The sequence below is a fragment of the Streptomyces sp. NPDC002446 genome, from assembly GCF_053595675.1.
On sequence record NZ_JBSFYC010000001.1, the window covers coordinates 1 to 387,848 of the forward strand.

Annotated in this window: 319 protein-coding genes, 8 tRNA genes and 9 pseudogenes; 184 read left to right on the plus strand and 152 right to left on the minus strand. The window is 71.6% G+C overall.

Translation table 11 applies throughout. The features are described from left to right. Nucleotides 1-159: 159 nt before the first annotated feature. The 3 genes from ACWD6P_RS00005 to ACWD6P_RS00015 form a co-directional block, all read right to left on the minus strand. Nucleotides 160-408 carry a DUF7848 domain-containing protein gene (locus ACWD6P_RS00005; RefSeq protein ID WP_451441666.1) on the minus strand — a complete coding sequence of 83 codons (249 nt, stop codon included), beginning with the start codon at nt 406-408 and terminating at the stop codon, nt 160-162. Continuing rightward, the gene (locus ACWD6P_RS00010) at nt 405-647 is read right to left on the minus strand and encodes a hypothetical protein (protein ID WP_451441667.1); all 243 of its coding nucleotides are present in this window, start codon (nt 645-647) and stop codon (nt 405-407) included. Before ACWD6P_RS00010 ends, ACWD6P_RS00005 begins: the two co-directional genes overlap by 4 nt. A 193-nt stretch (nt 648-840) precedes the next feature. Next, a complete protein-coding gene (locus ACWD6P_RS00015) occupies nt 841-1,158 on the minus strand; it encodes a hypothetical protein (RefSeq protein WP_451441668.1) in 318 nt (105 codons plus the stop codon). 255 nt (nt 1,159-1,413) lie between these two features. On the opposite strand from ACWD6P_RS00015, the gene ACWD6P_RS00020 reads away from it, so the two are divergent. Both ACWD6P_RS00020 and ACWD6P_RS00025 read left to right on the plus strand, forming a co-directional pair. After that, the gene (locus ACWD6P_RS00020; RefSeq protein WP_451441669.1) at nt 1,414-2,286 is read left to right on the plus strand and encodes a helix-turn-helix domain-containing protein; all 873 of its coding nucleotides are present in this window, start codon (nt 1,414-1,416) and stop codon (nt 2,284-2,286) included. Then, nucleotides 2,283-2,594 carry a DUF397 domain-containing protein gene (locus ACWD6P_RS00025; RefSeq protein WP_451441670.1) on the plus strand — a complete coding sequence of 104 codons (312 nt, stop codon included), beginning with the start codon at nt 2,283-2,285 and terminating at the stop codon, nt 2,592-2,594. Before ACWD6P_RS00020 ends, ACWD6P_RS00025 begins: the two co-directional genes overlap by 4 nt. A gap of 80 nt (nt 2,595-2,674) precedes the next feature. On the opposite strand, the pseudogene ACWD6P_RS00030 reads toward ACWD6P_RS00025, so the two are convergent. Both ACWD6P_RS00030 and ACWD6P_RS00035 read right to left on the minus strand, forming a co-directional pair. After that, nucleotides 2,675-2,828 (minus strand): annotated as a pseudogene (locus ACWD6P_RS00030) (haloacid dehalogenase); the annotation flags it as partial. A gap of 150 nt (nt 2,829-2,978) precedes the next feature. Further along, a pseudogene (locus tag ACWD6P_RS00035) lies at nt 2,979-3,214 on the minus strand (DUF6879 family protein); the annotation flags it as partial. 66 nt (nt 3,215-3,280) lie between these two features. On the opposite strand from ACWD6P_RS00035, the pseudogene ACWD6P_RS00040 reads away from it, so the two are divergent. Further along, nucleotides 3,281-4,060 (plus strand): annotated as a pseudogene (locus ACWD6P_RS00040) (transposase). A gap of 436 nt (nt 4,061-4,496) precedes the next feature. Here the strand turns inward: ACWD6P_RS00040 and ACWD6P_RS00045 are convergent. From ACWD6P_RS00045 to ACWD6P_RS00055, 3 genes are all read right to left on the minus strand, one after another. Next, entirely contained in the window at nt 4,497-4,820 is a 324-nt protein-coding gene (locus tag ACWD6P_RS00045; protein WP_451441671.1) for a hypothetical protein, read from the minus strand. A 276-nt stretch (nt 4,821-5,096) separates the two neighbouring features. Continuing rightward, complete coding sequence (locus ACWD6P_RS00050) at nt 5,097-5,366, minus strand: DUF6879 family protein (protein WP_451441672.1); 270 nt, start codon at nt 5,364-5,366, stop codon at nt 5,097-5,099. After that, nucleotides 5,350-5,556, minus strand: coding sequence for a hypothetical protein (locus tag ACWD6P_RS00055; protein ID WP_451441963.1), 207 nt, complete (start codon nt 5,554-5,556; stop codon nt 5,350-5,352). Before ACWD6P_RS00055 ends, ACWD6P_RS00050 begins: the two co-directional genes overlap by 17 nt. A 330-nt stretch (nt 5,557-5,886) precedes the next feature. On the opposite strand from ACWD6P_RS00055, the gene ACWD6P_RS00060 reads away from it, so the two are divergent. Beyond that, nucleotides 5,887-6,372, plus strand: coding sequence for a GNAT family N-acetyltransferase (locus tag ACWD6P_RS00060; protein ID WP_451441964.1), 486 nt, complete (start codon nt 5,887-5,889; stop codon nt 6,370-6,372). A 69-nt stretch (nt 6,373-6,441) separates the two neighbouring features. Here the strand turns inward: ACWD6P_RS00060 and ACWD6P_RS00065 are convergent, their stop codons facing one another. Continuing rightward, entirely contained in the window at nt 6,442-7,302 is an 861-nt protein-coding gene (locus ACWD6P_RS00065; RefSeq protein ID WP_451441965.1) for a sugar phosphate isomerase/epimerase family protein, read from the minus strand. Between the two features lie 215 nt (nt 7,303-7,517). On the opposite strand from ACWD6P_RS00065, the gene ACWD6P_RS00070 reads away from it, so the two are divergent. The 5 genes from ACWD6P_RS00070 to ACWD6P_RS00090 all read left to right on the plus strand — a co-directional run bounded on the left by ACWD6P_RS00070 (nt 7,518) and on the right by ACWD6P_RS00090 (nt 14,617). After that, nucleotides 7,518-8,669 (plus strand): Gfo/Idh/MocA family protein, encoded by a 1,152-nt coding sequence (locus ACWD6P_RS00070; RefSeq protein WP_451441673.1) that lies wholly within the window; start codon nt 7,518-7,520, stop codon nt 8,667-8,669. 59 nt (nt 8,670-8,728) lie between these two features. Next, nucleotides 8,729-9,829, plus strand: coding sequence for a dihydrodipicolinate synthase family protein (locus tag ACWD6P_RS00075; protein WP_451441674.1), 1,101 nt, complete (start codon nt 8,729-8,731; stop codon nt 9,827-9,829). Then, a complete protein-coding gene (locus ACWD6P_RS00080; protein WP_451441675.1) occupies nt 9,826-10,707 on the plus strand; it encodes a sugar phosphate isomerase/epimerase family protein in 882 nt (293 codons plus the stop codon). The genes ACWD6P_RS00075 and ACWD6P_RS00080 overlap by 4 nt, the downstream gene beginning before the upstream one ends. 233 nt (nt 10,708-10,940) lie before the next feature. After that, entirely contained in the window at nt 10,941-13,151 is a 2,211-nt protein-coding gene (gene recD2, locus ACWD6P_RS00085; protein ID WP_451441676.1) for an SF1B family DNA helicase RecD2, read from the plus strand. Between the two features lie 164 nt (nt 13,152-13,315). Then, nucleotides 13,316-14,617: a citrate synthase gene (locus ACWD6P_RS00090; protein WP_451441677.1), complete on the plus strand. Its 1,302-nt coding sequence runs from the start codon at nt 13,316-13,318 to the stop codon at nt 14,615-14,617. Between the two features lie 605 nt (nt 14,618-15,222). Here ACWD6P_RS00090 and ACWD6P_RS00095 read toward each other — a convergent pair. After that, nucleotides 15,223-15,510, minus strand: coding sequence for a heavy-metal-associated domain-containing protein (locus tag ACWD6P_RS00095; protein ID WP_451441678.1), 288 nt, complete (start codon nt 15,508-15,510; stop codon nt 15,223-15,225). A 180-nt stretch (nt 15,511-15,690) separates the two neighbouring features. Here ACWD6P_RS00095 and ACWD6P_RS00100 point away from each other — a divergent pair, with 180 nt between their 5' ends. Further along, entirely contained in the window at nt 15,691-16,314 is a 624-nt protein-coding gene (locus tag ACWD6P_RS00100) for a DedA family protein (protein ID WP_451441679.1), read from the plus strand. Nucleotides 16,315-16,318: 4 nt separating this feature from the next. Here ACWD6P_RS00100 and ACWD6P_RS00105 read toward each other — a convergent pair whose 3' ends face one another. Beyond that, nucleotides 16,319-17,365: a Gfo/Idh/MocA family protein gene (locus ACWD6P_RS00105; protein WP_451441680.1), complete on the minus strand. Its 1,047-nt coding sequence runs from the start codon at nt 17,363-17,365 to the stop codon at nt 16,319-16,321. 270 nt (nt 17,366-17,635) lie between these two features. On the opposite strand from ACWD6P_RS00105, the gene ACWD6P_RS00110 reads away from it, so the two are divergent. Continuing rightward, nucleotides 17,636-18,679 carry a LacI family DNA-binding transcriptional regulator gene (locus ACWD6P_RS00110; RefSeq protein WP_451441681.1) on the plus strand — a complete coding sequence of 348 codons (1,044 nt, stop codon included), beginning with the start codon at nt 17,636-17,638 and terminating at the stop codon, nt 18,677-18,679. A 22-nt stretch (nt 18,680-18,701) separates the two neighbouring features. Here the strand turns inward: ACWD6P_RS00110 and ACWD6P_RS00115 are convergent, their stop codons facing one another. The 5 genes from ACWD6P_RS00115 to ACWD6P_RS00135 form a co-directional block, all read right to left on the minus strand. Beyond that, the gene (locus ACWD6P_RS00115; RefSeq protein ID WP_451441682.1) at nt 18,702-19,637 is read right to left on the minus strand and encodes a 2-dehydropantoate 2-reductase; all 936 of its coding nucleotides are present in this window, start codon (nt 19,635-19,637) and stop codon (nt 18,702-18,704) included. Nucleotides 19,638-19,745: 108 nt separating this feature from the next. After that, nucleotides 19,746-19,940 carry a MerR family transcriptional regulator gene (locus tag ACWD6P_RS00120; protein ID WP_451441683.1) on the minus strand — a complete coding sequence of 65 codons (195 nt, stop codon included), beginning with the start codon at nt 19,938-19,940 and terminating at the stop codon, nt 19,746-19,748. 222 nt (nt 19,941-20,162) lie between these two features. Continuing rightward, nucleotides 20,163-21,602, minus strand: coding sequence for a sugar porter family MFS transporter (locus ACWD6P_RS00125; RefSeq protein WP_451441684.1), 1,440 nt, complete (start codon nt 21,600-21,602; stop codon nt 20,163-20,165). Between the two features lie 280 nt (nt 21,603-21,882). Next, a complete protein-coding gene (locus ACWD6P_RS00130; RefSeq protein WP_451441685.1) occupies nt 21,883-22,902 on the minus strand; it encodes a Gfo/Idh/MocA family protein in 1,020 nt (339 codons plus the stop codon). A 134-nt stretch (nt 22,903-23,036) separates the two neighbouring features. Then, on the minus strand, nt 23,037-23,957 hold the full coding sequence (locus ACWD6P_RS00135; protein WP_451441686.1) for a sugar phosphate isomerase/epimerase family protein: 921 nt from the start codon (nt 23,955-23,957) through the stop codon (nt 23,037-23,039). Between the two features lie 533 nt (nt 23,958-24,490). Here ACWD6P_RS00135 and iolC point away from each other — a divergent pair. The 9 genes from iolC (at nt 24,491) to ACWD6P_RS00180 (ending at nt 36,878) form a co-directional block, all read left to right on the plus strand. Then, nucleotides 24,491-25,483, plus strand: coding sequence for a 5-dehydro-2-deoxygluconokinase (gene iolC / locus ACWD6P_RS00140; RefSeq protein ID WP_451441687.1), 993 nt, complete (start codon nt 24,491-24,493; stop codon nt 25,481-25,483). Nucleotides 25,484-25,574: 91 nt separating this feature from the next. Continuing rightward, nucleotides 25,575-26,462 (plus strand): Cgl0159 family (beta/alpha)8-fold protein, encoded by an 888-nt coding sequence (locus ACWD6P_RS00145; RefSeq protein ID WP_451441688.1) that lies wholly within the window; start codon nt 25,575-25,577, stop codon nt 26,460-26,462. A gap of 240 nt (nt 26,463-26,702) precedes the next feature. Further along, entirely contained in the window at nt 26,703-27,596 is an 894-nt protein-coding gene (iolB, locus tag ACWD6P_RS00150) for a 5-deoxy-glucuronate isomerase (protein ID WP_451441689.1), read from the plus strand. Next, on the plus strand, nt 27,593-29,509 hold the full coding sequence (iolD, locus tag ACWD6P_RS00155; protein ID WP_451441690.1) for a 3D-(3,5/4)-trihydroxycyclohexane-1,2-dione acylhydrolase (decyclizing): 1,917 nt from the start codon (nt 27,593-27,595) through the stop codon (nt 29,507-29,509). The genes iolB and iolD overlap by 4 nt, the downstream gene beginning before the upstream one ends. Before the next feature lie 67 nt (nt 29,510-29,576). Next, a complete protein-coding gene (locus ACWD6P_RS00160; protein ID WP_451441691.1) occupies nt 29,577-31,070 on the plus strand; it encodes a CoA-acylating methylmalonate-semialdehyde dehydrogenase in 1,494 nt (497 codons plus the stop codon). A 150-nt stretch (nt 31,071-31,220) separates the two neighbouring features. Next, the gene (locus ACWD6P_RS00165; RefSeq protein ID WP_451441692.1) at nt 31,221-32,357 is read left to right on the plus strand and encodes a hypothetical protein; all 1,137 of its coding nucleotides are present in this window, start codon (nt 31,221-31,223) and stop codon (nt 32,355-32,357) included. Between the two features lie 277 nt (nt 32,358-32,634). Next, the gene (locus ACWD6P_RS00170) at nt 32,635-33,177 is read left to right on the plus strand and encodes a GNAT family N-acetyltransferase (RefSeq protein ID WP_451441693.1); all 543 of its coding nucleotides are present in this window, start codon (nt 32,635-32,637) and stop codon (nt 33,175-33,177) included. Nucleotides 33,178-33,306: 129 nt separating this feature from the next. Beyond that, nucleotides 33,307-36,021, plus strand: a complete 2,715-nt coding sequence (locus ACWD6P_RS00175) for an alpha/beta fold hydrolase (protein ID WP_451441694.1) — start codon at nt 33,307-33,309, stop codon at nt 36,019-36,021. Next, nucleotides 36,018-36,878, plus strand: coding sequence for an ABC transporter permease (locus ACWD6P_RS00180; RefSeq protein ID WP_451441695.1), 861 nt, complete (start codon nt 36,018-36,020; stop codon nt 36,876-36,878). The genes ACWD6P_RS00175 and ACWD6P_RS00180 overlap by 4 nt, the downstream gene beginning before the upstream one ends. Before the next feature lie 76 nt (nt 36,879-36,954). Here the strand turns inward: ACWD6P_RS00180 and ACWD6P_RS00185 are convergent, their stop codons facing one another. Further along, nucleotides 36,955-37,977 (minus strand): alpha/beta hydrolase, encoded by a 1,023-nt coding sequence (locus ACWD6P_RS00185; protein WP_451441696.1) that lies wholly within the window; start codon nt 37,975-37,977, stop codon nt 36,955-36,957. 287 nt (nt 37,978-38,264) lie between these two features. Here ACWD6P_RS00185 and ACWD6P_RS00190 point away from each other — a divergent pair, with 287 nt between their 5' ends. The 3 genes and pseudogenes from ACWD6P_RS00190 to ACWD6P_RS00200 all read left to right on the plus strand — a co-directional run bounded on the left by ACWD6P_RS00190 (nt 38,265) and on the right by ACWD6P_RS00200 (nt 42,706). Further along, nucleotides 38,265-40,376: an FUSC family protein gene (locus tag ACWD6P_RS00190; RefSeq protein ID WP_451441697.1), complete on the plus strand. Its 2,112-nt coding sequence runs from the start codon at nt 38,265-38,267 to the stop codon at nt 40,374-40,376. A 93-nt stretch (nt 40,377-40,469) separates the two neighbouring features. Next, a complete protein-coding gene (mreB, locus tag ACWD6P_RS00195) occupies nt 40,470-41,549 on the plus strand; it encodes a rod shape-determining protein MreB (protein ID WP_451441698.1) in 1,080 nt (359 codons plus the stop codon). A gap of 72 nt (nt 41,550-41,621) precedes the next feature. Then, a pseudogene (locus ACWD6P_RS00200) lies at nt 41,622-42,706 on the plus strand (alpha/beta fold hydrolase). A 190-nt stretch (nt 42,707-42,896) separates the two neighbouring features. Here the strand turns inward: ACWD6P_RS00200 and ACWD6P_RS00205 are convergent. After that, a complete protein-coding gene (locus ACWD6P_RS00205; protein ID WP_451441699.1) occupies nt 42,897-43,103 on the minus strand; it encodes a TetR/AcrR family transcriptional regulator C-terminal domain-containing protein in 207 nt (68 codons plus the stop codon). Between the two features lie 81 nt (nt 43,104-43,184). Beyond that, a complete protein-coding gene (locus tag ACWD6P_RS00210; protein WP_451441700.1) occupies nt 43,185-43,370 on the minus strand; it encodes a hypothetical protein in 186 nt (61 codons plus the stop codon). A 57-nt stretch (nt 43,371-43,427) separates the two neighbouring features. Here ACWD6P_RS00210 and ACWD6P_RS00215 point away from each other — a divergent pair, with 57 nt between their 5' ends. From ACWD6P_RS00215 to ACWD6P_RS00240, 6 genes are all read left to right on the plus strand, one after another. Then, entirely contained in the window at nt 43,428-43,901 is a 474-nt protein-coding gene (locus ACWD6P_RS00215) for a WXG100 family type VII secretion target (RefSeq protein WP_451441701.1), read from the plus strand. Nucleotides 43,902-43,933: 32 nt separating this feature from the next. After that, nucleotides 43,934-44,680, plus strand: coding sequence for a hypothetical protein (locus tag ACWD6P_RS00220; protein ID WP_451441702.1), 747 nt, complete (start codon nt 43,934-43,936; stop codon nt 44,678-44,680). A 74-nt stretch (nt 44,681-44,754) separates the two neighbouring features. After that, a complete protein-coding gene (locus ACWD6P_RS00225; protein ID WP_451441703.1) occupies nt 44,755-45,138 on the plus strand; it encodes a hypothetical protein in 384 nt (127 codons plus the stop codon). Nucleotides 45,139-45,857: 719 nt separating this feature from the next. Beyond that, a complete protein-coding gene (locus tag ACWD6P_RS00230) occupies nt 45,858-46,532 on the plus strand; it encodes a hypothetical protein (RefSeq protein ID WP_451441704.1) in 675 nt (224 codons plus the stop codon). 123 nt (nt 46,533-46,655) lie between these two features. Then, complete coding sequence (locus tag ACWD6P_RS00235) at nt 46,656-46,955, plus strand: hypothetical protein (protein ID WP_451441705.1); 300 nt, start codon at nt 46,656-46,658, stop codon at nt 46,953-46,955. A gap of 409 nt (nt 46,956-47,364) precedes the next feature. Further along, nucleotides 47,365-47,949 carry a hypothetical protein gene (locus ACWD6P_RS00240; RefSeq protein WP_451441706.1) on the plus strand — a complete coding sequence of 195 codons (585 nt, stop codon included), beginning with the start codon at nt 47,365-47,367 and terminating at the stop codon, nt 47,947-47,949. 1,102 nt (nt 47,950-49,051) lie between these two features. Here the strand turns inward: ACWD6P_RS00240 and ACWD6P_RS00245 are convergent. The 3 genes from ACWD6P_RS00245 to ACWD6P_RS00255 form a co-directional block, all read right to left on the minus strand. Continuing rightward, the gene (locus tag ACWD6P_RS00245) at nt 49,052-50,281 is read right to left on the minus strand and encodes a DUF4365 domain-containing protein (RefSeq protein WP_451441707.1); all 1,230 of its coding nucleotides are present in this window, start codon (nt 50,279-50,281) and stop codon (nt 49,052-49,054) included. Nucleotides 50,282-50,582: 301 nt separating this feature from the next. Next, nucleotides 50,583-53,177, minus strand: coding sequence for a GmrSD restriction endonuclease domain-containing protein (locus ACWD6P_RS00250; protein ID WP_451441708.1), 2,595 nt, complete (start codon nt 53,175-53,177; stop codon nt 50,583-50,585). Nucleotides 53,178-53,912: 735 nt separating this feature from the next. Then, nucleotides 53,913-53,988, minus strand: a tRNA-Arg gene (locus ACWD6P_RS00255). 301 nt (nt 53,989-54,289) lie between these two features. Here ACWD6P_RS00255 and ACWD6P_RS00260 point away from each other — a divergent pair. From ACWD6P_RS00260 to ACWD6P_RS00290, 7 genes are all read left to right on the plus strand, one after another. Then, nucleotides 54,290-56,113 (plus strand): dynamin family protein, encoded by a 1,824-nt coding sequence (locus ACWD6P_RS00260; RefSeq protein WP_451441709.1) that lies wholly within the window; start codon nt 54,290-54,292, stop codon nt 56,111-56,113. Nucleotides 56,114-56,754: 641 nt separating this feature from the next. Further along, nucleotides 56,755-58,536: a GTPase gene (locus tag ACWD6P_RS00265; protein ID WP_451441710.1), complete on the plus strand. Its 1,782-nt coding sequence runs from the start codon at nt 56,755-56,757 to the stop codon at nt 58,534-58,536. 206 nt (nt 58,537-58,742) lie between these two features. Next, complete coding sequence (locus ACWD6P_RS00270; RefSeq protein WP_451441711.1) at nt 58,743-59,546, plus strand: single-stranded DNA-binding protein; 804 nt, start codon at nt 58,743-58,745, stop codon at nt 59,544-59,546. A gap of 232 nt (nt 59,547-59,778) precedes the next feature. Next, entirely contained in the window at nt 59,779-61,176 is a 1,398-nt protein-coding gene (locus ACWD6P_RS00275) for an LAETG motif-containing sortase-dependent surface protein (RefSeq protein ID WP_451441712.1), read from the plus strand. Nucleotides 61,177-61,457: 281 nt separating this feature from the next. After that, on the plus strand, nt 61,458-63,122 hold the full coding sequence (gene ettA, locus ACWD6P_RS00280) for an energy-dependent translational throttle protein EttA (RefSeq protein ID WP_451441713.1): 1,665 nt from the start codon (nt 61,458-61,460) through the stop codon (nt 63,120-63,122). A 5-nt stretch (nt 63,123-63,127) separates the two neighbouring features. Beyond that, a complete protein-coding gene (locus ACWD6P_RS00285) occupies nt 63,128-63,571 on the plus strand; it encodes an acyl-CoA thioesterase (RefSeq protein WP_451441714.1) in 444 nt (147 codons plus the stop codon). After that, the gene (locus tag ACWD6P_RS00290; RefSeq protein ID WP_451441715.1) at nt 63,568-64,305 is read left to right on the plus strand and encodes a hypothetical protein; all 738 of its coding nucleotides are present in this window, start codon (nt 63,568-63,570) and stop codon (nt 64,303-64,305) included. The genes ACWD6P_RS00285 and ACWD6P_RS00290 overlap by 4 nt, the downstream gene beginning before the upstream one ends. Before the next feature lie 60 nt (nt 64,306-64,365). Here ACWD6P_RS00290 and ACWD6P_RS00295 read toward each other — a convergent pair whose 3' ends face one another. From ACWD6P_RS00295 to ACWD6P_RS00345, 11 genes are all read right to left on the minus strand, one after another. Next, the gene (locus tag ACWD6P_RS00295) at nt 64,366-65,400 is read right to left on the minus strand and encodes an ABC transporter ATP-binding protein (RefSeq protein WP_451441716.1); all 1,035 of its coding nucleotides are present in this window, start codon (nt 65,398-65,400) and stop codon (nt 64,366-64,368) included. Continuing rightward, the gene (locus ACWD6P_RS00300) at nt 65,397-68,132 is read right to left on the minus strand and encodes a hypothetical protein (protein ID WP_451441717.1); all 2,736 of its coding nucleotides are present in this window, start codon (nt 68,130-68,132) and stop codon (nt 65,397-65,399) included. The genes ACWD6P_RS00295 and ACWD6P_RS00300 overlap by 4 nt, the downstream gene beginning before the upstream one ends. A gap of 79 nt (nt 68,133-68,211) precedes the next feature. Next, nucleotides 68,212-71,658 carry an FtsX-like permease family protein gene (locus ACWD6P_RS00305; protein ID WP_451441718.1) on the minus strand — a complete coding sequence of 1,149 codons (3,447 nt, stop codon included), beginning with the start codon at nt 71,656-71,658 and terminating at the stop codon, nt 68,212-68,214. Nucleotides 71,659-71,826: 168 nt separating this feature from the next. Next, complete coding sequence (locus tag ACWD6P_RS00310; protein ID WP_451441719.1) at nt 71,827-72,231, minus strand: globin; 405 nt, start codon at nt 72,229-72,231, stop codon at nt 71,827-71,829. A 145-nt stretch (nt 72,232-72,376) separates the two neighbouring features. Next, nucleotides 72,377-73,999, minus strand: coding sequence for an FHA domain-containing protein (locus ACWD6P_RS00315; RefSeq protein ID WP_451441720.1), 1,623 nt, complete (start codon nt 73,997-73,999; stop codon nt 72,377-72,379). Nucleotides 74,000-74,081: 82 nt separating this feature from the next. After that, nucleotides 74,082-75,428 carry a VWA domain-containing protein gene (locus tag ACWD6P_RS00320; protein WP_451441721.1) on the minus strand — a complete coding sequence of 449 codons (1,347 nt, stop codon included), beginning with the start codon at nt 75,426-75,428 and terminating at the stop codon, nt 74,082-74,084. Nucleotides 75,429-75,563: 135 nt separating this feature from the next. Further along, the gene (locus ACWD6P_RS00325) at nt 75,564-76,952 is read right to left on the minus strand and encodes a PP2C family protein-serine/threonine phosphatase (RefSeq protein WP_451441722.1); all 1,389 of its coding nucleotides are present in this window, start codon (nt 76,950-76,952) and stop codon (nt 75,564-75,566) included. A 1-nt stretch (nt 76,953) separates the two neighbouring features. Continuing rightward, nucleotides 76,954-79,542 carry a tetratricopeptide repeat protein gene (locus tag ACWD6P_RS00330; RefSeq protein WP_451441723.1) on the minus strand — a complete coding sequence of 863 codons (2,589 nt, stop codon included), beginning with the start codon at nt 79,540-79,542 and terminating at the stop codon, nt 76,954-76,956. Then, on the minus strand, nt 79,539-80,864 hold the full coding sequence (locus ACWD6P_RS00335) for a hypothetical protein (protein ID WP_451441724.1): 1,326 nt from the start codon (nt 80,862-80,864) through the stop codon (nt 79,539-79,541). Before ACWD6P_RS00335 ends, ACWD6P_RS00330 begins: the two co-directional genes overlap by 4 nt. 178 nt (nt 80,865-81,042) lie before the next feature. Continuing rightward, on the minus strand, nt 81,043-82,071 hold the full coding sequence (locus tag ACWD6P_RS00340) for a glutamate ABC transporter substrate-binding protein (protein ID WP_451441725.1): 1,029 nt from the start codon (nt 82,069-82,071) through the stop codon (nt 81,043-81,045). Between the two features lie 20 nt (nt 82,072-82,091). Beyond that, nucleotides 82,092-83,465: a hypothetical protein gene (locus tag ACWD6P_RS00345; RefSeq protein WP_451441966.1), complete on the minus strand. Its 1,374-nt coding sequence runs from the start codon at nt 83,463-83,465 to the stop codon at nt 82,092-82,094. Between the two features lie 366 nt (nt 83,466-83,831). Between ACWD6P_RS00345 and ACWD6P_RS00350 the strand changes: the two genes are divergently transcribed. Then, the gene (locus tag ACWD6P_RS00350) at nt 83,832-84,164 is read left to right on the plus strand and encodes a hypothetical protein (RefSeq protein ID WP_451441726.1); all 333 of its coding nucleotides are present in this window, start codon (nt 83,832-83,834) and stop codon (nt 84,162-84,164) included. 44 nt (nt 84,165-84,208) lie between these two features. On the opposite strand, the gene ACWD6P_RS00355 is transcribed toward ACWD6P_RS00350, so the two are convergent. From ACWD6P_RS00355 to ACWD6P_RS00385, 7 genes are all read right to left on the minus strand, one after another. Next, complete coding sequence (locus ACWD6P_RS00355; RefSeq protein WP_451441727.1) at nt 84,209-85,189, minus strand: N-acetylglucosamine kinase; 981 nt, start codon at nt 85,187-85,189, stop codon at nt 84,209-84,211. Beyond that, nucleotides 85,180-86,421 carry a 6-phospho-beta-glucosidase gene (locus tag ACWD6P_RS00360; protein ID WP_451441728.1) on the minus strand — a complete coding sequence of 414 codons (1,242 nt, stop codon included), beginning with the start codon at nt 86,419-86,421 and terminating at the stop codon, nt 85,180-85,182. Before ACWD6P_RS00360 ends, ACWD6P_RS00355 begins: the two co-directional genes overlap by 10 nt. A 138-nt stretch (nt 86,422-86,559) precedes the next feature. Then, entirely contained in the window at nt 86,560-87,462 is a 903-nt protein-coding gene (locus ACWD6P_RS00365) for a carbohydrate ABC transporter permease (RefSeq protein WP_451441729.1), read from the minus strand. A gap of 15 nt (nt 87,463-87,477) precedes the next feature. Then, complete coding sequence (locus tag ACWD6P_RS00370; RefSeq protein ID WP_451441730.1) at nt 87,478-88,485, minus strand: carbohydrate ABC transporter permease; 1,008 nt, start codon at nt 88,483-88,485, stop codon at nt 87,478-87,480. A 75-nt stretch (nt 88,486-88,560) separates the two neighbouring features. Continuing rightward, nucleotides 88,561-89,901 carry an ABC transporter substrate-binding protein gene (locus ACWD6P_RS00375; protein WP_451441731.1) on the minus strand — a complete coding sequence of 447 codons (1,341 nt, stop codon included), beginning with the start codon at nt 89,899-89,901 and terminating at the stop codon, nt 88,561-88,563. A gap of 251 nt (nt 89,902-90,152) precedes the next feature. Next, nucleotides 90,153-91,295 carry an ROK family transcriptional regulator gene (locus tag ACWD6P_RS00380; RefSeq protein ID WP_451441732.1) on the minus strand — a complete coding sequence of 381 codons (1,143 nt, stop codon included), beginning with the start codon at nt 91,293-91,295 and terminating at the stop codon, nt 90,153-90,155. A gap of 658 nt (nt 91,296-91,953) precedes the next feature. Next, nucleotides 91,954-93,042 (minus strand): mechanosensitive ion channel family protein, encoded by a 1,089-nt coding sequence (locus ACWD6P_RS00385; RefSeq protein ID WP_451441733.1) that lies wholly within the window; start codon nt 93,040-93,042, stop codon nt 91,954-91,956. Between the two features lie 289 nt (nt 93,043-93,331). On the opposite strand from ACWD6P_RS00385, the gene ACWD6P_RS00390 reads away from it, so the two are divergent. Continuing rightward, complete coding sequence (locus ACWD6P_RS00390; protein ID WP_018538909.1) at nt 93,332-93,868, plus strand: HNH endonuclease; 537 nt, start codon at nt 93,332-93,334, stop codon at nt 93,866-93,868. 102 nt (nt 93,869-93,970) lie between these two features. Here ACWD6P_RS00390 and ACWD6P_RS00395 read toward each other — a convergent pair whose 3' ends face one another. Further along, nucleotides 93,971-96,940 (minus strand): beta-N-acetylglucosaminidase domain-containing protein, encoded by a 2,970-nt coding sequence (locus tag ACWD6P_RS00395; protein WP_451441734.1) that lies wholly within the window; start codon nt 96,938-96,940, stop codon nt 93,971-93,973. A 453-nt stretch (nt 96,941-97,393) separates the two neighbouring features. Between ACWD6P_RS00395 and ACWD6P_RS00400 the strand changes: the two genes are divergently transcribed. The 7 genes from ACWD6P_RS00400 to alc all read left to right on the plus strand — a co-directional run bounded on the left by ACWD6P_RS00400 (nt 97,394) and on the right by alc (nt 104,790). Then, nucleotides 97,394-97,663 carry a hypothetical protein gene (locus ACWD6P_RS00400; protein ID WP_451441735.1) on the plus strand — a complete coding sequence of 90 codons (270 nt, stop codon included), beginning with the start codon at nt 97,394-97,396 and terminating at the stop codon, nt 97,661-97,663. A gap of 6 nt (nt 97,664-97,669) precedes the next feature. Continuing rightward, the gene (gene malQ, locus ACWD6P_RS00405; protein WP_451441736.1) at nt 97,670-99,790 is read left to right on the plus strand and encodes a 4-alpha-glucanotransferase; all 2,121 of its coding nucleotides are present in this window, start codon (nt 97,670-97,672) and stop codon (nt 99,788-99,790) included. A gap of 86 nt (nt 99,791-99,876) precedes the next feature. Beyond that, on the plus strand, nt 99,877-100,125 hold the full coding sequence (locus ACWD6P_RS00410) for a hypothetical protein (protein ID WP_451441737.1): 249 nt from the start codon (nt 99,877-99,879) through the stop codon (nt 100,123-100,125). A gap of 262 nt (nt 100,126-100,387) precedes the next feature. Beyond that, nucleotides 100,388-101,365, plus strand: a complete 978-nt coding sequence (locus ACWD6P_RS00415) for an acyl-ACP desaturase (protein ID WP_451441738.1) — start codon at nt 100,388-100,390, stop codon at nt 101,363-101,365. Between the two features lie 184 nt (nt 101,366-101,549). Then, nucleotides 101,550-102,440, plus strand: a complete 891-nt coding sequence (locus tag ACWD6P_RS00420; protein ID WP_451441739.1) for a DMT family transporter — start codon at nt 101,550-101,552, stop codon at nt 102,438-102,440. 29 nt (nt 102,441-102,469) lie between these two features. Continuing rightward, entirely contained in the window at nt 102,470-103,486 is a 1,017-nt protein-coding gene (locus ACWD6P_RS00425) for a LysR family transcriptional regulator (protein ID WP_451441740.1), read from the plus strand. A 152-nt stretch (nt 103,487-103,638) separates the two neighbouring features. Further along, complete coding sequence (gene alc, locus ACWD6P_RS00430) at nt 103,639-104,790, plus strand: allantoicase (protein WP_451441741.1); 1,152 nt, start codon at nt 103,639-103,641, stop codon at nt 104,788-104,790. A gap of 123 nt (nt 104,791-104,913) precedes the next feature. On the opposite strand, the gene pepN (ACWD6P_RS00435) is transcribed toward alc, so the two are convergent. Further along, complete coding sequence (gene pepN, locus ACWD6P_RS00435; RefSeq protein WP_451441742.1) at nt 104,914-107,487, minus strand: aminopeptidase N; 2,574 nt, start codon at nt 107,485-107,487, stop codon at nt 104,914-104,916. A gap of 137 nt (nt 107,488-107,624) precedes the next feature. Between pepN (ACWD6P_RS00435) and ACWD6P_RS00440 the strand changes: the two genes are divergently transcribed. Then, on the plus strand, nt 107,625-107,855 hold the full coding sequence (locus ACWD6P_RS00440) for an antitoxin (RefSeq protein ID WP_451441743.1): 231 nt from the start codon (nt 107,625-107,627) through the stop codon (nt 107,853-107,855). Next, complete coding sequence (locus ACWD6P_RS00445; RefSeq protein WP_451441744.1) at nt 107,842-108,189, plus strand: type II toxin-antitoxin system PemK/MazF family toxin; 348 nt, start codon at nt 107,842-107,844, stop codon at nt 108,187-108,189. The genes ACWD6P_RS00440 and ACWD6P_RS00445 overlap by 14 nt, the downstream gene beginning before the upstream one ends. Before the next feature lie 63 nt (nt 108,190-108,252). On the opposite strand, the gene ACWD6P_RS00450 is transcribed toward ACWD6P_RS00445, so the two are convergent. Beyond that, nucleotides 108,253-109,284, minus strand: a complete 1,032-nt coding sequence (locus tag ACWD6P_RS00450) for an aspartate-semialdehyde dehydrogenase (RefSeq protein WP_451441745.1) — start codon at nt 109,282-109,284, stop codon at nt 108,253-108,255. Nucleotides 109,285-109,750: 466 nt separating this feature from the next. Between ACWD6P_RS00450 and ACWD6P_RS00455 the strand changes: the two genes are divergently transcribed. Continuing rightward, complete coding sequence (locus ACWD6P_RS00455) at nt 109,751-111,496, plus strand: TIGR03767 family metallophosphoesterase (RefSeq protein ID WP_451441746.1); 1,746 nt, start codon at nt 109,751-109,753, stop codon at nt 111,494-111,496. A gap of 30 nt (nt 111,497-111,526) precedes the next feature. On the opposite strand, the gene ACWD6P_RS00460 is transcribed toward ACWD6P_RS00455, so the two are convergent. Together ACWD6P_RS00460 and pepN (ACWD6P_RS00465) are read right to left on the minus strand one after the other, a co-directional pair. Then, the gene (locus ACWD6P_RS00460; RefSeq protein ID WP_451441747.1) at nt 111,527-112,549 is read right to left on the minus strand and encodes a hypothetical protein; all 1,023 of its coding nucleotides are present in this window, start codon (nt 112,547-112,549) and stop codon (nt 111,527-111,529) included. 124 nt (nt 112,550-112,673) lie between these two features. Beyond that, nucleotides 112,674-115,256: an aminopeptidase N gene (gene pepN / locus ACWD6P_RS00465; RefSeq protein ID WP_451441748.1), complete on the minus strand. Its 2,583-nt coding sequence runs from the start codon at nt 115,254-115,256 to the stop codon at nt 112,674-112,676. Between the two features lie 134 nt (nt 115,257-115,390). Here pepN (ACWD6P_RS00465) and ACWD6P_RS00470 point away from each other — a divergent pair, with 134 nt between their 5' ends. Next, nucleotides 115,391-116,035 (plus strand): mycothiol-dependent nitroreductase Rv2466c family protein, encoded by a 645-nt coding sequence (locus tag ACWD6P_RS00470; protein ID WP_451441749.1) that lies wholly within the window; start codon nt 115,391-115,393, stop codon nt 116,033-116,035. Nucleotides 116,036-116,253: 218 nt separating this feature from the next. Here ACWD6P_RS00470 and ACWD6P_RS00475 read toward each other — a convergent pair whose 3' ends face one another. The 3 genes from ACWD6P_RS00475 to ACWD6P_RS00485 form a co-directional block, all read right to left on the minus strand. Beyond that, nucleotides 116,254-116,895 carry a superoxide dismutase gene (locus tag ACWD6P_RS00475; RefSeq protein WP_451441750.1) on the minus strand — a complete coding sequence of 214 codons (642 nt, stop codon included), beginning with the start codon at nt 116,893-116,895 and terminating at the stop codon, nt 116,254-116,256. 190 nt (nt 116,896-117,085) lie between these two features. Further along, a complete protein-coding gene (locus ACWD6P_RS00480; RefSeq protein ID WP_451441751.1) occupies nt 117,086-118,525 on the minus strand; it encodes an amino acid permease in 1,440 nt (479 codons plus the stop codon). Between the two features lie 342 nt (nt 118,526-118,867). After that, entirely contained in the window at nt 118,868-120,277 is a 1,410-nt protein-coding gene (locus ACWD6P_RS00485) for an amino acid permease (protein WP_451441752.1), read from the minus strand. A gap of 346 nt (nt 120,278-120,623) precedes the next feature. On the opposite strand from ACWD6P_RS00485, the gene ACWD6P_RS00490 reads away from it, so the two are divergent. Then, the gene (locus tag ACWD6P_RS00490; protein ID WP_451441753.1) at nt 120,624-121,223 is read left to right on the plus strand and encodes a biotin transporter BioY; all 600 of its coding nucleotides are present in this window, start codon (nt 120,624-120,626) and stop codon (nt 121,221-121,223) included. A 75-nt stretch (nt 121,224-121,298) separates the two neighbouring features. Here the strand turns inward: ACWD6P_RS00490 and ACWD6P_RS00495 are convergent, their stop codons facing one another. Next, nucleotides 121,299-122,732 (minus strand): amino acid permease, encoded by a 1,434-nt coding sequence (locus tag ACWD6P_RS00495; protein ID WP_451441754.1) that lies wholly within the window; start codon nt 122,730-122,732, stop codon nt 121,299-121,301. Nucleotides 122,733-122,945: 213 nt separating this feature from the next. Here ACWD6P_RS00495 and ACWD6P_RS00500 point away from each other — a divergent pair, with 213 nt between their 5' ends. Together ACWD6P_RS00500 and ACWD6P_RS00505 are read left to right on the plus strand one after the other, a co-directional pair. Then, on the plus strand, nt 122,946-123,431 hold the full coding sequence (locus ACWD6P_RS00500) for a ribose-5-phosphate isomerase (protein ID WP_451441755.1): 486 nt from the start codon (nt 122,946-122,948) through the stop codon (nt 123,429-123,431). Between the two features lie 71 nt (nt 123,432-123,502). Beyond that, entirely contained in the window at nt 123,503-124,396 is an 894-nt protein-coding gene (locus ACWD6P_RS00505) for an Fpg/Nei family DNA glycosylase (RefSeq protein WP_451441756.1), read from the plus strand. 196 nt (nt 124,397-124,592) lie between these two features. Here the strand turns inward: ACWD6P_RS00505 and ACWD6P_RS00510 are convergent, their stop codons facing one another. Further along, on the minus strand, nt 124,593-125,819 hold the full coding sequence (locus ACWD6P_RS00510; protein ID WP_451441757.1) for a GNAT family N-acetyltransferase: 1,227 nt from the start codon (nt 125,817-125,819) through the stop codon (nt 124,593-124,595). A 127-nt stretch (nt 125,820-125,946) separates the two neighbouring features. Between ACWD6P_RS00510 and ACWD6P_RS00515 the strand changes: the two genes are divergently transcribed. Then, complete coding sequence (locus ACWD6P_RS00515; protein ID WP_451441758.1) at nt 125,947-127,092, plus strand: PP2C family protein-serine/threonine phosphatase; 1,146 nt, start codon at nt 125,947-125,949, stop codon at nt 127,090-127,092. Nucleotides 127,093-127,320: 228 nt separating this feature from the next. Then, the gene (locus ACWD6P_RS00520; protein ID WP_451441759.1) at nt 127,321-128,199 is read left to right on the plus strand and encodes an ABC transporter ATP-binding protein; all 879 of its coding nucleotides are present in this window, start codon (nt 127,321-127,323) and stop codon (nt 128,197-128,199) included. Here the strand turns inward: ACWD6P_RS00520 and ACWD6P_RS00525 are convergent. Further along, a complete protein-coding gene (locus ACWD6P_RS00525) occupies nt 128,189-129,358 on the minus strand; it encodes an acyltransferase family protein (protein ID WP_451441760.1) in 1,170 nt (389 codons plus the stop codon). The two genes, ACWD6P_RS00520 and ACWD6P_RS00525, sit on opposite strands and share 11 nt — an antisense overlap. 617 nt (nt 129,359-129,975) lie before the next feature. On the opposite strand from ACWD6P_RS00525, the gene ACWD6P_RS00530 reads away from it, so the two are divergent. Further along, the gene (locus ACWD6P_RS00530; protein WP_451441761.1) at nt 129,976-130,170 is read left to right on the plus strand and encodes a hypothetical protein; all 195 of its coding nucleotides are present in this window, start codon (nt 129,976-129,978) and stop codon (nt 130,168-130,170) included. Between the two features lie 133 nt (nt 130,171-130,303). Here the strand turns inward: ACWD6P_RS00530 and ACWD6P_RS00535 are convergent, their stop codons facing one another. Continuing rightward, nucleotides 130,304-130,675 carry an arsenate reductase family protein gene (locus tag ACWD6P_RS00535; RefSeq protein WP_451441762.1) on the minus strand — a complete coding sequence of 124 codons (372 nt, stop codon included), beginning with the start codon at nt 130,673-130,675 and terminating at the stop codon, nt 130,304-130,306. 189 nt (nt 130,676-130,864) lie between these two features. After that, nucleotides 130,865-130,935 (minus strand) — tRNA-Gly (locus ACWD6P_RS00540). A 182-nt stretch (nt 130,936-131,117) separates the two neighbouring features. Between ACWD6P_RS00540 and ACWD6P_RS00545 the strand changes: the two genes are divergently transcribed. The 5 genes from ACWD6P_RS00545 (at nt 131,118) to clpX (ending at nt 135,910) form a co-directional block, all read left to right on the plus strand. Further along, nucleotides 131,118-131,194 (plus strand) — tRNA-Pro (locus ACWD6P_RS00545). A 233-nt stretch (nt 131,195-131,427) separates the two neighbouring features. Beyond that, a complete protein-coding gene (gene tig, locus ACWD6P_RS00550; protein WP_451441763.1) occupies nt 131,428-132,807 on the plus strand; it encodes a trigger factor in 1,380 nt (459 codons plus the stop codon). A gap of 293 nt (nt 132,808-133,100) precedes the next feature. After that, on the plus strand, nt 133,101-133,703 hold the full coding sequence (locus ACWD6P_RS00555; protein ID WP_451441967.1) for an ATP-dependent Clp protease proteolytic subunit: 603 nt from the start codon (nt 133,101-133,103) through the stop codon (nt 133,701-133,703). 65 nt (nt 133,704-133,768) lie between these two features. After that, nucleotides 133,769-134,446: an ATP-dependent Clp protease proteolytic subunit gene (locus ACWD6P_RS00560; RefSeq protein WP_384440608.1), complete on the plus strand. Its 678-nt coding sequence runs from the start codon at nt 133,769-133,771 to the stop codon at nt 134,444-134,446. Between the two features lie 180 nt (nt 134,447-134,626). Beyond that, entirely contained in the window at nt 134,627-135,910 is a 1,284-nt protein-coding gene (gene clpX / locus ACWD6P_RS00565; RefSeq protein ID WP_451441764.1) for an ATP-dependent Clp protease ATP-binding subunit ClpX, read from the plus strand. Between the two features lie 82 nt (nt 135,911-135,992). Here clpX and ACWD6P_RS00570 read toward each other — a convergent pair whose 3' ends face one another. Beyond that, the gene (locus ACWD6P_RS00570) at nt 135,993-136,937 is read right to left on the minus strand and encodes a hypothetical protein (protein WP_451441765.1); all 945 of its coding nucleotides are present in this window, start codon (nt 136,935-136,937) and stop codon (nt 135,993-135,995) included. Between the two features lie 164 nt (nt 136,938-137,101). On the opposite strand from ACWD6P_RS00570, the gene ACWD6P_RS00575 reads away from it, so the two are divergent. Further along, on the plus strand, nt 137,102-139,723 hold the full coding sequence (locus tag ACWD6P_RS00575) for a valine--tRNA ligase (RefSeq protein ID WP_451441766.1): 2,622 nt from the start codon (nt 137,102-137,104) through the stop codon (nt 139,721-139,723). Here ACWD6P_RS00575 and ACWD6P_RS00580 read toward each other — a convergent pair. Continuing rightward, nucleotides 139,689-140,870, minus strand: a complete 1,182-nt coding sequence (locus ACWD6P_RS00580; RefSeq protein ID WP_451441968.1) for a hypothetical protein — start codon at nt 140,868-140,870, stop codon at nt 139,689-139,691. The two genes, ACWD6P_RS00575 and ACWD6P_RS00580, sit on opposite strands and share 35 nt — an antisense overlap. Before the next feature lie 284 nt (nt 140,871-141,154). On the opposite strand from ACWD6P_RS00580, the gene ACWD6P_RS00585 reads away from it, so the two are divergent. The 9 genes from ACWD6P_RS00585 (at nt 141,155) to rodA (ending at nt 151,770) form a co-directional block, all read left to right on the plus strand. Beyond that, nucleotides 141,155-142,603, plus strand: a complete 1,449-nt coding sequence (locus ACWD6P_RS00585) for a peptidoglycan D,D-transpeptidase FtsI family protein (protein ID WP_451441767.1) — start codon at nt 141,155-141,157, stop codon at nt 142,601-142,603. A 126-nt stretch (nt 142,604-142,729) separates the two neighbouring features. Continuing rightward, the gene (gene folC, locus ACWD6P_RS00590) at nt 142,730-144,244 is read left to right on the plus strand and encodes a bifunctional tetrahydrofolate synthase/dihydrofolate synthase (protein ID WP_451441768.1); all 1,515 of its coding nucleotides are present in this window, start codon (nt 142,730-142,732) and stop codon (nt 144,242-144,244) included. Between the two features lie 2 nt (nt 144,245-144,246). Further along, complete coding sequence (locus ACWD6P_RS00595; RefSeq protein WP_451441769.1) at nt 144,247-144,633, plus strand: DUF4233 domain-containing protein; 387 nt, start codon at nt 144,247-144,249, stop codon at nt 144,631-144,633. A 102-nt stretch (nt 144,634-144,735) separates the two neighbouring features. Then, entirely contained in the window at nt 144,736-145,149 is a 414-nt protein-coding gene (gene ndk / locus ACWD6P_RS00600) for a nucleoside-diphosphate kinase (RefSeq protein WP_451441770.1), read from the plus strand. 294 nt (nt 145,150-145,443) lie between these two features. After that, on the plus strand, nt 145,444-146,463 hold the full coding sequence (locus tag ACWD6P_RS00605) for a rod shape-determining protein (protein WP_003985182.1): 1,020 nt from the start codon (nt 145,444-145,446) through the stop codon (nt 146,461-146,463). Nucleotides 146,464-146,759: 296 nt separating this feature from the next. Beyond that, nucleotides 146,760-147,692 carry a rod shape-determining protein MreC gene (gene mreC, locus ACWD6P_RS00610; protein ID WP_451441771.1) on the plus strand — a complete coding sequence of 311 codons (933 nt, stop codon included), beginning with the start codon at nt 146,760-146,762 and terminating at the stop codon, nt 147,690-147,692. Nucleotides 147,693-147,695: 3 nt separating this feature from the next. Beyond that, the gene (gene mreD / locus ACWD6P_RS00615) at nt 147,696-148,412 is read left to right on the plus strand and encodes a rod shape-determining protein MreD (RefSeq protein WP_451441772.1); all 717 of its coding nucleotides are present in this window, start codon (nt 147,696-147,698) and stop codon (nt 148,410-148,412) included. Continuing rightward, a complete protein-coding gene (gene mrdA, locus ACWD6P_RS00620) occupies nt 148,409-150,559 on the plus strand; it encodes a penicillin-binding protein 2 (protein WP_451441773.1) in 2,151 nt (716 codons plus the stop codon). Before mreD ends, mrdA begins: the two co-directional genes overlap by 4 nt. Nucleotides 150,560-150,588: 29 nt before the next feature. Continuing rightward, nucleotides 150,589-151,770 (plus strand): rod shape-determining protein RodA, encoded by a 1,182-nt coding sequence (rodA, locus tag ACWD6P_RS00625; RefSeq protein WP_451441969.1) that lies wholly within the window; start codon nt 150,589-150,591, stop codon nt 151,768-151,770. Between the two features lie 7 nt (nt 151,771-151,777). On the opposite strand, the gene ACWD6P_RS00630 is transcribed toward rodA, so the two are convergent. Beyond that, nucleotides 151,778-152,251: an ATP-binding protein gene (locus ACWD6P_RS00630; protein WP_451441774.1), complete on the minus strand. Its 474-nt coding sequence runs from the start codon at nt 152,249-152,251 to the stop codon at nt 151,778-151,780. 173 nt (nt 152,252-152,424) lie between these two features. Here ACWD6P_RS00630 and ACWD6P_RS00635 point away from each other — a divergent pair, with 173 nt between their 5' ends. The 8 genes from ACWD6P_RS00635 (at nt 152,425) to obgE (ending at nt 164,835) form a co-directional block, all read left to right on the plus strand. Beyond that, nucleotides 152,425-154,032 (plus strand): CYTH and CHAD domain-containing protein, encoded by a 1,608-nt coding sequence (locus ACWD6P_RS00635; RefSeq protein WP_451441775.1) that lies wholly within the window; start codon nt 152,425-152,427, stop codon nt 154,030-154,032. Nucleotides 154,033-154,157: 125 nt separating this feature from the next. Next, the gene (locus ACWD6P_RS00640; protein ID WP_451441776.1) at nt 154,158-156,080 is read left to right on the plus strand and encodes a TIGR03960 family B12-binding radical SAM protein; all 1,923 of its coding nucleotides are present in this window, start codon (nt 154,158-154,160) and stop codon (nt 156,078-156,080) included. 108 nt (nt 156,081-156,188) lie between these two features. Continuing rightward, on the plus strand, nt 156,189-157,562 hold the full coding sequence (locus tag ACWD6P_RS00645; protein ID WP_451441777.1) for a hypothetical protein: 1,374 nt from the start codon (nt 156,189-156,191) through the stop codon (nt 157,560-157,562). Nucleotides 157,563-157,610: 48 nt separating this feature from the next. Continuing rightward, nucleotides 157,611-158,411, plus strand: a complete 801-nt coding sequence (locus tag ACWD6P_RS00650) for a TIGR03936 family radical SAM-associated protein (protein WP_451441778.1) — start codon at nt 157,611-157,613, stop codon at nt 158,409-158,411. Between the two features lie 219 nt (nt 158,412-158,630). Beyond that, nucleotides 158,631-162,410 carry an Rne/Rng family ribonuclease gene (locus ACWD6P_RS00655; RefSeq protein ID WP_451441779.1) on the plus strand — a complete coding sequence of 1,260 codons (3,780 nt, stop codon included), beginning with the start codon at nt 158,631-158,633 and terminating at the stop codon, nt 162,408-162,410. Nucleotides 162,411-162,645: 235 nt separating this feature from the next. Further along, on the plus strand, nt 162,646-162,966 hold the full coding sequence (gene rplU, locus ACWD6P_RS00660) for a 50S ribosomal protein L21 (protein WP_384440515.1): 321 nt from the start codon (nt 162,646-162,648) through the stop codon (nt 162,964-162,966). Nucleotides 162,967-162,980: 14 nt separating this feature from the next. Continuing rightward, nucleotides 162,981-163,238, plus strand: a complete 258-nt coding sequence (gene rpmA, locus ACWD6P_RS00665; RefSeq protein ID WP_384440512.1) for a 50S ribosomal protein L27 — start codon at nt 162,981-162,983, stop codon at nt 163,236-163,238. Nucleotides 163,239-163,398: 160 nt separating this feature from the next. After that, complete coding sequence (obgE, locus tag ACWD6P_RS00670; RefSeq protein WP_451441780.1) at nt 163,399-164,835, plus strand: GTPase ObgE; 1,437 nt, start codon at nt 163,399-163,401, stop codon at nt 164,833-164,835. A 124-nt stretch (nt 164,836-164,959) separates the two neighbouring features. On the opposite strand, the gene ACWD6P_RS00675 is transcribed toward obgE, so the two are convergent. Next, the gene (locus tag ACWD6P_RS00675) at nt 164,960-167,047 is read right to left on the minus strand and encodes a hypothetical protein (RefSeq protein ID WP_451441781.1); all 2,088 of its coding nucleotides are present in this window, start codon (nt 167,045-167,047) and stop codon (nt 164,960-164,962) included. A 450-nt stretch (nt 167,048-167,497) separates the two neighbouring features. On the opposite strand from ACWD6P_RS00675, the gene proB reads away from it, so the two are divergent. From proB to ACWD6P_RS00700, 5 genes are all read left to right on the plus strand, one after another. Beyond that, nucleotides 167,498-168,652 (plus strand): glutamate 5-kinase, encoded by a 1,155-nt coding sequence (gene proB / locus ACWD6P_RS00680; RefSeq protein WP_451441782.1) that lies wholly within the window; start codon nt 167,498-167,500, stop codon nt 168,650-168,652. A gap of 250 nt (nt 168,653-168,902) precedes the next feature. Then, on the plus strand, nt 168,903-169,400 hold the full coding sequence (locus tag ACWD6P_RS00685) for a hypothetical protein (protein WP_451441783.1): 498 nt from the start codon (nt 168,903-168,905) through the stop codon (nt 169,398-169,400). 118 nt (nt 169,401-169,518) lie between these two features. After that, nucleotides 169,519-170,787, plus strand: coding sequence for a glutamate-5-semialdehyde dehydrogenase (locus ACWD6P_RS00690; protein WP_451441784.1), 1,269 nt, complete (start codon nt 169,519-169,521; stop codon nt 170,785-170,787). A gap of 74 nt (nt 170,788-170,861) precedes the next feature. Then, on the plus strand, nt 170,862-171,530 hold the full coding sequence (locus ACWD6P_RS00695; protein WP_451441785.1) for an SCO2584 family spore wall biosynthesis protein: 669 nt from the start codon (nt 170,862-170,864) through the stop codon (nt 171,528-171,530). A 104-nt stretch (nt 171,531-171,634) separates the two neighbouring features. Further along, nucleotides 171,635-172,759: an SCO2583 family membrane protein gene (locus tag ACWD6P_RS00700; protein ID WP_451441786.1), complete on the plus strand. Its 1,125-nt coding sequence runs from the start codon at nt 171,635-171,637 to the stop codon at nt 172,757-172,759. 75 nt (nt 172,760-172,834) lie between these two features. Here ACWD6P_RS00700 and ACWD6P_RS00705 read toward each other — a convergent pair whose 3' ends face one another. After that, the gene (locus ACWD6P_RS00705) at nt 172,835-173,938 is read right to left on the minus strand and encodes a M48 family metallopeptidase (protein WP_451441787.1); all 1,104 of its coding nucleotides are present in this window, start codon (nt 173,936-173,938) and stop codon (nt 172,835-172,837) included. 152 nt (nt 173,939-174,090) lie between these two features. On the opposite strand from ACWD6P_RS00705, the gene ACWD6P_RS00710 reads away from it, so the two are divergent. The 9 genes from ACWD6P_RS00710 to ACWD6P_RS00750 all read left to right on the plus strand — a co-directional run bounded on the left by ACWD6P_RS00710 (nt 174,091) and on the right by ACWD6P_RS00750 (nt 179,168). After that, the gene (locus ACWD6P_RS00710) at nt 174,091-174,240 is read left to right on the plus strand and encodes a hypothetical protein (protein WP_451441788.1); all 150 of its coding nucleotides are present in this window, start codon (nt 174,091-174,093) and stop codon (nt 174,238-174,240) included. A 139-nt stretch (nt 174,241-174,379) separates the two neighbouring features. Then, a complete protein-coding gene (locus ACWD6P_RS00715) occupies nt 174,380-174,541 on the plus strand; it encodes a hypothetical protein (RefSeq protein WP_451441789.1) in 162 nt (53 codons plus the stop codon). A 54-nt stretch (nt 174,542-174,595) separates the two neighbouring features. After that, nucleotides 174,596-175,207: a nicotinate-nucleotide adenylyltransferase gene (gene nadD, locus ACWD6P_RS00720; protein WP_051798734.1), complete on the plus strand. Its 612-nt coding sequence runs from the start codon at nt 174,596-174,598 to the stop codon at nt 175,205-175,207. Between the two features lie 24 nt (nt 175,208-175,231). Beyond that, a complete protein-coding gene (locus ACWD6P_RS00725; RefSeq protein ID WP_451441790.1) occupies nt 175,232-177,013 on the plus strand; it encodes an LCP family protein in 1,782 nt (593 codons plus the stop codon). Nucleotides 177,014-177,265: 252 nt separating this feature from the next. Continuing rightward, nucleotides 177,266-177,700 (plus strand): ribosome silencing factor, encoded by a 435-nt coding sequence (gene rsfS, locus ACWD6P_RS00730; RefSeq protein ID WP_451441791.1) that lies wholly within the window; start codon nt 177,266-177,268, stop codon nt 177,698-177,700. After that, entirely contained in the window at nt 177,697-178,350 is a 654-nt protein-coding gene (locus ACWD6P_RS00735; RefSeq protein WP_451441970.1) for a histidine phosphatase family protein, read from the plus strand. The genes rsfS and ACWD6P_RS00735 overlap by 4 nt, the downstream gene beginning before the upstream one ends. A 112-nt stretch (nt 178,351-178,462) precedes the next feature. Then, nucleotides 178,463-178,535, plus strand: a tRNA-Ala gene (locus ACWD6P_RS00740). A 147-nt stretch (nt 178,536-178,682) separates the two neighbouring features. After that, complete coding sequence (locus ACWD6P_RS00745) at nt 178,683-178,931, plus strand: hypothetical protein (RefSeq protein ID WP_451441792.1); 249 nt, start codon at nt 178,683-178,685, stop codon at nt 178,929-178,931. A 3-nt stretch (nt 178,932-178,934) separates the two neighbouring features. Then, nucleotides 178,935-179,168 (plus strand): hypothetical protein, encoded by a 234-nt coding sequence (locus ACWD6P_RS00750; protein WP_030413843.1) that lies wholly within the window; start codon nt 178,935-178,937, stop codon nt 179,166-179,168. A 115-nt stretch (nt 179,169-179,283) separates the two neighbouring features. Here the strand turns inward: ACWD6P_RS00750 and ACWD6P_RS00755 are convergent, their stop codons facing one another. Then, a complete protein-coding gene (locus ACWD6P_RS00755) occupies nt 179,284-180,654 on the minus strand; it encodes a glycosyltransferase 87 family protein (protein WP_451441793.1) in 1,371 nt (456 codons plus the stop codon). 155 nt (nt 180,655-180,809) lie between these two features. On the opposite strand from ACWD6P_RS00755, the gene ACWD6P_RS00760 reads away from it, so the two are divergent. The 6 genes from ACWD6P_RS00760 to ACWD6P_RS00785 all read left to right on the plus strand — a co-directional run bounded on the left by ACWD6P_RS00760 (nt 180,810) and on the right by ACWD6P_RS00785 (nt 189,875). After that, nucleotides 180,810-180,882, plus strand: a tRNA-Ala gene (locus tag ACWD6P_RS00760). Between the two features lie 379 nt (nt 180,883-181,261). Then, nucleotides 181,262-183,226 carry a S53 family peptidase gene (locus ACWD6P_RS00765; RefSeq protein WP_451441794.1) on the plus strand — a complete coding sequence of 655 codons (1,965 nt, stop codon included), beginning with the start codon at nt 181,262-181,264 and terminating at the stop codon, nt 183,224-183,226. Between the two features lie 315 nt (nt 183,227-183,541). Beyond that, nucleotides 183,542-186,436 (plus strand): leucine--tRNA ligase, encoded by a 2,895-nt coding sequence (locus ACWD6P_RS00770; RefSeq protein WP_451441795.1) that lies wholly within the window; start codon nt 183,542-183,544, stop codon nt 186,434-186,436. 307 nt (nt 186,437-186,743) lie between these two features. Further along, on the plus strand, nt 186,744-187,526 hold the full coding sequence (locus ACWD6P_RS00775; RefSeq protein WP_451441796.1) for a hypothetical protein: 783 nt from the start codon (nt 186,744-186,746) through the stop codon (nt 187,524-187,526). A gap of 338 nt (nt 187,527-187,864) precedes the next feature. Further along, nucleotides 187,865-188,710 (plus strand): DegV family protein, encoded by an 846-nt coding sequence (locus ACWD6P_RS00780; RefSeq protein ID WP_451441797.1) that lies wholly within the window; start codon nt 187,865-187,867, stop codon nt 188,708-188,710. A 448-nt stretch (nt 188,711-189,158) separates the two neighbouring features. After that, nucleotides 189,159-189,875 carry a helix-hairpin-helix domain-containing protein gene (locus ACWD6P_RS00785; RefSeq protein ID WP_451441798.1) on the plus strand — a complete coding sequence of 239 codons (717 nt, stop codon included), beginning with the start codon at nt 189,159-189,161 and terminating at the stop codon, nt 189,873-189,875. A gap of 197 nt (nt 189,876-190,072) precedes the next feature. Here the strand turns inward: ACWD6P_RS00785 and ACWD6P_RS00790 are convergent, their stop codons facing one another. Next, entirely contained in the window at nt 190,073-190,408 is a 336-nt protein-coding gene (locus tag ACWD6P_RS00790) for a hypothetical protein (RefSeq protein WP_451441799.1), read from the minus strand. A gap of 186 nt (nt 190,409-190,594) precedes the next feature. On the opposite strand from ACWD6P_RS00790, the gene ACWD6P_RS00795 reads away from it, so the two are divergent. Next, a complete protein-coding gene (locus ACWD6P_RS00795; protein WP_451441800.1) occupies nt 190,595-193,210 on the plus strand; it encodes a ComEC/Rec2 family competence protein in 2,616 nt (871 codons plus the stop codon). Here ACWD6P_RS00795 and ACWD6P_RS00800 read toward each other — a convergent pair. Then, nucleotides 193,140-194,666 (minus strand): substrate-binding domain-containing protein, encoded by a 1,527-nt coding sequence (locus tag ACWD6P_RS00800; protein ID WP_451441801.1) that lies wholly within the window; start codon nt 194,664-194,666, stop codon nt 193,140-193,142. The two genes, ACWD6P_RS00795 and ACWD6P_RS00800, sit on opposite strands and share 71 nt — an antisense overlap. A gap of 174 nt (nt 194,667-194,840) precedes the next feature. Here ACWD6P_RS00800 and ACWD6P_RS00805 point away from each other — a divergent pair, with 174 nt between their 5' ends. Both ACWD6P_RS00805 and ACWD6P_RS00810 read left to right on the plus strand, forming a co-directional pair. After that, nucleotides 194,841-195,326, plus strand: coding sequence for an RrF2 family transcriptional regulator (locus tag ACWD6P_RS00805; RefSeq protein WP_451441802.1), 486 nt, complete (start codon nt 194,841-194,843; stop codon nt 195,324-195,326). Further along, nucleotides 195,326-196,123: an arylamine N-acetyltransferase family protein gene (locus tag ACWD6P_RS00810; protein ID WP_451441803.1), complete on the plus strand. Its 798-nt coding sequence runs from the start codon at nt 195,326-195,328 to the stop codon at nt 196,121-196,123. The genes ACWD6P_RS00805 and ACWD6P_RS00810 overlap by 1 nt, the downstream gene beginning before the upstream one ends. An 83-nt stretch (nt 196,124-196,206) precedes the next feature. Here ACWD6P_RS00810 and ACWD6P_RS00815 read toward each other — a convergent pair whose 3' ends face one another. Beyond that, a complete protein-coding gene (locus tag ACWD6P_RS00815; RefSeq protein WP_451441971.1) occupies nt 196,207-196,425 on the minus strand; it encodes a hypothetical protein in 219 nt (72 codons plus the stop codon). A 256-nt stretch (nt 196,426-196,681) separates the two neighbouring features. On the opposite strand from ACWD6P_RS00815, the gene holA reads away from it, so the two are divergent. Continuing rightward, the gene (gene holA, locus ACWD6P_RS00820) at nt 196,682-197,665 is read left to right on the plus strand and encodes a DNA polymerase III subunit delta (protein WP_451441804.1); all 984 of its coding nucleotides are present in this window, start codon (nt 196,682-196,684) and stop codon (nt 197,663-197,665) included. A 281-nt stretch (nt 197,666-197,946) separates the two neighbouring features. Here holA and ACWD6P_RS00825 read toward each other — a convergent pair whose 3' ends face one another. Further along, on the minus strand, nt 197,947-198,855 hold the full coding sequence (locus ACWD6P_RS00825) for a hypothetical protein (protein WP_451441805.1): 909 nt from the start codon (nt 198,853-198,855) through the stop codon (nt 197,947-197,949). A 574-nt stretch (nt 198,856-199,429) separates the two neighbouring features. Beyond that, entirely contained in the window at nt 199,430-199,696 is a 267-nt protein-coding gene (gene rpsT / locus ACWD6P_RS00830) for a 30S ribosomal protein S20 (RefSeq protein WP_451441806.1), read from the minus strand. 438 nt (nt 199,697-200,134) lie between these two features. On the opposite strand from rpsT, the gene lepA reads away from it, so the two are divergent. The 5 genes from lepA (at nt 200,135) to ACWD6P_RS00855 (ending at nt 208,483) form a co-directional block, all read left to right on the plus strand. Next, the gene (gene lepA, locus ACWD6P_RS00835; protein WP_451441807.1) at nt 200,135-202,003 is read left to right on the plus strand and encodes a translation elongation factor 4; all 1,869 of its coding nucleotides are present in this window, start codon (nt 200,135-200,137) and stop codon (nt 202,001-202,003) included. A 332-nt stretch (nt 202,004-202,335) separates the two neighbouring features. Beyond that, nucleotides 202,336-204,225 carry an AMP-dependent synthetase/ligase gene (locus ACWD6P_RS00840; RefSeq protein WP_451441808.1) on the plus strand — a complete coding sequence of 630 codons (1,890 nt, stop codon included), beginning with the start codon at nt 202,336-202,338 and terminating at the stop codon, nt 204,223-204,225. A 219-nt stretch (nt 204,226-204,444) separates the two neighbouring features. Further along, the gene (locus ACWD6P_RS00845; protein WP_451441809.1) at nt 204,445-206,517 is read left to right on the plus strand and encodes a SpoIIE family protein phosphatase; all 2,073 of its coding nucleotides are present in this window, start codon (nt 204,445-204,447) and stop codon (nt 206,515-206,517) included. 43 nt (nt 206,518-206,560) lie between these two features. Next, a complete protein-coding gene (gene hemW / locus ACWD6P_RS00850) occupies nt 206,561-207,793 on the plus strand; it encodes a radical SAM family heme chaperone HemW (RefSeq protein WP_451441810.1) in 1,233 nt (410 codons plus the stop codon). A 102-nt stretch (nt 207,794-207,895) separates the two neighbouring features. After that, complete coding sequence (locus ACWD6P_RS00855; protein ID WP_451441811.1) at nt 207,896-208,483, plus strand: Uma2 family endonuclease; 588 nt, start codon at nt 207,896-207,898, stop codon at nt 208,481-208,483. Here the strand turns inward: ACWD6P_RS00855 and ACWD6P_RS00860 are convergent. Together ACWD6P_RS00860 and ACWD6P_RS00865 are read right to left on the minus strand one after the other, a co-directional pair. Further along, nucleotides 208,461-209,294 (minus strand): DUF3097 domain-containing protein, encoded by an 834-nt coding sequence (locus ACWD6P_RS00860; RefSeq protein WP_451441812.1) that lies wholly within the window; start codon nt 209,292-209,294, stop codon nt 208,461-208,463. The genes ACWD6P_RS00855 and ACWD6P_RS00860 overlap by 23 nt on opposite strands. Nucleotides 209,295-209,386: 92 nt before the next feature. After that, the gene (locus ACWD6P_RS00865) at nt 209,387-210,124 is read right to left on the minus strand and encodes an MBL fold metallo-hydrolase (RefSeq protein WP_451441813.1); all 738 of its coding nucleotides are present in this window, start codon (nt 210,122-210,124) and stop codon (nt 209,387-209,389) included. Between the two features lie 195 nt (nt 210,125-210,319). On the opposite strand from ACWD6P_RS00865, the gene hrcA reads away from it, so the two are divergent. From hrcA to ACWD6P_RS00885, 4 genes are all read left to right on the plus strand, one after another. After that, a complete protein-coding gene (gene hrcA, locus ACWD6P_RS00870) occupies nt 210,320-211,336 on the plus strand; it encodes a heat-inducible transcriptional repressor HrcA (protein WP_451441814.1) in 1,017 nt (338 codons plus the stop codon). Continuing rightward, nucleotides 211,337-212,476 carry a molecular chaperone DnaJ gene (dnaJ, locus tag ACWD6P_RS00875; protein ID WP_451441815.1) on the plus strand — a complete coding sequence of 380 codons (1,140 nt, stop codon included), beginning with the start codon at nt 211,337-211,339 and terminating at the stop codon, nt 212,474-212,476. It begins immediately after the preceding gene. A 227-nt stretch (nt 212,477-212,703) separates the two neighbouring features. Beyond that, complete coding sequence (locus ACWD6P_RS00880; RefSeq protein ID WP_451441816.1) at nt 212,704-213,789, plus strand: nitronate monooxygenase; 1,086 nt, start codon at nt 212,704-212,706, stop codon at nt 213,787-213,789. Then, nucleotides 213,786-214,529 (plus strand): 16S rRNA (uracil(1498)-N(3))-methyltransferase, encoded by a 744-nt coding sequence (locus ACWD6P_RS00885; RefSeq protein WP_451441817.1) that lies wholly within the window; start codon nt 213,786-213,788, stop codon nt 214,527-214,529. Before ACWD6P_RS00880 ends, ACWD6P_RS00885 begins: the two co-directional genes overlap by 4 nt. A 144-nt stretch (nt 214,530-214,673) precedes the next feature. Here ACWD6P_RS00885 and ACWD6P_RS00890 read toward each other — a convergent pair whose 3' ends face one another. Then, nucleotides 214,674-215,102: an OsmC family protein gene (locus ACWD6P_RS00890; RefSeq protein ID WP_451441818.1), complete on the minus strand. Its 429-nt coding sequence runs from the start codon at nt 215,100-215,102 to the stop codon at nt 214,674-214,676. A 183-nt stretch (nt 215,103-215,285) separates the two neighbouring features. On the opposite strand from ACWD6P_RS00890, the gene ACWD6P_RS00895 reads away from it, so the two are divergent. Next, nucleotides 215,286-215,645: a histidine triad nucleotide-binding protein gene (locus ACWD6P_RS00895; RefSeq protein ID WP_451441819.1), complete on the plus strand. Its 360-nt coding sequence runs from the start codon at nt 215,286-215,288 to the stop codon at nt 215,643-215,645. Nucleotides 215,646-215,651: 6 nt separating this feature from the next. Then, a complete protein-coding gene (locus tag ACWD6P_RS00900) occupies nt 215,652-216,557 on the plus strand; it encodes a ribonuclease Z (RefSeq protein WP_451441820.1) in 906 nt (301 codons plus the stop codon). Nucleotides 216,558-216,608: 51 nt separating this feature from the next. Here the strand turns inward: ACWD6P_RS00900 and ACWD6P_RS00905 are convergent, their stop codons facing one another. Continuing rightward, the gene (locus ACWD6P_RS00905; protein WP_451441821.1) at nt 216,609-217,424 is read right to left on the minus strand and encodes an HAD family acid phosphatase; all 816 of its coding nucleotides are present in this window, start codon (nt 217,422-217,424) and stop codon (nt 216,609-216,611) included. A 296-nt stretch (nt 217,425-217,720) separates the two neighbouring features. On the opposite strand from ACWD6P_RS00905, the gene ACWD6P_RS00910 reads away from it, so the two are divergent. From ACWD6P_RS00910 to ACWD6P_RS00920, 3 genes are all read left to right on the plus strand, one after another. Beyond that, nucleotides 217,721-219,028 carry an enolase C-terminal domain-like protein gene (locus ACWD6P_RS00910; RefSeq protein WP_451441822.1) on the plus strand — a complete coding sequence of 436 codons (1,308 nt, stop codon included), beginning with the start codon at nt 217,721-217,723 and terminating at the stop codon, nt 219,026-219,028. Between the two features lie 153 nt (nt 219,029-219,181). Further along, complete coding sequence (locus ACWD6P_RS00915; RefSeq protein ID WP_451441823.1) at nt 219,182-220,267, plus strand: S-(hydroxymethyl)mycothiol dehydrogenase; 1,086 nt, start codon at nt 219,182-219,184, stop codon at nt 220,265-220,267. Further along, entirely contained in the window at nt 220,267-220,896 is a 630-nt protein-coding gene (locus ACWD6P_RS00920; RefSeq protein WP_451441824.1) for an MBL fold metallo-hydrolase, read from the plus strand. The genes ACWD6P_RS00915 and ACWD6P_RS00920 overlap by 1 nt, the downstream gene beginning before the upstream one ends. A 102-nt stretch (nt 220,897-220,998) precedes the next feature. On the opposite strand, the gene ACWD6P_RS00925 is transcribed toward ACWD6P_RS00920, so the two are convergent. Beyond that, nucleotides 220,999-222,336: a family 4 glycosyl hydrolase gene (locus tag ACWD6P_RS00925; protein ID WP_451441825.1), complete on the minus strand. Its 1,338-nt coding sequence runs from the start codon at nt 222,334-222,336 to the stop codon at nt 220,999-221,001. 66 nt (nt 222,337-222,402) lie between these two features. Here ACWD6P_RS00925 and ACWD6P_RS00930 point away from each other — a divergent pair, with 66 nt between their 5' ends. From ACWD6P_RS00930 to ACWD6P_RS00945, 4 genes are all read left to right on the plus strand, one after another. After that, the gene (locus ACWD6P_RS00930; protein WP_451441826.1) at nt 222,403-223,554 is read left to right on the plus strand and encodes a carbohydrate kinase family protein; all 1,152 of its coding nucleotides are present in this window, start codon (nt 222,403-222,405) and stop codon (nt 223,552-223,554) included. Between the two features lie 167 nt (nt 223,555-223,721). Continuing rightward, nucleotides 223,722-224,726: a PhoH family protein gene (locus tag ACWD6P_RS00935; protein ID WP_451441827.1), complete on the plus strand. Its 1,005-nt coding sequence runs from the start codon at nt 223,722-223,724 to the stop codon at nt 224,724-224,726. 43 nt (nt 224,727-224,769) lie between these two features. Further along, nucleotides 224,770-225,267, plus strand: coding sequence for an rRNA maturation RNase YbeY (gene ybeY, locus ACWD6P_RS00940; RefSeq protein WP_451441828.1), 498 nt, complete (start codon nt 224,770-224,772; stop codon nt 225,265-225,267). 11 nt (nt 225,268-225,278) lie between these two features. Continuing rightward, nucleotides 225,279-226,604 carry a hemolysin family protein gene (locus ACWD6P_RS00945; protein ID WP_451441829.1) on the plus strand — a complete coding sequence of 442 codons (1,326 nt, stop codon included), beginning with the start codon at nt 225,279-225,281 and terminating at the stop codon, nt 226,602-226,604. A 249-nt stretch (nt 226,605-226,853) separates the two neighbouring features. Here ACWD6P_RS00945 and ACWD6P_RS00950 read toward each other — a convergent pair whose 3' ends face one another. Continuing rightward, nucleotides 226,854-228,350 carry an MFS transporter gene (locus ACWD6P_RS00950; protein WP_451441830.1) on the minus strand — a complete coding sequence of 499 codons (1,497 nt, stop codon included), beginning with the start codon at nt 228,348-228,350 and terminating at the stop codon, nt 226,854-226,856. 90 nt (nt 228,351-228,440) lie between these two features. On the opposite strand from ACWD6P_RS00950, the gene ACWD6P_RS00955 reads away from it, so the two are divergent. Genes ACWD6P_RS00955 through era form a run of 3 tightly spaced genes read left to right on the plus strand, consistent with a single transcriptional unit; the run spans nt 228,441 to nt 230,711 of the window. Beyond that, nucleotides 228,441-229,331, plus strand: coding sequence for a helix-turn-helix transcriptional regulator (locus tag ACWD6P_RS00955; protein ID WP_451441831.1), 891 nt, complete (start codon nt 228,441-228,443; stop codon nt 229,329-229,331). 28 nt (nt 229,332-229,359) lie between these two features. Further along, nucleotides 229,360-229,719: a cytidine deaminase gene (locus tag ACWD6P_RS00960; protein WP_451441832.1), complete on the plus strand. Its 360-nt coding sequence runs from the start codon at nt 229,360-229,362 to the stop codon at nt 229,717-229,719. Nucleotides 229,720-229,772: 53 nt separating this feature from the next. After that, complete coding sequence (gene era / locus ACWD6P_RS00965) at nt 229,773-230,711, plus strand: GTPase Era (RefSeq protein ID WP_451441833.1); 939 nt, start codon at nt 229,773-229,775, stop codon at nt 230,709-230,711. Between the two features lie 41 nt (nt 230,712-230,752). Here the strand turns inward: era and ACWD6P_RS00970 are convergent, their stop codons facing one another. From ACWD6P_RS00970 to ACWD6P_RS00985, 4 genes are all read right to left on the minus strand, one after another. Next, complete coding sequence (locus ACWD6P_RS00970) at nt 230,753-232,003, minus strand: MFS transporter (RefSeq protein WP_451441834.1); 1,251 nt, start codon at nt 232,001-232,003, stop codon at nt 230,753-230,755. After that, complete coding sequence (locus ACWD6P_RS00975) at nt 232,000-233,385, minus strand: GH1 family beta-glucosidase (RefSeq protein ID WP_451441835.1); 1,386 nt, start codon at nt 233,383-233,385, stop codon at nt 232,000-232,002. The genes ACWD6P_RS00970 and ACWD6P_RS00975 overlap by 4 nt, the downstream gene beginning before the upstream one ends. Nucleotides 233,386-233,483: 98 nt before the next feature. After that, nucleotides 233,484-233,750: a protealysin inhibitor emfourin gene (locus ACWD6P_RS00980; protein WP_451441836.1), complete on the minus strand. Its 267-nt coding sequence runs from the start codon at nt 233,748-233,750 to the stop codon at nt 233,484-233,486. Nucleotides 233,751-233,872: 122 nt separating this feature from the next. Further along, on the minus strand, nt 233,873-234,958 hold the full coding sequence (locus tag ACWD6P_RS00985) for a M4 family metallopeptidase (RefSeq protein ID WP_451441837.1): 1,086 nt from the start codon (nt 234,956-234,958) through the stop codon (nt 233,873-233,875). Between the two features lie 304 nt (nt 234,959-235,262). Between ACWD6P_RS00985 and leuA the strand changes: the two genes are divergently transcribed. From leuA to ACWD6P_RS01000, 3 genes are all read left to right on the plus strand, one after another. Further along, nucleotides 235,263-237,041, plus strand: a complete 1,779-nt coding sequence (leuA, locus tag ACWD6P_RS00990) for a 2-isopropylmalate synthase (RefSeq protein WP_451441838.1) — start codon at nt 235,263-235,265, stop codon at nt 237,039-237,041. 187 nt (nt 237,042-237,228) lie between these two features. Continuing rightward, nucleotides 237,229-238,275 (plus strand): SGNH/GDSL hydrolase family protein, encoded by a 1,047-nt coding sequence (locus ACWD6P_RS00995; protein WP_451441839.1) that lies wholly within the window; start codon nt 237,229-237,231, stop codon nt 238,273-238,275. 189 nt (nt 238,276-238,464) lie between these two features. Further along, nucleotides 238,465-239,172 (plus strand): TerB family tellurite resistance protein, encoded by a 708-nt coding sequence (locus ACWD6P_RS01000; protein WP_451441840.1) that lies wholly within the window; start codon nt 238,465-238,467, stop codon nt 239,170-239,172. An 81-nt stretch (nt 239,173-239,253) separates the two neighbouring features. Here the strand turns inward: ACWD6P_RS01000 and ACWD6P_RS01005 are convergent, their stop codons facing one another. The 8 genes from ACWD6P_RS01005 to ACWD6P_RS01040 form a co-directional block, all read right to left on the minus strand. Beyond that, the gene (locus ACWD6P_RS01005) at nt 239,254-240,495 is read right to left on the minus strand and encodes a cytochrome P450 family protein (protein WP_451441841.1); all 1,242 of its coding nucleotides are present in this window, start codon (nt 240,493-240,495) and stop codon (nt 239,254-239,256) included. Further along, nucleotides 240,411-241,790: a cytochrome P450 gene (locus ACWD6P_RS01010; protein ID WP_451441842.1), complete on the minus strand. Its 1,380-nt coding sequence runs from the start codon at nt 241,788-241,790 to the stop codon at nt 240,411-240,413. Before ACWD6P_RS01010 ends, ACWD6P_RS01005 begins: the two co-directional genes overlap by 85 nt. Continuing rightward, nucleotides 241,787-242,365 carry a GTP-binding protein gene (locus ACWD6P_RS01015; RefSeq protein ID WP_451441843.1) on the minus strand — a complete coding sequence of 193 codons (579 nt, stop codon included), beginning with the start codon at nt 242,363-242,365 and terminating at the stop codon, nt 241,787-241,789. The genes ACWD6P_RS01010 and ACWD6P_RS01015 overlap by 4 nt, the downstream gene beginning before the upstream one ends. 22 nt (nt 242,366-242,387) lie before the next feature. Then, nucleotides 242,388-242,750 (minus strand): DUF742 domain-containing protein, encoded by a 363-nt coding sequence (locus ACWD6P_RS01020; RefSeq protein WP_451441844.1) that lies wholly within the window; start codon nt 242,748-242,750, stop codon nt 242,388-242,390. Next, nucleotides 242,747-243,175 carry a roadblock/LC7 domain-containing protein gene (locus ACWD6P_RS01025; protein WP_451441845.1) on the minus strand — a complete coding sequence of 143 codons (429 nt, stop codon included), beginning with the start codon at nt 243,173-243,175 and terminating at the stop codon, nt 242,747-242,749. Before ACWD6P_RS01025 ends, ACWD6P_RS01020 begins: the two co-directional genes overlap by 4 nt. Next, on the minus strand, nt 243,172-244,674 hold the full coding sequence (locus ACWD6P_RS01030) for an ATP-binding protein (RefSeq protein WP_451441846.1): 1,503 nt from the start codon (nt 244,672-244,674) through the stop codon (nt 243,172-243,174). The genes ACWD6P_RS01025 and ACWD6P_RS01030 overlap by 4 nt, the downstream gene beginning before the upstream one ends. Nucleotides 244,675-244,911: 237 nt before the next feature. Next, nucleotides 244,912-245,202: a DUF397 domain-containing protein gene (locus ACWD6P_RS01035; protein ID WP_451441847.1), complete on the minus strand. Its 291-nt coding sequence runs from the start codon at nt 245,200-245,202 to the stop codon at nt 244,912-244,914. After that, nucleotides 245,184-246,017, minus strand: coding sequence for a helix-turn-helix domain-containing protein (locus tag ACWD6P_RS01040; RefSeq protein WP_451441848.1), 834 nt, complete (start codon nt 246,015-246,017; stop codon nt 245,184-245,186). The genes ACWD6P_RS01035 and ACWD6P_RS01040 overlap by 19 nt, the downstream gene beginning before the upstream one ends. A 130-nt stretch (nt 246,018-246,147) precedes the next feature. Here ACWD6P_RS01040 and ACWD6P_RS01045 point away from each other — a divergent pair, with 130 nt between their 5' ends. Genes ACWD6P_RS01045 through ACWD6P_RS01055 form a run of 3 tightly spaced genes read left to right on the plus strand, consistent with a single transcriptional unit; the run spans nt 246,148 to nt 248,034 of the window. After that, complete coding sequence (locus ACWD6P_RS01045) at nt 246,148-246,360, plus strand: hypothetical protein (RefSeq protein ID WP_451441849.1); 213 nt, start codon at nt 246,148-246,150, stop codon at nt 246,358-246,360. A gap of 60 nt (nt 246,361-246,420) precedes the next feature. Next, a complete protein-coding gene (gene recO, locus ACWD6P_RS01050) occupies nt 246,421-247,167 on the plus strand; it encodes a DNA repair protein RecO (RefSeq protein WP_451441850.1) in 747 nt (248 codons plus the stop codon). Between the two features lie 48 nt (nt 247,168-247,215). Continuing rightward, nucleotides 247,216-248,034, plus strand: a complete 819-nt coding sequence (locus ACWD6P_RS01055; RefSeq protein WP_451441851.1) for an isoprenyl transferase — start codon at nt 247,216-247,218, stop codon at nt 248,032-248,034. Nucleotides 248,035-248,177: 143 nt separating this feature from the next. Here ACWD6P_RS01055 and ACWD6P_RS01060 read toward each other — a convergent pair whose 3' ends face one another. The 4 genes from ACWD6P_RS01060 to ACWD6P_RS01075 all read right to left on the minus strand — a co-directional run bounded on the left by ACWD6P_RS01060 (nt 248,178) and on the right by ACWD6P_RS01075 (nt 251,434). Beyond that, the gene (locus ACWD6P_RS01060; RefSeq protein WP_451441852.1) at nt 248,178-248,606 is read right to left on the minus strand and encodes a Fur family transcriptional regulator; all 429 of its coding nucleotides are present in this window, start codon (nt 248,604-248,606) and stop codon (nt 248,178-248,180) included. A 96-nt stretch (nt 248,607-248,702) separates the two neighbouring features. Next, nucleotides 248,703-249,608 (minus strand): metal ABC transporter permease, encoded by a 906-nt coding sequence (locus ACWD6P_RS01065; protein WP_451441853.1) that lies wholly within the window; start codon nt 249,606-249,608, stop codon nt 248,703-248,705. 12 nt (nt 249,609-249,620) lie between these two features. Next, a complete protein-coding gene (locus tag ACWD6P_RS01070; RefSeq protein ID WP_451441854.1) occupies nt 249,621-250,412 on the minus strand; it encodes a metal ABC transporter ATP-binding protein in 792 nt (263 codons plus the stop codon). A 29-nt stretch (nt 250,413-250,441) separates the two neighbouring features. After that, complete coding sequence (locus ACWD6P_RS01075) at nt 250,442-251,434, minus strand: metal ABC transporter substrate-binding protein (protein WP_451441855.1); 993 nt, start codon at nt 251,432-251,434, stop codon at nt 250,442-250,444. A gap of 188 nt (nt 251,435-251,622) precedes the next feature. Here ACWD6P_RS01075 and ACWD6P_RS01080 point away from each other — a divergent pair, with 188 nt between their 5' ends. Beyond that, nucleotides 251,623-253,005, plus strand: coding sequence for a glycine--tRNA ligase (locus tag ACWD6P_RS01080; protein WP_451441856.1), 1,383 nt, complete (start codon nt 251,623-251,625; stop codon nt 253,003-253,005). Between the two features lie 374 nt (nt 253,006-253,379). Here ACWD6P_RS01080 and ACWD6P_RS01085 read toward each other — a convergent pair whose 3' ends face one another. Continuing rightward, entirely contained in the window at nt 253,380-253,874 is a 495-nt protein-coding gene (locus ACWD6P_RS01085) for a hypothetical protein (protein ID WP_451441857.1), read from the minus strand. A 125-nt stretch (nt 253,875-253,999) separates the two neighbouring features. Here ACWD6P_RS01085 and ACWD6P_RS01090 point away from each other — a divergent pair, with 125 nt between their 5' ends. The 4 genes from ACWD6P_RS01090 to ACWD6P_RS01105 all read left to right on the plus strand — a co-directional run bounded on the left by ACWD6P_RS01090 (nt 254,000) and on the right by ACWD6P_RS01105 (nt 257,916). Then, a complete protein-coding gene (locus ACWD6P_RS01090; protein WP_451441858.1) occupies nt 254,000-255,247 on the plus strand; it encodes a sensor histidine kinase in 1,248 nt (415 codons plus the stop codon). Between the two features lie 44 nt (nt 255,248-255,291). Beyond that, the gene (locus tag ACWD6P_RS01095; protein WP_451441972.1) at nt 255,292-255,930 is read left to right on the plus strand and encodes a response regulator; all 639 of its coding nucleotides are present in this window, start codon (nt 255,292-255,294) and stop codon (nt 255,928-255,930) included. 156 nt (nt 255,931-256,086) lie between these two features. Then, complete coding sequence (locus ACWD6P_RS01100) at nt 256,087-256,980, plus strand: D-alanyl-D-alanine carboxypeptidase family protein (protein WP_451441859.1); 894 nt, start codon at nt 256,087-256,089, stop codon at nt 256,978-256,980. Between the two features lie 318 nt (nt 256,981-257,298). Then, entirely contained in the window at nt 257,299-257,916 is a 618-nt protein-coding gene (locus tag ACWD6P_RS01105; protein WP_451441860.1) for an anthrone oxygenase family protein, read from the plus strand. Nucleotides 257,917-257,982: 66 nt separating this feature from the next. Here ACWD6P_RS01105 and ACWD6P_RS01110 read toward each other — a convergent pair whose 3' ends face one another. The 3 genes from ACWD6P_RS01110 to ACWD6P_RS01120 all read right to left on the minus strand — a co-directional run bounded on the left by ACWD6P_RS01110 (nt 257,983) and on the right by ACWD6P_RS01120 (nt 261,228). Beyond that, entirely contained in the window at nt 257,983-258,564 is a 582-nt protein-coding gene (locus tag ACWD6P_RS01110) for a TetR family transcriptional regulator (protein ID WP_451441861.1), read from the minus strand. Between the two features lie 92 nt (nt 258,565-258,656). Then, entirely contained in the window at nt 258,657-259,661 is a 1,005-nt protein-coding gene (locus tag ACWD6P_RS01115) for an aldo/keto reductase (protein ID WP_451441862.1), read from the minus strand. Between the two features lie 142 nt (nt 259,662-259,803). Beyond that, nucleotides 259,804-261,228 carry an MFS transporter gene (locus ACWD6P_RS01120; RefSeq protein WP_451441973.1) on the minus strand — a complete coding sequence of 475 codons (1,425 nt, stop codon included), beginning with the start codon at nt 261,226-261,228 and terminating at the stop codon, nt 259,804-259,806. Nucleotides 261,229-261,355: 127 nt separating this feature from the next. Between ACWD6P_RS01120 and ACWD6P_RS01125 the strand changes: the two genes are divergently transcribed. Continuing rightward, nucleotides 261,356-262,276, plus strand: a complete 921-nt coding sequence (locus ACWD6P_RS01125; RefSeq protein WP_451441863.1) for a helix-turn-helix transcriptional regulator — start codon at nt 261,356-261,358, stop codon at nt 262,274-262,276. A 616-nt stretch (nt 262,277-262,892) separates the two neighbouring features. Here ACWD6P_RS01125 and ACWD6P_RS01130 read toward each other — a convergent pair. Beyond that, on the minus strand, nt 262,893-264,344 hold the full coding sequence (locus ACWD6P_RS01130; RefSeq protein ID WP_451441864.1) for an MFS transporter: 1,452 nt from the start codon (nt 264,342-264,344) through the stop codon (nt 262,893-262,895). A gap of 154 nt (nt 264,345-264,498) precedes the next feature. Here ACWD6P_RS01130 and dusB point away from each other — a divergent pair, with 154 nt between their 5' ends. Together dusB and ACWD6P_RS01140 are read left to right on the plus strand one after the other, a co-directional pair. Further along, the gene (gene dusB / locus ACWD6P_RS01135) at nt 264,499-265,626 is read left to right on the plus strand and encodes a tRNA dihydrouridine synthase DusB (protein ID WP_451441865.1); all 1,128 of its coding nucleotides are present in this window, start codon (nt 264,499-264,501) and stop codon (nt 265,624-265,626) included. Nucleotides 265,627-266,057: 431 nt separating this feature from the next. Beyond that, nucleotides 266,058-266,657: a MarR family winged helix-turn-helix transcriptional regulator gene (locus ACWD6P_RS01140; protein WP_451441866.1), complete on the plus strand. Its 600-nt coding sequence runs from the start codon at nt 266,058-266,060 to the stop codon at nt 266,655-266,657. A 41-nt stretch (nt 266,658-266,698) separates the two neighbouring features. Here the strand turns inward: ACWD6P_RS01140 and ACWD6P_RS01145 are convergent, their stop codons facing one another. After that, nucleotides 266,699-267,664 (minus strand): helix-turn-helix transcriptional regulator, encoded by a 966-nt coding sequence (locus ACWD6P_RS01145; protein ID WP_451441867.1) that lies wholly within the window; start codon nt 267,662-267,664, stop codon nt 266,699-266,701. Between the two features lie 366 nt (nt 267,665-268,030). Between ACWD6P_RS01145 and ACWD6P_RS01150 the strand changes: the two genes are divergently transcribed. The 3 genes from ACWD6P_RS01150 (at nt 268,031) to ACWD6P_RS01160 (ending at nt 274,606) form a co-directional block, all read left to right on the plus strand. Continuing rightward, nucleotides 268,031-269,452, plus strand: a complete 1,422-nt coding sequence (locus tag ACWD6P_RS01150) for an MFS transporter (RefSeq protein WP_451441974.1) — start codon at nt 268,031-268,033, stop codon at nt 269,450-269,452. 700 nt (nt 269,453-270,152) lie between these two features. Then, nucleotides 270,153-272,933 (plus strand): pyruvate, phosphate dikinase, encoded by a 2,781-nt coding sequence (gene ppdK / locus ACWD6P_RS01155; RefSeq protein WP_451441975.1) that lies wholly within the window; start codon nt 270,153-270,155, stop codon nt 272,931-272,933. Nucleotides 272,934-273,769: 836 nt separating this feature from the next. Then, on the plus strand, nt 273,770-274,606 hold the full coding sequence (locus tag ACWD6P_RS01160; protein WP_451441868.1) for an ArsR/SmtB family transcription factor: 837 nt from the start codon (nt 273,770-273,772) through the stop codon (nt 274,604-274,606). Nucleotides 274,607-274,696: 90 nt separating this feature from the next. Here ACWD6P_RS01160 and ACWD6P_RS01165 read toward each other — a convergent pair. The 4 genes and pseudogenes from ACWD6P_RS01165 to ACWD6P_RS01180 form a co-directional block, all read right to left on the minus strand. Then, nucleotides 274,697-275,279, minus strand: a pseudogene (locus ACWD6P_RS01165) (TauD/TfdA dioxygenase family protein); the annotation flags it as partial. 61 nt (nt 275,280-275,340) lie between these two features. Beyond that, on the minus strand, nt 275,341-276,177 hold the full coding sequence (locus ACWD6P_RS01170) for a carbohydrate ABC transporter permease (protein ID WP_451441869.1): 837 nt from the start codon (nt 276,175-276,177) through the stop codon (nt 275,341-275,343). Between the two features lie 5 nt (nt 276,178-276,182). After that, nucleotides 276,183-277,139, minus strand: coding sequence for a carbohydrate ABC transporter permease (locus ACWD6P_RS01175; protein WP_451441870.1), 957 nt, complete (start codon nt 277,137-277,139; stop codon nt 276,183-276,185). Beyond that, complete coding sequence (locus ACWD6P_RS01180; protein ID WP_451441871.1) at nt 277,136-278,401, minus strand: ABC transporter substrate-binding protein; 1,266 nt, start codon at nt 278,399-278,401, stop codon at nt 277,136-277,138. The genes ACWD6P_RS01175 and ACWD6P_RS01180 overlap by 4 nt, the downstream gene beginning before the upstream one ends. Nucleotides 278,402-278,863: 462 nt before the next feature. On the opposite strand from ACWD6P_RS01180, the pseudogene ACWD6P_RS01185 reads away from it, so the two are divergent. Beyond that, nucleotides 278,864-279,376 (plus strand): annotated as a pseudogene (locus ACWD6P_RS01185) (hypothetical protein); the annotation flags it as partial. A 6-nt stretch (nt 279,377-279,382) separates the two neighbouring features. Beyond that, nucleotides 279,383-279,862: an aminoglycoside 6'-N-acetyltransferase gene (gene aac(6'), locus ACWD6P_RS01190; RefSeq protein ID WP_451441976.1), complete on the plus strand. Its 480-nt coding sequence runs from the start codon at nt 279,383-279,385 to the stop codon at nt 279,860-279,862. 15 nt (nt 279,863-279,877) lie between these two features. Here the strand turns inward: aac(6') and ACWD6P_RS01195 are convergent, their stop codons facing one another. The 8 genes from ACWD6P_RS01195 to ACWD6P_RS01230 form a co-directional block, all read right to left on the minus strand. Beyond that, nucleotides 279,878-280,180, minus strand: coding sequence for a hypothetical protein (locus ACWD6P_RS01195; protein WP_451441872.1), 303 nt, complete (start codon nt 280,178-280,180; stop codon nt 279,878-279,880). Nucleotides 280,181-280,344: 164 nt separating this feature from the next. Further along, nucleotides 280,345-280,656: a hypothetical protein gene (locus tag ACWD6P_RS01200; RefSeq protein WP_451441873.1), complete on the minus strand. Its 312-nt coding sequence runs from the start codon at nt 280,654-280,656 to the stop codon at nt 280,345-280,347. Between the two features lie 174 nt (nt 280,657-280,830). After that, nucleotides 280,831-281,550, minus strand: a complete 720-nt coding sequence (locus ACWD6P_RS01205) for a hypothetical protein (protein ID WP_451441874.1) — start codon at nt 281,548-281,550, stop codon at nt 280,831-280,833. Next, a complete protein-coding gene (locus tag ACWD6P_RS01210) occupies nt 281,547-289,169 on the minus strand; it encodes a toxin glutamine deamidase domain-containing protein (RefSeq protein WP_451441977.1) in 7,623 nt (2,540 codons plus the stop codon). The genes ACWD6P_RS01205 and ACWD6P_RS01210 overlap by 4 nt, the downstream gene beginning before the upstream one ends. Nucleotides 289,170-289,351: 182 nt before the next feature. Next, nucleotides 289,352-289,849 carry a hypothetical protein gene (locus ACWD6P_RS01215; protein WP_451441875.1) on the minus strand — a complete coding sequence of 166 codons (498 nt, stop codon included), beginning with the start codon at nt 289,847-289,849 and terminating at the stop codon, nt 289,352-289,354. A 147-nt stretch (nt 289,850-289,996) separates the two neighbouring features. Beyond that, the gene (locus ACWD6P_RS01220) at nt 289,997-290,401 is read right to left on the minus strand and encodes a hypothetical protein (RefSeq protein WP_451441876.1); all 405 of its coding nucleotides are present in this window, start codon (nt 290,399-290,401) and stop codon (nt 289,997-289,999) included. A 172-nt stretch (nt 290,402-290,573) separates the two neighbouring features. Beyond that, nucleotides 290,574-291,389 carry a maleylpyruvate isomerase family mycothiol-dependent enzyme gene (locus ACWD6P_RS01225; protein WP_451441877.1) on the minus strand — a complete coding sequence of 272 codons (816 nt, stop codon included), beginning with the start codon at nt 291,387-291,389 and terminating at the stop codon, nt 290,574-290,576. Nucleotides 291,390-291,428: 39 nt separating this feature from the next. Next, entirely contained in the window at nt 291,429-293,372 is a 1,944-nt protein-coding gene (locus ACWD6P_RS01230) for an APC family permease (RefSeq protein ID WP_451441878.1), read from the minus strand. A gap of 563 nt (nt 293,373-293,935) precedes the next feature. Between ACWD6P_RS01230 and ACWD6P_RS01235 the strand changes: the two genes are divergently transcribed. After that, on the plus strand, nt 293,936-294,448 hold the full coding sequence (locus ACWD6P_RS01235; RefSeq protein WP_451441879.1) for a hypothetical protein: 513 nt from the start codon (nt 293,936-293,938) through the stop codon (nt 294,446-294,448). Nucleotides 294,449-294,559: 111 nt separating this feature from the next. Here ACWD6P_RS01235 and ACWD6P_RS01240 read toward each other — a convergent pair whose 3' ends face one another. From ACWD6P_RS01240 to ACWD6P_RS01295, 12 genes are all read right to left on the minus strand, one after another. Continuing rightward, complete coding sequence (locus tag ACWD6P_RS01240) at nt 294,560-295,246, minus strand: RDD family protein (protein ID WP_451441880.1); 687 nt, start codon at nt 295,244-295,246, stop codon at nt 294,560-294,562. Nucleotides 295,247-295,457: 211 nt separating this feature from the next. Next, the gene (locus tag ACWD6P_RS01245) at nt 295,458-295,802 is read right to left on the minus strand and encodes an ArsR/SmtB family transcription factor (protein WP_451441881.1); all 345 of its coding nucleotides are present in this window, start codon (nt 295,800-295,802) and stop codon (nt 295,458-295,460) included. Next, the gene (locus tag ACWD6P_RS01250) at nt 295,799-296,281 is read right to left on the minus strand and encodes an SRPBCC family protein (RefSeq protein WP_451441882.1); all 483 of its coding nucleotides are present in this window, start codon (nt 296,279-296,281) and stop codon (nt 295,799-295,801) included. Before ACWD6P_RS01250 ends, ACWD6P_RS01245 begins: the two co-directional genes overlap by 4 nt. 77 nt (nt 296,282-296,358) lie before the next feature. Continuing rightward, the gene (nirD, locus tag ACWD6P_RS01255; RefSeq protein WP_451441883.1) at nt 296,359-296,814 is read right to left on the minus strand and encodes a nitrite reductase small subunit NirD; all 456 of its coding nucleotides are present in this window, start codon (nt 296,812-296,814) and stop codon (nt 296,359-296,361) included. After that, nucleotides 296,814-299,432, minus strand: coding sequence for a nitrite reductase large subunit NirB (gene nirB / locus ACWD6P_RS01260; protein WP_451441884.1), 2,619 nt, complete (start codon nt 299,430-299,432; stop codon nt 296,814-296,816). The genes nirD and nirB overlap by 1 nt, the downstream gene beginning before the upstream one ends. Nucleotides 299,433-299,614: 182 nt before the next feature. Further along, nucleotides 299,615-301,663, minus strand: coding sequence for a glycoside hydrolase (locus tag ACWD6P_RS01265; RefSeq protein WP_451441885.1), 2,049 nt, complete (start codon nt 301,661-301,663; stop codon nt 299,615-299,617). Nucleotides 301,664-301,760: 97 nt separating this feature from the next. Next, nucleotides 301,761-302,411, minus strand: coding sequence for a response regulator transcription factor (locus tag ACWD6P_RS01270; RefSeq protein WP_451441886.1), 651 nt, complete (start codon nt 302,409-302,411; stop codon nt 301,761-301,763). Further along, nucleotides 302,399-303,625, minus strand: a complete 1,227-nt coding sequence (locus ACWD6P_RS01275) for a sensor histidine kinase (RefSeq protein ID WP_451441887.1) — start codon at nt 303,623-303,625, stop codon at nt 302,399-302,401. The genes ACWD6P_RS01270 and ACWD6P_RS01275 overlap by 13 nt, the downstream gene beginning before the upstream one ends. 113 nt (nt 303,626-303,738) lie before the next feature. Further along, a complete protein-coding gene (locus ACWD6P_RS01280) occupies nt 303,739-304,137 on the minus strand; it encodes a hypothetical protein (RefSeq protein WP_451441888.1) in 399 nt (132 codons plus the stop codon). Nucleotides 304,138-304,368: 231 nt separating this feature from the next. Then, nucleotides 304,369-305,559, minus strand: a complete 1,191-nt coding sequence (locus ACWD6P_RS01285; RefSeq protein WP_451441889.1) for a M20 metallopeptidase family protein — start codon at nt 305,557-305,559, stop codon at nt 304,369-304,371. 11 nt (nt 305,560-305,570) lie between these two features. Next, nucleotides 305,571-305,990: a DUF397 domain-containing protein gene (locus tag ACWD6P_RS01290; RefSeq protein WP_451441890.1), complete on the minus strand. Its 420-nt coding sequence runs from the start codon at nt 305,988-305,990 to the stop codon at nt 305,571-305,573. Further along, nucleotides 305,987-306,817: a helix-turn-helix domain-containing protein gene (locus ACWD6P_RS01295; RefSeq protein WP_451441891.1), complete on the minus strand. Its 831-nt coding sequence runs from the start codon at nt 306,815-306,817 to the stop codon at nt 305,987-305,989. The genes ACWD6P_RS01290 and ACWD6P_RS01295 overlap by 4 nt, the downstream gene beginning before the upstream one ends. 159 nt (nt 306,818-306,976) lie before the next feature. Here ACWD6P_RS01295 and ACWD6P_RS01300 point away from each other — a divergent pair, with 159 nt between their 5' ends. Then, complete coding sequence (locus ACWD6P_RS01300) at nt 306,977-307,258, plus strand: hypothetical protein (protein WP_451441892.1); 282 nt, start codon at nt 306,977-306,979, stop codon at nt 307,256-307,258. Here the strand turns inward: ACWD6P_RS01300 and ACWD6P_RS01305 are convergent. Beyond that, a complete protein-coding gene (locus tag ACWD6P_RS01305; RefSeq protein WP_451441893.1) occupies nt 307,255-308,157 on the minus strand; it encodes an aldo/keto reductase in 903 nt (300 codons plus the stop codon). The genes ACWD6P_RS01300 and ACWD6P_RS01305 overlap by 4 nt on opposite strands. A gap of 42 nt (nt 308,158-308,199) precedes the next feature. Here ACWD6P_RS01305 and ACWD6P_RS01310 point away from each other — a divergent pair, with 42 nt between their 5' ends. Continuing rightward, on the plus strand, nt 308,200-308,988 hold the full coding sequence (locus tag ACWD6P_RS01310) for a sulfite exporter TauE/SafE family protein (protein WP_451441894.1): 789 nt from the start codon (nt 308,200-308,202) through the stop codon (nt 308,986-308,988). Nucleotides 308,989-309,020: 32 nt separating this feature from the next. On the opposite strand, the gene ACWD6P_RS01315 is transcribed toward ACWD6P_RS01310, so the two are convergent. The 3 genes from ACWD6P_RS01315 to ACWD6P_RS01325 form a co-directional block, all read right to left on the minus strand. Then, entirely contained in the window at nt 309,021-309,524 is a 504-nt protein-coding gene (locus ACWD6P_RS01315) for a MarR family transcriptional regulator (RefSeq protein WP_451441895.1), read from the minus strand. A gap of 107 nt (nt 309,525-309,631) precedes the next feature. Beyond that, on the minus strand, nt 309,632-310,492 hold the full coding sequence (locus ACWD6P_RS01320; RefSeq protein ID WP_451441896.1) for a class I SAM-dependent methyltransferase: 861 nt from the start codon (nt 310,490-310,492) through the stop codon (nt 309,632-309,634). Nucleotides 310,493-310,647: 155 nt separating this feature from the next. Next, nucleotides 310,648-311,013 (minus strand): cupin, encoded by a 366-nt coding sequence (locus tag ACWD6P_RS01325; protein WP_451441897.1) that lies wholly within the window; start codon nt 311,011-311,013, stop codon nt 310,648-310,650. Nucleotides 311,014-311,267: 254 nt separating this feature from the next. Between ACWD6P_RS01325 and cutA the strand changes: the two genes are divergently transcribed. Then, nucleotides 311,268-311,633 (plus strand): divalent-cation tolerance protein CutA, encoded by a 366-nt coding sequence (gene cutA / locus ACWD6P_RS01330; protein ID WP_451441898.1) that lies wholly within the window; start codon nt 311,268-311,270, stop codon nt 311,631-311,633. A gap of 1 nt (nt 311,634) precedes the next feature. Beyond that, complete coding sequence (locus ACWD6P_RS01335; protein ID WP_451441899.1) at nt 311,635-313,110, plus strand: hypothetical protein; 1,476 nt, start codon at nt 311,635-311,637, stop codon at nt 313,108-313,110. Nucleotides 313,111-313,271: 161 nt separating this feature from the next. On the opposite strand, the gene ACWD6P_RS01340 is transcribed toward ACWD6P_RS01335, so the two are convergent. Together ACWD6P_RS01340 and ACWD6P_RS01345 are read right to left on the minus strand one after the other, a co-directional pair. Then, nucleotides 313,272-313,718, minus strand: coding sequence for a hypothetical protein (locus ACWD6P_RS01340; RefSeq protein ID WP_451441900.1), 447 nt, complete (start codon nt 313,716-313,718; stop codon nt 313,272-313,274). Between the two features lie 413 nt (nt 313,719-314,131). Beyond that, entirely contained in the window at nt 314,132-314,899 is a 768-nt protein-coding gene (locus ACWD6P_RS01345) for a SanA/YdcF family protein (protein WP_451441901.1), read from the minus strand. Between the two features lie 325 nt (nt 314,900-315,224). Between ACWD6P_RS01345 and ACWD6P_RS01350 the strand changes: the two are divergent. From ACWD6P_RS01350 to ACWD6P_RS01385, 8 genes and pseudogenes are all read left to right on the plus strand, one after another. Further along, nucleotides 315,225-315,647: pseudogene (locus tag ACWD6P_RS01350) on the plus strand (gamma-glutamylcyclotransferase family protein); the annotation flags it as partial. 167 nt (nt 315,648-315,814) lie between these two features. Next, nucleotides 315,815-316,852, plus strand: a complete 1,038-nt coding sequence (locus ACWD6P_RS01355; protein WP_451441902.1) for an adenosine deaminase — start codon at nt 315,815-315,817, stop codon at nt 316,850-316,852. Nucleotides 316,853-317,077: 225 nt separating this feature from the next. Further along, nucleotides 317,078-317,953 (plus strand): sirohydrochlorin chelatase, encoded by an 876-nt coding sequence (locus ACWD6P_RS01360; RefSeq protein ID WP_451441903.1) that lies wholly within the window; start codon nt 317,078-317,080, stop codon nt 317,951-317,953. Then, a complete protein-coding gene (locus ACWD6P_RS01365; RefSeq protein ID WP_451441904.1) occupies nt 317,950-319,263 on the plus strand; it encodes a deoxyguanosinetriphosphate triphosphohydrolase in 1,314 nt (437 codons plus the stop codon). The genes ACWD6P_RS01360 and ACWD6P_RS01365 overlap by 4 nt, the downstream gene beginning before the upstream one ends. Before the next feature lie 231 nt (nt 319,264-319,494). Further along, complete coding sequence (locus tag ACWD6P_RS01370; protein WP_451441905.1) at nt 319,495-320,760, plus strand: NAD(P)/FAD-dependent oxidoreductase; 1,266 nt, start codon at nt 319,495-319,497, stop codon at nt 320,758-320,760. A gap of 9 nt (nt 320,761-320,769) precedes the next feature. Further along, the gene (locus ACWD6P_RS01375) at nt 320,770-321,771 is read left to right on the plus strand and encodes a threo-3-hydroxy-L-aspartate ammonia-lyase (protein WP_451441906.1); all 1,002 of its coding nucleotides are present in this window, start codon (nt 320,770-320,772) and stop codon (nt 321,769-321,771) included. 55 nt (nt 321,772-321,826) lie between these two features. After that, nucleotides 321,827-323,746: a DNA primase gene (gene dnaG / locus ACWD6P_RS01380; protein ID WP_451441907.1), complete on the plus strand. Its 1,920-nt coding sequence runs from the start codon at nt 321,827-321,829 to the stop codon at nt 323,744-323,746. A 122-nt stretch (nt 323,747-323,868) separates the two neighbouring features. Beyond that, on the plus strand, nt 323,869-325,194 hold the full coding sequence (locus ACWD6P_RS01385; RefSeq protein ID WP_451441908.1) for an RNA polymerase sigma factor: 1,326 nt from the start codon (nt 323,869-323,871) through the stop codon (nt 325,192-325,194). 129 nt (nt 325,195-325,323) lie between these two features. On the opposite strand, the gene ACWD6P_RS01390 is transcribed toward ACWD6P_RS01385, so the two are convergent. Both ACWD6P_RS01390 and ACWD6P_RS01395 read right to left on the minus strand, forming a co-directional pair. Further along, entirely contained in the window at nt 325,324-326,805 is a 1,482-nt protein-coding gene (locus tag ACWD6P_RS01390; RefSeq protein ID WP_451441909.1) for an FGGY family carbohydrate kinase, read from the minus strand. 67 nt (nt 326,806-326,872) lie between these two features. After that, nucleotides 326,873-327,172, minus strand: coding sequence for a YtxH domain-containing protein (locus ACWD6P_RS01395; protein WP_451441910.1), 300 nt, complete (start codon nt 327,170-327,172; stop codon nt 326,873-326,875). A 223-nt stretch (nt 327,173-327,395) separates the two neighbouring features. Here ACWD6P_RS01395 and ACWD6P_RS01400 point away from each other — a divergent pair. The 4 genes from ACWD6P_RS01400 (at nt 327,396) to ACWD6P_RS01415 (ending at nt 329,076) form a co-directional block, all read left to right on the plus strand. After that, nucleotides 327,396-327,468: transfer RNA gene (locus tag ACWD6P_RS01400), tRNA-Asn, on the plus strand. A 5-nt stretch (nt 327,469-327,473) separates the two neighbouring features. Next, nucleotides 327,474-327,546, plus strand: a tRNA-Asn gene (locus tag ACWD6P_RS01405). Between the two features lie 205 nt (nt 327,547-327,751). Next, nucleotides 327,752-327,828, plus strand: a tRNA-Ile gene (locus tag ACWD6P_RS01410). A gap of 678 nt (nt 327,829-328,506) precedes the next feature. Continuing rightward, on the plus strand, nt 328,507-329,076 hold the full coding sequence (locus tag ACWD6P_RS01415) for an SUKH-4 family immunity protein (RefSeq protein ID WP_451441911.1): 570 nt from the start codon (nt 328,507-328,509) through the stop codon (nt 329,074-329,076). Nucleotides 329,077-329,109: 33 nt separating this feature from the next. Here the strand turns inward: ACWD6P_RS01415 and ACWD6P_RS01420 are convergent, their stop codons facing one another. Together ACWD6P_RS01420 and ACWD6P_RS01425 are read right to left on the minus strand one after the other, a co-directional pair. Then, nucleotides 329,110-329,745 carry an SUKH-4 family immunity protein gene (locus ACWD6P_RS01420; protein ID WP_451441912.1) on the minus strand — a complete coding sequence of 212 codons (636 nt, stop codon included), beginning with the start codon at nt 329,743-329,745 and terminating at the stop codon, nt 329,110-329,112. A gap of 138 nt (nt 329,746-329,883) precedes the next feature. After that, nucleotides 329,884-331,314, minus strand: a complete 1,431-nt coding sequence (locus ACWD6P_RS01425; protein ID WP_451441913.1) for a PA14 domain-containing protein — start codon at nt 331,312-331,314, stop codon at nt 329,884-329,886. Between the two features lie 303 nt (nt 331,315-331,617). On the opposite strand from ACWD6P_RS01425, the gene ACWD6P_RS01430 reads away from it, so the two are divergent. Together ACWD6P_RS01430 and ACWD6P_RS01435 are read left to right on the plus strand one after the other, a co-directional pair. Next, nucleotides 331,618-332,520, plus strand: a complete 903-nt coding sequence (locus tag ACWD6P_RS01430; RefSeq protein ID WP_451441914.1) for a GNAT family N-acetyltransferase — start codon at nt 331,618-331,620, stop codon at nt 332,518-332,520. A 180-nt stretch (nt 332,521-332,700) separates the two neighbouring features. Continuing rightward, nucleotides 332,701-333,369, plus strand: coding sequence for a hypothetical protein (locus ACWD6P_RS01435; RefSeq protein ID WP_451441915.1), 669 nt, complete (start codon nt 332,701-332,703; stop codon nt 333,367-333,369). A 297-nt stretch (nt 333,370-333,666) separates the two neighbouring features. On the opposite strand, the gene ACWD6P_RS01440 is transcribed toward ACWD6P_RS01435, so the two are convergent. From ACWD6P_RS01440 to ACWD6P_RS01455, 4 genes are all read right to left on the minus strand, one after another. Then, nucleotides 333,667-334,899: an HTTM domain-containing protein gene (locus ACWD6P_RS01440; protein WP_451441916.1), complete on the minus strand. Its 1,233-nt coding sequence runs from the start codon at nt 334,897-334,899 to the stop codon at nt 333,667-333,669. Next, entirely contained in the window at nt 334,896-335,618 is a 723-nt protein-coding gene (locus ACWD6P_RS01445; protein WP_451441917.1) for a DUF5819 family protein, read from the minus strand. Before ACWD6P_RS01445 ends, ACWD6P_RS01440 begins: the two co-directional genes overlap by 4 nt. 166 nt (nt 335,619-335,784) lie before the next feature. Next, nucleotides 335,785-336,519 (minus strand): AfsR/SARP family transcriptional regulator, encoded by a 735-nt coding sequence (locus ACWD6P_RS01450; protein WP_451441918.1) that lies wholly within the window; start codon nt 336,517-336,519, stop codon nt 335,785-335,787. Nucleotides 336,520-336,772: 253 nt separating this feature from the next. Beyond that, nucleotides 336,773-337,438, minus strand: coding sequence for a hypothetical protein (locus ACWD6P_RS01455; protein ID WP_451441919.1), 666 nt, complete (start codon nt 337,436-337,438; stop codon nt 336,773-336,775). Nucleotides 337,439-337,862: 424 nt separating this feature from the next. Here ACWD6P_RS01455 and ACWD6P_RS01460 point away from each other — a divergent pair, with 424 nt between their 5' ends. Beyond that, a complete protein-coding gene (locus ACWD6P_RS01460) occupies nt 337,863-339,275 on the plus strand; it encodes an amino acid permease (RefSeq protein ID WP_451441920.1) in 1,413 nt (470 codons plus the stop codon). A gap of 145 nt (nt 339,276-339,420) precedes the next feature. Then, entirely contained in the window at nt 339,421-340,560 is a 1,140-nt protein-coding gene (locus ACWD6P_RS01465; RefSeq protein ID WP_451441921.1) for a hypothetical protein, read from the plus strand. Here the strand turns inward: ACWD6P_RS01465 and ACWD6P_RS01470 are convergent. Further along, on the minus strand, nt 340,517-341,287 hold the full coding sequence (locus tag ACWD6P_RS01470; protein ID WP_451441922.1) for a GNAT family N-acetyltransferase: 771 nt from the start codon (nt 341,285-341,287) through the stop codon (nt 340,517-340,519). The genes ACWD6P_RS01465 and ACWD6P_RS01470 overlap by 44 nt on opposite strands. Then, the gene (locus ACWD6P_RS01475; protein WP_451441923.1) at nt 341,284-342,162 is read right to left on the minus strand and encodes a class I SAM-dependent methyltransferase; all 879 of its coding nucleotides are present in this window, start codon (nt 342,160-342,162) and stop codon (nt 341,284-341,286) included. Before ACWD6P_RS01475 ends, ACWD6P_RS01470 begins: the two co-directional genes overlap by 4 nt. Before the next feature lie 104 nt (nt 342,163-342,266). Between ACWD6P_RS01475 and ACWD6P_RS01480 the strand changes: the two genes are divergently transcribed. After that, nucleotides 342,267-343,733 carry a N,N-dimethylformamidase beta subunit family domain-containing protein gene (locus ACWD6P_RS01480; RefSeq protein ID WP_451441924.1) on the plus strand — a complete coding sequence of 489 codons (1,467 nt, stop codon included), beginning with the start codon at nt 342,267-342,269 and terminating at the stop codon, nt 343,731-343,733. On the opposite strand, the gene ACWD6P_RS01485 is transcribed toward ACWD6P_RS01480, so the two are convergent. Together ACWD6P_RS01485 and ACWD6P_RS01490 are read right to left on the minus strand one after the other, a co-directional pair. After that, the gene (locus tag ACWD6P_RS01485; protein ID WP_451441925.1) at nt 343,717-344,436 is read right to left on the minus strand and encodes an HAD family hydrolase; all 720 of its coding nucleotides are present in this window, start codon (nt 344,434-344,436) and stop codon (nt 343,717-343,719) included. The genes ACWD6P_RS01480 and ACWD6P_RS01485 overlap by 17 nt on opposite strands. A gap of 5 nt (nt 344,437-344,441) precedes the next feature. Then, entirely contained in the window at nt 344,442-345,605 is a 1,164-nt protein-coding gene (locus ACWD6P_RS01490; protein ID WP_451441926.1) for a serine/threonine protein kinase, read from the minus strand. Nucleotides 345,606-345,902: 297 nt separating this feature from the next. On the opposite strand from ACWD6P_RS01490, the gene ACWD6P_RS01495 reads away from it, so the two are divergent. The 4 genes from ACWD6P_RS01495 to ACWD6P_RS01510 are packed head-to-tail and all read left to right on the plus strand — an operon-like array spanning nt 345,903 to nt 350,197. Further along, nucleotides 345,903-347,201, plus strand: coding sequence for an extracellular solute-binding protein (locus ACWD6P_RS01495; RefSeq protein WP_451441927.1), 1,299 nt, complete (start codon nt 345,903-345,905; stop codon nt 347,199-347,201). Between the two features lie 47 nt (nt 347,202-347,248). Then, nucleotides 347,249-348,181, plus strand: coding sequence for a carbohydrate ABC transporter permease (locus tag ACWD6P_RS01500; RefSeq protein WP_451441928.1), 933 nt, complete (start codon nt 347,249-347,251; stop codon nt 348,179-348,181). Then, a complete protein-coding gene (locus tag ACWD6P_RS01505; RefSeq protein ID WP_451441929.1) occupies nt 348,178-349,068 on the plus strand; it encodes a carbohydrate ABC transporter permease in 891 nt (296 codons plus the stop codon). Before ACWD6P_RS01500 ends, ACWD6P_RS01505 begins: the two co-directional genes overlap by 4 nt. Before the next feature lie 28 nt (nt 349,069-349,096). Then, nucleotides 349,097-350,197 (plus strand): radical SAM/SPASM domain-containing protein, encoded by a 1,101-nt coding sequence (locus ACWD6P_RS01510; RefSeq protein WP_451441930.1) that lies wholly within the window; start codon nt 349,097-349,099, stop codon nt 350,195-350,197. Here ACWD6P_RS01510 and ACWD6P_RS01515 read toward each other — a convergent pair. The 3 genes from ACWD6P_RS01515 to ACWD6P_RS01525 are packed head-to-tail and all read right to left on the minus strand — an operon-like array spanning nt 350,194 to nt 352,909. Then, a complete protein-coding gene (locus tag ACWD6P_RS01515; RefSeq protein ID WP_451441931.1) occupies nt 350,194-351,267 on the minus strand; it encodes a GHMP family kinase ATP-binding protein in 1,074 nt (357 codons plus the stop codon). The genes ACWD6P_RS01510 and ACWD6P_RS01515 overlap by 4 nt on opposite strands. Further along, entirely contained in the window at nt 351,264-351,758 is a 495-nt protein-coding gene (locus tag ACWD6P_RS01520) for an NUDIX domain-containing protein (protein WP_451441932.1), read from the minus strand. Before ACWD6P_RS01520 ends, ACWD6P_RS01515 begins: the two co-directional genes overlap by 4 nt. Before the next feature lie 50 nt (nt 351,759-351,808). After that, nucleotides 351,809-352,909, minus strand: a complete 1,101-nt coding sequence (locus ACWD6P_RS01525; RefSeq protein WP_451441933.1) for an NAD-dependent epimerase/dehydratase family protein — start codon at nt 352,907-352,909, stop codon at nt 351,809-351,811. Nucleotides 352,910-353,154: 245 nt separating this feature from the next. Here ACWD6P_RS01525 and ACWD6P_RS01530 point away from each other — a divergent pair, with 245 nt between their 5' ends. Further along, nucleotides 353,155-355,089: a hypothetical protein gene (locus tag ACWD6P_RS01530; RefSeq protein ID WP_451441934.1), complete on the plus strand. Its 1,935-nt coding sequence runs from the start codon at nt 353,155-353,157 to the stop codon at nt 355,087-355,089. 111 nt (nt 355,090-355,200) lie between these two features. On the opposite strand, the gene ACWD6P_RS01535 is transcribed toward ACWD6P_RS01530, so the two are convergent. After that, a complete protein-coding gene (locus tag ACWD6P_RS01535) occupies nt 355,201-356,076 on the minus strand; it encodes a glycosyltransferase family 2 protein (RefSeq protein ID WP_451441935.1) in 876 nt (291 codons plus the stop codon). A 323-nt stretch (nt 356,077-356,399) separates the two neighbouring features. On the opposite strand from ACWD6P_RS01535, the gene ACWD6P_RS01540 reads away from it, so the two are divergent. From ACWD6P_RS01540 to ACWD6P_RS01550, 3 genes are all read left to right on the plus strand, one after another. Next, nucleotides 356,400-356,762 (plus strand): cupin domain-containing protein, encoded by a 363-nt coding sequence (locus ACWD6P_RS01540; protein WP_451441936.1) that lies wholly within the window; start codon nt 356,400-356,402, stop codon nt 356,760-356,762. Nucleotides 356,763-357,119: 357 nt separating this feature from the next. Beyond that, nucleotides 357,120-357,512: a thioredoxin gene (trxA, locus tag ACWD6P_RS01545; protein ID WP_451441937.1), complete on the plus strand. Its 393-nt coding sequence runs from the start codon at nt 357,120-357,122 to the stop codon at nt 357,510-357,512. An 11-nt stretch (nt 357,513-357,523) separates the two neighbouring features. Further along, the gene (locus tag ACWD6P_RS01550; protein ID WP_451441938.1) at nt 357,524-358,120 is read left to right on the plus strand and encodes a histidine phosphatase family protein; all 597 of its coding nucleotides are present in this window, start codon (nt 357,524-357,526) and stop codon (nt 358,118-358,120) included. Between the two features lie 42 nt (nt 358,121-358,162). Here the strand turns inward: ACWD6P_RS01550 and mreB (ACWD6P_RS01555) are convergent, their stop codons facing one another. The 11 genes from mreB (ACWD6P_RS01555) to ACWD6P_RS01605 all read right to left on the minus strand — a co-directional run bounded on the left by mreB (ACWD6P_RS01555) (nt 358,163) and on the right by ACWD6P_RS01605 (nt 372,049). After that, nucleotides 358,163-359,194: a rod shape-determining protein MreB gene (mreB, locus tag ACWD6P_RS01555; RefSeq protein ID WP_451441939.1), complete on the minus strand. Its 1,032-nt coding sequence runs from the start codon at nt 359,192-359,194 to the stop codon at nt 358,163-358,165. Nucleotides 359,195-359,454: 260 nt separating this feature from the next. Then, entirely contained in the window at nt 359,455-360,063 is a 609-nt protein-coding gene (locus tag ACWD6P_RS01560) for a hypothetical protein (RefSeq protein ID WP_451441940.1), read from the minus strand. Continuing rightward, nucleotides 360,047-360,856 (minus strand): FkbM family methyltransferase, encoded by an 810-nt coding sequence (locus tag ACWD6P_RS01565; RefSeq protein ID WP_451441941.1) that lies wholly within the window; start codon nt 360,854-360,856, stop codon nt 360,047-360,049. Before ACWD6P_RS01565 ends, ACWD6P_RS01560 begins: the two co-directional genes overlap by 17 nt. Next, nucleotides 360,853-361,107: a Trm112 family protein gene (locus ACWD6P_RS01570; RefSeq protein ID WP_451441942.1), complete on the minus strand. Its 255-nt coding sequence runs from the start codon at nt 361,105-361,107 to the stop codon at nt 360,853-360,855. Before ACWD6P_RS01570 ends, ACWD6P_RS01565 begins: the two co-directional genes overlap by 4 nt. Next, nucleotides 361,094-362,062, minus strand: coding sequence for a DMT family transporter (locus ACWD6P_RS01575; RefSeq protein ID WP_451441943.1), 969 nt, complete (start codon nt 362,060-362,062; stop codon nt 361,094-361,096). The genes ACWD6P_RS01570 and ACWD6P_RS01575 overlap by 14 nt, the downstream gene beginning before the upstream one ends. 29 nt (nt 362,063-362,091) lie before the next feature. Further along, complete coding sequence (locus ACWD6P_RS01580) at nt 362,092-362,904, minus strand: class I SAM-dependent methyltransferase (RefSeq protein WP_451441944.1); 813 nt, start codon at nt 362,902-362,904, stop codon at nt 362,092-362,094. Continuing rightward, on the minus strand, nt 362,901-364,457 hold the full coding sequence (locus ACWD6P_RS01585) for a condensation protein (protein ID WP_451441945.1): 1,557 nt from the start codon (nt 364,455-364,457) through the stop codon (nt 362,901-362,903). Before ACWD6P_RS01585 ends, ACWD6P_RS01580 begins: the two co-directional genes overlap by 4 nt. Next, nucleotides 364,454-368,932 (minus strand): alpha-(1->3)-arabinofuranosyltransferase domain-containing protein, encoded by a 4,479-nt coding sequence (locus tag ACWD6P_RS01590; RefSeq protein WP_451441946.1) that lies wholly within the window; start codon nt 368,930-368,932, stop codon nt 364,454-364,456. The genes ACWD6P_RS01585 and ACWD6P_RS01590 overlap by 4 nt, the downstream gene beginning before the upstream one ends. Beyond that, on the minus strand, nt 368,929-369,654 hold the full coding sequence (locus ACWD6P_RS01595; RefSeq protein WP_451441947.1) for a class I SAM-dependent methyltransferase: 726 nt from the start codon (nt 369,652-369,654) through the stop codon (nt 368,929-368,931). The genes ACWD6P_RS01590 and ACWD6P_RS01595 overlap by 4 nt, the downstream gene beginning before the upstream one ends. Nucleotides 369,655-369,661: 7 nt before the next feature. After that, nucleotides 369,662-370,861: a glycosyltransferase family 4 protein gene (locus tag ACWD6P_RS01600; protein ID WP_451441948.1), complete on the minus strand. Its 1,200-nt coding sequence runs from the start codon at nt 370,859-370,861 to the stop codon at nt 369,662-369,664. Nucleotides 370,862-371,065: 204 nt separating this feature from the next. After that, on the minus strand, nt 371,066-372,049 hold the full coding sequence (locus ACWD6P_RS01605; protein ID WP_451441949.1) for a DUF3068 domain-containing protein: 984 nt from the start codon (nt 372,047-372,049) through the stop codon (nt 371,066-371,068). Between the two features lie 291 nt (nt 372,050-372,340). Between ACWD6P_RS01605 and ACWD6P_RS01610 the strand changes: the two genes are divergently transcribed. Together ACWD6P_RS01610 and ACWD6P_RS01615 are read left to right on the plus strand one after the other, a co-directional pair. Beyond that, on the plus strand, nt 372,341-372,487 hold the full coding sequence (locus tag ACWD6P_RS01610) for a hypothetical protein (RefSeq protein ID WP_451441950.1): 147 nt from the start codon (nt 372,341-372,343) through the stop codon (nt 372,485-372,487). A gap of 29 nt (nt 372,488-372,516) precedes the next feature. Beyond that, nucleotides 372,517-373,752: a PucR family transcriptional regulator gene (locus tag ACWD6P_RS01615; protein ID WP_451441951.1), complete on the plus strand. Its 1,236-nt coding sequence runs from the start codon at nt 372,517-372,519 to the stop codon at nt 373,750-373,752. Here ACWD6P_RS01615 and ACWD6P_RS01620 read toward each other — a convergent pair. After that, nucleotides 373,717-374,682, minus strand: a complete 966-nt coding sequence (locus tag ACWD6P_RS01620) for a TetR/AcrR family transcriptional regulator C-terminal domain-containing protein (RefSeq protein ID WP_451441952.1) — start codon at nt 374,680-374,682, stop codon at nt 373,717-373,719. The two genes, ACWD6P_RS01615 and ACWD6P_RS01620, sit on opposite strands and share 36 nt — an antisense overlap. Nucleotides 374,683-374,852: 170 nt before the next feature. Here ACWD6P_RS01620 and ACWD6P_RS01625 point away from each other — a divergent pair, with 170 nt between their 5' ends. Next, on the plus strand, nt 374,853-376,466 hold the full coding sequence (locus ACWD6P_RS01625; RefSeq protein WP_451441953.1) for an MFS transporter: 1,614 nt from the start codon (nt 374,853-374,855) through the stop codon (nt 376,464-376,466). Here the strand turns inward: ACWD6P_RS01625 and ACWD6P_RS01630 are convergent. Both ACWD6P_RS01630 and ACWD6P_RS01635 read right to left on the minus strand, forming a co-directional pair. Further along, entirely contained in the window at nt 376,459-377,082 is a 624-nt protein-coding gene (locus ACWD6P_RS01630; RefSeq protein ID WP_451441954.1) for a mycothiol-dependent nitroreductase Rv2466c family protein, read from the minus strand. The genes ACWD6P_RS01625 and ACWD6P_RS01630 overlap by 8 nt on opposite strands. Nucleotides 377,083-377,123: 41 nt before the next feature. After that, entirely contained in the window at nt 377,124-377,555 is a 432-nt protein-coding gene (locus tag ACWD6P_RS01635) for a MarR family winged helix-turn-helix transcriptional regulator (protein ID WP_451441955.1), read from the minus strand. An 89-nt stretch (nt 377,556-377,644) separates the two neighbouring features. Here ACWD6P_RS01635 and ACWD6P_RS01640 point away from each other — a divergent pair, with 89 nt between their 5' ends. The 9 genes and pseudogenes from ACWD6P_RS01640 to rbsK all read left to right on the plus strand — a co-directional run bounded on the left by ACWD6P_RS01640 (nt 377,645) and on the right by rbsK (nt 387,345). After that, a complete protein-coding gene (locus tag ACWD6P_RS01640; RefSeq protein WP_451441956.1) occupies nt 377,645-378,664 on the plus strand; it encodes an NADP-dependent oxidoreductase in 1,020 nt (339 codons plus the stop codon). Nucleotides 378,665-378,802: 138 nt separating this feature from the next. After that, a complete protein-coding gene (locus tag ACWD6P_RS01645; RefSeq protein WP_451441957.1) occupies nt 378,803-379,318 on the plus strand; it encodes a GNAT family N-acetyltransferase in 516 nt (171 codons plus the stop codon). 159 nt (nt 379,319-379,477) lie between these two features. Next, nucleotides 379,478-379,906 carry an organic hydroperoxide resistance protein gene (locus tag ACWD6P_RS01650; RefSeq protein WP_451441958.1) on the plus strand — a complete coding sequence of 143 codons (429 nt, stop codon included), beginning with the start codon at nt 379,478-379,480 and terminating at the stop codon, nt 379,904-379,906. 208 nt (nt 379,907-380,114) lie between these two features. Then, the gene (locus ACWD6P_RS01655) at nt 380,115-380,246 is read left to right on the plus strand and encodes a hypothetical protein (RefSeq protein ID WP_451441959.1); all 132 of its coding nucleotides are present in this window, start codon (nt 380,115-380,117) and stop codon (nt 380,244-380,246) included. A gap of 382 nt (nt 380,247-380,628) precedes the next feature. After that, nucleotides 380,629-381,633, plus strand: coding sequence for a LacI family DNA-binding transcriptional regulator (locus ACWD6P_RS01660; protein ID WP_451441960.1), 1,005 nt, complete (start codon nt 380,629-380,631; stop codon nt 381,631-381,633). A 364-nt stretch (nt 381,634-381,997) separates the two neighbouring features. Continuing rightward, complete coding sequence (locus tag ACWD6P_RS01665) at nt 381,998-383,650, plus strand: sugar ABC transporter ATP-binding protein (protein WP_451441961.1); 1,653 nt, start codon at nt 381,998-382,000, stop codon at nt 383,648-383,650. Further along, nucleotides 383,640-384,638: pseudogene (locus ACWD6P_RS01670) on the plus strand (ABC transporter permease); the annotation flags it as partial. The gene ACWD6P_RS01665 and the pseudogene ACWD6P_RS01670, both read left to right, overlap by 11 nt. 650 nt (nt 384,639-385,288) lie before the next feature. Next, nucleotides 385,289-386,119 (plus strand): annotated as a pseudogene (locus ACWD6P_RS01675) (D-ribose ABC transporter substrate-binding protein); the annotation flags it as partial. A 299-nt stretch (nt 386,120-386,418) separates the two neighbouring features. Then, nucleotides 386,419-387,345: a ribokinase gene (rbsK, locus tag ACWD6P_RS01680; RefSeq protein WP_451441962.1), complete on the plus strand. Its 927-nt coding sequence runs from the start codon at nt 386,419-386,421 to the stop codon at nt 387,343-387,345. Nucleotides 387,346-387,848: the final 503 nt, after the last annotated feature.

Sequence of the window (387,848 nt, forward strand, 5' to 3'; positions counted from 1 at the left end):
CTCGTCCCCTCCCCCCTCCGCCGCCCAGCGCCCGCCCCCCCCCCCCCCCCACCCCCGCCACCCACCCCCGCCACCCACCCCCGCCACCCACCCCCGCCGTGCATGCGGATGGCCCCGGCTCTCTCGGGGGTGAGAGCCGGGGCCGAGGACCGGCCTGGCCTACCTCGCGGGAGGAGTGCCGTCGGCCGCCGCGTTGGTCATGTAGGCGGTGAAGAGCTGGAATCCCTTCATCTCGAATCGCCTGTCCCCGGTGAGCCCTGCATGCTGGAGACACCACCCCTGCGCTTCATCGGCAGACGAGGTATCGACGCAACGTTCCCCGCAGTCCAGACACTCACCGACGAACCGCAGCGCCGTCTCTGAATCAGCCGCCAGCGTCCACTCGGCGAACCGATATCGCGCCCTCATGCTGCCCCCTCCCGGTGGTCCGGAGCGTCGCCTGTCGCCTGTGCGGCATCGATGCACTCGGCGAGACCACGCAGCATCTCCGCCAGCTCCTCCTCGCTCAGCTCATCCATCCACGCCGTACGGGCCTTGACCTCCGCCCGCATGTGATCGAGCTGCCGATACAGCTCCCGATACCTGGCATGCCGGTTCCACGCTTCCTCAGCCCAGTCGCGCACCCGCGACCACACACCCGCTCTCACGACCGCACCGCCTTCGCGTGGGGGTGACGGCTGATCTCGACGCTGCAGTCGATCGCCTTCGACGCGTCCCCGACAGCCCGCGCCGCCGCACGCTGCCCGGCCAAGGCCATGCACACATCGCACCCGGCAACCGGCTCAGGCTCCGCTACCGGAACCGGGTCCATCAGGTGTACAGGGCGGCAATTGCGGGGCATCAGCCCACCACCTCCACACCATGGACCCAACGCGGCCCCGCGTCGTACCCATGCACCGCCAGCCACAACGCCCGCCGCCGCCCACGCTGCAACCGCCGCTCCTGCCGCTCCTCGGGAGTCAGGACGTACGGACGGATCAGGTGCACGTCCTCGCCACGCAACAGCCCCTGCTGCCGTACGGGAATGCGGGGAAGCGCGACCGCCGGTGTGCCCGCGCGCCCAACGGGGGGCAGTGCGCCGGCGGACCGGTGACGCCCTCGCGCGGGCAGTAATAGCCGCAACAGCAGTTCGAAGATCCACGCGCTATGTTTGCGCATGTCGTCAACCTCCTACCGGTTGATGGCCACGCCCCCGGATCGTCGCCACGGTCGCGGGGGTCTCTACGTGGCCGGATTCGCAATCACTGTGGCGCTTCACCCGCCGAGCGACAACGGAATCTGCGATGAATCACCCACTGCATGGAAACTGGCACATGCCCGAACTGACGCAATGACTGGTGTAGCGAACGGTTGCCGTGCCATGCTGCGCAAATCGCCGCGAGTAACAGGCAGTTGAGCCGGGAAGGCAGACAGATGGCGGCACCGCACAGGCCAACAGCACGACGTATCGCACTCGGGCATGAACTGCGCGAGCTGCGAAAGCGGGCAGGGCTCAGTCTCCAGGAGGCTGTGCAAGGGCTCTCGTTCAGCGACACGAAGCTGCAACGGGTCGAGACCGGACTCCAGGATCTGCGCAGCGCAGGTGACTTGCGCAAGCTTCTGGACCGCTACGACGTCACCGACGACGAGGAAATCGAAAGGCTGGTGGAGACCCAGCGGGAGGCGTCCAGTCGGGAGTGGTGGACACCTGCCGCCTCGGAACTGACTTCAGGGATGCCACGGTTTCTCGGGATCGAGGCAGCGGCACAGGAGATCCGGGCCTACCACCCGACCATCATCCTGGGACTGTTGCAGACCGAGGCTTACGCCCGCACGCGGCACGAGAGCGCCAAGCCCATCGACGAGACCACGACGGAATTCGTTGATCAGAGCGTACAGGTGAGGATGAGGCGAAAGGAGGCCCTGACCCGGGACGATGATCCACTGCGGCTGTGGGCTGTCCTCTGCGAATCGGCCCTGAGGCACATCGTCGGCGACGTCGACCTGATGCGCGAGCAGTACGACGAGGTCGCCAAGCTGGCCGCGCTGGACAACGTGACCGTGCAGGTGCTTCCCCAGGCTATGCGGGGCTACCTGTTCGAGCACAACTTCAGCATCTTGATCCTCGGCGACACCATGCCGACGACAATTCAGGTGGACACCGCGTTCGGCGCAACGTCCATCTCTGACAAGCGCCGAGAAGTCGGTCGTTTCTCACGGCAGTTCGAGGCGCTGTCAAGGTCGGCCCTGCCTCCCGAGGACACTCCGAAGTTCCTGCACCAACTATCCCGAGAGATCACAGCATGACCACCAACGCCCACACCCTGACGGCCAAAGACCTCATCGGCGCCGACTGGTTCAAGTCCTCCTACAGCGGCAACGGCAACAACTGTGTGGAGGTCGCCATCCTGACGGCCGAAGACCTCATCGGCGCGGACTGGTTCAAGTCTTCCTACAGTGGCAACGGCCAGAACTGCCTGGAAGTCGCCAACGACTTCCCGGGCGTCATCCCTGTCCGCGACAGCAAGGATCCGGACGGACCGGCGTTGATCTTCCCCGCAGGCGACTGGTCATCGTTCGTGTCAGCCGTCAAGCGGGGACAGTTCTCCGTCTGAACCGACCCGCAGCACCCCGGAATGGTCGGCCCCCGTCGCCCGGCGGGGGCCGTTGCTGTGTCGGCACGGCGCCGACCCCGTCAGCGCTCTGTCACGTTGAACTTCGCAATCGCCTGCGGAAGCTCCGCCAGCGACTCGATCCGGAACGTCGGCAGTTTGCGCGCCTCCGGGGTGTTCCATTGGATGGTGGCCCACGGCCCACGGCCCGCGGTGCACGAGAGCGGTGTGCATTCCGATGTCTGCGTGATCCTCACCCCGTCCGCGTACCGTTGGGCCAATGAGGACGCGGTGGGCGTGGTCGAGACCCTGACCGAGCTCACCGGACACCCGATCCGCCGGCGCTTCAGCATGGCCGCCAGCTCCAGACCGGACTGGTCAAGCTGGTCAGGCTCGATGGCCACCGTCCATGTACTCCTCGAAGGGAACCGACTCTGCTACCGCTATCCGCTGGTATTCGATGAACGGGGACACATCCCCTTCGAAGACCTCGCGATTGATCTGCCGGCCGTCCGCTCATAGTTCATGAGCACGACTTCTGCGCGATCGAACATCCAGAAGTCCTGAACCCCTTCAAGGGGGTTGGACCGATTGGTCACGTCGAGGATGCGGATGTCGTCTCCGACCTGAACATGCACCTCGTAAAACCTGTCTCGTAACTCTGGATCAGGTGCGGCGTTGAGCTGGTCGTGCAGGTTGTCACGGCTCAACGCCATGAGCTCATAGAGGTGTTCACTGGGCTCCGCCTGCGCCAGTTCCAGCGTCTGGTGCGGGCTGTCCACCGCAACGGTGGCCGGGCTCTGGACCCGGACCGGCCGGGCCGCCCATGGGCACTGCCCCTGGAGGACCGCGTCCTGCTCGTGGCGATGTACTGCCGCACGAACCTCACCATGCGCCAGCTCGCCCCGCTCTTCGGGATCTCCCCCGCGGCCGTCGGCCGGATCATCGGCCGGCACGGTCCCCTGCTGGCCCTGGCCCCGGGCAGGCGAAAGCCCGGACGGCACCACATCCTCATCGTGGACGGCACGCTGGTGCCCACGAGAGACCGGACGGTGTCGGCCTCGTCGAAGAACTACCGCTACTCGGCGAACCTCCAGGTCCTGATCAAAGCGGACACCCGGGTAGTACTGGCCGTCGGCCGGCCGCTGCCAGGCAACCGAAACGACTGCACCGCCTTCGCCGAGTCCGGCATCAAAGACGCCTGCGGCAACGCGACCGTCCTCGCCGACGGCGGCTACCAGGGCACTGGCGTCCTGATGCCCCACCGTCGCCAGGCCGGGCAGAACCGGCTGCCCGACTGGAAGGAACAGCACAACACCTCCCACCGGCGGGTACGCGCCCGCGTCGAGCACGCCTTCGCGCGCATGAAGAACTAGAAGATCCTGCGTGACTGCCGTCTGAAAGGTGACGGCGTCTGGTGGGCCACCAGTGGCGTCGCTCACATGCACAATCTCGCCCTCAGCCACTGATCACAGCGTCACGAGACAAGCTTTAGGGTTCTGCCTCGGCTGCTGACCCCTCTTCCGTTGGCGACGCGAGCGGTGGTTCACATGCCAGACGTTATTGCTGGGTTTGGGCCATAGCACCTGGTCGGCGCCCGAATGGGTTCCCGGTCAGGGTGGAGCAGGGTGAGGGAGGAGGGTTTCCGTGGGGTGCGTCAAGCGCCGGCTCTGGGACCAGCGCCCCCTGCGGGCTAGCCCCCCCGGGGGCGCTGGACATTCTGCGGCGCACTGCACCGCGATGCGAACTACCGGCGGGGCGGTCGCTTAGGTCTGCCGGGCTGGCTACTCGGCTGCTTCGGTGCGTCGAAGCTCGACTGCGGTCACCGTGGTTGCTGTACTCCGCTGCTGTACAGCACGTCACGTCGCCATCCGCCGCTGTTGCTATCAGCTACCGCTCGTTCCTTTAGAGGCTGCCGCCACCAAAAGTCTCGCCCATATAGCGGCCGCCGGTGAGGTTTCCGTCCTTGTCCTTTTGGCTTTCCGTCTGCTGGATCGACTTGATGATGCCTCCGATAGTGGCGTGTTCGTCGTCACGCCGGAGACTCCCCTCGGAGACCATGGAAGAGCTGAACTCCTTGCCCAGGGCCTTTTCCAACCTCTTGTAGTCGTCATCGCTCTTGACCATGTACTTGAGGTTCATCGGGTCAGAGTTGACGGCCTCTGGCCTGCATCCGAGCACCTCTGCGACTACCTTGTACACCCGTGTCCTGATGGTCGGGTCAGTCATTGTGTGGCCCTTTCTTGACTGCCGCCCCAAGATTGGGGAACGGTCACTCCCCTGCCTACCCAACACGGACCGTAGTCGCCAGCCGTGTTAGACCGAATGGCACCTTCTCAGGGTGGCTTCATGACCAGGCGGTTTTCAGTTGCAGATCAAAAGCCCTCCCTGCGGCGGCATTCACGCGTAGTGGGCGCGTCACTTCCCTTCAAAGGTTGGTCTCGTGACCAACGCTCGGTCAGGTCGTCCCAAGGCAGCGCACGACCACGGGTTACGAGACGCGCTTTAGTAACGGGTGAACTCGAACCTCAGGTAGTCAGAGAGCGGCTGCGTCACGATGTGCACCCGGCCGTTGCTCTTCCCCTCGGTGCGCTGACGAGAGACGCGTTCTGTGTACGGGGAAGCCGCGTACGGGGTCAGGGGCCGGCCCTCGCGGAAGGTCGCGAACTCTTGCGCCTCCTGCGGCATGAGGTACTGCGGCAGCACCTCAAGCCGCCATGCCTCTTGCTTGATGTCCGCGAACCGACGACGCCACTCGTCACCATCCAAGAGCACGTACAGCCTCCCTGAGCACTTCTTCCGGGATCTCCACCAGGGCCTCGCCGGACGGCGGCGTGAATTCCTCAGAAACGCTTCCCTGGACGACGAGCGAACCGCGTGCTGTCCGGTAGGCGTTCGGGCAATCTTCATCACCGCAGGTTCCGTTGCCGTTGTCGGTGAGCCGGGTAAGTTCCTCCCGCACCATGCTGAAACCCTCTTGCGTATGCCCCTGGTTGGGCCTGTCGGTCACGACCATACGAGGCGCCTGAAGCGGCGTCTATGCAGGAACGCGGCTATGCGCGTCCTCGCATAAACCCAGGTGAACAGCTGCCCAGTGCTGTGACCGGGAAGGTTCACCGAGTGGGGGCGTGGTGGTGGATGACGTCGCGGGGCGGCTGTGGGGGTGCTTCGAAATCATTGGACGCCCTTTGGGTCAGCCGGCGAGCATTCGTAGGTGGCAGATGAAGCCGATTACGGGGGGCCGTTCAGGCGGAGCCCGAAGTGCATACGTTTTGTCGAGCTGTCCGGCGGGGCGATGTCCGCTTTGCTCGATGGTGACCTGTCCGAAGCCGGCAGGATCGCCGGGGTTTCGCTGACCGAGTACTTCGTGACCGACAGAGCACGGTGGCTATGGCGGTTCCGGCTCGAGCAGATGGCCGCCGATCCCGGCCGGGCGCGGTGGATGGTGCGACAAGCTGTCGTCGGTGACAAGGGTCTCGTCGTCGGACATGCCGGGTTCCACGGACCGCCTGATGAGGTCGGCATGGTCGAGATCGGCTACTCCGTTGCTCCCGACTTCCGTCGCCAGGGATATGCCCGATCCGCGCTGATCGAGTTGCTCCGCCGGGCAGCGGCCGAAACCGCAGTCACGACTGTGCGGGCGACGATCAGCCCCAGCAACGTGGCCTCCCTGGCCACGATCTCGGGCTTCGGCTTTGTTGAGGTCGGAGAGCAGTGGGATGAGGAGGACGGTCGTGAACTCGTCTTCGAGGTTCCTGCCCGCCGGGTTCCACCCGCTTGATGCGAAGATCCACGGCATAACGCTCCAACCCCACGACCACCAACCCGGCGAACCTATGCGGTCACGGCGCTAGTCGGCCGTGCCATCAAGAAGCCGCTGCAGGTGCGCCCGCCCCGGGGCCAGGAGGGCGGGCAGGGCCGGGGCGTCGGGGTGCCAGCGCTTTTCGTACTCCCAGCAGAGCCAGCCGCCCGAGCCCTGGTCGTAGACGCCCTCCGGGGTGGGCACGGGGCCCGCCACGCCCCCGGGGCCCGGTACGAGCGTGGACAGGACGGCGGCCAGCGGCACGGCGCCGGCGCCCAGCGGAACCGGGGCGGTGTCGCACGCCGAGGCGACGTCCTTGACCTGGACGTAGCCCAGGTGCGGGGCGAGCGCGGCATGGGTGGCGACGGGCTCCTCACCGCCCAGCCAGCTGTGCAGCACATCCCACAGCGCGCCGACGTTCCGATGGCCCACGGGGCCCAGGATCCGGGCGGCGGCCGCGCCCGTACGGTGCGAGTCATGGGTCTCCAGCAGGACCCGGACGCCGCGGTCCGCCGCGAGCGGGGCCACCGCGGCGAGCCGACGGGCGGCATCCGCCTCGGCGTCGGCCGCCGGCCGGTCACCCCCTCCCGGGAACACCCGCACATAGGGCGCACCCAGATCGGCGGCGAGCAACACCAGCTCGCTCAGCTCATGGGCCAGCTCCTCCTCGCCCGCCGCGTCCCGCGCGGCGGCGACCCGGGCGTATCCGGCGACGGCCAGCACCTCGACACCGGCGTCGGCGAACTGGCCGCGCACCGCCGCCCGTTCCCGCATCCCGAGCAGCGGATGCACCGGCTCCTCCGGATGGGCGCGCAGCTCCACCCCCTGGTAGCCGGCCGCCATGGCCAGCCGCAGCACCTCGGCCACCGGCATGCCCGGCACCCCGAGAGTGGAGAACGCAAAACGCATCGCCGGCGCACCGCCGCCGCCCGCGCGGTCTGTACTGCCCATGCCGGACTCCTCCTTGCGCACACCGACGCCCCCGCACCACGCTAACGCGGGCCACCGACAACGCAGCGGGCGCCGCGGCTTCGCGGCTCCGCGTCAACGATGGGCTAGCCTCCGGCCACAGCGGGGGCCGCGCCACGACCACGGATCACGATTCCCACCCGAGAGGGGCGACCGTGACTCGCACGACCGTACGCATCGCCATGAACGGCGTGACCGGACGCATGGGCTACCGCCAGCATCTGGTCCGCTCCGTCCTCGCCCTGCGCGAACAGGGCGGCCTCGAACTGGCCGACGGGACGGTGATCTGGCCCGAGCCCGTCCTCGTGGGACGCTCCCCGCACCGGCTGCGGGCGCTGGCCGAACGCCACGGCCTGAAGGAGTGGAGCTGCGACCTCGACACCGTACTGGCCGACGAGACCATCGCCGTCTACTTCGACGCCCAGATCACCGCCGCCCGCCAGGACGCCGTGAAGAAGGCGATCGCCGCCGGCAAGCACCTGTACGTCGAGAAGCCCACCGCGAGCGGCCTCGCCGGCGCCCTGGAGCTGGCCCGGCTGGCCCGCGACGCCGGCGTCAAGAACGGCGTCGTCCAGGACAAGCTCTTCCTGCCCGGCCTGCGCAAGCTCCGCCGCCTCGTCGAGGGCGGATTCTTCGGCCGCGTCCTGTCCGTACGCGGCGAGTTCGGCTACTGGGTCTTCGAGGGCGACTGGCAGCAGGCGCAGCGCCCCTCGTGGAACTACCGCGCCGAGGACGGCGGCGGCATCGCGGCCGACATGTTCCCGCACTGGGAGTACGTCCTGCACGAGCTGTTCGGGCCGGTGCGCACCGTCCAGGCCCGGCTCGCCACACATCTCCCGCGCCGCTGGGACGAGTCGGGCACCCCGTACGACGCCACCGCCGACGACGCCGCCTACGGCATCTTCGAACTGGCCGGCGGCGTCGTCGCGCAGATCAACTCCTCCTGGGCGGTGCGGGTGCACCGCGACGAGCTGGTGGAGTTCCAGGTGGACGGCACCGAGGGCTCGGCTGTGGCCGGCCTGCGCCGCTGCCGCATCCAGCACCGCTCCGCCACCCCCCGGCCGGTCTGGGACCCGGACGTGCCGACGTCCGAGACCTTCCGCGACCAGTGGCAGGAGGTCCCCGACAACGCCGTCTTCGACAACGCCTTCAAGACCCAGTGGGAGCTGTTCCTGCGGCATGTCGTACGTGACGGTCCCTGGCGCTGGGATCTGGCCGCAGGCGCCCGGGGGGTCCAACTGGCCGAACTGGGGCTGCGGTCGTCGGCGGAGGGCCGCCGGCTGGACGTACCGGAGTTGAGCCTGTGAACCCGCCGGAGCCGTCGTCCGAGCCGCCCGTTGGAGGGGCCTACCCTTCGCCGCCCCCGTTGCGCTCCCGTACCGTCTACGCCGCCGCCCATGTCGTCGCCGACCCGCTCGCCGACACCACCCCGGACGGCCCCGCCGCCCTCGATTGGGACGCCACCCTCGCCTTCCGCCACCACCTGTGGTCGCACGGCCTGGGCGTGGCCGAGGCGATGGACACCGCCCAGCGCGGCATGGGCCTGGACTGGCCCGCCGCCGCCGAGCTCATCCGGCGCACCGGCGCCGAGGCACGGGCGGCCGGCGGCCGGCTCGCCTGCGGGGCCGGCACCGACCAACTGCCGCCCCACGGAGCCGGACTGGCCGACGTACGCGCCGCGTACGAGGAGCAGCTCGCCCTCGTCGAGGACGCCGGCGCCCGCCCGGTCCTCATGGCGTCCCGCCAGCTCGCCGCGGCCGCCACCGGACCCGACGACTACCTGGAGCTCTACGGCGGCCTGCTGCGCCAGAGCACCCGGCCGGTCATCCTGCACTGGCTCGGCCCGGTGTTCGACCCCGCGCTGACCGGCTACTGGGGCAGCGCGGACCTCGACGCCGCCACGGAGACGGTCCTCGGCATCATCGCCGAACAGCCCGCCAAGGTGGACGGCGTCAAGGTCTCCCTCCTGGACGCCGACCGGGAGGTACGGCTGCGCCGCCGCCTCCCGCCCACAGTGCGCTGCTACACAGGCGACGACTTCCACTACCCCGAGCTGATCGCCGGCGACGACCACGGCTTCAGCCACGCGCTGCTGGGCGTCTTCGACCCGCTCGCCCCCCTGGCCGCCGGCGCCGTACGCCACCTCGACGCGGGCGGCCCCGAAGGCACCGCCGCCTTCCGCGCCGCCCTGGAGCCCACCGTCGCCCTCGCCCGCCACCTCTTCCGGGCCCCCACCCGCCACTACAAGACCGGTGTCGTCCTGCTGGCCTGGCTGGCGGGCCACCAGTCGCACTTCACCATGGTCGGCGGCCTGCAGTCGGCCCGCTCCCTGCCGCATCTGCGCCGCGCCTACGAACTGGCCCTCGGGCTGGGCCTGTTCCCGGACCCGGAGCTGGCCGCCGCCCGGATGCGCACCCTCCTCGCGCTCCACGGCGCCGAGCACCCGGCACGGGAGGAAGCCCCATGACCGGCGGCACCACTCCCGGCGCCCTCCTCGACCGGCTGAGCCTCAACCAGCAGACCATCAGGCAGTGGTCGCTGCCCGACCTGGCCAACGGGTGCGCGCGGGCGGGAGTCGGGGGCGTGGGCCTGTGGCGCGCCCCCGTGCAGGAGTACGGGGTGGGCGCGGCCGCCCGGCTCGTACGGGACGCCGGACTGCGGGTCACCAGCCTGTGCCGGGGCGGGTTCTTCACCGCCGTGGACCCCCGCCGGCGGGCGGCGGCCCTGGACGACAACCGGGCGGCCCTGGACGAGGCGGCCGCCCTGGGGACCGACACGCTCGTGCTGGTCTCCGGCGGGCTCCCCGAAGGCAGCCGGGACCTGCCCGGCGCCCGGGAACGCATCGCGGACGCGCTGGCCGAACTGGCGCCGTACGCCGCCGAGCGCGCCGTACGGCTGGCGATCGAACCACTGCACCCCATGTACGCGGCGGACCGCTGCGTGGTCTCCACCCTCGCGCAGGCACTCGACCTCGCCGAACGGTTCCCCGCCGACCAGGTGGGCGTCGTCGTGGACACCTACCACCTGTGGTGGGACGACACGGTCGGCGCGCAGATCGACCGCGCACAGGGCGCCGGCCGGGGCACCGGAGCCGGCCGGGGCGCGCGGATCGCGGCCTTCCAGCTCGCCGACTGGGTCACCCCGCTGCCCGAGGGCGTCCTCGTGGGACGCGGGCAGCTCGGCGACGGTTCGGTGGACCTGCGGTGGTTTCGCGAACGGGTCGAGGCGGCCGGCTACCGGGGGCCGGTCGAGGTGGAGATCTTCAACCCGGCACTGTGGGCGCGGGACGGCGCCGACGTGCTGGCCGAGGTCGTGGCGCGCTTCAGGGCCCACGTCGCCGGATGAACGGAATTCGTACATCGGGTGACGGTGAAATAACTCTGCGGATGCGCGCAACCGTTGGCGTCCGGCGGGGGTCATAGCTGACGCTGGTCCCGACGTGGGGGAGGGATCCGGGGGGATCCGGGGCCGGCGTGGAGGGGGAATCGAGGGGCCCGGCCATCGGACGGGCCCCTCGATAGTGCCGGGGGCGTCCCGGCGCCGCCCGCGGTGTCAGACCCCGGCGGTACCGTCGGGTCATGGTCAACGCAGCCGTGGTGGAAGGGGTCCTGGAGCGGATCACCTACGCCAACGAGGAGAGCGGCTACACCGTCGCGCGGGTCGACACCGGCCGCGGCGCGGGAGATCTGCTGACCGTCGTCGGCGCGCTGCTCGGGGCGCAGGTGGGGGAGTCGCTGCGGATGGAGGGCCGCTGGGGCTCGCACCCGCAGTACGGCAAGCAGTTCACGGTCGAGAACTACACCACCGTCCTGCCCGCGACGATCCAGGGCATCCGCCGCTACCTCGGCTCCGGCCTGGTCAAGGGCATCGGCCCGGTCTTCGCCGACCGCATCACCCAGCACTTCGGCGTGGACACCCTCGACATCATCGAACACGAGCCGAAGCGCCTCATCGAGGTGCCCGGCCTCGGCCCCAAGCGCACCAAGAAGATCGCCGACGCCTGGGAGGAGCAGAAGGCCATCAAGGAGGTCATGGTCTTCCTCCAGGGCGTCGGGGTGTCCACCTCCATCGCGGTGCGGATCTACAAGAAGTACGGCGACGCCTCCATCTCCGTCGTCCGCAACCAGCCCTACCGCCTCGCCGCGGACGTGTGGGGCATCGGCTTCCTGACCGCCGACCGCATCGCCCAGTCCGTCGGCATCCCGCACGACAGCCCCGACCGGGTCAAGGCGGGCCTGCAGTACGCCCTGTCGCAGTCCACCGACCAGGGCCACTGCTTCCTGCCCGAGGAGCAACTGATCGCGGACGCGGTGAAGTTGCTCCAGGTGGACACCGGCCTGGTCATCGACTGCCTGGGCGAGCTGGCCGCGGACCCGGAGGGGGTGGTCCGCGAGAAGGTGCCGGGAGACCGGGACGGTGCGCCGGTCACCGCCGTCTATCTGGTGCCGTTCCACCGCGCCGAGATCTCGCTGGCCGGCCGGCTGACCCGGCTGCTGCGCACGGACGAGGACCGGATGCCGGCGTTCCGGGACGTGGCCTGGGACAAGGCGCTGGCCTGGCTGGCGCGGCGTACGGGAGCCGAGCTGGCGCCCGAGCAGCAGCAGGCGGTGCGGCTGGCGCTGACGGAGAAGGTCGCGGTGCTCACGGGCGGGCCGGGCTGCGGCAAGTCCTTCACGGTCCGCTCCGTGGTCGAGCTGGCCCGCGCCAAGAACGCCAAGGTGGTGCTGGCGGCGCCGACGGGCCGGGCCGCCAAGCGGCTCTCGGAGCTGACCGGCGCGGAGGCCTCCACGGTCCACCGCCTCCTGGAGCTCAAGCCGGGCGGGGACGCCGCCTACGACGCCGAGCGGCCGCTGGACGCCGATCTGGTGGTCGTCGACGAGGCCTCCATGCTGGATCTGCTGCTGGCCAACAAGCTCGTCAAGGCGGTGCCGCCGGGCGCCCATCTGCTGCTGGTGGGGGACGTCGACCAGCTGCCGTCGGTGGGCGCCGGAGAGGTGCTGCGGGATCTGCTGGCCGAGCCCGGCCCGGTGCCGGCCGTCCGGCTGACGAGGATCTTCCGGCAGGCCCAGCAGTCCGGAGTGGTCACCAACGCCCACCGGATCAACTCCGGCGTCCCCCCGCTGACGACCGGGCTGACCGACTTCTTCCTGTTCGTGGAGGAGGACAATGAGGAGGCCGGACGGCTGACGGTCGACGTCGCGGCCCGCCGGATCCCGGCGAAGTTCGGCCTCGACCCGCGCCGGGACGTCCAGGTGCTGACCCCGATGCACCGCGGCCCGGCCGGTGCGGGCGCCCTGAACGGCCTGCTCCAGCAGGCCGTCACCCCCGCCCGCCCCGATCTGCCCGAGCGCCGCTTCGGAGGCCGGGTCTTCCGCGTCGGCGACAAGGTCACCCAGATCAGAAACAACTACGAAAAGGGCCGCAACGGCGTCTTCAACGGGACGGTGGGCGTGGTCACGGCCCTGGACTCCGACGAGCAGCGGCTGACGGTGCTCACCGACGAGGACGAGGAGGTGCCCTACGACTTCGACGAACTGGACGAACTCGCTCACGCCTATGCCGTGACGATCCACCGCTCGCAGGGTAGTGAGTATCCAGCGGTGGTGATTCCGGTCACCACAAGTGCCTGGATGATGCTGCAGCGCAATCTGTTGTATACCGCCGTCACCCGGGCAAAGCGATTGGTGGTGCTGGTCGGCTCCCGGAAGGCCCTGGGGCAGGCCGTGCGCACGGTATCCGCCGGTCGGCGGTGTACTGCCCTGGCTCACCGGCTCGCCGGGGCGATGTGATGCCACTCCTCTTTCCCAATCGGGGCGAAGGGGAGCAGGATGGACACTCACGCGGCACTCAGTGCCGTAATGAGGCCCTATGGCCGACCCCGAGTGCACATCCAAGGTCCAAATGGGGGAAGGTATAGGCAGTCAGGGCACCTCGAAGAAGAGGCACAACGTCGGTGAGGGATGACGTGAGCGACAACTCTGTAGTACTGCGTTACGGGGACGGCGAATACAGCTACCCGGTCGTCGACAGCACCGTCGGCGACAAGGGCTTCGATATCTCGAAGCTGCGCGCCCAGACCGGTCTGGTGACCCTGGACTCCGGTTACGGCAACACCGCGGCGTATAAATCCGCGATCACCTATCTCGATGGTGAGCAGGGAATTCTTCGTTACCGCGGGTACCCGATCGAGCAGCTTGCAGAGCGCAGCACGTTCGTCGAGACCGCGTACCTCCTGATCAACGGTGAGCTGCCCACCGTTGACCAGCTGTCGGCCTTCAAGCAGGACATCACGTACCACACCCTGCTCCACGAGGACGTCAAGCGCTTCTACGACGGCTTCCCCCGGGACGCCCACCCGATGGCGATGCTGTCGTCGGTGGTCAGCGCGCTGTCGACGTTCTACCAGGACAGCCACAACCCGTTCGACGAGCAGCAGCGCCACATCTCCACGATCCGGCTGCTGGCCAAGCTCCCGACGATCGCGGCGTACGCCTACAAGAAGTCGGTCGGCCACCCGGTCGTCTACCCGAGCAACGACCTCGGGTACGTCGAGAACTTCCTGCGGATGACCTTCTCGGTGCCCGCCGCCCAGTACGACCTCGACCCGGTCGTGGTCGGCGCCCTGGACAAGCTGCTGATCCTGCACGCCGACCACGAGCAGAACTGCTCGACCTCCACGGTCCGCCTGGTCGGCTCCTCGCAGGCGAACCTCTTCGCCTCGATCTCGGCCGGCATCAACGCCCTGTGGGGCCCCCTGCACGGCGGCGCCAACCAGTCCGTGCTGGAGATGCTCGAGGGCATCCAGGCCACCGGCGGCGACGTCGACTCCTTCATCCGCAAGGTGAAGAACAAGGAAGACGGCGTGAAGCTCATGGGCTTCGGGCACCGCGTCTACAAGAACTTCGACCCCCGGGCGAAGATCATCAAGGCGGCGGCGCACGATGTCCTCTCCGCACTCGGCAAGTCCGACGAGCTGCTGGACATCGCCCTCAAGCTGGAGGAGCACGCGCTGTCCGACGACTACTTCGTCGAGCGCAAGCTCTACCCCAACGTGGACTTCTACACCGGCCTGATCTACCGGGCCATGGGCTTCCCCACCGAGATGTTCACCGTGCTCTTCGCGCTCGGCCGGCTGCCCGGCTGGATCGCCCAGTGGCACGAGATGATCAAGGAGCCCGGTTCCCGCATCGGCCGTCCGCGGCAGATCTACACCGGTGTCATCGAGCGCGACTTCGTGCCGGTCGAGCAGCGCTGAGGCTCGCTCGTCCCGAGCCCCTGAAAAGGCGAAAAGCGCCCCGCCTCCGGATCCCCCCACGGGTCCAGAGTGCGGGGCGCTTCCCATATCCCGGTTGGATTCCCCCCACGGGATCCGTCCGGGCGCTCCGGGTTGCACCGCGCTCTGCCGGGACGCGCACATCGGGAGGGCCGCTCAAAGCTCCCCGGGCACGTCGCCCCGGCCACGCGTAGCCGGGCACGATCCCCCAAGATCAGCACGGCTGTTGCAGTGCAAGCCCCGCCGGGGTGCCTGCACTGCACGGTTAGACTCGCGACCCCCCTCAATGGTTACGTTCCAAGAAGTGTGATCTGGGTCTCTTGCCATATGGGGGCGAATGCGGTCAAGGGCCACGATCTGGAGATCGGGGCCCGGGGGTATGGGTGTTGTGTCCCGAGGTGGTGGCGTTGTGCCGGTTGTAAAGACCGTGTGAATGTTCGAGTTCCCGCAGCCTCACTGAAAACGCCCCCGGAGAGACGGGACACCCTTCCGCGCGACCGTAAGTGCGAGCGCGAGTGCGAGCGCGGGCCGCGCCGCCGTCGCCGACGGCAACGCGGCCCGCGCCTCGACCGGGGGTGGCGGCAGGGTCAGGCCGCCTGCCCCACGAGCTCATAGCCGGCCTCGTCCACGGCCGCCCGCACCGCCTCGTCGTCCAGGGGGGCCTTGGAGACCACGGTCACCAGGCCGGTGGCCGCGACCGCCCGCACCGAGCTGACGCCGGCGATCTCGCCGATCTCGGACGACACCGCACCCTCGCAGTGGCCGCAGGTCATACCGGTGACCTTGTACGTGGTGGTCACCTCGCCGACCTGGACATCGGTGCCGCCGGAGTGGCAGGAGCCTGCCGGGGTGCAGCAGGAGCTGTTCTCGGTCATGGGGGATTCTCCTCGTGGTGCCGGTGTGTGGTGCTCGAACCGTGGTGCCGATGGTAAACACTTTATACCCCTGGGGGGTATCGATCCAGTGCCGCGCCGCGCCCATCGCGTTGCCGTCGGCCCCACCGCGCGTCAGCCTTGGGTAAACGGACCTCGGGGCGGATCCGAGGAGGCGCCCGGATGGACGTGCTCGCCCTCTACGGCCTACTGGTGCTCACCACGCTGCCGCCACTGGTCCCCAACTCCGCCCTGCTCGTCTCCGCCGGCGTGCTCGCCTCCAGAGGAGAACTGTTCCTCCCCCAGGTCCTGCTGGTCGTGGCCGGCAGCGCCCTGCTGGGAGACCTGCTGATGTACCTCGCCGCGCGGCGCTTCGGCGGACCCGTACGGGACTGGATGCGCCGCAACCCCCGCCGCCGGGTGCTGCTGGAGTGGACCTCACAGCAGATCCAGCGCTACGGCGTGCCGTTCGTCATCGCCGTCCGGTTCCTGCCCAGCGGACGGATCGCCGGGGCGCTGGCCTCCGGGGTGCTGCGCTACCCGCTGCGCAAATACCTGCTCGGCGCCGGCATCGCCGAGGCCACCTGGGCGACCTACTCGGTCGGCCTCGGCTACCTCGGCAGCGCGGCCGCCCACAACCGCCTCTACGCCGCCGGAATCGGCCTGGGCGTCTCCTGCGCGGTCGCCGCGGTCGGCACCGCGATCCAGTGGGCGGCCCGCCGCCGGGCACTGCGGCAACGGCCCCAGGGCGGCGACGAGCGGGACGAGGGGCGCGACGACCGGACCTCGTCCACCGCGGCCGCCTGAGCGCTCACCCGTCCGGCCGTACCCGGCCGGCCGCGTCCCGGACGTCCGCGTCCCGGACGTCCGCGACGGCGACCGGTGCGCCGGTCCGCCGCGAGCGCTCGCACGCCTCGGCGACATACAGCGCCTCCAGGGCCTCCGCGGGCGAACACGGGCTCGGCGCACGGCCCGCGGCGACCTCGACGAAGACGCCCAGCTCGGTGACGTACGCATCGTGGAAGCGCTCCATGAACGTGGCGTACGGGTCGGCCGCCCGCCGCCACGACAGCTCCGGCTCCGCGGACGGCAGCGGCGCGCGGTCGTCCAGTCCCACGAAGCGGGCGCCCTCGGAGCCGCAGACCTCCAGCCGGACGTCGTGGCCCGCACCGTTGTAGCGGGTCGCGGTCACCGTCGCCAGCGTGTCGTCGTCGAAGCGCAGCAGCGCCGCACAGGTGTCGACATCGTCGCCCTCGGTGAAGAAGGACGCGCCCCGGTTGGCGCCCTGGGCGTAGACCGAGACCACCTCGCGGCCGGTGAGCCAGCGCAGGATGTCGAAGTCATGGATGGAGCAGTCCCGGAAGAGACCCCCGGAGGTGGGGATATAGCCGGCCGGCGGCGGGGTCCGGTCGCTGGTGCAGGCGCGCAGCGTGTGCAGCCAGCCCAGCTCGCCGGAGCGCAGCGCCTCCCGCGCGGCGCGGTAGCCCGCGTCGAAGCGGCGCTGGAAGCCGATCTGTACGGGGACGGTGCCGGCCCGCGCCCGCTCCACCACGCCGACGGTGCCCGGGACGTCCAGCGCCACCGGCTTCTCGCAGAAGACCGGCACACCGGCGTCCAGGGCCTGGTGGATCAGCGCGGCGTGCGCGCTGGTCGCCGCGGTGATCACCACGCCGTCCAGGTCCTCCGCGTACATCTCCGTGATGCCCGCGGCAGCCCGTACGCCCAGGGTCTTTGCCAGCGAGGCGGCCCGTGCGGGGTCGGCGTCCGCGACCACGAGGCCGGTGACGCCCGGGACGCTCTGGAGGGTCGCGGCGTGGAACGCGCCGATACGCCCGGTGCCGATGAGGCCGATCTTCATGCTCGGTCCTTCCAGGGAGGGGGAGGGGAGGCGGAGGAGTGTGGGAGTGGGGGAGGGGATGCGGGAGAGGGGGTGCGGGAGAGGGCTTACGGGAGGGGGGGCGGGCTGCGGGCACGGGCGCATGGGAGCGCCGAATTGGAACGGTCCAAAGCCGCCGTACCGGGCACCCTGCACGCCCCGATGTCCGCAAGTCAACCCCCATGCCCCCATGCAGAAGGGCAAGGACGCCCGCATTGACGCCCGCCCGCGCCGATGGAAGGATCCCCCGACATGGAACGGTCCAACGAGCCCGCCGACGGCCGGCGACCCCCGACGATCCGAGGCGTCGCCGAGCGCGCCGGCGTCTCCAAGTCGCTGGTCTCGCTCGTCCTGCAGGGCTCCCCGCGGGTCAGCGACGCCAAGCGGCAGGCCGTCCTGGACGCCATCGACGAGCTGGGCTACCGGCCCAACGCCGCCGCCCGCAGCCTGGTCGCACGCCGCACGCACACCGTCGGCGTGCTGCTCAACGACATGCGCAACCCCTGGTTCGTCGACGTCCTCGACGGCCTGAACTCGCTGCTGCAGGCGCACGGCCTGCGGATGCTGATGGCCGACGGCCGGCTCGACCGCCGGGCCGGCCGGGACTTCGCCCGCACCTTCCAGGAGCTACGCGTCGACGGCCTCGCCGTCGTCGGCACGCTCCCGGACACCGACGGGCTCGCCGAGGCCGCCGAGCGGCTGCCCACCGTCATCGCGGGCAACCACGAACCGCGGCTGCCCCGCGTCGACATCATCGCCAACGACGACGAACGCGGCGCCCGGCTCGCCACCGAGCACCTCCTCTCCCTCGGCCACCGGCGCATCGCCCACATCGCAGGGCAGGGGCTCGTCGGCGAACTGCGCCGGCGCGGCTTCGAGGCCGCCGTACGCGCCCACGGCCGGACCGCCGAGGCCGTCGTGGAGCACGGCGACGGGACCGAGGAGGGCGGCTACCGGGCCGCGATACGGCTGCTCAACCCCTCGCGCGGGGCCGAACGTCCCACCGCCGTCTTCGCGTTCAACGACATCTCCGGCATCGGCGCGCTCTCCGCCGCCCAGGAACTGGGGCTGTCCGTGCCCGCCGACCTCTCCCTCGTCGGCTACGACAACACCTACCTCGCCCGCATCCGCCACCTCTGGCTGAACTCGGTGAACAACGCCAGCCACGAGGTCGGCCGCCGGGCGGCGCGCTGCCTCCTGGACCGCATGGAGCGCCCGGACACGCCCGCAGGACATCAACTCGTCGCCCCGGAACTGGAGATCAGAGGATCGACGGCGCCGCCCCGCCCCGTCTGACCGGCCCTCCCGCGGCGCGGCCTCAAGAAGGCGAGGCTGCCCGCTCGCCCCGCAGCTCGCGGTCCACCGCCCGCAGCAGCGTCAGCAGCATCCCGTTCAACGGCGTCGCGATGCCGTTCCGTTCGCCCGCCCGGACCACTGCGCCCGTGATGAACTCATGCTCCAGCGGACGGCCGGCCAGCCGGTCGTAGAGCATCGACGAGCCGCCCTCCGGCGGCGCCGTGGCGTACAGCTCCAGGGTCCTGGCGATGTCCTCGTCGCCGATGTCCGCGCCCTCCGCACGGGCGACCGCGGCCGCCTCGGACAGCAGATCACGGGTGAGTGCGGCCATCTCCGGATCGACGAAGACGCCCATCCGCTGCTGCAGGAGGGCGGTGATCGGGTTGGCCGCGAGATTGGTGAACAGCTTGCGCCAGGCGGCCGTGGTGAAGTCCCGCACCGGATGCACCCGCAGCCCCGTACCGTCCAGCACGGCGGCGAACCGGTCCGCCAACGGGCCCTCGGGAACGTGCAGTTCACTGGCCACATGGTGCAGGATCCGGCCGGGCGCGGTGCGCTCCGCCGAGATGTAGACGACGGTGGGGAGGATCTCGGTGCCCCGGGGAACGAACGGGGCGACGCGCTCCTCCTGGTCGATCCCGTTCTGGAGCACCGCGACCGCGGTGCCCGGGCCGCACAGCCGCCGCAGCCAGCCCTCGGCGCCCGCGGTGTCCTGCGCCTTGGTGGTCAGCAGCACCCAGTCGACCGGCGTCACCCGCGCCGGGTCCGTGACGACCCGTACCGCCGCGGTCCGGGCCTCGCCGCCGCTCTCGACGGTGAGAACCTCCAGCGGGCTGCGTACGCACAAGGTCACATCGAGGCCGGCCCACCGGGTCAGGGCGGCGGTGTAGCCACCGATCGCGCCGGCACCGATCACCGCGATCCGGGCGGGCGCCGCGGCCCGGGATGTCTGGGGCATACCACGATCGTAGAGCCACGCGCCCCGCCCGGACGGGCACCCGGCGCGGCGCGGCCCGGGCCCCGGCGGCCTGCCCGCGCCGGGGTCCGGAAGCCCGCCCGGGCGGCTTCAGCGCCGGCCGCCCTGGCCGGGCCGCTGAGCCACCCATGCTCTGACCGTGTCGGCGAACCAGTACGGTCTTCCGCCCTCCACCAGATCCGGGTCCGGCAACAGCCCGTGCTTGCGGTACGAGCGCACGGTGTCCGGCTGCACCCGGATGTGCGCGGCGATCTCCTTGTACGACCAGAGCCTGCGGTCGGTCATCCCTGCACCTCCTGAGCGCCGTACGCAGGGTCGGCCCAAAGGCGCCGGTGGGGCCCGCGTACGGCCTGGCGATCACTCACCCTGTGCGCGGACAACGACACCGAGTGACCGTCAGGGAGGGGCTGTTGACCGACTGTGACGGAATGTCCGCGAGGTGGTGACGGCTGTGACGCGCGCGGGACGGACTCCTGAACGTCAGCAGCCCTGCCCGCCGACAACCCGTCAGCTCGACTTCTCCGCCGCCCCCGCCGCCCCTGCTGCCCCCGCCGCCTTCCGCAGCTCATGCTCCAGATCCTCCAGCGCCAGCCCCTTCGTCTCCGGCGCGTACCGCTGGCAGAAGACCAGGGACAGTACGCACATCCCGCCGAAGAACCAGAACGTGACGCTGGCACCGGCCGCATCGAGCAGCACCGGGAAGACCAGCGCGACCGCGAAGTTGACCACCCACATCACGAACACCGCGGCCCCCATCGCCAGCCCGCGGACCCCGAGCGGGAACATCTCGGCGAGCAGCAGCCACACACCCGTGTTCAACGTGGCCTGCATGAAGGCCATGTAGAGCACCATCAGACCGAGGACGAGGGCGCTGACCGCGGTGGAGTGCGGAAGGCGGAAGGACGCCCCGAGCAGGGCGAGCGAGACGGTCATCCCGGCCAGACCGGTGATCAGCAGGGGCCGCCGCCCGACCCGGTCGATCAGCGACATCCCGATCGCGGTGGCGATCACGGAGACGGCACCGACGGCGATGGTGGCGGTGATCGAGGCCCCGGTGCCCAGCCCCGTCGACGCCAGGATCTTGGGAGCGAAGTACACCACGGCATTGACCCCGGTGATCTGCTGAACGGCCGCCAGCCCGATGCCCACCAGCAGCAGGCGCCGCACCCAGGGCGTACGCAGCTGCTGCCAGGCACCGCGCCGGGCGCCCGCCGCCAGGCTGCGGGCCCGGTCGATACGGGCCAGCTCGGCGGGGACGTCCTCGGCAGGCAGCGTACGGCGCAGCACCCGTGCCGCGTCGTCCGGCCGGCCCTTGCTGATGTACCAGCGCGGGGTGTCGGGCAGGAAGAACAGGCCGGCGAAGAGCGCCACCGCCGGCAGCGCGGCCAGGCCCAGCATCCAGCGCCAGGCCTCCCACTGCGCCAGGACGGCGTTGATCAGGTAGGCGAGCAGCTGACCGCTGACGATCATCAGCGAATTGAACGAGACCAGCCGGCCGCGGACGTGCGGGGGCGCGATCTCCGAGAGGTAGAGCGGGGTGATGACGGAGGCGCTGCCGACGGCGAGGCCGAGCACGAAACGCGCCGCCGTCATCACGAGGACGGTGGGCGACAGCGCCACCGCCAGCGCGCCGCCGACGAACACCGCGCCCGCCCACAGCAGGGAGTTGCGCCGGCCCAGCGCATCGGACATCCGGCCGCCGATCAGCGAACCGAAGGCCGCGCCGATCAGCAGCGCGCTGGTGATGACGCCCTCGCCCAGCGACGTGAGGCCGAAGTGGACCTCCATGAAAGGGAGCGCGCCGGAGATCACTCCGGTGTCGTAGCCGAAGAGGGCGCCACCGAGGGCGGCGATGGCGGCGATGCCGACGATGAAACGCCTGGCGCGGCGGGACGGCCCCGGGTCGCGCGGACCGGCGGTCGCCGCCCGGCTGGTCAAGGCGGCCATCGTCAGCTCCGGCCGCGGTCGGGGCGTATGGGACGGAGCGCGACGGCGCCCGGCGCGAGCAGCATGGTTACGGAACCTTTCGGGGGATCAGGGGATCAGGAGATCAGAGGCACATGCGGAGACGGCGGATCAGAAGCGCATGCCGGGACGGCGAACGGCGGCGGCTCGGCGGCTCGGCGAGCCTCGCTACCGGGACGGCGAACGGCGTCCCGGCGGCTCGGTGAGCGGCGCCACCGGTACAGCGAACGGCGGCGCGGCGGCTCGCGCTCGCTGAGCGGCGCTACCGGTACAGCGCCGGACGCTCGATCAGCTCGACCGGTACCCGCTCGCCGCTGGCCTGGGCGAGCACACCCGCCTCGCACACCGCCGCCGCCGCATAGCCGTCCCAGCAGCTGGGCCCCTCGACCTCGCCGCGCCGCGTGGCGTTCACCCAGTGCTGCACCTGCCGGTCGTAGGCCTGCTCGAAGCGCTCCACGAAGCCGGGGGTGATGGTGCCGCCCCAGTGGCCCGCGGTGTTGGTGAACACCCCGTGGTCGTCACCGATCCTGGCGGTGCCGCCCTCGCAGACCGCCTCGCAGCTGACCTGGTAGCCGAAGCCGCAGTTGACGAAGAGTTCGGTGTCCACGACCTGGCCGCCCGCGGTCTCGAAGAGGATCAGCTGCGGGTCGCTCAGGCCCTCGGGCGCGTTCCCGGTGGGCGCCGGACGCAGCACCCGCACCGCCGTGATCTCCTCCTCCAGCAGCCAGCGGGTCACATCGATCTCATGCACCACCGAGTCGTTGATCATCATCGCGTTGGTGAAGCCGGGCGGGGTGTCGGCGTTGCGGTGCTTGTTGTGCAGCATCAGCGGGCGCCCGTAAGTCCCCTGGTCCAGAAGGGACTTGAGGGTGCGGTAGTCGGCGTCGTAGCGACGCATGAAGCCCACCTGCACACGGCGGTGGCCCAGCGCCCGCTCGGCTTCCAGGACGCGCAGCGCGGAGGCGGCGTCCGGCGTCAGCGGCTTCTCGCACAGGACGGGCAGATCGCGCGCGAAGGCCTCCATCAGGGCCGCCTCGTGCGCGGGGCCCGGTGAGGCGATCAGTACGGCGTCGACCGCGGGGTCGTCCATGGCGGCGGCCGGATCGGTGTAGGGGGTACAGCCCTCGATACCGCCGGCGAGGTGCTTGACCCGCGCCGCGTCGATGTCGACCACCGCCGCCACCCGGGCGCCGCTGATCACCTCGTTGATCCGGCGTACGTGGTCGGCGCCCATCCGGCCGGTGCCGATGACCGCCACACCGAGCGTTCCGTACGAAGTCATGTCGTCCTCAGGTCCTTACGTCGACAGAGTGCTACAGGACAGACTGCTACAGCGTGTGATATACCCTGGGAACTGATTACTCTCCGTAATCGTTGCCGGGGATATGAGGAGGCGTCGCGAGGCGAAGGGCCGGCTCAGGCCCCGCAGGAGCGCAGGAAGCGCCGCGTGCGCTCGGCGATGGGGAAGGGGCGGTCGGGCGGGCAGGGGTACATGTCCTGCTCGACGATGGCGAAGAGGTCGACGTCCAGCTCCTGCGCGGCCGCCAGGACGGGCGGCAGCGCGGGCACCCCGAGCGGCGGTTCGCACATCACGCCCTGCTTGACCGCCGGGCCGAACGGCGTGCCCTTGGCGACGACGTCGCTGAGGATGTCCGGGTCCACCTGCTTGAGGTGGAGGTAGCCGATCCGCTCGCCGTAGGTGCGGATCAGCTTGACGCTGTCCCCGCCGCAGTAGGCGTAATGGCCGGTGTCCAGGCAGAGGTTGACCAGATCGGAGTCGGTCACGTGCAGGAACCGCTCGACGTGCTCCTCGGTGTCGATGTGGGTGTCAGCGTGCGGGTGTACGACGATGTCCAGCCCGAACTCGTCCCGTACGCGCTTGCCCAGCCGCTCCATGCCGGTCGTCAGGTGCTTCCACTGCTCGACGGTGAGCTCGCGCGGTTCGAGCTCCTCGGCGGTCTTGTCGTCCCGCCAGAAGGAGGGGATGACGACCAGGTGCTTGGCGCCCATGGCCTGGGTGAGGGTGGCGACCTCGGAGACGTGCGTCCAGGTCTTGTCCCAGACGGACGGGCCGTGGTGCATCGAGGTGAAGATCGTGCCGGCCGAGACCTTCAGGCTGCGGCGGGCGATCTCCTCGTGCAGGACGGCCGGGTCGGTGGGGAGGTAGCCGTACGGGCCGAGTTCGATCCACTCGTAGCCGGCCTCGGCGACCTCGTCCAGGAAGCGCTGCCAGGGGACCTGCTGGTCGTCGTCGGGGAACCACACTCCCCAGGAGTCGGGTGCGGAACCGACGCGGATGCGGTCCAGAACGCGGGGGGCGGCATGGGGAACGGACATGCTGCGGCTCTCCTCTCGCCGGTCGGCGGTGACCGGGAGGCGCTGGGCGGGGTTGTGGGGCACAGCCTCTCTGGCGTCCCGGGGAGTGTCAAGACTTCGTCCTGACATAAGGACTTAAGGACTTAAGGGCTGAAGGGCTTTGTGACCGCGGGAGTGCGCCGGGGGCGTGTCGGAAGTGCCCCGGGGGTGTGTCGGGAGTGTGCCGGGGCGTGTGGGGTGCGGTTCCGCGAGCCGGGCGTTCCGGCGGTCGATAGTGCGCCGGGGTGTGTGAGGTGCGGTTCCGGGACCCGGGCGTCCCGGTGGTCGATTGGTCCGGTCTGTGGTGGTCCATGTGCCGTGTGCCGTGTGCTGTTCCGTACGGCATCCGGCCCCCGGGCGGGTATGAGTCGACTTCTTGACGTCAGAATGTAAGGACAAATTGTTGACAGGGTCTGATGCTCACCGTTAGACCTTTGCTCAGGGCCGCACCGCAGAACCCGCCGAACCGCCGAACCCGCCCATCCCGCCGCGCCGGCCGACCCGAAGGGGCGCATATGACCGAGCCGTACGACCTGATCACCATGGGTCGCATCGGAGTTGACATCTATCCGCTGCAGATGGGTGTGCCGCTGGCGCAGGTGGAGACGTTCGGGAAGTTCCTCGGGGGCTCGGCCACGAACGTCGCGGTGGCCGCGGCCCGGCTCGGCCGCCGCAGTGCGGTCATCAGCCGCACCGGACGTGATCCGTTCGGGGACTACGTCCATCAGGCGCTGCGTGACTTCGGCGTGGACGACCGCTGGGTGACGCCGGTGGACGCCTATCCGACGCCGGTCACGTTCTGCGAGATCTTCCCGCCGGACGACTTCCCGCTCTACTTCTACCGCCGCCCCAAAGCCCCCGACCTGGTCATTCACCCCGAGGAACTGGACCTGGACGCCATCGCGGCCGCCCGGATCTTCTGGGTCACCGGTACGGGGCTGTGCGAGGAGCCCAGCCGCGGCGCCACGCTCGCCGCGCTCCGGGCCCGCGCCAAGGCGGGCACGACCGTCTTCGACCTGGACTGGCGGCCGATGTTCTGGGGCGGTGAGGGCGGCGCCTCCGGGGACGGCGGGGCGAGCGGACCCGCGGCGATGGCCGCCGCCCGCCCGTATTACGAAGCCGCCCTGCGGCACGCCACCGTGGCGGTCGGCAATGTGGACGAGGCCGAGGTCGCCACCGGGCTGCGCGAGCCGGAGAAGTGCGCCCGGGCGCTGCTGGAGATGGGTGTCGAGCTCGCCGTCATCAAGCAGGGGCCCAAGGGCGTGCTCGCCGTGCACCGCGACGGCCGCACCGCCGAGGTCCCGCCCACCCCCGTCGAGGTCGTCAACGGGCTCGGCGCCGGGGACTCGTTCGGCGGGTCGCTGTGTCACGGGCTGCTCTCCGGCTGGGAGCTGGAGCCGATGATGCGGTACGCCAACGCCGCGGGCGCCATCGTCGCCTCCCGTCTGGCCTGCTCCTCCGCGATGCCCACGGCCGATGAGGTCGAGGCGTTCCTCGCGGGGCGGTAGCCCCACGGCGTTGCCGGCCGCCGGACGGCCCGGGCCGGCGGCGCGCCGCACCCCCCGCCCCACCTGTGCACTCAAGAAGGTGAGTTGAGCCTTGACCCCTCGGATCAGTGACCTGGCGACGCTGCGGGCCCGGAACCCCGGAGCCGTTGCGGAGGCCGCCGCCCGCCGCACCCGCCGTCCGCTCATCGGCGACAGCGGCCGGCTGATGATCGTCGCCGCCGATCACCCGGCACGCGGCGCGCTCGCCGTCGGTGACCGGCAGCTGGCCATGGCCAACCGCCTCGACCTGCTCGAACGCCTGGTCCTGGCGCTGTCGCGGCCCGGTGTGGACGGGGTGCTCGCCACCGCGGACATCCTGGAGGACCTGCTGCTGCTCGGCGCGCTCGACGGCAAGGTGGTGATGGGTTCGATGAACCGGGGCGGCATCGCGGGCGCCTCGTTCGAGATGGACGACCGGTTCACCGGGCACCGGCCGCAGGACCTGGCCCGGCTGCGCTTCGACGCGGGCAAGCTGCTGCTGCGGATCGACTACGACGACCCGGGCTCGCTGACCACGCTGGAGGCCACCGCCCGTGCGATCGACGCGATGGCCGCGCTGCAACTGCCCGTATTCGTCGAGCCGTTCCTCTCCTCCCGAAGAGACGGCAAGGTCCGCAACGACCTGAGCCCCGAGGCCGTGACCCGCTCCGTCGCCATCGCCTCCGGCCTCGGCGGCACCTCCGCGTACACCTGGCTCAAGCTGCCGGTCACCGAGGACGCCGACGCGATGGCGCGGGTGTGCGAGACCACCACCCTGCCGACCGTGCTGCTCGGCGGCGACATCGGCACCACCGTCCAGGACCAGGAGGCCGCCTACGAGAAGTGGCGCAAGGCGCTGCGGCTGCCGACCGTGCAGGGCCTGGTCGTCGGGCGCTCGCTGCTCTACCCGGCCGACGGGGACGTCGCGGCGGCCGTGGACACCGCCGTGGGCCTGCTGTGAGCCGAGGGCGCACTGTGAACGCCGCGCTTTCCGCAGGAAACTGGAACATACGAGCCGCAGGAAACTGGAATATATCGAGCCGCAGGAAACCGGCGACGTACGAGCCGCAGGGAACTGGCGACATACGAGCCGCAGGAATCCGGAAGACACACGAGCCGCAGGAAACCGGAAAACGCACGAGACACACGAGCCGCACGACACTGGACATACGAGCCGCAGGGGACTGGACATATGAGCCGTATGAGCACTGAATTCCATCTGAAGGCCGGTGCGGCGGACGACGGCCCGTACGCCCTGGACATCGATCCGAAACGGGCCGGCTGGGGCTACTCGTCGCTGCGCGTCCTGGACCTGCCGCCCGGTGGCCACCACTCCTTCGCCACCGGCGACAGCGAATGGATCGTGCTGCCGCTGTCCGGTGGCTGCACGGTGCTGACCGACGGCGGCGAGGTCTTCGAACTCACCGGCCGGGAGAGGGTGTTCAGCGGCGTCACCGACTTCGCCTATGTGCCCAGGGACGCGCACGTGCAGATCGCCAGCGGGGCGGGCGGCCGCTTCGCGCTGACCGGGGCGCGCTGCGAGCGCCGGCTGCCGGCCCGTTACGGCGCCGCCTCGGACGTCCCCGTGGAGCTGCGCGGCCGCGGCAACTGCTCGCGCCAGGTCAACAACTTCGGGGCGGCGGGCACCTTCGAGTGCGACCGGCTCATCGCGGTGGAGGTGCTCACGCCGGGCGGCAACTGGTCGTCCTACCCGCCGCACAAGCACGACGAGTGCCGGCCGGGCGAGGAGAGCGAACTGGAGGAGATCTACTACTTCGAGATCGCGGCGGCGCACGGTACGGACGGGGTGGGGTACCAGCGGGTCAGCCCGTCGGGGCACGGCCGTGGTACGGACGTGCTCGCCGAGGTGCGCAGCGGTGACGCCGTGCTGATCCCCGACGGCTGGCACGGCCCGTCCATCGCCGCCCCGGGCCACACCATGTACTACCTCAACGTCATGGCCGGGCCCGGCGAGACGCGCGAGTGGCTGATCTGCGACCACCCCGACCACGGCTGGATCCGCGGCACCTGGCCCGACCAGCCCGTCGATGCCCGCCTCCCCCTCTACGAAGCGCCCGCAGGAGACGCCCGATGAACGCCCCGACGACGCGCCGGCTGACGGTCGCGCAGGCCCTGGTCGAGTTCCTCGCCCACCAGTACACCGAGCGGGACGGCCGCCGGCACCGGCTGATCAGCGCCTGCTGGGGCATCTTCGGCCACGGCAACGTCGCCGGGATCGGGCAGGCGCTGCTGGAGTCCGGCGCCGCGTCCGACCGGGGGGCCGCCCCCGGAACCCCGGTGCTGCCGTATCTGCAGGGGCGCAACGAGCAGGCCATGGTGCATGCCGCGGTCGGCTACGCCCGGCAGTGCGACCGGCTCTCCGCGCAGGCCGTGACGACCTCGATCGGCCCCGGCGCCACCAACCTCGTCACCGGCGCGGCGCTCGCCACCGTCAACCGTCTGCCCGTGCTGCTGCTGCCCGGTGACGTCTTCGCGACCCGGACCGCGGACCCCGTCCTGCAGCAGCTGGAGGTCCCGTACGCGGGTGATGTGTCGGTCAACGACGCGCTGCGGCCGGTGTCGCGCTACTTCGACCGGGTCACCCGTCCCGAGGCGCTGATCCCGGCCGCGCTGCAGGCCATGCGGGTGCTCGCCGATCCCGTCGAGACCGGCGCGGTCACCCTCGCGCTGCCGCAGGACGTGCAGGCCGAGGCGTACGACTGGCCGGTGGAGTTCTTCGCCGACCGCGTCTGGCGGGTCGCCCGGCCCGCGCCGGACGTCGGTGCCCTGGCCGAGGCCGTACGTGCGGTGCGCGGGGCGCGGCGGCCGCTGCTGATCGCGGGCGGCGGGGTGCACCACTCCGAGGCGGAGGAGGCGCTGCGGGCCTTCGCCGACACCACCGGCATCCCCGTCGCCTCCACCCAGGCGGGCAAGGGCGCGCTGCGCCATGACCATCCGGCGGACGTGGGCGGCATCGGGCACACCGGCACCGCCACCGCCGACGCGCTGGCGCGCGAGGCGGACCTGGTCATCGGCGTCGGTACCCGCTACACCGACTTCACCACCGCGTCCACGACGCTGTTCGCCGCGCCGGACGTCCGCTTCCTCAACCTCAACATCGCCTCCTTCGACTCCCACAAGCTCGGTGCGCTGTCCCTGGTGGCCGATGCCCGCGTCGGCCTTGAGGCGCTCACCCTGGCGCTGTCGGGTCATCGTGTGGCGGAGGGGTACGAGGCCGCCTACGGGGCGGCGAAGGCGGACTGGGAGCGCCGGGTGGACGCCGCGTACGGGGCCGAGGACGATTCCGTACGCCCCTCCCAGACGCAGGTCCTCGGGGCGCTGGACGGTGTGGTCGACGACACTGACGTGATCATCAATGCGGCCGGTTCGCTCCCCGGTGACCTGCACAAACTCTGGCGCGCCCGGTCCCGGCGGCAGTACCACCTGGAGTACGGCTACTCCTGCATGGGCTATGAGATCCCCGCCGCGATCGGGGTCCGGCTCGCCGCCGGCGACCGGCCGGTGTGGGCGCTGGTCGGCGACGGTACGTATCTGATGAACCCCACCGAGATCGTCACCGCGGTCCAGGAGGGCATCAACATCAACATCGTCCTGGTCCAGAACCACGGCTATGCGTCCATCGGCGGTCTGTCCGAGCAGATCGGCGGCGAGCGCTTCGGCACGGCGTACCGTTTCCGGGAGAAGGACGGTACGTATACGGGCGCGCCGCTGCCCGTCGATCTGGCCGCCAACGCCGCTTCGCTGGGCATGCGGGTGCTGCGCGCGGGCACCGTCGCCGAGCTGCGTGCCGCGCTCGCCGAGGCGCGGGGCTCGGACCGGCCCACATGTGTCTATGTCGAGACCGAAACGGCTGACACTGTGCCGGGCGCGCCGGAGGCGCAGGCCTGGTGGGATGTTCCCGTTGCCGAGACCGCGACACGTCCGGCGGCGGTCGCCGCCCGTGAGGCGTACGAACGGCACGCCGCCGGGCGCCGCCGCCACCTCTGACCCACGCTTCTCATCGTCACAGCTCTCATCGTCACAGCGAAGTCGTCACCCCAGAAAGGCCCCTCGCATGAAGACCATCAGCCACTGGATCGGCGGCAAGCCCGTCGAGGGTGTCTCCGGCAACTTCGGCCCGGTCTACAACCCGGCCACCGGTGCCCAGGAGAAGCAGGTCGCCTTCGCGTCGGTCGACGAGGTCGACGCGGCTGTCCGCGCCGCCAAGGAAGCCTTCGCGTCCTGGGGCACCAGTTCGCTGGCCAAGCGCACGTCGGTGCTGTTCAAGTACCGCGAGCTGATCGACGCGCACCGCGAGGAGCTGGCCCGGCTGATCACCGCGGAGCACGGCAAGGTGCACTCCGACGCGCTCGGCGAGGTCGCCCGCGGTCTGGAGATCGTCGAGCTGGCCTGCGGTATCCCGGAGAAGCTCAAGGGCGAGCTGTCCACCCAGGTCTCCAACCGTGTCGATGTGGCGGCGATCCGCCAGTCGCTCGGTGTGGTCGCCGGCATCACCCCGTTCAACTTCCCGGCGATGGTGCCGATGTGGATGTTCCCGCTCGCCATCGCGTGCGGCAACACCTTTGTGCTCAAGCCGAGCGAGAAGGTGCCCAGCGCCGCCTTCAAGCTCGCCGAGCTGGCCGCGGAGGCGGGGCTGCCCGACGGTGTGCTGAACATCGTCAACGGCGACAAGGTGGCCGTCGACGCGATCCTGGAGCACCCGGACGTCGCCGCGGTCTCCTTCGTCGGATCCACGCCCATCGCCCGCTACATCCACACCACCGGCACCGCCAACGGCAAGCGGGTCCAGGCGCTGGGCGGTGCCAAGAACCACATGCTGGTCCTGCCGGACGCCGATCTGGACCTGGCCGCGGACTCCGCGATCAACGCGGCCTACGGCTCGGCCGGTGAGCGCTGCATGGCGATCTCGGTGGTGGTCGCGGTCGGTGACACCGCGGACCCGCTGATCGGCAAGATCAAGGAGCGGGCCGACAAGCTGCGGATCGGCCCCGGTGACGACCCGGCCTCCGAGATGGGCCCGCTGATCACCAAGGTGCACCGCGACAAGGTCGCCTCGTACGTCACGGGTGCCGCGGCCCAGGGCGCGGACGTCGTCATCGACGGCACCGGCTACACCGTCGAGGGCTACGAGGACGGCCACTGGATCGGCGTCTCCCTCCTGGACAACGTCACGCCCGAGATGGACGCCTACCGTGACGAGATCTTCGGCCCGGTGCTGTCGGTGGTCCGCGTCGCGACGTACGACGAGGCCATCGCGCTGATGAACAACTCGCCGTGGGGCAACGGCACCGCGATCTTCACCCGGGACGGCGGCGCGGCCCGCCGCTTCCAGCTGGAGGTCGAGGCCGGCATGGTCGGTGTGAACGTGCCGATCCCGGTGCCGGTGGGCTACCACTCCTTCGGCGGCTGGAAGGACTCGCTCTTCGGCGACCACCACATCTACGGCAACGACGGTGTGCACTTCTACACCCGAGGCAAGGTCGTCACGACCCGCTGGCCCGACCCGTCCGACGGCGGCATCAACCTGGGCTTCCCCAGCAACCACTGACACCGCCGCGGACGTACGGCGCGGCCGTACGCCTGACCGGGATCCATAGCCGGACCCCCTGCTGGCCCCTCTGCCGGGCCCCCTCGGCAGGGGGTCCGGCACGTTGCTACCGTGCATGCTCGCCGCGCACCGACACAACCGGGGGACGAAATGCACCAATCCATGGCGCTCGCCAAGGGCGCCCGCATCACAGGCGGGGCATTCTGCCTGCTGTTCTTCCTTTTCACGGCCTACTGGATGGCCGTCGACCTCGGTGAGTTCGGCATCGACGGGCTGTGGGAGGCCTGGACCTCCGGGCGCGGCGGCGGCACCAACCTGGTCACCGGCCCGTTCCACCTGGGACTCATCGCCGTCCAGCTGGCCGCGGTGTTCACGGCCTTCGCCGGGCACCGGGTGGCCGGCGGGCTGCTGGCCGTCGCCACCACCTTCACCTTCGCCACCGTGCTGCAGGCCGCGGTCAGCGTCGGCAACCACACCAGCGACGACAAGTGGTTCCTGCACGCCGAGACCGCCACCTCGACCTTCGACGGTGTCTTCATCAGCAGCGTGCTGATGTTCCCGGTGACCGTCGTCGCCGGGATCGTGCTGCTCGCCGGGATGCGTCCCTGGCCGCGCAGCACGCCCAGCGACCCGCCGATGCGCCCGGCCCGGACGGCCGGGACGGTGGCCGGGCTGCTGCTCGGCGCGATGGTCCTGTGCAATGTGGCCTGGCAGCTGTACATGCTGGTGGAGGGCGGTTCCGGCTCCTTCGAGATGCTCTACCTCGGCCGGGGCGTCCTGAGCTCTCTGCTGGCGCTGGCGCCCGGCTGGTCCGGCATCGTGTTTGTGGTGCTGACCGCGCTGGCCGCGCTCAACAGCCTGATGCGGGGCAGTGCGGCCCGCGGTCTGGCCATCGGGCTGTCGGTCCTGTCGCTGCCCAGCGCGCTGCTGGCGGTGGTCGGGATGGCCGCCAACGGCACGCTCTTCGAGCTGAGCGACACCATGCCGGTCATGAGCATCCTCAACTACCTCCAGCTGCTGCTGGACCTGCTGGGCTCGGCGGCGCTGCTCGCGCTGATGGCCCGCGGCGAGCCGGTGGCCCCCGGCTGGCACCCGCCGGCCCAGGCCCCGCAGTTCGCCGTCCCGGGCTTCGTCCCGCCGGGCGCCCCGCCCGTCGCGCCGCCCGGCCCGCAGTTCCCGCCGCCCGGCCCGCCCGTCGCGCCGCCCGCTCCGCAGGCCCCGCCGGCCTGGCAGCCGCCGGGCAACCCGCCGCCCCCGCAGGGCGGGTTCGGGCCGCCGCAGTACTGAGGCGCGGGCCGGCCCCCGCGAGTGAGCGCCCGGCACCGAACGAGAGCCCGGCACCCGTCATAACCGGTGTGCCGGGCTCTTGCCGTGTTGGTACGCTCCCGCGACGCACCCGGTGCGCGACTGCTGCCGGTGCCCGAGCAAGGGAGGTTGATGAATATGGCCCGCCGAACGCCTCATCAGCATGCCCTTGTCCGGGCCGCGGTCTGAGCCGGACGCCGAGCGTCCCGCCCGTACACCGAAGCGCGGCCCGGTCGTGACAGACGACCAGGAGCGACGAATGTCTTCTTCCCCTACCTCTGCCCCTACGCCTTCCCCTTCCCCGGACCGTGCGCCGCGCGGCGACGACCTGCCCACCGACCGTCTGCTGCTGCGGCCCTGGTCCGACGCCGAGCTCGCCGCCGTCGCCGAGGGGGTGCGCCGGCCGCACTGGGCGGCGGACTTCCCCGCCGAGGGCGACCGGGTCATCGCCGGTTTCACCGCCGGGAATCCGGACGCCCGGGGCGCGTACGGCCAGCGACAGATCATCGAGCGGGCGAGCGGCCTGGTGGTCGGCGCCATCGGGCTGTTCTGGCCGCCGGGCGACGGTGCGGTCGAGTTCGGCTACGGCATCGTGCCGTCCCGGCGCGGCCGCGGCTATGCGCCCGAGGCGGCCCGCGCCCTCGTGGCGTTCGCGCTCAGCGCGCCCGGCGTGCACACGGTGTACGCGAACGTCGAGCTGTCCAACCCGGCCTCCTGCCGTGTCCTGGAGAAGGCCGGGCTGGAGCGCTGGAGCGGCGATGACCGGCTGGCGCGGTTCCGTGTGACGGCGGCCGGGAAGTAGGGCCCCGGGCCCGGCCGGTCCCGTACCGCGCCTGCGGTACGGGACCGGCGCACCCTACTCCCAGGGGAGACCACCGGGTTCACCCCGGGGTACCGGCCGCCGGCCGGGGCCCGTCCCTAGGATTCCGGTATGGATCTGCGAGGTCTCAGACTGCGCGGCCGGCGCCTGTACGCCGCCGTGGGCGCGCTGGCCGTGCTGGCGGGCGGTGGCACCTGGGCGGCCGCCTCTTCGGACGCGGCGCCCGTCGTACACCGCGAGGACCGGCTGCTGACCATGCCGCAGGCGCCCGGCGGCGAGAAGGATGTGCGGATCGACACCTCCTTCTTCACCGCGCGGGGCTCCGGCGGCCGGCGGCCCGCGGTACTGCTCGGCCATGGCTTCGGCGGCAGCAAGGCCGATCTGCGGACGCAGGCCGAGCAGCTGGCCCGGGACGGGTACGCCGTACTGACCTGGTCGGCGCGGGGTTTCGGCAGGTCCACCGGGAAGATCGGGCTGAACGACCCGGACGGTGAGGTCGCCGACGTCAGCCGGCTGGTCGACTGGCTGGCCCGGCGCCCCGAGGTGCGGCTCGACGCGGCCGGCGACCCCCGGGTGGGCGTCGCCGGTGCCTCGTACGGCGGCGCGATCGCGCTGCTGGCGGCCGGTCACGACCGGCGTGTCGACGCCATCGCCCCGCAGATCACGTACTGGAACCTCGCCGACGCCCTCTTCCCGCACGGGGTGTTCAAGAAGCTGTGGGCGGGGATCTTCTTCACCACCGGCTCGTCGGGCGCCCCCGCCGGCGCGCCCCGTGCCGCGGCCGGGGCGCCCGCCTCGTCCGGCGGCTGCGGGAGGTTCGAGCCCGAGCTGTGCCGGATGTACGAGCGGGTGGCGGTGAGCGGCACGCCGGACGCCGCGGCCCGGCGGCTGCTGGCCGGGCGCAGCCCGTCCGCCGTCGGAGACCGCATCAAGGTACCGACCCTGCTCATGCAGGGCCGGACCGATTCGCTGTTCACCCTCGACCAGGCCGACGCCGCGCAGCAGGCGATCCGGCGCAACGGGGCGCCGGTGGACGTCGACTGGCTCGCGGGCGGGCACGACGGCGGTGACCGGGAGACCGCCCGGCTGCAGGCCCGTACGAAGGCCTGGTTCGACCGGTATCTCAAGGGCGACAAGGGCGCCGACACCGGGCCCGCGTTCCGGATCAGCCGGACCGGGGGAGTGGATTCGACCGATGGCGTGGTACGGCTGCGCGGTGCGAGCGCGGACCGCTACCCGGGGCTGGACCACGCGCCCCGGCGCATCGGGCTGACCGGCCCCGCCCAGACGTTCCGCAACCCGGCCGGCGCCGGGCCGCCCGCGATCTCCGCGGTGCCCGGCGTCGGCGCGCTCGGCAATCTCTCCGCGCTCGGCACCGGCGGTCTGTCGCTGGACTTCCCCGGCCAGTACGCCCGCTTCGATTCGGCGCCGCTGGACTCCGCGGTCCGTCTCACCGGCAGTCCCGGCGTGCGCGTGCGGATCCGGTCGGGCTCGGGCGACGCGGTGTTCTTCGCCAAGCTCTACGACGTCGCCCCGGACGGCCGCCGCCAGGTGCTGCCCGCCCAGCTGGTCACGCCGTACCGGATCGAGGACGCCCGCGACGGGAAGACGGTCCGGCTCCGGCTGCCCGCCGTCGACCATGAGTTCGCGGCCGGGCACCGGCTGCGCCTGGTGCTCTCCGCCACCGACCTGGGCTACGCCTCACCGGCCCGGCCCACCAGCTACACGGTGTCGCTGACGGGGGACGGCGTACTGAGCGTGCCCACCGCGCCCCGGGTGCGCAGCGCGGCCGCCCCGCTGCCCGCCTGGACCTGGGCGCTGCCGGCCGCGGCCGCGGCGGTCGCCGCGCTGCTGCTGCTCACCGGCCGCCGCAAGGCCGCGGCGCCGGCCCCGGACCCGGCGCTCGCCGAGGTTCCGCTGCAGATCAGCGGGCTCAGCAAGCGCTATGCTGGGTCCGCCGACCGGTATGCCGTACGGGACCTGTCGTTCCGTGTCGAGAAGGGGCAGGTGCTGGGGCTGCTCGGGCCCAACGGCGCCGGGAAGACCACCACGCTGCGGATGCTGATGGGTCTGATCACGCCCGACGAGGGGGAGATCAGGATCTTCGGGCAGGCGATCCGGCCCGGTGCGCCGGTGCTGTCGCGGGTCGGCGCGTTCGTCGAGGGCGCCGGTTTCCTGCCGCATCTGTCCGGGCGCGCCAACCTGGAGCTGTACTGGCAGGCCACCGGCCGGCCCGCCGCCGACGCACACCTCGACGAGGCGTTGGAGATCGCCGGCCTCGGCGAGGCGCTGCAGCGCGCCGTGCGCACCTACTCCCAGGGCATGCGGCAGCGTCTGGCGATCGCCCAGGCCATGCTCGGCCTGCCGGATCTGCTGATCCTCGACGAGCCGACCAACGGACTGGACCCGCCGCAGATCCGCGAGATGCGGGAGGTGATGATCCGTTACGCCGCGGCCGGACGCACCGTCATCGTCTCCAGCCATCTGCTGTCCGAGGTCGAGCAGAGCTGTACGCATCTGGTCGTCATGGACCGCGGGCGGCTCGTCCAGGCCGGGCCGGTCGCCGAGATCACCGGCTCCGGTGACACCCTGCTGGTCGGCGTCGCGGAGCCGGTCGGGGACGCCGTGGTGGAGAAGGTGGACGCGCTGCCGGGCGTCGCCTCGGCGCAGCGCGCCGACGGCGGCCTCCTCGTACGGCTGGACGGCGCCACCACCACGGCGGAACTGCTGGCCGAGCTCCTCCGGTTGGAGATCGCGGTGGAGCGCATCGGCCCGCACCGGCGTCTGGAGGACGCCTTCCTCACCCTGATCGGAGGCGACCGATGACCGCGACCACCACGGCGCGGGCGCCGGGCTACCGCCCGCGCCGTACCCTTCCGCTGCGCGTCGAGGCCCGGCGCCAGCTGCGCCGCCGCCGCACGCTGGTGATCGCCGCGATCCTTGCGCTGCTGCCGTTCGTGCTGGTGGCGGCGTTCGCGATCGGCGGTGACCCGAGCGGCCGCGGCAACGGCCGGATCACCCTGATGGACACCGCCACCGCCTCCGGCGCCAACTTCGCCGCCACCTGCCTGTTCGTCTCCGCGGGCTTCCTGCTGGTGGTGCCGGTGGCGCTGTTCTGCGGCGACACCGTGGCCTCCGAGGCCAGCTGGTCCTCGCTGCGCTATCTGCTGGCCGCGCCGGTCCCGCGGGCCCGGCTGCTGCTGAGCAAGCTGACCGTCGCGCTGCTGTTCAGCGCGGGTGCGATGGTGCTGCTGCCGCTGGTCGCGCTGGGTGTGGGCAGCGCCGCGTACGGCTGGGGGCCGCTGCAACTGCCCACCGGCGGCGCGCTGTCGGCGGGGGACGCGGTGCCGCGGCTGGCGGTCGTGGTCGGCTACATCTTCGTCAGCCAGCTGGTCACCGCGGCGCTCGCGTTCTGGCTGTCGACGGTGACCGACGCGCCGCTGGGCGCGGTCGGCGGCGCCGTCGGACTGACCATCGTCGGCAATGTCCTCGACCAGGTCACCGCGCTGGGCGACTGGCGCGATGTGCTGCCCGCCCACTGGCAGTACTCCTGGGCGGACGCGTTGCAGCCGCGGATGGAGTGGTCCGGGATGCTCCAGGGGGCGTCGGTCTCGGTGGCGTATGCGCTGGTGCTGTGGGCGCTGGCGTTCCGGGGGTTCGCGCGCAAGGACGTGGTGTCGTGACGGGCGGGCCGGGGGCCTGAGCGTGCATCGGCTGCGGGCCGTGAGCCGGGCTGCGCCCGCGGGCGGGCCGCCGCGGTCAGGCGGTCGGCCCCTGCATGTGCGCGCTGACCCAGCGCATCGTGCCCTCGCCCAGGCCCTGCACGTACGTCGCCGCGCTGTGCGTGCCGTCCGGCACGATCTGCAGCCGGGTGTGCACCGGGCCGTGCCCGTACTGCGCGAGGAACCTCCGTACCTTCGGCAGCACCGTGTGCTCCCGGGAGCCGTCCTGGAAGGCGAGGTAGACCTCCGGTCCGCCGCGGGCGATCAGCCGGCGGGCCAGCACCTCGGGGTTGTTCTCCCGTTCCTGCCGGGCGTGGCCGTTCCACAGCGGTGAGTCGGGCACGATGTCCGGCCCGTTGGGGATGGCGACCTTGAAGGTGCCCGGGTTCTGCAGCACGTTCTTCAGCGCCGCGAACCCGCCCGAGGAGGAGCCCATGATCGCCCAGGCGTCGCGGGTCCTGAGGGTGCGGAAGTTCTGCCGTACGAGGTCGGGCACGTCCTGGCTGAGCCAGGTGCCGATCTTCGGCTGGCCCGGTATGTCGCTGCCGTCGTAGTACTGCCTGTTGTCGGGGTTGAGCACCGGCATGACGACGATGAACGGCAGGCTGGTGCCGTTCTTCGACCACTGGGCGAGGCTCTCCTGCAGGTGCAGGTCGGGGCCGATCCAGTAGTTGACGGGGTAGCCGTAGGAGCCGGGCAGCGCCTCCATCACCGGGAAGCCCTTGTCCGCGTTGCGCTTGTCGTAGTACTCCGGCGGCGCCCACACCCACACCTTGCCGGTGAAGCCCGACTTCGGGCCGTGCAGGGTGGTCATGCCGATCGGGGTGTTCTCGCCGGCTCCGCCGACCCGGCTCTGCTCGGTGAAGGTGATCGGGCGGGTGGGCCACTGCACCAGCGAGCGCTTCCCCTGCGCCGTGGTGTGCAGTGCGGCTCCGGTCTTGGGGAGGTCGCCGAAGCGTACGGGGGAGGCCTGGGAGGCGCCGGTGCCGCAGCCGGCCACGGCGGCGAGGACGGTGACGGTGATCAGCGCGATCACCGGACGGAACAGGGCTGTGCGCACGTGCCTTCTCCTTGCCGGACCTGCCGGGAGCCGTCCCGGCGGACCGGGAGCCGTCCCGGTCATCCGGCAAGAGGGCGCAGGGGCCGGCCGGGGTTTCCCTTCCGGGGTGTCGGCTTGCTCGCACCGACCGCCCGGAATCCGGTCCTCCCCTTGTGACCTGGGATGTTTACGTGCGGCGGAAGGCGGGTTTACCAGGATTTTCCCGGCGGACGGCGGGCCGGGACGCGCGGCGGCGGGCCCGCCCCGGCCGCACCGGAACGCCCGCCTGCGGCCCGTATCCTCTCGCTATGACCTGGTCGCGTGCGCTGAAGGAAGCCGCCCGCTCCGGGCTGAGCATCGAGCGGGCCAAGCTCACGCCGCTGATCGCCGTCCGCGGCTCGGCCGGCGTCGCCATCGTCATCGGGCTGTGCCTGTGGCGCGGCGATCCCACCCTCGCGGTCTCCTCCGCCTTCGGCGCGTTCGCCTCCGGCATCGTCACCTTCCAGCGCAGCATGCGGCCGCGACCGGTCCTCGCGCTCGCCGTCGCCGGCGCGCTGGCGGTCTCCACCTTCCTCGGCTATCTGGCCGCCGCCCATACCGCCTGGTTCGTCCTGCTGCTCGCCGGCTGGACCTTCCTGGCCGGGATGGCCTGGGCGATCGGCCCGGTCTCGGGGCTGGCCGGCACCCAGACCGTGGCGATCATGCTGGTCACCGTCACCCTGCCGACCACCGTCCTCGGCGCGCTGGTGCACGCCGCGCTGATCTTCTTCGGCGGCCTCGTCCAGGCCGCCCTCATCGTCGTCTTCCCGGTCCGCCCCTGGGGCACCCAGCGCGATGCGCTCGCCGACGCCCTGGCCGCCGAGGCGGACTACGCCCGCCGGCTGCGGCACGACCCCGTCGCCCCCTTCGACCCGGCGCCCCTGATGGACGCCCGGCTCGCCTCCACCGTGACGCCGCGTCAGGCCCGGCGCCGCCCCGCCCAGCTGCACGGCCCCCGCGGCCTGGCCGAACGCGTCCGGCCGGTGCTCGCCTCGATCGCCGACCCGGTCGTCGGTGCCCCTCTGGAGGGTCCCGAACGCGACCGTGCCCGCGACCTGCTGGGCGCCGCGGCCACCGTCCTGGACGCCGTCGCCCACGCCGTCAGGCACGCCAGGCCCGTACGGCTGCCGCCCGAGGCGATGGCCACCCTGGAGGTCCCGGCGACGGGGCCGATGCTCAAGGGCCCCGCCCGCCGCGCCGCCTACCGTCTGATCTCGCTGCTCGCCGACGCCGTCGAGCTCACCGACGAGCCGGTCCAGGCCACCCGCCCCACCACCGAGGCCGAGCGCGGCCATCTGCTGCGGCCCAGCGTCCCCAAGCTCGTGCCGGTCGCGCTGCGCGCCCTGCACCGCGAGGCCCGCTGGTCCTCGCACATCTTCCGGCACGCCCTGCGGGTCGCCGCGGTCGCCGCGGCGGGCTACCTGCTGGGCACCGCGCTGCCGTTCGGCCACGGCTACTGGGCGCCGCTGGCCTCCGTCATGGTGATGCGCCCGGACTTCGCCCAGACCTACTCCCGGGGCGTCGCCCGTTTCTGCGGCACCCTCGTCGGTGTCGCCGTCGCCGGCGCGCTGATGGCCCTGGCGCACCCGGGCGTGTACGTCAGCGCCGGGCTCGCCGTGGTCTGCGTATGGCTGATGTATCTGCTGATGCGCACCGGCTTCGCGGTGACCTCGGCGTGCGTGGCCGCGTACGTCGTCTTCCTGCTCGGCATCGCCGGTGAGGGCTGGGAGCAGACCGTCCAGGAACGCATCGTGCTCACCCTCCTCGGCGGACTGCTCGCGATGCTGTCCTACGCGCTGTTCCCCGCCTGGGAGACGCCCCGGCTGCGCGAGCGCCTCGCCGAGTGGCTGGAGACCAACGGGCGCTACGCACTGGCCGTGTACGACGTCTACGCCCGGCCCGCAGGGCGCCGCCCGCGGCAGGTGCGCGAGGCCCTGCTGGACGCCCGTGCCGCCCGCGCGGCCTGGGAGGAGAGCGAGGCGCGGGCCGAGAAGGAGCCGGTACGCCACCGCGGCCTGTCGCTCAGCGCGTCGAAGGCGGCCAGCGCCGCGCTCGCCACGATGGGCCGGGTCACGATGATCCTGGAGGCCCACCTGCCCGGCAAGGACGCCGAACCCTCCGCCGGCGCCGCCGCGTTCGCCGCCGCACTGCGTCCCTCGGTGGAGCGTGCCGCGCGGGCGGTACGCGAGGAGCGCGAGGTGGACTGGAGCGCGCTGCGGGCCGTGTGGGAGCGGTGGGACGCCGAGGACGAGAGCCAGGGCGTCGCGGTGCGCGCCGCCGACCTGCTGCTGGACGCCCTCGACGACCTGGCGGAGGCGCTGTCCCCGGAGGCGGAGGAAGGCGACCGGGCGGAACCGGGAACCATCCCGGGCGCCCAGTAGTCTTATTAATTGCCCGCATTGAAACCCATTGGCGGCCAATGGGGTTGTGTGCGGCAATCCCACCCCCGTCGCGAGAGAGCACACGAACTCCCCATGGCGTCCAGCACTTCGTCCGGTACGTACGACATAGGCATCGACCTCGGCACCGCCAACACCCTGGTGTACGCCCGCGGCAAGGGCGTGGTGCTGAACGAGCCGTCCGTCGTCGCCGTCAACGCCTCCGGGGACGTCATCGCCGTCGGCCTGGAGGCCAAACGGACCATCGGCCGCACACCGTCCGGGATCACCGCGATGCGCCCCCTGAGGGAGGGCGTGATCGCCGACTTCGACGCCGCCGAGCAGATGCTGCGCGCCCTGATGAAGAAGGCCCTGCCCAGCCGCCGTTTCTCCAGGCCGCGGGTGGTCATCTGCGTCCCCTCCGGCATCACGGGCGTGGAACGGCGCGCGGTCATCGACTCCGCCCGGGGCGCCGGCGCCCGCGAAGTGCACCTGATAGAAGAGCCGATGGCCGCGGCGATCGGCGCCGGTCTCCCGGTGGACGAGCCCGTCGGCTGCATGGTGGTGGACATCGGCGGCGGTACCACCGAGGTCGCCGTCGTCTCCATGGGCGGCCTGGTCACGGCGCAGTCCGTACGGGTCGCCGGCGACGCCCTGGACACCGCGATCACCGCCTACGTCAAGAAGAAGCACTCACTGGCCATCGGGGAGCGCACCGCCGAGGACATCAAGATCGCCATCGGGTCGGCGGCCTGGACGCCCGTCGGCGCCGACGAGGACGGCGAAGCGGAACGCCGCTCCTCGTACACCGTCCGCGGCCGCGACCACATCAGCGGTCTGCCCCGGATCCAGGAGATCACCGAGGAGGAGATCCGCGACGCGCTGGCCGAGCCGGTCGACGCGATCGTCCAGGCCGTCCACCGCACGCTCGACGCCTGCCCGCCGGAGCTCTCCGGCGACATCATCGAGCACGGCATCGCACTGACCGGCGGCGGCGCGCTGCTGCGCGGCCTGGACCGGCGGCTGCGCCAGGAGATGGGCGTCCCGGTGACGGTCGCCGACGAGCCGCTGGACTGCGTGGTCAACGGCACCGCCAAGTGCGTCGACGAATTCGCCACGCTGCACGGCCTGTTGACGGGGGCGAAGGAACAACCGCGGAAGGCGGTGCGTTTGTAGGGCAGGGCGGTCGGGTGGCCAGGGTGGTCACCGCATCCCCGGACGGTGCCGCCCGACCCCCGAGGAGCATGCATGCCGCAGCCCGCACAGCCGACGCCCGCCCCGCCCGCGTCCCCCCTCCCGGACGCGGTCCACCGCTCGGTGGAGGTCCCCGGTGGCCGGATCCACCTGGTGGAGCAGGGCACCGGCCCCTCGTCCTGATGGTTCACGGCTTCCCCGAGTCCTGGTACTCCTGGCGCCACCAGATTCCCGCGCTCGCCGCCGCCGGCTATCGGGCGGTCGCCATCGACGTCCGCGGCTACGGGCGTTCGTCCAAGCCCCGCGAGATCCCGGCGTACCGGATGCTGGCCCATGTGGCCGACAACGTCGCCGTGCTGCGCGCCCTCGGCGAAGAGAGCGCGGTCATCGTGGGCCACGACTGGGGCTCTCCCATCGCCGCCAACACGGCGCTGCTCAGGCCCGACCTCTTCACCGCCGTGGCGCTGCTGAGCGTGCCCTACGCGCCCCGGGGCGCGACCCGGCCCACCGAGGCCTTCAGGAGGCTCGGCGGCACCGAGGAGTTCTACATCAACTACTTCCAGGAGCCGGGCCGGGCCGAGGCGGAGATCGAACCGGACGTCCGCGGCTGGCTGGCGGGCTTCTACACCGGCCTCTCGGGCGACGCCAAGTCCCTCGCCGACGCCACGACCCCCACCGGCGAGGGCGCCTTCCCCCTCTTCTCGGTCCCTCCGGGCGGCAAGCTCTCCGACCGCTTCCCCGCCGACACCACCCCGTCCCCGTCCTCCTGGCTCACCGAGGCCGATCTCGACTTCTACGCGGCCGAGTTCGAGCGGACCGGCCTGACCGGCGGCCTCAACCGCTACCGCAACGTCGACCGCGACTGGGAGGACCTCGCCGCCTGGCACGGCGCGCCCCTCACCCAGCCCGCCCTCTTCATCGGCGGCGAACTCGACGCCCCCACCACCTGGATGACCGAAGCCATCAAGGCCTTCCCCGTCACCGTCCCCGCCCTGTCCGCCTCCCACATCCTCAAAGGCTGCGGCCACTGGGTCCAACAGGAACGCCCCGAACAGGTCAACCACCTTTTGCTCGACTGGCTGGGATCTCTTTTCGGTGCTGAGTCCGATTCCGAGTCCGGGCCCGTGGGCGCGGGCTAGGGCGGGGGGCGGGGGGATGGGCGGGGGGCCGGTTCGGGGAGGCGGGCCAGGGCCGGTTCCGGGGAGGCGGGCGGCGGGTCATGGCTGGTTACCTGGGGAGACGGGTCATGGCCGGTTACCTGGCGTGACGGGTCCGAGCCGTCCGCCCCCCGGAACAACACCCCCACCCCGCGGCCTGCCTGCTTGGGTCTTACCTGCCCAGGTAGGCCTCCAGGCCATCCAGAATCCGCTCCAGGCCGAACTCCCATGCCCGGTCCCGTGAGGCCGCGTCGGCCTCGATGGACGCGGCGGCCGCGGCGACCGCGGGGAAGCGGTCGGCGCGGCCGGCGAGCAGCTCGTTGAGGGCCGCGCTCATCGCCTGCTCGAGCCCCGTCGCCCGTGCGCTGCCCAGCGCCATCGAGGCCGACACCTGGGCGATGGCCCGCCCACCGGACCGCCGATGAGCCCGACCGCCCGTACCACGCCGCCTGTCCGCCCGCTAGAGAACGTCCTGCAGCAGCAGGCACAGCGCGACGGCGAGCGGATAGCAGCCAATGCCCACCCAGGTCAGCAGCCGGCGTGACCTGCGGCGCCCGAGCCAGATGAGTGTCAGCCCCGCGTGCGTCACCAGCAGGGCGAGGAACGGAAGATCCTTCCGAAGGCCGTAAGCAAACGCGAAGTACACCCAAACCCAGGGAAGAAGTATCGCAAAAAAGAGGGGGAGCAGCGCCCAGGAACGTACTTGGCGCTGGACGTACTGGTCAGCCGGACTGCCTGTCTCACCGCCCAGTTCAAGCGATGGAAGATTGCCACTGTCATCGCCGAATATTTTCACCGCGATACAGTAACAGCGCGTAGAGGGCGCGTCAAAGTTATGAATGGGGGCAGGGTGGCTTTTTCGGTTGATCCGGACGATCTGACTGGTTTCGGAAAGCAGGTGAAGCGGGCCGCCGATGATGTCGAGGAATCGCGGGACTATGTGAAGAAGTCGTGTGAGATGCTCGCATCGGATGTCGGGCCCATGTCAACGGTGGCCCAGCTGTGGGGCGGCGGACATGAGGATGTGGTAAACCGCGTGCAAAACACACTCAAAGCGCTGCAAAAAATCCTCAGCACGTCGTCAGTTGAATTGTTGAACTCCGCGAAGCATTACGAAGCGACCGACAGGGACGAGTCCCGAAAGATGGATGCTGCCTACCCGGCGTCCAAGCGTTAGCGAAAACACGCTCAACTCGGGAGTAAAGGGATATGACCTTCGCGGATGTGGCAAAGCCGACTGGTCGCCTGGTGGCGCCCAAGGTGGATGACGACAAGGAGGAGCCGGAGGGCGGGATCGTCAAGGACCTCCTGTCCTTCGGGGATGTGCTGAGTCCTTCCTGGGTGATCAGTAAGGGGCTTGAGTTCGCCTTCGACTTCAACCCGGTCGACGAGGCGAAGAAGCTGATCGCCGGCGACTGGGCCGAGTATGCACAATGCGCCAAGGCGTGGAAGGCCTTGGGTAACTTTTGCGAGGACCTCGCGGAGAACATCAAGGCCGGTAGCACGGCACTGGATAAGTCCTGGAACGGCAACGCCGCGGACGCCGCATATATCTACTTCGAGACGCTCTCGAAGGACATTGCGGATATGAAGGACTCCTTCGCGGCACTGGAGGAGAACTACGAGAAGACGAGTGAAGCGGTCTGGAACGCCGCGGAGGCGTGCGGAGATCTGCTGCAGGGAATTCTGGACACTGCGGCGATCGTCGGGCTCACCGCGCTGGCCGGTGCCTCGACGAGCTTCACTCTGTTCGGCCCGGCGATCGCCGCGGGGGCGGTAGCCGCAGAGGTCATCGCCATGATCAATATGTGGTCCAAGCTGACCACGGTCATCAGTGAACTCCAGACGGCGATCAATGGCTCGGTGGCCCTCGTTACCGGCATCAGTTCCTCGATCGAGAACAAGGCCATCAAATTCCCCCTTCCCGGCAAGGCGTACGACAGCCCGGTGGCCTGACCCACCGCCCGGTGGCCGCACAACGCCCTCCGGGCAACACAGCTGACATCCGACACAGAAACATCGGGGAAGACATGCAGTCCAACGACCATCACCGTGAAGTCGGCGACGCCGAGTTCATGGGCCTGGCCAAGGATGAGGCCAGGGCTCGCATGCTGCGCAAGATGCTGAAGAACCTTGCGCAGGGAGACGAGAGAGATCCCTTGGCCGCGATGGCCAGGGACGTCATGTCGGGCCGGCGGGGCATCAGGGATGCCATCGACGACCTGCCCCGGAACGAATCCCTCGAAGGGCGCTTCGACAGGTTCCAGCAGCGCTGGGACGCGATGTCGGAGAGCGAACGCCTGGCGGCGGAACGCCAAAGCTCCCAGTACCTGGATGAACAGCGCCGAGAAATCATGACGGAACGCGAACAGTCCGGTCGTCACGGCGCGACACCGCCCCGCCACCGCGGCTGACGGTACCAAGCCCCTCCGCGGGGTCCTCCCACGGTCCCGGGGGCCGAGGGCCACCAAGCCCCCTGTCCGCAAAAAGCCCTCCACGAGGAGGGCTATGCAACAGGAGGGGAAGAGCGCCCCTGGCAGGACTCGAACCTGCGGCCAAGGTCAGAAGAGAATCGCACAGTTCATCGTTCGCACCCCTCTGACCTGGCTCTTTCTTCCGCTGGGCGCTCCGCGTCGGAGTAACTTCGACACGTATTCGACAGGGAGCCTCTACGCGGCGGCAGTTCGTGGGACATGAGTAGATACGAAGGCGCCTTCAGCGCCTACGACCCATCAAGGTCGGCTGCGCTGACGGGCCGCACGTGCGGGGATGTTGCAGCCGTCTGAACCGGACAGCCCGGACAGCCGCGCTTGGAGCTGTCCGGTCGATTTGCGCAGGTCACATGTTCAACCGGACAGTCGGACAGTTGGGACACGGCAGGATTGCGCACACGGCTCCGGAGGGCATGCCACGACGTGTGGCGGTCGTTGTGGCAGCAGCCAGTGATCGAGCGGCGATCGCATTCAACTTGCTTTGGCAGGAGCCTGGTTGGCTAGGGTAGCCAGCTCGCGCTGACGTCATTGTTGGCCGGTTGAGTGAGGGGGAGAGCTTGGAGACGGCTCGGGTCTTCTTTGGTCTCGCAGCACCATTGGCGATCTCATGGGAGCGGGAGTGGTTCGCGGATCGTCCGCGCTTGGCGATCCTGGTCACGCTCGCATATGGCGCATACGCCATCGCGCCGTACAGAGATGAGGCCAAGCCCTTGGGGGCGCTCGCTGCAGCTGTACTCGTGGCAGTCGGGCTGTCGCTGGTGTTCAGTTCGTACCATGATCTGTTCGCCAGCGTCTCCATCTTCACACCCGTGACCAGCGGGCGGCTGGCCAGCAGCAAAAAGGTGGGTGCGGTCCTGCTGGCAATCGCGGCGCTCACTGCCCTGTGGGTGGCAGGAGCCACGACGGCGGCCCTTGGGGTTGAGCTGTTGTTGAGCGACAAGGCGACCGTGATGACCTCCGCCTTGCTCCTGGCAGTCTTCGGGGGAGGAGTGCTGGTCAAAGCCGTGACCGACCCGGTCAAGGAGGAGGTGGATCGGCTCCGGCCGGGGCCGGCCAAGACGGCGGCCGAGGCCTTGATAGCGAGCGGCGGCAGGAGTATCGGGCTCATTGAGCGTGGAGTGTTGTTCGTCTTCCTTGCCGCTGGCCAGCCGGAAGCTGCTGCGCTCGTGTTGGCAGCCAAGGCTCTGGCGCGTGCCCCCGTCGACCATGTTAATCACGCTTCTAAGTATTTCCTCGTCGGTACGCTGGGCAGCGTCATCGCTTCAGCAGCTATGAGCATGGCTGCACGTTCAGCGGTCGGGTTGTCCATTCTGTAGGAGGTTTCCTTGGAGCTCAGGGGGCACCCACTCGTCCGCAAGTTGCTTTCCCTTGGGTTGCCCCTGTCGGACTACGTGGTGGCAGGCAGCGGGCCGCTCCTCGCGCATGGTCTCAGGGCTGAGGTGACTGACCTGGACGTCGTCGCGCGTGGCGAAGCCTGGAAGGTCGCCATGAGCATCGCTGATCCGACGCCGTCACCTTCCGGCCACGGCCTGCGAGTGGTGCTCTTCGACGGCGGCATCGAAGTCTTTAATCGCTGGTTGCCAGGCACACCAGACGCTGATGAGTTGATCGATGGCGCTGAGTTGATTCAAGGCATTCCTTTCTGCCCGCTCTCCGTGGTCCTTGCTTGGAAGCGCAGATCCGACCGAAGGAAAGATCAGGCAGATATCAGGGCGATACAGGATTACCTGCGCCTCTAGGCGTCAGCACCGCAAGGCTGGTGGCGGCGCTCGACTATTGACCGCTGTACGCTTTGCCAATGTAGCTCCTGGCTTTGTTTGACCTGGACAACACCCTGATTGACAGGCAGGGCAGCCTCGATGATTGGCCCAGCGACTTCACGGGGTCTCGCGGGCATCCTGCTGGGACGGCCCGCTTGATCATTGACACTGATGGCCGGCCGTTCCGGAAACAGCGCCGACGCTCGCCCAGCCGGTGCACCAGCAAGCGACCCCGGAAGGCTGGACGCTAGGTGTGCTGTCGTACGAGGCTCGCCTGTGGACGTGGCGGGCTTGCTTCGTGCGGCGCTCGCGCCGTTCTCGGGCCCGGTTGCCAATCGACCTGCGCGTTCGAAAGATTTGGCAGCTGTCCGGTAGATAGGCTCACAGAGTGGATGCCGGGATAGCTGCAGTTCTGGGTGCGCTGGCTGGCGCTGCTGCCACCATCGGTACGTCGCTGGTGACCAGTCATGCTGGCCGGAGCCAGGCACGTTTATCGGCCCGAGCGGAGCACCTGCGACAGCGCCGACAACCGCGCGAATCGGTGTATCGGGACTTCCTGGCCTCGGCCACGGACCTCCGTGATCAATTGCGTTCGGTTAGCGGTGGGGCTCTCGATCAGCCCGCATTGCTCGACACTGACGAGTTTGATGATGCCTATGCGGCGGAAGTGAATCGACTGAATGGCGAGATCAGAGCCCGTTGGCTCGATGTGTCACTTTCCGGTCCGACTGAAGTGGCAGCACGGGCAGGCGAAATCGAAGCAGCCTCAGCAAGAGTCGCCCTTGCTGTGGTTTGGCTCTCGACCCACGATGACGACCATTGGGCTACGGATCACGTCTGTTCTGCATTCATGGCCCACACGCGGACGCTCTTCCGTGCCATTCCCGAAATGATCGAACTAGCTCGTGAAGCCTTGGACGACGACGGGACGGCTGCGGTGACCGCACGGCTGGGGTCGGGGCACGGGTCATGAGTAGAGTCGATGGTGATGTTGAACTCGTCAGCTGTCGACTGAGCCGTCGTTGCTTGACGGCGTGGGAAGCTTGCAGTTGGAGTCCCGGAGTCACGGGAACCAGGTCCGTGTTCGCCAAGATGCGCGGCCAGTTCCCTCAAGGACTCTCGGCCTACGATGCGGACTATGTCGCCGTCGGCTACGCGAAACGCATTGCGGACCACTACGGCATCGCCGTTGTCCTGGCCCACCACGTCCACAAGATGGCCTCCGAGGACTTCCTCACAGAGGTCTCCGGTACCACGGGCATCGCAGGCGCTGCTGACGCCACCCTGGTACTCGAGCGCGCCCGTGGACAGGCGGACGGCATTCTGCACGTCACCGGCCGCGACGTGAATGCAGCCGAGTACGCGCTCTCCTTCCAGGAAGCCTCCGGGGGCTGGCATTTGCTCGATGGGCACCGCAGGCGCCACCGAGGCCATCGCCGCTACCATCCTGGCGCCTACGGCCCGATGCGGCCCGAGGAACAGGCCGAGTTGGCCCCTCGACATCATGACCGTCCGCCTTCGCCAGGCTGCGGCGGATCTCACCACCGGCCGGCGCGCGGGGTGACACCGAGGCCGCGACGGGCAAGCGCTACGTGGCCGGTGGGCGCGATCAGATGGTGCGGACCGCGCGGGCGAGGGACTCTGAGCCGCCCAATGAGGGGCTAGGTGGTGCGCGGCGCCTGAATCGGTCCGGGCAACACATAGGCCCAGCTTGGGGAGTGAATCCCTGAATCGGCCCAGACAACGAACAAGGCCCAGGTCGCCGACCTGGGCCTTCGTCTGTGGAGCGGGTGACGGGAATCGAACCCGCGCTCTGAGCTTGGAAATCAGGGGGCACTTGGGTACATGCACGGCCGCTGTCCTGGGGAAACGTCCGTTTGGGCTATCGTCCGGCCGGCCGTCTAAGTCCCCACATTGACCGCTACCTACCACCGTTACTGGCACGTGGTGGCACGTCTGCAGACGGTGCGGCCGACGGCATCGCCGTCAGGCACGCACGCCCACGGCGACGGTCCGGATGTGGTTCCCCTCTCTGTTGAGCGGGCTGCGGGGCTGCTGGGCACCCTGTTTTGCGCTCATTGAGGCTGTGACACGGGTGTCGTGGGCTCGGGGATACGCCAGACGATGCGGACCTGTTCGTCGAGAGGGAGCGAGGGGCCACCGACGTAGATGCGATGGATGAGATAGAGGATGGCCAGCCGGTATGCCTCCGGCTCGATGTCGTCCACCGTCTCCACCGTTGCCCGGCTGAGCCTGTTCACCTGGCGGACGACACGTGGGTCGGTCTCGAGGGAGCCGAGCTCGGCGACGATGTCCGGTTCCAGAGAGGTTTCTATGCGCATCGCGTGAATTGAGCGCTGCACGAGGTCTGGCTCGGCATCGATCCGGTCGAGTATGCAGGCGAGCACGTATGCATGGATGACGTCTGCTTCGATCCTGCCGTGTTCCTTGGGTTCCTCCCCTGTGCAACTGGGGCATCCCTCGCACTCGACGAGTTCGTCCCCCGGGCCTTCGTCGGCCTGCCGGGTGGAGGCGAAGCACGCAGCCGCCCACATGATCTCGGATCGGTTCAGCCCCAGGTCCTCGGCAGTCCACAGATCAGGGTCCGGGGTCCCAGGGCCGTTCCAGTCCTCCGGCATCGAAAGCTCGGAGCGCATCAGAGACTCCAGGGTGACCCAAGCTGGCTCCCATCCCTGGGCGCTGAGCAGCAGCGTCGCCACTGCGTCGCCTGGGCGCTTCCAGAAAATGAGGTCATCGTCGTCGCCGTTGACAAAGTGCAGAACGTGATCTGCTGGGTCGAATTCCGTTCCGGACATTTCTCCGAGATGGGTGAGCACGGCTTGCCGGCCCCGATAGCGCCCGACGTAGCGGCGTGCCTGGGCGACAAAGGAGTCCATGGTGGTGTCGTCCAGCACCGCATTGGGGCTGATCCCGATGAAGCGTGGTGCATTGAAGGAGCCAAAGCGGCGAATTTGTTGAGTGGCGTTTGCCCAGTACAGGTTCTTGCTGTTCGGGTCATACACCACGCAGTAGACAGGGATGTTGCCCTCTGACCAGGTGTCGCGGTGCCGGTCGACAGGCACCGCGTAGCCGTTTCCCCGACGCCAGCTGTCCCCTCCTTTAACCTGGACCTTGATCGTGTCGCTGGTGACGTCCCCGTCATCGGTGAAGGTGATGTAGAAATCCTCACCGAAGTCGTTCTGCCCGGATATCTCCTGCACGATGTGATCGTGCTCCTCAAGTAGCGTGCGCAGCGCGTTCACTGCAGCCTGGCCTACGCGCCGCCCTTTGGGGATCTTCGGCATGCCACTCTCTCCAGAGGTTCCTCATATGCCCAGGCGGACCGCGACAGCGCCGCCCTCCGCTACCTTGTACCACGCGTCTGACAGCGCATCTCGCAAATGGGCGACGGCCAAACTCAGGCCAAGGGATGCCGCTGGGGCATGGCGCATTCGAGGGCGGCGCCGGGCCACGCAACGGCCTCAACTCTGAAACGGCCGACGGGTATCGAACTCGTGCTACCGGGGGCGGCAATGAGGGCCGCGTTGCACTGAGGTGATGGCGCGGCCCGCTACCGGTCGTCACGTGTTGGTCAGTTGTGCGCGGTCAGAAGGAGACTTGCCCCTGCTCGTCCGATGGTTCGTGCGCCACGACCTGCTGGACGAACCAGGACATGATTCCGACGATCTCCTTAGAACGGTTCGCCAACACCTCGAGGGGGAACGATGGGCGCAGCTCGAGCTTCGCCTCTGCCAGTTCAATGCCTGGGACGTCATTCAAACGGGACATGAATTCCTGACGCAGGCCGCTGTCGTCGAAAGGCGGCCTGGAGCGCATGTACTGGAATACGACCTCGACTGTGCCGAATACGGGGTAGAGGGTGAATGGCCAAATGGCGGCGGCGCGGGACGCGGACTCCTTGCGCAGCATCAGGAAGCAGCTGGTCTCGGTCGCCTTGCCATAGTCGAGATGGCAGCCGGGAGCGATACCTTCCCACGACTGGAGGAAGGTGAGGATGGCGTCGGCGGCGTCCGGCCGATTCGCCCGGAGCAGGTCGGTGAAGCGCGCGGCACGAGCAGCGAACGTTCTGCCCATGGCCGCCTCATCGGATGAGCCGCTCGACGTTCCCATCTCGGGCACCTCTTTACCCAGAAGCGATGCGAGGTCCTCCGCGGTCAGGCGATGGGAACTGCGCGCCTTTCCACTGGAGTCGAACGGAACCCCTTCTGCGTGCAGGAGCGTGAGAGGGGTGCCGCCGTATTCGTCGTTCGGCCAGCGGAATGACGCGGAGACCCGTCCGGCGGCGGTCAGGACCCGGTAAGCCCCGTGCACGCCGGCCTTCGTGGCGAGAAAGTTGCCGACCGGAACAGGATGGCTGCCGATCAGTTCGGCAATGTCCCCGTAAGTGGTCCATGTGCCGGTGGGCATAGCGATCAGCGCGGCACGCAGATCGCTCCATCCCGTCCACTCCTCGCTGCCTGTGCGTTGTTCCCCCTCGGGGCCGGGCCACAGGGAGACGGCACGCGTGGCCAGGTTGTCGGAACGTTCCAGGATCTCGTTGCGGCCCCACCGGAGCGTCCCGGCGATTTCCTGGTTCATCCGGAGCGAACTTGCTTCCAGAATCTGTTGCTTCCGCTCGAAAGGGTGGTTGGAGAGTTTTGTGTTCTCAGCCGAGAGCGTCAGGTTTCCCAAGGTGTGGACCAACAGATCGTGCAGTTCTTGAGGGGTCTGGCCGTCATCCGCATCCTCGGCGAGGACGTCGATCCATGCCTGGGCCGGCCGCTGCGGCAGCACGTGCTCCACCGTGAGCTTGGCCCGCTTGAAGTCCACGGGCTCCGCCGATCCGTAACTCTCCTCCAGCCGCTCCAGGACGTACGTGCGTTGCGATGCCTGCCCGTTCCAGTAGAACGGTTTGCTGCGGATCCCGTCGGCTACCTCAGCGTCAGTGGGCCAGCCGCGACGTCGGCCCGAGAGGTAGCGTCGCACCGCCTCCGCGGCCGGCCGGTCGGTTTCCATGTCACCCGGCATCGACATGAAGAGCCGATTCAGGCTCTGGGTGCTGGCCTGGCACAGCATGCGGCGGACGAGGAATCCTTCTACGTATCCGAGGGCCCTCGCCGCCTCGTCGGCCTGGGCGCGCCCGGCGTCCACGAGATCGAGCAGGTGGAGCGCGATCGGATAATGGATGCGTCCGCCCCAGCGGGCAAGGTGGCGAAGCTGCTGGCGCAGCTCGTCATGCGGCTCCAGGGCGGGATCGAGAATCCGCCGCAGCAGCTCGGCGCGCCGGGCGAGTTCGCTGATTTCCATCTCCAGCGCTTGCTCGTTCCCTGCCAGCGGTTCGAGCCGCTGCTGCTGGACGCGGTAGATGTCGGTCTGCTTCGTCTTGCTCTCGCCACGTACGACGAGGTCGAGCCAGACGAGGAGTTCCAGATTCTTGGGCCCCAATTGCTGTTGCATGGGCAGCCACAGCTGCTCGTACACACGCTCCCCCCGGCCCGGGAGCAGCATGAACACGTAGTTCCGGAGCAGGTCGCTTTGGCTCAGGCCGACGCCGGTGTTATTGAGGGATTCGAAGATCCGGTACACGTTGTCACCGCGCTCAGCAGTGATCTCCACGATGGAGAGCAGATCCCGTAGGGCTGTTTCCACCGCGGTTGTCCACTCCGCGCCGTGTTGCTCTTGCCCGCTCGCCAGCACGCCGCGGAAGAAACGGTAGGCGGCCCCGATGTTGTCGGCGCCGCCTGAACGAGGACTGCTGGAGATGCAGGCTCCGTAGGACGCCCGGTCGGCCTGAGTGGGAAGCAGCCGGAAGTGCTCATCGCCTTCCAGGAACTCGTTGACGAGGTACTGGCGGTGGATACGGTCGGCCGTTCGCGCGGAACCCTCAACCACCGAACCCCTGATGTGGTCGCGCAACGCGGTGAACGCCAACATGATCGTTGTGATCCGCTGCTGCCCGTCCACGACGAGCCAGCGTTGCACTCCTCCGGCTTGCAACTGGCCTGGGGCCAGAACGACGGAGCCGAGGAAGTGCGAGGGGGGACTGCCCCCTTCGATTTGCTGTTCGACCAGATCGAGCAAATCGTCCCACAGCCGTTCCAACTGCTTCCGCGTCCAACTGTAGGTCCGTTGGTAGAGAGGTACCTGGAACTGCTTCTCCCCCTGAACGAGCTTTAAAAAGGTGATCTCTTGCGCACGCAAGGAGCAGCCCCCCTCGATTGTGAACGTCTTGCTAGGCGGCCTCGCGACCTGTGACGTCTGCCCATCAAGAGCGTAGTGCGGAGCTTTGCTGCCCGTAGTCCGGTCGGGGAAGGGGCAGGCGGGCCTGGGACAAGGCCTGCACGGCAGACCTGACCGAGTGCGAGTACAGCTCGCCCGTTGGCAAGCGGGTATACGACCTCCGCCACACCTGCTTGACGACCTGGCTCAGCCACGGCATCCCGCCGGCACAGGTCGCCGAATGGGCAGGCAATAGCGTCCCGGTGCTGCTTTCCACTTACGCGCGCTGCATCACCGGACAGACCGTTGAACTACAGCAGCGCATCGAAGGGCCCCAGAAGCTCCCGGGCGTGCCACTGGCTCCGGGCCCCGGGACGCGCTCTCTCCGCCTCTTCCCAGGGCGCCGGGCCGCGCCCGCTGATTGCGACGGCGACAGGGCTCACACGACAGGGCCCGGCTTCGGCCGGCCCTCTGCCTATGCCCGTATGCCGAGTGGGCGAGGAGGGCCGTCTTGGGCCTCGGAAGGCCGGGCACCCCACGCCACCGGGCACACCAAAACTTCGGGACGTTTTCGGGAAGAACAGCCGCCGAAACCCGCCCCGGACCGGTTCCAGCCGGACGGATCCACCTCCTCTGCCCCCGGCATCCGACGGCCCGCAGAAGCCACCAAACACCCTCTGACCAGCAAAAAGACCCTCCCGAAGGGAGGGTCTGCCCTGGCGCCCCCGGCAGGACTCGAACCTGCGGCCAAGTGCTTAGAAGGCACCTGCTCTATCCGCTGAGCTACGGGGGCCGGTGTGGACGTGGATCACGGACCGCGGACAAGGATAGAGGTCCGGGTGCCTCGTCCCGGTTGCTTCACCTCCGTGGCACGTTGTGGAGGTTCGGTGAAGCGGTCCCGATAATCGCAGGCAGGTACGAATCCTGCACCGCTTTTGGCGTCTCGCGCGTCGGGTGTTGTGCACTCGTTATGCCTGCGTCTCACTTGTCGCGATTATCCCATGCGTCTCTCGTCCCGTTCTGTAGGGGTTCCTGCGGCGCGCACGAGGGTGTATACGCTTCAAAAACCCAACGAAATTGGGCATTCTGCACATGTGGCGACCTTGGACGTACGACCCCGGCTGATCGACGCACTGTCCGTTCTGCGTGACCGCGTCGATGCCGCACGCTTTCCGCTGCCACTCAGGGGCGCGGCCCGTGCCCGGCGCAACCGGGACGAGCTGCTCGCCCAGCTTGATGACTATGTGATTCCCCGCCTGCGCTCTCCTCAGGCCCCGCTGCTCGCGGTCGTCGGGGGATCGACCGGGGCGGGCAAGTCCACCCTGGTCAACTCGCTGGTGGGGCGGCGGGTCTCGGAGGCCGGGGTGCTGCGTCCCACGACACGTACGCCGGTGCTGGTCTGCCATCCCGACGACGTCCACTGGTTCGCCGGGCCGCGGGTGCTGCCGCAGCTGACCCGGGTGTGGGTGCCCGAGCAGGACGACGGCGGAGAAGGGGAGTACGGCGGTGAAGGGGAGTACGGGGGAGAGGGGGAGTACGGAGCGGAAGGGGAGTACGGAGGGGAAGGGAGTGGGGGTGGTGGGAGTAGTGGGAGTGAGCGGGGGGTGGTGGAGGCCGGGAGGCTGATGGTGCGGATCGAGGCGGATGCGGCGTTGCCCAGTGGGGTGGCGCTGCTGGATGCGCCGGACATCGATTCGCTGGTCGCGCGCAACCGGGAGCTGGCCGCCGAGCTGATCTGCGCGGCGGACGTGTGGGTGCTGGTCACCACGGCCGCCCGTTACGCGGACGCGGTGCCCTGGCATCTGCTGCGTACGGCCAAGGAGTACGACGTCACGCTGGTGACCGTGCTGGACCGGGTGCCGCATCCGATCGCCACCGATATCTCCGGGCGGTATGCGGAACTTCTGCAGCGCGCCGGACTGGGCCATGTGCCGCGGTTCACCATTCCCGAGCTGCCCGAGTCGGCCGGCGGCGGGAGCGGGCTGCTGCCCGCCACGGCTGTCGCGGCGCTGCGCGACTGGCTGGAGCAGCACGCCCAGGACCCCGTCGCCCGCGCCGCCGCCGCGGAACGTACCGCCGCCGGCGTCCTCGCCTCGCTGCGCAGCCGGCTGCCCGCGCTGGCCGGTGCCGCGGCCGCCCAGCACGCCGCGGCACTACGGCTGGCCGGGCGGGTCGAGGAGGCGTACGAGCGGGCCGCGGAGCGGGTGCGGCGGGAGATCGCGGCCGGTGAGGTGTTGTCCGGGGACGCGCGCGCCCACTGGCGTGATCACGGGCTGGGCGGCCGGCCGGACGAGCTGCTCGACGCGCTCACCCACGGCCTCACCTCGCTGCTGACCTGCGCCGTCGAGGAGGCGGACGAGCGGGCCGCGGATGCCTGGCGGCGCGATCCCGCGGCGGCGGAGGTCTCGCTGACCGCGGCCGCGGGCGCGACGGGCGCGGGCGGACGGCTGGGAGTGATCGTCCGGCGCTGGCGGCGGTGCCTGGAGGAGCTGGCTGAGGAAGAGACCCGTGAGGCGCGTGGCGGACAGGCCGGTGAGCGGGCCGGCTCGGTGGAGCCGGAGGAATCGGCCGTCCTCCTGGCCACCGCGTTGCTCGGCGGCCGGCGCGCCTCCGCGGCGGGCGAGAACCTCGCCGACCTGCTGGGGGCGCAGACCGCGCTACGGCTCTGCGAGCGGGGCGGGCGGCTGCTGACCACGTATCTGGAGCGTGCTCTGGACGGTGAGCGCGAGCGGCGGCTGGCCCCGTTGGACCGGCTGACCGTCCCGCCGGAACAACAGGCCGAGCTGATCGCCGCGCTGTCCGTACTGCGCAGGGAGAAGGAGCGGCAGACGGGACGGGAGTCGAGGGCGGGGCAGGCGTGGGCGGTGCCGGGGGCCGGTGTGCGGTCGGAGTTGGCGAAGGAGGAGGTGTCGGGGTGAGCGGATCGACGGTGACGGGTACCGGGGCGAGTCCGGGGATCGGGGAGCGGGCGAGGGGAGGGGAGGGCGGCGCGGAGGTAGCCGGCGCCGAAGGTGCCGAAGGTGCGGAAGGGTGTGAAGGGGCAGAAGTGAGAGGGGAGGTGGTGAGAGGGGAAGGGGCAGCCGGTGGTGGGGCTTGGGATGACGGGCTGATCGCGCGGAGGGCGCGGACCGGCGGTGGGTCCGGGCCGGGCGCGCGGCGGGGGACGGACGGGGCGAGGCTGGAGTCGTCGCCTGCTGGGGCCGCGGAGGACGGTGCGGCAGGCGGTAAGGAAGCGGGTGGTGAGTCATGCGTCGAGTCGCAGGCCGCATCACACGTCGTCTCGCATGGCGGTTCGCGGGCCGCGTCGTGCGTCGCGTCGCAGGCCGTGCCGTGCGTCGGGGCCCGCGCGGACTCGCGAGACGCTTCACTCACCGGCCCAGGTATCGGTTCGCCTATCGGTTCATGCGCCGAGCCACCTGGCGGAATCCCCTCCGGCACGCGTGCCGGAAGGCCTGCCGACTCGCGTGGCACATCGCGTACCGGAGCGCGTTCGCCCTCGTACGGTGGCGCACACGCCGATTCGCGCGCCGGAGCATGCGCCGTATCGGCATCGCGCGACATGCCGGGTGACGTGTCGGGCGGGCCTTCGCACCTGGACGGTGGGCCTTCGCACCTGGAGGGCGGGAGCGGGTACCGGTGGGTCGCCGACGGGGGGCCGCGGGCCGCCGGGGGCGGGCTGCGGGGGCGGCTGGAGGCGTTGCGGGAGCTGATCGCGCTGTCGCGGACGCGGCTGGACGGGCGGACGTTGGCGGCGGCGGGGCGGATGCTGGAGGTCGCGGACGAGCGGCGCCGGCTGTCCGGCGAGCACACCGTCGTCGCCATCGCCGGGGCCACCGGCAGCGGCAAGTCGTCGCTGTTCAACGCGCTGGCCGGGGCGAACCGTTCGCAGGTCGGGCCGCGGCGCCCGACGACCGCGGAGCCGGTGGCCTGTGTGTGGCCCGGCGGCAGACCGGGCGCGGAGGGACTCCTGCACCGGCTGGGCGTACCCGCGCACCGTCGCCACGCGCCCGCCGACGGCAGCTCCGAACTGGGCGGACTCATCCTGGTCGATCTGCCCGACCATGACTCCTCGGCCACCGAGCACCGTGCCCAGGTGGACCGGATGCTGGAGCTGGTGGACGCGGTGATCTGGGTGGTGGACCCGGAGAAGTACGCGGACGCGGTGCTGCACGAGCGGTATCTGCGGCCGCTCGCGGGCTACGCCGAGGTCATGTTCGTCGTCCTCAACCAGGTGGACCGGCTGCCCGGGGACGCCGCGGACCAGGTGGTCGACGATCTGCGCCGGCTGCTCGACGAGGACGGGCTCGCGCTCGGCGAGCACGGGGAGCCCGGGGCGGCGGTGCTCGCCCTGTCGGCCGCGACCGGCAAGGGCGTGGCGGAACTACGGGAGGCGCTCGCCCAGTTCGTCGCGGAACAGGGGGCGGCCGACCGGCGGCTGGCGGCGGACGTGGACGCGGCGGCCGAGCGGTTGCGGGCGGTGTACGTGGCGCAGAGCCAGATCGGGCTGACGGAGCGGGCCCGGGAGGAGTTCGACGACCGGTTGGCCGAGGCGGTGGGGGCGGTGGCCACCGGGCGCGCGGCGGAACGCGATTGGCTGCGGTACGCGGAGCGTGCCTGCGGGTCGCCGTGGGCGCGGATGCGGGGCTGGAGGGGGAGGACGGGCAAGACGGACGGCACGGACCGTACGGACGGGGCGGAGTCGGGCCGTGGTCCGAAGGGGACCGCGGGGGCCTGTGGGCCGGAGGGGACCGGCCCGTATGCGGGGGCGGTGGCCGGTGGCGCAGGTGGGGTGACGGGGGACGGCCGGGCGGCCGCGCGGCCCGTGGTGGAGCAGGCCGTACGGGCCGTGGCCGGTGAGGCGGCGCACGGGTTGCCGGCGCCCTGGGCGCAGGCGGTGCGCGAGGCGGCGGACCGGGGCGCGTACGGGCTGCCGGAGGCGCTGGACAAGGTGGCCGCCGATGCCGAGGAGTCGCTGCGGGGCGGGCCGGCCGTGCGGCCTCGGTGGTGGACGGTGGCCGGCGCCCTGCAGGGGCTGCTGTCCACGCTCCAAGTCCTGGGGGTGCTGTGGCTGTTGGCGGTGCTCACCGGTGTGGGCGGAGCGACTGCCTGGCTCTCCGGGCTGCTGCCCGCGGTGATCGGCTCGCTGGGCGGACCCGCCCTGACGTGGCTGTGCCGGGTGGTGGCGCGCGGACCCGCCCGGCGTTACGGGCAGGACGCCGAGCGGCGGCTGCGGAGTGCGGCGGCCGGGTGCGGGCGGGCCCGGGTGCTGGAGCCGGTCGCCGCCGAGCTGCTGCGCTACCGGGAGGTGCGGGAGCAGTACGCGGTGGCATCGGGCGCCTGAGCGCATGCCGGGCGTCGCCTGACCCGACGCGGGGCCCGCCTGACGCCACGTCGGGTGCCGGACCCACTCTTCCGGGTGGCCGAGTTATCCACACTCGGCCACCCGTCCACAGGCCGCCGCGGGCCTCGCCGAATCCGTGCAGCATGAGATCAACGCAGCGCGAGCGACACAGGGCGAGCGCACAGGACGCGGGGGAGGCGTGTTCCGTGAACGACACGATGGTGACGCTGGTGGGCAATGCCGCGACGGCGGTGGAGCACCGGCAGACGACGGCGGGCGTGAATGTGGCGAGGTTCCGGCTGGCGGCGACGTCCCGGCGGTGGGACAAGGCGCAGGAGCGCTGGACGGACGGGGAGACGAGCTTCTATACGGTCCGGTCGTGGCGTGGCCTCGCCGACAATGTCGCCGCGTCGGTGGCGGTGGGCGAACCGCTCGTGGTGCAGGGGCGGTTGCGGCTGCGGGAAGGGGAGCAGCCCGCAGAGCGGGGCGGGCAGCGCTGGTTCTCGGCCGAGGTCGACGCCGTCGCGATCGGGCACGATCTCTCGCGCGGTACGGCGGCGTTCCGGAGGGTCGTGCGGGCGGCGCGGACGGGCGGGGACCCGCCGCGGACGGGAGCGGACGTCAAGGACGCGGGCGGGGCCGCCGACGTTAAGGACGCGGGCGGGGCCGCCGACGTCAAGGACGTGGGCGGGGCCGCCGTTGGGCAGGCGCGACCACGACAGCAGCGGGAGGAGCACCCGCGACCCGAGCCGGAGAAGCTCGCGCATCGGCAACCACAGCTGGGACAGGAACCGCAGCTGGGAGCGGACCCACAGCCGGGAGCGGAACCGCAGCCCCGTCCGGTGCAGCACGCGCAGCAGCAACCGCTCCCGGAGACCTCGGAGCAACCGGAGCCGCAGCCGGATCCCCGGCACGCCCAACAGCTCTCGTCACTAACCCCGTTGGCGATAGGCGCCGCATCGGCGGCGTCGGCTGCGGGCAATTCGCCCGAGAAGGTGTCAGTGCCCTGAAAAGCCCCGGGGATTTATCGATAATGGCAGGTCAGGATGCTCGTTGTCGGTAACGATTACGATTCGGATCGCTTATGAGATGCCATTACTGGGGACCCTGATGCGCCCGCTCCATAAGATCCGACGAGTACTCACGGGGGCCCACGGGGGCTGACGTTCGGCTGTTGAGTTCTTTGGGATCTTTCCGGCGAGGCACCTCCCCACCCGACCGCCTCGCCCAGAGGGGAAATTCATGCTTTCGATGAAGGGGCGGGGCGCAGCCCGCCTTGCCGCCGCGGTCGTGGCCTCTGGCCTGGTCGCGGCCGGCGCGATAGCCACCGCGGGGACCGCCGTGGCGGACGAGGCGACCCCGGCGCACGGGGGTGCCACCGCCACGCTCGGTGGGCTGAAGACCTTCGACCAGGCGGTCGTGCACAGCGACGGCGGGGACCAGCGCGTGGGCGCCGGGCTCTTCGAGATGTCGGTCGACAACGGCGGCACCCTCCAGACGTACTGCATCGACATCCACAACCCGACGCAGCAGCAGGCGAAGTACCAGGAAGTGCCCTGGAGCGCCTCGTCGCTGCACAACAACGGGGACGCCGGCAAGATCCGCTGGATCCTGCAGAACTCCTACCCGCAGGTGAACGACCTGGCCGCGCTCGCCGCCAAGGCCGGTGCCGGGAACCTCACCGAGAAGACCGCCGCGGCCGGCACCCAGGTCGCGATCTGGCGCTTCTCCGACCACGTCAAGGTGGACGCGGTCGACCCGGCGGCCGAGAAGCTCGCCGACTTCCTCGAGAAGAACGCGCAGAGCGTCGCCGAGCCCAAGGCCTCGCTGACGCTGGACCCGCCGGCCGTCTCCGGCAAGTCCGGCAGCAAGCTCGGCCCGGTCACCGTGCACACCAACGCCGACAGCGTCACGATCTCCCCGGCCGCCGACGTGCCGGCCGGTGTCAAGGTCGTCGGCAAGGACGGCAAGCCGGTCACCAGCGCCGCGGACGGCACCCAGCTGTTCTTCGACGTGCCCAAGGGCGCCGCGGACGGCAGCACCTCGCTGACCGCCCAGGCCGCCACCAAGGTCCCGGTCGGCCGGGCCTTCACCGGCATCGGCGAGCACGCCAAGAGCCAGACCCAGATCCTGGCCGGCTCCAGCGAGTCCACGGTCTCCGCGGCCGCCACGGTCTCCTGGAAGAAGCAGGGCGCCATCCCGGCGATCACCGCCGAGAAGAACTGCGCCAAGGGCGGCGTGGACGTCACGGCGACCAACAAGGGCGATGAGGCGTTCGGCTTCCAGCTGTCCGGCAAGTCGTACGAGGTCGCACCCGGCAAGTCGCAGACCGTGACCGTGCCGGTGGCCGAGGACCAGCCGTACGAGATCACCATCAAGGGCGCGGGCGGCTTCAAGAAGACCTTCACGGGCGTCCTGGACTGCAAGACCGCCGGCAGCGGCGGCGGCAAGCCCTCCAGCCAGCCCAGCCCGGCCTCGGTCGGCGGCAGCACCGCCGGCGGCAACGGCACCGACCTCGCCGAGACCGGCTCCAGCAGCGCCACCCCGATGATCGCGGGCGTCGCGGTCGTCCTGGTCGTGGTCGGCGGCGCCGCGGTGTTCTTCCTCCGTAAGAAGAAGACCGGCAGCCCGGCTCAGTAACACCGGCACCCGCCCGTCACACCGGCATCCCGTCCCGTAACAGTCGGCGACCGTACGGTGACCGGGCGGTGGTCGAGGAACATCCCGCGGCCCCGGAGCGTTGTCCAGCTCCGGGGCCGCCGGCATGACGTTCGCCGTCCGCCGGCTGGCACCCGTTTCCTTCCCGGGATGGACGTACGGCAAGATGGGGTGTATCTGCCCTCCCTCGGCCGCGTCGCGCGAAGGCCCCGGGCGGTGCCGCACACAGACCCTTTTCGATCCAATCTGCCGGACGGTTTCTCTTGGCTGAGTACATCTACACGATGCGCAAGGCGCGCAAGGCGCACGGCGACAAGGTCATCCTTGATGACGTGACGCTGAGCTTCCTGCCGGGCGCGAAGATCGGTGTCGTGGGTCCCAACGGCGCCGGAAAGTCCACGGTGCTGAAGATCATGGCCGGTCTTGAGCAGCCGTCGAACGGTGACGCCTTCCTCTCCCCCGGCTACACCGTGGGCATGCTCCTCCAGGAGCCGCCGCTGGACGAGTCCAAGACGGTCCTGGAGAACGTCCAGGAGGGCGCCAAGGAGGTCATGGGCAAGCTCAAGCGCTTCAACGAGGTCGCCGAGCTGATGGCCACCGACTACTCCGACGCGCTCATGGAGGAGATGGGCAAGCTCCAGGAGGACCTCGACCACGCGGGCGCGTGGGACCTGGACACCCAGCTGGAGCAGGCCATGGACGCGCTCGGCTGCCCGCCCGGCGACTGGCCGGTCACCAACCTCTCCGGAGGTGAGCGCCGCCGCGTCGCGCTGTGCAAGCTGCTGCTGGAGGCCCCCGACCTGCTGCTGCTCGACGAGCCCACCAACCACCTGGACGCCGAGTCCGTCCAGTGGCTGGAGCAGCACCTCGCCAAGTACCCCGGCACCGTCGTCGCCGTCACCCACGACCGGTACTTCCTCGACAACGTCGCCGGCTGGATCATGGAGCTCGACCGCGGCCGTGCGCACGGCTACGAGGGCAACTACTCCAAGTACCTGGAGACCAAGCAGACCCGTCTCAAGGTCGAGGGCCAGAAGGACGCCAAGCGTGCGAAGCGTCTGAAGGACGAGCTGGAGTGGGTGCGCTCCAACGCCAAGGGGCGGCAGGCCAAGTCCAAGGCCCGTCTGGCGCGTTACGAGGAGATGGCCGCCGAGGCCGACAAGATGCGGAAGCTGGACTTCGAGGAGATCCAGATCCCGCCGGGCCCGCGCCTGGGCAACGTCGTCGTCGAGGTCGACAAGCTCAACAAGGCCTTCGGCGAGAAGGTCCTGATCGAGGACCTGAGCTTCACGCTGCCGCGCAACGGCATCGTGGGCGTCATCGGCCCGAACGGCGCCGGCAAGACCACGCTGTTCAAGATGCTCCAGGGTCTGGAGACCCCGGACTCCGGTGACATCAAGGTCGGCGAGACCGTCAAGATCTCCTACGTCGACCAGAGCCGCGAGAACATCGACCCCAAGAAGACCCTGTGGGCCGTGGTCTCCGACGAGCTGGACTACATCAACGTCGGCCAGGTCGAGATGCCCTCGCGGGCGTATGTCTCCGCGTTCGGCTTCAAGGGCCCGGACCAGCAGAAGCCGGCGGGTGTGCTCTCCGGCGGTGAGCGCAACCGCCTGAACCTCGCGCTCACCCTCAAGCAGGGCGGCAACCTGCTCCTCCTCGACGAGCCGACCAACGACCTCGATGTCGAGACGCTCTCCTCGCTGGAGAACGCGCTGCTGGAGTTCCCCGGCTGCGCCGTGGTCGTCTCCCACGACCGCTGGTTCCTCGACCGCGTCGCCACCCACATCCTGGCGTACGAGGGCGACTCCAAGTGGTTCTGGTTCGAGGGCAACTTCGAGTCGTACGAGAAGAACAAGATCGAGCGGCTGGGCGCGGAAGCCGCCCGCCCGCACCGCGCCACGTACAAGAAGCTCACCCGGGGCTGACCGCCGTGCGCCACCTCTACTCCTGCCCCCTGCGCTGGTCGGACATGGACGCGTTCGGCCATGTCAACAACGCGGTGTTCGTCCGCTACCTCGAAGAGGCGCGGATCGACTTCATGCGCCGGCTGGCGCCGGGGGGCGGCAGTCCGTCGTTCACGGGCGGCTCGGTCGTCGCCCGGCACGAGATCGACTACGTCCGGCCGCTGGTGCACCGGCACGCCCCGGTGACCGTCGAGCTGTGGGTGACGAAGGTCAGCGCCGCGTCGCTGACGGTCGGCTACGAGGTCAAGGACGAGGACACGCTCTATGTGCGGGCCTCGACCGTCGTCGTCCCGTTCGACTTCGCCGAGCAGCGCCCGCGCCGCCTCACCGCGGAGGAGAAGACGATCCTCAAGGAGTATCTGGACGACGCCGCGCAGCAGTCGTATCAGGAGGGAACCGCAGCGGTATGACGGCGCTGCAGCTGGCCGATGCCGGGGAGGCGGCGGATCTCGCCGCCTTCCTCGCCCGGCTGATCCACTACGACCGCGCCGCCGCGGTACGGCTGCAGGCGGGCGGCGGGGTGCTCGCCGTCTTCGGCCGCCCGCCGTCCTTCGAGGTGCTGGCGATCCGCACCGCCCGGCTCGCCGGGGACGCCACGCTGGACACCACGGTCTCGGCCGGTGAACTCCTCGAAGGCATCGAGGAGTCCGGCGCGCTGACCGTGCCCGCCGCCGTCACGGGCCCGCCGTGGACCGGGCTGCTGCCGCCGCGCGGCGGCTGGCAGCGGGTGCCGGGCCTGCCGGAGCCCGAGGCGCTGGTGCGGGCGGTGGCTGCCGCGGTCGCCGAGTTCCGCGCCCGCGACGAGGCCCTGCCGCCGCAGCACCGCACCCGCGCCGAGCGGGACCGCATCGGCCGGGAGATCTGGTCGCGCACCCTCGGCGACACCCACCTCCCGCTGCGTGCCGCGCACGCCGCCCAGTCGCTGGGCTTTCTGCGTCCGGCGCGGGCCGGGGCGCTGACCGCGGGCAGCGGCGCCGGCACCGACACCGGCGCGCAGGCCCCGGCCCCCGCGGCCGGCCGGCTGAGTCTGCTCTCCGCGGGCGGCTGGCTGCGGCTGAGCACCCCCTACGGATCGATCGCCGTACGGACCGGGGGACCGGCCGGGCTCACGGGCCTGACGGGGCTCACGGTCACGCCGGTCTGAGGCCGGGTCGGTCTGAGGCCGGGCCGGTCCGGCGCCGCGAAGGGCCTCCCGGCCCGCGTGCTACGAGCCCGGGGCCCCCTCAACCTCATCCCCGGCTCCGTCCGCATCCCCATCCCCGTCCCCGTCCGCCGTCCGGTCCGGCCACACGCCGATGTGGTCGCTCTCCAGCTCCAGCAGGACGCGCTGCGCCATGCCCAGGCTGCTGGTGTACTCGGCCGGCAGCTGGAGCCGGCCCGCCCGGTCGAGCATCGCGTACTCGCGCGCGACCAGGGACTCCCGGCCCGTCGCGGCGTCCCGTTCGGTGCGCCGCAGCACCTCCGACGACGTACGGCCGTCGCGGATCGCGACCGTGCGCCGTACCTCGTCCGCCACCGCCTGGTCATGGGTGACGATCACGATCGTGGTGCCCAGCTCCTCGTTGGCGGTGCGGAAGGCCGTGAAGACCTGCTCGGCGGTGTGCGAGTCCAGCTCTCCGGTCGGCTCGTCGGCCAGCAGGACGGACGGGGAGTTGGCCAGCGCCACCGCGATGGCGGTGCGCTGCTGTTCGCCGCCGGAGAGCTGGTGCGGCCGGCGGTCGCGGCAGTGGTCCAGGGAGAGCATCGACAGCAGCCGCTCGGCCGCCTTCGTCCGGGCCGCCCGGCGCCGGGCGCCGCTCAGCTGCATCGGCAGCATGACGTTCTGCAGCGCGGTCAGATACGGCAGGAGGTTGCGGGCGGTCTGCTGCCAGACGAAGCCGACGACCTCACGGCGGTAGCCGAGCCGGGCCCGGGCGTCCATCGTCAGCAGATCGCGGCCGGCGACCCGGGCGGCGCCCGCGGTCGGCACGTCCAGACCGGCCAGGATGTTCATGAGCGTGGACTTGCCGCTGCCGGACGCGCCCACCAGCGCCATCAACTCGCCCTCGGCGACCAGCAGATCGAGCCCCTGGAGGGCCTGTACCTCGACGCCGTCGGTGGTGAAGACCCGCACCAGCCGGTCGCAGGCGATCAGCGCGTCGTGCCCGTAGGCGGGGCGGCCGCTCCGGGCCGCCGCGCGCCGCTCCAGCTCGGCCAGGCTCACGGGCCCGGCCGGCCGGCCGTCGGACGGTGTGGTCATACGGCATCATCCTCCACTCTCAACCGGGTCCCCTCGCGCCGCCGTTCGCTTAGCCAGGCCTGGGCCAGCACCACCGCCAGCGCCAGCACGACCACGCCCGCCGACGGCAGCAGCAGGGACGCGGGATCGGATTGCAGTCGTACGGTGCCGCCCGCGCCGTCGCCCGGGGAGCCCGGCAGGGCGAGCGGGGTGAGGTCGATGCCGGGGCGCAGCAGGCCGGTCGTGGCCGCGCCGGACAGCGCGCCGCCCAGCGCGGCGAGCAGCGCCGCCGGCAGCGCTTCGAGGACCATCAGGCGCCGGCCCTGCGCCGGGGCGAGGCCCATCGTGCGCAGCCGGGCCAGGAGCCGGCCGCGCTGCGGGGCGGCCTGGAGGAGGGAGAGCAGCAGGGTCAGCAGCGCGAACCCGGCGCCGGCCGCGACGGCGGCGGTGTAGAGGCGCTCCGCGCCCTGTTGGAGGGGCGGATCGGCGAGCTTTGCGCGCTCCGCGGAGCGCAGGACCAGCCGGGCGGACAGCGACGCCGGGGCATGGGCGCGGACGGCGGTGCGCAGCGCGTCGGTGTTCAGCGAGCGGCCGGACAGCAGCACCGCGGTGGGCCCGTTGGCGGGGTCGGCATAGGTGTCCGGGTGCAGGCGGGCCACGCTCTCGGCGTTGACCAGGACGAAGTCGCCGCCGGGCTGGGCCGGGGTGTCGGCGCGTACCGCCGTGGGACGGACGACGAGTTGGCCGAACTCCGGCTGCAGCGCCATCGGGGCGCGTCCGAAGCGGGTCAGGACGCGGGGGGAGACGAGCGCCGGCAGCGGCCGGTCGCCGCCGGGGTCGGCCAGCTCCCGGGCTAAGAAGGCGCCCAGGCCGGTGGCGCGGGCGAGCCGGGAGTACGCCTCGGCGTCGGCGATGACCAGGTAGAGCGGCGGCCCGCCGTCGTCGGCGGGCAGCGCGGCGGTCCGTATCGGCACGGCGTCCTCGACGCCCGGCACCGTGGCGACGGCCCGCTGGAGCTCTTGGGGCAGGGGCCGGTCGGCGACGACCCGGGCCTCGGCACCGACCGCGGTCAGCGCCGCACGGTCGCGGGCCGCGTCGACCCCGGCGAGCACCGAGCCGCCGAAGGACGCGGTGGTCAGCGCCACCAGCAGCGCGAGCAGCGGCAGTCCGGCGGCGGCCGGGGCGCGGCCCGCGCGGGCCAGCGCGAGAAAGCCGGTCAGTCCGGAGCGGCGGGCGGCGGGCCGGGCGGCCAGCCGCAGCGGGAGCGGATGGAGCCGCATCAGCAGCAGTGCGGCGATCCCGCCGATGAGCACCGGGGCGGCGCTGACCAGGGCGTCCACCCCGCCGTCGGCCGCCATGCCGCGGCGGCGCAGCGCCGCCACCGCGGCGGCAGCCAGTACCAGCACCGTCAGTTCGGCGACCGTACGGCGCCGGGAGGGGCGGGCACCCACCAGGTCGGCGCGCGCGGCGGGATGCGGCCGGTGATGGGCGGCGGCGGCCCGCAGCGGCAGGGCGAGCGTGCCCAGCAGACCGGCCGCGGCCGCCGCCGCCAGCGAGGGCCAGACACGTTCGCCGGGCGTCAGCAGCAGCGCCAGTGCGCCCCCGGCCGCCGCCGCGGGCAGCGCCACCACCCCGGTCTCCGCCGCCAGCCGCCCGGTCAGCCCGGGCAGTGAGGCGCCGCGAGCTCGCAGCAGGTCCAGCTCCGGGCGTCGGCGGGCCGCCGTCAGCGCACCGGTCATCAGCAGGACGATGGCGGCGACGGTGCCGATCCCGAACGCGGCCACCGCGATGACCGGCGCGATCGCCGCCCGGGTCCGGGCGTAGGTGCCCAGCAGGCCGTCCACGGCGCTGTCGGCCAGTGCGCCGTCGCCCGCCACCGCGCGCAACCGGGCGAGCCCCGTGCCGCGTTCGAGGGAGAGCAGCCGGTCGCGCAGCAGCGGGACGTCGCGGCCGGTCAGGGCACCCGCGTCGACCGGGTAGCGCCAGAACTTCTCCGGCTCCCCGTCGGTGGCCGGCAGCGCCGGACCGTCCTGCGGGGACAGCAGCAGACCGGCGCGCCAGAACCTGTGCGGCGGGGGCCCCGGGGTCACGTCCAGGCGGGCGGCTGTCATCAGCGGGTCCACGGCCCAGTAGACGCCGTCCGGGGCGCGCGGGGCGAGCAGCCCCGAGATCCGTACGGTCAGGCCCGGCAGATGCAGTTCGCTGCCGACGTGCAGGGTGAGGGTCCGTGCGGTGGCGACGGTCACCGCCGCCTCCAGGGTGCGCGCCCCGGGGGCGGCGCCGCGCGGCAGCCGGCCCTCGGTGAGCGCGGCGTGCCGGCCGGTGCCGGAGACCGCGTAGAGCGAGAAGGAGGGGGCGACGCCCTCGGGCCGGGGCAGCCAGGAGTCCTGTGCGGCCAGCGGCTTGGTGGTGCGTACGCCGTGGACGGACTCGGCCTCGGCGATCCGCAGCGGGGCGGTGAACCGCCCCCGGACCGCGCGGTCCTGGCGGGCGACCTCGGCCGCGGCGTAGCCGGCCGCCGGGTCGCCGCCGGGCACCTCGGCAGGCGAGACCGAGATCTCCACGGTCCGCTGCTCGGGCGGCGCCGAGCCCAGCGCATGGCGCACGCCGTTGGTCTCGTACGCCTCGATGCCGCGCGGGAACGCCGCCGCGAGGAACGCCGTCACCAGCACCAGCGCGCCCAGCGCCGACGCCGCCGCGCGCGAGGTGCGCAGCCGCACGCGCAGCCAGGCCGTCCAGGTGAGCGCGGTCATCGGCCACCACTCCCCGGGGCGCGCCGCAGCGGCCCAGGGCCTTTCCGGCCCTGACCCATCGGACAGGCCATCGTCCTCATCACCCGCCTCCCTGGCCGCGCAGCGCCCGCACCGGGTCGCCGCGGCGCAGCCCGACGGCCGCGACGATCAGCAGCGGCACCGCCGCGACCGCCGCCAGCAGCGCGGCCACCTGCCCGGCCGGCAGCTCCACCAGCACCGGTGGCACCGGACGGTCCCCCTTCTCGGTCAGCACGACCAGCGGGACCACCGCCCGGGTCAGCACCGTCCCCAGCGCCACCCCGACGGCCAGCGCCAACGCGATCAGCACGCCCTGCTCGGCGGCGAACATCCGGGCCAGCTGCCCGCGCGGCGCCCCCAGGGCACGCAACACGGCGAACTCCCCGGCCCGTTCACGGACCGATCCGGCGGCGCCGACCGCGAACCCGACCGCCGCCAGGGCCACCGCGACCGCCGCCGCGGCCGTCAGCGCGGTCTGCGGGCCGAGCCCCAGCGGATCGTCGTGCAGCTGCCGGGCGATCTCGTCGCGGACCAGGACCTGGCCCGGATCGGTGTCCGGTCGGGAGCGCAGCGCGTCGACGGCCTTCGCGACCGCGGCGGGACCGGGGCGCAGCCACCACTCGGCGGCGGTCAGCGGCGCGGCGCCACGGTCGTCCAGCGCCTCGTTGACGGCGCCGAAGTCGACCAGCAGCCCGGTGGCCGGACCGCCGTCCGCCGGGGCCGGCAGCGCGCGCACCGCCCGTACGATCCGCACCTTCAACGGCTCCCCGTTGACCGGCACTTCGATGGTGGCGCCGGCCTTCGAACCGGTGTCGCGCAAGAACGCCTCGGTGGCGACCGCGGCCGGCGGCGGCCGCTTCGGGTGCGCGGCGGTGATCCGCACCGTCGTCACCGCCGCACCCCACGTGCCCATCCGGGCGCCCGTGTCGTAGGTCTGGGACAGCACACCGCCCGCGGGGACGTGGGCCCGGCCCGCCGCCGGCCCGGACTCCTCGCCCACGGACGCGCTCTTGTCGCTGATCTGCGCCCGCCAGGCGAGCGGGGCGGGCGCGGCGAGGGGGTGCGAGCGGCCCTCGCCGGTGACGGCCCGTGCCGCGGTGACGGTCAGCCGCTGGCGGTGGGAGACCGGTGACTGGTCCATGTCGACGACCAGACCGGTCAGCCGCAGGGGGCCGGCCGAGCGTCCCGCCGGGGCACCGGCCGCGGCGGCGAGGTCGGCGTCCAGGGTGTGCGGCGCGCCGTTCGCGGCCACCGGGCCGAGCGGCAGGGTGAACGGGACGCCGAAGCGGTCGGTGACGATGACGGAGAGGGCCGCCGGCACCGGCCCGGTGTCGTGCCCGTAGGCGCCGTGCCCGGCCGGCAGCGCCCTCAGGGAGCGCAGGGTGACGGTCAGCCGCAACCGGCCGGTGTCCGCGGGGAGTCCGAGGCCGCGCGGGCCGCCGTCCTTCGGTGCCACCGCGCGCAGCACCTCGTCCGCGGCCCGGCCCGCCCGGTCGTCCGGGCCGCCGCCCACGAGGTCGCCGCGCAGCAGCAGCGCCCCCGCCGACCGGCGGGCGTCCAGGGCGAGCAGCGAGGCGGCCCGGCCGCCCGACAGGTCCAGGACGTCCTGCCCGGCGGGCAGCGCCGCGACCACCCCCGGCACCGCCGCATACGCCCCGCCCTGGCCCAACTGCGGTGTCCTGCTGCTCAGTACGCGCACCGCCGCGCCCGCGCGGAAGTCGGCCTGGTCGTCCTGCGAGCGGTCCCAGGAGGTGCGCTGGCCGATCGCCAGCATGCCCAGCGCGACGGCCAGCACCAGCAGCAGGACGGGACCCGCGCCGCGGTGGAGGCCTCCCCTGCCCGAACCGGGTGGAGAACCCGGGGAAGGGCGGCGGCTGATCTGCCAGCCGGCCAGCGCCGCGGTCAGGCCCCGGCCGCCGGCCGCGCCCCGCTCGGCGATCCGGGCGGCGAGCGGCAGCAGCCGCAGCGTCAGCACCGTACCGGCGAGCAGCGCCAGCGCCGGGGCGGCCACCAGCACGGGATCGATGCCGAGCCGGCCGGCGGTGTCGCCGGTCAGCGCCCCGCCGGCGACACCACCGTCGGCCCCGGCGCCGCCCGCCGTGCGGCGCCGGAGCTGCCAGTACGCGACACCGGCGAGCACCAGCAGCCCGAGGTCCGCGCCCGCCTTTCCCCAGGCGCCGGTCGGCTGCCGCGCCCGGCGCCGCCGCGGGCCCTCGCCCCCGCCGCGCACCAGCGCGGGAGCGGCGATGGCGAGGGCGCAGCCCAGTGCCACGCCGATGCCGGTCAGCCAGGTCGTGGCGGTGAGCCGGGTGTCCAGCGGCAGCCCGATGCGGGACAGCGCGCCACTGCCGGCCAGCAGCCGCATCAGCGTGCCGGCCAGCAGCGGTGCGCCGAGCGCGGCCGGCGCCGCGAGCAGCAGCGACTCGGCCAGGGCCAGCCCCGCGATCCGCCGCCGGGAGCCGCCACGGGCCCGCAGCAGCGCCGTCTCCCCGGCCCGTTCGGTGGTCAGCGTCCGGGCGACCAGCAGCAGCGCATAGCCGGCCAGCAGGATCAGCTGGAGCGCGACGATCAGGATCGTCGAGCGGTTCACCAGCAGCGACCGCTGCAACTGCCCCAGCACGTCGGCCAGGTCGGTGGTGGCGGTGGCCCGGCCCGCGAACGCCGGATCGGCCATCAGCGCCTTGGGGGCCGGACCGGCGGCGGCGCGCAGTGCGGCCAGCCGGTCCGCGGTCAGCGAGCGGAAGTCGGCGGTGGCGAGCCAGCCGACCGAGTCCTGCACCAGCGGTCCGCCGCGGAACGCCGCGAGGTCGGTGAGCAGCGGTCCGTACGTCGTGAAGCCGAGGGTGCGCACCCCGCGGCCACCGAGGTCGTCGAGCTTCCAGTACGGGTCGGTGCGGTCCTTGGGCCGGTAGACGCCGGTGACCTCGATGGTCAGACGGGCCGGGCCGGACAGCCGGCCCGCGAGGGTGAACCGGCTGCCGGGCCCGATGCCGAGCCGGGCGGCCGCGGCCTCGGGCACGGCGACGGGCAGCGGCCCGCGCGCGCCCGCGGCGGGCCAGCTCCCTTTGCGGAGCGTGAGGCGGGAGCGGTCCATGGCCGCGAGGTGGGTGAGCTCCGGTTCGCCCTTGGGGGCCTGCGGCGGCCGGAGCGCGTCCGGCAGCGCGTACGGCCCGGAGCGGGTCAGGGTGCGCACCGCGAACGGCAGCCCGTCGAAGGCCCGTCGGGCGCCCGCGGCCACCGCGCGGTCGGCCGGCTCCCGTTTGTCCGCGGGCAGCTGGGCCTTCACCTGGAGTGCCGCGGCCGCGGAGGCGGCGGGGGTCGCCCCTGCTCGAACGGACTCGGGAGCCTGGGGACGCGCGCCCAGCGCTTCCCGGAGCCCGGCGTCCCCGACCGCGGTGGAGAAGGCGGCGAGCGTCGCCAGCACCGTGGCGGTCAGCAGCACCGACACCAGTGCGGCGGCGAGCAGCAGACGATGTGCCCGCACCCGCAGGAAGACGAAACCGGCCATGGCCCCCCTGCCAGGCTCGCACCATCAACAGCACCGTCAGTACCAAACGGATGTACGGATGCTGTCAGAGGGCGGGGCGCCCGGCAGGCGGTTTACGGGAGGGCTTGACCGGATCGTGACGGGCGGGGCGCTGACGTGTGGCGACGGCCGACCGGTGTGACGCGTTCCTCAGTCCGCGGTGTTGATCATCGAGGCGGCCGCATACGTGAGGTAGTTCCACAGCTGCGTCTCGTGTTCCCCGGAGAGACCGAGGGAGTCCACGGCGTCCCGCATGTGCCGCAGCCAGGCGTCGTGCGCGGCCCGGTCGACGGTGAACGGGGCGTGCCGCATCCGCAGCCGGGGGTGGCCGCGGCCGTCGCTGTACGTGCGGGGGCCGCCCCAGTACTGCATGAGGAAGAGCGCAAGGCGCTCCTCGGCCGGACCCAGGTCCTCCTCCGGGTACATCGGCCGCAGCAGCGGGTCCTCGGCGACTCCCTGGTAGAAGCGGTGCACCAGGCGGCGGAAGGTCTCCTCGCCGCCGACCTGCTCGTAGAAGGTCTGCTCCTGAAGCGTGCCGCGCGGAATCTTGTTCACCGCTCCATGGTGGCAGATGCCCCGGATGAGGACTTCGGTCGTACGACGTCCCGCGGGCGGCTCCGCGGCGGGCGGCCGCACCAACGGCGAGCGGGGCGTGACCGGTTGGTCACGCCCCGCAGTCGTCCGGCCTCCGGCCCGAGGGTCAGCCCCGGCGGATGGTCAGCGTCGTCCAGGCGCCGATGTGCACCCGGTCGCCCTCATGGAGCGGCACCGGCACATAGGGCTGGATCGGGTCCTCGGCGAGGTTGATCGTCGTGCCGTTGGTGGAGTTCTGGTCCACCACCGCCCAGCTGCCGTCCTGCTGCTGCACCAGCAGGGCGTGCTGGTGCGAGACGCCCGGGTCCTCGGGTGCGCTGCCCAGGTCGATGTCCGGGGACTCGCCGGTGCTGTTGCGGCGACGCCCGATCGCGACCTGGCCGTTGGCGAGCGGCAGCACCTGCTCGGGGGAGTACGCGGGCAGGTTGAGCCCCGCCGCCTCCGGGCCGCTGCGCCCCATCATCGCCATGAAGTACTCGCGGTCCGGCGCGACCGCGACCACCCAGCCGGCGCCGACGACCGGCGGCGGACCCTGCGGCGGTGCCACGGGACCCTGGCCGGGGCCGCCGTTCCACTGCTGGTCCGGGCCGGGGCCCTGCTGCTGCTGCGGCGGCGGCTGCTGCTCGAACGGGGCCTGCGGGTGCTGCTGCTCGAACGGCGGCTGCTGCTCGTACGGTCCCGGCTGCTGCGGCGGGAACGGCGCGGGCGGCTGCTGCTCGAACGGGGCCTGCGGGCCGGGGCCGGGCGGCGCGGGCGCCATCGGGGCCGGCGGGGCCTGGGCGCCCGGGGGGTTCAGCGTCCAGTCGTCGCCGCCCTGCTGCGGCGGCGGGCCCGGCTGGCCGGCGGGGCCGGGGCCGGGCATGCCGGGCGGCGGGCCGGGCTGGCCGGGGAAACCGCCGGGGCCCGGCTGGCCGGGGAATCCGCCCGGTCCGGGCTGACCCGGGAAGCCGCCGGGTCCGGGCTGGTCGGCGAAACCGCCGGGGCCCGGCTGGTCGGGGAAGCCTCCCGGTCCGGGCTGGTCGGGGAAGCCGGGCGGCATGTCCTGCTGCTGCGGGGGCTGCGGCTGCTGGGCCTGCGGCGGCGGGAAGCCGTAGCCGCCCTGCTGGTCCTGCGGGCCGGGGCCGGGCTGGCCGGGGCCGGGGGCGGGCGGCGGGAAGCCGTAGCCGCCCTGGCCGCCCTGCGTTCCGGGGCCGGGTGCGCCGGGCGGCGGGCCCGGCTGCTGGCCGGTCGGCTGGCCGGGCGCCGGGGCGTAGGACGTCGGGGAGTTGGTGAGGAAGCTGTAGCGGCACTGCTCGCAGAACGGCGCCATCGCCTCGCGCGGCGTACCGCACTGCGGGCACAGCTCGGACTGGGGCGCCTGACCGGGGCCGGGCTGGGCCGGGCCGGGGGCCGGCGGCGGGAAGCCGTAGCCGCCCTGGCCGCCCTGCGTACCGGGGCCGGGCTGGGCCGGGCCGGGCGCGGGCGGCGGGAAGCCATAGCCGCCCTGGCCGCCCTGCATGTCAGGAGCGCCGGGCGCCATGCCGCCGGGGCCGGGACCGGGACCGCCGGGCGGCGGTGCCATCTGGCCCGGCGGCGGTCCGGGCTGGCCGGTCGGCTGGCCGGGCGGCGGTGCGTTCAGGAAGCCGGCAGGCAGGGAGGGCGGCGGGGGGACAGCACCCGCCATCCGCTGGCCGCACACCTCGCACCAGTCTTCGGCCACCGACTGGTGGCCGCTCGGGCAGGTCGGCATGTCGGTATTTCCCCCTCCGTACCGTTTCTTTCAGGCACTGCTCGGTACTGATTGTTTCGGTACTGACTGTGATTCTTTGTGGCTATTTCTTTATGCGAACGGTTTTCGTCGAGCGCGTCTCAAGAGTCATCTCGTCCGCCTCGGCGACCTTCGCCTTCAGTCGCACAGTACCGGTCGCGCCGTCGACGACGTCCACCACCTTCGCAAGGAGTTTCGCCGTCTCCTCGTTCCCCGAGACGGCGGCGAGCTGGACCGCGCGGCCGAGTTTCGCCGTCGCGGTCGCGACATCACCTGACTTACGGGCATCCAGCCCCTGTTGGATGACTTGTGCCAGTTCCGCCTGGCCTGTGTAGTGCGCCACCTGCGGATCGATCGACGTGGCGGCGGCGATGTCGTGGGTCCAGACGGCCCGTACGAGCCCCTGTGTCAGCGGTTTCGGTGCGGCTCCCGCGGGACGGCCGTGGGGGGCGGAAGTGATCAACGAGACGCGGCCGGCCAGCATTTCCTCGCCGATGCGCGCGGCCGGCACCCGAAGGCAGAGGTGGTAGTCGCGGGACTCGTCGCCCCAGGAGCCGGTCGGGTAGTCCCCCGAGCGCGGCCCGGACTCCCGGCGCCGGCCGGTCAAGTCCTCCACGGTGGGCGCCACTTGCCTGACGAAGACGGTCTCGGTGTCCAGCGGCGTCCACAGCCGCAGGCCGACGTCGGCGACCTCCTTGCCCATCGCCGTCTCCATCAGCCGGGTGAAGTCGGCGGTCAGCCCGGCCGGATCGGCGACGATATCGGCGGTCCCCAGGAGCGCCGAGGCGATGCCGGTGACCTCCTTGACCTCCCAGTCCGTGCCGACGCCCCGGGCGTCGCAGGTGAAGGACCCCGAGCAGGCATCCAGGACGGCGCGCAGCTGCTGCGGCGACTCGTGCTCGTTGCGGCCGTCGGTGAGCAGGACGGCGTGCCGGATGGCGAGCGCCTCGGACGACAGCAGCCGGCCGGCCAGCCGCAGCCAGCTGCCGATGGCCGTACCGCCGCCCGCGCGCAGCGTACGCAGCGCCTCCCGGGCCCGCGCGCGGGTGGCCGCCCCGGCCACGGCCAGCCGGCCGCCGCCGGGGTAGACCTCGGCGGCCCGGTGGGTACCGGCCACCACCGCGAAGGCGACACCGTCGCGCAGGGTGTCGAGGGCGGCGGCCGTCGCCTCACGGGCGCCGCGCAGCTTCGCCGGCGGATGATCCATCGAGCCGGAGCAGTCGACCATGATCACCACGCCCGCTGCCGGGGCGCCGCCACCCACGGACAGCGGTCTCCCGGCCGTCGTACCGCCCCCGGTCGCGGTGACCGTCACGATGGCGTGCACCTCGCGTCCGCCCTCGGGGAGGTACGGGTTCTGGTACACCTCGGCGGAGAAGCGCGGTACCCGGGACTTGGCTAAGTTGGCCATCCGTTCCGCTCCTTGTGACGCCGTAGCCGTAGCCGTACTGGCCGTACCGGTCGTGTCCGTCGGTCGGTGCCCGTGGTGCGTGCCCAGGCGCGTCGCGCACCCCGAGGGCGCCCGAGTCATGCGGCTCTGAGCCGGTCAGGCCGATCCTGCCCGCCCCGACGGCGCGGGGAACGGCACCAGCGCCACCGTTACGTTGTCGTGCCCGCCGCCGTCGAGGGCATGGGCGACCAGTGTGCGGGCACCGTTCAGCGGCCTGGCGGGGGCGTCGTACGGCAGCACCGCGGCCATCTGCTCGGCGGACTCGGCGTAGTTCCACAACCCGTCGGTGCACACCACCACGAGGCCGGGGCCGTCCGGCTTGAACGTCGCGGTGTGCGGCTCGACCTCGTAGGCGTCGGCGCCGAGCCAGCCCGTGATGGCGTGCGCGCGCTCGTCGGCGTTCGCCTCGGCCTCGGACATCAGGTTGTTGGCGACCATCTGGGCGGCCCAGGAGTCGTCCTCGGTGAGCCGTACGGGCGGCGCCGTGCGGTCGTCGGGGATCCAGTAGGCGCGGCTGTCACCGACCCAGCCGACGGTCAGCAGCCCGCCGCCGACCACCGCGGAGACGAACGTACAGGCCGGGGCGTTCTGCTGGCGGTGCTCGTCATGCGCCAGGGAAGGGTCGGCGGCCAGCGCGTCGACCGCCGCGGAGGCCGCCAGGGCGGCCTCGTGCATGGCCTGCTGGGGGTGCGTACCGCGCGGCAGCGACGCCAGCAGCGCCTCGCCGGCGGCCTCCGAGGCCGCCTTGGACGCCTCGTCCGGGCGGGTCGCCGAGGAGACGCCGTCGCAGACCACCGCGACCACGGCGGGTGTGCCGTCGGGGAGGGTGGCGGCCCGCAGGGCGAAGAAGTCCTCGTTGCGGTGGTGGCGGTGCCCCCGGTCGCTGACCGCCGCGAGGCCCGCCAGCTCGCTCTCCATGCGGTCGCGCGCGCGGGGCCGGGCATGGCCGCACCCCTCGCAGTACCCGTCGGGGCCCACGGCACCGGTGCGGCAGTGCAGGCAGCGAGCGGAGTCCTGGCCGGGGGCGGCGGCGTCGGTGCGGGCGGTCGCTTCGGCGGCGGTCGCCTCCGCGGCGGCGTCGGCGACCACCTCGTAACCGGCGACGCGCGGGTCGACGGGCGCCGGCGCATCGGCCGCGGCCGGGGGGCCGGACTCCGCCGGGGCGTGGCCCGGCACCGGCGACGCGTCGTCGTCCCCGTCCGGCAGCCGGGTCTGCGGATCCGGAGGCGGCGGGCCCGCGGGGCCGGGCGGCGGGCTGACGGGCCCGGTGGCCACGGCGGGCGCGGCCGGTACGGGGGGCACCGGCGGCCTGGGCGGCAGCGGCGGTACGGGCGGTATGGCCGCCGCCCCGTGCCCGGGAGGGGCCCCGTACGCCGACGGCGCGGCCGGCGCCAGGAGAGCGGCGCCGCACCGGCCGCAGAACTTGTCCCCCGCGCCGAGGGGTTCGTCGCACCCCGCACACCGGGACGGCCCAGTCACACCCATGTCACACCCATGTCCTGGGGCGGAAGCGGTTGGCCCGTTCCACCAGTTCGATCCTCTTCTCACCACGCTGCGCCAGCCGCGCCAGGAGGCGGTAGGACCGCTCCAGGCCGAACCGCAGACCGCGCTCGTCGAGCGGGCTGCCGAGCAGCACCGGCCGCCCGTCGGCGGCGCCTTCGCCCTGCGGTCCGGCACCGTGGCCCCCGGAGAGTACCCAGTCCAGGGCGCTGCCCAGTACTTCGGTGGTGAGTTGTTCGCGCCGCTCGGCGTCCAGGCCGAAGTCCGCGAGGGCCTCGACCTGTTGGGCGGCCGCCCGCAGGTCCGCCAGCAGCGGATCGCGCGGCGGGCGCTGCCGCAGCCGGGCGCGGACCGCCGCGATCCGCGCCGCGGTGAAGTGGATGGACGACGCCGGTACGGACTCCAGGGCCTCGACCGCGCCCGTACGGTCGCCCGCCGACAGGCGCACCCTGGCCAGCCCGAACGCCGCGCTGACATAGCTGCGGTCGGTCGCCCACACCAGGCGGTAGTACTCCGCGGCGTTGTCCGCCTGCGCCAGCAGCTCCGCGCAGATGCCCAGCGCCAGCTTCGGCGCCGGCTCGCCGGGAAAGGCGTCGTAGACCGCGTCGAAGGCCAGCGCGGCGTCCTCGCGGTCCCCGGCGGCGAGCGCCACCATGCCGCGATGCCACACCACCCGCCAGTCGGTGCCCCATCCGCCCGGATCCGCGCCGCCCGCTACCGCCGCGGCCCACGGCCCGCCGGGCTCCGCCGCGATCGCCTCCAGCACCGCCCGTGCGGCCGTGCCGTCGCCGGCCTCCAGATGGGCGCGCAGCTCCCGCAGCCGGACCTCCAGGGTGTCGGCGGGCGCGGAGCGCAGCGCGCCCAGCAGCTCGGCGGGGGCGGCATGCGCCAGCCCGGCGAGGAGACCGGCGTTGGGATCGGCCGGATCCACCCGCGGCACCGGTAGCGCGAGGGCGGCGCCGGCCACATCCAGGGGCCGCAGCGCCGGAGCTGCTGACTCCGGTTCCTTCCGTGCGGGCGCGCCCCCGCGCGCACCCAGCAGCGAACTGTCGCCCTCCTGCGGCGCCATCACCTCGGTGTCCACGGCGCGCAGCTCGGGCCCGAACAGGGTGGACAGCGCCGGCCGCGGCTCGCCCGACTGGAGCGCCACCACCTCCCGCAGTACGCCGGTCAGCTGCTCGGCCATCTCCTCCGCGGAGCCGAACCGGCGGGCCCGGTCCGGGTCCGTGGCGCGCACCAGCAGGCGGTAGAAGGACTCGTAGTTGCGGAACACCTCGATGTGGTCGGGATCGGGCAGCGAGTCCGCGAAGACGTTCGTATAGCCCTGGAAGTCGAAGGTCAGGACGGCCAGCGTGCGCGCGACCGTGTACAGGTCGGAGGCGACCGAGGGGCCCAGCCCGGCGATCTCGGGCGCCTGGTAGCCGATCGTGCCGTAGATGGGGCTGTCGTGGTCGTCCATCCTGCGCACCGCGCCCATGTCGATCAGCTTGAGCTGGTCGTGCTGCTGGATGGCGTTGTCGACCTTGAAGTCGCAGTACAGGAAGCCGCGGCTGTGCAGATGGCCGAGCGCCTCCAGCGCCTCGATGCCGTAGGCGCAGGCCTGCTCGACCGGCAGCGGATCGCGCCTGCCCTGGGGCGTGCGCCGGTCGTTGGCGATGTCCTTGAGCGACTTGCCGCCGACGTACTCCATGACGATGTAGCCGTCGAGGCTGCCCGTCCCCCGGTCGAGGTGCTCCACGAAGTTGTAGATCCGCACGATGTTGGCGTGCTCGATCTCGGCGAGGAAGCGCCGCTCGGACATCGCCACCGCCAGCGCCTCCTCGTCGCCGGTGTCCAGCAGCCCCTTGAGGACCACCCACCGGTCGGAGACCGCGCGGTCGATCGCCAGATAGATCCAGCCGAGCCCGCCGTGGGCCAGACAGCCCACGACCTCGTACTGGCCGTGCACCAGATCGCCGGGCCGCAACTTGGGCACAAAGCTGTACGGATGGCCGCACTTGGTGCAGAAGCCCTCCGTGCGGCCCGTGTGCGCACCCCGCGACCGGCCCACCGGCGCACCGCAGTCCGCGCGGCTGCAGAACCGCTTGCGCTCGGGGACCTCCGGATGCTCCAGCACCGCCGTACGCGGATCGGGCCGCGGCACCTGCGGCACCGTCACCAGGCCCGCGCCCAGCCGCCCGCGCGCCGACCCGGACGACGAGCCGCTGCCCGCGCTGCTGCGCACCGAGACCGCCGATATGCCGCGCGTCGACCCGCCGCCGGACAGCGCCCGCGAGAGCCGCCCGGACACCGAGCGCCGGGACGGTGACGAGCGGGCGGACCGCCCCGCGGAGCCGGATCCGGAGCCCGGACCGGGGGAGGGGACCGTCAGCAGCGCCCCGGCCACCGCCCGGCCCGCCGCCGTGTCCGTGAGCACCCGGCCCGTCAGACCCGTGGGCGGCGAGGACAGCAGACCGACCGGCGAGACCACCGGCGCCAGGCCGCACAGGTCGCAGTACAGCTCGCCGCCGCCGACGTCCTCGTAACTGCCCGCGCAGTCCCGCCGCTGGCAGCGCTCGTCCGCCCGCTCCGTCACCCGTCCCCCCTGCCCTCCAGCTGCGGCGGAACCAATGCCTCCGCCGCCGCCTGCTGATAGCGCCACACCGCCTGCTCGGCCGCCCGCAGATCGCACGGCGCGCTCCACAGCATCCGGCGGGCCGCGTCGTAGCGCTCCGCCAGCAGCGGATCCTCCGCCATCCCATGGCGCGCCACCTTCGCCTTGTACGCGTCCAGCCGGCCCCGGAGCTCGGCGCGCACCGCGAGCGGCGCGGTGACCGCCGTCAACGACTCCCGGGCGCGGTGGAGTTCGTCCTCCGCACGCTCCTCCAGGCTGTCCAGCAGCGGCGAGAGCCGGTGCCACTGCGCCCGCCTGCGGTACTCCGCGGCGGCCGCCAGCTGCTCGTGCAGCGCCGTGGAGGGGCCGCTGACCGCGGGCACCTCCGACGCGGCGATCTTCGCCAGCACCTCGCCGCGCGCCTGGCGCGCCTCGGTCAGCGTCCGGTCGGCACGCGAGAGGACGTCGCGCAGCTGCATCAGCCGCTGCTCCGCGTCCTGCCGCACATCCAGCACCGCCGCCACCTCACGGCGGATGTCCTCCAGCGCACGGGCCGCACGGTCGTAGCGCCCGGTGTCCGGACGGCCGCCGCCGGGCGCCGAACTCCCCGTCGACGACGACACCCAGAACGCCAGCGGATCCGCGATCACCTGGGCGCGCAGCCGCGACAGCTCGTTAGTGATCCGCTCCAGGTCGTCGCCCGCCGGATGCTCACCGGGGCGCACCCCCACCGAATGCGCCAGCGAACGCGTGCGCTGCAGTTCGGCGGCGAGCAGGTCTATCCGGGCCGGCAGCGCCGACCAGACCGCGTCGGCGGCGACGATCACGTCCAGCGACCGCGCGTACAGCCCGTTCATCCGCGCGACGAGCTCCTCCAGGCTGAACCGCCCGCCCGGCCGATCCGCGCCGCCTTCTGGGCCGCCGCCCGCCGCGGCCGCACCGGGCACCGTCACCCCCTCGCCGTGCAGCAGCTCCGTCAGCTCCGCCAGATCCTCCTGGGACGGCCAGCGCCGCCGTGCCCGCAGCTCGCGCGCCTCCTCCAACGCCGCCGTATAGGCGTCGAACAGCGACCACAGGACCGCGATGGACCGCTCCGTGGCGGCCCAGCGCTCCTTGGTGGTGCCCGACAGATCGGCGCCCTCCAGCAGCCGGCGCCCCGCGTGGTCCTGCAGCGCGAGCAGCGAGGTCTCGATCGCCTCGTACTCGGCGCCGAGCCGCGCCAGGGCACGGTCCACCTCCTCCCGGCTCAGCACCGGGGCATCGGGCCTCCCCGGAGAACCGGGAAAGGGTCCAGGGACCCCCATCGATCACCTCTCCAATACGCGTACGGTGCACGGCGATTGCTGTGACCGGATGGCTGCTGCGGTTCGGCTCCTTGCGTTTCCCCTTCCTCTTCCATAGTGAACGGCATCGGGCCGCTCCATGCCGCGATCAGTGAGGTACTCCGCTCCCGGGGGCCGCCGTGGTACGGCCGCCGGCCCCTCAGTCGCTGTACTCCGGCGACGGCGGCCCCGATATCTTCGGCATATCGGCGCGCAACCACGTGCGGTACGCCCGCATCCAGGGACTGTCGGGGCGCCCGCCGCCCCGGTAGTCATCGAGGACCTTGTTGACCCGGCGCACCAGATCCGTGTCGTCCTTGTTCATCGCCACGCCGTACGCCTCGTCCGTGAACGGCTTGCCCTTGAGCTCCACCGCCGGATCCTGCGCCGCCTGCGCCGCGGCCAGCGCATTGTCCGTGACCACCGCGTCCGCCTGGCCCAGCTGCAGCCGCACCAGACAGTCGAGTTGATTGGGCACCGTCAGCATCTGGGCGCCGTGCCGCCGCGCCGTCAGCTCCGTCTCGCCCGTCGAACCCGCGGCCGTGCACACCCGCTTGCCGCGCAGCGAATCGTCGAACGCCTTGATCCCGGACGACTTCGGGGCCAGCACCTGCTGGCCCGCCTGGAAGTACGACGTCGAGAACGCCACCTGCCGCTTGCGCGCGCAGTTGATCGTCATCGTCCGCACCACCATGTCGACCGTCCGCTTCTGCAGCGCCGGTATCCGCTGGTTGGTCGGCACCGCCTTGAAGACGACCTTGGGCTTCGGCCCCAGGATGTCCTGCGCGATGGCCCGCGCCAGATCGATGTCGAAGCCCTCCAGCTTGCCGGTGGCCGGATTGCGGTACCCCCACCGGTAGGTGTTCTGGTCCACCCCGACGACCAGCTGGCCCTTCTCCTTGATCCGCGCCACCGCAGCGCCCTCGTCGGACGACGGCCGCAGGCTCTGCGCCGCGTTCTGCGGCGTGCACTTCGCCACCGCGGGCGCGGCCGGTGCGGCTCCGGGCCCGTACGCACGGTGGATCGCCGAGGGAGCGGGCCCGCCGCCCCGGCCGGGACGGCCCTCCTCCGCGGCGCTGCCCAGCGCCGGCACCAGCACCGTCGCGGCCGCCGCCATCACACACATCCCGGCTGCGACCGGTGCCAGGACGGCACGCAGATTCCGCAGCCCTCGCGCGCGCATCCTCATCTCCCCCTCACCAGGCCCTCTCACCGGTACTCCGCCAGCCTGCGCCCGATCCCGAGCACCGCGCCCAGCGCCCCCAGCGCCGCCAGTGCCCCGGCACCCACCGGCAGCCCGTCCAGCGCCCCGCGCCCGCCCTCCGCAGCAGACCGGAACTCGCCCTGCTCGTGCACCAGCGCCCGCTGCAGCCCGGCCGCAACCCGGTCGAACGACTCGCCCGTGGAGCCGTCCGCACCGATCACCTTCTCCAACGCCCGGTCGTAGTCGCCCTTCTCGTCCGCGGCCCGCGCCTGGGCATGCCGCGCCTGCCACTGCCGTACGTGCGCCAGCGCATCGCGCACCGGGGCACGCCCCGCATCGTCGTCCGCCAGCGCCAGCGCCGCCCCCAGCCTGCTGCCCGGCCCCGCCGCACCATGATCGCCTGTGCCCGCCAGATCCCGCACCCCCGCACGGAAACCGACCTCGTAGAAATCCTGCTGGTCGTCCGTCAGCACCGCACCGCGCGCCACCAGCGTCAGATTCTCGTCCCCGCGCGCCTGCAGCGCCTCGATCCGCGCCTCGCTGAGCACCCGCAGCGACCGGGCACCGTGCTCATACGAATCCGTCAGCCCCGCGCGCGCCACCGCATGCCCCACCACCAGCCACAACAACACCGCCACCGAAGCGGCCGTCGCGGCCAGCAGCCCGCGGTTGAACACCCGGTTGGTACGCCGGTAGTGCCGCCGCTGCGCCCATCCCAGCGCACCGATCGCCACCACTCCGGCCGCCACCGCGTACCACGGCCACGCCTCGGCAGCGGCGTAATCCGCCGCCAGCCGCTCCGTCTCCGCGTCGTACAACGCCCGTGCGGCCGGGAGAAGTTCCGTCCGCATCCGCTCGTTCGCATACCGCAGATACGCCCCGCCGAGCGGCAGCCCCTGCCGGTTGTTCGCCCGCGCCGTCTCCACCAGGCCCGTATAGCGCGGCAGCTGCCGGTTGAGCCGGGCGATCTGCTCGCCCGCGTCATCCGAACCGCGGGTGCTCCGCGAAGCCTTGGCGAGCAGCCCCGCCGCCGTCGCGATGTCGCGGCCATAGCGGACACGGGAGGCCTTGCCGCCTTCGCCGCCCGCCAGGAAGTCCGCGGCGGCCGTCGTGTCCGCATCCGCCAACGACCGGTAGATGCTCGCCGCGTCCGACGTCAGCGGCTGACTGCGCGCCACCACATCGTCCGCGGCCGCCGCACGGTCGGACACCTGCCAGGCCGTGACCGCGCCGAACACCACCACCAGCAGCGCGAGTACGGCACCGATCGCCCGCAGACGGCCCGGTTCGGTCGTCGCCGCGGCACGCAGCTCGTCCAGGCCTTCGGCCCAGGCCGGCCGGCGCCCCGGCGCGGGCGGCGGCACGCTCCTGGTCGACACGGTGGACACCGAACCTCCCCCTGGTCGCTGACTGCGGCCCGGCCCCGCGCCCGGGAGCGCTCACGACAAGGACCGGTGCATGGGCAGCAGTATGTCCGCCGCCACTGACAAGCACACCGCTCTTGCCCTGATCTTGTTCGGATCGCGATCCGCCGCCGGGCCCGCCGCACGGGACGGCGGCACACCGGCCGGCGCCTGCCCCGCAGCGGCGTACTCCGCACCGCCCGCGCCCCCCATTTGACTCCCACGCGCCGCTGTCATCCACACCCCTCAATGACTACGCTGAGTGACGAAGGTCGAAGTCGACCTTCACCCGACAACCGTCACGCGCGGGCCCGCCCCGCACCCGAAGTCAGGAGACCCAGCATGCGCCGCCTCACCGAACTCCTCGCCACCCTCACCCCCAAATCCGGCCCCACACCACCGTGCGCGCCTTCTGCCAGCGGTTTCCTCACCATCGGAGCCACGACCTATATCGACCCCCACGGCATCTACCCCCTCGACCACCGCATGGCCGGCGCCCCCACCCTCATCGCCAATGACACCGACCACCCCATCGCCATCGTCACGGAACGCAACCATGGCCATCTCCCCGCCGTGCCCTGGCCGCCCTCCTCCCACCTCTCTCCCACGGACCTCGTCCTGGCCCCGGGCGAACGCACCGAGACGAGACGGGGGGACTGTGTGCACGTCGGGTGAGCCGGGGCGAACCAGATGCGCGCGACGCGCCGGTCTAGTCCCCTCTAGTCCCAAGCCGCCCTCAGCCGCCCGTAGGCCGCTGTCTCGGCCGCCGCGCGGTCCAGGGTGTCCAGGGCTGCGCCCAGTACCGGTGGTGCGGCAACGACACGGGGGACCGCCTTGGGGGCCTGTTCGGAGAGGAGGTGCAGGATGCGGTCGTGCAGAAGGGGGTGGCGGGCGGCCAGGACGCTGCCGCCGAGGACCACGGGGGCGGGCTCGGTGAGCAGGGCGAGGCGGCTCAGGGCGACGGTGGCCATGAGGGCGATCTCCTCGGCCTGGCGGGCGACGATGCCGCGGGCGACCCGGTCACCGGAGTCGGCGACGGCGAAGAGCACCGGGGCCAGTTCGTGGCGGCGGCGGGCGGGGATGCCGCGTAGGTGGAGCGCTTCGATCAGCTCCGCCATGGTGGCCAGGCCGAAGTGGGCGGGGAGCGCGCCGGCCAGCTCGGTCGGGGCGCCGCGGCCGTCCTCCGCCCGGGCCGCGTGCCACAGCGCCTCGTCGGCGAGGAAGGAGCCGCCGCCCCAGTCGCCGGAGATCCGGCCGATGGAGGGGAAGCGGGCGACGGCCCCGTCGTGGCCGAGGCCGGCGCAGTTGATACCGGCCCCGCAGACGACGGCGACGCCCACCGGCTCACCGTCGTCGGGCAGACCCGCCCGCAGCAGGGCGAAGGTGTCGTTGCGGACGCTGACCGTGCGGGCCCAGCCGCGGCGGGCGATCTCGGAGGTGAGGGCGGCCTCCTCGACGGGCAGGTCGGCGTTGGCGAGAAAGGCGGAGAGGTGGTCGACGGGCCCGGTGAGTCCGGCCTGCGCCAGGGCCGAATCCACCAGTGGCGCCAGGACGTCGACCGCGCGGGCGGCGCCCACCACCGGTGGCTGGAAGCCGCCGCCGCGCGCCGCGCCGAGCCGTCTGCCGTCCATGGCCACCAGCGCCACATCGGTCTTGCTGTTGCCCGCGTCGATCGCGAGCGCCGTGCCGGTCAGGCCCACGTGAGGTGCTCCCGGTTGTGCGCGATCAGCTCGTCGGCGAGCCGGTCCGCGTAGTCGGTCTGGCCGATGAGGGGGTGGGAGAGGAGAGCGGCGAAGACCCGCTCCCGGCCGCCCTTCAGCGCCGCCTCCAGGGCCAGCTGTTCATAGGCGGTGACATGGGAGATCAGGCCCGCGTAGAGGGGCTCCAGGGGACGGACGGGGAGCGGGGCGGGGCCCGCGGCGCCCACCGTCGCGGGGACCTCGATCACGGCGTCGTCGGGGAGGAAGGGCAGGGTGCCGTTGTTCAGCGCATTGACGATCTGGGTGTCGCCGGTGTCACCCAGAAGGGAGGAGGTGAGCGCCACGGCGGCCTCGGAGTAGAAGGCGCCGCCACGGCGGGAGAGCAGCTCCGGCTTCTCATCGAGCGCCGGGTCCGCATACAGGGCCAGGAGCTCTCGCTCGATGGCGGCGACCTCCGCGGCACGGGAGGGCTTGCTGCGCAGCTCCCGTACCACCGCGTCGTGTTCGTAGTAGTAGCGCAGGTAATAGGAGGGGACGGTGCCGAGGCGGTCGAGGAGCGGGCGGGGCAGACGCAGGTCGTGGGCGAGGGCGTCGCCGTGTTCGGCGAGGAGCCGGGGCAGCACGTCCTCGCCGGCCACGCGTACGGACCGCTCCCAGGTGAGGTGGTTGAGGCCGATGTGCTCCAGCTCGACCCGGTCGGGGGAGACCCCCAGCAGTGCGGCGAATTTGCGCTGGAAGCCGATGGCGACATTGCACAGCCCGACGGCCTTGTGCCCGTGGGTGAGCAGCGCGCGGGTGACGATGCCGACGGGGTTGGTGAAGTCGACGATCCAGGCGCCGGGGTTGCGGCGGCGTACCCGCTCTGCGATGTCGAGTACCACGGGCACGGTGCGCAGCGCCTTGGCGAGGCCGCCGGCGCCGGTGGTCTCCTGGCCGACGCAGCCGCACTCCAGCGGCCAGGTCTCGTCCTGGTTGCGGGCGGCCTGGCCGCCGATACGCAGCTGCAGCAGTACGGCGTCGGCGCCGTCGGTCCCGGCGTCGAGGTCGTCGGTCCAGGAGATCCGGCCCGGATGGCCCTGCTTGGCGAAGATCCGCCGGGCAAGCCCGCCCACCATCTCCAGCCGGTCCGCGTCCGGGTCGATCAGGACGAGCTCCTCCAGCGGCAGGACATCACGCAACCGCGCGAAGCCGTCGATGAGTTCGGGGGTATAGGTCGAGCCGCCCCCGACCACAGCGAGTCTGACGCGGGAACGGCATGCGGCCCGCCCGTCAGGAGCCGAGGAAGCCCCAGGAGAGACAGACACAGAGGAGGAATAAGACGGAGAAGCGGACGGAGAAGCGGACGGAGATGACGACGGCAGCATGCTGTATCAGCCCTTTACTCCGGTGAGGGTGACGCCTTCGACGAAGGCTTTCTGTGCGAAGAAGAAGACGACGATGACCGGCGCCATGACCAGCAGCGTCGCCGCCATGGTCAGGTTCCAGTTGACGCTGTGCGCGCTCTTGAAGGACTCCAGCCCGTAGGAGAGCGTCCAGGAAGCGGGGTTCTGCGCGGCGTAGATCTGCGGCCCGAAGTAGTCGTTCCAGCAGTAGAAGAACTGGAAGAGGGCGATGGCGGCGATACCCGGTCTGGCCATCGGCACGACGATCTTCAGCAGGGTCCGCAGCTCACCGCAGCCGTCGACCTTCGCCGACTCCAGGTACTCCTGGGGGATGGTCAGCAGAAACTGCCGCAGCAGAAAGACGGAGTACGCGTCGCCGAACGCCATCGGGATGATCAGCGGCCACAGCGAGCCCGAGAGATGCAGCTGCTGAGCCCAGACCAGATACATCGGGATCACGATCACCTGCGGCGGCAGCATCATCGTCGAGATGACGAGGATCATCGCGGTGCGGCGGCCCCGGAAGCGGAACTTGGCGAGGGCGTAGGCGACGGGGACCGCCGAGCAGACGGTGAAGACGGTGCCCAGGCCCGCGTAGAGAAGGGAGTTTTTCCACCAGTCCAGGAAGCCGGGGGTCCGGAAGACGGTGACGTAGTTGGACCAGCGCCACTCGTGCGGCCACAGTTCGCCGCTCATCGCCTGGTCGTCACTCATCACCGAGGTCAGGAAGACGAAGACGAAGGGAAGGAGGAAGAAGAGGGCGGCGGCGAGGGCGACGGAGTGGACGGCGATCCAGTGCAGCAGCCTTGTGCGGCGGGCGTGGCCGGCCGGGGCGCCGGTGGTGGGCGTGCGGGCCGCGGCGGGGCGCGCGGTGAGCGTGGTGGTGGTCATCCCGGATCGGTCCTCTCAGTCCTCCGCCGCAAGCAGACCGGCGCGCTTGCGCATCAGCAGGGTGGTGACGGCCATGGCGATGACGAAGAGCACGAGGGAGAGCACACACGCCGCGCCGGTGTTGAAGTTCTGGAATCCCAGGGAGTAGACGAGCTGCGGGACGGTGAGGGTGGAGTGGTCCGGATAGCCCGGCTGGATGACCGTGCCGGGGCCGATGGAGACGCCCGAGGCGAGCTTTCCGGCGACCAGCGCCTGGGTGTAGTACTGCATGGTCTGTACGACGCCGGTGACCACGGCGAACATCACGATCGGCGTGATGGACGGCCAGGTGACATAGCGGAACTTCCCCCAGGCACCGGCCCCGTCCAGCTCGGCGGCCTCGTACTGCTCCTTCGGTACGTCCAGCAGCGCCGCCATGAAGATCACCATCAGGTCGCCGATGCCCCACAGCGACAGCATCACCAACGACGGTTTGGCCCATGCGGGGTCGTTGAACCACGACGGCGCGGGGATGCCGATCGCCCCGAGGATCTCGTTGACCGGCCCGGTGCCGGGGTTGAGCAGAAAAACGAAGGCGACGGTGGCGGCCACCGGCGGCGCCAGATAGGGGAGGTAGAAGGCGGTACGGAAGAACCCGACCCCCGATTTGATCTTGGTGACGAGCAGGCCGATGCCCAGCCCGAAGACCACCCGCAGCGCGACCATCACCACGACCAGCCACAGCGTGTTCCACAGCGCGGGCCCGAACAGCGGCATCTGGGTCAGCACGTATTTCCAGTTCCGCAGCCCGACGAAACCGGGCGGTTCGATCTGGTTGTAGTGCATGAAGGAGAAGTAGACGGTGGAGATCAGCGGATAGCCGAAGAAGACCGAGAAGCCGATGAGCCAGGGGGAGAGAAAACCGAGGGTGCGCAGCCGCTCGCGGGCGCGTTTACGCCGTAGCGCGGGAGCGGGAGCGGGAGCGGGAGCGGGGGCAGGGGCAGGGGCGGGAGCTGGGGCGGGCACATGGGTGGTGGTTTCCATGGCGGGGTTCTCCGTCAGCTATCGGAGTCAGTTCGCGGAATCGCGTCGTCAGCGCAATCAACCGATTCCACGGGGTCAGTTCTCGGACTGGAGGTTGTCGGCGTCGATCCGGGCGTCGAGTTCGCGCAGGCCAGCGTCGATGTCGGGAACCTTGCCCGCCTCGACGTCGTACGAGAAGTCCTGCAGCGCGGTGACGTACTGTCCGCCGTTGGTGGACGGCGGCAGAGCGACGCTGTGCGGGTTCTGCGCGATGTCGAGGAAGGTCCGGAATTCCGGGTCGGCGTCCAGTGCCGGCGACTTCAGTGCCGCCTTCGTCGACGGTACGTTGTGGATGTCATTGGCGAACCGGACCACCTGATCGGTGTTCATGGTCAGGAATTTCACCAGTTCCCAGGCCGCGTTCTGATGCCGGCTGCTGTGCGCGATCCCGGCGACGGTGCCGGTCAGATATCCCCGCCCGTAGGTGTCCGCCCGATCGTCGGGCACCGGCATCGGTGCGGTGCCCCAGGAGAACTTCGCCTTCGCCTGCTTGAGCATCAGCCCGCGCCACTCACCGTCCATGTGCATGGCGAGCTTCTGCGTCAGAAAGGCGTTCTGCGAGGACATCTCATCGCCGAAGGTGGTACGGAATTTCTCCAGCGGCCCATAGCCGCCCTGCGCGGCCGTCAACTCGCGGGCGGTGGTGAGGAATTCCCTGGACGCCGGGTCCTTCGCCAGCCGCGCCTTGCCGTTCCGGTCGAAGTAGGACGGTCCCCACTGGGCGAACATCCGGTCCGGGCTGTTCTGGTAGAGCCGGAAACTGGGCATGAAGCCCACCCGCTGGTACGAGCCGTCCCTGGCCCGCCGGGTCAGTTTGACGGCGTCCCGCTTCAGCTCGGACATGGTGTGCGGCGGCCGGGTGATCCCGGCTTCCTCGAAGGCGTCCTTGTTGTAGTACAGCCCGTAGGCATCTGCCAGCAGCGGCAAGGCACACTGCTCGCCGCGGTAACTCGTGTAATCCAGCAGTGTCCTGGGAAAGATTCTGCCCTTCTCCACTCCGCTCTTCTTCATGAACGGATCGAGATCCACCCACATCCCCGACGAGCAGTACTGCCCCACATTGTTGGTGGTGAACGACGACACCACATCGGGTGCGTCGTCCCCGCCGGCCCGCAGTGCCTGGTTCACCGTCTCGTCGGTGACATTGGGGACCACCTTCACCGTGATGTTGCGGTGCATGCGCTCGAAGCGGGCGACGCTGTCATTGACGGCCTTCACTTCGCCCGGGGTCGACCAGCCGTGCCAGAAGGTGAGCGTGACGGGCTTGGTGGGATCGTCCCGGTCACTGCCGACGCCCGGATTGGCGCAGCCCGAAACGAGCAGCCCGGCGCCGGCCAGCACCACTGAAAGCCGTAGGCGCAGACGCGAAATCGGCATGGCGGACTTCCTTTACGGCAGGGGAAGTTGCAGACGGATTTCCGGAAGTGACGTGCGTGATGTGACGCGATGTGATGTGACGCGAATGGGGTGTGCCGAGGTGTGCGGAGGTGTGCGGAGATATGGCAGGCGCGGCGGGCATACCGAGTTGTCCGAGCGACCTGCTGGGCCGGATGTGCTGCGCCGGATGCGCTGCGCCGAATCTGCTGGGCCGGATCTGCTGGGACCGATGGCTCAGCTGGTCGCGTGGTTCAGCCCGTGCTGGTGTCGAATACCGCATCACGCGCATCCGCGAGCGCCGTCCGCAGTGCGCCGATGAGAATCGGATTGCCGTCGATATGGCTCAGGCGCAATTCGGGCCGGGGCAGCGCGAGTCCGGTGAATTCCTCCTCGACCAGGGTGCGCAGCGCCTCCCCGCCGGCGTGCGGGACCTCGCCGGAGAGCACCACCAGCCGCGGGTCGACGACCGCGACCACGGCCGCGATCCCCGTCGCCAGCCGCCTGGCGACCTCCGCCCGCACGTCGGCGCGGTCCAGCGCCTCTGCGACCGTACGGGTATCGGCGGCGCCGTACTCCCGGGCCAGCTCGATCACGCTCGGCGAGCCGACCAGCCGCTGGAAGCCACCGCCGGCGTCCGGCCGTGCGGCGCTGCGGTCGCCGCCCCGGGCCAGCGGGGCGCCGGGCAGCGGCATATAGCCGATCTCACCCGCGCCGCCCGTCGCCCCGCGCAGCAGCCGGCCGCCGAGCACGATGGCCGCACCGACCCCCTCGTCCGCCCACACCAGCACGAAGTCGTCGAAGTCCTGCGCGGCCCCGTCGTACTGCTCGGCGACCGCCGCCAGATTCACATCGTTCTCGATGGTGATCGGCGTGCCCAGCACCTCGGCGAGCTCTTCCTTGAGCGCGCGCGAGTGCCAGTCCGGCAGATGCGGTGCATAACGCAGCCGTCCGGTCTGCGGGTCCAGCGCGCCCGGCGTGCCGATCACCGCCCCGTGCAGCTGCGCGCGGCCCAGCCCGGCCTTGGCCAGGGCTCCGTCTACGGCCCCGGCGACCAGCTGCGCCGTCCGGTTCGGCGCCGCCTCCGCCACGGCGTCGGTCCCGATCCGCTGCTCACCGAGCACCTGCCCGGTGATGTCCGCGACCGCGGCGGTGATCCCCAGCTGGTCGACCGCCAGCGCCGCGATATGCCCCGCCATCGGATTGATCTCGTACAGCTGCGCACTGGGACCCGGCCGCCCGGTCACGTTCCCGGTCGTCCGCACCAGGCCCGCGGCCTCCAGCCGCCCCAGCAGCTGCGACGCGGTGGGCTTCGACAGCCCGGTCAGCTCCCCGATCTGCGTGCGGGTCAGGGGGCCCTGCGACACCAGCAGATCGAGCGCCGCGCGGTCGTTCATGGCCCGCAGCACCCGCGGCGTCCCAGGGGTTCCGTGCACTCCCTGCCCACCGGCCATGACCGTCACCCCGTTCACCGGCGGCCCTGACGGCCACCCAGCATCTGTTAGGAAACCTTCCAATCGATGAACAGGAAGGTAGGGCGCGGGTCAGGGCGGCGTCAATGGGTTGGGCGCGGCGAGTTGCCCGCCCGGACGCGGCGGGACGAGCAAGGAGGGGCGTACCGCTTGTCGAGCGGTACGCCCCTCCCTTGGTGGCGCGGTCCCTTAGGGGGCATGCGAACGGATTCCGTAGGGGGTGCGAGCGCCCCTTGCAAGCCACAACGCTGCGGGCCTGCGGGGAATTTCCGGTGGCTCCCGCGAGGAACTCCGGTGGCTCCCGCGAGGAATTCCGATGGCTCCGCGGGGGATTCCGGCGGCTCCTGCGGGGAACTTCGGCGGCCGCTGCGGGGAACTCCGGCGGCCGCTGCGGGAACTCGGGTAGCTCGTGCGGGGAACTCCGGTGGCTCCGGCGAGGAATTCTGTCCGCTCCCCGCGGGGAACTCCACCGGCTCCCCCGGGATTTCCGGCGGCCACTTCCCCGCCCGCTACTCCCGCACCCTCCACCGCCAGCCACGTCCCCACCCACCCCCGCCACCTACCGCCGCACCCTCCCTCGCCGCTACTTCCCCAACTTCGGTGACGTAGCCAGTGGGTCGCTGGCCAGGGACTGGGGGGACGTCGGGTTGTTGAGGGCCGAGGGGGCGGCCATGGTGGCGGTGGGGTCGGTGGTGGGGGCCGGTTCCTCTTCGGGGAGGGGGCGCGGGGCGAGGTGGACGCCGGCGGAGTCCAGGGCGCGCTTGATGCGCCAGCGCAGTTCGCGCTCCACGCCTGCGGCCTTGCCGGGCATGGTCTTGGCCGAGACGCTGATGGTGACCGTCTCCAGGTGCACCTCGCGCAGGCCGAGCACCTCCACCGGCTCCCACAGCTGCTCGTTCCACGGCTCCGCCTTGGACATCTCCTCACCGGCGGTGGTGATGGTGTCGCGGGCGCGCTCCAGGTCCTGGTCGGCGGCGATCACCACATCGACCTCGGCCGTGGACCAGCCCTGGCTGAGGTTCCCGATCCGCTTGACCTCGCCGTTGCGGATGTACCAGATCGCCCCGTTGGGGCCGCGGAGCTTGGTGACCCGCAGCCCGACCTCGATGACCGTGCCGGTGGCCACGCCCGCGTCGATCTCGTCGCCGACGCCGTACTGGTCCTCAAGGATCATGAAGACGCCGGAGAGGAAGTCGGTGACGAGGTTGCGGGCGCCGAAGCCGATGGCGACGCCGGCCACACCGGCGCTCGCCAGCAGCGGCGCGAGATTGATCTGGAGCACGGAGAGCACCGTCAGCGCGGCGGTGCCCATGATCACGAAGGAGGCGACGCTGCGCAGTACCGAGCCGATGGCCTCGGAGCGCTGGCGGCGGCGCTCGGCGTTGACGAGCAGACCGCCCAGGGCGGTGCCCTCGGCGGCGGCCGTGGCGCGGTTCATCCGCTCGATGAGCTTGGTGATGGTGCGGCGTATCACATGGCGCAGCACCACCGCGATCACGATGATCAGCAAGATCTGCAGGCCGGACGTGAGCCACGTCCCCCAGTTCTCCTGCACCCAGCCGGCGGCGTTGGTGGCCTTCTCCGTGGCCTCGTCGAGCGAGGTCGGGCCGGTTGAGTCGGGCGTGGCGGCGCGCAGGGGCGCGGCGGCGACCGGCGAAGCGGACCAGAACACAGTCGAACCTTCCGTGTGGGACAGCAGACCCGGACCGTGGGGGACCCGAGGGGCCGGGCAGACCATCCACACTAACGGGGCAACGGCGGCGGTCCGTGCCCGTGTTCGAGCCGGGAGGTCCCGGGACGGCCGGAAATGAGCCGAATCCACGGGGAAGTGCGGGGGTGTGGTGGAAAACACCTCCGGCCCGTTACTCGGTCATGGTGGCGCTCCGACCAGGCACCGGGGGACACTGTGGGGAGATCGTCCCGGCGCGAGCCACGCGCCGCCGGCGTACAAGGAGGCACCCGTGCCGCATGTCCTGGTCCTCAACGCGTCGTACGAGCCGCTCGGCGTCGTACCGCTCCGCCGCGCGCTCATCCTCGTACTCAATGAGAAGGCTGTGAGCCTCGAGGAGTCCGGCGCCCTGATGCACAGCGCTACCCGTGTCGTACCGGCTCCGAGCGTGGTCCGCTTGAAGCGGTTCGTGCGGGTGCCCTTTCGCGGCCCCGTGCCACTGACCCGCCGGGCGCTGTTCGCCCGTGACGGCGGGCGCTGTATGTACTGCGGTGGCGTCGCAACCAGCGTCGACCACGTCATCCCGCGCAGTCGCGGTGGCCAGCACACCTGGGAGAACGTCGTCGCCGCCTGCCGGCGGTGCAATCACGTCAAGGCAGACCGCCATGTCGCCGAGATCGGCTGGCGGCTGCGCCATCAGCCCGCCCCGCCGTCAGGACTGGCGTGGCGGATCATCGGCACGGGTCATCGTGATCCGCGCTGGCTGCCATATTTGCAGCCGTACGGCGCGGATGACGCCTTGGCCCGGATCGACGCCGTATCGGCGTAGCCGGGCCTTCGTACGTCCGGGGCGGGGGTCCGGCGGTTTCCGCCGGGCCCCCGCTTTGTGGTGCCGCGCCGTGGCGACGGGCCTTGCCGGCGGGCCCGCCCGCTACCCGCGGTGCCCGGCGGCCTCGACCGCGTAGGCCTCCACCGACCACAGCGAATATCCGAACCGGGTCGCCCGCTTCTCGCCCTGGATGCGGACGAAGCGGACATCCTTCGCGTCCATCCTGACCGATTCGCGGCCGCCCTTGCCGTCCCGCACGGCGGCGGCCGTGCGCCAGCTGTGCCCGTCCGGGGACACCTGGATGCGGTAGCGGGCCGCGTAGGCGTCCTGCCAGTTCAGGACGAGGCGGCCGAGGCGGGTCGGGTGCGCCAGCGCGAACTGCAGCCAGGCGCCGTCGTCGGCGGGGGAGGACCAGCGGGTCTTCGGATCCCCGTCGGTGGCGGCCGAGGCCGGGAAGTCGGGCGTCTCGTCCCCGGAGGAGGCGGCGACGGTGCCGCGCGCCAGGTCCTTCCCGCCGGTGCGCGGATAGACCCGTACGGTCAGCGTCCGCTCCTCGCCGCCGAAGGCCACCGGGATCGCGTACGTCCCGGAGGCGGCGGACTCGGGGACGTCGACCGCGATGCGGATGGTGGCGGTGCCGCCCCGCGGGGCGGTGACCTCCTTCGGTGCGTGCACGGTGAAGCCCTTGGGCGCCTTGACCGTCAGCTTCCCGCGGACGTCGTCCGGGCGGCGGGAGAAGATCCGGGCGTCGACCGTCGTACTGCCGCCGGTCTGCTCGTCCGCCTCCGTGCGGGACAGCTCCAGCCCGGCCGCCGGGGTGTCGCCGAACCACGGGGTCAGCGCGTGGACGGAGGGCGCGTCCGCGCCGTTCGCCCAGGTCAGACGGACCGCGTCGGCGCGCAGCCGCGGGGTGGGGGACTCCGTCCAGCCGGTGGCGGAGAGCCGGTCGAGGCGGCGCCAGCCCTCCCCGGGGACATGCGCCTCCAGCCGCACGCCGCCCGCGGACGGACCCGGGGCGGTCAGCGCGGTGACCGCGGCCAGCGGGCGGGGCCGTCCGAACGGGACGGTCAGGGAGGCGGGACCGGCGCCCTCGGTGGGGCGCGGGGCGCCGCCGCGGGCGCCGGTCCAGGCGTCGGCCTCGGTCATCGTCCGTTCCAGGAACGGCGCCAGGACCCCCCTGCCGACCGTCGCCGGGCTCCGCCCGATCTCCTTGCGCAGCCGCAGCACCGCGCGCTGCGCCGACCAGGCGGCGTCGCCGTCGCCCCGGGCCTGCGCCATCAGCGTGTCCACCGCCTGCTCGCCGGCGCGGCCGTAACGGGCCAACTGCTCGGCCCAGGGCCGGATTTCGGCGGCCAGGTCCGAATGGAGGTCTTCGGGGGCGGTGCTCATGGTGTGGAAGGCGGCGCGCAGCGCCTTGGCCGCCCGCGCGTAGTCGGGGTCCTTGCCGGGCCGGCCGCCGTTGACCGCCGCTTCGCGGGCCGCCCAGAAGCGTTCGATCAAGGGGCGCAGATACCCGGACTCGTTGCGGTTCAGCAGCGAGGAGGAGGCGTTGCCGGCGAGCGCGCGCAGGGCCGCGCGGGCCCGCGGATCACCGCCCGCGAGGTCGTCGACGGCCGCTTCCCAGGACTCCGCCGGACGGTACTCGCGCGGATTCCACGCATAGTCGGCGCTGGTGAACAGCGGGATGCGGGAGGCCAGCGGCTGCTCCATGGCGTTGGCCAGCAGCGCCGCCGAACCGGTGGCGACGGCCGGCTCACGGCCGCGGTAGGGGCCGAGGAAGATCCGGTCCTGCGCGTAGTCGTTGACGGGGTAGTTGTCCATGGTGACCAGCCGGTGGCCGAACGCCTGGCGGGCGGTGGACAGTTCACCGCCGGTGATGGTCCGCGGGACCACTCCGACGCCGGTCCAGGCCACCTCGACCCGCTCGCCGAGCGCATCGGCGAGCGCCCTGCGGTACGCCGTCGAGCCGTCCTGGTAGTACTCGGTCGGCATGAGCGACAGCGGCGCGGAGTCCGGGTGCCTCTCGCGCAGATGGCGGGCGAGCGCGTTGGCGACCTCGGCCTGCGCCTTCGCGGCCGCCGCGGGGCCGGTGCCGAAGGTCTCCTCGTCGGCGCCGCAGTGCCACTCGTCGTAGCTGACGTCCTGGAACTGCAGCTGGAAGGAGCGCACCCCCAGTGCCCACATCGCGTCCGCCTTGCGCCGCAGCGCCCGGAGGTCCTCCTCGGACGAGAAGCACAGCGCCTGGCCGGGGGAGAGGGCCCAGCCCAGCGTGACGTGGTTGGCGCGGGCCCGTTCGGCCAGCGCCCGGAAGTCCTCCCGCTGCGCGGCCGGGTACGGGTCGCGCCAGCGGGCCTGGCGGTACGGGTCGTCGCCGGGCGCGTACAGATAGTGGTTCTGCTTGGTGCGGCCCATGAAGTCCAGCTGGGCGAGCCGCTGGGCGCGGCTCCACGGCTGGCCGAAGAACCCCTCGGTGGTGCCGCGCACCGCCGTGCCGGGCCAGTCCCGTACGGCGACCGACGCCAGCTGCCGCCCGGAGTCCGTGCCGTCGGTGACCAGCTGCCGCAGCGTCTGCGCGGCATGGAAGAGGCCGTCCGGGCCGACCCCGGCCAGGGCGACGGTGTCCCGGCCCTCGACCTGGCCCACGGCCAGCCGGTAGCCGCCGGCGGGCAGGTCCCCGCGGGCCGGTGCGCGCAGCGCCCGCAGCGCGTCCTCGGCCCGCTCGCCGCCGACCCAGATCACCGGCCCGTCCCCGGGCACCCGCTCACCGGGCGCCGGCTCGGAGACCGTGCGCACCCCGGCGTCGCGCAGCAGCCCGCGCAGCACGTCCAGCGTGTACGGGTCGGTGCCCGGTGCGGCCACCAGCGCCGCCTCACCGCCCAGCGGTACGGCGCCGCCGAGCTCCTGGAGCTGCTGGGGGCGCGGCCAGACGGCGGGTGCCCGCCCCGCGCCGGCCGGCCGGTCCGGCTGGTCGGGGGTGCCGACGGCCGGGTCCGCGGGCGCCGCCTGGGCACTGGGCACCCCGCCCAGCAGCCCTCCTATGACCGCGGCGGCGAGCGCGGTGCTGCCCGCCACCCGCGCGCGGGCGCCCGCTGTGCTCCCCCTGCCGCTCCTACCGATTCTTCCGACGCTCCACACGCCCCGGCCTCGCACGGCTGCTCCTCGTCCCCGTCCATCACTCGCCGGCTGTCACCGGCGCCCCGTTTTCCCGCCGATGTCCGTTCGGACAGACCTTCGGCCGTGAGCCCACCATTGTGGCGGTGAGGGTGTCAACCGGGCCATGGCGGGTCCCGGAGGCCGTCGCGGGAACGGGTTCCGGCCGGGTGTGCGGGTGCGCGCGGGCCCGCAGGACTTCCGTCGCGAGGGCTGGTTGCCGCGCGTTCTGTGCGCCTGCGGGTGTCCCCAGCAGTGAAATCGCCTGCGTAGGGGATAATGTGACGTGGGTCACGTTTCGTGAGCAGATGCGTCTGCGAACGTGTCGAGTGGGTAGGGCCCACGTGTCCCATTACCGATGAACGGGAGGCCTTCGTGGCCGCATCCGCTCAACTGCTCCTCGACGCCCTGTCCTCCAAACCGGGAGGTGCGACGGTGGAGCCCGATCTCTTCGACGGGGTGTCCGACCCCGATTCCGGCCTGGACGGCTCCGGCTCCTTCAGCTTCGTCGAGCCGCCGCTGACCAGCGAGCCCCCGCTCGCCGACGCCGCACCGCTGACCAGCGAGGTCCCGATCGCCGCCGAACTGCCGCTGACCAGCGAGCCGACGGCCGCCGGCCTGGGCACGGAGTCCATGGAGGTCTGAGGGCCCATGGGCCGTGCGCGGCTCGCCCGGCTGTACGGCGTCGCCACGTCGTACACACCCGCACCGGGCAGGAGCGTCCAGATCACCGACGACACCGTCGTCGCCGTGCTCGCCGCACTGGGAGTCGACGCCTCGACCCCGCATGCCGTACGCACCGCCCTGGCCGCCTACGAGGACGGACCGGGCCGCGCCCTGCTGCCCCCGGTCGTCGTCGCCCGCCCGGGCCGGCCGCCCGACCTCACCGGTCTCCCCGAAGGCACCGCCCTGCGGGTGGAGCCCGAGGACGGGGAGATCCCCGCAGACCTGGCCACGCCCGGTCCGCGGGAGCTCGCCCGGCTGCCCCTGGGCGTCCACACGCTCGGCGCCCACGCCCCCGACGGCCGCAGCGCCCGCGCCCACCTGATCGTCGCGCCCGACCGGGTGCCCGCACCGCCCGGCCGCAGCCACGGCTTCCTGGTGCAGCTCTACTCCCTGCTGTCCCGGCAGTCCTGGGGCATGGGCGACCTCGGCGACCTCGCCGACCTCGCCGCCTGGTCCGGACGCGCCCTGGGCACCGGCTTCGTCCAGCTCAACCCGCTGCACGCGGCCGTCCCCGGCCCGCCCACCGACCCCTCGCCCTACCGCCCCTCCTCCCGCCGCTTCCCCGACCCGGTCCATCTGCGGATCGAGCACATCCCGGAGTACGCCCAGCTGACCGGCGCCGCCCGCTTACGGGCCGACGAACTGGCCGCCCGGGCCCGTGCGCTCCGCGGTGAGGTGCTCGACCGGGGCGCGCTGATCGACCGGGACGCGGTCTGGGCGCTCAAACGCGAGGCCCTGGAGCTGCTGTCGGCGGTCCCGCTCACACCCGGCCGGCGGGCCGCGTACTGCGACTTCCTCGCCGAACAGGGCCGGGCGCTGGAGGACCACGCCACCTGGTGCGCGATCGCCGAGCGCCATGGCCCCGACTGGCGCCGCTGGCCCGCCGAGCTGCGCGATCCGCGGTCCCCGGGCACGGCCCGGCTGCGGCCGCACCTGCTGGAGCGGATCGACTTCCACTGCCGGCTCGCCTGGCTCACCGACCAGCAGCTGGCCGCCGCGCAACGGGCCGCCCGGGAAGCGGGGATGGGCGTCGGCCTGGTGCACGACCTCGCCGTCGGGGTCCATCCCTCGGGCGCCGACACCTGGGCGCAGCAGGACGCCTTCGCCGCCGGGATGTCCATCGGGGCGCCGCCGGACGCCTTCAACGCCCGCGGCCAGGACTGGGGCCTGCCGCCGTGGCGCCCGGACGCCCTGGCCGCCGCGGGCTACGCCCCCTACCGCGAGCTGCTGCGCGGGCTGCTGCGGCACGCCGGTGCGCTGCGGATCGACCATGTGATGGGGCTGTTCCGGCTGTGGTGGGTCCCCGAGGGCCGGCCGCCGACGGAGGGCGCCTATGTCCGCTACGACGGCGAGGCGATGCTCTCGGTGCTGGCCCTGGAGGCGCACCGGGCCGGCGCCGCGGTGATCGGCGAGGACCTGGGCACCGTCGAGCCGGGAGTGCGCGGCGCGCTCGCCGAACGGGGCGTGCTGGGCACGTCGGTGCTGTGGTTCGAGCGGGACTACGGCGACGGGGAACGGGCCGCGGCCGACGGCGCCGACGCGGCGGCCGACGCCCCGGAGCCCGCGGCCGAGGCCCGTATCCTCGCCCCCGACGAGTGGCGCAGCGCCTGCCTGGCCACCGTCACCACCCACGATCTGCCGCCCACCGCCGCCCGTCTGGCCGGCGAGGACGTCGCCCTGCGCGAACGGCTCGGGCTGCTCGCCGGGCCGCCGGAGCGGGAGCGCTCCCGCTCCGGATACGAACTCGCCGAGTGGCTCGGGGAGTTGGTGCGGCGCGGGCTGCTGCCGGAGGGCCCGGGTGACGAGGAGGCGGCGGTCAGGGCCGTACACCGCTTTCTGCTGCGCACCCCGGCCCGGATGATCGGGGTGTGGCTGCCCGACGCGGTGGGGGACCGCCGCCCGCAGAACCTCCCGGGAACATGGGACGAGTACCCGAACTGGCGCCTTCCGATCGCCGGTCCCGACGGGCGCCCGCAGACCCTCGAAGAACTGGCCGCATCGCCCCGGCTGCACGCGCTGATGCGGGAACTGCCCCACGGCCGGTGACCGCAGACGCCGTACGCCGGGGTGTGGACCGTCCGCTGCGCCACCCCGGACGCGCGGGGCGGCGGGGCGTCCGCTACGTTGACTTCGTGAGCAACCAGGCCAAGAAGAATGCCCTGCGCGCCGGAACCGTCACGGCCGGTACCGCGCTACTGATGCTGATGTCGTCCCCCGCGTTCGCGCTCATTCCCGACGACGGTGACGACCCGGGCCCGGGCCTGAGCGTGATCGAGACGCTCGGCCTCTACGTCGTTGCCCCCATCGTGCTCTTCCTGCTGATCGCCGGGCTGGTCATGGTGGGTGACAAGTCCCGCAAGCAGACCAACTCCAAGGGCTGAACCCGCGGGCCGGACACCGGCCGACGCGGGGTTCCGGCGACGCCTCAAGGGCGCCCATCGGTGACAAGAACCGATGGGCGCCCTTTGTCGTACCTGGATATTTCCGCAGGTGAAAAAGGGGTTGCGAGGCGGCTATCGCGCAATTTTCGGCCGTTTTGCGCGGGGGGCGCGTTTAACCGGGCCTAACCTACGATGACGTAACCTACGCAGCCGTAGGTCAAACCTACGGCCCCGTAGGTCATCGTCCCCCTGGAGTTCCCCCGTGACCATCGCCCCCGCACGCCATGCCGGAGAGCGCGGCCAGGCCGCCTGGAGCGACGCCCAGCTGCTCTACGCGCTCGAAGAGGTCGTCGAGAAGGAACTCAACCGGCATCTGAAGGTCGCCAAGGAATGGATGCCCCACGAGTACGTGCCCTGGAGCGACGGCCGGAACTTCCCCGGCGTACTGGAGGGCGGTGAGGCCTGGGCCCCCGAGCAGTCCAAGGTCAGCGACATCGGCCGGGTCGCCCTGGTGGTCAACCTCCTCACCGAGGACAACCTCCCCAGCTACCACCACGAGATCGCCACCCTCTTCGGGCGCGACGGCGCCTGGGGCACCTGGGTGCACCGCTGGACCGCCGAGGAGGGCCGGCACGGCATCGTGATGCGCGACTACCTGCTCACCAGCCGGGCCGTCGACCCGGACGAGCTGGAGCGGTTCCGCATGGCCCACATGTCGGAGGGCTTCGAGTCCGACAACTCGCACAGCATGCTGCACTCGGTGGCGTACGTCGCCTTCCAGGAGCTGGCCACCCGGATCTCCCACCGCAACACCGGCCACCACTCCGGCGACCCGGTCTGCGACCGGATGCTCGCCCGGATCGCCGCGGACGAGAACCTTCACATGCTCTTCTACCGCAACCTCCTCTCCGCGGCGTTCGAGCTGGCCCCCGACCAGACCATGTGCGCCGTACGCGATGTGGTCACCGGCTTCCGGATGCCCGGCCACGGCATGCCCGGCTTCGAGCGGGCCGCGGCCCGGATGGCCCTCGGCGGGATCTACAACCTGCGGATCCACCACGACGACGTGCTGCAGCCGGTGCTGCGCTATCTGAAGGTGCTGGAGATCAGCGGTCTGGGGGCGCCCGGTCTGGCGGCGCAGGAGGAGCTGGGGCTGTACATGAACGGCCTGGACGACCAGGCGCGGAAGTTCGAGGAGCGGCAGGCGGCGATCCTCGCCCGCCGCGAGGCCCGCCGCTAGGCCTACCCTTCAGTTCAGCTACAAGGATTCATCGAAATGATTCGATGGACCTGATGGTTTGCGGGCTGCCACGGTGGAGGCTCATCACCGCCGAGGAGAGGAAACCGTGGCAGTCCTGGAGAGGGTCCGCGTCCACACACCGTCCGCGCAAGAGGGGGGTCCCCCCGCGCGAGCGAAGTCGAGCGTGGGGGCAGGCCTGACGCTCGCCCTGGCGGCGACCGTCGTCTGGTCGGGCAACTTCGTCATCGCCCGCGCCCTGCACGACACCGTCCCGCCCGTCCAGACCGCCTTCTGGCGCTGGATCATCGCGTTGCTCGCGGTCGCGCCGCTCGCCCTCCCCCAGGTGCGCCGCCAGTGGCCGGCGATCCGCCGGCACCTCGGATTCCTGGCGCTGGCCGCCCTGTTGGGCGTCACCCTCTTCAACACCCTCATCTACCAGGCGGGACGCTCCACTTCGGCCACCAACATGGCCATGATCGCGGCCGCCTCGCCCGTGCTGATCGCCCTGTTCGCCCGCACCGGCGGGCGCGGCGGCCGCGAGCGGCTCGGCGCGCGGCGCACGGCCGGCATGGTGCTTGCGCTGCTCGGCGTCCTCACGCTGGTCGGCAAGGGGTCGCCGGCCGCCCTGTGGCACCTGGACTTCGCCGCCGGCGACCTGTGGATGCTCGCCGCGACCGCCGCGTTCGCCGGCTACAGCGCCCTGCTGCGCCGCCGCCCCCAGGAGATCGGCCAGCTCGCCTTTCTCTTCGTGACCTTTGTGCTGGGCGCGGCGATGCTGGTGCCCGCCTACGGGGTGAGCCTCGCCGTCGAGGGCGGCTTCACTCCCAGTGGCGCGACGGTCGGGCCGCTGCTCTACATAGGCGTACTGTCCTCCGCCGTCGCCTACTTCACCTGGAACAAGGCGATCGCCCTGGTCGGCGCCGCCCGCGCCGGGGTCGTCTACTACCTCCAGCCGGTGTGCGTGGCGCTGCTCTCGCTGGCCGTACTCGGGGAGCCGGCCGGAGCCGTGCAGGTGCTGTGCATGGCGCTGATCGTGGCCGGTGTCGCCCTGGGGGCGGCGGGCGCCGGGCGGTGACCGGTCCGCCGGGTGCGTACGCTGCCCGCATGGCCGACTGGGACATCAAGAAGCTGCGGATCCTGCGCACCCTTCAGGAGCTGGGCACGGTCACCGCGACCGCCGAGGCGCTGCACATGACGCCCTCGGCGGTCTCGCAGCAGTTGACCGGGCTGGCGAAGGCGCTCGGGGTGACGCTGCTGGAGGCCCACGGCCGCCGGGTGCGGCTGACCGACGCCGCGCAACTGGTGCTGCGGCACGCCGAGGCGGTCTTCGCCCAGCTGGAGCGCGCGGACGCGGAGCTGCTCGGCTACCTCCAGGGCGAGGCCGGCGAGGTGCGGGTCGGCGCGTTCTCCACGGCCATCCCCGCGCTGGTGGTCCCCGCCGTCCAGGAGCTGCGCCGTACGCACCCGGGCCTGTCGGTCGCCGTACGGGAGGCGGAGGCGGAGGCCGCGTACGAGCTGCTGGCGGAGGGCAGTGTCGATCTGGCGCTGTCGCTGGCGGCGCACGCGCCGACCCCGCGCGACCCCAAGTTCAGCCGGGTCGCGCTGCTCGCCGACCCGCTGGACGTGGCGCTGCCGGCCGGTCATCCGCTGGCCGCCGAGCCCGGTCTGCGGCTGGCCGACCTGGCGGGCGAGCCCTGGATCTTCGGCAGCAGCGGGCCCTGGTCGCAGATCACCACCGCCGCCTGCGAGAACGCCGGGTTCGTGCCCGAGCAGGCCCATGCCGCCGCCGACTGGAGCGCGATCTGGGCGATGGTCGCGGCGGGGATGGGGGTGGCGCTGGTGCCCCGGATGGCGATGGCGGGCGGCATCGGGGCCTTCGGGCGCGGCGGGGCGACGCCGGGCGGCGGGGGAGGCGACGGCCGGGGCGCCGGGGTCGCGCTGCGGGTCCTGTCCGGGGACCAGCCGCGCCGGCATGTGGTCGCCGCCGTCCGGCGCGGTTCCGAAGGGGCGCCGGGCCTGGCCCGCGTACTGGCCGCGCTGCGCCAGGCGGCGATCGCCCAGGCGCCCCGGGACGGCACCCGGGAGGGCACCCGGGACGGCACCCTCCCCGCCGGCGGCTGAGCGGGCGGGCGGACCGCTCCGCGCCCGGCCCGCTGCCTGCCAGAACCATTCAGCTCTGCTGAACATATTCCTCAAGAACTTTCGATGGACCTGTGGGGTGGGTCGCTGCGACCGTGGACCGGTCCGCACACCCGGCACATCGAAGGGCAACGATGACCAGCACCCCGGCCGACACCACTGATCCGCACGCCAACGACGCCAACCCGTACGGTGGCGGAGACCCCTACGCCGACTACCGCGGCGGGGACTTCCCCTTCACCTCGCTCGTCGATCTCGCCGACCGCCGCTTCGGCGCCGGTGTGATCGCCGCGAACGACGAGTTCTTCGCCGAGCGCGAGAACCTGCTGAAGCCGACTCCGGCGGTCTTCGACCCCGAGCACTTCGGCCACAAGGGCAAGATCATGGACGGCTGGGAGACCCGGCGCCGCCGCGGCGCCGACGGCGACCACCCCTTCCCGGCCGACGACGAGCACGACTGGGCGCTGATCCGTCTCGCCGCCCCCGGCGTGATCCGCGGAGTCATCGTCGACACCGCCCACTTCCGCGGCAACTACCCCCAGCAGGTCACCGTCGAGGCGACCGCGCTGCCCGGCAGCCCCGGCCCCGAGGAGCTGCTCGCCGACGACGTGAAGTGGGAGGAGCTGGTCCCGCGCACGCCGGTCCGCGGGCACGCCGCCAACGGCTTCGAGGTCACCGCCGAGCGCCGCTTCACACACCTGCGCCTCAAGCAGCACCCGGACGGGGGCATAGCCCGCCTCCGGGTCTACGGCGAGGTCGTGCCGGACCCGGAGTGGCTCGATGTGCTCGGCACCCTCGACCTCGCCTCCGTCATGCACGGCGGCACCGTCGAGGACGCCTCCGACCGCTTCTACTCCTCGCCCACCCAGATCATCCAGCCCGATCTGTCCCGCAAGATGGACGACGGCTGGGAGAACCGCCGCCGGCGCGTCAAGGGCACCAACGACTGGGTGCGCTTCCGCCTCGCGGCCCAGGGCGAGATCCGCGCCGTCGAGATCGACACCGCCTACCTCAAGGGCAACTCCGCGGGCTGGGCGGCCCTCTACGGCTGCGACGCGGCCACCGCCGACCCGGCCGACGACGCCTCGTGGTCCGAGATCCTGCCGCGCACGAAGCTGCAGCCCGACACCCCGCACCGCTTCGTGCTGCCGCGGCGCTTCACCGCCACGCACGTACGGCTGGACGTCTTCCCCGACGGCGGCCTCGCCCGGATGCGCCTGCACGGCGACCTCACCGAGACGGGCCGGGCCGAACTGGCCCGCCGCTTCGAGGAGCTGGGCGGCTGAGCCGCTCCCCGCACCGCCGCCGGGCCCCGTCAGTGGGGGCGGGGCCCGGCGGACCCGAAGACCCGCCCGGCGGCCGGCAACGCAACGAGCGCCCGGCCGCCGGGCGCACCACCCCGCAGGCGACTAGGCGGCCGCGTCCGCCGCCTGTGCGCGCAGCGCCCGCTCGATGCCCGCGCGCGACTCCGTCACCAGGCGGCGCAGCGCCGCGCTCGGCTCGGCCGAGGCCAGCCAGGCGTCGGTGGCGTCCAGCGTCTCCTGGGAGACCTGCAGCGCCGGGTAGAGACCCACCGCGATCTGCTGGGCCATCTCATGGCTGCGCGAGTCCCACACGGACTTCACCGTGTCGAAGTACTTCGCGGTGTACGGCGCCAGCAGCTCCCGCTGGTCGGTCTGCACAAAGCCGCCGATGACGGCCTCCTGCACGGCGTTGGGGAGCTTGTCCGACTCCACGACCGAACCCCAGGCCTCGGACTTCGCCTCCGCCGTCGGCCGGGCCGCGCGCGCCGTCGCCGCATGCCGCTCGCCCGCCGAGGTCCGATCCCGCTCCTGCTCCGCCGCGATGGCCTTCTCGTCCGCCCGGCCGGTGGCCGCCAGCCGCTGCAGCAGCGACCAGCGCAGCTCGGTGTCCACGGCCAGCCCGGCGATCTCCTCCGTACCGTCCAGCAGGCCCTGCAGCAGGTCGAGCTGCTCGTCCGTGCGAGCCGTGGCGGCGAACGCGCGGGCCCACGCCAGCTGGTGGTCGCTGCCCGGCTCGGCCGCCCGCAGATGCTCCAGCGCCGCCTCGGTCCAGGCCGCCAGACCGCTCTCGCGCCACTCCGGTGCCGCGTACAGGTCCAGCGCCAGCTTCACCTGGCGGTGCAGCGACTGGACGACACCGATGTCCGACTCCTTGCCGATGCCGGACAGCACCAGCGACAGGTAGTCACGGGTGGCCAGTTCGGCGTCCCGCGTCATGTCCCAGGCCGACGCCCACGACAGCGCGCGCGGCAGCGACTCGGTGAAGTCGCCGAGGTGCTCGGTGACGGCCTTCAGCGACTCCTCGTCCAGCCGGACCTTCGCATACGACAGGTCGTCGTCGTTGAGCAGGACGACGGCCGGCCGCCGCGTGCCCACCAGCTCCGGTACGGCGGTCAGTTCGCCGTCCACGTCCAGCTCGATCCGCCCGGTGCGGACCAGGTGGCCGTCCTGCAGCTCGTACGAGCCGATCGCGATCCGGTGCGGCCGCAGTACCGGCTCGCCCTTGGCGCCGGCGGGCAGCGCCGGAGCCTCCTGCCGGACCGCGAACGAGGTGATCACGCCGTCGGCGTCGACCTCGATCTCCGGCCGGAGGACGTTGATCCCGGCGGTCTCCAGCCACTTCTTCGACCAGGTCTTCAGATCCCGTCCGCTGGTCTCCTCCAGCGCGCCCAGCAGGTCGCTCAGCCGGGTGTTGCCGTAGGCGTGCGCCTTGAAGTACGTCTGTACGCCCTTGAAGAACTCCTCGATGCCGACGTACGCGACCAGCTGCTTGAGCACGCTGGCGCCCTTGGCGTAGGTGATGCCGTCGAAGTTGACCAGCACATCGTCGAGATCGCGGATCTCCGCCATGATCGGGTGCGTGGACGGCAGCTGGTCCTGCCGGTAGGCCCAGGTCTTCATGGAGTTGGCGAACGTCGTCCACGAGTGCGGCCACTTGCTGCCGGGCGCGTACGCCTGGCAGGCGATGGAGGTGTACGTGGCGAACGACTCGTTCAGCCACAGGTCGTTCCACCACTCCATGGTGACCAGGTCGCCGAACCACATGTGCGCCAGCTCGTGCAGGATCGTCTCCGCACGGACCTCGTACGCCGCGTCGGTCACCTTCGACCGGAACACGTACTGGTCGCGGATGGTCACCGCGCCCGCGTTCTCCATCGCGCCCGCGTTGAACTCCGGCACGAAGAGCTGGTCGTACTTCGCGAACGGGTACGCGTAGTCGAACTTCTCCTGGAACCAGTCGAAGCCCTGCCGGGTGACCTCGAAGATCGCGTCCGCGTCGAGGTGCTCGGCCAGCGAGGGACGGCAGTAGATGCCCAGCGGCACCGTGCGCCCGTCCTTCTCATAGGTGCTGTGCACGCTGTGGTACGGGCCCGCGATCAGCGCCGTGACGTACGTGGACAGACGCGGGGTGGGCGCGAAGCGCCAGACGTCGTCCGCCGGCTCGGGCGTCGGCGAGTTGGAGATCACCGTCCAGCCCGCCGGGGCCTTCACGGTGAACTGGAACGTCGCCTTCAGGTCCGGCTGCTCGAACGAGGCGAACACCCGCCGCGCGTCCGGCACCTCGAACTGCGTGTAGAGGTAGGCCTGCTGGTCCACCGGGTCGACGAACCGGTGCAGGCCCTCGCCGGTGTTGGTGTACGCGCAGTCCGCGACGACCGTCAGCTCGTTGCGGCCGGCCGGCAGCCCGCGCAGCGCGATCCGCGAGTCCTCGAACACCTCGTCCGGATCCAGCGCGGCACCGTTGAGCCGGACCTCGCGCACGGCCGGCGCCACCAGGTCGATGAACGAGTCGGCACCCGCCTCCGCGACGTCGAACCGCACCGTCGTCACCGACCGGAACGTGCCGCCCTCCGCCGCCTCCTGCGCGCCGGAGAGGTCCAGATCGATCTCGTACGCGTCCACGGTCAGCAGCCGCGCCCGCTGCTGCGCCTCGTCGCGGGTCAGATTCGTGCCAGGCACTCGTTCGTCTCCTTCGCATGGGTTGTCGCATCGGACTCTTCGGCCATCCTTCCACGGGTTACCGCCTGTTCACTCGAACGGAGGGGTGGTAGCAGTCAGGGTGGCTCGACCATGGCTACCCGAGTAGCATCGGTGGTATGAAGATCAGTGTGAGCCTGCCGCAGGCGGACGTCACCTTCGTCGACGAGTACGCCAGGAGAACCGAAGCCGAGTCGCGGTCCGCCGTGATACACGCCGCCATCGAGCTGCTGCGCGCTGCGGAGCTCGAAGCGGAGTACACGGAGGCGTTCGAGGAGTGGGACGCGAGCGAGGATGCGGCGTTCTGGGACCGGGCAAGCGGGGACGGAATCACCGATGAGGCGTGGTGACATCTACCTGGTCGACCTGGAGCCCGCCCGCGGCAGCGAGGCCAACAGGGTCCGTCCGGCCGTGATCGTGTCCAACAACGGCGCCAACCAGTCGGTCGAGCGCAACCGCCGGGGCGTGGTCACGGTGATCCCTTTGACGTCGAACACCTCGCGCGTCCTGACGTTCCAGGTGTTCCTGAGCGCCGATGAGTGCCGTCTCGCCAAGGACTCCAAGGTCCAGTGCGAGCAGGTGCGTGCCGTCACTGCGGAGCGGGTTCTGCAAAGGGTCGGCTCCGTACCGCGACAGCGCATGGCGGAGATCGACGTCGCGCTCCGCCGCCACCTGGCGCTCTGACCGAACGGCGAGTGCCCGTACGGAACAGGGGTCCGTACGGGCACTCGGTGTGCGGTGGTGCGGTCAGCCGCGCAGCTCCGCCGCGACCAGCTCCGCGATCTGGACGGCGTTCAGCGCCGCGCCCTTGCGGAGGTTGTCGTTGGAGACGAACAGCGCCAGGCCGTTCTCGACGGTCTCGTCCTCGCGGATGCGGCCCACGAAGGAGGCGTCCTGGCCGGCGGCCTGCAGCGGGGTGGGCACGTCGGAGAGGGCGACGCCGGGGGCGCCGGCCAGCAGCTCCTGGGCGCGGGCGGCGCTGATCGGGCGCGCGAAGCGGGCGTTGACCTGGAGGGAGTGGCCGGTGAAGACCGGGACGCGGACACAGGTGCCGGACACCTTCAGCTCCGGGATGTCCAGGATCTTGCGGCTCTCGTGGCGGAGCTTCTGCTCCTCGTCGGTCTCGTTCAGACCGTCGTCGACGATCGAGCCGGCCATCGGCAGGACGTTGAAGGCGATCGGGCGGACGTACTTGTCCGGAGCGGGGAACTCCACGGCCGCGCCGTCGTGCGCCAGCTTGGCGGCGTCCTGCTCGACGGCCTTGCGGATCTGGCCGTCCAGCTCCTCCACACCGGCCAGACCGCTGCCGGAGACCGCCTGGTAGGTGGAGACGACCAGCGAGACCAGGCCGGCCTCGTCGTGCAGCGGGCGCAGCACCGGCATCGCGGCCATGGTCGTGCAGTTCGGGTTGGCGATGATGCCCTTGGGGCGGTCGGTGATGGCCTGCGGGTTGACCTCGGCGACGACCAGCGGCACCTCGGGGTCACGGCGCCAGGCCGAGGAGTTGTCGATCACGACGGGGCCCGCGTCGGCGACCTTCTCCGCCAGCGCCTTGGACGTCGTGCCGCCGGCCGAGAAGAGGACGATGTCGAGCCCGGAGTAGTCGGCGGTCGCCGCGTCCTCGATGGTGATCTCGGTGTCCTGCCACGGCAGCGTGCGTCCGGCGGACCGGGCCGAAGCGAACAGCCGCAGCTGCTCGACCGGGAAGTTCCGCTCGGCGAGAATGCCCCGCATCACGCCGCCGACCTGTCCGGTGGCTCCGACGATTCCGACCCTCATGGGACTCCTTCTTTCTGGCCTGGCTTCGGTGTCTGCTCCAGGACACCTGCTCAGTAGTGCCTCCATCATGTGTGTGACACCCGTCGCCTTGTCCAATCCATTCCATTCTGTGGAGGGCCGGCCGGGGGTCCGGTGACGGAGTGTGCTGCCGCGGAAGCGGTGGGTGCCCGCCGGGCGGCTGTGAGGGCGACGGATACCCCGGGGGGGGTGGCGGATACCCCGGGGGGTGAACGCGCGGTGACCGCCGGTCGCACCCCCGGGCAGGGCTCCATGGCCGTCCGGTGCCCGGCAGATCCCTGTGCGGTGATGGGCTCTTCGCGTTGCGGTGGCGTTCACGCACAGGTCACCCCCGCTGCCAACGATCCCTGGTGACGGGGCAGTTGCGCCGCCGGAGGACGACGAACGGTCCCCCTGCCGGCGCCGCCGCCCCGGCCGCCTTCGCGTTCGCACCCGGGGAGCCTCGCGTATGTTCCGTATACGGTCCGCCGCCACTCTCGACCGCCGTACGTTCCTCGCCGCCACCGGTGCCGTCGGCGCCGCCACCGGGCTCGGGCTCGCCTTCGGCGTCGGCCCCGACCGGGCGGCCGAGGCCGCCACCGTCGCACCCGGCCCGGCCCCTGCCGCGCCGATAGCCGTCGACGCCCCCGCCGTCCCCCGTGTGCCGTACGCCAGGGGCACCACCCTCGGCGGGGTCGCCGCCCCGCGCGGCAGCGGGGGCTACCGCCGGCTCGCCGACGGCCCCGCCTGGGACCGGGTCGTCCGGGCCGAGCTGGCCGCCGCCCACGGCGGGCGCGAGCGGCGGCGTACCGCGCTGGCGTCCTTCGTGCAGTTCACCGATCTCCACCTGGTCGACGTGCAGAGCCCGCTGCGCTACGAGTATCTGCGGTCCGAGACCGCGAGCGCCTGGCGGCCGCAGGAGGCGCTGTCCGTGGCCGGGGCCGTCTCGCTGATCGAGCGGGTCAACGCGCTGCCCGGCGGGCCCGCCACCGGCGCCCCGCTGTCCTTCGTGATGACCACCGGCGACAACACCGACAACAACTCCAAGCTGGAGCTGGAGTGGTTCCTGACCGCGATGAGCGGCGGCCGGATCACCCCCAACTCCGGCGACCCGCGCCGCTACGAAGGCGTCCAGAACAGCGGGCTGAAGCTGTACTGGCAGCCGGACAGCGCCCTGCGCGACGCCGACAAGCAGCTGGGGTTCCCGCAGCTGCACGGGTTCCTGGACGCGGCGATCCGCACGGTCCACAGCCCCGGGCTGCGGCTGCCGTGGTACTCGACGGTCGGCAACCACGACTCGCTGCCCGGCGGGTGCTACGCGCCCGGAGATCCGTTCTTCACCGAGATCGCCACCGGGGGCCGCAAGCTGGAGACGCTGCCCGCCGCCGAGGCGGCGAAGGTCTGGAAGGCGGTCAAGGACGGCCTCGACCCCAGGGGAGAGGACTTCAAGCGGCTGCTGAAGACCCACGCCAAGCAGGCCAGGAGGGTCACCCCGGACGAGCGGCGGGCCCCCTTCACCCGCGCCGAGTACCTGCGCGCCCACCTCGACCCGGCGCACACCGGCGCCGGTCCGCACGGCCACGGCTACACCGCGGCGCACCTCGACGGCGACCGCCTCTACTACACCTTCCCCGTCTCGGACGACGTCCTCGGCATCAGCCTGGACACCACCGACCCCGGCGGCCACTACACCGGCTCGGTCGGCGAGGCCCAACTGCGCTGGCTGGAGCGGACGCTGAAGCGGAACGAGAAGGGCGACAAGGCGCATGTGCTGGTCTTCAGCCACCACACCAGCAAGACCATGAACAACACCCGCCCCGACCCGGCCCGCCCCGGCGAGCGGCGCCACGGCGGTGCGGAGCTGGTCGAGCTGCTGGCCGCGCACCCCTCGGTCGTCGGCTGGATCAACGGGCACAGCCACAAGAACGACATCACCGCGCACGGCACCTTCTGGGAGGTCTCCACCGCTTCGCACATCGACTTCCCGCAGCTGGCCCGGGTCATCGAGCTGGTGGACAACCACGACGGGACGCTGTCGCTGATCACGACCCTGGTGGAGTCCGCCGCCCCGCACCGTACGGACTTCACCGACCTCTCGCAGACCGGGCTGGCCGCCCTCTACCGCGAGCTGTCCTGCAACGCCCCCGAAGCCCGCAGCGACCTGGCGGGCACGGCCCGGGACCGCAACGTCGAGCTGCTGCTCAAGCGGCGCTGACCGGCCGCGGCGGCCTCGGACCGGACCGGCCTAGCGCGGCAGCGCCACCACATACGCGCTCGGCTCCCGGTCCGGTGCCGCCATCAGGGCCGTACGGACCACCTCGGCCTGCTGCTCGGGGACCTCGCGCAGGGTGCGCGGCAGGCAGCGGACGACGGTGACGCCCAGCCGCTCCAGATGCTCGCGCTTGTGGTCGAAGGCCGCGTGCAGCGGGTCCTCCTCGGGGCGCGGCGCCCGGGTGTCGATCTCCAGGGCCACCGCGTGCTCCGGCCAGAAGGCGTCCACACCGCCCAGGTGCGGTCCGCCCGGCAGCCGCAGATCGACGTTCCACAGCGGCTCGGGCAGACCGTGCTCGCGCACCATCGCATACAGCCGCTGCTCGGCCAGCGCGCGGCCCTCGGCGAGCAGGGTGTCGACCGCGTCCACCACGTGCGGCCGGGTCAGCAGCCGCGCCCGGCTCAGCTCCCTTACCGCCGCGCTCGCCTCGCAGTGGCCGCCGCGCACCGCCTCGGTCAGCAGCCGCCGCACCGCCGCGGCGTCGCTCAGCCCGGCGACCGCGTCCGCCAGCGCCCGGGGCACCGGCGCGGTCGGCACACCGGTGACCTCCTGCGGCACCGGCAGGTCCACGGCTCGTACGACCTGCGCGAAGCCGGTCGAGCGCAGCCGCCGGGTGCGGGCGACCAGTACCTGGATGCGGTCCAGGACGAGCAGCGGGGGAGCCTCGGAGAAGCCGTGCAGGGCGAGCGCCGCCAGGCCGGTGATCATCGCCGCGGGGGCGTCGGCGGAGCCGGTGGCCTGGCGGGGCACGGACGGCCCGCGGGGGCTGGCGTACAGCAGCACCGCGTGCAGTCGCTCCTCGCTGGTGGGCGGCCCCGGGTGGAGCAGGTAGACGCCCGGCAGGACCTGCTGCCAGCAGCCGCCGGGGCGGCAGCGCTCGGTGAGCTCGGCGGCCGGGATGCCGTGCTGGCGCAGCTGACGGGCCGTCAGTACGCGGCGGCGGAGCCCGGAGAGGCGGTGGAGGGGGAGGGGGGAGAGCGGGGTGTCGTGGTTCATGACCGCCAGATTCCCGCGCCCGCTCCACCCCCTAACCGCTGTTACACGCCCGTACCCCAAACCGGACAATCCTGGGCTAAAGTACGGGCGTTCGACTGCCGAAAAGGGCTGGTGGCGGCCGGGGTTACGGCCTGTTTCCGGCTGCCTCGTCACAAGCCTGTGCCCGCAGTGCACGGGCGAGATCGTCCCGCTCCTCCAGCACCATCCGGCGCAGCGCGGGCGCCGCCTCGGGGTGCCCGGCCAGCCAGTCGTCCGTGGCGTCCAGCGTGGACCGCTCCACCAGCCACGCCGGGAACAGCCCGCGCACCACGTCCATCGCGATCTCGATGGACCGCTCCCGCCACACCCGCTCGATCGCCGCGAAGTAGTGCGGCGCGTACGGCGCCAGCAGCTCCCGCTGCCCGGGCTGCGCGAACCCGGCGATGGTCGCCTCCACCAGGGCGTTGGAGAGCGCATCGGACTCCACCACGTCCGCCCACGCCTGCGCCTTGACCTCCGCCGAGGGGCGGGCCGCCAGGCAGCGCACCTGGTGGCGCTTGCCGGAGGCGGTGTCGTCGCGGGCCAGCTCCGCGGCGATCACGTCCTCGTCCGCGATGCCGTGCGCGGCCAGCGGCTCCAGGAACGACCAGCGCAGCTCCTGGTCCACCTCCAGCCCGTCGATCTTCGCCGTACCGTCCAGCAGGCCCTTGAGCAGCTGGAGATCGGCCGGTGTGGAGGCGATCGCGGCGAAGTGCCGGGCCCAGGTCAGCTGATGGTCGCTGCCCGGCTCGGCCAGCCGCAGCTCGTGCAGCGCGCCCTCGGCCAGCTCCCGGGCGGCGAGCTCGCGGCGGTCCGGCGCGCAGTAGTGCTCCAGCGCCGTCTTGGCCTGCCCGTGCAGCGACTGCAGTACGCCGATGTCGGTCTCCTGGCCGGCGAACCGCCGCACCAGACCGAGGTAGTCGCGGGTCGGCATCAGGCCGTCGCGGGTCAGCCCCCACAGCGCCGCCCAGCACAGCGCCCGCGCCATCGGGTCCCTCAGGTCGCCGAGCCGGGCCCGCAGCGTGGCCAGCGAACCCTCGTCGAAGCGGATCTTGCAGTACGTCAGGTCCTCGTCGTTGACCAGGATCAGCTCGGGCCGCTCGGAGCCGGCCAGCTCCGGCACGGCCGTCCGCGGCCCGGTGACGTCCACCTCGGCGCGGGCGTAGCGCACCAGCGCCGAATCCGCGTCGAGGCGGCGGTAGAGGCCCACCGCGACCCGGTGCGGCCGCAGCTCCGGGTGCTCGGCCGCCGCCTCCTGGAGGATGCTCAGCTCGGTGATCCGGTCGTGTGCGTCGTAAGTGACCTGGGGGGTGAGCGAGTTGACGCCGGCGGTCTCCAGCCAGGCCCGCGACCAGGCCGCCATGTCCCGGCCCGAGGTCTCCTCCAGTACTTCCAGCAGATCCGTCAGCCGGGTGTTGCCGTACGCGTGCCGCTTGAAGTAGCGCCGCGCGCCCTCCAGGAACGCGTCCTGCCCCACATACGCCACCAGCTGCTTGAGCACCGCCGCGCCCTTGGCGTAGGTGATCCCGTCGAAGTTGAGCTTGGCGTCCTCCAGGTCACGGATGTCGGCGGTGACCGGGTGGGTGGAGGGCAGCTGGTCGGCGCGGTAGGCCCAGGACTTGCGGCGGTTGGCGAAGGTGATCCAGCCGTTGGCGAAGCGGGTCGCCGACACCTGCGCGAAGGCGCCCATGAAGTCCGCGTAGGACTCCTTGAGCCACAGGTCGTCCCACCACTGCATGGTCACCAGGTCGCCGAACCACATGTGCGCCATCTCGTGCAGGATGACGTTGGCCCGGCGCTCGTAGGACGCCTCGGTCACCTTGCCGCGGAAGATGAACTCCTCGCGGAAGGTGACACAGCCCGGGTTCTCCATCGCGCCGAGGTTGTACTCCGGCACGAACGCGGTGTCGTACTTCCCGAACGGGTACGGGAAGTCGAAGTGCTCGTGGAAGAAGTCCAGGCCCTGCTTGGTGACGGTGAAGACGTCATCCGCGTCGAAGTGCTTGGCCAGCCCCTTGCGGCAGAGCGCTCCCAGCGGGATCTCCAGCTCGGTGCCGTCCTCAAAGGTGCGGCGGTAGCTGTCGGAGACGTAGTGGTACGGACCGGCGACGACGGCCGTGATGTACGTGGAGATCGGCTGCGTCCGCGCGAAGCGGTGGGCCCCGGCCCCGTCCGTGCCCTCCTGGGCGCCGTTGCTGAGCACCACCCACCCCTCGGGGGCCGTCACCTCGAAGGTGAAGGGGGCCTTCAGGTCGGGCTGTTCGAAGTTGGCGAACACCCGCCGGGCGTCGGCCGGCTCGTACTGCGTGTAGAGGTAGACCTCGCCGTCCTCGGGGTCCACGAAGCGGTGCAGCCCCTCGCCGGTGCGGCTGTAGGCGCACTGCGCGTCGACGACGAGGGTGTTCTCGGCGGCCAGGTCGTCCAGCGCGATCCGGGCGCCGTCGAAGACCGTGGCGGGGTCCAGCTCCCGGCCGTTGAGGGTGACGGAGGTGACCGACGGCGCCAGCAGGTCGGCGAAGGTCGCGGCCCCCGGCTCGGCGCAGCGGAAGCGGATGGTCGTACGGGACCGGAAGGTCGCCGCTTCCGGCGTGACCGCTGAGCGGACATCGAGCGCCACGTCGTACGCGTCGACACTCAGCAGCCGACCCCGCTCACGTGCCTCGTCCCGGGACAGATTCTCACCTGGCACGACGTGACTCCCTCATCCTCGTTGTCGAATATCGAACACGGGGAATCATGGCACGCCCGCCGGTGGTTGAACCTGCCACAGAACAGCACGTCCGAAACCGACGCAGTACCGCCCTCTTGAGGAGACGAGACTCCGTGTCCGAAACCGCGAAGACCCCGGCAGACTTCTGGTTCGACCCGCTGTGCCCCTGGGCCTGGATGACCTCCCGGTGGATGCTGGAGGTGGAGAAGGTCCGCCCCGTCGAGGTGCGCTGGCATGTGATGAGCCTGGCGGTCCTGAACGAGGACAAGCTCGACCAGGTCCCCGAGGAGTACCGCGACAACATGCGCCCCGGCGGCAAGGCCTGGGGCCCGGTCCGCGTGGTGACCGCCGCCCAGCAGCTGCACGGCGACGAGGTCGTCGGCAGGCTCTACACCGCGCTCGGCACCCGCTTCCACAACGAGGGCCTCGGGGCGAGCCGCGAGAGCATCGCCGCCGCCCTCCAGGACGCCGGTCTGCCCGCCGACCTGATCGAGTACGCCGACAAGGACACCTACGACGCCCAGCTGCGCGCCTCCCACAAGGAGGGCATCGACCTGGTCGGCCAGGAGGTCGGCACCCCGGTCATCGCCGTCCCCGGCTCCGACGGCGACCAGATCGCCTTCTTCGGCCCGGTGGTCACCCCGGCCCCCAAGGGCGAGCAGGCGGCCAAGCTCTGGGACGGCACCCTGATGGTCGCCTCCATCCCGGGCTTCTACGAGATCAAGCGCACGAGGACATTGGGCCCGATCTTCGACTGACGCCCTGACGCTGTGGGCAGTCGTTCCGCTGGGGCGATGGGGGTCCCCCCTGCTCCTTAAGAGCTTGGGGGAGGGTGGGCACAGCGGAACACGGCCCGCAGCCAAACATGGGCGACGCCCCACGAGTCACGTCCTCGTGGGGCGTCGCCGTCATTCCGCCTGCCAAGCGAAGGTTGAGAAGACGATCACGAGGCAGGACGCATGGGTGCGCTACGCCCTCACGGCGCCAGCAGCAAGTTGTTCGCCCGCTCCCGAGCGGAGCGGTACCGCTTGGCCACGTCCTGCCAGTTCACGACCTGCCACATCGCCTCGATGAAGTCCACCTTCTGGTTCTTGTACTGCAGGTAGAACGCGTGCTCCCAGGCGTCGAAGACCAGGATCGGCACCGAGCCCTGACCGACGTTGCCCTGGTGGTCGTAGATCTGCTCGACGATGAGACGGCCGGTCACCGGCTCGTACGCCAGCACGCCCCAGCCGGAGCCCTGCGTGGTGGCCGAGGCCTTGGTCAGCTGGGTCTTGAACTTCGCGAACGAGCCGAAGGACTCGGCGATCGCGTCGGCCAGCTCGCCCACGCCGTCCTTCTCCAGCGGCTCACCGCCGCCGTCGCCGGTCATGTTGTTCCAGTAGATGCTGTGCAGGATGTGGCCGGAGAGGTGGAACGCGAGGTTCTTCTCCAGGCCGTTGATCGCGCCCCACTGGTCCTTGTCGCGCGCCTCGGCGAGCTGCTCAAGGGTGTCGTTGGCGCCCTTCACATACGCCGCGTGGTGCTTGTCGTGGTGCAGCTCGATGATCTCGGGGCTGATGACCGGCGCCAGCGCCGAGTAGTCGTAGGGGAGTTCCGGAAGTGTGTAGGTCGCCATGCCGATCCCGCCTCCAAGCTGCGTACATGCAGTCGTAGCAATGCAGTAGTTGCAATCGATGTGCAAGAGCACGCTATCAGCAGGAGTGATCATCGGCCGGTTGCGGGGACCCGGCCTGGTCCCAAAGACGGAGGCGGGGCGGGACCTCGGAAGGAGGTCCCGCCCCGCCTGCGCAGATGCCGGGTGCGCGCTACGGCTGCGCCGCCCCGGCGCCCTTGCCCAGGGCCCGCTGCCGCACCAGCCCGATCACGGCCAGCACCACCCCGAAGCCGCCGGTGAACAGCAGCTGGATGCGCTGGTTCTCATCGCGCAGCATCAGCAGCAGCACGACGACGATGCCCGCCAGCGCCACCCACGTCAGCACCGGGAACGCCCACATCTTCACCACGAGCTTCTCCGGCGCCTCGCGCTCCAGCTGCCGCCGCATCCGCAGCTGGGCGACCGCGATGAAGCCCCACACCACCAGGACGGCCGCGCCGACCATGTTCAGCAGCCACTGGAAGACCGTGGTCGGCCACCAGAAGCTGAAGAGCACCGCGAGGAACCCGAAGGCGGAGCACATCAGCACGGCGCGGCGCGGCACGCCGCCGCTGACCTTGCCCAGGAAGGCCGGTCCCTGGCCGCGGGAGATGAGCGAGTACGCCATCCGGGAGGCGCCGTAGATGTTGGCGTTCACCGCGGAGAGCAGCGCGATCAGGATGACGACGTTCATGATCTGGCCGGCCGCCGGGATCTTGAGGTAGTCCAGGACCGCCACGTACGGGCCGGACTCGGCGATCGAGGGGGCGCTCCAGGGGATGACCGTGACGATGACGGCCATCGAGCCGACGTAGAACAGGGCGATCCGCCACATCGCGGTGCGCACCGCGCGCGCCACACCGCGCACCGGGTCCTTGGACTCGGCGGCCGCGATGGTCACCGTCTCCAGACCGCCGTACGCGAACACCGACGCCAGCAGACCGACCATCAGGCCGTCGACGCCCTTGGGGAGGAAGCCGCCGTCACCGGTGAGGTGGGTGGCGCCGGGGGCGTGGGTGCCGGGGAGCACGCCGAAGATGGCGAGCACGCCCAGGACCAGGAAGATGGCGATCGCTGCGACCTTCAGGGCGGCGAACCAGAACTCGAACTCGCCGAAGTTGGAGACCGCGGCCAGATTCGTGCCGGTGAAGATCACCATGAACAGCAGGACCCACATCCAGGGCTCGGTGTCCGGGAACCACTGGTGCATCACATCCGCGGCGCCCAGCGCCTCGGCGGCCACCGCCACACACAGCAGCGCGGTGAACATCCAGCCCACCGTGAACCCGGCCCAGGAGCCTATGGAGCGCTCGGCGTGCACGGAGAAGGAGCCGGAGGCCGGATTGGCCGCGGCCATCTCGCCCAGCATCCGCATGACCAGCATGACCAGGGCGCCGGAGACGGCGTAGGCCAGCACGATCGAGGGGCCGGCCGCCGCGATGCCCTCACGGGAGCCCACGAACAGGCCCGCGCCGATCACGCCGCCCAGGGCGATCATCGAGAGATGGCGCTGCTTGAGGCCGTTGGACAGCGAGGAGCCACTATCGGGGCCGGCGCCCTGCGCGCTGGTCTGCTCGCGCGCGGGTGCGGCGGACGAGGGTGTCCGATTCATGTCGTACCTGTCCCAGTAGGTGAGAGCGGAGCAAGGCGAAACTGCGTTCTCCCGGGGCCGCGACCGGTGCGGCGATCGCCGCCAGGCCCCCCGGGCCCCCGCCGGGGCATCGGGTCGCGCAGGGGCTGCCGATGGCGCAACTCCGGGATCCTCGGCAAAGCTGGCTCAGTGTGGGTGCCGGTGTCCGCTCAGGGCAACAGTCGTGCAGCGAATGTTCGGTATTCAGACGCGATCGTCACCGTACGTGCCTGATGGATCGTCGATTACCACGTCGTGTGAACGTTCCTCGGTCACTTCCTGTGACCTGCGTCTCGGGGCGGCGCGGCCCGCCCCGGCGTCGCCTCAGCGCCGCGTGCGACGCTCCCTCAGCTCCCGTACGCCCGCCACCAGCAGCACCGCGCCGGTCGCCGCGGCCGACCACAGCAGCTGCGGCCGGGCCGTGTCGTCGGCCAGCATCAGCACGATGACGCCGGCCATCGCCAGCAGCGCCGCCCAGGTCAGATAGGGGAACGCCCACATCCGCAGGGTCAGTTTCCCGGGCGCCTCGCGTTCGATACGCGGACGCAGCCGCAGCTGGGAGACGGCGATCAGACCCCAGACGAACAGCAGTACCGCGCCGACCGCATTGAGCATGTAAAGGAAGACCGAATCCGGCCATTTCAGATTCAGCAGTACGGAGACGAACCCGAAGGCCACCGAGGCCAGCACGGCCCGGCGCGGCACCCCGCCCGACACCGCCAGCAGCGCCCGCGGCGCCTCCCCCCGCTCGGCCAGCGAGAACACCATCCGCGACGAGCCGTAGAGATTGGCGTTCAGCGCCGACAGCAGCGCCACGAACACCACGATGTTCATCAGCTGCCCGGCACCCGGCACCCCGATGTGCTCCAGCACCGCGACGTACGGGCTCTGCCCCGGCCGCAGCGACGACCACGGCAGCAGCGCCACGATGACCAGCATCGAGCCGACGTAGAAGAACAGGATCCGCCACACCGCGCTGCGCACCGCCCGGCCCACCGCGCGCGCCGGATCGTCCGACTCGGCCGCGGCGATGGTGACGACCTCCAGCCCGCCGAAGGCGAACACCACGGCCAGCACCCCGGAGACCACCCCGGCCCAGCCGTGCGGCAGGAAGCCGCCCTGGCCGGTGAGGTTGGCCAGCCCGACGGGCTCGGTGTCGGGCAGCACCCCGAGGACCGCCAGCAGGCCCAGCGCCAGGAACAGCACGATCGCGGTGACCTTCAGCGCCGCGAACCAGAACTCGAACTCCCCGAAGTTCTTCACCGCGGCCAGGTTGGCGACGGTGAAGACGATCATGAAGATCAGCACCCAGCCCCACTGCGGCACCGCCGGCACCCAGCCGTGGGCGATCTGCGCCGCGCCGGTCGCCTCCACGGCCAGCACCACGACCAGCAGGAACCAGTACAGCCAGCCGACGCTGAAACCGGCCCAGCGGCCCAGAGCCCGCTCCGCGTGCACGGAGAACGCGCCGGAGGCCGGCATCGCCGCCGACATCTCGCCGAGCATCCGCATGATCAGCATCGCCAGCGCGCCCGCGATCAGATACGAGAGCACGATCCCCGGACCGGCCACCGAGATCCCCGCGCCGGAGCCCACGAACAGACCCGCGCCGATCACCCCGCCCAGGCCCAGCATCGTCAGATGGCGCTGCTTGAGCCCCGTGGACAGCGGCTCCTTCTCGCCGGCGCCCGCGCCGAGCGGGGTCCGCCCGGCAGTGGTCGGTGTGTCGTGCATCGGCTCGTACTCTCGCAAGGGCTGGGTGATCCGCAGGACACGCCCTGGACCACCGGGGGTTTGGGGGAACCCCACAGCTCACCGCGGGGCGGCCCCAGTCTCCCCGCACCTCGCGCGCTACCACAAAACCGGCGCCATAAAGCCGGCCGGGCCGTGATGAGCATCACGTGACCTGCAAAGACGTCACATCGCCCCGCAGGGCCGGGCATTGTGGCGGTTGTTCGGAACTCTCCAAGCGGGCCGGGTACGGCTTTGTCGCCGCCACACGATGATCGCCGCCGGTCGCCTGGGCTAACGTCATCGCGTCCCGACCCGTCCCGATCCCTCTCACACCCGCGGAGTCCAGATGAGCACTGCCGCCCTCGTCCGTCCCGGTGCTGTCCTCGCCGACCTGCTGCCGGCCGCCACCACCGCCTCCCGCGCCCGCGTCCGCGACGCCGCGCTGGTGGTCGGCGGCGCCGCGCTCACCGGCATCGCGGCCCAGATCGCCGTACCGGTCCCCGGCTCCCCCGTCCCGGTCACCGGCCAGACCTTCGCCGCCCTCCTGGTCGGCGCCTCCCTCGGCACGAGCCGCGGTCTGCTCTCCCTCGCGCTCTACGCCCTGGCGGGCATGGCCGGTATGCCCTGGTTCGCCGGCGGTGCCTCCGGCGCCGGCGCCCCCACCCTCGGCTACATCCTCGGCATGCTGCTCGCCGCCGGCCTCGTGGGCGCGCTGGCCCGCCGCGGCGGCGACCGCGGAGTGCTGCGCACCGCCGCCACCATGGCCGCCGGCACCGCCGTGGTCTACGCCGTCGGCGTTCCCTACCTCGCGCTGAGCACCGGCATGTCCTTCGGCCAGGCCGCCGCCGTCGGCCTGGTGCCCTTCCTGCTCGGCGACGCCCTCAAGGCCGCGCTGGCGATGGGCGCGCTGCCGACCGCCTGGAAGCTGGCCGGCCGCCGCGGCTGACCGCACGCGACGCCGAACGGGCCGGGCCCCGCACTCACCGAACGGTGACTGCGGGGCCCGGCCCGTCGCGTGTGCCTACTTCCCGGCGGTCTCCCGCGGCCGCCTGCGCTCCAGCACCAGCCCGACGGCCAGCACCACGACCGCCGCGACCACCGACAGGACCATCTGCTCCCGCCCTTCCGGGCTGTAGAACATGTAGCCGATGACGAAGACGATCAGCGCGATCGTCGCGTACGTCAGCCACGGGTACAGCCACATCCGCACCGTCAGCCGCTCCGGCGCCTCCCGCTCGATGATCCGGCGCATCCGCAGCTGCGAGACGCAGATGACCAGCCACACGAACAGCGCCACCGCGCCCGACGAATTCAGCAGGAACTGGAAGACCGTGTCCTTCGACGTGTAGCTGAAGATCGTCGCGATGAAGCCGAAGGCGACCGACGCGAAGATCGCGACCGCCGGCACCCCGCCCTTGTTGACGGTGGCGAACGACTTCGGCGCGTCCCCGCGCTCACCCAGCGAGAACGCCATCCGGGAGGCCGTGTAGAGACCGGAGTTCAGACAGGACAGCACCGCGGTGAGCACCACGACGTCCATCACCGTGCCCGCGTACGGAATGTCCAGCGACTTCAGCACCGCCACATACGGGCTCTTGAGCACCGCCGGGTCGTTCCACGGCAGCAGCGTCACGATCACCGCGATCGAGCCGAGGTAGAAGAGCGCGATCCGCCAGATGACGCTGTTGACGGCCTTGCGGACGGCCTGCACCGGATTCGGCGACTCGCTCGCCGCCAGCGTGACGATCTCGCTGCCCATGAACGAGAAGACCACCAGCAGCATGCCGGACAGGATCGCGCCGGGACCGTTCGGCAGAAAACCGCCGTGCCCGGTCAGATTCGCCATGCCCACGGCATGATCGCCCGGCGGCAGCCCGAAGATCGCCAGCGCGCCGACCACGATGAAGACGACGATCGCGACGACCTTGATCCCGGCGAACCAGAATTCGAACTCGCCGAACGAGCCCACCGAGATCAGATTGGTGCCGGTCAGCACGATCATCACCAGCAGCGCCCAGGCCCATTGCGGGACGGCCGGGACCCAGCCGGTGAGGATCGCGGCGGCGGCGGTCGCCTCGACGGCCAGCACCACCGACCAGAAGAACCAGTACAGCCAGCCGATCGTGAAGCCGGCCCAGCGGCCCAGCGCCCGGTCCGCGTACGCGGAGAACGACCCGGAGGCGGGGGAGGCCGCGGCCATCTCGCCCAGCATGCGCATCACCAGCACGACCAGCAGCCCGGTCAGCGCGTACGAGAACAGAATGCCGGGCCCGGCGGCCGAGATGCCGGCGCCGGAGCCCACGAACAGGCCGGCGCCGATGACACCGCCGATGGCGATCATCGACAGATGGCGGTTCTTGAGTCCTGCCTGCAGCCCGTCCTGCGACTGCCCCCCGCGGGGTCCGGCACCGGGTTCTCCGGTGGTGGGGACCGTTTTGGTGGTAGGCGCGCCCATGTGCACCGTCCTTGTGTGGTTCACGGAAGTGGAACCACAGCATTAGATCTTCGTTAACCATGGATTGGAAGGCCTGAAGTCGGATCGTTGCATGAAACACTGGAAGGTTGCGCGCAACGCATACGTACACAAGGTCCATCCGCGATTCCGTGGGCCCCAGCGCACAGAGCCCCGGCGACGCCTGCCCGCCGAGCGCCGTGTCACACTCATGCCATGCGCGTGTATCTCGGCTCCGACCATGCAGGTTTTGACCTCAAGAACCACCTCGTCGAGTGGCTCAAGGCCCACGGCCACGAGCCCGTCGACTGCGGCCCCCACATCTACGACGCCCAGGACGACTACCCCCCGTTCTGCCTCCGCGCCGCGGAGAAGACCGCAGCCGACCCGGACAGCCTCGGCATCGTGATCGGCGGCTCCGGCAACGGCGAGCAGATCGCCGCCAACAAGGTCGAGGGCGTACGGGCCGCGCTGGCCTGGAGCGAGGAGACCGCCAAGCTCGGCCGCGAGCACAACAACGCCAACGTCATCTCCGTCGGCGGCCGGATGCACACCCAGGAAGAGGCGACCAAGTTCATCGAGGTCTTCCTCGCCACCCCCTACTCGGGCGAGGAGCGGCACACCCGCCGCATCGAGATGCTCTCGACGTACGAGACCACCGGCGAACTCCCGGCCATCCCGGCCCACCACCCGCAGGGCTGACCACCGCACACCGCCGTCGCCCGTCCACCTCGGCCACCGGGGCGGGCGGGCGCGCCCACTGGAGAGCACGCATGCCCGAGGGCCACACCATCCACCGCCTGGCAGCGGACTACGCCGAGCGCTTCCTGGGGCAGGCGGTCCGGGTGACCAGCCCGCAGGGCAAGTTCGCAGACGGTGCCGCCCTCGTCGACAACCAGGTGCTGGAGACCACCGAGGCCCACGGAAAGCACCTCTTCCTCGGCTTCGGCCCGCCCCCAAGGACCTGTGACGAGCTCCAGTCCAGGGGGGACCCCGATCGCTGGATCCACGTCCACCTCGGCCTCTTCGGGAAGATCGCATTCGGCGGCGCACCGGGGGGTCCCCCCTCGGCCCAGGGGGGACCCCCATCGCCCCCCACCGACACCGTGCGGCTGCGCATCGCCAGCCCCTCCGCCCACGCGGACCTGCGCGGCCCCACCACCTGCGCACTGATCACCGACGCCGAGAAGCAGGCGATACACGACCGCCTCGGGCCCGACCCGCTGCGCCCGCAGGACGACGGCGCCGGTGCGTGGCAGCGGATCTCCCGCAGCCGTACGACCATCGCGGCGCTGCTGCTGGACCAGAAGATCATCGCCGGTGTCGGCAACGTCTACCGCGCCGAGGTCCTCTTCCGGCACGGCATCGACCCCTACCTCCCGGGCCGCGACCTCACCCGCGCCGCATGGGACGCCATCTGGGCCGACCTGGTCTTCCTGATGGCCGAGGGCGTCCGCCACAACCGGATCGACACCGTACGTCCCGAGCACCTGCCCGAGGCGATGGGCCGCCCGCCGCGCGTCGACGACCACGGCGGCGAGGTCTACGTCTACCGCCGCACCCACCAGACCTGCCACATCTGCGGCGCCGAGATCCGCACCGCCGACCTCGCCGCCCGCAACCTCTTCTGGTGCCCGGTCTGCCAGCCGGCGACGAGCGGGCGCTGACACCCGGCGATGAGCGGGCGCTGACACCCGGAACCGGGAAACCGGAACCCGGAACTGGGAATACCCGCCCGTCACCACCACGTTGTGGCCCCGCAGGGGGCCCTCGCGACCCTTACGGGATCCGTTCGCCCACCCCCTAGGGCCACCCCGGGCCACCCCCTGGGCCCCCCACCCGCCGCCCGCCCCGCACCCGCGCCTAGAACCCGTACGGCAACCACGGCGCCACGTCCGAACCGAACGCCACCGAGGCCGCGCCCAGCGCGCCGGGCCGCCGTTCGTGGACGCGGCCCGCCGCCGCCAGCGACGAGAGCGTGTAACCGCCCAGATAGGCGGAGCCCAACTCCCGTACGGACAGTGCCAGATCGGCCGCGTTCGTGGTCGGTGCGCAGCTCGCGCCCTTCTCGTCCCCGGACAGCCGCCAGCGGCCCTCGTTCCACGGGCACATCGGGTCGGCGACCTCCAGCACCACATCCACCGGCGTCCGGTACGTCCGCGCCGCCAGCGCCGTGCCCACCTCCACCGGCCGTACGAACAGCGACTCCCGCAGTCCGATCCCGCAGCGCCGCTGGTCCTCCACCAGGTGCAGCAGCGCATCGTCCACCGGGCGGGTGGCCACCGAGACCGACGACGTCAGATCGATCCCGAACAGATAGCGCCACAGCGCCGCGTACACCACCGGGTCCAGCGCCTCCATGCGCCGGACGAGCACCGTCCCGCACGGCCCCTCGGCGTCCCACTCCGGTTTGACGGCATAGCGGACATACCCCCGCACCTCGCCGTCCACCTCGGCCAGTACGCACTGGAGCGCCCCGGCCCCCTCCCGGTTGCCGGGCACATCGAGCACGCCGACCCGCTCCCAGCCCGGCGGGCGGGTGAGGATTCCGGGGCGGGTCGGGGCGAGCCGGGCACCGACCCGCTCGCAGTCGGCCAGCGCGGCCACCGGATCCACCAGGCGCAGCCGTACGCCGTCCACGCCGGGCAGCTCGGGGGCCGCCAGCCGTACGGTGTCGACCGTCAGCCGCATGTCCTGGGCCGCCGGGCCGTAGCCGAAGCGCCCGTAGATCGCCGGTTCCGAGGCGGTCAGCACCGCGAGCGGCTCACCGCGCTCGTGGAAGTCCGCCAGTTGGTGCCGCACCATCGAGCGCAGCACCCCGCGCCTGCGGTGCGTCGGCTGCACGCTGACCATCGTGACCCCGGCCACCGGCACCTGCGCCCCGCCCGGCACCGTGAGCCGGAAGGAGAGCGCCCCGGCCGTGCCGATGCACTCCTCCCCGTCCCAGACGCCGAGCGAGCGTTCGACCTCGGTCAGCTCCCGTCGCAGGGCGAGCTCCTCGGGCGACGACACCTCACCGAACGCGGCGTCCAGCGCGTCCGCCCAGACGTCCCATTCAGCGGCCCGGAGCACCCGTAGTTCCGTCGTCATGAACCATCCCTAGCAGGACTCCCTCCGGCCGCGCGACCGCATTTCGAACGCCGTTTCCCGGCAATTGGCCGGGCTGACGTGCGGCGAATCGACGCGCCGCCGAACGGGTGGATAGGGTCCCAGAGCGATGACAAGCGGCCCGGGAACGGAAACCCTGACGGCCCGGGTGCACAAAGGCCTGCACCGGGCTCGCGTCGGCGTGCGCAAGGCCGGGGTCGACTACTTCCGCGGAGAGGGCTCCGACCACTTCGCGCTGGCCGCCCTGCTGATCGCCATCCCCGCCATCGCCGCGGGCACGCTCTGGCACCCCGAATGGATCGCCCCGACCGCCCTGGTCCTCCCGGTGATCGCCGGCGGTCTGCTGCTGCGCCCGGCCAACCTCCTCGTCCTGTACGGCGCCTCCGCGGCCGCGCTGGTCGTCGAGTCCGCGCTGTTCGGCCCGTACGACCGGGGCCCGGACCGGATCACTCCGGGCACGGTCCTGGTCGTGGCCGCGGTCGGGTTCTTCGGGCTGCTGATCGCGCAGTTCCGCAGCCGGGTCGGGGTGCCCTGGCGGCGCGGCGGCACCATGCTCTTCGACCTGCGCGAACGCATCCGCGTCCAGAGCAAGCTGCCCAGACTGCCCAAGGGCTGGCACCACGAGATGGCGCTGCGCCCGGCCGGCGGCCAGTCCTTCTCCGGCGACTTCGTCGTCGCCTCCCGCACCCACGGTGGCAGCATCCTCGAAGTGGTGCTCACCGACGTCTCCGGCAAGGGCATGGACGCCGCCTCCCGCGCGCTGCTGCTGTCCGGCGCCTTCGGCGGCCTGCTGGGCTCCCTGCCGCCGCACGGCTTCCTGCCCGCCGCCAACGGCTACCTCCTGCGCCAGGACTGGGACGAGGGTTTCGCGACCTCCATCCACCTCGTCCTCGACCTGGAGTCCGGCGACTACGAACTTCTCTCCGCGGGCCATCTGCCGGCCCTCCAGCTCAGCGCGGGCAGCGGTCGCTGGGAGGAGAAGCCGGGCGAGGGGCCGCTGCTCGGTGTCTACGACGGCGCCCAGTTCGACCCGGTCAAGGGGACGCTGCGGCCCGGCGACGTGCTGATGCTGTTCACCGACGGCCTGGTCGAGGCCGCCGACCGCGATATCGCCGAGGGCATCGACCGGCTGACCGGCGAGGCCGACCGCTATGTCGCCAGCGGCTTCGCGGGCGCCGCGTGGCATCTGATCGAGGCCGTCGCCAAGGACGTCAACGACGACCGGGCGCTGCTGCTGATCTGCCGGGACGCGTAGTACGTGGTCCGGGACGCGTAGTACGTAGTACCGGACGCCTAGTACGTAGTACGGCGGGCCGCGTGGCCGGCGGCGGAGGGCGGCCGAACCGGCCGGGGTGGGGTTTTCCTCAGGTTAAGTGTGCGGTCTTCCTCATGGTCGCGGAGGGGGCCGGATCCGTACGTTGAATGCGGAGCAACCGGTCGTGACGAGGGCCGGGCCGGACGACGGGACGGGGGGCGCGACGCCATGGGGCTGCGCAGCAGGCGAGGGGACGCAGAGCACGCCGCGGCGGCGGGCGGACACGCCGTCGAACTGAGGGGGGTGCGCCGCCAGTACGGCCGTGGATCCGGCGCCGTCCAGGCGCTGCGCGGTATCGATCTGGCGCTGCCGCGCGGCTCGTTCACCGCCGTCATGGGCCCCTCGGGCTCCGGGAAGTCGACCTTCCTGCAGTGCGCGGCCGGCCTGGACCGCCCCACCGCCGGCTCGGTGAGGCTGGCGGGCACGGATATCAGCCGGATGAGTGAGAACCGCCTCACGGCCTTGCGCCGCAACCGTCTGGGCTTTGTCTTCCAGTCGTTCAACCTGCTGCCGGCGCTCACGGTCGAGCAGAACGTGCTGCTGCCGATGCGGCTGGCCGGGCGGCGCCCCGACCGCGGCCGGGCGGCGGAGGCGCTGGCCCGGGTGGGCCTGGGCGAGCATGCCCGGCGCCGCCCCGGTCAGCTGTCCGGTGGGCAGCAGCAGAGAGTGGCGATAGCCCGCGCCCTGGTCACGGAGCCTGATGTGATCTTCGCCGACGAGCCGACCGGCGCCCTGGACACCGGCACCGCCGCCGAGGTGCTGGGCCTGCTCCGGCATGCCGTCGACGCACTCGGTGCGACGGTCGTGATGGTCACCCATGACCCGGTCGCCGCGTCCTGGGCCGACGATGTCCTGATACTCGCCGCGGGCGCCCTCGCCGACCGCCTGCGGGCCGCCACCCCCGAGGAGATAGCCACGCGTATGGCCGGTCTCACGGCCTCGGGCCGGCCGTCTGCGCCCCACCCCGGCGGGGCCGCGGACCCGGGGCCGGCCCCGGTCATGCCACCGGGACCGGCACCGGCCATGGCGGGAGCGGTCAGGAGGTGACGCGTTCCCGGGACCGGGCCGTGTCGGCCGGGTCCTTGCGGAACGCCCAGGCCATCGTCGGCTCCATCGCGAAGCGGAAGACCTTGCGGACCGGTGGTGTGCACAGCGCCGTCACGATGGCCGCAGCGATCACGGTGACCGCGATCTCGCCGAGCGGAGTGTGCAGCCAGGCGTAGTCGTCGAACCATCCCCAGAAGCGCGAGCCCTTCGCCAGGAAGCCGTGCAGCAGATAGCCGTATAGCGTCCCGGCGCCCAGCACCGTGAACCACGTCCGGCGCGCCGGCACCCAGGAGAAGAAGCAGGCCACGAGCACGAGCGAGCAGCCGAAGAGGGCGGGCGTCATCACCGCGCCGATCCACCAGGTCGTGCCCAGTTCCTGTGCGCTGTCACGGTGGTAGAACCACGCCGAGGACATCCGGGGCGCCGCCCAGTAGGCCATCACCAGCGCGCACGCGAAGATCGGCACGGATGCGATCCGCACCGCCCGCCGCCGCACCAGCTCGAAGTGCTCCCGCCGCAGCGACAGTCCCAGCACGAAGAAGGGCAGGAACTGCAGCACCCGCTGGAGGTCCAGATCGTCGCCGATGTCCGGCGACACGGACGCGAGTACGGCGATGGCCACCGCGAGCGGAATCGGCCAGCGCACCACCTTCCACAGCGGAGTGGTCAGCCGCCAGACGAACAGTGCCACCAGGAACCACGTCAGGAACCAGGGATCGAGGAGGCTGATGGGATGCCCCGGATCGTCGTCCGCCCAGCGCTTGAAGAAGGCATAGGCGGTCTCGAAGAGGATGTAGGGCACGGCGACCCCGGTGACCAGCCGCTGCAGCCGGTCCTTGCGCATGTCGAAGCTGCGCGAGAAGTAGCCGGAGATGATGATGAAGGCCGGCATATGGAAGGTGTAGACGGTCATATAGAGCGCCTCGGCGGCCCGGCTGCCGTCGGTCAGCGGTTCCCACGCATGGCCCATCGCCACCAGCACGATGGCCAGGTACTTCGCGTTGTCGAAGAACGCGGCGCGGCCACCGGTCTTCGGCCCGGACGCCGCGGTGTCCTCCGGCACACCCGGCGGCTGCGCCGCGGGCTCCGTGCGGTCCGTACCCGCCGCCTCCCGGGCCGGGGGGAGTGCGCGTCGAGGTGTGGGGGCAGCGGGAAACATTTGACGCACGATAGCGGCGGTCGACGAATGCGTAAAACCGCATCCAAGCCATTCCTTATTTCGCCGGGTGCCGCCGGGGACGCCATACGGATAAAACCAGCAATCGACGAAGCGTAACCTCCCGCCCTTCCAGACGATTTGCCACGCTTCATACCCCCAAAAGGGTTGATATCCCCTGAGAACGACGCAGGGGGAATGTCCGCTTCTAGGGCGTTATGGGTCCGTGGCGCCGGTCACTCTTTCCGCCTTCCGTGCGGCCGTGACGGACGCCACGAATATGCGAATTTCCTGGTCCGCCGACGAAGGATCCCCGAAGGGAAATGATCAGAATGACGCTGCGGAATTACAGGGGTGGCCGCGCTCACATGAATTCCCGGTGCCCCCGACCGCGCCGCGCCCGGTGTCCCGCCGCCATGCCGCCGTCACCCGCACGCGGCCTCCCCGCCGCCCGCCCGCCGCCCCGCGGCCGCCTGCGGCCGGAATCGGGCAAAGCGTTGGCCGATGATTCGTCACCGGCCTGCAGTGGGCATGGAGTTGGTGGCACGATGGGGTGTCGGGGGGTGTGCGCGGCATGCTCCCGGGCCGGTGAGGCGTTCCGACCAAGGGTGTGATCAGTTGTGGCTCTTTCGCTGTCAGTTGTGCTGCTGTTGGGGATCATCCTGATCGTGCTGATCAGAGGAAAGTCACTCAAGGCAGGTCCGGCGATAGTCGCCGTACTGTTCGGCTTCTTCCTCGCCTCCACCGGCATGGCGCCGTCCATCAACCGGTTCTTCAACTCCCTGGCGGACACCATCAACCACATCACGTTCTAGCCGCGGCCGTTCCAGGTGCCCGCCGGTCCCTGAGGCAGGGTCGCCGCGCGAGGGCCGGCCCGCTGGGTCCGGCCTGCGAGGCCGAGACGTACAAGGATCGCCGGAGCGAGGTCCGGTCCCGCCGCAACGAGGTCTATTCGCCGCCGGTCCGTGCCACGACCTCGCGTACGGCCTCCTCGCTGCGCCCCACGAGCGCCGACCCGTCGTCCGCCGTGATGATCGGCCGCTGGATCAGCCGGGGGTGCGCCGCCAGAGCCGCGATCCACCGCTCCCGCGCGGCGTCGGTGCGCTCCCACTCGCCGAGCCCCAGCTCCTTCGCCTCGGCCTCCTGGGTCCGGGTGATGTCCCAGGGCTCCAGTCCCAGCCGCGTCAGCACATCGCGCAGTTCGCCCGCGTCCGGCGGGTCCTCGAGGTATTTGCGCACGGTGTACTGAGCGCCCTCGTCGTCCAGGATCCGGACGGCGGAACGGCACTTGGAACACGCGGGATTGAGCCAGATCTCCATGCCGGCCACTTTATTGATCCGCGCGCCGGGAGCGAAGAGGCATGCGCGGGAACGGAAGAAGAGGCACCCGCGGGAACGGCCGCGAAGGCAGGCGCGAACGGCCGCGACGGCAGGGCCGCGAGGTAAAGCAGCCGGCGTTCCGGAAAGCGGAAAACCCCAGGCCATAAGGCCCGGGGCTTTCTCGTGAAGAGCGGGCGACGGGAATCGAACCCGCGTAGCTAGTTTGGAAGACTAGGGCTCTACCATTGAGCTACGCCCGCAGGCGCCGCCGGTCGCTGGACCTCGGCACGCAGTGCATCCTAGCGGGTCACAGCGGTGCACCGCACACCCCTTCTCGGATGCGCCGCCCGGCGCCGCGTCCGCGCGCCCACCACCCCGACCGGGCATCCCGATAACTGGCAGCCGTTCTGTCTGCGGCCATGTACCCTACGTGTCGCACCGACGGGGTGTGGCGCAGCTTGGTAGCGCGTCCGCTTTGGGAGCGGAAGGTCGTCGGTTCGAATCCGGCCACCCCGACCAGCAGGTCAGCCCGGCAGCAGCAGCCGGGCGCAGCCCCCGAGCCCACCGGGCCCGCCCGCGAGATCGGCGGGGCGTGCAAGATCACGTTGTGGGCGTCATCTTCTCTGCGGTTACTATGCAAGCTGCGTGCCCGTGTGTCTGTGTACCGGGCGTGATCGACCGGGCCCGGATCAGACCGGTGGCCGGTGGATCTCAAGCAGAACCCCAGAAGTCAGCCCCAAGGAGACCGAACCGTGAAGAGCGCCGTGGAGACCCTGAACCCGACTCGGGTTCGGCTCACTGTCGAGGTGCCCTTCGAGGAGCTCAAGCCCAGCCTCGACGCGGCGTACAAGAAGATCAACCAGCAGGTCACGGTGAAGGGCTTCCGCCAGGGCAAGATCCCGGCCCGTGTCATCGACCAGCGGTTCGGCCGCGGCGCCGTGCTGGAGGAGGCCGTCAACGACGCGCTCCCGAAGTTCTACACCGAGGCGGTCAACGAGGGTGAGCTGAACGTCCTCGGCCAGCCCGAGGTCGACATCACCGAGCTGAAGGACGGCGAGGTGCTGGCCTTCACCGCCGAGGTCGACATCCGCCCGGCCCTGGAGATCCCGGACTACTCCGGTATCGAGGTCGAGGTCGACGCCGTCGAGGTGTCGGACGAGGACGTCGACAAGTCCGTCGAGCAGCTGCGTGAGCGCTTCGCCTCGACCTCCCCGGTCGAGCGTGCCGCCCAGGACGGCGACGTGCTGACGGTGAACCTCGAGGCCAAGGTCGACGGCGAGGTCCTGGAGGACGGTGTCGCCGAGGGCGTCACGTACACCGTCGGCTCCGGTGAGCTGCTCGACGGCATCGACGACGCGGTCAAGGGCCTGGAGGCCGGCGGCAGCGCGACCTTCACCTCCGAGCTCAAGGGCGGCTCCGCCCAGGGCAAGGAGGCCGAGGTCAAGGTCGAGGTCACCGAGGTCAAGTCCCGCGAACTGCCCGAGCTGGACGACGACTTCGCGCAGCTGGCCAGCGAGTTCGACACCCTTGACGAGCTCAAGGCGGACAGCCGCAAGCGCCTCGAGCAGATGAAGAAGTACGACCAGGCCACCCAGGCCCAGGAGAAGGTGCTCGACGCGCTCCTGCAGCTGGTCGAGGTCCCGATGCCCGAGAAGCTTCTCGAGGACGAGATCAACACCCGCAAGCACAACCTGGTCAACCACCAGCTCGCCCAGATGGGTCTCGACCTCGCGAAGTACCTGGAGATCCAGGGCAAGACCGAGGAAGAGTTCGACGCCGAGACCAAGCAGCAGGCGGAAAAGGGCATCAAGACCCAGTTCATCCTCGACGAGCTGGTCAACAAGGAGAAGCTGAACGTCAGCCAGGAGGAGCTCACCGAGCACCTCATGCGCCGCGCGCAGTCCTCCGGCATGTCCCCCGACCAGTTCGCCCAGGCCGTCGTCGAGGGCGGCCAGGTGCCGATGCTCGTCGGTGAGGTCGCCCGCGGCAAGGCCCTCGCGGTCGTCGTCGAGGCCGCCACGGTCAAGGACACCAACGGCGAGGTCATCGACATGGAGGACGAGGACGAGGCCGAGGTCGCCGAGACCGTCGTCGCCGAGGCCGAGGGCACCGAAGAGAAGTCCGAGGCCTGAGCCGCGGCCGCCCCGCGGCTTCGCTGAACGCCTGATGTACGGGCCCGAACACGCACGTCCGCGTGTTCGGGCCCGTCCGTCGTACCGGCCGGTGAGCCTGCGCTCACAGCGAACAGTTATCGATGCGGGATGGCGTTGTCCGACCTGCGCGTTAGGGTCCGTAGATACGAGGGCAGGGGAGTCCCCGAAACCGCGCCGGGCCACACACGGCGCCGATCCCCGCGCCCCAGAAGACGACGCTGAGACGGCCCCTGGCCGTCCGACAACGAGCAGGTGGACACGTGACGATCCCGATGCCTTCCGCCGCCGCTGAGCCGACCTACGGTGGCCTCGGCGACCAGGTCTACAACCGGCTGCTCGGCGAGCGGATCATCTTCCTCGGCCAGCCGGTCGACGACGACATCGCCAACAAGATCACCGCGCAGCTGCTTCTCCTCGCCGCGGACCCGGACAAGGACATCTTCCTCTACATCAACTCCCCGGGCGGCTCGATCTCGGCCGGCTTGGCGATCTACGACACCATGCAGTACATCAAGAACGACGTGGTGACGATCGCGATGGGCCTCGCCGCCTCGATGGGACAGTTCCTGCTGAGCGCCGGCACCCCGGGCAAGCGCTTCGCGCTGCCGAACGCCGAAATCCTCATCCACCAGCCCTCCGCGGGTCTGGCCGGCTCCGCGTCGGACATCAAGATCCACGCCGAGCGGCTGCTGCACACCAAGAAGCGGATGGCGGAGCTGACGGCCTTCCACACCGGCCAGACCGTCGAGCGCATCACCCAGGACTCGGACCGCGACCGCTGGTTCTCCGCCGACGAGGCCAAGGAGTACGGCCTGATCGACGACGTGATGACCTCCGCCGCCGGTGTTCCGGGCGGGGGCGGCACCGGGGCCTGAGCCCCGCAGCACTCGCCCCAGCCACCCCAGCCCACTTGATCGCCACCAGGATGGTGAACACCACGATGAACAACTTCCCCGGCAGCGGCCTCTACCAGCGCCCGGAGGCCGAGTTCTCCGGCCCGCGCGCCGAGTCCCGCTACATCGTCCCGCGCTTCGTCGAGCGCACGTCGCAGGGTGTGCGCGAGTACGACCCGTACGCCAAGCTGTTCGAGGAGCGTGTGATCTTCCTCGGCGTGCAGATCGACGACGCCTCGGCCAACGACGTCATGGCGCAGCTGCTGTGCCTGGAGTCGATGGACCCGGACCGCGACATCTCGATCTACATCAACAGCCCCGGTGGCTCCTTCACGGCGCTCACGGCCATCTACGACACGATGCAGTTCGTGAAGCCGGACATCCAGACGGTCTGCATGGGCCAGGCGGCCTCCGCCGCGGCCGTGCTGCTCGCGGCCGGCACCCCCGGCAAGCGGATGGCGCTGCCGAACGCCCGGGTGCTGATCCACCAGCCGTACAGCGAGACCGGCCGCGGCCAGGTCTCCGACCTGGAGATCGCCGCCAACGAGATCCTGCGGATGCGCTCGCAGCTGGAGGACCTGCTGGCCAAGCACTCCTCCACGCCGATCGAGAAGATCCGTGACGATATCGAGCGTGACAAGATTCTGACCGCCGAGGAGTCCCTGGCGTACGGTCTGGTCGACCAGATCGTCTCGACGCGCAAGTCGTCCGTCTCGATCGGTTAGGGATCTGCTCGCGATCTTCGCGAAGTGAGCCGGAGCGTTGCCCCCTTGGACCGGTACGGGATCGAGTGAACCGAGTCGGTCCAAGGGGGGCCCGTACGGGGGGCCCGGCAAGGTACCGTCGATAGGCAAGCACCCGGGTCCGCGGAGCAATGCGGATCCCAGGCGAAGGGGAAGCACCTCGTGGCACGCATCGGTGACGGCGGCGACCTGCTCAAGTGCTCATTCTGCGGAAAGAGCCAGAAGCAGGTGAAGAAGCTCATCGCGGGACCTGGTGTGTACATCTGCGACGAGTGCATCGACCTCTGCAACGAAATCATCGAGGAGGAGCTCGCCGAGACCTCCGAGGTGCGCTGGGAGGAGCTCCCCAAGCCGCGGGAGATCTACGAGTTCCTCAACGGCTATGTCGTCGGCCAGGAGCCCGCCAAGAAGGCGCTGTCGGTCGCCGTCTACAACCACTACAAGCGGGTGCAGGCGGGTGAGAACGGCCCCGGCCGCGGCGACGAGGGCATCGAGCTGGCCAAGTCCAACATCCTGCTGCTCGGCCCGACCGGCTCCGGCAAGACCCTGCTCGCGCAGACCCTCGCCCGGATGCTGAACGTCCCCTTCGCGTTCGCCGACGCCACGGCCCTGACGGAGGCCGGCTATGTCGGTGAGGACGTCGAGAACATCCTCCTCAAGCTGATCCAGGCCGCGGACTTCGACATCAAGAAGGCCGAGACCGGCATCATCTACATCGACGAGATCGACAAGGTCGCCCGGAAGAGCGAAAACCCCTCGATCACCCGCGATGTCTCCGGCGAGGGCGTCCAGCAGGCGCTGCTGAAGATCCTGGAGGGCACCACCGCCTCCGTGCCGCCCCAGGGCGGCCGTAAGCACCCCCACCAGGAATTCATCCAGATCGACACGACGAACGTCCTCTTCATCGTCGGCGGCGCCTTCGCCGGCCTGGAGAAGATCATCGAGGCCCGGTCCGGCGCCAAGGGCATCGGCTTCGGCGCCACGATCCGCTCCAAGCGCGAGATCGAGTCCAAGGACCAGCTCCAGGACGTGATGCCGGAGGACCTGGTGAAGTTCGGGATGATCCCCGAGTTCATCGGCCGTCTGCCCGTCCTCACCTCGGTCCACAACCTCGACCGCGAGGCGCTGCTCCAGATCCTGGTCGAGCCGCGCAACGCCCTGGTCAAGCAGTACAAGCGCCTCTTCGAACTCGACGGCGTCGAGCTCGACTTCGACCGCCCCGCCCTGGAAGCCATCGCCGACCAGGCCATCCTCCGCGGCACCGGCGCCCGCGGCCTGCGCGCCATCATGGAGGAGGTCCTCCAGGCGGTGATGTACGAGATCCCCTCCCGCAAGGACGTGGCCCGCGTCGTCATCACCGAGGACGTCGTTCACTCGAACGTGAACCCGACCCTGGTCCCCCGCAACCGCACCGACTCGGGCGAGCCGCAGGAGAAGAGCGCGTAGGACGCGCCCGGCAGACGTACCAGAGCCGCCCGGCAGCAGGTCGCTGCCGGGCGGCTCTGTGGTGTCCGGGACGACGGCGCCGCTACTTCTCCTTGCGGACCTCGTTGCGGATCTTGGCGGTCTTCTCGGAGAGGGCCTCGGCGCCGGGCGTCGTTGCGGTGGTGGCGCCGGAGGGGGAGGGGGCGGCCAGCATCTGGACGACGCCGACGGCGCTGTTGTCGCCCCAGATGCAGGTGGAGACGTTGACCGGCACCGTCACGCCGCCCTGGGAGACCGTGACCTTCTGCGCCCGGCACTTCATGACCGCGCCGTCGAAGTCGCTGGGCGAGTACTCGGTCGTCGCGGTGACGTCCTCGACCTTGGCGCCCCTCGTGGACTTCTTCTGGCTCTCGTCGACCTTGGCGAACATCTGGCTGACGGTGCCCTCGGGGTCGGCGATGTCGCCGTACACGCCCATCAGCTGCATCGTCAGGCCGCCGGTGGTCTTGTAGGCGCCCCGGACGCCCTTGCTGTTGGTGATGCCCAGCGCCTTGGCGTCCTTGTCGTTGGTGAGGTCCTCGGAATCCTGGCCGGTTCCGGGGGTCTTCGAGAACTCCGCGTTGAGCAGCTTGTCCGGCAACGAGATCGTGTAGGGCTTCACATCCCCGCCCGACCCGAAGACGAAGTACGCGCCGACGCCGATGGCCGCGACGACCGCGACCGCGCCGACGATCAGGCCGATCTTCTTGCCGTTGCCGCCGGACTCCGGGGGGCCCTCGGGGATCAGGCCGTAGGGGGTCTGCTGGCCGCCGTACGGGGGCTGCTGGCCGTAGGCGGGCTGGGCGGGCTGCTGGGGGTAGCCGTAGCCCTGCTGCGGGGGCACCTGGCCGCCCTGGGGGTAGCCGTAGCCCTGCTGGGGCACCTGGCCGCCCTGCTGCGGGTAGCCGTAACCGGGCTGCGGAGCCGGCGGCTGCTGCGGCTGGCCGTACGGGCCGGGCTGCTGGGGCTGCTGGCCGTACGGGCCCGGAGGCGGCTGGTTGAAGCTCATGGAGCGTTCCCCTCGTGACAACTGAAGACAGTTGAAGTTCTGCGTATGAAGTTCGGCGTGATGTTTATGCGCTGCCGACATCCTGTACGACGCCGCTGACAGCCGGTGCCCCGGGGGCGAAACCGATTCGAAGCTGCTACATCCGCGCCCGTACACTGTCGGTCGTGACCGAGAACACTCAGCAGAGCAACCACAGCGTCCCCGAACTGCCGACTCAGTACACGCCGGCCGATGTAGAGGGGCCGCTGTACGAGCGCTGGGTAGAGCGGGGTTACTTCGAGGCGGACGAGAAGAGCGACAAGCCGCCGTACACCGTCGTCATCCCGCCGCCGAACGTCACCGGCTCCCTGCACCTGGGGCACGCCTTCGAGCACACGCTCATCGATGCGCTCACGCGCCGTAAGCGGATGCAGGGCTACGAGACGCTCTGGCAGCCGGGTATGGACCACGCGGGTATCGCTACCCAGAACGTCGTCGAGCGCGAACTCGCCAAGGAGGGCGTGTCGCGGCACGACCTGGGGCGCGAGGCGTTCGTCGAGCGCGTCTGGCAGTGGAAGGACGAGTCCGGTGGGCAGATCTCGGGCCAGATGCGTCGTCTGGGCGACGGCGTCGCCTGGTCCCGTGAGCGGTTCACGATGGACGAGGGGCTGTCCAAGGCCGTCCAGACGATCTTCAAGCGGCTCTACGACGACGAGCTGATCTACCGCGCCGAGCGGATCATCAACTGGTGCCCGCGCTGTCTGACCGCCATCTCGGACATCGAGGTGGAGTACCAGGACGACGAAGGCGAGCTGGTCTCCATCCGCTACGGCGAGGGGGACGCGTCCATCGTCGTGGCGACGACGCGCGCCGAGACGATGCTGGGCGACACCGCCGTCGCGGTCCACCCGGAGGACGAGCGGTACGCCCATCTCGTCGGTACGGAGATCGAGTTGCCGCTGACCGGGCGGCGGATCCCGGTCGTCGCGGACGAGCACGTCGACCCCGAGTTCGGTACCGGCGCGGTGAAGGTCACGCCGGCGCACGACCCGAACGACTTCGAGATCGGCCAGCGGCACGGCCTGCCGAGCCTGGCCGTCATGGACGAGCACGCGGTGATCACCGCGCACGGCCCGTTCCAGGGCCTGGACCGCCTGGAGGCCCGCAGCACCATCGTCGGTGCGCTGCGCGCCGAGGGCCGGATCGTCGCCGAGAAGCGCCCGTACACGCACTCCGTCGGGCACTGCTCGCGCTGCAAGACCACGATCGAGCCGCGGCTGTCGATGCAGTGGTGGGTCAAGGTCGGCCCGCTGGCGAAGGCCGCGGGTGACGCGGTGCGGGACGGCAAGGTCGCGATCCACCCGAAGGAGATGGAGTCGCGGTACTTCGGCTGGGTGGACAACCTCCACGACTGGTGCATTTCGCGGCAGCTGTGGTGGGGCCACCGCATCCCGGTCTGGTACGGGCCGAACGGCGAGGTCGTCTGCGTCGGGCCCGATGACGAGGCGCCCACCGGCGAGGGGTGGCACCAGGACACCGACGTCCTCGACACCTGGTTCTCGTCGGGGCTGTGGCCGTTCTCCACGCTCGGCTGGCCCGAGCAGACCCCCAGCGTCGAGAAGTTCTATCCGAACTCGGTGCTGGTCACCGGCTACGACATCCTCTTCTTCTGGGTCGCCCGGATGATGATGTTCGGGCTGTACGCGATGGACGGCACCCCGCCGTTCCACACCATCGCGCTGCACGGCATGGTCCGTGACCAGTTCGGCAAGAAGATGTCCAAGTCCTTCGGCAACGCGGTCAATCCGCTGGACTGGATGGACAAGTACGGATCGGACGCCGTCCGGTTCACGCTCGCGCGGGGAGCCAACCCCGGCGTCGACGTCCCGATCGGTGAGGACTGGGTCCAGGGATCCCGTAACTTCGCCAACAAGATCTGGAACGCCACGCGGTTCGCGCTGATGAACGGCGCGACGGTGGAGGGCGAACTGCCGCCCGCCGAGCAGCTGTCGGCGACCGACCGGTGGATCCTGTCCCGGCTGAACTCGGTCGTCGCCGAGGTCGATGCGTACTACGACGACTACCAGTTCGCGAAGCTGTCGGACACCCTCTTCCACTTCGCCTGGGACGAGGTCTTCGACTGGTACGTCGAGCTGTCCAAGACGACGTTCATGGCGGGCGGACCGGCCGCCGACGCCTCGCGCCGGGTGCTGGGCGAGGTCCTGGACGTCACGCTGCGGCTGCTGCACCCGGTCGTCCCGTTCGTCACCGAGACGCTGTGGACGACGCTGACCGGCGGCGAGTCGATCGTCATCGCCGACTGGCCGGCCGACTCGGGCTTCCGGGACGCGGCCGCGGAGCGGGAGATCGAGACCGTTCAGCAGGTCGTGACCGAGGTCCGCCGGTTCCGCTCGGACCAGGGGCTGCAGCCCGGCCAGAAGGTCCCGGCGCAGCTGGACCTGTCCGGTACGGCGCTGGCGCCGCACGAGGCCGCGATGCGCTCGCTGCTGCGGCTGCAGCCGGCCGGTGACGCCTTCAGCGCCACCGCCTCGCTGCCGGTCGCGGGCGCCACGGTCGCTCTGGACCTGTCCGGCGCGATCGACGTGGCGGCGGAGCGCAAGCGGCTGACGAAGGACCTGACGGCCGCCGAGAAGGAGAAGGCGCAGGCCACCGCCAAGCTGGGCAACGAGGCGTTCCTGGCCAAGGCGCCCGAGCCCGTCGTGGCGAAGATCCGCGGCCGGCTGGAGGCCGCGGAGGCGGACATCGTCCGGATCACGGCGCAGCTGGCGGCTCTCCCGCAGGCGTAGCACCGGTCCGACGGCTCGTCGCAGGCCCCTCGTCCGTATGGGCGGGGGGCCTGCGCCGTCCCCGGCCGTCGCGGCCCCGTTCGCGTACGGGCCAGAAGAGGACGTACGCCGTCGAGACGGCCACGAAGGCCAGCCGGATCAGGCCGCGGGCGGAGTCGTCGGGGACCGCGAAGACGCTGCCGTACAGCAGGATCAGCGCGATCCAGCTCCACCAGGGGACGAGGCGGCGCTGGCCGATGACGTCCCACAGCAGGGTGCCGAGCAGGACGGACGCGGTGTAGTACGTGTAGACGCTGGGGTCGAGGACGATGCGGGCGTTGGCGCCCAGCAGGACGACCGCCGCCCAGCGTCCGCGCCAGACGGCGAGCGCGCCCAGCGCCAGGCCCAGGGCGGCCTGGGCGGGGCGGTCCCAGCCGGGGGTCTCCGGGTCGCCGACGCCCAGCCAGCGCAGGGCGGACGCCGGATGGTTGGGTATGGCGAACTTCGCCGCGGCGAACGACTGCGGATCACCGACGAAGAACGGCAGCCAGGCGAGCGCGACCAGACCCGCGCACCACAGGCCGGCCCGCAGCCACTCCTTCCTCGGCAGGGCGAGCAGCAGCGGGACGAAGGCCAGTGCGGTGGGTTTGGAGTCCATCGCGAGGGCCAGGAAGACACCGGTCAGGGCGGCGTTGCCGCGGGTGACGGCGCGTACCGCGAGGGCGGTGAAGAACAGCGCGAGGACGTCGTCGAGGTGTCCGAAGCGGACCGCCACCTCGATCCACATGGGGATGAAGGCCAGCCCGGCGATCAGGACGCGCTGCCGCAGCCGCTGGTGGTTGGTGCCGGTGCCGAGGAAGTGGTGGGCGGCGCTGCGGCCCGCCAGCACCACGATCCCCAGGCCGAGCAGGGACATCAGGGCCGCGGCGAGGAACTGTCCGGTGGCCTCCGGGAAGGGGTTGAACAGGCCGGCGGTCAGAAAGCTGAGCGGGCCCATCTGGAGCTCGGGGTGGTGCGCGTAGAGATTGAGCCCGCCGGTGCCGTCGCCGGAGGCGCCCTGGTAGATCAGCTCTCCGCCGGTGCGCAGGTAGTGCCAGGAGAAGCCGCCGTTCGGCTCGACGACGGCGAACCACAGCACCGTCCAGGCGCTGAGCAGCACCAGGTGCATCCGCTGACTGATTGCCGGCACTCGAATCTCAGCTCCTGCTTTCCCGTCCGCTGTCCGCTGTCCGCTGTGGCCACCGGGGCGTCCGGCCGCCGGCGATCACCGGGAGGCGCAGCCCGCCGTCGAAGAGGGGGAAATGCGGCGGAAAGGTTGTCCGGGCGGGCGGATCCGGACAGTGCGGGCCGCTCTCATGGCGCATTCATGGCGCTCTCATGAAGCCGGGGCACCGTGGAGCGGAGCGCCGGAGGCCCGGCCGCACCGCACGTCCAGCACGAGGAGCCGCGCCCATGAACAAGCCACTGCGACGGGTCTCGGTCTTCTGCCTCGCCCTGATACTCGCGCTGATGGGCTGGGCCACCTGGATCCAGGGCGCGAAGGCGAGTGACTACAAGGAGGACCCGCACAATCCGCGGGTGGCGATCGGCAAGTACGCGGCGCCGCTGGGCAACATCCTCGTCGGCGGGGAGCCGGTCACCGGCTCCGCCGCCACCTCCGGCACGCTGAAGTACAAGCGGACCTACAAGGACGGCCCGCTGTACGCCCCGGTCACCGGCTTCACCTCGCAGATCTTCGGCAGCAACCAGCTGGAGAGCCTCTACGGCGGCCTCCTCGACGGCTCCGACAGCCGGCTGTACGGGCCCGCCGACGCGCTGACCCGTACGCGGCCCAGGAGCGGCGACGTGGCCACCACCATCGACGCCGAGGTGCAGAAGGCCGGCTACCGGGCGCTGGGCGGCAAGAAGGGCGCCGCCGTGGCCATGGACCCGGCCACGGGGCGGATCCTCGGCATGGTCAGCACCCCGTCGTACGACCCGGGGAAGTTCGCCGGGTCCTCGGCCGCCGACCAGAAGGCCTGGCGGGCGCTGTCCGCCGACACCGACCACCCCGAGGTCAACCGGGAGCTGCGGCAGCCGCTGCCGCCCGGCTCCACGTTCAAGCTGGTGGTCGCCGCGGCCGCGCTGGAGAACGGCCTGTACTCCTCGGTGGACGAGCCCACCGAAAGTCCCGACCCGTACGTGCTCCCGCACACCCGCACCACGCTGAAGAACGAGAGCGCCTCCGCGCCCTGCGAGAACGCGACGATCCGCACCGCGCTCCAGTACTCCTGCAACACCGTCTTCGCGAAGATGGCCGTAGACCTGGGCAAGGACAAGGTGCGGGCGCAGGCAGAGAAGTTCGGCTTCAACGACGGCAAGGTGGACACCCCGGTGCGGGCCGGCAAGAGCGTCTACCCCTCGGACATGGACGAGGCGCAGACCGCGCTGTCCGGCATCGGCCAGTTCGACGACCAGGCGACCCCGCTGCAGATGGCGATGGTCGTCTCGGCCCTCGCGAACGGCGGCGAGCTGAGGACGCCGCAGCTGGTCGACGGGCTGACCGACGGCGGCGGCAACACCGTCCAGCGGTTCGGCCCCAGGACGTACGGCACGGCCGTGTCGGCGCGGACGGCCGCACAGCTGCGGTCGGCGATGCAGACGGTCGTGGACGAGGGCACCGGGTCGAACGCGAAGATCGGCGGACTGACCGTCGGCGGCAAGACCGGTACCGCCCAGCACGGCGTCGACAACAGCGGTACGCCCTACGCCTGGTTCGTCTCGTACGCCCAGGACGCCAAGGGGCGTCAGGTGGCCGTCGCGGTGATGGTCGAGGACGGCCACGCCGCCCGCAACGAGGTCTCCGGCAACGGGCTGGCGGCCCCGATCGCACGGGCGATGATGAAGGCGGCGCTGGGCTAGGGGCTGTCCGATGGATCGCTCCCTGCCAGCCACCGGGGCCACGGCAGCCGGGCCGGGCCGCGGCGCGGGGCGGGCGGTGGGCAGCGCAGCGCACCGCTGTCACAGGTGCCTCGTAGACTTGTCGTCGTGAGCGAGCGCCCCCAGAACGACGACCCCGACCCGACCGACCCCTTCGACGAACTCGTCGAGGCGGAGACCGAGCGTGACCCCGATCTCGCGGTGATCGAGGCCGGCAGCCGGACCCTGCGTGCCCAGGCAGGACCGCCGCAGGGGGACCAGATTCCCGCCCGGCCGGCCGACCCCGAGGTCGACCGCGCGCTGCGCGCCGTGGAGGAGGAGCTGGCCGGCCGCTGGGGCGAGACCAAGCTCGACCCTTCGGTGCAGCGCATCGTGGCGCTGCTGGACATCCTCGGCTCCCCGCAGCGGGCCTATCCGTCCATCCACATCACGGGCACGAACGGCAAGACCAGCACCGCCCGCATGATCGAGGCCCTGCTGTCCGCCTTCGATCTGCGCACCGGCCGCTATACGAGCCCGCACGTCCAGTCCGTCACCGAGCGGATCAGCCTGGACGCCGCTCCGATCTCCGCCGAGCGCTTCATCGACACGTACCGGGACATCGCCCCGTATGTGGAGATGGTCGACGCCCAGCAGGAGTACCGCCTGTCGTTCTTCGAGGTGCTGACGGCGATGGCGTTCGCCGCCTTCGCGGACACGCCGGTCGATGTGGCGGTCGTCGAGGTCGGCATGGGCGGGACCTGGGACGCGACGAACGTCATCGACGGCGATGTCGCCGTGATCACCCCCATCGCGCTGGACCACACCGACCGGCTGGGGGAGACGCCCGAGGCGATCGCCGGTGAGAAGTCCGGGATCATCAAGAAGGACGCCACGGTCGTGCTGGCCCAGCAGCCGGTGGACGCGGCGTCGGTGATGCTCAAGCGCGCGGTCGAGGTGGATGCCACGGTCGCCCGTGAGGGCATGGAGTTCGGGGTGCTCTCCCGTGAGGTGGCGGTCGGCGGCCAGATGCTGACGCTGCGCGGTCTGGGCGGCGAGTATCCCGAGGTCTTCCTGCCGCTGTACGGCGCCCATCAGGCGCACAACGCCGCGGTGGCGCTCGCCGCGGTCGAGGCGTTCTTCGGCGTCGGCTCGGACCACGCCCGCACGCTCGACATCGACACCATCCGCTCCGCGTTCGCCGCGGTCTCCTCGCCCGGCCGGATGGAGGTCGTCCGCCGCAGCCCGACGGTGGTGCTGGACGCGGCGCACAACCCGGCGGGCGCGCGGGCGGCGGCCGAGGCGGTCACCGAGGCGTTCGGCTTCAGCCGGCTGGTGGGCGTCGTCGGCACCAGCGGCGACAAGGACGTCCGGGGTCTCCTGGAGGCCTTCGAGCCGATCTTCGCCGAGGTCGTGGTGACGAGCAATTCCAGCCATCGTGCGATGGATCCCGATGAGCTGGCGGCGATCGCGGTCGAGGTCTTCGGCGCCGAGCGGGTGCAGGTCGAGCCGCGGCTCGACGACGCCCTGGAGGCGGCGATCACACTCGCGGAGGAAGAGGGCGAGTTCTCCGGAGCGGGCGTGCTGGTGACGGGTTCGGTGGTCACGGTCGGCGAGGCCCGGCTGCTGCTGGGAAGGAGCTGACGATGCGCACGCTGTGTGCCAGCACCCTGATAGGCGAATTCTTCGTGATCGGCTTCGCCGGGCTGGTCGCGATGCAGCTGACCGATCTGCCGAAGGCCACGATCTGGACGGTCAGCGGGATCGCGATGCTGCTGAGCATCCTGCTGTGCGGCATGCTGACCCGCCCCGGCGGCGTCCAGCTCGGCTGGGTGCTGCAGTTCGCCCTGATCGCCAGCGGTTTCGTCGTCCCGACGATGTTCTTCCTCGGTGCGGTCTTCGCGGCCCTGTGGTGGGCGTCGGTCCACTTCGGCCGCAAGATCGATGAGGCGAAGGCGCGTTGGGCCGCCCAGGACGAGGCCGCGGGCGAGGCGGCGGCGGGACCGGCGGCCGGGGCGCCGGCGTCGGGCTGATCCGCCCGTCACCTCCCTGGTGGGCGGGTGAAAGCCGGGTGGGCCACCCCTGTAGCCTCAGTGCACCCGCTGACCGTTTGTACGTATACAGGGAGTCCCTTCGTGAGCCAGCGCACGCTCGTCCTTCTCAAGCCCGACGCCGTCCGCCGCGGCCTGATCGGCGAGATCATCGGCCGTATCGAGAAGAAGGCCGGCTGGACGATCAGCGCGCTGGAGCTGCGCAGCCTGGACCGCGAGCTCCTCGAGCAGCACTACGCCGAGCACGTCGGCAAGCCGTTCTACGAGCCCCTGGTCGAGTTCATGTCCTCGGGTCCGGTCGTCTCCCTGGTCGTCGAGGGTGAGCGGGTGATCGAAGGCGTGCGCGCGCTGGCCGGTCCGACTGACCCGATTGCCGCGCCGAGTGGGTCCATTCGTGGGGACTTCGGAACGATCACCCGGGAGAATCTGATCCATGCTTCGGATTCCGAAGAGTCCGCCGAGCGCGAGATCAAGATTTTCTTCCCCGGGATTTCCTGACGCGTAATCAGCTGTACACCCCTCGTGACCAGGGGCGACCGACAAATTCATCGGTCGCCCTTTGGTGTATGCGACTCGATCGGGGGAACGCATCACCGCGACACGACGTCACCATTAAGGGGGGCGGGTGCGTGTACGGCTGACAATGGCGGAACAGCCTCCCGACGTGTTCGAGTGGGCGCACTACGAACTACGATGGAGGCTTCCGCGCCTCACAGCGCATCACCTCCTGCCGACCTCCAGTAAGCATTCGCTCCAGTTGGGAAGGCCAGACGTATCCTCATGGGGAACAACATGTCGTTCATCGGCCGTGACATGGCTGTCGACCTCGGGACCGCCAACACGCTGGTGTACGTCAGGGGCCGCGGAATCGTCCTCAACGAGCCGTCGGTCGTGGCCATCAACACCAACACCGGCGGCATTCTCGCGGTGGGTGCTGAGGCGAAGAAGATGATCGGGCGCACGCCCGGCAACATCGTCGCCGTACGGCCCCTGAAGGACGGTGTGATCGCCGACTTCGAGATCACCGAGCGGATGCTCCGCTACTTCATCCTCAAGATCCACAAGCGTCGCTATCTGGCGCGGCCGCGGGTCGTGGTGTGTGTTCCCTCCGGTATCACCGGAGTTGAGCGCCGCGCGGTCATCGAGGCCTCGACCCAGGCCGGCGCCCGCCAGGTGCACATCATCGAGGAGCCGATGGCCGCCGCGATCGGCTCCGGCCTGCCCGTCCACGAGGCCACCGGCAACATGGTCGTGGACATCGGCGGCGGCACGACCGAGGTCGCGGTCATCTCGCTCGGCGGAATCGTCACCGCCCAGTCCATCCGGGTGGCCGGCGACGAGCTCGACAACGCGATCATCCAGCACATCAAGAAGGAGTACAGCCTTCTGCTGGGCGAGCGCACCGCCGAGAGCATCAAGATCACCATCGGTTCGGCGTACGACCTCGAACAGGACGAGCACACCGAGATCCGCGGCCGTGACCTGGTCTCCGGCCTGCCCAAGACCGTCGTCATCTCGGCCGCCGAGGTCCGCAAGGCCATCGAGGAGCCGGTCAACTCCATCGTCGACGCGGTCAAGACGACCCTCGACAAGTGCCCGCCGGAGCTGTCCGGTGACGTCATGGACCGCGGCATCGTGCTCACCGGAGGCGGCGCCCTGCTCCGCGGCCTCGACGAGCGCCTGCGCCGGGAGACCGGCATGCCCATCCACATCGCCGAGGACCCGCTCGACTCCGTCGCGCTCGGTTCCGGCAAGTGCGTCGAGGAGTTCGAGGCGCTCCAGCAGGTCCTCGACTCCCAGCCCCGCAGGTAGCAACGACCGCGGCCCGACCGCGCAGCGGCCGTCGGACGGCGTCCGCGGCGGTCGGGCAGCACGGCGAACGCAGCCGGTTCGCCGGCGGGCCGCGGAGCGCCGTCCGACGGTGCGACCGCCGATACGAATCGCCGCTGCGAATCGTTGATATACAGGCACAACATCTCGACAGACACGGTGCGCCGAGGCTTCACCGCTCGCCCGCCGTCACAGCAAGGCACAACGCTCAACTCCCGAACGAGACCGGCGGGGCCCGCAGCCGGCCGGTCCTACGAGGAAGGACACGGCCGCCGCACGTGAGGGACACACGAGAGAGCCGGCTGCTGCTGGTGCTGCTGGTCGCGATCGCGTTCGCGCTGATCACGGTCGATATCCGCGGCGGCGAACAGTCCCCGCTCGATGGTGCCCGGCAAGTCGCCGCCTCGGCCTTCGGCCCGGTCGAGAGCGGCGTCGCCCGTGTCGTCGACCCGGTCGGCAACGCGGTCGGCGCCGTACGGGACTCCGGCCGGCGGCACAACCGGATCAGCAAGCTGGAGCACGAGAACGAGGCGCTCAAGGCCAAGCTCGGCTCCTCCGACCGCAACCGCAGCCGCGCCGCCGAGCTCGACAAGATCCTCAAGACCGCGGGCACCGGCCAGTACGCCATCAAGGGCGCCCAGGTCATCGCCATCGGCTCGGCCCAGGGCTTCTCCTGGACCATCACCATCGACGCCGGCAGCCGCGACGGCATCGCCCGCGACATGACCGTGCTCAACGGCGACGGCCTGGTCGGCCGGGTCACCACGGTCGGCTCCGAGACCTCCACCGTGCTGCTGGCCGCCGACCCCGACTTCACCGTCGGCACCCGCATGGAGAAGACCAACGAGATCGGCTTCGCCAACGGGCAGGGCGTCCGCTCGCTGCGCGTCCAGCTCCTCAACGGCAAGGCCACGGTCAGGAAGGGCGACCGGCTGGTCACCTTCGGCTCCAGCAAGGACAAGCCGTTCGTGCCCGGTGTGCCCGTCGGCCGGGTCGTCAAGGTCGAGCCGTCCAACGGAGATCTGACCCGCACCCTGCAGGTCCGGCCGTTCGTCTCCTTCTCCCAGCTCGACATCGTCGGCGTCGTCGTCCAGGCGCCCCGCCAGGACCCGCGCGACACCGTGCTGCCGCCGCGGCCCGCCAAGCCCAAGCCGGCGCCGACGGTCACCGTCACGGCCACCCCCTCCGCGAGCGCCTCCCCCAGGAGCTGACCGATGCGCCTCAACCGGATCCTGCTCGCGGCCCCGCTGGTGGTCGTCGCCCTGGTCATCCAGGTCACCATCCTCGCGCGACTCCAACTGCCCGGCGCCGTACCGGACCTGCTGCTGCTCGTCGTCCTGGGGCTCGCGCTGGTCTACGGCCACGTCGGCGGCTCGCTCGTCGGCTTCTTCGCCGGACTGCTGGCCGACCTCGCCCCGCCCTCCGACCACGCCATCGGCCGCTATGCGCTGGTGCTCTGCGTCATCGGCTACATCGCGGGCCTGACCAAGCCGGACTCCGGCCAGCACCGCTCGGCGACGCTGCCGCTGATGGTCGTGATCGGCGCCGCCATCGGCTCGACGCTGATGTACGCCGCCGTCGGCTCCCTCGTCGGTGACACCGCCGCCCGGCACGTCGGCATCGTCGGGCTGCTGCTCAGCGCCACGCTCTACGACCTGCTGCTGGCCCCCTTCACCGTCCCGCTGGTGATGGCGCTGGCCCGCAGAACGGAGCCCGAACCGCTGGTCGGCGACGGCTCCAGCCCGAACGGCTCGGCGGGCGGCCGCGATTCCGGGTACGGCTGGCTCAACACCGGCACCGGTCTCAAGGCCAGCCGCGGCGCCATGAAGTCCGTCCGCATGGGCGCGCGCATCGGCAGCCAGCGCGGCGGACTGCTCGGCAAGTCGGCCCGTGACAAGGCCGGCCGCATCAAGGGGGTAAAGCGTCTGTGACCAACCTTCCGGAAACCCGGACCTCCCGCGTCACGGTCCGGCTCATCGCGCTCCAGATCCTGGTCTTCTCCCTGCTGCTCACCCTCGGCGGCCGGCTCTGGTACCTGCAGATCCGCAACGGCCAGGAGTACGCCAACGAGGCCCGCAGCAACCACGTCCAGCAGGTCGTCGACCCCGCCACCCGCGGCTCCATCCTCGACGCCCGCGGGGTGCCGCTGGCCGACAACCAGACCCGGCTGGTCGTCTCCGCCAGCCGGACCGACCTGCTGAAGATGAAGGACGACGGCAAGGCCGTGCTCGGCCGGCTCGCCAAGGTGCTCGGCATGTCCGAGCAGGAGATCCGCAACAAGGTCCGGCTGTGCGACTCCAAGACCCCGCAGCCCTGCTGGAACGGCTCGCCGTACCAGCCGATCCCGATCACCGACGAGGCCACCACCCAGCAGGCCCTGCAGATCCGCGAGCGCTCCGAGGACTTCCCCGGCATCATCGCCGAGCCCACCGCCGTCCGCCGCTACGCCGCCCCCGGTGACGCCAACACCGCCCAGGTGCTCGGCTACCTCTCCCCGGTGACCGACGAGGAGATCAACAAGGCCAAGAACACCAGCTCGCCGTTCCTGCGCTCCGACCAGATCGGCCGCTCCGGCCTGGAGCGGCAGTACGACAACTACCTGCGCGGCAAGGCCGCCGTCACCCGCTACGAGGTCGACAACCTCGGCCGGGTCATCGGCCAGGCCAAGAGCGACAAGGGCAGGGCCGGTGCGAGCGTGGTCACCAGCATCGACGCGCGTGTGCAGGCCATAGCGGAGAAGCAGCTGGACCAGGCGATGAAGGACGCCCGCAAGCAGGTGGACCGGAACACCGGCACCAACTACAAGGCCGACTCGGGCGCCGTGGTCGTCATGGAGGCGAAGACCGGCCGGGTGGTGGCGATGGCCTCCAACCCCAGCTACGACCCCAACGCCTGGGTCGGCGGCATCTCCGGCAAGGACTACGCCCGCCTCACCGGCAAGAAGTCCAACTACCCGCTGCTGAACCGCGCCATCCAGGGACAGGCCGCCCCCGGCTCGATCTTCAAGGTCATCTCGACCGCGGCCTCGGTCAACGCGGGCTACGACTTCAACGGCCACTACCCCTGCACCAGCTCGTACAGCATCGGCGGCCAGGTCTTCAAGAACTTCGAGTCGCAGAGCCACGGCGACATCAGCCTGGGCCGGGCCCTGGAGGTCTCCTGCGACACCGTCTTCTACCGGCTCTCGCACGACGAGTGGAAGAAGGACGGCGGGGACAAGCCGAAGAAGGACGCCAAGAACTGGTTCTACAAGACCGCCCACCAGTTCGGCCTCGGCAAGGAGACCGGCATCGACCTGCCCAACGAGGTCACCGGCCGGGTCCCCGACCGCAAGTGGAAGCACGACTTCTGGACGGCCAACAAGGCCGGCTGGTGCGAGCAGGCCAAGGCCTGGCCGAAGAAGAAGGACTTCGGTACGAAGCTCGCCCGTGAGGGCTGCCTCGAAGGCATGAAGCTGCACGCCTACGACTCGATCAACTACGCCATCGGCCAGGGCGACACCCTCGTCACCCCGATCCAGATGGCCACCATCTACGCCGCGATCAGCAACGGCGGCACGCTCCACGACCCGACCGTCGGCAAGGCCATCGTCAGCCCCGACGGCAAGCACATCCAGCACATCCGCCCCCGGTCGCACGGCCGCCTGCCGGTGACCCGCAAGACCCTCGCGCAGATGGACGGCGCCCTCGCCGGCGTCGCCGAGCGCGGTACCGCCGCCTGGCGCTTCCAGGGCTGGCCGCAGGACAAGATCCCGATGCACGCCAAGACCGGTACCGCCGAGGTCTACGGCAAGCAGACGACCTCGTGGTTCGCGACGTACACCAAGGACTACACGATCGTCATGACGATCTCCCAGGGTGGTACGGGCTCCGGCGCCTCCGGCCCAGCCGTGCGCAACCTCTACAACGCTCTGTACGGAGTCGACGAGAAGGGCGGTATCGACCCGAAGGCCGCTCTGCTGCCCAAGCCGCAGGCCTCGCTCCCCAAGATCGAGAATGACGGCACGATCGAGGCCCCGCCCATCAAGCCGTACGTCCTGCCGTCGGCGTCGCCCTCGCCCTCGGGGAGCCCACATTGACGACCAGCCACACCTCCCGGGCGTTCTCCATCCGGCGCTACACCCCCGAGCTCGGCACCTGGGGCAAGCTGACGGCGCGTGACTCCGTGCTGCGCAAGCTGGACTGGATACTGCTGCTGTCCTGTCTGCTGCTGTCGCTGATCGGTTCGTTGCTGGTCTTCTCCGCCACCCGCAACCGCACCGAGCTCAACAAGGGCGACGAGTACTACTTCTTCCTGCACCATCTGCTCAACCTCGGCATCGGTCTGGCGCTGGCCGCCGGCACGATCTGGCTCGGGCACCGCACCCTGCGCGGCGCGGTCCCGGTCCTGTACGCCCTGTCGGTCGTCCTCGCGCTGCTGGTGCTGACCCCGTTGGGCGCCACGATCAACGGTTCGCGGTCCTGGCTGGCGATCCCCGGCGGCTTCTCGCTCCAGCCCGCGGAGTTCGCGAAGATCACCATCTCGCTCGGCATGGCGATGCTCCTGGCGTCCCGGGTCGACGCGGGCGACCGTCCGAACCCCGACCACCGGACCGTCGTCCAGGCCCTGCTCCTGGCCGCCGTCCCCGTCGTGGTCATCATGCTGATGCCCGACCTCGGCTCGGTCATGGTGCTCGGCGCCGTCATCCTCGGCGTACTGCTCGCCTCCGGCGCCTCCAACCGCTGGATCCTCGGCCTGGTGGGCACGGGCGTCGTCGGCTGTGTCGCCATCTGGCAGCTCGGTCTGCTCGACGCCTACCAGATCGCCCGCTTCGCCGCGTTCGCCAACCCGAGCCTCGACCCGGCCGGCGTCGGCTACAACACCAACCAGGCCCGGATCGCGATCGGCGGCGGCGGACTGACCGGCTCGGGGCTCTTCCACGGCAGCCAGACCACCGGCCAGTTCGTCCCCGAACAGCAGACGGACTTCATCTTCACCGTCGCCGGCGAGGAGCTGGGCTTCCTCGGCGCGGGCCTGATCATCCTGCTGCTCGGCGTCGTCATGTGGCGCGCCTGCCGGATCGCCCGCGAGTCCACCGAGCTCTACGGCACGGTCGTGGCCGCCGGCATCATCGCCTGGTTCGCCTTCCAGTCCTTCGAGAACATCGGCATGACGCTCGGCATCATGCCCGTGACCGGTCTGCCCCTGCCCTTCGTCTCCTACGGCGGCACATCGATGTTCGCGGTCTGGATCGCCATAGGGCTGCTGCAGTCGATCCGGGTCGGACGTCCCCTGTCGGCGTCCCGGTGACAGGGCGTCACCGGGGCGTGTAGAGCTCGAACCACAGCGAGGTGGACCTCGGCACCCCCGCGTACGGGGTGGTGCCCCAGTCGTCGGCGAGATGGCCGGTGAGCAGCAGACCGTGATCGGGCTGCGGTTCACCGGCCGTCTCCGTGTACGGCAGGGCCGGTGAGGGCAGGGCCTGCGGCGGAAGGCGGACCGGCGCCTCGTCGTGCACGCTGATCCGCAGCCCGTGCCCGGCCGTCAGTACCCGCAGCAGGATCTCCGCCGACCGCGGGGTGCGCAGATGGGAGCTGGTGACCGCCTCGGAGGTGAGCAGCACGGCGGTGTCGAGCAGCGGGGCGAGGTGGGTGCCGCGCAGCACGGCCCGGACGAAGTCCCGGGCGAGTTTCGGGGCGGTCGGTCTGCTCGGCGCCGCCAGCAGAAACGGGCGGGCGCCGGCGGCGACGCGGATGGGTGTCCGGGCGACGGCTGCGGTGTGGGGGTGCACGGGTGTCTCCCTCCCCGAAGGGGCCGAGTACTGCGCCGGTTGCCACGCTGCGTGGGTGTTCCGTGACACACCGTAAGTCACGTGCTGTGGCGCGTGCTACGCCTTTCCGGATCCTTGACACCCCGCGGCCGGGCACGGTGGTCCTCGCCCGGGCTGGTGGATAAATTCGAGGCATGGCGGACACCGTGCGGGAGATCGAGCGGAAGTACGAGGCCGACGACGACGTCCAGCTCCCCGACCTGGCCGGCGTCGACCGGGTCGCGACCGTGGTGGAACAGGATGTCGAGGCCCTGGACGCCCTCTACTACGACACCGCCGACCAGCGCCTCGCCGCGGACGGCATCACGCTGCGCCGGCGCACCGGCGGCAGGGACGCGGGCTGGCATCTGAAACTGCCGGTCGCCCCGGGCGTGCGGGACGAGGTGCGGGCCCCGCTGTCCGATGCGCCGCCCGCGGAGCTGACCGCGCTCGTGCGGTCGCGGGTGCTGGACCGCGAGCTGGTGCCCGTCGTACGGCTGCGGACCCGGCGCGCGGTACGGGTCCTCAAGGACGCCGCGGGCAGGCCGCTCGCCGAGGTCGCGGAGGACACGGTGCGGGCGCGCCGGGCGGCGGAGTCCGGGGCGGCGGGGGAGGGGGCGGGCGAGGCGCGCTGGCGTGAGATCGAGGTGGAGCTGGTTGCGGACGGCGGCGGGGACACCGCGCTGCTGGACGAGGTGGGCCGGGTGCTGGCCGCGGCGGGCGTGCGCCCCGCCTCGTCGGCGTCGAAGCTGGCGCGGGCGCTGGCCGAGACGGAGCGGCGGCGTGCCCGTCCCGGGAAGCGCGGCGCCGAGGGGGCCGGCGCATCCGGTTCCGGCAAGGGGTCCGGCAAGGGCTCCTCGGGCTCCGGCAAGAAGGCCCGTACCGCTGGGGACGTCGTACTGCGCTACGTCCACGAGCAGGTCCGGGTGATCGTCGAACTCGACCCGGCGGTCCGGCGCGATCTGCCCGACTCGGTGCACCAGATGCGGGTCGCCACCCGCCGGCTGCGCAGCGCCTTCCGCTCGTACACCAAGGTCCTCGACCGCGCCGCCACCGAGCCGATCGGCCTCGAACTCAAGTGGCTGGCGGCCGAGTTGGGGGTGGACCGGGACCGCGAGGTGCTGACCGAGCGGCTGCAGGGTGCGCTGGCCGAGGTGCCCCGCACCCTGCGGCTCGGCCCGGTGGCGGGCCGGCTGCGCATCTGGTCGCAGCGGCGCCGGGCCGGCTCGCGGGGGCGGCTGCTCGCCGTGCTGGACGGCGACCGCTACCTCGCGCTCCTGAAGACCCTGGACGCCCTCCTGGAGGCGCCGCCCCTGCGCGGGTCCGCGACCAGGCCCGCCCCCGAGGTGGTGGCCCGGGCCGTACTGAAGGACTACCGGCGGCTGGCCCGCCGTATGGAGGCCGCACTGAACGCGCCCGCCGGACAGGACCGGGACGAGGCGCTGCACCGAGCCCGCAAGGCGGCCAAGCGGACCCGGTACGCGGCGGAGGCGGCCCGCCCGGCGCTCGGCCGCCCGGCGAAGAAGTTCGCCAAGCGCACCAAGCGGCTGCAGCAGCTCCTGGGCGACCACCAGGACAGCGTGGTGGCCCGCGGCGCCCTGCGCGAACTGGCGACCCAGGCCCAGCACGCCGGCGAGGGCGCCTTCACCTTCGGCCTGCTCTACGGCCGCGAGGAGTCCCTGGCCGCGGACCGGGAGCGGGAGCTGCCAAGGGTGTGGGGGAAGGTGTCGCGGCCCAAGCACCGGGCGGCGCTGCGGCCGTGATCGTACGGATGGCCGATCGGTTGCTCCCCGCCGCTGCGGGGGTCTTTCAAGATCGCCGTGCCGAGGGGTGACTCCGAGCGGGTTACGCTTGTGAGTCGCCCCCTGTCAGCTCACGAAGGTTCGAGATGTCCGAGTCGGTTTTCCCGCAGCTCGAAGCTCTGCTCCCGCACGTGCAGAAGCCCATCCAGTACGTCGGCGGCGAGCTGAACTCCACGGTCAAGAGCTGGGAGAGCTGCGACGTCCGCTGGTCGCTCATGTACCCGGACGCCTACGAGGTCGGTCTGCCCAACCAGGGCGTCATGATCCTCTACGAGGTCCTCAACGAGCAGGAGGGGGTCCTGGCCGAGCGTACGTACAGCGTCTGGCCGGACCTCGAAGCGCTGATGCGCGAGCACAACGTCCCGCAGTTCACCGTCGACGCCCACCGCCCGGTGAGCGCCTTCGACGTGCTCGGCGTCTCCTTCTCCACCGAGCTCGGCTACACCAACCTGCTCACCGCCCTGGACCTCTCCGGCATCCCCATCGAGGCCAAGGACCGTACCGAGGACCACCCGCTGATCCTCGCGGGCGGCCACGCGGCCTTCAACCCCGAGCCGATCGCGGACTTCCTGGACTGCGCGGTGGTCGGCGACGGTGAGCAGGCCGTCCTGGAGATCACCCAGATCATCCGCGCCTGGAAGAACGAGGGCCGCCCGGGCGGGCGCGACGAGCTGCTCTTCCGCCTCGCGAAGACGGGCAGCGTCTACGTCCCCAAGTTCTACGACGTCGAGTACCTCGCCGACGGCCGGATCAGCCGCGTCGTGCCCAACCGCTCCGGCGTCCCGTGGCGGGTGTCCAAGCACACCGTCATGGACCTGGACGAGTGGCCCTACCCCAAGCAGCCCCTCGTCCCCCTGGCCGAGACCGTCCACGAGCGGATGTCGGTCGAGATCTTCCGTGGCTGCACCCGCGGCTGCCGCTTCTGCCAGGCCGGCATGATCACGCGCCCCGTACGGGAGCGAAGCATCACCGGCATCGGCGAGATGGTGGACCGTGGTCTCAAAGCCACGGGATTCGAGGAGGTCGGCCTGCTGTCGCTGTCCTCCGCGGACCACACCGAGATCGGCGACATCGCGAAGGGGCTCGCCGACCGGTACACCGAGGACAAGATCGGTCTGTCGCTGCCGTCGACCCGTGTCGACGCCTTCAACATCGATCTTGCCAACGAGCTGACGCGCAACGGCCGTCGCTCGGGTCTGACCTTCGCGCCGGAGGGCGGCAGCGAGCGGATCCGCAAGGTCATCAACAAGATGGTCTCGGAAGAGGACCTGATCCGGACCGTCGCCACGGCCTACGGCAACGGCTGGCGGCAGGTGAAGCTGTACTTCATGTGCGGTCTGCCGACCGAGACCGACGAGGACGTGCTGCAGATCGGCGACATGGCGGTCAACGTCATCGCCAAGGGCCGTGAGGTCTCCAAGTCCAACGACATCCGCTGCACGGTCTCCATCGGCGGTTTCGTCCCCAAGCCGCACACGCCGTTCCAGTGGGCGCCGCAGCTGTCGGCGGAGGAGACGGACGCCCGTCTCGAAAAGCTCCGGGACAAGATCCGCGGCGACAAGAAGTACGGCCGCTCCATCGGCTTCCGCTACCACGACGGCAAGCCCGGCATCGTCGAGGGCCTGCTCTCGCGCGGTGACCGCCGCGTCGGTGCGGTCATCCGCGCCGTCTACGAGGGCGGCGGCCGCTTCGACGGCTGGCGCGAGCACTTCTCCTACGACCGCTGGATGAAGGCCGCCGAGGAGACGCTGCCCGCGTTCGGCGTGGACGTCGCCTGGTACACCACGCGCGAGCGGACCTATGAGGAGGTCCTGCCCTGGGACCACCTGGACTCCGGCCTGGACAAGGACTGGCTCTGGGAGGACTGGCAGGACGCGCTCGACGAGACCGAGGTCGACGACTGCCGCTGGACCCCGTGCTTCGACTGCGGCGTCTGCCCCCAGATGGACACCGAGATCCAGATCGGCCCGACGGGCAAGAAGCTTCTGCCGTTGACGGTCGTCAAGTAGCGCCCGCCACGAGCGCCTTCGGCCCGGCCCCGCACCCGCGGTGGCCGGGCCGTTGTGTGTTCACGGACAATGCGTGGTGGCAACGCAGCGCAGCAAGGGGGAGGGTCGATGGAGCCCATCGACGGGGGACGGCGGGACGATCGCGACGATCGGGATGATCGGGACGCCGTATCGCTCGACAAGGAGCGAGGCGGACCGGTCCGGCGCGAAGGGGTCCGGCATGAACCAGCCCGGCACGAACCAGCCCGGCGCGAACCGGTCCGCTACGAGCCGGGGGAGGGCTGCCTGACCACGGTCGTCCGCATCCCGGTGCGGATCGTGGTGCTGGTCCTCGTGGTGCCGGTGCGACTGGTGTGGGACGCGCTGGTCGTCTGCGCCAAGGCCGTCGACCGCGCCCTGCTGCGCCCGTGCGGCCGGGGCCTGGCATGGCTGTGGCGCATCCTCGTCATCGCCCCGCTGGCCGGGTTGTGGCGGTACGTCCTCGCCCCCGTGGGGGAGGGGACCACGGCGGCGGTGGTGTGGCTGGTGCGCTGGCTGCTGGTGGCACCGGCGCAGTGGGTGTACGCGTATGTGCTGACGCCGGTCGGGCGGGGTATCGCGTGGCTGCTGCGGGGCATTGGTGCGGTCATCGCCGCCACCGCGCGCGGGCTGGCCGCGGGCGCGGCCTGGCTGTGGCGGTATCTGGTGGTCGTGCCCGCGCAGTGGCTGTACGCGTATGTGCTCACGCCGATCGGGCGGGGCTTCGCCTGGCTGGCACGGGGGCTGGGCATCGCGCTGATGTGGCTGGCCAAGGCGTTGTTCGTCTGGCCGTGGGCGGCGTTGTGGCGGTATGTGGCGGTGCCGGTGGGCCGGGGGATCGCCGCGGCCGTCGCGTGGCTGGTCCGCTGGCTGGTGGTCGTGCCCGCGCAGTGGCTGTACGCGTATGTGCTGACGCCGGTCGGGCACGGTATCGCGTGGCTGGTGCGGGGCATCGGCACGGTCATCGCCGCGCTCGTTCGATGGATTCTGGTGGTGCCGGCCGTCGCCCTTTGGCGGTATGTGCTGCAGCCGGCCGGGCGGGCGGTGGTGGCCGCGGTGACCGTCGTCTGCCGTGAGCTCGCGGACGCCCTCGGGCACTGCTGGCGGGCGGCAGGATTCGTCTCGCGTGCCGTGGGCCGGTTCCTCGGCCGCCTGCTGCGGTGGATCTTCGTCGAGCCGTTCCGCTGGGTTTACCGCACCGTGCTGACGCCCATCGGGCACGGCATCCGGGACGGCATCTGGCGCCCGGTGCGGCAGGCCGTGGGCGCCGCCGGGCGGGCCGCCCGTCAGGCGCTGAGCGCCGCCCGGGAGTCCGTACGGCAGACCCGCAGGGAGATCCGGCGCGCGCTGTTCGGCGCGCCCCGGGAGCCGCAGCGGGCCGAGGCCGTCCCGACCCGCCGGGAACCCGGAGCCCCCGGGACACGTACTCTAGGTAGCAGTACGACCGCACTCACGAAGGACTGAGCGACACTGGGCAAGCGACAGCCCGAAGGCCCGCCGCCCGCACCGGCGGTGCAGCGCATCCGACTGCGCTACACCAAGCGCGGCCGCCTCCGGTTCACCAGCCACCGCGACTTCCAGCGCGCTTTCGAGCGGGCGCTGCGCCGCGCCGAGGTCCCCATGGCCTATTCGGCGGGCTTCACCCCGCATCCCAAGGTGTCGTACGCCAACGCCGCCCCCACCGGCACGGGCAGCGAGGCCGAGTATCTGGAGATCCAGCTCGCCGAGCGCCGCGATCCCGAGCGGCTCCGCGAACTGCTCGACGAGTCGCTGCCGACCGGGCTCGATGTGATCGACTCCGTCGAGGCGCACACGAGCGGGCTGGCCGACCGGCTGCAGGCCTCGGTATGGGAGATCCGGCTCGACGGGGTCGCGGCCGAGGAGGCCGGGCGCGCCGTCGAGGCGTTCCTCGCCGCCGACGAGGTGCTGGTCGAGCGCCGTACGAAGAACGGCATCCGGACCTTCGACGCCCGGGCCGCGGTGGCCCGGCTGGAGGCCGTCGCTCACGAGGGCGATAGGCCCGGCGGCAATGCCTGTGCGATACTGCGGCTGGTTGTTCGGCATGTGACACCCGCCGTTCGACCCGACGACGTCCTGTCCGGCCTCCGAGCTACGGCCGACCTGGCGCCGCCGGTCCCCGCTGCGGTGACCAGGCTGGCGCAGGGGCTGCTCGATGAGGAGGCCGGCGCGGTGACTGACCCGCTAGCGCCCGACCGCGACGCTGCCACGGCCGCCCCACCCACGGCCGCCGGGCTGAGTGCCGCGAAGGCGCCGAGTGGGGCCTCCCCGGGAGCCGGGGAAGGCACTGCGTAGGACCGCCGTCGTCGCGTCGCCGATCAGCCAGGGAGCCACCCCGGTCCGGCAGACGCACTGACCAGGAGACTTTCGCCGGTCCCCGCCCACGGGGCCCGGCGAGCGAGACGACAGCTCCCGTGCGGCGCCCACGCCCCGGACAGCGGGCCCGCGCTCATCACGCGGACCGCCACCGGAATCAGGCGCGGCGCCCGGGAGCGTGACGGGAGAACCGCCCGCATGCTCGAGCCCATTGAGCCCAGTGAATCCACGCAGTCCGCGGACCGTGGTTTCGATGACAACAACTCGCCCGGCGACACGCTGCCGCCGCGCCGCAGGCGCCGTGCGGCCTCCCGCCCGGCGGGTCCGCCGACCGGCGGCGCCGCCGAGGCCGCGGTGCTGAGCACCGAGACCGCCGCAGCGGCCGTGGCCGATCCGGCCCCCGAGGACGAGGCCGCCGCGTCCGCCGTCACCACCGGGGACGCGGCCAAGCCGGCCCGTACCCGCCGCCGCGCGACCCGTAAGGCCACTTCCCCGGCCGGGGCCCCGCAGCCGAGCGCCGCCGAGGAGGCCCAGGCCCCGGCCCCGGCCGCCGCCGAGACGCCCGCCGAGGCTCCCCAGGCCGAGGCCCCGAAGATCGAAGAGACCGAAGAGGCGGCGCCGCGCCGCACCCGCCGTCGTGCCACCCGTAAGGCCACGGCTCCGGCCGGGTCGCCGCAGGCCGAGGCCGCTGTGGAGCCGGTGGTCGCCGAGGTGTCCGCGCCGGTTGTTCCGGTTGTGGAGGAGGAGGCTGCGGCGCCCGTGGAGGAGGCCAAGCCGGCCCGCACGCGCCGTCGTGCCACCCGTAAGGCCACCGCCCCCGCTGGCGCGCCCAAGGCCGAGGAGGCTGTGGAGCCGGTCGTGGCCGAGGTGTCCGCGCCGGTTGTTCCGGTTGTGGAGGAGGAGGCTGCGGCGCCTGTGGAGGAGGCCAAGCCGGCCCGTACGCGTCGTCGTGCCAGCCGTAAGGCCACCGCCCCCGCCGGTGCGCCCCAGGCCGCCGAGGAAGCCGAGGCCGAGCAGGCCGAGCAGGCGCCGGCCGCCGAGGCCCCCGCCGCCGAGACTCCCGCCGCCGAGCCCGCCGAGGCCCCCCGCCGTCGTACCCGTCGCCGGGTCGCCGAGCCGGTCGCCGAGGCGCCCCGTGCGGAGGAGACGCCCCGCGCGGAGGAGCCCGTCCAGGAGGGGCCGGTGCGCGGGCGTCGCCGGGCGCAGCGGCCGCCGACCGCCGTCTTCCAGGCGCCGGTCTTCGCCGAGCCGATGTTCCAGACCCCGGAGAGCGCGGCCGCCGCCCATGCCGCCGCCGCCCAGGAGGAGACCCCCGCCGAGCCCGCGGTGGAGGAGCAGCCCGCCGCCACGCGCCGTCGCCGCCGTCGTGGTGCCCCCGCCGAGCCCGAGCAGATCAGCGTCGCCCCGGCCGAGGAGCCGGAGGCCGAGGAAGCCGCCGAGTCGGAGACCGAGCCGGGCGAGCTGGGCCACGGCGAGGACGAGTCCGCCGAGCGCCCCTCGCGCCGCCGTCGTCGCGGTGGCCGTCGCCGCCGCCGTGGTGAGGCCGCCGAGGGCGCCGAGGAGCAGGCCGCCGAGGGCGCCGGTGCGGAGGACGAGTTCGAGGAGGACGAGGAGCGCGCCGCCGAGCAGCCGGAGGAGGAGGCCGAGGAGCAGTCGGCCGCCGGCACCAGCAGCAGCCGTCGCCGCCGCCGTCGCCGCCGTCGCAGCGGTGAGGCCGCCGAGGTCGAGGCCGGTCACGCCGACGACCCGGAGCGTACGGTCGTCAAGGTGCGCGAGCCCCGCAAGAAGGACGAGTCCACCAGCGCGGACGAGGTGCAGTCGATCAAGGGGTCGACGCGTCTGGAGGCCAAGAAGCAGCGCCGCCGCGAGGGCCGCGAGCAGGGCCGCCGCCGGGTGCCGATCATCACCGAGGCGGAGTTCCTGGCCCGTCGCGAGGCCGTCGAGCGGGTGATGGTCGTCCGCCAGAGCGGCGAGCGCACCCAGATCGGCGTCCTTGAGGACAACGTGCTCGTGGAGCACTTCGTCAACAAGGAGCAGGCGACCTCGTACGTCGGCAATGTCTACCTCGGCAAGGTGCAGAACGTGCTGCCGTCGATGGAGGCCGCCTTCGTCGACATCGGCAAGGGCCGCAACGCCGTGCTGTACGCAGGCGAGGTCAACTTCGAGGCGCTGGGCATGGCCAACGGCCCGCGCCGGATCGAGACCGCGCTCAAGTCCGGCCAGTCGGTGCTGGTGCAGGTCACCAAGGACCCGATCGGCCACAAGGGCGCGCGGCTGACCAGCCAGGTCTCGCTGCCCGGCCGCTACCTCGTCTACGTGCCCGAGGGCTCGATGACCGGTATCAGCCGCAAGCTCCCGGACACCGAGCGGGCGCGCCTGAAGCAGATCCTCAAGAAGATCGTCCCCGAGGACGCGGGCGTCATCGTCCGTACGGCCGCGGAGGGCGCGAGCGAGGACGAGCTGGCGCGCGACGTCCAGCGGCTGCAGGCGCAGTGGGAGGAGATCCAGAAGAAGGCGAAGGCCTCCTCGACGAGCTCCCCCTCGCTGCTCTACGGCGAGCCGGACATGACCGTCCGGGTCGTCCGCGACATCTTCAACGAGGACTTCTCCAAGGTCATCGTCAGCGGTGACGACGCCTGGGAGACCATCCACGGCTATGTCTCGCACGTCGCCCCGGACCTCGTCGACCGGCTGCAGAAGTGGACCTCGGACGTCGACGTCTTCGCGACGTACCGCATCGACGAGCAGCTGATGAAGGCGCTGGACCGCAAGGTCTGGCTGCCCAGCGGCGGCTCGCTGGTGATCGACCGGACCGAGGCGATGGTCGTGGTCGACGTCAACACCGGAAAGTTCACCGGCCAGGGCGGCAACCTGGAGGAGACGGTCACCAGGAACAACCTGGAGGCGGCCGAGGAGATCGTGCGTCAGCTGCGGCTGCGCGACCTCGGCGGCATCATCGTGATCGACTTCATCGACATGGTGCTGGAGTCCAACCGGGATCTGGTGCTGCGGCGACTGCTGGAGTGCCTGGGCCGGGACCGTACGAAGCACCAGGTGGCCGAGGTCACCTCGCTCGGCCTGGTCCAGATGACCCGTAAGCGGGTCGGCCAGGGCCTGCTGGAGTCCTTCTCCGAGTCGTGTGTGCACTGCAACGGCCGTGGCGTCATCGTCCACATGGACCAGCCGACGACGATCGGTGGCGGCGGCAAGCGCAAGAAGAAGGGCAAGGCCGCGCCGGCCGAGCCGCATGTCCACGAGGTAGAGGCGGCCGAGCCGCTGCCGGACGGCGGCGCCCCGGAGCTGGAGCCGGTCGCCGTGACGGAGGCCGAGCTGCAGCCCACGGTGGCCGGCGCCGACGAGTGGTTCAGCAGCCCGGCGGAGGCCGAGGCGGCCGCCGGACGCGGCCGTGGCCGTCGCCGGGTGAGCCGGAAGGTGTCCGCTCCGGCGGGCGCTCCCAAGGCCGCCGAGGAGACCGCCGCGATCGTGGTGCCGGCCGAGCCGGCGCCCGAGCCGGAGCCGGAGCCGGCCGCCGCCGAGGCGACCGTGCCGGCCGCGGAGCCCGCGCCGGCCCGTCCGCGCCGTCGGGTGACCCGTAAGGTGACCGCCCCGGCGGGCTCGCCGGAGGCGTCCGAGGAGGCCGCGGCGGCCGTCGTGGTGATCGCGGCGCCGGCCGAGGCGGAGCCCGCCGAAGCACCGGCCGCGGAGCCCGCAGCGGGTGCCGAGGCCGAGCCGGAGGCGGCGCCCGCGGCCAAGAAGACCGCGAAGAAGGCGACGGCGAAGAAGGCCGCCGCCAAGAAGGCCACCGCGAAGAAGACCACGGCCAAGAAGGCGGCGGCGAAGAAGACCACCACCGCCAAGAAGGCCACGGCGAAGAAGACCACCGCGAAGAAGGCGACGACGAAGAAGGCGGCGGCCAAGAAGACCGCTGCCGCCGAGCAGCCCTCGGTCGCGTCGGTGTCCGCTTCGACGGAGGACTGAGCGGTACGGACCGTGCCCCGGGCCGTCAGTGGTCCGGGGCCGGTTTGACCCCCTGGTCAAGGCCCCGTAACCTTGACCGTCGGTGTCTGGAAAGATTTACGGCACCAAACCCCTGAGCAAACACCTCTCGGTCCGCCGAGGGAGGCCGCTCGTCCACTCGGATTCCACGGGCCGTCCCGAGCCCGTGTGAGCGGCTGGCATCAGAGGATCCGTTCCTAGCGAAAGAGAGTTCCGCGTGTACGCGATCGTGCGCACCGGCGGGCGCCAGCAGAAGGTTGCTGTTGGCGACGTCATCGAGGTTGACCGCATTTCCACCAGCAAGGTCGGCGACACCGTCGAGCTCTCCACGCTGCTGGTCGTCGACGGTGACTCGGTCACCAGCGACCCGTGGGTCCTGGCCGGCGTGAAGGTCCAGGGTGAGGTCGTGGACCACCACAAGGGCAACAAGATCCGGATCCAGAAGTACAAGAACAAGACCGGTTACAAGAAGCGGATCGGCCACCGCCAGCTCCACACGGCGCTGAAGATCACCGGCATCGACGCTCCGGCGAAGTAAGGGACTGAGGAGACATGGCACACAAGAAGGGCGCATCGTCCACTCGGAACGGTCGCGATTCCAATGCTCAGCGGCTCGGCGTGAAGCGCTTCGGCGGTCAGGCCGTCCTCGCCGGTGAGATCCTGGTCCGCCAGCGTGGCACCCACTTCCACCCGGGCGCGGGCGTCGGCCGCGGTGGCGACGACACGCTGTTCGCCCTGCAGTCCGGTGCGGTGCAGTTCGGCACCCACCGTGGCCGCAAGGTCGTGAACATCGTCCCGGTCGCCGAGTAATTTCGGCCCGGACGTAAGCGCACGTCAGAGCATCACTCCGAGGGCGGACCGCCTTTTCCCGCAGGAGCGGGAAGGCCGGTCCGCCCTTGGCGTGTTACCACAGAGATATTCGCGTAGCACCGCGACATTTTTTCCCGCAGTTATCTGGAGGCACCCACCCATGACCACCTTCGTGGACCGCGTCGAGCTGCACGTCGCCGCGGGTAACGGAGGCCACGGCTGCGCCTCCGTACACCGGGAGAAGTTCAAGCCGCTCGGCGGTCCGGACGGCGGCAACGGCGGCCGTGGCGGCGATGTGATCCTGGTCGTCGACCAGGACGTCACCACGCTCCTCGAGTACCACCACAGTCCGCACCGCAAGGCCACCAACGGCCAGCCCGGCGCCGGCGACAACCGCGAGGGCAAGAACGGCAAGGACCTGATCCTGCCGGTGCCGGACGGCACGGTCGTGCTCGACAAGAACGGCGAGGTCCTCGCCGACCTGGTCGGCCAGGGCACTACCTTCATCGCGGGCCAGGGCGGCCGCGGCGGCCTCGGCAACGCCGCGCTCGCCTCCGCCCGCCGCAAGGCCCCCGGCTTCGCGCTGCTCGGCGAGCCCGGCGAGGCCCGCGACATCGTGCTGGAGCTGAAGACCGTCGCGGACGTCGCGCTGGTCGGCTACCCGAGCGCCGGCAAGTCGTCGCTGATCTCGGTGCTCTCCGCAGCCAAGCCGAAGATCGCCGACTACCCCTTCACGACGCTGGTGCCCAACCTCGGCGTGGTGACGGCCGGCTCGACGGTCTACACGATCGCGGACGTACCGGGCCTGATCCCGGGCGCCAGCCAGGGCAAGGGCCTGGGCCTGGAGTTCCTGCGCCACGTCGAGCGCTGCGAGGTGCTGGTACACGTCCTGGACACCGCGACCCTGGAGTCGCACCGCGACCCGCTCTCCGACCTCGACGTCATCGAGGAGGAGCTGGCCCAGTACGGCGGCCTGGAGAACCGGCCCCGTGTGGTCGTCCTCAACAAGGTGGACATCCCCGACGGCAAGGACCTGGCCGACATGATCCGGCCCGACCTGGAGGAGCGCGGCTACCGCGTCTTCGAGGTCTCGGCCGTCGCCCACCAGGGCCTCAAGGAGCTGTCGTACGCGCTGGCCGGCATCGTCGCCGAGGCCCGCGCCGCCAAGCCCGTCCAGGAGGCCACCCGCATCGTCATCCGGCCCAAGGCCGTGGACGACGCGGGCTTCACGGTCACGCAGGAGGGCGAGGGCTTCTACCGCGTACGGGGCGAGAAGCCCGAGCGCTGGGTGCACCAGACCGACTTCAACAACGACGAGGCGGTCGGCTACCTGGCCGACCGGCTCAGCCGCCTCGGTGTCGAGGACGCGCTGCTCAAGGCGGGTGCCCAGGCCATGGACGGCGTGGCGATCGGCCCCGAGGACGACGCGGTCGTCTTCGACTGGGAGCCGACCATGGCGGCCGGCGCGGAGATGCTGGGCCGGCGTGGTGAGGACCACCGCTTCGACGCGCCGCGGCCGGCCGCGACGCGTCGCCGGGACCGCGACGCGGCGCGGGACGAGGCGGCCCAGGAGTTCGAGGGCTTCCGGCCGTTCTGAGGCCGGTGCGGCAGCCGCTGAGACAGAGCCGCTGAGACAAGGGGACAGCCCCCGGGATCTTCTTCCCGGGGGCTGTCCCCTTGTTCCCGGCCCTGGCCCGAGGCCGTGGGCGGCGTTCTGAGGCCTAGACGGCCGCCGGAGCGTCCGAGGCGCCGTTGGCCTCGCGTTCGGCCGTCTCCGAGGCGCCCACGTCCTCCTGCGAGCGCTGCCCGGGGATGCCGGCCAGCCGGCTCTCCATCCGGATGCGGCGCTCGTCGGCCTTTGCGCACAGATTCAGCGCGGCCTGGTTGAAGCGGACCGACGACGGCGGGTCCGACGGGCCCAGCAGGTGCTCCTTGAGCTCGGCGCGCGCCGCGGCGAGGGTGTCCTTCTCCGGGTTGCGGACCGCGTCGAGCAGACCGGCCACCCCGTCCGCCTCCGGCGTGAGGATCGTGGCCGCCCGTACGGTCGGGAAGTTCACCCGGAAGTCGCCCTCGTCCATCCCCGAGGTGTTGGCGACCGCATACGGCTTCTCGCTGGTCAGGTAGTCGGAGACGACGCTGGAGACATCGCTGATCAGCACGTCCGCCTGGTTGAAGCAGCCGAAGATGCCGGGGCGGGCGGTGGTGATGATCTGGTGCTCCCACTCGGGCAGGGAGTTCCAGTACGCCTCCTCCCAGGCGGCGTTGGCGTCCGCGACGGCGGCCGCGCGGCCCTCCTCGGGGGTGCCCTGCAGCCGCATCCGCTCCAGCTCGTCGGCGCTCTTGCGGAACGCGGAGGTGGTGAGGCGGTTCAGCTCCTCGGCGCGGCGGACCAGCTCGGCGGCGGCCTCGGGGCCGGGGCGGGCACCGCCGCGCCGGCCGTTGGCCTCCGCGATCATCGCCTGGATCCGGGCGTTGGCGGCGCCCGCGCGCGGGTCCACGGAACCGGTCATCGGGTGCGGCTTGTACAGCAGCCGCACGTTCTCGTCGGCGAGCAGCTCGCGCACGATGTTCTCGCCGGCCAGGATCACCGAGGTGTTGCCCGGGTTGCCGTCCCAGCCCTCCCAGGTCGGGGCGTACAGCACGGTGGTGAGCCGGCCGGCCGGGGCTCCCCGGTACGGCAGGATCGGGGCCAGCTGCGGGCGGCCGACCTCGATGACGTCCTTGTCCTCGACGCCGATGTCGGCGAGCTGGTAGCGGTCACGGGCCGCCGGGCCCGCCACCCACACCTCGTCGTACGCCTTGGCGTACGGGTTGCAGGAGGAGAGCTTGTCGCTCTCGCCGTGGTTGGTGAAGGCGTGCTTGATGGACGGGATGCGCAGGATCTGCGACGTCTTGCCGGAGTTCGCCGGGTGCAGCAGCACCTTGAGGGTGGAGTGCTCCAGGCGCATCAGGTTGGCGACCTTGGGGATGCAGACGATCGGGACGTCGGTGGCGTCGATCTTCTGCACCATGAAGCGCTCGCGGAGCACGATGATCGGCTTGCCGTCCAGGTCTGCCAGCGTGCTCAGCCACATGTTGGCCTGGTAGGCGGAGGAGGAGCCGCCGGAGAAGTACATGCCGACCGTCGGCTGGTACTCGGCCAGCCAGCCGTCCAGCCACTCCAGCGCCTGCTTCTCGCCCACCACCCGCTTCTTGGGCAGCAGCCAGGTGCCCAGGTAGAGCGTGCCGCCGGCGGACAGCGTCAGGGAGACGGCCAGGCCGATGCCGCCCCAGTAGGCGTCCGTGGTGATCGCGGTGAGCATCATGCCGACCGTGGTGGGCACGGAGAAGCGCAGCAGCCGGCGGCCCGTCTGGCGGGACAGGATCCGCGGCGGGGCGTCGCACAGCCGCAGTGCGCTCGCGTCGATGTTGCGGGTCACGAACGGCAGGCTGCGGGTCCTGCGGACCAGCACCGCGACCGCCTGGCACACGAAGTGGGTGCCGTAGAAGAGGAGCAGCGTGATGGTGAGCGGCGCCTGCTCCTCCAGCGGGTTGATGCCGTCGATGTGCAGCAGGCCGACCAGTATCAGCATGTCGCGCAGCAGCTGGCGCACCGTGACGTCGAACCGGATCCGGCCCAGCACGGCGAGCAGGCCCGGCTGCTTGTGCTGGAGGATCAGGTCGAGACCCAGGTTGACCACGGATGCGGCGATGAACAGCGGGACGACGGGCAGCAGCGCACCGATGAGCTGGGCGATGAATGCGACCATCATCGCGAAGAGGGCCGCGAGCTGTACGGCTCGGCGGGGAACGATTCCGGCGGAAGGCACGGGGGAGGGCTCCTGGCAGCAAGAGGTCAGGGGGGAAGGCCGAGGGGGGCGGCCGGGTCCCGCGCTGCGACGCCGCCGGAGCGGCGAAACGGGACCGATGGACACCCGACCGTATGACCTCGTTGGCCTTGGTGACAATCTGCTGTGGCTCTCATCACCGCGAAAGCGGATCAATCGAACGCAACCCCTTGGCCTCGGCGTCCGTCTTAAGGAAAATCCGAGTGGGGTAGCGCACACGGGAGCCGCAGGGCGCCCATGGTGCGCGGGGAGCCGCCGTGATTTTCGCGGCCCGGCCGTCTCGCGGGGCGTTCCGCCAGGCGATATCCGCACGCGCCCGCGGGCCGCACTGCCGTAGATTGCGCCCGTAGGGACGCGGCGGGACGAGCAGGGATGCCCGTACGGCGGTGGGATCGGCAAAGCACAGGGGTACGCAGGGTGGCAGGCGCGAGGATGGACGAAGGGGCGGCCCGGAAGGCCTCGGCCGGCAGGGACGGGCGGCGCGAGAGCGTCGCGGACGCCCGCCGGATCGTGGTGAAGATCGGCTCGTCGTCGCTGACCACGGCCGCCGGCGGACTGGACGCGGACCGGGTGGACGCACTGGTCGACGTGCTGGCCAAGCACCAGGACAAGGAGATCGTGCTGGTCTCCTCCGGTGCCATCGCGGCCGGGCTGGCCCCGCTGGGCCTGGACAGGCGGCCCCGCGACCTGGCCCGCCAGCAGGCCGCCGCCAGCGTCGGCCAGGGACTGCTGGTCGCCCGCTACACGGCGTCCTTCGCCCGTTACGGCCGCCGCGTCGGCCAGGTCCTGCTGACCACCGACGACACCAGCCGCCGGGCCCACTACCGCAACGCCTACCGGACCCTGGACCAGCTGCTGGCCATGGGCGCCGTACCGATCGTCAACGAGAACGACACGGTCGCCACCGACGAGATCCGCTTCGGCGACAACGACCGGCTGGCGGCGCTGGTCGCCCACCTCGTCCGCGCCGATCTGCTGATCCTCCTCTCGGACGTGGACGGCCTCTACGACGGCGACCCGTCCCTGCCCGGCACGTCGCGGATAGCCGAGGTGCGCGGGCCCAAGGACCTGGAGGGCGTCTCCATCGGCAGCGCGGGCAAGGCCGGCGTCGGCACCGGCGGCATGGTCACCAAGGTCGAGGCGGCCCGGATCGCGGCCGCGGCCGGTATCCCCGTCGTCCTGACCTCCGCCGTGCACGCCGCGGACGCGCTGGCCGGCGGCCCGACCGGCACCCACTTCCTGCGCACCGGCCGGCGCTCCGCCGGCCGGCTGCTGTGGCTGGCGCACGCCTCCACCCCGCAGGGTGCGCTCGTCCTGGACGACGGGGCGGTGCGGGCGGTCGTCGAGCGGCGCTCCTCGCTGCTGCCGGCCGGTATCGCGTCGGTCGAGGGCGAGTTCTCGGCCGGCGACCCGGTCGAGCTGCGGGACGGCGACGGCCGGGCGGTCGCCCGCGGGCTCGTCAATTTCGATGCCCGGGAAATCCCTCGATTGATGGGACGTTCGACCCGCGATCTCGCCCGTGAGCTGGGCCCCGCCTACGAGCGGGAGGTCGTGCACCGCGACGATCTGGTGCTGCTGCACCACTGAGGCCGCCCCGCCCGTCCGGCGGCCGGTACGGAGCGCACAGACCGCGCCGATGCGGAGCGAGGACCAGCCTTTCCACGGAGACCTTCGCAAAAACGGCCCCGCGACGGCCCGCGGGCTGGTCAACTTTGTTGCGGGGGCGCCGTAGGAGTACGGCGCCCGCAGAGTGCAAGCGCACACGCCGTAGTACGACCGCACCAATTCGGCTCCGTACCCCCGAGGGCGGAGCGATGCGCACCACAGGAGGCCGCCGGTGAGACGAGGGCGCCCGGGGGCACTGCCCCGAGGGACGGCGGAGCGGACGCTGACCAGCGTCGGTACCGGCGAGGCCGGCGGCCTGCCGGACGACGACGAGCGCGCGGAGCAAGGCCGTACGGCGCGGCCCGCACCGGAGGGCGAGCGCCGGGAGGCGTCCCGGCTGTGGCACATCACCCTCAGCGTCTCGGGCGCCGAGGCCCCGCTGAAGGAGGTCCGCCGGGCACTGGAACAGCTCGCCCACGACCACCCCTTCCTGCTGACCAGCCGCTACGCCAACGACCACGCCGAGATCCGCTACTGGGAGGAGGCGCGGGATCTGCACGACGCCGCGGCGGTCGCGCTGCGCCTGTGGGGCGAGCACCGCTCGACGGCCAAGCTGCCGCCGTGGGAGATCGTCGGCCTGGAGGTCATCGACCGCGAGACCTACCACCAGCGCATCGCCGAGGGGTACGGCCTGCCGCCGGCCTCACCGGTCGGCGTGCACCCCTTCTGACGTCCCGGCCGGCGGGCGGGGCCTTCTGGTGTCCCGGTCGGCGGGCGGGGCGTTCCGCGCTGTGAGACGGCCCGCCGGCGAGTGCCGCCGCACCCGGCCCGCCCGCTAGGCTGCGGCCATGACCAGCAGCGCATCGCAGTCCTCACCCGTCCTCGACACCGCCCGCCGCGCGCGGGAGGCGGCCGCCGTCCTGGCGCCGCTGCCGCGGACGGCCCGTGACGGCGCGCTGCTCGCCATCGCCGACGCCCTGGTGGAGCGGACCGACGCGATCGTCGCCGCCAACGCCGAGGACATCGCCAAGGCGCGTCAGGCCGGCACCGCCGAGTCGATCGTGGACCGGCTCACCCTCACTCCGGAGCGGATCGCGGCGATCGCCGCGGACGTCCGCCAGGTCGTCGCGCTGCCCGACCCGGTCGGCGAGGTGGTGCGCGGCTCGACCCTGCCCAACGGTCTCGACCTGCGCCAGGTCCGGGTGCCGCTCGGCGTGATCGGGATCATCTACGAGGCCCGGCCCAATGTGACGGTGGACGCCGCCGCGCTGTGCCTGAAGTCCGGCAACGCCGTGCTGCTGCGCGGCTCGTCCTCCGCGTACGCCTCCAACAGCGCCCTGGTGGACGTGCTGCGCGACGCCGTGCAGAGCGCCGGGCTGCCCGCCGACGCGGTGCAGCTGGTGCCCGGAGAGAGCCGTGACTCGGTGCGTGAGCTGATGCGCGCCCGCGGCCTGGTCGATGTGCTGATCCCGCGCGGCGGCGCCTCGCTGATCCGTACGGTCGTCGAGGAGTCCACCGTTCCGGTGATCGAGACCGGCACCGGCAACTGCCACGTCTACGTCGACGAGGCCGCCGACCTCGACATGGCGATCGACATCCTGATCAACTCCAAGGCCCAGCGGCCCAGCGTCTGCAACGCCGCCGAGACGGTGCTGGTGCACGCCGGGATCGCCGAGAAGTTCCTGCCGCGCGCCCTGGAGGCGCTCACCGCGGCCGGCGTGATCGTGCACGGCGACGCCGCCTGGCAGCAGGCGGGCCCCGGCCTGGTCGCCCCCGCCACGGACGAGGACTGGGCGACGGAGTACCTCTCCTACGACATCGCGGCCGCCGTGGTGCCCGACCTGGACGCGGCGGTGGCGCACATCCGGCGCTGGACCTCCGGGCACACCGAGGCCATCGTCACCGGTTCGCAGGCCGCCGCCCGCCGGTTCACCCAGTTGGTGGACTCCACCACCGTCGCGGTCAATGCCTCCACCCGGTTCACCGACGGCGGCCAGTTCGGCTTCGGCGCGGAGATCGGCATCTCGACCCAGAAGCTGCACGCGCGCGGGCCCATGGGGCTGCCGGAGCTCACGTCCACGAAATACATCGTCACGGGTGACGGCCACACCCGTTGAGGCACCGCGGGATTCCCGTTCTCTCTCCCGCCATCTCCCTGCCCAAATTGACGGCCCGGGGCTAATCTGGACGGGTGCCGGACGACGTGGGGGGCAAGCCGTTCCCGGACGGCGAAGAGCCCGACGAGCACCACCACGGGAGCCACGGAAAAGCGGACGAGGAATTCGCTTCCGTGGTCTTCGACGAGGAATTCGTCCGGTCCGCACGGATCCATGAGCCCTCCGCGGTCGAGCGCATGCTGGCCGCCGCCGAGGCGCGCGCCGAGGCCGAGGCGGCCCGTGCGGGGCACGCCTTCGGCCCTGACGGCGACGATCCGGACGAGGCCGCGGCGCGCGGCCGCCGGGGCCGCCGCGGCCCGGGAGCCGACGACTACGACCCGTACGGCGACGAGGACTACGAGGACACCGGCGATTACGGCGAGTACCGGCCCTACGACCCGTACGGCCCCTACGGCGGCTCGCTGCGGCCCTACCGCGGCGCCACCCGCTGGCACCGGCCGGTCGCCTGGGTGCTGGCCGTCGTGATGGGCATCGGGCTGGTCGCGCTGGCCTTCAGCGCCGTCTACCGGGGCGCCTCCGGACGCAACCAGAGCCCGGCGCCGGCGCCCACGACGAGAAGCGGGGTGGACGCCCCGACCACGGGGGGCGCGGACAGCGTCCGTACGGCCCGGCCCGGCCTGCCGGCGCTGCCGTCCGCCGGGCCGGTGCGGCCCTCGTTCTCCGCGGTGCCCCGGCCGCAGTGACGGCCTGGTCTTCCCCCGATACGGGTGCCCGAAACGGAACCGTGTACTGAAGTTGCCCGGCGCCCCGGCGTTTACCTTCGCCCCGGCAGACCTACCCTTGTTGTATGACCGGGCCTGGTGACCCTCCCGAAGGGACGCCCAACGGCGCCCCGGGAGGCGGTGAGGACGAATACCGATCCGTTGTCTTCGACGAATCGTTCGTGCGGGCTGCGCGACTGCAGGAGTTCTCGGCGGACGAGCGGCTGGGTGAGCATCATTCACCGGCCGTGAAGACCCGGCATGCCTGGATGCGGCTGGGCGGCTCGCGGCAGGCCGTTCTCCTGGTGCTGCTGATCATTCTGGCCTTCGGCACGGCCGTCTACATGGGCATACGGCACCCCTACAAGACCCCGGAGCAGGTCCGGGCGCAGCCGCTGCGGTCCAGCGTCGTGCCGCTCGCGCCGGCCGGGGAGGTACCGGGCGCGACGCCCGGGGACCTCTTCGCGCACAGCCCCGCGGCCGACTACCGGATCGGTGCCGCGGGCGTGAACCTGCCCCCCGTCGTCCGCACCGAGCACTTCTCCGAAGGCCAGATCGTCGCGGCGCTGACCATCGCCAAGGACTACATCGTCCACTCCTCGATGGACCCGGCCACCCTCACCGGCGGCTCCGTCCGCCCGGTGCGGCTGCTGCTCGACACCGGTCAACTCGACCAGTTCGACCGGAGCCTGACGCACCCCGACGACAACGGCCGCTATGCCGCGACCGGTTGGCTGGTCCGCTTCGACCCCAAGGAGACCCGGCTCGCCGACCGGGACGTGCGGGTCAACGGCACGCTGGCCGTCTCGGAGTTGAGCCCGGACGCGCTCGACATCACCGCCGACTACACCTTCGTCTACGCCGTACGGCCCGCCCCCGGCGCGCCGCAGAAGCCGGCGGGAGCGCAGGTCGGCAAGGCCACCCCGGGCGCCGCCTCGCTCGTCACCGTACGGCGGGAGATGCGCTTCCGGGTCGGACGCGACGACCTCGGCGACCACCGCCTGGAGGTGCTGCAGAGCAGCCTGCAGGCCGGGCCGCTGACCTGCTCCTCGCAGCCGGCCGACGTGCTGCGCCCGCTGTTCGCGGGACAGCACGCCGGCGATGACCGGCCGGCCGGCACCGACCCCTACGCCAGGGACCGGGCCAACCCCGCGCTCTGTGGTGAGCTGTCGCCCTCCGCCGAGCCCAAGCCGAGCCGTCCCATCCGGTAGCCGGCCCCTTGGCCGGCCGGTCCGTGGGACGAACCGAGGGCCGGGCCGGGCGCGGGGGCCGTCGGCCGGGTGCCGTCAGGAGCGGTCCGAGCCGTCCGCGCCGCCGGAGCCGTTGGCACCGCCCTCGCCGCCCGAGGTGCCGGGCCGCGAGCCGCCGCGGAAGACCGTGTCCCGCAGCTTGCCGCCCAAGTCGCCCGCACCGCCCGCGATGTCGCGGACCAGGCCCATCAGCGGGTCCTTGCTGTTGCGCACCGAGTCGGCGTAGTGCGCCGCCGAGTCGCGGAACGAGTCGGACACCGAGGTGTCCTTGTCCTCGTCCCGGCGCGGGTAGTGGCCGTCCATGATCCGCTGGTAGTCGCGGCTGGCCGCCCACTTCTTGAGCTCGGCCGCCCGCACGGTCGTGAACGGGTGGCTGCGCGGCAGCAGGTTGAGGATCTTCAGCACGGAGTCGCGCAGATCGCCGCCGGACTCGTACTCGTCGGCCTGCTTGAGGAAGGCGTCGACGTTCATCTCGTGCAGGTGATTGCCGCCGGCCAGCTTCATCAGGCCGCGCATCGAGGCCTGCAGATCCTGCCCGACCAGCAGCCCGGCGCGGTCCGCGGACAGCTCCGACTTGCGGAACCACTCGCGCAGCGCCGTCACGATCGCCATGATCGCGACATTGCCCAGCGGGATCCAGGCGACCTTCATGGCCAGGTTCGTCAGGAACAGCAGGATCGTGCGGTAGACGGCGTGCCCGGACAGCGCATGGCCGACCTCGTGGCCGATGACCGCCCGCATCTCCTCCTCGTCGAGCAGCTCGACCAGGCCGGTCGTCACCACGATGATCGGCTCGTCGAGACCGATGCACATGGCGTTGGGCTGCGGGTCCTGATTGACGTACATCGGCGGGACCTTCTCCAGGTCCAGGATGTAGCAGGCGTCGCGCAGCATGTCGTTGAGGTGCGCGAACTGCTGGTCGCCGACCCGCACCGAGTCCGACAGGAACAGCAGCCGCAGGCTGCGCTCCGGCAGCAGGCCGCTGAGCGTCTTGAAGACGGTGTCGAACCCGCTCAGCTTGCGCAGCGCGACCAGCGCCGAGCGGTCCGCCGGGTGCTCGTACGACCGCGAGGAGATTCCGGGGAATCGCCGCCGGTCCCGGCTCGGTACGTTCGCGCTGCCGCCTGGGCTCTCCGTCATTGGGGCCTCCCCCTGTTCGACTGCGTGTGCTTCAGCCTAGAGGACGCCACTGACAGGCGATTGGATGCTCGGGCGTACGCTGGCGATCGCACCACTGACCGAACAGGCCCGTACCCGACCGCACGGGCCGGTACCCAAGGGAGCGCACCGTCATGCCGTATCCGAGCGTGCTGCTCGCCGCCGCCCAGGAGTCCGCCCGCGACGTCGGCCCCGGCTGGATCCTGCGCACCGTGATCATCGTCGGGGTCATCGGGGTCGTCCTGCTCGGCTGGTTCCTGCTGCGCGGCTACGGCCAGGACTGACCCCCGCCGGGCCGCTCCGGGTGCGCCCGGACACCTTCGGGCGCGTCCGGGCGGAGTCGCCGTGAGCCCGCAGTGAGCCGCCGCTTACGATGTGGTGGAAGTCTCTGCCCGACACCAGCCCGGATTGGTCCTGCCGACGATGAGCCTGCACACCACCGCACAGTCCCTGGTCGCCCTCGCCGAAGGCGAGCACGCCGGTGGCGGTCACGCCAGCCTCAGCCCCTACCTGACCGGCGGCGGGGCCCTGGTCATCCTGCTTCTCCTGCTCTGGATCACCACCCGCTTCAACCGGGACCGCTGAGCCACCCGGCACCCGGCCCCCGGCAGCGCGCGCCGACCAGTAGGGTCTGCACGCATGGGAGAGCACACAGGGCCCGTGAAGCGGCGACTCGGAGTGATGGGCGGCACGTTCGACCCGATCCATCACGGACACCTGGTCGCCGCGAGCGAGGTGGCCAGCCAGTTCCACCTCGACGAGGTCATCTTCGTGCCCACGGGACAGCCGTGGCAGAAGAGCCACAAGAAGGTGTCCCCGGCCGAGGACCGGTATCTGATGACGGTCATCGCGACCGCCTCGAACCCGCAGTTCTCCGTCAGCCGCATCGACATCGACCGCGGCGGCAAGACGTACACGATAGACACGCTGCGTGATCTGCGCGCCGAGCACCGTGACGCGGATCTGTTCTTCATCACCGGCGCCGACGCGCTCAGCCAGATCCTCACCTGGCACGATGCCGCGGAGCTGGTCTCACTCGCCCACTTCATCGGGGTGACCAGGCCCGGCCACGTCCTCGCGGACCCCGGGCTGCCCGAGGGAGCGGTGTCCTTGGTCGAGGTGCCCGCGCTGGCGATCTCCTCGACCGACTGCCGGGCGCGCGTCGCCCAGGGGGATCCGGTCTGGTACCTGGTGCCGGACGGTGTGGTGCGCTACATCGACAAAAAACAGCTGTACCGCAACGACCGCTGACGGGGCTGACGGAAAGGGGCACCGGTGAGCGACCGACAGGATCCGTACGGGCCGCAGGACCCGTACGCCCACGACCCGTATGCCCAGGAGCAGCAGGGGCAGCCGGGCTACACCTACGACGCCTACGGGCAGCCGGTCTACCGCGACGCCGCACAGCCGTCGTACGAGCCGCACTACGACCCGTACGGGCAGCAGGCCGCCGCTCCGTCCGCCTATGAGGGCTACGACCCGTACGGCGCGCAACAGGGGCACCAGGGCCAGCAGTCGTACCAGGAGCAGACGAACCCCGCGGCCCGGTCCGAGTACGGCTACGACCCCTACGGCCCCCGGCAGGTGCAGGCCCAGCCCGGCCATCCCCAGCCGTACGACCCCTACGGGCAGCCCCAGCAGCAACAGCAGCAGGAGTGGATCCCGCAGCAGGCCCAGCAGTCGCCGTACGAGCAGGTCTCCTACGACGAGCCGCCGCGGCCGCCGGCGCAGCGCCGCGCCCCGTCGGAGGAGCTGACGGACCCGGTGGCGAGCGCCTCCGGGGGAGGTTCCCCGGCGGATCCGGACTACCGCACCGAGCAGTTCTCGTTCATCGAGGAGCCGGACGAGGACTCCGAAGACGTCATCGACTGGCTGAAGTTCACCGAGAGCCGCACCGAGCGGCGCGAGGAGGCCAAGCGGCGCGGCCGCAGCCGGATCGTGGCGCTGTCCGTCGTGCTGGTCCTGCTGGTCGCCGGCGGCGTCGGCTATCTGTGGTGGGCGGGCAAGCTGCCGGGCCTGGCCGGCCCGGATGCCGGCAAGGCGGCCGAGGCCGGTGGACAGAAGCGCGACGTCCTCGTCGTGCACCTGCGGGACACCAAGAGCGGGAACAGCTCCACGGCCCTGCTGGTGGACAACGAGACCACCCACAAGGGCACCACCGTCCTGCTGCCCAACAGCCTCGTCGTCCCCAAGGACGACGGCACGGCCACGACGCTGGGCAAGTCCGTCAAGGACGACGGCGCCGAGCCGACCCGGGACTCCCTGGGCAGCCTCCTGGGCGCCGACCTGAAGGCCACCTGGCGGCTGGACACCCCCTACCTGGAGAACCTCGTCGAGACGGTCGGCGGGATCACCCTCGACACCGACGCCACCGTGCCCGGCGCCAAGAAGGGCGCCTCCCCGGTGGTCAAGCAGGGCAGCGCCCAGGACCTCAACGGCCAGGCGGCCGTCGCCTACGCCACCTACCAGGCGCCGGGCGAGCCCCAGACCCGGCAGCTGCAGCGGTTCGGGCAGGTCATGCAGGCGACCCTGAAGAAGGTCTCCAGCGACGCGGACGGCGCCACCGCCACCGTGAAGGCGCTGCTGCAGGTGCTCGACCCGCCGCTCACCGAGCCCCAGCTGGGCAGCTCGCTGGCCCAGCGGGCGGAGCTGGCCAAGACCGGCGCGTACCGCACGACCCTGCTGCCCGTACAGGCCGACGGCACGGTCAGCCCGACCACCGCGGCGAGCGTGGTCAAGGACGTGCTCGGCGGCACGGTCAAGAAGACCGCCCCCGACGCGACCGCCCGGGTGGCGGTCCGCAACGCCACCGGCACCAAGGCCGCCACCGGCAAGGCGCAGGTCGCGCTGCTCAACGGCGGCTACAGCTTCGTCGACGACGGCACCGACAGCGTGGCCAGGCCCGCCTCCCAGGTCACCTACGGCGACGCCGCCCAGAAGGCGAAGGCCACGGAGGTCGCCAAGACGCTGGGCCTGCCGGCGAGCGCGGTGCGGCAGGGCAAGGGCGCGTCGAACGCCGACATCACGGTGCTGCTCGGTCAGGACTACAAGGGCTGAAAAGCCCTGCGCACCCGGCCCCGGCATCGGGGCCGGGTGCCCCACGCCGCGGCCCTGACCAGCACGGACGCCGCGTCTGGCGCGGGCATTCGAAAACCCTGGCGGGGCTGTCGGTGGTCCGTGAGACCCTTGAGGGGTACCTGACCGCCGATCCGGTTGCCCATGGGGACTGCGGCCCGCGCCGCGGCCCAGCCGAGCGCCCCGCTCTCCCCGCCCGGCCGGAGACGCCGCCCTCGACCCGGAAAGCCGCTTGTGACCGCCACGGACCGCTCCATCGAGCTCATCAACGCCGCCGCCCAGGCTGCCGCCGACAAGCTCGCGCACGACATCATCGCCTACGACGTCAGTGACGTCCTCGCGATCACCGACGCCTTCCTGCTGGCCTCGGCACCCAGCGACCGCCAGGTCAAGTCGATCGTCGACGAGATCGAGGAGCGCCTGAGCAAGGACCTCGGCGCCAAGCCGGTCCGCCGCGAGGGCGACCGCGAGGCCCGCTGGGTGCTGCTCGACTACGTCGACATCGTCGTGCACATCCAGCACAGCGAGGAGCGCGTGTTCTACGCGCTCGAGCGGCTGTGGAAGGACTGCCCCGAGATCGACCTGCCCGAGGACGCCAAGGCCACTCGCGGCAAGGCCGCGGCGCACGCCGAGGCGACGACGGGCCCGCAGGACGGGGAGCGGCTCTGAACGGCGCGAGGAGGCCGCCGGGACGCCGCATCGTCCTGTGGCGCCACGGCCAGACGGCCTGGAACCTGGAGCGCCGCTTCCAGGGTTCGACGGACATCGAGCTGACCGAGACGGGCCGTGCCCAGGCGCGGCGTGCGGCCCGGCTGCTCGCCGCGCTCGCTCCGGACGCCATCATCGCCTCCGACCTCCAGCGGGCGGCGGCCACGGCGAACGAGCTGGCCGCCCTGACCCGCCTCGAAGTGACGCACGACGCCGCCCTGCGGGAGACCTATGCGGGCTCCTGGCAGGGGCTGACGCACGACGAGATCCTTGTGCAGTACGGCGAGCAGTACACCGCCTGGAAGCGCGGTGAGCCGGTGCGGCGCGGTGGCGGCGAACTGGAGACCGAGGTCGCCGACCGGGCCGCCCCCGTCGTGCTCAACCACGCCGCCAAGCTGCCCGAGGACGGCACCCTGGTCGTCGTCAGCCACGGCGGCACGATCCGCACCACCATCGGGCGGCTGCTCGGCCTGGACGCCCACCACTGGGAGGGCCTGGGCGGCCTGTCGAACTGCTGCTGGTCCGTGCTGGGCGAGGGCGCGCGCGGCTGGCGCCTGTTGGAGCACAACGCCGGCACCCTGCCGGAGCCGGTCCTCGGCGACGACGACTGAGCCCCGCCGGCGGCCCCGGCCGACCGGATTTCACATCTGGGCAGGTCGCAGGCTAAAGTTCTCCTTGTTCGCGGCGCCGCCGGGGGAAACCCGGAGGGGCGGAACAAGACCCGGGGCTATAGCTCAGTTGGTAGAGCGCCTGCATGGCATGCAGGAGGTCAGGAGTTCAATTCTCCTTAGCTCCACAACCCGGATGATCCCGTCTCCATCAGGAGGCGGGATCTCTGCGTTATACCGGCCCTGCCGGCTTTAGCGTGGTGTGAAGGCGGGCCTGACCCGGTCGGCCGTCCGTGGCAGAATCGGACGGCGCCGGCAGGGGAGGAGAGATCGCGATGCCCACGAGCATCCTCGAGGAGGTCAATGACCTGCTCGAAGTGGCCGAGGCGCAGGGCTATGACTGGCTGCCGGAATATGCGCTCCGCTTCACCTGCCCCGTTGACGGTCCGGCGTCCGTATGTGGCGGACGCACCGGTTCCGCCCTGCAGTGCCCTTCGTGCGGCTCGCCCCACGTGGCACAGGTGCTGGGCGACAACGGCGGCGTTTCCTTCGTCTGTACGGCCTGCGGCCACAGTTGGAGCTGATGGATGGGCGCCCACAGCAGGAAGTGTGACTGGTGCGGCAGCGGTACGCCGATCGTCCGCGACATGGAACCCGTCAACACCGATTACCAGTACTGGTGCGAGGAGTGCGCCCGCGCCCTGGTCATAAAGGGCGACCCCATCGAGACCTACCGGGAGCTCGACGGGGAGCCGATCTACGGCCGGCTGCTGGACGAGCACTGCACCCTGAAGCGGTTCTACTCGTTCGCGACGGCGTGAGCGCGGCGCCGGACACGAGGCCGGCCGGAGCGGGGCCGGACCGCCCCGCCGGGCCGAACTGACCGCCGCTCAACTCCCCGCAGGGCACGGCGGTTCCGGCCCGCAGGCGAGCGGCTCAGGTGCCCGCCGCTGGCCTCCCGGCCGGGCCGGCCCCGCCGCGTTCGCCGCGCCCGCCGAGCCGCCGCAACCGGGCACCGGTCAGCGCCAGTACGGCCAGCCCGGCGATCGGGTAGACACCGGAGAGCAGCATCTGGACGCCGTTCTGGTGCAGTTCCTCATGGTGGTCCCAGCGGTGCGGTACCCACCACAGGGCGAACGAGCAGAACATCAGGCCCAGCGTGGCCGTCACCGTCCACCAGCGGCGGGCGGCGGCGCCCGTACGGTCCAGCGCCTCGGAGCCGAGCAGGATCAGCGTCGGTACGCACCACACCCAGTGGTGCGACCAGGAGATCGGGCTGACCAGGAGGGCGGTCGCCGCACAGCCGGCGGCGGCCCACGCCCTCCCCGGGCCGTCCGCGGCGGGCGCCGCGGCCGCGCGCAGCAGCGACCCGGCGGCCAGCGCCAGGCCGAGGAGCACGGTCAGGCCCGCGGCCACCATCCAGACGGCACCGGGGTCGTGGGTGTGCAGCAGCCGGGCGACGACGCCGCGCAGCGACTGGTTGGCTGTGATCTCCACCTCACCGACCCGGTCGGCGGCGAAGACGATCTCGGTCCAGAAGCGGTACGAGTCACGCGGCAGCACCAGTGCGGACAGGAGCGCGGTGGCGAGGAACGTGGCGGTGGCGACCGCGGCCTGCCGCAGCCAGGGGTTCCAGGCGGCACGGGCGCCCGCGCCGGAGCGGATCTGCCGGACGGCCCACGCGGCGCCGGCCAGCGCCAGGAACACCGCGAACAGCGCCGGCGTGAGTTTGATGCCGGCCGCGATGCCGATGCCGACGCCGGCGAGGCGGCTGGTGTCCCTGCGGGTCAGGTCCCACAGGACCAGCACGGCGAGCAGGAGGTTTATCTGGCCGTAGCGCAGCGTCGTCCACACCGGCTCGCACCACACCAGCAGCGCGGAGACCGCCAGGGCCGCGGCGGGGCGCGGGAGGCGCCGGGGCCGGCCGGCCAGGCGCAGCGAGAGGTGGACGACGCCGACGAGCAGCAGGAGGTTGCCGGCGGTGGCCAGGGTGCGCATCGCCGGGACGCCGAGGAGGGTGAGCGGGGTGAACAGCAGCGCCGCGAAGGGCGGGTAGGTGTTCGGCAGGTGCGCCGAGGTCGCCACCATGTCGTAGAGGGACTCGCCGGCGCGGACGGTCTCGCCCTCGGCGCGGTAGACCATCAGGTCCAGCATCGTCACGTGGGCGAGGCGCTGCGCGATCCAGAAGGCGGTGAAGGAGACCAGGCAGACGAGGGCCGCGGCGAGGGTCGGGTTCCGTCGGACGAAGTTCCGGCCGGGGGCCGGGCCGCCGGGGTCGGTGGGCTGTTGCAGCTCCAGCGCGGTCACGGCGTACGGCTCCCCCAGGACGAATCGGGCACGGATTTCGACAGTACCGCGCGGCCCGCCGAAGGGCCCCGGCCGGAACGATTTGGCAGAAGGCGGGGAGGTCCGTGTAATGTAGGCGATGCCGCAGCGGGGAACCGGAGCGGAAAACACAATACGGGGCTATAGCTCAGTTGGTAGAGCGCCTGCATGGCATGCAGGAGGTCAGGAGTTCAATTCTCCTTAGCTCCACAGATACAGAGCAGGCCGTCCATTGCGGACGGCCTGCTCTGTTGTGCGTGCCGGGACCGGTCCGCGCGGCCGGCCCGCGGAGAGTTCGGGGAGTTCCCGCCGGGTTGCGCTGATTCCCGGTCAGCGGCCCGTTCGCCGTGACGAGTTGAATCGTTCGCCGTGACGAGTTGAATGCCGCCCCGCCCCCCTCCCTGACCGGTCCATGTCGTTCCTTGGGCGCTTCTTGGAGAGCGCATTCCCCTGACATGAACGGTTCACCGAAAGAGTGGCGCATCGCGTGGCGTGTTTCACCTCCCGCGCATTCACCGCTCGTGAGGTGCCGCACCGCCGCACGGGCGGTCGCCCCGCGGCGCACCGCACCGCCACGACAGGGGGTTGTATGAGACCGACCCGCACCAGATCGTCGCGCGTCCGCGACCGGCTCACCTGGGCGGCGACGCTGCCGCTGATCGCCGGCGCGCTCACGCTCGGTGCGCCCGCCGTCCACGCCGCGGACCACGACGGCGGCCGGCACGCCCTGACGGGCACCAGGCCCCTGTGGGCCACCAGACAGGCCGACCAGGGCGCCACCTCCGCCTCCACGCCCGTCAGTGCCCGCGTCTACCTGGCCGGACGTGACGCCAAGGACCTCGCGGCCCGCGCCAGGGCCGTGTCCGACCCGCACTCCGCCGCGTACGGGAAGTACCTCAGCCCCGCCCAGGTGCGCGCCCGCTACGGCGCGATGCGTGACCAGATAGCCGAGGTGACCGGCTGGCTGAAAGAGTCCGGTCTCACGGTCACCGCAACCACCCGCCGCTATCTCACGGTCAAGGGCGACGCGGCCGCCGCCGAGCGCGCCTTCGCCACCGACCTGCACAACTACCGCAAAGGCGGACGCACTTACCACGCGCCGTCCACCACGGCCTCCGCGCCCGCCTCGCTGGCCGGCGCGGTGCTGACCGTCACCGGCCTGGACAGCGCGCCCCGGCTCGCCAGGCACCACTCCGGAGAACTGCCGCCGCCGGAGGGCGTCTTCCGCAACTCCGGCCCGTTCTCGTCGTACTACGGCTCCAGGATTGCCAGGAATCTGCCGTCCGCCTACGGGAGCAAGGCGCCGTACGCGATCAAGGGCTACACCGGCGAGCAGCTGCGTGCCGCCTACGGGGCGAAGAAGTGGACCGGCAAGGGCGTCACCATCGCGATCACCGACGCATACGCCTCGCCGACCATCGCCCGCGACGCCGGCACGTACGCCGCCCGCAACGGCGACCCCCGCTACCGCAGCGGCCAGCTCTCCCAGGTGCTGCCCGGGAATTACACGCACATCGAGGAGTGCGGCGCGGCCGGCTGGTACGGCGAGGAGACCCTCGACGTCGAGGCCGTGCACTCGGTCGCCCCCGACTCCGACATCGTCTACGTCGGCGGCGCCTCCTGCATGGGCGACGACCTGCTCGACTCGCTCGGCAAGATCGTCGACGGGCACCTCGCGGACATCGTCTCCAACTCCTGGGGCGACATCGAGGCGAACGAGACACCGGACGTGGCCGCCGCCTACGACCAGATCTTCCAGCAGGGCGCCATAGAGGGCATCGGCTTCTACTTCTCCTCCGGTGACAACGGTGACGAGGTCGCCAACACCGGCACCAAACAGGTCGACACCCCCGCGAACTCCGCATGGGTGACCGCGGTCGGCGGCACCTCTCTGGCCGTCGGCAAGCACGACACCTACCAGTGGGAGACCGGCTGGGGCACGCAGAAGGCGGTCCTCTCCCCGGACGGCGGCAGTTGGGCGGGCTTCCCCGGCACCTTCAACGGGGGCGCCGGCGGCGGCGTCAGCAAGACCGTCCCGCAGCCCTTCTACCAGCGCGGAGTCGTCCCGGCCGGACTCTCGGACGCCGCCCTCAAGGGCGCCATGCGCACCGTCCCGGACATCGCGGCGGTCGCCGACCCCCACACCGGTTTCCTGGTCGGCCAGACCCAGACCCAGACCCTGCCTGACGGCTCGCTCGGCTACGACGAGTACCGCATCGGCGGCACCTCTCTGGCCGCGCCGGTGATCGCGGGCATCCAGGCGCTGGCACAGCAGGCCCGGCACGGGGTGGCCATCGGCTTCGCCAACCCCGCGATCTACCAGCGCTACGGCACCGCCGCCTATCACGACGTCACCGACCACCCGCTGGGCGCCGGCCGGGACCTGGCCGTCGTCCGGGTGGACTACGTCAACGGCACCGACGGCAGCAAGGGCACCACGACCTCGCTGCGCAGCCTGGGCAAGGACAGTTCCCTGCGCGCGGGCGTCGGCTACGACGAGGTGACCGGCGTGGGCACCCCGGGCGCCGGCTATGTGAGCTCCTACCGCCCCTGACCGGCACCAGGGCACGGCACCGCCTCCCCGCGCCGTCCGTGCCCTGGTGCAGCGGCGGCAGGAGTGCGGGGCGGCGGGCGGCCCGCGCCGGGGCGCGATCCCGGCGCGGGCCTCGTACGCCCTGCGGTACCCTGACGCCATGCGTGCCGTACGCCTTCTGCTTAGCGGGCCGCGCTGATCAGTGCCGACGGATGACAGACCCCGTCGGAGTCGGCGCGGCGTCCCCTCCTGTGCGAGGGGTCTTTTTGTTTCCGGTGATACCGGGGACGAGGCGCGTTTCCGCAGGCAGAGACGATCGATGGAGCTTTGAGGACGATGAGCGAGACGACCACCGCTGCCGAGGTGGCAGCGCCGCACCGCTATACGGCCGCGCTGGCCGCCGACATCGAGGCACGCTGGCAGGACTTCTGGGAGGCGGAGGGGACCTACGAGGCCCCCAACCCGAAGGGTGACCTGGCCGGGGACCCCGCCCTGGTGGACCGCCCCAAGAAGTTCATCATGGACATGTTCCCCTACCCGTCGGGTGCCGGTCTGCACGTCGGCCACCCCCTGGGGTTCATCGCCACCGACGTCTACGCCCGCTACCAGCGCATGACGGGCCACAACGTCCTGCACACCCTGGGCTTCGACGCCTTCGGCCTGCCCGCCGAGCAGTACGCGGTCCAGACCGGCACCCACCCGCGGGTCTCCACCGAGGCCAACATCGTGAACATGCGGCGCCAGCTGCGCCGCCTGGGCCTGGGCCACGACCAGCGCCGCTCGATCGAGACGATCGACCCGGCGTACTACAAGTGGACCCAGTGGATCTTCCTGCAGATCTTCAACTCCTGGTACGACCCGGAGGCCGACGCGGCCCGCCCGATCGACACCCTGGTCGCCCAGTTCGAGGCCGGCACCCGCCCGACCCCCGACGGCCGCCCCTGGGCCGGTCTGAGCCCCATCGAGCGCGCCAACATCCTGGGTGAGTACCGCCTGGCGTACGCCTCGGACGCGCCGGTCAACTGGTGCCCCGGTCTGGGCACGGTGCTGGCCAACGAGGAGGTCACCGCCGAGGGCCGCTCCGAGCGCGGCAACTACCCCGTCTTCAAGGCGAAGCTGCGCCAGTGGAACATGCGCATCACCGCCTACGCAGACCGGCTGCTGAGGGACCTGGACGCGCTGGACTGGCCGGAGGCCATCAAGCTGCAGCAGCGCAACTGGATCGGCCGCTCCGAGGGCGCCCGGGTCGACTTCCCGGTGGGCGACGACAAGATCACCGTCTTCACCACCCGTCAGGACACCCTGTTCGGCGCGACGTACATGGTGCTGGCCCCCGAGCACCCGCTGATCGCCGGCTCCGACAACGGCGACGGCACCGGCTCCATCGTCCCGGACGCCTGGCCCGCGGGCACCCACGAGGTGTGGACCGGCGGCCACGCCACCCCGGCCGAGGCGGTCGCCGCGTACCGCAAGCAGGCCGCGGCCAAGTCGGACGTCGAGCGGCAGGCCGAGGCCAAGGACAAGACCGGTGTCTTCACCGGCGTCTACGCCACCAACCCGGTCAGCGGCGAGCAGGTCCCGGTCTTCATCGCCGACTACGTCCTGATGGGCTACGGCACCGGTGCGATCATGGCCGTTCCCGCGCACGACGGCCGGGACTTCGCCTTCGCCCGCGCCTTCGAGCTGCCGATGCGCTGTGTCGTCGAGCCGTCCGACGACCGCGGTACGGACCCCGCCACCTGGGACGACGCCTTCGCCTCGTACGACGCCAAGATCATCAACTCGGCCGGCGCCGAGATCTCGCTGGACGGCCTGGGCGTCACGGAGGCCAAGGCGAAGATCACCGAATGGCTGGCCGCCCGGGGCATCGGCGAGGGCACGGTCAACTTCCGGCTGCGCGACTGGCTGTTCAGCCGGCAGCGCTACTGGGGCGAGCCGTTCCCGATCGTCTACGACGAGGACGGTGTGGCGCACGCGCTGCCCGAGTCGATGCTGCCGCTGGAGCTGCCCGAGGTCGAGGACTACTCGCCGCGCACCTTCGACCCCGACGACGCCGACACCCAGCCGGAGACCCCGCTGTCCCGCAACGAGGACTGGGTCAACGTCGAGCTGGACCTGGGCGACGGCGTCAAGCGCTACCGCCGCGAGACCAACACCATGCCCAACTGGGCGGGTTCGTGCTGGTACGAGATGCGCTACCTGGACCCGGGCAACCACGGCAAGCTGGTCGACCCGGACATCGAGCAGTACTGGATGGGGCCGCGCGAGGGCCAGCCGCACGGCGGCGTCGACCTGTACGTGGGCGGCGCCGAGCACGCCGTACTGCACCTGCTGTACGCCCGCTTCTGGTCCAAGGTGCTGCACGACCTGGGACACGTCTCGTCCGCCGAGCCGTTCCACAAGCTGTACAACCAGGGCATGATCCAGGCGTACGTCTACCGGGACGCCCGCGGCATCGCCGTCCCGGCGGCGGAGGTCGAGGAGCACGACGGCGGGGTGTACTACTACGAGGGCGGCAAGGTCTCCCGGCTGCTGGGCAAGATGGGCAAGTCCCTGAAGAACGCCGTCACCCCGGACGAGATCTGCGCCGAGTACGGCGCGGACACCCTGCGGCTGTACGAGATGGCGATGGGTCCGCTGGACGTGTCGCGCCCGTGGGACACCCGGGCCGTGGTCGGCCAGTACCGCCTGCTGCAGCGTCTGTGGCGCAACGTCGTGGACGAGGCCACCGGCGAGGTCACCGTCGTCGACACGGAGCCCGACGAGGCCACGCTGCGCGCCCTGCACAAGGCCATCGACGGCGTCACCCAGGACATGGCGAACCTGCGCTTCAACACCGCCATCGCCAAGCTGACCGAGCTGAACAACCACCTGACCAAGGCGGGCGGCGCGGTTCCGCGCACGGTCGCGGAGCAGCTGGTCCTGCTGGCCGCCCCGCTGGCGCCGCACATCGCCGAGGAGCTGTGGCGCAGGCTGGGCCACAGCGAAACCGTGGTGCACGCGGACTTCCCGGTCGCCGACCCGGCGTACGTCGTGGACGAGACCGTGACCTGCGTCGTTCAGATCAAGGGCAAGGTCAAGGCCCGTCTGGAGGTCGCCCCGTCGATCTCCGAGGCGGACCTGGAGGCGGCCGCGCTGGCCGAGCCCGCGGTGGTCGCGGCGCTGAACGGCGCGGGCATCCGGAAGGTGATCGTCCGGGCGCCCAAGCTGGTGAACATCGTCCCGGCGTAGCGTCGCCGGACCTCCGGCGGCCGCGTCCCGGCGCGGGCCGCCGGCTGCCGCGGGCGTCCGGAGCTGTCCGGGCGCCGGGCGGCGGCCGCGCGGACCGGCCGGGGCTTCTGGAAGGTCGGCCGGGATGCTCAGGGCCTCAGGGCGGCGGTATCGCGGGCCTGACACGGCCTGCGGACCGGCATAGGTGATTTCCCCTACGGGCAGGTTGGGGGTTCGTCAGGAACCCGCAACCTGCCCGAGCCGTTTACGGTGGAGACACAGGGCGCGCGGCGAGGACCGGCGCCGCCGACACCTCTGGGGAGAGCCCATGGAAGCCGCTGCCGCCATCCTCGGACTGCTCTTCGTGCTGTTCGTGCTGGCCGGGGTGTGGGTCACCGTCAAGGCCGTGAAGGCGGCCAAGCGGGGAGTGGACCGTACGGTCGCCCAGGCCCGCAGAACCGTCGAGGACACCACCCTCCGGGCCCGGCAGCTCGCCCAGCCCGGCGTCGTCGGCGAACTGGCGCAGCTGCGACTCTCCCTGCGCACGTCCATGCGCGCCACCCAGGATGTGCTGTACGGCGGCGCCGCGGAGGACGCCTCCCTCAGCGAGGCGATCGGGCTCTTCGAGCGTCTGAGCTCCCACGGCCATGAGCTGGACGACGAGCTCAAGCGCCTGGAACGGGAGCCCGACCGGGCCACCATCGCCGCCCGCCTCCCGGAGCTCCGCGAGCGCACGGAGCGGATCACGCACTCCGCGGAGTCGCTGCGCTGGGCCGCGCGTGACCGCGCCCGCAAGTTCGCCGATGACGACCTCGCCGCGCTGACCGACCAGATCGACGTGGAGTCCGGCGCGCTGCGGCACTGGACGCAGGACGAGCGGACCATCGATCCGCTGCGGGAGCCGGCGCAGGGCCGGCCGGGACAGTCCCCCGCAGACGGCCCGTCCGACGCCGCCGCCCAGCAGGGCCCGGCCTCGGAGGCGGCCGACACCCGCTCCTCCTGGGGCCCGACCCCCGAGACCCCGCAGGCCCTCACCGCCCGCGACCCCCGCACCCAGCCGTCCTACCCGTGGCAGAAGACCCCGCGAACGGAGGGCACGACGACGACGTGACCGTGTAGCGAGGAGGGGGTGGGGGTGGGGCGGGGGCCCGGGGAGGAGAGGCAAGGACCGGCCCGGCGGAGCCCGCCCTGACAATCCCGGGCAATGCCCGACACCGCTGACACCTGGCGCGACGGCTGTCCTGGGGGCACCGGCCAGGTAAGGCCGGGAGTACTGGCAGGCGCCGAGAGTCCGGCCTGGGCGATGACGCACGGTGTGGGCGATGACAAACGCCGGCGGTGATGGCAGTGTCGCCGGTGGCCATTTGGCAGAGCCTTGGGGAAACTTGGAAGATCTTGGGGAGGGGCCCGCACTGTGCGGCGTCCGCGTCCCCGGATAATCTCCCAGTCATGTCCCGCCATGTCGCGATCGTCACCGATTCCACGGCCTACTTGCCGCGGACGGCCATCGAGCGCCTCCACATCACGGCCGTGCCGCTGACCGTCGTCCTGGGGGACCAGGCCTTGGAAGAGGGTACCGAGATCTCCGCGAGATCCGTTGCCCAGGCGCTCCAGAAGCGCCGGCCCGTGACGACCTCCCGCCCCAGCCCCGCCATGTTCGCGGACACCTACCGACAGGTCGCGGCGGTCGGCGCGCGCTCCATCGTCTCGCTCCACCTCTCCTCGGAGTTCTCCGGTACGTACGACGCGGCGGTGATGGCGGCCAAGGACGCCCCGGTACCCGTACACGTCGTGGACACCGGGATGGTCGCGATGGCTCTCGGGTTCTGCGCCCTCGCAGCGGCGGAGACGGCGGAGGCGGGCGGGGACGCGGACGAAGCCGTCGCCGCCGCCGAGAAGCGCGCAGAGGGCACCTCCGCCTACTTCTACGTCGACACCCTGGACTATCTGCGGCGGGGCGGCCGCATCGGCGCGGCCCAGGCGCTGCTGGGCTCCGCACTCGCCGTCAAACCGCTCCTTCAACTGGCCGACGGGCGCATCGAACTGCTGGAGAAGGTCCGTACGGCCTCCAAGGCCATCGCTCGGCTCGAGGAGATCGCGGCGGAGCGAGCGGGCGAGGGGCAGGTTGATATCGCGGTGCACCATCTCGCCGCGGCCGAGCGGGCGGACGCGCTGGCCTTGAGACTCCGGGAGCGGGTGCCGGGCCTGCACGAGCTGCATGTGAGTGAGGTCGGCGCGGTGATCGGCGCGCACACCGGGCCGGGGCTGCTGGCGGTCGTGGTCTCACCGCGGTGAGAGGGGCGGCCGGGGGCCTTGTGGGTGACGAAGTTGTCCACAACTCGGCTGCTGTCCACAGGATTTGAGGCGGATCGGCGAGATCTGCGCGGGGCGCTTAGCGTCGATCGGTATGAACTCGATTCGATCCGCGCAGCTGGATTCCCCGGCCTTGTCGGCTGCTGCTCTCCCGCCGACTAGCTCATCGGTGGCGTCCGTGCCGTCCGTTCCGTTCGTGCCATCCGTTCCGTCTGCTCCGTCTGCTCCATCCGTTCCGTTCGGCTCGTCGAGTCCCTCCGGTGCGACGGCGCGGCGGGAGCGGGAGCGGGAGCGGGACCGGGACCGGGAGTGCGTGCGGGCTCGGGTCGCGGCGGTCTTCGGCGATGTGGGGACGGCCGTGCCGCCCGGACCACCGCCTCCTGGGCATGATCCACCCGGCCCGCGCCGCCGGGAGCGGGCCTGGCTCGCGGTGCGTGAACGACTGCCCCTCTGGGTGCAGTTACGGTGCGGCACCGACCCCAAGGCGCTCGCCGCCCTGGTTCTGGTGCTCGTGATCGCGGTGGGTTTCGCCGTCCGGCATTTCTGGGCCGGGCGCCCCGAGCCGGTACGTGCCCCGGTGGCCGAGCGGTCCGCGGGCATGCCGGGCCCGGGTGCCGACGCGCGCTCGCCCTCGCTGCTGCCGCCCTCGTCCTCGTCGTCCTCCGCTGCGAGTGGTCCACCGGGCGGCGGGGGACGGCAGTTGGTCGTCGACGTCACCGGCAAGGTCCGGCGCCCCGGAATCCAGCGGATGCCGCCGGGGTCCCGGGTGATCGATGCGTTGCGGGCGGCAGGCGGTGTGCCGCACGGGGTGAGCACCCGCGGGCTGAACCGGGCGCGGTTGCTGACCGACGGCGAACAGATCGTTGTCGGTGCGGGCGGCCCCGGGGCCGGCGGCGGCTCCGGGTCGGTGGGGGCCGGCGGGGCTGGCGGGGTGGCTGCCGGGGGCGGGCCGGGCGGGCCGGTAAGCCTCAGCACGGCGACCGAGCAGCAGCTCGACACCCTGCCGGGAGTGGGGCCCGTCCTGGCCCGGCACATCATCGAGTTCCGCGCCCAGCACGGCGGGTTCACCTCGGTGGATCAGCTGCGTCAGGTGACCGGTATCGGCGATCGCCGCTTCGCCGATCTCCGCCCGCTGGTGGAGCCATGACCAGCCCCCGCCCCACGGTGCACGCCACGGCGGCGTCTCCGCGCGGCGCCTCGGATCCTCATCAGGACGGCCCGGCCGATCTGCGCCTGGTCGGGCCCGCACTGGCGGCCTGGGCGGCCGCGGCGATCGCCCTGGGCATGCCCGGCGGTGCGGTTGCGGTGGCCTGCGGGGTGGCCGTTGCGCTCGCAGTGGTCGCGTTACGGGTGGCCGTGGTTCGGCGCAGGTCGGAGCGTGGTGCTGGGGCAGCCGGGGTCCTGCCGGAGGCCGGGGCAGGGGCCAGGGCAGGGGCAGGGGTCGGGGCTGCGCTCGAAGCCGAAGCCGAAGCCGAAGCCGAAGCCGAAGCCGAGGTCGAAGCCGAGGTCGAAGCCGAAGCCGAAGCCGAAGCCGGGGTCGAGGCCGAGGCGCGACGGGGCGAGCTGCCAGGGGGCGGGCCGCGGCGAGGTGATCCGTCGTGTGGCGGGCCGTGGGGAGGCGATCTGTCGTGTGGTCGGTCGCGGGGAAGTGATCCGTCGTGTGGCGGGTCGCGTGGACACGGGCCCTCGTGTGGCGATCCGCGAGGAGATGAAGCCTCGTGTGGCGACCGGCGAGGAGGCGAGCCCACGTGTGGCGATCCGCGGGGAGCTGCGCCGTCGTGTGACCAGCCGCAGCCCGACACCGCCCCGCGTGGAACGGGGCCGCGCCGCCCCCGTCCTCCCCGTAGGTGGTCCGCAGGGACGTATGTGGCCCTGGCCGCGGTGCTGCTGTGTGCCGCCGCGGGGGCGGTGTCCGCGGCGCTGCACGCCGTGGACCTGCGGCGTGGGCCGCTGCCCGCCCTGGCGGGCCAGTATGCGCGGGTCACGGTGGAGCTGGAGGTGACCGGCGATCCCCGGCTGACCAGGCCCAAGGTGCGGGGATCCCAACGGACGCCGCCGGCGCTGGTGTTCACCGCCGACGCCGTCCGTGTCACGGCTCCGGACGGCGGGGTCACGGCGGTCCGTACCCCGGCCCTGGTTGTCGTACAGCAGCGAGGGGGAGGCGACGACGGCGGCGGCAGGCGCGGCCGGACGGGGCGTCCCGAGGGCGACGCCCCGCAGGGTTCCGCCGGCGCACGCGAGCCGGGAGCAGCGCAGCGTGCCCAGCCGCGTCCCGGGTTGTCCGCGGCCTGGCGCGGACTGCTGCCGTCGACCCGCATCCGGGTCGTGGCCCACGCCGCACCGCCGCTGTCGGCGAACGATCAGGTCGCCGCCGTCCTGCGGGTCACCGCAGCCGCGCCGCCGGTATCGGTCCGCCCTCCCAGCGCGCTTCAGCGGCTGGCGGGAAGGCTGCGCGCGGGCCTCCGGGACGCCACCGACGGTCTGCGCCCCGATGCCCGTGCGCTGTTGCCCGGACTCGTGGTGGGCGACACCTCGCGTGTGCCGCCGGACCTGGACGACGCCTTCCGTGCGACCGACCTGACGCATCTGCTCGCCGTCTCCGGCAGCAATCTGACGATCGTGCTCGCCCTGCTGATCGGTCCGCCGCATCTGGCCACGCGTGCCGAGCGGCGTGGGCTGGCACCGCTCGTCGGGCTGTCGCTCCGCGGTACGGCCGTCATCGGCGGTGGTCTCGCGCTCGCCTTCGTCGTGGTGTGCCGCCCGGATCCGAGCGTGCTGCGGGCCGCCGCCTGCGGCCTGATCACGCTGCTGGCGATCGGCACGGGACGCCGTCGCTCGCTGCTGCCCGCGCTCGCCGCCGCGGTGCTGCTGCTGGTCCTCTACGACCCTTGGCTCGCCCGGAGTTACGGGTTCCTGCTCTCTGTCCTGGCCACCGGCGCGCTGCTGCTGCTCGCGCCACGTTGGAGCGCAGCACTTCAGCGGCGCCGGGTGCCGCCCCGGGCGGCCGAAGTGATCGCCGCCGCGGCCGCCGCCCAGGCGGTCTGCGCACCGGTCGTCGCGGTGCTCGCCGCCCGTGTGGGCCTGGTCGCCGTGCCCTGCAATCTGCTGGCCGAACTGGCCGTGGCCCCCGCCACGGTCCTCGGCTTCGCCGCCCTGGCCGTCGCCCCGGTCGCGCTGCCGGTCGCCCAGGCGCTGGCGTGGTGCGCGGGCTGGCCCGCCGAGTGGGTCGCCGGAGTCGCCCGTACGGGGGCGGCGCTGCCGGGAGCGGAGTTCGGGTGGTCCGGCGGCTGGGTGGGCGGGCTGGCGCTGGCGGTCGTCATCGTGGCCCTGGTGCCGCTCGGCCGCCGGGTGCTGCGCCGGCCCTGGCTGTGTGTTCTGTGCGCGCTGGCCGTGATCCTGGCGGTCTGCCGGCCCGCCCCGTTCACCCGTGTCCTCACCGGCTGGCCGCCTCCCGGATGGCGCGTCGTGGTCTGCGACGTGGGGCAGGGCGACGGCCTGGTGCTGGCAGCCGGGGACGGCACGGCGCTGGTGGTGGACACCGGCCCCGAGCCGCGCGCCATCGACCGCTGCCTCACTGACCTGGGCATCCGTCGTATCCCTCTCCTCGTCCTCACCCACTTCCACGCCGATCATGTGGACGGACTGCCTGGGGTGCTCCGCGGCCGTTCGGTCGGCGCGATCGAGACCACGACACTTCAGGATCCGCCGGGGCAGGCGAGGTTCGTACGCGCCACGGCCGCGGCCGCTCGCATCCCCGTCGTCCCCGCCGCACCGGGTGAGCGGCGCCGTCTGGGCCCCCTCACCTGGGAAGTCCTCTGGCCTCCCGCCCCGGCGGCTGCGCCCACCCCCGGCGCATCCCGCGGCCCCGCCAGCCCTGGTATCGCCGGCACCCCTGAATTCCCCCGCCCCACGGACATCGCCGGCAACCCCAACGACGCCAGCGTCACCCTGCTCGTCCGTACGGGCGGGCTGACCCTCCTGCTGCTCGGTGATCTCGAACCGCCTGCCCAGCAGGCGATGCTGGCGGCTCATCCGGAGCTGGGCGCCGTCGATGTCTTGAAGGTGGCGCACCACGGCTCCGGCTATCAGGACCCGCCGCTGCTGCGCCGGCTGGCGCCGCGCCTGGCGCTGGTCTCCTGCGGTGCCGGCAATCCGTACGGCCATCCGGCGCCCCGGACGATCGCGGCGCTGCGTGCCCGGGGCGCCCGGGTGCTGCGCACGGACATCGATGGTGCGATCGCGGTCCTGGGTACCCCGGCCGGGCTCTTCGCCACGGCCAACGGCCACTGGGCCGAGGACGGCGTACTCAGCAGGCGAACGCCACGGTCCGGTCCGCTCGGCCGCCGCGCCACAGCCCGGTCCGCCCGGCCGCCGCCGCGCCACGGCCTGGCCTCCGCCCGGCTGCAGCCCTTCACGGCCGGCAGACGGCGACCGGCAGGCTCTGCCGGTCCGCGCAGGGCACGTGCTTGTACATCCGCATGATGTTCTTCGCCGTGTCGGAGTCCATGAATGCCAGGAACTTCGCGGTCAGTGAGCCGTCCTCGGGCCGTCCGTACGTGTAGAGGTACTCCACCGTCCAGAAGGGGTAATCGCGTTGCTGTCCCCACTCGATGTCCGGTTCATTCCCGTTCAGCCGCACGCTGACCACGTGCTGCCGCTGTGCCGCCGCGTAGACCTCCGCGTAACCGATCGCCCCCGGCACCCGGTCCACCGCGTCCAGCAAGCTCTTGGTGCTGTTCACCTCGCAGCGCGTCAGACGCGCGCGTGCGTCGCGGTCCTTGTCGCCGCAGTCGTAGGACGACACCACGCCCGGCTCCGAGCGGCGCAGCACGGACGTCTCGAAGGCCCGGCGGGTGCCCGACCCGGCGTCCCGGCTGACGAGACGGATCGGCAGGTCATTCCCGTCCAGCTGCCGCCAGTTGGTGTACGTCCCGTCGTAGATCCTCCGTATCTGATCCGAGGTGAGGTCGTCGACTCCGGCCTTCTCGTTGGCGACGAGGCTGAGCAGGATGACGCCCACCGGGTCGCCTTCCAGCCGTCGGTAGAGGGACGGTGCCGGCACATCGGATACGGCGAGGAAGCCGGGGCCTTCGGCGGGCGCGGGTCTGCCCTCCCGGTTGAGTTTGCCCAGGCCGGAGAGGCTGCCGCTCTCCAGGACGGTGATCTCGGCGTCCGCGCACCGGGCCCCGTACTGCCGGGCGATCTCCCGCATCGGCGGTGCGAACGCGGTGGATCCGTCGATGGTCAGCCGCCCGGCGGCGCATTCGCTGGGCACCGGCGTCACCCGGCCGCTGAGCAGCAGTCCGCCCAGCAGCCCCAGCAGGACGATGAAGGTGCCGCCCAGTACGAGGCTGAGCTTGCGCGGCCCCCAACGCTGCGCGTTGCGCCGGATCCGTCCGCCGCTGATGAACCCGCCGACGGTCACGCTCCCCGCCGCGCCGCCGCGGCCGCCCTCGGCGCCGGGGCCCGTGTCGGCACCGGAGAGCAGCACCAGCAGCTTGAAGTGGTTCCGCTTGTTCAGCGGCACTTTGGGGAGGTACAGCCGGCCGCCGTCGTGCCGCAGCCCTCCGCCGTTGCGGGTCAGCATGCGCACCAGGTCCGTCGGGTTGGCGTCCGGCACCTCGACCCCGATGACGGTGCGTCCGGTGAACTCGACGGTCAGCGGCTCCTGATAGTCCTGCCGGACGATGTCCTTGCCGCCGTCGTTCTCGAACCGCAGCAGCGCCAGCGTCGCATCGCTGACCTCCTGCTCCTCCCGCAGCAGCCGCAACTGCACGAGGCTGTGGGCGTCTTGGGGGTTCATGCCGATCGCGGTGTCCATCTGGACGCGGTAGCCGACTCGCTTACGGCCCGGCAGAAACCGCTCCACGGCCCAGACCACCGCCGTCGCCACAAGCCCGGCCGCGGTGAGGATGGTCTCGGTGTCCGGCAGAGCCACGGCAACCTCGCACAGATGATCGGGCGTCGGGATGTCAGAACTTTAAGGACCGCCGCGACACCCCGAGAGGCCTTCGGCGGCCCGTCATCAGAGGTTCATCCGCTGTCTTCCGGCCGGGCCGGCCGAATATCCGCTCCACCGCCCGGCCGAACCAGGACCTGTAAACTCCAGATTATGAGGATGAGTGAAGGCGTCGAGTGGGGCCTGCACTGTTGTGTGACGCTGGCCTGGCTTGAAGGGGAAGGGCCGGTTTCCACCGCTCGGTTGGCCGGCTCGTTCGAGTTGCCGGTGGCCTACCTGAACAAGCGGCTGCAGGCGCTGGTGCGGGCCGGGATCCTGACGTCGACGCCCGGGGCGCGGGGCGGGTTCCGGCTGGCGCGGGCGCCGGAGCGGATCACGCTCATGGATGTGGTCGCCGCGATCGAGGGCACCGAAGACGCCTTCCGCTGCCAGGAGATCCGTCGGCGCGGGGCCGGGGCCGAGGCGTCCGACCGGGAGTTCGGCCGGCCGTGCGGGATCTCCACGGCGATGCGCAGGGCCGAGCTGGCCTGGCGGCGCGAGCTGGCGGCGCAGACCATCGCCGATGTCGTGGCGGGCACCCCCGCCTCCGCGGTGGAACGTACCCGCCGCTGGTTCGCTACGGAGAGGACACAGACCTGATGGACACCGCTGCCACCGACGCCTACCTGGAGCGCATCGGTGCCGCGCGCCCCGAGGCGCCCGATGCCGATGCGCTGCGTGCGCTGCACCTCAGCCATCTGCGGACGGTGCCCTTCGAGAACCTCTCCATCCACCTCGGTGAGGAGATCGTCCTCGCGGAGCGGCCGGTGCTGGACAAGATCGTCGGGGCCCGGCGCGGCGGCTTCTGCTACGAGCTCAACGGCGCCTTCGCCATGCTGCTGCGGGCCCTCGGCTTCGAGGTCGAGCTGTTGTCGGCCCGGGTGTTCGGCCCCGACGGGCCCGGGATCCCGTACGACCATCTCGCGCTGCGCGTCCAAACACCGAGCGGGCCGTGGCTCGCGGACGTCGGCTTCGGCAGGAACAGCCACTTCCCGCTGCGCTGGGACAGCCGTGCCGAGCAGAGCGATCCCGCCGGGGTGTTCCGGATCGAGGAGACGGCGGCCGGCGATCTCGATGTGCTCAAGGACGGCTCACCGCAGTACCGGCTGGAGCAGCGCCCGCGCGCGTACGAGGACTTCGAGGCGGGCTGCTGGTGGCATCAGACCTCGCCGAAGTCGCACTTCACGCAGTCCCTGGTGTGCTCACGACTGACGGAGACCGGCCGGGTGACGCTCTCCGGCCGTACGCTCGTGAGCACCGCGGCGGGCGGCGGGCGGCAGGAGCGCCAGGTGGGAGCGGACGAGGTCCTCGCCGCCTACCGGGAGTACTTCGGGATCGTGCTGGAGCGCGAGCCCGTGGTGGCCGAGGGGCGTCGGCCCGGCGCGGGATCCCGGTAGCGAGGCGGCGTACGAAGCGTCCTTGAGGGCGCTTCCCCGCGGACGTGGCGCGCGCCCTCGGGCACACCGGGGGCCCGCCGTTGTCACTCGGCCTCGCGCCAGCCCTCGTACTCCGCCGCGAGCTCGTCCAGCCGCGCCGGGTCGTGGGCGGCGTCCGGGTCCTCGACCACCACCAGCCACTGGGCGTCCTCGGCGTCGTCCTCACCGGCCAGGGCGTCCCGTACGAGCTGGGGCTCCTCGGTGACGCCGAAGCGGTCGGTCAGGGCCTCGGCCACCTCCTCGGCGGCGTCGCGGTCGGGCAGGACGAGTACATGGCGGGTGTGCCGTGCCTGGTGCGCACGGTGCGCACGGTGTGCCTGGGGCCGGTGGGTGTTGTCGTTCACCGGGCCATTGTCCGGCAGGAGGCCGGTGGCTCCGGCGGGCGGGGCGGGGCGGGGCGGGGCGCGCGGCGGCCCGGGTCTGGCCAGGGTCTGGCCAGGGTCCGGCCCGGGGCGGCGGTGGGCCCGGGAGCCGTCAGCGCGGCGGCGTTGTCAGTGGGGCGTGGGATGCTGGATCGCGATGGCCAGGAAGACAGCTCACGATGATCCCCTCGCCCCCGTCACGATCGCGGTGGGCCAGGAAGACCTGCTGCTGGACCGCGCGGTGCAGCAGGTGGTGGCGGCTGCCCGTGCGGCCGACGCGGACACCGACGTACGCGACCTCACCCCCGATCAGCTGCAGCCCGGCACCCTCGCCGAGCTGACCAGCCCCTCGCTCTTCGCCGAGCGCAAGGTCGTGGTGGTGCGAGCCGCCCATGATCTGTCCGCGGACACCATCAAGGACGTCAAGGCGTACCTCGGCTCGCCCGCCGAGGAGATCACGCTCGTACTGCTCCACGCCGGCGGCGCCAAGGGCAAGGGCCTGCTGGACGCCGCGCGTAAGGCGGGCGCGCGCGAGGTGGCCTGCCCCAAGATGACCAAGCCGGCCGACCGGCTGGCCTTCGTGCGGAGCGAGTTCCGCACGGCCGGGCGGTCGGCGACGCCGGAGGCCTGTCAGTCGCTGGTCGACGCCATCGGCAGCGATCTGCGTGAACTGGCCTCGGCCTGTTCGCAGCTGGCGGCCGATGTCGAGGGCACGATCGACGAGGCCGTCGTCGGGCGTTACTACACGGGCCGGGCGGAGGCATCGAGCTTCACGGTCGCGGACCGCGCCGTTGAGGGGCGGGCCGCGGAGGCGCTGGAGGCGCTGCGCTGGTCGCTGGCGACCGGCGTCGCCCCCGTCATGATCACCAGCGCCCTCGCCCAGGGCGTCCGGGCCATCGGCAAGCTGGCCTCCGCCCCGCGCGGCGCCCGCCCCGGTGACCTCGCCCGTGATCTGGGCATGCCGCCGTGGAAGATCGACCGGGTACGGCAGCAGATGCGCGGCTGGTCGGCGGACGGGGTGGCCACGGCGCTGCGGGCGGTGGCCGCCGCCGACGCGGGGGTGAAGGGCGGCGGCGACGATCCGGGGTACGCCCTGGAGAAGGCCGTCGTCGCTGTTGCCCGGGCGGCGCGGTCTCGGTGACGTAGGGGCGGGGGCGGGGGTGGAAGCGGCCGGGCGGAAAGCGGCGCATCACCGCGGGCTTCCCGTGCTCGGCAGAGCGAGCCCCCGTACGCCCGACCGTCAGCGGGGACCCCTCGTACGCCCCGGCCGTCAGCGAGAGCCCTCGTACGCCCCGGCCGTCAGCGAGAGCCCCTGTACGCCCGGCCGTCAGCGAGAGCCCCGGCCATCGGTGTGCGTGCCGGTTGCCGGTGTACGTGCCGGTTGCCGGTGTGCCCCGGCTGGAGCGGGTGCGGCGTGCCCCGTCAGCGTGACCCCGAGTGCAGGCGCTTGAGGGTGTCCCGCGCGCTGGTCTTCAGCATGGTCGCGACCTCGGCGGACGTGGGCGGCTTGCTGGAGCTGCTGCTCGAGGTGTAGCTCGACCATGTCGACTGGTAGGTCATCCAGCCGTCCCGGACACCGAGGATCACGTACGAGCTGCCGCTACTGCTGCTGCCCTGCTCGTTCCGGGTCACCAGATAGGCCTCATCGCCCAGCCCCGCCACGGACTCGACCTTGTAGCCGACCGAGGTGTCCTGCTTCTCGTACGAGCGGTAGCCGTCGGCGAACTCCGGTGCCGGGTCGGTCTTCTTGTGCAGGATGGCGGTGTTGTAGATCCAGGTGGAGGAGTAGCCGGAGCTGTCGGCGTTCTCCTGCTGCAGCGAGGTGTTGCACCACATGCTGTCCAGCGCGTTCTGCTGGGCGCCGCTGTGCTGCGGGTTGGCGTCCTTCGAGGCCGAGCCGGTGTTCTCCTTGATCTTGAAGTGGGCGTTCTCGAACGGGGTCATCGAGGTCACCGCGCACAGATCGCTGGTGTAGCGGTAGCCCGCGAGGTCGGGGCTGGGTTCGGAGGAGAAGCCGCCGGAGGCGAACAGCAGGGAGCCCCAGATCGCGGACGCGGCGACCGCGCCGCCGATCGCCCAGAGCCAGCCGGACGCGCCACGCCCCGGCCCGCCCGGAGCGCCGGGTATCCCGCCCGGGGCGCCGGGCACGCCGGCCGCCGGATAGCCGTAGCCCCCGCCGGGGGCCTGCGTCGGTGGTGCCTGCGTCGGCGGTGCCGGCTGCGCGTAGGGATTCTGCTGCGGAGGCGGCGGGTTCTGCGGCGCCGGAACCTGGCCGTAGGGGTTGGGCTGCGGCTGCGCGTAGGGATTGTTCGGATCCCCCGGTATGGACATGGCCGCAGCGTAGCGGACCCCACTGACAGCGGACCCGCACATACGACCGGGATACGACCGGGGCGGCCGGATATACGACGGAGGTGGTCGGATCGCCTACGCGACCGGGGCGAGGAGGGTGGGTGCCCGTGCGGCTGGAGGGCGCGGAGGCCCCTGGTGCGTGCCCGGAGCACAGAGTCCCGAGCGCAGAGCCCCCCGCACAGAGCCCCACGCAAACAGCCCCGCCCAAACAGCCCCCGCAAAAGCCCCCCGTAAAAGCCCCCGTGCAGAAGGCCCATCCAACAAGAGGCCCCATGCAAAAGGCCCCGCCGCCCCCGGGGAAGGGGAGTGGCGGGGCCTTCGCATCAAGCGACTGCGGCTTCGTCGGCGGTGGTGGCCGCCGGGTGAGCCGGGTTGCGCCGCACCCGCGTGGCGAACGCAGGCCGTGTGCGGCGCGGTGGTGCACCGAGCAGGGAGCGGAGAGAGGGGCCGCTGGGTCCCTGTCGGCAGGGGTGCTGCCGAGGCAGCTGGTGCTGCGGGTGGAGGAGGACCGGATCAGGCCCGGACGGGCCGGCGGTCTTCTTCCGGGGGAGGGTCAGCCCTTGAGGGACTCGACCTTCTTCGCCAGCGCCGACTTCTTGTTGGCGGCGGCGTTCTTGTGGATGACACCCTTGCTGACGGCCTTGTCGAGCTTCTTGGCAGCCTCGGCCTGGGCGGTGGCGGCCTTCTGCAGGTCGCCGGCCTCGATGGCCTCGCGGGTGCGACGGATCGCGGTCTTCAGAGACGACTTGACAGCCTTGTTGCGCTGACGAGCCTTCTCGTTGGTCTTGATCCGCTTCATCTGGGACTTGATGTTCGCCACGAAAGAGCCTTTTCAGGTTCGTTGGAGTTTCGAGTTGCGCCGCGCACGAGAGAGGGCACGAAGCGCAGTGGACCAGGTTACCAGCAGGGTCTACAGCGTCCCAAACCGGGCCGCGGCCGCCGGGGGAGCGACGCCTGAAGCGGCCCGCCCCCGCCCGCGAAGCCGTCCGGGAGCGGACCGCGCACGGCCGCGCCAAGGCCGGGAGCCCCATCCGAAGCGTCTGCCCCGCCGCCCGGCGCCCCCGCCGAAGCGTCCGCCCCCAGCCCCGGAGCCCCCGAAGCCCCCCGAAGCCTCCGCGAAGCCCCCCGAAGCCCCCCGCGACCGACCCGGGAAGCCCCGCACCCCGCCCAAACCCGACCGACCCCGCCGCTCATGGGACCATGGGGAGACGTCACATACCCGAGTCCCGCCTACCCGCGTTCACTGAATGGACCCTGCGTGCCCGCGACCCCTACGAACGTGCCGGAGCCGAGCCGTACCGATCCGGCCCTCCTCCGTAACTTCTGCATCATCGCGCACATCGACCACGGCAAGTCGACGCTCGCCGACCGGATGCTCCAGCTCACCGGTGTCGTCGACCAGCGGCAGATGCGCGCGCAGTACCTCGACCGCATGGACATCGAGCGCGAGCGCGGCATCACGATCAAGTCCCAGGCGGTCCGGCTGCCCTGGAGCCCCTCCGAGGGTGAAGAGGGGAGTGGGACGACCCACATCCTCAACATGATCGACACCCCGGGCCACGTCGACTTCACCTACGAGGTCTCCCGCTCGCTCGCCGCGTGCGAAGGCTGCATCCTCCTCGTCGACGCTGCTCAGGGCATCGAGGCCCAGACCCTCGCCAACCTCTACCTGGCGATGGAGAACGACCTCACGATCATCCCGGTCCTCAACAAGATCGACCTGCCGGCCGCGCAGCCCGAGAAGTTCGCCGCCGAGCTGGCCAATCTGGTCGGCTGCGACCCCGAGGACGTGCTGAAGGTCTCGGCCAAGACCGGCGTCGGCGTGCCCGAGCTGCTGGACAAGGTCGTCCGTGAGGTGCCGGCCCCGGTCGGCGTCAAGGACGCCCCCGCCCGCGCGATGATCTTCGACTCGGTCTACGACGCGTACCGCGGTGTCGTGACGTATGTGAAGGTCGTCGACGGCACGCTCGGCAAGCGCGAGCGCATCAAGATGATGTCCACCGGCGCGGCGCACGAGCTGCTGGAGATCGGCACCAACTCTCCCGAGATGAAGCCCGCCGACGGTCTGTCCGTCGGTGAGGTGGGCTACCTCATCACCGGGGTGAAGGACGTCCGCCAGTCCAAGGTGGGTGACACGATCACCCAGCTCTCCAAGGGGGCGACCGAGCCGCTCGGCGGCTACAAGGACCCCAAGCCGATGGTGTTCTCGGGCCTGTATCCGCTGGACGGCTCCGACTACCCGGAGCTGCGCGACGCCCTGGACAAGCTCCAGCTCAACGACGCCGCGCTGGTCTACGAGCCGGAGACCTCCGCGGCGCTCGGCTTCGGCTTCCGCGTCGGCTTCCTGGGGCTGCTGCACCTGGAGGTCATCCGTGAGCGTCTGGAGCGCGAGTTCGGCCTCGATCTGATCGCCACCGCGCCCAACGTGATCTACCGCGTGGACATGGAGGACGGCGCGGAGCACGAGGTCACCAACCCGAGCGAGTTCCCGACCGGCAAGATCGACAAGGTGCACGAGCCGGTCGTCCGGGCCACGATCCTGGCGCCGAGCGAGTTCATCGGCGCGATCATGGAGCTGTGCCAGACCCGCCGCGGCAACCTGCTCGGCATGGACTACCTCTCCGAGGACCGCGTCGAGATCCGCTACACGCTCCCGCTCGCCGAGGTCGTCTTCGACTTCTTCGACCAGCTCAAGTCCAAGACCCGCGGCTACGCCTCGCTGGACTACGAGCCCACCGGCGAGCAGGTCGCCGACCTGGTCAAGGTCGACATCCTGCTGCACGGCGACAAGGTCGACGCGTTCTCCGCGATCACCCACAAGGACAAGGCGTACGCCTACGGCGTCCGGCTGGTCGCCAAGCTGCGTGAGCTGATCCCGCGGCAGAGCTTCGAGGTGCCGATCCAGGCCGCCATCGGCAGCCGGGTGATCGCCCGTGAGACGGTCCGCGCCATCCGCAAGGACGTCCTCGCCAAGTGCTACGGCGGTGACATCTCCCGTAAGCGGAAGCTGCTGGAGAAGCAGAAGGAAGGCAAGAAGCGGATGAAGATGGTCGGCAGCGTGGAGGTCCCGCAGGAGGCCTTCATCGCGGTGCTGTCCTCGGACTCCGACGGCGACAAGAAGAAGTAGCAGGACGGCCGGAGCAGGCCGCCGCGGCAGGGCGCCGGGATCCCGTACGGGGACCCGGCGCCCTGCCGTCGTTGCGGGGGCGTACATCGGAATGAATGCGGAGCGTGCCGTTCCGTAGTGGCTCGACCAGCGGGTCCGGCTGTGGTCTGGTGAGGGTGATCGGCGCCGCCCGGCATATCGGGCGATGCGTGTGCTACGTACAGCTATCGCACTGGTCACATCGTGAACCGGTCGGCCGCAGCCCCTTACGCGTCGGCGCAAGGCGCTCTACTCTGATCACGCTCAAGGTTACTCGCGAGTCACCAGCAATGAAGCGGGCCCCGGAGGATGCCGTGACGGACACCTACACGCTGATCGAAAACCGGCCGCCTTCGGTGGCGAACCTCTTCCTGGAGCGGGTCGCGGCCACGCCCGATATCGAGGCCTATCGCTATCCGGTCCCCCCGGGCTCCGGCCAGGGCCCGGACGACTGGAAGGCGATCAGCTGGGCCGAGGCCGCCGACCGGGTCTACGCCGTGGCCGCCGGGCTGATCGCCCTGGGCGTACGGCCCGAGGAGCGGGTGGCGCTGGCCGCCAACACCCGCGTCGAATGGATCCTCGCCGACCTCGGCGTGCTCTGCTCCGGCGCCGCGACCACCACGGTCTACCCGAGCACCAACGCCGAGGAGACCGCGTACATCCTCGCCGACTCCGGCAGCCGGGTGCTGATCGCGGAGGACGCCGGACAGCTCGCCAAGGCGCGCGAGCGGCGCGCGGAGCTGCCTGAGCTGGCGCATGTCATCGTCATCGACGAGAAGGGCGCGGAGCCCGCCGACGACGACCCCGAGGGCTGGGTGCTCACCCTCGCCGAGCTGGAGAAGCGCGGCGCCGCCCATCTGGAGAAGCACCCGGAGTGCGTCAAGGAGCGGGTCGCCGAGCTGCGCGCCGACCAGCTCGCGACGCTGATCTACACCTCCGGGACCACCGGCCGGCCCAAGGGCGTCCGGCTGCCGCACGACTGCTGGTCGTACATGGCGCGCGCGATCCAGGCGACCGGGCTGGTCACCGAGGACGATGTGCAGTACCTCTGGCTGCCGCTGGCGCATGTCTTCGGGAAGGTGCTGACCGCCGGACAGATCGCCACCGGCCATGTGATCGCCGTCGACGGCCGGGTCGACAAGATCATCGAGAATCTGCCGGTGGTGCGACCGACGTACATGGCGGCCGTACCCCGGATCTTCGAGAAGGTCTACAACGGTGTCGCGGCCAAGGCCCGGGCGGGCGGCGGCGCCAAGTACAAGATCTTCCAGTGGGCGGCCGGGGTGGCCCGCGAGTACGCCAAGGCCTCGCAGGACAACTTCAAGCGCACCGGCAACGCCTCGGTGCCGTTCGCACTCGGCGCCAAGCACAAGATCGCCGACGCCCTCGTCTACGCCAAGCTGCGCGACGCCTTCGGCGGCCGGCTGCGCGCCGCGGTCTCCGGCTCCGCCGCGCTCTCCCCCGAGATCGGCTACTTCTTCTCCGGCGCCGGCATCCACATCCTGGAGGGCTACGGCCTGACGGAGTCCAGCGCCGCCAGCTTCGTCAACCCCGGCGAGGCCTACCGCACCGGCACGGTCGGCAAGCCGCTGCCCGGCACCGAGGTCAGGATCGCCGAGGACGGCGAGATCCTGCTGCGCGGCCCCGGCATCATGGAGGGCTACCACGGCCTGCCGGACAAGACCGCCGAGGTCCTGGAGGAGGACGGCTGGTTCCACACCGGCGACATCGGCGAGCTGTCGCCCGACGGCTATCTGCGGATCACCGACCGCAAGAAGGACCTGATCAAGACCTCGGGCGGCAAGTACATCGCACCGGCCGAGGTGGAGGGGCAGTTCAAGGCGGTCTGCCCGTTCGTCTCCAATGTGCTGGTGCACGGCGCCAACCGGAACTTCTGCACCGCGCTGATCGCCCTCGACGAGCCGACGATCATGGGCTGGGCCAAGGAGCGCGGCCTGACCGCGACGACATACTCCGAGGTCGTCGCCACCAGCCAGGTCCGCGAACTGATCGACGGCTATGTCGAGCGGGTCAACGAAGGCCTCCAGCGCTGGCAGCAGATCCGCAATTTCCGGCTGCTGCCGCGCGACCTGGACATCGAGCACGGCGAGGTGACCCCCAGCCTCAAGATCAAGCGGCCGGTGGTGGAGCGGGCGTTCAAGGACCTGCTGGAGGAGATGTACGCGGGGGCGCGGGAGGCGTAGCCCACGCCTTCCGGACCACCCCCGGCCCGCAGCGGCGGGCGGTACGGGGCGGGCCTTCCCGGCCCGCCCCCGGCGCCTCGGCCAACTCCCCCGGCGCGTCAGCCGAATTGACGGCCGTGACCACCTACTTCCGTGACTCCGTGCTTATGGCTGCGCCCGTTCTGTCACTCTGTCGTTGGCGCATCCGGCGCTGCAGGGGAGCTGCTCGGGAGTTGCTCAATGACGACGACCACCTCGTCTCCACGGGACGACGACGTCACGGCGACGCACACGACGATGACGGACGGGGCCGGCGGCGGACCCGCGACCGGACCCGCCGCCGGCCGCTCCCGGCGCACCAGCCTGCCCGGGGACCCGCAGGCCGCGGCCGCCGCCCGGCAGTTCGTCCGGGCCGCCTTCGCCGACTGGGCCGCCCAGCGGCTGCCCGGCGCGGAGGGCATCGGCGACCGGCTCGCGGACGAAGCGGTGCTGCTGGTCAGCGAGTTGGTCACGAACGCGGTGGTGCACGCCGGCACCACCGTCGAGCTGCGCTGCCGGCTCGACCCGGCGGGGGAGCGCGCCGACGAGACCGACCCGGCCCCGCTCCCCGGCGTCGTCATCGAGGTCTCCGACCGCCACCCGGCGCAGCCGATCCGCGCCCGCGCGCAGGGCACCGCGCCCGGCGGCCCGGCGTCCGACGGCCCCGCGTCCGACCTCGCCGCCTCCGAAAGCGGCGGCCACGGACTGCAGCTGATCAGCGCGGTCGCCGAAGCCTGGGGCATCACCTACCGGCGAGCGATGAAGACCGTGTGGTTCCGGCTCCCCGTGGACGCGCCGGACGCCGTCGCCCGGCCCGAGCCGGAGATCGCCTACGCCGAGCAGCTGCTCCAGCTCGAACTGCGGGCCGCCGAACTCCTCGCCCCCGCACCCCGCCGGGCCGCCCGCCCGGAACTCGACGCCGAACGGGTCGAGACCGGCGCCCTCTCCTTCCTCGCCGAGGCCTCCGACCTGCTCTCCGGCCAGCTCGACGCCGATCAGGTCGCCGCGCTCGCCGCCCAGCTGATCGTGCCGCGGCTCGCCGACTGGTGCGCCGTATGGCTCCACGACGGCGACGGCGGCGCGCCCGGCCGGGGCATCGCGGCGAGCGGCGAGGAACAGCGGCTCGCCCGGGTCTGGCACAGCAGCGAGAGCCGGATCGACGCGCTGCGTACGGCACTGGAGAAGCAGCCGCCGGACGTGCCGGGCCCCGCCTCGCCCGGCAGCGCGCCCACCGCGGTCCCCTGGCCCTGGCCGCACGAAGGGGACGGCCAGGAGGCGGGCGGCGCGGCGCTGGCCTGCCCCCTGGTCGCCGGCGGCCGCCGCCTCGGCACGCTGCTCCTCGGCCGGGGCGGGCTGCTGCGCATCCCCGACGAGGTGGTCGGCCTGATCGAGGACCTGGGACGGCGGGTCGCGCGCGCGGTGGCCACCGCACGCGCGTACAGCCGCCAGGAGCGCATCAGCCAGGTCCTGCAGCGCCGGCTGCTGCCCCGGGGGCGGGCGCAGGTGCCCGGGGTGGAGTCGGCGGTGGTCTACGAGCCGCGCGAGGGCGCCTGGGCGGGCGGCGACTTCTGGGACCTCTTCGACGCCGGGGACGGCCGCTGGTGCTTCGCGCTCGGCGACGTCTGCGGCAGCGGGCCCGAGGCGGCCGCGGTGACCGGGCTGGCCCGGCCGGTGCTGCGGCTGCTGGCCCGCGACGGCTTCGGCGTGGCGGCGGTGCTCGACCGGCTCAACAAGACCATGGCCCGCGAGGCCGCGGACTCCGTCGCGGCGGTCGCGGCGGCGGTGGCGGCGGCCGGCGCCGGGGCGGAGGCGCCGGTGGAGATCCGCGAGGAGGGCGAACAGGCCCGCTTCCTCTCCCTCCTCTACGGCGAGATCGTCCCGTACCCCGGCGGCTCCGGAGGCGCCCGCTGCACCCTCGCAAGCGCCGGCCACCCGCTGCCGCTGGTGCTCGGCGCGGACGGCACGGTCCGGGTCGTCGCGGCCCCGCAGATGCTGCTCGGGGTGGTCGAGGACGCCGCATACGTCAGCGAATCGTTTGACCTGCGCCCCGGAGAGACGCTGCTGTGCGTCACCGACGGGGTCACCGAGCGCCGCTCCGGACGCCGGCTCTTCGACGACGAGGACGGCCTGGCCGCCGCCCTCGCCGCCGGCGCCGGCCTGGGCGCCAGCGCCCTCGCCGAGCACCTCCGCAACACCGTCCACGCCTTCGACCCGACCCCGCCCGACGACGACCTGGCGCTGCTGGTCCTCCAGGCGGCGGACGGGCCGCCCTAGCCGGCGAACCGCGTTGTCGGCGGGATGACGGACAATGGATCCCATGCCTTCCGCACTGCCTGATGGTGAGCCGATGCCCGAGGACGGGGCGCTGCCCCGCCATGCGCTGGCGGGGGCGGCCGGGCGGCCCCTCGGCTTCTATCTGCATGTGCCGTACTGCGCGACCCGCTGCGGCTACTGCGACTTCAACACCTACACCGCGAGCGAGCTGCGCGGCTCCGGCGGCGCCCTGGCCTCCCGCGACAACTACGCCGACACCGTCGTCGAGGAGATCCGCCTGGCCCGCAAGGTGCTGGGCGACGACCCGCGCCCGGTCGAGACGGTCTTCGTGGGCGGCGGCACCCCGACCCTGCTCCCCGCGGCCGACCTGTCCCGCATGCTCGCCGCCGTCCGCGACGAATTCGGCCTCGCACCGGACGCGGAGATCACCACGGAGGCCAACCCGGAGTCCGTCGACCCGCGCTACCTGGAGGAACTCCGCTCCGGCGGCTTCAACCGGCTCTCCTTCGGCATGCAGAGCGCGCGTCAGCACGTGCTGAAGATCCTCGACCGTACGCACACCCCCGGCCGCCCCGAGGCCTGCGTGGGCGAGGCCCGCGCCGCCGGCTTCGACCACGTCAACCTCGACCTGATCTACGGCACCCCGGGCGAGACGGACGACGACTGGCGGGCGTCCCTCGACGCCGCCCTCGGCGCCGGCCCCGACCACATCTCCGCCTACGCCCTGATCGTCGAGGAGGGCACCCAGCTCGCCCGCCGGATCCGCCGCGGCGAGGTCCCGATGACCGACGACGACGTCCACGCCGACCGCTATCTGATAGCCGAGGAACGCCTCTGTGCCGCCGGCTTCACCTGGTACGAGGTCTCCAACTGGGCCACCACCGAGGCCGCCCGCTGCCGCCACAACGAGCTGTACTGGACCGGCGCCGACTGGTGGGGCGCCGGCCCGGGCGCCCACAGCCACGTGGGCGGCGTCCGCTGGTGGAACGTGAAGCATCCGGGCGCCTACGCCCAGGCGCTGGGCGAGGGCCGCTCCCCGGGCGCGGGCCGCGAGCTGCTCGCCGACGAGGACCGCCGGGTCGAACGCATCCTGCTGGAGCTGCGCCTGTCGGACGGCTGCCCACTGGAGATCCTCGCCCCCGCCGGGGCCAAGGCGGCGGCGCAGGCGCTGGCGGACGGGCTGCTGGAGGCGGGGCCGTACGAGGCCGGACGGGCCGTGCTGACACTCCGGGGGCGGCTGCTGGCTGACGCGGTGGTGCGGGATCTGGTGGACTGATTCTCGAACGAGTGAACCGACGCGGGTGCGCTGTGCGCCTGCCTGAGCTGTCCTTAGGCTGCCACCGTTCCAGGGCGATGGCGGAAGCGGAGGGCCACGGAGATGACTGCGGTGGATGACCGGCCGATCACGCACATCGTCAAGTTCTTCGAGGACCTTGAGGTTCCCGATGGCTTTAAGGCAGAGCTCCTGCGGGGGGAAATCGTGATGATGGCCGGGCCGGACCTGGTCCACAACCGGATCGTGCTGAGGGTGCTGCGGCAGATCCCCGACCAGAAGTGGGACTGCCTCCAGACGCAGGACATCGATTTGCTGAGCGAAACGAGTGAGCCTCAGCCGGACCTCGTGGTGCTGGAACGCGACGCGGGGCCGGAATCGGGCCGACTACTGCCGGCCCAGGTGATCACGATGCTGGTCGAGGTCGTCTCCAAGAACAGCGTTGACCGTGACTACGGTGTCAAGCGCTCGATCTACGCGGCGGGAGGGGTCCCCGCCTACCTCATCATCGACCCCATCATGGCCCAGTGCGTCCTGCTCACCGAGCCTGTCGGTAGCGGCGACGAGGCTGACTACCGTTGCCAGCGCATCGGCAAATTCGGCGAACCTGTGCCCCTGGGGATGCTCGACCTCGACCTGGACACCACCGAGTTCAGCACCCTCCCCAACGTCAGGCCGCACCGCCGACCGTAACGAAGTCGATCAACTCCTCCACCCGCCCCAGCAGTTGCGGCTCCAGATCCTTGTAGGACCGCACGCACGACAGGATCCGCTGCCAGGCGGCCCCCGTGTTCTCCGGCCAGCCCAGCGCCCGGCACACCCCCGTCTTCCAGTCCTGGCCGCGCGGCACGCTCGGCCACGCCGCGATCCCCACCGACGACGGCTTCACCGCCTCCCACACGTCGATGTACGGGTGGCCCACGACCAGCGCGTGCTCGCCGGTCACCTCAGCCGCGATCCGCGATTCCTTGGAGCCCGGTACGAGGTGATCCACCAGCACCCCCAACCGGGCATCGGGCCCGGGGGCGAAGCTGCGGACGATCGCCGGAAGGTCGTCGACGCCCTCCAGGTACTCCACGACGACGCCCTCGATGCGCAGATCGTCGCCCCAGACCCGCTCGACCAGTTCGGCGTCGTGCCGGCCCTCCACGTAGATGCGCCCGGCGCGTGCGACCCGGGCGCGGGCGCCGGGCACGGCCAGTGATCCGGAGGCCGTACGGGCGGGGCCGCTCGGCGCCGGCCGGTTCTGCGGGCGGACGAGCGTGACGACCCTGCCCTCCAGAAGGAAGCCGCGCGGAGCCATCGGGAAGACCCGGTGCTTGCCGAAGCGGTCCTCCAGGGTCACCGTCGGGCCCTCGGCGGACTTCTCGCAGCGGATCACCGCACCGCAGAAGCCCGTGGTGACCTCCTCGACGACCAGATCGGCGTCGGCCGGCACCTCGGGGGCGGGGCGCTGCTTCTTCCAGGGCGGGGTGAGGTCGGGACTGTAGCGCTTGCTCTGCATGGGGCCTGTTCTGTCTGTTCGGTCTGTTCGGTCTCTGTCACAGCGGGGCATCCGGCGGTCGCCGGAGAAGGCGAACGCTGCAGGATGGCTGATCAGGATGGCGGAGGGACGCCGAAGAGGGCGGCCAGGTCGTCGCGCTGGGCGCGGACGAAGGCGGCATCCACCACGGAGCCATGGCCGGGGACGTACACCGCGTCCTCGCCGCCCAGGGCCAGCAGGCGGTCCAGCGCCGCCGGCCACTGCTGGGGCAGCGCGTCCGGGCCCGCCTGCGGTTCGCCGGACTCCTCGACCAGGTCGCCGCAGAAGACGATCTCCGGCGCGCCGTGCCGGCCGGGCACCAGGACCGCCAGGTCATGGGCGGTGTGGCCGGGCCCCACATTGGCGAGCAGGACCTGGCGGTCGCCGAGGCCGACCGTCAGCTCGCCGTGCACGTGGTGGTGCGGGGTGACCAGCAGATCGGTGGCCTCGGCGGCGGCGTCCCGTCCGACGCCGTGGCGCATCGCGTCGTGCCGCAGCTCGTCCTTGCTGCGGCGGAGCAGGTCGCCCAGTCCGGCCGCGCCGAACACCTCCACGCCGGCGAAGGCCGCGGTGCCCAGTACATGATCGAAATGCGGGTGGGTGAGCGCGACATGCGTCACTTCCCGGCCGAGTACGCCACGGATCGCCCGGCGCAGATCCGCGCCGTCGCGAATGCTCGCGCCGGTGTCGACGATCATGACACCGGCCGATCCGGCGATCACGCCGATCGTCTCGTCCCAGCCCGGCATACGGCGTCTGGCGACACCGTCACCGAGCTGTTCCCACCCGGCCTCTTCCCAAGCAGTGCCCATACCGAGACGCTAGCTCCATCGCGATAGCGTTGCCCGGCAGATCGGCCGAACACGGTCATCGGACGGGGGCTGCGGGAGGTCGCCCTTGCCGTGGTCGTGCTACCCGGCCGTACACTGGCTCCGGGTCTGGCACTCGGCCCGTGTGAGTGCCAGGAGTAACGAAACGGCGGACGGGCCGGACTGGAGGTGCGCGGGATGCTCAGTGAACGCAGGCTCGAAGTACTGCGCGCCATCGTCCAGGACTATGTCGGGACGGAGGAGCCGGTCGGCTCCAAGGCGCTCACGGAGCGGCATCAGCTCGGGGTCTCCCCGGCCACCATCCGCAACGACATGGCAGCCCTGGAGGACGAGGGGTTCATCGCCCAGCCGCACACCAGCGCCGGGCGGATCCCGACCGACAAGGGCTATCGCCTCTTCGTCGACAAGCTGGCCGGCGTCAAGCCGCTGTCCAGCCCCGAGCGGCGGGCGATCCAGAACTTCCTGGACGGCGCCGTCGACCTCGACGACGTGGTGGGGCGCACGGTCCGGCTGCTGGCGCAGCTGACCCGGCAGGTCGCGGTCGTGCAGTACCCGTCCCTGACGCGGTCGACGGTGCGGCACGTGGAGCTGCTGGCGCTGGCCCCGGCCCGGCTGATGCTCGTACTGATCACCGACACCGGTCGGGTCGAGCAGCGGCTGATCGACTGCCAGACGCCGTTCGCCGAGACCTCCCTGGCGGACCTGAGGGCGCGGCTCAACAGCCGGGTCGTGGGGCGCCGGTTCGCGGATGTGCCCCAATTGGTGCAGGATCTCCCGGAGTCCTTCGAGCAGGACGACCGCGGCACGGTCTCGACAGTGCTGTCGGTGTTGCTGGAAACTCTGGTGGAGGAGACCGAAGAGCGGCTGATGATCGGCGGCACCGCCAATCTGACGCGTTTCGGTCATGATTTCCCCCTGACTATCCGTCCGGTGCTGGAGGCCCTTGAGGAGCATGTGGTGCTGCTCAAGCTGCTCGGCGAGGCCAAGGACTCGGGCATGACCGTACGCATCGGGCATGAGAATGCCCACGAAGGCCTGACGTCCACATCGGTCGTCGCGGTCGGTTACGGTTCGGGCGACGAGGCAGTCGCCAAACTCGGCGTGGTCGGACCGACCCGCATGGACTACCCCGGAACGATGGGAGCGGTACGCGCAGTGGCACGTTACGTCGGACAGATCCTGGCGGAGTCGTAAGTGGCCACGGATTACTACGCGGTCCTGGGCGTACGGCGCGATGCCTCGCAGGACGAGATCAAGAAGGCTTTCCGGCGGCTGGCACGCGAGCTGCACCCGGACGTGAACCCGGATCCCAAGACCCAGGAGCGGTTCAAGGAGATCAACGCCGCTTACGAGGTCCTGTCGGATCCGCAGAAGAAGCAGGTCTACGACCTCGGCGGCGACCCGCTCTCCCAGTCGGGCGGCGCCGGTGGCGGCGCGGGCGGCTTCGGCGCGGGCTTCGGCAACTTCTCCGACATCATGGACGCGTTCTTCGGCACCGCCTCCCAGCGCGGGCCGCGCTCGCGCACCCGCCGCGGCCAGGACGCCATGATCCGGCTCGATGTCGAGCTGAACGAGGCGGCCTTCGGTACGACCAAGGACCTCCAGGTCGACACCGCTGTGGTCTGTACGACCTGCACCGGTGAGGGCGCGGCGCCGGGCACCTCGGCGCAGACCTGCGACATGTGCCGCGGCCGCGGTGAGGTCTCGCAGGTCACCCGGTCCTTCCTGGGCCAGGTCATGACGTCCCGGCCGTGCCCGCAGTGCCAGGGCTTCGGCACGGTCGTGCCGACGCCGTGCCCCGAGTGCGCGGGCGACGGGCGGATCCGCTCCCGCCGCACGCTGACCGTCAAGATCCCGGCCGGTGTCGACAACGGCACCCGCATCCAGCTCGCGGGCGAGGGCGAGGTCGGCCCCGGCGGCGGCCCCGCCGGTGATCTCTACGTCGAGATCCACGAGCTGCCGCACCCGGTCTTCCAGCGGCGCGGCGACGATCTGCACTGCACGGTCACCATCCCGATGACGGCGGCGGCGCTGGGCACGAAGTGCCCGCTGGAGACGCTGGACGGGGTGGAGGAGATCGACGTCCGGCCCGGCACCCAGTCCGGGCAGTCGATCCCGCTGCACCAGCGCGGTGTCACACATCTGCGCGGCAACGGCCGCGGCGATCTGATCGTCCACGTCGAGGTCCAGACCCCGACCAAGCTCGACCCCGAGCAGGAGGAGCTGCTGCGGCGGCTCGCCAAGCTGCGCGGCGAGGAACGGCCCACGGGGCAGTTTCAGCCGGGGCAGCAGGGACTGTTCTCGCGGTTGAAGGACGCGTTCAACGGGCGGTAGGCGGCAGGCGGGAGCCGGAGCTGCGGGAATACCGCCCGGCCCCCGCCCCGTTGTGGCCCCGCAGGGGGGCCTCGCGTCCCCTACGGGATGTGTTCGGCCGCCCCCTAAGGCCGCCCGCCCCGGGCCCGCGGCCGCCTACCCGGGCCCGTGGCCGCGCGTTCCCAGGTGCGTACCTGCGCCGAGCCCCTGATGCGGGGGCTCGGCGTTTCGCGTGACACGATGTGCTCATGCCCAGCGCACTGACCGATCTCTGCCGCTATCCCATCGTGCAGGCCCCGATGGCGGGAGGCGGCTCGGGACCCGAGCTGGCCGCCGCCGTCTGCGGTGCCGGCGGTCTCGGCTTCCTCGCCGCCGGCTACAAAACCGCCGACGGCATGTATCAGGAGATCAAACAGCTGCGGTCGCTGACCGACCGGCCCTTCGGCGTCAACCTCTTCATGCCGCAGCCCTCCCTGGCCGACACCTCCGCCGTGGACGTCTACCGCGAGCAGCTCGCGGGCGAGGCCGCCTGGTACGAGACCGAGCTCGGCGACACCGACGAGCCCAGCGACGACGGCTACGAGGCCAAGCTGGCGATCCTGCGGGAGGACCCGGTTCCGCTGGTGTCCTTCACCTTCGGGTGCCCCTCGCGCGCCGTCCTCGACGCCTTCGCCAGGGTCGGTACGTACACCGTCGTGACGGCCACCACGGCGGCCGAGGCGCAGGCCGCGCAGTGGTCGGGCGCGGACGCGGTGTGCGTCCAGGGCGTGGAGGCCGGCGGCCACCAGGCCACCCACCGGGACGACCCGCACGCGGACGGGACCGGCGCGGGCCTGGGGCTGCTGGCGCTGCTCGGCCAGGTCCGCGAGGCCGTGCAGATCCCGGTGATCGCCGCGGGCGGGCTGATGCGCGGGGCGCAGATCGCCGCCGTACTGGCCGCCGGGGCGACGATGGCGCAGCTGGGGACGGCCTTCCTCGCCACCCCCGAGTCGGGCGCCAACCCGCTGCACAAGCAGGCGCTGACCAACCCCCTGTTCACACATACGGAGTTGACCCGCGCGTTCTCCGGGCGGCCGGCCCGCGGGCTGGTGAACCGCTTCCTGCGCGAGCACGGCCCGTACGCCCCCGCCGCCTACCCCGCCCTCCACTACCTCACCTCCACCGTGCGCAAGGCCGCCGCCAAGGCCGGCGACGCGCAGGCCATGAGCCTGTGGGCGGGGCAGGGGCACCGGCTGGCCAGGGAACTGCCCGCGGCGCGGCTCGTCGAGGTCCTGGCGGCCGAACTCGACGCGGCACGGGCCGGGTTGGCGCTCCCCGGCGGCGGTGCCGCATGACCGCGCCGGTCTTCCTCGTCGACTCGCTCGCGCACGTACGGGCCGGCGGCACGCTGATGCTGGACGGTCCCGAGGGGCGGCACGCGGTGTCGGTGCGGCGGCTGCGGGTCGGCGAGGAGGTCGTGCTGACGGACGGCCACGGGGCCGGCGCCTACGGCACGGTCGCCGCCGTCGAGGGCAAGGACAGGCTCACCGTCGCGGTCGCCGGGCTGCGCAGTGAGGACGCGCCGGACCCGACCATCACCGTCGTCCAGGCCCTGCCCAAGGGCGACCGCGGCGAGCTGGCCGTCGAGACGATGACCGAGACCGGAGTGGACGCCATCGTGCCCTGGACGGCGGCCCGTTGCGTCACCCAGTGGAAGGGCGAGCGGGCCGCCAAGTCGCTGGGCAAGTGGCGCGCCACGGCCCGCGAGGCGGGCAAGCAGTCCCGGCGGCTGACCTTCCCGGAGGTCGCCGACCCGCTGACGACGAAGCAGGTCGCCGCCCTGCTCGCGGACGCCGACTTCGCGGCCGTCCTCCACGAGGAGGGCAGCACCCCGCTCGCCACCGCCGAACTGCCCGCCACCGGCCGTATCGTGCTCGTCGTCGGGCCCGAGGGCGGTGTCTCCCCGGAGGAGCTCACCGCCTTCGCCGAGGCCGGTGCCAAGCCGTACCGCCTGGGCACGACCGTGCTGCGCACCTCCACCGCGGGCACCGCGGCGACGGCGCTGTTGCTGGGGCGTACGGGGCGCTGGAGCTAGGGCCTGCCCGATGGGCCGGGGCCGGGCCCACGGCCAGATCCCGGCATGCCCCGCTGACAACGCGGCGGTGCGCCGACCGGCCCCTAAGGGCCCGTCGGCGCACCGCCGTTCACCGGGACCGACCCGAGCGGGCCGACCGGTGCGTCAGATCAGCTCGGCCGAGAGCGTGATGTTCTTGACGCCCGCCAGGGCCTGGCTCACCGGGCAGTTCTTCTTGGCGTCCTCGGCCGCCGCCTGGAAGTCCGCCTCGGACAGGCCGGGGACGCTGGCCTTGACGGTCAGGGCGATGGCGGTGATGCCCTCGCCGGGCTGGAAGGTGACATCGGCGCGGGTGTCCAGGGACGCCACGGTGTAGCCCTTGCCCGCCAGGCCGTGCGAGAAGGCCATGGAGTAGCAGGAGGAGTGGGCCGCCGCGATCAGCTCCTCGGGGCTGGTGACGCCGTTCGGCTGCTCCGCGCGGGCGGGCCAGTTCACGTCGTACGTACCGATGTTGGAGGACTCCAGGGCGACGGTGCCCTTCCCCTCCAGGAGGTTGCCTTCCCAGTGGGTCTGGGCGGTGCGAGTGGTTGCCATGGTGCATAACTCCCGGTTGTGGGCGAAAGCGATCACTGGTCAGCTTAGGGCCTGCCGGGACCGGCACCGGGGCCGTGACGCCTGGTGCGGGGGCGCGCCCGTGCCCCGGCCCCGACGACCGCCCGGTAGCATCCCAAGCCGTGCGTACCGTGCGCATGAGGGATGAGCTGGGAGGAGTCACCGGTGGCGGGAGAACCGCAGGCCGACTGCCTGTTCTGCAAGATCGTGGCGGGGGAGGTACCGGCGACCATCGTCCGGGAGACCGAGACCACCGTCGCGTTCCGCGACATCAACCCCCAGGCCCCGACGCACGTCCTGGTGATCCCCAAGGTGCACTACCCGGACGCCGCGTCCCTCGCGGCCGCCGAACCGCAGGTGATCGCCGACATACTGCGTGAGTCCCGCGAGGTCGCCGCCGAGGACAAGGTCGAGGACAGGGGCTACCGGGTCATCTTCAACACCGGCGCCGGCGCGGGCCAGACCGTCTTCCACGCACATCTGCACGTGCTCGGCGGCCGCGGCCTCCAGTGGCCCCCCGGATAGCGGACCGTGTCCGTACGTGAACTGGTCGTCCTCGGCACCGCGAGTCAGGTCCCCACGCGGCACCGCAATCACAACGGCTACCTCCTGCGCTGGGACGGCCAGGGGCTGCTCTTCGACCCCGGCGAGGGGACGCAGCGCCAGATGCTGCGTGCCGGGGTCGCCGCCCACGACCTGAACCGGATCTGCGTCACGCACTTCCACGGCGACCACTCGCTGGGCCTGGCCGGGGTGATCCAGCGGATCAATCTGGACCGGGTGCCGCACCCGATCACCGCCCACTATCCGGCCAGCGGGGAGCGCTTCTTCGACCGGCTGCGCTACGCCACCGCCTACCGCGAGACGGTCCGGCTGGTCCAGCGGCCGGTCGCCGAGGACGGTGAGCTGGACCGCTCGAAGTCGTATCTGCTGGAAGCGCGCAAGCTCTCGCACCCCGTCGAGTCGTACGGCTACCGCCTGGTGGAGCCGGACTCCCGGCGGATGCTGCCGGAGCGGCTGGCGGCGCACGGCATCGCCGGACCGGACGTCGGGCGGCTCCAGCGGCTGGGCGAGCTGAACGGCGTCACCCTCGACGAGGTGAGCGAGGTCCGCCCCGGCCAGCGGTTCGCGTTCGTGATGGACACCCGGCTGTGCCCCGGGGTCCATGCGCTCGCGGAGGGCGTGGACATGCTCGTCATCGAGTCGACGTTCCTGGACGAGGACGTCCAACTGGCCGTGGACCACGGCCACCTGACCGCCGGGCAGGCCGCCGCGGTGGCCGCCGAGGCGGGCGTCCGGCACCTCGTGCTGACGCACTTCTCGCAGCGCTACGCCGACCCGGCGGAGTTCGAGCGGCAGGCCCGTGCGGCCGGCTACACCGGCGAGCTGACCATCGCCAGGGACCTGATGCGGGTGCCGCTGCCCAAGCGGCGCTGAACGCGCGCCCGGTGGCCGCCGCGTACGGAACGGGCCACCGGGCGCCCCGCCTCACGGCAGGTAGTACATCGGGTTCGGCAGCTTGAAGGTCCGGTCGCTCGCGCCGCCCTCCAGGTCGCTGTACTGGTCCCCGAAGTTGGCGACGATGTCGTAGCCGAGGGACTCGATGTGCTTGCGGGTGCCCGACTTGTACTCGACGGTGGTGCAGGTGGAGCCGCAGGGCAGGTAGGCCGGCGGGTGCTCCTTGTCCTTGAGGTAGACGTGGGTGCGGTCCAGCGCCACGTCGTAGCCGACGTTCTTGAGGTTGCGGACGCTCCAGTCGCGCTGCGCCTCCTTGCGGCCGGTGATGAAGAAGACCTCGGCGCCCTTGTCGTGCGCCCAGTTGACCAGCCGGTCCATGCCGAAGACCGGGTCCATGTCGGTGTTCTTCAGGTACTCGTCCTGGCTCTCCGGGGTGAAGTGGAAGCCCACCTTGAGCTCGTAGTTGTACGTGAGCAGGGTGGTGTCGTCCATGTCGAGGACGATGGCGGGCTTGGCCCGGCCCTTGCCGCGGGCGTGCTTGGCGAGGGCCTTGGTCAGGTGGGCGCGGGCCTTGGCCTCTATGCCGCGGACCTGGCGGGCGTAGTTGCTGTCCGGGGAGGCGTAGTGCTCGCCGTCGGCCGTCACCGTGTCGCCGTAGTACGCCTTGATCTTGTCCTGGACCTGCGTGAGGTTCGGGATCTCCTTGTCGGTGCGCGGCACGGAGTGTTCGGCGGTGGCCTGGCCGATGCCGAAGACGGCGGTGCCGGCGACGAGGGCGGCGACCGTCGTGGCGCCGATGCGGGCACGACGGGCAAGGGCGGGGCGGAAGCGGTCGGAACGGCGCATGCGCGGCTCTTTCAGGTGGCGTGACATGGTCACCGGTAGGTCTAACAGAGCCGTAAATCCCTATCTACGCGCGAAGATTCAATGATTGGTAAAGGCTGGCGGGTGGTGGCCTGTCGCGCCCATGGGGAGGCGCCGTCAGGGGTATTGACGGCCGTGGTGCCGGTCCCTGGCCTCCTGCTCCATTCATGGACATCATCCGCATATGAGAACGGCAGGGGGAGGCGGCGGGCGGGCCGGTCGCGCCGCCCCCGACCGTAGGAGCCCTGTCGCGCCGCCCCCGACCGCAGGAGCCCCGGATGACCGACGCCAGGAACGCCCTCACCATCGCCGAGGTCCGGCTCACCCCGATCCTGGTGGCCGATCCGCCGCTGCTGAACACCCAGGGTGTGCACCAGCCCTACACACCCCGGCTGATCATCGAGGTGACCACGGAAGGCGGCGTCACCGGTCTCGGGGAGACCTACGGAGACGCCGCGTACCTCGGTCTGGCCCGGCCGCTGGCGAGCGCACTGACGGGCCGGTCGGTCACGGACCTGAACGATCTGCCCGCGCTCGCCGCCGAGGTGTGCGCAGACCCGCCGTCCGCGACCGGCGCCGATGCGGTCGACGCCGGCGGGCTGCGCGGCGCCCGGACCGCCGCCAAGCTGCGGCTCTCGGTCGTCTCCGGCTTCGAGGTCGCCTGCCTCGACGCCTGGGGCAGGGCCGCCGGCCTGCCCGTCCACGCCCTGCTCGGCGGCAGGGTCCGCGACCGCGTGGAGTACAGCGCGTACCTCTTCTACCGGTGGGCAGAGCATCCGGGCGGCCGTGGGGAGCGCGACGACTGGGGTGCGGCGCTCGACCCGGACGGCGTCGTCGCGCAGGCCCGCCGGCTGGCCGGCACCTACGGCTTCACGTCCTTCAAGCTCAAGGGCGGGGTCTTCGCACCCGCGCAGGAGGTCGCGGCGGTCCGGGCGCTGGCCGCCGCGTTCCCCGGGCGGCCGCTGCGGCTCGACCCCAACGGCGCCTGGAGCGTGGCGACCTCGCTCAACGTCGCCGAGGAGCTGCGGGACGTCCTGGAGTACCTGGAGGACCCGGCGAGCGGCACGGCCTGTATGGCGGAGGTGGCGGCCGGCACGGACGTCCCGCTGGCCACGAACATGTGCGTGACGGCCTTCGACGAGATCGCCGAGGCGTTCACCCGGGGCGCCGTCCGGATCGTGCTCTGCGACCACCACTACTGGGGCGGGCTGCGCGCCACCCGCGAACTGGCCGCCGTCTGCCGCACCTTCGGCGTCGGCCTGTCCATGCACTCCAACACCCACCTGGGCATCAGCCTCGCCGCGATGACCCAGGTCGCGGCGGTCCTGCCGGGTCTCGACCACGCCTGCGACACCCACTACCCCTGGCAGACCGAGGACGTCCTCACCCGGCGGATCACCTTCCGCGACGGCCGGGTGGACGTCGGCGACGCCCCCGGCCTCGGCGTCGAGCTCGACCGCGACCGGCTCGCCGCGCTGCACCGCCGCTGGCTCACCGACGACGGCGGCCTGCGCGACCGCGACGACGCCGCCGCCATGCGGCTGGCCGACCCGGACTGGCACACCCCCGCCGTCCCGCGCTGGTGAACCCCGGGACCGCTGAACCCCGGGACCGCGGTGAAGATCACCTGCCCGGCCGTGGTCCTGCGCTCGGTAGCCCCGCACGCGTACGGTGAGGCACGGCTCAGTGGCAGTGCGCCACAGTGGTCCCGTACGTGATCTTTGAAAGGGGCTGTTCCGATGGCACAGGAAGTGCGCGGCGTGATTGCGCCGGGGAAGAACGAACCGGTCCGGCTGGAGACGATCCTGGTGCCGGATCCGGGTCCCGGCGAGGCCGTGGTGAAGATCCAGGCGTGCGGGGTGTGCCACACCGATCTGCACTACAAGCAGGGCGGCATCAACGACGAGTTCCCGTTTCTGCTCGGGCACGAGGCGGCCGGCGTGGTGGAGTCGGTCGGACCGGATGTCACGGACGTCGCGCCGGGCGACTTCGTCGTCCTCAACTGGCGTGCGGTGTGCGGACGGTGCCGGGCCTGTCTGCGCGGCCGCCCCCAGTACTGCTTCGACACCCACAACGCCCGGCAGAAGATGACGCTGAAGGACGGGACCGCGCTGAGCCCCGCGCTCGGCATCGGCGCCTTCGCCGACAAGACGCTGGTCGCCGCCGGACAGTGCACCAAGGTCGACCCGGAGGTGTCGCCCGCGGTGGCCGGTCTGCTGGGCTGCGGGGTGATGGCGGGCATCGGCGCCGCCATCAACACCGGCGGCGTCGGGCGCGGCGACTCGGTCGCGGTCATCGGCTGCGGCGGGGTGGGCGACGCGGCCGTGGTCGGCGCGCGGCTGGCCGGCGCGGCCCGGATCATCGCGGTGGACATCGACGACCGCAAGCTGACGACCGCACGCACCATGGGTGCCACACACACCGTCAACTCCCGCACCACCGACCCCGTCGAGGCGATCCGGGAGCTCACCGGCGGCTTCGGCGCGGATGTCGTCATCGACGCGGTCGGCCGGCCGGAGACGTACCGGCAGGCGTTCTACGCCCGCGACCTGGCCGGCACCGTTGTCCTGGTGGGCGTGCCCACCCCGGAGATGACTCTGGAACTTCCCCTGCTGGACGTCTTCGGCCGCGGCGGCGCCCTCAAGTCCTCCTGGTACGGCGACTGTCTGCCCTCCCGCGACTTCCCGATGCTGATCGATCTGCACCAGCAGGGCCGGATCGACCTCGCCGCCTTCGTCACCGAGACCATCGGCATCGACGGGATCGAGCAGGCCTTCGAGCGGATGCACGCCGGCGACGTACTGCGTTCGGTGGTGACGCTGTGATGACGGCCCGCGTCGACCACCTGGTCACCTCCGGAACCTTCTCGCTCGACGGCGGCACCTGGGACGTCGACAACAACGTCTGGATCGTCGGCAACGACGACGAGGCGATCGTCATCGACGCCGCCCATGACGCCGACGCCATCCTGAAGGCCCTCGACGGCCGGACGCTGCGCGCGATCATCTGCACCCACGCGCACAACGACCACATCGACGCCGCGCCCGCACTGGCGAACCGTACGGGCGCCCGGATCCATCTGCACCCCGCCGATCTGCCGCTGTGGCAGCAGACCCACCCGGACACGGCGCCGGACGCGGAGCTGGCGGACGGTCAGGTCCTGACCATCGCCGGTACGGATCTGCGGGTGCTGCACACGCCCGGCCATGCGCCCGGGGCGGTCTGCCTGTATGCGCCCGACCTGCGCACGGTCTTCACCGGGGACACGCTCTTCCAGGGCGGCCCCGGGGCCACCGGGCGGTCCTTCTCGGACTTCCCGACGATCGTCGCGTCGATCCGGGAGCGGTTGCTGACGCTGCCGGCGGGGACGCGGGTGCTGACCGGGCACGGTGAGTCGACGACGATCGGGGACGAGGCCCCCCACCTGGACGAGTGGATCAAGCGGGGCCACTAGGGGACGGGCGAACACATCCCGTAGGGGCTGCGAGCGCCCCCTGCGGGGCCTCAACGCGGCGGGGGTGGGGGGTATTCCCGGCCGGGGGGGTATTCCCGGTGGTCACGCCTCCGTGGCCGCCCGCTGCAGGATGCGGGCGGCCACCGCGGGGGAGTCCACCAGCGGGTGCAGCGCCAGTGCCCGTAGCGCCGCGCTGCGGTCCTTGAACACCGCGGCCTCCACCGCTGCCCGCTCCACCGCCTTGACCTGGAGCATCAGCCCCAACTGGTCCTCGCGCAGCGGTGCGCAGGGCAGCGGCCGGGCGCCGCGGGCGGTCACCTCGCACACCGTCTCCACGATCGCGTCGGGCGCCAGCTGCGGCACCGTCGTGCCGTTGCGGACGTTGAGGATCAGGCGGGTCCCGCTGTCGCCCACGATGGCGTGCATCAGGGCCAGCGCCACCCGGTCGTAGCCACCGCCTTCCAGGTCGTGGCTGTCGCGCAGCCAGCCGCCGCTGGCCTCCCGGCTGTGCGCCATATACGTCTCCTCGCGCTCCAGCCGGGTCCGCTCCCACAGGTCGTACGCCGCGTCGGGGCCGCCGGCCGCCGCCGCCCGTGCGAAGAAGCCGCCCTGCTGTTCGTCGAGGAACTCGCCGCGGGTCTGGGGGGTGTCCCGTACGGAGGCGAGGGTCTCGCGGCGGAAGTAGTAGTAGTGCAGATACTCGTTGGGCAGGGCGCCCAGGGTGCGCAGCCAGTCCGCGCCGAAGAGCCGGCCCTCCTCGAAGGAGCCCAGCGCGCCGTCGTCGGCGAGCAGCCCCGGCAGCAGCTCGGTGCCCTCCAGCGTCAACGACCGCAGCCAGCCGAGGTGGTTGAGCCCCACGTAGTCGTAGCCGACCCGGCCGCTCTCGAAGGCCGCCGGGTCCGCGCCGGCCGCCCGCGCCGCCCGGCGCACCAGCCCCACGGGTGAATCGCAGATCCCGATGACGCGGTCGCCGAGCACCTGGGACATCGCCTCGGTGACCATGCCCGCGGGGTTGGTGAAGTTGATGACCCAGGCGGCCGGGGCGAGCGCCGCGACCCGCTCGGCGATGTGCAGCGCCACCGGGATCGTCCGCAGGCCGTACAGGACACCGCCCGCGCCGACCGTCTCCTGGCCGAGCACCCCCTCGGCGAGCGGGATCCGCTCGTCGCGGATCCGGCCGGCCGTACCGCCCACCCGTATCGCCGAGAACACGAAGTCGGCGCCGGCCAGGGCGTCGTCCAGGCGCTCGGCGACCCGTACGGGCACCGGCGCCCGACGGCCCTGCGCGAGCCGCGTCAACACCTCGGCGATCACCGCCACCCGGCGCGGATCGGTGTCGTGCAGCACCACCTCGGAGACGGATTCCGTGGGGTCGTCCAGCAGCGCGCGGTAGACCAGCGGGACCCGGAAACCGCCGCCGCCGAGAATCGTGAGCCTCATGGGGCGGAACGTACCGCAGCATCAGGCACACTGGCGGCACGTGCCGATATGAGAGGGGCGTGCACGGTGAGCAGCCGAAGCGATGTCGATCCGCCCGCGGGCCCGGCGGAAGTGCCACCGGCCCTCGATCCGCTGGCGGAGGTGCGCGCCGCCGGCGATCCGCCCACCGACGTCTACCTCACCGGCACGGTCTTCCTGGACATCATCTTCACCGGCCTGGACTCCGCGCCGGTCCGCGGCACCGAGTCCTGGGCCCGCGGGATGGGCTCCAGCCCCGGCGGCGTCGCCAACATGGCCACCGCGCTGGCCCGGCTCGGGCTGCGCACCTCGCTCGCCGCGGCCTTCGGCGACGACAAGTACGGCGAGTACTGCTGGGAGGCGCTCGAACAGGGCGAGGGCATCGACCTGGCGCTGTCCCGCACGGTCCCCGGCTGGCACTCCCCGGTCACCGTCTCCATGGCGTACGAGGGCGAGCGCACGATGGTCTCGCACGGCCACGAGGCCCCGCCGCCCGACTTCGCCTTCGACGGGGAGCACGCGCCGGGCTGCCCGCCGGCGTCCCGGGCCTGCGTCGCCTCGCTGGTGCCGGGCCGCCGGGAGGGCTGGCTGGGCTGCGCGGCCGGCCGCGGCAGCCGCATCTTCGCGGACGTGGGCTGGGACGACAGCGGCCGCTGGGACCCGGCCGACCTCGCCGACCTCGAACACTGCGAGGCGTTCCTGCCCAACGCCGAGGAGGCGATGCGCTACACCCGCACGGACTGCCCGCGCGCGGCCGCCCGCAAGCTCGCCGACCTGGTCCCGCTCGCGGTCGTCACGCTGGGGTCGGAGGGGGCGTACGCGGTGGACGGGCGGACCGGCGAGAGCGCCGAGGTGCCCGCGATCGCCGTGGAGGAGCTGGATCCGACCGGCGCCGGCGATGTCTTCGTCGCGGGTTTCGTCACGGGCACGCTGGCCGACTGGCCGCTCGCCGACCGGCTGGCCTTCGCGGGGCTGAGCGCCGCACTGTCCGTGCAGGAGTTCGGCGGCTCGCTCTCCGCGCCGGGCTGGTCGGAGATCGCGGCCTGGTGGCGGCAGGTGCGGGGCTACGAGACCGGCCCGGCGGCCGCGGGCGCGCTGCGCCGCCAGTACGCCTTCCTGGACGAGGTGCTGCCCGCGGCCTACCGGCCCGCCCCGCTGGCCCGGGCCGTCCCGACGATCGGCTTCCGCCGCCCGGCCTGAGCGGCCCGGCCGGGCCCCGCCGCTGCCGCCTTGCTGCCCGCCCGCGGGAAAAGCCCTCGGGCTTGTCAGTGCCCCGTCGTACTCTGGTATCGCAAGGAGCCGAGTGCCGCAGGCAGGCACCTCCGATGAGCAAAGGATGGGGGTTGAGCAGGCCACCGGGCCGCCCTATGACTCAGACACCCACGCAACCGCAGTCGAGCGCCCAGTTCACCGTCCCGGCCAAGCACCCGATGGTCACGGTCCTGGGTTCTGGTGACTCGCTACTGCGCGTGATCGAAAAAGCCTTCCCGGCGACCGACATCCACGTCCGGGGCAACGAAGTCAGCGCTGTCGGTGACGCCCGGGAAGTCGCCCTCGTCCAGCGCCTTTTCGACGAGATGATGCTGGTGCTCCGCACCGGACAACCGATGACGGAGGACGCGGTGGAACGCTCGATCGCCATGCTGCGCGCGGCGGAGAACGGCGAGGGCGCGGCGAGCGAGACGCCCGCCGAGGTGCTCACCCAGAACATCCTGTCCAACCGCGGGCGCACGATCCGGCCCAAGACCCTCAACCAGAAGCGCTATGTCGACGCCATCGACAAGCACACCGTCGTCTTCGGCATCGGCCCGGCCGGTACCGGCAAGACGTATCTGGCCATGGCCAAGGCCGTCCAGGCGCTGCAGGCCAAGCAGGTCAACCGCATCATCCTGACCCGCCCCGCGGTCGAGGCCGGCGAGCGGCTGGGCTTCCTGCCCGGCACCCTCTACGAGAAGATCGACCCGTATCTGCGCCCGCTCTACGACGCGCTGCACGACATGCTCGACCCCGACTCCATCCCGCGCCTGATGGCCGCGGGCACGATCGAGGTGGCGCCGCTGGCGTACATGCGCGGCCGGACGCTCAACGACGCCTTCATCATCCTGGACGAGGCGCAGAACACGAACCCTGAGCAGATGAAGATGTTCCTCACCCGCCTCGGCTTCGACTCCAAGATCGTCATCACCGGCGATGTCACCCAGGTCGACCTTCCGGGCGGGACGAAGAGCGGGCTGCGCCAGGTCCGGGAGATCCTGGACGGCGTCGAGGATGTGCACTTCTCCCTGCTCACCAGCCAGGATGTGGTCCGTCACAAGCTGGTCGGCCGTATTGTCGACGCCTACGAGAAGTACGACAGCCGCAACGGCCAGTGAGCCGGACGCACCGCGCGATCGAGAAGTGAGAAGCAACGCCCCCATGTCCATCGACGTCAACAACGAGTCCGGCACGGACATCGACGAGCAGGCCATCCTGGACGTCGCCCGCTACGCCGTCGCCAGGATGCGTATCCACCCGCTCTCCGAACTGTCCGTGATCGTCGTGGACGCCGAGGCCATGGAGCAGCTCCACCTCCAGTGGATGGACCTGCCGGGACCGACCGATGTCATGTCCTTCCCGATGGACGAGCTGCGTCCGCCGGCCAAGGACGACGAGGAGCCGCCGCAGGGCCTGCTCGGTGACATCGTGCTGTGCCCGGAGGTCGCCAAGAAGCAGGGCGAGGAGGCGCCGACCGGGCACAGCATGGACGAGGAGCTCCAGCTGCTGACCGTCCACGGCGTGCTCCACCTCCTCGGCTACGACCACGAAGAGCCGGACGAGAAGGCCGAGATGTTCGGCCTGCAGGCGGCGATCATCGACGGCTGGCGCGCCGAGCGCGGTCTGACCGGCCCCTCGCCCGCCCCCACCGTCACCTGACGGCGCCCGCGATGACCACCCAGCTGATCGCCGTCGCGGTCCTGCTCGTCGTGATCGCCTGGCTCGCCGCCTGCGCGGAGGCGGGCCTGGCCCGTACGACCAGCTTCCGCGCCGAGGAGGCGGTCCGCTCCGGCCGCCGCGGCAGCGCCAGGCTCGCCGCGGTGGCCGCCGACCCCACCCGCTACCTCAATGTCGCCCTGCTGGTGCGGGTCGGCTGCGAGATGGCCGCCGGCGTCCTGGTCACCTACGCCTGTCTGCGCTCCTTCGAGGAGACCTGGCAGGCGCTGACCGTCGCCATCGGCGTGATGGTGCTGGTCTCCTATGTCGCCGTCGGCGTCTCGCCGCGCACGATCGGCCGCCAGCACCCGCTGAACACCGCCACGGCCGCCGCCTACGTCCTGCTGCCGCTGGCCCGCATCATGGGCCCCATCCCGCAGCTGCTGATCCTCATCGGCAACGCCCTCACCCCCGGCAAGGGCTTCCGCAAGGGCCCGTTCGCCTCCGAGGCGGAGCTGCGCTCGCTGGTCGACCTCGCGGAGAAGGAGTCGCTGATCGAGGACGAGGAGCGCCGGATGGTGCACTCCGTCTTCCAGCTCGGCGACACCCTCGTCCGCGAGGTGATGGTGCCGCGCACGGACCTGGTCGCGGTCGAGCGCTTCAAGACCATCCGCCAGGCGCTGACCCTCGCGCTGCGCTCGGGCTTCTCCCGGATCCCGGTGACCGGCGAGAACGAGGACGACATCGTCGGCGTGGTCTACCTCAAGGACCTCGCCCGTAAGGTCCACATCAGCCGCGACGCCGAGAACGAGCTGGTCTCCACGGCCATGCGCCCCGCCGTCTTCGTCCCCGACACCAAGAACGCCGGTGATCTGCTGCGCGAAATGCAGCAGGACCGCAATCATGTCGCGGTGGTCATCGACGAATACGGCGGCACCGCCGGAATCGTGACCATCGAGGACATCCTCGAGGAGATCGTCGGCGAGATCACCGACGAATACGACCGTGAATTGCCGCCCGTGGAGGACCTCGGTGACGGGCGCTATCGCGTCACCGCCCGTCTGGACATCGGCGATCTCGGTGAGCTGTACGGCCTGGTCGAGCTGGACGACGAGGACGTGGAGACGGTCGGCGGGCTGCTCGCCAAGCTCCTCGGCCGGGTTCCGATCGCCGGCGCCACCGCCGAGGTGGACCTCTCCGACACCGCCGCCGACCCCGGTCTGAAGGCGCTGCGGCTGACCGCCGAATCACCGGGCGGCCGGCGCAACAAGATCATCACGGTGCTCTGCGAGCCGGTCCCCACGGAGGATGTGAGCGAGTCCGGAGAGCTCTCCGGATAATCTCCGCCGAAAACGGGAATGCGTACGCGACCGCTGCTCTTGTCGCTGCTTTTCCCGCTACTTATCTCCAGTGCAGCAGAAATGTTCTGCAAGCCATTTCCGGTGGGGCTGGATTCTCCTGTGTGCCCCGTGGAAGGATCTTCGGGCGGCCGCCGGAAATGCGGACGCCATGCGTGAGAGAAATCGTCAGAGAAATCTTGCAGCGCAGGCTGCCCCGGCCACGGGGGACCGGGGCAACCACCTTCCTCCTCAGCCGCGGCGCGCCGTACGGGCCGTCCGCAGCCCGGCCGCGACCAGCAGCGCGACCACGGCGACCAGCGCCGCGTCCAGGCCCAGACCCACCTTGATGCCGCCGAGGGTGGCGTCCGCCAGGCCGCTGCCCGCCGACCGCAGCGCGGCGATATGGGCCGAGGCGACCGCGCTCAGCAGCGGAATGCCGACGGTCAGCCCCAGTTGCTGGGAGCTGGTGACCAGGCCGGTCGCCAGGCCCTGCTCGGTGTCCGCGACGCCGGAGGTGGCGGTCACGCCGTAGGAGATGATCGCCCACAGATGGCCGAGGCTGGCGAGGGTCACCCCGGTCAGGGCCAGCCACATACCGCTGCCGGTGCCCAGACCCAGCAGCGCGGCGGTGAAACCGGCCTGCAGCAGCAGCCCGGTCAGCAGGGTGCGGCGGGCGCCGAGCCGGCCGATGACCCGGGGCGCGACGATGCCGGCGACCGCCGAGACCACGCCCTGCACACCGAAGACCAGGCCGGTCTGGAAGGCGGACAGGTGCAGCACGTCCTGGAGGTAGAGGGTCAGCAGGAAGATGACGGTGCTCATCATCGAGAAGGTCGTCAGACCCGCCAGATTGCCCCAGGCGACCGCAGGGCGCCGCAGCATCGGCAGCGACACCAGCGGCTGCGCGGCCCGGGACTCCACCACCACGAAGGCGGCCAGCAGCACCAGCCCGGCGACCAGCGTCACGATCACGTCCGGGTGGCCGAAGCCCCGCTCGGCGGCGGTGGACAGGGCGTAGATCAGCGACAGCAGTCCGCCGGTGACGGTGACCGCGCCGGGTACGTCGATGTGCGGCCGCTCGGGATGCCGGGATTCGCTCAGCAGCGCCGGGGCCGCGGCCAGTACGGCCACCCCGGCCGCGGACAGCAGGCCCATCGTGGAGCGCCAGCCGAGTACGTCCGTCATCAGCCCGCCCAGCACCATGCCGATGGTGAAGCCCATCGACATCAGCGTGCCGCTGATGCCCAGCGCGCGTTCGCGCTGCGGCCCCTCGGCGAAGGTGGTGGTCAGCAGCGACATTCCGGTGGGCACGATGATCGCCGCGCCCAGGCCCTGCAGCGCCCGCCCGGCCAGGAAGACCGCCGGGGACCACGCCAGCGCGGCCAGCACCGAGGCGGCGGTGAACACCGCGAGCCCGGTCAGGAACAGCCTGCGCCGCCCGACCAGGTCGGCGATCCGGCCGAACAGCAGCAGAAAGCCGCCCGACGGCAGTGCGAACGCGGTGACCGCCCACTGCAGATCGGCCTGGTCCATGCCCAGGTCCCTGCCGAGCACGGGCAGCGCCACGTTCAGGATGGAGAAGTCCAGCGCGACGATGAACTGCGCGGCGCACAGCACAAGCAGGACGAGCCTGTCGCGCCCGGTCATCCGCGCGGCGGCGGGAGCCGGGGCAGGGGCGGGGGCAGGGGCGGCCGGCGCTTTCGCCGTCCGGGTATCGGGACCAAGGGAGGTGTCGGTTATCGGCATGTGAAGAGCCTGCGGCCCCGGAATACGCGGTGGGGAGCGGGAACTTATCGTGGTGTCCGCACCACCAGCCACGCCGACAGGGGGAGAAACGTGGCTTCGAACGCCGCCACCCATGACACATCGCGTCGACGCCAGGAGCTGCGCGACTTCCTGATGAGCCGCCGGGCCCGGGTCAGCCCGGCCGACGCGGGCCTGCCCGACGGCGGCCGCCGCCGTACGCCGGGGCTGCGCCGCGAGGAGGTCGCCGTCCTGGCCGGCGTCGGCGCGTCCTGGTACCAGTGGCTGGAGCAGGGCCGCGACATCACCGTCTCACCGCAGGTCCTGGACTCGGTCGCCCGGGTGCTGCGGCTCAGCGGCGCCGAGCGGCGGCATCTGTACGTACTGGCCGGGCTGAACCCGCCGCTGCGGCAGGACGCCGAGGAGCTGGGCGCGAACGACATGTGCGCGGGGCTGCAGCGGCTGATCGACGCGTGGATGCCGTTGCCGGCGCACATCATGGACCCGTACTGGAACAACATCGCCTACAACGACGCGGCACGTGTGGTCCTCGGCCACGGCCGCCCCGGCGTCTCGTCCAACTGCCTGGTCGCGTTCTTCACCGACCCCGTCTACCGTGCGCGGGCGGCCAGTTGGGAGGCGAACGCGCCGCTGGTGGTCGCGCAGTACCGGGGCGCGTGCTCGGCGCGCCCCGGCGACGAGGGCTTCGACGAGATCATCCGCGAGGCCGCCGCCCGCAGCGAGGAGTTCGCCGCGCTGTGGGCGCGCGGCGACGTGGAGGACTCCGGAACGATCCACAAGGAACTGGACCATCCGCTCGTCGGCCCCCTGCTCTTCGAGAGCACCAAACTGCAGGTCCCGGTGCGTCCCGACCTGAACATCGTGCTGCACAACGCGCGTGCGGAGACGGACACCGTCGCGAAGCTGGAGTGGCTCACCTCACCGGAGGGCAGGCGCGGGGGGATGTACTCGGTGACGGGGTGATCCACAGGGCGTCGATATGCTCGCCCGTATGACCGAAGCCGCTTCGCTGGACCCCGAAGACCGCAAGATCATCACGCTGGCGCGCTCGGCGCGGGCGCGCAACGGCGTGCCCGAGGGCGCCGCCGTACGCGACGAGACCGGCCGCACCTATGTCGCCGGCACCGTCGCCCTGGACTCGCTGCAGCTCAGCGCGCTCCAGACGGCCGTGGCGATGGCCGTCGCCAGCGGCGCCACGTCCCTGGAGGCCGCGGCCGTGGTCACCGACGCCGAGCACGCCTCCGCCGCGGACCGCGCGGCCGTACGCGACCTCGGCGGGTCCGCGACGCCCGTACTGGTCGCCGGCCCGGACGGCACCCTGCGCGCCACGGTCCCGGCGGGCGACGCGTAGCACGCAGCACGGCGTGGTCGGAGCGGTGCCCCGGATCGGGGAGAATGGGCGCCATGAGCGTTCGTACAGACTCCTCCGTCCCGCACCGCGCCGGCTTCGCCTGCTTCGTCGGCCGCCCCAACGCGGGCAAGTCCACCCTGACGAACGCTCTCGTCGGGACGAAGGTCGCGATCACCTCGAACCGGCCGCAGACCACCCGCCACACGGTGCGCGGCATCGTGCACCGCCCCGAGGCCCAGCTGGTCCTCGTCGACACCCCGGGTCTGCACAAGCCCCGCACGCTGCTCGGTGAGCGGCTGAACGACGTCGTACGGACCACCTGGTCCGAGGTCGACGTCATCGGCTTCTGTCTGCCCGCCGACCAGAAGATCGGCCCCGGCGACCGCTATATCGCCGGTGAGCTGGCCGACATCAAGAAGACCCCCAAGGTCGCCATCGTCACCAAGACCGACCTGGTCGACTCCAAGGCGCTGGCCGCCCAGCTGATCGCCATCGACCAGCTCGGCAAGGAGCTGGGCATCGAGTGGGCCGAGATCATCCCGGTCTCGGCGGTGGGCGACGCCCAGGTCTCGCTCCTGGCCGACCTCCTCGTCCCGCTCCTCCCGGAGGGCCCGGCGCTCTACCCGGAGGGCGACCTCACCGACGAGCCCGAGCAGGTCATGGTCGCCGAGCTGATCCGCGAGGCCGCGCTGGAGGGCGTACGCGACGAGCTGCCGCACTCGATCGCGGTGGTCGTCGAGGAGATGCTGCCGCGCGAGGACCGCCCCGCCGACAAGCCGCTGCTCGACATCCACGCCAATGTCTACATCGAGCGCCCCAGCCAGAAGGGCATCATCATCGGCCCCAAGGGCAAGCGCCTGAAGGAGGTCGGCACCAAGTCGCGCAAGCACATCGAGGCGCTGCTGGGCACGCCGGTCTTCCTCGATCTGCACGTCAAGGTGGCGAAGGACTGGCAGCGCGACCCGAAGCAGCTGCGGAAGCTGGGCTTCTGAGGCGGGCCGCTCAGCGCTGAGCCCGGCCGGTCCGCGCGCCGTTACGGCACACCGCGGATCCGCCGCACCAGCAGCGCCCCGACCAGCCCGGTGGCCGCCGCGACGCCGTAGAGCACCCGGTAGCCGCCGAGGTAGCCGACGATCGGCGCGGCCAGGGCCGGGGCGGCGACCTGCGGCAGCGAGTTGGCGATGTTGATCAGGCCGAGGTCCTTGCCGCGGTGCGCGGCGGCCGGCAGCACATCCGCCATCAGCGCGAAGTCGACCGAGGTGAACACCCCGAACCCGACGCCGAGCAGCGCCGCGGCGCACAGTGCCCCCGTCCAGGTCTGCCATACGGCGAGCAGCCCGGTGGCCACCGTCATGATCACCCCGGCCCACAGCACGAACGGCTGCCGCCGCCCGGTCCGGTCCGACCAGATCCCGCCCACGACGACCGTGGCCAGCAAGGTGGCGCCGTTGACGGCGGTCAGCACCAGCACCCCGCCGTCCGGGTCCGGCCGCCGCAGCACATCCCGCAGGTAGTACAGCAGGTACAGCAGCGCCAGCGCGTTGCCCAGGTTGATCAGGAACCGGGTCAGCCAGGCCCAGCCCAGGTCGGGATGGCGGCGCGGGCTGATCCAGAACCCGCCGAGGAAGTCCCGCCGGCTCAGCGCCGGCCGCCGCGCCGCGGGCAGCACCGGATCCCGGTGCACCAGCACATACGGCAGGGCCCCCAGCACGGCGAACGCGGCGCAGGCCAGATATCCGCCGGCCACCCCGCCCCCGGCCGTCGCCAGCCCCGCCCCGGCCACCACCCCCAGGATCTGCGCGGCGCCCAGCCAGCCGCCCACCGCTCCCCGCTGCCGCTGCGGCACCCGGTCGGGGACCGATGCCGTGACCGCCGCGAACGCCGCGTTGAGGGTGAGCTGCACCAGACACCACCCCAGCGCCATCACCGGCACCGTGCGCGCCCCCGCCAGCAGCACCAGGGCCGCGGCCCCGCCGGCGATCCCGGCGACCGTCCAGGGCGTCCGCCGCCCGAACCGCGAGGTCGTACGGTCCGACAGCGCCCCGAACAGCGGGTTGGCGATCACCGAGACGGCGGCCCCCGCCCCCGTCACCCACGCCAGCACCGACTCCTTGGCCGTGCCGGCCGGCGTCAGCTCCGCGGCCTGGGACGCGAGCAGGATCTGCAGCGGCCCGTACCACCCGACGCAGAGCGCACCGTTCGCCAGCGACAACGCGGCGATCCAGCCGCGCCCCACCCGCTCCGACGGCTCCGCGAGCGCGCCCGGAACCGCCGGTCCGCTCATCCGCCGGCCTGCTCCCGCAGGACGTCCCGCAGCCAGTGGTACGACGCCTTCGGCGTGCGCGCCAGCGTGTCGTAGTCCACGCGCACCAGCCCGAACCGCCGCGCGTAGCCCTCCGCCCACTCGAAGTTGTCCAGCAGGGACCACACGAAGTAGCCCCGGACGTCCACCCCGGCCGCCATGGCCGCGTGCAGGGCCCTCAGGTGCCCGTCCAGGAACGCGATCCGCTCCCCGTCCTCCACCCCTTCGTACGCGCACCCGTTCTCGGTGATGACCAGGGGCGGCAGCCGGTCCCCGTACCGTTCGTGGAACGACACCAGCAGCTCGGTCAGCGCCTGCGGCACCACCGGCCACCCGAAGTCGGTCCGCGGGTAGCCCTCGATCTCCCGGGGCGCGAAGGGCAGCCCGGCCGGGATCTCGATCCCCCCGAACTCGGCGGGACCGCCGCCGCCCGCTTCTCCGGGAGCCCCCACCAGCGTCGGCTGGTAGTAGTTGATCCCGTACCAGTCCAGCGGCTGCGCGATGACCTTCAGATCCTCGGCGACGGCCCCCGGCAGCAGCTCCGCGAGCTCCAGCTCCCCGCCCGGGTACCGCCCCAGCAGCAGCGGTTCCGCGAACAGCCGGTTGAGCAGCAGGTCGTAGAGCCCGGCGGCCGAGGTGTCCGCCTCGTCGTCCGAGGCCGCCCAGGTCGGGCCGTGCGAGTTGGCGATGCCGATACCGCCCGCTCCCCGGGCGCGCAGCGCCGCCACGGCCAGCCCGTGCCCCAGCAGCTGATGGTGTGCCGCCGGCAGCGCCTCGAACAGCAGCGTGCGCCCGGGCGCGTGCTGCCCCAGCCCGTACCCCAGCAACGTCAGTTCGGCGGGCTCGTTGAGGGTGATCCACCGTCCCACCCGGTCCCCGAGGCGCGCCGCCACCACGTCCGCGTACGCCGCGAAGCGCTCGGCGGTCTCCCGCACGAGCCAGCCGCCGCGCTCCTCCAGCGCCTGCGGGGTGTCCCAGTGGAACAGCGTCGGCACCGGCTCGACCCCGGCCGCCAGCAGCTCGTCCACCAGCCGGTCGTAGAAGTCCAGCCCGGCCTCGTTGACCGCGCCGCCGCCGTCCGGCACCACCCGCGGCCAGGCCACCGAGAAGCGGTAGGCCCCGACCCCGAGCCCTTTGACCAGACCGACGTCCTCGCGGTACCGGTGGTAGTGGTCGGTGGCCACCCGCGCGTCCGACCCGTCCTTGATCCGTCCGGCCTGCGCGGCGAACACGTCCCAGGCGGAGAGCCCCCGCCCGCCCTCGTCCACCGCCCCCTCGATCTGCGCGGCGGATGTGGACACGCCCCACACGAAGTCCCGGGGGAAGCGCGGCAGCGAGGCGGGCGAGACCGGCACCGTAGTCATGGCCGGATCTTCTTGACCGCCGGTAACAGTGTCAAGGGGGGTGCGCAGAGGGGGAGTTGGGCCGCGGTCGGCGCGGCGCGGCCGGCAGCCCTGTGCCACTACGCCCCTTCCTTCATCACCCGTGTGATCAGTGTGCGCTGCTCGGCCGTGAGGCGGGGATCGGAGCAGTACACCGTGTTGCCGTCGACGGTGATCTGGTAGCTGAAGCCGTCGGGGACGCCGATGGGGGGCTCGGTGTGGGCGGTGGCGACGGCCCGCTCGGCGAGGCTGCGCCAGTCGTCGGCGTCGGGGAGGTCGGCGGTGTCGATCTCGGCGCGGCGGTCGACGCCCGCGAAGCCGCCGGTGCGGTGGATGTGGATGCGCATAACGGACTCCTCCGACGTCTTCGGGCGCCCCGCGAAGGGGCTCCTACCCCCTGTGGCCACGGTAGTCGCGGGCGGGGCCGGAGCGCCTGCCGGACGCCCCCGCCCCGTCCGCCTCCTACGTCCTACGTGGTGGGGACGCCGACCTTGTTCCAGGCCTCCTCCACGGCCTTGAGCTCGTTGCCGGTGCCGAAGCGGGCGCGGGCGGCCGCGACGGTGAGCCGGGCGAAGTCAGCGAAGGCGGCGTTTTGGGCGAGCTCGCCGCCGGTCAGCACGTCGTACCAGATCTGGCCCGCGCGCTCCCAGGCCTTGCCGCCGAGGGCGCTGGCGACCAGGTAGAAGGCGTGGTTGGGGATGCCGGAGTTGATGTGTACACCGCCGTTGTCGTCGGTGGTGTCGACATAGCCCTCCATGGTGGCGGGCTGCGGGTCCTTGCCGAGGACGTCGTCGTCGTACGCCGTCCCGGGCGCCTTCATGGAGCGCAGGGCCGTGCCCTTGTCGACGCCCGGGCCGAGCAGGTCGGCGCCGATCAGCCAGTCGGCCTGGTCGGCGGTCTGGCCGAGGGCGTACTGCTTGATCAGGGCGCCGAAGACATCGGAGACGGACTCGTTGAGGGCGCCGGACTGGCCCTGGTAGTCGAGGTTGGCGGTGTACTGGGTGACGCCGTGGGTCAGCTCGTGGCCGATCACGTCGACGGGGATGGTGAAGTCCACGAAGAGGTCGTTGTCGCCGTCGCCGAAGACCATCCGCTCGCCGTCCCAGAAGGCGTTGTTGTACTTCTCGCCGTAGTGGACGGTGGCGTCGAGCGCCAGGCCGGCGCCGTCGATGGACTTGCGGCCGTAGGCCTTGAGGAAGAGCTCGAAGGTGGCGCCCAGACCCGCGTGGGCGCGGTTGACGGAGGCGTCCGTGGAGGGGCCGTCGGACTCGGCGTGCACCTTGGTGCCGGGCAGGTCCTCGCGGTGCTCGGCGTCGTAGACGGTGCGGTTCGGCTTGTCGGCGGCGGCGCCGGGCTCACCGGGGGTGGGGCCCTCGGCGGCGATCTCGCGGCGCCGGGTGCGGCGCAGGTGGTCGTGCTCCAGGGTGCGGCGGGCGGGCTCGTGCCGGGCCGGGTCGTCGGACTGGGCCAGGTTGTCGAGGATGTGCGGCGGGATGATCGTGCAGAAGACGGGGGTGGGGGCGGCGGCCTTTTTGCTCGTCTCGTTGGAGTCCATGAACAAACGGTGGCACTGTGTAGTTCACATGTCACTGCCCGCGGTTGAGATTCCTGAATATGTGTGGTTCGTCGCATTTAGGCCGTAACGTCCGGCACGGTCCCGCATACTGATACGCACCCGCCACTCAGGGCGTACCTCAGCTAGGGTGCTGTGCATCATGCGTTTCGGGCTGCTTCTCCTTAGCTGCCGCGGCGAGGGCCTGTAGTCGTAGGCCGACCCCCTCCCCGCGGAGTTCGGTGTTGCGATCTTTCGCCCCGTCGGCCGTGCCCCCACAGCGGACATACGAGGAGCCCCACGCACCATGACGAACCCGTCGAGCCCCGCAGCCAACGCCGTCGGCCGCCGCACCCCGGTCACCAACGCCACGCGGCTGCAGCGCCCCTCCGGGATGCCGATCCACAAATACGGCCCGTACGAAGCCGTCGACATCCCCGACCGCACCTGGCCTGACAACCGCATCACCGTCGCGCCCCGCTGGCTGTCGACCGACCTGCGGGACGGCAACCAGGCGCTGATCGACCCGATGTCGCCGGCCCGCAAGCGCGAGATGTTCGACCTGCTGGTGCGCATGGGCTACAAGGAGATCGAGGTCGGCTTCCCGTCCTCCGGGGAGACGGACTTCGCGTTCGTCCGCTCCATCATCGAAGAGGGCGCGATCCCCGAGGACGTGACGATCTCCGTCCTGACCCAGGCCCGCGAGGAGCTCATCGAGCGGACCGTCGAGTCGCTGCGCGGTGCCCACCGCGCCACCGTCCATCTGTACAACGCCACCGCCCCCACCTTCCGCCGGGTCGTCTTCCGCGGCTCGAAGGAGCAGGTCAAGCAGATCGCGGTGGACGGTACGCGGCTGGTGATGGAGTACGCCGACAAGCTGCTGGGCGACGAGACGGTCTTCGGGTACCAGTACTCGCCGGAGATCTTCACCGACACCGAACTGGACTTCGCGCTGGAGGTCTGCGAGGGCGTCATGGACGTCTGGCAGCCGGAGGAGGGGCGCGAGATCATCCTCAACCTGCCCGCCACCGTGGAGCGTTCGACGCCCTCGACGCACGCCGACCGCTTCGAGTGGATGTCGCGCAACCTGTCCCGCCGCGAGCACATCTGCCTGTCCGTGCACCCGCACAACGACCGCGGCACGGCCGTGGCCGCCGCCGAGCTGGCCATCATGGCCGGCGCCGACCGCATCGAGGGCTGCCTGTTCGGCCAGGGCGAGCGCACCGGCAACGTCGACCTGGTGACGCTGGGCATGAACCTGTTCTCCCAGGGCGTCGACCCGCAGATCGACTTCTCGCAGATCGACGAGATCCGCCGCACGTCCGAGTACTGCAACCAGATGGAGATCCACCCCCGCCACCCCTACGCGGGCGACCTGGTCTACACCGCCTTCTCCGGCTCCCACCAGGACGCCATCAAGAAGGGCTTCGACGCCATGGAGGCCGAGGCGGCCGCCGCCGGCAAGACCGTGGACGAGATCGAGTGGGCGGTCCCGTACCTGCCCATCGACCCCAAGGACGTCGGCCGCTCCTACGAGGCCGTCATCCGCGTCAACTCGCAGTCCGGCAAGGGCGGTATCGCCTACGTGCTGAAGAACGACCACAAGCTGGACCTGCCGCGCCGGATGCAGATCGAGTTCTCCCGGATCATCCAGGAGAAGACCGACACCGAGGGCGGCGAGGTCACCCCGGCCGCCATCTGGTCCGTCTTCCAGGACGAGTACCTGCCCAACCCCGAGAACCCGTGGGGCCGTATCCAGGTCAAGAACGGCCAGACCACGACGGACCGGGACGGCATCGACGCGCTGACCGTCGAGGCGGTCGTCGACGGGCGGGACACCGTCCTGACGGGCTCCGGCAACGGCCCGATCTCCGCGTTCTTCGACGCGCTGCAGGGCATCGGCGTCGACGTACGCCTGCTGGACTACCAGGAGCACACCATGAGCGAGGGCGCCTCCGCGCAGGCCGCCTCGTACATCGAGTGCGCGATCGGCGACAAGGTGCTGTGGGGCATCGGCATCGACGCGAACACGACGCGCGCCTCGCTGAAGGCGGTCGTCTCCGCGGTCAACCGCGCCGGCCGCTGACCCACGCGCAGCCCGTTCCCCGGCGCCCCCGCAGCCCACACCGGGCCGCGGGGGCGCCGTCGTGCACCCCGGCCACCTGAAGGTGGGGTTTGAAATCCCCGGCCGGTCACTCTGCGTAATTCTCTTGTTACGTTCGATGGCGGGCGCCGGTCGGACACCCCGCGGCGCGGACCTCAAGGACGTGCACATGAGCAGATTTCGCATGCCCGCCTTCGCTCGACTGACCCTGGCCGGGGCCGCCGCGCTCGCCGTGGTGGGCGCCGCGCTCCCGCCGGCGGCCGCGGCCCCGGCCCCGGCGGTGGACCGCCCCCAGTACGTCGCGATGGGCGACTCGTACAGCGCGGGGGTGTTCGTCCGCCCCTGGAACGACACCTATGCCGACAACGACGGCTGCGGCCGCTCCGGTCGCAACTACCCCCATCAGGTCGCCGCGCGGCTCGGCTACGACCTGACGGACGTCACCTGCGGGGCGGCCGAGGTCGTCGACGGGATCCTGGAGCCCCAGCCGTCGGAGAAGGTCCTCGGCCCGCCGACGATCCCCCCGCCCGGCGGCTGGGACGCCCTCGCCCCGCAGATCGACGCATTGTCCCGCGACACCGACTACGTCACCGTCAGCATCGGCGGCAACTCCCTCGGCTTCGGCCCCATCATGACCCAGTGCCTCAAACTGGGCCTCTTCGCCCCGCTGCAGCAGCCCTGTACCGACTACTACACCGGCGACGGAGCCGGAGCGGCCTGGCTGGAGGACCGGTTCGACCAGCTCGACGCCGACTTCGGCCGGATGATGGCGAGGATCCGCGCGACCGCGCGGCATGCGAAGATCGCCGTCGTCGGCTACCCCGCCGTCGTCGCGGACCCCTCCGGCTGCAGGTACGGGCACTGGAACCAGCTCGGCACCATCGCCAAGCGCGACATGCCCTGGGTGGACGGGCTCGAACAGCGCCTCAACGGCCTGCTGGAGAAGCAGGCGCGCGACCACGGCACGGACTACGTCGACACCTACAGCACCAGCGTGGACCACGGCGTGTGCGAGAGCGTCGACACGAAGTGGATGTACGGGATCAAGGACGACCTCACCGGTGACGGTGAGCAGACCGACCCGCCGACGGACCTGTGCCGCGCGGTCCCCGGCAGGGGTGAGGCCTGCACCTTCGTCCACCCCAACGCACGGGGCCTGGACAATCAGGCGCGCGAGGTACTCAAGGCGCTGCGGGCGCCGGCCTCGGGAGGCTGACCCGGCCCCGGCCCCGGCCCCGGCCCCGCGCCACGTCAAGGAGCTCCGCCCCTTCTCCCCCGGAAGGGCGGAGCCCCGCCGCATCCCGCCGGTTGTCCGATACGAGGTGCTGACGCCGCATCACTCATGTGGCTAACATCACGTCCCATAGGCGACGGGGCCGCAGCGGGGCATGGAGGCTGACGCGAAATGCACAAGATGTGTGTGATGGGCGTGCGCACGTCCTGGCGTACCGTCGCCGACGGCGAGTTCTTCTGCCCGGACTGCGGCGGGGACCGCAACTACCTGCGCCGGACCGGCCGGCGCCGCCTCACCGTCCTCGGCGTCCCGCTGCTCTCCCGCGGCGTCACCGGCCCCGTCCTGGAGTGCTCCGCCTGCCACGGCCACTTCGGCCTGGACGCCCTCGACCACCCCACCACCGTCCGCTTCTCCGCGATGCTCCGCGACGCCGTCCACACCATCGCCCTCGCCCTGCTGGCCGCCGGCGGCACCTCCTCCCGCGCGGTGCGCACCACCGCCGTCGACACGGTCCGCGCGGCCGGCTACGCGGACTGCTCCGAGGACCAGCTGCTCACCCTCCTCGCCGCCCTGGACGCCGACACCGGCACCCTCACCGGCACCTACGACCCGGTCACCGGCGGCCACTGCGGCCACCCGGGCCTCGACCCCTGCGGCACCGCACTGGCCATAGAGCTCCATGAGTCCCTTGAGCCGCTCGCACCGCACCTCGCCCGCGCCGGCCGCGAATCGCTGCTCCTGCAGGGCGCCCGGATCGCCCTCGCCGACGGCTCCTACACCCCCGCCGAACGCGAGGCGCTCACCACGGTCGGGGCCGCGCTGATGCTCCGCCCGGCCGACACCAACCGTCTGCTCGCGGCGGCCCGTACGCCCTCCTGAGGCACGATCGCGCCCCATACGGCCCGGCGCCCCGCCACCCGGAAGGTGGCGGGGCGCCGGCGTGCGCGCTGCGGAACGGGGTCAGGACGCGGCAGGCGCCAGACGGATCGGCAGGGCCCGCAGACCGCTCGATATGAAGCCGCTGGTCGGCGCCAACTCCTCGACAGACACGCCCAGTTCGAGCTCGGGGAAGCGCTCGAAGAGCGCCGGAAGGGCGATCCTGGCCTCCAGACGGGCCAGGGGCGCACCGAGGCAGCGGTGGACACCGTGGCCGAAGGCGAGGTGCTCCTGGACGGTGCTCTGGATGTCGAAGTCGCCGGCGGCCTCGCCGTGGAACTCCGGGTCGCGGCCGGCCGCCGCGTACGACGGCAGGATCGCCTCGCCCTTGCGGATGGTCGCACCGCCCGGGAGGTCGATGTCGTCCACGGCGAAACGCAGCGGGAGGCTGGCGATGCTGGGGGCCCAGCGCAGGGTCTCCTCGATGACGTCGTTCCAGTGGACCTGGCCCGACAGCACCAGCTTCAGCTGCTCGGGGTGGGTGAGCAGGGCGTGCACGGCGTTGCCGATGAGGTCGACGGTGGTCTCGTGGCCGGCACCGAGGACGAGCAGCAGGGTGTCGAGCAGCTCCTGCTCGGTCATCTGCTGGCCCTCGTCGTCGCGGGCGGCGACCAGGAGGCTGGTGAGGTCGTCGGCGGGCTGCGCGCGCTTGTCGGCGACGAGTCCGGACAGCAGGGCGTGCACCCCCGCCCCCGTCGCGGCCGTCTGCTCCGGGGTGGCCGTGGTGTCCATGATCGCGTCCATCAGGCGGGCCAGCTCGGTGCGCGGCTCGCCCTCCGGGACGCCGAAGAGCTCACAGATGACCTGCATGGGCAGGGGGTGGGTGAACTCCGCGCGCAGGTCCACCACCGAGCCCGCGGGGCGCCGGGCCAGCCCGTCCAGCAGGTCGTGGGTGATGCGCTCCACGCGCGGGAGCATCGCGTCCGTACGGCGGGCCGTGAACGCCGGGGCGATCAGCTTGCGCAGCCGGCGGTGGTCGGGCCCGTACGCGGTGAACATATTGGTGACGCCGACCCACGTCTGCAGCCAGCTGCTGCGGACGTCCTCGCGCTGCCAGGCCGGCCAGTGGTCCCGGGGGTTCTTGGAGACCCGGTCGTCGGTCAGCAGTTCCTTGAGGAGGGTGTGGCTGGTGATCGCCCAGGCCTCGAAGCCGCCGGGGAGTTCGACCAGCGCCGCCGGACCTAGTGCGCGGAGGCGGGCTGCCTCTCCGTGGATGTCGGTTCCGACCGCGTCGATGACGTAGGGCTGTTGTCCCTGTTGTGCCATGGAGTGGCTCCTGCCTGGTCGGGGGTGATGGGGGTGAAGCGGGCCGGGAGGGCGACGAGGGCGCGGTGGAACGCCCCGTGGCGCCACTGCAACTCCGAGGCCCCCACGGCGAGTTCGATGTCGGACAGCCAGGCGGTGAGGCGTTCGATCGCGGTGGTGGCGATCAGCAGCGCATGCCGCTTGACGGGGCAGGCGTGCGGCCCGGCCGCCCACGACAGGTGCGAGCCGCCGCCCGAGCCCGGCGCGTCCAGCGAGTCGGTGTCGAACTGGCTGTTGGCGGCCGCGTACGACACCATCACCAGCTGGCCCTTGCGCACCCAGGTGCCGTGGAAGAAGACGTCACGGACCGGGTAGTGCGCGGAGTAGTTGGTCAGCGGCGGGTCGTTCCACAGCACCTCGTTGATCGCGTCGTGCGCGGTCAGCGCGCCGCCGGAGAGGGTGTTGTAGTAACGGTCGTCGGACAGCATCCGCGAGAGCGCGTTGCCGATGAGATTGGCCAGCGGCTCGTTGCCGGCGCCCATCGTCAGGATGATCTGGTGGACCAGTTCCTCGTCCGTCAGCCCGTTGGGATGGTCCATGTACCAGGAGGTCAGGTCGGGACCCCGCTGGGCCTTCTTCGAGCCGACCAGCTCCATGATGTAGCTGGTGTACGCCTCGTTGGCGGCGGCCGCCTCCTCGGGGGAGTTGCCCTCCAGCATCCCCGCGAGGGCCGTGATCAGCCGCTCGCCGTAGGAGTCGGGCAGCCCGAAGAGGTTGTTGAACATCAGCAGCGGGATCAGCCGCGCGTACTCGGCGATCAGGTCGACCTGGCCCGTGGCGCCGAAGCGCTGGATCAGGGTGTCCGCGGCGTGGTGGACGCGGGCGCGCAGCTCATGCGGCTCGACCAGCTTGAAGCTGTCGACGATGACGTCCCGGTAGCGGACGTGCGCCGGGCCGTCGCTGAAGAAGACGTTGGGGCGCCACATCAGCATCGGCATGACCGGCGAGTCCGCCGGGACGGTCGTCATCCACTCCCGGGAGTCCTTCGACCAGGTGCTGTCGTCGTGCAGCAGGTCGAGCGCCGCGCGGTAGTCGGTGACCAGCATCGCGGTCACGTCCGGAGCGATCTCCACGGGCGCCAGCGCACCGTACTGCCGCAGCTGGGCGTAGACGCGGCGCGGGTCGGTGGCGAACTCCGGCCCGTAGAGCTTCACCGGCGTCTGCGGGTGGTGGGCCATGGCATGCTGCGGCGGGGCGGCGTGCGCCGGGCAGCCCGGCGGGGGTACGGCGGCTCCCGGCTGATGCGGGGAAGTCACGGGTTCGGGTTCTCCTCGGGGGTGTGGGCCAGAACGTGCCCGACGAGCGCGATCAGCGCATCGACGGACTGCTCCCGGTCGCGTGCGTCGCACAGCACCAGCGGCGTCTCGGGGTGCAGGTCGAGTGCCTCGCGGAGCTTGTCGACGGAGTACTGGGGCGCGTCGGGGAAGGTGTTGACGGCCACCGCGTAGCGCAGCCCGGCCTCCTCGACGATGTCCATCACCTCGAAGGAGTCCGCCAGCCGGCGGGTGTCCGCGAGGACGAGGGCGCCCAGCGCGCCCCGGGCGATGTCCTGCCACAGGGGACGGAAGCGCTTCTGCCCGGGCGTGCCGAACAGGTAGAGCACCAGGTCCCCGGGCAGGGTCAGCCGCCCGAAGTCGATGGCGACGGTGGTGGTGGTCTTCTCCCGGACCCCGGCGAGATCGTCGACGAACGCGCCGGTCTGGGTCATGACCTCTTCGGTGTGCAGCGGCGGGGTCTCGGACAGCGCCCGGATGAGCGTGGTCTTGCCGACCCCGAACGGCCCCGCCACCAGCAGCTTGACCAGCGTCTGGTCCTCGCCGGAGAGGTACATGGTGCCGGTTGTGCCACCGGTGCTAGGACTTGAGAGAGCGGAGTCCATCGAGAACCCTCTCCAGGATCTGCCGGTCGAATTGCTCGGCTTCGGGGATGGGGACACGGGCGTGCAGCCGCCCGGCATCGACGAGGTCGGCCACCAGCACCTTCACCACGCTGACGGGCAGGTGAAGGTGGGCGGCGACCTCCGCCAGAGACAGCGCCCCGGGCTGCAGCAGCTCCAGGATGCGGTGCTCTTCCGGGCGTACCTCACTGGTGATCGGCATCCCCGCGCTGTGCAGCAGGGTGAGCCGGTCCAACGTGTTACGGCTGGGCTGGGCGCGTCCGCCGGTCGCCAGATAGGCCGGTACGAGGCGCCGTCCGCTGCTCTGGCGCGGCGTCATGCCGGGGTACCGAGGTCCCGAGCCGGGCTGTTCATGACCTTGCTGCCCAGGGTCGAGACCTGGATCTGCATGTGGTGCGCGACGACGCCCATGTTCACCTCCGGGCCGGCGAAGACGGCCAGGCAGGTGTTCTCGCCGGCGGGTATCGCGAAGACGAAGCCCTCGTCCGACTCGATGACGGTCTGCCGCAGCCTGGTGTCGTCCTTCCCGGCGAACGCCGCGGTGACGGCGCGTCCGGCGCCCTGCAGCGCGGACATCATCGCGGCGACGCCCTCGGAGGCGTCCCGCGTCAGACCCGGCGAGGCGCCCTCGATGAAGCCGTCGCCGGAGATCACGGCTGCGTGGATAACATGCGGCAACTCCAGGAGGGGCGCCAGCACCCAGGACTTGTCCTCGGCGACGCGGCGGCGGGTGGGGCTGTTCATGACTGGGCGTTCCCTTCGGGGCTGCGAGGGGGATCTGACTGAACGGCTGCCCGGCCGGACTCGGTACCGCGCTGGAGCGCGGCCCAGCGGGATCCGGTCTCCTCCGGGGAGCGCGGGGCGAGGGGTTCGGTACGCGAAGCGCTCTCGTCGGCTTCGGACACGGGCTTGCGGCGGCGCCGGCGCGGGAGTTCACCCTCGGACGGGGCGGCGGGCGCGGCGGCCTGCGCGGCGCCGGCCGGGTCGGCCTGGTACGGCGCCGGAGCGGCCTCGGCGTGCGAGGGGGTGCCGTACGACGGCGCGGGCGCGGCCGGTGCGGCGTGCGACGGCGCGGCGTGTGAGGGCGCGGAGGTGTTCGCACCGGTCGGCAGCACGGAGGCGGAACGTTCCGGCGACGCGGAACGGCGGGGCATCGGAGCCATCACGGACATGGGCTGGGCGCTCTCGTCGAGGACGGTGAGGAGGGGGTCACCCGGGATGTACACGACCGCGCGCACCCCGCCGTAGGGCGACGGCTCGACATGCACCCCGAAGCCGTACTGGCGCACGAGCTGGCCGGCCGCCGCGAACCCGGACCGCGGCGGGTCACCGAGCTGGGTCAGCAGCAGGTCTCCGTCGCCCGAGAGCAGCTCCATCGCCGCCTTGATCTCGTCGTCGTGCATCCCGACGCCGTAGTCGTCGACGATGACCGACGCACCGCGGTTGCCCTGCTGCAGGGTGACGGTGACGGGCAGTTCCCGGTGCGAGTGGTGCAGCGCGTTCGCCAGCAGCTCGGTGACCGTGATCGCGATCGGCTCGACGGCCCGCGCGACCACCGCGACCGGGTCGCGCAGCTGGTTGCTGACCTGGACGCGCTCATAGCCGCGCAGCCGGGACGTGGCCCCGACGACCAGCTCGGCGAGGTAGGAGTCCTCCCGGGTCAGCCCCGGCCAGGCTCCGCACACCACACCCGTTGCCTGGATGCGCCGCAGCGCCTGCTCGTTGAGGAAGTCGGCGTTCAGCAGGTCCTGGGCGACGTTCGGGTCGTCGTAGCGGTGCTGCATCTCCTGAAGCGCCGTCTGGAGCCGGTAGAGCAGCGCCTGGATGGTCGTGGTCGCGCCGCGGAGCGTGGCCTGCGCGGCCGCGTCGACCCGCGTGCGCTCCTTGGTGATGGCCTCGCCGACCTGCTCCAGTACGGCGCTGAGCGCCTGGTCGGTCTCCGACCCGGCGAACCGGGCGTCCAGCAGCCCGCGCACCGGCACATGCGGGTGGGCCAGCGCCATCGTGAGGTCGGGGAGCCGGGTCCCGGCCAGGTGCCGGATCTCGGCCTCGGTGGCGCGCAGCCGGGCCGACAGCTCCGTATTGCTGTGGAGCGTGGCGCTGTTCTGTTCCTCAGCGGCGGTCAGGCGCGCTCTCAGGGAATCGCGCTGTCCGCGTACCCGGATCGAGATCGCCGCCAGGACCACGGCGGCGGCCGTACCTGCGCTGAGGCACCACAACAGCGCCTCCGGTATGGATGTCATCGAGATCCTCTATAAGGGGACTGAGGGGGCGGCCGGACATCACGGCTACGTGGTGCCGATCATCACGCGATGCTACCGGGGAGTTGACGAGCCGTGAGGGCCGATCTGAGGCCCTGACTGAGAAGTGCGGAAGGTCACGTTCCGCCCGCGATGACCGGTCGCAGACGTGATGTGGCCCCGTCATCCGGGGGATGTCGGGGCCACATGTACTCGGTGTGCGCGTCCGGTGAAGACCGGTCAGGAGGCCCGGAACCTGGCGTTCTTGACGGCGTCTACGAAAGCGGACCAGGCGGGCGCCTGGAAGGCGATCGCGGGCCCGTTCGGACGCTTGCTGTCGCGAACGGGGACGAGGCCGGGGTGACCGTCGCAGACCTCGATGCACTCGCCGCCCTTGTCGTCGCTGTAGCTGCTCTTGCGCCACCGAGCGGCGCCAGGGAAGTCGTGAGCGACCTCTATGCAGTTGCCACCATTGGTGTCGCTGTAGCTGCTCTTACGCCACTGAGCGGCGCTCAGGTCGTGCTCACGCATCGTCTGAAGTCCTCCGCCGCCGATTCGATCAGGGGCCGGGACGCCTCCGGCGACAGTGCGGCGGCCCTGAGCAGATCGTAGTCCTGCTGTACGCGCTTCACTACGGCCGGATCGTCCAGCAAATTCCCCGAATACAGGCCTTCTGTATAGGCGGTTGGCGGGGCATCTCCGAACTCCATGAGCCGCAGAGATTTGCCGATCACCGGATGCGCCCCGGCCGCGAACGGGAGAACCTGCAGCAGGATCTTTCGCTCGCGTGCGAGCTGCGAGATGTGCTCCAGTTGCTCAGCCATGACGCTTGAACCGCCTGCCGGTACCCGCAGGGCGGCCTCGTGTAGCACGGCCCAGTAGACGGGCCGTGAAGCGTCCATGAGGATGACAGCCCGGTCCAGGCGGCCGCGGACCTTGTCGTCGATGTATTCGTCCGTCGCGAGCGGGTTGCCTGCGAGCAGGAGCGCTTGTGCGTACGACGGTGTCTGCAGCAGCCCCGGCACGATCATTGGCTCGAACTCGCAGATCTTCGTCGCTAACCGCTCCAGGTCGGCCACTGCCGCGAAGTAATGCGGGTAACGCGCATCGTCAATCAGCTTCCGCCACGCCCGCTCGAAAAAGCCGTCGGTTTGTAGCACCTCGTCGATCCGGATCGCCACATCCAGCTGCGGCTTGCGGATCGCCTGCTCGAACTGGCCGATGTAGCCGCCGGAGACGAACACCCGCCGTCCCAGTGCGTCCTGCGTTAACCCGGCGAGTTCGCGCCGGTACTTGAGCTCCGCTCCCCAGTGTTCCCATGCCGCCATTCGCGAGCCATTGGCCATGGCTAACTCCCTGTGTGTGCACGGCAGTTGTAGTGCCGATCCCGTGCCGATTCCATTGCGCAGCGTAGTTCCGCACCGTCACGCTCTGCATGCAATCAGTGAAAACCCCTCACGGAAGGCGCGGACGATCATGCAGCAGATCAAGGAAGTGGAAACCGTCACGACGGAATTGCGCGAGGCCCTCGCCCGCGCGGGCGTCGTCCTGCCGTCGCTCCGCCCCGACCCCGTCTCGATCGCGCACCGCTATATGCCGCCGCTCGTCGAATTGGGACGCTGCTCGATGGAGGTCGCCCGGCAGCTGACCGTGGCGCTGGGGGAACGATCACGAGGGGAGCGGCCGTAGCGGCACCCGACCCCGGCACCCGGCCCCGGGGCGCGGCGCGCATGCGCGAGAATGGGCGCCATGAGTCTGTTCCGCGACGACGGCATCGTGCTGCGCACCCAGAAGCTGGGTGAGGCGGACCGGATCATCACGCTGCTGACCCGGGGGCACGGCCGGGTGCGGGCCGTGGCGCGCGGTGTGCGGCGTACGAAGTCGAAGTTCGGGGCGCGGCTGGAGCCGTTCTCGCACGTCGACGTGCAGTTCTACGCCCGCGGCAGCGAGCTCGTCGGGCGCGGGCTGCCGCTGTGTACGCAGAGCGAGACGATCGCCGCGTACGGTGGCGGGATCGTCACGGACTACGCGCGCTACACGGCCGGCACGGCCATGCTGGAGACCGCGGAGCGGTTCACCGATCATGAGGGCGAGCCGGCCGTGCAGCAGTATCTGCTGCTGGTCGGCGGTCTGCGGACCCTCTCGCGCGGCGAGCACGCACCGCACCTCGTCCTGGACGCCTTCCTGCTGCGCTCGCTCGCCGTCAACGGCTACGCGCCGAGCTTCGACAGCTGTGCGCGCTGCGGGCTGCCCGGTCCCAACCGGTTCTTTTCGGTCGCTTCGGGCGGGGTGATCTGCGGCGACTGCCGGGTGCCCGGAAGCGTCGTACCCTCCTCAGAGGCCATCGGGCTCCTGAGCGCGCTGCTGACCGGCGACTGGGAGACCGCGGACGCCTGCGAGGCCCGCCACGCCCGCGAGGGCAGCGGGCTGGTCACGGCGTATCTGCACTGGCATCTGGAGCGGGGCCTGCGTTCCCTCCGGTACGTAGAGCAGTAGAAGACCTAGAGAAGACCCCCGAAGCGACACATAGGAGACGTGGGCCGCATGGCACGACGCGGGATTCTGGGCCGTAATCGGCGCGAGTACGAGACGCCCGAGCCGCACCCTTCCGGTGCGCGGCCGCCGAAGATCCCCGGTGAGCTCGTCCCGAACCATGTGGCCGTCGTCATGGACGGCAACGGCCGGTGGGCCAAGGAGCGCGGGCTGCCGCGCACCGAGGGCCACAAGGTCGGCGAGGGCGTCGTCATGGACGTCCTCAAGGGCTGCATCGAGATGGGCGTGAAGAACCTCTCGCTGTACGCGTTCTCGACGGAGAACTGGAAGCGGTCGCCCGAGGAAGTCAAATTCCTGATGAACTTCAATCGGGATGTGATCCGGCGGCGGCGTGACGAGATGGACGCGCTGGGTATCCGTATCCGCTGGGTCGGGCGGATGCCGAAGCTGTGGAAGTCCGTGGTGCAGGAGCTCCAGATCGCCCAGGAGCAGACCACGAACAATGACGCGATGACGCTGTATTTCTGCGTGAATTACGGCGGTCGCGCGGAGATCGCGGACGCGGCGGCGGCGATCGCCGCCGACGTACGGGCCGGAAAGCTGGACCCGTCGAAGGTCAATGAGAAGACCGTCGCGAAGTACATGTACTACCCGGACATGCCGGATGTGGATCTCTTCGTGCGGCCGTCGGGCGAGCAGCGGACCTCGAACTACCTGATCTGGCAGAGCGCGTACGCCGAGATGGTGTTCCAGGACATTCTGTGGCCGGACTTCGACCGCCGGAACCTGTGGGACGCGTGCCTGCAGTACGCGAAGCGCGACCGCCGGTTCGGAGCGGCGCCGGAGGCGGACGGCCAGCCGGCCACGTAAGGCGCGCACAGACGCGCAGACGCGCAGACGCGCAGACGACGAAGCGGGCCGCCTCCCACCAGGGGGCGGCCCGCTCTCGTGGCGTCGCGCGCGTTACTGCGTTTCTTCCGCGGCTGCTTCTTCCGCGGCTGCTTCTTCCGCGGCTACTTCTTCTGCGCGGCCCGCTCCGCGCAGTCGCCGCAGGTCCCGAAGATCTCGATCGTGTGCGCGACGTCCTGGAAGCCGTGCTCCGCGGCGATCTGGTCGGCCCACTTCTCCACCGCCGGGCCCTCGACCTCGACGGCCTTGCCGCAGGACCGGCAGACGAGGTGGTGGTGGTGATCGTCGGTGCTGCACCGGCGGTAGACGGCCTCGCCGTCGCTGGTGCGCAGCACATCGACCTCGCCGGCGTCGGCGAGCGACTGCAGCGTCCGGTAGACGGTGGTCAGTCCGACCGAGTCGCCGCGGTGCTTGAGCATGTCGTGCAGCTCCTGCGCACTGCGGAACTCGTCCACCTCGTCGAGTGCGGCGGACACCGCGGTCCGCTGCCGCGTCGACCGGCCGCGTACCGGAGATCCCGCGCTCGTCGCCACCGTTGCCTCCCTAGGACGTCAGGGACTTCTCCCTGGCACATACGTCCCGCCATTGTGCCAGGTGATGACCGGCCCACGGGTGGGACGCTTACCCGTTTACGGCTGTTCGCCCACCTTCACCTCGTCGGCGGTGGTGCGGCTGCCGGGTACCTCCAGAGTGCACCCCTGCCCGGTCCCGGCGGCATACCTGGCGCGCTTTTTCGCCAGCGGAGCGGCCAGCGCCGTGAAGATCACGAACAGGCCGATGGCGAGCAGCACGATCGTCGCGCCGGACGGCACGTCCACGTAGTACGAGGTGGTGGTGCCCGTAAGAGTGACCGCCACACCGATCGCCACGGCCACCACGAAGGTGACCGCGAAGCTGCGGCTGATCTGCTGGGCGGCCGCGACCGGGATCACCATCAGGGCGCTGACCAGCAGCAGCCCGACGACGCGCATGGCGACGGTGACGGTGACCGCGGCGGTGACGGCGATCAGGAGGTTCAGCACCCGCACCGGCAGGCCGGTCACCCGGGCGAACTCCTCGTCCTGGCAGACCGCGAACAACTGGCGGCGCAGCCCGACCGTGATCGCCAGCACCAGCGCGGCCAGTACGCAGATCGTCGTCATGTCCTGCGGCGAGACGGTGGTGATCGAACCGAAGAGGTACGTACCGAGGTTGGCGTTGGAGCCGGCGTCGGAGAGGTTCATCAGCAGCACACCGCCCGCCATACCGCCGTAGAACAGCATGGCCAGCGCGAGATCGCCGCGGGTCCTGCCGTACCAGCGGATCAGCTCCATGACGACGGAGCCGGCGACGGCGACGGCGGTGGCCATCCAGACGGGGCTCTGGTTGAGCAGGAAGCCCAGGCCGACGCCGGTGAGCGCGACATGGCCGATGCCGTCGCCCATCAGGGCCTGGCGGCGCTGGACGAGGTAGATGCCGATGGCGGGGGCGGTGACGCCGACGATCAGGGCGGCGATCAGGGCCCGCTGCATGAACGGGTAGGTGAGGATCTCCATTGGCGGCAGCCCCTAGCTCAGCAGGCCGGTGCGGAGCGGCTCCGCGGCGGCGTCGGCGTGCGGGTGGACGTGGTCGTGGCCCGGCAGGGCGTGCTGGCCCACGGCCTTGGGCGGGGGACCGTCGTGGACGACGCAGCCGTCGCGCAGCACCACCGCGCGGTCGATCAGCGGCTCCAGCGGGCCCAGCTCGTGCAGGACCAGCAGCACGGTGGTGCCGCGGGCGACCTGCTCGCGCAGGGCGGTGGCGAGCACTTCCTGGCTGGCCAGGTCGACGCCGGCCATCGGCTCGTCCATGATCAGCAGTTCCGGTTCGCCGGCCAGCGCCCTGGCTATCAGCACGCGCTGGTGCTGTCCTCCGGAGAGCGCGTTGACCGAGTCCTTGGCGCGGTCGGCCATCCCGACCAGCTCCAGGGCCCGGTGCACGGCCTCCCGGTCGGCCTTGCGCAGGATGCCCAGCTTCGTACGGGCCAGCCGGCCGGCGGTGACGACCTCGCGGACGGTGGCGGGGACCCCGCCGGCCGCGGTGGTGCGCTGCGGGACGTATCCGATGCGGGCCCAGTCCTTGAAGCGGCGGAACTCCGTACCGAAGAGGGAGAGTCCACCGCCGGTGAGCGGGACCTGGCCGATCACCGAGCGCACGGCGGTGGACTTGCCCGACCCGTTGGCGCCCAGCAGCGCGACGACTTCACCGGAGCGGACGGTGAGGTCGACGCCGCGCAGCACGGGGCGGGCGCCCAGGGAGGCGGTGGCGCCGCGCAGGTCGATGACCGGCTGGGGATGCGGCTGGTTCACGGTGTCCTCCATAACGGGCCGGGACGGCGGGGCGGCTTTGGTCACTTGCTGCCGAGGGCCTTCTGCAGGGCGGCGAGGTTGGCGCGCTGCACGGCGAAGTAGTCCTTGCCGCGGGACTTGGCGGTGATGCCCTCCAGCGGGTCGAGCACATCGGTCTTCAGGTGCAGATCGCCGGCCAGGGTCTTGGCGGTGGCCGGGTTGGCGATCGTCTCGAAGAAGACCGTGGAGACGTGGTGCTCCTCGGCGAGGGTGTGCAGGGCGTTGATGCGGTTGGCGCTGGGCTCGGACTCGGGGTCGAGACCGCTGATGGCCTCCTCGGTCAGGCCGTAGCGCTCGGCGAGGTAGCCGAAGGCGGCGTGGGTGGAGATGAAGGTGTCCGACGCCCGCTTCTTCAGCCCGTCCTTGAACTCCTTGTCCAGCCCCTCCAGCTTCTTCACCAGTGCGTCGGTGTTCTTCTGGAAGTCGGCCTTGTGGCCCGGGTCGGCCTTGGCGAGGGTCTTGCCGACGCCCTTGGCGACCTCGGCGTACTTCACCGGGTCGAGCCAGATGTGGGGGTCCTTGCCGCCCTCGGACTCGTGCGCGTGCCCGGAGTGCTCGGCCTCGGACTCCGCGTGGTGGTCGCCGTCGGCGTGCTGATGCCCGCCGACCTCGGTGCCGTGCGCTTCGAGGGAGGTCAGGGAGGCCGCGTCGGCGAGGTTCTCGACGCCGGACTGCTCGATCGCCTCGTCCACGGCGGGCTGCAGGCCCTTGAGGTAGACGATCGCGCCGGAGCCGCTGAGCTGGGCGGTCTGCTTCGGGGTGAGCTCCAGGTCGTGCGGCTCGACGCCCGGCTTGGTGAGGCCGGTGACCTCGACGTGCTTCCCGCCGATCTGCTCGGCGAGGAATTCCATGGGGTAGAAAGACGCTGTCACCTTCAGCTTGCCGTCATCCGTACGCACGCCGCCGCTGTTCGCGGAGCATGCGGAGAGGGCCAGGAGGCCGAGCACCGAGACTCCGGCAACGGCGGCGGTGGATATGTGACGGCGTATGTTCATGACAGTCATTTTCAACAAACATGGAAACGATTGTCAACAAACGCCGGGGCGGTGTGAGCGGGGCGACAGCAGGCCGGAACCGATTTGGTCCGGGGGGTGCGCCCGCCGGTACCCTGAACTATTCGCCCAGCATCGAGGCGCTAGGGCGCCGCCCATCCATCGTTCGTCGTCGTAATGAAGAGAGCACCGTGGCCGCCGACAAGATCGATACCATCGTCAGCCTGAGCAAGCGCCGTGGCTTCGTCTATCCCTGCAGTGAGATCTACGGCGGCTCCCGCGCTGCCTGGGACTATGGTCCGCTGGGCGTCGAGCTCAAGGAGAACATCAAGCGTCAGTGGTGGCGCTCCATGGTCACCTCGCGCGACGACGTCGTCGGTCTCGACTCGTCGGTGATCCTGGCCCCCGAGGTGTGGCAGGCGTCCGGCCACGTCGCCACCTTCACCGACCCGCTCACCGAGTGCACCTCCTGCCACAAGCGCTTCCGCGCCGACCACCTGGAGGAGGCGTACGAGGCCAAGCACGGCAAACTCCCCGAGAACGGCCTCGCCGACATCAACTGCCCGCACTGCGGCAACAAGGGCGGCTTCACCGAGCCCAAGCAGTTCTCCGGTCTGCTCTCCACCCACCTCGGCCCGTCGCAGGACACCGCCTCGGTCGCCTACCTGCGCCCCGAGACCGCGCAGGGCATCTTCACCAACTTCGCCCAGGTCCAGCAGACCTCGCGCAAGAAGCCGCCGTTCGGCATCGCGCAGATGGGCAAGTCCTTCCGGAACGAGATCACTCCGGGCAACTTCATCTTCCGCACCCGCGAGTTCGAGCAGATGGAGATGGAGTTCTTCGTCAAGCCGGGCGAGGACGAGCAGTGGCAGGAATACTGGATGGAGCAGCGCTGGAACTGGTACGTCGACCTCGGTATCCGCGAGGAGAACATCCGCTGGTTCGAGCACCCGGCCGAGAAGCTCTCGCACTACTCCAAGCGCACCGCTGACATCGAGTACCGCTTCAACTTCGGCGGCACCGAGTTCTCCGAGCTGGAGGGCGTGGCCAACCGCACCGACTACGACCTGTCGGCGCACTCCAAGGCGTCCGGCCAGGACCTCTCCTACTTCGACCAGGAGGCCGGCGAGCGCTGGACTCCGTACGTCATCGAGCCGGCGGCCGGTGTGAACCGCGCGATGCTCGCCTTCATGCTCGACGCGTACGTCGAGGACGAGGCGCCCAACGCCAAGGGCAAGATGGAGAAGCGCACGGTCATGCAGCTCGACCCGCGCCTGGCGCCGGTCAAGGTCGCGGTCCTGCCGCTGTCGCGCAACCCGCAGCTGTCGCCGAAGGCCAAGGGCCTCGCCGCCGACCTGCGCAAGAACTGGAACATCGAGTTCGACGACGCGGGCGCCATCGGCCGCCGCTACCGCCGCCAGGACGAGATCGGCACGCCGTTCTGCGTCACGGTCGACTTCGACACCCTCGACGACAACGCCGTCACGGTGCGCGAGCGCGACACGATGAAGCAGGAGCGGGTCTCCCTGGACCAGATCCAGTCGTACTTGGGCGGGCGACTGCTGGGCTGCTAGTCCGCGCGGGGGCGGCGCTGGGCTGCTCGTCCCGCGCGGGTGGCGCTGGGCTGCTAGTCCCGCGCGGGGTGGCGCTGGAGCTCCTTGTGGGGTGGCTTTGGCGGTCCTTGCGGGGTGGCCTCGGCTCCCTCGTGGGGCGGTCTCGGTGATTGGCCTCAAGCGCCGGTCGGGCTCGGAGAATCCGGGCCCGGCCGGCGCTTTTGCGTGGGGCGTGGCGTGGGGTGGGGCGCGGCGTGGGGTGCCGTGGGGCGCCGTGGCGGGGGCTGGGCCGCGGGAATGCCGCCGGGTGCGGCCGCGTTGTGGCCCCGCAGGGGGCCCTCGCGTCCCCTACGGGATGCGTTCGGCCACCCCCTAGGTGCCGCCCGCCCGCCCGGCTACGCGCCCCGCGTCGGCCGCGACGCCAGGTACGCGCACAGGGCGGCCAGCGGAAGTTCGGCCGCGACGGCCATGGCTATCGCGGTGGCCAGTTCCGCGCCCGGGGCGGCGGTGGCGAGGTCGATGCAGGCGTCGGCGAGGAGGAGTACGGCCGCGGCGGCCGCGGGGGCGCGGTGGCGGGGGACGGCGCGCAGCAGGCGGGTACCGGCGGTGAGGAGGGCGGCGGCCTCCAGGGCGTCGAGGGCGACCCAGGCGGCCGCCTCGGCGGGCGGGAGCGTACCGGCGAGGTAGCCGAGCCAGGGGAGCAGCGCGAGCCCGGCGCCCGCCAGGATGCGGCCCTGCCAGCGGCGGGCGGTGCCGACCCGTACGGGTCCGTGGCAGACCTCGGAAGGCGTCGCGTAACTTCCGTCGTTTACGGGGGAGTTGAAGGCGATCAGGGCCATGGCGGAGGTCTCTTCCAGTGTGATGAACCCGGCCGTCGGGCTCCTGATCAAGACTCCGGTTCGCGGCGGTCGCAGTCAGTAACGCGGCTGTCCGACCTGGGGTGGCACTAGCTACACCCCCCATACGGCAACGGGCTTCATGGCGGCCCGCGGCCCCCGGCACCTAGGGTTGGATCATGAAAATCCCGCCCCGGCTGCGGCGCGTGCTCACCCGCCTGACCCGCGATACGTCCTTCCTCGCTCTGGGGGCGCCGCTGCACCTGCTCACCGGGTTCCTGCTGTTCATGATCTTCGGTCTCGTATGGGAGATCATCGTCGAGGGGCGGGACGCCAGTGTGCCGGTGGTCCTGGGCGTCGCGGTGGTGCTGACGGTGGCGTGCGTACCGGCGCTGACCGCCGCCCATCGCTGGCGCTTCCGGCAACTGCTCGGGATCGACATCCCCCGCCCGGGGTGGCGGCGGTCGGGGCGGCAGTTCGGCTACCACTGCGTGGTCGGGGCGCTGCTCGGCTGCCTCGAAGTGCTGCTGCTGGCCCTGCTGCTGACGGGCCTGGCCGCCGCCACGGTGTACGTGTGGGTATGGGCGGTGCCCTTCCAGTGGCGGATCGACCACCCCGGCTACACCACCCAGGCGTTCTACGTCACGCTCGCCGGCCTTGCCGCGCTCGCCGCGGTTCCCGCCCTCGCTGCTGTCCTGGTACGCCTGGAGGCGCGCCTCGGCCCTGATCTGCTGGGGCCCGACCCGAGTGCGGACCTGGCGCAGCGGGTGGCGGACCTCACCGAGAGCCGCGCCGGGGCCATCGACGCCGCGCACGCCGAACGGCGGCGCATCGAACGCGATCTGCACGACGGGGCGCAGCAGCGGCTGGTGTCGCTGGCGCTGAACCTGGGCCTGGCCAAGGCCACGCTGACGGATCTGCCGCCGGAGGCGCGGGAGGTCATCGAGGCGGCGCACCGCGAGGCGAAGGACGCGATCGAGGAGCTGAGCACCCTCGTGCGCGGGCTGCACCCCGCCGTACTCGACGAGCTGGGGCTGGATGCGGCGCTCTCCGGGCTCGCGGCCCGCGCCCCGCTGCCCGTACGGCTGCGGGTGGATCTGCCGCCCGAGCCGCCCGAGCCGGCGGATCCGCCGCGGCGGGCGGCGGCGGCCGTCGAGGCGGTCGCGTACTTCGTCGTCTCCGAGGCGCTGACCAACATCGCCAAGCATGCGCGGGAGGCGACCCGGGCGGACGTGACGGTCACCAGGCTCGGCGGGATACTACGGGTGGTGATCGCCGACGACGGTATGGGCGGGGCCGATCCGTCCAAGGGCAGCGGGCTGAAGGGGCTCGTCCAGCGAGTGCGGTCCGTGGACGGAACTTTCCGGATGAGCAGCCCCGTGGGGGGCCCGACCATGATGAGCGTGGAGCTGCCGTGCCCGATGTGAGGCCCGAGACCAGGTCTGATGTGAGGCCTGCTGTGCGACGTGCCGTGATCGCCGAGGACTCCGTGCTGCTGCGGATCGGGCTGGTCAAGGTGGTGGAGATGGCCGGGTTCGAGGTGGCAGCGGAGTCCGGGGACGCGCAGGGGCTCCTGGCCGCGGTCGAGGAGCACCGGCCGGACCTCGCGGTGGTGGACGTACGGATGCCGCCCGGCTTCACCGACGAGGGGGTGCGGGCGGCGCTCGCGATCCGTCAGAGGTGGCCCGCGACGGCGGTCTTGATGCTCTCCCAGTACGTCGAGGAGCGGTACGCGGCCGATCTACTCGCCACGAACACCAGCGGGGTGGGCTATCTGCTCAAGCAACGGGTCGCGGATGTCGAGGAGTTCATCGAGGCGCTGCGGAGGGTGGCGGACGGCGGCACCGCGCTCGACCCGCAGGTCGTCGCCCAGCTGCTGGTGCGGCGGGCGAGCGATCCGCTGGAGCGGCTGACGGCCCGTGAGCGGGAGGTGCTCGCCTCGATGGCCGAGGGCCGGTCCAACGCGGGGATCGCCGCCCAGTTGGTGGTGAGCGAGAGCGCGGTCGCCAAGCACATCAACAACATTCTCGCCAAGCTCGACCTGCCGAAGGCCGACGCCGATCACCGCCGGGTGCTGGCTGTGCTGCGCTTCCTGGGGGTGGGCGGCTGATCCGCCGTGTGGCGTGTCGGGGTTCCGCTGCGCGAAACGGAGTAGATTGCCGTCGCCGGTGCGCATCCATTGGTCTCTCTCATGCGTCTCACGAGCGAGCGGCTTTCTCATATGGGCCGCACTGCAGGGGTACCAGGGGTATTTGGAGTATTCAATTTGAAAACCGGCATCAAGGCCATTCGTCGCGTCTCTGCGGTCGTCATCACCGCTGGAGCTGTCCTGACGGCAGGGGCGCTCGCCGCCCCGGCGCAGGCCGCCACGCTCCCGACGCCCACGATCACCGCCAACGGCGGTTTCGTGATGAACAACGGCACGGGTAAGTCCCTGTTCACCAAGGCCGCGGACACCCGTCGCTCCACCGGCTCCACCACCAAGATCATGACCGCCCGGGTGGTGCTCGCACAGCCGAATCTCAACCTGGATTCCAAGGTCACGGTCCAGAAGGCGTACAGCGACTACATCGTCAACAACAACTGGGCCTCGTCGGCCCGGCTGATCGTCGGCGACAAGGTCACGGTCCGTCAGCTGCTGTACGGGCTGATGCTGCCGTCGGGCTGCGACGCGGCGTACGCGCTGGCGGACAAGTTCGGCAGCGGGTCCACGCGGGACGAGCGGGTGAAGTCGTTCATCGGCAAGATGAACTCCACCGCCAGGAGCCTCGGGCTGACGAACACGCACTTCGACTCGTTCGACGGCATCGGGCACGGCGCGAACTACTCGACGCCGCGCGATCTGACCAAGCTCGCCAGCAGCGCGATGAAGTACTCCACGTTCCGTACGGTCGTGAAGACGAAGTCGACGAAGCAGAAGGTCACCACGAAGAGCGGTGGCTACCGCTACATGGAGTGGACCAACACCAACAACCTGCTGGGCAGCTACTCCGGCACCATCGGCGTCAAGACCGGCTCGGGCCCGGAGGCCAAGTACTGCCTGGTCTTCGCCGCCACCCGGAACGGCAAGACCGTCATCGGCACGGTCCTCGCCTCCTCGTCGGTCGCCAACCGCACGGCGGACGCGAAGAAGCTGATGGACTACGCCTTCAAGAAGTAGCCCGGTCGGGTTCCCAGACGAGCCCGACTGAGCCGGCCGGCCGGCTGCTCGGTCCGGACCGGCCCGGACCGGGCCGAACCGGACTGAACCGGACCGGGCCCAACCGGGCCGGACACGGGGCCTGTTCGCGATCGCAGGGTCGCGGGCAGGCCCCTTCGCCTGCGGGAACAGGGCCGCAGCAACCGTGGCTGCGGGAAGCGCGTCTGCGGGAAACACGCTGCAGGATCCGCGTCTGCAGGAAGCGACGACTGCGGGAAACACGTTGCAGGAACCGCGTCTGCCGGAACCGCGTCTGCGGGAATCACGTCTGGAGGAGTCATGAGAGCACTGCAGACCGCGACGCTGCTGCTGGCGACGCTCGGCGCCGGGCTGATGGCCGGACTGTTCACCGCCTTCGCCTACGCGGTCATGCCCGGCCTCGCCCGGACGAGCGACCGTACCTTCGTCCAGGCCATGCAGAACATCAACCGGGCCATCGTCAATGGCTGGTTCCTGCTCCCCTTCCTGCTGCCGGTCCCGCTGCTCGTCCTGGCCACGGTCCTGGCCTGGAACGGGCCGGGCCGGGTGGCGCTGCCCTGGATCCTCTCCGCGCTGGCGCTGTATCTGGCGGGCTTCCTCATCACCGGCGGCATCAACGTTCCGCTCAACAACGCGCTCGACAGCGCACTCAAGGACACCCCGGACGGCACCGCAGCGGACGGCGGTGACGACGCCAGCGCCCCCGGCGGAGCGGATGAGGTGCCCTCGCCGGTTTCGCTGCCCTCGTCGCCCTCGTCGCCCTCGTCGCCCTCGTCGCGCGAGCCGCTCCGGGCCGCCAGGACCGCCTTCGAGAGCCGCTGGGTCACCTGGAACACCGTCCGGGCCCTCGCCCACACCGCCGCCTTCGCCCTCCTCGCCTGGGCACTCGTTCTGCACGGCACGGCGGGCGCGGCGTAACCGCACGGCACGGCGGGCGCGGCATAACTGCCGTCCGCGGCAGGCGCGGCGCCCGGCTCGGGTGTCTCAGCTGCGCAGGCCGCGCAGGACCAGGTCGCGGACGGCCTCGAAGTCGGCGGTGATCTCCGGGCGGGACCACTCGGGGGCGTAGCACGGGTCGTGGAAGCGGCCGGTGGCGTCGAACACGGCGCGGGCGGCGATGGCGGGGGAGGGGGTCTGGAAGGCGCCCTGGCTGACGCCGGCCTCGATGATGGTGGTGAGCTGTGCCTCCAGGTCGGTGATGTGGCGGTCGACCACCCCGCCGCTCTCGCCGATCAATGTCATATACGTGGCGAACAGTTCGGGGTCGTCGCCGGCCTTGTGCCGCTTGGCCTCGAAGAGGGCGGTCAGCCAGCGGTCCAGACGCTCGGGGGCCGGGCCCTCTTCCGTGACGATGACCGACAGCTCCTGGCTCGTACGGTCCAGCCAGCGCTCCGTGACCGCCTCCCGCAGCGCGGCCTTCGTGCGGAAGTGGCGGTAGACGCTGCCATGGCTGACGCCCAGGGCGCGCGCCACGTCCACGACCGTGGCCTTGGCCGGCCCGTAGCGGCGCAGCACCTCCTCGGTGGCTTCGAGGATGCGCTCGGGGGTCAACGTCTCGGGGGGCATGGGTCGGCAGGACCTTTCGAGGAGAGCGGCGGGCGGCAGGCGCCAGGTACCTACGGACGGTACCCGGCCCTGGCCGCCGTGCGGCCCGGTGGTCAGCGCTCGCTGTCCAGGTGGGCCATCTGCTCGGCCGGGTAACGCTCACCGGAGGCGGCGTCGGCCGGTATCGCCTGCTCGATCGCGGCCAGGTCCCCGGCGTCCAGTTCGACGTCGAGGGCGCCGAGTGCCTCGGTCAGGCGGTCGCGGCGGCGGGCGCCGACCAGCGGGACGATGTCCTCGCCGCGGGAGAGCACCCAGGCGATGGCGGTCTGGGCGACCGAGACGCCCTTCTGCTCGGCGATCTTGCGCAGCGCGTCCACCAGATCGAGGTTGCGCGAGAGGTTCTCGCCCTGGAAGCGCGGGCTCATCCCGCGGAAGTCGTTCGCGGCGAGCTTGCGGTCGCGGTCGAAGTGGCCGCTGATCAGGCCGCGGGACAGCACGCCGTATGCGGTGATGCCGATGCCCAGCTCGCGGGCGGTGGGCAGGATCGCGTCCTCGATGCCGCGGGAGATGAGGGAGTACTCGATCTGGAGGTCGGAGATCGGGGCGACGGCAGCGGCCCGGCGCAGGGACTCCGCGCCCACCTCGGAGAGGCCGATGTGCCGCACATGCCCGGCCTCGACCAGCTCGGCGATGGCGCCGACGGTCTCCTCGATCGGCACGTCCGGGTCGATACGGGCGATCCGGTAGATGTCGATGTGGTCGGCGCCCAGGCGCTGGAGGGAGTACGCGGCGAAGTTCTTCACCGCGTTCGGCCGGCCGTCATAGCCGGTGAAGCCGCCTTCGATCGTGCGCAGGGCACCGAACTTGACGCTGATCTGCGCCTTCTCGCGGGCCGCCGCGGGGGCCGTGCGCAGGGCCTCGTTGATCAGCAGTTCGTTGTGGCCCATGCCGTAGAAGTCGCCGGTGTCGAGCAGGGTGATGCCCGCTTCGAGGGCGGCATGGATGGTGGCGAGGGACTCGCCGCGGTCGCTGTCGCCGTAGAGGGCGGACATACCCATGCAGCCGAGGCCGAGGGCGGAGGTCTGCGGGCCGCTGGTGCCCAGGTTGCGGGTCTGCACGACGTGCTCCTGAGTGATGAGGGATGAGGGGGAAGTGGTAGCGCATTCACTATGACATGACGGCTGACAGATTTCAATATCTGTCAGCCGTCATGTGTGAGTCGGGGGTGGGATGGACCCCGCCCGCGGGCCTTCCCGCAGGTCAGCGCAGCGTCCGCGGCAGGCGCAGCGTGAGCACCGTCGTGCCCGCGACGATCGCCAGCTGGGTCAGCAGGGCGGCGAGCAGCGCGTCGCGGATGCCGACGGAGGGCAGCAGCGCGAGGAAGAGGGTGCCGAGCGTGGCCACGCCCAGGGCGAGGCCGGACTGCTGGGTGGTGACCATGACGCCACCGCCCACGCCCGCCTGCGTCACCGGCAGTTCGCTCAGCACGATGCGCAGCAGCACCGGCAGCACCATGCCCTGGCCGACGCCGAGCACCGCCATGCTGGGCGCGAGGCCGGCTACGGAGGTACCGGGCCAGCTCGCGTACACGGTCAGGGCCAGGGCGATCAGCCCCGCCCCCTGGATCAGCGAACCGACGATCACCACCCGTCGCCCGAACCGCCGCACCAGCCGCGGCCCGGCGAGCGAGGCGAAGAAGAAGGTGACGCAGAGCGGCACCAGCGACAGGCCGGCCGCGAGGGGGCCGTAGTGCAGGCCGTTCTGCAGGGCGACGGCCACCACGAACATGAAGCCGCCGAAGCCCAGCGAGAACGGAACGATCACCGACAGACCGCTGTTCACGGACGGGATGCGCAGCAGCGACGGCGGCACGAGCGGCGTCCGGCCGGCACGTTCGGCGCGGCGCTCCACGAGGAAGAACGCGGCGCCCGCGAACGGGAAGACGGCCAGCAGGACCCAGGACCACAGCGGCCAGCCGGCCGCCCGGCCCTCGGTCAGCGGCAGCAGCAGGGTGATCAGGGTGACGGCGAGCAGCACGGTGCCCGGAACGTCGGTCCGGGCCGGACGGGGGGAGTGGGTCTCGGGCACCGCGCGGACCGCCAGCAGCCAGGCCACGGCGGCGATCGGGACGTTCACCAGGAAGACCGCGCGCCAGCCGGTGCCCGCCAGGTTTGCGGAGACCAGCAGACCGCCGAGTACCTGGCCGACGGCGCTGGAGATCCCGGCCGTGCCGCCGTACAGGCTCACGGCCCTGGCCCGCCGCTTGCCGGCGGTCGTGGCCTGAATGGTGGCCAGGACCTGCGGCAGCAGCAGTGCGGCCGCCGCGCCCTGGGCGACCCGGGCGGCCACCAGCGTCCCCGCGTCCGTCGCGAGACCGCAGGCCAGCGACGTCAGGCCGAAGGTGAACAGGCCCCACAGGAACAGCCGGCGGCGGCCGGCCATGTCCCCGAGCCGGCCGCCGAGGACCAGCAGCGTCGCGTACGCGACCCCGTAGCCGGCCACCACCATCTCCAGCATCGCGGGGCCCGCGTGCAGATCGTGGTCGATGGTCGGCAGGGCGACATTGACGATAAAGAAGTCGATCATGGGGAGGGCCGCGCCCAGCAGGACGGTCAGAAGACCGAGTGGGGTCAACGCGGAGGTGGCGGTGCGCTGTTGAGGGGCGTTCGCCGGGGCTTCCTGGATGGCGGTCTGTGCTCGGGTATCGCTCACAGGTCGACGATCCCGGACCGCTCAGACGGGTACCAGAGTGTTCTTATCCTGGTACCGGCGCTACCTGGCAACCGGCTGGGGACTACGGCACGCTGGACGCATGACCGTCGACGCTTCCCCGACGCAGGCTGCCACAAGCCCCGCTGCCGCCGCTGCCCCGCCGGCCGTCAACGCCCCGCGCGACGACGCCGCCCGCCGGGCCGAGCTGGCCGCCTTCCTGCGCAGCCGGCGCGAGCGGATCACCCCCGAGCAGGTCGGCCTGCCGCGCGGCCGGCGCCGGCGCACACCGGGACTGCGCCGCGAGGAGGTCGCACAACTGGGGGCGGTCGGAGTCACCTGGTACACCTGGCTCGAACAGGCCCGGGACATCCACGTATCACCGCAGGTCCTGGACGCGGTGGCCCGCGCGCTGCTGCTCGACCGCGCCGAGCGCAGCCATCTCTTCGCGCTGGCCGGGGCGGTCGACCCGCTGCCGGGAAGGGAGTGCACGGGCGTACCGCGCGCGTTGCGGCAGATCCTGACGCAGCTCGCCCCGTTCCCCGCGGTCCTCCAGAACAGCCGGTTCGACATCCTCGCCTACAACAGCACGTACGGGCAGCTCATGTGTGATCTCGACGCGCTGCCCGAGGAGGACCGCAACTGCATGTGGCTGGCCTTCACCAACCCCCAGTGGCGGGCCAGTGTGGTCGACCTGGACGCCAGCCTGCGGGTGATGGCCGCCAAGTTCCGGGCGTCGATGGCCGAGCATGTCGCGGAGCCGCCCTGGAAGGCGCTGGTCGCGCGGCTGACGGAGGCCTCGCCCGAGTTCCGGGAGATCTGGGCCCAGCACGAGGTCGTCCGCCCGGTCAGCGCCGTCAAGGTCTTCCGGCATCCGCGGGTGGGCGTACTCCAGCTGACGGCCACGAGCTTGTGGACGGGGCCCAACCCCGGACCCAAGCTGGTGTCGTACGCCCCGGTGGACGAGACGTCCCGCGAGCGGCTGGAGCAGCTGGCGGAGCTGACGGCGCTCGCTGCGGTGTGAGGGGTATCCGGCGGATGCAGCGCCCTAAGGGGCGGGCGAACACTTCCCGTAGGGGTCACGATCGCCCCCTGCGGGCCACAACCGGGCGGGGCGGACGGGTGTTCCCGGTGGGGCTGGGGGAGACGGGGTCCGAGGTGGGGGCATTCGGGGTGACCGGGCCCGAGGTGGGGGTACGCGGGGTGATCGGGCCCGAGGCGGGGCTGGGGGAGGCCAGGCCGCGCGGTGGGGGCGTGCGGGGTGATCCGGGCCGAGGCACGCGGGGTGACCGGGCTGCGCGGTGGGGGTACGTGGGGAGACCAAGCCGCGCGGTGAGGGTACGCGAGAAGCCAGGCTGCGAGGTGGGGCCGGGGCAGGCCAGGCCGCGGGGTGGGGCATGCGGGGTAACCAGGCCGCGAGGTGGGGGCCTGCGGGGAGTCTGGGCCCGAGGTGTGGGTACGCGAGGAGACCAAGCCGCGCGGCGAGGGTACGCGGGGAAGCCAGGCCGCGAGGTAGGGGCATGCGGGGAGACCGGCCCGCGAGGTAGGGCACGCGGAAAAACCAAGCCGCGACGTAGGCCACGCCGAAAAACCAGCCCGCCAGCTACGCCACGCCTCGAAACCACCCCCTACGGCCGCCCCTACGGCCGCGCGCTGGCCCGTTGTTCCCCCCGTTCCTCCTCGAAGAGCGTCGCCGTGCGTGTGGCCGTGGTCTTTGCCCAGTGGCCCGTTGTCAGGGCGCCGAGCAGTAGGACGGCCGCGGCGCAGCCGGTGATGATCCACCAGGCCGGGCGGCCGGCCGCGAGGAACTCGTCCGCGGTGGCTGCGGCATGCGCCCCGCTCGCCAGTACGGCGCCGATCACCGCGACCCCGAGCGACTGCCCGACCTGCCGGCTGGTGGAGGCCACGGCGGCGGCCACCCCGGCCTGGGCGCGCGGCATACCGGACACCGCGGTGTTGGTGATCGGCGCGTTGACCAGGCCGAATCCGATGCCGAAGAGGACATAGCCGGTGAACATCAGCCCCTCGGCCGACTGCGCGTCGAAGGCCGCGAAGAGCAGCCCGCTCGCCCCCATCGCCGCACCGGCGAGCAGCAGCGGCAGCCGGGGCCCGCGGCTGCCCACCAGCCGCCCCGACACCGGCGCGAAGAACAGCGTCATCCCGGCCATCGGCAGCATGTAGAGCCCGGCGTCCAGGGCCGACAGCCCGCGGATGTTCTGCAGGTACAAGGTGTTGATGAAGAGAAAGCCGGCGAGCGCGGCGAAGGCGCAGACGGCCACGACCGTGGCGCCGCTGAACGGGGCACTGTGGAAGAACCGCAGGTCGATGAGGGGTTCGGCACGACGCCGCTCGTAGCCGATCAGCGCCGCCAGCGAGACCACCGCCACCAGCACGAACCCCACGATCTCCGCGGACACCCAGCCGGCGCCCGGCGCCTCGATGATCGCGTACGTCAGCGAGCCGAGCAGCGTGATCACCAGCAGCTGGCCGACCGGGTCGACCCGGCGCGGCCTGGGGGCGCGCGATTCGGGGACGTAGCGCAGGGTGAGGAAGAGCGCGAGCGCCGCAATGGGGACGTTCATCCAGAAGATCGAGCGCCAGCCGACGCTCTGCACCAGCAGTCCGCCGACCACCGGCCCGGCCGCCATGCTGATGCCGACCACCCCGCCCCACGCCCCGATGGCGCGGGCCCGCTCCCGGGGGTCGGTGAAGGTGTTGGTGATGATCGACATCGCGACGGGGTTGAGCATCGAGCCGCCGATCGCCTGCACCATCCGGAAGACCACCAGCCAGTCCAGGCCCGGCGCCAGGCTGCACAGCAGCGAGCCGATCGCGAAGACCACCAGCCCGGCCAGGAACACCCGTCGCCGGCCGAGCCGATCGGCGGTCGAACCGGCCAGCATCAGAAGCGAGGCCAGCACCAGCGTGTAGGCGTCGATCGTCCACTGCATCCCGGAGACCGAGGCGCCCAGCTCGCGCTGCATGGAGGGCAGGGCGACGTTGAGGACGGTGTTGTCGAGGCTGACGATCAGCAGGCTCATACAGCAGATCGCCAGTACGAGGAGTCGACGCCGGCGGCTGAGGTCAGGCATGGTTGAACGCTACAACGATTCGGGCCGGCACAGGCTCCGGCAGGGCCACTCGCGCGGTGCGGGACAATGGGAGGTCGCAGCGGCCGGCACCCGTACGGCCGCGGCCCGTCCGCCCCGCCAACGGAAGCCGAAGAAAGCCGAAGGTACCCCCGCCATGACTCTGCTGCAGATCGGCCCGCACGCGGTGCAGCCGCCCGTGGTCCTCGCGCCGATGGCCGGGATCACCAACGCCCCGTTCCGGACGCTGTGCCGGGAGTTCTCCGGCGGCAAGGGCCTGTTCGTCAGCGAGATGATCACGACGCGGGCGCTGGTCGAGCGCAACGAGAAGACCATGCAGCTGATCCACTTCGACGAGACCGAGCAGCCGCGCTCGATCCAGCTGTACGGCGTCGACCCGGACACCGTCGGCAAGGCCGCCCGCATGATCGCCGAGGAGGACCTCGCCGATCACATCGACCTCAACTTCGGCTGCCCGGTCCCGAAGGTCACCCGTAAGGGCGGCGGCTCGGCGCTGCCGTACAAGCGCAACCTGCTGCGTTCCATTCTGCGCGAGGCGGTGGCGAACGCGGGCGCGCTCCCGGTGACCATGAAGATGCGCAAGGGCATCGACGACGACCACATCACCTACCTGGACGCGGGGCGGATCGCGGCCGAGGAGGGCGTCACGGCGATCGCCCTGCACGGGCGGACCGCCTCCCAGCACTACGGCGGCACCGCCGACTGGGACGCCATCGCGCGCCTCAAGGAGCATGTCCCCGAGATCCCGGTGCTCGGCAACGGCGACATCTGGTCGGCCGACGACGCCCGGCGGATGATGCGGGAGACCGGCTGCGACGGCGTGGTCGTGGGGCGCGGCTGCCTGGGCCGGCCGTGGCTGTTCGGCGACCTGGTGGCCGCCTTCGAAGGCACGGGCACCTATGCCCAGCCGACGCTCAAGGAGGTCGCGACCGTGATGCTGCGGCACGCCACCCTGCTCGGCGAGTGGCTCGGTGACGAGGCGCGCGGTGTGATCGACTTCCGTAAGCATGTCGCCTGGTACACCAAGGGCTTCTCGATCGGCTCCGAGATGCGCCGCTCTCTCGCGGTCACCTCCTCGCTCGACGAGCTGGACGCGCTGCTCCAGGAGCTGGACCTCGATCAGCCGTGGCCGGCGGGCGCGGACGGCCCGCGCGGCCGCACATCGGGCCGTAACCGCGTCGTCCTGCCGGACGGCTGGCTGGACGACCCCTACGACTGCACCGGCGTCGACGCGGACGCCGAGCTGGACACGTCGGGCGGCTGACACCGATCCGGCCTCCCCCGGCCTCCCCCTGGCCTCCCCCGTATGGCGGAGCCGGACGCCGGTGTCTCCACCCTGGCGATGAGGCGCCCAACTGCTCTGCGCTGCACCCTTGTTGAGGTCCAACACGAACCGGGCCCGGCGGGAGCGAGGACGAGGAGACCCCGACGCCGCGACGGCGCGCGGTGCGACGTGCCGCCTGTGATCGGGCAGCCGCCCGGTCTGACATCGAGCGGCCACCCGTTGCGCCGACGCCTGGGCGTGTCGGTCCACGGAAGCGGGCCGAACCGCCGGCACCGCGATACCGTTTGAGTCCGTACGGGGTGCGGGTGCGGCGGCTCGTACGGCCGTGTGCGGGACCCGGCGGGCCACCGGCAGACCCCGGACGGGCCTCGCGGAACGGGCTCCGAGGACGAGGCTGAGGAGAGGCTGTGGTGAGTGCAGAGGGTTTCATCGGGGACGCCGAGAAGGCGGTCCGGGCCAAGCTCGGTGACGCCCCCGTCCGCTACGAGCAGATGGCCGCGGTGGCGAGCATCTACCGTGCCGCGGCCGCCGTCCGCCAGCACTTCGAGAACTCCGTGCTGCGCGGCGCCGAGCTGACCTGGACCTCGTTCGTCGTGCTGTGGGTGGTGTGGATCCGGGGCGAGCGGGAGACCCGCCGGGTCGCCGAGGAGGCAGGCATCTCCAAGGGCACGCTCACCGGCGTCGCCCGCACCCTGCAGGGCCGTGGCCTGCTGGAGCGCAAGGCGCACCCGGACGACGGCCGGCTCGCCCTGCTCGCCCTCACGCCCGAGGGCGAGCGGCTGATGGCCCGGCTCTTCCCCGAGTTCAACGCCGAAGAGGCCTTCGTCACCGAGGGGTTGAGCGACGACGAGGCGCTGGACCTGGCCGATCTACTCCGCCGCATCGTGGCGCAGGTCGAGACCCGCGGCGCGGAGCGGCGACTGGAGCTGCTGGACGGTCATGACCCGCGGCCGCGGCGGAGCGGACGGCGGGCTAAGCGGGTCGGGGCTCTCCCGATCCACCCGGCCTAGGCTCTCCCGATCCACCCGGCCTAGGGCCCGATTCACCCGGCCTAGGGCCCGACCCGTCGGCCAGGCCCGAGCCCGTCCCCACTAGCCCCGCCGTCGGACAGGCCCGAGCCCTGCCCCACCAGCCCCGCCGCGCCGATGTCCCGGTAGCGGTCGAGCAGTTCACCGATCACCCGGACGGCATTCTCGTCGGCGGGGGTGTAGACCCACATCTTGGCGTCGGCGACGGCGGTCGTCGTGAATCCGGTGGCGGTGATCGTGACGGTGCGGCCGTCGACGGTCCGGAATTCCTTGCGGTGGGTGGCCGGTGCCGAGATTTCATGACGGGCCCACAATTCCGCGAAGAGCGGGCTGGCCGCGGAGAGTTTCCGGATGTACGCGCGCCAGCGCGGATCGTTCAGCCGCCGACCGAATTCGGCCCGCAACTGCCCGACCATGAAGGAGACTTCACGCTCCCAGTCGACCAGCGGCTGACTCTCCTCGTCCGCGGTGAAAAGCCGCCACAGCACATTGCGGTCCGACGGCGGAAGCAGCACCATCCGCGGGTCGAGCGCCGCGTACGCGTCATTGAAAGCCAGTACGTCATATCCGGCGGAGACCACACCTGCGGGCAAGGGGCTCAGCGAATCCAGAATGGTCTGCATGGTCTGCGCCTCGGGCGGTAGCGGCTGCCGGGCCGGGGGGCAGCCGGCGGCGCCGGGCACGTCGGCGAGCCGGTGCAGATGGGCGCGCTCCGCCGGGTCGAGCAGCAGCGCACGGGCGATGGCGTCGAGCACCTGCACGCTCGGGTTGATCGCCCGACCCTGCTCCAGCCAGGTGTACCAGGCCACGCCGACGCCGGCGCGGTGGGCGACCTCCTCGCGGCGCAGCCCCGGGGTGCGCCGCCGCGGCCCGCCGGGCAGGCCCACGTCCCCGGGCGCGATGCGCTCCCGGCGGAGCCGCAGAAACGCGGCGAGTTCACCGCGCCGGGCGGCCGCGGCGGTTGCGGAACGGGTGGTTGTCGCTGACACCGCACCATCATGCGGGAAGCCGTCACGCCGTGCCAGATACCGCCGGTACCAGGATCACTGGATCTCTGGTACCCGAATACGAGGTTCGTGATCATCGCTGTTGTGAACGATCCGACCACCCATACCGCGGATATCCTCGCGGATTCCCCACATGTCCCCGCGGATTCCTCGCATGTCCCCGTATCTTCCCGGGGTGTTCCCGTAACCGACCCTGCTGCTTCCGTAATTGCCCCTGATATCGGTGAAACCGGCCCGCATACGCATACCTCCGCGCAGGGCCCGGAATTCCGCGCGATACGGCAGGCGCCGGCCACCCGCCCCCGCCGGAGGGGAAACCGGCCGCACCCCAACGGGATTCTCCTCGTCATCCTCGGCGCGGTATTCATGGCGTTGCTGGACGCGACCGTCGTCAATGTCGCGGCCCCGACCATGCGCACCGATCTCCATACCACCGGCTCCGCACTCCAGTTGATCGTCTCCGGCTATACGATCTCCTATGCCGCGCTGTTGATCACCGGTGCCCGGCTCGGCGCCCGGCACGGGTTCCGCACCGTCTTTCTGGCCGGCCTCGCCCTCTTCACCCTGGCCTCGTTCGGCTGCGGGCTGGCGCCGGGAGCCGGGGTGCTGATCGGCGCCCGTGTGGTGCAGGGGCTCGGTGCGGGGCTGATGGTTCCGCAGATCTACAGCCTGATTCAGCTGACGTTCGAAGGGCGCGCCAGGGCACGGGCGTTGAGCCTGTACGCGACGGTGATCGCGGTCGCCGTGGTGGTCGGCCAGGTCGCCGGCGGACTGCTGGTCAGCGCGGACCTGTTCGGCACCGGCTGGCGCCCGGTCTTCCTGATCAATGTGCCGGTCGGGCTGGCGCTGCTGGCCACGGCGGTACGGCTGCTGCCCCGTCAGACGTCCCGGTCGCCCAAGGGACTGGACCTGCCCGGTCTGGTCACCCTGACCGCCACGCTGCTGCTGCTGGTCGTACCGCTGGTCCTGGGGCATGAGCAGCACTGGCCGCGGTGGACGGCGGTCTGCCTGATCGCGGCGGCCCCGGCGTTCGCGCTGTTCGCAGGCGTCGAGCGGGCGGTCGCCCGGCGTGGCGGCGCGCCGCTGGTGCCCGGGCGGGTGCTGAGGTCGCGGGACCTGGTGTGTGGTGCGGGCGCGTTGTTCTTCAGCATGGCCGGTTACGCCGGGTTCCTCTTCTCCTTCTCCCAGCATCTGCAGTCGGGGCTCGGCGAGTCCGCGGTCCGCGCCGGTCTGACCTTCGCGCCGCTGGCGCTCGGCGTGGCCGCCGGCAGCCTCACCTGGCAGCGGCTGCCCGCCCGCTGGCATCTGCGCATGATCGCCGCCGCCTGCGTCCTCGCCGCGGCCGGCTACCTCGGCATCGGCCTCGCCCTGCGCGCCGGCGGCCAGGGCGGTCCCGTCCTTCTGGTGCTCCAGCTCGTCTGGGGTCTCGGTCTGGGCTACACCACCAGCCCGCTGCTGACCCTCGCCCTGTCCACCATCGCCCCAGCCGATGCCGCCGACGCCAGCGGGGTGCTCACCACCGTGCCGCAGATCGCCCAGGTGGTCGGTGTCGCGGCGTACGGCAGCATCTTCCTGTCCCTCGCCGACGCCCCCGCGGCCGCCCGCACCCCCGCCGCGTCCGCCGAAGCCCTGTACGCCACCGGGCTGCCCGTCGCGGCCGGCGCCCTGCTCGGCGCGCTGGCGCTGGTCCCGCTGCTCCGGTCCCGGGCCCGTGCGCGCACCGGGACATCCCTCGCGGCGAAGACCCGTGCCGGGGGCGACGAAGGGTGAGCTCACATGAGCCGTCCACTGCCGTCCACTGCCGTCCACTGCCGTCCACCGCCGGCCCCGCAGGCGAGTGGCCGGCCGGCCGGGCGGGGCGGTGACTCGACGAGATGCTCGTGGACTCGACGAGATGCTCGTGGTGCCGGCCGAGCGGTATACGAACCCCGGACGTCGAGTCGGTCTTCCCGCCGGCCGGGAACTATGGCCTGAACGCGGCTGCGGGCCTGGTTCGACCAGGGCCGGGGCGCGATCACGGCCCGGCTCGGCGCTGGCTCGGCGCCGGCCCGGACCGGCGGGTGGCCGAATTGCGCGCAGATCTGCCTGCCGGTCGTACGCGCGCGGGCGCGCTTTCTGGTCGACGCGCTCCTTGATCACGTAGCGGGAAGCGGGTCCAAATGATGGGACCCCAGCACACATGAGCGCGTGATTCTCGCCACCCCTGATAGGCAGCGCGCTCAGATGAGCGATGTGCGCCGGGCTCCACCTCTCCAATGGTGGCACCCGGTGCCACGCCGCATGTGTTCGATAGATCAACTTCTTGATTGCTCTGTGTAGTGAAAGTGCGTCACCCGATTGCGCAGCGGAGTGATGCATTCAGGTAATGAAGGGTCTGCCAAATGCATGATCACTTTCGATCTGCTGGCGGACGCCTGGTTACACGCGTATGTCGACCAAGTGGACGTACCCATACGCCTTCGATCTGGGTATGTTCCTCGCCGTCAGGGCAGCCCGTCGGCGAGGAGTCAGTGCCGTGCCGGAAACACAAGATCCCCACGTAACCCAGCCTTCTTCCGCGAAGTTCGTCTACGACTTCACCGAGGGCAACAAGGACCTCAAGGACCTCCTAGGTGGCAAGGGCGCGAACCTCGCCGAGATGACCAACCTGGGGCTTCCGGTCCCTCCGGGCTTCACGATCACCACCGAGGCCTGCAAGGTCTACCTGGAGAGCGGCACCGAGCCCGCGGCACTGCGTGCCGAGGTCTCCGAGCACCTCGACGCCCTTGAGCAGAAGATGGGCAAGAAGCTCGGCCAGGCCGACGACCCGCTGCTCGTATCGGTGCGTTCCGGGGCGAAGTTCTCCATGCCCGGCATGATGGACACCGTCCTCAACATCGGCCTCTCCGATGCGTCGGTTTCCGGCCTCGCCGCGCAGGCCGGCGACGAGCGGTTCGCGTGGGACTCCTACCGCCGCCTCATCCAGATGTTCGGCAAGACCGTGCTGGGCGTCGACGGCGAGCTCTTCGAGGACGCCCTTGAAGAGGCCAAGCAGGCCAAGGGCGTCCGCGTCGACGTCGACCTGGACGCCGAGGACCTCCAGGGCCTGGTCGCGCACTTCAAGGACATCGTCGCCAAGGAGACCGGCCGCGACTTCCCGCAGGACCCGCGCGAGCAGATGGACCTCGCCGTCCGCGCGGTCTTCGACTCGTGGAACACCGACCGCGCCAAGCTCTACCGCCGCCAGGAGCGCATCCCCGGCGACCTCGGCACGGCCGTCAACGTCTGCTCCATGGTCTTCGGCAACCTCGGCCCCGACTCCGGCACCGGCGTCGCCTTCACCCGCGACCCCGCCAGCGGCCACCAGGGCGTCTACGGCGACTACCTGCAGAACGCGCAGGGCGAGGACGTCGTCGCCGGTATCCGCAACACGGTCCCGCTCGCGGACCTGGAGCAGATCGACAAGGCGTCGTACGACCAGCTGATGCAGATCATGGAGACGCTCGAAACGCACTACAAGGACCTGTGCGACATCGAGTTCACCATCGAGCGCGGCAAGCTGTGGATGCTGCAGACCCGGGTCGGCAAGCGCACCGCCGGTGCCGCCTTCCGGATCGCCACCCAGCTCGTCGACCAGGGCCTGATCGACGAGGCCGAGGCCCTCCAGCGGGTCAGCGGCGCGCAGCTCGCCCAGCTGATGTTCCCCCGCTTCGACCTCGGCGCGAAGTCCGAGATGATCGGCCGCGGTATCGCCGCCTCTCCGGGCGCGGCGGTCGGCAAGGCGGTCTTCGACTCGTACACCGCCGTCAAGTGGTCGCGCTCCGGCGAGAAGGTCATCCTGATCCGCCGCGAGACCAACCCCGACGACCTCAACGGCATGATCGCCGCCGAGGGCATCCTCACCTCGCGCGGCGGCAAGACCTCGCACGCCGCCGTCGTCGCCCGCGGCATGGGCAAGACCTGTGTCTGCGGCGCCGAGGAGCTGGAGGTCGACACCAAGTCCCGCCGGATGACGACCAGCGACGGCACCGTCATCGAGGAGGGCGACGTCGTCTCCATCGACGGCTCCACCGGCAAGGTCTACGCCGGCGAGGTGCCGGTCGTGCCGTCCCCGGTCGTGGAGTACTTCGAGGGCCGGATGCACGCCGGCGCCGACGACGCGGACGAGCTGGTCAAGGCCGTCCACCGGATCATGGCGTACGCGGACCGGGTCCGCCGGCTGCGCGTCCGGGCCAACGCCGACAACGCCGAGGACGCCGCCCGCGCCCGCCGGTTCGGCGCCCAGGGCATCGGCCTGTGCCGCACCGAGCACATGTTCCTCGGTGAGCGCCGCGAGATGGTCGAGCACCTGATCCTGGCCGACACCGACGCCGACCGGGAGGCCGCGCTCGCCGAGCTGCTGCCGCTGCAGAAGGCCGACTTCATCGAGCTGTTCGAGTCGATGGACGGCCTGCCGGTGACCGTACGGCTGCTGGACCCGCCGCTGCACGAGTTCCTGCCTGACATCACCGAGCTGTCCGTACGGGTCGCGCTCGCCGAGGCCCGCAAGGACGCCAACGAGAACGACCTGCGGCTGCTGCAGGCCGTGCACAAGCTGCACGAGCAGAACCCGATGCTGGGTCTGCGCGGCGTACGCCTCGGCCTGGTCATCCCCGGCCTGTTCGCGATGCAGGTACGGGCCATCGCCGAGGCGGCCGCCGAGCGCAAGAACGCCAAGGGCGACCCGCGCGCCGAGATCATGATCCCGCTCGTCGGCACCGTCCAGGAGCTGGAGATCGTCCGCGAGGAGGCCGAGCAGGTCATCGCCGAGGTCGAGAAGACCCACGGCGTCAGCCTCAAGCTCACCCTCGGCACGATGATCGAGCTGCCCCGCGCCGCCCTCACGGCCGGTCAGATCGCCGAGTCCGCCGACTTCTTCTCCTTCGGTACGAACGACCTCACGCAGACGGTCTGGGGCTTCTCCCGCGACGACGTCGAGGCCAGCTTCTTCACCGCGTACCTGGAGAAGGGCATCTTCGGCGTCAGCCCGTTCGAGACCATCGACAAGGACGGCGTGGGCTCGCTGGTCCGCAACGCCGCAGCGGCCGGCCGGGCCACCCGCCCGGACCTCAAGCTCGGTGTGTGCGGCGAGCACGGCGGCGACCCGGAGTCCGTCCACTTCTTCCACGAGGTGGGCCTGGACTACGTCTCCTGCTCCCCGTTCCGCATCCCGGTCGCACGGCTGGAGGCGGGCCGCGCGGCGGCCGAGTCGAAGGGCAGCGACAGCCGCTGAACCACCCCTCCGGGTCCCCGCGGGCGCCGAGCGCGCCGTGCGGACCCGGAGGAAGACCACCGGAGCTGCGGCCGGGCACACCGACCCTCATCCGCCCACTCGCCGGCTCCGGAACCCAACGAGGGCGGCACCTTGTGCGGAGGTGCCGCCCTCGGTTCGTGTTCGTCGGTTCGTGCTTCGTCGTGGATCAGCAGATGCGCCCGGCGTGGTGCGCGCCCCGGACGTTGGAGGCCGAGCCCGGGCACGACGTGCCGGGGCCTACGCAGCGGGGCGGTGTTCGGGGTACGGAGAACGTCTGCTTCCGGGCCGCTGCGGGTCCACCGAGGGGACTACTGCGCGCGGGCCCCGGACGGGGTTCCGGGGCGGGGGCGGCACCTGTGCGGAGGTGCCGCCCTCGCTTTCTCCGGACTCCCCCCTCGGGAGCTGCCGCCATCCCGGTCGGCGCGGGAAGGCGGCCTTCAGCGGGGCTGCCGAGCGGCCGGTTGTTTGCCCATCACCCCCCACGGGATCGAGCAATCCGGGCCGGTCGCGCCGCCGTTGAATTGAGTACAGCATTCCTGTCGGCTGCCTGGTGGCGCGACCCTTTTCAAGTCTGGCCAAAAGGGCATGGTGACCGCGCGTGTCGGCGTGCATACTCAGGCGTGCCGGGGGCCGACTGAGGAAACAGGGGTGGGGGTTCGGTGTTACGCGTCCATTTCAGTGGACTCGATCTGGCCCGTGTGCGCATTGCGGCACGCCCGGACGCACTGTGGGAGACCGTCTTAAGCTTTCATCGACTGCGCGACAGGCGCGACGATTCGGCGTTCGGCAAATGGCGATCGGAAACGCGTGGAAGGTTGAATGGCGAAGCGCGTCTGCTGGCGCCCCTGGTGCCCACGCGCGGCTATTTTCCCGATTTCCTGACGCCCGCCGAAGGGCTCCTCGGGATGGGCGACGCACTCGCCGCGCTGCGCGAGACGCCGGCCGCCCGGCTGCACGACGAGCTCGGCCGGCTCTCGACCGCGACCCGCCCGCTGCCCTCGTGGATACGGGCGATGGCCGACGGCGAGACCCGCGCCCTGGGCCGTCTCGCCGGCATCCTGCAGCGCTACTACGAGGCGGCCGTCGCCCCGTACTGGGCGCGCGTCCAGGGCCGCATAGAGGCCGACCGCGCCACCCGCGGCCGGGCCCTCCTCGACGGCGGCGCGGACCGTCTGCTGGCCTCACTGCCGCCGATGATGCGCTGGCGCCCACCGGTGCTGGAGGCCGACTACCCGGTGGACCGCGAGCTCCATCTGAACGGCCGGGGCCTGCTCCTGCTGCCGTCGTACTTCTGCCGGCGCACCCCGGTCACCTTCCACAACCCGGATCTGACGCCGGTCCTGGTCTATCCCGTGGAGCACCAGGTGCCCCGCCTCACGCCGAACGTGGCGCAGGAACGTTCCCTCGGGCGGCTCGTCGGCCAGACCCGTTCCGCGATCCTCCAGGGCATCGGCGTCGGCTGCACCACCAGCGAACTCGCCCGCCGCGCCGATGTCTCGCTGGCCTCCGCCAGCCAGCACGCGACCGTACTGCGCGACGCCGGCCTGCTGACCACGCTGCGGCAGGGCAACGCGGTGCTGCACACCCTCACCCCGCTGGGCGCGGCCCTGCTGCGTGGGGCGCGACCGGCGGAGGGGGCGGGAGCGGCCTAGGAGCGGCCGGCGTGAGCGGAGGTCCGGGGTGTACGGGTGGCCGGCGCGGCGGGTGCCGGGGCCGCCGGCCGGTCGTGCCCCGGACCAGAGCACCACCGAGCGCTCGACGGGCGGGAACTCCCCCTGGAATAGGGCCAGTTGATCCGGAGAGCGGAAGCGCGCGGAGCCCGGGAGATAGTCGTGTACCGCGCGGGCCCCATCGATCCGCGCCCTGATTTCCGAAGGCAAATTGTCGTATGCCGTGGCCATATCGGCCCGCAGCGTGTCTCCGCCCGCGGGTGGGACCTCGCGCAGCGGCAACACCGCCCCGAGCGCCGGCCGTTCCCGGAAGGTGGCATCGGCATGCCATACGTTCTCGAACGCGGCAACCCCGCCGACCGCCTTGCCGAACCGCGCCACGCGCTTCGAATCACCCTGGGCGAGGAGCGGATTGGTCGCCAACTCTCCCCAATTGAGGGCGAATTCGCGCTGCGCGGCGGAGCTGAGATGTTGCCCGTGGAAGAACGACAGAACAACACCTTCCACTTCAGCCTCGTACGGCCGGTGCTCCCAGCCGTCGGGCGTACGACGCAGGATACGCGGCCCCTTCGTACGGCCCGTCGGCGGGGATCCGGCGGGGATCCCGTGGGGATCCGGTGGGGGTGCATGGGCGGCAGCGGGGAGTCGGTCGAATCGGTGCGGGGCGGCGAATCGGTGCGGGGCGGCGAACTGGTGCGGGGCGGCGAATCGGTGCGTCAGTCATCGATCCCGCTGCGCTCCACCCCCGCCACGATGTACCGCTGGAGCAGCAGGAAGACGAGGACCAGGGGGACGATCGACACGGCCGCCGCCACGAACAGTTCGTGCAGATTGAGGTTCTGCGCGGTGGTGAACGTGGACAGCGCCACCTGCACCGTCCAGGCCTCCTGGTCCTGCCCGATCACCAGCGGCCACAGGAACGCGTTCCAGGCCCCGATGAAGACGATCGTGCCGACGGCGGCGAACACCGGCCGGGTGTTGGGGACGACGATGCGCCAGTACGTCCGCCAGTAGCCGAGCCCGTCGACCCGCGCCGCATCCTCCAGTTCCTTGGGAAAGCCCAGAAAGTACTGCCGGAAGACGAAGCAGGCGAAGGCGCTGAACAGCGTCGGGATCACCAGCCCCCGCAGCGTCGAGATCCATCCCAGCGACGACACCAGCACAAAGCTCGGCACGAACGTCACGGCCGCCGGCACCATCAGCGTCCCCAGGATCGCGTAGAAGACGACAGAGGAGTGCCGGTACGGAATCCGGGCCAGGCCGTACCCCGCGAGCGAGGCCAGCAGGACCGTGCCGATCGTCGTCGACACCGCGATCAGCGTGGAGTTGAGCAGCGCCCGCCCCAAGGGGAGGGCCGGGTCCCGGAAGACCTCGGTCAGATTCGACCACTGCAGATCGTGCGGGAAGAACGTCCAGTCCGGTGCGGTGATGTCCCGCTCGGTCGCCAGCCCGTTGCGCACCAGCAGATAGAACGGCACCAGAAACAGCAGTGCCAGCGAGATCAGCAGCACCACCCGCAGCGCCCGCCCCACCCGCGTCAGCCCCTCGTCCATCCCGATCAGTCCTCTCCCTTGCGGCCGAGGCCGAACCAGCGGGCCTGCACGACCGTCGCCAGCGCGATGATCAGCGCCAGGATCACCGCACCCGCACTCCCCAGCCCGAGGTTCTGATCCCGGCCCAGCGCCGTGTAGTAGAGGTAGACCAGCGGCGGCCGGGCGTACGGCGGATAGCCGCGCGCATCGCTCAGCAGGTTGTAGAACTCGTCGAAGGCCTGGAACGCATTGATCACCAGCAGCAGCACCACCGCCACGGATGTGGCGCGCAGCTGCGGAAAGGTGATGTGCCGGAACGTCTGCCAGCCGGGCCGCGCCCCGTCCACCGCGGCCGCCTCGTACAGCTGCGGCGAGATCCGCTGCAGCCCCGCCAGGAACAGGATCATGTAGAACCCGGCCTGCAGCCACAGCCGTACGGTCACGATGACCAGCCAGTACCAGGGCGGGTCGGTGGTCGACAGCCAGGCCGTCTGGTCCGCGCCGAACCACCCCAGGACGGTGTTGGCCAGCCCGAACCGCACCCCGTTGAAGATCGACAGCTTCCAGATCACCGCCGCGACGACATAGGAGCAGGCGGTCGGCAGGAAGAACACCGACCGGAAGAACGCCTGGGCCACCCGCAGCCGGTTGACCATCAGCGCCAGTGCGAGCGAGAGCGCGTAGGTGGCGGGCACGATGAAGACGGTGAACAGCAGGAACGTCCCCAGGCTGCCGAGGAACGCCGGATCGCTCAGCATCGCGCCGTAGTTGCCCAGCCCGACGAAGTCCGAGCCGGCCGGACTGACCGTGTTGTGCGCGTCGAAGAAGCTGAGGTAGACGCTCCACACCAGCGGGACGTAGGTGAACAGCGCCAGCCCGGCCGCGAACGGCCCGACGAACACCCAGAACCACAGACTCCGCCGCTGCGGCCCGAGCAGCCGCTCGCCCCACGCCGGCGCTGCCCCTCCGGTCACCTCCGTCATTTCTTCTTGACCCGCTGAAGCTCGGCGTTGACCTTCCGCACCACGCTCTTCAGCTCGCTCTCCGGGTTGGCGCCGTCCTTGATGATCCGGCTCAGCGCGTCCTGATAGGCCGTACGGTCCGCCGACGTCCACAGCAACGGCTCGGCGTATCCGTACTCCGTCGCGTACCGCACCGCGTCCGCGGCCGCCCCCTCCCGCAGCTCCTCGGCCTTCTTCGCCAACGAGATCCGGGCCGGGATGTGGAACCCGTACGACAGCGCGAAGTCCCGCTGGAAGTCGGTCCGTTCCACCCACAGCCACTTGGCGAAGGCCTTGGCCTCCGCCTTGCGCCCGCTGCGCGCACTGACCGCGGAACCGTACGCCCCCACAGGGACGGACGGCTTGCCCCCGCTCCCGTCCTTCGGGAACGGCAGCACCCCGAAGTCGTCCCCCAGCGCCTTCTTGATCTGCGGCAGCGCCCACAGCCCCGACCACTGCATCGCGGTCAGCCCCTGGATGAACGCGGCCGGATCGGACCAGTCCGTAGGCGCACCCAGCAGCAGCGACTTGTCCGCGTACAGCTGCCGTATCTTCGCCAGCACCCGGGCCGCGGCCGGATCGTCGAACCCGACCTTCCCGTCCTCGCTGATCAGACTCATCCCGGCGGCGAACAGCGGGGTCCCGCCGAGCACCCCCGCCCCGCCGTCGTTCCCCAGGAACAACCCCTTGGTCCTGCCGTCCTTACTGCTGAGCTTCTTCGCCGCGTCCACCAGCTCGTCGAGCGTCCGCGGCGGCTCCACACCGGCATCCTTCAGCGCGCTCCTGCGGTAGTAGAGCAGCTGCATGTCGATGACCTGGGGGATGCCCCAGATCTTGTCCTGCCAGATCTTCGGAGCGAGCACGGCCTGGTGGAAATCGTCCTTCACGGGCTCGACCTCGGCGGTCAGATCGACCACCTGCCCGCCCTGGATCTGATCCAGCAACGGCCCGTTGACCTCGAACACATCGGGACCCGAGTCGGTCAGCAGGGCGGCCGCGGTCTGCCGGTCATAGTCCCCCGGCCGCCACTGCACCGACACCTTCGCCTTCTTGTACGCCGCGGCATACCGCTTCACGGCCTGCTCGGTCCCCGGCTCCCCGTACTGGTGGTACCACTGACTGATCCCCGACCCCGAACCACCGCTCCCACGGCCCGTGTTGGACCCGCAGGCCGTCGCCCATGCCGCGGTCAGGGCCACCCCGCCGCCGGCCGCCAGCACCCGCCGCCTGTCGATCCCCGCCATGGCGCATCGCCCCCTGCCGCTCGTCACTGCCGCCTGCTGCTGTCTACCGGTTGCGGCCCGACTGCCTGTCTTCCTGCCTACCTGGCTGCCTGCCTGCCGCTGATCGTCGATCACCGCACGGTGCGGACCGCCAGGCCACTCTGCCGTACGGCCATGAAGCCCGCATTGCCTCTCGTTGCATCACTACGAACCAGCTCCACGCGCGATCTATGCCCATCCGCGCCCGCGAACCACGCATGCCGCGCGAACCACTCATGCCGCGCTCGCCGAGCCTGCAGCGCTCACCGTGCATGCAGCGCTCACCGTGCATGTGCCTGCGCCGCTCGCCCCGACCCCGGCAATCCGATCGCGTCAGCAGATCCCTCCTGTCACCCTGCTCCCATGACCCACATGTCGACACCAGCCCCTGCTTCGGCCCCCGCCCCTGCCCCCGCCGCTGCCGACGCCCCTGCCCCTGCAGAACTGCTGCTCATCGGAGGCCGGGCCGGCGTGGGCAAAACGACGGTCGGCTGGGAGGTCTCGGCCCTGCTGCGGACCGCCTCCGTCCCCCACGCCGTCATCGAAGGCGACTTCATGGGCCAGGTACACCCCGCCCCGGAAGGCGACCCGCACCGCTCCCAGATCACCGAACGCAACCTAACGGCGATCTGGTCCCACTACGCCCAACTCGGCTACCGGCGCCTGATCTACACGAACACCGTGAGCGTCCTGCCCGAGAACACGACGATGTTCCAGCGCGCCATAGGGGAGGACACACGCATCGTGCGGGTCCTCCTCACCGCCTCCGACGCCAGCACCGCCGACCGCCTGACCGCCCGCGAACTCGGCTCAGAACTGGAACACGAGCTGAAGAGCAGCGCTTACAAGGCCCGGCTCCTGGACGAGCGGGCCTCCGCGGACACGATACGAGTGGCCACCGACGGCCGGACCGTCCCGGACATCGCCGCCGACGTACTGGCGGCCACCGGGTGGGTCGGCAGCATCCCCGTCCCGCTACGCGGCACCTCGGTCCTCCTCCGTCCGACGACGGACGCCGACACCTCCGTCCTCGACCGGATCGTCCGCGAACCGGCGGTCGCGGCCTGGTGGTCGGAGCCGGACGACTACGACGACATGCTCGCCATCGTCCTCGACGGCGAGGTCATCGGGGCGATCCAGTACGACGAGGAGACCGACCCCGAATACCGCCACGCAAGCATCGACATCTTCCTCACGGCCGACATGCACGGCCGGGGCCTCGGCACGGACGCCGTACGCACACTGGCCCGCTGGCTGATCCACGAGCGCGGCCATCACCGACTGACCATCGACCCGGCCGCCGCCAACACCGCCGCGATCCGCAGCTACCGCAAGGTCGGTTTCAAGCCAGTCGGGACCATGCGCGCTTACGGGCGCGACTACCGGAGGGGCGGCTGGGCGGACGCGCTGCTGATGGATCTGCTCGCGGATGAGCTGATCTGAGCTGATCTGAGAGCGTCAAGTGCTGGGGTGGTGGCGCTTGCGGTAGAGGGCGATCGCCGACTTCGGGGGGAAGTTGGGAACGAAGGTCAGGGCCCCGTCGACTTTGGAGATGATGAGGTGACTGCCGCCGAACGACCGGGGCTCGGTGGGCGGAAACGTGGCGTAGACGAGATAGCCGATATCGAACTCTTCGACGTGTACGGACGCCGGGGTGCCATCGTGACAGCGCGGCTTGAAGCTGGTGCCGGCAATCTCCAGCGCTTCCTCGACGGTTGCCGGCCCCTGGTTCTCGGCTCGCGGCGGATCGATCTCCGGCACGTCTTTCTCCTTCGGCAACGAGGAGGGCTGGCGAAGAGGGGGCTAGCAACGAGGAGGGCTAGCAACGAGGAGGGCTGGCGACGAGGAAGCCTAGCTACGGGGAGGGGCTGGCCAGCCGCCAGCCCCCCCCGCACCACCGCTGTCTCGCAGAGTCGTGGTTCCCGTTATGAGTCTGCCTGGCGCTGCTTGCGGTAGAGGGCGATGGCCGATTCGGTGGGCAGGTTGGGGACGGTGACCGTTTCGCCGGTGTCCTTGGCCACGATGATCTTCGCGCCGCCGGGTGGGGTGGGCTGAGGCTGGCCGGATGAGTCCGTGGTGCGGGGGAAGGTGGCGTACACGAGGTAGCCGATGTCGAATTCTTCGACGTGCATGGGCGCCGGGGAACCGTCCGTCAGCTTGGGCTGGGCGTAGCGGCTGCGGACGATGGCAAGGGCTTCTTCGGGAGTCGAAGGGCTGATGGGGCTTTCCTGGGACATGGAGTTGCCGCTCTCATTGTCTGACGGTGGCGAGTGAAGCCGTTCGCGACTCGCGACTCGCGACTTTCTGGCTTCCTGTGGTCCGGGGTGCTCACATCATGAATGCCATAGCATATTGCCTTTGTCGGCCGCAGATGCTCGCAGTCGCCCGAATGATTCGGGCTGGATTGCAGATTACTCTACTTCCCACCCATTCTCCCGAAGGGCTTCGATTCCCTTCTGGATTGCCGGTCGGCCAGGGCCACCGGGCGCCCAGACGGACCAATAGGTGGAGAAATCGAATACGATTTCACCGGGATTTCTGTGGAATCGATACTCGAAGGGCGCATGGACGACTGAAGCCCCCATGGGACCGTAAACCCAGGCTGCATCGCCGTGGAAAACCACGGGGTGATTAACGAACCCCTTTGTGACCTCAAGTTGGATTACTTGAGGATCTTTCTGGGGGTACGGGTACCCTTCGGGTAGGCACGCCATTGTCGCGTTGAATTGAATTTCCTGCCAGCCAATGGGTAGCCCGCTCGTGTCGTCTGCGGCCGCCGTGAGATAGTCATCGATGAATTCGATAGCGTTGTTCTCGCTGATTTCATCAGTCGTGACCACTTGCTCGTTCTGCAGGCGCGGCTCCGCAGTCACCCTCTCCGGGAGCGGCTCGCGTCGCAGCATCCCAAACTCTCGCGAGGGGGTGAGAGTGTCGACTGGCAGATCGAACTCGTTCTCCCAGTAAGCCGTCGCGACCTCCATCGAGAGGGGGATGCACAGGCTGTGCGACATCTCGAAGGCTGCGGAAATTGCCACCCTGGCCAAGTGGGCATGATCCAAGGGCAGGTCTTCCACGTCCTTCACCAGGCGGATGGACGCCCCTGGGAAGTCAAGCAATCTGGCGTCCGTCATCGCAGTCGCTCCCATGAAGTACCGTTATGAATGTATTCGGCAAGCACACCCATATCTGGATCCGAGCAAATGATGCGGTCCAGTTTACTGGCGTCGGGCGTCTTATTCAAATTTTCGAGGATGTCGTCGAATAGGTTCCTTTCCTTGATTACGGTGCCGTCGGGTCGGCTGAGCTTTACGCTTCCGTCAGGGCTCCTCTCGGTGGTGAGGCCCTTCTTGACCTTTATCTCGGCCTTCACCTTGAGGTAAATGCTGACATCGCGAGGTCGCGGAAGCGGGTGTCCGTGCGCTTCTCGCTTGTTGATCTTGTCGAATCCGTGCGCAACGGCATTCCTGATGTCGCTGGGCTTCTCGATCTCCCTTTCGACGGTGGTGACCTCTACGCGGTGCATGATCGGGCCGTTGGGCTCGGAGAGGCCAAGGTCGAATTCTGCGAGTGCCTCGTTATTCTCGGATAGGGGTGCGTTCAGCTCCAGGGCGGTGTGGAGGACGTGCTCGGGATTCTCCTCGAGAAGCCTCCTCGCCTCACGCATTTCGTTGAGGGTTTGCGCAAACTCCGTGTTGGCCTTTTTGCTGTGAAAGTCCAGCCAGGCATCCAGATCAAGGACCCTCGAAGCTGTGGGCCCGAGTATGTCCTCGGCCTGACTGCGGCGTTCGGCAATACTCGACCGCTCTTCGGGTGTTTCTTCCGGAGTGGCGCCCGGCTCCTCGGGCGCAGGGTGCTCGTCCCCGTCGTGGTGTGGTGCCTGCGAGGTGTCCTGGTCGGCGGGCTGATGCGCCGTGTGGGAGTTGTCCTCGGCATTCTGGGTCGGGTGGCTGGTGTGCGGTTGGCCGTTGTGCGGTTCTGCTGCGTCGTGCTGCTGCGGGACCTGGGTGGTGGACTGGCCGTGGGATACGTCCGGCGTTTCGGGGGTGGGCTTGGCGTAGATCAGGGGGTTGGGGTCGTTAGCGAGCGCATTGGCGAGGTGTTGCGAAATCCCCGTGCCGTGGTTCTTGGGTGCGCTTTCCTGATCGCCCGGGGTGGTGTGGGACTGCTGCTGATCGACGGGCGAGTCCACGTGCTGGGCTGTGCCGTGGTCGGGTGCCGAGTCGTCGGTTTTGTTCGGCGAGTCGTCGGTTGGGGTGCCGTCGGCGTCGTTTGACGACTCGTCCGTTGAGGTGTCGTCGGTTTTGCTGGGCGACTCGTCCGTCGGGGTGTCGTCGGCGTTGTTGGGTGAGTCGTCGGTGGGGGTGTCGGTGTGCGGAGCGGGGGAGTCCTCGGGCTTGGAATCGGCCTGCTCGGTGGGGGTGTTGTCGGGCTCGGGCTCGGGCTTGGGTTCCGTCTGCTCGGTTGGTGAATCGTCGGGCTTCGCCTCTGCGTGTTCGGCGGAGGTGTTGTCCGTTTTGGATTCGGTGTCGGTGTCGGTGTTGGTGTTGGTCTCGGTTTTTTCGGTGGGGGTGGTGTCCTGCTTCGGCTCGGTCTGCTTGGTTTCAGACTCGTCGCCGGGCTTGGCTACGACGTGATCGGCGTGCAGCGGCTGGCGGTTGGCGTCGAGGGGGATGTGCCAGACATGCTCTGCCTGGGGAATGTGGATGGGGTCGGTGCTGACCTGCCCGGTCTGGGTGTCGATCCAAATGATCTTGCCGTTGTGGTTGACCGCGTTGAAGGCGTGGCCGCCGCCGTTGTTGGGCCAGTCGACCTGGACGATGGCTGCCGCTCCGTGGCCGGCCTTCTGGAGGTCTTGTGCGATGCGGGCAGCGGTGTCGGGGTCGTCGCCTCGCCCGGCGTAGCTGTGAGTGGCGCCGCTCCAGCGGATCTGGTTCTCGTTTGCCTTGTCCTCGGGAGACCAGGTGTCCGGGTTTCCGTTGGCGTCGGTGTCGGGCGTGCGCGGTGCGGAGACCTGGGGGTTTCCGTACCAGCTCTCAAGGAACGAACGGGAGCAGTCGGCACAGTTGTTGCTGCGCCCGGGAACCGTGTTGCCCCCGTCGTTCTGAAGCTGGGCCCAGGAACCGAAGGGGTCGGCGAATCGCTGCGGCGTGCCGTCGGAATTGGTCGGGAACGCGTTCTCCAGCGCCTGCTGGTCGCTGGGATTGGGCGGCAGGAGACCGCCGGTGTCCTGATCGAGGTCGGCCCGGATGGAGCTGTGCTCGTTGGGGGGTGACTGCTCCTTTTGCGGGCTTTCCGCATTCTCCTCCGCGGAGGGCGGCTGCTCCTCTCCCGGCTGTTGCTGTTGTGGCTGCTGCTGTTGTTGCTGGTGGGGCTGGGGCTGGGGCTGGGCGTCCTGCTGCTGTTGGTGAGGCTGCTGCTGGGGCCCAGGCTGCTGCGTCGGCTGGGGCTGCTGCTGTGCCTGCTGCTGTTGCTGCTTCGGCTGCTGCTGTGCCTGTTGCGGCTGCGGCTGCGGCTGCGGCTGCGGCTGGGCATGCGGGGTCTGCTGCTGGTGCGGCGCAGGCTGCTGTTGCTGCTGCTGGTGCGGCTGCTGGGTGTGCGGGTTTTGTTGCTGGGCCTGCTGGGTCTTCGGCGTCTGCTGGGCCTGTTGGGGCTGAGGCGCCTGCTGGATCTTTGGCGTCTGCTGGGGCTGAGGCGCCTGCTGGGCGTAGGGGTTCGGTTGCTGTTGAACGGGGCTCTGCTGTTGCGGCTGGGCGTACGGGTTGGGCTGCTGCTGCGGCTGCTGGACGTGCGGAGCCGGCTGCTGTTGGTACGGCCCGGGCTGCTGCTGGTGCGGCTGCGGAGTGTAGGGGCTTTGCTGGTGCTGCGGCTGGACGTACGGGCTCTGCTGGTGGGGCTGTTGCGCGTACGGGCTCGGCTGCTGCTGTTGGTACGGGCCAGGTTGCTGTTGCTGTTGCTGTGGCTGCTGGGTGTGCGGCTGCTGCTGGTAGGGGTTCTGCTGGTGTTGCTGTGCGTACGGGTTGGGCTGTTGGTGCTGCGGGGCCTGCTGCTGCGGCTGCTGCTGGTACGGGCCGGGCTGCTGCTGGTGGGGTTGTGCGTACGGGCCGGGCTGCTGCTGGTGCGGCTGCTGCTGTTGGTACGGCCCAGGCTGCTGCTGTTGGTGGGGCTGCTGCTGGGCATACGGGTTCTGCTGCTGTTGGTACGGCCCGGGCTGCTGCTGGTGTGGCTGCTGGGTGTGCGGGGCCTGCTGCTGTGCGTATGGGCCGGGCTGCTGTTGCTGTGGCTGCTGGGTGTGCGGCTGCTGCTGGTAGGGGTTCTGCTGGTGTTGCTGTGCGTACGGGTTGGGCTGTTGGTGCTGCGGGGCCTGCTGCTGCGGCTGCTGCTGGTACGGGCCAGGCTGCTGCTGGTGCGGCTGCTGGTAGGGGTTTGGCTGCTGGGCGTGCTGCTGTGCCTGTGCCTGCTGGGCCTGAGCCTGGGCTTGCTGTGCCTGGGCCTGCTGCTGTGCATGTGCCTGGGCTTGCGCCTGCTGCTGGGCGTGGGCCTGTGCCTGGGCCTGCTGCTGTGCCTGTGCCTGTGCCTGTGCCTGAGCTTGTGCCTGGGCCTGCTGAGCCTGCGCCTGCGCTTGTGCCTGCTGAGCCTGAGCCTGCGCTTGTGCCTGCTGTTGCGCCTGGGCCTGCTGGGCTTGCTGCTGGGCCTGGGCCTGGGCCTGTTGCTGTGCCTGAGCCTGCTGCTGTTGGGCCTGCTGGGCCTGTGCCTGTTGCTGAGACTGGGCGTGCTGTTGCGCCTGCTGTGTCTGGGACTGCTGGGCCTGGGGCTGCTGTTGGTTCTGGGGGGCGCTGGGGTCGAAAGGCTGGCGGTTCGCGTCGGTGACGAGGTGCCAGACGTTCTTCGCCTGGGTGTTGATGGGCTGATCGCTGATCGTGCCGGTCTGGCTGTCGACCCAGACGACCTTGCCGTTGTGGTTGACCGCGTTGAAGACGTGGGCGCCGCCGTTGGGCCAGGTGACCAGTACCGCGGCCGCCGCACCCGGGCCGGCCTTGCGGAGGTCGTCGGCGATCTGGGCGTAGCCGTCCTTGGCGTTCTGGCCGGAGTTGCGGAACTTGGCGCCGGTGTACTGCTCGATGTTGGCGGTGCCGTTCTTCTCGCCGGAGGCGCGGTCGATGCCGCCCTTGCCGTCCGGGTCGAAGGTGCGTGGGGCGGACACCTGCGGGTTGCCGTACCAGGACTCCATGAAGGAGCGGGTGCAGTCGGCGCAGTTGTTGGAGCGGCCGTAGACGGTGGGGCCGCCGTCGTTCTGGAGCCGGGCCCATGGCTGGAACGGGTCGTTGAACGCCCGCGGGGTGCCGTCCGGGTTCCGCGGGAAGCTGTTCAGCAGTGCCTGCTGGTCGTGCGGGAACGGCGAGTACAGGCCACCGGGCTGGACGTTGAGGCCGAGCCGTACGTCGTTGTGGCTGCGGAGGTTCTGCGGCTGTGCGACCGGTGCCTGGTGCTGCGCTTGCTGCTGCTGGGGCGGGGTGGGCTGGGTCTGGTTGGGGTTCTGGTTCTGCTGGTGCGGCGCGGGCTGCTGGTGGGGGGCCGGCTGCTGGTGCGGCTGCTGGGCGTACGGACCCGGTTGCTGCTGCTGGGGCTGTTGCTGCGGGGTCTGCTGCTGGGGTGTCTGCTGCTGGGTGGGGGTGTGGCTCTGGAGGGTGGGCTGCGGTTGGTTTTGCTGCGGCGTCGGCTGCTGCTGGTGCGGCGCGGGCTGCTGCGGCTGCGGCTGCTGGTACTGGTGGGGGACGTTCGGGTTCGGTGTGTTGGGCGTAGGCGCACCGGGGCGTGTGGGGGCCTGGGCGCCGGGCTGCGACGGGGGCTGGGCGGGGGTGGCGGCGTCGGCCTGCGGACGGTCCGAGCGGGTGGGCGCGGGCTGCGGAGTGCCGTCGGGACGTGATGCATCGGGACGTGATGCGTCGGGGCGCGCCGCGTCGGGTCGGGTGCCGTCCGGACGTGTCGCGTCGGGACGCGTCGCATCCGGCCGCGTGCCGTCGGGTCGCGTGCCGTCGGGCCGGGTGCCGTCGGGACGTGTCGCGTCGGGACGCGTCGCATCCGGCCGCGTGCCTTCCGGCCGCGTGCCGTCCGGGCGGGTGCCGTCGGGGCGGTTGCCGTCGGGGCGGTTGCCGTCCGGACGGGTGGTGTCCGGACGGTCGCCGTCGGGCCGGTTGGCGTCGGGGCGCGTCGGGTCCGGGCGGGTGCCGTCTGGCCGCGTGCCGTCCGGGCGGGTGCCGTCCGGGCGGGTGCCGTCGGGACGTGTGGCATCCGGACGGGTGCTGTCCGGACGTGGGGCCGAGCCGTCCTGCTGGGGCTGCTGACGGTTGTCCGGACGGGTGTTGTCGGGCCCGGAGTCGTCGTTGCGTGCGGGGCCGTCGAGGCGGGGGTTGTGCGGGGGGCGCTCGGGGGTCGGCTGTTGGGTGTGGTCCTGGATGATCTGGGAGCCGTCGGGGCGGCGGTTGTTGCCGGGGGGAGCGGTGGGGGTGTCGCGGCGGGGGCCGTCGAGGCGGGGGTTGTAGGCGGGGCGTTCGGGCTGGCGTTGCTGGGTGACGTCGCGGATGGCCTGGGAGCCGTCCGGACGGCGGTTGGTGCCCGGGGAGGGGGTGGTGTTGGTGGGGTTGGTGCTGCGGGGCGGGGTGGCGTTCGGGGGTGTGGTGCTGCCGCCCTGGGGTGGCACGGCGCCCATCATCATCGGGCCGTTGGCCTGGGGGTTGTTGGGCTGTGCCTGCTGAGGCGTGGAGGGGGTGCTGGGGGTGCCCGCCGTGGGGTCGGTGTGCTGGGTGGGCGGGGGGAGGGTTGCGGTGCCTGCGGACTGGGTGGAGACGCTGGTGTCGTCGGGGTCGTCCATCGTGGGCATGGGGTTGCCCGGGGCGGGGTCACGCTGCTGGATGGGCTGACCGGACGAGGGCGAGTGCTGGACGGGGGCGCCCTGGGGCGGTGTGCCGACGTTCGGCACGGAGGCGCGGCCACCACCGGTGCCGCTGTTGGAGTTGTCGCCGTTGCCGTTCCCGTTGCCGTCGTGGGAGTTGTCGCTGTAAGAGGGCGGGTTGCCGGCTACCGGGTCCGGGGTCGGCGTGGGCGCCGGTGCGGGCTGGGGTGCGTCAGCGCGCGGGGAGCCGCCCTCGTGGGGGGTGGAGTCCGGGGCGGGCTGGGTGCTGACGGGGTCCGGCGTGGGGGTGGGGCGGGCGGCGTCCGGGGTGGTGTCGGGGGCCGGCTGCGTGCTGATCGGGTCCGAATCCGGGCGATCCGGGCGTGCGAAGTCCGGGGTGTTGTCCCGGGCGGGCTGGGTGCTGATGGGGTCGGCGTCCGGGGTACGGCCGGAGTCAGGAGTGTTACCCGAGTCAGGGGTACGGCCGGAGTCGGGCGAGTTGCCCGAGTCAGGGGTGTTGCCGGAGTCGGGGGTGGGGTGGGTGCTGTAGGGGCTGTCGTTGCCGCCGCGGTAGCCCTCGTCGAAGGGGGAGCGCTGGTCCGGGGGCGGCAGGGGCTGGGCGTCGGGGACGTTGCGGTCAGGGGTGGAGCCGGAGTCGTTGGAGGGGGTGGGGGAGGAGGACGGGTTGCTGCCCGTACCGCCGGAGTTCGCCCCGTCGCTGCCGTTACTGCTGCCACCACCCGCGCCGGTGTTGTCCGAGGCGCGGGGGGTGTGGCTGGTGGAGCCGCCGCCGTCGGAGCCGCCACGGCTGCCCACGCCCGCACCACTGCCACTGCCGCTGCCACTGGAGTCGCCGGACGAGCCACCGGAACCAGAACCAGAGCCCGACCCCGAGCCTGCCCCCGAGTCGGAACCAGAACCAGAGCCCGAGCCGGATCCCGAGCCGGAACCGCCGTCGGATCCGCTCCCCGACCCACTGCCGGACCCGGACCCCGAACCCGACCCGGATCCACTGCCCGATCCCGAACCCGATCCCGAACCCGAACCCGAGCCAGACCCGCTCCCCGAGCCGCTGGACCCCCCGCCATCACCGGAGCCGCCGCCGTCCCCGCCGTCGCTGCCGTGTCCGGCGGCGGAGTCCAGGCCCTGGCGGGCGCGTCGGCCCGCGCGGCTGCCCGCGCCGTCGCGGAGGCCCTCGCCGAGGGTCTCGCCCATGTTGTCGACGGCGTCCTCGGCGGCCTTCTTGCCCACCTTGGCCGTCCGCCCCAGGTCGTAGCCCTTCTGGGCGCCGAAGTTCTGGTTGACGGTCTGGGCTATGAGGTCGGAGGCCATGGCCTCCAGCGCGGAGATGACCGGCTCCTTGGCGGCCTGCATGATCGCGTCCAGGAGCTGCTTGGCCACCTCCTTCAGGATGCGGCGGACCATCTCCCGTGTCGCCAGCGTCGCGGCCGCACCGCCGATTTCGGACAGGCCGAGCGTGAAGGGAGCCGCGGCCTGCGCGGCGATGATCTCGGCGGCCAGGATCGCCAGCTGCACGATCACCGCGACCTTCATGCCGATGACCAGCATGGCCGCCGCCTCCAGCGTGAAGGCGATGACCTCCGCCGCCTGCGCGGCGTCGTTGAAGTAGCCGGAGCCGCCGGAGAACTTCTCCCAGGCCTTGTTGAAGCCCTCGATCCCGTCGCCGGAGTTCTCACCGAGCACATTGCTCGCATACGTGTTGCCCTGGGCCGCGTGACCCTGGACTTCCGCCGCGAACGTACGCCACACCTGGGCGCACTCCATCAGCTTGTCTTCATCTGCATGCGGCCAGTTGAAGCCGAGCATGTCCAGGACCCACTCAAGAGGATCCGGCAGCATGATGGACAAGGTGGAACTCCCCCGTGAAAAGAATGCGTTCTCGCGTACGACAAAGCAGGGCCCGTAAGAAGGTGCCCACGCCAAGAGGATGGAACGGGTCAAGAGGATGGAACGGGCCGGGTGGCCGCTGAAAGGCGTCCGATGGATCCGGTCCTGCCCGGTGGATCAGGACCGGATACGGCCTAGACCTTGGCGGGTCTGGTGGTCACGAACTGACCCTGGCCCTTCGTCGGGTCCTGCCACGCCTGCTTGTTCTCGACGTGCTGCTTGATCAGCGCGTCGTTGAAGTCCTCGTTCTCCGCGTGGTTCTTGGACATCGACGTCAGCGCCTTGCCGATCTCCTGGAGCTTCGAGGAGAGGTGGCCCATCGACTCGTACATGCCGTCGCGGACGCCTTCGTAGACGACGCCGAACTTCTCGCCGATCTCGTCGTCCCCCCACGGAGGGGCGTCGGCCTTGCTGGCGAACGTCGTCAGACCGCTCATGAACTGCTCGCCGAACGACTTCTTCTCCGGCGGCGGCCCCTCCTCGCCCTTGCTGGGCGGTCCCGCACCCAGCGCATTCAGGCCGTCCATCAGCCGCGCCACCGACGAATAGAAGTCCTCACCGAGCTTGGTGAAGTTCGTGCCCTCGGCCTTGAGGCCTTCCGTATTGGTCTGGAACCCACCAGCGCCAGCCACAACGTCCCCCGCGTTCGTAATGGTTACCCAATGAGATATTCAAGCCAAAGTTTAACCGGCGGCACTGACAGCTCACCAGGTCCCACCAGGTCCCACCAGATCCCACCAGATCCCGCCAGGCCGCGCCCGGCGAGCAGTCCCGTGCGCTCAGGCCTCGCTCGGGCGGTAGAAGCGGTGGTAGAGCTCCACTGCCGCCTCCGGGGGGAAATTGGGCAGAAATGTCACATCGCCGTTGGCCTTGTTGATGGCGACCTGGCTTCCCCCGGGCTCGGCCGGCGGGGCGGTGGGGTCCTCCGGGGCCGGCCAGCTGGCGTACACCAGGTACCCGAGGTCGAACTCATGGACGAACAGTCCGGCGGGGCCGCCGGGTGAGCCGACCTCGGCGAAGTGCTGCCGGCCGATCTCCAGCGCCTCGGCCTCGTTCGTCGGTACGGGCTGCGGTCCGGCGTCCGCCGACTGCGGAGGCACCGGAGGCACCGGAGGCACCGGAGGAACCGGGGGAGGCGTGGGCGGCAGGCCGGGAGCGCTGCCCGTCTGATCGGATTCGGTCATGCTGCTGTCTCCCTGGCGCTCGTCTCAGTCGGCGGTGTTCAACTTAACTCACGCTGTGGTGGCTCGAATGGTTCGCCTCCGGTACGGGCCGACGGCCGGCGACGCCGAGCGCCGGTCATGGGGAGCGCGGGTGCCGGGCGCCCACGTGCCTATCCGAAGAGCACCCCCGTGCCTATCCGAAGAGCACCCGCGCCAGCCAGAATTCCAGCAGGTCAGCATCGCCGGCGACCTCGAAGGTCTCCTCGTCGGCGGGGCGCCGGCCGTAGATGAGCAGCAGGAGGTCGGTCAGCGGGGCGCTGACCGAGACGGCGGCCGGTTCCTGTGCACGGCGCCAGGCCAGGGCGTCGCCCGTGAGGTCGACGAGCCAGTCGGCGGCCGCCTCGGGCGGGGTGTCCGTGGCGTGAAAGTGCAGGGTGCGGCCGGGGCCGAGCAGTTCGCGCCGGTCGGGGTGGTAGTCGAACATCTCCGGGAGCGAGCCCAGTTCCATCCACTCGTCGAGGGCGTCGACGGCGACCCGCTGCTCGACGGTGAAGGCCGTACCGAGGGTCAGGGCCGCGTCGGCCCGGTGAACGACCGTTTCGTGGGCCATGCGGCGGGCGAAGAAGGCCGGGCCGCCGGACGGGAGCGGGGTCCAGATCCGGACGTCGGGGCCGGTGGCGCGCAGGGTGCGGGCGAGGCGTTCGGCGCCTTCGGTGAGCCAGCCGGCGAACTCCTGCGGTGTGCGGGCGGGCTCGCGCGGCAGGACGCGGAGCGCGGTGTCGGGCGGGGGCTCGGTCGCCCGGGTCCGGACGATCTCCTCGACCCAGCGATGGGTCTCGCCCAGATGCCGGAGCAGCTGGGCGAGGTTCCAGTCGGGGCAGGAGGGCACGGACGCGGTCAGATCCGTGCCGGTGCCGAGAGCGGAGCTCAGCAGTCCGGCCTGAGCGACGATCTCGGCGCAGTGTGCGTCGTAGTCCATGGTGGCGTCGTAACCCGTCGTGGCGTCCATGACCTCACGGTAGGGCGCACCACCGACAAACAGCCGCTCCTACATGCGGGGCGCCGCCTCCAGACGGAACCGCAGCCGGCAGATGACCGCGTCGGTGTCCCGGCGGATCGCGTGGGCGACGACCGCGCCGCGCTGGTTCTGCAGCAGGCGCTGCCACAGGTGGGCGGGTTCGGCCTCCGGGATCAGGACGGTGATCCGGGTGCCGGGCCGGTGGGCCGCCAGGTCGGTGACGTAGTCGGCTATCGGGCGGCCTATGGAGCGGGTGGCGGAGGGCAGTTCGAGGAGTTCCACGCCGGGGTTCCACAGCTCCCAGTCGCGGCGCAGCGCCTCGGCGGCCGGGCGGTCCTCGGGGGTGCCGCAGGTGACGGTGACCGCCACGACCTCGTCGCCCAGGGACACCGCCGCGTTCAGCGCCTCACAGGTCAGCCGCGACAGATGCGATACGGGAACGATCACCAGGGAGCGGGCGCGGCGCGGCGGCTCGGGCACCCGGCCCAGGCCCAGGCGCTCGCCGATCCGGGCGTAGGCGCGGTGCACCGCCTCGAAGACGAGGACCAGCAGGGGCAGCGCGATGACGATGAGCCAGGCGCCCTCGGTGAACTTCGTGGCGGTCACGACGACGGCCGAGACACCGGTGAGCAGCGCGCCGAAACCGTTCAGCAGGGCCTTGCCGCGCCAGCCCGGCGAGCGTTCGAGGCGCCAGTGCCGGACCATGCCGACCTGGCAGATGGTGAAGCCGACGAAGACGCCGATGGCGAAGAGCGGGACGAGGGTGTTGACGTCGCCGCCGGAGAAGACCAGGAGGGCCGCGGCGACGGCGGCGAGGGCCAGCACACCGTGGCGGTGGACCTGGCGGTCCGCCTTCAGGGCGAAGACGTGCGGCAGGTAGTTGTCACGGGCGAGCAGGCTCATCAGGACGGGCAGGCCGCCGAAGGAGGTGTTCGCGGCCAGCGCGAGCAGCACCATGGTGGCGAACTGGACGACGTAGAACGCCCAGTTGTGGCCGAGCGAGGCGTCCGCCAGCTGGGCGAGGACGGTGACGCCCTCGACGGGCTGGAGGTGGAAGCGGCCGATGAGGACGGACAGGCCGATCAGCATCACGCCGAGCAGGGCGCCGAGCGCGACCTCGGTGCGCTGGGCGCGTTTGGCGGCCGGGGCGCGGAAGGCCGGCACCGCGTTCGCGACCGCCTCGACACCGGTCAGCGCCGAGCAGCCGGACGCGAACGCCTTGAGCAGCAGCAGGGCGCCGACCGTGGTGGCGTTGTCGGCGAGGACCGAGGCATGTCCGTCGGCGGTGACGGTGGAGGCGGGCGCATCGCGGAAGAGGCCGACGACGACCATCGCCAGGATGGCGCCGATGAAGACCGCGGTGGGCACGATGAACGCCTTCGCCGAGTCGACGATCCCGCGCAGGTTGATACCGGTGATCAGGACGAGGACCGCCAGGCAGATCCACACGCGGTCCGCGTAGAGCGCGGGGAAGGCGGACGTCAGCGCCGCCACTCCGGCGGTCACCGAGACGGCGACGTTGAGGACGTAGTCGAGGATGAGCGAGGCCGCGGCGACCAGGGCGGTACGGCGGCCGAGGTGGGTGCGGGCGACCGCGTAGGAGCCGCCGCCGTTGGGGTAGGCGGCGATCACCTGGCGGTAGGAGGCGACCAGGACGGCGAGCAGTGCGGCGATGGCGAGCGTGACGGGCAGCGTGAAGCCGAGGCCGTAGCCGCCCGCCGCGGCCAGGACCAGCACGATCGACTCGGGGCCGTAGGCGACCGACGCCATGGCGTCGAGCGACAGGGCGGCCAGACCCTGCAGGGCGGTGAGGCGGTGGCGGGCGTCGGGCTCGGAGGCCGGGCCGCTGCCGGGGCCGGTGGTGGCGGGGCGGGAGCCGCCGGGAGGGGAGCCGCCGGGCCGGGTGGTGACCGCGCCGGTGGCGGTATCCGGCGGTTCCTCGGGCCGCCCGTCGGGCTGGGACACCGTCGACATCTTTCGTCGTAACCTCCGTACGGCACCGGGGCCGTATCTCCGTACGGCACTGGGGTGCGGTGTGCTGGACCAGCCCAGCGTGCGGGGCGTGACGGCGGTCGTCCGCGGTCCTTGGCGGTCCCTTGGCGGGCGAAAGGGTGTTCTTCACGGGTTCTTGACGGAGAGGTGGGCGGCCCGTGACCGCGCCGCCGCGGTGTGCGGCCGGTTTTCGCGCGCGCAGTGGCCGCTTTTCGGCGTCCGCGTCAACGTCGCGTCATCGCTGCGTCAAGGTTCGCGGGGACCGCGTCAGCGCCGTGCAAACGCCCCCGGTCGCCCTGCCCGGCCGCCCTAGCGTCGAACCCATGGGACGGCGACGTGGCCTGAGGCCCGATTTCACGAAGGACGACGGGGACGACGGGGACGGCGGGGGTGGAGGGGACGGCGGGGGCGGTGCGGGAGGGACGGGTGAGACACATGCGACGGGACGGATGGCGCTGGGAAGGGCCGCGGCGGGAAGGGCCGCGGCGGGAAGGACGGCACCGGGGGCCGGGCGACGGAGCGTCCGGTCGGCGATCCCTCCACCGGTGGTGCGTCGCGGTGAGCCGGCCCGGGACCGGAACTGGCTGCCCGAGCTGCGGGCCGCGCTCTGGTGCACGGCCGGGCTGTTCACCGTCATGCTGCTGGTCGACCTCGCCAACGGGACGCTCGGTCCCTGGCGCGCTCTTTGCTGGACGGCCGTCGCGCTGGTGCTGTTCGCGGTCCTCTGCCCGCCACGGGTGACCGCCGGCGAGCACTGGCTGGCCTGCCGCGGACTGCTGCGCACCCACACGGTCCACACCGATCTGCTCGTCCTCGTCCGCCGCAGCGACGGGGTCGCCCCGCGCCTGGTACTGCGCGACGCCCTGGGTGGCCGGGTGGAGCTGGACCCCAAGGTGCTCACCGCGAACCCGCTGCTGTGGCACCGCCTCGAACAGGGCGTGAGCCGCTCCCGCGAGCGCGGGCTGCTGCGCTGTGGTGCGGCACCGCTGCAGGCGCTGGCGGAGCGGATCGATCGTGACGGTGCGCGGGCGGTGTTCGAGGCGTCCGGGCTGGGGTGACCACCGCCCGGGCTGGGGTGACCACCGTCCGGGCGGGGCCCGGCAGTTGGCCCGGCCCGAACCCCGGCCCGAACCCCTCCGAGCCCGCCTGAAACCCCGTCAGCGTCAGCGTCAGCGACCGGGCGCCGAACCGGCTCCCCGCAGATCGCGGAAGCGGACCAGGCGGATGCCGCAGAAGTCGTCGGGGCCTTCCGCCATGTCGAAGAAGGCGGCGATGATCCAGACCAACACGAAGAGATAGCCGCCCAGCCACCTGCGGAACAGCCGCGGCAGCCGCGGACGGCTGGCGTCCGTTTCGCGGATAACGCGGGTGCGGACGGCGAACTTGCCGATGCTCGCACCGCCGATGCGCGTCAGCAGGACGTGATTGAGGAACGAGAGCCCGAAGCAGGCGCCGACGGTGGCGTAGAAGACCTGCATGTCCGGCAGACCGGCGCGCTCGGTGGCGCGCATCGCGATGAGCGCGGCGGTCAGGGCGAGCAGCCCGTCGAGGAGGACGGCGCCGAGCCGCCGCATGTCGTTGGCCTCACGGGGGACGTGCGGGGCGGCGGCCACCGGCGGCTGCTGCTGGTACGGGCCAGGCTGCTGCTGGTACGGGTGCTGCGGCGCCTGGTGTGGATGCTGCGGTCCCTGATGTGGGTGCTGCGCTCCCTGGTACGGGTGTTGAGCTCCCTGATAGGGGTGCTGCGGTCCCTGCTGCGGGTGCTGCGCTCCCTGGTACGGGTGCTGTGCCCCCTGATAGGGGTTCGGGTACTGCTGAGGGGGCTGTTGCTGGCCGCCGGGCTGCTGCTCGTACATGAGTCCGGATCTTTCCATGTCGCGCGGGTCCGCGTCGGCGCGCCCGGGGCTGTGGCCGACGGCTGCGGCCGGGCCCGGCCGCGCGCCGGACCCGCCCTGGGACCCGGACTTGAGAAGCAGGCCTTCAAGTGGGCCGTAAGTGGGCCCGTGGGGGCAGGACTTGAGGAGCGTGACCTCGGCCCTCCCGGCGGTGCTCAGTCCCCTTCGGTCATCAGTCCCCTTCGGCCAGACGCTTGATGGCCGACAGTCGGGTGTCCCAGGCGGCGGCCAGTCGGTCCATCCACCGGGCGGTGACCCCGAGCCGCTCCGGAACGACCCGGTAGCGGGCCTCGCGTCCCTCCCGGTGGCCGACGACCAGACCGGCCCGGTCCAGGATGCCCAGGTGTTTGACGATGGCCTGGCGGCTGACCGGCAGCTCCGCCGCCAGCACCGTGGCGGTCGCCTCGCCGTGCGCGGCGAGGGCGTCGAGTATCCGCCGCCGGGTCGGATCCGCCAGCGCGGCGAACACCTCCGCCACGGCGTCCGCGCCCGCGTCCGGCCCTTCGTCCGTCGTCATGCCGCGAGCCGCTCCGCGTACTGCTTGATGTTCTCGGCCTGGCCGGACCAGCCTTCGGAGTGGCTCTCGTAGCCGGCGGTGCCCAGGCGCTCCTCGGGGATGGCGATCTCCTCGAAGCCGGTCTCCACGACGCGCAGCCGGGTGCCGTCGCCCTCCGGTGTGAGGGTGAACTCGACGAGGGTGGAGTTGCCCTCCACCGCCACCTCGCCGGGGTACGCGCTGGCCCAGCGGTACGAGAAGTAGTGCGGCGGGTCGACCTTCACGATGGTGGTCGGGAACTGGCCGTACTCGCCGTGATCGAGGTGCATGATGCCGCCCGGCCGGAGGTCGACCGGGGTCGGCTCGCCCTGTCCGAACCACGAACCGACGTGCTCGGGCTCGGTCAGCACCGCCCAGACCCGTTCGACGGGTGCGGCGATGCTGATCTCCCGCTCGATGCGGTTGCGGTCCTCGCCGGTGTTGTTGCTGCCGGTGCTCATGGGGTGCCTCCTGTCGGACTCCTGCGCTGCGTCTTACGTGCTACCTCATGGTTGCACGTGGGCCAGCGAGGTGCAACCTACAGGTTGCGCACCCGTACGCGGTACGCCGGAACGGACACCTCCGGATCGTCCAGGCACTCGCCCGTCGCCAGGTCGAAACGCTGCTTGAGCAGCGGCGATGCCACGAACGGGCGGCCCGCGGCCGAGCCCGTCAGGCCCCGGGAGAGGACCTGGGCGCCGGTGAACGGGTCCTGGTTGCCGATCGCGTGGACCCGGCCGGCGCGGTCCAGGAAGAGCGCGGCCTGCGCCCCGTCCGTCAGGAGGGCGGCCACCCCGCGCCCCGGCGTGAGGTCGCCCAGCGAGCAGACCGCGAGCCAGCCGTCCTGCGGGCAGTGGATCTCCACGGTGGCCGTGACCGTGGCCGTGGCCGTGGCGGTGGCCGCGGCGTCGACAGCCGTGGCGTCGGCACCGGGCGCGGTGGTGGGAGTAGCGGCGGTGGGAGCAGCGGTGGTGGGTGCGGTGGCGGTGGTCATCAGGCGGAAGTCCCTTCCAGGGTGCGGACGGCCAAGGTCGGCCCGGCCAGCAGCGTCAGGTCCGGCTTGACCTGGTCGCGCTCCGGTACGAAGCGGACCGACGGGTCCGGGGCGTCGGGTGCGTTGACGAAGGAGACGAAGCGGGCCAGCCGCTCGGGGTCGGCGAGGGTCTCGGCCCATTCGTCGCGGTAGTGGGTGACATGGGCGGCCATCAGGGCCTCCAGTTCGTCGCACAGTCCGAGGGAGTCGTGGACGACGACATCGCGTACGTGGTCGAGGCCGCCCTCGATCCGCTCCAGCCAGGTGGAGGTGCGCTCCAGGCGGTCGGCGGTGCGGATGTAGAACATCAGGAAGCGGTCGATCAGCCGGATCAGTTCGGCGTCGCTGAGGTCCTGGGCGAGCAGGTCGGCATGGCGCGGGGTGGCCCCGCCGTTGCCGCCGACGTACAGGTTCCAGCCGTTCGCCGTGGCGATCACACCGAAGTCCTTCGACTGGGCCTCCGCGCACTCCCGCGCACAGCCCGAGACCGCGGACTTCAGCTTGTGCGGGGCGCGCAGCCCCCGGTAGCGCAGCTCCAGATCGATGGCCATACGGACCGAGTCCTGCACGCCGTAGCGGCACCAGGTCTCGCCGACGCACGACTTCACGGTGCGCAGCGCCTTCCCGTACGCATGTCCCGACTCGAAGCCCGCGTCCACCAACCGTGCCCAGATGCGGGGCAGTTGATCGACCCGGGCGCCGAACAGGTCGATCCGCTGACCGCCGGTGATCTTCGTGTAGAGGCCGAAGTCGCGCGCCACTTCGCCGATCACGATCAGCTTCTCCGGGGTGATCTCGCCGCCCGGGATGCGCGGGACGATCGAGTAGGACCCGTTCTTCTGGAGGTTGGCGAGGAAGTGGTCGTTGGTGTCCTGCAGGGCGGCCTGCTCGCCCTGGAGGACATAGCCGTCGGCGCCGACCGCCGGCGCGAGGGAGGCGATGACCGAGCCGACCGCCGGCTTGCAGATCTCACAGCCCTCGCCGCCGCGCGCCTCCTGCCGGCCGTGCGCGTCGAGCAGCTCGGCGTAGGAGGAGATCCGGCGGACCCGGACGATCTCGTACAGCTCGGCGCGGGTGTGCGGGAAGCAGGCGCACAGGCTCTGGTCGCCGCTGTCCGGCAGCAGTTTGCCGATCACCTTGACGCAACTGCCGCACCCCGTGCCCGCCTTGGTGCACTTCTTCACCTCGGGGAGCGTCTCGCAGGCCTGGATGGCGTCCTTGGTGACGTTGTGGCAGCTGCAGATCACCGCGTCACCGGGCAGCGCGTCCGGGCCGAGCGCGGCGGGTGCGCCCGCTCCGGCCGGCAGCACCAGCTGCTCGGGCGCCAGCGGGGGAACGGTGCCGGTCAGCGGCCGCAGCATGCCGTACGACTCGGCGTCACCGACCAGCACACCGCCCAGCAGCTCGCCGCCGGCGCCGATCACCAGCTTCTTGTAGACGCCGCTGCGGGCGTCGGAGTACACCACGTCCAGGCAGCCGTCGGCGGCGCCGTGCGCATCGCCGAACGAGGCCACGTCGACACCGAGCAGCTTGAGCTTGGTGGACAGGTCCGCGCCGGTGAAGCCGGCGAGCTGCCCGGAGCCCCCGTCGCCCCCGTCGCCCTCGTCGAGTCCGGCGGCGATCCCCTCGGCCGCCACCCGGGCCATGTCGTAGCCCGGCGCGACCAGTCCGTACACCCGGCCGTCGGCGGCCAGCGCGCACTCGCCGATCGCATACACCGCCCGGTCGTCGGTGCGGCACTGCTCGTCGATGACGATGCCGCCCCGCTCGCCGACCGGCAGCCCGCACTCCCGGGCGAGCTGGTCGCGGGGCCGGACCCCGGCGGAGAAGACGACCAGGTCGGTCTCTATACGGGAGTCGTCGGACAGCCCCATGGCGGTCACCGCGCCCGAGGCGTCCGCGACGATCTCCTTGCCGCCGACGCCGGTGTGCACCTCCAGGCCCATCTCCTCGACGGTGCGGCGCAGCGCGCGGCCGCCGCCCTCGTCGACCTGGAGCGCCATCAGCCGCGGCGCGAACTCCACGATGTGGGTACGCAGCCCGAGCCCCTTGAGCGCACCGGCCGCCTCCAGACCGAGCAGCCCGCCGCCGACCACCACACCGGTGCGGGAGTTCTTGGCGTACTCCTCGATGGCCAGCAGGTCCTCGATGGTGCGGTAGACGAAGCAGCCCGCGCTGTCCTTGCCGGGCACCGGCGGCACGAACGGATACGAGCCGGTGGCCAGCACCAGGGTGTCGTAGCGCACGGTCAGCCCGGAGCGGGCGGTGACCGTGCGGGTGGCGCGGTCGACGGCGGTGGCCGGGTCGCCGAGGTGCAGCTCGATGCCGTGCCGGGCCATGAAGTCCGGCTCGGTGACGCTCAGTTCCTCGGCGGACCGGCCGGCGAAGTACGACGTCAGCTGGACCCGGTCGTATGCCGGGCGGGGCTCCTCACACAGAACGACCACCCGTGCGCGCTCGGTGACCCCGCGGTCGGCCAGCTCCTCAAGGAAGCGCTGGCCGACCATGCCGTGGCCTACGAGGACGATCGTCGGTGTGGTGCCTGGTGCGGCGTCGGGGTGCGGGTGCGTGGTGGTCATGCTCGTCAGCGTGCGGCCCGGCTGTTACCCGCCCGCATCTGCTCTGTTTCCCGGGCGGAACGCTGCCCTCAGTGCGCGCCCCGCCGCCGTGTGAGGCGCCGCCCGCCCCGGCCGGCGCCCCGCCGCCGTATGAGGCGCCGCCTGCCCCGGCCCGTCACCCCGGCCCGTCAATCCCGCCCGGATCAGCCGCCCAGGCTCGCCGGGCACAGCCGGCGCGGCGCCTCGTCCGTACGCAGCCTGGCATCGACACAGCCGCCCGGCAGCCCCTCGTGCGCCCGGGTGCCGAAGTTCGCGGTGACGGTCAGCGTGCCGTCGCCGAAGACCGTGCGCTGCACGGTGCGGTCGCCGGTCAGCCACCGGAAGGACGTCATCCGCTCGGTGCCCGCGGCGCGGTGCAGCGGCGAGAAGTACTTCTGCAGCGCGGCGAGCCGCGGGCCGTTGCGGGTCAGCGTCGGACCGTCGAGGACGTGGTTGAGCGGGGTGTTGTAGAGCATCGCCAGCAGCGCCCGGGTGGTCTGCTGGTCCGGCAGCTTCTCGTACGACAGCTCCCAGCGCTCGACGTTGACCAGGGAGCCGTGCAGCGCGGTCTCGTACAGCGGGACGCGGTACTTCGGGTCGTACATGGCCTTGGCCACCTCCGCGGGCAGCCGCACCGGCTTGAAGAAGGCCTTCGGGGCCTTCTCCGGGAAGTAGCCGCCCCAGTTCTCCTTGTCCCGCTCCAGCTTCCACAGCCCGTCGGCGACCGGGGTGCCCGAGCCGTGGTTGTACGCCAGCACCTCGTTCGCCCAGGCCTGGGCGGACTCCGAGCCGAGGACGAGGTCCTTCGACAGCCGCTCCATACGGGCGAGGCGCATCTCGCGGTCCCCCGCCTTGGTCATCTCATGTCCCGCCCCGTGGTCGCGGAAGAGCTCACCCGTCGCGTCGACGTCGAGGAAGTAGCTGTCCGCACCGTTGGCGATCATCGAGCGGGTGCGGTCGGCGAGGTAGTGCCGGGTGGGCTCGGCCTTCTCGAAGGCCCACGAGCTGAGATAGCAGCCGCGGCCCCCGAAGCCGGTCTGCGCACTGCCGTCCGCCTTGCGCACACAGAAGTCCGGGTAGACCCGGCCCGGCCAGGCCGACGTCGGACTGTCGGCGCTCTTGGGGTCCTGCCCGTTGGCGAAGGTGTCGTACGGGCCGACGAGATAGCCGGCCTTCTTGGCGGCCCGCACCGCCGCGGCGTTCATCGGGCCCGGCCCGGCGTCGTAACCGAGCCACATCCGGTCCACACCGAGCCGCTTGAGCCTGTCGACGCCCGCCGCGGTCCGGGCGTCGCCCCACACATACGCGTGAAACGCCCCCAGCAGCTTCGCGGTGGCCGGGTTCTGCCGGATCTTCCGGTGCAGGCTGCCCAGCCGGCCGTGCTGGGAGAGGTAGGAGCGGTAGTCGGCGGCGGGGGCGACCGGACTGCCGTCGGTGAGGGCGAAGCTCACCTCGTAGTCGCGGGTGCCCTCACCGGCGTCGAAGGCGTGCGTGGCGGTGGCGCGCAGCCGGCCCCCGGCGGAGGTGAAGCGCAGTGAGGTGCCGAGGTCGGTGGGGGTGAGGTAGCTGACGCCGTGCCGGGCGGCACCGGAGCCGCCCGCCCCGCCCATGGAGTAGCCCCACAGGGGAAGCGAGAGTTCACCGCCGACATCCACGGTGCTCCCCGCCAGGCCGCCCTTCTCCGGTGCCGAGTTCCAGAACGTGTCCCCTACGGGGATGTCCAGGCCCTCACCGCGCGGCAACTGCACGGCGGAGGCGGCCCGGTCGGTGCCGGTCACCGGCCAGCCGACCGACCCGTCGCGGTCCGCCCGCAGCCTGATCCGCAGCCGCCCGCGCTCCGCACCGGCCGTCACGCTCAGCCCCTTGGCGGGGTAGCTCCAGCGCGCTCCGTGGGCCGTGCGCGTCACCGGCCCCGGTTTGCCGAGCCCGCCGCCGGCCGCACCGGCCGCCTCGGACAGCACCATCCGCCGCCCGTCGCCGGTGCGCGCGGTCACCGCGAGGGAGTCGGTGTCGATGACGGCGCTACCGCCGCCGACGGGCAGTTCGAGGCGGCTGCCCTTCAGGGTGCCGGCGGCGGCGCTGTCACATCCGGCGACGCCGAGGGCGGTCGCGGTGAGCGCGAGGGAGGTGGCCAGCGCGCGGGTGGCGGCGTTGGGGCGCCTACGGCCGGTCGTCTTGGGGGAGTTGGGAGAGTGGGGAACGTCGGGTGTCATGGGGACTGGATAGTCCCGGCGTTTAAGAGGCTTCTAAGAACACGTAAGAGGCTTCCGGAAACTGGCTGAGAACCCGTCTCATGAGGGCCCGCTGTGGTCAGCCGGCGACGCTGTCCAGGTAGCTGAGGACCGCCAGGACCCGGCGGTGTCCGCCGTCGGTGGCCGGCAGTCCGAGCTTCATGAAGATGTTGCCGATGTGCTTCTGCACCGCGTTGTCCGTGATGAACAGCCGTCTGCCCAGCTCCGCGTTGCCGAGTCCCTGGGCCATCAAGGTGAGCACCTCGCGCTCGCGTGGACTCAGCGCGTCGACGGCGTGCCCGCCCGGCCCCGCCAGCAACTGCGTGATCACCTCGGGGTCCATTGCCGTACCGCCCGCCGCCACCCGCCGCAGCGCGTCCACGAACTCACCGACCCGGCTCACCCGGTCTTTGAGCAGATATCCGACGCTTCCGGTCCCGTCGGTCAGGAGCTCACGGGCGTAGACCTTCTCGACGTACTGGGACAGGACCAGTACGGGCAGGCCGGGGCGCTCCCGGCGGAGTCGGAGCGCGGCCCTGATGCCCTCGTCGCGGAACGAGGGCGGCAGCCTGATGTCCACGATCACCGCGTCCGGGGCGTGCTCCGCGACCGCCGCCAGCAGGCCCGGCGAGTCCGTCACCACCGCGGCGACCTCGATCCCCTTGGTGCCGAGGATCAGTTCCAGACCCGACGAGAGGAGCACATTGTCCTCGGCGATCACGACGCGCACGGCAACTCCACCGTGACCGCGGTGGGTCCGCCGGCCGGGCTGCTGACGAGCACGGTTCCGTCGAGTGCGGCCGCACGGCGGCGGATCCCGATGACGCCGGAGCCGAGGGTCTCGTCCACACCGCCGAGTCCGTCGTCGGCGACCTCGACCAGGAGGGCCGCGTCCTGCCGGGTCAGCCGTACGGTGACCCGGGTCGCGCCACTGTGCTTGGCCGCGTTGGTGAGGGTCTCGGCCACGATGAAGTAGGCGGCGGCCTCGACGGCCGCGGGAAGCCTGCCCAGTTCGCCGAGCTCCACCTCCGCGGGGATGCCCGCGCCGGCCACGACCGCGGACACCGCGCCTTCCAGGCCCCGGTCGGCGAGGATCGGCGGATACATCGTGCGGATCACCTCGCGCAGCTCCGTCATTGCCTCCTCGGCGCCCTCATGGGCCTCCTGGAGGAGCTTGGCAAGGGCCCCCGAGTCGTCGGGCAGCTCCTCCCGGGCCAGGCCGAGACGCATCGCGATGGCGACCAGGCGGGCCTGGGTGCCGTCGTGCAGATCGCGTTCGATACGGCTCAGTTCGGCACCGTGGGCATCGAGGACTCCGGCACGGCTGTCGGTCAGCTCACCGACGCGCTCGGCAAGCCGGTCCGCTGCCGACGGCTCCAGCGCGGCGACGGTGCTGCGCGCATGCATCCGGGCCAGATGAGGCATGGCCCACCAGGTCAGGGCGCCGGCGCCGACACCCTGTACGACGCCGAGAGCGAGGGCGGTGCCCCAGTCGGTCACCGGCACCGCGCCGAGCAGACGCAGCGGCTCCTCCTCCGGGAACAGCTGCCACAGCAGGGCCGCGGCCACACTGAACACGGAGCTTGCGACACAGGCGAGCGCCGCCAGGCCGGCGGGGAGGCCGGTGACGACATGCCGCAGGACCCAGCGCAGGTCGCGGCGATTCTCGGTGTCGTCGAGCAGATGGCGCCACTGTGCGCCCAGTCCCTTGGGCAGTTCGGTGGGGCGCGGGCGTATGTCGATGCCGAGCAGTGCGGCGGCCCGGCGCCGGTGCCACTCCGACCAGCTTCGCAGGGCCCTCATCAGCACGGGCAACGCCGTCAGACCGGAGAGGATCGCGCCCACGACCAACAGCGGCAGTATGAGCATCGACACCATCGCCGTGGGCAGGCCGACCAACAGGTACCAGCTGCCGTGTCCCACATGTCTCTGTCGTTCTCGCATGTGGATCAGTGTCCGCCACGCGAAGTCCCCCGCGCACTACAGCTACCTGTACCTCCCGCCGCCGGGGAGAAGGGGCGCGCCCCGGCCGTTCCCTACAGGCGGGGCCTGACTCATCAACAAGACGTTCCGTCTGCCTTCCCGCTCGGCGGGTCGTCCGGTGTCCCGCCTGCCGCCCGCGACAGCCGCGCCCGCTCCTCCTCGTCCGTGAACCCGTCCCGCAACGGCGGTTCGCCGCGCTCGACGTCCCAGGCCAGGACGTCGGCCGCGGTCACCTCCAGCGGGGTCGCCGGCATGCCCGCCGCCCGGGCGCGGGCCGAACTGCGCTGCTGGGTCGACCAATCGGGACGTACCAGCGGGAAGAACCGCGGCAGGTCGTCGTCGGACACCCGGACGATCTCGACCTCCGTGCCCGCCACCCGGGCACAGGTCTCGACGAGCCCACCGAGCGTCGTCGGCTCGGCGGGCCCCACCGCGTGGAACGCCCCCGGGCGGTCGTCGACGAGCAGTTGCACGCACCACCGGCGACCGATGGGGACTTGTCCGGCATGGGAAATTCGCGCGGCGGTGCCCGGCCGGGGCCCGGGACGGTGCCGCAGTAACACCGCGGCACCGCACCACGCAGACCTACCCGCAAGGCGTCAGCAGCCCCACCCGTGAGGCATTCACGGGAGGAACCGCGGCACAGGGAGGGAGCGACACCCGCGATGCAGACCCCGGGCCGGGCGCCCACGCACCTCCCGGCTTCACGCCCTGCTCAGCCGTCGCGTCGCCAGCTCCGCGTACATGGTCGCGCCGTCCGCCAGCACCGCATCGTCGAACTCGGCGAGCGGCGAATGGTTGTTGGGGCTGCGCTCGTGGTCGGCACCGGCCGGCGGGGCGCCGAGCAGGATCATCGCGCCCGGTACCTCGGCCAGCACGCGGGAGAAGTCCTCCGCGCCGGCCAGCGGCTGCGTCATCGGCGCGAACCGCTCCTCGCCCAGCACCTCGCGGACCGCGTCCGCCGCGAAGTCCGCCTCCGTGTGGTCGTTGACGGTCACCGGGTACACCTCCGCGAAGTCCGCGTCCACCCCCACCCCGTAAGCCGCCGCGATGCCCCGGCACACCTCCACCGTGCCGTCCTTGACCCGCGCCTGGGCTGCGTCCGAGAAGCTGCGGACGGTCGCCTCGAAGACGGCGGTCTCCGGGATGACGTTCTGCTTGGTACCCGCGTGGAAGACGCCCACGGTCAGGATCACCGGGTCGAAGACATCGAAGGTGCGGGTGATCCACGTCTGCAGCGCGGTCACCATCGCACAGGCCGCCTGCACCGGGTCCTTGGCCCGGTGCGGCATCGAGCCGTGCCCGCCCTCGCCCTTTACGGTCACCCGCAGCACATTGGACGCGGCCAGCGCCGGACCGCCACGCGTCCCGAAGAGCCCGCGGGGCATACCGGCCGACAGCACATGCAGCGCATACGCCGCCGCCGGCCGCTGCCCCGCCGCGTCCAGCAGCCCCTCGTCCAGCATGTGCCGCGCGCCGTCGTAGCCCTCCTCGCCCGGCTGGAACATGAACAGCACATCGCCCGCCAGCCGCTCACGGTGCGCGCTGAGCAGCTTGGCCGCACCGGCGAGCATCGTGGTGTGCAGGTCATGGCCGCAGGCGTGCATCCGGCCGTTGTCGGCGGCGAAGCCCAGGCCGGTGCGTTCGGCGACCGGCAGCGCGTCCATGTCCCCCCGCAGCAGCACGACCGGACCGGGCCGCCCGCCGCGCAGCACCGCGGTGACGGAGCTGAGCCCCTCGCCGGTGCTGACCTCCAACGGCAGGCCGTCCAGCTCGGCCAGCACCGCCTCCTGCGTACGGGGGAGGGTGAGCCCGGTCTCGGGAATCCGGTGCAGCGAGCGGCGCATCCGTACGAGGTCGTCGGAGAGGCCGCGGGCATCGTCGCGGAGGTTCACAGGTGCTCCCTTCAGGCGGGGAACTCCCCGCGCTTGATCGCCGTGACGAATGCATTCCACCCACCCGCGGGAAAAATGAGCGCCGGGCCGTCCGGGTTCTTGCTGTCACGGACAGGGATGAGGCCGTGGGCGTGGGTGAGGGCGGGGGAGAATTCGAGGCATTGGCCGCCGCTGCCGTCGCTGTGGGACGACTTGACCCAGGCGAGGTCGCGGGTGAATTCGACGCAGTCCCCGCCGTTGGCGTCGCTGTGGGACGACTTGACCCAGGCGAGATCGCGGGTGAACTCGAGGCAGGCCCCGCCGTTGCCCTCGCTGTACGACGACTTGACCCAGGCGAAGTCGCGGGTGAATTCGACGCAGTCCCCGCCGTTCCCCTCGCTGTAGGAAGACTTGACCCACTCGGCGGCTGCCAGATCCAAGTCGGGGATCACGTTCTGTACTCCTTCAGCAGAGTCTTGATCGCGGTCAGCGATTCGTCCGGGGACAACGCATTCGCCCTGAGCAGATCGTAGTCATCCAGAGCGGCGTCGACCATTTGTGCGGAGTCGTGCATCCGGGCCCCTACCCGGGTCTCCGTGTAAAGCACCGTGGGGGAGTTGGGGAAGCGCAACACGATGAAGGGCATCGTGGATGTGGCCGGAACGCCCACCGTGAACGGCATGACCTGGAGTTCCAGGTGCGGTGATGCGGCTGCCTCCAGCAGGTAGTCAAGCTGCCCGGCCATGACCTCGGGGCCACCGACGACGCTCCGCAGGCACGCTTCGTGAAGGATTACCCACAGCAACGGCGGACTGTCCCGCTCGAACACCTCACGCCGCCGTAGCCTTGCGGCGACCTTGTCCTCGATCGCCTCCGCACTGGCCCGAGGGTTGGATACGCGGAAGACGGACCGCGCGTAATCCTCCGTCTGGACCATGCCTGCTACGAGGTTCGTCTGGTACGTCAGGATCCGCGACGCCTTTCGCTCCAAGTTGAGGTACGGGACGAACCAACTCGGGTGATCTCCGTCATCGATCCTTCGCAGCAGCCCGGCGAATAACTCGCCCGTGCCGAAGACGGTGTCGCAGCCCTTGGCGAACTTCTGGCTGGGCCTGGGGAGCAGCGTCCCGGACTCGACCTTGCTGACGTAGCCCTCGGAGTAGCCCGTGGCCCTGCCCAGGTGCTTCTGTGTGAGCTTGCGGGCCAGACGTACTTGTCTGACGTCACGGCCGAAGCGCTGAAGCGGATTCAAGTGCTCGGATGTGCTGGTCTCGTCCAACGCCCTGACCTCTCGTCATGTGAATGGGCAGCGCAAACACGGCAAGCCGACGACTTGAACCTTCAGGTTCAAGCAGTCCAATTCTATTGGCAGTTGCGTTCCTCGTGTGACCGAATGACTACATCCGGTTACCCGAAGCGAACCCCAGGAGACTGGCCCATGACCGACGCAACGGACACCGCACGGCTCCTGCCGTGGACGAGCCCCGAGGGCAAGCGCTGCCTGCTCGTGGGTGACGGGACCGGGTACGTGTCCCGGATCGCCGACAACATCGAAGAGGCCCAGCTCGAACTGGCCGTCGAGCTCATCGGCGAGGCGCGGCGCGTCCTCAAGGGGCGGAGGTGGACCTCCGGTGAAATCCACCTGCTGGCCGTCGAGTTGACCGACGCGCTCGTCCAGGTGCACCGCATCGCGAAGAGCCGCCGCACACCCCGCTCCTAACCGCCCAGCTGCGCCAAGTCCTCCTCCGTCAGCGCGATTCCGGCCGCCGCCAGGTTCTCGTCGAGGTGCGCGGGCGACCCCGTACCGGGGGTGGGCAGCAGGACGGGGGAGCGGTGCAGCAGCCAGGACAGCGCGATCTGCCCGGTGCTCGCCCCGTGCCGGGCGGCGACCGCGTCGAGCGCCTCACCCATCGCCGCACCCCGCTCCTCACCCGCGCCGTCCGTCAACGCGCCATTGCCCAGCGGGAACCACGGCAGGAAGGCCGTACCCCGCGCCTCGCACAGCTCCAGTACGTCCTCCGAGGTGCGGTCCAGCAGGTTGTAGCGGTTCTGGACGGACGCGATGGGGGCCAGCTCCTGCGCCTGCCGCAGTTCCGCGGCACCGACGGAGTCCAGCCCGATGTGCCGGATCTTGCCCTCCCGCTGGAGCTCTTGCAGCGCGCCCAGCTGGTCGGCCATCGGCACCTCGGGGTCCAGTCGGTGCAGCTGGTAGAGGTCGATGGTGTCGGTACGCAGTCGGCGCAGGCTCGCCTCGCACATGGCGCGCAGCCGCTCCGGGCGCCCGGCGATGTGCCAGAGGTCCGGACCGGTCCGCACCACCCCGCCCTTCGTGGCGATCACCAGCCCCTCCGGGTACGGATGCAGGGCGCGCGCCACCAGCTCCTCGGCCACGTCCGGACCGTAGTTGTCGGCGGTGTCGATCAGCGTGACCCCGCGTTCCACGGCCCGCCGCAGCAGTGCGACGGCGTGCTGCGGATCGTCGTGCCGCGGCCCCCAGTAGCCCGGCCCGACGAGACCGCCGGTCCCGAACCCCAGTCGCCGCACCGGCAGTTCCCCGCCGATGGCGAAGCATGCGTCGAAGTCGAAGGTGTCAGCGGTCTCGGCAGCCTCGGCGTTCATATTCGTGAGCCTAGTGCGGCGCGTGGTTCGTAAGATCTCCCGGTGCCCCCTGACATATCGCTCTTCACCCTGACCCTGCTGTGCCTGGCCGCGCTCGCGGCGGGCTGGATCGACGCCGTGGTCGGCGGCGGGGGGCTGCTGCTGCTCCCCGCCCTGCTGGTCGGCCTTCCGCACACGCCCGCCGCCTATGTACTGGGCACCAACAAATCCACCGCCATCGTGGGCACCGCCGCCGCCGCGGTCACCTACGTCCGCAAGGCCCCGATCGATCTGCGCACCGCGCTGCGCATCGGCCTCGCCGCGGTCGCCGGCTCGCTGGCCGGGGCGTTCTTCGCGGCCGGGATCAACAGCGAGGTGCTGCGCCCGCTGATCATGGCAGTGCTGCTGGCGGTACTCGCGTTCATCCTCTTCCGCCCGGCCTTCGGGACCGCCCCCGCGCCGTCGGGACCGGTCACCCGGCGGCGGGTGCTGGCGGCCGTCCTCTTCGCCGGGCTGGGCATCGGCTTCTACGACGGCCTGATCGGGCCCGGGACCGGTGCGTTCCTCGTCATCGCGCTCGCCGCCGTGCTGCACATGGACCTGGTCACCTCGTCCGCCACCGCCAAGGTCGTGAACGTCTGCACCAACGTCGGCGCGCTGACGATGTTCGCGATCCAGGGCACCGTGCTGTGGCAACTCGGTGCGCTGCTCGCGCTGTTCAATCTCGTCGGTGGGATGGTCGGGGCGAAGATGGCCCTCAAGCGCGGCGCCGGCTTCGTCCGTGGGGTGCTGGTGGTCGTGGTCGTCGCCCTGCTGTGCAAGCTGGCGTACGACCAGTGGCTGGCGGTCTGAGGGACAGGCCCTAGCGGTCTGAGGGGCAGGCCCTAGGCGAGGGGGCCGCCGGTGTTCCGGATCATCTGCCGGAGCACCTTCAGGGCGGTGACGTAGTCGGCGTCGTCGATGCCCTGGTGGACGCGGTCGCGGATGGCCGGTGCATGCCGCTTGAGGTCCGCCCGCGCCTCGTCCCCCGCCTCGGTGATCCACAGCCGCCCCGCGGCGTCGCGGGTGAGCCAGCCGCGCTCCAGCAGGATCTCCGACTCGGCTGTCAGATCGTCCTCGGGCCGGAGATAGGTGCTCATGGCCTGCTGGAGCTCGGGGAGGGTCATGCCCTGGCCGTCCGGCGAGATGTCGTGCTTCGACAGGTTGCGCAGCAGCCAGTACTGGGGCTGGCTGAAGCCGAGCTCCGCCTGGCGGGCCCGGACGAACGCGATGACGGACTCGTAGGCCACTCCGGTCCAGTACGCGGCGGGCTGCGCGGCGAGCTGGGCGTCGGAGAGGTGGGTGTCGGAGGGGTGGGTGTCGGAGGGGTGGGTGTGAGTGGTCGTCATGTGCGCGGCTCCTTCGGGTGATTGCCGATACGAGATACGAGCACCGTAGAACCGGAAGTTAACTTGAGGTCAAGGGCTCCGATGCGGGCCGGAGCGTGCCCCGGCCCTCAGAACCGGCAGAGGTACATCCGCGCCATGTCCCGCATCTTGGGCAGCTTCGCCGAGGCCCGGGCGGCGAGCCGGTAGGCCGTCGGCAGCATGTCGATGCCCGGTACCTCCAGGGCGCTGACGTTCTCGACGATCTCCAGCTCCGGGCTCAGGGCGGCGATCCCGTCGGTGTCGGTGCCCCAGTGCAGCCGGGCGCCGGCCTTGACGACGGACCTGTTGGTCCACTGCGTACGGATGGCGAACGGGCTGAAGGCGTCGAAGGCCAGCTCACCGCCGGGCACATGGGCCATCAGCCGCCGCAGCAGCGCCGTACCGTCCTCCTTGGTCAGGTACATCAGCAGCCCTTCGGCCACGATGATCGCCGGCCGGTCCGCCGGGATCTGCGCCACCCAGGCCGGGTCGGTCACCGACGACGGGATCATCGTGTACCCCGCGCGCTCCGGATAGAGCTGCTGGCGCAGCTCGATGACCTCGGGGAAGTCGATGTCGAACCAGCGCACCCCGGGGCCCGGGTCGAGCCGGTGGACGCGGGTGTCGAGGCCGCAGCCCATGTGCACCACGGTCGCCTCGTCGTGGCGGGTGAGGAAGTCCGCAGTCCAGGCGTCCAACTGCCGGGCGCGCAGCGCGACTCCGGCCGCGTCGCCGGCGCTCAGGCGCATCTTCCGGAAGTCGTAGTCGAGCCGCTGGACGGCGTCGGCGGCCGTGGCGTCGCCGAGGATCGGCCGCTTGGAGCGGCTGTCCGCGGCGCGGCCGTAGAGCGTGGCGAGCAGGGTCTCCTGCGCTCCGGTCAGCTGGACCTTGGGGTTTGCGCTGGGGCTGGCACTCGGAATGGCACTCGGAATGGCACTCGGGCTGGTCATGCTTAGAGACTACATAAGGTTCAGAAAAATGTGAATACTCGAAAGTCGATCATCGTGGGCACGCGAAAGTCGCTGGTCGGGGCGGTTGCCCGGCTACCCCGGCTGCCTTAGCTACCGCCGCTGCCTTGGCTACCCCGTTCGCCTCGGCTGCCCGGCTATCCCCGGACCGCCGCCGCCGTGACCACTCCGGGGGCCCGCGCCGGCACCTCCGTGACGGCCGTCAGCAGCACCGCCGAGTCCTCAAGGGCCCGCAACCCGTGCCGCTCGTGGGGGATCGCGGCGACCTGACCCGCCTTCAGCTCCAGGCCGCCGCCGGGCCCGGTCAGCCGGACCCGGCCGTGCAGGACTTGCAGGCTCGCGGCCGGCGGCGTGTGGTGCTCGCTCAGCGTGGCGCCAGCGATCAGTGCGATCACGGTCTGCCGAAGAGGTCCGTCGTGCAGGAAGAGATGGGCGCTGCGCCCGTGCGGGGAGGCCTTGGCATCGTCGAGCTGGTAGCGGGTGAGCGCGGCGAGGTCGTCCATGATGCTGCCCTTTCGCGTCCGTGATCGAGGCTCGGCGGTGCCGTTGCGGGCTTCCTCTCCATCGTTGCCGTTGCGCGGGCGTACGCAACCGGGGAATCCGGCCCCGGGCGTCCGGGGCGTCCGGGTGCATACCGTGCGGGGCGGGCCCCGTCACTTACGCGATGATCATCGCGGTCCGTACGATGCGGGCCGGGGGCGTTCCCCGTGACACGCCCCGGCGTTCCCTGTCCCCCCACTGCGAAGGATGCGCCACCGTGGCCGACCCCACACCCCTGAGCGAACCACCCGGCCCGGCCGGGCCGGGCGCCGGGTTCCTGACCGTCATGACGACCACCGACAGCGAGGAGAAGGCCGAGCGGCTGGCGCGCGGTGCGATCGAGGCCAGGGTCGCCGCCTGTGCGCAGATCAGCGCGCCGGTGATCTCGGTGTACCGCTGGGACGGCGCGGTGGAGACCGGCCGGGAGTGGCAGGTCCTGTTCAAGACGGCACAGGCGCGCTATGCGGAGTTGGAGGGCTACCTCCTCCAGGCGCACGACTACGACACCCCCGAGATCATCGCCACCCCGATCACCCGCGGTGGCAACGGCTATCTGTCGTGGGTCGCAGAGGAGACGAGCTGACGTGGCACGGAACAACGGTGTGGCACGGAACAACGGTGCGGCACGGAACAACGGTGTGGCAGCGGGCGGCGGCGCGGCGTCAGGCGGCGACGCGGCACCGGGCGATGGCGCGGTAGCGGGTGATGGCGCGGTAGCGGACGACCGGGTGGCGTCGGGCGGTACGGAGCCGGGCGAGTCCGGGCGGCGTACCCGGCGGCGCTGGGGGCGGGCTGCGAGCGCCGCGCTCGGCGTGGCGATGTGTCTGGCGACCGCGCCCGTCGGCAATGCGGCGGCCGACGGCACACGGGACGGCGGTCAGCCGAGCCCCGCCCCGGACTCCGCGTGGAGCAACCGGGATGCCACCGCCTTCTGGACGCCGGAGCGGATGGCCGCCGCCGCACCGGCCGAGGGCGACACCTCGGACGGTTCGTCGCCGGACCCGTCCGGGGAGGACACGCCAGGGGAGCCGGGGGCCTCGTCCGCTGCCCCGCCCGCAGGGGACACCTCCGGCCAGTCGTCGTCCGCGGCGCCCGGCGGCGACACGCCGGGGCAGGCGCCCACCGCCCCGTCCGGCGCCGACACGCCGGGCCAGGCGCCCACGGCTCCGTCCGGAACGGACGCCCCGGGCGGGGCCCCCACCGCCTCACCCGGTACGGATGCCACGGGGCAGGCGCCCACCACGTCGCCCGGCAACGGCACGGCGAGTCAGGCGCCCACGGCCGCGCCCGGCGGCGACACGCCGGACCAGGCGCCCACGCCCCTGCCCGGGGCCGCCGCGCCGGACCGGCCCGGCGGCTCCGACGCGGCCAAACTCCCGCCCACCGCAGAGCACTTCGACGGTGTCGCGTCGGTCGGCGTGCTGTTCTCCGTCGACGGGGATGCCCGCGCCCACCACTGCACGGCCAGCGTGGTGCACAGCCCGCGCCGCAATCTGATCCTCACTGCCGGGCACTGCAAGCTGGGCACCCGTGCCGCGTTCGTCCCGCAGTACCGTTCCGGCGCGGAGACCCAGCCGTACGGTGTCTGGGCGATCAAGAAGTCCTTCGCCTACCCCGACCGCGGCACCACCGGCGGCAAGGCCGACCTCGACTTCGCCTTCGCCACCGTCGCGCCCGCCGAGGACGGCCGCTCCCTCGAAGAGGTCACCGGCGGCAACATCCTCACGCCGACGCCCGGTTACACCAACGACGTCACCGTCATCGGCTACCCCAAGGTCCGCCACGACCCGGCGGACCGCGCCGTACGCTGCACCGCCCGCACCACCCGGCTGACCGGCACCAGCCAACTGCGCATGGACTGCGGCGGGTTCTCCGGCGGGACCTCGGGCAGCCCCTGGCTCACCGACTTCGACGAGGAGACCGGGACCGGCAAGGTCATCGGCGTGATCGGCGGCCTCAACGGAGGCGGCCCCAAGGGACCGGACCACGACCGGATCTCCTACAGCCCGTACTTCTCGGGCAAGATCCTCAGCCTCTTCACCCGCGCGGCGCGGGGGTGAGGTACGGGACACCGGCATGAGCCGGGGGTTGCCGTCGCGCGCGGCGGCAACCCGGAAGAACGCTTTGGGCCCGGAAGGCCGCTGTGGGCTCGGAATTTCTTCCGGGCCCACAGCGTTGTGGCCCCTCCTTCCCGCGTGCTCGCGGACGGGGGCCGGACCGGTCAGCTGGTGGGGTTGACGGGCCAGCTGGTCAGCGACTCCCGCTCGCCGCAGTCCTTGGTGTCCTTGTCACCGCGGCATATGAAGACCGAGCCGGTGGTGGTGAAGGTGTAGCTGCCCAGGGACAGGTCGACCGCCTGGGTGCCCTTGCCGCACAGCGTCGCCCGCTTGATGGGCGGCCCGGGGGCCAGGTCGTGAGTCCACTGGGTCCACACCGAATAGCAGTCCTTGCCGGTGTTCTTGAAGTCGCCCTTGATGACGAGCTTGGAGAACATCGAGCCGTCGCCGGACTGCACCGACCTGGTGCCCGACGCCGTGGCCGTGCCGTATGTGGCCGTCCACGGGACGCCGGAGCCCGCCGACGTGACACCGGCTGCCGTTGCGGAGGACTGACCCAGGGTCAGGAGCGCGGCGGCGGAAGCCAGAACGGCGGCTCCCGACGTCAACATGCGTGTGGATTTCACTGCTTTTCCTTTCTGGAGCTTCTGGAGCTTCTGGAGCTGTGATCGGCGGATCCGGACTGAGCGGCGGCACATGGCTCCTGGTCCGGCCCGGCGTCATCTCCCCGCCCGTGACGTGGGCGGCGTTGCGCATCGCAGGCCGAACTCGCGGCGCAGTAGGGAGAGTTGTCCGGCCAGACGGCCCGGCATCCGTGAGCGCCCGGACCTGGTGGCATGGAGGCGGAGCAGGTGTGTGTGGCTGGTGACCGTTGCTGTGACGCTGCACGCCGCCCCGTCGAACGACTGACGTCGTTTCTAGCACGGGGAGCGGGTGCTAAAGAAAGGCGTTTCTTGGGTATTTGAGGCGTTTGCCGACGGGCGGCGAGCACATCCACGGCACATCCACGACGTCGGGACCGTCTCTAAGGCCTGGCCGCGCCGGGGTCCTTGGGGTCCGCCCCCGGGCCCTTCGGGTCCGCCCCGGCTCGCAGCGCCTCCGTCACCCCCGCCTCGTGCGGTCCGAGGAAGTGCGGATCGGGCCGCAGCAGCGCGTCCGCCGCCGCCTTGCCGGCCGCGAAGAGCTCCCGTACGCCGCCGTACGCCCAGGTCACATCGTGCCGGGCGGCCACCCCGACCCCGTACGCGTCGATGCCGGCCGCCGCGCACAGCGCCAGCGCCCGCCGGATGTGGAAGCCCTGGCTGACCAGCACCGCCCGGTCGACCCCGAAGATCCGGTGGGCGCGGCTGCAGGAGTCCCAGGTGTCGAAGCCCGCATAGTCGCTGACGATCTTCCGGGCCGGAACGCCGTGGCGCAGCAGATAGGTCCGCATCGCGTCCGGCTCGTCGTAGTCGCGCCGGCTGTTGTCGCCGGTGACCAGGACGGCGCGGACCGAGCCCCGCTCGTAGAGCGCGGCGGCCGCGTCCAGCCGGTGGGCGAGGTAGGGGGACGGCTCGCCGTTCCACAGGCCCGCGCCGAAGACGATGGCGACCGGCGCGGCGGGCGCGTCGGCGACGGTGCGCACCCGGGGGCCCGCGGTGGCGTTCATCCAGGTCGCGGGTGCCAGCGCGAGCACGGTGGCGGCCACCACGACCTGGTACGTGCGGCGCCACCCGCGCCGGGTCCGCGGCAGCCGTACGCGGCGCGCCCCGTCCCGTATCCGCCGCATCAGCTGCCGCATCAGCCGTCGCATCCACTGCCCCCGTCCTCGATGACATCCGGCCGTTCCCGGACACTGCCGACCGTTCCCAGCCACTCCCGACCGCTGCCAGCCACTCCCGACTGCTCCCGACCGCTTTCGATCAGGCCCGATCGCGTGCGGTCGCTCCCGTTCGGCTCCCGTTCGGCTCCCGATCGTGATCGATCTCCTGGCTGCGACGCCCACCGGCCGGAGATGGTTGCACGGGTACGGGCCATACGGGCCATACGGGGCGCACGCGGTGCACCGGCCGCTGGCCTGGCATCGTGGCAGGCAGGAGAAGCACCCTGCCCGAAGGACCGGAGAGGAACGCGCCACCATGACCCCCGAGCCCGAGCGGCTGCCGTTCTTCGTCTACGGAACGCTGCGCCCCGGCCAGGCCAACCACGCCCGCTACCTGCGCGGCCGGACCGCGTACGAGGAGCCGGCCCGGATCCGTGGCGCGCTGCTCTACGACGGCCCCGGATACCCCTACGCCCTCGCCGGGCCCGCCGACGCGGTGGTGTACGGCGCCCTCGTCCTGCCCCGCGACGCCGACTACGAGGAGGTGCGCGCGGCGCTGGACCGGCTGGAGACCTACGCCCCCGGCGACCCGCACAACCTCTACGAACGGGTGGTCACCCACGCGGTGCGCCCGGACGGCCGGAGCGTACGGGCCTGGGTCTACCTGGCGGCCGAGCCCCTCGCCGTCCGGCTGCGCGCCGCCGGCCCGCCCATCGAAGGCGGCGACTGGCTGCGCCCCGCCGCGGCGCGGTGCTCCCCGCGCCCTGCCGGCCCCGGGGCCGCCACGGCCCCAGGTGCCGCCGCAGTTCCCGATCACGCTCCCGATAGCCTGGACGACTCCTCCCGGACCGACGGCTCCTCCCGTGCCGAGGGCCCTTCCCGTACCGCAGAACAGGTGTGACCCGCGTGGCTTCCTCTCCGTCCTCCCCCTCGTCCCCCGCTGCCGCCCCGCTCCCCAAGGCGGAGCTGCATCTGCACATCGAGGGCACTCTGGAGCCCGAGCTGGCCTTCGCGCTCGCCGAGCGCAACGGCGTCAAGCTGCCGTACGCCACCGAGGACGAGCTGCGCCGCGCCTACTCCTTCGCCGATCTGCAGTCGTTCCTGAACCTCTACTACGCGCTGATGGCCGTGCTGCGCACCGAGGACGACTTCGCCGACCTCGCGCACGCCTACCTCGCCCGCGCCAAGGAGCAGGGCGTACGGCACGCCGAGATCTTCTTCGACCCGCAGGCGCACACCGCCCGCGGTGTCCCGGTCGGCACGGTCATCGACGGCCTGGCCCGCGCGCTCGACGCCGCCCAGGAGACCTACGGCATCAGCACCCGCCTGATCATGTGCTTCCTGCGCGACGAGAGCGCCGAGTCGGCCCTGGCGACCTTCGAGGCGGCCCGCCCGTACCTGCACCGGATCACCGCCGTCGGCCTGGACTCGGCCGAGGTCGGGCACCCGCCGGCCAAGTTCGAGGAGGTCTTCGCGCTGGCGCGCCAGGCCGGGCTCAAGTGCGTGGCCCACGCGGGGGAGGAGGGGCCCGCCGCATATGTGTGGGAGGCCCTGGACGTCCTCGGGGTGGACCGGATCGACCACGGTGTGCGCTGCATGGAGGACGAGCGGCTGGTGGCCCGGCTGGCGGCGGAGCAGGTGCCGCTGACCGTCTGCCCGCTGTCGAACGTCCGGCTGCGGGTCATCGACGACCTCGCCGACCATCCGCTGCCCGCGATGCTGGACGCCGGGCTGCTGGTGACCGTCAACTCCGACGACCCCGCCTACTTCGGCGGTTACGCGGACGACAACTTCACCGCCGTACGCGACGCCCTCGGCCTCGACCCGGAGACGCTGCGCACCCTCGCCCGCAACTCCTTCCGCGCGTCCTTCCTGGACGAGGCGACGCGCGAGAAGTACCTGCGGGAAGTCGACGCGTACGCGGCGGACGCACACCGGGGGTAGCCCGGAGGACGCACGCGGGGGCGGCCGGCGGAGGCAGACCGCGGCCGGCCCGGTGAACGGAACAACGGAACAACGGAACACCGGGGCAGGCCCCGGCCCCGGCGCCCGTACACCGCCGCCGGCCCGCTGCCCGCACACCGCGCCCGCCCCCGGCGGCAGCCGGACGGAACACGGAGTTACCCGCGGGGAAACGGCACCGCAACGCCCGGCTGCCACGCTCGGCCCATGACGGCGCCGATATCCCACCCACCGTCCGCGTCCCCCGCGCCGCTCGGCGCCGGGGACCTCGCCGCCGAGATCACCGCCCAGCTCGGCCACCGGCTCGGCCAGGTCCGGCTGCGTGGCTTCCGCCGCCCGGGACCGGCCGCGCCCACCCTCGTGGCCGTGGCCCACGGCAGCCGCGACCCCCGCGCGCTGCCCACCGTCCGCGCCCTGCTCGACCGGGTCCGCGCGCTCCGGCCCGGCCTGCCCGTACGGCTCGGGCACATCGAGATCGAGCAGCCGCTGCTCGCCGACACCCTCACCGAGCTGCACGGCACGGCCGTCGTCGTACCGCTGCTTTTCGGCCATGGCTATCACGTCACCCACGACCTGCCCGCCGCTCTGGCCGCCGCACCGCACCTGACCGGCCGGATCGCCGAACCGCTCGGCCCGCATCCGCTCCTCGCCGAGGCGCTGCACGGGCGGCTGCGGGAGGCCGGGTTCACCGCCGGGCGGGAGACGGCCGTGGTCCTGGCCTCCGCCGGCTCGCGCGCGGCCCGCTCCACCCGGGACACCGAACGCATCGCACGGCTGCTCTCCGACCGGCTCGGCGGCCTGCCCGTCCTTCCCGCCTATGCCTCGGCGGCGGCCCCCACCGTCGCCGAAGCGGTCCGGGCCCTGACCGCCCGCGGCCACGACCGGATCGCCGTCGCGGGCTGCTTCACCGCGCCCGGCCGCTTCGCCGCCCAGTGCGCGGCGGCCGCCCCCGGGATCGCCGCCGCGCCCCTCGGCGACCACCGCGCACTCGCCCGTCTGGTGCTGCACCGCTACGACCAGGCGCTCCTGGCGCGTACCGGATCCGGCCCCGAGAGCATCCGGGCGGCTACCGTCGCTGTATGACGGGCACCTCACCGACCATCCCGGGCTACACCGCCGCAGACACCGAACGCTGGGTCACCGAGCCCGACAAACGGCCGGGGCGTACCGCCTTCCAGCGCGACCGCGCCCGGGTGCTGCACTCCGCCGCGCTGCGCAGGCTCGCCGGCAAGACCCAGGTCGTCACCCCGGGCGGGCTCACCCACGCCTGGGACGCCACGCCGCGCACCCGGCTGACCCACTCCCTGGAGTGCGCCCAGGTCGGCCGGGAGCTGGGCGCCGCCCTCGGCTGCGACCCGGACCTGGTCGAGACGGCCTGTCTGGCGCACGACCTCGGCCACCCGCCCTTCGGGCACAACGGCGAGCAGACCCTCAACGAAGTCGCCGCGCCCTGCGGCGGCTTCGAGGGCAACGCCCAGTCGCTGCGGCTGCTGGCCCGTCTGGAGCCCAAGCGGTTCGTGCCCGCCCCGGACGGTGCGACGCTCAGCGTCGGGCTGAACCTCTCCCGCGCCGCCCTGGACGCCGCCACCAAGTACCCCTGGCCGCGCGGCGGGCACCCCGCCGACCCCGCCTCCCGGAAGTTCGGGGTCTACCCGGACGACCTGCCGGTGTTCGAGTGGTTCCGGCAGGGCGCCCCCGACGGGGCGCAGAGCTTCGAGGCGCAGGTCATGGACTGGTCCGACGACGTGGCGTACTCGGTGCACGACGTCGAGGACGGACTGCACGCCGGGCATCTCGACCCCAACGTCCTGCTCGCCGACCCCGAGCGCGCCGAGATCTTCGCGGTCGCCGGTGAGCGCTATGCGCCCGGCGCCGGCCCCGAGGAGCTGGCCGCCGCGCTGGACCGCCTCCTCGACCAGGAGTGGTGGCCGCACGGCTACGACGGCACCGCCCTCGCCCAGGCCCGCCTCAAGGACGCCACCAGCCAGCTGATCGGCCGCTTCTGTCTGGCGGCCGAGGGCGCGACCCGCGCCCAGTGGGGGAGCGGACGGCTCACCCGGTACGGAGCGGAGCTGGTGGTTCCGGACGAAACACGGCTGGAATGCGCCGTTTTGAAAGCGGTCGCCGACCGGTACGTCATGCAGCGCCCCGACCAGGAAGCACTCCGGGCCGACCAGCGCATCGTCATCGCCGAACTGGCCGAGGCGCTGCTCGCCCGCGCCCCCGACGGGCTTGATCCGCAGTTCCGTTCGCTGTTCGACACGGCCCCCGACGACACCGCCCGCATGCGCGCCGTCATCGACCAGATCGCGGCCCTGACGGACACCTCGGCGCGCTCGCTGCACGCCCGGCTCACCCGACGCCCTGGTAACACCCGGGACAACCGAGGGTGACCCTTGGGGGAAGCCCCTCTTCCCCCCTCACCCTCCGTGCGGGACGCTCGAAGCCGACCGATTCCGCACGGGGAACCTGACAGCACCGCTACACGGCACGGGAACCCGGACGACACCGGACGGGAACCCGTCCCACACCGCACACATCTACGGGGGAAGCAGACCGGGGGACATCGGGGGCGTTTACGGACGCGGACGCGGACGTACGGCACCGCAACGAGGAGGAAGCAAGTGGTCGACGCACACCAGACGTTCGTCATCGTCGGGGGTGGCCTGGCCGGAGCGAAGGCCGCGGAGACGCTCCGCTCGGAAGGCTTCACCGGCCGGGTGATCCTCATCTGTGACGAGCGCGACCACCCCTACGAGCGGCCCCCGCTGTCCAAGGGGTACCTGCTCGGCAAGGAAGAGCGCGACAGCGTCTTCGTCCATGAACCCGCCTGGTACGCCCAGGCACAGATCGAGCTCCACCTGGGCCAGCCCGCCGTCCATCTGGACCCCGGGGCCAAGACCGTACGGCTCGGTGACGGCACCCTGATCGTCTACGACAAGCTGCTGCTGGCCACCGGCGCCGAGCCGCGCCGCCTGGACATCCCCGGCACCGGCCTGGCCGGCGTGCACCACCTGCGCCGCCTCGCGCACGCCGAACGGCTGCGCGGCGTGCTGGCCTCGCTCGGCCGGGAAAACGGGCAGCTCGTCATCGCGGGCGCCGGCTGGATCGGCCTGGAGGTCGCCGCCGCCGCCCGCACCTACGGCGCCGAGGTCACCCTCATCGAGACCGCCCCGACCCCGCTGCACGGCATCCTCGGCCCCGAACTCGGCGGCCTGTTCACCGAACTGCACCGCGACCACGGCGTCCGCTTCCACTTCGGCGCCCGGCTCACCGAGATCGTCGGCCAGGACGGCATGGTGCTCGCGGTGCGCACCGACGACGGCGAGGAGCACCCCGCCCACGACGTGCTCGCCGCGATCGGCGCCGCCCCGCGCACCGCCCTCGCCGAACAGGCCGGGCTCGACCTCGTCGAAGCCACCGCCGGCGGCGGCATCGCCGTCGACTCCGCACTGCGCACCTCCGACCCGTACATCTACGCCGCCGGTGACGTCGCCGCCGCCGACCACCCCCTCCTGGACACCCGCCTGCGCGTCGAACACTGGGCCAACGCCCTCAACGGCGGCCCGGCCGCCGCGCGCGCCATGCTCGGCCAGGACATCAGCTACGACCGCATCCCGTACTTCTTCTCCGACCAGTACGACGTCGGCATGGAGTACTCCGGCTACGCCCCGCCCGGCTCCTACGCCCAGGTCGTCTGCCGCGGCGACGTCGCCAAACGGGAGTTCATCGCCTTCTGGCTGGGCGCGGACGGCCGGCTGCTCGCGGGGATGAACGTCAACGTCTGGGACGTCGCCGAGACCATCCAGCAACTCATCCGCTCCGGCGCCCCGTTGGAGCCCGGCGCACTGGCCGATCCGGAGGTTCCGCTGCACTCGCTGCTCCCGTAGCGTGCGCCCATGACGCAGAGCCCCACCGGTCCCACCGGCCCCGTCGGCGACGCCCCCGACCCCGTCACCTTCAACGACGTCCGGGACGCCGCCCGGCGGCTGGCGGGCGTGGCACACCGCACGCCCGTGCTGCGCTCGCGCACCCTCGACGCGCTGGTCGGCACCGAGGTCCACCTCAAGTGCGAGAACTTCCAGCGCGTCGGCGCCTTCAAGTTCCGCGGCGCCTACAACGCCCTGTCACGGCTGACCCCCGACCAGCTGGCCCGCGGGGTCGCCGCCTACTCCTCCGGCAACCACGCCCAGGCCGTCGCCCTCGCCGCCAGGGAGCTGGGCAGCCACGCCGTCATCGTGATGCCCGAGGACGCCCCGGAGTCCAAGGCCGCGGCCACCGCCGGATACGGCGCCGAGATCGTCCGCTACGACCGCTACACGGGCGACCGCGTCGCCCTCGGCCGCCGGCTCGCCGAGGAGCGCGGGCTGACCCTCATCCCGCCGTACGAGCATCCGCACATCATCGCGGGCCAGGGCACCGCCGCCCTGGAGCTGATCGAGGAGACCGGCCCGCTCGACGCGCTGCTGGTCCCCGTCGGGGGCGGCGGACTGATGGCCGGCTCGGCCCTCGCCGCCACCGCCCTGTCGCCCGGTATCCGCATGATCGGCGTCGAGCCGGAGGCCGGCGACGACACCCGCCGCTCCCTGGCCGCCGGCCGCCCCGTCACCGTCCCCGTCCCGCGCACCATCGCCGACGGCCAGGCCGTCGAGACCCCCGGCGCGCTGACCTTCGCCATCAACCGGCGGCTGGTCGACTCGGTCGCCCTGGTCAGCGACGACGAGATCCGCGCCGCCATGAGGTTCGCCTTCGAACGCCTCAAGATCGTCACCGAGCCCAGCGGCGCCAGCGCCCTGGCCGCCCTGCTGGCCGGCCGTACCGGCCCCCTCCCCCCACGGACCGGAGTGATCGTCTCCGGCGGCAACATCGGCCTGGAGCGCTTCGTGGAGCTGATGGGGTGAGCCGGGGCGGGGCCGCGCGGCCGGGACTGTCCGACCCCGGCCGTAGAATTCACGCGTGGCAGGCAGGATCAACGATGACGATGTGAAGGCGGTACGGGACGCGGTCCCGATCGACGCCGTCGTGTCCGAGTACCTCCAGCTCCGCAACGCCGGCGGCGGCAACCTCAAGGGCCTGTGCCCCTTCCACGACGAGAAGTCCCCGTCCTTCCACGTCAGCCCCGCCAAGGGCCTCTACCACTGCTTCGGCTGCCAGGAGGGCGGCGACACCGTCGACTTCATCATGAAGATCGACCACCTCTCCTTCGCCGAGACCATCGAGCGCCTCGCCTCCCAGGCCGGCATCACCCTCCGCTACGAAGAGGGCGGCTACACCCCCGGCCGCCAGCAGGGCGAGCGCACCCGCCTGGTGGAGGCCCACAAGGCCGCCGCGCAGTTCTACGTCGAGCAGCTCGACAGCCCCGAGGCCGAGATCGCCCGCAAGTTCCTCGCCGAGCGCGGCTTCGACCAGGCCGCCGCCCAGCACTTCGGCGTCGGCTACAGCCCGGCCGGCTGGGACCACCTCACCCGCTTCCTGCGCGGCCGCGGCTTCACGGACAAGGAGCTGGTCCTGGCCGGCCTCTCCCAGGAGGGCCGCCGCGGCCCCATCGACCGCTTCCGCGGCCGCCTGATGTGGCCGATCCGCGACATCGCCGGCGAGGTCGTCGGCTTCGGCGCCCGCAAGCTCCGCGACGACGACAACGGCCCCAAGTACCTCAACACCCCCGAGACCCCCCTCTACCGCAAGTCCCAGGTCCTCTACGGCATCGACCTCGCCAAGAAGGAGATCGCCAGGACCAACCGCGCCGTCGTGGTCGAGGGCTACACGGACGTCATGGCCTGCCATCTGGCCGGCGTCACCACCGCCATCGCCACCTGCGGCACGTCCTTCGGCGAGGGCCACATCAAGATCCTCCGCCGGCTGCTGATGGACAACTCCGGCTCCGAGGTCGTCTTCACCTTCGACGGCGACGCCGCGGGCCAGAAGGCCGCCCTGCGCGCCTTCGAGGACGACCAGAAGTTCGCCGCCCAGACCTCCATCGCCATCACCCCCGGCGGTATGGACCCCTGCGACCTGCGGCTCGCCAAGGGCGAGCAGGCCGTCGCCGACCTCGTCGACGCGCGCACCCCGCTCTTCGAGTTCGCGCTGCGCCATGTCGTCTCCCGGCACAACCTCGACACGACCGTCGGCCGCGCCGCCGCCCTCGACGAGGCCGCCCCCATCGTCGCCAACATCAAGAACAGCTCCATCCAGCACGAATCCGCCGTCCAGCTCGCCGGCATGCTCGGCATCCTGGACACCCAGTTCGTGGTCAAGCGCGTCGCCCAGCTCGCCCGCTGGGCCCGCGAGCGCGGCCGCGACGGCCAGGGCCCCGACCAGGGCCGTCAGCAGCGCCGCGGCCCGGGCCCCGAGCCCGAGCAGACCCGCCCCGCGCCCGGCCCGCGCGGCCCGGCGCTCAACCTCCGCAGCCCCGCCCACCGCGTGGAACGCGAGCTCCTCAAGCTCGCCCTGCAGCGCCCCGACCTGGTCTCCCCGGCCTTCGACGCCTACGGGGCCGATGAGTTCACCGCGCCGCCCTACGCCGTGGTCCGCCAGTGCATCGAGGACGCCGGCGGGGCCACCGCAGGCGCCTCTGACAGCGCATACGTCGCCCGGGTGCGCGAGGCCGCCCCCGACGACACCGTCCGCGCCATGGTCACCGAGCTCGCCGTCGAGCCGCTGCACACCCGCCGCGAGCCCGACGAGGCCTACGCCGGCGTCCAGTTGGTCGCCGTCCGCCTCGCGGCCGTCAACCAGCGCGTCACGGAGATCCGCGGCACCCTCCAGCGCCTCGGCCCCCGCGCCGACCCCGAGCACCTGGCCGCCGTGCAGAACGAACTGTGGGTCCTCCAGCAGTACGGCCAGTCCCTGCGCGAACGGGGCTACGCGGCGCTCTGAGCGCGGGCCGGTCCGCAGGGCCCCAGAACACCCCGCGGTAGCCGTCCGGTCACGGACCGGACTCAAAAAGTGGTCGCACGCCCCTCGTGGCGGGCGTGTGTCGTACTCCACACTGAGAAGCGGTGCCTGAGTCCTCGGAGCGGGTCAGATCCGGGCGTACGCCGCGTACGCCGCCGGAATCCCCCGCGGAACCACTCTCCGTGTACGGGACGGGAGGCGGCTCGGCCGCACCCGTGCCCGACCCTTCTGCCGCCTCAGCAGCGATCACCCTGGAGGTCGCCCCCGTGCAGACCCAGACCCTCGCCGACGCGCCGGCCGCCGCGGAACCGGCTGCCGAGCCGCTGATGGACCCGGCCCTGGAACCGGTCACCGTGCCGCAGCAGGCCGAGCCCCCCGCCGCCGAGACGCTCCTCGACGAGATCACCGCACCACTGCAGACGGAACCACGGCCGGAAGCGGAAACGGAAGCGGAAGTGGAAGCGGAAACGGAACCCGGACCGGGCCCGGAACCGGCCCCCCGCCCCGACACCGCCACCGGCCCGTCCTCCGATCTCTTCCGCCAGTACCTCCGCGAGATCGGCCGGATCCCGCTGCTCACCGCCGCCGAGGAGGTCGAGCTCGCCCGCCGGGTGGAGGCCGGTCTCTTCGCCGAGGAGAAGCTCACCAACACCCCCGACCTCTCCTCCCAACTCGCCTACGACCTCGACAAGTTGGTGGTTCTGGGCCGGATGGCCAAACGCCGCCTGATCGAGGCCAACCTCCGGCTGGTGGTCTCCGTCGCCAAGCGCTACGTCGGCCGCGGACTGACCATGCTCGACCTCGTCCAGGAGGGAAACCTCGGACTGATCCGCGCCGTCGAGAAGTTCGACTACGCCCGCGGCTACAAGTTCTCCACCTACGCCACGTGGTGGATCCGCCAGGCCATGTCCCGCGCCCTCGCCGACCAGGCCAGGACCATCCGCGTCCCGGTCCACGTCGTCGAACTGATCAACCGCGTGGTCCGCGTCCAGCGCCGGATGCTCCAGGAACGCGGCTACGAGCCGACACCCGAGGAGGTCGCGGCCCATCTCGACCTGACCGAGGAGCGCGTCAGCGAGGTGCTGCGGCTGGCCCAGGAACCGGTCTCGCTGCACGCCCCCGTCGGCGAGGAGGAGGACGTCGCCCTCGGCGACCTCATCGAGGACGGCGACGCCGCCTCACCCGTCGAATCCGCCGCGTTCCTGCTGCTGCGCGAGCACCTCGACGCGGTCCTGTCCACCCTCGGCGAACGCGAACGCAAGGTCGTTCAGCTCCGCTACGGACTCGCCGACGGCCGCCCCCGCACGCTGGAGGAGATCGGCCGGATCTTCGGCGTCACCCGCGAACGGATACGCCAGATCGAGTCCAAGACCCTCAACAAGCTCCGCGACCACGCCTTCGCCGACCAGCTCCGCGGCTATCTGGACTGAGCGCACGGCGCCCCGCCCCCGTCACGCCTCCCGCTGGGAATACCACCCGACCCCACCCCGTTGTGGCCCCGCAGGGGGCGCTCGCATCCCCTACGGGATCTGTTCGCCCTGCCCCTTAAGGTGCCCCCGTCACGCCTCCCGCTGGAACGCCCCCGGATGGGCCTCGTCGCGCACCGCCGCGTACTGCTGGCGTACGGCCTGCCCGACCGGCAGGTCCTCGCCCGGCTCGAAGACCTGGCTCGCGGCGGCCGGCCACTGCGGCGGATCGACCCAGGCGGACCCGCCGTCCGCACGGGCCGGTGCACCGGCCGCCGGGGCGAGCGTCCCGTGCGCCACCCCCCACGCCCACGCCGCCTGCCGCGCAGCGCCCAGCGCCGCGTACTCCGCCGGCTGCGGCACCACGACCTGCACCCCGAACAGCCCCGGCGCGATCGCCTGCACCGCGCCCAGCTCCGCCGCCGCGCCCAGCAGGAACACCCGGCGCACCGCCACGCCCCGCCCGCGCAGCACGTCCAGCGCGTCGGCGAGCCCGCACAGCATGCCCTCCACGGCCGCCCGCGCCAGATGCTCCGGCTTCATGCTCTCGCGGCGCATCCCGTGCAAAGACCCGGCGGTGTGCGGCAGATGAGGCGTCCGCTCGCCCTCCAGATAGGGCAGCAGCACCATGCCGTACGCACCGGGCGACGACTTCAGCGCCAGGTCGGACAGCCCTTCCAGATCCGTCCCCAGCATCTCCGCAGTGCCGCGCAGCACACGCACCGCGTTGCTGGTGTGCACCACCGGCAGATGCCGTCCGGTCGCATCGGCGAACGAGGTGATCGTGCCGCTCGGGTCGACCAGCGCCTCGTGATGGATCCCGAACACCGACCCCGAGGCGCCCAGCGACACCACGGCGTCACCCTCCCCGACACCGAGCCCGAACGCCGCCGCCATCGTCTCGCCCGTACCGGCGGAGATCAGCAGCCCTTCCGGGGTGAACCCGGCGGTCCCGGACGGCCCCAGCACCTCCGGCAGCCGCACCTGGTGCCCCAGCGCCAGCTCCACCAGGTCCGGCCGGTACGCCCCGCTCGCCGCCGACCAGAAACCGGTCGCCGAGGCCCCGCCCCGGTCCGTCGTACGCCGCGCCGGCCGCCCCAGCAGCTGCCAGGCCAGCCAGTCGTGCGGCTGCATGACCTCCGCTATCCGGGCCGCGTTCGCCGGCTCCGTACGCGCCAGCCAGCGCAGCTTGGTCACCAGGTGCGCGGCCTGCGGCACCGCCCCGACGGACTGCGCCCACGCGGCACGCCCGCCCAGCGCGTCCACCAGGTCCGCGGCCGCGCTCTGCGCCCGCTTGTCGTTGCCCAGCAGCGCCGGACGTACGAGATTGCCCTCCGCGTCCAGCGCCAGCAGCCCGTGCTGCTGCGCCGAGACCCCGATGGCCTGCACGCCCTCCAGCAGCCCGTTGCCGGCCGCCTCGCCCAGCGACATCAGCCACGCCTGCGGATCGGCCTCGGGCCCCTTCTCGACGGGGTGCGGCGCATACCCGCGCCTGATGACGGCACCCGTGTCCGCATCGCAGACCACGATCCGTGTGCTCTCGGACGAACTGTCCAACCCGGCGACTATCCCCATGGCCCCAGATGATGCCTCATGGGACGCATAAGGAGAGAGTCAGGGTTTGCCCGACAGGACCCGTCGCTCAGGTATTGCTGGTGCCCCACTCGTCCTCGTCGGCGGAACGCTGCTCCCGCAGCGAGCGCACCCGGTCGGTGACGGACCCGGGCAGCCGGTCCCCGACCTTCGCGGAGACCGCCCCGAACGCCTTCGTCGCCGCCTCGCGCCCGCTCAGGGCCACGGACTCGGCACTGTTGCGGACCGCCGGGTTCTGCGAGACCCGCTGGGCGGCCTTGCGGAGCTGCTCATACCGTTCGCGGCCGGCCCGTGCGCCGAGCACGTACCCCGTGGCCAGTCCCGCGATGAAAGTGAGCCGGTAGCGCATCGCTCCACCTTTCCCTGGTGTCGGTCCCGTCCGGTGCCACCGTGTGCACCGGCATGCCGGGCTCTGCCGCGCCCCTACCCTCCGGGGCCGGAGATCACCCGAGGTGACCTGAGGCGATACCGATTGGCGGAGCACCCCCCTGCTTGCGCTAATGTATGTGTCGCAGCGAGCGCGCGCCGTCCGGAAGCCCCGGACAGCGGTGCATTCGAGGCACACAGAGCAATCCCCTGTAGCTCAATTGGCAGAGCAGCCGGCTGTTAACCGGCAGGTTACTGGTTCGAGTCCAGTCGGGGGAGCTCGGTCCCCTGTAGCTCAATTGGCAGAGCATTCGGCTGTTAACCGGAGGGTTACTGGTTCGAGTCCAGTCGGGGGAGCAAGAGAGAACGAGGATCCCGCAAGGGGTCCTTTTTCTTGTGCCCGGAACCGGAACTTTCGCCCGCCGTGGAACCGAAACCCGGGTGATCGAAGTCCTCTTGGGCGTGCAACGTCGCGCGACGGCAGCCCACACGGGCAGCAGATCGTATGAGCGGCTATGCTGCGGCAGACGGCGCGCACAAATGTGCGCGACGCGCCGTGGAGGGGGCGGTAGCTCAGCCGGTTAGAGCAGCGGACTCATAATCCGTCGGCCGTGGGTTCGAGTCCCACCCGCCCCACCACTGCTCCCAGGGCGAAGATCCTTTCTACCTGGGGAATCGTGAGAACGGGGGTCACCGCTTCGGCGCGGTGGCCCCCGTTCATCCGTTCAGGCCAAGATCCAGGCGATGCGCAGGGTCACGGGGACGGCAGCACAGGGGATAGCGGCCCCTCACACTCACGCCGCCCCGACACCCGGCGACCGAGCCTCCCAGCCCCGTCGGCGGTAGGCCCTTCGGCAGCGCCCGGCGGCCGAGGCCTGGACATCCGGCCCCGGCCGTCCAGAGTGATCATGCCGAGGAGACCGGAGGCGCGGGCCGGGCCTGCGCCACAACGGCCCAGGCGCCTCCTGGCTGCCGCACACCGTGGGCGAAGCAGCCGGTGATCCGTCCAGCGTCTTCATCCTGACGGGAAGAGGGACAAGCTCACTGACGAGGACAGGCAGCGCATCGGCCTGAAGTTCAACGGAGACAACGTTGGCCGGCCCCAGGAAGGCGAACCCCTCGTCAAACTGGACCCGCAGGGCACCAAGCCTCGGCCGCGTCAGCCGTCCAGAGGGGTTGAGCCGGGAAGTACGCAGCTGTCACGAGCCACTCAGCTGGCTCGACACTCGGGTGACGCCTACGGGCCCAAGCCGGGGAAGCCGGGAACTCCCAACAACTCGGTCTGCTCTCATCGCGTGTGACAGATAAGGAGGCAGCATGACGCCGCCCATTGACCGGACAACACTTGAAGGCGCGTTCAGCTCGGAGGAGTTGGTCACGCTGCCCGAGGGGATGCTCGAAGGCATCGACCATGAAGCGAGCGTGGACTTCATGCGGCATGTGGGGCTCCCTGTCCGCGCCAATCCCTGGTTCGACCTGATTGACAGGTCCTGGCGGGAGCTCAAGAAGGTGGGCGACTGCTATGAGGATATGCGGGATCGGTGGACCAACCTCCCGGATAATGCGGCGAACTGGGTCTTGCTCGGCATGGTGCCGTACGACGACATCGCATTGGATGTCGCTACGGGAGTCGTGTACTGCCTCCCCTCGGATGAAGATGATGTCTATCCGCTCAATAAGGATCTCTATTCCTTCGCTCACTTCCTCTATCTGCTGGAGCTGGAGCGGCCGAACTATGACGTGGAAATGGAGCAGGAGCTCGACCCTGAAGGGGCGGAGCAGCGTCTCATTGCGCAGATGAGGGAGATTGATCCGGCGGCTCTGGATGTTCCGCATTCACGTTGGCACGATATCCTCGAATGGGTGTCTGACCTTGACGCAAGGTAATGCGGGAGACCCTAAGGTGCATCATCCCGGCCTTTAACCGACCGTCTCGTGCACATCCCAAAGAACGCACTCCCACGTCGGCAGGCGAGGTGCGTCCTCGGCCTCCCAGTCGAACCCCTCCGACCAGGCGGGCTCCACCCCTTCGAAGGGAAGCGGGTCGGCCCCCGCCATCCGTTCTCGGAGGGATGCCGCAACGCCTTCCGGGTCGAGGATTTCATCGGCCACCCTGAAGTCGTAATGAGGGCGCTCGATTTCGAGTAGGTAGAGGAAGAAGAGGAAGGAGTCTAGGCTCTGGTTCAGCGTGCATGTGCATGCCTTGTACTCGCCGTCCGGTAGGCAGTAAACAACCCCGGAAGCAGGATCCAAGGCGACGACATCAGAATGGATCTCGCCGATGACCAGCCAGTTCTCCCAGGCTTTCGGCATGTCCTCGTATTGGGAAAAGTAGCTGAGCTCCGCGCATCGGCGAAACCTGTTGGGAGATTCCCCTTCGAAGAATCCTCCATCCATGACGAAGAAGGAACTTTGGTCATTCGGGAGGCCGATGTTCACCAGAAGTGAACGAGCCGACTCCTTGAGCTCCGCCGGGAGCTTTTCCTCCACTGGCGTCACCAGCTTCTCTGGAGAGAATGCCGATTCCATCATCGAGCGGTCGACGAGCTGAGGCATGTTCTGTCCTGACGGCAAGGGGAAATATCTTGTGCGAGGCATTGCGCCGATGCGCCCCGGGCCCGCCCCCGTTCCTTCGCAGCGCTTCGCCCCGCCGGTCAAGCCGACGGGGCGAAGCAACAAGGCCCGAATCAACCGTCAGCCGACCCGTGCCGTCACGGTGCGGATTTCGCTGGACGGCGAGTAGTTCCCGGCCGCGTCATAGGTGCGGGCCCGGTACTCGTAGCTGCGGCCGTCGGTGGGCAGTGGGTCGCAGATGGTGGCGGTGGCGGTGGGGAGGCGTGGGTCGTAGCCCTTGTGGAGGACGACCGACCAGGTGGGCGTTCCCGTTTCGCGGCGCTCGATCTCCAGGCCGGTGAAGTCGCGGATCGGGGCCGGGGTGCTGTCGGAGGCGGTCGCCTGGATGCCGGTCGCGCAGGAGCCCAGGGTCAGGTCGGGGGCGTAGGCGGGGGCGATGCCGTCGGGGATGGCGAGCCAGAGCTCATGGGTGGCCGTGGCGTCGAGGCCGTTCGGGTTGTAGGTGGTGGTGCCGCCGTCGTTGGTGACCAGGACGCGGTAGTGGCGGGTCTCGCCGTCGGCGGTGACGGGGCCGGTGGTCCAGGTGTTGCCCGTGGTGGTGCCGAGCGGGACCCAGACCCAGTAGCCGTCCACCTCGTCGTTGCTCAGGACCGTGTAGTGGTCGAAGTGCGGCTCGGTGTTGAGGGGCCACTTCAGGGTGACCTTGCCGGTCGCCTTGTCGTACGTGCCCGTCAGCTCGGTCACCACGGGCAGCGGGCGCACGACGGTGTCCGTGCTGCCCGACGAGGTGTTGCCCGCCTTGTCCTTGGCGCGGACCTCGTAGTAGTAGGGCGTGCGGTCGTCGGGGTTCACGAGGGGGTCGGTGTGGCTGCGGGCGGTGGTCGTGGTGACCTGCGTCCAGGTGCCGGAGCCCACGGGCCGGCGGTAGAGGGCGTAACCCGCCAGGTCCATCTCCTTGTTGGCGGACCAGGAGACGGTCGTCTTGCGGGTCGTGGTGTTGTAGGCGGTCTTCACGCCGGTGGGGGCGAGCGGCTTCGTCGTGTCGTACGTGGCCGAAGTCCGGGGCGTGTACGTGTACTTGACCTTCGCGGCGCCGCTCCAGTTCGCGTAGTCGACGCGGAGGGTGTGCTTGCCGGAGGGGACGGTGAGGTTGACGCTCTGGGAGCGGGCGGTGTCACCGGTGCCCTTCCACAGGTCGATCTTGCGGACCCCGTCCAGGTAGACGCGGACGCCGTCGGTGGCGGAGGCGGTGAACGTGAAGGGGCCGCCGGAGCCGAAGTCGCGGGTCACCGACCAGCGGACACCGAAGCCGTTCGACGGTATGCCGGAGACCGGGCTGCCGGACCAGCTCTGGTCGATGGCGCTGTCGCAGTCGGTCTTCACCGGGGAGCCGGAGAACGAGGTGTTGGCGTAGAACGTCCGCTTGTAGACGTTGGCCGAGCAGGTGACGTCGGCGGCTGCCGCCTGCGGGGCGGCGGTCAGCAGGCTGCCGAGGACGACGGCGGAGATGACACCGCCGGTCCGGGCGACGACGAGACTCTTCTGGTGCACGGGGGCCTTCCGGGCTGTGCGGGCAAGACGTACAGCGCGGAGACTCGTGAGGTGGGGGGAAGGTTGCACGGTGTGGTGATGGTGTGGAGGGGCACACCCCGCCTTCGCTTGCCGCTGTGTGGCGTGCGCGGAAAATGCCTGGACCTCTTCGGGCGGCCGTGGCTAGGGTGGGCGGACGCCCGTGATGACAGACAAGGAGGCGAGAGCGATGTCCACCACAACAGCCGTGCGCTCCCGCCCCGTCCGCCGGGCGTCCCAGGTCTGATCCGGGAGCGCGTCCTCTCCCGAAGGATCGCTTCACTCATGACTGAACTGGTCATCCGCCCGCTCACCGCGGGCGAGACTCCCCTTTTCGCCTCCCTGCCCGACCCGGGCGTCGTCGGCCGCGCCGTCCTCGGCGAGACCTACGGCATGATCGCCGACGGGGGCCGGTACCGGCCCGAATGGACCTGGGTCGCGCTGCGCGACGGCGTCGTCGTCGCCCGCGCCGCCTGGTGGTCCAAGCCCGGGGACGAAAAACCCCTCGCCCTCGACTGGTTCGACTTCACCGACGCCGAGGCCGCTGTCCAACTGCTGCGCGCCGTACCTCTTCGGGCCGAGTACAGCCTGCTGCTGCCGCCCGGCTGGCGCGACAAGCCGGACGTGCGGGCCGCGGCCGAGGTCCGGATGGCCGCGGCCGAGGCGGGCGGCCTCCGGAAGCTGGTCGAACGCTACCGCTACACCTGGACCTCCGCCTGCCCGCTCCCCGAGCGCACCGGGCGCCTGGAGTACCGGCCGGAGCCGGACGACAACGTCATCCGGGGCGTGCTGCGCCGTATCCAGGAAGGCTCCTTGGACGCCCACGACCTGCACGACATCGCGGAGTACGGCAGGGACGGGGCCGTCGAGGAACTCTTCGGCATCCTCACCTGGATGCCTTCCCCACGGGACTGGTGGCGGCTGGCCTACACCCCGGACGGCGAAACGGCGGGCATCCACGTGCCCGCCCGCAACCCGTCGGGCCCCTGCATCGGATACATCGGCGTCCTCCCCGACCAGCGCGGCCACGGCTACGCCTACGACCTGCTGGTCGAGTGCACACAAGACCTGGTGGCGCGGGGCGCGACACACATCGCGGCCGCCACCGATCAGGACAACTTCCCGATGGCGGCCCATTTCGCGACGGCGGGCTACCCGGTCAGCGAGGAGCGCATCGACTTCGTCTGACCGCCCGCGGTTCCGGGCCTGTCTGAGCGGTCAGGGTCGGACAGGCCCTGGCCGCGGACGGTCTGCCCGTCGGCTCCCGCACCGCCGTCACGCGAGGGTCACGCAGGTTCGACGCCGCGGTCATGGCCGCCCGCCCACGCTGGACGTATCTACGGCTTCAAGAGAAGAGGAGGCGCAGTGATGACAAGCATCCGCAAGCGTCTTCCGCACGTGGTCGGAGCGTCTTTCATGGCGGCGGCGCTCACCGGAACGATGGGGGCGATAGGGGCGACGGGCGCTGAAACAGCGACGGCGAAAGCTCCGACCCAATCGACACAAACGGCGCCATCAGCACCGGGCATCTTCTGCATCAGCAAGATCACCGGCAAGGTCATCAATGTTGCTCCGGGCTCGGTCAGGTTGCTGTGCGTCCGCGGCACGGGTGGCGGCGGAGGCGGCGGGGGCATCACCGGCGGACGCACCACAACCGGCGCCTCCACCACGACGACCGGCGCGAGCGTCACCACCGGCGCGAGCACCACCACCGGCGCAACCACGACGACCGCCGCCCAGACCACCACCGGCGCCACGACCACCGGCGCCACGACGACCGGCTCCCAGACCACCACCGGCGGCACGGTGACCGGTGCCCAGACCACCACCGGTGCCAGCACCACCACAGGTGCCAGCACCAGCACCGGCGCCACGACAACCGGCGCCACCACGACGGGCGCCACCACCACCGCAGGAGGCACCACCGGAGCGACCGGCGCCACCGGTGCGACCGGTGCGACCGGCGGCACCACCACAGGCGCTGGCGGCACCACGGGCGCCGGCGGCACGACAGGTGCCACGGGCGCCGGCGGCTGAGCGAAGGGCGTCATCACAGGCGGTCAAGGCGACCACACCCGTTAAGGCGACCACACCCGAGGCAGTCCACGCGCTGCTCGGCAGAGCTCTCGGCGCACGCTGAGGGGCGGGCACCGTCCCGCAGTCCCTCTGGCGGTTCGCGTCCACCACGGGCCGATTCCGCCAGGGGGCAGGGCCCGCGCGCACCGGGCATCACCTGCGCCGGGCATCACCTGCACGCGCCGGACATGACATGCGTGCCGGGCATCGCGTGCCCAAGGTCGTACGGCCATCGCGTGCGCAAGTTCGTACGGCGCGTCAGACGGTCACGCTCCGGCTCTCGTTCCGGTCGTCCGGACCCTTGTTCCGGCGTAGTCGTGCGGTGATGCGGTCCCGTGCGGCCGCAATCCTCGACCCGCCCCAGCGCAGGAAGTTCGTCGGCAGAAAGACCATGTCAGAGACGATCATCGCCAGCGAGAAGAACGGCAGGCCGCAGATCACCGCGATGGTCGCGTGTTCGGTCATCAAGATCGCAAGCATGACGTTCTTCACCCGTCGGTTGAGGAGGGTGAAGGGAAAGGCGACCTGCACGAGCACGGTGCCGTAGGTGATCAGCGTGACCATGGTGGAGCGGCTGTCGAGCACCTGGGACAGAGCGGTCCACGGGCTGAAGTAGTCCAGATGGAGCGGGTAGTGCAGGGCGCTTCCGTCCTGCCAGCGGGAGCCCTGGACCTTGTACCAGCCGGCGGTGGCGTAGAGCAGGCATACCTGGGCGGCGATCACCAGCATCGCCGCGTTGTGGACGAGGTTGGCGACGACGTCCAACAACGCCCCAGGTTCCGGGGAACGACGCCGCCCCGCCCAGTACCACAGGGCCTGGACCAGCCACAGTCCCCAGAGGATCAGCCCCCAGCCCCTGGGGAGTTCGGCGAATCCCGTCACCTGGGCGACGGCGAGGCCCGCGCCGGCGAGGATCCACAGCGCCACGCTCATCCGGTCGCAGCCGTCCCGGCGCGGTGTCTCCTCACGCTCCCGCCGTCGGGCGTCCAGCGACCACACCTGCCCGCACCGCGTGAGCACCAGATAGCTCGCGATCAGGTGGATGAGGGTGTCGCCGCCGTCGCCCAGGAGGACGCTGCGGTTCATCAGTGACAGCACGCCGACCATGAACAGGATCGACATCGTGCGGGTGTGCCACCCCAGGAGCAGCAGCAGACTCACGGCGATCGTCCCGTGGTAGACCAGCTCGAACCACAGCCTGTGGTTCGACCACAGCAGGACCGTGAACGCGTTGTTCGAGGCGATGAGGCGCTGGGCCAGGTCGAATCCCCACGGGTTGGTGGTGCCGTACAACTCCAGCCGGTACGGCCACTCGCGCATGAGGTAGAGCGCGAAGGTCAAGGCGAAGCCGATCCGGACGACCGCGGCCTGGTACGGCGCGAGTGCCGCACTCGTGATCTTGTTCAGGCCCCTGGCGATCGCCGTGTCGAGTTTGCTGCCCAGGTCCTTGAAGGGGGAAGGCGTCCGGGCGATGTCCTTCTCGACGCTCACGGGAACTCCTTCTGGGAGACCGGCCACCAGGGGAGTACCTGGTAGGTCTTCTCGGTGCTCCCGCGGTCGCTGCTCCACTTGGGCGGGATGATCGGGGTGTTCGACGCGTAGATCTGCACCTTGACCACCTGGCCGCCGTCGATCCGCGGCCCGAGCCGGTGTGCCGCGATCCGGCGTACGAAGGCCTCGGCGAGTTCGCCGCGCAGGCCGATCGCCCGCCCCTTGGCATCGTGCGTCCTGTTGTAGAAGTCCCAGGCCTGGCGCAGCAGGTTCTGGTGCGCGTGGCTGGGCGCGGGATTGTGCCTGATCTCGCGGATGTCCTGGGCGGTCAGGGCGGTCCAGCCCGTCGTGCGCCGGGAGCCGTCGGGGAACGCGACCTCGGCGCGCGCATGCACGGCGATGTTGTCCTGGAGCGGGTTCGGTGCGAAGAGCTGCCAGTTCTGGTCGAACTCCGGGTAGACGTAACCCTTGATCAGCCTGTCGTACTCCTTGCTGACGGCGTTCGGCGGGGCGACGAACAGGAACACCAGAAGCAGGTGGAGTGTGACACCGATCGTCAGCACCCCGATGGTTGTCATGATCACGATACGTGACGGCAGCGACCAGGACCCGTTCGGCGCCGGCGGCAGCCCGCGGACGGCGGCGGACCGTCCGGGCGTCTCGCCTTCGTCGGCGCCGTCCGTGCCGGTCTCGTCCGAGGCCCCGCGTGGCTCCACCATGCTCCCCCGATCACGGGTCCCGAACATTCAGCGCATGCACGGACGGATCGCCTGGTGATTCGAGGACCTCACCGCCGCCACATCAGGATAAAGAGACTTATTCCCAGGCAGATGTGCTGTTGGGCCGAACGGCTGAGGGGGGTGGGCCGGTGCGCCCGGGGCGCCGTCACCGGCCGGGGTGCGGCCGCTGCAGCCCGTCCACCAGGTGACGCAGCCGCGGTGTGGGGCCGAGTCCGAGCTCGTGGCGGAGACGGTGCTCGTAGCGTTCGAAGTCGTCCAGCGCCTCGGACAGATTGCCCTCCGCCAGGTGGGCGCGGATCAGCGACGCCTGGCTGCTCTCCCGCAGCGGATTCGCCTGTACGGCCGCGTGGGCGGCCGCCACCGCCCCGGCGAACTGCTTCGTGGCGATGAATGCGCCCGCCAGTGACTCAAGTGCGTGGATGCGGAGCTGCTGCCACCGTTCCGCCTCCTGCAGTGCCCAGTCGTCGTACCAGCCGGGCAGCAGGTCGTCGGAGAGCTGGTCGACGGTCGCCGCGTTGAGATGGAGCTCTTCGGCCGGGACGCCGGGGTCGAGTATGCGCTGGGCCAGTGACCGCGCGTGGTACAGATCGACGCTGACGTCCCGTGCGAGACGTACGTCGGTGGCGCTGACCTCCAGGGCTCTCCTGCCGGTGCTGCACAGGCGCGACAACGCCGACCGCAGGTTCGCGTACGCGCTTTGCTCGCTTGCTTCGGGCCAGAGACTTCCGGCGACCAGAGACCGGGCGGCAGTGGTACGGCCATTGAGCGCGATGAACGCCAGAAGCCGCTTCGAACCGACGGAGACCAGCACCGGGACATCGCCGACCACGAGATCGAAGCCACCGAGAAGGGCTATCCGCACGGCCGGCCAGTGATTCACATGCCGCCTGGAGAGTATGAGCTCATCTGGGCTCATGACCGTTGATCGCACAGAGGCCCGTCTGCTCGGCGTCCACCCCACCGGCCGTGCCGACGTTGCCCGAGGTTCGCAACCATCTGTGCACCTCCCACAAATTCATGGTGCTCCGCCCGCGGTGGGTTGTCGAATTGTTCTACTTTGGTGGGAGATTTTCCCTCCGTCGAGGCGCCATCGAGACGTCTGGGGCTTACCCTGTGCGCCGCCGTCCCGGGCCTCAGCTGCTCCCGAGGCGGCTCAGCATGAGGGTGAGGGCCTTGATCGCGGCGTCGCGGTTCTGCTCCTGACTCCCGGCCCCGCGCCGGTTCATGGACGATTGCAGTACGAATTGCCCTTTGCGGCCCGTGAGAAGCGCATAGTATTCGTCCGTCTTCTGGCCGTCCGAGTTGACGCCGAGATGGCCTTCCTCGGCCACCACGTCATCGAATCCCTTCAGTGCGGGAACTGCGACCTCGTGGACGTGGTCGTACCGTTCCTCGCCTCCGGCCTGGCTCTGTGTCGGGCACCGCTGCAAAGGCTCGCGCTGCCGGGAAATGCCGCGTTGGGCGAGATCCGCTCCTTTATAAGTGATGAGCGAAGAGGCGGCATACGCCGTGCCATTTGATTCCTTGACGCTGCGCCCCAGGTTATCGAGTGCGCCTTTCAGTGAATCCGCCACGATTTTGCAGTTCTGGTCGATGGCCGACCAGGACAAATCGGTGTTCTCGTAGGGGGAATCCCGGACGAACGTACTGCCCCAGTCCCCGGGCGCCAGTGTCACGCGCTTCGCGAGATCGCGGGCCTCCGTGGACGAGCTGACGCTGGGAACCCTGGAGGGTGCCGAGGATTCGCCCTCGTCGTCGCCGCCGCTGAACGCGAAGGCGAGCGCCACCGCAATCACCACGACGGCAACGGCCCCGCTGATGAGGACGAGCGGAGTGCGCCACCGGGGCCGCCTGGGGGGCTGCCCGGGGGGCGGCGGCGGGCTGGGCATGGGCTCCCCGTGCAGGGGGCCGCTGGGCGGGCCGGTCGGCGGTTGGGAGCTCACCTTGCCTCCTGTACCACCCGTGGCCGGGATGTCGCACCGCCGTGCCGACGTTCACCTGACCGGCGCAGGAAGCCGGAGCGTCCGGGGCGGGTAACTGGTCATCGGTTTGCGGGGTTTGACGGCGAGTGGCCGGCGGGATGGCGGAACGGCAGGGCGTGTCGGTGCCTTTACTGCGCGTAAAGAAAAGGTCCGAATAGCGGGCGTTCACGTCATACGGGCGAGGTGTCCCCGCAGACTCGTGCGGCTCACCGAACGTCTCACGTAATGGACAGGCACGACCATGAGTCCGACAGTCACCCGGTCCACCCAGGGCTCCCCGCAGTCCGTGCAGAGCGGCGAAGCCGTGTTGTCGCACGGGCTCAAGCAGCGGCATCTGTCGATGATCGCGCTCGGTGGGGTCATCGGGGCGGGGCTCTTCGTGGGCTCCGGGGTCGGTATCGCCGCGGCCGGGCCGGCCATCGTCCTGCTCTTCGCGGGTACCGGCGCGCTGGTCATGCTGATCATGCGGATGCTCGGCGAGATGTCCGCGGCCCGGCCCTCCACCGGCTCGTTCTCCGTGCACGCCGAGGAGGAGCTCGGCTCCTGGGCGGGGACCACCTCGGGCTGGATGTACTGGCTGATGCTCTGCGCGGGCGTGGCCGCCGAGGCCACCGCGGCGGGCGCCATCATGCACACCTGGGTGTCGTTCATCCCCGCCTACGGCTGGGTGGCGATCTTCATGGCGTTCTTCTGCGCCAGCAATCTGACCGCGGTCAAGAACTTCGGCGAGTTCGAGTTCTGGTTCGCCGCCATCAAGGTCACCACGATCGTCGCCTTTCTGGTGCTGGGCGTGCTGGGCATCCTCGGGGTGTTCGGCAGCGCGCCCGGCACCGGCAATCTCACCGGCCACGGCGGCTTCTTCCCGACCGGTGCCGCCGGCCTCGCCGCCGGGCTGCTGACCACCATCTCCGGGTTCGCCGGGCTGGAGACCGTCACCATCGCGGCGGCGGAGTCCGACCAGCCGAGCCGGAACGTGACGCGTGCCGTGCGGACCGCCGTCTGGCGCATCGCCGTCTTCTACATCGGCTCCATGGCCGTGGTCGTCACCCTGGTGCCGTGGAACAACCCGAAGGTCGCCACGGACGGCCCGTACGTCACCGTGCTCGACCGGCTCGGTATCCCGGCAGCCGGCACGATCATGCAGATCGTGGTGCTGGTGGCACTGCTCTCCGCGATGAACGCCAACATCTACGGCTCGTCGCGGATGGCGTACTCCCTGGTCAGCCGGGGTCAGGGCCCGCGGTTCCTGGGCCGGGTCACCAGGGGCGTGCCGGCGGCGGCGGTGCTGGCGTCCTGTGCGTTCGGCTTCGCGGCGGTGATCGCCGGGGTCATCTGGCCGACCACCGTGTTCGCCTGGCTGCTGAACATCGCCGGCTGCTCGGTGCTGGTCGTCTGGTCCATCGTCTGCCTCACCCAGCTGAAGATGCGCCGACGGCTGGAGCGTGAGGCGCCCGAGCTGCTCTCGGCGCGGATGTGGGGCTTCCCCTACCTGACCTGGCTGGCGTTCGCCGCCATCCTCGGCGTCTTCGGCGTCATGGCCGCGGGCGCGGACGGCCGGCATCAGCTCGCCGGCACGGCCGTCGTGGTGGCGGCGCTGGCCGGCGCGGGCCATCTCAAGCAGCGGCGGGACCGGCGGGCGGCCGAGACCGCCTGAGGCCGCCTGAGGCCGCCGCCCGGGCGCGGCGGCCCTTCCGCGGCCGCCCGGGGCGATGCGATCCGGCCGATCTCGGCCTCCGGGCCCGGGGCGGGGAGCCGGTCTGCCACGATGAGCGCCCTTCCGGCGAGGTGAGGAGTGCTCGGTGAGTGCAGCTCGGATCAGTTCGGCCGTGATGACGCATCCGGTGCGCGAGGAGCAGGCCGCGGCGCTGTCCGCCCGGCTCGGTCTCGGGGGACTGGCGATGGACCCCGACCCGGAGGGTGCGCCGTCGGCGTTACGGACCGCGCTGGTGGCCTGGGCGGCGATCTCCGAAGGGGCCAGTCACCATCTGGTGGTGCAGGACGACGTGGCCGCGCCCCGCGAACTGCTCGACCTCGTCGCGCGGTCCGTGGCACGGTTCCCGGACGAGGCGCTGATCTTCTACACCAACTGGCATGCGCGCAACGGGGCCGCGGCCCGGCTGGGTGCGCTGGCCGGCGCGGGCTGGGTGCGGGCCGTACCCGAGGAGTTCGCGCCGACGCTGGCGATCTGTCTGCCCGCGGAACGGGCGGCCGGATTCCGGCGGTTCGCCCGGGACAGCGCGGAGCGCCATGACGACGAGGTGATGGCCGCCTACCTGCGCACGGTGGGCCGGGCGGGGCTGCTGGCCGTCCCCAACGTGGTGGAGCACATCGGCACCAGCAGCATCAACGGCCATGCGGCACAGGGCGTCCGGCTGGCCGCGTGCCCGGTCGGTGCCCGCGACGCCCGGCCGCCGCTGTGCCATGGGTGGGTGCTGGAGGAGCTGGACTGGCTGCCGTACATGCGGTACGGGGAGGGGTATCTGCGGCCTGCCGGGACGCGGGCGCTCGCCGAGCCCCGGCGGCACACCCGGTGGCAGGACGCGCTGGGGGCCACCGGCCTCACGGAGGGGCGGCTGCGGCAGGTCATGCGGCGCCACCGGCCCCAGGACGCGGCGGGGGAGGTACGGCGGCTGTTCGGTGCGGGCTTCGCGGACGAGCTGTGGATCCACTGTCTGCTGCTGGGCAGGCAGGCCGAGGACGCCGCGCGGCGCCATGCCCCGCACCCCGGGGGCGCGCGGGCCGGGGCCGCGCGGCTGCGGGCCGCGGCGCTGTCCACGGTCGGGCCGGCGGGGCTGCCCCCGGAACGGCGCCCCGACGTGCTCCCGCAGCATGCCGAGCTGCTCGCGACGTACGCCGCGAGCGCGGTCGGCTGCGGGGGGCTGCTCCTCGACGACGCTACGGCGGGGGAGCGGCGGCCGCGCCCGGCACCTCGTGGGTGATCCAGACACACGGTTCCCAGTACGCGCCCCGGTCGCGCGCCCGGTCGATGAGCACGGTGTCCAGGCCGCCGGGGAAGACATACGGGCCGTCGTCGGGGAACGCCATCCCGGTCCAGGACTCCCATTCGGCCACCGTGCCGGTGATCCGCGACGACTGCGGGACGGACGCCGCGAGGGCGCCGCCGTGCCGCACCTGGGTGCGGATCCAGGGGTCGAAGGGCGCACCGTCGGCGCGGGTCCAGGCCGCGTACCGCTCGATGGGGACCAGTGGATAGCGGTCCTTCCAGACGGGCCGGACCGGCACGATCACATGGGAGAGACCGCCGGCGCGGGCCATCCGCGTCATCTGGCCGAGGAGGGCGACGGAGTACCCCTTTCCCTGGTGGGCGCGCGGGATCTCGATGCCCAGCGCGCACAGGGCGTTCGGCACATGGCCGGCGTCGTGGCCGGCGAAGGCCGCCGCGATGGAGGCGTCCAGGCCGGTGCCCAGGCCTTCGGGGGTGCCGTCCCAGGTGCGGGGGAGGGTGCGTCCGGCGCCCAGGATCGCGTCGCCCTCCGGGTCGTAGAGGACGAACTGATGGTCCGGGAATTCGGTGAACAGCCGGGTCCAGAAGTCCGCGTTGATATCGCCGTGCAGGTTGTATTCGGGGACCACGCCGGCGAATTCCTCGGGGATGCGGTCCCAGAGTTCGGGGCGTTCGGAGTGGCGGACGATCTGCGGGGTCATGAGCCGCTCACCTCGCCGGTCGCGCCGGGCCGGTTCTTCACGGTCTCCCACACGATGACGAGCGGAATTCCCTCCCAGGCGGCGCGGGCGGCGTCGGCGATGGACTCCTCGTAACCGCCCGGCGCCAGACGGCCGTTGAAGACCGGTTCATGGCAGCTGCGCACGCTCAGCCCGGCCTCGGCGAAGGCGGTCAGATAGCTGCTGGGGAGGTGGACGTGGTTGCGTACGAAGGCCAGTTCGCCGTCGCCCTTGACGAACAGGCACTGCCCCTGGAGCGAGGTGACGAAGGGGTGGATGTCGGAGAGGATGATCCGGCCGCCGGGGCGAAGGACCCGGGCCAGCTCCGCGACGGCCGGGGTGAGGTCCGGCAGATGCGTCAGCGCCAGTGAGCAGACGGCGAGGTCGACGGAGCCGTCGGGCAGCGGCAGGTCCTCCAGCAGGCCGTGGCGGAACTCGGCGCCCGGGGCGTTGCGGCGGGCCCGCTCCAGCATCTGAGGGGACTGGTCGACGCCGATGGTGCGGTGGCCGCGGGCCGTCAGGGCCGCCGTCTGCCGTCCGGTGCCGCAGGCCGCGTCCAGTGCGGTGCCCGCCGGGCCGCGCTCCAGCAGCTTGTGCACCACCGGCTCCTCGACCTCGATGAAGGAGCTCGGCAGGGAGTCGTAGACGGTGGCCCAGGCGGCGTAGCCGGCCGCGGCGTCGAGTTCGCTGACCGCCGCCCCGCCGTCCGGCAGGGGCCCGCCGCGGCCCGAGGCGAAGTCGCGGATCTCCGCCACCCGCGCCTGAAGGAACTCCTCGTCGCCGTCCATCGCACGGCGCAGCAGGGCCAGCCCCTCGATGCCCAGTACGAGTTCACGCACCCGGAATTCGCTGTCCATTTCTTGCCTCCGCTGTCCTGAATTCGACACTGTCCTGAATTCTTCCCGGAATGGGCTGATCCCGGCGCTTACCCCGCGGTGCGGCTGCCTCTAGCATGATGTGCGTGATAGAAGGATATGTGGACCGGGAAAGCGTGATAGCCGGCCGGAAACTGACACTTCATATCTCCACGGACGCCGAAGAATTCCGCGTCCGTTTCTACCGATTGGGCCGACAGCTCTCCTTCATGGCGGAGTCCGGCCCGTTCCCCGGGGCGTTCGCGCCCCCGCCGCCGCACCCCGACGGCGTCGCGGAACACGCCTCGCCCGCCGTGGCCTGGGACTGGCCGCCGTACACCGTCCCCGTCCCGGACGACTGGCCGCCGGGCGTCTACCTCGCCCACTTCGTCGAGGGCGACGACCGCCGCGCACGGGCCGTACCGCTGCTGGACGAGACCGCGATCGAGGGCCACGAGCGGGAGTTCTTCCTCGTCCGGCCCCGGCACCCGGGCCGCGGCGCCCGCATCCTGTACAAGAAGTCGACCTTCACCCGGCACGCCTACAACCGCTCGGACCGGCCCGGCCTCCAGCGCGCCAGCAGCCTCTACGACCACCCCGTCTACCAGGAGGGCGGTCCCGGCCGGCCCCGCGGGCACCGGCTCAGCCTGCACCGGCCCGGCGGCGTCATCGACCTCGCCTACTGGGACGCGCCGTTCATCGCCTGGCTGGAGCGCAGCGGCTACGACGTCGAGTACTGCACCGACCTCGATCTGCACGAGGACCCCGGACTGCTCGCGCCCTACCGGCTGCTGCTCAGCGTCGGGCACGACGAGTACTGGAGCGCCACGATGCGCGCCCGGGTGTCGGCCTTCGTGCGCGGCGGCGGGAACGTGGCGTTCCTCAGCGCCAACACCTGCTGGTGGCGGGTGCATCCGGTGGAAGGCAACACCGCGTTCGTGTCGGACACCGACCACCACGTCGGCGAGGTCTATCCGCACCTGCCCGCGACGGACCTGTGGTGGGCGGCGCCGCCCGACGGCGTCGGCGAGCCGGAGAACACCCTGACCGGGGTCAGCTTCCGCAACGGCGGTATGTGGCCGGGCGAGTGGCCGGGCGACCGGCCCCGGGACGGGTACCGGGTCCAGCACGCCGGCCACTGGGTGTACGAGGGGACCGGGCTGCGCGACGGTACGGACGGCGGCCCCGCGGACGCGCTGGGCGCGGGGACCGCGCTGATCGGCTACGAGTGCGACGGCGCCGCCTTCGTCCGCGACGAGCACGGCATCGCGCACGCCAGCGGGGCGGACGGCACCCCCGAGTCCTTTCTCATCCTGGGCATCTACCTCCTGGATCCGGTCCATGACGACTTCCACCACCTCAAGTGGGGGCACTGGAACTGCCCCGCGAGAGAACCGGAGGTCACCGGGCCGCGCGCGGCGACCATGGGCCTCTACACCGCCGGCGGCACGGTGTTCACGGCCGGTACCACCGACTGGCCGGTGGTCTGCGGCCGTGAACTGGACGCCGGAGTCGTACGGGTGACCCGCAATGTGCTGGACCGGCTGGCCGGCCCGGCTACAGCAGATCCGTGAGCGCACTCAGCGAGGCGATCCGGGTGGCCCCCGCCGGCACCGGCGGGGCCACGCCCTCCACGGCGCGGTCCGGACGCCACAGGTGCGCGGCCCGCATCCCGGCCGCCAGCGGGCCCGCCACATCCGTGCGCCACATGTCCCCGACGAACAGCGCCTGTTCGGGGCGCAGTCCGCAGCGCTCCAGCACCACACGGTAGATCCGCGGATGCGGCTTGCGGGCCCCGGCACGGGCCGAGGTGACCGCCACATCCACCGCCCCGGCCAGGCCGACGTCCTCGATGGCCCGGTCCAGGTCCCAGAACCAGTTGGAGCACACCGCCACCGTCACGCCCCGCGCCCGCAGCCCCGCCAGCGCCGACGGCACATCGTCGAAGAGCGCCAGACGCAGATCCTTCATCGCCCGGTCGAGCTCGACGGCCAGCGCGGCCGCCTCGGTGTCCGGGACGCCGCAGGCGCGCGCCCGCCGGCGCAGCCGGTCCACCTCCCAGGCCCGGTAGCTCTCCTCGTCGACGGAGTGCGCCGCGTGCTCCTCGCCGTCCCGCGGCCCGACCGTCCACGGATCGCCCCACCGCTCGGCGGCCTCGGTCAGGCCCCGGCGGGCGAAGAGGGAGTGGTGGCTGGGCGGCAGCGGCGGCACCATCCGCACCAGCGTGCCGTAGAAGTCGAAGATCACTCCCCGGACGGGCGGAGGCGGGGAGGGCATCGGCCTCAGAACCGTCCGTACCGGCGCGGGAAGTAGTCCTCCAGTTTCCCGTCGCGTTCGATGTCGAAGGTCGCGCAGTGCAGACCGCCGCCGAACGGGCCCACCGCGCGGAACGGCACCGGCACCACCTCGAACCCGTACGACGAGAGCTGGTCGGCCAGCGCCACCTCCTTCTCCTCGATGCACAGGGTGTTCTGGTCGAGGTTGAGCAGGTTCCCCGCCAGCCAGGGACTGCAGTAGGACAGCTTCGGCGGATGGTCCCAGCTCGCGGGCTGTACGGCCTCGATGATCTCCCAGTCGTTGCGCCGGAAGAACGCCATCAGCTCGGCGTCCGCGAGCCGCTCCCCGCAGTGCAGTACCAGGCCGGGGCGCAGCGGCACCCAGGTGGCGTCGATGTGCAGCGGATGGGTGTTGGTCGAGGTCACCGCGTGTACCCGGTGGTCGGGGAAGTGGCGTTTGAGCCACTGGTATCCGCTGCGGTTGGTGACGAACGACAGCTGCACGAACAGGTCCTTGCCGAAGCGCGCCACGTCTGCCGCGTCGAACAGCGGCTCGGCCTCGGTCAGCACGAGGTCGTAGTCGCGTACCCGGGCGAGCTGCTGCTCGGTGGTGAGGGTGGGGTAGGTGTCCCAGAAGCCGGGACGGTAGGAGGCGTCGGTCAGCCGTGGCTTGGGGGCGGCCTCCCAGCGCATGTTCTCGTCGGTGTCGAAGAGCCGCTGCAGAAGGGGCCGGTAGCAGAGGTACTCGAACCACCGGCTGCGGTAGGACATGGTGGCTTCGAGGATCTCGTTGCCGACGGTCAGCAGCAGGTCCCTCGGCGGCATACAGCCCGACATCGAGTCCTGCGTCCAGTCCGGGGTGGCGACCCGCTGGCTGAAGTCGACGGGGGCGGGGCGGTCGACGCGGATGCCGCGGCGGCGCAGCATCTCGGCGAAGCCGTCCAGCTGTTCGTTGGCCTCGGCGGTCATCTCGGACGGCATCGGGCCGTAGGTGCCCAGCGGGAAACCGTCGTCCGGGAAGTCCCGCCGGATGGCCGGCTCGGGTGCCTGCACCACCGCGTTGTCGGCCCGTCCGACGACGACGTGCCGCAGCGGGTCCCAGCCGTTCCACGAGTTGACCCTCACCGGCCGGGTGACCGAATCCGCGGGCGTCGTGCCGTTCTCAGTCACGTGCACACCCTTCGATAGGGGACGTGGGAGACGCACGGGCAAAACTGAGGCAGCGGGGGCGGCAGCGTCAAGGGCGGAACTTCCCGGCACCACCGTGTTTGCGTCAATCCACCGCTTGTCCTTTTATGCGGCCCGTGAGTTCGGAATGGTCTCCGGCCTGCCGTACGGGTATGGCGGACTTCCCCGTCCGGTCTTTTCGGGGCGCTGTTTTATCTGGCCGGAAAACCCCCTGGGGGTGATGGGGCGTGCGCGTGGGGTAGATAGGCAGCCGGTTCCGACTACCCGACGGAGGAGACCATGGCCGAGCGCATCTCCCGATTCACCGCGGGTCTGGGGACTTTGCTGCTGCTGGCGTCGGCGGCCGGCTGCACAAGCGGTGACGGCAGGCCGGTCCCGGCGGCGCAGCGCTCGGGCGAGCTGACCGTCTGGCTCACCGTCGACGCCCAGGAGAGCTGGCCGGACCTGGTGTCCGAGGTCAACGGCCGCTTCCGGGAGAAGTATCCGCGGATCGAGGTGCGGGTGCAGTACCAGCAGTGGACCAGCAAGAACCAGAAGATCGACGCCGCGCTGGCCGGCCAGAAGGTGCCCGACGTGGTCGAGATGGGCAACAGCGAAACCACGAATTACCTCGTCAACGGAGCCTTCGCCCCGGTGGATCCGGCGAAGTTCGATCATTCCGGGCAATGGCTCGGCGCGCTCAGGGACGCCTGCCGGATGGACGGCCGCACCTACTGCGTTCCCTATTACGCCGGGGCCCGGGTCGGAATCTACCGCACCGATCTGCTCAAGAAAGCGGGCATTGCACACGCCCCGCGCAGCTATCCGGAGCTGCTGGCGGATCTCGACAAACTGAAGCGGAAGTTCACGGCCGCCGACAAGAATTTCTCCGCTTTCTACATGCCGGGCCGCTACTGGTACGCCGCGATGGCCTTCGTGAAGGACGCGGGCGGCGAGATGGCCGTCAAGAAGGACGGACGCTGGCACGGCGCGCTGTCCTCCGCCCGCTCGGTCGCCGGACTCACGGCGTGGAAGGACCTCCTGGAGACGTACTACGTCGGCGACCGGTCCAAGGACAACGGGGACGAGCCCGCGGTCGTCGGCCAGGGCCGGGTCGGCATGTTCTACGGCAACACCTGGGAGGCCAAGGCCGCCACGGACAGCAGATCCGGCGGCAACCCGGCGCTCCGCGGCCGGTTCGCCACCTTCGCCTTCCCCGGGCCCTCCGGCAAACTGCTGCCGCCGTTCCTCGGCGGCTCCACCCTGGCGATCCCCGCCAAGTCCACCCAACAGGACCTGGCCGCCGACTGGATCCGGATGTTCACCGACCGCACCGCACAGCGCCGGCTGATCGCCGCCGACACCCTGCCGAACAACACCGTCCAGCTGCGCCAGGTGGCCGCCGACGGCGTCAACGGCCCGGCCGCGCGGGCCGCCGAACGCGGCTGGGTCACCCCCCTCGCGCCCGGCTGGGGAGCCGTCGAGAAGTCCAACATCCTGCAGGAGATGCTGCAGGACATCGCGACCGGGAAACAGCCGGTGGCGGCCGCCGCGAAGGCCGCGGACCGCCGGATCGACGCCGTGATCAACGAGAACTGACGGACGGGCCCCGCGCGCAGTCCGCAGGCACCGAGGAGTTCGCAGCCATGGAGACCGCAGGTCCGTCGCGCCCCTCGCGCACACGCCAGGCGCGGCACCGCGTCCTGCCGTATCTGCTGATCGCGCCGACGGTACTCGCCCTCGCCGCCGTCCTCGGCTACCCGCTCGTCGATCTGCTGCTGCTGTCCTTCCAGGACATGACCCGCCGTCAGCTGTTCTCCGGGGCCGCGCCGCCATGGGTCGGACTCGACCACTACCGGACGATCCTGACCGACGGCTTCTTCTGGACCGTCGTCGGTCGCACCGCGCTGTTCACGGTCGTCTGCGTCGGCGCGACGATGGCGCTGGCGATACCGGTCGCCCTGCTGATGCGGTACGTGGCGCCCTGGGTGCGGATGACGATGACCGGTGTGCTGGTCGCCGTCTGGGCCATGCCGATCATGGTCGCCGCGTCCATCTTCCGGTGGCTGTCCGACGCGGACTACGGAGTCGTCAACTGGCTGCTCGGGCTGGTGCCGGGCCTGGACTTCAGCCGGCACAACTGGTTCGACGACCCCTGGCAGGGCATCGCCGTCATCGCCTCAGTCGTGGTCTGGGGCGCCGTGCCGTTCGCCGCGATCACCCTGCACGCCGCGCTCAGCCAGGTCCCCGCCGAACTGGAGGAAGCGGCCCGGGTCGACGGCGCCCGCGGGCCGCAGCTCTTCCGGCACGTCACCCTCCCGGTCATCAAACCGACCGTCGTGCTGGTCACCTCGCTCTGCGCCATCTGGGACTTCGGGGTCTTCAACCAGATCTGGCTGATGCGCGGCGGCCAGCCGGAGAAGGACTACTACCTGCTCGGCGTCTACTCCTTCATCGAGTCCTTCGCCGTCAACCGCTACAGCGCCGGCGCCGCCATCGCCGTCATCACCGTACTGATGCTGCTGGCCGGCGCCGTCGTCTACGTACGGCAGATCATCCAGCTGGGAGGAACCGAGTGACCACCCCGCCCGGACCGGGCACCACGGGCGGCCCGCCGGCGCGGCCGCCCTCTCCCGCCCGGCGCCGGCGGCCCCGCCGCCTCGCGGCCGGCGCACTGGGACTGCTCTTCAGCGCGGTGATGGCCTTCCCGATCTACTGGATGCTGCTCACCGCGTTCCGGCCGGCCGAGGAGATCCACCACAGCCCGCCGCGGTTCTGGCCGGGCCGCCTCACCCTCGAACACTTCCGCCGGGCCCTCGACACCCCCACGTTCTGGTCCAATGTGCGCGCCAGCGTCCTCATCGGCATCGGCACCGTCGTGGTCTCCCTGCTGATCGGGGTGCTCGCCGCGTTCGCCCTCGCGCGCTTCTCCTTCGCCGGACGCAAGGCCCTGGTCCTGGTCGTCCTGGGCGTCCAGATGATCCCCCTGGCCGGACTGATCATCCCGGTCTATCTGCTGCTCAGCGACGCCGGACTGACCGACAGCCTGCTCGGGGTGATCCTCACCTACCTGGTGTTCACGCTGCCGTTCACGGTCTGGCTGCTGCGCGGCTTCATCACCGGCATCCCCGTCGAGCTGGACGAGGCCGCGATGGTCGACGGCTGCACCCGCCTCGGCGCGTTCCGCCGGGTCGTGCTCCCGCTGCTCGCCCCGGGGCTGGTGGCCACCTCGATCTACGCCCTGGTCCAGGCCTGGAACGAGTACGTACTCGCCTACGTACTGCTCTCCAGCAACGACAAACAGACCCTCAGCATCTGGCTGGTGTCGTTCCAGACCAGCTTCGGCACCGACTACGGCGGGCTGATGGCCGGTGCCACCCTCACCGCGCTCCCCGTGGCGGTCTTCTTCGCGATCGTTCAGCGCCGGGTCGCCACCGGCCTGGCAACCGGGGCCGTCAAGGGATGACTCTGTACCCGACCTCGCAGGAGTACACGTGACGTTCGACCGTCTCGACCTGGTGTCCAAGCTGTACCAGCCGTCGGGCTGGCCACGGATCCTCGAAGCCGCGTCCGGGGCCCGCTCCAGCGGCCCGCTGGTCGTGGACCTCGACCCGACGACCTTCTGCGACCTGGCCTGCCCGGAATGCATCAGCGGGAAGCTGCTCAACCAGGGGCGCTTCACTCCCGAGCGGCTGGCCGAACTCGCCGGGGAACTGGTGGAGATGTCGGTACAAGCGGTGGTGCTCATCGGCGGCGGGGAGCCGCTCGCCCACCGGGGAACCCGCGCGGTGCTACGGGCCCTCGGCGAGGCCGGCATCGCCATCGGGGTCGTCACCAACGGCACCCTGATCAAACAGAACCTGGCCGAACTGGCCGCCTACGCCTCATGGGTACGGGTCTCCGTCGACGCCGGCACCAGCGAGACGTACCGGCGCTTCCGCCCCGACCGCAAGGGACGCAGCGTCTTCGACAAGGTCATCGGCAATATGCGCCTGCTGGCCGAGGCCAAACGGGGCGCCCTCGGCTACTCCTTCCTCGTCATGACGCGCCAGGAGCCGGACGGCACCGTCGTGAGCAACCACCACGAGGTGTTACGGGCCGCGGAACTCGCCCGCGACATCGGGTGCGACTACTTCGAGACCAAGGCGATGTTCGACGACGGACACCATGTGGTGCAGGTGCCGGCCGAGATCCTGCGCTCCGTCGAGGACCAGCTGCACCAGGCCGCCAAATGGGAGGACGACACCTTCGAGATCGTCAACTCCTCGACCCTGACCTCCCTGCGGGCCCACGTCGGCCCCGTGCAGGAGAAGGCGTACCACCGCTGCCTGGTCGCCGAACTGCGCACCCTGGTGACGCCGTCCGGGGTGTACGTCTGCTCCTACCACCGCGGGAACTCCGGAGCCAGGATCGGAGACGCGGTGACCGACAGCCTGCCGGAGATCTGGCGCAGCTCCGACCGCGGCATCGTCGACCCCAGCCGCGACTGCCGCTTCCACTGCGCGCGCCACCGCTCCAACCTCGAACTCGACAAGATCGGGGCGGGAACGGTGGCGGCGCCGGAACCCGGCAGCGACTACGACCCGTTCATCTAGGGACGCCTCTCCCCGGGCGCCGGACGCCCGGGGCCGGCCCCCAGCGGCGCCGGCCCCGCGGCGAGCTCCGGGGCCAGACCCGCGGCCGCCCGGGTGAGGATCACCCGGGCCCGCGGATGGCTGCGGTGCAGCGCCTGCCGCAGCCGCGCCACGATCCGCGCCCGGTCCGCCGCCGGGCAGACGCCCACCAGCGCACCGCCTCCGCCGGCCCCGCTCAGCTTCAGCGGCAGGCCGGCGGAGCGCAGCGCCAGCGCCCGCAGCTCCTCCAGCAGGGGCGTCGACATCCCCTGAAGGTCGCGCATCGCGTCGTGCGCCTCGCTCATCGCCGCACCGAGCGCGGTGAGATCACTGCGGTGCACGGCGTCCCACACCGCGGCCGACGCCGCATCGCACCGCTCCACATACAGCGCGAGCCGGTCATCACCGGCCGCGAGCTGATCGCGGACGACACGGATGTGGTCGCCGGTGTCCTTCTTGGTGGCCGAGTCGACGACCACGACGGCCCAGTCGCGGGGGAACTCCGCGCGCTCCCGGATCTCGGGCAGGCCGGCCGTGCGCCCGTCGAGCAGCAGCGCACCACCGGCGATGACCGCGAGATGATCCATCCCGCCCCCGTGGAAGACCGCGAACTCGAACTCGTACGCCCACTGCGCCAGCGTCCGCGCATCGACCCCGGCGGCCGGCCCGCAGGCGTCGGTGAACGCCCGGAACAGCGCCACGATCAGCGCCGTGGACGACGACAGTCCGCTCGCCGCCGGAGCCTGGCTGCGCACCCGCACCGCGGGCGGCCGCGGCCCCAGCCCGGACAGCCGCCGCCGCAGAAACGCCCACACCTCGTCCGCCCAGCTCCCGGCCCCGCTGTCACCGTCGCCCCGCGGTCCCCCCGGGCCACGCGCGGCGGGCGGCCCCATCTCGACCGACGTCGGCAGATCCAGCGCCAGGCTGACGGACCGGCCGCCCAGCCAGTCCAGATCCTCACCGGACAGGCACGCCCGGCAGGGCACCACCACCGCTCCCGGCTCCGCCGCCCGGCCCGCTGCCACCGGCCGCACCGCTCTGCGCACACTCATCGGGCCTGGAACCTTCCGGTCGAGCTGAACTCCCGGAACATCTCCAGGACCACAGCGGTGGGCGGATGCAGCGGCCCGGGCGGATCGGTGAGCGCACAGAACCGCGCCCGGACCACCTCGTCCCGGCCCGGCGCGAGCCCGCCCGACCAGCGGCGGGCCGCAAAACACAGCGCGAAGCAGTGGGTGACGTCCCCGTTCGGGTAGGTGAGCGTGTGCACTTGCGGGTCGGAGAGCGAGCCGAAGGGCTCCAGGTCCGCGCGCTCGACCCGCAGCCCGGTCTCCTCCGCCAGCTCCCGTACGGCCGTGCCGGCGAAGTCACTGCCCTCCTCGCACGCCCCGGCCGGCAGCTCCCACACACCGTTGTCCACGCGCTGCTGGAACAGACCCCGGCCGGCGTCGTCCAGCAGCAGCACCTGGGCGCCCGGTACCAGCAGCCGCCGGGTGCCCACCTTCTGCCGCAGGGACCAGAGGTACGAGCCGACATAACTCATCTGCCTGTCACCCTTCGTGGTGCCTTGTCCGGATTCCCGGCAGCAGGCTGTCATGCGGCCGACTCGCCGGCCAGCCAGCCGGGCACCGCGTGCGGGGTGTCGGTCAGCCAGCGCACATAGCGCTCCACCCCCGCACGCACATCGATCCGCGGCTGCCAGCGCAGCAGCTCACGGGAGTGCTTGGTCGCGGCGTAACCGCCCAGGGGATCACCCTCCGGCATCGGGGTGGTGACGAAGCGGGCGCGGGGGAAGTGCGCGGCGATCAGCTCGCCCACCTCCCGCACCGAAGTGGGCACCCCCGTCCCCACGTTGACGGTCTGCCCGGCCATCTGCTCCTCGACCAGCGCCAGTGCGGTGGCCGCGGCCACATCCTCGACATGCACCAGGTCCCGCACCTGTACGCCGCCCCCGTTGAGCCGCATCGGCCGGCCGAGCCGGGCCTGCATCGACAGCCACGCCACCATCCAGGAATGGCTGCCCGGCTTGGGGATCTGCGGATCGCCGTAGACGGAGAAGTAGCGCAGCACCGCGTACCGCGCGGCGCCCGGACCGCCGAGCAGCAGCCGCGTCTGATGCTCGGCCCAGAGCTTGGAGTTGGCATACACGGACACCGGAAGCAGCCGCTGGTCCTCGTGGAAGACCTGCGGCCCCCGGATGGCCGGATCGCCGTCGCCGTACACCGCCGCCGACGACACCAGCACCAGCCGGCGCACCCCCGAAGCGGCGGTCTCCTCCAGCACCACCTGCGTGCCCTGGACATTCGCCCGGAAGGCGATGTCGGGCCGTCTGGTGCACGCGGCGACATCGGCGTACGCGGCGGCATGCACCACATAGTCGGCGCCGGCGATCACCCGGCGTACGGCCGCACGGTCGCAGATGTCCCCGACCACCATCCGCACATCGAGACCCGCCACCCCGAACAATGCGGTGTGTGCCGATTCCGGATATGCGTCCAGGCGGTCCAGCACCGTTACCTCGGCACCGGCCCGGCGTAATAGCGCGACCAGCCGGCTGCCCACCAGGCCGGCACCACCGGTGACCACCACATGCGTATCCCGCAGCTTTTCCAGCCGGACCGCAACTGTTTCCTCCGGTGCGCCGTACCGTGCCGATATCGCGCCATTTCCGTTTCCGTTCACGATCTGAGACATGGAATCCTCTCACCGCACAAGATCTCTCGCCGTATCCGAGAGCTCTCATCACGCATGATTCGCCGGACCGTTGCCAGCGGTCAGCATGTCGGGCGCCGAATGCCGCTACCAGAGCGCCATTTCGGCAGTCTTGCGGCGCTCGGCGCGGCGGCCGTACTGTCCAAAACCACCTGTGCCGGATTGCCCGCGGCAGCGAAAATGTCCCGGAGGAATTGATGACGCGTTACCGGTTGAGCGGTGCCGTGATGACCCACCCCAAACGCCGTGCGGCAGCCGAAGGACTGGCGCGGGCCGCACCGCCCGGGGCGTTACGGGTCGTCATGGACCCGGACCCGGCGGGCCGGCCGTCCGTGCTGCGTACGGCGCTGTGCGCATGGTCGGCCATCGAGGACGGCGCCACCCACCAGCTCGTCGTCCAGGACGACATGATCCTCTCCGACACGTTCTTCGACCGCGCCCGCGCGGCGATCGAAGAGATGCCGGACGCGGCCCTGGCGCTCTTCGCCCTGTGGGACTCGAGAAACGGCGCCGCGGTACGTTTCGGGGCCATGACGGGGGCACGATGGGTGGGCGCCGTCAATGAGTACTTCCCGTGTGTGGCCATCATTCTGCCGAGGCGCGTCGCCGACGGATTCGTGGCTTACGGCCGGCGCCACCTCGACAGCTGGCCCGACGACATCCTGATGTACAGATACTTACGCGCCAATGGAATCCCTTCGTATGTCTCGGTGCCGAGCCTCGCCGAACACGAGGATCACGGCAGCATCTCCGGCAACGCCTTCCGCGGACCGCGCCGTTCGGTCTGCTTTCTCCCCTCGGACATACCCGGCCGTGAGGAATCCCGGCTGACCGGCCTGAAAGTCCTGCCGTTCTTCAAACATGGGGTGGCGCAGTGCGCGGTACACCTCGACGGAACGGACCCGGGCCGCTGGCTCCACCTCGACTGCGCGCAGTACCTCGAAGGCTCCGGCGTGCGCGTCGAAAGGCTCCAACCGGCCATCGCCGGAATGGCCGAAGCCGCCGCTCCCGCCGACGCGGAGGGGACCTGGCTGACCGCCTTCACGATGGGATTCGTCCAGCGAAGGCAGGGGCTCGCCAGCGCCGGACACCCCGACCCCGCGGTACTCACCGAGGCCCTGGCCACCGTGGGCCCCGGCGGCATCAGCCACGCCCAGCCCGAGGAACGGATCGCGGAGCTGCGCGACGAGCTGGCATGCATCGCCCGGTCCGGTGTCGAGGCGGGAGTTGAGGCGGCTGGGCGGATACGGGCTGGGCGGGCAGCGGTCGGGCGGGAACGGAGCGGGCGGGCGGCGGGCGGATGGGACTGGGCCGGGCGGGCGGCGGCCGGATGGGCACGGGGCGAGCTGGAACGGGCTGAGCCGGTACGAGCCGAGCGGGAACGGGCGGAAGGGGACGAGCCGGAACGGGCGGAAGGGGCCGAGCTGGAACGGGCTGAGCCGGAACGGGCCGAGCTGGAACGCGCGGAACAGGCGGAACGGGCGGAACGGGCCTTGGTCGGACCGTGCCGGGTCGGGGTGGTCGGCGCCGGCAGCCCGCTGGGGGAGCACCTCGTACGGGGCCTGGCCGACCACGGACACCAGGTCACGGCCCTGGGGCCGGGCCGCCAGGCCGAGCAGACCCTGGACGCGGTGCTCGATCTGACCGCCCTCACGGCGACGCCACCCGGCGCCGGTGGCGGCCGCATCACCCTCAACTCCCCCTCCCGCGAGGGGGTGTGCGTCATACGCACCGGTGACCTGTACGGTCCGGGCTGCCCGCACGACTCACGGATCGGCCGCATGGTCTGGGACGCGCTGCGCAGCCGCCCGCTGACCTTCCAGGAGCCGCCCGGCGCGCTGCTCCGCCCCCTGCACACCGGCGACCTGGCCGACGCCCTGTCCACGCTGCTGCGGACGCCCCCGTCCGAGCGGGCGATCGGACTGGCGCCCGCCGCACCGTGCACGGTCGCCGAGATGGCGCAGGCGGTCCGCAAGGCCGTCCGCCCGGTACCGGTCACCGACCCGGCGACCGTGCCCGACGCGCCCGCCCCTCATAAGAGGGAGGCAGCATGGCCGCCCCCGCCACCAGGCTGGAAGGCCACCACCGACCTGACCTACGGCCTGCACACCTACGCCCAGTGGCTGGCCTACGAGGGCATCCATGACGCACCTGACGACTGATCGCGGCCGCTGTCGACCCGGTGGTGGACGGCCGGAATACCACCCCCGCCCACCACGTTGTGGCCCCGCAGGGGGCCCTCGCATCCCCTACGGGATCTGTTCGGCCGCCCCCTAGATGACCGGCGGCCGCCCCAGCCTCGTCATCCGCCACACCGTGCGCCAGCGCATCGGCCGCCGCCGCCCGCAGGGGGTGCGCACCCCTTCGGCGAACCCGGCGGCCCAGGCGCGCATACCCGCCGCCGAGCGGCTGCGGACGGCGGTCAGCGCGGCCCACACGCCCAGGTAGAGCGGCACCAGCAGCGCGGGGAGGTGCCGCTTCGCCAGCCACACCCGGTTCCTGGCCACCATCCGGTGGTAGACGGCGTGCCGGGTGGGCGAGGTGTACGGGTGCTGCAGCACGAGCTCCGGCGCGTAGCGGACGTTCCAGCCGTCGTCCAGGGCCCGCCAGGCCAGGTCGGTCTCCTCGTGCGCGTAGAAGAACTCGTCGGGCCAGCCGCCGATGCGGTCCAGCATCGGCACGGACAGGGAGTGCCCGCCGCCGAGGAACGTCGTGACGAGACCACCGCGCTGGGGGTCGCCGACCCGTAGGCGGGGGACGTGCCGGCGCTGCGTGCGGCCGAGTTCGTCGGCGATGCGGAAGCTCACGATCCCCAACTTCGGGTCCTGCTCGTGCAGTTCCGCGAGCCGGCTGAAGACGTCCGGGCTGATCAGCAGGCCGTCGTCGTCCAGATCGACCACCACGTCCAGCTCGCCGAGCTTTCTCAGCTCGTCCAGGGCGACGTTCCGTCCGCCGGAGACCCCCAGGTTCTCGCTCAGCTCGACGCCGGTCGCGCCGTGCGGCAGCGGGGGGAGCGGCGAGCCGTTTCCGACGACCACGATGTGTGCCGGCTGAAGGTCCTGCTTGGCGACCGAATCGAGCAGCGCCTGCAATTCAGCGGGGCGGTTTCCCATGGTCAAAATGGCGACGCCTACGCGCAGATGACGCACAGATGAACACTCCGTTCTTGGCGGTCTCTCTGCGATGCTAGTCCCCCTGAGGAGGCGACTGCGCGCCCTGGCACAGGCCTGGCGACATCCTGTGACGCGGGCCTGACGACGCCCTCTGACGCGGACCTGACGACGTCCTGTGACGCGGCCCGGTGCCCTTCCCCGCCAGGAACTGGTTGAAGGGGAAACCTGCCGGTGGGCCACCAGGGCGGCCGGTCACCGATGGGCGCCGGTCTGGCCGGGGGCGCACCATGGAAGGAGGGGGATACGGGGGGTGAGGGGGCGATTCGAAAAGATCGGCGGGGGTGGCGGGAGGCAGCCTCATGTTGGAGATCAAAACGATCGACAAGCCGGATGAGCGGCGTGACTTTCCCCGAGGTCACCTCGAAGCCCTGCACATGACCGGGCTGGACTTCGCCGTGGCCACGTTCGAGCCGGGCTGGCACTGGACGGAGTCGGTGGGCCCGATCGCCGGGACCGACAGCTGCGAGGTCCACCACAACTGCGTCATGGTCCACGGCCGGATGCGCATCCGGATGAACGACGGCGCGGAGTCCGAAGTGGGCCCCGGCGACGTCTTCGTCTGCCCGCCCGGCCACGACGCCTGGGTCGTCGGCGACGAACAGGTCACCCTGTACGACTTCGCGGGCGGGATGGCGAAGGAGTACGCCAAGGCAGAGGGGTAGCCGGCAGCCGAGAGGACAACGAGCTGACCGCACAACCGCACAACCGCACAACCGCACAACCGCACCAGGCCCCGGGATGCCGGTCCCGGGGCCTGGTGGTGTGTGCCCGCTGAGCGAGGCGCGTGTCCGTCGAGCGAGGCGCGTGTCCTCCGTGCGGGGCGTATGGCCTGTGGGCGAGGCGTGTGTCCCCCGTACGAGAGGGGGAGCGAGATCACGTGAAACGGGATGTCTAGGAACGCGTTCGGTGGGCAGGGGTGCTCGACGGTCCGGCATGCGGAATACGTCACGGGTTGATCCTGTTGCCGCTGCCGGAGACCGAGCGCACATCGTCGACAGACCGGAAGCAGGGACATACGCATGAGCACGGTTGAGCTCACCAAGGACAACTTCGACGAGATCGTCTCCGGCAACGATTTCGTCCTGATCGACTTCTGGGCCGAGTGGTGCGGCCCCTGCAAGCAGTTCGGCCCGATCTTCGAGCGATCGTCCGAGAAGCACGACGACCTGGTCTTCGCCAAGGTGGACACGGAGGCCCAGCCCGAGCTGGCGCAGGCCTTCCAGATCCAGTCCATCCCGACGGTCATGATCGTCCGGCAGAACATCGCGGTGTTCGCCCAGCCGGGCGCGCTGCCGGCCGAGGCACTGGAGGACGTCATCGGCCAGGCCCGCGCGCTGGACATGGACGAGGTGCGGGCGTCGGTCGCCGAGGCCCAGCAGAGCGAGCAGGCGCAGGCCGGGCCGGGCCAGTAGGCTCGGGGCCCGTGAGCGAGCTACTTCTGGTCCGGCACGGCGAGACCGAGTGGAGCAGGGACGGGCGGCACACCGGCCGGACCGATCTGCCGCTGACCGCCCATGGCGAGGAGCAGGCCCGCCAGCTGCGGCCGCTGCTGTCGGGCCGGAAGATCGGGCAGGTGTACGCCAGCCCGATGGCGCGGGCACTGCGCACCGCCGAGCTGGCGGGCCTGCCCCGTCCGCAGATCGATCCCGACCTGCGGGAATGGGACTACGGCGGCTACGAGGGCATCACCACCGCCGAGATCCACCGCGAGCGGCCCGGCTGGTACCTGTTCTCCGACGGCGTCGCTCCCGGCCCGGACGAGCATCCGGGGGAGTCACCCGAGCAGGTCGGCGCGCGCGCCGATCGGGTGCTCGCCCGGATCGCGCCACGGCTGCGGGCCGATGAGGGCGATGTGGTGCTGGTGGCGCATGCGCACTTCCTGCGGGTGCTGGCGGCCCGCCGGCTCGGACTGCCGGCCGCCGCGGGCGGACTGTTCACGTTCGAGACCGGAGCGGTCGGCGTCCTGGGCACCGAGCACGACCGGCCGGCCGTGGTGGCCTGGAACGCCCGGAGCGTGTAAGCGTCCGGAGCCTGTGAGCGCCGGGATCCTGCGAGCAGATCCCTACGGCGCCATCGGGTCAAGGTGGAGCGGCTGCACCTTCCCCTCGATCATGGCGCCGAGCCCCATGACGGCGCAGGTGTCCGGGCGGTCCGCGGTGTGCACCGGCATGCTCGTGGCCTGATGGATCATCGGCTCCAGGCCGGGGATCAGCGCGCTGCCGCCCGCGAGCATGATGCCGCGCTCGCCGAGGTCGGCCACCAGGTCCGGCGGGCAGCGGCGCAGCACCGCCCCGATGCCGTCGAGGATCGCGGTCAGCGGGGTCGTGATGGCGTCCCGTACCCGCTCGGTGTCGACATGCACGGAGCGGGCCATCCCACTGATGACGTCCCGGCCGTGTACCTCGGTGGAGCCGGGGGTGAGCCCGTCGGCGCCGGAGAGGACCAGATGCAGCGGGCGTACGGCCTGGCTCGCCAGCATCAGCTCGTGGTGCTGGCGCAGATGCTGGATGACGGCGTGGTCGATGGCGTTGCCGCCCACCGGCACGCTCTCCGCGGCCACGATCGAGCCCAGTGACAGCACCGCCACCTGCGTGGTGCCCGCCCCGCACATCACGATCATGGTCGCCTCCGGCTGCTCCACCGGGAGCCCGGAGCCGATGGCGGCCGCGACCAGGGTGTCGACCAGCTCGACCCGTCGCGCACCGAGCCCGGTCAGCGTCTCCACGGCCGCCCGCTGGGCCAGCGGCTCGCTCCCGTACGGGAGGCAGACCGCGGCCCGCATGGTGGGCCGGCGCCGCCAGGTCCTGCGCAGCCGGTCGCCAACGAGCGTACGCAGCAGCCGCTGGGCCATGTCGATGTCGACGACGGTGCCGCCGGAGACCGGTCGGACCACGCGGATGTAGTCGGGGGTACGGCCGTCCATCAGCTCGGCCTGGGCGCCGACGGCCAGCAGGGCGCCGGTGCGGGTGTTGATGGCGGCGACGCTCGGTTCGTCGACGACCAGCCCCTGGTTCTTCACATACACCCTGGTCCGGGCCGCGCCGAGGTCGACGGCGGCTGAGCAGCGCCGCAATTGGGCGAGGCTGATGGTCATGGGTGATTCCTCCCCGGGGGGCCGGTATGGATCAGGTGCTCACACGGCCCGTTCGCACGGACCGCTCGTGCGCCATCCTCTGGGCGCTGGGGGCGGCCTGCCTGTCGGGGGCGTCCGGCCGGGGGACGGGCAGGCGCGGGCTACGGCGAACGGGTGAGGCGGCGGCGGGAGGGGCCCGGGAGGCGAGGGACGGCGCCGCGCGGTCGACCCGGGTTCGGTCACGTCACCGGCCCGGGTTCGGTCACGTCATCGGCCCGGGCTCAGTCGACCCGTCGCTGGTACAGCCCCCAGGTGAATTCCGTGACGATGTCCTGCGGCACGCCGTCGGGGTCCGGGGCGGTGCAGGCCAGGCGCCAGCGCGTGGGGGCGCTGCCCTCCATCGGGCGGGCCGGGGCGAAGGCGCGGGCGACCTCGTCGACGGTGCAGGACCAGGGGGCCAGGTCCGCGGTCGTCCGCAGCTCGGGGGAGGGCGCTTCGGGCGCCCGGACGAGCCAGGCGTTCCAGACGGTGCCCCTGGCCGCGGTGAGGACCTCGAACCGCAGGTCGGGCCAGAGCGGCACCGGCCAGGTCAGGGCCTCGCAGGTCAGGTCGCCGATCCGGCGGGTGGTGACGGTCTGCGGGGCGCCGAGCAGCGCCCGGTACGGCTGGACGCCGCCCGCCCGCGGGGCGTGCATCCGCGCCTGCCAGCGGCGGTTGGCCTCCCGCATATCGGCGCGCGTCACGCGCAGTTCGCGCAGTGCGTCCTCGACCATCCCGGGGTGGTGGTCGGCCATCCGGCGCAGCAGTACGAGCTGGAACGCGACCGGTCCTGGCAGGTCGGAGGGGGTGCAGGGGCCGGAGGGCGGGTGATTGTCAGTGGTGGGGTCCATGATGGACATGGTCGTGGACGGCGGGGGCCTGGGGAGGTCCGGGGCGCTCGCCGTCGGGGAGGAAGAGCACGGAGTTGACGTAGCGGCGGTGCGGCGCGAGGGAGCGGCGCAGCAGACCGTGTTCGGCGACATGGGAGGTACGGGACTGATGGGCCAGCAGATCGAAGTCGGCCAGCGGCAGCCAGCGGTCGCGCGGCAGGACCCAGCCGCGATAGCCGTGCGCCGCCGTCCATGCGAGTACGGGCGCGAGCGGCTGGATCCGGCTCTCCAGCTCGATGAAGAGCGCCGGTAGTTCACGCTCCACGGTGCGTTCGGCGCCGCGCAGCACCGCCAGCTCGGCACCGTCCACATCGACCTTGATGAGGGTGACGGAGGCCAGCCTGAGCGCGTCCAGGGGAAGGCAGGGCACGTCGAGGGCGGCGGAGTGCAGCTCGCGGCGTACGAGCGAGGAGACGCCTCGGTCGCCGCGGCCGTCCGGGGGCAGCCAGAGGGTGGCGCAGCCGGAGTGGTCGGCGGCCGCCGCGGAGACCACGTCGACGTGCGGCGGGGTGACGGAGGCGAGCAGCCGGGCCAGATGGGGAACCGGCTCGATGGTGACGACGCGGTCGGCCCGCCGGGCCAGCCGCCGGGTCCAGGGGCCGTACCACCCGCCGACGTCGACGGCCGTGCCGCCCGGCGGACAGAAGTCGGCGAGCCGCCGCAGCTCCGGTTCAAAGCGCGGATAGAGCCCGTCCGCCAGCGCCGCCACCAGCCGGGCCGGCAGCCGGGGCGCCAGCCGCGCGGCGAGCGTCACGACCACGCCTCGTGGTCGGTCTGGTCGTCGGCCGGGTCCGTCTGGTCGGCGAGGAGGCGCAGCAGACGGTCGTGTTCGGCGTCGCTGACCTGTTCACCGGAGGAGGGGAGGAGTTGGGGGATGCCGTCGAGGACCGGATAGCGGCGGCGCAGCCGGGGGTTGTAGAGGACGTCGTCGGGGGCGAGGAGGGACAGCGGGCCCTTGTCGATCGGGCAGACGAGGATCTTCAGCAGCGGGTCATCGGGCTTCATCGCTCAACTCCGTTGGTCCGGTGGGATGTCGGTGGGATGTCGGGGGATGCGCTGGGGCGGAAGGCGTGGCGGCGGGGGTGTCATGGCGCGGCAGGGCGAGCAGGACGGACACGGCGACGGCGGTGCCGCCCAGCCGCAGGGCGAGCCGCAGCGGATCGGCGGGCAGCGGCTCGCCGAACGCCACGGTGCCGCAGGCGACGGTGAAGACGCAGGTGACGGTGGTGCAGACGGGGACGATCACGGAGGCGCGGCAGCGTTGCAGCGCGGTCTGGGACAGGACCAGACCGGCGGCTCCGGTGAAGAGCAGGAGGTAGGGGTACGGCGAACGCAGCAGCCGGGCCGCGGCGCCCGGGATGTCGTCGGTGGTGAGCAGCCCGGAGACGCCCTTGATGGCCAGTGAGCTGACGCCGTAGAGCAGGCCGACGGCCACCCCGTAGGGGACGCCGGCGGTCGGCAGCCGATGGCGGCGCCGGGCACGCCGTTCGGCCGAGCGGTACAGCAGCAGCCCGGCGGCCAGCGACGGCACAGCGATGGCGAGCAGCGTCGCGGGCGGCGCGGTACGGGCGATGACCTGTGCGTCCTCGCCCTGGAGGGAGGCGACGACCAGGACGAGTGCGACCAGGATCGCCGCGATGCTCTGCCGCTCCCGGCCGCTGGTCCGCTCGCCCAGGACGGCCGAGGACAGGAGCAGCAGCAGGACCAGGCCCGAGACGAAGATGCCCTGGGCGGCGGCGAGCGGCAGGGTGCGGTAGACGGCGAGCTGGGCGGCGAACCCGGCGGCCAGCGCCAGCGAGCCGCCGAGCCACAGCGGGCTGGACAGCAGATGGCCGACGGCCCGCGCGGGCTGCCGGGTGCTCAGCGCGGGCAGCGTGGCCAGCGCGCGCTTCTCCAGTACGAAGCCCGTGCTGTACAGGACGTTGGCGAGCAGCGCGGACGCCACGCCCCACCACAGCATCGCGGTCCCTCCTTCCTTTCGGCAGGGGATCAGCAGGGGGTGGTGCGGCGGGCGTGGGCGAGGAGGATGGAGGACAGGGAGGGGATACGGCAGGCGGCCCGGTCGAGGGGCCGCAGCGGGCGCGGTACGTCGTGGTAGGGGGCGCCGGCGATCCGTACGACCTCGAAGCCGGCGGCCGTCAGGAAGCCGCGCAGCGCACGGGCGGTGTAGAGGCGCAGATGGCCGACGACCTGGGTGCCGGGCCGGCCGTGGATCCGGCGCAGGCTCACCTCCGAGAAGACGGGCTGTACTCCGGCGAGCAGCAGTCCGCGGTTGTACCAGGCGGCGAGATTGGGGGTGGACAGCATGAGGTGACCGCCGGGGCGCAGCACGCGGCGCAGTTCGTCCAGCGCGGCGTCGGGGTCGACGAGGTGCTCGACGACCTCGCTGAAGAGGACGGCGTCGGCCGCGCCGTCCGCGAACGGCAGCCCGCCGTCGGTGAGTTCGCCGCGGACGACGGACGGGATGCGGGGCTGGGCGCGGCGCAGGGCGTCCTGGGACCAGTCGACGCCGATGAGGCGGTGGCCGGCGAGGACCTCGGCGGCGGTGGCGGCGGCCGAGCCGTCGCCGCAGCCGACGTCCAGGACGGTGGCGGGCCGCGCGGACCGTACGGGGCCCAGGGCGCGGGCCAGGAGCCGGGCCTGACGCCGGCTGCGGGCGGCGCCGGACGCCACCGGCACGCCGGGGTCCTCGTAGAAGTCCCGCAGACCGACGGGCGGTACGGGCGGTACGGGCGCGGCCCCGGCAGGGGACGCACCCCCGGGCCCGGCGTCGGGCGACCGCGTCGTGGGGTGCCGCGTCATGGGGCGCCTCCTTCGGCTGGGGGAGGGGAGGTCGGCGGTGGCCAGGCGGTGGCGGCGAGGGAGGAGCGGAAGAGGGCGCCGAGGCGGGCGCCTGCCGGATCGTCCAGGAGGGCGCGCGACCAGCGCAGCGCGAGCTGGATGCGGCCGCCGACGGAGACGGTGGTGACGGTGAGGCCGCGTGGGGTGCGGGCCGGTGCGGAGAACCACACCGCCGTGGGGCGCCCCGCCTCGCCGAAGTCCAGTGGGTAGGGGATGCGGCCGATGTTGGACAGGAGGGTGGTGGAGGTCCAGGGAGCGGCGGCGGCACGCAGTGTGCGGGTGGCCGCGGCGCGCAGCCCGACGGGCAGTACCGGCGCGGTCAGCAGCGCCCCGGACAGCCCGAGTTGCGGGCCGGGCGGCGCCGACTTGAGGGCGCGGGTGCGGGCCGCGGTACGCCGCAGCAGCCGGGCCACCGCGTCCGGGTCGGGCGGATCGGCGGTCAGCAGCGCGGCCTCCCGCCGCTCCTCGGGGCCGAAGCCGACGGAGAGCAGCCGGGTGCCGTTGCCGATGGGCATCTCGGCGCCGCGCGGCCGGTCGTCGACGGGCATGGTGACGACGACGGGCGCGGAGCGGCGGGCGTGCAGCCGGTTCCAGCGGCCCACCATCAGGCAGGTGGCGACGAGCAGTTGGTCGTTCACGGTGTACGGGGCCCGGCCGCGGTCCCGCGGCGGACGGACCGGCACCGGCAGTTCGGCGATCAGCATGCCATTGCCGGTGCCGGTGCCGGTGCCGGTGCCAGTGCCAGTGCCGGTGCCCGTGCCTGTGCCTGCGGCCGCGCCCGCCCCGACGGCTGTGCCCATGCCTGCGGCCGCGCCCGCCCCGGCGCCCGTGCCCGTGCCCGCGCCACAGCTCCCCCCGCGGTCGGCGGCGATCCGGGCCGGACGGGAGAAGCGGTGCCCCCCGCCGCCCGGATCGTCCGCACCGCCCGGGTGCCCCGCGCCGCCGCCGGCGGCCCGTACGGGCGGCGGTGCCGGGGAGTTGTCCGCGCCGCCGTAGAGCTCGGCGGCGGTGGCCAGCACCCGGAGGCAGGCCGGCCCGTCCAGCGCGGTGTGGTTGATGGTGAGCAGCAGCACGGTGCCGTTCGCGGACCCCGGTTGCCGGATCACCTCCAGACGTACGGGAGGCGAGGAGTCCAGGGGCGGGCAGTGGGAGAGCGCGCGTTCCCGGGCGCGGGCGAGGGCGTCGGGCCCCGGTGGCGGAAAGGCGACCGGGTCCACGTCCGGGGCCGCGGTGAGCTGCCACGTATAGCGGCGGCGCCACCAGCGCACCGGCTCCTGGCGCATCAGGATGCGCGGATGCCGGGCGAGCGCCTGATGGAACGCGGTGCGCAGGCGCGCGGGATCGACCCGGCCGGGGAGGTGCACCTCGATGTGCACGGTCTCCGGCTCGTCGTCGGCCAGGCAGTGCCGGGCGATCTCGTCGACGAGCGGGAACGGGACGCGGGCGACGGCGGGCCGGCGGAGCGGGGGCGGCCCGTACGACGGCGAGGCGGCGGCCGGTTGCAGCGCGGTCATCGTGCGGTGTCCTCCCCGTCGTCATGCGGTGGCGGCGGTGGCGGTGGCGGTGGCGGTGGCGGTGGCGGCGGTGGCGCGGGCGACCGTCCCGGCCGCCGTCGTTCGGCCCAGTCAGGACCGTCACCCCGGGTCCGCCCCCGGGCCACCAGGGGGCGGCCGGCGGCGGGCGCACCGGGCCCGTCCGCGGAGTGCGCGACATCGGTGCCGCCTCGCGGCCGCCGGGGAAGCGGCGGCGGATCCGGCGGTGCGCCCGGCCCCGCCCCGCCCGGCCCCGCCCCGCCCGGTGAGCGGGCCGGCAGCGGTTCGGCCACCGGAGCCACCGGTGCCGGCACCGTCACCACCGCCGCCGCCAGCGCCAGCAGCGCCAGCCCCTGCGCGACGCCGCTGAACGCGCCTTGACCTGCGGCGACCGGCTCTCCCGCGCCGAGCGCCGCCACGACCCCCGCGGCCGCCATCGCCAACAGGGCCGTCCAGACGAGCAGTTGCGGCCGGAGCCGGGCCGCCAGCGCCAGCACCGGCACGATCAGCGCGTACGGCCCGGCCGCCATGGCCACGACCGCGGTGAGCGCCACGACTCCCAGGACCCACGACGGGGCGGGCGGCGGCGGCAGGGCGGGCGGCGGTGTGCGGGGCGTCCGGCGGACCAGTGCGGAGACGGCCAGCAGCGCCACACCGAGCGCCCCGCCGATCAGCCCCAGGTCGTAGGCGCCGGCCGGACCGTAGGTCAGCTCGATCGTGCCGCCCGCCCCGGCCGGTACGAGGAAGGCCTGCTGCCAGCCGTCCACCCGCAGCGGGGTCAGCGGCCGCCCGTGGAGCGTGGCGCGCCAGCCGTCGTTGGCGTTCTCGTACATCTGCAGGTAGACGGCCTCGCCGGAGCCGACAAAGACGGTGCGGCGGTCCCCCGACCAGTCCTCGGCGGTGACCTTACGGGCCTGGCCGGCGGAGTACGGCGCCGACGCCCCCGAGCTCGCGGCCGCCGTCTGCTCGCTCCCCCTGCGCAGCGTCACGTCCGTCAGCGCCAGCGGCCCCTGGTCCCCCGCCTCCACCCGGTGGCGGCCCGCCGGCAGCTCCAGCCGGCCGTCCCGTGCCGGTCCCGCGCACAACCGCACGTCGACCGGCCGGCGTTCGGTCAGATCGCGGACGTGTCCGGAGGCCTTGGTGGCGTGCAGTACGCCGTCGACGGCGAGCACGGGGCCCTGGCCGCAGCCGACAAAGAAGCGGGCGCCGGCGGCGGGCCGCGGGGTGCGGTAGGCGTCGAGCGCCGGCAGGTAGACCTCGCTGAGGCCGACCGGGAGCTGCAGGGCCTGGCCGGCGACCGGGTTGTGCAGCGTCAGCTCCTTGACCTTGCTGATGGTGATGTCGAGGCGGTCGGTGGTGATCGGGTCGAAGCGGGCCTGGCCGTTCTCGTCGACGCCCGCGGTGGCCGCCCCGTCCGGTGAGTTGACCAGGATCTGCTCCGGGCGGGTGGAGATACCGCCCGCCGCGGCCAGCACGATCTGGTCGATCTTCTTCCTGCCCGGCCAGCGCAGATGCAGCGTCGGTGTGTCACCGGCGATCCAGGCGGTCGTCAGATCGCCGTCGACGAGGTTGCGGGGGCTGAGCGACTGCCCGAAGCCGAAGCTGGTGGAGTCGGCGGTGGCGGTGATCCGGTCCTTCTGCTCCGGCGCGACCCGGTCGAGCAGCCGGTCGAGTTCGGCGCCGGGAACGGCCAGCGCCTTGCCCCGGACCTCGTACGAGGCGCGCTGGCCGGAGCGGAACTGGCGGTGCAGTCCGACCTCGGCGGAGACCGGGGAGAGCCCGCCCGGGTCGCTGCCGCGGTGCAGGGAGACGGTCTCGGCGGGCGCGTCGGAGTCCTGGGCGTCGGCGGGGAGTTGCAGCAGCCGGGTGACCTGGACGCCGGGCAGGGTGATCTCGCTGAACCCGGCGCCGGACAGGCCGGCACGCGGGGTCTGCGAGCCCAGGATCGTCACCTTCAGCCAGTTCGCCGTGCCGGGTGGGGCCTTGACCCGCTGGGGCGTGCCGTCGGGGCGCAGCGTGCCGTCGGCGCTGCCGCGGTCGGTCTGGATCCGAACGGAGGTGGGTGCGGCGCGCAGCCCGTCGCCGCGCAGCGGGGTGAGGGTCAGCGCGGACGGGACGGCGGTCGGCCGGGTGAAGGCGATCTTGACCCACTGGCCGACGGGATCGCCGGCGCTGCCCTCCGCCCACGCGGTGTCCGGGTTCCCGTCGAAGGCGTTGACCGGGTCGTACTGCGGCAGCTGGAAGAGCCAGTTGCCGCTGGTGGACGCGGTGACCGAGGCCGCGCCGCGGAGCTGGGCGGTGGTCTGGTGGCCGAGGCCGGCGGTCGGCAGGATCTGCCGGGGCGGCCGGCCGGGGTCCTGGACGCTGTCGGGGTGGTTTCGTTCCCCGGCCGTGTAGGTGTACGACGTGTTGCTGTTGACCAGCCCGAAGCGGGTGTCGGCGCGGCGCAGGCCGTCGGCGGTCAGCTGCAGCGGCGGCGTGCCGAGGCCGGGGTGGCGGTCACCGGCGAGCACGGTGGGGCGGTGGCGCAGCGCGGGGTCGGCGGACAGCTGGAGGAGGGCTTCCGGGCCGCCGCTGAGCCGGGCGGTGTCCGCGACGGGCCGGGCGCCGACCCGGCCGGGCTCGGGGGTGCGGCCCGGCTGGTAGATCTCGACGGCCCGCTGGCGCGGGTAGAGCCCCTGGATCTGCACCGGGGCCTCGGCGGGGATCCGGCCGCCGGTGGTCAGCGGGCCGAAGGCGGCCACCTTGCGGTAGCCGGACGCCTCCAGGGTCCGCTTGACGGTCTGCGGCGGGACATAGCCGATCTGGTCGGGGTCTAGGTCGTTGCGGACGACCACATCGTGCAGTCCGGCCCGGCCCAGGTAGTCGCGCAGGCCCGGGACCTGCGCCCCGGTCAGCAGCGCCTGTTCCACGGCGTCCAGGGCGCGGCGGGCGCCCGGGGTGCCGAACGGGACGAAGTCGCGCTGCGCCCAGGGGGATTCGGCGAGCACGTCGAGGGGCTCGTCGATGGGGGAGCCCCAGGTGTAGATGCCGTGCGCGGTGGCGGGAACGATCAGGGCGCGGCTGTCCGGGGTGTGGGCCCTGAGCCAGCCGGCGGTCTGCTCCCAGTAGGAGGGCAGCTTGGTGAAGGCGCCCGGCTGGAGGACGGTGCCGGTCAGGAAGGGCAGCGCGAGGGCGGGCAGCACCAGCAGCGCGGTGAGCTGGGGGAGGCGGCGGCGGGCCGGGATACGACGGGTGGTGCGGCGTTCGGCGGCACGGGCGAGCAGATGCGCCAGCCCGAGGGTGAGCGCCAGCGCCAGGCCCGGGGTGAACTTGTAGATGTTGCGGAACGGGCGCAGCCACCCGTTGAGCCAGTCCTGCCACAGCCCGTGCAGGGGCCCGCCGAGCGCACCGCCGTACCCGGCCAGCGCGATCAGCGCCACCGCCAGCACGGTCAGCAGCAGCCAGCGCCGCTCGGGCAGATCGCGGCGGGCCAGGCCCGCCAGGCCGAGCGCCGCGGCCAGCGCCGAGCCGAACACCGCGAAGGCGCCCGCGGTCATGGTCCAGCCGGCCGGCAGCCACGGCTCACCGAAGTTGAGGTAGCCGACCCAGTTGCCGGCGCCGCGCAGCATTTCGGTGGCGGACATGGTGCCGGTGGTGGTGTCGGCCTGTTCGATGAACGGCATGAAGTTCTCGCCGTGGATGCCGAGCAGCAGCAGCGGCACCACCCACCAGGCGGTGGCCAGCACGACTCCGGGCAGCCACCAGGCGAGCAGCCGTATGCGCCGCGGCCCCGTACGGGAGAGCAGATACAGGCCGGCGGGCAGCAGCGAGGCCAGCGTGGAGGCCGCGTTGACGCCGCCCATGAAGGGGATCAGCAGCGCCGAGCGGGTCGCCGCGATACGGGCACCGGCCTGCGCGTTCGTCAGCGGCAGCAGCACCCAGGGGAGCAGCGCGCCGGGGAGGGCGGCCGCGGAGGTGGAGCCGATGACGATGGTGAAGGTGGGCCACAGGGCGTAACAGGCGGCCGCGAGCAGCCGGGTGGGCGGGCTGCCGAAGCGCAGCCGCTCGGCGAGCCGCAGCGCGCCCCAGAACGCGGCGGTGACGATCAGCGACATCCACAGCCGCTCCGCCAGCCACACCGGCACCTGGGCGAGATCGGCCAGACCGTAGTAGGGCAGCGTGGGGAAGGCGTAGCCGACGTACTGGTCGGCGATGCCGCCGAAGCCCGCGCGGTCGTGCCACAGCTGCCCGAGATCGCCGAGGAACCGCCAGGGGTCGGTCGTCACGCCCAGCTTGGTCTCGAACGTCATCTTCCCCGGCGAGGGCAGCAGGAACGCGGTCAGGGCGGCCGCCCAGAAGGCCAGTAACCAGCGTCTGCCGCGGGGCCTGCCCGGCGGTGGGGCGAAGGTGGTGGTGGTCCTGCCGCCGGCATCGGGCGTTCCCGGGGACGGGGAGGGCCGCAGGGTCTGGGTCATGGCAACCGCCGGAGGATGAGGAGGAGGTTCCAGGTGGCGACCTCCCGGACGCCCGGGAGGCGGGGGATGGCCTCGGCGAGGAACGGCGCGTAACGGGAGCGCGCGGTGATGATCGCGACGTCGTCGCGTGCCCGCACCTGCCGCAGGGTGCGCCCGATGTGCACGGCGAAGAGATTGACGCCCAGGGTGTGCTTGGCCGGCCGGCCGGTGCGCCGCCGGTAGCGTCGGCGGGCCCGTTCGGCGCCCAGGTAGTGCCAGGGCGCCATCTCGTGACCGCCCCAGGGGGAGAGCCAGTTGGTGAACGCCACATAGATCAGCCCGCCCGGCCGGGTCACCCGGACCATCTCGCTGAGGAAGGTCTGCGGGTCGGCGACGTGCTCCAGGACGTTGGAGGAGAAGCAGATGTCGGCGGCGCCGTCGGCGAGCGGCAGCAGATAGCCGTCGGCGACCACCGCGCCCGCCGGGGCGCGGCCGCGGGCGGCCAGCTCCGCCGTGTCGGGCTCGAAGAGGTAGCCGTGCGCGCCGCGGCGCCGGAACTCCTCGGTGAAGTGGCCGGCGCCGCCGCCGACGTCGGCGACCACTGCGCCCTTCAGCGGCGCATGGCGTTCGACCTGGTCGGCGGCGTCGCGGGCGAGCAGCCGGTAGCAGTGCTCGGGCCGGGTCTGTTCGCTCAGGAAGGCCCGGAAGAGGGTGTAGGACCTGCGCAGCGAGGGGTCGCGCACCGGGGACTCACCGCCCGGGGAGCGCGTCGAGGACGGCCTCCGCGGCGACCGCGCGGAAGCCGCGGACGGTGTGGCTCCACCGGAAGCGGGCGGCGCGTTCGAGCGCGGCACCGCCCAGCGCTGCCCGGCGCCGGGCGCTGAGCGCGAGGGTGCACCAGTGCGCGGCGAACGCGCTCTCGCCGCGGGCCAGCAGACCGGTCACGCCGTCCTCGACGGAGTCCCGCAGCCCCGGGATGTCGAAGCCCACGGCGGGGGTGCCGCGGGCGGCGGCCTCCATGACGACCAGACCCCACCCCTCGACCAGCGAGGGATGCAGCAACAGCCAGGCGGAGCAGAGCAGTTCGTGCTTGCGCTGCTCGGTGACGTGGCCGGTGAAGGTGACACCGGGGCCGGCCGCCGCGGCCAGCCGGGCGCGCTCCGGCCCGTCCCCGACGATCACCAGCCGGCCGCCGGTCACCGGCCGGACCCGCTCCCACAGCCGCAGCAGCAGATCGATCCGCTTGTATTCGACGAGCCGCCCCATGGCCAGGAAGAGCGGCTCCGGCGCCTTGGGCACCAGGGGGCCGGGCTCCTCGACGCCGTTGTGCACGACGCGGATCCGGCCGTGGTCCACGCCGAGCTCGCGCAGTGCGGACGCGGTCGACCCGGAGACCGCGACCATCAGGTTGCGGCGGTGGGTGGCGGCCAGCGCCCAGTGCTCCAGACGGCGGCCGAGCCGGGCGGCCGGCCCCGGGTAGCGCAGCTGCCACAGATCCGTATGGACGTGGTTGACCAGGCACAGGACGGGGCCGCGGTGCCACAGCGGCGCGAGGTACGGCATGCCGTTGCAGACCTCGACCAGCAGGTCGCAGGCGCCGACCCGGCGGGCCAACTGGCGGGGCACGCGCAGGAAGTGACCGGCGTCGCCACCCGCGGACACCACCCGGTACTCGCGCGCGGTGGGGGCACCTCCCTGCTTGAGCGGAGCCGGGAGCTCGGGGGCTGGGCCGCCGCACAGCAGGGTCACCTCGTGGCCGTGTGCGGCGAGCCCGGTGGCGATCTTGTCCACCAGCAGCTCGGAGCCGCCGGCGGACGGGTTGCCCAGGTCCCGGCGGGCGAGGAAGACGATCCGGCGGGGAAGCGGGGACCGGCCGGCGGCGGGGGAACCGCCGGCCGGAGGCGCGGGGGGCGGGGAGGGGCGTACGTACTGGGGCAGGTGCTGGGGCATGTGCCATCCAACTCGTCTCAGGGTGCGGTACCGGCGGTGGGGGGTCGTACTGCGAACTGAGTCGTGCGGGGCCGTGCTGCGCCATGGGGTGGATAGTTTTGGCCCGGCCGCCGGGGTGCGGCTACTCACCGGGGTGACAAAATCCGGCCCGGCCCCAACTGACGGTTCATCACTTCGCTCAGGGGCCCGGCCCGCCCGGCCCGCTCAGCGACCCGCCCGCCGCCCGCGCACCGCCCACCCGGCCCCGGCCACCGCCAGCACCCCGCCCGCCACCGCGGCCCCCACCGGCAGCACCCCGCCGACCAGGGCCAGCCGGTCGCTGTCCGCCTTCGCCAGCCGCACCTGCGCCCGCTGCGTCGCCGGCGTGAACTGCAGGTGCTCGCCCCGCAGCAGCGTCACCGCGTCGCGCCGGGCACCGGGCGCCCGCAGCGTCTTGAGCGGCGAGATCGCGGCATGGATGATCCGGCCGGTGCGCTGCTCGACGACCAGCTCGACACCGGAGTTCGCGTACCACTCCTCGGCCTGGATCTGGCCCTGCCCGCCCCGCCCGACCAGCCGCCCGGGGACCTGCCGGCTGCCGGTCCGGGTCGGCGGCACGGTCCCGGTGAAGCGGTAGCCCTCGTACCCCTGGACGCGCCGCGTACCGGCGAAGCGGAGCGGGACGGCCGCACCCAGGGTGTTGTCCCACCAGCGATAGCTCTTCTTCTGCACATCGAAGGGGAACTTGAGGTACGCATCGCCGTCGAAGCGGGTGGGAGCCTCCGCGCAGCAGTGCACCGGCGCATTGCTGCGCCGGTCGGTGACCCAGCGCTCGGTGGTCCACTGGAACGCCTTGCGCGGATCCCGCAGCGGCAGCGTCCGGGGGGTGTCGACCGTGGTCGACACGTCCCATACGGCCCGCCCGCTGCGCTCACTGGCCGCGACATCGCCCAGTACGTGCCGGGTGATGGTGATCTGCTGCCGGTGCCGGGTGCGCAGCGCGGCGGTGTCGAAGTAGCTGCCGGTGCCGGTGAAGACGGTGGTGACATCGACGTCGACCGGGGTGACCTTGGCCCGTGGCTCGACGTACCAGGCCAGCAGGGGCGCCAGGACCAGCAGGAAGACGCCCAGGCCCAGCAGGGCCAGGGACGGCGGCGAGGCGGCGTTGGCGGCGTTGGCGGGGGTGGCGGGCTTGCCGGATGCGGGCATACGGGCACTCCTGGAAGCGGTGGGGGATCACGCTCTGGTGCACGTGCGGGGTGCCAGACCCGGTCCGTACCGGCCCTGGGCGCCATGGGCCGGGAACGTAAGCGAACTCTTGACAGGGCGTCAATGCCCTTCCACACTCGACTCGCCCCGGGGCATGTCCCTGTGGTGCCGCGCTGTGGGACGCGGCGCCGAGCCGGCTCCGCTCCGTACACCGCGGGCCGTGCGTGTGCCGTACCAGCCTCGACGGGGACCGCCGAACGGTCTTCGGCATCGACGAAGGGCCGCCGCGCCATGCACCGAACGCTCGCCGCCGCACTGACCGCGCTCGCCGCCGCCGCACTCGCCGTCGGCGTCGCGCTCGGCATCGTCGCGGCACTGGAGGCCGCCCCCGAGCAGCCGAACGTGCCGCTGGTGACCTTCGGCCGGGCCGGCGAGTAGGCGGCCGGCGTGCGAAGGAGGCCCGCGTCGTGGTGACCGCCGTCCGCTCGGCCTGGCGGGACGTCCCGCCCTACCAGGTGCGGCAGTTCGCCGCGCTGGCGCTGGACGAGGTGCCCTCCCTGGCCGAGGGCATCCTGCGCGAGATCCGCCGGGAGTACCCCCAGCTCCCGCTGGTGCCCGACGAGTTCGGCGAGCCCCGGGCGCTGGTCGGCATCCGGCAGTCGCTGGAGCACTTCGTCTCCCATCTGACGTCCGGACTGGACCGCCCGCACGTCCACCCGCGGGTCTTCCAGGAGTTCGGCCGCGGCGAGGGCATCCAGGGCCGCAGCCTCGACGCCCTGCAGGCCATCTACCGGCTGGGCGTACGGCTGGCCTGGCGCCGGCTCGCCGAGATCGGCCAGCAGGTCGCCATCCCGGCACCGGCGATGTACGAGCTGGCCGAGTCCGGGTTCGAGTACCTCGACGGGCTGGTCGCCGAATCCGTGCGCGGCTATGCCGAGGCCGCCGCCCGGCAGGCCGGTGAGCGGCTGCGGCTGCAACGCCGCCTGATGGAGCAGCTGTTCACCAGCAGCGGCAGGCGGCGGCGCGGCAGCGGTCCCGGTGCGGCCGCCGTGCTGCCGGCGCTCGCCGAGCGCGCCGCCCGGATCGGCTGGCCGCTGCCCGAGCAGGTCGCGGTCGCGGTCCTGCTGCGGCCGGCCCGCGAGGCGGTGGCGCCCGCCGTCGCCCCGGACGTGCTGCTGGACATGGAGTGCGAACGGCCGCGGATGGTTGTGCCGGAGCCGGACGCCCCGGGGCGGCGCGAGCTGCTGGGGCGCGCGGCGGCCGGCTGGTCGGGGGCGATCGGCCCCGCCGTGCCGCTGCTGGACGCCGCGAAGTCGCTGCGCTGGGCGGGGGCCGCGGTCGATCTGGTGGAGCGCGGACTGCTGCCCGCGGGGGAGCTGCTGCAGTGCACCGAACACACCGAGGCGCTGGTCCTGCTGCCGCCCGAAGAGCTGATCGAGGACCTCACCCGCCGCCGCCTCGCCCCGCTGGAGCGCTGCGGCCCCACCCACGGGCGGCGGCTCGCCCAGACCCTGCTCGCCTGGCTGGAGACCCGCGGCGGCGCCCCCGAGATCGCCGGACGGCTCGGCGTCCACCCGCAGACCGTGCGCTACCGCCTGCGTCAGATACGGGAGTTATGGGGCGGGGAGATGGACGACCCGGACCGCCGCTTCGAACTGGAGCTGGTGTTACGGGCGCGGCGGCTGCGGGGGGAGCTCGACTGAGTCCCCGCGCGCGATCAGCACCTCCATACCGTCCAGGAGCCGCGCCAGCCCGAACTCGAAGAGCGTCTCCAGCGTCACCGCGCCCTCCCCGACCCCGTCGATCCCCGCGTACATGGGGTACGAACCGGACTTGAGGATCCCCTCGAACACCGGGTCCATGGACGCCATCCACTGGTTCTGGTCCATCCCGGTCTCCTGCTCGGCCTCCAGGTCGTCCTCGAAACCCGCGGCGGTGGACCGTACGTAGTTCAGCAGCGTCACGGCCATATGGATCAGCGTCAGCGGAGCCATCCCCCCGACCCGCGCCATCGTCCACTCGATCAGCGCCATGGCGCGCGGCATCGGCTGCGGCCGGGTGATCGACAGATACTGCGCCAGCCACGGATGCCTCCGGTAGAGCTCCCACTGCAGCCGCGCACCGGCCTCCATCCGGTCGCGCCAGCCCTCCGGCGCCGGCTCGGGGAGCTCGACGTCCGCGAACGCGGCGTCCGCCATCAGCAGCACCAGCTCGTCCTTGTTGGCCACATGGCGGTAGAGCGCCATCGAGGTGACCCCGAACTCGGCGGCGACCCGGCGCATCGACAGCCCGCCCAGCCCCTCGGCGTCGGCGACCCTGATCGCGGCCCGTACGACGCCGTCGCGGCTGAGCCCGCTGTCGGTCTCGCGCGGCTGCCGCTCGCGCGGGGCCTGGCCGCGCGGCGCCCGCCGCGGTTCGGCCACGACCGTGCCCACGCCCGGCACGGCCCGTACGAGCCCCTCCTGGCGCAGCGTCGTCAGCACCTTGGTGGCGGTCGCCATCGCCACGCCCCACTCCTGGGTGATCCGCCGCGTCGAGGGCACCCGGTCGCCCGGCGCCAGTTCACCGGCGTCGACACGGCTGCGGATCTCCTCGACGATCCGGCGGTAGGGCGGCGGGGCCGACTGCTCCACGGGGCAACCTCCGTACTAGTGCACCAGGGGGATCTCACGCGCTCCGAGCGTAGCAGCGGGCGCCTCACCAGGGCATTGCACTAGGCAGGTGCACTAGTGTGATGCACCTCCAACTTCCCTGTCCCGCCTGCTGTTTGCACGGTAAGCATCCACTGCTTACCGTGTCACCCATGACGTTTACTCCGTACACACCCGCCTCGCGGGCCGGCCGCCGGGAGTGGACCGCCCTGGCCGTCCTCCTGCTGCCCTGCCTCCTCGTCTCGATGGACGTCTCGGTGCTCTACTTCGCGGTGCCGTTCCTGACCGCGGAGCTGGATCCCAGCAGCGTCCAGCAGCTGTGGATCCTGGACGTCTACGGCTTCGTCCTGGCCGGCCTGCTGATCACCATGGGCGCGCTGGGCGACCGCATCGGCCGCCGCCGGCTGCTGCTGTCCGGCGCCCTCCTCTTCGGCCTGGCCTCCGCGCTCGCCGCCTACGCGCAGAGCGCCGAAACGCTCATCGCCGCACGGGCGTTGCTCGGCGTCGGCGGCGCCACCCTGATGCCGTCCACGCTCGCGCTGATCCGCAATCTCTTCCACGACGCCAAGCAGCGCGGCACCGCGGTCGCGACCTGGTCGGCGGCGGTGATGGGCGGGATCGCCATCGGGCCGGTGCTCAGCGGGGCGCTGCTGGAGCACTTCTGGTGGGGCTCGGTGTTCCTGATCAACGCGCCGGCGATGGTGCTGCTGCTGGTCTGCGGGCCGCTGCTGCTGCCGGAGTTCAAGAACCCGGCGGCCGGACGCTTCGACCTGCCCGGCTCGCTGCTGTCCCTGCTCGCCATGCTGCCGGTCGTCTACGGCGTCAAGGAGATCGCCCGCGACGGCCTCGCGGCGCTGCCGGCCGCCGCCCTGGTGTTCGGCCTGCTGGCCGCCGCGGCCTTCGTCCACCGCCAGCGCACCGCCCGCCACCCCATGCTCGACCTGGAGCTGCTGCGGCACCGCGGGTTCAGCGTCTCGGTGCTGATGAACCTGCTGGCGACGTTCGCGGTCGTCGGCTGCGCGGTGTTCTTCACCCAGTACCTGCAGTCCGTCAAGGGCATGAGCCCCCTTCGGGCGGCGCTGTGGAACCTGCTGCCGACGCTCGCGGTGGGCGCCATGGCGGCGGTGGCCACCGCGCTCGCCCGCCGGATGGACCGGGCGTACGTCATCGCCCTGGGGTTCGCCGTCGCGGCCGGCGGCTTCCTCTGGCTGTCCTGGCTGGAGCCGGGCTCCGCCCTCTGGTACGTCCTGGTCGCCTCGTCGGTCTACGCCTCGGGCCTGGTGATGGTGATGTCCCTCGGCAACGAACTGGCCCTCGGCGTCGCCCCGCCGGAGCGGGCGGGCTCCGCCTCGGCCCTGCTGGAGTCCGGCACCGAACTCGGCGGTGCGCTGGGCATGGCCATCCTGGGCAGCATCGGCAGCGCCGTCTACCGCGGCCACATGGAGGACGCACTGCCCGACGGGCTTCCCGCCCAGGCGGCCGACGCGGCCCGCGAGACCCTGGCGGGCGCGGCCGCGGTGGCCGGCGAACTCCCCGGCCGGTCGGGGCAGGCGCTGCTGGGCGCCGCGCGGGCGGCCTTCACCGACGGGCTGCAGACGGTGGTGCTGGGCGCCGCGGGGGTGATGCTGTGCGCCGCGGTGCTGGCGGTGGCGCTGCTGCGCGGCCTGCGCATCCAGGGAGCCGAGGGCGGCCAAGGGGGCGACGAGGCCCCTCCGGCGGCCGCCGCTCCCTCCCCCTCGGCTCCCGCCGCCGAAACCGTCAGCTGAAGTCGAGCCCGCCGGTGCGGGTCCGCTTCAGCTCGAAGAACCGGTCGTAACCGGCGAGGAGGCGGGCGCCGTCGAAGACCCGCACCGCGTCCTCGCCGCGCGGGATCGCCGTCAGCACCGGCCCGAAGAACGCCACCCCGTCGATGTGGATCGTGGGCGTACCGACGTCCTCGCCGACCGGGTCCATCCCCGCGTGGTGGCTCTTGCGCAGCGCGTCGTCGTACGCCTCGCTGCCGGCGGCGCGGGCCAGCCCGGCCGGCAGCCCGACCTCGGCCAGCGCCTCCTCGATGACGGCGGCGGTGTCCTCGCGGCCGTCCTTGTGGATACGGGTGCCCAGCGCGGTGTACAGGGCGCGCAGCACGCCCTCGCCGTGCTCCTGGGCCGCCGCGATGCACACCCGCACGGGGCCCCAGCCCGCGTCCAGCAGCTCGCGGTACTTCTCGGGGAGGTCCTCGCGGCCCTCGTTGAGCACGGACAGGCTCATCACCCGGAACCGCAGATCCAGGTCGCGGTGCTGCTCGACCTCCAGGATCCAGCGCGAGGTGATCCAGGCGAACGGGCAGATGGGGTCGAAGTAGAAGTCGACGGAGTGGCGGGTGTCGCTCGGGTTGGTCATGGGGTGAGGTTAGAACGCCACCGGCCCGCCCGCCCGCCTGCTTATTTCGGCTCGGCGCCCAGCATCCGCTGGAGAAGCTCCTTGAGCAGCGTCCGCTCGGCGACCGTCAGCCTGCCGAGGGGCTCGCCGGCGAAGTCGAGGGAGGTGCGCAGCGCCTCGGCCGTGCGCGCGCCCTCGGCCGTCGCGGCGGCCAGCTTGACGCGGCGGTCGGACGGATTGGGCCGGCGCTCGACCAGGCCGCGGGACTCCAGGCGGTCCACGATGCCGGTGACGTTCGACGGCTCGCACTTCAGACACTGCGCGATCTTGCGCATGGGCACCGGCTCGACCGCGAGCAGGCTCAGCACCCGGGCCTGCGCGCCGGTGAGGGAGTGCTCGGCCGCGGCGTGCTCGTACTCGTCGTGGTAGCGGGCGACGACGGTGCCGATGAGCTCGACGACCTCGACGGTCAAGGGGTCTGCGCGCGGTGTCATGCACAGCAGGATAGCCAATTGCTTGACAACATGAAATATCGATGGCCATTATTGTTTCAGTACCTGAAGCATTAGGAGGGACCGCGCTCATGTCCGCACTGCCCACGACCAGCCGCGAATGGCACCTCACCGCCCGCCCGCACGGCTGGCCCACCCCGGAAGACTTCGCGCTGCGCGAGACCGCGGTGCCCGAGCTCGGCGAGGGCCAGGTCCTGGTCCGCAACAAGCACTTCTCGGTCGACCCCTACATGCGCGGCCGGATGAACGACGTGAAGTCCTACATCCCGCCCTTCCAGCTCGACCAGCCGATGGACGGCGGCGCGGTCGGCGAGGTCATCGCCTCGCGCGCCGACTCCCTCGCCGTCGGCGACCACGTCCTGCACGGTCTCGGCTGGCGCGAGTACGCGGTCCTGGACGCCGAGAAGGCCGCCAAGATCGACGCGTCGCTCGCCCCCCTCACCGCCTACCTCGGCGTCCTGGGCATGCCGGGCCTGACCGCCTACGCGGGCCTGCTGGAGGTGGCGTCCTTCAAGGAGGGCGACACGGTCTTCGTATCCGGCGCGGCCGGCGCGGTGGGCAGCGAGGTCGGCCAGATCGCCAAGCTCAAGGGCGCCGCCCGGGTCATCGGCTCGGCCGGCTCCGACGAGAAGGTCAAGCTGCTGGTCGAGGAGTACGGCTTTGACGCCGCCTTCAACTACAAGAACGGCGATGTCGCCGAGCAGCTCAAGCAGGCCGCGCCCGACGGTATCGACGTCTACTTCGACAACGTCGGCGGCGACCACCTCGAAGCCGCCATCACCTCCCTGAACGTCCATGGCCGCGTCGCCATATGCGGCATGATCTCGATGTACAACGCCACGGAGCCGACCCCCGCGCCCCGCAACCTCGCGCTGGTCATCGGCAAGCGCCTGCGCCTGCAGGGCCTGATGGTCCGCGACCACGCCGCGATGCAGCCGCAGTTCGTCGAGGAGGTCTCCGCCTGGATCCGCTCCGGCGAGCTCAAGTACAACGAGACCAAGGTGGCCGGCATCGAGAACGGCGTCGAGGCCTTCCTGGGCCTGCTGCGCGGTGAGAACACCGGCAAGATGATCGTGAGCCTGGACGACTGAGGACGCGTCCGCCGATGCGGGACGGCGGCCTTCGGCACGCCCGAAGACCGCCGCCCACCCACCCCCACCCCCCGCTCACCGGCCGCGAAGCCGTGAAACTCCTTGCGGCGGACGCCCTGGGAAGCCAGGGTCTCGCTCATGACAACGGTCTCCGTGCGCCCCCTGGAACCCGACGACTGGGCCCTCTACCGCACCGTCCGCCTCGCTGCCCTGGCGGACGCTCCCGAGGCGTTCGGCTCCACGCTGGGCCGCGAGCAGGCGTTCCCGGAGGACCGCTGGCGCAAGCGCCTCACCGGGCGCAACCAGTTCCTCGCCGAGGACGGCGGCGAGGCATGCGGACTGATCGGCATCATCCCGCCTGGCCCCGGCCCCGGCCCCGGCCCCGGCCCCGCCGAGCTCGTGTCCCTGTGGGTACGCCCCGCAACGAGAGGGCGCGGGGTTGCCGACCTCCTGGTGCGCGAGGCGCTGCGGTGGGCCGGCGACCAGGGCTTTGACCGGGTACTGCTCTGGGTGGCCGACGGAAACGACCGGGCGGAGCGGCTCTACGCCCGCCATGGCTTCCAGCGGACGGGGCTGGTCCAGCCCGTGCGGGAAGGACAGAAGGAGCTGGAGTTCGCCATGGTCCGCGCGATACGCCTCGGCGAGACCGTCTAGCTCGCGGCGACGGCCGCCTCACCCAGCCGCCTCACCGGTCCGCACGACGGCTCGCCCGGTGGCCTCGCCCGCTGGCCTCTTGCGCCCGCCCGTTAGGCTCGGCGGCAAGCCGTCGCGATCCGTGGGCGCGAGTCGCGGCGAACCACAGGAGGATCTCGTATGTCCATCCAGACCGTCGACGTCGTCTACACCGCCGTCGCCACCGCCGAGAACGGCCGTGACGGCCGCGTCGCCAGCGATGACGGCAAGCTCGACGTGGTCGTCAACCCGCCCAAGGAGCAGGGCGGCAGCGGCGCCGGCACCAACCCCGAGCAGCTCTTCGCGGCCGGCTACAGCGCCTGCTTCCAGGGCGCCCTCAGCGTCGTCGCCCGCCGGGAGAACGCCGATGTCTCCGGCTCCCAGGTGACCGCCAAGGTCGGCATCGGCAAGACCCCGGACGGCGGTTTCGGCCTCACGGTCGAGATCTCCGCGTCGATCCCCAACGTCGACGCGGCCACCGCCAAGGACCTCGTGGAGAAGGCGCACCAGGTCTGCCCGTACTCGCACGCCACCCGCGGCAACATCGACGTCAAGCTGACCGTCGCCTGATCCACCGCTGACCGGCGATTCCACACCAGGGGCCGCATCCCGCCACGGGGTGCGGCCCCTGGCACGGATGGCCCGTTCGCCGCCGTAGAACCCTCAACTCACGCTATTCTCAAGGAGCTTCACCGCGTTCCTCCCCACAGCTTCGCCGGCTGATCCGCCGGCGGAGGCCCTGAACTCCGGGGCCTGTCCGGAGGAGCGAGGAGGAGCGATGGACGATCAGAACACGGAGCAGGAGAGCGAGAGCGCCCGGTGGACCCCGCCTGACAGGTGGCAGGTCGTGATCGGCGTGCTGGGCCTGCTCGTGGCGGTCGTCGCTTGTGTAGGGCAGTTCGCCCGGTAGTCGCCGGGTAGGCCCACGGTCCGGACACGGCCGGCTCCCGCTCGTGAGGCGGGACGGTCAACGGGGGAGTGCCCGGGCTGATCATTCGCCCGCAGGGACATCGCCTGTACGGCCACCCGCAGGGACATCGTCCGTACGGCGCCGCCACCGCGGCACGTCCGCCGCCAGGCCACTCCGATCCACTCCGATCCACCCTGATCCACCCTGATGTGACGCAGGCAACATTCGCGACGCCTTGACGCAGTCGCCATGTAATCGATTTCGTAGCCCCCACGAAAACCTCGCGAAATCGATTACACGACGCCTGCCCGAAGCCGCTCGGCCCCCTGACCGGCCGGCCGCCGGCGGCCGGCGGACACACGAACAGAACGGCAACGGCGCCATGGCGAACATCAAGGATGTGGCAGAACGGGCAGGAGTCTCCGTCGCCACGGTCTCCCGGGTCCTCAACGGCCACAGCCCGGTCGCCGAGACCCGCGAGCGGGTGCTGGCCGCCGTACGGGAGCTGGGCTACCGCCCCAACAACGTCGCCCGCGCACTGCGCACCGCCCGCACCGGCACACTCGGCCTGATCATCAGCGACCTCACCAACCCCTTCTTCACCGAACTGGCCGACGCCGTCGAGGACGCCGCCCGCAGCCTCGGCTACAGCCTGGTCATCGGCAACGCCGGCGAGCGCCCCGAGCAGCAGGACGACTACATCCGCACCCTGCTCGACCGCCGGATCGACGGCCTGCTGGTCAGCTCGGCGGGAACCGGCTCGGCGATGCTCGGCGAGGTCGTCGCCTCCGGCACCCCGCTGGTCCTGCTGGACCGCACCGTGCCCGGCATCGACGCCCCCTGCGTACGCGCCGACGGCGCTGGCGCCCTCACCGACCTCGCCGACCACCTCGCCGCCCTCGGCCGCCACCGCCCCGCGATCATCGTCGCCCCGGCCGGCACCCCCACCGGTGACGAGCGCCTCGACCTCTTCCGTACCGCGCTGGCCGGCCACGGCATCGCCCTGCCCGACGAGCGGGTCGGCGCCACCCCCGATCTCCAGCCCACCGGCGGCCGGCAGGTGATGAGCGGCTTCCTGGACCTGCCCGAACCGCCGGACGCGGTCCTGGCCACCGACAACCTGATGGCGCTGGGGGCGATGGACGAACTCCGTGCGCGCGGAATGCGGGTGCCCGACGACATGGCGCTGGTGGTCTACGACGACGTGCCCTGGTTCGCCCACACGGATCCCCCGCTGACCGCCATCGCCCAGCCCACCCGCGAACTGGGCCGCGCCGCCGTCCGCACCCTGCTGGAGCGGATCGAGGGCCGGCCCGCCGACTCGGTGCTGCTGCCGACCCGGCTCGTCATCCGCCGCTCCTGCGGGGAACCGGCGGCCGCCGTCTGAAACATCCGTCCCGCGAGCCAGCGCGAGCCAGCGCGAGCCAGCGGGAAGCAGCGAGAAATAGCCGGAAGCAGCGGGAGACAACGGCAGACAGCAGCGGACCGCAAGCCGAACAGCAGCAGAAAGCCGCCCCGGGCCCGCTCCGACCACCGGCAACCGAGCCACGAAGCCACCGCAAGCCAAGCCCCCCAAGCCAAGCCCCCCAAGCCAAGCCCCCCAAGGCAGGTCACCGCAAGACAAGCCACCGCAAAGCAAGACCGCAAGCCAAGCCACCCGAAGACCCGAAGCAAACCACCCGAAGCAAGCCACCCGACGAGACCCGAAGCAAGCCACCAAGCAAGCCACCCGAAGAAGAGAGGGGCAGCGCATGACCGGCGTCAACGACGACGTACCGGGCAGCCGCGAACTGCTGCGCGTGGAGGGGGTGACGAAGTCGTTCCCGGGGGTCCGCGCACTGGACGGCGTGGACCTGAGCCTGCGCACCGGCGAGGTACACGTCCTGCTCGGCGAGAACGGTGCGGGCAAGAGCACCCTGATCAAGATGCTCTCCGGCGCCCATCGCCCCGACGCCGGCCGCATCCTCGTCGACGGCGGGCCGGCCCGCGAGCCCCAGGGCCTGCACGAGGTGCACATCCGCTCCGCGCAGGACGCCGAACGCCTCGGCATCGCCACCATCTACCAGGAGTTCAACCTCGTCCCCGGGCTGACCGTCGCCGAGAACCTCTTCCTGGGCCGCCAGCCGCGCACCGCCCTCGGTCTGATCGACAAGAAGACCATGCGCGCCCGCGCCGCCGCACTGCTCGGACGCGTACGCCTCGATGTCTCCCCCGACACCCCGGTCGCCGAACTGGGCATCGCCCGGCTCCAGATGGTCGAGATCGCCAAGGCGCTCAGCCTCGACGCCCGTGTCCTGATCATGGACGAGCCGACCGCGGTGCTCACCTCCGAGGAGGTCGAGACCCTCTTCACGATCGTCCGCGAACTGCGCGGCGCCGGTGTCGGCATCATCTTCATCACGCACCACCTGGAGGAGATCGGCGCGCTCGGCGACCGGGTGACCGTGCTGCGCGACGGCCGCTCGGTCGCGCAAGTGCCGGCCACCACCGACGAGAACGAGCTGATCCGCCTGATGGTGGGCCGGGACATCGCCGAGCAGTACCCCCGGCAGCGGCCCGAGCGGCCCGGCGCGCCGCTGCTGCGGGTCCGCGGACTGACCCGCAACGGGCCGAAGGACCAGCCGGTCTTCGAGGGCGTCGACTTCGAGGTGCGCGCCGGCGAGGTGGTGGGCCTGGCCGGACTGGTCGGCGCGGGCCGTACCGAGGTCGTCCGGGCCGTCTTCGGCGTGGACCGCTATGACGCCGGAACCGTGGAGATCGACGGCCGGCAGCTGGCCCGCGGCGATGTGCGCGCCGCGATGCGCGCCGGTCTCGGCCTCGTACCGGAGGACCGCAAGGGCCAGGGCCTGGTCCTGGACGCGTCCCTCCAGGACAACCTCACGCTCGCCCGCCTCGACCGCGACACCCGCGGCGGGCTGGTGGACCGCGGCGCCCAGCGGCGCCGAGCGGCCGCCGTCGCCGAGCAGTTGAAGGTCCGGATGAGCGGCCTGGCGCAGCACGCCCGTACGCTCTCCGGCGGCAACCAGCAGAAGATCGTCATCGGAAAGTGGCTGCTGGCGGACGTCAGACTGCTGATCCTCGATGAGCCGACGCGCGGTATCGACGTCGGCGCCAAGGTCGAGATCTACCAGCTCATCAACGAACTGACGGCGTCCGGCCGCGCGGTGCTGATGATCTCCAGCGATCTGCCCGAGGTGCTCGGCATGAGCGACCGGGTGCTGGTGATGTCGCAGGGCCGGCTGGCCGGCGAACTATCGGCCGAAGAGGCCACCCAGGACGCCGTGATGGAACTCGCGCTGCGGCCCCCGAACGGCACACCCCGGAACGGCACACCCCCGAACGGCACGCCCCCGGGCGGCAACGACACCGACGAGAGCGCGATGGAGGGCTCCGATGTCCGCTGAGGTGAAGACAGAAGCCGCCGCGGAGGCGGTGGGACGGGCCCCGGGCCCGGGCGGCCTCGGGCCGTGGTTCTCCCGGGCGGTCCTCAGGAACGGCCCGCTCGGGGGCCTGATCGCCCTGGTCGTCGTCATGGCGGCGCTGTCCGCGGACTTCCTCAACGGGCAGAACCTCCTCAACGTCGGCGTTCAGGCGTCGGTCACCGCGATCCTCGCCTTCGGCGTCACCTTCGTGATCGTCTCGGCCGGAATCGATCTGTCGGTCGGCTCGGTCGCGGCGCTCTCCGCCACCGTCGTCGCCTGGGCGGCCACCGGTGAAGGACTGCCGGTCTGGATCGCGGTGCTGCTCGGCCTCGCGGTCGGCGCGGCGGCCGGACTGGTCTCCGGAGCGCTGGTCGCCTACGGCAAACTGCCCGCCTTCATCGCCACGTTGGCGATGCTCTCGGTCGGCCGCGGCCTGGCCCTGGTCATCTCCGGCGGCTCACCGATCGCCTTCCCCGGCTCGGTCAGCAGGCTCGGCGACACCCTGGGCGGCTGGCTGCCGGTACCGGTCCTCGTCATGATCGCGATGGGGCTCGTCGCGGCCCTGATCCTGGCCCGTACGTACTCGGGGCGCGCGATGTTCGCGATCGGCGGCAACGAGGAGGCGGCCCGGCTCTCCGGCATCGACGTCAAGCGTCGCAAGCTCGTCATCTACGCGCTGTCCGGCCTGTTCGCCGCGGTGGCCGGCATCGTGCTCGCCGCCCGGCTCACCTCCGCCCAGCCGCAGGCTGCGGTCGGCTACGAGCTGGACGCGATCGCCGCCGTCGTGATCGGCGGCGCAAGCCTCTCCGGCGGCTCCGGGAAGGCGTCCGGCACCCTCATCGGCGCCCTGATCCTCGCCGTGCTGCGCAACGGCCTCAACCTGCTGAGCGTCTCGGCGTTCTGGCAACAGGTGGCCACCGGCCTGGTCATCGCCCTGGCAGTCCTCCTGGACACCCTCCGCCGCCGGAGCACCCGATGACCGCCCCCACCAACCACCCCACCACAACCAAGACACCCACCCGAACCGCTTGGCCCTTCCGGGCTAGGACGGCCGCCCGGGGCGCGTGGTACGCCTGGGCCAAGTCGCCCGCCCGGGGCAGGTGGTACGCCTGGGGTACGTCGCCCGCCCGGGGCGCGTGGCACTCCGGGGTCGAGACGGTTGCCGGGAGCAGGTGGCGCTTCCGAGCTAAGGCGGCCGCCCAGGGCAGGTGGTATGCCTGGGGCACGTCGCCCGCCCGGAGCGCATGGCACTTCCAGGCAAAGACGGCAGAGGCGGCCGAGATCGCTGAGATGGCCGAGACGGCTGAGACGGCAAAGGCGGCCGAGATGGCAAAGGCGGCCGAGATGGCAAAGGCGGCCGAGATGGCCGAGACGGCAAAGATGGCCGAGACGGCAAAGATGGCCGAGACGGCAAAGATGGCCGAGACGGCAAAGATGGCCGAGACGGCAAAGATGGCTGAGATGGCCGAGACGGCCGAAACGGCCGAGATGGCCGCCCGGAGGAGGCGGCGCCCCCGGACCAAGGCAGCCGCCCGGATCAGGATCCCGCTGGCGGCCGGGCTGGCGGCTACCGTCGCCCTCGGACTGGCCGGCTGCGACCGCGGCGGCAACACCGACCTGGGCCTGGCGCTGTCCACGATGAACAACCCGTTCTTCGTCGGCATCAAGAACGGCGCCCAGGCCGAAGCGGACGCCCGCGGCCTCCACATCAACATCACCGACGCCCAGAACGACCCCACCCAGCAGATCAACCAGATGGAGACGTTCACCAGCCAGAACGTCAAGGCCGCCATCATCAACCCGGTCGACTCCGATGCCGCGGTCCCGGCCGTCGGCGTCGCCAACCGGGCGAAGGTGCCGGTCATCTCCATCGACCGCGGCGTCAACGGCGGCACGGTCGGCTCCACCATCGCCTCCGACAACGTCGCGGGTGGCAGGCTCGCCGCGAAGACGCTGGCCGAATCGCTTGGCGGCAAGGGCAAGGTGGCGTTCCTGGAGGGCCAGCCGGGCACCTCCGCCGCCCGCGAACGCGGCCAGGGCTTCGAAGAGGGCATCAAGAAGTACCCCGGCATCGAGGTCGTCGCCCGCCAGCCCGCGGACTTCGACCGCACCAAGGGCATGGACGTGATGTCCAACATGCTGCAGGCGCACCGCGATCTCGCCGGGGTGTTCGCCGCCAACGACGAGATGGCGCTCGGCGCGGCCAAGGCGCTGGGTGGGCGGTCCGGCAAGGACGTGAAGGTGGTGGCGTTCGACGGCACCCCGGACGGTGTCCGGGCGGTCCGCGGTGGCGCGTTGACCGCTACCGTCGCCCAGCAGCCGGAACTCCTCGGCAAGCAGGCCGTGGACTGGGCGCTGAAGGCGGCCCGCGGTGAGAAGCTGCCACGGTCGGTCAAGGTGCCGGTGGTGCTGGTGACGGCAGAGAACGCCGCGAGGTTCGATGCCGGATGAATGTCCCTGGCTCACGGATGAATAGCTGGATGACACGGATGGATATCCGGATGGATATCTCGGGCTCGCGGACGAGTGTCCCTGACCCGTCGATGAGTGTCTGTGGCTCGCGCGGGGCTCCATTACTCTCGCAACGATTACGGAGAGTAATCAGTTCCCTCGGATTGTAGTCGGCGGTCCGGGTCTGGTGATGCCGGGTCTGGGGATAGACGACAGATGACAGGAATCGGTAGAGCGGTGCGGGAGCACGGTGCGCGCCGCCGGAAGGTGACAGTGGAAGATGAATGGGAGAACGGCGCATGTATGACGTCCTGGTGGTCGGCTCGGCCAACGCGGATCTGACGGTACGGGTCGAGCGGCGGCCCGGCGCGGGGGAGACCGTGCTCGGTACGGACCTGGTCGAATCGGCCGGCGGCAAGGGCGCCAACCAGGCGGCCGCCGCGGCCCGGATCGGCGGGCGCACCGCGCTGCTGGCGCGGGTCGGCGGCGACGCGTACGGCGAACTGCTGCTGCACGCCCAGCGCGAGGTCGGTACCGATGTCACGCCGGTCATCGTGGACGAGTCGGCCCGCACCGGCACCGCGATGATCATCGTCGACCCGGACGGCGACAACAGCATCGTGGTCTCCCCGGGGGCCAACGCCGCGCTCACCCCGCAGGACGTGGCCGCGGCGAAGGAGGTCATCGCCGCCTCCTCGGTGGTCTCCCTCCAGCTGGAGATCCCCATGGAGTCCGTACGGGCCGCGGCCACGGCCGCCGAGCAGGCCGGCACCCGGGTCGTGCTCAACCCCTCGCCGGCCCCCGAGGCAGCCCTGGCACCCGAACTCCTCGCTGCAGCCGACCCGTTGGTGGTCAACGAGCACGAGGCCCGCCAGCTCTCCGGCCGCGCCGACGGCACGCCCGCCGAGTGGGCACAGGCGCTGCGCGACCAGGGTGCCCGTTCGGTCGTGGTCACCCTCGGCGGGGACGGCGCGCTGGTCCTGGACGCCAACGGGGCCAGCGAGGTCCCCGGCGTACGGGTCAAGGCCGTGGACACCACCGGCGCCGGGGACGCCTTCACCGGTGCCCTCGCCACCCGCCTGGCGCGCGGCGACTCGCTCCCGGAGGCGGCCCGCTTCGCCGTACGCGTCGGCGCGGCGGCCGTCACCAAGCCGGGTGCCCAGCCGTCCTACCCGACGCGGGCGGAGCTGGAGGTGCTGGCGCCGGAGGTGTCGCAGGAGGGCTGAGGCTCGGCGGCGCGCTCCGGGGGAGGGAGCGGGAGGGGCAGCACCGTCCGCTGGTCGGGCCGTCCGCCGGTCGGGCCGTCCACCGGATGGGCCGTCTGCCGGTCGGGCCGTCTGCCGGTCGGACTGTCTGCCGACGGATGGTCTGCTGCTGGGTCGGAAGACGCTGGACCGTCAGCCGGTGGGCGGCCTGCCGCCGGCGGCAGGCACTGGACGGCCTGCCGCTGGACGGTCCGCGTTCGGGTGCTGAGTGAGACGCCGGGCGAGAGCTGCCGGACGGCCTCACGATGGACGGTCAGCCGCCGGGCCGCAGGACGCTGGACGGCCCGCCGCCGGACCACCAGACGTTGGACGGCCCGCCGCCGGGCGCTCAGCCGCTGGTCGGCCCCCCGCCGGACGGTTTCCGCGGGACGGCCGGACCGCCGGACACTGGACCGCCAGCCGCCAGCCGCCAGCCGCCAGCCGCCAGCCGCCAGCCGCCAGCCGCCAGCCGCCAGCCGCCAGCC

Excerpts from the sequence above, each read along its gene's own strand:
- ACWD6P_RS00995 (WP_451441839.1), top strand. The coding sequence starts at position 237,229 with ATGAGCAGATTTCGCATGCCCGCCTTCGCTCGACTGACCCTGGCCGGG.
- iolC (WP_451441687.1), top strand. The coding sequence starts at position 24,491 with ATGACCGAGCCGTACGACCTGATCACCATGGGTCGCATCGGAGTTGAC.
- ACWD6P_RS00980 (WP_451441836.1), bottom strand. The coding sequence starts at position 233,750 with ATGCGCATCCACATCCACCGCACCGGCGGCTTCGCGGGCGTCGACCGC.
- ACWD6P_RS00055 (WP_451441963.1), bottom strand. The coding sequence starts at position 5,556 with ATGGTGCGGGAGGAACTTACCCGGCTCACCGACAACGGCAACGGAACC.
- ACWD6P_RS01005 (WP_451441841.1), bottom strand. The coding sequence starts at position 240,495 with ATGGCACAACAGGGACAACAGCCCTACGTCATCGACGCGGTCGGAACC.
- obgE (WP_451441780.1), top strand. The coding sequence starts at position 163,399 with ATGACCACCTTCGTGGACCGCGTCGAGCTGCACGTCGCCGCGGGTAAC.
- recO (WP_451441850.1), top strand. The coding sequence starts at position 246,421 with ATGAGTCTGTTCCGCGACGACGGCATCGTGCTGCGCACCCAGAAGCTG.
- ACWD6P_RS01025 (WP_451441845.1), bottom strand. The coding sequence starts at position 243,175 with ATGAACAGCCCCACCCGCCGCCGCGTCGCCGAGGACAAGTCCTGGGTG.
- ACWD6P_RS00705 (WP_451441787.1), bottom strand. The coding sequence starts at position 173,938 with ATGACGGAGAGCCCAGGCGGCAGCGCGAACGTACCGAGCCGGGACCGG.
- ACWD6P_RS01070 (WP_451441854.1), bottom strand. The coding sequence starts at position 250,412 with ATGGAGGACACCGTGAACCAGCCGCATCCCCAGCCGGTCATCGACCTG.
- ACWD6P_RS00765 (WP_451441794.1), top strand. The coding sequence starts at position 181,262 with ATGAGACCGACCCGCACCAGATCGTCGCGCGTCCGCGACCGGCTCACC.
- ACWD6P_RS01040 (WP_451441848.1), bottom strand. The coding sequence starts at position 246,017 with ATGGCCAATGGCTCGCGAATGGCGGCATGGGAACACTGGGGAGCGGAG.
- iolD (WP_451441690.1), top strand. The coding sequence starts at position 27,593 with ATGAACGCCCCGACGACGCGCCGGCTGACGGTCGCGCAGGCCCTGGTC.
- ACWD6P_RS00225 (WP_451441703.1), top strand. The coding sequence starts at position 44,755 with ATGCAGTCCAACGACCATCACCGTGAAGTCGGCGACGCCGAGTTCATG.
- ACWD6P_RS01275 (WP_451441887.1), bottom strand. The coding sequence starts at position 303,625 with ATGCGAGAACGACAGAGACATGTGGGACACGGCAGCTGGTACCTGTTG.
- ACWD6P_RS01660 (WP_451441960.1), top strand. The coding sequence starts at position 380,629 with ATGGCGAACATCAAGGATGTGGCAGAACGGGCAGGAGTCTCCGTCGCC.
- ACWD6P_RS00450 (WP_451441745.1), bottom strand. The coding sequence starts at position 109,284 with ATGAGGGTCGGAATCGTCGGAGCCACCGGACAGGTCGGCGGCGTGATG.
- ACWD6P_RS00115 (WP_451441682.1), bottom strand. The coding sequence starts at position 19,637 with ATGCCCCAGACATCCCGGGCCGCGGCGCCCGCCCGGATCGCGGTGATC.
- ACWD6P_RS00445 (WP_451441744.1), top strand. The coding sequence starts at position 107,842 with ATGAGGCGTGGTGACATCTACCTGGTCGACCTGGAGCCCGCCCGCGGC.
- ACWD6P_RS00425 (WP_451441740.1), top strand. The coding sequence starts at position 102,470 with ATGGCCGACTGGGACATCAAGAAGCTGCGGATCCTGCGCACCCTTCAG.
- ACWD6P_RS01625 (WP_451441953.1), top strand. The coding sequence starts at position 374,853 with ATGACGTTTACTCCGTACACACCCGCCTCGCGGGCCGGCCGCCGGGAG.
- nirB (WP_451441884.1), bottom strand. The coding sequence starts at position 299,432 with ATGACCACCACGCACCCGCACCCCGACGCCGCACCAGGCACCACACCG.
- ACWD6P_RS01630 (WP_451441954.1), bottom strand. The coding sequence starts at position 377,082 with ATGACCAACCCGAGCGACACCCGCCACTCCGTCGACTTCTACTTCGAC.
- ACWD6P_RS01200 (WP_451441873.1), bottom strand. The coding sequence starts at position 280,656 with ATGTCCCAGGAAAGCCCCATCAGCCCTTCGACTCCCGAAGAAGCCCTT.
- ACWD6P_RS01360 (WP_451441903.1), top strand. The coding sequence starts at position 317,078 with ATGACGGCGCCGATATCCCACCCACCGTCCGCGTCCCCCGCGCCGCTC.
- ACWD6P_RS00775 (WP_451441796.1), top strand. The coding sequence starts at position 186,744 with ATGGAAGCCGCTGCCGCCATCCTCGGACTGCTCTTCGTGCTGTTCGTG.
- dusB (WP_451441865.1), top strand. The coding sequence starts at position 264,499 with ATGACTCTGCTGCAGATCGGCCCGCACGCGGTGCAGCCGCCCGTGGTC.
- ACWD6P_RS00855 (WP_451441811.1), top strand. The coding sequence starts at position 207,896 with ATGACTGCGGTGGATGACCGGCCGATCACGCACATCGTCAAGTTCTTC.
- ACWD6P_RS01180 (WP_451441871.1), bottom strand. The coding sequence starts at position 278,401 with ATGGCGGGGATCGACAGGCGGCGGGTGCTGGCGGCCGGCGGCGGGGTG.
- ACWD6P_RS00770 (WP_451441795.1), top strand. The coding sequence starts at position 183,542 with ATGAGCGAGACGACCACCGCTGCCGAGGTGGCAGCGCCGCACCGCTAT.
- ACWD6P_RS00190 (WP_451441697.1), top strand. The coding sequence starts at position 38,265 with ATGACCTGGTCGCGTGCGCTGAAGGAAGCCGCCCGCTCCGGGCTGAGC.
- ACWD6P_RS01055 (WP_451441851.1), top strand. The coding sequence starts at position 247,216 with ATGGCACGACGCGGGATTCTGGGCCGTAATCGGCGCGAGTACGAGACG.
- ACWD6P_RS01320 (WP_451441896.1), bottom strand. The coding sequence starts at position 310,492 with ATGACCAGCCCGAGTGCCATTCCGAGTGCCATTCCGAGTGCCAGCCCC.
- nirD (WP_451441883.1), bottom strand. The coding sequence starts at position 296,814 with ATGACCACCGCCACCGCACCCACCACCGCTGCTCCCACCGCCGCTACT.
- ACWD6P_RS00560 (WP_384440608.1), top strand. The coding sequence starts at position 133,769 with ATGAACAACTTCCCCGGCAGCGGCCTCTACCAGCGCCCGGAGGCCGAG.
- ACWD6P_RS01575 (WP_451441943.1), bottom strand. The coding sequence starts at position 362,062 with ATGCTGTGGTGGGGCGTGGCGTCCGCGCTGCTCGCCAACGTCCTGTAC.
- ACWD6P_RS00585 (WP_451441767.1), top strand. The coding sequence starts at position 141,155 with ATGAACAAGCCACTGCGACGGGTCTCGGTCTTCTGCCTCGCCCTGATA.
- ACWD6P_RS01015 (WP_451441843.1), bottom strand. The coding sequence starts at position 242,365 with ATGTACCTCTCCGGCGAGGACCAGACGCTGGTCAAGCTGCTGGTGGCG.
- ACWD6P_RS01110 (WP_451441861.1), bottom strand. The coding sequence starts at position 258,564 with ATGCCCCCCGAGACGTTGACCCCCGAGCGCATCCTCGAAGCCACCGAG.
- ACWD6P_RS01435 (WP_451441915.1), top strand. The coding sequence starts at position 332,701 with ATGACAAGCATCCGCAAGCGTCTTCCGCACGTGGTCGGAGCGTCTTTC.
- leuA (WP_451441838.1), top strand. The coding sequence starts at position 235,263 with ATGACGAACCCGTCGAGCCCCGCAGCCAACGCCGTCGGCCGCCGCACC.
- ACWD6P_RS01375 (WP_451441906.1), top strand. The coding sequence starts at position 320,770 with ATGACGCAGAGCCCCACCGGTCCCACCGGCCCCGTCGGCGACGCCCCC.
- rpmA (WP_384440512.1), top strand. The coding sequence starts at position 162,981 with ATGGCACACAAGAAGGGCGCATCGTCCACTCGGAACGGTCGCGATTCC.
- ACWD6P_RS00595 (WP_451441769.1), top strand. The coding sequence starts at position 144,247 with ATGCGCACGCTGTGTGCCAGCACCCTGATAGGCGAATTCTTCGTGATC.
- ACWD6P_RS01560 (WP_451441940.1), bottom strand. The coding sequence starts at position 360,063 with ATGGACCCCACCACTGACAATCACCCGCCCTCCGGCCCCTGCACCCCC.
- ACWD6P_RS01125 (WP_451441863.1), top strand. The coding sequence starts at position 261,356 with ATGACCGTCGACGCTTCCCCGACGCAGGCTGCCACAAGCCCCGCTGCC.
- ACWD6P_RS00110 (WP_451441681.1), top strand. The coding sequence starts at position 17,636 with ATGGAACGGTCCAACGAGCCCGCCGACGGCCGGCGACCCCCGACGATC.
- ACWD6P_RS00745 (WP_451441792.1), top strand. The coding sequence starts at position 178,683 with ATGCCCACGAGCATCCTCGAGGAGGTCAATGACCTGCTCGAAGTGGCC.
- ACWD6P_RS01105 (WP_451441860.1), top strand. The coding sequence starts at position 257,299 with ATGAGAGCACTGCAGACCGCGACGCTGCTGCTGGCGACGCTCGGCGCC.
- ACWD6P_RS01020 (WP_451441844.1), bottom strand. The coding sequence starts at position 242,750 with ATGACGCCGCGCCAGAGCAGCGGACGGCGCCTCGTACCGGCCTATCTG.
- ACWD6P_RS01325 (WP_451441897.1), bottom strand. The coding sequence starts at position 311,013 with ATGGACGACCTCGCCGCGCTCACCCGCTACCAGCTCGACGATGCCAAG.
- ACWD6P_RS01420 (WP_451441912.1), bottom strand. The coding sequence starts at position 329,745 with ATGCCTCAGCTCGTCGACCGCTCGATGATGGAATCGGCATTCTCTCCA.
- ACWD6P_RS00325 (WP_451441722.1), bottom strand. The coding sequence starts at position 76,952 with ATGGGTGTGACTGGGCCGTCCCGGTGTGCGGGGTGCGACGAACCCCTC.
- ACWD6P_RS00805 (WP_451441802.1), top strand. The coding sequence starts at position 194,841 with ATGAGGATGAGTGAAGGCGTCGAGTGGGGCCTGCACTGTTGTGTGACG.
- holA (WP_451441804.1), top strand. The coding sequence starts at position 196,682 with ATGGCCAGGAAGACAGCTCACGATGATCCCCTCGCCCCCGTCACGATC.
- ACWD6P_RS00525 (WP_451441760.1), bottom strand. The coding sequence starts at position 129,358 with ATGTTTCCCGCTGCCCCCACACCTCGACGCGCACTCCCCCCGGCCCGG.
- ACWD6P_RS00160 (WP_451441691.1), top strand. The coding sequence starts at position 29,577 with ATGAAGACCATCAGCCACTGGATCGGCGGCAAGCCCGTCGAGGGTGTC.
- ACWD6P_RS01170 (WP_451441869.1), bottom strand. The coding sequence starts at position 276,177 with ATGGACGAGGGGCTGACGCGGGTGGGGCGGGCGCTGCGGGTGGTGCTG.
- ACWD6P_RS01460 (WP_451441920.1), top strand. The coding sequence starts at position 337,863 with ATGAGTCCGACAGTCACCCGGTCCACCCAGGGCTCCCCGCAGTCCGTG.
- ACWD6P_RS00045 (WP_451441671.1), bottom strand. The coding sequence starts at position 4,820 with ATGACTGACCCGACCATCAGGACACGGGTGTACAAGGTAGTCGCAGAG.
- ACWD6P_RS01205 (WP_451441874.1), bottom strand. The coding sequence starts at position 281,550 with ATGACGGACGCCAGATTGCTTGACTTCCCAGGGGCGTCCATCCGCCTG.
- rbsK (WP_451441962.1), top strand. The coding sequence starts at position 386,419 with ATGTATGACGTCCTGGTGGTCGGCTCGGCCAACGCGGATCTGACGGTA.
- hemW (WP_451441810.1), top strand. The coding sequence starts at position 206,561 with ATGCCTTCCGCACTGCCTGATGGTGAGCCGATGCCCGAGGACGGGGCG.
- ACWD6P_RS00125 (WP_451441684.1), bottom strand. The coding sequence starts at position 21,602 with ATGGCCGCCTTGACCAGCCGGGCGGCGACCGCCGGTCCGCGCGACCCG.
- mreB (WP_451441939.1), bottom strand. The coding sequence starts at position 359,194 with ATGACCATCAGCCTCGCCCAATTGCGGCGCTGCTCAGCCGCCGTCGAC.
- ACWD6P_RS00655 (WP_451441779.1), top strand. The coding sequence starts at position 158,631 with ATGCTCGAGCCCATTGAGCCCAGTGAATCCACGCAGTCCGCGGACCGT.
- ACWD6P_RS00300 (WP_451441717.1), bottom strand. The coding sequence starts at position 68,132 with ATGACCGCGCTCACCTGGACGGCCTGGCTGCGCGTGCGGCTGCGCACC.
- ACWD6P_RS01655 (WP_451441959.1), top strand. The coding sequence starts at position 380,115 with ATGGACGATCAGAACACGGAGCAGGAGAGCGAGAGCGCCCGGTGGACC.
- ybeY (WP_451441828.1), top strand. The coding sequence starts at position 224,770 with ATGTCCATCGACGTCAACAACGAGTCCGGCACGGACATCGACGAGCAG.
- ACWD6P_RS01175 (WP_451441870.1), bottom strand. The coding sequence starts at position 277,139 with ATGACGGAGGTGACCGGAGGGGCAGCGCCGGCGTGGGGCGAGCGGCTG.
- ACWD6P_RS00175 (WP_451441694.1), top strand. The coding sequence starts at position 33,307 with ATGGATCTGCGAGGTCTCAGACTGCGCGGCCGGCGCCTGTACGCCGCC.
- ACWD6P_RS01075 (WP_451441855.1), bottom strand. The coding sequence starts at position 251,434 with ATGAACATACGCCGTCACATATCCACCGCCGCCGTTGCCGGAGTCTCG.
- ACWD6P_RS00370 (WP_451441730.1), bottom strand. The coding sequence starts at position 88,485 with ATGGAAACCACCACCCATGTGCCCGCCCCAGCTCCCGCCCCTGCCCCT.
- ACWD6P_RS01395 (WP_451441910.1), bottom strand. The coding sequence starts at position 327,172 with ATGCGCTACCGGCTCACTTTCATCGCGGGACTGGCCACGGGGTACGTG.
- hrcA (WP_451441814.1), top strand. The coding sequence starts at position 210,320 with ATGCTCAGTGAACGCAGGCTCGAAGTACTGCGCGCCATCGTCCAGGAC.
- ACWD6P_RS00535 (WP_451441762.1), bottom strand. The coding sequence starts at position 130,675 with ATGGAGATCTGGCTCAATCCCGCGTGTTCCAAGTGCCGTTCCGCCGTC.
- malQ (WP_451441736.1), top strand. The coding sequence starts at position 97,670 with ATGGGCCGTGCGCGGCTCGCCCGGCTGTACGGCGTCGCCACGTCGTAC.
- ACWD6P_RS00105 (WP_451441680.1), bottom strand. The coding sequence starts at position 17,365 with ATGAAGATCGGCCTCATCGGCACCGGGCGTATCGGCGCGTTCCACGCC.
- ACWD6P_RS00975 (WP_451441835.1), bottom strand. The coding sequence starts at position 233,385 with ATGACTACGGTGCCGGTCTCGCCCGCCTCGCTGCCGCGCTTCCCCCGG.
- ACWD6P_RS00080 (WP_451441675.1), top strand. The coding sequence starts at position 9,826 with ATGACCGGCGGCACCACTCCCGGCGCCCTCCTCGACCGGCTGAGCCTC.
- ACWD6P_RS00220 (WP_451441702.1), top strand. The coding sequence starts at position 43,934 with ATGACCTTCGCGGATGTGGCAAAGCCGACTGGTCGCCTGGTGGCGCCC.
- ACWD6P_RS00380 (WP_451441732.1), bottom strand. The coding sequence starts at position 91,295 with ATGAACGACCGCGCGGCGCTCGATCTGCTGGTGTCGCAGGGCCCCCTG.
- ACWD6P_RS01340 (WP_451441900.1), bottom strand. The coding sequence starts at position 313,718 with ATGTTGACGTCGGGAGCCGCCGTTCTGGCTTCCGCCGCCGCGCTCCTG.
- ACWD6P_RS00555 (WP_451441967.1), top strand. The coding sequence starts at position 133,101 with ATGCCTTCCGCCGCCGCTGAGCCGACCTACGGTGGCCTCGGCGACCAG.
- ACWD6P_RS00275 (WP_451441712.1), top strand. The coding sequence starts at position 59,779 with ATGCTTTCGATGAAGGGGCGGGGCGCAGCCCGCCTTGCCGCCGCGGTC.
- ACWD6P_RS00690 (WP_451441784.1), top strand. The coding sequence starts at position 169,519 with ATGACCAGCAGCGCATCGCAGTCCTCACCCGTCCTCGACACCGCCCGC.
- ACWD6P_RS00925 (WP_451441825.1), bottom strand. The coding sequence starts at position 222,336 with ATGAGGCTCACGATTCTCGGCGGCGGCGGTTTCCGGGTCCCGCTGGTC.
- ACWD6P_RS00715 (WP_451441789.1), top strand. The coding sequence starts at position 174,380 with ATGAGCCTGCACACCACCGCACAGTCCCTGGTCGCCCTCGCCGAAGGC.
- ACWD6P_RS00135 (WP_451441686.1), bottom strand. The coding sequence starts at position 23,957 with ATGTCCGTTCCCCATGCCGCCCCCCGCGTTCTGGACCGCATCCGCGTC.
- ACWD6P_RS00825 (WP_451441805.1), bottom strand. The coding sequence starts at position 198,855 with ATGTCCATACCGGGGGATCCGAACAATCCCTACGCGCAGCCGCAGCCC.
- ACWD6P_RS01065 (WP_451441853.1), bottom strand. The coding sequence starts at position 249,608 with ATGGAGATCCTCACCTACCCGTTCATGCAGCGGGCCCTGATCGCCGCC.
- ACWD6P_RS00640 (WP_451441776.1), top strand. The coding sequence starts at position 154,158 with ATGTCCGAGTCGGTTTTCCCGCAGCTCGAAGCTCTGCTCCCGCACGTG.
- ACWD6P_RS00905 (WP_451441821.1), bottom strand. The coding sequence starts at position 217,424 with ATGCGCCGTTCCGACCGCTTCCGCCCCGCCCTTGCCCGTCGTGCCCGC.
- ACWD6P_RS00340 (WP_451441725.1), bottom strand. The coding sequence starts at position 82,071 with ATGAGGATGCGCGCGCGAGGGCTGCGGAATCTGCGTGCCGTCCTGGCA.
- ACWD6P_RS00440 (WP_451441743.1), top strand. The coding sequence starts at position 107,625 with ATGAAGATCAGTGTGAGCCTGCCGCAGGCGGACGTCACCTTCGTCGAC.
- ACWD6P_RS01610 (WP_451441950.1), top strand. The coding sequence starts at position 372,341 with ATGCACCGAACGCTCGCCGCCGCACTGACCGCGCTCGCCGCCGCCGCA.
- ACWD6P_RS00460 (WP_451441747.1), bottom strand. The coding sequence starts at position 112,549 with ATGAACCACGACACCCCGCTCTCCCCCCTCCCCCTCCACCGCCTCTCC.
- ACWD6P_RS00165 (WP_451441692.1), top strand. The coding sequence starts at position 31,221 with ATGCACCAATCCATGGCGCTCGCCAAGGGCGCCCGCATCACAGGCGGG.
- ACWD6P_RS00710 (WP_451441788.1), top strand. The coding sequence starts at position 174,091 with ATGCCGTATCCGAGCGTGCTGCTCGCCGCCGCCCAGGAGTCCGCCCGC.
- ACWD6P_RS01090 (WP_451441858.1), top strand. The coding sequence starts at position 254,000 with ATGAAAATCCCGCCCCGGCTGCGGCGCGTGCTCACCCGCCTGACCCGC.
- ACWD6P_RS01470 (WP_451441922.1), bottom strand. The coding sequence starts at position 341,287 with ATGACCCCGCAGATCGTCCGCCACTCCGAACGCCCCGAACTCTGGGAC.
- recD2 (WP_451441676.1), top strand. The coding sequence starts at position 10,941 with ATGGTCAACGCAGCCGTGGTGGAAGGGGTCCTGGAGCGGATCACCTAC.
- iolB (WP_451441689.1), top strand. The coding sequence starts at position 26,703 with ATGAGCACTGAATTCCATCTGAAGGCCGGTGCGGCGGACGACGGCCCG.
- ACWD6P_RS00095 (WP_451441678.1), bottom strand. The coding sequence starts at position 15,510 with ATGACCGAGAACAGCTCCTGCTGCACCCCGGCAGGCTCCTGCCACTCC.
- ACWD6P_RS00025 (WP_451441670.1), top strand. The coding sequence starts at position 2,283 with ATGACCACCAACGCCCACACCCTGACGGCCAAAGACCTCATCGGCGCC.
- ACWD6P_RS01245 (WP_451441881.1), bottom strand. The coding sequence starts at position 295,802 with ATGACGACGGACGAAGGGCCGGACGCGGGCGCGGACGCCGTGGCGGAG.
- ACWD6P_RS00320 (WP_451441721.1), bottom strand. The coding sequence starts at position 75,428 with ATGGCCAACTTAGCCAAGTCCCGGGTACCGCGCTTCTCCGCCGAGGTG.
- ACWD6P_RS01030 (WP_451441846.1), bottom strand. The coding sequence starts at position 244,674 with ATGACATCCATACCGGAGGCGCTGTTGTGGTGCCTCAGCGCAGGTACG.
- ACWD6P_RS00350 (WP_451441726.1), top strand. The coding sequence starts at position 83,832 with ATGCGCCGCCTCACCGAACTCCTCGCCACCCTCACCCCCAAATCCGGC.
- era (WP_451441833.1), top strand. The coding sequence starts at position 229,773 with ATGAGCGTTCGTACAGACTCCTCCGTCCCGCACCGCGCCGGCTTCGCC.
- ACWD6P_RS01500 (WP_451441928.1), top strand. The coding sequence starts at position 347,249 with ATGGAGACCGCAGGTCCGTCGCGCCCCTCGCGCACACGCCAGGCGCGG.
- ACWD6P_RS01590 (WP_451441946.1), bottom strand. The coding sequence starts at position 368,932 with ATGACCCAGACCCTGCGGCCCTCCCCGTCCCCGGGAACGCCCGATGCC.
- ACWD6P_RS01495 (WP_451441927.1), top strand. The coding sequence starts at position 345,903 with ATGGCCGAGCGCATCTCCCGATTCACCGCGGGTCTGGGGACTTTGCTG.
- ACWD6P_RS01485 (WP_451441925.1), bottom strand. The coding sequence starts at position 344,436 with ATGCCCTCCCCGCCTCCGCCCGTCCGGGGAGTGATCTTCGACTTCTAC.
- ACWD6P_RS00960 (WP_451441832.1), top strand. The coding sequence starts at position 229,360 with ATGACCGAAGCCGCTTCGCTGGACCCCGAAGACCGCAAGATCATCACG.
- ACWD6P_RS01225 (WP_451441877.1), bottom strand. The coding sequence starts at position 291,389 with ATGGACGCCACGACGGGTTACGACGCCACCATGGACTACGACGCACAC.
- ACWD6P_RS00375 (WP_451441731.1), bottom strand. The coding sequence starts at position 89,901 with ATGCCGATTTCGCGTCTGCGCCTACGGCTTTCAGTGGTGCTGGCCGGC.
- ACWD6P_RS01570 (WP_451441942.1), bottom strand. The coding sequence starts at position 361,107 with ATGAAGCCCGATGACCCGCTGCTGAAGATCCTCGTCTGCCCGATCGAC.
- ACWD6P_RS00365 (WP_451441729.1), bottom strand. The coding sequence starts at position 87,462 with ATGACCACCACCACGCTCACCGCGCGCCCCGCCGCGGCCCGCACGCCC.
- ACWD6P_RS00475 (WP_451441750.1), bottom strand. The coding sequence starts at position 116,895 with ATGGCGACCTACACACTTCCGGAACTCCCCTACGACTACTCGGCGCTG.
- ACWD6P_RS00880 (WP_451441816.1), top strand. The coding sequence starts at position 212,704 with ATGCCCAGCGCACTGACCGATCTCTGCCGCTATCCCATCGTGCAGGCC.
- ACWD6P_RS01445 (WP_451441917.1), bottom strand. The coding sequence starts at position 335,618 with ATGGTGGAGCCACGCGGGGCCTCGGACGAGACCGGCACGGACGGCGCC.
- ACWD6P_RS00065 (WP_451441965.1), bottom strand. The coding sequence starts at position 7,302 with ATGCGTTTTGCGTTCTCCACTCTCGGGGTGCCGGGCATGCCGGTGGCC.
- ACWD6P_RS01265 (WP_451441885.1), bottom strand. The coding sequence starts at position 301,663 with ATGACACCCGACGTTCCCCACTCTCCCAACTCCCCCAAGACGACCGGC.
- ACWD6P_RS00510 (WP_451441757.1), bottom strand. The coding sequence starts at position 125,819 with ATGACGACGGAACTACGGGTGCTCCGGGCCGCTGAATGGGACGTCTGG.
- ACWD6P_RS00490 (WP_451441753.1), top strand. The coding sequence starts at position 120,624 with ATGAGCACTGCCGCCCTCGTCCGTCCCGGTGCTGTCCTCGCCGACCTG.
- ACWD6P_RS01390 (WP_451441909.1), bottom strand. The coding sequence starts at position 326,805 with ATGGGGATAGTCGCCGGGTTGGACAGTTCGTCCGAGAGCACACGGATC.
- ACWD6P_RS01580 (WP_451441944.1), bottom strand. The coding sequence starts at position 362,904 with ATGACGCGGCACCCCACGACGCGGTCGCCCGACGCCGGGCCCGGGGGT.
- ACWD6P_RS00015 (WP_451441668.1), bottom strand. The coding sequence starts at position 1,158 with ATGCGCAAACATAGCGCGTGGATCTTCGAACTGCTGTTGCGGCTATTA.
- ACWD6P_RS01365 (WP_451441904.1), top strand. The coding sequence starts at position 317,950 with ATGACGGGCACCTCACCGACCATCCCGGGCTACACCGCCGCAGACACC.
- alc (WP_451441741.1), top strand. The coding sequence starts at position 103,639 with ATGACCAGCACCCCGGCCGACACCACTGATCCGCACGCCAACGACGCC.
- ACWD6P_RS00290 (WP_451441715.1), top strand. The coding sequence starts at position 63,568 with ATGACGGCGCTGCAGCTGGCCGATGCCGGGGAGGCGGCGGATCTCGCC.
- ACWD6P_RS00950 (WP_451441830.1), bottom strand. The coding sequence starts at position 228,350 with ATGCCGATAACCGACACCTCCCTTGGTCCCGATACCCGGACGGCGAAA.
- ACWD6P_RS00130 (WP_451441685.1), bottom strand. The coding sequence starts at position 22,902 with ATGACTTCGTACGGAACGCTCGGTGTGGCGGTCATCGGCACCGGCCGG.
- ACWD6P_RS01530 (WP_451441934.1), top strand. The coding sequence starts at position 353,155 with ATGACCCACCCCAAACGCCGTGCGGCAGCCGAAGGACTGGCGCGGGCC.
- ACWD6P_RS01130 (WP_451441864.1), bottom strand. The coding sequence starts at position 264,344 with ATGCCTGACCTCAGCCGCCGGCGTCGACTCCTCGTACTGGCGATCTGC.
- ACWD6P_RS01475 (WP_451441923.1), bottom strand. The coding sequence starts at position 342,162 with ATGGACAGCGAATTCCGGGTGCGTGAACTCGTACTGGGCATCGAGGGG.
- ACWD6P_RS00205 (WP_451441699.1), bottom strand. The coding sequence starts at position 43,103 with ATGGCGCTGGGCAGCGCACGGGCGACGGGGCTCGAGCAGGCGATGAGC.
- ACWD6P_RS01250 (WP_451441882.1), bottom strand. The coding sequence starts at position 296,281 with ATGAGCACCGGCAGCAACAACACCGGCGAGGACCGCAACCGCATCGAG.
- ACWD6P_RS00970 (WP_451441834.1), bottom strand. The coding sequence starts at position 232,003 with ATGAGCGGACCGGCGGTTCCGGGCGCGCTCGCGGAGCCGTCGGAGCGG.
- ACWD6P_RS00520 (WP_451441759.1), top strand. The coding sequence starts at position 127,321 with ATGGGGCTGCGCAGCAGGCGAGGGGACGCAGAGCACGCCGCGGCGGCG.
- ACWD6P_RS00885 (WP_451441817.1), top strand. The coding sequence starts at position 213,786 with ATGACCGCGCCGGTCTTCCTCGTCGACTCGCTCGCGCACGTACGGGCC.
- ACWD6P_RS01230 (WP_451441878.1), bottom strand. The coding sequence starts at position 293,372 with ATGTCGACGGTGTCCCAGCCCGACGGGCGGCCCGAGGAACCGCCGGAT.
- ACWD6P_RS00635 (WP_451441775.1), top strand. The coding sequence starts at position 152,425 with ATGGCGGACACCGTGCGGGAGATCGAGCGGAAGTACGAGGCCGACGAC.
- ACWD6P_RS01345 (WP_451441901.1), bottom strand. The coding sequence starts at position 314,899 with ATGCGACGGCTGATGCGGCAGCTGATGCGGCGGATACGGGACGGGGCG.
- ACWD6P_RS01645 (WP_451441957.1), top strand. The coding sequence starts at position 378,803 with ATGACAACGGTCTCCGTGCGCCCCCTGGAACCCGACGACTGGGCCCTC.
- ACWD6P_RS00865 (WP_451441813.1), bottom strand. The coding sequence starts at position 210,124 with ATGGGCACTGCTTGGGAAGAGGCCGGGTGGGAACAGCTCGGTGACGGT.
- ACWD6P_RS00335 (WP_451441724.1), bottom strand. The coding sequence starts at position 80,864 with ATGGGGGTCCCTGGACCCTTTCCCGGTTCTCCGGGGAGGCCCGATGCC.
- ACWD6P_RS00645 (WP_451441777.1), top strand. The coding sequence starts at position 156,189 with ATGGAGCCCATCGACGGGGGACGGCGGGACGATCGCGACGATCGGGAT.
- ACWD6P_RS00020 (WP_451441669.1), top strand. The coding sequence starts at position 1,414 with ATGGCGGCACCGCACAGGCCAACAGCACGACGTATCGCACTCGGGCAT.
- mreD (WP_451441772.1), top strand. The coding sequence starts at position 147,696 with ATGCGCCTCAACCGGATCCTGCTCGCGGCCCCGCTGGTGGTCGTCGCC.
- ACWD6P_RS01635 (WP_451441955.1), bottom strand. The coding sequence starts at position 377,555 with ATGACACCGCGCGCAGACCCCTTGACCGTCGAGGTCGTCGAGCTCATC.
- ACWD6P_RS01045 (WP_451441849.1), top strand. The coding sequence starts at position 246,148 with ATGCAGCAGATCAAGGAAGTGGAAACCGTCACGACGGAATTGCGCGAG.
- ppdK (WP_451441975.1), top strand. The coding sequence starts at position 270,153 with ATGTTCCTCGCCGTCAGGGCAGCCCGTCGGCGAGGAGTCAGTGCCGTG.
- ACWD6P_RS00935 (WP_451441827.1), top strand. The coding sequence starts at position 223,722 with ATGACTCAGACACCCACGCAACCGCAGTCGAGCGCCCAGTTCACCGTC.
- trxA (WP_451441937.1), top strand. The coding sequence starts at position 357,120 with ATGAGCACGGTTGAGCTCACCAAGGACAACTTCGACGAGATCGTCTCC.
- ACWD6P_RS01665 (WP_451441961.1), top strand. The coding sequence starts at position 381,998 with ATGACCGGCGTCAACGACGACGTACCGGGCAGCCGCGAACTGCTGCGC.
- ACWD6P_RS00920 (WP_451441824.1), top strand. The coding sequence starts at position 220,267 with ATGACGGCCCGCGTCGACCACCTGGTCACCTCCGGAACCTTCTCGCTC.
- ACWD6P_RS00945 (WP_451441829.1), top strand. The coding sequence starts at position 225,279 with ATGACCACCCAGCTGATCGCCGTCGCGGTCCTGCTCGTCGTGATCGCC.
- ACWD6P_RS00315 (WP_451441720.1), bottom strand. The coding sequence starts at position 73,999 with ATGCCGACCTGCCCGAGCGGCCACCAGTCGGTGGCCGAAGACTGGTGC.
- ACWD6P_RS00985 (WP_451441837.1), bottom strand. The coding sequence starts at position 234,958 with ATGGACTCCAACGAGACGAGCAAAAAGGCCGCCGCCCCCACCCCCGTC.
- ACWD6P_RS01430 (WP_451441914.1), top strand. The coding sequence starts at position 331,618 with ATGACTGAACTGGTCATCCGCCCGCTCACCGCGGGCGAGACTCCCCTT.
- ACWD6P_RS00750 (WP_030413843.1), top strand. The coding sequence starts at position 178,935 with ATGGGCGCCCACAGCAGGAAGTGTGACTGGTGCGGCAGCGGTACGCCG.
- ACWD6P_RS00305 (WP_451441718.1), bottom strand. The coding sequence starts at position 71,658 with ATGGCCGGTTTCGTCTTCCTGCGGGTGCGGGCACATCGTCTGCTGCTC.
- ACWD6P_RS00295 (WP_451441716.1), bottom strand. The coding sequence starts at position 65,400 with ATGACCACACCGTCCGACGGCCGGCCGGCCGGGCCCGTGAGCCTGGCC.
- ACWD6P_RS01520 (WP_451441932.1), bottom strand. The coding sequence starts at position 351,758 with ATGAGTTATGTCGGCTCGTACCTCTGGTCCCTGCGGCAGAAGGTGGGC.
- mreB (WP_451441698.1), top strand. The coding sequence starts at position 40,470 with ATGGCGTCCAGCACTTCGTCCGGTACGTACGACATAGGCATCGACCTC.
- ACWD6P_RS00505 (WP_451441756.1), top strand. The coding sequence starts at position 123,503 with ATGCCCGAGGGCCACACCATCCACCGCCTGGCAGCGGACTACGCCGAG.
- ACWD6P_RS01585 (WP_451441945.1), bottom strand. The coding sequence starts at position 364,457 with ATGACCGCGCTGCAACCGGCCGCCGCCTCGCCGTCGTACGGGCCGCCC.
- ACWD6P_RS00245 (WP_451441707.1), bottom strand. The coding sequence starts at position 50,281 with ATGCCGAAGATCCCCAAAGGGCGGCGCGTAGGCCAGGCTGCAGTGAAC.
- ACWD6P_RS01650 (WP_451441958.1), top strand. The coding sequence starts at position 379,478 with ATGTCCATCCAGACCGTCGACGTCGTCTACACCGCCGTCGCCACCGCC.
- proB (WP_451441782.1), top strand. The coding sequence starts at position 167,498 with ATGGACGAAGGGGCGGCCCGGAAGGCCTCGGCCGGCAGGGACGGGCGG.
- ACWD6P_RS00500 (WP_451441755.1), top strand. The coding sequence starts at position 122,946 with ATGCGCGTGTATCTCGGCTCCGACCATGCAGGTTTTGACCTCAAGAAC.
- ACWD6P_RS00480 (WP_451441751.1), bottom strand. The coding sequence starts at position 118,525 with ATGAATCGGACACCCTCGTCCGCCGCACCCGCGCGCGAGCAGACCAGC.
- ACWD6P_RS00910 (WP_451441822.1), top strand. The coding sequence starts at position 217,721 with ATGACCGACGCCAGGAACGCCCTCACCATCGCCGAGGTCCGGCTCACC.
- ACWD6P_RS01240 (WP_451441880.1), bottom strand. The coding sequence starts at position 295,246 with ATGTACGAGCAGCAGCCCGGCGGCCAGCAACAGCCCCCTCAGCAGTAC.
- ACWD6P_RS01305 (WP_451441893.1), bottom strand. The coding sequence starts at position 308,157 with ATGAACGCCGAGGCTGCCGAGACCGCTGACACCTTCGACTTCGACGCA.
- ACWD6P_RS00120 (WP_451441683.1), bottom strand. The coding sequence starts at position 19,940 with ATGACCGACCGCAGGCTCTGGTCGTACAAGGAGATCGCCGCGCACATC.
- ACWD6P_RS01220 (WP_451441876.1), bottom strand. The coding sequence starts at position 290,401 with ATGACCGAATCCGATCAGACGGGCAGCGCTCCCGGCCTGCCGCCCACG.
- ACWD6P_RS01515 (WP_451441931.1), bottom strand. The coding sequence starts at position 351,267 with ATGAGTGTGCGCAGAGCGGTGCGGCCGGTGGCAGCGGGCCGGGCGGCG.
- ACWD6P_RS00495 (WP_451441754.1), bottom strand. The coding sequence starts at position 122,732 with ATGGGCGCGCCTACCACCAAAACGGTCCCCACCACCGGAGAACCCGGT.
- ACWD6P_RS00605 (WP_003985182.1), top strand. The coding sequence starts at position 145,444 with ATGTCGTTCATCGGCCGTGACATGGCTGTCGACCTCGGGACCGCCAAC.
- ACWD6P_RS01035 (WP_451441847.1), bottom strand. The coding sequence starts at position 245,202 with ATGCGTGAGCACGACCTGAGCGCCGCTCAGTGGCGTAAGAGCAGCTAC.
- ACWD6P_RS01600 (WP_451441948.1), bottom strand. The coding sequence starts at position 370,861 with ATGCCCCAGCACCTGCCCCAGTACGTACGCCCCTCCCCGCCCCCCGCG.
- ACWD6P_RS01000 (WP_451441840.1), top strand. The coding sequence starts at position 238,465 with ATGCACAAGATGTGTGTGATGGGCGTGCGCACGTCCTGGCGTACCGTC.
- ACWD6P_RS00915 (WP_451441823.1), top strand. The coding sequence starts at position 219,182 with ATGGCACAGGAAGTGCGCGGCGTGATTGCGCCGGGGAAGAACGAACCG.
- ACWD6P_RS01210 (WP_451441977.1), bottom strand. The coding sequence starts at position 289,169 with ATGCTGCCGGATCCTCTTGAGTGGGTCCTGGACATGCTCGGCTTCAAC.
- ACWD6P_RS00890 (WP_451441818.1), bottom strand. The coding sequence starts at position 215,102 with ATGGCAACCACTCGCACCGCCCAGACCCACTGGGAAGGCAACCTCCTG.
- ACWD6P_RS00700 (WP_451441786.1), top strand. The coding sequence starts at position 171,635 with ATGACCGGGCCTGGTGACCCTCCCGAAGGGACGCCCAACGGCGCCCCG.
- ACWD6P_RS00810 (WP_451441803.1), top strand. The coding sequence starts at position 195,326 with ATGGACACCGCTGCCACCGACGCCTACCTGGAGCGCATCGGTGCCGCG.
- ACWD6P_RS00580 (WP_451441968.1), bottom strand. The coding sequence starts at position 140,870 with ATGCACCTGGTGCTGCTCAGCGCCTGGACGGTGCTGTGGTTCGCCGTC.
- ACWD6P_RS00265 (WP_451441710.1), top strand. The coding sequence starts at position 56,755 with ATGCCGGGTGACGTGTCGGGCGGGCCTTCGCACCTGGACGGTGGGCCT.
- ACWD6P_RS00180 (WP_451441695.1), top strand. The coding sequence starts at position 36,018 with ATGACCGCGACCACCACGGCGCGGGCGCCGGGCTACCGCCCGCGCCGT.
- ACWD6P_RS01540 (WP_451441936.1), top strand. The coding sequence starts at position 356,400 with ATGTTGGAGATCAAAACGATCGACAAGCCGGATGAGCGGCGTGACTTT.
- ACWD6P_RS01640 (WP_451441956.1), top strand. The coding sequence starts at position 377,645 with ATGTCCGCACTGCCCACGACCAGCCGCGAATGGCACCTCACCGCCCGC.
- ACWD6P_RS00455 (WP_451441746.1), top strand. The coding sequence starts at position 109,751 with ATGTTCCGTATACGGTCCGCCGCCACTCTCGACCGCCGTACGTTCCTC.
- ACWD6P_RS00005 (WP_451441666.1), bottom strand. The coding sequence starts at position 408 with ATGAGGGCGCGATATCGGTTCGCCGAGTGGACGCTGGCGGCTGATTCA.
- ACWD6P_RS00860 (WP_451441812.1), bottom strand. The coding sequence starts at position 209,294 with ATGCAGAGCAAGCGCTACAGTCCCGACCTCACCCCGCCCTGGAAGAAG.
- ACWD6P_RS00485 (WP_451441752.1), bottom strand. The coding sequence starts at position 120,277 with ATGCACGACACACCGACCACTGCCGGGCGGACCCCGCTCGGCGCGGGC.
- ACWD6P_RS00570 (WP_451441765.1), bottom strand. The coding sequence starts at position 136,937 with ATGAGCTTCAACCAGCCGCCTCCGGGCCCGTACGGCCAGCAGCCCCAG.
- nadD (WP_051798734.1), top strand. The coding sequence starts at position 174,596 with ATGGGAGAGCACACAGGGCCCGTGAAGCGGCGACTCGGAGTGATGGGC.
- ACWD6P_RS01300 (WP_451441892.1), top strand. The coding sequence starts at position 306,977 with ATGACCGACGCAACGGACACCGCACGGCTCCTGCCGTGGACGAGCCCC.
- ACWD6P_RS00170 (WP_451441693.1), top strand. The coding sequence starts at position 32,635 with ATGTCTTCTTCCCCTACCTCTGCCCCTACGCCTTCCCCTTCCCCGGAC.
- ACWD6P_RS00515 (WP_451441758.1), top strand. The coding sequence starts at position 125,947 with ATGACAAGCGGCCCGGGAACGGAAACCCTGACGGCCCGGGTGCACAAA.
- ACWD6P_RS00060 (WP_451441964.1), top strand. The coding sequence starts at position 5,887 with ATGTCCGCTTTGCTCGATGGTGACCTGTCCGAAGCCGGCAGGATCGCC.
- ACWD6P_RS00780 (WP_451441797.1), top strand. The coding sequence starts at position 187,865 with ATGTCCCGCCATGTCGCGATCGTCACCGATTCCACGGCCTACTTGCCG.
- ACWD6P_RS01525 (WP_451441933.1), bottom strand. The coding sequence starts at position 352,909 with ATGTCTCAGATCGTGAACGGAAACGGAAATGGCGCGATATCGGCACGG.
- ACWD6P_RS00100 (WP_451441679.1), top strand. The coding sequence starts at position 15,691 with ATGGACGTGCTCGCCCTCTACGGCCTACTGGTGCTCACCACGCTGCCG.
- ACWD6P_RS01605 (WP_451441949.1), bottom strand. The coding sequence starts at position 372,049 with ATGCCCGCATCCGGCAAGCCCGCCACCCCCGCCAACGCCGCCAACGCC.
- ACWD6P_RS01415 (WP_451441911.1), top strand. The coding sequence starts at position 328,507 with ATGACGCCGCCCATTGACCGGACAACACTTGAAGGCGCGTTCAGCTCG.
- ACWD6P_RS01315 (WP_451441895.1), bottom strand. The coding sequence starts at position 309,524 with ATGACGACCACTCACACCCACCCCTCCGACACCCACCCCTCCGACACC.
- ACWD6P_RS00845 (WP_451441809.1), top strand. The coding sequence starts at position 204,445 with ATGACGACGACCACCTCGTCTCCACGGGACGACGACGTCACGGCGACG.